Here is a 446,943-nt window from a genome sequence, read left to right as displayed (position 1 = left end):
GACCCCATGAACGAGGAGTACATGGCGCTCGCGCACCTCTCGCCGGATCAGGGCCGTGTGGAGGTCGTGGACTCGACCCTCTCGGAAGAGGCGGTCATGGCCTTCGAGTACGGCTACTCGACCTCGGAACCCAAGGCCCTGATCGCCTGGGAAGGCCAGTTCGGCGACTTCGCCAACGGCGCGCAGGCGGTCATCGACCAGTTCATCTCGGCGGGCGAGAGCAAGTGGCAGCGCCTCAGCGGCCTCACGCTTCTGCTGCCGCACGGCTACGAGGGCGCGGGTCCCGAGCACTCCAGCGCCCGTCTGGAGCGCTACCTGCAGCTGTGCGCCCAGAAGAACATGCAGGTCGTGGTGCCCAGCAGCGCCGCGCAGATCTTCCACCTGCTGCGTCGTCAGGTGTTGCGCCCCTACCGCAAGCCCCTCATCGTGATGACGCCCAAGAGCCTGCTGCGCAACAAGCTCGCCATGAGCCCGCTCTCCGAACTCGCCGAGGGCCGCTTCCACGAAGTCATCGGCGACCCGGCAGTGCAGGGCGCGCGCCGCGTGGTCATCAGCAGTGGCAAGCTCCACTGGGAACTCAGCGAGGCGCGCGGAGCTGACCAAGAAGGCTACGCGGGCACGGCCCTTGTGCGCCTGGAGCAACTCTACCCCTTCCCGGCCGAGGCCCTGAGCGCCGAACTGGCCCGGCACCCCGGCGCGCAGGTCGTCTGGGCGCAGGAAGAACCTGAGAACCAGGGGGCGTGGCTGATGATCTGGGAAGACCTGGAGAAGGTGCTGGCGGACGGTCAGACCCTCACGCACGCCAGCCGCGCCCGCAGCGCGAGTACGGCGGCTGGCTACGCCAGCGTGCACGCCCGCGAACAGGCGGCCGTCATTGCTGCGGCGCTGGGTGAGAAGGTCACCAAGGGCGATTTTGAGGCCCAGGTCGAACTGGAGCCCGAGGCGAGCGCGCAGGCCTGAGTCGGGGCACATCAGAAGGGGAGGTGGCCTGAGCGGGCCGCCTCCCCTACTTTTGGCCCCCTTTTTGGTGCGTTGCGTGCACGGTGCAGAACGTTCCTGCGCCAGTCACAGCCCGCATAAGGGTAGACTCTGAGAGATATGGCGGACATCAAGGTTCCTGTTTTTTCCGAGTCGGTCAGCGAAGGCACCCTGCTGACCTGGCACAAGAAGCCCGGTGAAGCCGTGACGCGCGGCGAAGTGCTGGCCGAAATCGAGACCGACAAGGTTGTGCTGGAAGTCACCGCCCAGCAAGACGGCGTCCTGGTCAGCGTCGCCAAGCAGGAAGGCGACACGGTACTCAGCGAGGAAGTGCTGGGGACGGTGGGCGAGGCAGGCAGCGCCCCGGCCCCGGCGGCCAGCGCCGACCCGGCTGCTGGTCCCGTCGCGGGCGAGGCCCCGGCTCAGGCCGCCGGCAACGGATCGGCGGGCAATGAGGCCACGCGCCGCGACGACCTCTCGCCCGCCGTGCGCAAGATCGTGGCCGAGCAGAACCTCGACCCCGCCCAGATTCCGGCGACCGGTCCCAAGGGCAACATCACCAAGGCCGACGCGGTGGTGGCGGCTCAGGGCGGCCTGACCTACCAGGGACCGCAGGACGCCGCCAAGCCCGCTGGGATGCAGGCGGCCCCGGCCCCATCTGCCCAGGCCGCCGCGCCCGCGCCGCTGCCCCAGGGCGCGCGTCCCGAGGAGCGCGTGCCCATGACGCGCATTCGCCAGCGCATCGCCGAGCGCCTCAAGGACGTGCAGAACACCGCCGCCCTGCTGACCACCTTCAACGAGGTGAACATGCAGCCCGCGATGGACCTGCGAAAGAAGTATCAGGACCAGTTCGTCGCCAAGCACGGCGTCAAGCTCGGCTTCATGAGCCTGTTCGTGCGCGCGGCCACCGAGGCCCTCAAGGCCTTCCCGGTCGTCAACGCGAGCGTGGACGGCAAGGACGTCATCTACCACGGCTACTACGACATCGGCATCGCGGTCGCCAGTGAGCGCGGCCTGGTCGTGCCGATCCTGCGCGATACCGAGCAGCTCAGCCTCGCGGCCATCGAGAAGGGCATCGCCGGCTACGCCCAGAAGGCCAAGAGCGGCAAGCTCACGCTCGAGGACATGTCGGGCGGCACCTTCAGCATCACCAACGGCGGCACCTTCGGCTCGATGATGAGCACCCCCATCATCAACTCGCCCCAGAGCGCCATCCTGGGCATGCACAACATCATCGAGCGTCCCATCGCCCAGAAGGGTCAGGTCGTGATCGCTCCGATGATGTACCTCGCCCTGAGCTACGACCACCGCATCATCGACGGCAAGGAAGCGGTGCAGTTCCTCGTGATGATCAAGAACCTGCTCGAAGACCCGGCGCGGATGCTGCTGGAGCTGTAAAGCGCGTGAGTGAGGAGGCGGCCGGGATACCCTGGCCGCCTTTTTCCGTGTGCGGGATGGGCTGTCTTACTGCTCGCCCCGCACTGCTCTATACGCCGCCGCGAACTCGGCGTGCCGCGCGGCCGAAATCCTGCCCGGCCCAGGCTGCACCACGCCTGTGATGTCCGGGCCCTCCGGGGTCCACGGCTCGCCGATGGCCTGCCACGCCAGGGCCGCCGCGCCGAGCAGGGACGCCCCGGGGACGTCGCTGATGTGCAGGGGGCGGCCCAGGGCGTCGGCCAACAGTTGCCGCCACCAGGGGTCGACGCTGCCGCCGCCTGCCAGCCGCAGGGACAGGTCAGCCGACAGCTCCAGCGCGGCCGTCGCCTGCGCCACTGAGAGGGCGACCCCCTCGAAGGCCGCGTAGGCGAGGTGGCGGTGGTCGTGCGAGGCGTCCAGCCGCAGCCAGCCCGCGCGGGCGTGTGGGTCGAGGTGGGGGGTGCGGTCGCCGCTCAGGTAAGGCAGGAACAGGGGAGAGGGCAACTGCTCAACTTCCTGCGCCGCCGCGTACATCTCAGGCCAAGACAGCCGCAGGGTGCGCCGGGCCCACTCCAGCACGTTGCCCGCGTTCTGCACGGCGCCCAGGGTGTAGAAGCCGCCCTGCGCGTCGCAAAAGACGTTCAGGCCGGGCCGCGCCGGGGGCAGCGTCCCCGAGGCCCGCAGCACCTGTGCCCCTGTACCCACCGTCAGCTGCGCCTCGCCGGGCCGCAGCCCCGAGCCGAGCAGCGCGGCGGCGGTGTCGGCGGCCCCGACCGCGACCGGAAGCCCGACCGGCAGCCCCAGGTCGGCGGCGCGGCCCAGGCGCAGCGTTCCCCCCACGCTGCCGGAGGGCCATAGGGGCGGCAGCAGGTCGGGGCGCAGGCCCAGTATCCCGAGCAGTTCGCTGTCCCAGTCGTCGGCCGCGAAGTCGTAGAGCAGCGTGCCCGAGGCGTCCGAGGGATCGCTCGCCGCCTCGCCGGTCAGGTGCAGGCGCAGCCAGTCCTTGGGTTGCAGGGCCCAGCGCGCGGCCGCGTAGCGCTCCGGCTCGTGCCCTCGCAGCCACAGCAGCGTCGGCCCGGCAAAGCCCGTGACCGGAGGGTTGCGCAGCCGTCCGGGGTCCACGGCGCGGTAAGGGTCCAGGTGGCCCGCCGAACGGGTGTCCGACCACAGCACCGCGCGGCCCAGTGCCTGCTCCCCCGCGTCCACGAGCACCACGCCGTGCATCTGGCCGCTCAGGCCGATGGCCTGTACACGCGCCGGGTCCACGCCGGCCAGCACTTTGCGGGTCGCGGCCACCACGCCCGCCCACCAGTCGTGCGGGTCGCTCTCGGACCAGCCGGGCTGCGGGGCCAGCACCGCATAGGGCCGGGCCGCCTGGGCCACGAGGTCGCCATCCGGACCGACCAGCCCGGCCTTGACGCTGCCGGTGCCGAGGTCCAGGGCCAGCACGAGGGGAGCGGCCGAGCCCCCCGCGCCGGCCGCTCCCCCGGGTCCCGGCCTAGTGCGCGAGGACATCCGCGCTGAGCTCTTCAGGCTTGATGGCCCCGGTCATCACCGAGACCGTGTCGGCCATGCTGATGCGTCTGGGGTCGAGCAGCGCGGCCCGGCGGCCCATGCGGTGCACGTGCACGCGGTCGGCGATCTCGAAGACGTGCGGCATGTTGTGCGAGATCAGGATGACCGGCAGCCCCTTGTCGCGCACCTTGCGGATGAGGTCGAGGACCATGTTGCTCTCGCGCACGCCCAGCGCCGCTGTCGGCTCGTCCATAATGACCACATGCCGCGCGAAGGCCGCGCTGCGCGCCACCGCGACCCCCTGGCGCTGCCCGCCCGAGAGGGTCTCGACCGGCTGGCTCATGCTCTTGATGGCGAACTGCAGGTCCTGCATGTAGCGCACGGCTTCCTCGAGCATCCGTTTCTTGTCCAGGATCCGGAAGGTGCGCGCCAGTGGCCCCGGCTTGAGGAGTTCGCGGCCCATGAACAGGTTCTCGGCGATGGTCATGGCCGGTGCCACCGCGAGGTCCTGGTACACCGTCTCGATGCCGTGCTTGCGCGCCTCGATGGGACTGCGCAGCGAGATGGGCTGCCCGTCGAGGAAGATCTGGCCCTCGTCCGGCACGACCGCGCCCGAAAGCGCCTTGATGAGGCTGCTCTTGCCCGCGCCGTTGTCGCCGATCACGGCCACAATTTCGCCGGGACGCAGCTCGAAGTCGGCGCCGTTGATGGCGGTCACGTGCCCGTAGCGCTTGATCAGGCCGCGCGCCTCCATGACCAGGGGGCGGGCCGGGGCGGCCGGCATGGGCGTCAGGTGGGGAGCTGCGGTCATGCCTTCCTCCGCGAAAGCTGGTCGGTGGCGACCGCGAGAATGATCAGGATGCCGGTCACGAGGACCTGATAGACGCTGTTCACGCCCGCCAGGGTCAGGCCCACGCGGAACACGCCCACGATAAGCGCGCCCAGCAGGGTGCCCAGCACGTTGCCGCGCCCCCCGAAGAGGCTGGTGCCCCCCAGTACGGCCGCGGTGATGCTCTCCAGGTTCTCGGTCTGGCCCGCGTTGGGGTCACCCGCGCCCACGCGCCCCACCAGGATCAGGGCCGCGATCCCGTACAGCAGCCCCGCCGAGGCGTACACGCCAATGAGCACCCGAGTGGTCAGGATGCCGGTCAGGCGCGCGGCCTCGGGGTTGTTGCCCAGGGCATAGACGTGGCGGCCCGGTGCGGTCTGCGTCAGGAAGAACCAGGCGATCCCGAACAGCAGGATCATCAGGACCGAGCCGTACGAGAAGTTCGCGTTACCGATGTTGAAGCCCGACCCCAGGAAGTTCAGCGCGGGGGGCAGGTTGGAGACGGTCTGCGCGTTCGAGTAGATCTGCGTGGCCGCGAACACGATGCCGTACATGCCCAGCGTGGCGATGAAGGGCGGCAGCCGCAGCCGCGAGATGAGCAGCCCGTTGACCGCCCCGAGCGCGGCCGTGATCGCCAGCCCGACGATGATGGCAAGGGCGGGCGGCACGCCCTGTTCGGCGGCCAGCTTGGTGATGACCATGCCCCCGAGCGCCATGATGACGCCGCAGCTCAGGTCGATGCCGGCGGTCAGGATGACCAGGGTCTGCCCGATGGCGAGCACGCCCACGTAGGAAATCTGCTTGAGGACGAGGGCCAGCGTCTGGCTGGTCAGGAAGCGGTCGGACTGCGTGGCGAAGAAGATACACGCCAGCAGCAGCGCGATCAGCGGCCCCAGCGTGGTCAGGCTGGGCAGCTGGGGGCCGCGCCGCGTGGAGGCCGGGGCCGTGGGCGTCTGGGTCATGGGGAGGTCCTCCGGGGGAGAAAGGGCGGGCCGACGGCAGGAACATCGCCGTCGGCCGCGCGGCTCAGTTCAGGGACTTACTTGCCCCAGCAGTTGGCGAGGCCGTACTTGCCGGTCTGGCTCTTGACGCCCCCCTGGGCCTTGTTGGTGATCAGGTTTACGCCCGTGTCGGTGTAGCCGCTGACCTTCTTGCCGGTCTTGGCGTAGTTCACGCCCGCCGCGACGCCCATGGCGGCCATCTTCAGGGGGTACTGCTGGCTGGTCGCGCCGATCACGCCCGCCTCGACGTTGCGCACGCCCGCGCAGCCGCCGTCCACCGACACGATCAGCACGCTCTTTTCCTTGCCGGCGGCCTTGAGGGCCTGATACGCTCCGGCGGCTGCCGGTTCGTTGATGGTGTACACGAGGTTGATGTCGGGGTTCTTCTGGAGGCAGTTTTCCATCGCGGTCTGGCCCTTGGCCTGGTCCCCGAAGGAGTCCTGCGCGCAGGCCACGCCCGTGCCGACCTGCGAGGTGGTGGCGCTCGTGATGCCGGCCGTGCCGTAGCCCGCCAGGAAGCCGTTGTGGCGCGCGATGCCCACCGGCTGGCCCGGGAACAGGTCAATGGTGGCGATGACGGCCTTCTTGCCGCCCATCATCTTCTTGGCCCACTGCCCGATGAGGACGCCCGCCTGGTAGTTGTTGGTGGCGAACAGGCCGTCCACGGCGCTCGCGGGTTCGGTGGGGCTGTCCAGCGCGATGACCATGACCCCGGCCGCGCGCGCCTTGGCGATGGCCGGCACGATGGCCTTCGAGTCGCTGGGCGTGATCAGGATGGCCTTGGCCCCGGCCGCCACCATGTTCTCGATGGCCGTGACCTGCCCGGCGTTGTCGCCGTCGGCCTTGCCCGCGCCGCTCAGCAGCTTGGCCCCCAGGCGGGTGGCCTCGGCCTGCGCGCCCTCTTTCATCTTCACGAAGAAGGGGTTGGTGTCCGTCTTGGTGATCAGCCCGATGATCGGCTGGCTCTGGGCCAGGGCGGCGTGCGCGGTGGTGGCCGCCAGGGTGAGTGCGGTGGCGAGGGCGGCGCTGACGGCGAACACTTTGTTTTTCTGCATGGCGGGACTCCTGGAAATGGGGGCGGGGGCCGGTGGCAGTCGTTTACGCGGGGTGAGCCGCTGGGGGCGCGCTGGGAGGGGGGGCAGCCGGGGGCGGCGCAGTCGAGCGGCGCACGATGAGCTGCGTGGGCAGTTGCAGCCGGGCGGGCGCCGGGGCAGGTGGGCCGGTCGCGGGCAGGGGCAGCGAGGCCGAGGGCACGCCTCCCCGGCGCGCGAGCAGCCCGACGAGGTGGTCGCAGGCCAGCACGCCGAGTTCGTAGGCGGGCTGCGACACGACTGTCAGCGGCGGCCACATCGTCTGTGCCCAGCGCGAATCGTCGAAGCCCACCATGGACAGGTCCTCGGGAATGCGCAGACCCAATTCGCGGGCGGCGAGCACCGCGCCCACCGTCATCTCGTTGTTGCCCACGAACAGGGCGGTGGGGCGCTCGGCGACCGGCAGCGAGAGCAGGTCCAGCGCCGCGCGGTAGCCGTCGTCCTCGCGGTGGTGGCCGGGGCGCACCAGCGCCGGGTCGTACGGCACGCCCGCCGCGCGCAGCGCCTGGCGAAACCCGGTGTGACGCTCGGTCGCTGTGCTGATGTCCTGCTGGCCCACGATCATGCCGATGCGGGTGTGGCCCAGCTCCGTCAGGTGCCGCGTAGCCGCCACCGCGCCGCCGAGGTTATCCACCGTGACGGTCGGGTTGGGCCGCCCCGACACGCGGTCGAGTTCCACGACCGGCAGCCCCGGCAGCGCCTGGAGGTTGCGCCCGGCCCCAGCCGTCGGCACGATCAGTACGCCCTGCGGCTGCTGGCCGCGCAGGGTCTCCAGGGCCCGGCGTTCCTTCTGGGGGTCCTCGTCGCTATTGAACAGAAAGGCGCTGTAGCCGTGGCGCTCGGCCGTGTCCTGCACGCCCTTGGCGAGCAGCGCGTGAAAGGGGTTCAGGATGTCGGCCACGATGAGGCCCAGGGTGCGCGTCTCGCCCTGGCGCAGACTGCGGGCCAGCACGTTGGGCTGGTAGCCCAGTTGACGCGCGGCCTCCAGCACCCGCTCACGGGTCTCGGCCGCCACCTGCTGCGGGCGGCTGAGGGCCCGCGAGGCGGTGGCGGTCGAGACCTGGGCCAGCTGAGCGACATCCTGAATGCGCGTCATGCAAACGATCTCCCTGAAAAGAAGGCGTCATAGCCATGACCTGTGCTCCCAGACGAAGCAAAGATCCTGTAAACGATTACATTGCGATTGACTGCAGTGTGCGCTCCGCCCGCAGAGGTGTCAAGTGGGTCAGTTGAGGTCGTCTGGACTTCAGGGCAGCCGGCCCTGACACTTCCCGAGCCGGTAGCATCAGGGCCATGTCCGATCCTGCTTCCCTGCCTGTTTTTGCCGACGTGACACACCGCACGGTGGCGCCCCAGCAGCTCGCTACCGTGGCCAATCGCGTGGACCTCGACGACGTCACCGCCTTCGTGGCCGAGGCGGCCGGTACGCTAGCCGCCCTGATCCGCGCCCACGGTGGGCGGGTGGTGGGGCCGTGCATGGTCGTGTACCACGGCCCTGTCGGCAGCGGGAACCGCGGACCGGTCGAGGTCTGCGTGCCCTACAGCGGCGAACTGACCTTCGGCGAGGGCGACGGCCAGGAGCGTCCCCACGACTTGAACCTGTATGTGGCCCCCGCGCGCACCGAGGCCTACCTGACCCTGCGCGCCGATCAGGTCAATCCCCAGGTCGCCGCCGAGGCCAGCCGCCTGACGCGCGCCTACGCCGAGGCCAACGGCGACCCGGCTACCTACCCGCGCGAGTTCTACTATCCCCTGGACGGCTCGGCCGAGCCGGGGCAGACCACGGCGGAGATCTCCTGGCCCTTCGACTGGAAAAACCAGCTCCGGCCCGTTTCCGAGCACCGCGCCTGAGCGGAGCGGTCCCGCACCGCCGGACCTGGAACGCGGCCGCGCCGGGCACCTCTGGCAGCCGGCGCGGCCTTCTGCTAAGATTGTCAATTGCGCTGCCCCGGCGAGGCCTGAGCCTGCCGCCTGTCTCCGATTGGACACATGGACGCGGCGCGGAAGCGAGGTGAATCATGAACCAGTACGACCTGAACCTGATCCTGAACCCGAACATCAGCGCCGAGCAGGTGCAAATCGAGAAGGACTACATCGAAGGCGCCGTGCGTAACGCCGGCGGCGAGGTGAGCAACCTCGACGACCTCGGCAACCGCCGCCTGGCCTACCAGGTGGGCAAGGACCGCGAGGGCTACTACCTGATGTACACCATCAAGAGTGGCGGCAACCCTGAAAAGGAAATCGCGACCAACCTGCGCCTGCGCGACAACGTCCGCCGCGTCCTGGTGGTCAAAGACCGCCCGGAGTGGAAGACCAAGAAGGCCTGATTTACGTCATTGACATAAATTGGCCGGCTTGTTATGATCTGTAGACCCCGCAAGGGCACCGCCAGCTAAACAGCAACCAAGTACTTTCGCCAGCAAGCAAGGAGTATCTGTCATGGCCCGAGGCATGAACCACGTCTATCTGATCGGCGCACTCGCCCGCGACCCCGAACTGCGGTACACCCCCACCGGCACGGCCGTTTTCGAGGCCACCGTCGCTGGAGAAGACCACATCATCGGGAACGATGGCAAAGAGCGCAAGCTTCCCTGGTACCACCGGGTCAGTATTCTCGGCAAACCCGCCGAGTGGCAGGCCGAACGCAACCTGAAGGGCGGCGACGCCGTGATGGTCGAGGGCAACCTGGAGTACAGCCAGTGGGAAGCGCCCGAAGGCGGCAAACGCAGCATGGTACGCGTCAAGGCCCTGCGCATGGAGCAACTGGGATACACCCCGGAACTCGTGCAGGACGCTGGAGGCGGCGTACGTATGGGCAGCGGAATGAACGAAGTGGTGATGATCGGGAACGTTACGCGTGACCCCGAACTGCGTTACACCCCCGCCGGAGACGCGGTGCTCGGACTCGGCCTGGCCGTGAACGAGACCTGGAACGACCGTCAGGGGCAGAAGCAGGAAAAGACCCACTGGATCGACATTACGCTGTGGCGAGACCTTGCCGAACGCATGAAGGACCTGAAAAAGGGCGATCCCGTCCTCGTACAGGGCCGACTCGTGAACGAGGCCTGGACCGACCGTGACGGCAACAAGCGGAACAGCACCAAAGTAGAGGCGACGCGAGTCGAAAGCCTGTCCCGAGGCGCGGGCACACCCAATTCTGGGTACGCCGCAGCCACCCCCGCCGGACCTCGCCCGCAGACCGCGAGCAGTGCGGCGCGCCCCCAGAGCGGCGGCTACGGCCAGCCGAGCCGGGCGGCGACGCAGGGGAACCGTTCGGGCGGCCTAGATATTGATCAAGGTCTCGACGACTTCCCCCCCGAGGAAGAAGACCTGCCCTTTTGAGCAGGTTCCGGAGTGCGCCGGGAACGGCCAGCGCCGCCTAGCGCGCACTCCATAGGCGCAACTTGCGCCGAGGACCCCCACCATGACCCAGAACAGCAATGCCGAGCGCAAACCGCGCGGCAAGGGACCCAAGCGGCCCCGCAAGCCGAAGGTCGATCCTTTCTCCATCGGAGAACTGGAAATCACCGACTACAAAGACGTGAAGATGCTTCGCCGTTTTGTCTCCGACACCGGCAAGATCCTCCCCCGCCGCCGCACCGGCCTCTCGGCCAAGCACCAGCGCCGCATTGCGCAGACGATCAAGATCGCCCGCCAGCTGGCCCTGCTGCCCTACACCGAGAAACTGGTCCGCAAGTAAGGAGTCTTGACATGCAAGTGATCCTTCTTGAACCCGGGAAGCTCGGGAAGACCGGCGACGTCGTGAACGTCAAGACCGGCTACGCCCGCAACTGGCTGATTCCCCAGGGCATCGTTGCCCCGGCGACCACCAGCAACATGAAGACCCTCGAAGCGCAGATCCGCAGCCGTGTCAAGCAGCAGGCGCAGCAGAAAGCTGTCGCCGAAGACCTCGCCAGCCGCCTGAACGGTGTGGCTGTCGAGCTGAGCGTGCGCGCCGGTGAAGGCAAGATCTACGGCGCCGTGACCCACGGTGACGTGGCCGGCGCCCTGGACAAGCTGGGCTTCGACGTGGACCGCCGCAAGATCGACATGCCGAAGACCGTCAAGGAAATCGGCGAGTACGACATCGCGTACCGCGCCCACCCCGAAGTCACCATCCCCATGAAGCTTGTGGTGCACGCGCAGAAGTAACTTTCGGTGCGTTCCAGACCCCCGTCCCCGTGGCGGGGGTTTTCTGTTGGCCGCATCTGCGGCGGCGCGGCCAGGACCGCTGCGCTAGGGTCAGGCCATGCGTATGTTGTCCTGGGCCGTCCTGGCCCTCGGTGTGGGCCTGACGGCCTGCGGAAATGATCCCGTGCCTGTCGCCGGCAAGCCGCGCGTCGAGCTGGGGCTGAGCCCCAGTCCGGTGCGGGCCGGAGAATCCCTGACCTTCTTGTTGACCCTCTCGGGAACCCCAGCGCCCTGGAATGTGGCCCTGTTTGTCGAGAATCCGGACGGCGGAGTACAGCAACTGATGCCCAACCGCCTGAGCACCAGCCCTCTGACCCTGACACCCGGCGCGCCGCAGCAGTTTCCCGGCACTGGGGCCGGATTTGAGCTGAAGGCCGGCGAACCGCTGGGCACTCACACTGCCCTTTTGTTCGCCGCGCCCGCACCACTGAATCTGGACGGCATCAGCGCCTATGCCAGCGCGCAGGCGGCGTTTGCGACGGTTCTGCCGGCGGGTCAGGGGCGGGGCCTGCTCGAAACGTCGGTCCTGACGCGGCTCAGGACCCTGAATCCGGGTGTCTCCACACTGCTGCGCTTCGACGTCACGCGCTGAGCCCTGGCCCCAGCCGCACAGCGGCGCGCTACGCTGGGACCATGCAAGGGGAAGGGGAACGGGGCTGATGCCGGGAGCCGGCGGGGGACCAGGAGCGGTGCGGGAAGGGGGGCTGACGGAGGTCAGCTACAGCGGCAACCAGGCCAATGCCCTGATTCACCTCTACCGCGCCGAGGTCGGCAAGATGACCGCCTACCGCCAGCGCCTGGACATGACCACCAACTGGTCGGTCGTGACCACGGCGGGTCTGGCGAGTTTCGCGTTGGGCGACGTCAACAACAGCCACGCCACCTTTTTGTTCGCCATGTTCATGAACTATTTCTTTCTGCGGCTCGAAGCTCGGCGCTTCCGGACCTTCGAGATCGCGCATCACCGCGTGCGGATCATGGAGCGCTTCTTTTATCCGGCGATGCTCGGGGACCGGGTGGACCCCGGCTGGCACCAACTTCTGCTGGCCGAGCTCGCCAAGCCGCGCAGCCCCATGAGCCGCGCTGACGCGCTGGGCTGGCGACTGAACCGCAACTACCTGTGGATCTACGCGGCGGTGCTGCTCGCGTGGTTCGCCAAGCTCGACCTCGCGCAGCCCAAGGGCTGGATTCTGGAATTTCCGGAGGCGCTGGCCCTCGCCGACATCGGTAATTTCCCAGGCTGGCTGGTGGTCGCCGGGGTCTCCGCGTTCTACTGTCACCTGATCTGGCTGGCTCTGCGCGCCGCGCGGACCTACCCGCTCGAAGAGGGCTGAGCGTCTCGCCGCGAGACGGTGCCCAGGAACAGGGCGACGAGTTCGCCCGCTTCTTCCTCCACCTTGACCCGGCGGACCTCGACGCGGTAGGTGGCCAGCGTGCGGCCCACGCGCTCGGGAGTGGCGACGGCAACCAGACGGTCGCCAGGTTGCGCCGCACGGAAAAAGCTCAGATGCGTCTCGGCGGCCACTGCCTGCGCGCCCAGATTGCTGATGACTGCGAAGGCCTGATCGGCGAGACTGAAGATCAGGCCGCCGTGGGCGCTGCCGTGCATGTTTAGTCCGTCCTCGCCGACGGTCAGGGCGACGCGGGTGCGCTCCGGTGAGGTCTCCAGCAGGGTCATGCCCAGGGTCCGGTCGAGGCTCATAGAGCTTCAGTTGATCCCAGCGCGTGTCCCGAGTCAACCGAGTGGCTTCTTCCTTCTAGACCCCGCCGCACAGCGGAGCTGGAGGCCGGGCGCTCAACTGTGCATCACCCCCCGATCATGAGCGGGCGTACCAAATTCTCACGGCTCAGCCGTCAAGATGGATGGAAATGAAGCCGTCTGCCATCCTGCTCTCATCGGCGTTGCTGCTTGGGTCATGGGCAGCGGCTCAATCCGACCCCTTTCAGCGCGGCGTACCGGTACAGGCGGCGCCTTCGCTGCGGCCCGGCACGTTACCCGCCGGAACGGCCGTACCGGGTGGGGCGACGGCCGCTGCGCCGGCCCCCTTGACCCTGACCGGGGTACAGAACGTGGCCTTCGGGACGCCGCGCAGCAGCAACGACGGCAACACGACCCGGGTGGTTTTCGACCTGCCGAGCGGCGTGACCTATACGCTCGCCCCGACGTTCGGGGGACTGCGGCTGGACGTGACGGGCGCGCGGGTGCTGCCGGCCGTCGCAGCGCGCCTGGGGCCCAGCGTGACCGAGTACCGCGCCGGCGGCGGACAGGTCACGCTCGTCACGCCGTTTCCGCTCTCGCCGACCGACGGCTGGCGGGCCAGCGAGGCGACCATCGCGGGCGGCACCCGGGTCCTGATCCTGGAGTTCGGCGCGACGCTGGCCGGCGGCGCTGGCCCGACTGTCAGGGGCGCGGTACTGAGCGGGCCGCCCGCCACCTCGGCCGCCGCGCAGGCCGCCCTGAACACGCCGCTGGCCCAGGCCCAGGCGGCGGTGCAGGCCACCCGAGCCGACGACGCCAATGACGCCCCCACCACTGCCGGCACGGCCGCTGGTCTGCCGCCCGGTGACAGCGTGGTGGTGGCCCCGGCGCTGCCGCCCGCACCTGCCCTGCCCGGCGCCGAGGCCGACAAGCCCAGTGCCCTGGCTGGCCGGGTGCCCGGCACCCTGCAGCCCGGTGTGTCGCTGGGCGCGCCGCGGGTGGGCAAGAATCCGGGCCTGACCCGTATGGTTCTGGACCTGCCACCGGGGTCGAGCTACCGCATCGTGCCGGGCGGCGTGGGCCTGCGCGTCGAGATCGCTGGGGCGAGCTCGGGGGCCATCGCCCAGACGGCCCAGAACGTCTCGCCCGAGGTGCGCTCATGGCGCTACGAGCCCAGCGCGGCGGGCCTGAACGTCATTTTCGTGACCGGCACGCCCACCACGCCCCGCAGCGGCTGGCGCGCGCAACTGCTCGCCCCCAGCAGCGGCGACCGCTCGCGCCTCGCCATCGACTTCTCGCCGGCGCTGGCCGACCTGACCCCGCTGAGCCCCCGCGAGAAACTCCTCGCGGCCGTGCCGCCCATGTCGGTGACGCGCGGCACGGCGATCCTGGCCCTGAGCGCCAGCTTCGTGCGCCCGCGCGTCATCCTGGACCCTGGTCACGGCGGCGTGGACCCCGGCGCGGTGGGCAGCGTGGTCGAGAAGCAGGTCACGCTGGACGTGGGCCTGCGCGTGCGGGACCTGCTGCGCGCCGCCGGAGTGGACGCGGTCATGACCCGCGACTCCGACCGCGAACTGAGCCGTGATAAGAACACCGACCTCAATATGCGCGCGGCGATGGGCACCCCCGGCACCCAGATGTACGTCAGCATCCACGTCAACGCCATGCCGGTGGCCTCGGTGCTGCGCGGCTACGGCGTCGAGACGTGGTGGAACGCCAATCATCCCCTCTCGGCGGCGCTGGCCCAGACGCTGCAGCAGGAGGTGGTCGCGGAGACTGGTGCTTTCAACCAGGGCCTGCGCAACAACCGCTCGCTGGCGGTGCTGCGCAACAGCCGCGTGCCGGCGGCCCTCGTCGAGATCGGGTACGCCAGTCACCCGGTCGACGGCCTGAACCTGCGCGACAACAACTACCTCGACCGCGTGGCCCTGGGCATCGCCACCGGCATCCGCACGGCCCTGATGACCGGCGTGTCGGCCAGCGGCCTCCCTCTCGGCGTGGGCGTGGGCGGCGCGGGCAAGTAGGCCCGGGAGCAGGGCTCAGCCGCGCATCAGGAAGTTCTCGATGATGGCGTGGTGGTCCTCGAAAAATAGGTCGGGGCTGGCCAATGCGTCCGAGAGCGGCATCCAGAAGGCGTCGGCGGCGTCGGAGGCCGCGCGCAGGGTGGGCAGTTGCCCGATGCCGAGGTCGAAGTGGAAGGCGTGCGTGACCGTGCGCCCGCGCAGGCTGCGGTCCGGGTAGTCGAAGACCGCCTGGGCGCGCAGGTGTCCAGCGAGGTTGACCGCCTCGTTCAGGCCGGTCTCCTCGTGGGCCTCGCGCACGCAGCAGGCCAGCAGGGTCTCGTGCGCTTCCAGAAAGCCCCCCGGCATGGCGAGGCGCCCGCGTCCGGGCCGCCCGGCGCGCCGCACCACCAGGACGTGCCCACTGCGGGTGATCACGGCGTCGGCCGTCACGAAGACCGGCGGGTAGGGCGCCGTGGCCCAGGCGGCGCGGTACTCGCGCAGATAGTCGTACTCGGCGCGCAGTTCGGCGTAGTCGCTTCCCTGCCGGAAGGTCTCCAGAAAGGTGTGGACGGCCGGGGGGACCATGCCGCGCACGTCTTCCAGGCGGTCCTCGAAGTAGGCGCGGCGCACGTCGGTGGCGTTCAGTGAGCTGACCACATGCGTCGGAATGAACTCCCAGGCCGGGAAGGAGCGCAGGTAGTAGCTGCTCTCGTCTTTCAGGTGCCCGATCAGGGCCACGTCGCTGCTGCCGCGTGTGTACTCGGCCACGCCGCGCTGCACCTCGCTGAGCCACAGGCTCTCGTTATAGAAGTAGTCGCGGACATGCACGAACAGCACCCGGCTGCGGGCCACGCCCGCCCCGCGCAGCATCGCCAGAATCAGCTCCTGGCGCTCCTCGGCCGTGAAGGGATTCTTGGTGTTGCGCGCCGCCCGCGCCGAGCCGATCACCACGATCAGTTTCTGCACGCTGCGCAGGGCTTCGACCATCACGAGCAGGTGCGCCTGGTGCGGCGGCTCGAAGCGCCCGATATACACCCCGAAGGTGCGCCGCCGGCGCGCGGGCGGGGGAGAAGCCAGGGCCAGGTCGCGGGGCGTGGTCATTCCTCATCATGTCATCTATAAAAGATGAAAAACATGAAATAGGGGATAAGCCGTGAATGAGGTGAGGCCAGGGTGTGGGATGACGTACTGTGAAGTATGAAAAAAATGTGGACTGGTACGGTGGCGTTGGTGGCGGCTCTGACCTTCTCGGCAGCGCAGGCAGGCGGAGCGGCTCCGGTGGTGGGCGGCGCTCAGGTGCAACCGGCGACCCCGGCCTCGGTCGCGGCGGCGCTGCGGACGGCGGGCTACCGCGTGACCGTCAACCCCGTGCAGCCCGACGAGGACCCGTCGCTGGCCGTGGTGACGTCTTCGGGTCAGAACGTGGACGTCTGGCTCAGCGAGTGCCGCGCGCAGGTCTGCGACCGGGTGTCGGCCGGCCTGACCTGGGACGCCAGTGACGAGCCGGACCTGGACTTCCTCAACGAGTGGAACAGCGGGTACTACACCCAGGCCTACGTGTACGAGGAGACCTACCACCTCGACAGCAGCATGATCCTGCGCGGCGGCTACACCCGCGCGGCCCTGGTGCGCTGGATGGAACTGCTGCTCGAAGACGGCGAAGAATTCGAGTCCGAACTGAGCTGAGCGTCACAGAGGCGGCCACAGTCCTTGCCGGCGTTCTGTCCGGCAGGGGCTGTGGCTCCTTTCTGGCCTGGGATGCTGCTCACCCGTCTTCCGCTTGAACAGAGGACACCGGTTCACTCGGGCGATAGACCAGATTCGTGCGTCCCAGACAGATTCCGGCTGGTCCGGGCCAGGCTGTGCCACAATCGGGATCATGACCTCCGCCGCGCCGCGCCAGGTGGCCCTGATCGCCCACGACAAGAAGAAGCTGGAGCTGGCCCTGTTCGCCCTGGCGCACCGTGACCTGCTGGCACATTTTCCCCTGGTGGCAACTGGCACGACCGGGGGCATCCTGCAAAAGCAGACGGGGCTGACGGTCGAGCGCGTGCTATCTGGACCGCTGGGCGGCGACCAGCAGATCGGCGCGCGGCTGGCCGAGGAACGGGTGCTGGCGGTGTTCTTCTTCCGGGATCCGCTGACGGCGCAGCCGCACGAACCCGACGTCTCCGCGCTGGTGCGGCTGTGCGACGTGCACGACATCCCCCTGGCGACCAATCCGGCCTCGGCCGAGGCGCTGGTGCTGTGGTTGCGCCGTCAGGTACCGGGTGCGCCGGCCTGAGCCCGATCGGCCAGCCGGTGGGCCGTCTCCTGATCGTCTGCTCGGCGGCAGCGTGACACGGCGCGGAGTCCGGCCTACCGGAACGGGTGAGTGTTAAGTTTGATTCGTGTGCAACAGCGGCGCTGACCTATAGTGAGGCCGATGCGGCCCCCGCCAGCGCCTCTGATGTCGTCCGGTGTGCTCACGGACGTGGGGCGTCAGCGGGTCGGAGGCGTGAACCAGGACGCGGCAGTGGCGCTCGATCTGCCGCAGGGCGGACTGTACGCGGTCGCCGACGGCATGGGGGGACACGCGGCCGGTGAACTGGCAGCCAACCTGGCCCTCGATACCCTGACCCAGCATTTCCTGGAGAGCCGTGGCCCCGCCCCCGAGCGGCTGGCGGGGGCGGTTCAGGCGGCGAATCTCGCGGTGGTGCGCCACGCGGTGGGAGAGTCGGTGGGCATGGGGACCACCCTCCTGGCAGCGCTCGTAGACCGGGGCGCGGTGCTGATCGCCCATGTGGGCGACTCGCGCGCCTACCTGCTGCGCGGGGGCGAACTCCGGCGCCTCACCGACGATCACTCCTGGGTGGCCGAGCAGGTTCGTCTGGGATTCCTGACCGAGGAAGAAGCTCGGCATCACCAGTGGAAGAGCGTGGTGAGCAACGCCCTGGGCGGCGAGGAGAGGGTGCGCCTGGAGCTGTTCGGGCTGCCTCTGCGGGCCGGCGACCGCCTGCTGCTGTGCAGTGACGGCCTGAGCGGGGTGGTCGACGGACCGGCGCTCGAGAGCCTACTCGCGCGGCCGGACGAGCCCGATCAGCTCGTGCGGGTGCTGATCAACGCGGCCAACGACGCGGGGGGACCCGACAACATCACGGCGGTGGTCGTAGACGTGCAGCGCGAGACGGCCACGCCCCGCTACGCCCTGCCCGAGCGCAGCGGCAACGGGCCGGAATACGTGGATGTGCTGCTCAGCAGCCGCCGCGGCAGCAGCCTGCTCACCTACCTGCTGCTGACGCTGGGATATTTCACGCTGCTGGGGGTGATCCTGGTGCCTGAGCATCGCGTCGCCACCGCGCTGCTGGGCCTGACCCTCCTCGTGGCGGTGCTGGCGGGGCAGCGTTGGTGGCAGGCCCGCCAGCGTTCCGGTCCCCGCCTCCCGGGACAGCGCGCCGAGCGCCTGCGCAGCGCCCGCACGGGTCGCGCGGCCGCCTCGCCGGACAAGCGGCGGCCGCGCGACCTGGGCTAGCCGGCCCCGCTATTCTCGCCCTGGGCGGGCTACAGTGGGTCCATGAAAGAAATCGTGCAGACCCCGGACGCCCCCGCCGCCATCGGTCCCTACAGCCAGGCAGTGCGCTTCGGCAATCTGGTCGTGACCAGCGGCCAGATTCCCCTGACGGCCAGCGGCGACCTGGTCGAGGGCGGCGTCGAGGCGCAGACGCGGCAGGTCATCGAGAACCTGCGCGCGGTGTTGCAGGCGGCCGGCACCGACCTCGACCGCGTGGTCAAGACGACCGTGTTCCTGGCCGACATGAACGAGTTCTCGGTCATGAACAGCGTGTACGAGCAGGAGTTCGCGGCGCCCTATCCGGCGCGCAGCACCGTGCAGGTGGCCCGGTTGCCGCGCGACGTGCGTGTCGAGATCGAAGTGCTGGCCGAGCTGCACTGAGACCGTCCGGGCCGTTACAGCCTATCCCGCGCCGCCGGCCCGGAATTCCCTGGGCTGGCGGCGCTTTCTGGTGAGGGTGCGGTGTGCACCCGGCGTCCACCCTACCCGGTCACAAACGGGCGGCGGGCATTTGTGCCTCCGCTCTTGGCGCGGCGCGGCGTTTCGTGACATCGTGGCAGGCGTGGTTGTCCTGCCTGTCCGCTTCGAGCGGAGTCCCCGGTTGCACGCGATGCTCAGCGAGGTGCCCTATGCCGTGGGCACCCGCGTGGTGGTGCAGGGTAAACGCGGCCCCGAAGTCGCCACCGTGCGTGGCGAGGCCGCCGATCCTGACCCGCGCGGCCGTTACGGCGCGGTCCTGCGCGAGGCCAGTCCCGAGGACCGGGCCCAGTGGGACGACCTGCACCGCCGGGGCGAGGACCTCAAGTGGCTGCTGCGTTCACGGGCCCGCGAACGCGCCCTGAAGGTCAAGCTCGTGGCGGTCGAGTTCACGCTCGACGAGAGCCTCGTCACCGTGAGCTACAGCGCCGACGAGCGCATCGAACTCGGCAGCCTGATCGGCGAGCTGCGCGAACACACCCGCGCCCGCGTAAATTTCGCCGCCATCGGCCCGCGCGAGCAGGCCCAGATGATCGGCACCCTGGGCGCCTGCGGCCGCGAGAACTGTTCGAGCAACCATCTCCAGGAGTTCGCGCCCGTCAGCATCCGTATGGCGCGCGACCAGCAGCTTCCCCTGAACCCGGAGAAACTCAGCGGGCCGTGTGGCCGCCTGCTGTGCTGCCTGCAATTCGAGCACACCCAGTACATCGAACTGCTGGCCGACCTGCCGCGCAAGAACGCCAAGGTTTGCCATGAGGGCACGGGTGCCTGCGGCAAGGTGACCAAGCTGCACCCCCTGGCCGGCACGGTGGACGTGCAGACCGACCAGGGACCGCTGTACGGCGTGCCGGTGACCGAGCTGCGCCGCGACGGCCCGGCTGCCTCCAGCCGCGCGCCCGAGCCGGACGCCGGCGCCTGAACCCGGTCGCCCGGTCCGGGCGCGCGGCCCGGTCCAGACTCCAGTTGCCCGGGCGCCAGCGGGCTACACTGACTTTCATATGATCGGAAAGACCTACACGACGATGCTCGGCGGCCGTGAACTGAGTATCGAGACGGGCCGCCTCGCCAAACTGGTGAGCGGCAGCGTCACCCTGCGCTACGGCGACACCCTGCTGCTCGTCACCGCGCAGGCCCGCGACGACAAGAGCACCCTGGACTTCCTGCCCCTGACAGTCGAATTCGAGGAACGCCACTACGCGGTCGGCAAGATTCCCGGCTCCTTCCAGCGCCGCGAGGGCCGCCCCGGCGAGAAGGCGATCCTGTCGGCGCGCATCACCGACCGCCAGATCCGCCCGCTGTTTCCCAAGGGCTACCGCCACGAGACCCAGGTCATCATCACCGTGCTTTCGGCCGACGGCCAGAACGCGCCGGACGTGCTCGGGCCCATCGGCGCCTCGGCGGCCCTGAGCGTCTCGGACATTCCCTGGGCCGGGCCGACCGCCTGCGTGCGCGTAGGCCAGATCGACGGCCAGTACGTCCTGAACCCGACCACCGAGCAGCTCACGCGCAGCGTGATGGACCTCGTCGTGGCCGGCACGCGCGACGCCGTGATGATGGTCGAGGCCGGCGCGCAGACGGTGGACGAGGAGACCCTCGTCGGGGCCATCGAGTTCGCCCACGCCGAGATGCAGGGCGTCATCAGCCTCATCGAGACGATGCGCGCCGAGATCGGCCACGAGAAGTTTAACTTCCTGGCCGAGAGTGACCTGAGCACCGACCTCGTGCCCGAACTGGCCGAGGCCGCGCGCGTGGGTGACCTGCGCGGGGCCCTGCTGACCGTCAAGAAGAAGGAGCGCAGCGCCAACCTCAAGGCCCTGCGGGACCGCCTGATCGCCGAGCGCGTGCCCGAGGGGGCCGAGGACGCCGCCGAGCAGACCGTGGCCCTCAAGGCGGCCTTCGGCAAGGTGGAAAAGCAGGAACTGCGCCGCCTGATCCTCGAAGACGATCTGCGCGCCGACGGCCGCAATTCGAAGACCGTGCGGCCCATCTGGATCGAGACGCGGCCCCTGCCACGCGCGCACGGCAGCGCGATCTTCACGCGCGGCGAGACGCAGGTGCTGGGCGTGGCGACGCTGGGTACCGAACGCGACGAGATCCTGATCGACGACCTGAGCGCCGAAAACGGCGACAAGTTCCTGCTGCACTACAACTTCCCGCCGTACTCGACCGGTGAGGTCAAGCGCATGGGCGGGCAGTCGCGCCGCGAGATCGGGCACGGCAACCTTGCCAAGCGGGCCATCCGCGCGGTGCTGCCGAGCTTCGAGGAGTTCCCCTACGTGATCCGCGTGGTAGGCGAGGTGCTCGAATCGAACGGGTCGAGCAGTATGGCGACCGTGTGCGCCGGCACCCTGTCCCTGATGGACGCGGGCGTGCCTCTCAAGGCGCCGGTCGCGGGCGTGGCGATGGGGCTGGTCATGGAGGGCGAGCGCTACCGCATCCTGACCGACATCCTGGGGCTCGAAGACGCGCTGGGCGACATGGACTTCAAGGTCTGTGGCACGGCCGAAGGCGTGACCGCCCTGCAGATGGACATCAAGGTAGGGGGCATCACCCCGGCCGTGATGCGTGAGGCACTCGCGCAGGCCCGCGAGGCCCGGCTGCACATCCTGGGCAAGATGGCCGAGGTGCTCGCCGCGCCGCGCGCCGAACTGTCCCCGACCGCGCCGCGCATCGTGTCCATGAAGATCAACCCCGAGCTCATCGGCAAGGTCATCGGGCCGGGCGGCAAGCAGGTCCGCGAACTCGAGGCGATGGGCGCGCAGGTGACCATCGAGGAAGACGGCACCATCCGCATCTTCAGCGCGTCGGGCGAGGCGGCCGAAGCCGTGCGCAACCGCATCTCTGGCCTGACCCGCGAGGCGAAGGTAGGCGAGGAGTTCGACGGCACGGTGGTCAAGACCGCGCCTTTCGGGGCTTTCGTGAACCTGTACGCCGGCCAGGACGGCATGCTGCACATCTCGCAGATGAGTGAGGAGCGCATCAATGCCGTCGAGGACGTGCTCAACGTGGGTGACAAGCTGCGGGTCAAGATCATCAATATCGACGACCGCGGCAAGATCGACCTGATCCGTCCTGAGCTCGAAGGCAAGATCGCCCCGCGCGCGCCCCGTGAACCGCGCAGCGACCGTGGCCCGCGTCCCGACCGGGGACCGCGCCCTCCCCGCTCCGAATAAGGTTCTGTTTCCTCCCCACTCTGGGGAGGTTTTTGTATCGCTGTGGCGGGAAATGATTTCCTGGACCCCCACCCGGTAGGCCCTAGAACGGGCGTGTCGGGGTGGCGACGGAGTGCAGCATCGTGGAGGCTATGACTACGCCCTGGCCCGTATCTGGCTACGGACCGGCGACCCGCTCCAGACCTGTCCGAACTACAAACTGTCCGACCACTTTCCGCAGTGTCAGTAACTGTCTGACGCTGCTGGGCTCCTCGTCCCGGTCCCTACTGCTCCGCTGGGGTGGGCTCGGGTTCCAGGCCGTCGCCGAAATCGGTCGCCGTGACCTGGGGTGAGCCCTGCGGGCGTACGAAGCGCAGATAGTCCAGCCACGGCGGAGTATGGCCCTGTTGGCGCACGAGCAGCGTGATCTGGGCGAGGTGACGGACCTCGTGGGTCATGACGTGCCACAGCAGCTGCTCGAGGGTCACGGTATCGCTCGCCGGGTCGTCGTGCACGAGCTTGACCCGCTGTGAGAGGTCGGGGCCGCTGTCCAGGTAGCTCTCGGTCATCGCGTTGATCTCCCGGCCGTAGTCGATGATCCAGGCCAGGGAATACTGCCCGGCCTGCGGGCGGACCCAGTCGTGGGGATAACGCTGCGCCACTCCCAGTCCGTCGCCGCGCGCTACCGCGTGAATCCAGTGGTCCTCGACGTCGCTGATGTGCAGCAGCAGGTCTTTGACGCTGTGGAACCGGTCGCCGGGTTCGATCACGTCACGGTCGAGGTCCTCGGGCGGCAGCGCCCGCAGAAAGTCCCAGAGCTGGGCCCGCGAGGCTGCCAGATAGGCGTAGTACTCGCGGACGTTCATGCCGGGTTCCCAGCGTAGGCCGCTCCGGCGTGCGCGGCAGGCTCCTGGGACGCCGGCCCGGTCACCGGCCACAGCGCCGCGCGGACGTCCTCCAGGGTCTCGGCCTGAAGAAGCGCGGGGTGCAGTTCAGGCAGGTCGGGCAGGTACTTGGGCAGCACCTTGCGCAGCGGCCGCATGCTGGCGCGCCGCAGCTCGCCGGGACGGTGCCGGTCGGGGGCGGTATAGAAGGCGTCCTGCAGTTCGGCGTGCCGCAGCGCGGTGCGGGCACGGACGGCAGTGCCGGGCACGGCCCAGTCCTGTTCGGCGCCGCCCTCTGCGGCCAGCACCCGGAAGATCCAGGGGTTGCCGACCGCGCCGCGCCCGATCATGACGGCCGCGACCCCCAGGGCCCGGCGCCGGGTGGCCTGTTCGGGGGTCAGTACGTCGCCGCTGCCCACGACCGGCACTGGCACACCCGCCGCCACGCGGGCGATGGCTTCCCAGTCGGCCTCGCCGGTGTAGCGCTGGGCACTCGTGCGCCCGTGGACGGTGATCACGGCCGCGCCCGCCTCCGCGAGCCCCTGCGCGACTTCCAGGCTGCGGTCGCTGTCCCAGCCCAGGCGAATCTTGGCGCTCACGTCCAGCGAGGTCGCCGAGCGCATGGCGCGCACGAGCTCGAAGGCGACCTCGGGCGTCTGGAGCAGGCAGGCGCCGCCCTTGCCGCGCACCTTGGGAACCGGGCAACCCATGTTGAGGTCGAGTGCGGCGGGCGAGAACCAGCCCTCGGCCTTCTGCACCGCCGCCGCGAGCAGTTCCGGCTCGGCGCCGAAGAGCTGCACCACCCGCCCTTCCTCGCCGGGGTAGGGACGGCCCAGGTTCAGGCTCTCGTTGTCGCCTCCCAGCACCAGGCCGCGCGCGCTGATCATCTCGCTCACGGTCCACAGCGCGCCCTGCTCGGCGGCGAGCCGGCGCATGGGCGCGTCGCTGTACCCCGCCATCGGGGCGAGAACCGCGCCGGGGCGCGCGAGCCGGCGCGCGTAGAAGCCGGCGGAGGGCGGCGTGGGCGGGCCGGTCATATCCCGCCAGCATATCCCGCCGGCCCCCCCCACGGGTGAAGGCAGACTGAACCGGGCCTGAACCTGAATGGGCAAGGAAAGCGGAAGAACGGGCGCTATGCTCGGGAGGTCCGGTTTTCCTTCCTGTGGTCCGGGCGGCTCTGTTTCGGCGCCGCCCGCTTGCCGCGCCAAGACCCCACCGGACGGAGGAACACCGATCTTGGAAGTCACGCCCATGGCGCTGCACCACGCGCCGATCCTACACACCATCTACGAAGCCACGCCCGGCTATTTCGCGCTGCTCGGGTCGCGGGTGCCCAGCGTCAGCGAGGTGCAGGGCGAGATCGCCTCGGCGCTCAGCGACCCGCGGCGGCACCTGGAGCTGCTGCACGACGAACGCGGTCGCCTCGTGGGCCTGCTCGACTACAAGCGCGACTATCCGCAGCCCGGCGACGTGACCATCAATCTCCTGATGATCTGCGAGGAGTGGCAGAACGCCGGCCGGGGCGCCCAGGTCGTGCGCGAGCTCGAGGCGCGGCTGCCCCCCGACACACGCCGCGTCCTGGCCAGCGTGCTAGGCGACAATCCGCGGGGCGCGCGCTTCTGGGAACGCCTGGGCTACCGCTTCGCCCTCGATGCCCGCCCCGCGATGACGTGGTACGCCAAGACGTTGCGCGGTCCCGAAGACCCGCAGGCCACCGCCGGGGACCTGAGCGCCGTCCTGAGCTGAGACCCTGGGCCGAACATCCGGGCGCGGGCCCCAGAGGCCGCCCTACAATTCCGGGCATGATCGTGAAGTACGGCGGCAATGCCATGAAGAGTCTGGAGCTGCGCCGCGCGGTGGCGGCCGAGCTGGCGGCCCTGCGCACCGAGCACGCCCTGGTCGTGGTTCACGGCGGCGGCCCCGTCATCGAGCGTGAGCTCGCGGCGCGCGGTGTGGTCAGCGAGTTCCGGGGGGGCCTGCGGGTCACGACCCCGGAGGCGATGGACGTGGTCGAGCTGGCCCTGACCCGTCTGGGCAAGGAGATCGCGCAGGACCTGGGGAGCGCGGTCGGTCTGACCGGCCGCGACGACGTCCTGCTGCGGGCCGAGGTCCTGAACCCGGACCTGGGCCGGGTGGGGCGCGTGACCGGGGTGAACGCGGACCTGCTGCGTGCGCTGCTGGGCGCGGGCCTGACCCCGGTGGTCGGCAGCGTGGCCCAGGACGAGGCCGGCGGCGTCCTGAACGTGAATGCCGACACCGCCGCCGGAGCGGTCGCGGGCGCGCTGGGCGAGGGCGTCATCTTCCTGACGGACGTGGACGGCGTGTACCGCGCCTACCCCGACCCCACGAGCCTCGCCCCGCAGCTCACGCGCGCCGAGGCCGAGGAAGGTATTGCGGCAGGGTGGATCGTGGGCGGCATGATCCCGAAGGTGCGCGCGGCCCTGGAAGCCCTGGACCGCGGCGCGCCCTTCGCCACCATCGCCAGCGGCATGACGGCCGGGGTGCTCGCGGCGGCGGCGCGGGGCGAGGCGGGCACGCGGCTGGTGCCGTGAGTGAAACGGCGTCCGGGGAGGCCCGGCCGCTCCGGACAGTGGGGGCCTGTCTTCGGCCGCCCCACCGCTATCAACGCACCCGGCTGAAGACCAGGGTGTCGCGCAGTTGCAGGGGGTGGTCGGCCGCCACGGCGTCGTTCACCAGCCGGGCGTCGAAGGTATAACCCAGCGCAGCGGGAATTCGGGCGCTGCGCTCATTGGCCGCGTCGCAGCGGATTTCCAGACGCCGGAAGTGCAGTTTCTCTAGGCCGACTTCGGTCAGGGCGGCCGTCACCTCGCGGGCGTAGCCCTGTCCCGTATGGGGGGTGGCGATCCAGTAGCCGATCTCGCCCTTGGGCACGCGCCAGTCGAGGGCGTGATAGCCGCTGCTGCCCACGATCTCGGTGCCGGCCTCGTTCCAGACGTGGTAGCGCAGGCCCTCACGCGACGCGAAGGCTGCCGCCGCTGCCCGCAGGTTCTGGCGGGTGGCTTCCAGGTCCTGCGGCGACTGTGCCCACACCATCCAGCGCCGTAGTTCGGGCAGCGAGGGGTCACGCGCGGCCATCAGCGCTGCGGCGTCGGCCTCCTCGGGGCGCCGCAGCCACAGCCGCGCGGTGCGGATCTCGTCGGGAATGTGGGGCAGCGGCGGAAAGGTCATGCGGCTATTGTGCCTCGCTGCCCACGCGCAGCCGCTGGCCTGCTCAGGCCCCGCTGCCGCCCTGCGCGGCCTGGCTGCGCTTACGGCGCACGAACCACACCACGGCAGCGACGACGAGTACGACCAGGATGACCTTGGAAGCGGGACCGACGTACTGCTCGACGCGGTCGTAGTTTTCGCCCAGCACGTAGCCCGCACCGGCCAGAACCGAGGCCCACAGCGCCGAGCCGATGGCGCTGTAGATCAGGAACTTGGGCAGCGGCATCTCGCTCATGCCGGCCGGGAGGCTGAGCAGGCTGCGGATGCCCGGCACCATACGCCCGAACAGCACCGCGCCCGTACCGTGGCGGTCGAACCAGTCGTCGGCCTTCTTGATGTCCCTGCCCGAGAGGGTGAGCCACTTGCCGTATTTGTCGGCCCAGGCGATCAGCCGCTCCTCACCGAAGGCCCGCCCGACGTAGTACAGCGGCAGGGTGCCGATCACGCTGCCTAGGGTGCCCATCAGCACCACCAGGAAGATGTTGAGGTCGCCGCGCGAGGCCGCGAAGCCCGCCGAAGGCATGATCAGCTCGCTGGGAATCGGTGGAAAGATGTTCTCCAGGATCATCAGCAGCAAGATGCCCAGGTAGCCCATGCTGTCCATCAGGTTCTGTACCCATTGCGCCATACCCCGCAGAGTACCTGTCCGGCGCGCTCCGGGCGTCCCCCGAAAGAGAAGGTGGAGACGAGCCTCAAGATTCGGTCAGGCTCCTGGGCGCCCCGCTGACGTCCCGGCTCCTACACTGCCCGTCATGACCGGTCCTGATCCTGCTCCTGCATCGCTCACGCTGCCCGCCGGCCTCAAGGCCCTCGTCTTCGATTTCGACGGCACCATCCTGGACACCGAAACCCGCGAATTCTGGCACTGGCAGGAGCTGTACCGCGCGCATGGCCGCGAGCTGAACCTGCGCGACTGGCAGCGCGGCATCGGCACCTGGGGCGCCTTCGATCCCTGGGCCGGGCTGCCCGAGGCGGTGCAGGCCGACCGCGCGGCAGTGCACGAGGCGCTGCATGGCCGCATCCTGGCCGATATCGAGGGGCAGGACGTGCGCCCCGGCGTGCGGGCGGTGCTGGAAGGCGCGCGCGCCGCCGGGCTGCGCCTCGCCCTGGCGACGAGCAGCGGGCGCGACTGGGTCACGCGGTGGCTCTCGCAGCACGCCATGCTGGAGCTGTTCGAGGTGACGGCGACCCGTGACGACGTGGCGCAGGTCAAGCCCGACCCGGAGCTGTACGCCCTAGCTGCCGCGCGTCTGGGCCTGAAGCCCGGCGAGTGCCTCGCGGTCGAGGACAGCCTGAACGGCGCCACGTCGGCGGTCGCGGCCGGAATGCCGGTAGTCACAGTGCCCAATGACGTGACCCGCACCCAGCCCTTCCCGCCCGAATGGCCCCGCCTGGACGACGGGTATTCGGGCGGTCTGCTTGAGCTGGTGCGGGTCGGCTGGGGAGAACGCCAGTAGGCATGGGGGGTAGGCAGCCTGACTCCAGTCAGGAGTCAGGCTGCCCGGCCCGTCACTCCATCTCGTCGGGGTAGACCTTCATCTCGGTGACGTGCGCCCGGTCAGGGCGTGAGAGGGCGTGCGCCACGCTCTTGGCCAGGCCGCGCGGGTCGATCATGGCCTCCCACTTGACCCCCTCCTCGCGGTTTTCGGGCGTGTCGATGGAGCCCATCGGGTACAGCACGCAGCCGCGCACGCCCCGGCCCTTGAGCTCCTCGTGCAGGCTCAGGACATAGGCCGAGACAGCGGCCTTGCTGGCGGTGTACAGCGCCGCCTTGGGGCCGCTGCGCTGCGCGGCCTGCCCGGCGCTGACTCCCAGGATGAGGCCGTCCTTCTGCCGGAGCATGCTGGGCAGCACGCCCTGGACCGCGTGGAACAGGGTGAGCATGTTCTCGTCGAACATGGTGCGGTAGTCGTCGCCCGTGGCCTTCTGGGCGTCCTGCGCCGTGTAGGCGCCGACCGTATGGACGAGGGTGTCTACCTTGACCTTGCGGAGCAGCTCGACGCTGGCGGGGTCGGTGAGGTCCACGTCGATCACTTCGGTGGCCGGAACGCGGTCGGCAGCGCGTGCCAGCGCCTCACCGCGTCCGACGAGGACGATCTGCGCGCCCGCGTCGTCGAGTTCCTGCGCTATCGCGGTGGCGAGCGCGCCGCCCGCACCCGTGAGCATGACCGTGGAGGAGCCGAGGTTCGCCATACGCCCAGCCTAGCGGGCCGGCGGGGGGGGCAGGGCGGGGCCGGCCGGTCCAGGCTTCAGCAAGGCTTAAAGGTGCGGGCAAGGTCCAAAGGACTGGCCGGGCCTGCGTTGGCGGATTTCCTAGTCCCGGCGGTCCGGCGCCGCCGCGTTCAGCACGCCGCTGCGGCGCAGGCCGACGGCGAGCGTGGCGGCGGCCAGCGGCGCCAGCCCCCGGCTCTCGCGCAGCAGCAGGCCCAGCCCCAGCGTTCCCAGGGCGAGCTGGCGCGACCTCTGTACCCGGTTGGCCGAGACGCGTGTGGGCACGAGGTCGCAGCCACTGCTCACCGCCTCGGGCGCGGCGAGGCTCTGGCTCAGGCCCAGGGCGGCGAGACTCAGCAGGTCGGTCAGGACGCCGCGGTTGCCGGCCTTCTTGTGGCCGTCGCCGTCCTTGCCGTTCTCCGTGCCGGCCTTCTCCGGGCGGTGCAGGGTCGGGGGCAGGACCCCGGCAGCCACGCCGTACAGGGCGGCTTCCGGGAACGGCGCGAACCGGTCGCCCGCGTCGGCGGCCAGCGACAGCGCGGCCCCCGGCAACAGGGCGGCGGCGCGCTGGCCTGCGAAGGCCGACAGGGCGGCCTGGGCCCCCAGGGCCAGCAGGTCGCTCTGTGAGGGGCGGTGGCCCACCGTGGCCGACAGGACCCGTAGGCTGCTCACGGCCGTCAGGCTGCCCAGCAGGTTGGGGACGCCGCCCAGCAGCGCCGCCACCGCCGCGACCGGCAGGGCGACCGCCGCCGTCTGCGGGTGGTCGGGGTCGAGTTCACGGGCGGTCGCCCAGGCCGAGAAGCCCGCCACGCCGGTACCCAGCGCAGCCTTCCAGCCCCGGCCCAGCAGCAGGGGCGCCAAGGCGCCGACCGCCAGCCCGGCGGCGGCGTAGCGGTTGGACGCCACCGTCAGGTCCAGCGGGCGCGGCAGCGCCGAGGCCAGTTGCGTGGCCCGCTTCTGGGCCTGCTGGGCAGAGGTGGGGCGGAACGGCAGGAGGGTGGAGGCCATGCCTCACGCTACGCGCCGCCCCCCAGGGCTACCCGCAGGAGCGTTTCAAGGTTTCTTGTCAGTTGGGCGGGGTGCCGGGCGGCTCCGCTGCCCGCTTCAGCTCTCGCCGTACCCGGCCGCACGCACGGCCGCCCAAGCGCCCGCCCCGAGAACGAAGGGGGCATGCTGGAGGTCGGTGGTCACCTCGGGGCCGGCGGGCGCGAGGTACACGTCGATTTCGGTACGCAGCCCGAAGCCCCGCGCCGCCGGGTAGGTGCCCGGTTCGATGGTCACGCACAGGCCCGGCGTGAGGGTGCGGGTGTCGCGGGTCTCGTAGTCGTCAAGGTTGGCCCCCGCGCCGTGGATCTGCACGCCGAGGTCGTGGCCGGTGCGGTGCAGGAAATACGGCGACCAGGTGTCGCCCATCGCGTCCCGCGAGGCGCGGTCGAGTTCCCAGCCCTGTACCTCGCCCCAGCCGGTGGCCGCGTGGCGCTCCTGCAGGCGCGAGAGGGCCGCGTCGCGCGCCCGCCTCACCGCCGCCCAGGCGTCCAGATACTCGGCGCCCGGCTCGCCCGCGTGCGCCACCCAGGTCACGTCGGCGAAGGGGCGGCCCGGTTCCTGCGCCCATAGGTCGATCAACACGCACTGCCCCGCTTCCAGCACCGCGTTCTGGGTCTCGCTCGGCTCATAGTGGCTGTCGGCAGCGTTCACCCCGAAGCTGACGTTCACGTCATGCCCCGCCTCCATCCCCGCTTCCTCGATGCGCCGCATGATGACGGCCTGCACCTCCAGTTCGGTCACGGGCTGCGCGGCCTTCAGGCGGTCGTGGACGAGTTCAAAGGCCTCGTCCTTGGCGGCCATCAGGACGGCGGCGGCGCGGCGGTGCGCGGCGAGGTCCTCGGGGGACCACACCAGGAACGACTGGAGCAGGTCGGCGCTGCTGGCGACTTCGGCCGCCCCGGCGGCGCGCACCCGCTCCAGCGTGCCGGCGTCTACGCGGCTCACGTAGGGCACGGCCCCCTGCGGGCTGTACTCCATCGCCAGGCGCCGCCCCGCGACAAGGGCGCGCAGTTCGGCGTCGAGCTCGTCGTGCGAGCCGAACGGCCGCAGTTCGGCGTCCCAGCCCTGCGTGACGCGCCGCCAGTTGCCGCCCTCGATGTGGTTGTGCAGCACGGTCGCGCGGCCCTCACGCGGCACATACACGAAAAAGCGCCGGGTCAGGAACACGCCCTGCGGAATGTCCAGCACGCGCCGGGCATGGGGGTTGAGGCCCTGGAAGTCGTAGATGAGCCAGCCGTCAAGGTCCGTGGCGGCGAGCGCGCCGCGCATACGTTCAACCGGGGAAGTCATGCCGACAGGGTAGAGCGTGGACCGGGGAAGGCGTAGGGATACCGGGCGCGGGCAGGCTCTAGATTTCACCGACTCGGACCCGGCGCTGACGTGCGGCCCTTAGCCTGGGAGCATGTCGCTGCCCTGCTCTGCCCAGCCCCAGCCCCTCCTGCTCGGCCACCGGGGTTCGCCCCGCGTCCACCCGGAAAACACCCTCGCCGGATTCCAGGCGGCCCTCGACGCGGGCCTTGACGGCGTGGAACTCGACGTGCGCCGGCTGGCCGACGGCACACTGGTCATCCACCACGACCCGGCCCTGCAAGGCGGCCGTGCCCTGCCGGAGTTGATGCGGGCAGAGTTGCCCGCCGCCGTGCCCACCTTGGACGACGCTCTGGCCTGGGCCGCCGATACGGGCGCCTACGTGAACGTGGAACTCAAGTACGAGGCGGCCCGCCCCGACGACCGGGTGGGCCGCACCCTCGACTCGGTGCGCGCGCACGGCCTGGCCCGGCGCGTGATCCTGAGCAGTTTCAACCCGCTGCTGCTGCGCGCCGCGCGCGGGCTGGCCCCCGATATCGAGCGCGGGCTGCTCATCCACCGCGCGTACCGCACGGGGTCGCTGGACGCCGTGCCCCTGGCGATGCGCTGGGTGGGTGCGGCAGCGCTGCACCCCCACCACATGCTGGTGGACCCCGCCCTGATGGTGCAGGCCCGGCGCGGCGGCTGGCGCGTGAACACTTGGACGGTGAACGAGGCCGCCGACGTGGCGCGCCTGACGGCCCTGGGGGTGGACGCCCTGATCGGTGACCTGCCCGGCACCCTGCTGACCGCGCGCTGACCCTGGGAGGGGCCGCAAGAACCGTGCGGTCCTGCTCCTCTGACCTCCCGATGACCCGCCGCTGATGGCCGGATGATGAAGACTTCCTAAGCTCCGGGGCGTGAAAAAGCTCATGCTGACGCTCACGCTGGCGGGTCTGGTCGCCCAGAACGCCGCCGCACAGACCACGGTGGATTTCTGGCACTCCTTCGGGGACGCCAAGCGCGGCGGCTGGATTCAGGCCCGCGCCGACGAATACAACAAGACCCACCCCGGCGTGAAGATCATGCCGAGCTACAAGGGCAGCTACAACGACAGTCTCCAGGCGACCATCCTCGCCGCGCGTCAGGGCAAGGCCCCGGCCCTCGTCCAGATCTTCGAGGTCGGCAGCCAGCTCGCCCTCGACAGCGGCATGTTTCAGCCGGTGGGTGGCGTCAGCAACGTGGATTTCAGCGACTACCTGAGACCCGTCATCAACTACTACACCATCGGGGGCAAGGTGAACAGCCTGCCGTTCAACAGCTCCAGCCCGGTGCTGTACTTCAACGCCGATCTCATGCAGAAGGCGGGCCTGAACCCCAAGACCCCGCCCACGACCTTCAGCGGAATGCTCAAGGCCTGCGAGAAGATCAAGGCGGCCAACCTGAACGTGACCTGCGCGGCGCTGCCCGTCTACGGCTGGCTGTTCGAGCAGTGGATGGCTGAGCAGGGCGCCCTGCTGGTGAACGGCGGCAACGGGCGCCAGAGCCGGGCCACCGCGAGCAACCTCGACAGCGCCGCCGCCCGCAAGATCTTCCAGTTCTACAAGGATATGCAGACCGGCGGGTTCGAGACCTACACCGGCAAGCTGGCCGACACCGACGGCACCAACGCGATCTTCTCGGGCCAGAAGGCCGTGTTCACCATCAACTCGACCGCCGACCTGGGCAACCAGCAGGACGCCGCCAGGAAGGCCGGCTTCAAGCTCGGCGTGGGCGCGCTGCCCATCCCCGACGGCGCCAAGCGCAACGGCGTGGTCATCGGCGGGGCGAGCCTGTGGATCACCAAGGGCGTGAGCCCGGCCCAGGCCAAGGCCGCGCTGGACTTCGCCCTGTACATGACGAACACCAGGAACATGGCCGACTGGCACAAGCTGACCGGCTACTACCCGGTGCGCCAGAGCAGTGTGGACCTGCTGCGCAAGCAGGGCTGGTTCAGCCAGACGCCGCTGCAACTCGTGGCCTTCAACCAGCTGCTGAACACGGTGCCCAGCCCCGCGACGGCGGGCGGCCTGAACGGCGCGGCCATCCAGACCCGCACCATCATCGAAGAAGGGTTGCAGAAAGTCATGGGAAACCAGAGCGTCGCCGCTGCCCAGGCCGAGACGAAAACGCGGGTGGACGCCGCCCTGAGCGACTACGGCGCGAACTTCAAGTAAAGAAATCGTCGTCGGTCGCCAAATCAACCGGGCGGGGCGAGTCTCGAAGAAAGGACGGCGCCGCAGGAACGGAGAGTTCCGGTGCCCTCCCGGACTCTCGCACTGGAAGCGGCGACGTCCTCAACACACCCTCTTCTCTGCTGGCCCGCTCCCGAGACACGGCGGCGGGCCACCTTCCCTTTTTCCGGAGGCCCATGTCCGTCCTGCATTCCGAACGCGCCGCGCGCCGAACACAGGCCCGCGCTGCTGCTGCTGCCCCCGCCGCCGACGAGCGCGCCGTGTTCCGGGGAGCGGCGCTGCCCTGGCTGCTGCTGGCCCCCACCATGCTCGTTCTGGCGGTGTTCATCTACCTGCCCGCGCTGCGCACCCTGAACCTCGCGGCCTACCGCGCCAACGTGATCCTGGGCACGCGGCAGTTCGTCGGTCTGGAGAACTTCACGTCGCTGCTCCAGAGTCCGGCCTACCTGCAGGTCGCCGCTCAAACGCTGCTGTTCACCGCACTGTCGGTGGGGCTGGGGCTGCTGCTGTCACTGTCGCTGTCGTGGCTCGCCAGCCGGCCCCTGCGCGGTGCGAAGGTCTACCGCCTGCTGCTCATCTACCCCTACGCCCTGAGTCCGGCCATCGCGGGGACCCTGTGGCTCTTTCTGTTCAACCCCGAGGTCGGTGTGGTGAACACGCTGCTGGAGGCCGCCTTCGGCATCAAGCCGCGCTGGCTCGACACCCCGGTGCTGGCCTTCGGGCTGGTCACGCTGGCAGCGGTCTGGAAGGGACTGGCGTACAACATCGTCTTCTACCTCGCCGCCATCCAGAACCTGCCGGGCGACGTGATGGAAGCCGCCGAGATCGACGGCGCCTCGCCCGCACAGGTGTTCTGGCGGGTGGCGTGGCCACTGCTCACGCCGGTCACGTTCTTCCTGGTGTTCGCCAACATCGTCGCGGCCCTGTTCGACTCGTTCGCGCTGACTGACATCCTCACGCGCGGGGGGCCGTACACCGGGCACGCGGGCGCGACGACCTTTCTGGTCTACCAGCTCTACCAGGACGGTTTCGTGAACTTCAGGACCGGGGCCGCCGCCGCGCAGGCCGTGCTGCTGCTGGCGCTTGTGGCCTTCGTGACCTGGGTCCAGTTCCGGCTGGGCGAGAGGCGGGTGCATTATGGGAATTAGACCTGTGGGCCGCCCCGCTTCCCCCCGTCGCCGCCACGACTGGGCCGCGCACCTCGCGCTGAGCGTGGCTGTACTGCTCATCAGCGCCCCGCTGATCTTCGCCCTGCTCAAGGCCACGCAGACCTCCTCGGACGTGACGAGCGCGAGGTTGCTGCCGGGTGGGGCCTTCTTCGAGAATCTGGGCAGTGTGTGGGCCGGCGCGCACCTAGGGCGCTACATGCTCAACAGCCTCGTGGTGGCCCTGAGCGTGACGGTCGGCAAGACGGCGCTGGCCCTGCTCGCCGCGCTGGCCTTCGTGTACTTCCGCTTTCCGCTGCGGGGGGCGGCTTTCGTGCTCGTGCTGCTCTCCCTGATGCTGCCCACCGAGGTATTGATCGTGGCGCTGTTCGACGTGGTCAGCCGCGACCTGCGCTGGGCCGACACCTACGCGGCGATCATCGTGCCGTTTCTGGCGAGCGCGACCGGCACCTTTCTCTTCCGGCAGCACTTCATGAACATCCCCGTGAGCCTGGCCGACGCCGCGCGTATCGATGGCTGCGGGCCGCTGCGCTTCTTGACGCACATTCTGGTGCCCATGAGCCTGAACACGGTGGGCGCGCTGGCCGTCATCCAGTTCGTGTACGGCTGGGACCAGTACCTCTGGCCGCTGGTGATCATGCAGCACGACGACCGCCAGGTCGTGCAGGTGGGGCTGCGCCGCCTGATCGAGGTGGGCGGCCAGACCGACTGGGGCGCGGTGATGGCCGGGGCCATTGTGACCATGCTGCCGCCGCTGCTGGTCTTCACGCTGCTCCAGGAGCAGTTCAGCAAGGGCTTCGCGCTGACGGAGGACAAATAGACCCCCGGTCAGCCTGACCCCCCCCTGACCTGCCGCGCACGCCCCGCTGACGTGCGCGGCTCATCTTTTTCATATGTCGAACCGTTCCAAATACGGCGCCCTGGGTCGCCTGACGCTGCTGCTCTCGCTCGCGCTGGGGAGTGCCCAGGCCGTGACGCTGGTGGGCTACGCCGAACTGCCCGCCGATACCTTCACAGTTGGCCCGGCCAGTGGGGCCTACAACAACGGCCTGCGCGGCGAGGCCCGTTTTCCCAGCCAGCCGGTGCAGGGCTTTTCGGGGGTACAGTTCGGGCCGCAGGGCAGTTACTGGTTCCTGAGCGACAACGGCTTCGGGGCCAAGAACAACAGCGCCGACTCCCTGCTGCGCCTGAACCGTCTGAGCCTGACGCCCAAAACCGCGCCGACTGGCACGGGCCGCGCCGAGGTCGGCAACTTCATCTCGCTGCGCGACCCCGACCGCAAGGTGACGTGGCCGATCATTAACGAGGCCAGTCCCGAGCGCCTGCTGACCGGCGCCGACTTCGACCCCGAGGGCTTTTTCTTCGCGCCAGACGGCACGGTCTGGGTGGGCGACGAGTTCGGGCCGTATCTGTTGCACTTCAGCGCGGACGGCCGATTGCTCGACGCGCCCCTCCCGACGCCCAATCTGGCGGGGCTGCCCACGCTGCGTGGTCAGGCGCCGGTCGTGGTGGGACACCGGGGCAGCAGCGGCACGCGCCCCGAGCACACGCTGGAGTCGTACCGGGTCGCCATCGAGGGCGGCGCCGACTTCATCGAACCCGACCTCGTGGTTACGAAGGACGGCGTGCTGGTGGCCCGCCACGAACCTGTGATCGCGGTGGTGGACGCGGCCGGCAAGGTGACCGAGGCGACGGTGGACGTGGCCTCCCGCCCCGAGTTCGCCTCCCGCCTGACCACCAAGAACCTCGACGGCGTGGACGTGCGCGGCTACTTCGCCGAGGACTTCACGCTGGCCGAACTCAAGACCCTGCGCGCCGTCGAGCGCCTGCCCGCGCTGCGGGGCCGCGCCTACGACGGCCAGTTCGAGGTGCCCACCCTGGCCGAGGTGATCGCGCTCGTCAAGGACGTGGAGACGCGGACTGGGCGCAAGGTCGGTATCTACCCCGAGACCAAGCACCCGACCTACATGACGCAGGTGGCGGGGCGCAACGTGTCGCAACTGCTCGTGGACACGCTGAAAAAAGAGGGCTTCACCGACCCCGCGCGCGTGTTCATCCAGTCCTTCGAGACCGCCAACCTGCGCGACCTGAAGGCCAACATCCTGCCGAAAGCGGGCCTGAAAGTGCCGCTGGTGCAACTGGTGAGCAGCCCCGACGAAGCTCCCTACGACTGGACGGCGAAGGGGGACACGCGCAAGTACGGCGCCCTGACCACCGACGCCGCCCTGCGCGACATCGCCACCTACGCCGACGGCGTGGGGGCCTACAAGCGCTGGATCGTGGATGACAAGGCCCAGACGACCGATTTCGTGCCGCGTGCCCACGCCGCCGGCCTGCTCGTCCACGCCTGGACGATGCGGAGCGAGCCCACCTATCTGCTGCCCGCCTACCGGAACGACCCCGAGGCCGAGATGCGCCAGTTCCTGCGCGCCGGGGTGGACGGCCTGTTCACCGACTTTCCGGCGACGGGGGCGAAGGTGGCCGCCGAGTACACGGCTCCGCAGGTGCGCAGTCCGCAGAACCCCGCCTTCTCGACCGGCGCGGCGAACGCGGCCAACATCGGCAGCAGTGGCGGCTTTGAAGGCCTGACGCTGGGGGTGGACGGCGCCACCGCCTACGCCCTGCTGGAAAAGACCGTGACGGGCGACCTGCCGGGGCAACTGCGCCTGCACGCCGTCAACCTGAACACCCGCCAGTGGGCGCTGGCCGGCCGCTACCTGCTGGAAGATTCGGGCAACGCCATCGGCGACCTGACCCCGGTGAACGCGGATACCCTGCTCGTGCTGGAGCGCGACAACGGCAGCGGCGCGGCGGCGCGGTTCAAGCGGGTCTACAGCATTAGCCTGCGCGAGAAGAGCGCCGACGGCACGCTGAAAAAGACGCTGGTCGCCGACCTGATGAACGTGCAGGACCCGCAGGGCCTCGCGCCCAGCACGGTCGCGGGCAAGTTCACCTTTCCCTACGTGACCATCGAGAACGTGATCGTGCTGGATGCCAACACGATTCTGGTCGCCAACGACAACAACTACCCGGCGACGGGGGGGCGTGGGGCAGCGGTCAAGGACGTCAGCGAGTTCCTGTGGCTGAAGCTTGACCAGCCGCTGACGCTCGGGGCGGGGGTCGGGCGGCGCTGAGGCGCAGTTGGAGGCGTCTCTGGGGTGGAAGGCTTTTGGGTCCTACTTGCCCTCCCCTCCAGCCCCCCGCCCGGTAGGAGGGGGGAGCTTTACGTTGCACTGGGCAAGAGGCGTTCCTTTAGTTGCTGGAGCCGCCCTTCCCTGCGGCGTGACGGCTCTGTTCGGGGCCAGCCCCACCCGCTTGGAAGGGCCCGCACGCTGCGCGCACGACGGCCTTCGTGGGTGTTGGCCAGTGGGGTGTTGGGACTGCTCTCGCTCCTTCCCCGGAGGTGCTGGGCAGGGGACTCTCTACTCCCTTCCCTACATCCCACTTCCCACGCCCCTCTCCTTACAGCCCGTACAGCTCGGTGTACTTCTCGTGCAGGTACTTCAGGTACGGCTCGACGGTCATGGGATGGCCGGTCGCGCGCTGAATCAGGTCCGTGGGGGTGTAGAGGCCGCCGGGGGCGTAGACGTTCTCGCGCAGCCAGCCGTGCAGGCGGCCGAAGTCGGCGCGGGCGATGTCGCTCTCCAGGCCGGGGTTGGCGGCCTCGGCGGCGGCGTAGAACTGGGCGCTCAGGACGTTGCCGATGGTGTAGCCCTGGAACGCTCCGCCGATCTGCCCGAAGTACCAGTGCACGTCCTGCAATACGCCGTCGCGGTCGTCGGGGGCGCGCAGGCCCAGGTTGCCCTCGTAGGCGGCGTGCCAGGCGCCCGGCAGGTCGCGCACGGCGAGGCGCCCGGCCAGCAGCTCACGCTCCAGCTCGTAGCGGGTAATCACGTGCAGGTTGTAGGTCAGCTCGTCGGCGTCGGTGCGGATCAGGCTGCGGGCGACCACGTTGCTCGCGCGGTACATCTCGTCCTCGGTCACGTCCGCGAGCTGCTCGGGGAAGATGTCGCGGAACTTGCCGAAGTACGCCGCCCAGAAGGCGCGCGACCGGCCCACGAGGTTTTCCCACAGCCGCGACTGGCTCTCGTGGACCCCGGCGCTCACGCCGCCGCCCAGGGGCGTACCCAGAAAGCGCGCGGCCACGCCCTGCTCGTACATCGCGTGGCCCGACTCGTGCAGCGTCGAGTACAGCGCGTCGCCCGGGTCGTCCTCGCGCACGCGGGTCGTGATGCGCACGTCGTGCCCACCCAGACGCGTCATGAACGGGTGGTGCGTGAGGTCCTGGCGCCCGGCCGTGAAGTCGTAGCCGTAGTCGCGGATCACCGCCTCCCCGAAGGCGAGTTGCGCCGCCTGGGGATAGTGCCGGTGCAGGAAGTCGGTGCGCGGAGCGCGGGCCTGCGCCGCCGCGTCGGCCAGCGGGACCAGGGCGGCGCGCAGGGCCGAGAAGACCTCGTCCACCTGCGCGGCCGTCATGCCTTCGTCGGACTGGTCGATGAAGTAGTCGAGCGCTCCGCCGTACTCTGGAAAGTAGCTCGCCGCCTGGAGACTGAGGTCCAGCGTCTTTTCCAGGATGGGCACCATCCGCGCGAAGTCGTTGGCGGGACGGGCCTCGGTCCAGGCGCTGTAGCTGTTGCCGCCGTGCTCGCTCAGTTCGGCGACGAACGCCGAGGGCAGCCGGGTCGACTCCTCGAAGTTCTTGCGCGCCACGGCCAGCATGCGCGTCTGCTCGGGCGAGAGGTCGCTGCGCCTCCCCGCCTCGTCGAGCAGCCGGCCATACGCCGCGTCGGTGGCCTGACCGTGTCGCAGCCGGGCGAGCAATGCCTGTTGCCGCGCGCGGCCCGCCGAGGCCGCCGGGGGCTGGTAGGTGCTCTGGTCCCAGCCCAGCAGCGAGCCGATACCGCCCAGGTCGGCCAGTTCCTGCCAGCGGTCGAGAAGCGCCTGCCACTGCATATCCGTCTGTGTCATGGCGCCAGGGTAGCGCGCGGGGCAAAGCGGGCCGGCGCTCCCGGTGGCGGCTAAGCCAGATGGCGGAGGGGCGCATCTGCCGCCGCAGCGGGCGGGGGCCGCGCCTACACTCTGCCCATGACCCCCGACGAGAAGACGGCCCGCCGGATTCGGCTCGAAGACCTCGTGGCCCTGCCGCTCACCTTCGGGCTGACCGTCTCGCACGGGGGAGACCAGGCGGCCTTCTACGGGAACGCGAGCGGCCGCTTCGAGTTGTATGCCCTGGACCTGCGCACGCGGGACGTGCGGCGGCTGTCGGACGGGCAGGTTTCCCGCTCGCCCAACGCGGGCTTCGTGTGGGGCCGGGGCGACCGCGCGCTGTATTTCAGCCGCGATCAGGACGGCGACGAGCGGCAGGCGCTGTTCGAGCTGGAGGTCGGGCAGGGCGCCGTGCGTGCCCTGGACCACGCCCCGCAGAGCATGGACTACGTGAACGGCACGCACCCGGACGGCCAGACCCTTCTCGTGAGCAGCACGCGCGGCGGCCAGATGAACGTGTACGCCTACGACCTGTCGCGTCAGGGTGAGGCGGCCTGGACGGCCCTGACCGCCTTCGAGCAGGGCGCGCACGATCCGCGCTACAGCCCCGACGGCACGCGCATTCTCCTGAGCGCCAACGAGAGCGCCGACCTCAAGAACCTCGACGGCTACGTGGTGAATACTGATGGCAGCGGGCTGCGGCGCGTGCTGCGGGTGCGGGAGGGCAGCCGCGACGCCCTGACCCACTGGCATCCCGACGGCGCGCGGGTGGCCGTGACCAGCGACGCGGCAGGCTACGACCGGGCCGGCATTCTGAACGTGGACACGGGCGACATGCGCTGGCTCACGCCCGAGGACGCCGCCTACGAGGAACAGGCCCTGGAGTTTTCGCCCGACGGCCGCTGGCTGGCCGTGATCCGCAACGTGGACAGCACCCTGACCCCCGTGCTGTACGGTCTCGGGGAAGGTGCGGAGGACGGCGGGGCGCGTGAGCTGCGGCTGGCGCCCGGCGTCTCGCACGGGGCGCAGTTCGCGCTCGGCGGTACCCATCTGCTGCTGAGCCGCTCGACGGGCGCGGCGCGCGCCGACGTGCTGCTCTACGACCTGCGCACCGATACCGCCGAGGTACTGCTGCCCGCCGAATACGGGTCCATCGACCCCGGCGTGTTCGTGGAGGCCGAGTATGTCCACTACCCCACCACCGACGGGCTGCGGGTGCCCGCGCTCCTCTACCGGCCCCGGAACACGCCGCCCGGCGCGCAGGTGCCTGCCCTCGTGCATGTGCACGGCGGCCCGACCTGGCAGTTCTTCCGGGGCTTCGACGAGGTCACGCAGTTTCTGGTGAACCGGGGCTACGCCGTGCTGTGCCCCAACGTGCGCGGCAGCACCGGCTCGGGCGCGGCGTGGCGCGACGCCAACCTGCGCGACTGGGGCGGGCGCGACCTGCAGGACGTGGCGGCGGGGGCCGAGTACCTGAAGACCCTGCCGGGGGTGGACCCGGCGCGTCTGGGGGTGTTCGGCGGCAGCTACGGCGGCTATCTCAGCTACCTCGCGCCCGTGAAGTACCCAGAGCTGTTCCGGGTGAGCGTGCCCATCGTCGGGATCAGCGATCTACACGCCCTGCACGCCGACAACAGCCGTGATATGCCGCAGCTCGCCCACTACTTCCGCTCGATGATGGGCGACCCGGTGGGGGACGCCGAGCTGTGGCGCGACCGCAGCGCCCTGACGCACGCCCATCAGCTCAGGGCCCACATGTTCATGATGCACGGCGCGAACGACCCCCGCTGCCCGGTGAACCAGGCGCGCGGCTTCCGCGACGCCCTGATCGCCCTGGGCAGACGTGAGGGCGAGGAGTTCGAGTACGCCGAGTTCGGCGATGAGGGCCACGGCTCGGCCGACGTGGAGGGCCGCATCCGTAGCTACCGCCTCCTGGCCGACTACCTGGAGCGGCGGCTGTAACCCCGGCCGGGGCACCCGGCAGGCCAGCTGGCCGATGTGCTCGCCGCGGTCTGGGGCGCACACTGACCCCATGACCGACAAGGCCCTCTCGCACCGGCTCTCGTACCTGCTGAGACACGCGCCGCACGAGGCGGGCCTGGCGCTGGAGCCGGGCGGCTGGGTGCCCCTCGCGCCTGTGCTCGCGCACCTGGGCGTCACGCGGGAGCAGATCGAGCGGGTGGTGGCCGGCAGCGACAAGCGGCGATTCGCGCTGACGGAGTCGCGCATCCGGGCCAACCAGGGTCACAGCGTGCCGGTGGACCTGGAGCTGATGCCTGCCGCGCCCCCCACCGAGCTGTACCACGGCACGCACGGCGGCGCGTTGCCGGCGATCCGCGAGGAGGGCCTGCGGGCCATGCAGCGCCACCACGTCCACCTCTCGCCCGACCGCGAGACGGCGCGGCGGGTGGGCGCGCGGCACGGCCCGCCGGTCGTGCTGACGGTGGCGGCCGGGGCGATGCACGCGGCCGGGCACGTGTTCTACGTCTCCGAGAATGGCGTATGGCTGACCGGCGCGGTACCGCCCGGCTTCCTGCATTTTCCCTGACGCTCACCTCAAGAACGCCGGAAGGCGCGGGCCGCCCACGCGCGGCACACTGGGCAGGACATGGCCGACGAACGAGAGATGGCAGGGGCGGTGCGCCGCGCGGGCGAGCAGGCCGCGCCGGGTCTGGAGGCCCTGGCCCGTTTCGGCTACGCCTGCCGGGGCGTGGTGTACGTCACGGTGGGGGCGCTGGCCCTCACGCTGGCGGCTGGCCGCCGGGGCGGCGCGGCCACCGATACCGAGGGCGCCGTGCGCCGCCTCGAGGACCTGCCGCTGGGCGAGGGCCTGGTGGGTGTCCTGGCGCTGGGGCTGGTCGGCTACGCGCTGTGGCAGCTTCTGCGCGCGGTCCTGGACCCCGAACGCCTGGGGACGGCCGCCGCCGGGCTGGCCCGCCGCGCCGGCTACCTCGCCAGCGGAGCCGTGAACCTGGGCGCGGCGTGGTTCGCCTTCCGGCTCGTCACGCAGGCCAGTGTGGGCAGCGGGGCCAGCGCGCAGGACCTCGCGGCGCGGGTGCTGGCCCTGCCGGCCGGGCAACTGCTCCTGGGGCTGGGCGGCGCGGCCCTGCTGGGCGCCGGGGGCGCCGAACTCGTCAGCGCAGGCAGGGGCAAATTCATGAAGTTCATCGCGCTGCGGGGCGCCGGGGCCGACCACTCCGCCACCCTGCGGCGGGTGGGACAACTCGGAACGGCCGCGCGCGGAGTGGTGCTGGGTCTGGTGGGGGCCTTCCTGCTCGTGGCAGCGGTGCAGGGCGAGGCCGCCGGGGTGCGCGGCACGGGCGGCGCCCTGAACTGGCTGCTGAACCGGCCGGGCGGGGCGTGGCTGATGGGCGCGGTGGCACTGGGGACCGTGTGCTACGGCCTGTGGTGTTTCGTGCAGGCGCGCTACCGTCATATTCAGGTGGGGGGAGGCCGGCAGCCGGCGGCGGCGTGACCCCCGCGGAGGTCCGCGCCGCACTGGCCGCCGCCCGCCGCGTGGCCGTCCTGACGGGAGCGGGGGTGAGCGCAGAAAGCGGCATTCCCACCTTCCGGGACGCACAGACCGGCCACTGGGCGCGCTTCCGGCCCGAGGACCTCGCCAGCCCGGAGGCCTACTGGCGCGATCCCGAACTCGTCTGGGACTGGTATGCCGGGCGCTACCGCGACGTCACGGCCGCCCAGCCCAACGCCGCGCACCTGCTGCTGGCCAGGCTGGAGCGGGAAAAAGGCGCGGGCTTTTTTCTGGCGACCCAGAACGTGGACGGCCTGCACGGGCGGGCCGGCAGCGGCACTCTGGGGGGCACGCTGGCTGAACTGCACGGCAACCTCACGCACGCCCGCGACGAGGTGACGGGCGAGGTCTATCCGCTGCCGCCTCCCGACCTGTTGACCGTGCCGCCCACCTCGCCCGCCGGGAACCGCATGCGCCCGAACGTGGTGTGGTTCGGCGAGAACCTGCCGGCAGACGCGCTGGCGGCGGCCCAGGACGCCTTCGCCGCCGCCGACGTGGCGCTGGTGATCGGCACGAGTGGCGCGGTGTACCCGGCCGCCGGGCTGGCCGCCTGGACCCTGCGGCGCGGCGGGATCGTCGCCGAGATCAACCCGCAGGTCACCGACCTGACGCTGCACATGACCCTGAGCCTGCGGGCCACCGCTGCCGAGGGATTGCGGGCGCTGCTGGGCTGAGGCCGCCCCGCCCAGGACCACCGCCCGACTAAGCAGGCTGCGTCACCTTGAGACCACCCTGATTCTGTTAAACTTCTTTGCTTGAGTCGGGGCCGCGTGATTTTGACATCCAGGGCCGTCCCGAAATGAGGTGAATTCATGACGGCAGCCCCGGAGTTTCCGAAAACCCACATCCCCGAAGACCCCTTCTACCCCGCGCCCATCAAGACCGTAGAGACGGGCAGCCCTGCCGAGCGTGCGGGCGTGCAGCCCGGCGACGTGCTGCTGCGCGTCAACGGCCAGCCCGTGACCGACGTGCTCGACTACCGCCACAAGCTCTCGCAGGGCGTGGCGAGCCTGGAAATCGCGCGGCCGAGAGAGGCCCCGCGCGCCATGACCGGAGTGCCCGGTACCGCGCAGGACCACCACCGCCTGTTCCTGCCTGCGCCGCCCAGCCTCGACGACACCTTTACCTTCACGGTCGAGTGGGAAGACCCGGGCCTGGACTTCGAGGAAGTGCTGTTCGACGGCATCAAGAAGTGCGCCAACAAGTGCGATTTCTGCTACGTGCACCAGATGCCGCGGGGCTTCCGCAAGAGCCTGTACATCATGGACGACGACTACCGACTGTCGTTCCTGTACGGCTCCTTCGTCACGCTCACCAACCTGACCGAAGGCGACATCAACCGGATCCTCGACGAGAACCTCTCGCCGCTGTACGTGTCGGTGCACACCTCGAACCAGGAACTGCGCCAGGACATGATGAAGTGGTGGAAGCTCAAGGTCAAAGACGAGCAGGCCGTGCAGATTCGCGGCATGATCGAGCGCTTGGAGAGCATTGACCTCTATACCCAGATCGTGCTCGTGCCCGAGCGCAACGACCGCGAGAACCTCGACGACACGGTCGAGTACCTCAGCAGCCGCCCCAACGTGATCTCGGCGGCGGTGGTGCCCATCGGTCTGACCGGGCACCGCAAGAACCTGCCGGACGTGCGCACCTTCACGCGGGAGGAGGCGCAGGACACCCTGTCGAGGCTCAACGTGTGGCGCAAGAAGTTCCTGGCCGAGCGGGGCACGCGCTTCATCTTCCCGTCGGACGAGCTGTACCTGCTGGCCGGCGAACCGCTGCCCAGTGAAGAAGAGTACGAGGGCTTCCCCATGCTGGAAAACGGCGTGGGCATGATCCGCGACTTCCTCACCGAGCCGCTGCCCGAGCTGCCCGCCGCTCTGCCCGAACCGCGCAAGGTCATCCTGGGGACGGGGGCGCTGTTCGCCGAGTCGCTCGACCTCGCCGTGCAGCCGCTGCGTGCCATCGAGGGTCTGGAGATCGAGGTGCGGCACGTGGTCAACAAGACCTTTGGGGACATCACGACGGTCGCCGGGCTGCTCACGGGCCGCTGCTTCCGGCACGCGGTCAAGCCCGGCGAGGCCGACCTGCTGCTCGTGCCCAACTCGACGCTGCGCTACGGCACCGAGCTCATGCTCGACGACGTGAGCCTGACCGAGCTGCGCCAGGAACTCAAGATGGACATCCAGCCGGGCGGCGCCACGCTGGGCGAACTGGCCCGCGTGATCCTGCAGGGCGTGCAGAGCAGCGGCACCCAGTGGGGCATGAGCGCGCACGCGGTCAAGGACCGCCCGCTGGAGGAGAAGGTGGCGGAGCAGGGCATGCACGCCTGAAGCTGGGTGGTGCGGGGGCCGTCCAGGCGACTGGGCGGCCTTCTTTTTTGGCTGGTTTTGTATGCCTATTTTCCCTCTCCCCCAGCAGGAGGGGAAGTTTTTTCGCTGCGCTCGGCAAGAGTCGTTCCGGGCGTTGGCGGGGCTGCACAGGTTGACGGCGTGACGGCTCAGTTCAGGGCCAGCCCCAGCCGGTTCGGAATGGCCCGCGCTTCGCGCACGACGGCCTTCGGGGGGACCTGGGCGGTAGGGTCGGAGGGGGCTGGTGGTTTGCGCTGCGCCACAAGCCACAGGCCCCACGCTACATATCCTCCTGTGCCACCTCGCCGGCCAGTTCGGCGAAGGCGCGCACGAGGGGGCGAGCCTCTCCTTCGCGCTGCACGAACTGGATTTCGCTGAGGAGTTCGGGGCCGCGCAGGGGCAGGCACACGACCGAGTCGGGGGCGACCTGGCGCACGCACGCGGGCGCGATGGACACGCCCAGGCCCGCGCCCACGAGGCGCAGGATGGTCAGCCACTGCGAGGCCTCCTGAGCGATCACGGGGCGAAAGCCGTGGGCGGCGCACAGGCTCAGTGGCTGCTCGTAGGCCCGCGCGCCGGCCGAGCGCGGGTAGTACACGAAGGGGTCGCGGCGCAGCGCCGACACGTCCACGTCGGCCCCGCCCGCTGCCGGGTGCGTGATGGGCAGCACGGCCACATACGGCTCGGTGAACAGCGTGCGGACGCTCAGGCCAGGGGCGGGGTCGGCGTCGCGCACGAGCCCGGCGTCGAGGTCGCCCGCCAGCAGACCCGCGACGACCTGGGCCGTGAAGGACTCGGACAGCTGAAGCTGCGCCAGCGGCATGGCCCCCCGGTAGCGCCGCAGCAGTTCGGGCACCACCGTCAGGATGGCCGACCCCGCGAAGCCCAGCCGCAGCACGCCCTGCGCGCCCTGGCCCACACGCCGGGCCTCGGCCACGTCCTCCTGCACGTGGCGCAGCGTGCGGCGGGCGCGCTCCAGAAAGGCCACGCCCGCCGCCGTCAGCTCGACCGAGCGGGAGTTGCGCCGCAGCAGTTCGGCGCCCACGATGGCCTCCAGCCGCCGGATCTGCTGCGAGAGGGGCGGCTGGGCGAGGTTCAGGCGCGCCGCTGCCCGCCCGAAATGCAGTTCCTCGGCCACCGCCACGAAGTAGCGCAGGTGCCGCAGTTCCAGGCCACGACCCAGAGCAGGGAGGTCTTGATCCATGTCGGCAAGATATTGGACATCTCGCCGGGCCCTGCCGATACTCGTCTGACCGGTCCGTGGCCGGCAAGAGGTGATTTATGAACGCAGTGCCCACGCAAGCCCCCCCGCAGCTCGCTCCCCTGACGACCGACACCGACCGCGCCGCCTTCCGGGCCCTGAACGAGGCCTGGATTTCTGGGCTGTTCGCGCTCGAAGAGGCCGACCGCGCGGCGCTGGCCGACCCGGACGGGCACTACGTCGCGCCGGGCGGAGCCGTGTTCATGGCGCATCTGGGCGGGCGGCCGGTGGGCTGCGTGGCGCTGCGGCCCGAGGGAGCAGGCGTGTTCGAGGTCTCGAAGATGGCGGTAGACCCCGCCGCGCAGGGCCGGGGCGTGGGCCGGCGGCTGCTCGCGCACGCCGTCGCCCAGGCGCGTGAGATGGGGGCGACCCGGCTGGTCCTGGCCAGCAACGCGCGTCTGGGGCCGGCCGTTCACCTGTACGAGAGTCTGGGTTTCCGCCATCTCGCACCCCACGAGCGCCCGCACACGCCCTACAGCCGCGCCGATGTGTTCATGGAGTTGGCGCTGTCCTGATGGCCTCGCCGCGCGCCGGAGGTGGCCGCGCTAGCCTCGGGGTCATGCTGACTTTCGCGGAAGCTGCCCGCCGCCCTGTGGCCGAGGTCGGGGCCGAGACGCACCGCCTGGCCGCCCTGGAAGTGCCGCCGCGCGGCCTGCTGATTCCGGCGGCCTTCGAGGAGGCGTACTACCGGGGCGTGAACCTCCCCGAGACGCTGGGGCGGCTGTTCGTAGGCGTGAACCCGGCGCGCATAGACGAGGACGCCCTGGAACCGCTGTGCGGGCAGGCGCAGCTCCTCGTGCGCACGAGCGCGCTGATGGACGACGCCGTGCAGCTGCTGTACCGCGCGCTGGGCAACGCGGGCCTGAATGTGGGCGAGGTCCAGGCCCGCCGCCCGGACGAGGCCGTGGCGGAGGTCGCCGCGCGCGTGACCCCGCCCGGCACCGCCGCCCTGCACGCCGTCAAGCGGCTGTGGGCGCGCGACTGGGCGCTAGAGAGCGTGCTGGAACGGCTGGACACGTCGGGCCGCGTGGGGCTGGAGGCGCGGCCCACCCTGCTGCTCGCCGGGCCGGGGAGTGTGGTGGCTCTGCCTTGAGGGAGCCCGTACGCGGTCCCGCACCCCTCCTGTTCGCCGCGCTGGGCACGCTGGTCTTTCTGAACGTGTACGCGCCGCAGAGCCTGCTGCCACTGCTGTCGCGCGAGTTCCGGGTGGGGGCGGCTGAGGTAGGCACAGTCATCGGCGCGACGACCCTGGCGATGGCGCTGGCCTCGCCCTTCGTGGGCGTGCTGGCCGACGCGCTGGGCCGGCGGCGGGTGGTCGTGTGGGCCTACGCGCTGTTGGTCCTGCCGGCCGTGGCCGCCGTGTTCGCGCCGACCCTCGGGGCACTGAATCTCGCCCGTTTCGTGCAGGGGCTCCTCATTCCCGGCGTGCTGGTGGCCCTGAACGCCTACGTCGCCGAGGAGGTGCCGCCGGCCGGCCGCGCCCGCGCACTCACCGCCTATGTCACCGGTACCGTTCTCGGCGGCTTTCTGGGACGGTTCCTGGCAGGCCTGGTGGCGGGGCCCCAGAGCTGGCACGCGGCCTTCTGGCTGCTGGCGCTGGCCTCGCTGGCCGGGTGGGGGCTGGCGCGCACGCTGCCGCGCGAGTCGGGCTTCACGCCCCGGCGCGACCCAGGCGCGGTCGTGGCCGGCCTGCGCGCCCACCTGCGCAATCCGGCGCTGCTGGCGACCTGCGCGGTCGGTTTCCTGATCCTGTTCACTCTGGTGGGCGTGTTCAACCCGCTGACCCTCCGGCTGGCCGGGGCGCCCTATTTCCTCACGGCCGCGCAGACCGGGGGCGTATTCGCGGTGTACCTGCTGGGAGTGGTCATCACGCCGCTCGCCGGGCCGTTCCTGGCGGCGCGCGGGCCGCGCACGGCGCTGCTCACGGCGGTCGGGGTCAGCCTCGCGGGGCTGCTGCTCACGCTCGCCTCGCCGCTGGCGCTGGTCGTCGTGGGGGTGGCGGCGGCGGCCTGCGGGGTCTTCCTATCGCAGGCGGCGGCGCTCGCGGCGGTGCAGCGCAGCGTCACGGGGGCGCGCAGCCTCGCCACGGGGCTCTATCACTTCGCCTACTACGGCGGAGCCGCCCTGGCGAGCGTGGTCGCCGGGCATGTGTTCGCCGCGCGTGGCTGGGGGGGCGTCGCGGCGCTCGTCATGGGCAGCATGGCGCTCGCGGGGCTGGTCGGCATCTGGGGCTGGCAGGGCCGCACCGGGGCCGAGGGTGCTAGCCTCCGGCCATGACCACAACCCAGCTCACCGCGCCGGGCGCCTATCCCGGCCTCCGGGTCACGCTGCACGGCGACGGCATTCTGGAAGTCGTTCTCGACTCGCCCAAGACCCTCAACAGTGTGGACGCGCGCGGACACCGGGCGCTGACCGACATCTGGCGCGACATCGACGCGGCGGCGGGCGTGCGCTGCGTCCTGATCCGGGGCGAAGGACGCGGCTTCTCGTCGGGCGGCGACTTTTCCATGATCGAGGAGATGACGCAGGACTTCACGGTTCTCTCGCGTGTGTGGCGCGAGGCGCGCGACCTCGTCTACAACGTCGTCAACTGCGGCAAGCCGGTGGTCAGCGCCATCCACGGCCCCTGTGTGGGCGCGGGGCTGGCGGTCGCCCTGCTGGCCGACGTGAGCATCGCCGCCCGGACGGCCCAGCTCTCGGACGGCCACGTGCGCCTGGGGGTGGCGGCCGGCGACCACGCCGCCATTATCTGGCCGCTGCTGTGCGGGCTGAACAAGGCCAAGTACTACCTCCTGACCGGCGAGAGCCTCAGCGGCGAGGAGGCCGAGCGCATCGGGCTGGTGAGCCTGTGCGTGCCCGACGAGGAGTTGCTGGACCGGGCCTGGGCGGTGGCCCGCAGACTCGCCCAGGGCAGCCCGACCGCCGTGCGCTGGACCAAATACGCCCTGAACAACTGGCTGCGTCAGGCCGGCCCGACCTTCGACGCGAGCCTCGCGCTGGAGTTCCTGGGGTTCACCGGCCCCGACGCCCGCGAGGGGCTGGCGAGCCTGCGCGAAAAACGCCCGCCCCGTTTCGCGGACGACGCGCCGATCTGAGCTCTGGACCGCGTGCCGGCGCCTCGCCGCCTCAGTGGACCGAAGGCGGCCACGCGCCGGGCGGCGGGGCCGGGAAGCCTCCGGGTCCCCGGGCCGCCAGGGTCTGTGTCAGGGTGTCGGTGAAGGCGCGCAGCAGCGGCAGGTGCGCCCGGTGCGGCAGGGCCGCCAGGGCCAGGGGGCGGCTCAGGCCCCCCGGCAGCGGCAGGCTGATGAGCCCGCCCGGCAGGGGGTGCAGGGCCAGTTGCGGCAGGATGGTCACCCCCAGGCCATGCGCGACCATGCTCAGGATCACGCTGTCCTGCGGGTTTTCGGTCAGGCCGGACAGCGACACCCCCTTCTGCTCCAGGTAGCGCCGCACAAGCAGATGGCACTGGTCGCGGCCGGGTGAGAGAAACAGGGTCTGACCGGTCAGTTCCTCCAGCGTGGCCGGATGATCGCCGCGCGACTCCGGAGCGACGAACAGGTACTCGTCGTACAGCAGCGGCGTGAGGTGCAGGCCCTGCGTGTGGCCCTGGACGACCACCGCCGCGTCGGCGCGGCCGGTGTGCAGGGCAAGTTCGGCGTCGGCCTCCTCGGTGTCGCCGTCGAGAACCACGGTCCGCACGTCGGGGTGTGCCCGTCGGAAGTTCGCCAGCGCCGGCGGCAGCAGGTGGGTGGCGACCGAGCGGTACGCCGCGACCCGCAGGGTGCCGCTGAGCCGCCCGGTGTCCTGCGCCGCCAGCAGCACGTCTCCGGCGGCCTGCACGGCGGCGCGGGCATGGGCCAGCACCCGCTCGCCGGCCGGTGTGGGCACCGTCCCGCCGGGCGTGCGCCGCAGCAGGGGGCGGCGGGTCATGGCCTCCAGGCGGGCCACCGCCTCGCTGAGACTGGACTGCGAGACGCCGAGGTCCGCCGCTGCCTCCCCGAAGCCCCCGGCCTCCGCCACGGCGATCAGGGCGCGCAGTTGCGACAGGGTGGGCGTCGGTGGGGCGGGGTCCCGGCTCATGACCCAGTGTAGCGGGGGCGCCTCCGGATCCCATCGGGTCAGCCGATGGAAGGGTGCGGCCATGCCCGGACTGGCCGATGGTCAATAGCGTGCTGGAGGTGCATTCTGACTGCACCGCTTCCGGAGGAAGCCCCCCATGACCCAGTACCGCACCGTGCCCCAGCCGCAGCCGGGCAGTCCGTCCGTCGTCCGTCCGCCCCGCGTCGCCCAGCCCGCCCCCAAAGGGCCGCGTCCCTCGCCCCTCGCCGTTCCGTCGCTGCCCTGCCCGGAGACGGCCCAGCCCGTCACCCTGATCGCCGAAGTGGTGTTGCCGGCAGACCGCACGGCTGCCCCGACTCTGCCTGCCCCGACTCTGCCCGGCTGGACGCTGCGGCTGTGGCCGGTGGCCCGCCTGGGCGACGCGACCCTGGAGGCCCGGCCCGACACCGCCCAGGCCTCGGCCCAGGACCTGCGCGCCGTACTGGCCGAGCTGGGCATCGGCGTGCTGGGGCCGCTGCGCCCCCGCGGCCGGGTCTGACCGGCCAGGTGCGCCGCGAAGAGTTGGGCCGGGATTGATCCCGGCCCAGCTCCTATTGGCCCCCAGCCCAGTCTGTCAACCGGCGCCAGCAATCCGGGTGCTAGCGCAGTGTCTCTACCCGCACCACCGGGCCGCCCAGGCCGTCCACGCGGGTGGGCAGGCGGGCAGCGGGAATCGCCGCCCCCGTGTCGGCGTCGTAGGCGACCAGCCGGACCTCGCTGCCGACCACGTCCAGCACCGTGACCACGCTGCGCGCCGTGCCGGGGGCGCCCACGTAGTCGCGCCCGCCGATGCCGCCGCTGCTCAGCACATTCAGCCCGCCCATCCGGCCGGGGTAGTACGCCGCGTGGTGCCCGCTGACGTAGGCGGTCACGCCGCCGCGCTCCATGACCCTGCGCAGGGCTAGGGCGTCAGCCGGCCGGATGACCTCGCCGGGGCGGTTCTTCTCTCGGCTGAGGCCCGCCAGCGGCAGATGCCCCAGCACCAGCCTCACGGCGGCGGTGCGGGCGGTGGGCGTGGCCAGCTGCGCCGCGAGCCAGCCGCGCTGCCCGGCGTCCACCCCCGGTCCGCTGGCGTCCAGCACGGCCACGAACAGCGGCCCCTGCGTGAAGCTGTAGCGGAAGGGAAAGGCCGAGCGCTCGGCGTAGTTCAGGGCGGGCGGGTGCGCGCCCCAGTAGACGGCGGCTTCGCGGCGGTCGCGCGCCAGGCCGGCGTCGTGGTTGCCCAGCGCAAAGGCGAAGGGAATCCCGGCCCCGGCCAGCGGCCCGCGCACGTCCCGCTCGAAGGCGGCCCACATGGCCCGGACATCTGCGCTGCTCTGGCTGGCTTTCTGGCCCGCGATCAGGTCGCCGGCCGAAAGCACAAGCGCGGGCTTCCATTCGTTCAGGACGCGGCTCAGCACCCGTTCCAGGGCGGGCGGGTAGCGTGTGCTGCCGTAGGGGCCGTTGAAGTCGCTCAGCAGTACCAGCCACAGCTGGGCAGGGGAGGACGGCTGAGCCGCGGTGGCCTGCACCGGCCCCCAGAGCAGGGCGGGCAGCAGCACGGGCAGGAGGCGGCGCATGGTCCCACTTCACCACATGGAGAGGTGGGGGTCGCATCTAGACGCGCCCTAAAAATTAAAGGTTGCGTGAAGCTAGACTTCAGGAAGTCTGAAGGCGATGCTTCTGTCCGCCCTGCCTCCTCGTCATCGCCTACCCGTTCCGAAGGAGCTGCCATGTCCCACCCCGCCAAGCTGAACTGTACGAGCTTCTCGCCGGCCGACACCGCGCGCGGCGAGGACGGCGAGCTGTACCACCTGCCCACCCTGCGGCGCCTGCACGCGCTGGGCCGCCTGACGCCCGGCACCCCCGCCCACCTGCTGCTGCTGGAAGCCCTGGCCGGGGCCGCGCCCGTCCGCGCCCGCCTGATCGCCTGACCCCCATCCCGAAGGGTGGCCGGAGGCGGGCAGACCTACAGCTGACTCCGCCACCGCACAGTGCGGCATGACCGACAATCGCCGTGACGCCCTGCCCGTGGTGCCCAACCTGAGCGTGCGGGAGGATGCCCCCGAGATGCAGGAGGTCCGCGCCGAGCAGGGACCGGCCCCCGCCGACCTCGCCGGACGCGCCGCGCCGCCCGTGCCGGCCCCCAGCGGCGACGGCCTGAGCGCCGCCGAGGTGGCCCGCCTGACCGGCAGTGGAAACACGGCCACCACCGACCGTGCCCTGAACCGCGCCGAGGGCGTGGACCCCGACGCCTCGGAGAGCTGAGCGCCTTCCCCGGGCCATGTCAGACTGCGGCCATGCAGACCGTCGCTGAGCTGCGGGCCGCCTGCGCCGAGTTGCGCGGCTCGCAGGAGACTTTTCCCTTCGGCGCCTCCACCCTCGTGTTCAAGGTGGCGGGCAGGATGTACGCCCTGACCGACCTCGGGGCCGATCCCCTCACCCTGAGCCTGAAAGTGCGGCCCGAACGCGGCGAGGCACTGCGGGCCGAATATCCGGGCATCGTGCCGGGCTATCACCTCAACAAGCGCCACTGGGTCACGCTGACGCTGGACGCGGTGCCGCAGGCCCTGGCCACCGAGCTGCTGCGCGGCAGCTACGCCCTGGTGGTCGCGGGCCTGACGCGGGAGCAGCGGCGGGGGCTGGAGGAGACGGCGGCGGAGTAGAGTGGTCGCTTAAGTCCTGTTCTCAGACCCCCACGGCCTCCGCCTCCGCGTATTGGCTGGCCTGGAGGGCCCACAGCTCGGCGTACTCGCCGCCGCGCGCCAGCAGCTCGGCGTGGGTACCGTCCTCGATCAGGCGGCCCAGCTTCATGACGAGGACCCGGTCGGCCATCAGCACGCTGCCCAGGCGGTGCGTGATGAGCAGGGTGGTGCGCCCCCGGCTCATGGCGGCGAAGGCCCCAAAGACCTCGGCCTCGCTGCGGGGGTCGAGCGCCGCCGTCGGTTCGTCGAGGATCAGGACGCGGGACTCGCGGTACAGCGCCCGCGCGGTGGCCAGTTTCTGCCACTGCCCGCCCGAGAGGTCCACGCCGCCGAAGGCCTGCCCGATACGCGCCTCCAGCCCGCCGTTCACGCGCTCCAGCACCGGCTCCAGCCCGGAGGCCGAGACCGCGTGCGCGAGCTTGGCGCTGTCCTCGGGCTGCCCCAGGGTGATGTTCTCGCGCAGCGTCCACTCGAAGCGCGAGAAGTCCTGGAACACGGCCGCCACCTCCGAACGCCATTTCTCCACGTCCACGTCGCGCAGGTCCACCTCCTGCCCGCGTTCTCCCAGCAGCACGCGCCCGGACGTCGGGTCATAGAAGCGCAGCAGCAGCTTGACCAGCGTGGTTTTGCCCGCGCCGTTCTCCCCCACGATGGCGACGGTCTGGCCCTCGGGGATGTGCAGCGAGACGTGTTCGAGGACCGGCGCGCGGCCCTGGTACCCGAAGCTCACGTCGTCGAGGGTGAGGGCCAGCCGCGCGGGCAGGGGCCTGGGCTGCGCGGGCTGCGTGACGCCCGAGGTCGCCTCCAGAAAGCTCTGGTACTTGTGAAACCAGTTGAGGTGCTCGGTGCCGTTGCTGATGGCCTCGGACACCGAGCGCAGTTCGTCGCGCAGGCCCGCGAGAGCCGTGATGACCAGCACCACGCTGCCGGCCGTGTAGCCTCCGGCGTTCGCGCCTACCCCCTGCGCGCGGCTGACCACGTACACGAACAGCCCCGCCGTGACGAGCAGCGACAGCGCCTGGTACGGCAGGATGCCCAGCAGTTGCCGGTTGCGCACCCCGCGCATCACGCCCTGGTAGGCCAGCGTGCCGGTCAGGTAGCGGTCCTGAAGGTAGGGCACCAGCCCGTAGAGACGCACCTCCTTGGCCGACTCGTGGCGCATGGCGACCCGTTGGAGGTAGTTCAGCTCGCGCGAGTCCTGGGTGCGCTGCGTGAAGATGCTCCAGCCCAGCTTGTAGAACTCCATCTGGCGCAGCAACGCGGGCAGGGTGCCCGCCACGACCACCAGCGGCACCCACCACCCGATGACGAGCAGCGTGGCCGAGACGCTCACGGCGCTCACGACACTGCGGATGAGCGAGAGCAGCGTCGAGACGAGGTTCAGCGGCCGCCGGGGCGCGCCCATCTGGAGAATCTCGATGTCGTCGTGGAAACGCGGATCTTCCAGGACGTCCAGGCCGTGCAGGTCGGTCATCTTGTTCATCAGGCGCGTCATGGTCTGCACCGTGAAGCCGTCGGCGGCGTAGCCCTGGAGGACCTGCGCCGCCACCTGCGTGAGCTGCGAGATCAGCGCCGCGCCTGTCCAGGCCACCGCCAGCAGGGTCACGTTGACTGTGCCGCCGCGCAGCGCCTCGCTCACGCCGTCCACCGTCCACTTGCCCAGCAGGATGGTCACGGCCGGAATCAGGCCCTGCACGAGCGCCATCGCCAGCAGCAGCGACACGAGCAGCGGCGCGCTGCGGTACAGCCCCGGCAGGGTGCGCGTCAGCACCCCCAGCAGCTCGCGGTTGGACAGCTCGTCTTTCTTGGGCAGGGGGCGCAGCATCGCGCCCGAGTCTAGGCACTCGGCGGGGCCGCGAAAGGAAGCTGGAGGAGGTTGTCTGCCGCGGGGGTGGGCCGGTCAGGGGACAGAGCGGGTGGCTCAGCGCCGCGCCAGGGCCGCCTTCGCCTCGCCCACCTCGTCCCAGGGCAGCGTCTCCCCCTCGCGCTCCAGGGTGTCTTCCGGTCCCTTGCCCGCCAGGAGCACGGTATCGCCAGGGGCCGCCTGCGCGATCACGTGCGCGATGGCCTCCCGGCGGTCGGGGATGGACGTGAAGTTGGTCCGGCCCGCCTCCCGCGCCCCGCGCTCCATCTCGGCCAGGATGTCGGCGAGGGGAGTGTCGCGGCAGTCTTCCTCGGTAAAGACCGCGTGGTCGGCCAAAAGCGTAGCCACTTCGCCCAGCGGCGCGCGCTTGGAGGGGTCGCGCCGCCCGCCCGCCGATCCCAGCAGGACCCACAACCTCCCCGGTGTGGTGGCCCGCAGCATCCCCAGCGCCTTGTCCAGGCTGGGCGGCGTGTGCGCGAAGTCCACGATCACGCGCGGGCCGCCGTCCGGTCCCGGCACGAGTTCCATGCGGCCCGGCACGCCCCCAAAACTCGCCAGCCCGGCCACGAGCTGCTCCGGGGCCGCGCCCAGCCGGTGCGCCGCCGCCATCGCCGCCAGGGCGTTCGCCACGTTGAAGCGCCCGATCATGGGCAGCCGGACCCGGAACTCGCCGGCGGGCGACACCACACCGAAACTCAGGCCGCCCGGCCCCTCCTCGACCCCGGTCGCGCGCCAGTCGGCGTGCTGGTTCTCGGCGCTGTAGGTCGTCTCCTCCGGGGCCACGCCGCGCAGCTCGGCGGTCCAGGGGTCGTCCACGTTCAGGACGGCGAAGGGCGCGCGCTCGACGAGTTTCTTCTTGTCGGCGAAGTAGTTCTCCAGCGTGCCGTGAAAATCCAGGTGCTCGCTGCTCAGGTGGGTCCACACGGCCACGTCCCAGTCCACGCCGCGCACGCGGTCCAGGGCCAGGGCGTGGCTGCTCGCCTCCAGCACGGCCGCGCCCGCACCCACACGCACCATCTCGGCCAGGGTGGCCTGCACCTGCGGCGCCTCGGGCGTGGTGAAGTGCGCGGGGAAGTGGCGCAGTTCGCCGTCGGGCAGTTCGTAGCCCACGGTCGAGAGCAGCCCGGTCGGGATGCCGGCAGCGCGCAGCAGGTGGCGGGCCAGCCAGCTCGTGGTGGTCTTGCCGTCGGTGCCAGTCACGCCGACCACCTTCAGGGCGCGGCTGGGGTGCTCCTCCAGGGCGGCGGCGGCGTCGGCCAGCGCGGCGCGGGCATCGGCCACCGGCAGGTACGGCAGCGGCGCCTCCGTCCCGGCGGGCAGGCCCTCGCCCAGAACGGCGACCGCGCCCGCCTCCCGGGCCTTCTCCATGAAGGCGTGCCCGTCGAAGCGTGCCCCCCGGATCGCCACGAACACGGAGCCTGGACCGACCCACTCGGCGTTGTGCGTGACGCCGCGCACCTCCAGATCGGGCAAGGCGGAGGGCGGCAGGTTCAGGGCGGCGGCGAGGTCGGGCAGGCGCATGGGCCAGATGCTAGAGGAAAGCGGCCGCGCCCGGCCCGCGGCGGCTCCTGCTCCTGGCCATCACCGTGGTATTCCACTCTGCACGGGGTATGAACGCTGCAGGGGTTTGCCGCAATGTCCATGACTACCGCCCTCAGCGCAGCAGCGGCAGCCCGAAGCCGTAGCCTGCCACCTGTCCGCAAACCCACTCGAAGGCGTCGGCGTCCTGCACGAAGTCCAGCTGGTCGCCGTCGATGCGCAGCACCGGGCAGGCCCGGAAGTCCCCCACCCACTCCTCGTACAGCCGGTTCAGGCCCAGCAGGTATTCGCCCGGCATGTCCTGCTCGTAGTCGCGGCCCCGCAGCGCGATGCGGCGGCGCAGGGTGGGGAGCGAGGCGTCGATGTGAATAAGCAGGTCGGGCGTGCGCAGCGCGGGCAGGATGCCCCGGTACAGACCCAGGTAGGTCTCCCAGTCCCGTGCCTCCATCTGGCCGGTCGCGTGTAGGTGGCGTGCGAAGATGTTGGCGTCCTCAAACACCGTGCGGTCCTGCACGACCTCGCGGGTCTCGCTGACCAAAGTCAGGTGTTGTTCGAGCCGCCGCGACAGGAAGTACACCTGCGAGTGGAAGGAATACCGACGCATGTCGCCGTAGAAGTCCTCCAGGTAGGGGTTCTCGGCGTAGGGTTCGTAGACCGGCAGCAGGCCGTAGCGCTCCGAGAGCATCCGCGTGAGGGTGCTCTTGCCGCTGCCGATGTTGCCCGACAGGGCGAGGTACATCAGCCCTCCCCAGTGAGTACGGGGGCCGGGGCACACAGCGGCCGCCCCAGCGCGCCCTCGATGTGCGCGAGAAGGGCCGCCTCGTCCTCCGGGCGCTCGACAAAGTCGTACTGAGCCGCGTCAATGGTCAGCAGCGGCGGCGCATAGGTGCGGAAATACTCGTCGTAGCGGGCGGTCAGCTCGGCAAGGTAGGCGGCGGGCATGTCCTTCTCGAAGGGCCGGGCACGCTTGGCGATGCGCCGCAGCAGCTCGGGCGTCTCGGCCCGCAGGTACACCACGAGGTCGGGGGTGGGCAGCCGGGGCGAGAGGTGGGCGTACAGGTCCTCGTACAGCGCGAACTCGGCGTCCTTCAGGTTCATGGCCGCGAAGATGAAGTCCTTGTCGAACAGGTAGTCGCTGACCACGTGCCCGCTGAACAGCCCCGGCTGTGCCAGCGCCGAGAGCTGCTTGAACCGCGAGAGCAGGAAAAAGACCTGCACCTGAAACGAGAAGGCTTCGGGCTGCTCGTAGAAGCGCGCAAGGAAGGGATTTTCCTCGACGACCTCCAGGTTCAGCTCGGCGCCGCAGCGCGAGGCCAGTCGCGCCGCCAGACTGGTTTTGCCCACCCCGATGGGGCCTTCGACCACGATATACATGCCGCGCGAGCATAGCGCCCCGCCCCCTCCGGTGAAGGAGAGAGGCGGGGCTTGACAGTTCGAGGCTCCGGCTGGGCCCCGTCCCCAGGTCAGGGGGTCTCGGAACCGGAAGGCGCGTTCCCTGGCGGGGTGGCCGGGGTCTTCTGCCGCCCGGCCTGCCGCACCGCCTGGGTGAGCAGGTATTCGATCTGGGCGTTCACGCTGCGCAGGTCGTCGGCGGCCCAGCGTTCGAGGGCGGCGTACAGATCGGGAGAAACGCGGAGGGGAAAATTCTTGCGCGGTGCCATGCCGATCCTCTCAGTACAGGCTGCCGGCGTTCACGATGGGCTGGGTGCCCCGTTCGCTGGTCAGCACGACGAGCAGGTTGCTCACCATCTGCGCCTTGCGTTCCTCGTCGAGTTGCACGATCTGCTGGCCTTCGAGTTCGCGCAGGGCCATCTCGACCATGCCGACCGCGCCCTGAACGATCTGTTGCCGGGCAGCGATGATCGCGCTGGCCTGCTGGCGCTGGAGCATCGCCCCGGCGATCTCGGGTGCGTAGGCCAGGTGCGAGAGCCGCGCTTCCAGAACCTCGACCCCGGCGTGCTGCAGGCGCACGGCCAGCTCGCGGCCCAGCGTCTCGCTGACCTCGTCGGCGTTGCCGCGCAGGCTCATGGTGCCTTCCGTATAGTCGTCGTAGGGGTACTGCGAGGCGAGGTGGCGCAGCGCCGTCTCGGACTGGATCGCCACGAACTGCGTGTAGTCCTCGACATCGAAAATTGCCCGCGCCGTGTCCACGACCCGCCACACGATCACGGCGGCGATCTCGATGGGGTTGCCCATCTGGTCGTTGACCTTCAGGCGCTCGGAGTTGAAGTTGCGGATGCGCAGGCTCACGCGCTTGCGGATCGTCAGCGGATTGGTCCAGTACAGGCCGTTGCGCCGCTCGGTGCCCACATAGCGCCCGAACAGGGTGATCAGGATGGCCTGGTTGGGCTGCACGATGAAAAAGCCCATAGAGAGCAGCAGATTGACGATCAGCAGGACGCCGCCCAGAGCGAGCTGCCCGGCCACGAACAGCCAGACGTTCAGCGCGGCGAGCGCGAGCCAGCCCAGGAACAGGGGCAGGCCCGGCAACCCGAAGGCGGCGCGCTCCCGGCTCGCCACGTCGCTGCGGGTCGAGATGCCCCCCTGCGGGCCCACGGTCGGCGGGGTCTTGTCGAGTTCACTCATGTCTATCCCTCCTATCAAAGTGATATCACTTTGATAGGAAAGAGGCAAGAGAAGGGGCCTGGAGCGTTCAGCGTCCAGGCCCGGTGAAGAGCTGCGGGGAGGGGGCCTTCAGCGCAGCGTACGTTTGAGCAGCGTGACCTTCACGTCCACGCTCTTCTTGTTGCGCCACAGCCGCAGGGTGACGGTCTGGCCAGGCCGCTTGGCGGCGACGAGGCGGGTCACGTCGTAGGAGCTCTGGACCCGCGCGCCGTCCACCGCCACCACGATGTCGCCCAGCGGCGCCAGGAGCTGGTCTTTGCTATTGCGCAGCGAGCCTCGCAGGCCCGCGCGCGCTCCCGCACTGCCGGCAGGCACGTCCCACACCAGGGCGCCCTCGCTGCTGCTCAGGCCCGCGAGGCTGCGCAGGGCCGGGTCGAGGCTGTCGAGGTCCTGCAGGGTCACGCCCAGAGTGCCGCGCTGCGGCGTGCCGACCTTTTCCAGGTCCTCGACGCTCTGCTTGACGAGGTCGCCCGGAATGGCCACCCCGATCACGCCCGGCACGAAGTTGTTGGGCGCGGCGTTGGCATCCGAGATAGCCACGACCGCCCCGCGCGAGTCGAGGACCGGCCCGCCGCTGTTGCCCTGCTGGATGCTCGCGGTGGTCACGAAATACTGCCCGATTTCCTGCCCCAGGCTGTCGTTGCGCGGAATGTCGCGCGCGCTGGCCGCCACGCTGAAGATGCCGCTGCTCACGAAGTTCTGGATGCGCAGCGGCGCCCCGATGGCGATGAGCTTCTGGCCCGGAATGAGCCGGGCGCTCGACCCGAAGGCCAGCGTCTTGGGCGCTGTGACGCCGCTCACGCGCAGGATGGCGATGTCGATGCCGGGGTCCACCGCCTCGACCTTCGCGGGGACGCGCCGGCCGTTGTAGAGGATCACGCTCAGCGACTCGTAGTCCTGGATGACGTGGAAGTTGGTCACGATGAGGTCTTTCTTGTAGAAAAACCCGCTGCCGGTCTCCAGGGGGTCGTCACCGGGTTGCAGGGCGCTCTTGTTCAGGCGGTTGTCTACCCGCACCACGGCGGGCAGGGCCGCCTGCGTGACCTCGACGGTGTTGATCTCGTCACCCGTGACCAGCGCCTTCTGGGCCGAGACGCGCCCGGTCAGGTACGCCCCGGTGCCGGCCGCGACGACCAGCAGAGCCGCGCCCAGCACCCCGGCGGGCTTCACTCGCTGCCGCCGCTCTTGCCGCCTTCGCCGCCCTTGCGCGAGTCGTTGACATAGAAGCCGCTGCCCTTGAAGGAGATGCCGGGGCGCGCGAGCACGCGCTTGACCGGCACGCCGGTTTCGGGGTGGGCCGTGTAGGCCTCGTCTCGCATGCTCTGCACGAGTTCGTAGATTTCGCCGGTTTCGATGTTCTTGTACAGGTAGGTAGGCATGGTGGGGGTAACCTCGAAAAGAAAGTATGGGGCGACGAAGCTGTCGCAGGCGGCCCTAGGTGCGGGCGCGCACTCGGTTCCATCCTAGCAAGGGCGGCCCGGCTGCGCCTTCCACCGAAAGGGGGACGGGCCGGGGCGCAGGACGCGCCCAGCCGCCCTTTTCAGCGGCTTTCTTCATGAGGGGGCCTGAACGGACCTGCCGGGAGCTCTCCTGGAACTGCGGCAGGTCCGGCGGTAAGCGTGCAGATCCCCGCAGCGCCGGCCATGAGGGTGTTACACATGGCCCTCATGGCCGGTGCTATGCTGCCCCGCGAACCCACAGTGCCGGGTTCACACGACAGGGCAGCGCAAGGCCCACCTGGGCGGTGAGGACCGCACGGGTGGGAGACGAGGTGGAGGTCAGCGAGTTTCTGCGGATGCCTCCAGGCCAGGGGTCAGGGCCTACCCGACTTGCCGAGGGGCAAGTGAAGCGCGGCGATAAGCCTTCTGCGGCGACGCAGGGATAAGGCCGCGCGAGACACCACACCAATTCATTTGGGCACTCCCGCTGATCCTTACGGATAGTGGGCAGGAGTCGCTATGTGCGGAATCGTCGGATACATCGGAACCAGGCAGGCGCAGGACGTCCTTATTTCGGGCCTCTCCAAGCTGGAATACCGGGGCTACGACAGCGCCGGAGTCGCCGTGGGTGACGGCGCCTGCATCGCCGTGCGCAAGAAGGCCGGCAAGCTCGCCAACCTCCAGGGTGAACTGGCCGGCTCGCCGCTGCCCGGCACGTTGGGGATCGGCCACACGCGCTGGGCGACCCACGGCCTGCCCAACGACACCAACGCCCACCCCCACGCGACCGAAGACGGCAAGATCGTCATCATCCACAACGGCATCATCGAGAACTACCTGCCGCTCAAAGAAGGCCTGATGGCGCGCGGCCACACCTTCAAGTCGGAAACCGACAGTGAAGTGCTGGCTCACCTGATCGAAGAAGCGTACTCGGGCGACCTGTACGAGGCCGTGCGTGCGGCGCTGGGACAGGTGCGCGGCGCCTACGGCATCGTGGTGACGCACGTGGATCACCGCGAGATCGTCGCGGCCCGCACAGTGTCCCCGATGGTCATGGGGGTAGGCGAGGGCGAGATGTTCCTGGCCTCGGACGTGCCGGCGCTGCTGGCCTACACGCGCAACATGGTCTTCCTGCACGACGGCGACATGGTCGTGCTGCATGACGACGGCTTCCGCGTCACCGACCTTGCGGGCAACGAGCTCAAGCGCGATATCGAGCACATCGACTGGGACGCCGAGGCGGCCGAGAAGGGTGGCTACGACTCCTACATGATGAAGGAGATCTACGAGCAGCCCAACGCCCTGACGAACACCCTCATTGGGCGGCTGCACGACGATACCGGCGAGGTGAACCTCGACATCAACCTCGACCCGGCGAGCTTCAAGCGCATCAGCATCATCGCGTGCGGCACCGCGTACTACGCCGGGATGGTGGGCGAGTACCTCATCGAGCAGCTGGCGCGCATCCCGGTCGATATCGACGTGGCCTCCGAGTACCGCTACCGCGACCCGCTGGTGAGCGAGAACACCCTCGCCATTGTCATGAGCCAGAGCGGCGAGACCATCGACACCCTCGAGGCCCTGCGCGAGGCCAAGAAGTACGGCGCCAAGACCCTGGGCATCATCAACGCCAAGGGCAGCTCGATGACCCGCGAGGTCGACGACACGCTGTATATCCACGCCGGCCCCGAGATCGGCGTGGCGAGCACCAAGGCCTACACCTCGATGGTGAGTGCCATGCTCATGCTCGCGCTGTGGCTGGGCCGCGCGCGCGGCACGCTGACCGAGGACCAGAGCCGCGAGTTGCTGCACGCCGCCCGCGAACTGCCCCGCCTCGTCGAGGAGTCGCTGACCCCGGAGCGCGTCGAGAACATCAAGGCGATTGCCGGCAAGTACGCCGATGCCCGTGACTTCCTGTTCCTGGGGCGCGGCGTGAACAGCCCGACCGCCTACGAGGGCGCCCTGAAGCTCAAGGAAATCAGCTACATCCACGCCGAAGCGTACGCAGCCGGCGAGATGAAGCACGGCCCCATTGCCCTCATCGACGAGCACATGCCGGTCGTGGTGGTCGCCACCGAGAGCAAGCTGCTCGAAAAGACGATCTCCAACGTGCAGGAAGTCCGGGCGCGCCGGGGCAAGGTCATCCTGGTGCTGTCGGAGGGCGACACCGAGAACGCCCGCTACGGCGACGACGTGATCTACGTGCCCCGCGCCCACGAAATGGTCAGCCCGGTGGTCAACGCGGTCGCGCTGCAACTTCTGGCCATCTTCATCGCCGAGAAGCTGGGCAAGGACGTAGACAAGCCGCGCAACCTCGCCAAGGCCGTGACGGTCGAATAGCCCGCAAGTCCGCTGGGGAGGGACGCCGGGAGTCATTACGGCGTCCCTTCTGACTGCCGCCGAGATGAAGAAACCGTGAATGATCCAAAGTCATGACTGGGTGCATATAGAGAGGTATGAAGAAAATCTTGCTTGCCGCGCTGGCGCTGCCCCTGAGTGCCTGCACCATGATGGCCGCCCCCATGAACTACTCCCTCTCGAAGCAGCCGGCCGGCGCCGCGCTGATGAGCAGCGGTACGGTGAGCGTGAAAAAGGACATGAGCATGGTCATGACCACCGCCAGCGTGAGCGGCCTCAAGCCGGGCACCTACTACGTGGCCCACTACCACAACCAGGGCACGGCGGGCGTGGCCCCCTGCGACAGCGGCGGCGCGCCTATCATGAGCAGCATGATCGTGGGCATGACCGACAGCATGGGGATGCTCAAGCTCTCGGGCAGCGTGGCGATGAGCGACGTGATGAGCGCCACCTACTTCAACATCCATACGGCCGCCAACGCCTCGGGCACCCCGGCCGACGCGGGTGTGACCTGCACCGCAGTCGCGCTGAAGTAAGCCGGAGTTTCCCGACCTGCCCCCTCCGTACAGGAGTGGGGCAGTGTTGTTTTTATACGCGGCCTGGGTCCCAGGCGCCCTCTGCAGGTGGCCTTGCCAGACCTGCTGTTCGTCAGGAAATCAGACTGCACATTGTCTGTTCTCTCACCAAAAACGACGCGTCAGCGAGCGCGTTATAAACAACGCCCCTGCATGAAGTTGCATCTGTCTGTACCCTGGAGTGTAGCAGCCGGTGAAGGAGACGCGCCCCGGCGAGCGAGTCACGGGAGGGATGCACAGCTATGGACCAATTCGACAACCGGGTGACTCCGGTGGAGGCCGTGTCCTCCACCAGCACGCAGGAAATTCGCCAGGCGGCCGAACGCGGCCTGTACGCGGCCCAGGAACACGACGCCTGTGGGGTGGGGTTCGTGGCGCACATCGGCGGCCAGAAGAATCACGCCATCGTGCAGCAGGGCCTCAAGATCCTGGAAAACCTCGACCACCGGGGCGCGGTCGGGGCCGACGCCCTGATGGGAGACGGTGCGGGCATCCTCATCCAGATTCCCGACGAGTTCTACCGCGCCGAGATGGCGGCCCAGGGCGTGACCCTGCCCCCGCTAGGCGACTACGGCGTCGGGATGATCTTCCTGCCCAAGGAAATCGCCTCACGCCGCGCCTGCGAGCAGGAACTCGAGCGCGCGGTAGTGGCCGAGGGCCAGATCGTGCTGGGCTGGCGCGACGTGCCGGTCAGCCCCGAGATGCCCATGAGTCCGGCGGTGCGCGAAAAAGAACCCGTCATCCGCCAGATCTTCATCGGCGCCGGTCCCGACACGCTGGTGCCCGACGCGCTGGAGCGCAAGCTGTACGTCATCCGGCGGCGCGCGAGCAACGCCATCCTGGCGCTGAACTTCACGCACGGCCAGGAATACTACGTGCCCTCGATGTCGTGCCGCACGGTGATCTACAAGGGCCTGCTGCTCGCCACGCAGGTCGGCGAGTACTACCTCGACCTCCAGCGCCCCGAGGTCGTCTCGGCGCTGGCCCTGGTCCACCAGCGTTTTTCCACCAACACTTTCCCCGAGTGGCGCCTGGCGCACCCCTACCGTATGGTGGCGCACAACGGCGAGATCAACACCGTCAAGGGCAACTTCAACTGGATGCGCGCCCGCGAGGGCATCATGCAGAGCCCGGTGCTGGGCGGCGACCTCAACAAGCTCTACCCGATCTCCTTTGAGGGCGAGTCCGACACCGCGACCTTCGACAACGCGCTGGAGCTCCTGACGCTGGCCGGCTACCCGATGGCCCAGGCCGCCATGATGATGATTCCCGAGGCCTGGGAGCAGAACACCCTGATTGACGACCGCCGCCGGGCATTCTACGAGTACCACGCCTCAATGATGGAGCCCTGGGACGGCCCGGCCGCGATGGTCTTCACCGACGGCCGGCAGCTCGGCGCGATGCTCGACCGCAACGGCCTGCGCCCGGCGCGCTACGTGCAGACCCGCGACGGCCTGGTCATCCTGGCGTCTGAGTCGGGCGTGCTGCCCATCCCCGAGTCGCAGATCGTGCGCAAGTGGCGCCTGCAACCCGGCAAGATGTTCATGATCGACCTCGAACAGGGGCGCATCATCGAGGACGAGGAGCTCAAGCTCCAGTTCGCTGCCGCCAAGCCCTATCGCCAGTGGGTCGAGAACACCCGCGTAGAGCTGTCCACCGCCGAGGAGACCGGTACGGTCGGCGAGTTCCGCGAGTCGCTGCTCGACCGTCAGCAGGCCTTCGGGTATACCCAGGAGGACCTGAAGTTCCTGCTCGGCCCGATGGCGAAGTCCGGCGAGGAAGGCATCGGCTCGATGGGCAACGACTCGCCCCTGGCCGTGCTCTCGGCGCGCAACAAGCCGCTGTACAACTACTTCCGCCAGCTGTTCGCGCAGGTCACCAACCCGCCCATCGACCCCATCCGCGAGTCGGTGGTCATGAGCCTGGTGTCCTTCGTGGGGCCGCGCCCCAACCTGCTGGACATCAACTCGGTCAGTCCGCAGCTGCGCATCCAGGTGGACCAGCCCATCCTGGACTTCGACGATATCGCCCGGTTGCGCGCCATCGAGGAACGCACGCGCGGCAAGTTCAAGGCCTACGACCTCGACATCACCTACCCGGCCGACTGGGAGGCCCGCGGCATTGAGGCCAAGCTGGCGACCATCAACGCCTGGGCCGTGGACGCCATCGAGTCGGGTCACAACATCATCATCCTCAGTGACCGCCGTCTGGACCGCGACCGCGTGGCGATTCCGGCCCTGCTGGCCCTGAGCAGCGTGCACCACCACCTCGTCAAGGCGGGCCTGCGCATGAAGGTCGGGCTGGTCGTCGAGACCGGCGACGCCCGCGAGGTGCACCACTTCGCCGCACTGGCGGGCTACGGCGCCGAGGCGATCCACCCGTACCTCGCGCTCGAAACCCTGCACGACCTGCACCGGGGCGGCCACGTGCCCGGCCTGCCGGGGCTGGAGGACATCAGCGCCGAGAAGGCCACCTACAACTACATCAAGGCCATCGGCAAGGGCCTGAGCAAGATCATGTCGAAGATGGGCGTGAGCACCTACATGTCCTATTGCGGCGCGCAGCTGTTCGAGGCCGTGGGCCTCAAGGAAGACTTCGTGCAGAAGTACTTCCGGGGCACGGCGAGCAAGGTGGGCGGCATCGGCCTGTTTGAGGTCGCCGAAGAAGCCCTGCGCACCCACCGCGCGGCCTTCGGCGACAGCCCGGTGCTGGCCCATAGCCTCGACGCGGGCGGCGAGTACGCCTGGCGCACGCGCGGCGAGGAGCACATGTGGACGCCCGACGCCATCGCCAAGCTCCAGCACTCCACCCGCAGCGGGTCGTACAGCACCTACGAGGAGTACGCCCGGATCATCAATGACCAGTCGCGGCGACACATGACGCTGCGTGGCCTGTTTGACTTCAAGACCGAGGGCCTGACCCCCGTACCGCTCGAGGAGGTCGAGAGCGCCGCCGAGATCGTCAAGCGTTTCGCGACCGGCGCGATGAGCCTGGGCAGCATCTCGACCGAGGCGCACACCACCCTGGCCGTCGCCATGAACCGCATCGGCGGCAAGAGCAATACCGGCGAGGGCGGCGAGGACCCGGCCCGCTACGAGCGCGAGATGCGCGGCGAGTCGCTAGGCGAGGGCCACACCCTGGCCTCCATGCTCGGCGAGGGCCGCGTGTCGGTGGACTACCCGCTGGAACCCGGCGACTCGCTGCGGTCCAAGATCAAGCAGGTGGCCTCGGGCCGCTTCGGGGTCACGACCAACTACCTCGTCTCGGCCGACCAGATCCAGATCAAGATGGCCCAGGGCGCCAAGCCCGGCGAGGGTGGGCAACTGCCCGGCGGCAAGGTCAGCGAGTACATCGGCTTCCTGCGCCACAGCGTGCCGGGCGTGGGCCTGATCTCGCCGCCCCCGCACCACGACATCTACTCGATTGAGGACCTCGCGCAGCTCATCCACGACCTCAAGAACGTCAACTCACGCGCCGACATCTCGGTCAAGCTCGTGAGCGAGGTCGGCGTGGGCACCATCGCCGCCGGGGTCGCCAAGGCGAAGGCCGACCATATCGTGATCGCCGGGCACGACGGCGGCACCGGGGCCTCGCCCTGGAGCTCCATCAAGCACGCCGGCTCGCCCTGGGAACTGGGGCTGGCCGAGACGCAGCAGACCCTGGTGCTCAACCGCCTGCGCGACCGTGTGCGCGTGCAGACCGACGGCCAGCTCAAGACCGGGCGCGACGTGATCATCGCCGCGCTGCTGGGCGCCGACGAGTTCGGCTTTGCCACCGCGCCTCTGGTCGTGCAGGGCTGCATCATGATGCGCAAGTGCCACCTGAATACCTGCCCCGTAGGTGTGGCGACGCAGGACCCGGTGCTGCGCGCCCGCTTCCAGGGCAAGCCCGAACACGTCATCAATTTCTTCTTCTTCGTGGCCGAGGAAGCGCGCAAGATCATGGCTCAGCTCGGTATTCGACGCTTCGACGACCTGATCGGCCGCAGCGACCTGCTCGACACCCGCGCGGGCGTGGACCACTGGAAGGCGCAGGGCCTGGACTTCGCGCGCGTGTTCTACCGCCCCGAACTGCCCGAAACGGTCGGCCGCCGTCACCTCCAGACCCAGGACCACGGCCTGGACCGGGCACTCGACCTCAAGCTCATCGAGAAGTGCCGCCCCGCCATCGAGTCGGGCGAGAAGGTGCACTTCCTCCAGGACGTGCGCAACGTCAACCGCACGGTCGGCGCGATGCTCTCGGGCGAACTCGTGCGCGCCCGCCCGGAGGGCCTGCCCGACCAGACGGTCTTCATCCAGATGGAAGGCACCGGCGGCCAGAGCTTCGGCGCGTTCCTGGCTCCCGGCATCACGCTGTACCTGATTGGTGACGCCAACGACTACACCGGCAAGGGCCTGTCGGGCGGGCGCATCGCGGTGCGGCCCTCCATAGAGTTCCGGGGCGACGCCAGCAAGAACATCATCGTGGGCAACACGGTGTTGTACGGCGCGACCAGTGGCGAGGCCTTTTTCCGCGGCGTGGCCGGCGAGCGCTTCGGCGTGCGCCTGAGCGGCGCGCGGGCGGTCGTGGAGGGCACGGGCGACCACGGCTGCGAGTACATGACGGGCGGCACGGTGGTTGTGCTCGGCCAGACCGGGCGCAACTTCGCCGCCGGCATGTCGGGCGGCGTGGCCTACGTGCTCGACGAGGACGGCACCTTCGCCCAGCGCTGCAACCACAGCATGGTCGGCCTGAGCCGCGTACTGCCCGAGGACGAACAGCTCCTGAGCGCCGCGCCCGGCGGCCTGCACGCGGGCCAGAGCGACGAGGCACACCTGCGTTACCTCGTCGAGTCGCACCACCGCTGGACGGGTTCGCTGCGTGCCCGCGACATCCTCGACGACTGGGACGGCTCGCTGAAGAAGTTCGTCAAGGTCTTCCCGCACGAGTACCAGCGCGCCCTGAAGGAACGGGCGCAGGCCGGAACCGTGGAAGCTGCCGACACGACCAGCATGAAGGTCGGCCCGCAGCCCGGCGGTACGGGCGTCCTGACCAAGTAATCCCTGACCAGAGAGTCCCTGACCAAGTCAATGCCGGCTGGGGGCGGCACGAGCAGCCCGCCCCTCCGCCACCTGAATTTTTCTTCCCGGAGTCTGCATGAGCAAAATCACCGGCTTCCTCGACCAACCGCGCATCAAGGACAAGTACGCGCCTGTGGACGCGCGCCTCAAGCACTACCAGGAATTCATGCTGCCGCTCGACACGGTGGCGGCCCAGAAGCAGGCGACGCGCTGCATGGACTGCGGCATTCCGTTTTGCAACAACGGCTGTCCGGTCAACAACATCATTCCCGACTTCAACAACCTCGTGTTCGAGAACGACTGGCTCGCCGCTGCCGAGACCCTGCACTCGACCAACAATTTCCCCGAGTTCACCGGCCGCATCTGCCCCGCGCCCTGCGAGGCGGCCTGCACCCTGAACATCAACGACGACCCGGTGGGCATCAAGTCCATCGAACTCGCCATCATCGAGCGCGCGTGGCAGGAGGGCTGGGTGCGCCCGCAGCCGCCCGAGCACAAGACCGGCAAGCGGGTCGCGGTCGTGGGCAGTGGCCCGGCCGGGCTGGCGACCGCGCAGCAACTCGCGCGGGCCGGGCACGACGTGACGGTCTTCGAGAAGAACGACCGCGTGGGCGGCCTGCTGCGCTACGGCATCCCCGACTTCAAGATGGAAAAGACCCACATCGACCGCCGCGTCGCCCAGATGGAGGCCGAGGGTGTGACCTTCCGCACCGGGGTGCTGGTCGGCGCGATGCCCGAGGGTAGCCGGGTCACCAACCTCGCCCGGAAGACGGTGTCGCCGGAGGACCTGCGCGCCGAGTTTGACGCGGTGGTGCTCTCGGGCGGGGCCGAGCAGCCGCGTGACCTGCCGGTGCCGGGCCGCGAACTCGACGGCGTGCATTTCGCCATGGAGTTCCTGCCGGGGCAGAACCGCGTGAATGCGGGCGACAAACTCAAAAAGCAGCTGCGTGCCGACGGCAAGAACGTCATCGTGATCGGCGGGGGAGACACCGGCAGCGACTGCGTGGGCACGAGCAACCGCCACGGGGCGGCTAGCGTCACCCAGTACGAGGTCATGCCGCAGCCGCCCGAGAAGGAGAACAAGCCGCTCGTGTGGCCCTACTGGCCCATGAAGCTGCGCACGAGCACGAGCCATGAGGAAGGGGCCGTGCGCGAGTTCGCCATCGCCACCAAGGAGTTCATCGGCAAGGGCGGCAAGCTGACCGGCGTCAAGACCGTGCGTATGGAGCTTGTCGAGGGCAAGTTGCAGGAGGTCGCGGGCAGTGAGGAGACGCACCCCGCCGACCTCGTGCTGCTGGCGATGGGCTTCGTCAGCCCGCTGGGCAGCGTCCTAGACGCTTTTGGCGTGAGCAAGGACGCGCGCGGCAACGCTCAGGCCGGCACCGACGAGCGCGGCGGCTACGCGACCGATGTGCCGGGGGTATTCGCGGCGGGCGACATGCGCCGGGGCCAGAGCCTCGTGGTGTGGGCCATCCGCGAGGGCCGGCAGGCGGCGCGCGCCGTGGACGAGTTCCTGATGGGCACGAGCGTCCTGCCCCGCTGAGGAGCGCGGCAAAGGGAGCGGCGGGGCGTAGATGTGGCGTCCCGCCGCTCCCTCCCTCTAGCGACTACATCACAGCCGGCAGTTCGTCGCCCAGCACGGTGAGCAGCGCGGCCACGACCTGGGGGTCGAACTGTTGCCCCCCCAGGTCCTGGATGTACTCCAGGGTGGCGCCCAGGCTCCAGGCCGCCTTGTAGGGCCGGACGTTCGTCAGGGCGTCGAACACGTCGCACACCGAGAAGATGCGCGCCGGCAGGGCGATCTCCTCGCCCCGCAGGCCGGCGGGGTAGCCCCGGCCGTCCCACCACTCGTGGTGCGCGCCGATCACGTCGAGGGTGGCCTGCGGCAGAAAACTGAGCTGGGTCGCCAGCCGCACGCCGTCGGTGACGTGCGCCTGCATCCGCTCGCGCATCTCGGGACTCAGGCCACCGGGGTGGTGCAGGATGGCGTCGGGAATGCCGATCTTGCCGATGTCGTGCAGGTAGGCCCCCCAGCGCAGGGTCCGCAGTTCGGTGCCGTCCAGGCCCAGGTGCTCTCCCAGGCGCACCGCGAGGTCGGTGACGCGGTCGGTGTGGCCCTGGGTCTCGGCGTCGCGGGCCTCCAGGCACAGCCCGATGGTGCGCAGGGCGCTCTCATGGGCGGCGCGCTCACGTTCCTCGGCGTCAAGGCGTGCGGCGAGCAACGCCAGCAGCCCGGTCACGCTGCCCACCACGTTGCGTTCGGCCGGGGTCCAGGTGTGCGGCACGAAGACGTGGGCCAGTAGGGCCCCCACGAGCTGCCCGCTCTGGCTGATGACCGGGGCGGCCAGCAGCGCCCGCACGCCCAGGTCGGGAAAGCCGGCCGCCACCTCGCAGCCCTGGGTCTCCCCGAAATACAGCACGCCGTCGGCCCGTTCCAGGGCGCGCAGCAGCGGCAGGTTGCCCGGCAGGCCGTGGGCCAGCAGCGCGGCCATCTGCGGACCGTCCGGCATCTCGCCACTCGCGCTGCGGGCGTGGTAGGCCAGGGTGGCCTCGCGCCACTGGAAGTACCCCGCGCCGACCGCCGCCGTATGGGCGACCAGGGCGTCGAGCACCGGCGCCATGGCGCTGCCCAGGTCGGGGGCGTTGAGCCCCAGCCGGGTCAGTTGGAGTGTCAGGTCCATCGGCACGTCGGACTGCGGCGGTGCGGTAAAGAAGACGTCTTCGGGCAGGGTGGCGTTCGGGGCGGAGACGTCCATAGCGCGGCCAGTCTAACGAGAGATTCCTCACAACGGGGTCACAAAGAGGAGGGGGGTGTTCGGGGAGGGCGCCGGAACTTTGAGGCGCGTGGGCGCGTGCTAGGCTGCGTTGCGGCGCCCCGGCGGGCGCACGAGGCCCCCCTGCCTATGACCGATTCCCCCTCCCCCAAGGACACTGCCCCCAAGCCCCGGCGCGAGCAGATTCACGACGTGGCGAGCCGCCTGTTCTCCGAGCGCGGCTACCACGCGACGAGTATGCGTGACCTCGCCGGACAGCTCGGGATGCAGGGGGGCAGCCTCTACGCGCACATCAGCGGCAAGGAAGAGCTTCTGATTGAGATCGTGAGCCGGGCCTCGAAACAGTTCGACACAGCGCTGTTTTTGCTGCGCGACGCCGACCTGCCCGCCGACCAGAAACTGCGCGAGGCGATGCACCGCCACATCCGCGTGGTGGCCGACAACATGGAGAGCGCGACCGTGTTCTTCCACGAGTGGAAACACCTCTCGCCCGGCGCCTACCGCCACGTCACCGACTGGCGCGACACCATTGACGTCTTCTACCGCGATCTCGTCACGCAGGGCATCCGGGAGGGCACGCTGCGGGCCGACCTCGACGTCAAGATGACTGCCAACCTTATTCTCTCGGCTGTGAACTGGACCTACACGTGGTACCGGCCCGGCGGCGAACTCACGCCCCGGCAGGTCGCCGAGAGCTTCGCCGACATGTTGCTCGCGGGCCTGCGCGCGTCGCCGGGCGCGGCTCACACGACTGCGGGGGGGCGGCCATAGCCCTTCCGCCGACCGTCACCGTCCGCATCCGCGAGGCGCTGCGGCTGGGGCAGGAGCGCGCCGCGCGCCTGGGCCGCACCCAGCAGCTCGAACTCGGCGAGGACCTGTATATCCGGATCGCGCCGGGAGGCCGCCGGTTCCTGCTGTTCGGTCTGAGCGAGGAACCCTCCCAGGCGCAGGCCCGCGCCGTGGCCGAAGTGCTGGGGCTGCGGGAGCCGGTCTACGGCTGGCATCAGGGCGCCACCCTGCGCTCGCTGACCGTGGTCGAGGAGGGCGCCGAAGAGCCTCCGGCCGCGCCGGCCTCCGACGTCACCGGCTGAACAGGAACGGGGCGGCCCCCAAATGGAGGAGCCGCCCCGTTCTCGTGACGCTCAGGCCTTAGGCGCAGTGCCCTCGAAGCTCTGCTTGAACTTCTGGAGGTCCTCGGCGATCTGCTGGCTGGGTTCCTCGCCGAACAGCTTGGCGACGGCGGCGCCCAGCGGGCCGGCAGGCGGGCGGTAGCTCAGGGCCACGTGCACGCGGGTGCTGTTGCCGCCGGGCATGCCCTCGAACTGCACGCTACCGGCGTTGTCCACCGTGGCGCCGGGCAGCGAGTGCCAGCCGATGCGCTCGCCGGGCTTGTCGTTGACGATCTCGGCTTCCCACTCGACGTGGGTGCCCAGCGGCGCCTTGGCGACCCAGCGGCTACGCTTGGCGTCGAGCTGCGTGACTTCTTCGAGGTGGCTCATGATCTGCGGCAGGTTATCGAGCTTGCGCCAGAAGTCGTAGACCTGCTGGGGCGGGCGCTCGATGACCACGCTGTGCTCGACGAAAATCGGCTTGCTCGACGCTGGACCGCTGCCCAGGCCGGCCGCCTTCATCACCGGATCGTTGCCGGTCGCCGCGCGGTAGGCGAGGTAGCCCCCGACCGCCGCGATTCCCAGGCCCAGCACGCCCCGTTTACGCAGCCCCATCAGCACGAGCGCGCCGCCGGCGGCCCCGCCGATCAGGCGCTGCTGATCCATTCCCTTCGACTCTTCTTTCGTCATGTGTCCAACCTCCGTAACGGCAGTCTAGGAACGCCCCGTGAGAACGCGGGTGAATCCTTGACCAAAGCACATTAACGCCCCGGCCGCCGACCGGGACGGACCGGGCGCGGTGTGGGCCTATTCCTCGTTGCGCGCCTCGCCACTCTGGCCGATGACGTCGCTGCCCTCGTCGTCGCCCTGGGGACGCAGCAGGCCACTGTTGTCGGTCTGCCGGGCGGCGTCGCTCTGGGCGGCCAGGGCGTCCGGCAGGCTGCCCGCGGCGTGCTGCTCGGTGATCTCGCCGGTCGCTGCGCGGTCGCTTCCCGACGCGGCGCCACCCTGAAGGTCGGGGCTGAGGTTGGTGTTGGCGCCCTGCGTCTCGGCGGCGCTGCCGGCCGAGGTCGCGGGGGTGGTCGGTGTACTCATCGGTTTGCCTTCGCCCATGTCAAGTGACCTCCTGTTGGCAATCTTCCCCGACTGTGCCGCCAGAGAAGGGGCCGGGGGATGTGCACTGCCCCAAGTCGGGCTTAGGCTTGCGCGGTCTGCGCCCCACTGCCGGCTTCATCGGTGGGGACCGGCGGGTCGAAGGAGTCGCGCGCGCGCTCGACCAGGGTCAGCACGTCGTAGGTGGCGACAAGCTGGCCGTCCTGGTTGGTGATCTCGGCGTGCCACTCGACCACGCCGGTCGGGCGGGTCTCGCCGGGGCGCAGGTCCTTGCGGATGCGGCGCTTGCAGGTCAGGCGCGTGCGGATGGTGTCGCCGATACCAACCGGCTCGGTGAAGCGCAGATTCTCCAGGCCGTAGTTCGCCAGCACTGGCCCCGGCGCGGGGGACACGAACTGCCCGGCGGCGGCCGAGATCAGGAAGTAGCCGTGCGCGACCCGTCGCCCGAAGATGCCCTCCTTCGCGCCGATTTCGTCCACGTGGGCATAGAAATGGTCGCCGGTCAGGCCCGCGAAATTCACGATGTCGGCCTCGGTGACGGTGCGGCGGTGGGTCAGCAGGCTGTCGCCCACCCGGATCTCATCGAAGGTCTTGCGGAAGGGGTGCACGGCGTCCTCGTACACCTCGGCCCCCGGCACGTGTTCGCGCGTGATGGCCGAGAGGGTCGTGGGATCGGCCTGCACCGCCACGCGGTTCATGTGGTGCTTGACGCCCGACAGGCCCCCGAGTTCGGCGCTGCCGCCCGCGCGGCCAGGCCCACCGTGCAGCAGCTGCGGCAGGGGCGACCCGTGGCCGGTACTTTCGCCCGCGTCGTCGCGGTTCAGGACCAGCAGGCGGCCGTGCGTGCTGGCCAGCCCCAGCACGAGGTCGGTCGCCTCTGCGCGGTCATGGGTCACGGCGCTGCCCACCAGCGAGCCGCGCCCACGTTTGGCCAGGCGCACGGCGTCGTCAAGCGTGTCGTAGGGCAGCAGGGTCGCCACCGGGCCGAACACCTCGAGCTCATGGGGGCCGCTGGCCCGCAGCGGGTCGTCGCAGCGCAGGACCACCGGGTCGAAGAAGGCGCCCTGGTCGCGGTCGCCGCCGCGCAGCTCACGTTCCTGGCCCTCGCCGCCGATGACCACCACGGCGTCCTGTCGCAGCCGCTCGAGCGACTCGCGCACCCGGTCGCGCTGCGCCACGCTCACCAGCGCGCCCATGCGCACGTCGCTCAGCGCCGGGTCCCCCAATGTGACCCGGTTCAGCTCGGTCCTCAGCGCGTCCGTGACCGCCTCGACGAGCCCGCGCGGCACGATGGCCCGGCGGATGGCGGTGCACTTCTGGCCTGCCTTGCCGGTCATCTCACGCGCGAGTTCGCGGACGTACAGCGCGAATTCGGGGTCCTCCGGCCGCACCGTCAGGCCCAGCACCGAGGCATTGAGACTGTCGGCCTCGACCCCGAACGGCACCGAACGCGCCACGACGTTGGGGTGTACCCGCAGTTTGGCCGCCGTCGCCGCCGAACCGGTGAAAGCCACGAGGTCCTGTTCCTCCAGGTGGTCCAGCAGGTCGCCCGGCTCGCCCACCACAAGCTGGAGCGAGCCCTCGGGCAGCAGCCCCGACGTCACGATGTCGCGCACGACCCGCTCGGTGAGGTAGGCCGTCTGCGGCGCAGGCTTGACCAGCGTGGGCATCCCGGCAATGAAGGCAGGCGCCAGCTTTTCGAGCATCCCCCACACCGGAAAGTTGAACGCGTTGATCTGGACGGCCACGCCCTCCCGCGGCACGAGCAGGTGCCGGCCGACGAAGGTGCCGCCCCGGCCGAGCATCTCGACCTTGCCGTCAGGCCAGAAGCGCTCGTCGGGCAGTTCGCGCCGGGCCATGCTGGCGTACGAGAACAGGGTGCCGATCCCGCCTTCGATGTCCACCCAGCCGTCGCGGCGGGTCGCGCCGGTGAGCAGGTTCAGGGCGTAGTACGTTTCCTTGCGCTCCATGAGGTAGGTGCCCAGGGCCCGCAGCCGCCGCGCGCGGTCGTGGAAGGTCAGGCGCCGCAGCGCCGCGCCCTGGTCGCGCCCGTAGGCCAGCGCCGCCGCGAAGTTCACGTCGCCGCCGGGCAGCACGGCGACCGGGCGGCCATACACGGCGTCGCGCAGCAGCTCACCTTCGGGAGCGGCCTGCCACTCCCCGCACAGATAGGATTCGGGCCGCAGCAGGCTGGGCGCCGGGAAAGCCGGGGCAGAAGAAGAAACCGTCATCGCACACTCCTTGTCGGCCCACCGCCGCAGAGGGGGTCGGGGCCAGGGGTGGGGCCACCTGTGCGTCCCCACGAGAAACCGTCTGAACAAACCTGTCTCGGGATTATACCGCCGGCCTCCAGAGAGAGCCGCCGATGGCCGCCTCTCTGGACGTGAGTCTGGGAGAGCGGGACCCCAGGAGGACCATAGAAAGGGCGTCTACAAGTCCACTCCGAACGGGTCAAACTGGGATAGAGAGCCGTGCGACGGGCCCGTCGCCCGCTGCCCGAGGCGTAGCTTCCCGCAGCAACTAAAGTGCGGCGTGCGGATCAACCGGGCGTACAGTCGGGGCTGTGGCAATAGCGCACGGCGTTTCGGCCCTCGTTCTTGACCCGGTACAGGCACTGGTCGGCGGCGCCCAGACCCGCCTCGAAGTGGGGGCCGCAGGCGTCAGCCACCCCGATGCTCACGGTGACCGCGAGGCCTGGGGCCACCTTCTCCCAGCCGAACTCGGCGACGGTGCGGCGCAGGTGCTGGAGGCTGGCTGCGAAGGCGGGGGCCGTCACGCCGGGGCGCAGCAGCACGAATTCCTCTCCGCCGTAACGCGCCGCGAGGTCGCCGGGCTGCGCGAAGTCGCGGATCAGGCGGGCCAGGGTCCGCAGCATCTCATCCCCGGGCAGGTGGCCGTGGCGGTCGTTGATGCCCTTGAAGTGATCGATATCGATGATCGCCACGGCCAGCGGCGCGGCGGCTGTGGCCGAGAGGCGCTCGCCCTCCAGAAACAGGTGATAGCGGTTGTACAGGCCCGTCAGGCCGTCAGTGAGACTGAGGCGCCGCATGTGCTCGTTGAGCGTCTGGAGGTCGCGCAGGTCCGAGAGCAGGCGGCTGTTCTTCTGTTTTTCCTGCTCGGCGATGTCGCCCAGGATACGGGTCTGGTGCAGCACCTCCAGCGCCCGGTACTGCTGTTCGCGCTCGGCGGCGTGGGCACCCCGTTCAAGCGCCAGGGCGGCCCGCAGGTGGTCCAGCGCGCCCGCGTGGTCGCCCAGGGCCGCGCAGGCTTCGCTCAGGCGCTCGTGCGCCAGCGCCAGCCCGGCGTGTTCCTCCTGCCCCAGCCGGCGCGCGAGGTCGAGCACGGGCCTCACCTGCTCCAGGGTGGCCTGCGGACCGGCGCGGCAGCCGAGGGCCAGGGCGATGTCCAGGGCGATTTCCAGGTGGCCGGACTCCAGGTGCGCGGGGGTGGCCGCCAGCCGCCACAGCGCCGCCTCCTGCTCGGCGATCAGGCCGGCGTTGCCAGTCGCCTCGGCCGCTTCGAGCAGCGAGCGCCGCAACCGGCTCTCGAGCCAGGGCAGCCGGAGCAGCGCCGTATCGGGGGCGTCCTGCACCTCCAGCGCCTGCCGGAAGTGCTCGGTGGCTGCCTGCGGCTCGCCGGCACGCAGGGCCAGAACCCCCAGGTTCAGCCGCGCGATGGCCACGCCCACCGGGTCCGGCAACCGTTCCAGCAGGGGCAGCGCCCGCCGCAGGTGCGTCTCCGCGCGCGTCAGGTCCCCCACCCGGAATTGCGCTACCCCCAGGTCGTGCAGGCCGATGGCCTCCAGTTCGGTGCTGTTCAGGTCGCGGGCCAGCTGCAGCTGGCGGCCGAACAGGGCGGCGGCCTCGCCGGGCTGGTTCAGGAGGCTGCGCAGGTTCGCCAGCGTGTTCAGGGTGCGGCCCAGCCAGATATCTGGCGGCGCGTCCGTGCGGTCCAGCGCGGTCAGGGCCCGCACCAGCCGTCCCGCGCTGCGGCCGTAGCGCCCTGCACGCCAGTCGAGGTAGGCGAGGATCACGCCGGCGCGCGCGGCCTCGGGGGACTTCAGCGCCGCGCGCGCGGCCTGGGCCGCCTCGGCCGGAGCCACGTCGCGCCGCTGCCAGGCCACCTCGAGCAGGCCGAGCCGGTCACCCTCACCCTGCCCGCTGCTGCCCGTATGCGCCGTCATTTCTCAAATGTGACTGGCTGGTCATGCGGGCGCCTTGCTCCTCTCTTCACGCAGTCGTCAGCTCGGCTGGAACATGGGTCATTTCTACGCGGGCGACCGTCTTCAGACGGTCAGCTGTAGGGCGCGCGTCCGGGTTTCTACGCTCCAGAAGCCGCTTCCGGTGGTCATGTAGAGGGTGGTGCCCTGCGGTCCCCCGAAACAGAGATTCGAGACAGTCCCCGCCAGCACCACGCGGCCGATCTCCTCGCCATCTGGGGTCAGGACGTGCACGCCGTCGCCCGCGCTGCTCCACAGCCGTCCCTCCTCGTCCACACGGATGCCGTCGGTCTTGCCGGGGTCTACCTTGAACCACACCCGCTCGTGCGTGGCGGCCTGCGGCTGCCCATCCTGACCGGACCAGGTCAGACCCGGCGTGTCCTGCGGCGCGGGCGCGAGGCGGTAGGCGTGCGTCTGGGCGTCGCCCGTGTCGGACACCAGCAGCCGCTCGGCGCTCACGAACACTAGGCCGTTGGGCTTGACCCGGTCGCGGATGGGCGCCGTCAGGGTGCCGTCGGGGTCCAGGCGGTACACGTAGTTGCCCTCCTGCTCCTTGGTGCCGCCGTAGCCCTCTTCGGGCTTGTCGATACCGTAGGTGGGGTCGCTGAACCACAGGCTGCCGTCGGGGTGCAGCGTCACGTCGTTGGGGCTGTTCAGCCGTCCACCGGCGAAGCGGTCGGTCAGGGTGGTCCAGCTGCCGTCCTCCTCCTGACGCACGATGGCGCGCAGGCCGTGCGAGCAGGCGATGAGGCGGCCCTGAAGGTCCACGCAGTGCCCGTTCTGGTGGTGGCTGGGGTTCATCTCGTCGGCCAGTTCGCCCGCGTCGGACCAGCGCAGCAGGCGGTTCTGGCGCACGTCGCTGAAAAAGACCGCCCGGCGCGCCGGCACGTAGGCCGGGCCCTCGGTCCAGGTGAAGCCCCCTGCCAGTTGCCGGGGTGCCGCGTCCTTGGGAAACAGATCCAGGAATTCGGGGCGGGTCGCTTGCAGGCTCATGCCCGCATCCTGAAGGTGGGGCGTGGCCGGAGGGTGAGCCGGACCTTCACGGCGTGCCCCCCTCGGCGCCGTCTGCGCGAGGGGCCGGTTCCAGGTGCGCCGCGTCGCCCAGGCGGTGCAGGGTCCAGACCCCGCCCCGGCGGCGCAGCGTGCTCAGGCTCGTATGCCCGAGGCGCACCGAGAAGGGCAGCGGGTAGCCCGGTTGCGGCTGCGGCGCCCAGTCCAGCAGGGCCGAGAGAAGCCCCCGGATAGCGACCGAGTGCGAGAAGGCGACGGTGTGACCACCGGGCAGTTCTGTGGCCCAGGCCTGCATCCGCGCCGCGACCTCTCCCAGGCTCTCGCCGCCGGGCGGGGCGTATTGCCACGGGTCGAGCTGCCACGCCGCGTAGGCCGGGTGCGCGGCCATCTCGGGGACACTGAGGCCCTCGAACTCGCCGAACCCGATCTCGCGCAGCCGGGGGTCGAGGGTCAGAGGCCGGCCCGGCAGCGCCAGTTCGGCCGTCTGCACCGCCCGCGCGAGGTCGCTGGACTCGGCCCGGTCGAAGGCGAGCCCCGCGAGGCGCGCGCCGAGCCGCCGGGCCTCGGTCACGCCGCGCTCGCCCAGCGCGTTGTCGGTCAGGCCCTGCCAGCGCCCGCCCTCGTTCCACGCCGTCGCCCCGTGGCGCACCAGGGTCAGGTCGAGGTCCGGGCCCGCCTCCGGCGCCGGACTTCCCGGCGTGTTCACGGGCGGGCCTCGTAGTCCGGCTGGGCGCTGGCGGTGTCGCCGGGAGCCAGGGCCGGGACGGGGCGCGGGCGGCTCTGGTCGTCGAGGGCCACGAACACGAACAGGCCGGTGGTCGCCAGTTCCTGCTCGCCGCTCGCCATGTTCTCGCGGTACACGTCCACCCGGATGGTCATGCTCGTGCGGCCCACGCGGATCACGCGGGCGTCGAGGGCCACGGCGTCTCCGACCCGGATGGGCACGTGGAAGTCCACGCCGTCCATGCGCGCCGTGACCACGTTCCCCCCGGCGTGCCGCACGGCGGCGATGCTCGCGGCCTTGTCCATCAGCGACAGCACCCAGCCCCCGAAGGCGGTGCCGTGATAGTTCGTGTCCTTCGGGAACACCAGTTCCAGCATGCGGGCGCGGCTGCGCGGCGCTTTCGTCTCTGTCTCGCTCATACTCTGACCCCTTCTGCCGCACTGCGGCGCGGCCCTGAGTGTAGAGGGACGGGGTCTGGAGGCGCGGGGGGTGGGCCTGGGCCGTACAGTCATGGTCAGGCGTGGCATCTTGGTTCCATGCTGCGCCGTCCCCAGCCCATCCCGCCCGGCCCCGGTCAGGAGTCGGTGTGGAATTACCCGCGTCCCCCCCGTCTGGAGCGCGTTCCCAAACTGATCGAGGTCTGGCTGGGCGGCCAGCTCATCGCGCAGACCCGCGCAGCCTTCCGGGTGCTGGAAACGAGCCATCCGCCGACCTACTACCTGCCGCCGGAAGCTTTCGTGCCGGGCGCGCTGCGTCCCGCGCCGGGAGGCAGCGTGTGCGAGTTCAAGGGAGAAGCGACGTACTGGACGCTGGTCGGCGGCGATCAGGTCGCCGACGCGGCGGGCTGGAGCTACGAGTCGCCTACTCTGGACTTCCGCGAGATGGCCGGACACGTCGCACTGTACGCGGGCCGCATGGACGAGTGCCGGGTGGACGGCGAGCGCGTGACACCGCAGCCGGGGGGATTCTACGGCGGCTGGATCACGGGTGACGTGGTCGGCCCCTTCAAGGGTGAGCCGGGGACGTGGGGCTGGTAGTCCGGCCCGGCCCCCTGAACGCTGCGCCCCACCTTCTGCCCCGGTGGCCGGGCCTTATCCTGCGTCCATGACTTCTCCTAACGCCGCCATCCGTAGCCGCCTGGACGCCCTGTCCAAGTCCCTGCGCGCCTTCCACTCGGCGCTGCTCGACTTCGCCAAGGGCGAGTACGAGTTTCTGAACGGTCCGGTCGGCGGTCCCTTCGCGCTGTACGCGCTCGTCACGGGCGACCCCGCCTTCCAGTGGCTGCGGCCCCTCTCGGGCCTGATGGCGACCCTCGACGAGGTGCTCGACGCCAAGGACACCCGCCTGACCGAGCAGCACGTGAGCGACGTGCAGCACGCGCTGGGCCTGCTGTTCTCGGACTCCGACACCCGGTTCGCCGACTTCCGCGCCGGGTATGAACGGGCCAGCACCGACGCCCGCGTGCGTGAAACCACCGCGCAGTGGCGCGCGCAACTCGGCGGGCTGGAGGCCTGAGCGCCTTGAAACTCATCGTGGGCCTGGGCAATCCGGGCGAAAAGTATGCGCAGACGCGCCACAACGTGGGCTGGCTGGTCCTGAACGAACTGGCCCGGCGCGGGGGCGCGGCCTGGCGCAAGGACAAGGACGCCGACGTGGCCGACGTGCGCCTGGGGCCGGCTCCAGGCCAGAAGGTGCTGCTGGTCCGGCCAACCACGTTCATGAATACGTCCGGCAAGGCGGTCGCGCCGCTGATGGCCTTCTACAAGCTGGAGGGCGACGACCTGCTGGTCTTGCAGGACGACCTCGACAGTCCCTTCGGGCTGCTCAAGATCCGGCACGGTGGGCGGCACGGCGGCCAGAACGGGGTGCGCGACATCATCCGGCTGCTGGGCCACGAAGCCTTCGCGCGGGTCAAGGTAGGTATCTCGCGCCCGCCGGCCGGCTGGGACCCCGCCGACTGGGTGCTGAGCAAGTGGCGCGAAGGAGAAGCGGCGACCCTGGCCGAACTCGTGCGCCTGGGCGCCGACGCGGCGACGGTGTGGGCCACACAGGGCCTGTCCGACGCCCAGGGACAGTTCAACAGCACTGACCTGCGCCCGGCCCCGGAGCCGGTTCATACTGCGCCGCATGACGAAAACCGATCTGAGGCTTGACCTCCTGATGAAGCTGTCCGACCTGCCCGGCGTGCCCGGACAGGAGGACGCGGTGCGCGACTTCGTGCTCACGGAACTCGAAGGTCTGGCCGACGAGGTGCGGGTGGACGCGCTGGGCAACGTGATCGCCCGCTGCGCCGGCACGGGGGAGGAGCCGCGTGGGCGCGTGATGGTCTCGGCCCACATGGACGAGATCGGTTTTCTGGTGCGCTACGTCGACGAGAAGGGCTACCTGCGCCTCCAGAATCTCGGCGGCTTCGACACGCGCAACCTGTTCGCGCGCAACGTCACTGTGCATACGCGCGGCGGAGCGTTGCCTGGCATCCTGACCCCGGCAGGCCGTCCGGTGCACATCGCCTCGCCCGAGGAGCGCAAGAAGGTGCCCGAGCTGCGCGAGTTCTTCGTGGACCTTGGACTGGACGGTGACGCGGTGAAGGCCCAGGTGCGCGTGGGCGACATGGTCACCCTCGACCAGACGGCCCGGCAGGTGGGGCAGCTCGTGTGCGGCAAGGCGATGGACGACCGCGCCAGCGTATTCCTGCTTCTCGAAACGCTGCGCGCGCTGCGCGGCCAGCCCCTGCGCCACGACCTGTACGCGGTGTTCAGCGTGCAGGAAGAGGTCGGCCTGCGCGGCGCCATCACGGCGGCCTACGGCGTGCAGCCCACGGTGGGGATCGGCCTGGACGTGACCCTCGCGGTGGACACCCCCGGTGTCGGCCCCGACGAGGCGGTCACGCGCATGGGCGAGGGCATCGGCATCAAGGTCTACGACTCCTCCATGATCTCGACCCGCTCCCTGGTGGACGAGTTCTGGGACCTGGCGCAGGACAAGGGCATTCCCGCACAGCTCGAGGTGCTCGGCCAGGGCGGCACCGACGGCGCGGCCATCCAGCGCAGCCGCGAGGGCGTGCCGACCCTGACCCTGAGCCTGCCGACCCGCTATATCCACACCATCGTCGAGGCGGTCCACGAAACCGATGTGCGCGCGGGTGTGGACCTGCTCGTGGCGTACCTGGGCGCGGGCGAGGCGTCCGCCTGACCCTGTCCGCCTGATTCCGGCCCCATGAGCTGTCCCTGACCCCCCGCTGTACGCTGGGGCGCAGGAGGCACCTCATGGGACTGATCCTGCTGGCCGTGTTCCTGCCCATCCTCACCGTGATCTTTTTCGCCGCGCGCCGCCAGGACCGCCTGAACCGCGCGCTGGCCGAGTTGGACCACGCCCCGGCGGACGCGGGTTACGTCGGCCTGCATCTGCCGGGACCCTTCTAGCTGGGGGCGGCCCCACAAGCCTAAAGACTCGCTCTGGGCGCCCCGGAAACGTCCCTGCCCGCCGGGGCGTATGCAGGGCATATGGACCTCTTCACCGGACTGCTCTCCTCGCTGGGCCTCTCGGGGGCGGCGGGCCTGAACGCCTATATTCCGCTGCTGGTGGTTGGCCTGCTGACCCGCGCGGGTGTGATGAATCTGGCGCAGCCCTTCGACCTGCTGGCGAATCCCTGGGTGTTGCTGGCGGTCGCGGTGGTGGGCGCGCTGGATTTCGTGGGCGACAAGATCCCCGGTGTGGACCACGTCCTGCATCTCGTGGGTGGGGTGGTGAACACGGCGGCGGGCGCGGTCCTGTTTGCCTCGCAGGCGGGCGTGGCCGACGTGCCGCCGGCCCTCAAACTGGCGCTGGGGCTGGTGGTGGCGGGAGGGGTCCACGCGACCCGCGCCGCCGTGCGCCCAGTCGCCACTGCCACGACCGGCGGTCTGGGCAACCCGGTGGTGAGCGCTGCCGAGGACGCCAGCAGCCTGGGACTGAGCGTCCTGGCGGTGTTCGCGCCCATCCTGGCGGTACTGGGCTTGGCGGGTCTGGGGGTCGTCGCCTACCGGCTCTGGAGCCGGGTGCGGGGCTGGCGACGGCGGGCGCTGTAGGTCGGGCTTCCCCCTCCCATCCCACCGCGGAGGGGGTTTTGCTGGTCTACCCGCGCCGGGTCAGGCTCCACAGGCTGGCGACAAGGCCCAAGTTCGGCAGCCCGGTAGGGGCTCCCTGAAGAGCGCCCCTCCTCCCTGGCCGCGTGTTGAGAAGACGGACGGCAAAGGTCAAGCCTGCATAGGCCCAGCTCCTCAGCCGTGCTTCGCCTGCACCTCCTGCCAGATCTCGCTCAGGGGTACACCGTCCCCGTGCCACAGAAACTCGGTGACATACGCCGTGTCACCGGCGAAGCGCACGCCGGCCCGTCGCCGAAACTCGTCCAGGGTCCAGCCCCAGGCCCCGGCCGAGTCGATCAGGGCTGCGAGTTCTTCGCGGCTGTTCACGACGCGGCGGCCTATCACCGTGCGGTTGCGGGCGTAGGAGAGGAACTCGGCCTCGTCACTCACCGGGGCTCACTCACAGGCCAGCCCATCGCCGTCGCCGTCCATGTCGGCGCGGTAGCCGGGGTCGCCGCGCCGCAGGGGCGCTGCTCCGGCCGCGCGGACGGCCGCACAGTTGGCGTAGGACGTGGGCCGCCGGGCGGGCGATGTGGACTTGGCCGGGACGGGCGCCGACTTCACGCCGTAGCCGCGCAGAGGCAGCGTATAGGGGCTGGCGGCCGCGCGGTTGACCCGGTAGCCCAGGTCTTCGAGGGCGCCCAGCGTGAGGGGGCTGACAGGGTTGACCCGCCCCGTGTAGTTGCCCGCGTCGCCCGAGAGGATCTCCGAGCAGACCGCCGAACCCGCCCAGTGTCCGGCGTCGGCGTCAAGCGGGACGCGGTCGCCCCGGCCTCCCAGGGCGCGGTAGGCCGCCACGCCCCGGGCCCCGGTGTAGTAGAACTGCCCCGCACTTTTGGTGACCAGCGAGCGCTCGTCGGACTCGCCGCTCAGCGACACGCGCGCGTCGGCCTCCCAGAGGGTGCCCACGCCCAGGGCGTGCAGCGTCTCGTGGATCATGGTGTCGGTCAGGTCGGTGGCCGACAGGTCGCCCAGCACCCGCGAGTTGAGGCTCACCGCGCCGTACACCGGCAGGTAGGAGCCGTCGTGCAGGTCGCAGGGCCACGCCTCGGCGTAGAGGTCCTCGTCCAGCGGCAGGACGCGCACGAACACGAAGAAGCGGTCCACCCGCCCCCGCACGGTCGGCAGCCCTTTGTCGCAGGCTTCGGCGTCACCGGGCAGCGTGACCGGCCCGAACGGCGAGGCGATGAGCTTCGATACCCGCGCGGCCGCCGCGCGGATGGTCGCCTGCTGGGCGGCGTTCGGCGCCTTGCCTACGAACCGGACCTCGACCGTGAAGGGCGCGGTCTGCGCCGTCGCCGGCCCGGAGATCAGGCCCAGCAGGCCGGCGTACAGGCCGAGGAAGGCAGTCCGGGACAGGAGTTTCACGCTGAGCACCAGCGTAGCGCCAAAAGCCCGGCCAGGAACAGAAGGCTGCACACAGCGGAGCAGGACACGCCCCCGGATGGGTGGGGGCGTGTCCTGCTCCGCCGCATGCGGCGAGGTTGTCCGCTCAGCGGTTCATGATGTGGATGGCCTGCTTGTGGACCGCCTCAGCGGCCTCCAGCACGCTCTCGCTCAGGGTGGGGTGGGCGTGGATGGTCAGGGCGATGTCGCTCGCGGTCGCGGCCATCTCCAGCGCCAGTCCCGCCTCGCCCAGCATGTCCGAGGCGTGCGGCCCCACGATGTGCACGCCCAGCAGCAGGTCGGTGTCCTTCTCGACGACCATCTTCACGAAGCCGTCGGTCTGCTGCAGCGTCATGGCGCGGCCCGAGGCGCTGAAGGGGAAGTTGCCGGTCTTGACCTCGTAGCCTTTGTCCTTGGCTTCCTGCTCGGTCAGGCCGACCCAGGCCAGTTCGGGCGAGGTGTACACGACGCCCGGAATCGCCACGGCGTCCTGCTCGGCGGGCTTGCCGGCGATGACCTCGGCGGCCACCAACCCTTCTTTCATGGCCTTGTGCGCCAGCATGGGGTTGCTCGCCACGTCGCCCACCGAGTAGATGTGCGCCACGTTGGTGCGCTGCTGCTTGGTGGCCGGAATGAAGCCGCGCTCGGTGACATGCACGCCCGCCGCCTGCATGTTCAGGCCGTCGGTACGCGGGCGGCGGCCCACAGCCACGAGCACGCGGTCGAAGACCTCGGTGCGCTTCTCGCCGGTCTTGACGTTTTCCAGCTCGACGTGTACGCCGTCGGCTTTCTTCTCGGCCTTGTTGGCCTTGGTCTGCACCTCGACGACCACGCCCTGCTTCTCCATCGCCTTCTGGAAGGCCTTGACCGCGTCGGCGTCGGCGCCAGGGATGATGTTGGGCAGGAACTCGATCACCTTGACCCGGCTGCCCAGGCTCGTGTAGATGTTGGCGAACTCGAACCCGATCACGCCGCCGCCCACGCACAGCATCCGCGCGGGCACGGGGTCGGGCAGCACGAGCGCGCCGGTGCTGTCCAAGATCATGTCCTGGTCCACGTCCAGCCCGGGCAGCCGCGCGGGGTCAGAACCGGTGGCGATGATGAAGTTGGCGGCCGTGTAGGTCTTGTCGCCCACCTTGACGGTGTGGTCGTCCACGAAGCTGGCCTGGCCCTGAAGATGAGTGACCTTATTGGCCTTGAACAGTGCGCCCACGCCGCCCGTGAGCTTCTTGACGATGCCGTCCTTCCAGCCGTTGAGTTTGGCGATGTCGAGCTTCTGCTCGCCGAAGGTCAGCCCGAATTCGGCGGCGTGGCGCGCGCCCGCCACCGTCTCGCCCGCGTGCAGCAGCGCCTTGGTCGGAATGCAGCCCACGTTCAGGCATACCCCGCCCACCGAGTCACGTTCGGCGCAGGCGACCTTGAGGCCCAGCTGCGCGGCCCGGATCGCTGCGTGGTAGCCGCCGGGTCCAGCGCCGATTACCAGCACGTCAAAGTCAAAGCTTTTGGTCATGTGGGCAGTCTAACGCGCCCCCCCACAGCTGTCTGTGCCCGGCCCGGAGAGTCGGACGCGCAGGATTGACAAGGACGTGTGGTGAATGGAATGCGGAGTTGGCGCGGGCGCTGGGCACCCCACGCTCACTCCTCCAGAAAGTCGGTCACCACGCGGTTCAGGACCCACCAGCCCTCGGGCGTGGCGCGCAGGTGGTCGCCGTCCAGGGCCAGCAGGCCGCGCGCGACATTGCGGGCCAGAGGGCGGGCGTAGCGCCCCCGTACGTCCAGGCCGCTGCGGCGCGCGAGGTCGGCGAGGTCGAGGCCTTCCCGCAGCCGCAGCCCCATGAACAGCGCGTCGGTGACGTACTCCTCGGGGTCGATGCCCTCGGCGTCCCCTGCCGCGCCGGTCAGCCACTCGTGCAGGTGGGGGTTGGTGCGCCGGGTGGTGAGCAGGCCCGGCTCCCCGGTGGCTGGCCCATGCCCGGCCGGATAGTGTCCGGCCGCCCCCGGCCCCAGCCCCAGGTAGGTGCGCCCCTGCCAGTAGGCGCGGTTGTGGCGCGACTCCTGGCCCGGCCGCGCGTAGTTGCTGACCTCGTAGCGCGCGAACCCCTGCGCCTCCAGCAGCGTCTCGGTGCGCTCGAATCCGGCGCGCTCGTCGTCTTCCTGAACAGTCACGCCCCGGCGGGCGAACTCGGTGCCCGGCTCGATGGTCAGGGTGTACGCGCTGACATGTCCCACACCCAGCTCGACCAGCCCCCGGATATCGCTGTCGAGCGGTTGCCCCGGCACCGCCGTGATGAGGTCGCCGCTGACCCGGAAGCCCTGCGCGGTCAGGGTCTGTACGGCCTCGCGGGCCTGCGCGGCCGTGTGCTGGCGGCCCAGGAAGCGCAGCGTGGCGTCGTCGAGACTCTGCACGCCCACCGAGGCCCGGTCAAAGCCCAAGGCCCTCCAGTGTGCCGCGCGCTCCCCACTCACGGTGCCGGGGTTGATCTCCAGCGTATTTTCCAGGCTGCCCCAGCCCAGGTGCCGCCGGACGCTGCCCACCAGCGCCTCCATCTCGGCCCCACGCAGAAAGCTGGGCGTGCCGCCGCCGAGGTACACCGTCTCCAGCTCGGTGGGATAGGTGCGGGCCAGCCACGCGGCCTCCTCTTCTATGCGCGCCAGATACCGCTCGACCATGCCCGCGCGGCGTTCGAGCACATGAAAGTCGCAGTACGGGCAGATGCTGGGGCAGAACGGCACGTGTACGTACAGGTGCCGGACCGGCCCGGCGACGGCGCCGGGGTCCGGGACAGGGGGAGAAAAGGGGAGGTCGGTGGTGCTCACGCGGCGGAGTCTACCCACTGGGGCGGGCAGCGATTGGGGGGCGGTCGGTAGACTCTTGGACATGACTGATCCGCGCACGCGCACCTACACCTGGCAGGACCCGGCCGAGACCCTGGAACGGGCGCGGCAGCTCAGCGGCCTGGAATACCTGTGGGCCATGGCGCGCGGCGAGCTGCCCGGCCCGCCCATAGCCGCCGTCCTGGGCATGGCCTGGCCCGCGCCGGAGGATTTCAGTGAGGGCCGCGCGGTGTTCCGGCTCACCCCGCGCGAGGACCTCTACAACCCCATCGGGTCGGTCCACGGCGGCGTGTACGCGACGCTGCTCGACTCGGCGGTGGGCTGCGCGGTCCAGACCACCCTGCCGGCGGGGGTGGGGTACACCACCCTGGAACTCAAGGTGAACTACCTGCGCCCCCTGCGCGTGGGCGGCCCGGAGGTGCAGGCGGTCGGGCAGGTCGTCGCCTCGACCCGACAGACGGCCGTGGCCGAGGGCCGGCTGGTAGACGAGGCGGGCAAGATCTATGCCTACGCCTCGACCACCTGCCTGATCCTGCGGCCCTGAGCTGGCGGTCCTGGGCAGAGGACTGCCCTGGGGGCAGTTTCAGCGCCCGTGCGGCGTCGCGTCCATCCAGGCTTCGAGGGCCGCCCGCACGCCCGCCGGGTCCGTCACCACGACCGCCGCCCCCAGCGAGGCGGCGGCGCTGGCTGGGGGGCACTCGTCGCGCGGGGCCTCCGGGTTGGCCGCGCCGGTCCAGGCCGGAAACGCGCCGCCCTCGCGGTAGGTCAGGCCGCCCGCACCGTCCAGGGTGCGCTCCGGCAGTTGTAGCGCGGGGCCGCCGGAGAGGGGAGCCGGGGCCACCACCAGCACGCCGCGCGGGTTCAGCTCCCGCACGCTGGCCAGCAGCGGGGTCAGGCCATCATGAATGAGCAGGACCGTCTCGCCCTTGCCCTCCACGGCGGCGAGTTCGGTGCTCAGCCCGGAGGCCAGTTCGGGGGGCGCGGCGACAAGCCAGCGGTACCCTCCGGCGCGGCCGCCGAAGCTCGCGTGGGCGCCGCCGTACACGTCCTGCCAGGTGCGGGTGTGCTGCATGGGCCACAGGATAGAGGAGAGGGCTACACTCGCCCCATGACTGCCCTCTCCCCGGCCCCCCGCACGCACGGCGCGGCGCGCGTCTGGTCCCTGTCCACCGGTCCCCTCCAGGAAAACGCCCTGCTGGTCGCGGGCGAGGAGAACGAGGGCTTCCTGATTGATCCCGGCGACGAGGCCGCTCGCCTCCTGGCACTGGTCCGCGCCAGTGGGATCACGGTGCGGGGAATTCTGCTCACGCACGGGCATTTCGACCACATCGGGGCGGTGCAGGAGGTCCGGGAGGCGCTGGGCGTGGCCGTCCACCTGCACCCCGCCGATCTGCCGCTCTACCGCGCCGGGGGGACGTCGGCGGCGCGCTGGAACCTGCCCTTTACCCAGCCGGCCGATCCCGACGCCGATCTGGTGCAGGGGCAGGTGCTCACGGCGGGCGACCTGAGCCTCACCGTGCGCGAGCTGCCGGGCCACGCGCCGGGCCACGTGGTGTTCGTCGGCGACGGTTTCGTGATCGCGGGCGACACCCTCTTCGCCGGGGGTATCGGCCGCACCGACCTGCCAGGAGGCAATCATCCGCAGCTTCTGGCGGGCCTCGCCGCTGAACTGCTCACGTTGCCGGACGATACCGCCGTCTACCCCGGTCACGGCGGCGCGACAACGGTGGCGCGTGAGCGGCAGACCAATCCGTTTCTGCGCTAGCCGGGGCCAAGCCCGTCAGCGGCTGATGTCGTAGCCGGTCACCTTCGCGGCGGCGTGCGGGTTGGCCGCGCTCAGGGGCTGGCTGCGGTCATAGAGGTTCCAGCCGCGCGCGACCTTCATGGCGGGCAGAGCTTCTTCGCCGCCGGCCCAGGGCAACTGTTCGGGCAGGTTGACCGCCGGCAGGTCGCCGCCTGCCGGGCTGAAGACGAGCCACTGCCGGTTGCGCGCGAAGGGCTCGCCGATGGTGTAGGTCCCCGATCCGTCGGTGTCGTTGTACGCGACGATCTGGTACACGCCCGCCACGTCCGGCAGGGTGGGCAGGTCCACGCCGAAGTTCAGGCCCGCCGCCGTCACTTCGGTGCTCTGCGACAGGTTGCCCTTGTTCGTGAAGATGTTGGGGATGCCGGTGCCCACGAGGGCGAACCGCGGCGCACTCCAGCCCTGAGCGCCTGCGAGCGTGCCGCTGAGGTCATAGTCGGCCACGGGGGTCGCCGTGCGCGCGCAGGCGGCCAGGGCCAGAGGCAGGGCGAGCAGGGCCAGGCCGGAGAGAGAGCGCTTCATGCGGCTCAGCGTACCGGCCCGGCCTGACGGGGGGGTGAGCCCCTCAGCCCTTGGTGAGAATGCGGACGGTGAGCACCTCGTCGGCGGTGGCCCCGGCGATGGGGGTCTCGCTGCCGCTGCTCGTGTCGCTCGTGCGGGTCAGCTTGCCCAGCACGTCCTCGCCGGTGACGACCTTGCCGAAGATGGTGTGGCGGCCGTTGAGGCTCTCGGTCGGCCCGAAGGTGATGAAAAACTGCGACCCGTTGGTGTTGGCGCCGCTGTTGGCCATCGCCAGTTCGCCGGCGCCGTCAAAGGTCAGCTTGCTGCGGATCTCGTCGGCGAAGCTGTAGCCGGGGCCGCCGCTGCCCCAGGCGTCCTTCTTGGCCGGGTCGGTACTCTGCGGGTCGCCGCCCTGCGCCATGAAGCCGTCGATCACGCGGTGAAAGCGGGTGTCGTCGTAGAAGTGGTTGCGGGCCAGCGTCACGAAGTTGTTCACTGTCACGGGCGTTTCCTGCTCGTACAGGTCCACGAGCACCTGCCCCTTGTCGGTGTCGATCAGGGCGTAGTAGTCCTTGCCCTGTTGCAGCGTCATGGCCGGCTCGGCCTTGAACTCGCGCACCGGCGTCTGGCTCAGGAAGGGCACCAGCGTGTAGCCGGCGGGCAGCGCGCCGGGAGTCGTCACGGTGGCGGCGGGGGTCGTGGCCGGGGTGGTCGAGGGGATCGTGGACGTCTCCCCGGTGGCGGTCGTCTCCGTGTCCGTGCTGGCCGGAGTGGTGGTGGTTTCCGCCTTCTTCTGGCAGGCACTCAGGGCCAGCAGGGCGGTCAGGAGCAGGGCAGCCTTCTTCATCGTTCCCAGTCTAGCGGCCCGGCATGAGCCGCAGGTCAAGACTCCGGGGCAGCGGCCTGCGCCGCGTCTGGCCGCTTGACCTACACTTGAGGGCGTGATCGTGACCATCGACGGCGTGGCCGCCAGCGGAAAATCCAGCGTGTCCTCGGGCGTGGCCCGCGCGCTGGGCGTGCCCTATGTCAGCAGTGGCCTGCTGTACCGCGCCGCCACGCTCCTCGCCTATGAGGCGGGCCTTGCCCCCCACGACCCCGCCCTGTTGCCCCACTTGGAGGCCCAGCCGCTGCGCCTGGAGCCTCTGGCGGGCGGCAACCGGCTGTGGCTGGGCGACCGCGAGCTGACGGCCGACGTGCAGTCGGCGGCGGTGGACGCCGGGGTCAGCGCGGTCGCCGCCCAGCCCGAGCTGCGCGCCTGGGTGGACCGGCGGCTGCGCGCCCTGACGCCGCCCTTCGTGGTCGAGGGCCGGGACATGGGCACGGCGGTCTTTCCCCAGGCGCAGGCCAAGTTCTACCTGACCGCCAGCGCGCGGGTACGGGCCGGCCGCCGCGCTGCCGAGCGCCCCGAGGCCGTCGCCGAGATCGAGGCCGCTCTCATCCGCCGGGATGAGCGCGACCGCGCCCAGAGCGTGCCGGCCCCCGAGGCGCGCGTCATCGATACTGGCCCGCTCAGTCTTCAGGGCGTGATCGACACCATCCTGGCCGACCTGCCGCAGGGCGCCGCGCCTGCCCGGACAAGCTGAGCTTCTGCGCCGGCCGGGCATGGTATCCAGGGGCATGGACTCTTCTTTCGACGCCCGCGCGCTGCAACTGGCCTTCGATCTGACCACCGGCAACACCTACGAGGGCAAGATGGGCCAGGGCTACGTCGAGGCCCGCGCCGCCGACGTGCGCCGCGTGTTCAACATTCTCGCGGGCCGCTCGGCCGACGACCACGGCGCGCCGGTGCCCGCTGCCCCCGAGGCCAGAAAGCGGCCTGCGCCCAAGACCAAGGCGCCCGAGCAGCTCTGAGCTGAGGTTGTCGTCTGGTCGGCCGGCCTTCTGGCAGGGGTCTGACCAGACACCGGACGAACCTCAGCGAAGCGCCGAGGCAACAAGGGACACAACAAGCGAAGAGGCGCCGCCGTTTCCGACAACGCCTCTTTCTCTGGTGGAGCTGAGGGGATTCGAACCCCTGACCTTCTGAATGCCATGCCGGATTCTGCCGTCCAGGACGCACTTCAACGACGTATCCCGTGCAACGGCGAGCCTTTGCCGCAAAGCGTTCTTCGCGCGTCGGCTCCCGCCTGAGCAGGGCAACGAGGCAGTCCGGCATGGCCCTGCGTGGGACTCGGTTGCACGCACCGTTGCACGCCACCGCCAGCCCCGAGCGGGTCTCTCGGCTAGTGTGCCCGCACCAGCCGCTCGAACACGCCCAAGAACTCCGGATCAACGCGGTCGTCCACATGGCGCACGTTCCAGAGCGCGCTCTGTCGGATCGCCGGAGCCTGCGCCCACCGCCCCAGCCAGGTCTCCGAAGCCGGGTCCGCCCCTCCGTTCACAGCACTGAGCAGCGCGATCGCATTCCGCTCCACGAAGGCCCGCTCGCTGTCCTTGCTCGGCACGTCGTCCACCGCCAGCCACAGCACCCCGAACTGCCCTAGAGTCCGACTGACCCTCTGCTCGTGGTCATGCTCGGCCTGCTTGTCCGCCAGCTCTGTCTTGTGGGTGACGCCCCAGGACGCCAATGTTAGGCCGTCGCGCGCCAGGAGTGCTGAACCGACGTGGCTGCGGAAGATGGACCCTCGGTGGTTGCCCCCGCCATCCCCAACCTTGCCCCTGTGCTGGCTCACGCGGTTCCAGAGGCTCGTCTTGGAGCCCGCGCTGACGGCATGTGTACCGACCCGGACCACCCGTGCGCCCTCGCCCGTGACGGTGCGCTGTTCGCCCGGCTCGAAGAAGAAGTACACGCCCCGATTCGGCCAGCCTTTGCTCGTGCAGTCTTGGAGGAGGCGTCTACCGCCCACCCGCTGCTCTAGGTCGTCCAGCAACGTGTAGAAGTGGCGGATGGCCTGGGTACGTTCAGTGGCGTTCACCAGTGCCCCCTCTGCGTGGCCTCGTTCAGGCGGCGGACCTGGACTTGAATCCCCGGCACGTCTGTCAGGACGGCTTCTACCTCGTGGCCTGCCTGCTCGAGCTTCGGCACGAAGTATTTGCGGTAGTGACCACCGGCAGCCAAGACGACCCGGTCACTGGCCCGGAGCTGTGGCCTGAGCGCGGTGAACACTTGCTCGGCCCAACGGCGGCTCGCGCCTGCGGTCAACACCTGCTCGTAAGGGGCGAGGGGTTGCTCCGGGTCAACCAAGCCGTGCAAGGCCGAGAGGATGAACCACTGGTCTCCGAACCGCTCCGCGAACCGACGCCGTGCCTGGAAGAGACTGGAGGTGTACAGGTCTTTCGCCAGGGTGGGCTGTGACTGCTTGGACTTGACGCACCCGATGAGGACGACGGTGCGGCTGGCGCTGGCGCGATCGGGGTGTGGGTCGGGCATGGTCAACCGACTGTAGGGGGCTGCCCCTCACACGTTCGGCACAGGGGATTCGTCGGGTGGCAATGAGGAGTGTGGAGTTTGTCTCCCCGCCTTAAGGTCTATTCCCCTCCCTACGTCTAGAACTGGTCGAGAACGTTCTCGTACGTTATTAGCGTTCCAGCGTCAGGCTCAGGGCAGTCGCCGTATCCAGGCAGGTCTGCCCCGAGCCTTCCTGCGCTTGCGAGAGGGTGTCCATCAGCAGCGGGATGCTGTAGACGTGGCCTGCCTTCGCCAGCACGCCTTGCAGGTTGACCACAAGATCAGCTACCTGAGCCTCGCTCTCTGGGCATAGCGCGTCGAGCCTCGCCAGAGCGGTGGCGGTGGCGGAGTCATCGGCAGACCTGCCGCTCAGGACGGCGAGGTTCTGGGCAGGCGTGCGCGTCGAGGTCATAGGTGTGGGCGTGGGCTGCGGCTGTGGCTTGGCAGGGCGCGTGAAGGCCCACCACATCCCGGCGATGAGCAACGCCGAGAGCAGGATCAGCAGACCGAACATGCCGAGGGTCGCCTTCACCGACTGCGGGGCGGGGTCTGGCGAGGCGCGTTCAGGGACTGGGGAGGGACGGCGAGCGGGCGGACGAGGGGCTGAGTCGGGCATATGAGTGACCTCCGCTGCTGGCTGTTTCACACCACATGCTGGAGAGGCAATAGCGACCACCCGTCAGGCCACCGTGAGACACGCCCAAGTAGCGTCTGTCTATGAAGCGATACAGCGACGAACTCCATGCCGAAGTCCTGCGCCGCATAGAACAGCACCAGGGCGAAATCTTCCGACAGAAAGAGGGCAAGGAGTTCACCTATACGATTAGCGGGCGAACGATAACTGTGGAGGTTGAAGGGAATGAGCCGTATCCGTTTGGCTTGTCAGCTATTGAGCAAGCCATAGAACTCATGCCCGCAGAAGGCCCCAATCAACTCAAAGAACTTCGCGCCTCCAGCCGCATCTGGGCAATCCTGATGGACGACCGCATCAAGCAAGGCCTCTACTGGTAAAGCCGCGCCCAGCACAGCAGAAACGCCCGTCTCCTTCATCACAGGAGCGGGCGTTCTTCTTACCTGTCTTGCCTCTCCGAACAGATGGCTGGAGAGGGGCTGCGCATGGGCTCGGGCGTAGCTCTTGGAGGGCTGGAAGGTAGCTAGAGGGCAGCTCCTCGTTGGGAATAAATCCCGTCTGGGACGACGAAAAGAGGCTTGTCAATCTCTCTCGGGCGAGGCAAGATTAGACACAGGTCGGCAGCGATAGGCGTGGCCGAGCTTTCGTCACTCACAGGAGAAATCATGATGACCACTGTCACCAGTGGCGTCCCTGCGTCTACCCCGACGCAGGAGACCTACCACACCATCGAAGAAGTCTGCACCCAACTCAAGGTCGCCAACTCGACCGTGCGCCGCTGGATGAGCCTGGGCAAACTCCGCTACCTGAAGATCGACGGCGCGGTTCGCATTCCCGCGTCGGCCATCACCGAGCACCTGCACGGCGGGAAGCAATGAAAGCGCCCCCCGCTGGAGGCATGGGGGAGCAGGGTCACGATGAGAGCGTACTCGCCGCCTCGCAGCCCGTACATACCGCGCCGCAGAAGAGCAACATTCCGGAGGCTATCAAGATCAGCCAGTGGCAGTGGTTCACTCTCCTCCTCTGTGGGCGTGATGGCTGGCTCTACACCACCATGATCGGCAATGGCCCCAAGCAAGACCGCTTGCTGCCCTACCCCCTCAATACCGATGAGGAAGATGGCGACCCGGTATTCTTCAAGCCAGACACCAATGCCTTCTTCGGCATGGCCCTGCGTGAGCAGAAGGATGACCTCGCCACCACGAAGCCCACCGACCTCCTGTGGCTGGACATGGATGCCAAGGAACGCCACAACGCACCGGAAGGCGAAGACCTGAAGCAAATGCCTACCCAGGAACTCAAAGCACTGGTGGCCTCGCAGTACCACGCCTTCATGGAGAAATGCCGCGTGCTAGGGCTGATCCCGTTTGCGGTGGTGTATTCGGGGCACGGCTTGCAGGCGTACTTCAGGGTTGAGCGCGTATTGGAGATAGAGGAAACCGAAGCTGCGAATCGTGCGCTGGCGAAGCGGTTCGCTGAATTCGGTGCTGATCCGAAGGTCTACAACGCGGGGCGCATCCTGCGAATGCCCAATACCTACAACGTCAAGAACCCGGAGCGCCCGATCAAGACTGAACTCTGGTGGCAGGCATGACCTCTACTCTCCCCGTGCTGTCGAACGAATGGACGGAGAAGCTGATCGCAGAAGGCGGCACCAGCAAAGCGCCACCACCCTCTATTGGCGAGGCCAAGCAGACTCCAGAGCCTCGCCAGAATGATGGTGGTGGGCTGATCGACTGGTACAACGCCCAGATGCCACTTGTCCAGGACCTGCTAAGGCGAGGCTATAAGGATGAAGGCAATGGGCGCATGAGCAGCCCCTACAGCGAGACGGGCAGGGACGTGACCTTACTGCCGAACAAGAAAGGTTTCCTGTGCGCCTACCTCCACAGCAGTAGCCACCCGATGGCCCAGTGGATGGGGCTAGCCGGCGAGGCCTTGAGCGACCACCTAATCGACCCGGTCGAGTTCTTCGTCTACTACGAGCACAGCAATGGGGGCAAGGTGCCCTACGGGGAGGCACGCCAGGCTGCCCTGCGAAGCATCGCCAAGGAGAGAGAAATGGCGGCGCTCAGTAAGAAGGTCGGAGACATTGAGCTGCCTGATGCAAGCCAGATTCCTGCACCAGAAGACCTCATCAAGGGCAAGCCCCACTACTCAGACGCTCAGATGCTGGCCTTGCTCGGATACCCGCCAGAGCTTGGCTCCCTGTTTGGTGACCTCCCTAACGGCTACCGCACAGCGCAAAGCTCTGACGGTGACCTTCGGTACGGTGAGACCAGTGGTCTATACTGGGTTTACTCACCTGAGAAGATTATCTGGGCCAAGGCTAAGGAAGACAAGCCACAAGTGCTGGCATACGCTAGCAAGCTGCCTCTACTCCTTGAGCAGGAGAGCGAGTATATCGTCAGATGCGCGGTTGCCTTGGAAAAGGCAGGACGGGTGGAAGATAGCGAAGCAATGCTCCGACAAATAGGCTCATATCGCAAGGCTAAAGAGCAAGTCGCCAGGCATGTCGTCCGAAGGTCAGCCCTTGCAGACGCGAGGCCGTCAATCCTCATCAGGGACGAGCTGTTCAACCTACAAGACGATGTTCTGCCTTTCCCTAATATCTTAGACTATCGTGGCACCCTCCGCGAGCGTCGGCGTGAAGATTACATCACAGACATACTGCCAGTGGAATATCATCCCAATGCAAATAGAAGCGACTTTTACGAGGTAATAGACTATATGACTGGGTATGATAGGAATCTCAGGGATGACATCCAGTACATGGTAGGTTATACCCTTAGAGGGTCGAATGACCAGAGAATCATTCCCAACTTCTGGGGACCACCTGGAACCGGCAAAAGCATCATCGCAAACTCACTAGCGGCCACTCTGGGAAACCTCGCAGTTGCACTAGACCCTAAGCACATCTCCACAAAGTCTGACCATGAAAGAGCCGGGCAGGTTTTCAGAGGTAAGCGTCTTGCACTCGTCAACGAAGTTGGTGGGACCGCAAGGCTACAGTCTGAGTTCCTCAAGGCAGTCAGCGGAGGCGATCTGCTAACCGCGCGCGCACTCTACGCTGAAAGTGAGACGTTCAGAGCCACCCACACAACGCTAATCATTTCAAATGAGCCCATTAACGTAGACACCACTGACGACGCTTTATGGGAACGTATCAAGATCTTTCCCTTCTTGCATCGCCTAGCCCCGGAAGGCAGGGAAGCTCTGCTCGGTGGTAAGCGCCTTCAGGACGTGATCCGTGACCCAGAGTCAGCTTATCTGCGCGGCTTCCTAGCTTGGGCGATGGAGGGGCTGGAACGGGTGCGGGGCGGTGAGCTGTTCAGGCCGTCTGAGACGGTTGCCAGGGCATCGATACAGGGACGCAATGATAGCGACCGTTACCGTGACTTCTGGCTCACTCACGACTTCGATGAGTCTATTGGTGGTATGCCAGTGCTCCAGAGACTGCGTGAAGGCGTAACGGCGAACTGGCTCATGTTCCAATTGCACGAATGGTGTCCTGCCAATGGAGTCCCCATTCCGAAAGGGCCGGCGCTCAAGCGTGTCTATGAGGCAGTGGGTCTGGTGAAAAGGACCAGCGCTAAGAAGTGGTTCCTTGAGTACCCGGAGCGCTTTCCGCAATAGCCTCGCCGAATGATGGTGGTGGTGAACAGCAATGCTTGCCGCCGTTCTCTTTGTGTCCGCTGGCCGGGAAGCGAGCGATTCCCAGTCATTCTCAGTTCTGGGTCATCCCACAAGGCCATATAAGACACCACACGTGACCATAGCCCACTTACCCTTATGGTTCCTGCCGATTCCCAGTATTCCCAGTCCCTCATCGGAGACTGGGAATTCGACTTACTGCTCCAATACTATGCTGCCCCCATTCAGAACTATCCTTCCCAAAGCCTATATTCCCAGTATTCCCAGTTATTCTTCAAGCCTAAGAGAGAGGAGGAGAAGAAGAAGGGATTAAGGAAAATGGGGAGAGACAGAGACATAAGAGGAGGCCGGTTGCGATCCGGACTGGGAATACTGGGAATATAGAGTGGCGCAGTGAGTGGTGCGTAGCAGCTCTTGCTTATCCTTGGAGTGGTTCTCTCGATTCCCAGTCCCGCCTCGGTGACTGGGAAGACTGGGAATCGGGCGGCGGACTGGGAATCCAAACTTACCCACGCTCATCCAACGCCACCACCTCCCTATGGCAAGGCTTGAGCAGCACAGAGAGTGGCATCCCAAAGGACTACACGGCCAACATGCCTCTGCTGAGGCCGCGCCATGAGGTGGTAGCGGGTCGTATGCCGTCTCTTGGGTAGCGTGTTGGCAGTCCGTCCTACTTCTTGTGATGGCCGCACGATGTCACCACCACCGCCTCCGGCGAGGCCTTGCCTAGAGTGTGGTGGAGGGCGTTTCCCGCGTTATTGAGCTTGTCGTTTGCAAGGCTAAGGATCAGGGCAGGAGGGTCACACCTATGCCCAAGAAGGCCAAGCGCGGGAACGGAAGAGGGACGGTCTATTTCGAGAAGAAGAACGGTAAGTGGCGCTGGCAGTACGTGTTCGAGGGCGAGCGCATGAGTGGCTATTGCGAGACCAAGACCCAGGCAGAGCGGGAGCTGTCGCTCGTCATTGCGGATAGGGAGCGCGGCCTGATCAAGCGGCCCGACCAACTGTCTGTGGGCGATGCTGTAGATGAGTGGCTCGACGCCAGAAAGCGCGAACTCAAGCCCAAGACGGTCGCCGGGTACGCCCACCTCATCAAGAAGCACCTCTACCCTCGTCTGGGCAAGGTGAGACTCCAAGACCTCACCGTGCGCGATGTGGCGAAGTTCCAAGAAGGGCTGGAGGACGATGGCTACGCCACCTCTACGATCAAGCACCTACGGGTGATCCTCAACGGCACACTCGACCGAGCAGTGATGCACGAAGTTCTGCCGCGCAATCCGATGGACAAGCTCAGCTTCAAGGGACGGCCTGGAGAGAAGCGCGAGGTCTGGACACCAGAGCACGCAGCGGCGTTCCTCCGGATGATGCGAGACGACTACGGTGCGGCAGCCTTGGTCTTCGCCCTGATGACGGGGATGCGGCGCGGTGAAGCGCTGGGCCTGAAGTGGGACGACCTTGACCCCCATAAGGGCACGCTGCGGATTAACCGGAGCCTCGTGACGGTCAACGGGTCGGCACAGGTCAGTACACCCAAGACAGAGAGCAGCAAGCGGCTGCTGAGCCTCTCACCGGACACGCTGACATTCCTGAAGGAGCACTGGGACAGACAGATCACGTTGGCGCTGAGCAAGGGCGGGGACTGGGTCGAAACCGGGTACGTCTTCACCAACGCCTCTGGCGAGGCTTGGCACCCGGACAGCCTGCGGATCACGATGCACAAGGCGTGCCGGAAAGCGGGCATCCCGATCATCACTATTCATGGTCTGCGCCACACGCACACCAGCCTGATGGCAAGGAAAGGCGTGCCCATCGAAGTGATCTCCAAGCGGCTGGGCCACGCCAAGATCAGCACGACGATGGACGTGTACCGGCACCTCTACGAGGACGAATTGCAGAGCGGCGCAATCGACCTGCTGGATCTGACGGCCTAACCCGCGCGGCACCGAGCTGAACACCCACCCGGCGAGAGCTTGGTGGGTGTTGTCTGTTGGCTGGAGGCCGTACTTGTGGCCTGCCCGGTGCTCTCTGGCGAGGCTCAACCACGAGGGGCGGCAGGTGTACAGCCTATGTCCCACATAGGGCCGCTCGCCGGAGGTGGCTCCTTGAGGCAGCGGTGAGGTCACCACTCCTCTGGCGAGGCTAAGCTGGGCTATGACTCATCGTACGCCATCAACTTCCCACAGCTTCCCTGACATACACGCTCGCGCGAATGCCGCGTTGGTGGGCATGTCGAAGGAACTTTACGTGGATGTTCCAGCCGCCACTGACAGGTTGCTGGGTGACCTTGCTGGAAAACTCTTCAAGGCAGAAAAGACTACTGCTCAAAAGGTCGCGCTGATGACCGTACTTCGCCTGAAGCAGGAAGCGCACGCGATTCGCCTTCTGCTCGGTCACGGATACCCTGCCCAGGCTATGTCCTTAGCCGCTAACATGATTGAAATTACCTATGAGCTGCTATTCGTTGGCGATGATGAGGTCAAGGCAGCGCAATGGGAGAAGCACTCTGAACCCGGTGAGAAAGTCTGGGGAAAGAATAGTTCAATATACAAACGAATGGTTGATGGGTTGAAGTCGGTGGATCTAAGTGATGCCGATGCGAAGGATCAAGCGGATGTTGACTATCAAAGCTACGGCTTACTGTGCGATGCAAAGCATGGCAGCCCAGTGATCAATAAGGTCTCGGGCGGATTCTTCGATGGTGATACTTTCGTGACCGGCCCGCAGATATACCAGGAGAAATCGGATGTATTCCAGGCGGTTCAGACATCCAACGTGACAGCGTGGATGTCAGTGCTTGCAGCTCTCGCAGTCATCCACTACCACCTTGGAGACGACGACAAAGCTGCCCTGCTTGATGAGTCAGAGAAGCTGAATGTCTTGAGGAAGGGTGCCGTACTCGCAGTGATGGCTATAGCTGAGGCCGACGAAAACAGTGCAGGCGTAGAGCCGCTCGCTTAGTCGGGGCAGAACCACGGCCCCTAGCCCTTGTAAATCACCTGGCCCAACCCGTCCAGCCCTTGAGGACGCCACCACCACCTCTCTGTGGCACGGCTGGAGCAGCGGTATGGCGTGTAGTCGGGTTGCACGACCGTTGCACGCGGGTAGGGGGAGAGGGACGGTATGAACGGTACAAATAGAAGAAGGACACTGTCACTGACAGTGTCCTTTCTGGTGGAGCTGAGGGGATTCGAACCCCTGACCTTCTGAATGCCATTCAGACGCGCTCCCAACTGCGCCACAGCCCCGCTCTTTCGCCTCTCTCAAGGCTCAGCAAGAGTAACAGCGCTTCGGCGAGTTGTCAACGGGGTCCGGCGGGCGGTGTGAAAGTCTCCCTACAAGCGGGCCTGTACTGCCTACCAGGCCCCAAGGCTGTGGGACCGGGTCCGTCGTCCTTGGAAGCGTGCCGCCCGCCGAAAGGCCGGTTCTCGCGGCGCCCGACTTAGACTGTGGGCATGACTGCGCTGTCGCCGCTGCCCACCCTGGAACGGGTGCTGACCCGTCCGGACACGGCGGGCCCCGCCGACCTGGGGGCCGTGCGGGCGGCAGGGCTGGGCGGCGCCCTGCGGTCCCGCCTGTCGCTGGACCATCCGCTGCGGGAGGTTCTGCGGGCCGACGCCCTGCGGCTGGGCCTGCGGCACGCGCAGGTACGCGCCGAGGTGCGCGCGCTGCTGGGGGTCTGGGCCGCCGAGGCCATTCCGGCCCTGCTGTTCAAGGGCTTCGCGCTGGCCGAGTTCGAGTACGCCGCGCCCGGTGAGCGGATCTACGGCGATGTGGACGTGCTGCTGCCCGGCGATCCGGAGGTCGTGTGGCGCGCGGCCCACCTCGCCCTGGCCCACGGCTGGCACAGCGATGGGCAGCACGCCGACCCCGCCACCTGGCATCACGAGACCATGCACCTCTACAGTCCCGGGGGACATGTCCGGCTGGACGTTCACCGCTACGTACTGGGCCTTCAGGCCGGGTTGCCTCCCCGCCGCTCCGCTGACCTGACGGCCGAGCTGTGGGCGCGTTCACAGCCCACCGACTGGGAAGGCGTACCTCTGCACCGGCCGCATCCGCTGGACGCCGCCGTCCTGAACGTCGCGCTGGGCCGCAGCTGGGGAGGCGACAGCGGGGGCCTCAAGCCTGCCGACTACCTCGACCTTCAGGTGCTGGTCGCGCGGCACGGCCTGACGGAGGCCAGCCTCGCCGCGCACGCGGCCGAGGTGGGGGCGGCACACACCTGGGCGGCCTTCACGCGGCTGTGTGCTCCCTGGTCTGGCACGCTGGTCCTTGACCCGGCACTGACCCGGCCGGTCATCCTGGCGGGGCTGCGCGGCGACGGTCTGCACGCCCGGAGAGGCCGGTGGCGCGAAAGGCTGGGTCACCTGCGGCGGGTCTGGCCGCTGCTGCCGATGTCGCTGCTTGATGCACTGGCCGCGCGGGGGGCCACGGCGCAGGGACGGGACCCGCGCGGGCACCTGCGCCGCTGGACCCCGACGGGGCCGGTGCGCCGGCTGCCGCTGAGAGATCTTCAGGACCGCGTCATGGTGATCGGCTGGTGGACCTGGGTGCTGTACCCACGGCAGCGCCGCCGGGGCGTGTGCGTGCCGCGCGCCTATGCGAGCTACCGCAGTCTGCGCCGGGGCGGCCATCCGGTGCGGTTCGTGAGCGGTGTCGCGCCGGCACCGGGTGGAGTCCACGGCCACGCCTGGATTGAGGATGACCGCGGCCCTATAGAGGCCTACGGAGAGCCGGACAACCGCCGCCGCTTCCGCGAGCTGTTCAGCTTTCCGGAACAGGAGTAGCCGGAGAAGGTTCTGGGGCCGTGAGCAGGGCGCGCACGGCGGGCAGCAGGTCCTCTCGTCCGTACGGCCGGGGCCACAGCAGCGGCAGCAGCTGCGCCACGCCGGCCTGAACCGCCGTGCGCGCTGTTGCCGTGAGGGGCACGCCGGTCGCTTCCCAGACGGCGCGGACCCGGCCCGGCAGGTCCAGTTCACCGGTCGCGGTGGGAGCAAGGACCAGCAGGCCGGTCAGGCGGGGCGCTCCGGCTGCCGGTGCGTCTTCCGGCCGCTCTCCCGGCAGGGGCAGCCTCAGCTTGCCGTGGAGGTCGCGGCCCTGCGCGCGTGCCAGGGGCAGCAGCGCGGGCGCGAAGCGTTCCAGGCTGTCCTCATAGGCCCGCAGGTGACGGTCGAGCCCGGTGATCACACCGGTCGGCGCGTGCCAGAAGGCGCGGTCCTCGGCCAGTACCCGCTCGCCGGCCGCGTGCAGGCGCAGGGCTGCTGTGCTCTTGCCCGCGCCGCTGACACCAGTGAAGGCCGCGGCCCGGTTGCCGGCCGCCACCACCGCCGCGTGCAGCGGCAGCCAGCCCCCGGCGCGGTGCAACTCGGTGAACGCCAGGGCCCACAGCTCGGGCGCCGCGCCGCCGGGCGCACAGATCGCGCAGACCCCGGCCGGGGTCGTCCGCACCCACAGCCGGTCCTCCAGCCACAGCTCGTCACCGGCGGCCACAGCGCGGACCTCCCGCGTCATCACGGGAAGGTTGTGTGTGCGGGCGCCGGGGGGCGGGTCCGGCAGTGGGCCGACTTCCAGCGTGATCTCGCGCGGGGGCTGGCCCGGGGGGACGGCGCCGCCCTGCCAGAACTCGCGCAGTTCCGCGTCCAGCCGTGGCGGCAGTGCCGAGATCACCCGTGCCCCGAGGCTGAACCAGCTCTGAGAAGCTGCGCTCAAGCGGGCCGGGCCAGGTCGCGGTCATGCAGGGCGCCCAGCACCGCCGTCACGTCGGCACGCGCCTGTTCGGGTGGCAGGCCGTAGTGCGCGGCGAGCCGGTCGGCCAACGCTGCTCCGGTCTGCGGCAGGGCCTGCCAGATCAGGCGGCCCGAGGCGTTCAGGCTGAACATCTCGCTGCGCGCCGGATGCATCAGGACGAGTTCACCGTCCAGATCGGTCACGAGCACGTCGGGGTTGGCCTGCCACATGGGAACCACCATACCCCGCCCACGCCGGCCTGCGCTCGCTGACTCCGGGCCAGGAGGCTGACAGAGGCCAGACGTCCGCAGCGCACATTTGCGAATGCTGAACTTCGTCTATCTTTCCTACAGATTTCTTACATCTTCGTATTGCCCCCCAGGAGTGACATGAACAAGCCTTCCGCCCGTTCCATGCCCGCGCAGCCCAGCGCTCAGCCCCAGACCGCCGCGACCTACGAGGCGCCCCGAGTGAGCGACCTCGGGGCGTGGCAGGCCGTGACCCTCATCTACTCCGTGCCCTTCAACGGCAGCCCCACGGTGAATGACAGCGGCGTGCCCAGTTTCGGTGTCTGGAACAGCAAGTTCTGAACCCGTTCCCCGCCAGACCCTCCCGGCTGTTCCCCGCTCACCGACTCCACAGGAGACCCATGTCCACGACCCGATCTGCTCTGCGACCCGCTCCTTCCCTCCTGCTGCTGGGTCTGCTGGCCCTGAGCGCCTGCGGCCAGCCCGCTGCCCAGACCCCCACCTCCGGCCAGACGCCGGTGGCCCAGACCCCGGTTCAGCCCCTGCGCTCGCTGGGCCTGTACGAACTGAAGGTCAACGGTCTGGGGACCCAGAACCTCCAGGCGACCATGGAGCGTGCCGGCGGCCTCTCGGCGCAGGCCAGTGAGGTCGGCGGCCTGAGCTTCGTGCCCTACAGCGCGGTCAATCTCGTGGACAGCACGAAGAAGGTCGTGCACATGACGGCCTCCTTCACGGTGACGAACAACAGCGGGACGGCCGTCGCCCTGCCCACCTACGTGCCGGTGGACACCGACGGCAGCTACGCCACCGAGGGCGAGACGCCCTTCCTGCGGGTGCGCACGCGCACGGGGCAGCCTGCGAGTACGGCCGGCCTGAAGCCCGAGCGGTCCTACCAGCAGTCGGGCGCGGCCATTCAGGAGGACCCCAACGCCACTCCGCTGCTGAGCGGTCTGGACACCGGCGCGCTGGACCTGAACCTCCCCGCCGGCACCACCGCCCCCGGCATCAGCCATCAGGGCTGGCAGGCCACGCGCCTGGAGGCCGGGGCTTCGCAGGTCGTGAACTTCGCCGTCACCGTGCCGATTCAGGGCAGCGAGATCGGCGACAGCGATCCGTTCAGCTTCAGCATGCTCGTCGCGGCGGCCGACAGCCCGGCGACCGCGCAGCTCGCCAACGTCGCCTCGGTGCAGGGCAAGACGCCCAGCGGCGACGCGGGGTCCACCCTGGCCGGGCAGCCGGCGACCGTCGAAGGGGTCATCACGGCCGACTTCCGCACGACGACGCAGCAGGGTTTCTACGTGCAGGAAGAGGGCATCGACGCGGACGGCGACCCCACGACCAGCGACGGCGTGTTCGTGTACTGCGGGACCAACTGCGCGGCCGTGAGCAGCTTGACCATCGGCGTGGGCGACCGCGTACGCGTGACCGGCACGGTAGGCGAGTTCGTCACGGTAACGCAGCTCACGGTGGGCGCGGGCGGCGCCGCATTCGTGAAGGCCGGGGTGGGTGTGCCTGCGGCGACGGCCCTGAGCCTGCCCCTGAGTGTCGCCGACCGCGAACGCTACGAGGGAATGCGGGTCATGGTCAGTGGCGTGGTGACCAACAACTTCACTCTGGGCCGCGGCGCGAGCTTCGACATTGCGGACAGCCGGATTCCGACCTTCACGCAGGTGAACGCCCCGAGCGTGACCGGCAACGCCGCCTACGCGGCCGAGGTCAGGAACCGGTATATCCGCATTGACGACGGCAGCCGGGCGCAGAACCCCGACCCGGAGATCTTCGCGCGCGGCGGCCAGCCCCTGAGCGCGGCCAACACCCTGCGCGGCGGCGATACCGTAACTGCGACCGGCGTGCTGAGCTACGGCAACGACGGCTGGACCGGCAGCGGCAGCCTCGATACCTACCGCATCCACGCCACGGCGCAGAACGTGCAGGTGCAGCCCACCAACGCCCGCAGCGACGTGCCCGACGCGGTCGGCGGCAGCCTGCGGGTCGGCAGCATGAACGTCCTGAACTACTTCACGTCGCTCGTGACCTCCAACGACGGCTGTACCCCCAACGGCACGGACAGTGCCAATTCGCGCGGCGCGAACAACTGCGTAGAGTTCCTGCGCCAGCGCACCAAGACCGTCAAGGCCATCCTGGGTCTGAACCCTGACGTGCTGGGCCTGCTGGAGATGCAGAACGACTTCGACAAGGGTGCCAACAGCTCGGTCGCCAACCTCGTCGGGGCCCTGAACGCTGAGGTGGGGGCGGGCACCTACGCCTATATCAACCCCGGCGCGAAGGTTGGCACCGACGCGATCTCGGTCGCCATGATCTACAAGCCGGCCTCGGTGTCGCCGGTCGGGCAGCTTGCCAAGCTCGACAACAGCTACGACCCGAGCTACCTCGACAACTGCAGCCGGCCCACGCTGGCGCAGACCTTCCAGAGCAACGCCAACGGCGGGCGCTTCACGGCCGTCATGCTGCACCTCAAGAGCAAGGGCAGCGCGTGCGGCGCCCTGGGTGACGCCGACCAGAACGACGGTCAGGGCGCGGCCTACAGGGCCCGCGAACAGGCCGCGACCGTGCTGGGCCGCTGGCTGGCGACCAACCCCACCGGCATCCAGGAAGACGACCGCATCCTGATGGGCGACTACAACGCCTACGAGATGGAGACGCCGCTGAGCATCCTGGCGAACGCCGGCTACGGCAACCTGTTTGCCAGCAGCGCCTACTCGTACCAGTTCGACGGCCAGTGGGGCAGCCTCGACCACGCCCTGGCGAGCGCGAGCCTGAAGGCCCAGGTCACGGGCCAGACGAAGTGGCACATCAACGCCGACGAGCCGACGGTGCTGGACTACAACACCGAGTTCAAGACGGCCAACCAAATCGGCAGTTACTACGCTCCGACGCCCTTCCGGGGCAGCGACCACGACCCGGTGCTCGTGGGCCTAAACCTGACGGCGCAGGCACCCATCGCCTCGGCGACCAGCACGGCCCTGAGTGCCAGCCCGGCCAGTCTGTCGGTGACCAGCGGCGGCCCGGCGGCCAGCAGTACCGTCACGGCGAGCACCCAGAACTACTCGGGCGGCAACCTGACGGTGAGCACGGGTAACGCGGCGGGCCTGACGGTGACGGCCCCGGCCACCACGGCACCCAACGGCACCTTCACTGTGACTGTCACGGCCCCAGCGGGTACGGCGACGGGCACCTACCCCGTGACCGTGACGACGGCGGGCGACGGCGGTACGCCGAGCAGCAGCTTGACCATCAACGTGAACGTGAGCCGCCCGACGGCCGCGACGGTCAACCACCTCGTCATCAGCCAGGTCTACAGCGGCGGCGGCAACACCGGCGCGACGCTTAAAAACGATTTCGTCGAATTGTTCAACCCGACGAATGGTGCGTTGTCTACTACTGGCCTGTTCCTGCAATATGCGAGCACGACGGGGAGCTTCAACGCCACGGCCGGTAATTCCAACAACTTGGCCCTGCCGGCGGCGACCATCCAGCCGGGGGCCTATTACCTCGTGCAGATGGCCGCAGGGAATGGCGGCACCCAGAACCTGCCTACGCCGGACGCCTCCGGCAATGCGGCGATGGGCGCGGCCGGGGGCAAGGTCGCCTTGGTCAACACGCTCGGCACGCTCTCTGGACCGACCGACAACAGCGTCGTGGACTTCGTAGGCTGGGGATCGGCCAACGGATTCGAGGGATCGGGCGCTGCGCCTGCCACCAAGACGGACGCCACCATCACGACCGCCGTCCTGCGCGCCCAGAGCGGCTGCACCGACACCGACCAGAACGGCAGCGACTTCGCTGTTGCGGCGCCCAGCCCCCGCAACAGCGCCAGCCCTGTGACCATCTGTAACTGAGCCCTTTACGATAAAAGACCGCCCAGCGCCGAAATGGCCTGGGCGGTCTTTTTACGTCCGCTTCCCTCAGTCCAGCCCGACCTCGTAGAACGTCTCGGTGCTGATGCGCTCAGGAAACTTGCGGATGAAGTCCACCGTGCTCAGTGCCTGCGAGCGGTGGCAGGCGATGGCCTGGAGCTTGCGTGTCACGTGCGCGCTCACGTCATGGCGCACGTTCGGCGCGATCCAGGCGGCGCGTAGCTCCTCGTTCTCGGGTGGCGTGTCGCTGGAGTAGTACCACAGCCGGGGCCGCTCGCCCTCCGGCAGGCTGTCCCAGGCGGCCTTCACGGCGCGGTGGGCCGTGACGTGGTCGGGGTGTCCGTTGCTGCCGTTGGGCGGAAAGGCCAACACCGTCTCGGGCCGCCAGCGCACCATCGCCTCGCGCGCCACCTCGATCAGCGGTTCCAGCGGCTCGCGCTGCAGGTACTTGTCGGGAAAGGCGTGCTGCTCGTGGACGGTCAGCCCGATCACTTCCAGGCAGGCGGCGAGCTCGACGTCGCGCATTCGGGCCAGCTCCTCGGGACCGTCGCACAGGCCCAGGGTGCGGCCCGCCTCGCCGCGGGTCAGGGTGACGAGGCCGCAGGCGTGGCCGTCTTGCAGGTAGGTCATCAGGGTGCCCGAAGCGCCGTACACCTCGTCGTCGGGGTGGGGCAGGATCAGCAGGAGTTTCAGAGGCGCGGAGGCGGTCATGCGGCCCAGGATAGGCGCGTTGGCCGACGCCGCGCCGTGACTGCGGCAGGTAACGTGAGGCATGACTCCCTTCACGCTGCGCGCCTTCAATGTTCCCGACGACCTCCCCGCCACCGCGCGCGTCCTGAACGCGGCCGATCCGGGCTGGCCGGTGACGGCCGAGCAGCTCCGGCATGAGCACGAGACCCGGGATCCCGCCCTCTACTTCACCCAGGTGATCGCCGAGCAGGGCGGGGAGGTCGTCGGGGTAGGTGGCCTTGGGCACGACAACTTCTCCTTCGAAGACTGGCGCTACTGGGGCCGCCTCGCCGTCGCCCCGGAGGCGCGCGGCCAGGGCGTCGGCGCGGCGATCTACGCAGAACTGCTGCGGCGCGTGCAGGCGCGCGGCGCGCGTGAACTGCGGACCATGCTCAGCGACCTGCCCCACGACCGCCCCGGCGTGGCGTTCCTGACCGCGCGCGGCTTCTCTCCGGTCTGGGACCGGTACGAGTCGAGCGTGCACACGGCGGACCTCGACCTGGAGGCGTTCAGTCCCCTCCTGAGCGCGGTGGCCGCCCAGGGCATCGAGCTGCGTTCCCTGGCCGAGCTGCGCAGCGACCCGGAGCGCGACCGCCAGCTGCATGAACTCGACTGGCTGCTGTTTCAGGACGTTCCGATGGGCACGGCGCTCACCCGCCGGCCGCTGGAGCAGTGGGTGCAGGACGAGCTCGGCGACCCGACCCTGCGCCCGGAACTTTCCTTCGTGGCTGTGGACCCGGCGCGTCACGATCCCCTCACCGGCCCCTACGTCGGCTACAGCACCATCGGCTGGAATCCGGCCGGCGACTACGGCTACATCGGCATGACGGGCGTGTTGCGCGAATACCGGGGACGCGGACTGGCCAAGGCCCTGAAGGTCGCGGCCATGCGGGCCCTGCACGCGGTGGGCGGCGGCCAGATCAAGACCTTCAACGACGCCCCCAACCAGGCCATGATCGCCATGAACGAGGCGCTCGGTTTCCGGCGCACCGCGACGCGCACCCGCTACGAACTCCGGCTGGACCCCGCCCAGGCCGTAGACTCCGGCGTATGACGCCCACCGCAGCCCCCCCGGCCTCCTGCGGCGGCCCATGCTGCTGAGCGTGGACTGGGACGCCTTCTCGGGTCCCCGGGAGCTGGTGTTCGACGCGCCGATCTGGGGCAGCCGCGACCGCGACGAAGACCGTCTCGAGGCGTGGCGGTCGCGTGCGGGCAAGCGCGGCGGGGCAGGCTGGGCCGCGCTGGCGCAGGACTTCCCGCTGTATCCCGGCTGGGAGGCGCTGACGGCGTATGCGGGCGTGCCGGCCTGGGTCACCCTGAGCCACGCCGACGCCTGGAGCTGGCTGGAGCGTTTTCCCGGCGAGGACGTGCTGAATCTCGACTCTCACCACGACCTCGCCAGTTTCAGCGGCGATCCCGCGCGGCTGCGGCCCGGCAACTGGGCCGGGCTGGGGCTGCGCGCGGGCCTGATCCGCCGCTATACCTGCGCCTACCCCGAGTGGCACGCCGGCCTGCCTGTGGCCGAGGGATTCGACCTGGAGCGCGTGGCTGCCGAACTCGCGCCGCTCCTGGCGCCGGACCTGCGCGCGCGCGTGAGCCTGACACGCGGCGCGGCGCTTCCGGACCCGGCCGAAGTGCGGGCCGTCCTGCTCGTGCAGTCGCCGTCCTGGACGAATCCGGCACACGACGGGGCCTTCGTCGCGCTGGCAGGAGCCCTGGAGGCCGAACCCCTGGTCTCGCCTCTGCACCGGCCCTGGGCTCTCTGAGCGGGCCTTCTCCAGGGCGGGTTCCGGGCAATGACCCCCACATGGGCGCCCCCAGCCGTCCACCCGTTCTTGGCCGCGCGGCTGCCCGGACTGTTCTATGCTGAACGGTACACCGGGCAGGTCACGTCCCCGGCCGGAGATTCCTCATGACTGTGCCCACCGCAGGACCGCGCTCAAGCGTATGGCGCTGACTTCCGATTCCGCCCCGCCGCCCTCCACCTATCAGGTGGGGCTCTTTGCCCTGGTGCGCCGGCAGGACACGCTGCTGCTGGTCCGCCCCCACGAACTGCTATTGCCGGGCGGGCCCCAGAGCCTGCCGGGGCTGCTGCTCGGCGGGGTGCCCAGTGGCCTGGGCACGGCCGAGAACGCGCTGAGACGCCTGCTGCTCTCGCAGGTGGGGATCTCGGTGGGCGACCTCGTGCTCGTGGGCAGTCATGTGACGCGCGCCAGGCCGGAGGCGGCCTACGCGCGCCTGAACCTGATCTTCGGCACCGAGTACTGCTCGGGCATCCTCAACCCGCAGCCCGACTTCCTCAAGACCGCCCTGTGGATTCCCCGCGCCCAGCTCGAGGAGCATGTCCCGCACTGGCTGCGCGCGGCCATCGAGGCGCTGCCTGACCCGGACGACAGCCGTGACCCCGCTCCGGTCGGTGGCGCGTCCCTGAGTCTCTTCGGGCGCCGGCGGAGTGGGAGCGGCGAGAAGTAACGCCGGGTTCACCCCAGCCCCTCTGCCCAGGAACAACAGACCGCGCGCCCAGCCTGCAAGGGGCTCGGGCGCGCGGCGAAGCCAGGGAGGGGGTTACTGCACGCCCAGGGTCACGTTGGCGCGGGCGTTGGTGCGGTCGTACACGCACTGCATGCTGGCCTGGGCCAGTGGGCGGCGGGCCTCGCCGTTGCCGGCCGCGATGAGCACCGGCACGATCAGGCCGAGCTGGCCGGGGGCGGCTTCCTGCACGCCCTGCACGATCTGGGCGGGCGTGGCGGTGGTCTCGACCACGGCGCGCTCACCCTGGCGGAGCTGGTTGGCCTGGGTCAGGGCCTGGCCCAGCGGCACGGCCTGGCCCTGAAGGTTCAGGCTCAGTTCACCGGGTTCGTGCAGGCGCTCCTTGCAGGCCTCGATGAACTTGTACTTGCTGATGCCGTAGGCGTCGCGGTCGCTGTAGAGGGGGTTGTGGCGCGCGGTGAAGACCGTGACGAACCCCAGCAGCAGCACGCTGAGCAAAATCGCCAGCCACAGCAGGATGCGGCCCTTGTCTCTCCCGGCTTGGGTCACGGTTCGCTCAGTCATAAGGTCTTCAGCATACCGCGTCGCCGGCAGACGAACGGCCCCGCGCGCTGACAAAGAAAGGCCGGACAGGATTCCGAGAGAGCCGCGCGGCTACAGTAAAAAGTGGAGCGTTCCCTTGACCCAACCCGACCGTACCCCACCCGGTTACCGCCTGCTGCGCCTGCTCGGGCAGGGCAAGACCTCGCAGGTCCACCTGGCGCTCGACGACCGCGGCCGCGAGGTGGCCCTCAAGCTGCCGCACCCCGCGACGCTGGGCGAGCAGGAGGCGGCCGAGCGGTTCGGTAACGAGGTCCGCCTGACCCTGAAATTCCGCCACCCCCGCATCCTGCGCGGGTATTCGGGCACGGCCTTTGGGCCGCAGGCCTACCTGTCGCTGCAGTATTACGCCAGCGGTCCCCTCAGCGAGACCTTAACTCTCACCCCGCAGGCCCTGGACTGGGCGGCGCGGCTGCGCGTTCTGGCCGACATCGCCTCGGGCCTGACCTACCTGCACGCCATCGGGGCCGTGCATCAGGACGTCAAGCCGCAGAACGTGTACCTCGATCCGGCGGGCCGCGCGGCGCTGGGCGACCTGGGCAGTTCGTATTTCGTGGCGCAGGGGGGACCGGTCAGCGGCAGCCCGTTCTACATGGCGCCCGAGATCTACCACGGCGAAGCGAGCAGCAGCGCCAGCGACGTGTACAGCCTGGGGATTCTGAGCTACGAGCTGCTCAGCGGCCAGCGGCCCTTTCTGGGACAGAGCTACGAGGAACTGATGGTGGCGCACCTGACCCGCTTTCCGCAGCCGCTGTCGCAGGTGGCCCCCGAGCTGCCGCGCGCGGCCGCCCGCCTGATCGAGCGGGCCATGGCCAAGCGGGTTCCCGACCGCCCCAGCGCCGACGACCTGCGCCGTGTCCTGTTGCTGGCCCTGGGCGAAACCCCTGCCGACGAACAGATCGAGACCTCCGCTGCTCCGGCCCCCACCGCGCCCGCCCCGCCGCCCGGCCGCCACGGGCCACTGGGCCGGGCCGCTCCGGCGCCCGCCGCCGAGCCGGAGGCGGTGGACCCGCCAGCCTCGGCGCCCGCGCCGCGCTGGAGCCTGTTCAAGCGCCGGAAGTAGCGCCGACCGGTCGGCGCAGCCCGAATGCTCCCGGCTGCACCGCGAAGCCCAGGCGGCGGTTGACTGCCAGCATCGGCGCGTTCGTCGAGAGGTTGTTGGTCTTCATGACGCGCAGACCCGCAGCGCGCGCCCGCCGGATCACCTCCAGCTTCAGGGGCAGTGCCAGCCCCCGCCCCCGTGCGTGGGGCTGCACGGCGGTCAGCTCGTTGTACGCCAGGTCGCCGTAACGCACCAGGGCCGAGGTCCCCAGCCATTCGCCCCCCGGTCCGGTCGCCAGGACCAGCCACTCGGGATGCGGGTCGTGGTCCAGATGGAGGCCGGCGCGAACCTGCGCCGCCGACCAGCGCGGATGCCCCGCCAGGTCGGGCGTCTCGGTGAGACGGTCGGCGAAGAAGTCGAGGTAGTGGGCCAGGGTAGCGGTGTCCGCCCCGCCCAGGTCGGTGAAGGTGACGCCCTGGGCCGCCGCGCGTTCCAGATCGGCAGTGAAGGGGGTCTCGCCGAAGGAGGTCAGGTCGAGCACCGAGGCGAAGCGGTGCAGGTGCCGCGCGAACCCCAGGCGCCGTGCCCAGCCGAGACTGACCGGGTCGTCGTCGGCCACGTCCGCTGCCAGGGGCGTCGCGCCCGCGGCTGCCCGTACCGCTTCCCACAGGGCGGTCCCCACCCCCCGGCCACGCTGTGCGGGCGCGACCACCACCTGCGCGTGCAGAACACCCGGCGGGTCGAAGGGGAAGCGGTACAGGTGGGCCACGCCGGTCAGCCCGGCCCCGACTTCCCAGACCCAGCGGCGCGGCCGCTCGGACAGGTCCTGTCGGATGTCGTCTTCCAGCAGCCTCTCGGGCGTGGTCTGCCGGCTCAGTACGGCATTCGTCAGGGCGGCCCAGGCAGGCGCGTCGCTGGGCGTAAAGGCGCGCAGGCTCACCGCGCGCTCTGGCCCAGCGCCTTGACCATCTGGCGGACGGCGCCCAGGTGGTAGGCGACATGGGCCGCCGCTCCAGCGAGCCCGCCGGTCACGTCGCCGTCCAGTGGGCGTGCTTCCCAGCTGCGGGCCAGGTCGACGGCGTCCTCGTAGGCCCGGCGCACGCGCGACTGCACCTCGGTCCACTCGGCCTCACCGACGGCGGCGGGCAGAAAGCTACCCTTCCAGTCGAAGGGACCACGCTCGCCCCGGTCCCAGCGCACGAGCACCTCCAGGTGCAGGGCGGCGTGCCGCGCCTGCCCGGCGACCGAGGTCCCGCCCACGTCCCGGCTGGCCTGTTCGGCACTCAGGGCCGCCAGGGTGGCGAGCAGGCCGTGGTTGCCGCTGCCGTCCGCGGCCGTGCCGTCCAGAAACGACGTGCTCTGGCCCGGCGCGCCGCCCTCTACCGCCTCACGGAGGATGTCGAGCAGGCCTTCTACGGGAGACTGGCTGGGTTCGCTCATGCTTCAGCCTAAGCCGCGCCCCGTTGCCGGTTCCTGCGCCAGATGGCCTAAAAGCGCCGGAGCAGGCCGCTCACCGGGCGCGGACTGCTCTGCGGCGACGGGCGCGACTACTCTTCGCGGTAAGCGCCCAGTCGGCGGAAACGGGCCGCCCGCTCGTCGACGAGGCGTTGGGGGGCTAGGCCCGACAGTTCGTCGAGGTGACGGCTTACGGCGTCGCCCAGGCGCGCGGCGGCGGCTTCGGGGTCGAGGTGCGCGCCGCCGGGCGGCTCGGGTACGACCTCCTCGACGATGCCCAGGTCCAGCAGGTCGCCTGCGCTGACCTTGAGGGCCTCGGCGGCGAGCGGCGCCTTGCTGGCGTCCTTCCAGATGATGCTCGCGGCGCCCTCGGGCGAGATCACCGAGTACCAGGCGTTTTCCTGGATGATCACGCGGTTGCCCACGCCAATCGCCAGCGCGCCGCCCGAGCCGCCCTCACCGATCACGGCGCAGACGGCCGGCACGCGCAGGCGCACCATGCGCTGAATGCTCTCGGCGATGGCCCAGCCCTGGCCACGTTCCTCGGCCTCCAGGCCCGGATAGGCTCCCTGGGTGTCGATCAGGGCGACCACCGGCAGGCCGAAGCGGTCGGCGAGGTCCATCAGGCGGGCGGCCTTGCGGTAGCCCTCGGGATTGGCGCTGCCGAAGCGGCGTTTGATCTTGGACTTGGTATCGCGGCCCTTCTGCTGGAGCAGCAGCATGACCGGGCGTCCCTGCCAGCGCGCCGGTCCCCCGATGAGGGCGGGGTCGTCGCCGTAGGCGCGGTCACCGTGCAGTTCGGTGAAATCGCTGCACAGCCGCTCGACGTAGTCCAGCGCAGTGGGGCGGCCCGGCGTGCGCGCCAGGCCCACACGGGCCCAGCGGGTCATGGGGGCGGCCGGCGCGGCGCCGGCCGCGGCCTGGACCCGCAGCCGCTCGACCTCGGCGCGCAGCGGCACGAGCGCGGCGTCGAGATTCTGGCCGGTCTTGTGCGCGGTCGCCTCGAGGTCGCGGACGCGGGCCTCGAGTTCGCGCAGGGTGTCGGCGAGGGTGCTCATGGCCGGGCCTCGGGAGCCGCCGTGCCGGTGGGCAGCTCGGGGGTCTGGCGCGTCAGGACGCCCAGCAGGCGCGCGAGGTAGGCGCGCTGCTCGCGGCGGTCCACCACGTCGTCCACCATGCCGTGCGCGAGCAGGAACTCGGCGCGCTGAAAGCCTTCGGGCAGATTCTGTCGGATGGTCTGCTGGATGACGCGCGGCCCCGCGAACCCGATCAGGGCGCCCGGCTCGGCCACGATGACGTCCGCGATGGTCGCGAAACTGGCGGTGACGCCGCCGGTCGTGGGGTCGGACAGAATGCTGATGTAGGGCAGGCCGCGCGCCGAGAGGCCTTCGAGGGCCACGGTCGTCTTGGCCATCTGCATCAGCGACAGGGCACTTTCCTGCATCCGCGCGCCGCCGCTGGCCGCCACGATGATCAGGGGCAGGCCCGCCTCGGCGGCGTATTCGGCCGCGCGGGAGATCTCCTCGCCGACCACGCTGCCCATGCTGCCGCCCGAGAACTCGAAGTCCATGATGGCGACCACCACCGGCAGCCCGTGAATGGCGCCGGTGCCGGTCAGGATCGCGTCGGGCCGGCCGGTCTTGGCCTGGGCACGCCGCAGGCGGTCGGGGTACGCCTCGATGTCCACGAAGCCCAGGGGGTCGGTCGGGTGCACGGCCCCCGAACGCTGCGCGAAGCTGCCCTCGTCGAGCAGGACTTCGGCGCGCCGGGCGGCTCCCAGCCGCAGGTGGTGGCCGCACTTGGGGCACACGTAGGCATTGGCGAGGAGGTCGCGGTTGTACAGCCCCTCCTTACAGGCCGGGCACTGGGTCCACAGGTCCGGCATGTCCGCGCCCGTCTGTTGCTGCGGGCGGCGGCGCCGGAAAAAACGGTCTAACGCCATGAGGTCATTCTCCTTCTTGGCCGCATTCTAGTGCCGCTCCGTGTGCCCGATTGCACCGGGTTCAGACTCGGCCCTGCGCGCCGCCGCGTCTCCGGTGTCTTGGAGGTGGGCGGCACGGCGCAGTCCCCCCTCAGCCCAGCTTGCGCTTGAGGTAGTCGTCGATCTGTGCGAGTTGCAGGTTGAGGTCGCGCGACAGGGTGTCGATGCGGGCGTTCACGGCGTCGAGCTCGGTGCCGCTCGGCGTGCCCGTCCCCAGGACCCCGAGCCGCTGGTCGAGGTGGCTCTGAAGCTGGGCGAAGCGGCTGCCCTCCTGGGTGTCGAGGCTCACGCGCAGGGCCTCCATGTCGCGCAGCAGCCGGGCGCTGTCGGCCTCGGCGCGCAGTTTGGCGACGCCCACCCAGAAATAGAACACGAGCACCGGAACGAACATGACCGCCAGCAGCAGGAGACCCAGGGGCAGTCCCGCGTAGGTGGCGAAGCCCAGATTCAGGGTGTGGGGGTACATCAGGAAGTTGGTGTTCAGTGCCGCGAGCAGGCCCAGCAGCACCAGAAAAACGATGAGCACCACGATCCGCATAGGTCCACGCTAACATTCCCGCGCCGGCGTGGCTGTTGGGCGAAAGTTCATGCAGTCGGCGCAGGAAAGGGGAGCCCGCGCCGCTTTCTCATGGCGGCCCGCTATACAAGCCCCCTGCGTCCCTGTAGGCTGGACGGGTGCTGTCCCTGCAAAAGGCCTCCAACATTCTGGGCGCGTTCAGTGCCGAGCAGCCCGAATGGGGCGTTCGGGCGCTGGCCGCCCACCTGAACGTGCCGCGCGCCACGGCCCACGCCTACCTCGCGGGTCTCACCGAGGCGGGGTTCCTGCGCCGCACGCCGGCCGGCAAGTACCGCCTGTCGTGGCATATCGCCGAGATGGGTGCGCAGCTCACAGCGGCGCTGCCCTGGTTCCAGGAGGCGCGCGCGCTGATCACCCGGCTGGCGCTGGAGGTCCGGGCGGTGGCCTTCTTGTGCGTCCTGGAGGGTGAAGACGTGGTCGCGGCCATCCGCGAGCGCCATCCCGACGCCGATATCGACCTGCCCCTCGACGTGTACCTGCCGGCCACGGCGACCGCGAGCGGCAAGCTGCTCTACGCCCACGCCGACCTCATGCCGCGCACCTTCAGCGCCTGCACCCAGAGCAGCATCACCACGCCCGACGAGTGGCGCACCGAGGTGGCGCAGGTCCGCAAACTCGGCTACGCCTACTCCATCGAAGAATGGATTCCGGGCCAGTGCACTCTGGGCGTGCCCTATCACTCGGGCGGCGCGGTGGTCGCCAGCATCGGCGTGCAGATGAGTGCCGAGCGGTATCTGCGGGAAGAACGCCAGATCCGGGAAAAGGTGCTGCGCATCGTCGGGGAAGCCGAAGACCTGGGCTGAGGGGCGCGCGACCCGGCGCCGGCAGCGGACCAGGATCGCGTCTGAGCCGTCTGCTACGGGCTAAGTGCGGCCCAGGCCTTCCACGGCCTGCCTCAGTCCGTCCAGTTCCGCGCGCAGCTCGGCCGAACGGGTGCCGGCCTGGGTCAGCCGGCGTTCCTCCTGCTCGGTGAAGCGGGTGTAGGGGCTGATGGCGTCGCGCAGCCGGGCGTCGGCGCGCTCCTGCTCGCGTTCGTACTCGCGCCGGACGATCTGTTCGAGGGCCACGCGCAGCTCCGCGACCTTCTGGCGCAGTTGCCGGTGCGCCTGAATGCGTTTGTTGGGCAGTACGAACAGGCCCAGGCTGCCCAGCGTGAGGCCCGCCAGGATGCCGCCGGTAAAGTCCAGCGCCGACGCTCCCACGAGTACGCCCAGCGTCGCCCCGATGCCCAGGCCGCCCGCGAGGCCCCCGACCGCGCCCTTCATGGCGTCCTCGGCGTCGCGGGCAAGCTGGCGGCCGAGTTCCTGCTCGGTCGTCAGTTCCAGGTGATCGCGCGCCGACCCGGCGATGCCCTGCAGCAACGCGGCGCGGTCGTAGGAAAAGCGGGTCCGGGCGACCTCGCCGCTCGGCTGGCGGCGGATCAGGAAGGCCTGCACGTCCTCCCAGAAATGCAGGTTCGACTCGACGAAGCGGTCGATCATGCTGCCGAACTGCCGGTCGATGGCCTCGGGCAGGTCGGCCACCGCCTCGCGCCGGAAGCGCTCCTCGAGCTCGCGGCCGTTGAGAAGCCCCCGCACGTTGCTGAAGCGCAGCTGTTCGTCCACAAAGCGGTCGGCACGGATCTCGAACTCGCTCAGGAGGCGGGCGACGCGGTTGAGCTGCCCGTCGAGCTCGCCCAGCATGGTCCCGCGGTGGTGGTCCCGCTGTTCTTCCAGGTCGCGCAGCACCTTCAGGTCCTCGCCCAGAATCCCGCGCGCCGCCGTTGCACGGGCCTCCTCGCCGCCCAGCAGCTCGGCAGCCGTGCCCAGCGGCGAGGCGACCTTGAGACGGGTACGCTCGGTCTCGGAGAGCCGCACCTTGAGCAGGGCTCGCAGCGCCGCGAAGCCCGCGTCTCCTCCGCGCTGCTCGCGCCGCGCACTGACGAGCGCTACGGGCGGGTTCAGGCCCAGCACGCCGCGCGCTCCGGTCATCACGAACTCCTTGACCTGCGCGGCCTGTTCGGGGGTTTCGAGCAGGTCGGCCTTGTTCACGACCATGACCACGCTGCGCCCCCAGCGCGCCGCGAGGCCCAGGAACTGGCGCTCGGACTCGGTGAAGGGCCGGTCCGAACTCGTCAGGAACAGCACGAGGTCGGCGCGGGGCAAGAAGCCCTCGGTCAGCGACTGGTGCTCGCGGATGATGGCGTTGGTGCCGGGGGTGTCCACGAGCGCGACGCCTTCCAGGCTGGGCAGGGGGTAGGTCAGGCGGCTGACGAAGGGGTCGCGCGTGGGTTCGAGCTGCCCTGGCTGCTCACCGTGCACGAGCACGTAGATGCGGTCGGTGGTCGGCGTGACGCCCTCGGGCAGCACCTGCGCGCCCAGCAGCGCATTGACGAAACTGCTCTTGCCGGCGTTGAACTCGCCCACCACCACGAGCAGAAACGTCTCGTCCAGGGTGCGCAGCGCCTCACGGGCGTGGGCCAGAGCCTCGGGAGGAGCGCCCTGCGACTCCAGAAATGCCTGAAGGTCCGAGAGCAGCGTGCGCTCGCGCGTCAGCAGGGCCTGCACCGGGGGAGAGACGAGCATGAAAGAAAGTGTAGAGCCTCTGCCCTGATGGACAGGGGAGGCTCAGGAATTGTTGAAGTTGCTCAGTTGGCGGCGACCTTGCCTAGGTTAGTGGGATATACGGTCAGACTGTACTCGTCGGTGGCGTTGGGTAGACGCAGGGTCGTACCGCCTGTGTTGCGGGTTGTAGCGAGGCTGAGATTCACGCCGGTTACGGGATTAGTGATGGAAGTCGCCGTACCGGCAGCAGAGAGCAGTGAGAACATGGTGTATGTATTGGCTGCCGTGGTGTAACCCGCAGTGACAACCGTGGGTGCGATGTAATCAGAAAGGATATTGGGTGTGTTGCTCATCGGTACAGTTGGAGCAGTTGGGGGTGGATAAGTGACCGCCGAGAAACTAGGCGCCATAGTCCCTCGATATTCGGCCAGAATCCAGGTGTCTGCGTTGACCGTGTCTGCTCCTGGATTTCTGGAGCTGGCTGCGTCTGTATTGGCAACCCATAACGAACGCTTAATAGGGAAATAAGCCAGAAAACGGTAGCAACCATCCTGACTTGCTGGAGGTGGTGAACAGGTTAACGTCAGATCTCTGGGTGGCAGAATCATGGCCAGAATGGGATCAGTTCCGACCAACCAATCGTTTGGATTTGTGGTACCACCGGATGGGCGCTTGGTAAGTTCCGAACTGGTCATCTTAACGATGGTGCCTGCCGGATACACATACCACGCCTCCTTCAATTTGCCGGCAATCAGTTGCTGTGCATTGAGAATTTCCTGCTGCATCTCAGCGCGGCTGCTTGACTGAGTTGCAACACGACTACTCTGGCTAAAATAATTTACAAGCGCAGTCAGCACAATGCCCATTATTGCCATACCGACTAACAGCTCCAGCAGCGTGAATCCATGTTGATGGTTGTGTCTCATTGAGGCCCCAGGATGTCGTAAGTGAGGGCTACGTCCTGTCCACCGATGACCTGCGTACCGCCCGTCCCCGCTGTGCCGGACTGGACGACTACGCGGCGCATAGCTGGCACTTGGGCAGAGGTCCCAGAGCCCACTGTTGCGCCGGTCGCCGCTGTGCAGGAGGTTGCCCGGTTCACGTCATTTCTAGGGGGGGTGGACGTACCAGTGGCCACAGCGCCGGCAGCGGTCAGCGGCTGGGCGCGGGCACTCAGGTTGATAAATTTGACCGTGTAGCCATCGGGCAAGCCCAGGCCCGGGACGCACGCGCTGTTGTAGTTGCCCAACGTATTCCAAGCGTTGCGAACATTTTCCATCACCTGCTGGACATTGGACGTCGTATCTAGTTGCCGTTGTGACTGCCTGTTCAGATTTAGGGAGCCCGTCAGGGTCGCCGTCAGTACGGCAGCCAAAATCCCTAGCAAAGCAATAGCTACCAGAAGTTCGATCAAGGTAAATCCCTGCTCCATAGTTTTAAATGGCAAATTCTTATGTTCCGGCATTTATGACCCTGCCTTTGTCACAATAACTTTTCCTGTTACGCCAACGATTCTGATTTCAAGATCGCCAACTCCATTCATTGGGCTTCTAACCGTATAGACACTTCCGACTGCTCCAGAGAGTTCACCATACGGTGCTTGGTAGGTAATATTAGTTGTTGAACCGCTACTTGAACCCTTGAAAATGAGTTGGATACTTCCAGGTAAGGTCTTATTAACCGTATCAACTTTATAAGAAGTGCCACCACTACTATTGGGAAAGACTAGAACGACGTCTGCGCTTCCGCGTTGGGCCTGTGAGCGTGCCCTACGTAGGTCCGTTGCCACTTGTGAGGTTGCTTCTCGAAGTTCGGCTGAGCGTATACTGCGAATGAGCCCCCAACTGAAGATACCCATCAGGACGGTAATGATTGCCAGAACGACTAGGATTTCAAGAAGAGTGAATGCTTCTTGACCAAGCCGGCGCTTCATTTCGTGAAATCCTTCGTAGTGCCCTGCGTAGTAATAAGAGTAGACAGTGAAGATTCTGAGGTGGAATCTTCGATAGCCCATTTGGGCGAAACGGGCCAGTAGGGCGGGTGCAGACCCTGCTTAAGGCGCCGGTCATAAGAGAAGCTGCGACCATAACCCGGCGAGCTGTCACCGACGATCCCAAAGGCCCCGTACCAGTTCTCCGTGAGCCCTCCGATGAGGTTGACGTCCCCCCGATCAGCTCCCCAATTATAGCCGTCCACGTTAATCTCTCGCTCGCTTGCCAAGATGGTGGCGTGAATATTCAGGTCGTTGGGTGCGTCTTTCTGGATGGAGATTTCGCCTGACTGTGAGTAGATCCCCAGAATATTCGTCGGATTTTTAGTGCATGCCTCCAATAGCTTACAGGGTGTATCGGAAACTGTTAGATCGGTGTCAATATTAATATTTCCCTGCGAAGCAAGTGTTATCTTTGAGAAAGAAGCTAGTGCAGGGGGCGCTTCATCAACAGTCGTTGCTGTGAGAGTACTCGATACTCTGAGTGGACCAGCTAAACGCTTGATTTGGGAACCATAAATCACGCCGTTAAATTTTCCACTCGGGGCTGGAGGCCAAACGCCAGCTGTTTTTAGATACATATTGCCATCTTTGTCCACACGGTATTCTTTAACCGGATTCCCTTTAAAAATACTTATGCATTTTTGCTGATTTATTTGATAACGATAATAACCAACACCACTGTAATATTCTATGATGCGCCTTTTATTAGCCAAAGGAGCGTTATTGTAGCTATCATTGGCGTTAAATCTATTTAAGCTACTAGAGTAAGAATCAGCGTACAGCCAGTATCCGGTATCCCATGTACAGGTATCTGAGGTATTATATATCTTTACATACTGATAAACTGGGTTAGTTTCTTGCCACTTGCCACTGTCATATTTTTTTAGAGGTGCGCCGGATGAGTCGCCTGCAAACATTTCTAAGCCGGAAGTTGTATCATCTAGAGTGATTCCGGTTGTTCCATCCGACAAAATGAGGCCATTGCTATCCCGACCTTTTGCTGCATTCTGTTGATTGTTGGCGTTGCTGGGAAGAGGCGAGAAGCCTGCAGTAAAGTCTGGTGCCACATCCTTGTTGTCTTCTTTTCCATCTCCATTACTATCAAAAACAACGTTTGTATTATCCCGCATACTTTGCAGAAGAGACGCATTCTTCTGGCTATCTGTGCCGGAGGTGGCTGAATACGCATTGCCACCTATATAAACACCTGCCTCCTTGCTGCAGGTGAAATCAGCTGGAACAATCTCAGGTAAGTTGGTGCATCCTGCACTCATTAGCTCGCCCTTAAACTGAGCCTGAGAGTCTTTGGTAAATAGGAACTTCTCGTTAGTAAATACGGATCCTTCAAAAACCTGCTTATCAAAGTTGATTGATGGGGTTGTGGAATCCTTGTTAGCATACGATCTGTGGTGCATTGTTCTAAGAACGTCTTGATCCAGTGATGGGAGGGATATCTCAAACCACCAGATTCCGGAGCCCGCGTTACTCCGCGCTGACAGAACCCGCGTAGCTACTGACTCATTGCCTCGCGCAGCTGTCCTATCCACAGCTACATAGAATCGGAAACGGGCGTCGGGGAAGAGTTCGACGACTCTGAGCGGTCTTAGCCGGAAGGTGGTGTCGGGCGTCGTCATTCGATTGCTTGTCGAACGCATGATGTCATTCCAAAATGAAAGCCGGGAACTGGAATTCGTGATGTCCTGCGGCCTTTCACCTAAGGGAAGCTGATTGTAGATCAACGGATTGATTAGATCTGCAAAAATCTGAAATTGGTTGTCTAAGTTTAGTACAGATTGTGCCGGTTCACATTTACGTGCGTTGGGATAAACTGTAACACCATCTTTGAGAGGCGAAAAATCAGAGCCACCGGTCCATTGTGTAGGGTTGTATGTACTGAAGCCACACAGTAATGATCCGTAGAGTCTCAATTGCTCAATTTTTGTAGATGCAGGCACCTTTATGATATCCTCATCCAAATCATTAGAGTTTTTGACGGTTCCTTTGGAGAGTATAGTCTGTAGATCAGAGAGTTTGCTGCGGATCAGGCTGACATTCGATTCGGCTGCGTACTGTGCCTGCAAGGTCGCCTTCTGGTCCGCCGTGTTCTGGCGACTCCCCAGGCTTAACTGCAGAGTCGCTGCCAGAATGCCTGCCAGGAGCAACATTGTGAACAGCACCACCAATACCAGGCTGGCCCCGCTTGTAGCGATAGGTCTGGTTTTCATCTCGTCTATTTTTGCTTGCCTCTTCTGACAACCGTCACACCTGACTGGCCCGCCCCCAATCAGGTGGCTGTCCTCTGCCTGCACCGCCTACACTGACGGTCCTATGGCCTCCTCCCTGCCTGTTCTGCCCGTTCCCCGGCTCATCCAGCACAAGCGCGACGGCGGCGCGCACTCCCGCGCCGAGATCGAGGCGCTGGTGCAGGGCTTCACCCGCGGCGAGATTCCCGACTATCAGGTCAGCGCCTGGCTCATGGCGGTCTTTCTACGCGGCATGACGTCCCAGGAGACGGCCGACCTCACCCTGGCGATGGCCGCGAGCGGCGACCAGATGGATCTCGGCCGCCTGAAAGACACTGTGGACAAGCACTCGACCGGTGGTGTAGGCGACAAGACCAGTCTGATCCTGACCCCCATGCTGGCTGCACTGGGCCTGACCGTCGCCAAGATGAGCGGGCGTGGGCTGGCGCACACGGGCGGCACCATCGACAAGCTCGAGAGCATTCCCGGCTGGACCCCCGAGCTGAGCGAGGAACGGTTTCTGGCGCAGGCAGCTGAGATCGGGCTGGCGCTCGTCGGTCAGAGCCGCGACCTCGCGCCCGCCGACGGCAAGCTCTACGCCCTACGTGACGTGACGGCCACCGTGGACAGCCTGCCCCTGATCGCCAGCAGCATCATGAGTAAGAAGCTCGCTTCGGGCGCGCACACGGTCGTGCTGGACGTGAAGGTCGGCGCCGGGGCCTTTATGCGCACGGCGGCAGACGGCGAGGCCTTGGCCCGCGCGATGGTGGACATCGGCACGCACGCCGGGCGGCAGGTGCGTGCGGTCCTGACCGAGATGGACACCCCGCTTGGGCACCTCGCTGGCAACAGCCTGGAGGTCCTCGAAGCCCTGGATACCCTGCGCGGCGAAGGCCCGGCCGACCTGCACGAGCTGTGCGTGGCGCTGGCCGTTGAGGCCCTGGCCGCCCACGGTGAATCCGAGGACGCGGCGCGCACGCGGGCCGAACAGACCCTGCGCGACGGCTCCGCGCTCGCCAAGTTCCGCGCCTTCGTCGAGGGGCAGGGGGGCGACCCGACCTACGTGGATCAGCCCGAGAAGTTCGACGTGGCCCCCGGCCGCGCCGAAGTTGCGGCTCCCACGGCCGGTTTCGTGAGTGCCGTGGACGCCCTGAGCGTGGGCCGCGCGGTGCTCGTCCTGGGCGGGGGCCGCGAGCGCAAAGGCGAGGCCATCGACCACGGCGTGGGTGTGGAGCTGCTGAAAAAGCCCGGCGAGGCAGTCGTGGCCGGCGAGCCGGTGCTGCGCGTTTACCACCGGGGCGGCCGGGGCTTGGCCGCCGCGCTGGAGCTGTTGAGCGCCGGCCTGAGCATCGGCACCGAGCCGGTCGCCCCCGCTCCCCTGATCCTGGGCCGCGTGCACTGAGGCGGCCCCCGGTAGGGTCGGTACTGAACCGGGGACTTCTCTGATAGAGGAGTCTTCTGGCCATGCTGGGCGACAAAGCAAAAGCCCCCGCTGGGTAGCGGGGGCTTTTTGTCTGGTGGGTCGTGTAGGAATCGAACCTACAACCCGCTGATTAAGAGTCAGCTGCTCTGCCAATTGAGCTAACGACCCAGAGCGGAACGAAGTATATGGGGAGGGTGTTAGGTTGTCAAGCGCCCCACGACTAGGACAGCCCCGGCCCCCTGCGGCCTGGCCCGGCCTAGCATGAACCCATGTCCGAGACGCTGCCCGCCCACCCGGCCCCCGACTGGAGCTACGAGACCGAAGCCGTGCAGAGCGGCATTCCGCGTGGGCTGGGCCAGACCATCGGCTTTCCGATCCACGCGGCCGCCGCCTTCCAGTTCGACACGCTGGAAGAAGCGCAGAGCGAGTTCGTGCACAACACTGGCCTGAGCTACGCGCGGTTACAGAACCCCACCGTCAAGGCGCTGGAGGGCCGCATCACTGCCTTAGAGGGCGGCACGGCCACCGTGGCGGTCGCCAGCGGGCAGGCGGCGACCCTGACGGCCATCCTCAGCGTGTGCCGGGCAGGCGACCATGTGGTTTCGGCGTCCAGCCTCTTCGGCGGCACCACGGGAATGCTCAGCAACATCCTGCCCCTGATGGGGATCACGGCCTCACTCGTCGAGAACACGCTCGGCGCCATCCGCGCGGCGATGAGGGACAACACCCGGCTGGTGTGGGCTGAGATGATCTCCAACCCGGCCGGGGACGTGGCCGACATCGCGGCCTTCGCCGAGATCGCGCACGAACGCGGCGCCCTGCTTGCCATCGACAACACCTGCGGAGGCGTGGGCTTCCTGAGCCGGCCGCTGGAACACGGTGCGGACATCGTGGCCCAGTCCCTGACCAAGTGGGCGGGCGGGCACGGCAGCGTGATGGGCGGCAGCGTGACGGTGGGTGCAGCGCATGACCTGAGCCGTCTCCCGGTCTTCACGGACGGCGGTGACAACAGCGTTCTGGCACAGCGCGGCGAGGCAGCTCTGGCGTGGCGGCAACGCTGGCTGGGCGCCCACCAGCTCGGCATGACGCTCGCCCCCCACAGCGCCTTCCTGATCGCCCAGGGTACCGAAACGCTCGCCCTGCGCCTGGAACGCGAGAGCGCGACCGCGCTGGGGCTGGCGCGGTGGCTCGCGGCCCACCCACGCATCGGCAAGGTCAGTTATGCGGGCCTGCCCGACCACCCCCACCACCTCCTCGCCCAGAAATACCTGCCGCGCGGCCAGGGCGCCGTCCTGACCTTCGAGGTGGACGACCCCGCCGCCTTCCTGCCCCGGCTGCGGGTGCTGCGCATCGCGCCGAACCTGGGCGACGTGCGGACCCTCGTCGTGCACCCCTGGACGACCACCCACGGCCGTGTGCCCGAGGCGGCCCGCTACGCTGCCGGCGTGACCCCCAAGACCATCCGCATGAGCGTGGGCGTCGAGGCCATGGCCGACCTTCAGGCCGACATTGAGCAGGCGGTGGCCGGGGCGTAGGGAAAGCCTGTGGCGGGCGGCCTACCGAGTCCAGGCCACCCTACCGCACGGCCCAAGTCCGTCGGAAGGTCACCGGGCGCGCTGCCCACAGGCCAGTTCACCCCGGCTGGCGCTGGCCCGAGTCGAGCCCTCACGCCGCAGGGCAAAGAGACCCCGGCAATGTCCGGGACGACTCTTGCCGGGCCCAGTGAAAAAACATCCCCCCCTGTTGGGAGGGGGGCTGGGGGAAAGAGAAGGAGACCCGAACGCCTTCCAGCGAAGACGGCCCCTTTTCTCAGATCACGAACTCGCCCGCGCGCATCACCGGCTCGCGGGTGCCGTCCTTCGTCACGCCGTCCACGTCCATCTCGCCCGACCCGATCATCCAGTCCACGTGGGTCAGGCTGTCGTTGCCGCCCTTCGCGGTGAAGTCCTCGGTGCTCATCTCCACGCCGCCACGCACGTTGAATCGGTAGGCGCTGCCGATGGCGATGTGCGAGGCCGCGTTCTCGTCGTACAGCGTGTTGTAGAAGAACAGGCCCGAGCGGCTGATGGGGCTAGAGTGCGGCACGAGCGCGACCTCGCCCAGGCGGTGGCTGCCCTCGTCGGTGGCGATCATCTTCTGGAGGGCTTCCTCACCCGTGCGGGCACTGGCCCCGGTGATGCGGCCATCCTTGAACTCGATGCGGATGCCGTCGAGAAGCACGCCGTTGTACGACAGCGGCTTGGTGCTCACGACCACGCCGTCCACGCGCTCCCGGTGCGGAGCAGTCCAGACCTCCTCCGTGGGAACGTTCGCGGTGAAGGTGATGCCGCCGGGCGTGTCGGCCGCGCCGCCGCCCCAGATGTGGTCGTCGGCGAGGCCCACGGTCAGGTCGGTGTCGCCGCCCCGGAAGTGCAGAGCTGCGTATCCCTTCTCGGTCAGGCGCTCACGGCGCTCTTTCAGGGCCGCCAGATGGGTGGTCCATTCGGCCACCGGATCGGGCTGGTCGGCGCGGGTCGCGGCGAAGATGGCGTCCCACTGCTTCTCGATGGCCTGCGGCTCGGTGGCGTTGGGGAACATCAGGGTGGCCCAGCCGGGCACGGGCGCGCTGATGAGGTTCCAGTTGAGCCGGTTGGTCATGACCTGCTGCGAATACGGCTTGCGGTAGGTCGCCAGAGCGCGCTGGTGGGTCGCCACGCGCTGGGGGTCCACCGCCGAGAGCAGTCCCGGATTCGTCGCGCGGATGGCGATCACGGCGCCGCCGTCGTTCGCCGTTTCCAGCTCGGCGTCCACGCGCCACTTGCTGATCGTCTCGAAGGTCCCCTCGGGGGCCAGCTCAAAGCGGGCGAGTACCACGTCGTCGTCGTCCCAGCGCACGTCCACGAAGCTCGCGCCCGCCGCGTACGCCTCGCGTACCACCAGTCTCGCCAGGGGCGCGGTGTCCACCGGGGCCTGCACCAGTACCCGCTGGCCCTCGCGCACGCCCAGGCCTACCCGCACCGCCAGCCGCGCGTAGTTGCGCAGCTTCTGTTCAAAAGTCAGGGTCATGGCCCACAGGATAAGGGCCGCCGCGTGCGGACCGTCCCGCTTCGCGGAGCACCTCCGGTCCGCCGTGCCCCCGGAAGAAGAGTGCCCGGCAGCCTGTTTTGACCCGTTTTCCGGGTCTCGCCGCGCCGCCGGGCCAGGTCACTCCTGGCCCCGGCTTGACCGCTGCGGCCTGAGCCCCTATAGTTCTGTGGCTGGTGTTTCGAGGCGTAGCGCAGCCTGGTAGCGCACTACCTTGGGGTGGTAGGGGTCGTGAGTTCAAATCTCGCCGCCTCGACCAGCACAGACTCTCTCCTTCGGGGGAGAGTTTTTTGTTGTTTTCCGGGCGAGTCCGGCCTGGTCAGCTAAAGGAAGCCCGTTTGGTGTCTCTGCCGCGCGGCACTAGGCTGCCCCTGTGCCCTCCCTGGTGGTGAAGAGATGCACCGGGCGCTGAGCATCGCGGTTCCGGCGGCGTCCACCGATGGGCTGCTGGCTGCGCTGGAGCCGCTCGGCGCCGTGGTGAGCCTGAGTGTGAGCCGGGGCGCGTCGGTTAAGCCGCCGGGCGACGTCATCACGGCGCACGTCCTGAACGACGGGGCCGACGAGGTGCTGCGGCAGGTCGAGGCGCTGTGCCCGCACTTCTCGGTCGCTACCAGTGAGGTGAGTGCCATCCTGGACCCCGACGCCCACGACCGCGTGCTGAGCGACGTGGACGAGGCGCTGTGGGAGGAGATCGCCGCCGGCCTGCGTCACCAGATTCACGTAACGCCCAACTTTCTGGCGCTGATGGCCCTGGGGGGCGTGCTGGCCTCGGTGGGCATGGTCACGGGCGGTACGCCGCAGGCTCTGGCCTTCGTGGCGGCGTCCATCATCTCGCCGGGCTTCGAGCCGATCGCCAAGGTGGCGCTGGGTCTGGTGCTGCGTCAGCCGGTGGCCCTGAAGCTCGGGGGCCGGGCGGTGCTGGCCGGGTACGCGGTGTTCGTCCTGACTGCTGGGCTGACCTTCCTGCTGCTGCGCTGGATGGGCGCAGCTACCGTGGGGGACTTCACTGGCAACGCCGAGCTGGTGCGGCTGGCCGAACCGACCGCCGCCGAGGTGCTGTTCTCGGCCGCCGGGGCTCTCGCGGGGGCCGTGATCATGTCGGCCTACCGCCGCAGCGTGATCGCGGGCGCGCTCGTGGCCCTGGTTCTCATGCCTGCCGCCGCCACGGTCGGCATGGCCCTCACGCTGGGCCGTCTCGACCTCGCTGCCGAGGGCCTGGAGCGCTTCGGCCTCGATGCCCTGCTCGTCGTGGTCCTGTGCTCGCTCGTCTTCTGGATCAAGCAGGTGGCCGTGCACCGCCGCAAGCCGCTGCTGTAGGCGAAACAACTGGCCTCCGCCCGGCGGGGGAGAGGCCGGGCGGGGCATGCGGATCAGTCCATCCGGTCGAGTGCGGCCTCGATGGCGCGGCGGGTCAGCTCGGTGGTCAGGCCGAATGCCAGATGCGATCCCGACTCCCACAGCACGGCGGCCAGCGGCAGTTGCCAGGGCCAGGCCTGGAAGCCGGTGGCGGGCACGGCGGTCGCGTGGGTCAGGCCGTACATGACGGCTCCGGCGGGCACGCCCGCGCCGAGGGTCACGGCCGGATTCACGGCGGCCAGGGCTCCGTAGGCCGCGCCCAGGGTGGCCCCCAGGGTGTAGTGGATGACCTGCTGGCCCTTGAGTTTGGCGTCCTTGCTGGGGGTGTGGCCGGTCAGGGCCTCGTCGGCCGCCTTGATCATCTCGGCGGGGGGCATGTGGTCCTGGCGGCCGATAGGGTCGGCGCCGATCATCTTCTTCTGCTCGGGGGTGGGCGGAAAGGCCTTCTCGGTCAGCTTTTGCAGGGGCGGCTCGACCAGGGACTTCACGTAGGCGCCCACCAGGCCGGCCACGGCGCCCACCAGCGCGCCTCGCAGGGGATCGGTTCGTCTCATGGGGGGCAGCATAGGCGGCCAGCTCCAGCGCCCGGCGGCGGGTAAAGACCCTCTCAAGCCGCGTGCGTTACCCTGGCCTGTCATGGCCCCCACCCCCGAACGCTACGCCAAGATCCGCCGCGTGCTGAGCAAACGCCAGCCCACCCTGACCGTATTGATGGACGAGGTCAACAAGCCGCACAACCTCAGCGCCATCGTGCGGACCTGCGACGCGGTGGGGGTGCTCGAAGCCCACGCTGTCCCGCCCAGGCACGGCACCCTGGCCGCCTTCGAGGGCCACACCTACGACGCGACCTCCGGCAGCGCGCACAAGTGGGTGCGGGTCAACCCCCACGCCGACGCCGTGGGCGCGGTGCGCGAGTTGCAGGCGCGCGGCTTTCAGGTGCTCGCCACGCACCTCTCGCAGCGCAGCGTGGACTACCGCGAATTCGACTACTCGCGCCCGACCTGCGTGCTGCTGGGCGCCGAGAAGTGGGGCGTGTCGGACGAGGCTGCCGAGGCCGCCGACGCCAACATCGTCATTCCGATGTACGGCATGGTCCAGAGCCTCAACGTGTCGGTAGCCGCTGCCAGCATCCTGTTCGAGGCCCAGCGTCAGCGTCTCACCGCCGGGATGTACGAGACGCCGCAACTCGCCCCCGCCGCCTTGGAGGCCCTGGCCTTCGAGTGGGCCTACCCCGACCTCGCCCCGGCCTACCGCGAGCGCGGCGAGGCGTACCCGGCCCTCGACGAGACCGGCCAGATCGTCTCCTGAGCCGCCGCGCGTAGGGGCACGGAGCACTGGCCTGTGCATAGCGTGCATTGCGTTCGTGCCCGCCGCGCAGACAGTGGAGGGCAGGAACGTTAGACTGCCTTAATCTATGTTCGGACTCGAAATGCCTCCCATCACGCCCGAATTCTGGGCGATCCTCGGCACCCTGATTCTGCTTGAGGGGTTGCTCTCGGCCGACAACGCGCTTGTGCTGGCGGTCATGGTGCGCCACCTCAAGGGCGACCTTCAGCGCAAGGCGCTGGCCTACGGCATCGGGGGCGCGGTCGTCCTGCGTATCCTGGGCGTGCTGCTCGCCAGCTACATCCTCGAATACTGGTGGCTGCGCGCCTTCGGGGCCGCGTACCTCGCCTACCTGGCGATCAGCCACTTCGTCAAGCACAAGGGCACCGAAGACGAGGCCGACGACAAGGCCAAGGGCCGGGGCTTCTGGCCCACCGTGATTCTGCTCAACCTCACCGATCTGGCCTTCAGCGTGGACAGCATCCTGGCGGGCGTGGCCCTCATTCCGCGCGGTATGGCCCGCCAGCAGGGCCTGACCATCGTGGTCATCGGCGGCATCATCGGCCTGATCCTGATGCGGATCGCCGCGACGGTGTTCCTCAAGCTGCTCAACAAGTACCCGGCCTTCGACAACGTGGCCTACGCCCTGGTCGGCTGGATCGCGGTCAAGCTCGCGGTCGAGACGCTCGAAGCCGCCCACGAGGTCTTTCCTGCGGTGCCCACCTTTCACCTGCCCGCCGTCGTGTTCTGGGGGGTCATGGCCGCCATCGGCGTCATCGGGTCCTTCCTGGCGACCCGCAAGCCTGCCATGAGCGACGCCGCCGCCGAGGCCAAGGCCGACGCCGTGGTCGGCGAGATCGACGACACGGTGGCCGACGCCGCCGACGGGCGCATTGACGGCCGTAGGGGCTGAGCCGCCCCGCTGGCCCCCTCTGCGCCGCCCCGGACACGTGTCCGGGGCGGCTTTTTTGTGCCCTGCGCCGGCAGCCGGGCGGCTAGGTGTCTTGACAGGCCCTGGCCTGAGGCTGACGGGGCGCGGCGTAGACTGGCCGCCATGAGTGACCTGCTCGATACCGTGCGCGGCCTGGCGAAGAAAACCGACAGCAAGATCCTGATGGTCGTGCTCGACGGCGTGGGCGGCCTGCCGCTCACCCTGAACGGCGACACCGAACTGGCGACCGCCAAGACCCCCAACCTCGACGCGCTGGCCAAAGACTCGCAGCTCGGCCTCGTGGAACTCGTCGGCGCGGGCATCACGCCCGGCAGCGGCCCCGGCCACCTCTCGCTGTTCGGCTACGACCCGCTGCGCTACGTGGTGGGGCGCGGGGCGCTCTCGGCGGTGGGCATCGGCGTCAAGCTCAACTCGGGCGACGTGGCTGTGCGCGGCAACTTCGCCACGCTGGGCAGGGACCGCCTGATTCTGGACCGCCGCGCGGGCCGCCCCAGTGACGAGAAGAACGCCGAGATCGTGGCGCTGCTCAAGGGCGCGGTTCCCGAGATCGACGGCGTGCCGGTCGAGATCTACACCGAGTCCGAGCACCGCTTCGTAGTCGTGTTCCGCGCGCAGGGCGAGCCGCTGGGCGCCAACCTCAGCGATGTGGACCCGCAGGTGACCGGCGTGCAGCCCATGCAGGCCCAGGCCCAGGACCCCGCGAGCGCGAAGACCGCCGGGCTGGTCAACGCCTTTGTGGCCCGCGCCGAGGAAGCCCTGAAGGGTGAGGAGCAGGTCAACGGCGTGCTGTTCCGGGGCTACAGCGACGTGCCCCACTTCCCCAGCTTCGAGGACGCCTACCAGCTCAAGGCCGCCTGTATCGCCAGTTACCCGATGTACAAGGGCCTCGCCAGCCTGGTCGGCATGGACGTGCTGGACGTCGAAGGCCACGAGGACGCCCTAGACGGCAAGGTGGCAGCCGTGACCGAGAACTGGGCGAAGTACGACTTCTTCTACTTCCACGTCAAGAAGACCGACAGCACCGGCGAGGACGGCGACTTTGCCGAGAAGGTCCACAAGATCGAGATCTTCGACGAACTGCTGCCCCAGCTGCTGGCCCTGAAGCCCGACGTGATCGCCATCGTGGGCGACCACAGCACGCCCAGCAAACTGCTGAGCCACTCCTGGCACCCCGTGCCTCTGCTCATTCGCGGTGAGCACGGCCGCAAGGACGTGGCGGCGCGCTACACCGAGGAAGAGGCCCAGAAGGGCAGCCTCGGCCTGCGCCGTGGCCCCGACGTGATGCCGCTGCTCATGGCGAACGCGCTGAAGCTGAACAAGTACGGGGCATAACAGGTGCTGGGGAAGTGGAGACGTACTTCTCCACTTTCCACCCGTCTGCTAGGCCAGCCGCTCGCCGCGCAGCTGGTGCTCATGCCACGCCGCCCTCAGGCGCCCCACGGCCTCGGGCAACTGGGCCGGGTCCAGCGTAAAGGGCAGGCGCAGGTAAGCGTCGGGCAGGTCGCCCACGTCCATCGAGGCGCCGGGAAAGAGCCGCACGCCCCGGCGCGCCGCGCTGTGGATGAAACTGCTCGCGCTGCGGGTGGGCAGCTCGACCCACAGGAACTGTCCGCCCTGGGGCAGCGTGAATTGCCAGTCGGGCAGCTCGGCACGCAGCAGCCCGGCGAGCAGGTCGCGCGCCGGAGTCACGGCGGCGCGGCGCTCGGCCCGCAGGCGGGGCAGGTGCCGCAGCAGGTGCAGCGCGAGGTGCTGCGAGGGCAGCCCACCGCCGAAGTCGGCCAGCGTCTTGGCCTGCATGACCACGCGCCCCAGGCCCCGCGTGTCCTCGCCGCCCGGCAGCCGCAGCCAGCCCACCCGCAGTCCCGCCCAGTACAGCTTGGACAGGGAGCCGACATTGAAGATGGGGGCCTGCGGCGCGAAACAGGCCAGCCGGGGCGGGGGCGCGTTCTCCCCGAAGCCCAGGTCAATCAGGGTGTCGTCCTCGATGGTCGGCAGCCCGGCCTCCGCAATCGTCGCGGCGAGGCGCTGCCGGGCATGGGTGGGCAGCACCGCGCCGGTCGGGTTCTGGAAGGTGGGGGTCAAGAAGGCCAGCCGGGGCGAGTGCGCGCGCACGGCCGCCGCGAACTCCTCGGGCGCGGCGCCCTGCGGCGTGACGGGGACACCCCGCAGCGTGGCTCCCGCCGCCCGGAACACGTCGATGGCCCCGAAGTAGGTTGGAGTTTCCAGCACCGCCGCGTCGCCGGGGCGCAGCAGCGCGCCCGCGAGCAGCGCGATGGCCTGCTGCGCCCCGCTCGTCACAACGACCTGTTCGGGCGTGGTGGGCAGGCCCCCTCCGGTATACAGCGCGGCCAGTTCGGCGCGCAGTTCGGGCAAACCTAGGGGGTGGTACAGCGACTCGGCGAAGGCTCCGGCCACCGCCCCGCTCAGCTCGGCACGCTGGGCGTCGCTCAGGAGGGGCACCGCCACCGTGAGGTCGAGGTCGTCCCCGGTCCCCCCCGGCCGCAGCGGCCCCCCACGCACCGGGCTGCGCAGCTCCAGTGCGCGCGCCTGCCGGGGCACGCCCGCCGCCACGCGGGTGCCGCTGCCCCGGCGCCGGGTGATCCAGTCCCCGGCCACTAGGTCGTCATAGGCGGCGACCACCGTGCTGCGGCTGACGCCCAGCAGGGTGCCCAGTGCGCGTTCGGCCGGCAGCGTCTCTCCTGGCGCGAGCTGCCCGCCCGCCACCGCGCCGCGCAGGTGGGCGGAGAGCCGCGCGTACAGCGGCCCGGTGCCCGATTGCCAGCCTGCGAGCAGGGCCGTCCAGCGCGGAGCGTCCATGCCCGGCAGCATAGGTCCGGGGACAGGCCAATCATGCAGGTGGTGACCAGACAAGCAGGCCAATCGCCCCCGGATTGCCCCTGTTGCCCAGGCCAATTCGGACCGCAGACTGGGCGGATGACCGCCGCGCCCCCCCTCGCCCGCCCCAACTTCTGGCGTGACTCTCACCCCAACGCGGTCCTGAGCGGCCTCATCGCCATCCTGATCGGCTGGGCGGGGCCGAACGTCCTGATCTACAGCGTGGCGCAGGCCGCGCACCTCAGCGACGCGACCGCCATGTCGTGGCTGTGGGGACACGCCATCTTCGCCGGGCTGGCGGGCATCTTCCTGAGCCTGCGTACCCGGATGCCCATCCTGTCCACGTGGTCCACGCCGGGCATCGCGCTGCTGCTCACGGCGCTGCCGGGTATTCCCTTCGCGCAGGCCATCGGGGCCTTTCTCACGAGCGCCGTGCTCGTCATCCTGCTGGGGACCTTTCGGCCGCTGACGCGGGCGCTGGGAGCCATCCCCCCGCATCTGGCCGCCGCCCTGAACGCCGCCATCCTGCTGCCCTTCGGCTTTCACGCGGCGCAGGCCTTCGGGCAAGAACCCCTGCTCGTCGGGCTGATGGTGCTGGCGTACTTTCTGGTGCGGCAGTGGCGGCCCCTGTGGGCGGTGGCGGGCGTGCTCGTGGTCGGCGTGGCGGCGAGCGCGGGGCTGGGGCTGTGGCACCCCGCGCCGGTCGCGGTTGCCCTGACCACGCCGCAGCTCGTGTGGCCCGAGTTCAGCCTGCGGGCCACGCTCAACCTCGCGCTGCCTCTCACGCTGCTGGCCTTCACCGGACAGTTCGTGCCGGGATTCGGGGTCCTGAAGGTCAACGGCTACGAGCCGGCGCCGGGGCCGGTGCTGCGCGTCTGCGGGCTGGCGAGCGCGGCAGCCGCCTTCGTAGGCTGCCACAACCTGACCCTGGGGGCGCTCCTCGCCAACATCGTCAGCGGCCCCGAGGCGCACCCCGACCCCGCGCGGCGCTACACGGCGGCCGTGTGGGCGGGCGTGTTCAACATCGTGTTCGGGCTGTTCGCGGGCACCTTCCTGCACCTGCTGGGCATCCTGCCGGTGCAGGCCCTCGCGGCGCTCGCCGGGCTGGCGCTGCTGGCGGCCATCGGCAGCAGCCTCCTGGCGGGGTTCCGGGACGCGCCGGGCAGCCTCGCGCCCGCACTGGTGGTCCTCATCACCCTCAGCGGCGTCACCCCCCTGAGCATCGGGGCGGCCTTCTGGGGCATCCTCGCCGGGCTGGCCGTGCACGCGCTGGAGGTCACGGGCGCGCGGCGGCGGGCGGCCTAGACTTCAGGGGCACAGACCCCGCCGGAGGTCTCTGCACCGCGCTGACCCAGCCGCGCCGATCCGGCCGTAGAGGCGGGTCGGATGGGCTGCACAGGTCTGCACCACGGCGGGGGAGAGGGTGAAGCGGGCCGGGGCGACGGAGTACAGTGGCCCCACAACCGACAACCCACGTTCCGCTCCCTCTGCTGCTCCCCCGGAGGTCTGCCCATGAAGACGCCGCTGACGCCCCTCGACCTGGTCCGCCGTGGCCTGAACGTCTACCCCGACCGCGTGGCGGTGACCGAGCCGGGCGGACGGCAGTTCACCTACCGCGAGTGGGGTGAGCGCATCTACCGGCTGGCCCGCGCGGTCGGGGCGGCGGGCTACGCGGGGGCGCAGGTCGGGGTGCTGTCGCCCAACACCCACGGCGGCCTGCTGGCCTACGCGGGGGTGCCCTGGGCGGGCGCGGTCCTCGTGCCGCTCAACACGCGCCTGAGTGCCGAGGAGTACGCCTTTCAGCTGCGGCACGCCGAGGTGCGGCTGCTGCTGGTCGACGAGTCGCTGGAGCCCCGCGTACGCGACGCCGCCCGCGACCTGGGCACCGAGGTCTGGGTCCTGGGCGAGGGTGAGGCGGGGGCCGCCTTCGAGGCGAGGCTGGCCGCCCAGGACGCCTCGCCCCTGCCCTACGCGGTCCATGACGAGGACGACACCCTCACCATCAACTTCACCTCCGGCACGACGAGCAGCCCCAAAGGCGTGATGCTCACGCACCGGGGCTGCCTGCTGAACGCTGCCGAGACGATCTACACCTTCAAGTTCGACCAGGACAGCGTGTACCTGCACACCCTGCCGGACTTCCATGCCAACGGCTGGGGCGGAGTCTGGAGCGGCTTCGGGGTGGGCGTCACCCACGTCACGCTCCCGCTGGTCCGCGCCGCCGAGGCCTACGCCGCCATCGAGACCTACGGGGTCACGCACCTGTGCGCCGCGCCCACAGTCCTCTCGATGCTCACCGACCCCGCCACGGCGCGCCCGCTGTCCCGGCCCGTGCGGGTCACCACTGCCGGCAGCCCGCCGCACGCGCGGACCATCGCGGATATGAACGCTCTGGGCTTCCACGTCACGCAGGCCTACGGCCTGACCGAGACGAGCCCGCTCATCACTGTGGCCGAACTGAGCGCGCAGCAAGAAGCCCTGCCCACCGCCGAGCGCGCGCCGCTGGTCGCCCGCCAGGGGTTCGAGATGCTGCTCGCCGGCGAGGTGGACGTGCTGGCCGAGGACCTGTCCCCGGTGCCCCACGACGGCCAGACGCTGGGTGAGATCATGGTGCGCGGGAACCTCGTCATGAAGGGGTATTTCCGCAACCCGGAGGCGACCGCCAGGGCGCTGGCGGGCGGCTGGTTCCACACGGGCGACGTGGCGGTCACACACCCCGACGGCCGCATCGAGATCCGCGACCGCAACAAGGACGTGATCATCTCGGGCGGCGAGAACATCAGCAGCGTGGAGATCGAGGGTGCGCTCTACGCCCACCCGGCCGTGCGCGAGGCGGTGGTGGTCGCCATGCCCGACCCGCGCTGGGGCGAGGTGCCCTGCGCCTTCGTCGCGCTGCACGGCGGCCATGCGGCCAGTCCCGAGGACCTCACGGCGCATGTGCGCGCGCGCCTGGCGGGCTTCAAGGTGCCCAAGCACTACGAATTCCGCGACGAGTTGCCCAAGACTGCCAGCGGCAAATTCCAGAAGTTCGTGCTGCGCGCCGAGCTGTGGGCGGGCCAGGAGCGGCAGGTGAACTGACCCCGGCACCGGGCGATGTAGGCAGGCCGTGACCCGGCCGGCCCGGGGGGGAGGCGGACCCCCCCCAGCGCCGGGCCTCCCCCTGCGCGCCGGGTCAGTTGACCAGAGCTTCCCGGCTTCATGGAGGCTTTACACTGAGGATGAACTTATGGTCAGCGGAGATCTCAGCGTCTTTCCTTTCCTGCCGGTGATGCAGATGCTGCTCTCCAGCGGGCGGGGCGGCCGACTGACTGTCGAGCACCTGCGCGGCGGCAGCTTGTGGTTCGCGCCCGGCGAGCTGGTCCACGCCCACAGCGGCGCGCTCAGCGGCCCCCACGCCCTGCAACTGCTGAGCAGCCTGGATTCGGGTACCTTCTTCTTCGTGCCCGACGAGCCGGCGCCGCAGCGCACCCTGAACCTGCGCGCCGACCAGGCCCTGGTGGGCATGCTGGGCGACCAGGAAGCCTGGGGCACGCTGCTGCGCGTCTTTCCCGAGTGGGGCCGCCCGCTGCGCCTGAGCAGCCGCTGGAGCGACCAGCAGCCTGTCACCCGCCAGCAGTACCGCCTGCTGAGCCTCGTGCGCCAGAACCTCACGCTGCGTGAGCTGATCGACCGCGCCGGCCTGCCCCCGCGCGGCGTGATCGATACCCTCCGGCCCTTCATGACCGGCGGCCTCATTGAAGTCGGCTGACCCCGGCCGGCTGGGCGCCTTTGCCGCAGCCGGCCGCCCCGAGTGTGGGGCCGCCGATTGAAAAGCGGCCCGGCCAGCCCGTAGACTTTGTGGGCAGTGACCGGGAAGAGTACCCGGAGCGGCGCCCACAGGAAGCCTGCCCCACGACTGAGAGGGCCGGGCGGGAAGGCCACCGGAGAACGTCGCCCGCGAGCACGACGGAAGACCCCGCCCCAGGGCGGCTAGACCCGTCCGGGCCGCGCCCGTGACAGCGCAGATCGAGCGCCCCTCATGCAGGGGGGAAACGCGGTGGTACCACGGGACACGGCCTTCACGTCTCGTCCGCACAGGGTCCGTTCCAGCACTGGAACTGGGCACGGCGGACGGGACGTTTTTCGTGGTCGCTCAGGCCAGAGCCGGGGGAGGGGAGAAGAAATGGTGACGTTCTACGACACTCAGGCGAAGGCCAGGGCCGCCGCCGCCGCGCGTGGGCTGCGCGAAAAGGTGCTGTGTTTCGTCTCTCGGCCCGGCCGGCTGCTGGTCTTTGACCACGTGCCGGACGACTCCGGCGTGCAGCTTCCGGCAGGGGGTGTGGAACCCGGAGAATTCCCGGCCCAGACGGCAATCCGCGAACTGCGGGAGGAATCCGGTCTGTCGCTGGGCGGCCCGCAGTTCCTCGTGTCGTACCTCTGGGAAGCCGAGCTTCCCGACCGTCTGACTCGGCAGGTCTGCCACGCCTATGCCCTGAGTGCCCCCGCCGACCTGCCCGATACCTGGGACCATACCGAGGCGAACGCTGCGGGCAGCGGCCCCCACCTGTTCCGCTTCCGGTGGGCCGCCCTGCACGCCCCGGCCCTCGACTGGGAGATGGACGCCGCCCTGCCCCACCTTCACCGCCTGCTCAACCCCTTCAAGGAGTCCCAGACATGACCGACCCGACCCCCACCCTGCCCGAAGCCGCCGAACTCAACGACGCCTCGACCCTCGCCAAGTCCTTCGACCCGCAGGCCGTCGAGCCCGGCTGGGTGGCCCGCTGGCGCAGCGAGCCCTTCCGCGCCGACGCCACGAGCGGCAAGGAACCCTTCACCATCGTCATCCCGCCGCCCAACGTGACCGGCAGCCTGCACCTGGGCCACGCGCTGGACAACACCCTGATCGACACCCTGATCCGCTACAAGCGCATGCAGGGTTTCGAGGCGCTGTATCTGCCGGGCATGGACCACGCGGGGATCAGCACGCAGGTCGTCGTCGAGCGCCAGTTGCGCGAGCAGGGCGTGTCGCGTCACGACCTGGGCCGCGAGAAGTTCCTGGACCACGTCTGGGACTGGAAGCAGGAGTCGGGCGGCGTGATCTTGGGACAGCTCGCGCGCCTGGGGGTCAGCGCCGACTGGACCCGCGAGCGCTTCACGATGGACGAGGGCCTGTCGCGCGCGGTGCGCCATCAGTTCGTGAAGCTGTACCACGAGGGCGCCGCTTACCGGGGCGAGCGCATCGTGAACTGGGACCCGGCCGCCCAGACCACTCTCTCGGAGCTGGAAATCGACCGCGAGGTACGCAAGGGCAAGATGTATACCCTGTCGTACAAGCTCGAAGACCCGCAGGCGGCGGCCAGCAACGGCGAACCCGGCGAGATCCGCATCGCCACCGTGCGCCCCGAGACCATCTTTGCCGACCAGGCCATCGCCGTTCACCCGCAGGACCCGCGCTTTGCGCACCTCGTCGGGGGGCGGGCGCGCATTCCCCTCACGGACCGCACGGTGCCGATCATCGCAGACGAGGCCGTGGAGATGGAGTTCGGCGTCGGCGCGCTCAAGATCACCCCGGCTCACGATCCCACCGACTTCGAGGTGGGCGAGCGCCACGGCCTCGCGCGCCCCAGCGTGATCGACCTGCACGGCAACCTCACCACCGACGACCTCGTGCCGGCGGCCTTCCAGGGTCTGGAACGCTTCGCGGCGCGCAAGGCGGTCGTGGCGGCGCTGACCGAATCCGGCGACCTGCTGGAAGAAAAGGACCACGAGACCGCCATCGGCCTCTCGGAGCGGACCAAGGTGCCGGTCGAACCCATCGTCAGCGAGCAGTGGTTCGTGCACATGAAGCCCTTCGCCGAGCAGGTGCTCGAAGGCCTGGACAAGGGCGAGATGCGCCTCGTGCCCGAGCGCTACGGCAAGGTCAACCGCGACTGGCTGGAGAACATCCGTGACTGGAACATCAGCCGCCAGCTGTGGTGGGGCCACCAGATTCCGGCGTGGTACGACGAGGAAGGGAACGTGTACGTGCCCAGCCCCGAAAAGCCCGACCTCGACTGCGACAAGGACCCGCGCTATGGCCACCTGAACCTGCGCCGCGACCCCGACGTGTTCGATACGTGGTTCTCGTCGAACCTGTGGCCCTTTTCCACGCTGGGCTGGCCCGACACCGACAGCGAGGATTTCCGCAAGTTCTACCCGACCCAGGTGCTCGTGACCGGCTACGACATCCTGTTCTTCTGGGTGGCCCGGATGCAGATGGCGGGCTACGGCCTGACCGGCAAAGCGCCCTTCGGGACGGTCATGCTGCATGGCCTGTACCTCGACGCCAAGGGCCAGAAGATGTCCAAGAGCAAGGGCAACGGCGTGGACCCGCTGGAGTTGTTCGACGAGTACGGGGTGGACGCCTCGCGCTTCGCCTTCACATTCCTCTCGACCGGCGGGCAGGACATCAAGCACGATCCCCGGCGTTTCGAGCAGGGGCGCAACTTCGCCAACAAGCTGTGGAACGCGGCGCGCTTCGCCCTGCTGCGGCTGTCCGAGGCCGCGCCCGGCCTGGACGGCGACGACGAACTGACCCACTACGTCCTGAACGCCGTGAACCCGCGTGAGAAGGAAACCCTGCGCAGCCGCGAGGCGCTGGCGATGGTCCGGCACCGCGAGGACCTGACCCTGGCCGACCGCTGGATCATCAGCCGGCTCGACGCCGTGACGGCCGAGGCGACGGCGCAGCTCGACGCCTTCGACATCGGGGCAGCCATCCGCACGCTGTATACGTTCACCTGGGACGAGTTCTGCGACTGGTACATCGAGGCGGCCAAGCCGGCGCTGGCCTCGGGTAACCTCGGCACGCTGGTCACGCTCAAGGGCGTGCTGGAGCACATCCTCAAGCTGCTGCATCCCTTCATGCCCTTCGTGACCTCGGAGCTGTATACGGCGCTGGGCCACCGTCGGCAGCTCGCGCTGCACAGCTGGCCCCACCCCGACGCCGCGCTGCACGACGCCGAGGCGGTGCGGGCCTTCAGCGCCCTGCGCGCGGCCGTAGACGGCGCCCGCAGCCTCAAGGGCGAACTCGGCCTCTCGCCGCAGGACCGCCTGGACGTGGCGGTGCAGGGCGACCTCGCCCCCACCGTGACCGAAAATGCCCGCGTAGTCGAGGCGATTGCCCGCGTGATGCTCGTGCCGGAGCTTGTGGGCCGTACCCTCTCCGCCGTCGAGCGGGGCGTGACGGTGCTGGCGCCTCTGGAGGGCACGGTGGACCTCGCCGACTGGGTGGGCAAGCAGAAAAAGCGCCTCGCCGAGTTCGACAAGCAGATCAAGCAGGCGCAGGGCAAGCTGGGCAACGAGGGCTTCGTGGCCCGCGCGCCCGCCGAGGTGATTGAGGAGGAACGCCGCCGCGTGGCCGACTTCGGCGCGCAGAAGGAGCGTCTGGAAGGCGTGCTGGCCCAGTTCGCCTGAGGGACGCGCCGGGACACGGGAGACCGCCCTCCGGGGCGGTTTCGGCTGTGGCCCGCGGCCTCCCCCGGTGGGGGTACAGTGGAGCATGTTCGAGCAGCGGCGGAAGGACATGGTGAGGCCCGGATCCTCGGCAGCCCCGCGCCCACCCGGCGCCGAAACCGCGTCCAGGCTCCCACCCGCGCGGCCGCCGGAGGTCACGTCCCGGAGCCGGCGGGTACCGGGCGCGGCGCGGCCCAGGATCGCCCGCGCGCAGCATGTACAGGCGTTTCAGGCGGGCCAGAAGCAGGCCCTCGCCACCTTCCGGAAGGCCACACCCAGGCCGCTGGTCGGGCGGGCCGCCGCCCTCCGCCCGGCCCCGGCCAGGGCGCCCAAGACCGTCGCGGCGCAGCTCCGCAAGCCGGTCCTCACTTTTCCCAAACAGGCAACCAGGACCGTCACCCCTGCGGCCGTGATGCTGGGAGCGCCGGGCAAGACCAGGTTCGCCAAGCCGCAGCTCGACCGGGCCGCCCTAAAACGGGCGGGCGTAAATCCCCAGACTGCCCTGAAGGCCGCCGCCAAGCGCCACGCGCAGGCGGGAGCGCTGGCCAGCGGGTTCCTGAAACGCAGCCGGCAACAGGTCGCGGCGGTGCAGGCCAGTGGCCGGACGCTGGGACGGCAGATTCAGGCTGGGGCGGTGCGGGCGCAGGCGCAGGTGCGCGCGGCAGCGGGCCGGGCGCAGGGCACCCTGCGGGGCCACTTCGCGCGCAGCCGTGCCCGTGTCACGGGGCGCGCCGCCAGCAGCCGCGCGCAGGTCACGGCGCAGCACACGCGGACCCTCGCGGGCCTGCCGGCCGCCACACGCGCGGCGCGCGCCAAGGTCACGGCCGCGCACACCAAGGCGGCGGGACAGGCCCGCACCGGCGCTCAAGCGCAGAAGACCGCCGTGCGCGCCGCGTATCAGGCGGTGGTGCCGCAGTATGCCCAGGCCGGGGACGCGGTGGGTGCCCAGGCCAGGGACCGCGCCGAGACCCAGGCCCGCGCGTACGAGTCGAACGTGACCGGCGAGAACGACAGCTTTCTGGATGGCCCGTTGACCGACAACCGCTGGAAGGCCCGCGCCGGAGCCGCCCGCGATGTGGGGCAGGCCTACGCGCCGGGATTCCGGGAACAGGCCGACGACGAGGCCCAGCGGCTCGTCGGACCCGACGGCGGGATGGGCAAGGACCTGAGCAACATCGACGTTGCCCTCCAGAGCACCCTCAAGCTTCTTCAGGAGCAGCTCACGGCCAGCCACAAGCGCCTCGACGCGCGCGAGCGCCAGGCCCGGACGCAGGCCATGAGCGCCTACCGCAGCCTGACGGCCGCCCTCCAGACGCAGCTGGCAGGCACCCTGAGCAGCCTGAGCCGCGCGGAGGGCAGCAGCGTGGCCGCCGTCACGCGTCAGGCCCAGACCCAGGCCGCTGGCCTCGGCCGGCAGGCCAGCAGCGCGCAGGCCGGCCTCCAGAAGAGCGTTCAGGGCGTAGCCGGGCAACTCGACCGCAGCCTCGCCGGGTTCGACCGGCAGATCCGCGCCTCGCAGGCGCCTGATCCCAAACAGCTCGCCCAGCTGCTGGCGGGTGCGCAGAGCAGTGTCGCCGCCGGCATGAAGCGTGCCCAGTCCGGACTGGGCCGCAGCGCCGCAGGCCTGAGTGCTGGACTGAGCCAGGGCGCGGCGCAGGCGGGCGCGGCGCTGGGCCAGGCGGCGCAGTCCGGTGGGCAGCAGGCGGCGGGCCTCGCCGGGGGATTTGATCAGGCGGGGGCGGGCGTGGTCGCGCAGGCCCTGGCCCTCTTTCAGGAGCTGACGCAGGCGCACCGGCAGGGCAGCGAGCAGGAGGGACAGGCGAGCGGCGAGACCCTGGCGGGCCTCACGCAGGGCCTCGAAGACCTCTACGGCAAGACGCTGAGTGGCCTGCCGGCCCAGCTCCAGGCGACCGTCGGGCCGCTGAGGAAGGCGCTGGAGGGCAACTTCACCAACGAGGACGCGCAGATCCGCCAGAACGCCGAGGAGGCGGCGGCCCAGGTTCAGCCGCGCTGGAAATCCTGGGTGAAGATCGCCCTGATGGTCGCCGTGATCATCGTGGTGGCGGTCGTGGCGGGGCCGGCCGTGATCGGGGCGGTCGGCGCGATGGCCGGAGCCCTGGGGGCAGGGGCCGCGGCCGGAACCATCGGGGCCATCGTGGGCGGCGCCATTGTCGGAGCGGCGAGCGGCGCCGTGATCCAGATGGCCAACAATGCCGTGGACAACATCGGGATGGAGGCCAAATACCAGAAGAGCGTCTTCGACGGGGTGGGCAAGGCCGCCCTCATCGGCGCGGCGGGTGGGGCGTTGGGGGGCGCGGGCGGGGCCCTGATCGGCAAGCTGGGGGCCATGGGCGCGCTGGGGGGTGGCCTGACCCAGAAGGCGGCCGGCTTCGCGCTGGGCACCACCTTCGACCTGGGCGGCAATGTGATGGGCGACGTGATGGGCGGCATGAGCCTGGGCGACGCCCTGAAGAACCTGACCAACCCCGAGACCCTGATGATGATGGCCATCGGCACGGGGGCGGGTGTGGCCGCGCACGGGGTCGCGACCCGCAATGCCCGCGCCGCCACGCCCGAAGGTGCCCCCGCAGGCACTGGCGCACGCCCCAGCCTGCCCGAGCGGGCGCAGACCCTGGGCGAGCGCGCCGGCAACCGCGCGGGCGACGTGGTGAACGACCTGACCGGCAACCGGCGGGGGGTGGTGCGTACGGAGGTCAATCCGGTGCTGCGCGGAGAGTCCGGGCGGGTCAGGGGGTATACCTCAGGACAGACCCGGGTAGAACTCAGTCCCCACGCCACCCGCGCATCGGTTGAGGCCCATGTGAGCCGTGCACGTGAACTGAGGGCGGAGAACAGTCCGTTGGGCAAGGCCAGCGCACGGCTGCATGACCTGTTCGGTTTTCCTCGTCAAGAGGCCCCGGCCGGGTCGCTGCGGCGACAGTATGAACATGAGCAGCTCAAGCACGAGGAACTGGCCGCCCGGTACCGTCAGGAGGCGGCCCACCTGGAGGACCAGCCGCTCAGGCAACGTCAGTACCTCGAGGCGGGGGACCAGGCCCGGTATTACGCCGAGGCCTTCGGCAAAGAGGCCAAGACGACTCCGTCACATTTGAGGGATGTGGACGACGCGGTCGACGCCTACGTGTCCAGGGGCCTGGAAAAGGCCAAGCAGCTGAACTGGCCCCCCGGGGATACGCCGGGCGCGGCTCCGGACGGGCATCACTGGATCTTGCCCCCCGGCAAGAGCGAGCCGGTGCTGCGGCGCAATCCTGGCTACGAGGGCGAGGAGTTCTATTTCAATGCGCAGTCCCGGAGCTTTGAACCGGCCGGACAGCTGATCCGGGCACAGAAGGGCCCCAAGGCCCGCCTGGACTGGCCTCAGGACACCACCGTCACCGACAAGCAAGGCCAACAGGTGTCGACGCCCGACGGGGTGCGTGACGTGATGAGCGGCCGTAAGCTCAGTCAGGACGCGGTCAAGACGTATCAGGAACAGCTTGAGCCGGTGATCCGGCAGCGAGCTGAGGCCAGGGCGCAGGAACAGGGCCTGACCGACCGTGGCCTGAACATGACCGAAGCCGAACTCGGGGAACTGCACCGGCTGCGCAACGAGATCAACAAGCACAGCGCCCAGCTCGGGGATTACGCCGCCGAATCCTACATCCAGAGCAGGTTCTCGGACGCCGAGCAGGTCACGCGGCTCTATGGGGGGGCTGACCAGCCCAACCGCGCTGGCGACTTCGATCAGGTCTGGTGCGTCACGCTGAAAAGCGGTGAGGTGCACCTTGTCATCATCGAGGCGAAGGGAGGCAGCAGCCCCCTGGGGTCACGGATGACCCGCGCGGGCCGGGCGCAGCAGGGGACGCCGGAATACATGAACGAGATCATCGAGATCATGCGGGGCAACCGGAACAATGCGGCGGTCATGGACGCCGTGGACTCGGCACTCAGAGACCGTACCCTGACCTATATGGAAGTGCGCGCCCCCATCCGTTCGGGCACCGGCGGGGACGAGTCGGTGGGCATCGAGGCCAGTGACTTCATCCTGCGTCCGGGTCAGCCGTGAACGTCGCCAGCCACCAGCCGGAAGAGTTTGTGTACGACGCCCTCGGGGACAGACTGAAACAGCTCGACCGGAACTTCGCCAGCGAGGCGGCGGGCCTGGTCAAATTTCAGGACTACGATCTGGCTCTGATTTCCGACGACGCGATCAAGAAAGCCGGTCTGCTCAATCTGCGCGGCGGCTCTGCCCAGGAAATGCGGGAGCTGTTGGTGCTGGCTGCCGACACGGTCGACTCCCTGTTCCGGCTCGCCGCTTTTCCCGCAGGCCAGGCGACGGTGCCCGTCTCCCTGCTCGGCCTTCAGGGCGTGCCTCAGGTCTCGACCGGGCCGACGTCCCGCACGACCGTGGCCCGCTGGATGGACGGGTTTTCCTGCGCCCTCGCCACCGATCAGAGTGATGTGGTCAACCCGCTCAGCGACGTGCCGCTGGACCTGATCCGCCGCAGTTCCACCACCTTTCCCGAGTGCGCGTATCTGCTGGTGGCAGCCACCCAGCAGCTCTGGCACCAGTCCCCGGAACTGCCCGAAACGGTGCGGCGCGGCCTGGAACTGACCGGTCACGCCCACCTGCGACCCGATGAGTACAGCTACGTCGACGATCTGATCGTGCCGGTCTACGACATGATCTCTGCGCTGGCTCTCGGTGAGGAGGAACACGTCAACACGGCGCTGGTGGGCGTGCTACGTGGACACGGCCGCTACTACCACCGCCAGGAAGACCACCGGCTCAACGACCCCCGGGGCTTCCTGGGCCTCTCCGCGCTGGGCTGGGGCCGTTACGCCGTGCGCGCCGGGTACGACCTACACGTCACGTCCGGCTACATGCCTGCGGACCTGCTGCGCTGATGGCCGAAGGGAAACGCCGTGGCGTAGCGGGAAGGCTAGGCGACAGACTCCCGATTTCATCGGAGGTCGAGGCCGTGAACCCCCGGGAGACGGTGTATCTGTACGTCGCGCTGGAGCAAGCGGGCCAGGGCCAGTGAGAGGGCCGACCCAGCGATCTTCGGGGCGGTGCCGGAGCTGCTGGAGGCGCGGCAGTGGTCCCGCTAGACCTTCGAGTTGTACGATGATCCCAAGGTTGGGAGTGGGCGGGGACCGTATCGCCCAGCGAGTTCCCAGCGTCCCCTCCGGCCTGCTGAGGGAGCACGGCGTCATGTCTCCGGAGGCGGGCGCTAGAGTGAGGGAATCGACAACCAGGAGGCCCAGGCCGGGGCCCATTTATGCTCCCGCCTGCCGCCCCGAGCCCCGCCCTGCTTTCCGGAGGTTCCCGCCATGACCCAGGCCAACGACCAGATCGCTGCCATGCTGCACGAAACCCGCGTCATTCCGCCCAGCGCCGACTTTGCCTCGCGGGCCAGCCTGTCGCGGGGGGATTACGACCGCCTGTACCGCCGCAGCCTCGACGACCCCGACGAGTTCTGGGCCGAGGTCGCGGGTGAACTGGCCTGGATGAAGCCCTGGGAACAGGTGCTCGACTGGCAGGAGCCGCACGCCCGCTGGTTCGTGGGCGGCCAGACCAACGTGGCCTACAACGCCCTGGACCGCAACGTAGCGCGCGGCCTGGGGGACAAGCGCGCGATCATCTGGGAGGGCGAGGACGGCGAGGTCCGTACCTACACCTACGCCGAGCTGCTGCGCGAGGTGAAGAAGGCCGCCAATGCGCTGGAGGCCCTGGGTGTGAAGGCCGGCGACCGCGTGACCCTGTACCTGCCGCTGATTCCCGAGGCCGCCATCGCCATGCTGGCCTGCGCGCGCATCGGAGCGACGCACAGCGTGGTCTTCGGGGGCTTCTCGGTGTCGGCGCTGGCCGACCGGATCCGTGATGCCGAGAGCCGCCTGCTCATCACCGCCGACGCGGGCTACCGCCGGGGCGCCCTCGTGAACCTCAAGGCCAACGCCGACGAGGCCGCCGCCCTGGCCCCGTGCCTGGAGAACGTCCTGGTGGTGTGCCGCGCGGGCTGCGACGCGCCCATGCAGCCCGGCCGCGACGTGTGGTGGCACGACGCCGTGGGGGCGGCGAGCGAGGAGCACGAGGCCGCCGCCCTCGACAGCGAGCACCCGCTGTTCGTGCTCTACACCTCGGGCAGCACCGGCAAACCCAAGGGGATCGTGCACACCACAGGCGGCTATATGGTGGGCACCTACCTCACCACCCAGAGCGTCTTCGACCTCAAGCCGGGCGACGTGTACTGGTGCACCGCCGATGTGGGCTGGGTCACGGGCCACAGCTACAGCGTGTACGGCCCGCTGCTCAACGGCGCCACGGTCCTGATGTACGAGGGCGCGCCCAACCAGCCCGACTGGGGCCGCTACTGGGACCTCGTGCAGAAGCACGGCGTGACCATCCTGTACACGGCGCCGACCGCCATCCGGTCCTTCATGCGCCAGGGCGACGAGGTGCCCGCCCGCTACGATCTGAGCAGCCTACGCCTGCTGGGGTCGGTGGGCGAGCCGATCAACCCCGAGGCGTGGATGTGGTACTGGCGCGTCATCGGCGGCGAACGCTGCCCGGTCGTGGACACCTGGTGGCAGACCGAGACCGGCTCGATCATGCTGACCACGCTGCCGGGAGCCTTTGCGGCCAAGCCGGGCAGCGCGGGCGTGCCGATGTTCGGGGTGGACGTGGCGATCATGACCCGTGACGGCCAGGAACTCGGCCCCGACGAGGGCGGCCTGCTGGTGGTCAAGCGGCCCTGGCCCAGCATGCTGCGCACGGTGTACGGCGACGACGCCCGCTACCAGAAGACCTACTGGGGCGAGATTCCGCACGTGTACTTCGCGGGCGACGGCGCGCGGCGCGACGCCGACGGCTACGTGACGGTGGTGGGCCGCGTGGACGATGTCCTCAACGTTTCCGGGCACCGCCTGGGCACCATGGAGATCGAGTCGGCGCTCGTGTCGCACCCCTCAGTGGCCGAGGCGGCGGTCGTCGGCAAGCCCGACGCGGTCAAGGGTGAGGGCGTGGTCGCCTTCGTGCTGCCGCAGCTCGGGCAGGTGGTGGACCCGGCCGCCCTGCGCGCCCACGTCACCCGCGAGATCGGTGCGCTGGCCCGCCCCGACGCCATCATCGTGGCCGACGCGCTGCCCAAGACCCGCAGCGGCAAGATCATGCGCCGGTTCCTGCGTCAGATCGCCGCAGGACAGGAAGTGCAGGGCGATACGAGTACCCTCGAAGATCCCAGCGTCCTGACCCGCCTGGCCGCGACTCCGGCGGTCTGAGACGTCAGTGATAAGCCGGCCTCCACCGGGAGGGTGGGGGCCGGCTCTGTATGCGGGTGACGCTATACAGAGACCGGCTCAGGTGGGCAGGCGGGCCGTGTTCATCCAGAACGCCTCGACGGCCTGGACCACGCGGTCGTAGTCGGGGTAGGCCACCGGCTTGCAGATGTAGCTGCTCGCGTGCGCCTCGTAGGAGCGCCGTACGTCCTGCGGAGCGCTGCTCGTGCTGAAAACGAGCACCGGCAGGTGCCGCAGGTCCTCGTTGGCCTTGAGGTAGGCGATCAGCTCGAAGCCGTCCATGCGCGGCATATTGATGTCCACGAGCAGCAGGTCAGGCAGAGGCTGCTGCTCGCGGAGCAGTCCCTGAAGGTGCTCGATGGCGAACAGGCCGTCGGCACAGACCGTGAACTGGGGAGGCAGAGAGAGGGTCTCGAAGGCCGCCTGGGTCAGAAAGGCGTCGGCCTCGCTGTCCTCTACCAGCAGAATCTGCATCTGCCTGCCCGTTGTGCCGGAAGCCCTCATCTCTATCATTCTACATACGGTCAGTAAGCAGAGCCTGTTTCAGCCTACGATTGCCGGCCCTGTACCGGCGCCTGGGCCAGTCGCCGCGCCGCCTCGGCCAGACGCGGCGGCGGCTGCACGAGCGCGAAGCGCACGGAGCCCTCGCCCCGTGTTCCGAAGGCCCGCCCCGGATTCAGGACCACGCCGGTGTCCTCGGCCACGCGCACGGCGTAGGCCACGCTGTCGGTCAGGCCCGGTACCTGCGCCCAGACGTACATGCTCGCCTGCGGGGTGGCGACCTCCCAGCCCAGTGCCCGCAGGGCCGGCACCAGGGTGTCGCGCCGCTCTTCGAAGATGCGCGCGGCCGCCCGGCCCAGGGCGTCGGGCAAGCCCAGGGCCACCGTCGCCGCCCGCTGGATCCCCAGGTACGCGTGGAAATCTACCGCTCCCTTGACCCGCGCGAGCGCCGCGATGGCCCCCGCGTCTCCGGCAGCGAAGCCCACCCGGAAGCCGCCCAGGTGATGGGTCTTGCTCAGCGAATGGAGTTCGACGACGCCTTCCAGGCCCGCCCCCAGCGCACTCGGCGCGCGGTAGCCCCCGAAGGTGAGCTCGGCGTAGGGGTGGTCGTGGATGAGCAGCGTGCCCCGCGCACGGCACCACGCGGCGGCGCGAGCGAAGAAGGCCTCGTCGGCCACGGCCGAGGTCGGGTTGTTGGGGTAGTTGAGTAGCAGGGCGCGGGGGGCCGTGTCTGCCGGCACCGCGTCGAGGTCGGGCAGGAAGCCGCGCGCGGGCAACAGGGGCAGCGGCACGGTGCGCAGGCCCGCCACCGCCGCCGCGCCCAGATAGGGCGGGTAACAGGGGTCGGGCAGCAGCAGGGTGTCACCGGGGTCGGTCACGGCCAACAGCAGGTGGGCCAGGCCTTCCTGGGCGCCGATGAGGGGCAGCACCTCGGTCTCCGGGTCCACGGTCACGCCGAAGCGCCGCGCCAGGTACGCGGCGGCCGCCTCCCGCAGCGGCGCGGTGTCCGAGAACAGCGGATAGCGGTAGGTGGCTGGGTCGTGGGTGGCCTCCCGCAGCGCCGCGAGGGCAGGCTCGGGCGGCGGTTGGTCGCTGCTGCCGATGCTCAGGTCGATGACCTCCAGCCCGGCGGCGCGCGCCCGGCCGGCCGCCGCGTTCATCTGCCCGAAGACGCTGCCCGGCACGGCCGCTGCGCGCCCGGACGCCCAGCCCCGGCTGCCAGCCCCCGGCGTGGGCTCAGCCCCCGACATGAACCACCGGTCGCCGCGCCGCGTCGCGCTCGGCCACGCGCAGGACCTCGTGCGTGAGCGGCGGAATGTCGCCCTCGCCCGCGAGCAGGAAGCGCAGGGCGTTGCCGGCCGGTCCCTTCTCCGACCACTCGAAGTACACGTGGGGCGGCGTGCCGGTCAGGTCGCGCACGTAGAGCAGCACGGCCGCCAGCGTGTTGGGCACGCTGCTGCCGCGCGCGCGCAGGATCAGGTGCGGGCCGACCTTGACGCCCGTGACAGGTACAGTCGCCGCGAAATCGCTCGCGTCGGTGATCTCGACCTCCAGAAACAGCGCCGCCTGCCCGCCCGACAGGTGGTTGTCGAGGCGCACGTCGAGCGCCTTGAGGACGTATTCGGCGTTGTCGCCCGCGTTCAGGCGGTTGGCGATGAAGCGCAGGGGCAGCCCGCGTTCGCGGACGCGCCCGAGCATCGCGGTCGCCTTGTCGTCGAAGACCACCCGCTGCACGCGGAGTTCGGTGCTGCGGCTCACGCGGGAGGCCACGCTGACGATGAGGATGGCCAGGATGAACAGCAGCGCGATCCACAGGCCCTCGGGGCGTTCGCGGATGGTCACGGCGCTCGTGTAGACGAACAGCAGGCTGATGATTCCGAACAGGACGCTCGGCCCCCGGTGCCCGCGCCGGCGCTCGGTGAGGAACACGGCGATGGCCGCCGAGGTCATCAGGGCCAGCACCCCGGTCGCGTAGGCCCCGCTCTGGGCGTCCACGTCGGCGCGGAACAGTGCCGTCACCAGCGCGCTGACGGCGATGAACAGCACCACCAGCGGCCGGGTCGCGCGCGCCCACTCGGGGGCCATGCCGTAGCGGGGCAGGTAGCGCGGCACGATGTTGAGCAGACCCGCCATCGCCGACGCCCCCGCAAACCACAGGATCAGGATGGTCGACAGGTCATAGAGACTGCCGAACCCCTCGCCCAGGCGCTCGTGCGCGAGATAGGCCAGGGCCCGCCCGTTCGCCTCGCCGGCCGGCTTGAACACCGTTACGGTGGCCGAGCCGCCCGCGGCGTTGCGGGTGACGGTGACGCTCAGGTCGACCGGCCCGCCCACCGTCTGTGCGGGGAGGGTGAAGGTGCCGGTGCGCCCGGCCGGCAGGCCCAGGCTGTAGAGCTCGTGTGGGTTGTTCGGGTTGTCGAGCGGCACGTTCAGCACGGCGCGTCCGGCCGAGAGGTCGGCAGCGTTCACGTTGCGCGAGACGGTGATGTCGGGCCAGAAGGCGGCGCGCGGCACGAGAAAGGTCGTGACGAAGGCCGAGCCGATCAGCATCACGCTCATGATGAGCGCCGCGCTCGTCAGGAGCTTGCGCGTGTTGCGGATGCGGCCGGTGGGCTGGGCCTCGGTGTCGCCGGCGTCGCCCCGGACGAGGGGCATGACGACCACGCCGGTCTCGAAGCCCGAGAGCCCCAGGGCCAGGCGCGGGAACACGAGCAGGGCCGCCCCGATGATCGCCAGCGGCGAGGCGTAACTCGACCGCAGCGCCGCCCACCAGTCGCCGGCCACCTGCGGGTTGCGCAGTACCTCGAGCGCGCCGTTGCCGACCACCACGAGGCTCAGGCTCAGGTACAGCACGACGAGCACGACCGCGATGCCGATGGCCTCCTTGAAGCCCTTGAGAAACACCGCCCCCAGCAGCGCGATAAGCGCCAGGGCGATGGCGACCTCCTGGCCATGCAGTGCCGAGCGCAGAAAGGGGTTCTCGGTCATGTGCGCCGCCGCGTCGGCGGCCGAGAGCGTGATGGTGATGACGAAGCCCGTCGCCACGAAGCCCAGCAGCGACAGGACGAGCACCTTGCTGGGCCAGTAGCTCAGCAGCCGTTCGAGCATCGAGAGGCTGCCGTCGCCGTGCGGGCTCTCGCCCGCGACCCGGCGGTACATGGGCAGCGCGCCGAACAGGGTCACGAGCACCAGGACCAGCGTGGCGATCGGCGACAGTGCGCCGGCGGCCAGGGCGGCGATGCCCGGCTGGTAGCCCAGGGTCGAGAAGTAGTCCACGCCGGTCAGGCACATCACCTTCCACCACGGCTGGGTGTGGTGCTGGGCCTTGACCTGCTGCTCGCCCTCGTAGAAGCCCTGCGGCTCGGGCGCGTCCGTTTCGAAAAACCAGCGCTGGAAGGCGCTCTGGGAGGAAGGAACTGGAGAAGTCGGATCGCCGGGGGCCTGCGCCATATCCGGCAGCTTACGCCGCACGCGTCCGGCAGGGAGGCGGGCACTCTACGCTGCTCCCATGAGTGACCTGACTCCACTGGCTCCCGGCGTGTTCCTGTTTCCCGGCGCGGTCAACAGCCTCGTGCTGGCCGCGGGGGACGGGGGCGGTGGGGCCCTGCTCATTGACACCGGTCTGGACGACTCGCACGCCCGCAAGCTGCTGCGCGCGGTCGCGGGGGCAGGCCTGCGGCCCTCGGCTATCCTGAACACCCACAGCCACGCGGACCACCACGGCGGCAACGCGCACATCCTGGGCAGGTATCCGGACATTCCGGTCCACGCTCCTCCGCTGGAGTCGGCAATCATCACCCACCCTGTCCTGGAGCCGTTGTCGCTGTACGGCGCGTGGCCCCCGCTTGAGCTGCGCGGGAAGTTCCTGCTGGCCCCCTCCAGCCCCGCGCAGCCGGTGGGGGAGGGCATACAGACCCTGGGTGGCGTAACGCTGGAGCTGCTGGCCGTGCCGGGCCACGCCGCCCAGATGTACGCGGTCCGTGCCGGAGACGTGTTGTACGCCGCCGACGCCCTGTTCGGTCCGGCCGCGCTCGCGCGCCATCCCCTGACCTTCTGTGCCGACTCGGCCGCCCAGAAGGCGAGCGCCGGGGCACTGGGGCGCCTGACGGGTGTGCGCCTGACCGTGCCGGGCCACGGCGCTCCGACCGACGACCTCGCTGGCCTGGTGGCTGAGAATCTCGCGGCCTACGAAAGAACCACCGGCGCGGTGCAGCGGGCCCTCGCGGTCGGCGAGGCGGGCGTGGACGAGGTGCTGGCCCGCGTGTGCGCCGCGCTGGGGGTCGTCATGACGGACGCGGCGGCCCTGGTGCTCAACCGCGCGGTGGTCAGTGCCCACCTCGGCGAACTGTGCGCCTCGGGCGGAGCGGCGCTGCGGGTGGAGGCCAACCGGCTGGTCTTCGCCCGGACCTGAGAGGGCGGCCTAGGCGGCGGAAACGTGAAGAAACGGCTATGGGCGCGCTTTCGTGGGGGGGCGTAGCGTGACCCCATGACCAAGAAGAGCAAGTCTTCCAAGAAGGCCCCCCTGCAGGAGACTTCGGACGGCGCGCCGGTCGCCGCCGTGGCCCAGAACACGGACCAGGCCGACGCCGCCCACATGAACGTCACCAACAATGCGCTGGTGGACCACAACTACCTCTCGGAAGAGGAATTTCAGGTCGTCGCCGAGACGCTGCAGCGTAACCTCTCGACCACCATCACGCTGTACCTGAAGTTCAAGAAGTATCACTGGGACATCCGCGGCCGCTTCTTCCGCGACCTGCACCTCGCCTACGACGAGTTCATCGAGGAGTTCTTCGAGAGCATCGACGAGCAGGCCGAGCGCCTCGTGGCCCTCGGCGGCAGCCCGGCGAGTGCCCCGAGCGACCTCGAACGCTACAGCGTGATCAAGGTGCCCACCGAGACCGTGCGCGACGCCCGCACCCAGGTTGCCGACCTCGTGCAGGACCTGACCCGTATCTCCAGGGCTTACCGCGACGACAGCAAGACGGTGGACGACCACAACGACCCTGCCACGGCCGACATGTACAACGGATACGCCGCCACGACCGACAAGATCCGGTGGATGCTCCAGGCAATCATGGACGACGACCGGATGAACTGACACCCTCCCCGCCGCCCCGAAGGGGCCGAGCAAAGCGGGAGAGTGTCAGGGCCACTGGGGCAGCCTGGTGGCCTTTTGCTTTGGGCCGGAGGTCTGAGCTGGAGGTCAACGTGGCCGGTAAACCCAAATTCGACTACGCGCTGCACTATGCAGACCTTGACCTGCGTGCCCACCCCGAGCTCTACCGGGTCGGCATAGGTGAGCAGGGTGTACTGCTTGTTCAGCCGTACAAGGCCGAGATCCTGCCCCACTGGCGATTCGCCACGCCGGACGCGGCGCGCGGGAGCAGCGAGAAGATCTACGCGATGTTTCTCGACTACCTCGCGCAGGATGACTTCGTGGGGGCCGACATGGCCCGCAAGTTTCTCCAGATGGGGTACACCCGCTCGCGGCGCTACGCCAACCACAAGGGCGGCAAGAAGTACGACGGCCCCGTGCCCGAGGGCAAGAAGGGCCAGAGTGGCGCGCACGGCCGCGCCGAACTGCCCCGCAGCCCCGAGGACCCGGTCAAGGCCGAGTCGGCCCGTATCTTCAAGGCGAAGTGGGACGAGGCCGAGGCGAACGAGACCTACGCCAAGCGGAAAAAAGCCCACAAGGCGCAGTACGGCTGAGCAGCCCGGCGACACGGTCGGCCGACCTTGAGCGCGGTATGCTGAGGTTATGCACCTTCCTGTAAGTCACATCCTGCCCCGGAGCGGCGCGTGAGCTGGCTCGACCGTCTGCGTGCCGGCCTGGGCAAGACCCGCGCGCAGCTCAGCGGCACGGCCGACCTGGGAGGCGACGTTCAGGCGGCGTTCACGCGCATGGATACCATTGAGGACCTCGAGTACGCCCTGATCGCTGCCGATGTGGGCCGCGCGGCAACCGAGGAGATCATCGAGGACATCCGACGAATCGGCGGGGGCAACCTGCAAGACGCCCTCATGCAGGCGCTGACCCTGCAACTCGAACCCGACGCCCGGCGCGCCGAGTTCCGTAAGTTGGGCTTCGCGCCCGAGGTCGGCCGCAGCCGTGTAGACCCCAAGGGACACGTGGTCATGGTGATCGGGGTGAACGGCGTGGGCAAGACGACCACCATCGCCAAGCTCGGGCAGTACTACATGGAGCGTGGCCGGAGCGTGATGTTCGCGGCGGGCGACACCTTCCGCGCGGCGGCGGGCGCGCAACTCGGCGTGTGGGGTGAGCGCCTGGGCGTGCCGGTGGTGCAGGGCCCGGAGGGGGGCGACCCGGCCGCGGTGGCCTTCGACGCGGCGAGTGCCCGCAAGGCGCGCGGCACCGACCTGCTGCTCATCGACACGGCCGGACGGCTGCACAACAAGCACAACCTGATGGAGGAACTGAAAAAGGTGCAGCGCGTGGTGGACAAGGCCGACCCCGGCGAGCCGACCGAGGTCTGGCTGGTGCTCGACGCCGTGACGGGCCAGAACGGGCTGCAGCAGGCCAAGAAGTTCCACGAATCCACCCCCCTGACTGGGGTGGTCGTGACCAAGCTCGACGGCACGGCCAAGGGCGGTATCCTCGTGCCTATCGTCCGCGAACTGGGGGTGCCCATCAAGTTCATCGGGGTGGGCGAGCAGGCCGGCGACCTCCAGCCCTTCGACAGCCGCGATTTCGTGCGGGCCTTGTTCGACGTGCAGTTGCCCCAGTAGGCCAGTGCGGCATGGGTCCGGTGTGGGGGGGTGGACCATCCCCCCCCCACAGACGCTTGTGCGGCTGTCAAGATTTGGAGAGGACTGACTTTCTAGTCTGTAGGGACATCAGTCGCCGGGGCAGTCTGCCGGCGCAAAGGACCCTCATGACGTGTCGCCCCCTGCCCCTGCTGCTTCTCCCTCTCCTTCTCGCCGCCTGTGGAAGCGGGGTGAAGGTCGGGGGCAGTACCAGTTCTGCCCCCAATCCGGTAGACGCACCTCCAGCAGCGGTCGGGGCTACCGCCAAGCCGAATCCCGGTGACCAGACCCAGACTGCCGCGGAGGCGCAGCTGCTGCGTGAATTGAACGCCGCCCGCGCCGTGGGCCGGACCTGCGGGAACCAGTACATGCCGGCAGTGGGCGCCCTGACCTGGAACGGGTATCTGGCAAAGTCGGCCCGCGCCTACGCGCAGGACATGGCGGCCCGGAGTTTCTTCGCGCATGTCGACCCGGAGGGCGGCACCTTCGAGAAACGCAACGAGGCGGCCGGGTACACCGGCTGGAAGGCGCTCGGTGAGAACATCATCGGTGGGTACGCCCTGGGCGAGATGACGGCCGGGTGGCTGGCCAGCCCCGCCCACTGCGCGGCCATCATGGCGCCGGAGTACGACGAGGTCGGCGTGACCTTCCTGAACCAGCCGGGCAGTTTCCTCAGTACCTACGGCGTCCAGGAGTTCGGCGCCCGCTGAGGCGCTCCCTGCGCGCGTGGGCCTGAGACCCGTGCGCGTCACAAAGATATCTGGGCCGGGCGCCTCCGTGAGGAAAGGCGTCCGGCCCCTTTGTATCTCCGGGCTTCAGCGGTCGGGCGTGTAGGACGAGCCGCCGATATACAGCAGGTCCTTGTCGTAGCGCGCGAAGAACAGCCGCTGCTCCTGGCCGCCCGTAGCCTTGAGTGTGATGCCGTACCCGCTGACCACGTAGGTGCCGCCTATCTTGCGGGTACTGCCCGCCGCCACGTTTGAACTGCTCACGCTGCCGAAACGCCCGCCGCTGAAGGTTCCGTCGGGCTGGAACGCGTAGTTGCCCCCGCCAGCTACCATCACGTCGCCGCCCAGCGCCGTAGTGCCGCCGCCGGAGATGGTCTGAAAGGCGCCGCTGAGCTTGGTCCCGGCCGGCAGGGCCTTGAGGGTCCCCTCGACCTCGAAGGTATCGGTGTCGCCGTCGCCCCAGCGGATCAGGAAATTGTTTCCCTGGCGCGTCCACTTGCCCCATTTCTGGGGTTCGAGCTGACGCGAGAGCTTGTAGTTGAAGCTGCCCGGCGCCCAGTAGGGATCGTTGTAGACGGTGCCGTCTTTCAGGAACAACGAGACGGGATAGGTGGTGAGGACCATGCCGCCCACCCCGATGCCGGTGGACTGTTCCATGTACGCGCCCAGAATCTCGCTGTCCTTCAGGCCCTGCCCGGCGGCCACCAGAAACTTCTCGGCCGGTTGGGCCTTGAAACGCCAGGCCGCGTCTACGACGGCGACGGTGGACTTCTTGAGCTGACCGGCCTGCGCCGCACTGAGCACCACACAGGTGTCGAGCGTGATACCCGTATCGTGGTCAAACTCGCGCACGCGTCCGGCGACCGTCACCGGACCTTTGGGGGGGTTGGGGGCGTCTTTCGCCATGTCGTAGCAATACACGTCAAAGCGCGGCGCGCGTCGGTCATCTTCCTGGGTGATGGAGCGGGAGCGCTGGGTCGTGCCGCTCACAGCGATGACCGTTCCCAGCGACTGCAACTTCTTCAGCCCGGCCGCGTCCTGCTGCTGGCCGCTGGCCTTGGCCAGAGGAGCGAGGGTCTGCGCCATGAGCGAGGAGAGCTGCGCGACGCTGTAGACGGCCACATTGGCGCTGGAGGCGGCCGGGCGGGGAGCGGGCGCGGCGCCGGACTGGGCGCCCGTGCCCAGCACCGCCCCCAGGTTGGGCACCTGCCGGCGCACGTCGAAGGTCTCCGACGACAACTGCGCCGCCAGGGCCGGGCACGCCTTGTTGGCCGGCCCAAGCTTTTGCAGGGCAGTGTCCAGCGACTGAAGGCTCTCTCCCATATTGGCCCGGAGCTGCGCGAGGCGCTCCTTACCGACCTTCTGCGAGACCTGCGCCTCGAAATTGCCGAGGTTCTGCGTCTTGATCCACGCGGCGTAGGCCTGACCCACTTTCGCGGCGCTGGCCGGATCGCGTTTGGCACACAGGTCCTTGAGGTAGGTGGCCCCGACGTACAGGGCGTAGGCCGTGCCGAGCGCCTGAAGTTTGGCGCGGTCCGTGGTCTGCGCCGCCGCGCCGGGCCATAGGGAAGGAGCGAGGGCCAGGCCCGCGAGCAGCGCCGTGCGTCTGGGACTCATGCTCCACCTTAACCGGGCAGAACTCGGGCCTTTCTGCAAAAAGAAGGCGGCCTGCTTGAGACCGCCTTCATCAAGGGCCGGGCTTCAGCCGCCCAGATAGGCCTGCAGGACCCGCTCGTCGTTCACCAGTTCCCGGCTGGGGCCGTCGAAGGTGATCTGACCGGCTTCGAGCACGTAGGTCCGGTGGCTGCTCTGCATGGCGAGGCGGGCATTCTGCTCGACGAGTAGGATGGTCACGCCCTGCTCGTTGAGCTCGCGGATGATTCCGAAGATTTCGCGCACGATGATGGGTGCCAGCCCCAGCGACGGCTCGTCGAGCAGCAGCAGCTTGGGGCGGCTCATGAGCGCGCGGGCGATGGCGAGCATCTGCTGTTCGCCGCCCGACAGCGTCCCGGCGAGCTGGCCCCGGCGCTCGCCCAGGCGCGGGAACCGCTCGTACATCCGGGCGATGTCCGCGCGCACCCCGGCCGCGTCCCGGCGGGTGTACGCGCCCAGTTCCAGGTTGTCCTGAATGCTCTGGCGCGCCAGGACCTGCCGGCCCTCCGGACTCTGGGCGATGCCGAGCTTGACGGCCTCGTCGGTCGGAATGCGGGTGATGTCGCGCCCGGCGAAGTGCACGCTGCCCGCGACTGGCCGCAGCATCCGCGAGACGGCGCGCAGGGTGGTCGTCTTGCCCGCGCCGTTCGCGCCGATGAGGGTGACGACCTCGCCTTCCTCGACCCGCAGCGACAGTCCGCGCACCGCCTGAATCGCGCCGTAGTTGACGCTGAGATTGCTCAGTTCGAGCAGGGGTCCCCTGGGCGTCATGTTATTCGCCTCCCAGATAGGCCTCAATGACCCGGGGGTCGCGCTGCACGCTTGCCGGGTCGCCCACCGCGATGAGTTGTCCGAAATTCAGCACGGCCACCCGGTCGCACAGGCCCATGACCAGCGGCACGTGGTGTTCGATGAGCAGCACCGTCAGGTCGAAGCGGTCCCGCACCTCGCGGATAAAACTGGTGAGCTGCCCCTTCTCGGCCGTGTTCATGCCGGCCGCCGGTTCGTCGAGCAGCAGGACGCGCGGCTCGGTCGCCAGGGCGCGGGCGATCTCCAGGCGCCGCTGGTCGCCGTAGGAGAAGTTGCCGGCACTCTCGCCCGCCCGGTCCGACAGGCCCACGAGGTCGAGCAGTTCCCAGGCGCGGCGATTGACCGCCTCCTCCTCGGCCCGCGCCGCGCCGAACACGCCCTGCCACAGCCCGGCGCGGGTGCGCAGGTGCTGGGCGATCTTCACGTTTTCCAGCGCCGAAAGGCCCCGGAACAGCCGGATGTTCTGAAAGGTGCGGCTGAGCCCCAGGGCGGCGACCCGGTGCGGCGCGAGACCGGTGACGCGCGTGCCCTTGTAGCTCAGGGTGCCGCTGCTGGGGGGGGTCAGGCCGGTCATGAGGTTGAACAGGGTGGTCTTGCCGGCGCCGTTGGGCCCGATCAGCCCGAAGATCTCGCCCTCGCGCACGTCGAATGAGACGTCGTTCACCGCGACCAGTCCGCCGAAGCGCCGGGTCATGTTGCGGGCTTCGAGGACCACAGGGGCCGCAGCGGAAACGGGAGCGGTCATGGCCGCGCCTCCGCCGGGGGACTGGCGGGCCGCGCCGGGGGTCGGGGCCGTCGCAGCCGCTCCAGCGCGCCCACAATGCCCTGCGGCAGGTACAGGCTCGCCACCACGAGCACCAGCCCGTTGATGATGAGCCGCCAATCGGCCAGGAACCGCAGCACCTCCGGCACGGCGGTCAGGAGTGCGCCGCCCACGACCGGCCCCCACAGGCTGCGGCTGCCGCCGATAAGCACGAAGGCCAGCGTGGCGATCGAGGCGTCGAAGGTGCCCTGTTTGGCGTTCCAGGTGTTCAGGAAGGGCGCGCTCATGGCCCCTACGATGCCTGCCAGGACAGCCCCGATGACGAAGGCCAGGACCTTGTACTGGGTCGGCGGCACGCCCATCGCGTCGGCGGCGAGTTCGTCCTCGCGCACGGCCCGCAGCGCCCGGCCTACCCGCGAGCGTTCGAGCTGCCGGGTGAACAGCAGCGTGAGCAGCAGCAGCGGCCCGAAGATGAACAGGTACTGCCAGCGGTCCTGAAAGCCGAAGGCCTGCGGAATGCCGAAGATGCCCACCGCGCCCCCGGTGAGGGTCAGGTTCAGCGCGACGACCCGCAGGATCTCGACGAAGGCGATGGTCGCCAGCGCGAGATAGATGCCGCGCAGCCGCAGCGCCGGAATGCCCACCAGCAGCCCCAGCACTCCCGAGAGGAGTGCCGCGACCACCCAGGTGAGCGGAAATATGAAGTTGCCCAGGCTGTCGCGCAGGCCCCCCAGGGCCGGGTGCGTGAGCATGATGGCCGCCGCGTATCCGCCCAGGGCATAGAAGCCCGGCGAGGCGAGGCTCAGCTGCCCGGCCTGCAGGGGAAAGTACAGACTCAGGCCCAGCAGGCCGGCCTGCACCATCGTCACGATCAGGAAGCCGTAGGTCGCCAGAAAATCGCTCATAGACAGACTCCGGTTGAACCGTTCACAACGGAATTCAATTCGAGCGAAGTGAGGGGGAGAGCAAGGGACTGCGGACGTGGAATGGATGAACCGGGGAAGAGCCGGTTTGTGGGCGGAACAGACGCAAGACCGTTCATACCTTCTGAATGGCCGCTTTGCCCAGCAGGCCCTGGGGCCGCACGAGCAGGATCACGAACAGCAGGGCGAAGGCCACCGCGTCCTTGTACGCCGAGTAGTCGGCCGGCACGAAGGCCTCGGCCAGACCGATGACCAGGCCCCCCAACACCGCGCCCGGAATGCTGCCGAGACCGCCCAGCACGATGACCGCCAGCCCCTTGAGACCGTAGGTGATGCCGAAGTACGGCCCGGCCACCCCGAAGGCCGTGCCGACCAGCGTGCCCGCCAGTCCCCCTAGAAAGCCCGACAGGAAGAACGTGATCAGTACGAAGCGGTCGACCGAGATGCCCAGCAGGCTCGCCGTGCCGGGGTTTTCCGCGACGGCCCGCAGCGCCTTGCCCACCTTGGTGCGCCCGATGACGTACCCCAGGATAAGCAGCATCACGAGGCTGACGGCGAAGATGATGATCTGCACCGTGCGGATGACCACCGTGCGGTCCCCGATCTGGAAACTCAGGGCCGGGCGCACCTGCCCGTAGGCGTCGGCCGGAAAGGTGTAGATTTCGGCCCCGACCAGCAGTTGGATGAGGTTCACGATGACCAGCGACACGCCCAGGCTGCTGACGAGCGCCAGCAGCGGATCGGCGCCGCGCGAGCGCATGGGCCGGAAGGCAAGGCGCTCGACGATCACCGCGACCACCCCGGCCAGCACCGCGCCGATCAGGGTCGCCAGCCCGAAACTCCAGGGATTGCCCGAGAAGGGCGAGGTCCCGGAGAAGAGCGTCAGGCCCGCGAGCAGTCCGGTACCGCCGAACTGGCCGACCACCAGCGTATAGGTGAAGTAGGCCCCCAGCGTGAACACGGCGCCCTGCGCGAAATTGATGATCCCCAGGATCGAGAAGACGAGGGTATAGCCCAGCGCGAAGATGGCGTACACGCTGCCGATGGCCAGCCCGTTGAGAAGGTTCTGAATGAATGCGCCGAAATCCATGCGGTGTCCTTTCGCGTGCGGCAATGCGTCACGCCGTCAGCCGGGGACCGGGAAGCTGACGGCGTGGACCAGGGCCGGGAGGGGGCCTTCTACGGATTCCGTCTGTTTCGTTGACTGGCCTGGACAGCGCTGATCTGCCCACACCACGTCCGGAACCCGCTTCGCCCGGACGGAGTCACGGCGTCAACGATTTACCCGGAGGCGGTCCTACTTCACGAAGACGAAGGACCCGTTCTTGGCGTCTTTCATCTTGACCTGCGCCACGAAGAACTCCTTCTGGTTGACCTCGCCTTCCTTGTCGAAGCGGAGCTCGCCCAGCGGCGTGTTGTACTTGCCGGCGAGAATCTGCTTGTTCAGCTCGGTGCGCAGGTCGCCCAGGTCCCACTGCGCGAGTTTCTTCTTGCGGTCGATGACCCGCAGGGCGTCGGCGAAGACCTGCACGCCCGCGTAGGCCTGCGCGGCGAACTGGGGGGGGTCTTTCTTGTACAGCGCGCGGTATTCCTTGACGAACACCTGGTTGGTGGCGCTGCTCTGCAGGGGGCTGTATGCCTGGGCGACGAGCAGGCCGTCACAGTCCTTCTGGCACACGGCGAACAGGTTGGTGGTGTTGAAGCCGTTGCCGCCCACGATCAAGCCCTTGTAGCCCAGCTGGCGCAGCTGCTTGATGATGTTGCCGCCGTCGGCCGCGAGCGCCGAGATCACCACGAGGTCCACCTTGGCGTTCAGCACGGCCGTGACCTGGGTGGTGAAGTCGGTGTCGGTGGTCTGTGACTTCTGGACGGTGGCGACCGTGAGGCCCTGGGCCTTGATGGTATCCTGGAAGATGCCGGTCTCACTGACCGAGAAGGCGTCGTTCTGGGCGTACATTACGGCTACGCGCTTGATCTTGGGGTCGATCTTGAGGGCCTGTTTGAGCGCGGCCGGGGCGATCACGGTCACGGGCGCCGACACGCGGGCGATGTAGTTGCCGATCTGCGGAATGCCCTTGGCGGTGTTGCTCGGCCCCAGCACCGGAATCTTAGCGCGCTCGGCGATGGGGTCGGCGGCGAAGGCCTGCTGCGAAAGCGTGGGCCCCACGATGCCCACCACACGCTCCTTGGTGATCAGATTCTGGAAGGCGTTGATGGCTCCGTTCTCGTCGCCGCCCGCGTCCTGGTACACCAGGCGGATGGGCGTGCCGCCGATGCCCCCGCGCGCGTTGATGAGCTTCTCGGCCAGCTTGGCTCCGGCCACCTGCTCCTGCCCGAACAGGGCGACGTTGCTGGTCTGCGCCACCGCAATCCCGATGGCGATGGGAGTTTCGACCTTCTGTGCCGACGCTGCGCCCAGCGCCGCGCCGATCAATGAACCTAGAACTACTCGTTTCATCTGTGCCTCCCCAGTAGGCCGCGTACCGGCCCGAGTCTGAAAGTTATGTAAAGAGTGGTGTCACTATGGGTGCGCGTTCTGGGGAAGTCAAGCTGGGACGGCGATGGGCAGGGCGGCAGATGAGGAGACAGGCGTGGTCGAAGTTCAGATAGGGGAATATCACCTCCGCATCTTCGAAGACGGGGTGCCGGCGGACTGGACCGCCCTGCGCGAACACGCTGCGCTGTTCGGGGAGTATGACGTGCAGAGCCGCGAGCCGGGGCCAGTCAGCGTGGTAGTCCTGAGCACCCCCCAGGGCCGTGATCTGGTCGTGGCCCAGCACCATGAGCCGAGCGGGCCTGGGTTTCCGCTCGGTGTCCTGCTGGTCCCCGAGACGGGTGTGTTGCTCATCGGCGCAGGCGAGCGGGTGCTGGCCTACGACATCCGGGTTCCGGAGCTGCTCTGGGAGGACCGGGCCGAGTTCGGGTTCTGGGCTTTTGCCCGGCACGGCGACGTGATCCTGATGCTGGCCGAACTGGAACTGGCTGCCTGGACCACGGCGGGCCACAAGGTATGGAGCGTGTTTGTCGAGCCGCCGTGGACCTATACGGTGCACGAACAGACCGTGACGCTGGACGTGATGGGCCGGGTCCGGTCGCTGGATCTGCGCACGGGAACACCGGTGGAAGGGAGGCCCTGAAAGCCCAGGCCGCCCTAGTTGTCGCGCGCGAAACTGCGGGCGTCGTTCACGCTCAGGGGCCGGGCGAACAGGTAACCCTGCCCGTAGTCGCAGCCCAGTTCGCGCAGGGCGTCGAGGTGGCGCACTTCCTCGATGCCCTCGGCCACCACGCGCATATTCATGTTCTTGGCCATGGCGATGATGGTCCGCACGAGTTCGGCGCTGCTGGCGCTCGTCAGCATTCCCTGCACGAAGGACCGGTCGATCTTGAGGGTATCGAGCGGGTAGGAATGCAGGTAGCTCAGCGACGAGTAGCCGGTGCCGAAGTCGTCGAGGTGCAGCCGCACCCCCAGGGCGCGCAGTTTTTCCAGGGTCTGCCCGATGGCCTCGGGGCGGGCTAGCAGCGCGCCCTCGGTGATTTCCAGGTTCAGGCGTTCGGGCGGAAAGCCCGTATCGGCCAGCACGCTGCGGACCTGCTCATAGACGCCGGGCGCCGCGAAGTGCCGCGCCGAGAAGTTCACGTTCAGTGTCAGGGGAGGAAAGTGGGGGCTCTCGTGCTGCCACTGCCGCAGCTGCTTGCAGGCCTCGCGCAGCACCCAGCGGTCGATGTCGAGCATCAGGCCGCATTCCTCGGCCACGTCCAGAAAAGCCCCCGGCTCCAGCAGGCCGTGTTCGGGGTGCTGCCAGCGCAGCAGCGCCTCGAACCCTGCCACCCGGCCGCCCTCCAGCGTCATGATCGGCTGGTACACCACCCGCAGTTCGCCCCGGCCCAGGCCGTGCTTGAGTTCGTTTTCCAGTCGCCCCAGGCGCATGGTGTGCTCGCGCATCTGCGGCGTGAACACCTGGTGGCCCGCGCCGCCGCTGTGCTTGGCGCGGTACATGGCGATGTCGGCGTCCCGCAGGATGTCGGCCGAGCTGGTGTGCTCCGGGTGCGCCAGTACCACCCCGATGCTCACCGACAGCGCGATGTCCAGCCCGTGAAGCTGCATGGGGGGGCGCAGCGCGTCCTGCATGCGCCGGGCGACGTCGGTGGCCTCCTCGGGCGAGTCCAGCGGAGTGAGCAGCACCGCGAACTCGTCGCCGCCCAGGCGCGCCAGGGTGTCGCCGGGCCGCAGCACCGCGAGCAGCCGCGCCGAGAGTTCGCGCAGCAGGGCGTCGCCGGCCGGGTGTCCCAGTGTGTCGTTGACCCCCTTGAAGCGGTCGGTGTCGAGAAACAGCACGGCATATTCCTCGGCGCCGGGACCGCGTGACCGCGCCAGCGCCATGTCCAGGCGCTCGCTGAACAGGGTACGGTTGGGCAGGCCGGTCAGGGCGTCATGCGAAGCCTCGTGGCGCAGCTGGCGGGTCACGGTCCTCAGCTGGGCGGTTCGGGACTGCACCCGGTCTTCGAGCTCGTTGTTGAGCTGGCGCAGGGCGTCCTGGGTACGACGCAGCTCGGTGATGTCCATGCCGTGCCCGATACACAGCGCGAGTTCGCCGTCCTCTCGGAACATCGGGGTCATGGAGCGCAGCTGCACTGTGCGCGTCGGCGTGCCGAAACTCTCCTCCCAGAAGACCGTGTCGCGGGTCTGGCGGGCCTGGAGGTAGTGGTACTCGCGGGCCTGGGCCAGCTCGGGCGCGAACTGGCGGTGCTGCACGTACTCGGCGTCGGTGCGCCCGATGATCCAGCGGCGCACCTCCGGCGACGCGATGGCGGCCGGATTGCAGAACACATAGCGGTGCTGGGCGTCGAGCACGGCGACCGGTGCGGGCAGGGCGCACAGGAGTTCTTCGTAGAAGGCCTGGGGCGCGAGCAGCTCGGCCCCCGGCAGACCGCCGAGTTCGCCGCTCAGAAGCAGGTGCCTGTCCAGGTGGCCCCCCATCGGGCTCAGGGTGCCGGTCCAGGGCACGGTCTCTCCGTCCCGGCCCCGCAGCCCGAGGGCCGTCCGCAGCGTCTCGCCCCCGCGCACCCGCTCCAGTACGCCGCGCAGCCGCAGACCCTCCAGCGAGACGCTCAGGTGCGACTCCAGCGGAGTGCCCAGAGCCGCCGGCCCCAGCAGCGCCGTGCTCGACGGGCACAGCGACATGATCTGCCCTGCAGGGTCGAGGACGAGACTCGCCGGCTGCGCGCTGACCGCCGGCGAAGGATGCCCCCCGGACCGCAGCTGTCCCGCAAGTTGCCCCAAAAAGGCCGCCCAGGTTCCAGGACCAGGGGGAACGGCCGCGCTCAGGCCGTGGCGGTGCAGCAGCGCGTCCAGATCGGGGATCATTGAGGCGGTCCGTCCTTGTCCCGGCGCGGCCGGGAGGAGAAGTCCGCTGCCCACAATTGAGGAGCAGCAGCCGGATGCACTCTAAAGTGGAAAATCTTACAGGCGGCTTGCGGTGACCGGACTTCAAGTCATCTTCATGCCGTGCCCATCCTGGCGGCCCGCTGGCGCGCCACGAACGCCAGAAAGGCGTCCCTGGACAGGGTGTTGACTACCCCCGCTGGGGTGAGGCCGGCCTTGCGCGCCACCGCCACCCCGAAGCGGGCGTCCGCGAGCCCCGAGGGCACGTGAGCGTCGGTGTTGACGGCGAAGGTCAGGCGCTCACGCCACGCCAGGGCCACGCGCCAGTCGAGGTCAAGCCGGTAGGCGTTGGCGTTGATCTCGACCACCGTGCCGCGCGCCTCGCAGGCAGCCAGCACGGCGCCGAGGTCAAAGGCATAGCTCGGGCGGCGCAGCAGCAGCCGGCCCGTGGGGTGTCCCAGGATGGTCACCAGCGGGTGCGACGCGGCGCGCACGAGGCGCTCGGTCTGGCGCTCGGGAGAAAGGGTGAAGTGACTGTGGACGCTGGCCACTACGTAATCGAGCTGAGAGAGCACCTCGTCGGGATAGTCGAGTGAGCCGTCGTCCAGGATGTCCACCTCGGCCCCGGCGACCAGGGGCACGCCCGCCGCCTGAAGTTCGCGGACCTCGCGCAGTTGCTCCAGCAGGCGCTCGATGCTCAGGCCGTTCGCGTAGGCGGCCGCCCGCGAGTGGTCGCCCGTGCCCAGGTACTCGTGGCCCAGGCGCACGGTTTCCTCGGCCATCTCGGCGATGGTCGCCGCGCCGTCCGACCAGCGGGTGTGGGTGTGCAGCAGGCCGCGCAGGTCGCGCACCGTCACGAGTTCGGCCGGGTCGGGAAGGCTGGTCCACACGGCGTCGTGTTCCGGCTCGCGGTACTCGGCGGGGCGCGCGGGCAGCCCCAGTTCGCGCCAGACGTCGGCCTCCGTGGGGGTGGGGAGGGGCGTGTCGCCGCGCCGCAGCCCCCGCCCGCTGAGCGACAGACCCCGGCTCCGGGCGTGGTCACGCAGCTCGTCCCGGTAACCGGCGGCCCCGCCCATCATCAGGTCCAGGGCGCCGCGCGCCGGGGCGGGGGCATACGCGATCTCGACCGGCACGCCGTTGACCCGGCCCGCGAGCACCGGTTTGCCCTCCACCGGCGCGAGGCCCTCGACCCGGCCCCCCAGGCGCGCCGTGACCTCCTCCGGGCTGCCGGTCACGGTCACGCGGGCGGCGCGCACGGTCTCCAGACCCCGCCGGGCGTCGCCGGCCACGCGCGGCTCCAGGCCCGCCAGGAGGTCCAGCAGGCCCAGCGACACGTCCAGACCGGTCGAGAGGTGCTGGTGTTCCTGCGAGGCGAGCGCGAACTCGACCGCCTCCAGAATCGTCGCCGCACTCTTGGCCCCGAACCCCCCCAGGGCCGCGACCCCGCCGCTGCGGCAGGCCTCACGCAGTTCCTCCAGCGAGCCGATCCCCGCGTTCCACAGCGCCCGGATCTTCTTGGGCCCCAGCCCGCGCACCCGGAACAGGCTCAGAACGCCGGGAGGCACCAGCGAGACGGCGTCCTCCAGCGGCCCGAACACGCCTTCCTGGGCATAGGCGCTCAGCTCGGCGGCGATGCCGCGCCCCACCTTGGGGATGCCCCCAAAGCCGCCGGCCAGCAGCTCCCCGATTTCGGCCTCGGTGCCCTCCAGACTGCGCGCCGCCGAGCGGTAGGCCTGCGCGCGGAAAGGTTCCTCGCCCAGCAGGTCAAGCAGGTCGGCGGTGGTCTTCATGGCCGAGACGAGGTGCTTGCGGGTCAGGCCCTGGGCTGCTCCAGTGGACTCAGCCACGGCGCACCCGCCCGGCGTAGGTGACGGTGCGCGCGCCCACGTCGCGCAGTGCCTTGAGGGCCGCCGTGAAGTGGTCGCCGACCTCCTGCGGCCTGTGCGCGTCGCTGCCCAGCACGAAGGGAATGCCGCGCTCGGCGGCGGCGCGCGTCAACTCGGGTGAGGGGTAGGCCTCGGCGACGGGCTTGCGCCAGCCCGCCGTGTTGAAGTCCAGGGCGAGGCCGCACTCGGCAACCACGTCCAGCGCGTGCAGGGCGTACACCGGGTCGGGATCGAGGTGCCCGAACTTCTTGGGCAGGTCGAGGTGCCCAACAGAGTCGAACAGCCCCGAGCGCGCCGCTCCCTCGACGAGCGCGTAGTACGCCTGATACAGCCCGCGCCGGTCGCGCCGGTCGTACTCGTCCACGAATGCCGGGTTGTCGAAGCCCCACGCGCCCAGGTAGTGAATGCTGCCGATCACGTAGTCCCAGGAATGGGCCGCGAGCACCTCCTCCACATACCGCTCGGTGCCGGGATGAAAGTCGGCCTCCAGGCCCAGACGCACGTCGAGGCGCCCGGCGAATTCGGCCTGCACCTCCTGCACCGCCGCGACGTACTCGCTGAGCTGGTCGCGGCGCATCCGCCAGGGCGCGTCGTACCACGCGGGCATGGGGATGTGGTCAGTGAAGCACAGGCCCGAGAGGCCCGCGTCCAGCGCTGCCTGGGCGTACTCGCGCGGCGCGCCGGTCGCGTGGCCGCACAGCGGGGTGTGCAGGTGCGAATCGAACAGGGCGGTCATGCCTTTAGCGTAGCGGCTCCCAGCCGGGAGCAAAGCGGGCTGCCGGGAAGATGGCCTGCGCCGCCTCCAGCATCCCCGCCCACTCGGCGGGCCGGTAGCGCCGCGAGACGTGCAGCAGCACCAGTTCACGCGCCCCGGCCGCCCGCGCCAGCCGCGCGCCCTGCTCCGAGGTGGTGTGGTGGTTGCGGGCCGCCAGCTCGGCGTCGGCTGGGGCGTACTGGGCCTCGACGTACAGCGTCTCTATTCCGGCCAGCCGCGCCGCGAGCCGGTCGTGTTCGGCCTCGTCAAGCAGGAAGTCGGTGAGGTAGGCCGCGCTCTGGCCCGCCTCGGTGCGCAGCAGCCGCTCGCGCAGCCCGGCGGCGTCACGCGGCGTGCCGTTCACGTCGAGCGTGCCCGTCGCCCCCGCCTTGAGCTGCGCCAGCCACGGCCCGCCGCGCAGGCCCAGCGCGGCCAGGACCGCCGGGTCGACCGTCACCCGCTCGGGCTCGCGCAGCACGTAGCCCAGGCTGGTGCCCTGGTGGCGCAGTGCGAGCGCCTCCACCCTGACCTGCGGGGTCGTCAGGAGGGCGGCGCCGCGCGGCTGGTCTCCGGCGGGATGGGCGACCTCGAAGGCCTCGTGCGCCTCGAACCGCCAGCTCTGCACTCGGTCGGGCCAGACCTCGTGGACCAGCCAGGAGCCGAGCATCCCGGGCGCGTGGTTCCACCAGTAACCCCGGAAGCGGTGGGCGACGATGCGCGCCGTGCCCGGCGGTCCCCAGATGTGGTTCCCCCGCCCGGCACGCTCGAAGTTGACCCGGAAGAAGTCGTCGAAGCCCGCCACGTGGTCCATGTGCAGGTGCGAGAACAGCAGGTGGTCAATGCCCATGATCTCGGTCATGGGCATTGTATCCAACGTGTGGCCGCCGCAGTCGAGCAGCAACCGCGTCTGCCCCTGGCCGCTGTCGGCCGTGACCAGCAGCGCATTGTCCCGGCCGGGCCGCCCCAGCACCTGCACGTTCAACATGGCCCCAGGGTAGGGGACGGGGGCGCGGCGCGCATCGGCCGTCTGACCTGTCTTTCCTTTAAATCTATCTGCTCCGCCCAACCGTCAGGCGTGCCCTCCTTGGAATGGAGACGCTAGAGGCTGCCAAGAACCTTATGCAAAAAGGGGCTTGAGATTGTGACAGAGCAGAACACAGGCAGCCAGAAAATGAAACCCGACCAGCGTTGACGGCAGCCGTTCGAGGTCTCGTCCGAGGCGTCTGAATCGGGAGAGCCAAGCGAACGAACGCTCAACCACCCAGCGGCGTGGCAGCAGAATGAAGCCCTTCGATGCCTCCGGCCGTTTCACGACGATCAGYTCCACCCCTGCTTCAGCAGCTTGGACAGCGSTCTGTTCTCCCCTATAGCCCTGATCGGCAAAGGCCACTTCCACGTTGACGCCCGTCGCTTCTTGCACCTCCAGGCACAGGTCTTTGACCTRTGCTCTGTCTTGYTCATTGGCAGGGGTCGTCAGCACGGCRAGCAAGTGGCCCAGGGGATCGACCGCCAGGTGCACCTTGGTGCCCTTGCGTTTTTTRGCCCCATCGAACCCGGCGCGGTGTCCACTTTCCGGCGTGCTTTGGAGCGTGCGACTGTCGATGATGATTGCGGTGGGCTCGCCGTTCCTGGACCGCTCGACTCGGGAGAGGATCCGGAGATCATGTGCGGCCGTCTCGAAGCACCCGGCCTCGAACCAGCGGTGCGCCTGTTGGCGCACCGTCTCCGCTGGYGGAACATCGTTGGGAAGATAGGCCCACTGCGCGCCAGTGCGGGCGATCCAGAACAAGGCGTTGAGGACGTCCCGGATGGGGTAGTTCCGCTGCCGTRCCTCCTGAGGACGGAGCAGAAGATACGGGAGGAGGAAAAAGTACGTATYGTCGTCCACGTCGCTGGGGTAGCCCTGCCGGATCATCCACGCATTCTGCTCTGTCCCAACTCCAGCGCCAACACTTCAAATCAGTTCTTGGCGGCCTCTAGCGTCCACGTCGCTGGGGTAGCCCTGCCGGATCATCCACGCATTCTGCTCTGTCCCAACTCCAGCGCCAACACTTCAAATCAGTTCTTGGCGGCCTCTAGGCCCGCGCGGCGGCCTGTCTCCGCCACACCCGCCGCCCAAAGACGTGTAGTAGCAGTCCGCCGAAGACCAGCCCGGCGCCGAGCAGTTTGCCTGCCGGAAAGACCTCGTGAAAGGCCAGGGCGCTCGCCGCCATGCCGAAGACCGGCACGAGTAGCGACAGAGGCGCCACACGCGAGGCCCCGTGCCGCTGGATGAGGCCCGCCCACAGCCCGAAGCCGAGCACCGTGTTGCCCAGTCCCATGAACAGCACGGCCCCCCACAGCGCCGCGCCGCCGTGCGTGAGGGTCTGAAGGACCGCGTCCCAGCCACTCGTCACTCCCGCGAGCAGGGTCAGGGGGAGGGGCGGAACCAGGGCGCTCCAGATCACCAGCGAGAAGACATTGGCGCTGCCCGACGCCCGCACGAGCAGGTTGCTCACGGCCCAGCCGAGGGCCGCCGCCAGCGTGAGGAGCAGTCCGGCCAGCGGCAGGTCGCCGCCCGACTCCAGCCCGATCAGTCCCATGCCCCCGAAGGCTAGGGCCATGCCCGCCGCCTGCCAGGGCGCGATCCGCTCGCCCAGAAACCGGGCTGCGAGCATCGCCGTGAAAAAGGCCTGCGTCTGCATGAGGAGGCTGCCCAGCCCCGCGCTGAGGCCCAGCCCCAGGGCGAGGTACAGTAGCCCGAACTGCACCACCCCCGCCGACACCCCGTAGCCCCACAGAATCCGGGCGGGCACGCGCGGACGCGGCACGAAGAACACGGCCGGCAGGGCCGCGGCCGCAAACCGCAGCGCAGCGATGAGCAGGGGAGGCGCTCCCGCCACCGCCCACTTGATCACCACGAAATTCACGCCCCAGATAAAGGTGATGAGCAGCGCGAGGCCCAGCGCGCGCACGGTCATGGGGGCCTCTCCGAGGGCGGGTACGGGCAGGTCGGCGGGGGCGGCGCGCATCGCCGGCGAGCATAGCGCGCTGCCGCCAGAAAGCCCTATGCACTTTTATGCGCTCAGGTTGTATGATTTCTCTCTATGACGAAGGCTGCCCGCCCTGCCAAGAAGCCCGCATCGGCCATCCAGACGCCTAAACAGTCTGAAGGGCTCCGCAGAAACGCTGCAACTAAATCCAGCGGACCGGTCCTGCTGACCCCGGAGACGCTGCCTGCACCCGTGATGGCGGGGCGCGACTTCCTGAGCAACCTCGACATGACGGCTGCAGAGCTGCGCGCCGTGCTGGACACGGCCCACAGTATGCGCCGGGGCGAGTGGCGCGGGGTCAAGCCCCTGTCAGGGCTGTCTCTCGCCCTCGTGTTCGAGAAGGCCAGCCTGCGCACCCGCACCACCTTCGACGTGGGTATGTACCAGCTCGGTGGGCACGCCATCACGCTGTCCAACCAGGAGATCGGCCTGGGCACCCGCGAGCGCGTGTCGGACGTGGCGCGCAACCTGGAGCGCTGGGTGGACGGCGTCATGGGCCGCGTGTACCTCCAGCAGACCCTGGTCGAGCTGGCCGAGCACGCCTCGGTGCCGGTCGTCAACGGCCTCTCGGATATGCTGCACCCGGCGCAGCTCCTGGCCGACTACCAGACCATCGAGCAGGAGTTCGGGCAGGACCTGCGCGGCAAGCGCGTGGTGTACATCGGCGACGGCAACAACCTTGCCAACAGTCACATCCATATGGGCATCCTGACCGGCACCGACGTGACGGTCGTGACCCCGGTGGGCTACGAACCCAACGCGGGCGTACTGATGGACGCCGTGAAGGCGGGCGTAAACATCACCCTGACCAACGACCTCGCCGCCGTGGAGGCCGCCGACGTGCTGTACACCGACGTGTGGATCAGCATGGGGCAGGAGGCCGAGGCCGACATCCGCCGCCGGGCGTTCCGGGGCTATCAGGTCACGCCGGGCATGCTGGACACCATCGCCGGGGACGGCATCTTCCTGCACTGCCTGCCCGCCCACTACGGCGAGGAAACGGTGCCCGAGGCGACCGAGCACCCCAAGAGCCGCGTCTTCGATCAGGCCGAGAACCGGCTGCATGCCCAGAAGGCCCTGCTGTACCACCTGATGGGCGCCATGAAGCCGCGCTGGTAATGACCATACTCACCACCCCCCGCCTGAGCCTGCGTCCCCTGACACCTGCCGACCTGCCTGCCGTGCTGGCCTACCGCAACGACCCCGAGGTGGCCCGCTACCAGGGCTGGGCGCTGCCTGCGACACTGGAGAGCGTGGCCGGGCTGGTGTCGGACGCGCCGCTGGGTACGCCCGGCTGGGTGCAGCGCGGGGTGTGGGCCGGTGCGGGGCTGCTGGGTGACGTGGCCCTGAATACCGACCCCCAGCGGCAACAGGCCGAATTGGGCGTAACCCTGGCGGCCTGGGCACAGGGCCAGGGCTACGCCGCCGAGGCGCTGCGGGCGCTGATGGCTCACGCTTTTGCTGACCTGGGCCTGCACCGCCTGCATGCCAGCATCGATCCACGCAACGTGGCGGTGGCCCGGGTGCTGACCCGTCTGGAGTTCCGGCACGAGGGCACCTCGCTTCAGAGCTACTGGCACCGCCAGGAGTGGACCGACGACGCTCGTTACGCCCTGCTGCGCTCAGAATGGACGCCGTGACCACCGGCGGTGGCATGCAGCTCAGCGGTATTTCCGGCCCCCAGCGGTCCGGCAAGGAGGACAGGCAATGACCCCACCCAAAGTGTTCATCGACGGCGAGGCCGGCACCACCGGCTTGCAGATCCGCCAGCGGCTTCAGGGCCGCAGCGACCTCGAGGTCCTGAGTATCGACCCCGCCCGGCGCAAGGACCCGGAGGCCCGCGCTGAGCTGCTCAATGCTGCCGACGTATCCATCCTGTGCCTGCACGACGACGCGGCGCGGGAGGCGGTCGCCCTGACGACCAATCCCTCCGCCCGCCTCCTTGACGCGAGCACGGCCCACCGGGTCGATCCCGCGTGGATCTTCGGCTTTCCCGAGTTGAACCCGGAACAGCCCGGCCGTATCCGCGCGGCGCGCCACGTCGCCAACCCCGGGTGCTACAGCACGGGCGCCATCGCCCTGCTGGCCCCCCTGACCTCGCGCGGGCTGCTGCCGGCTGACTTCCCTGTTTCCATCCAGGGCCACAGCGGGTACACGGGCGGCGGCCGGGCGCTGGTGGACGCCCACGAGCAGAAGCTCGACCACCCCATGCGCGGCGATTTTCTGGGCTACGGCCTGGCCCTGGACCACAAGCACCTCCCCGAGACGATGCGTTACGGCGGCCTGACCCGGACCCCGGTCTTTACCCCCAACGTGGGGGCCTGGGCGCAGGGCATGACCGTGACCATCCCGCTGCATCTGAGTGAGCTGAACGTGACGGCTGGGGCGCTGCACGCCGCTCTCACCGAGCATTACGCCGGGCAGCGCCATGTCCGGGTGTACGACCTGGCCGACAACCCGGCCGTGCTCGACCCGCAGACCCTGAACGGCACGAACACCCTCGAACTGTTCGTGTACCCGGCCGCCGACAGCGAGCGTGCCGTGCTGGCGGCCCGCCTTGACAACCTGGGCAAAGGGGCGGGCGGCGCGGCGGTACAAAACCTGGAGCTGATGCTCGGGCTGTAGCCTCGGAGGGGTGGGCAAGACACGGTCAGATAAAGGCCACCTGAAATCCGGGACGCTTGCCCTCTGAAGCAGGTATTAAGCCTGTGTTACGATGCCCACTGAGTCTGACGCAACCATTACACTGGTCGGGCCACCGAACGCTCACTGTGCCCCATACGTACCTCATCCCCGGATGGGGTCTTCGCGTGGAGTGTCATGGGCTACGAAGGGAAAGGAGGAGGGATTTGGACGTTTCGAGTCGAGTCTTGAGTGAACTTGCCAGCCGTGAAGCGGCGCTGGACGCGCAGATTGAGGCGGCCCGCGAGGAAGCTCGCCGCGCGGTGGACGCCGCCGAGCAGGAAGCGGCCCGCGTTCTCCAGAGCGCCCAGGCGCAGGTTCAGGCCATGCAGGTCGCCCACGAACAGGCCCTGACGGCCGAGACCTCGCGCATCCGCGACGAGGCCCGCGCCCAGGCGGAAGCCGACAGCCTGAGCACCCGTCAGAAGGCTTCGGGCCGGGTTCAGCAGGCCGCCGAGCACATCCTGAGGGCGGTGCTGCCGTGATTAACCCCATGCAGCAGGTTGTGATCGCCGTTCGCAAGCGTGACAGCGAAGCGGTGATCGCGGCCCTGCAAGACGCCGGGGTACTGCACCTCAAGCCCATCGTGGGTGGCCCCCTGAACACCGGCAGCCTCGCCGGTCAGGACGCCGCTCACCGCCGCGAGGATGAGCGACTGCTCGCCCGCGCCGAGAGCACCATCGCCGAGCTCGGCACCTACCGCCCCGCCCCCGCCCCGCTGCCCGCCCAGGGCGAGTGGGAACGGGTCGTGGAGCAGGCCGCCCAGCCGGTCTCCGTCTTGGCGCGCGAGCGTCAGGAGTGGCAGGCCGATCAGGACGCCGTGTCGGCCTACGGCGACGCCGTACGTGCCCTGGCCCGGATGGTCGGCAACCTCAGCGGCAGCCGCCGTCTGGGGCTGGTGCCGTTCCTGATGCAGGCGACCGACAACCCCGCCGATCTGGAAGGCGCCCTGCGCGAGACGTTGCCCGAGCGCTATGCCCTGGCGACCGAAGCCGTGGGGAGCAACCGCGTCGGCGTGATCGTCACGCTGCGCGGCGAGCGCGACGCCGCCCGCGCGGCCCTGAGCCGCGTGCGCCTGGGCGAGCTGCGCCTGCCGGGGCGCTTCGACCGCCTCACGCTGGGCGAGGCCGCCGCCGAGATGGACGCCATCTCGGGGAAGGGCGAAGCCCGGCAGCGTGACCTCAATGCCCGCCGTGACCGGCTGGCACAGGAACACGGCCCGGCGCTGTATGCCGTGCGCGACGCCCTGAAGGACCGCGTGGCGGTGCACGACGTGCGCGCCGTATCGGCCCGTGGCAAGTACAGCCTCGCCATGCAGGGCTACGTGCCCGGCGACGCGGTGCCGGCCCTCCAGGGCGCGCTGGGCCGCTTCGGCGACGCGGTGAGCTACGAGCTACACCCGGTCGACGAGCACCACGACGAGACCATTCCGGTCGAACTCAAGAACAACGGCTACGTGCGGCCCTTCCAGGTCGTCATGGGTCTGATGAGCCTGCCCAAGTACGGCACCTTCGATCCCACCTGGGTCATCGCGGTGTTCTTCCCGCTGTTCTTCGGCATCATCATCGCGGACGTAGGTTACGGTCTGCTGTTCCTGCTCTTCGGCCTGTGGCTGGCGGGCAAGGCCCGGCGCAACGAGGGCTGGGACCTGTCCTTCTTCGGCGCGTACGTGCCGCCCGCCACCCTCAAGGACCTGAGCTTCGTGACCATGGTCATGGCCGCCTGGTCCATCGTGTGGGGCGTCCTGACCGGCGAGCTGTTCGGCACGCTGGGCGAGCACCTGCACCTGTTCTACGTCGACCCCAACATCGTGAACAACCTCTGGGGCTGGACCGGCATCCGCGCCGAGGCGCACGGTGAGGTTCACAGCGGCCTGATTCCGACCGTGTTCCCCCGTCTGGAAACCGACTACTTCAGCAACGTGGCCCTCGTGTTCGCGCTGCTCTTCGGGATCGGCCAGGTGCTGTGGGGCTGGGGCATCCGCATCCAGCAGGGGATCAAGCACAAGGACGCCACCCACACGTGGGAAGGCATCGCCCTGTTCGGCGGCGTACTGGCCCTCGTCATGATGGCCTTCGCCACCCGCGCCGGCAAGGACTTCAGCGCCTTCGGCAACTTCGCCGACCCGCGCGTACTGGTCATGTATGCGGGCTTCATCGCCTTCATCATCGGCTATATCCGTGTCGCCAAGCAGTTCCCCATGCTGCCCATCGAACTGCTATCGCAGGGCGGGGCTGTCATGAGCTACGCCCGTATCTTCGCTGTCGGTCTGGTGTCGGCCATCCTCGCCAAGCTGTGCAGCGACGTGGGCTGGAGCATGTATGAGCGCATCGGCTTCCTGGGCATCATCATCGGCCTCGTGCTGGGCGCCGCGCTGCACTTCTTCGTGCTCGCGCTGACCCTCATCGGGCACATCGTCCAGCCGCTGCGTCTTCACATGGTCGAGTTCCTGAACCCCACCGGGTTCAACACAGAGACCAGCCCCCGCTACGCCCCCCTCCGCCGCCTCAGCCCCGCAGCCACCGCGCCGGGGCAGGTCAAATAATCTTCAGGAGTCCTCCCATGACCAAAGCCACCAAGATCGTCCTCGCCTCCTTCGTCCTCGCCCTCGCCACCGTCGGCTTCGCCCAGGAAGCGGCTACCGCCAACACCGTCGGCGGTCCCGACGATATGTACCGCGGTCTGCGTGCCATCGGCGCCGGCCTCGCGCTGGGCCTCGGCGCTGTGGGCACGGGTATTGCCCAGGCCCGCATCGGCTCCTCGCTCGTCGGCGCCGTCGCCGAGGACCCCAGCAAGGCCGGCTCGCTGCTGCTGTACTTCCTGATTCCCGAAACGCTCGTCATCTTCGGCTTCCTCGCGCTGTTCATCCTGAACTGATATGGCGCTCGACAAGCTCCTCGAAAACGAAGCGCAGTCGGAAATCGAGCGTATCCGCGCCGAGGCCCGTGACCGTGCCGAGCAGATCGTGGCGCAGGCCCATGAACAGGCCCGCAGCCTGGTCGAGAGCCGGGAACGCGCGCTGGAGTCGCAGCGGCAGGCCGGAATGGTGCGTGCCCGCTCGGCTGCCGATCTGGAAGCCAACGCCTCGCGCCTGAGCGCGGGCGAGGCCGGCACCGCCGAGGTCTACGAACTCGTGCAGGGCTACCTCGGCGGCGTGACGGCCGCGCCCGAGTATCGCGACATCCTGGCCCGCCTGATCGAACAGGCCCGTGAAGCGATTCCCGGCGCCGAAGCGGTCGAGGTCAACCCGGCCGATGTCGACCTGACCCGCCAGATCGTGACCGACCTCGAAGTGCGCGGCAACCCCGCCATTCACGGCGGCGCCCGTGTGGTCGCGCGCGGCGGCAAGAGCGGAATCAGCAACACGCTCGGCGGCCGCCTGGAACGTGTGAAGGCCGACCTCGCCCCCCAGATCAGCCGGATGCTGGCCGAGTAAGGATTAGCGATGCCCGACGACTACGCCTACATCAATACGCGCGTGCGTGTCATGCGCACCAAGCTGCTCGACGGGCGTGCCCTTGACGCGGCGCTCGCGGCGGGCAGCTACCAGGAATTCCTGCGTGTTCTCGCCGAGACGGAACTCGCGCCTCAGATGCGCGAGACGACCGCCGAGGGCGCAGGTCTGCCCGAACTCGACCGTGCCCTGTCGCAGAACCTCTTTGCCGCCAGTCAGCGCGTGCTGAACTTCGCCGATGGCGACGCCAAGCGCGAAATCCAGGCCCTGCTGATGCGCTGGGACCTCGTCAACCTCAAGACCGTCGCCCGCGGCGTCGTCAGCGGACGCGGGGCCGAGGCCATCTTGCAGAACCTGGTGCCCGGCGGCACCATCAAGCCCGCCGCCCTCCAGACTGCCGCGCAGAGCACCGACCTGCCCAGCGCCGCCGCCGCCATCGCGGTGAGCGGACACCCGCTGGCAGGAGCGATGCGTGCGGGGGCCAGTGCCTACGCGGCCAGCAGCCGCCTGCTCGACCTCGAAGTCGCGCTGGACCAGGGCTACTACCGCCACGCGCTGAACGTGGCCCGCAACACCAGCCTGCGCCGTTACCTTTCGCGCGAGATTGACGTGACCAACGCCCTGACGGCCCGCAGCGCGCGCGGTCAGGCGCTGGACCCCAATCTCTTCGTCGCGGGCGGCACCCTGAATGCGGGCGGTTTCGGCCGCCTGAGCGGTGGGGACGCCGGCGGGTCCGGCGACATCGCCGCGATTCTCGAAGCCCCTGGCCTCGAAGAAGCCGAAGGGGCGGCGCGCGTGGCTCTCGACAACGCCGCGCGCAACGCCTCGGCGGGCGACCCCGAGGGCGTGGGCGTCATTCTGGACTTCCTTCGCCGCAAGGAAATCGAGATCGCCAAACTGCGGCTCATCGGGCGCGGCAAGTTCTACAACCTGCCCACCGAAGCGCTGCGCCGGGAGGTGCAGGCATGACCGCCAAGACTGCGGCCCAGCGTGTGGCTGTCCTCAGCGACGCCGAAACGGCCACCGGCTACCGTCTCGCGGGCGCCGAAGTGCTCGAAGCGACGCCCCAGACGGCGGTCGCGGCGCTCGAACGTGCGATCAACACCGGCAACTACGGTCTGATCGCCGTCGATACCGGCCTGATTCCCGATCCGGTCACGGCGACGGCCCGCGTCATGCGCGGGCGCGATCTGCCGATCCTGCTGCCGATTCCCAGCCTGCGCGACGCTTTTTCCACCGACACGGTGGACGCCAAGGCCTATATGGGCAAGCTGGTCCGCGACACCATCGGGTTCGACATCAAACTGTGAGGTGGTCGGGAAGTCCGCGGCGGCGAGCCTTTAGACTGGGTTCTCCACGTTCACTTCCCGGCCTCCACCTCTTTCCAAGGAGCATTCAATGACGCAACAGCAAAAGGGCGTCGTGCAGAGCATCGCCGGTCCCGCCGTCATCGCCGACGGTATGTACGGCGCGAAGATGTACGACATCGTGCGCGTGGGGACCGAGCGCCTCGTGGGCGAGATCATCCGCCTCGACGGCAACACCGCCTTCGTGCAGGTGTATGAAGACACGTCCGGCCTCACGGTCGGCGAACCCGTCGAGACCACCGGCCTGCCCCTCTCGGTCGAACTCGGGCCGGGCATGCTCAACGGCATCTACGACGGCATCCAGCGTCCGCTGGACAAGATCCGTGAGGCCTCGGGCGACTTCATCGCGCGCGGTATCGAGGTCTCCTCCCTCGACCGCGAGAAGAAGTGGGCCTTCACGCCTAGCGTTTCGGCCGGCGACAGCGTGACGGGCAGCAGCATTCTGGGTACCGTTCCGGAGTTCAGCTTCACCCATAAGATCCTGACCCCCCCCGAGAAGTCGGGCAAGCTCAGCTGGATCGCCCCTGCGGGCGAGTACAACATCGACGAGACGATCGCCCGTCTCGAAGACGGCAGCGAACTGCGCCTGGCCCACTTCTGGCCCGTGCGCGCGCCCCGCCCCGTGCAGAAGAAGCTCGATCCCAGCCTGCCGTTCCTCACGGGGATGCGCATTCTGGACGTGCTGTTTCCCCTGGTCATGGGCGGCGCAGCGGCCATCCCCGGTCCCTTCGGCTCGGGCAAGACGGTCACGCAGCAGTCGGTCGCCAAGTACGGCAACGCCGACATCGTGGTGTACGTGGGCTGCGGCGAGCGCGGCAACGAGATGACGGACGTGCTCGTCGAGTTCCCGGAACTGGAAGACCCCAAGACCGGCAACCCCCTGATGCAGCGCACCATCCTGATCGCCAACACCTCGAATATGCCGGTGGCCGCGCGTGAAGCCTCGGTGTACACGGGCGTGACCCTGGCCGAGTACTTCCGCGACCAGGGCTACAGCGTCTCGCTGATGGCCGACAGCACCTCCCGCTGGGCCGAGGCGCTGCGCGAAATCTCCTCGCGCCTCGAAGAAATGCCCGCCGAAGAAGGCTACCCGCCCTACCTGGGCGCCAAGCTCGCGGCCTTCTATGAGCGTGCCGGGGCCGTCAAGACCCTGGCCGGCGAAGACGGCGCGGTCAGTGTGATCGGCGCGGTGTCGCCCGCCGGCGGCGACATGTCCGAACCCGTCACGCAGGCCACGCTGCGCATCACGGGCGCCTTCTGGCGTCTGGACGCGGGCCTCGCGCGCCGCCGCCACTTCCCGGCGATCAACTGGAACGGCTCCTACAGCCTGTTCACGCCGATCCTCGACAAGTGGTACCGCGAGAACGTCGGTCAGGACTTCCCCGAACTGCGCCAGCGCATCGGCAACATCCTCCAGCAGGAAGCCTCGCTGCAGGAAGTCGTGCAGCTCGTTGGCCCCGACGCCCTGCAGGACAACGAGCGCCTCATCATCGAGACGGGCCGCATGCTGCGCCAGGATTTCCTCCAGCAGAATGGCTTCGACCCGGTGGACGCCTCGGCCTCCATGCCCAAGAACTACGGTCTCATGAAGATGTTCCTGAAGTTCTACGACGAGGCCGACACGGCCCTCAAGAGCGGCGCGACCATTGACGAGATCATCCAGAACCCGGTCATCGAGAAGCTGGCCCGCGCGCGCTACACCCCCGAAGACCAGTTCCTGGCCTACGGCGAGGGCGTGATGGACGAACTCGACCAGACCTTTAAGGCGGTGAAAGCGTGACCCTGCTCCAGAAGGAATACAACGACGTCGCGTACATCTCCGGGCCGCTGCTGTTCGTGAACGCCGCCAGCGACCTGGCCTACGGCGCCATCGTGAACATTAAGGACGGCAACGGCAAGATCCGCGGTGGGCAGGTCATCAGCGTGACCGATCAGAACGCCGTGATCCAGGTGTTCGAGGAAACCCGTGGCCTGGACCTTGCCACCGCCTCGGTGAGCCTCGTCGAAGACGTGGCCCGCCTCGGCGTGAGCAAGGAAATGATCGGCCGCCGTTTCGACGGCCTGGGCCGCCCCATCGACGGTCTGCCGGCTGTGATCGCCGAGCAGCGCCTCTCGATCAACGGCCAGCCGATGAACCCCGCCGCGCGCGCCAAGCCCGAGGAGTTCATTCAGACTGGCATCAGCACCATCGACGTGCAGACCAGCCTGATCCGTGGGCAGAAGCTCCCGATCTTCTCGGGCTCGGGCCTCCCGCACAACGAGCTGGCCGCCCAGATCGCGCGTCAGGCGAAGGTGCCCGGCCACGAGGGCGACTTCGCGGTGGTTTTCGCGGCGATGGGCCTGACCCAGCGCGAAGTGTCCTTCTTCACGCAGGAGTTCGAGCGCACGGGCGCTCTGGCCCGTTCGGTCCTCTTCCTGAACAAGGCCGACGATCCGGCGGTCGAGCGTCTGCTCACCCCCCGCATGGCGCTCACCACGGCCGAGTACCTCGCCTTCGAGAAGGGCTACCACGTCCTGGTGATCCTCACCGACTTGACGAACTACTGCGAGGCGCTGCGTGAAATCGGCGGTGCTCGTGAAGAGATCCCCGGTCGGCGCGGCTTCCCTGGCTACATGTACACCGATCTCGCGGGCCTGTACGAGCGCGCAGGTGTGGTGCAGGGCAAGCCCGGCTCGGTCACGCAGGTGCCGATCCTCTCGATGCCCGACGACGACATCACGCACCCCATCCCCGACCTGACCGGTTACATTACCGAAGGCCAAATCGTCGTGGACCGCGCCCTGAACTCCAAGGGTGTGTTCCCGCCCATCAACCCGCTGCCCAGCCTCTCGCGTCTGCAGGGCAACGGCATCGGCAAGGGCAAGACCCGCGCCGACCACAAGAACGTGTCGGACCAGCTGTTTGCGGCCTACGCCAACGGGCTGGACCTGCGTAAGCTCGTGGCGATCACGGGTGAAGACGCGCTGACCGACACAGACAAGCTGTACCTCAAGTTTGCCGACGATTTCGAGACCTACTTCATCGGCCAGGGCGACCAGGACCGCAGCATCGACGACAGCCTCACGGTCGCCTGGGGCATCCTCAGCAAGCTGCCGCAGAGCCAGCTCACCCGTCTGTCCAAGGACTCGATCGACAAGTTCTACGGGCAGAAGGTCGACGAGATGTGGAAGGGCGGCCGCAGCACCAGCATCTGAACAGCGTGTGTGGCCCGTCGCCCGGTGCGCCGGCCATACACCGCAAGCTTCACAGACAGGGGAGGTGAATACATATGGCAGGACAGATCAGCCCTACCCGCAGCGCGCTCCTCGCCAGCAAGGCCAGTCTCAAGACGGCCTCCGGCGGCGCCGACCTGCTCAAGCGCAAGCGCGACGCCCTGATCGGCGAGTTCTTCGCCCTGGTCAAAGACGCCCTCGCAGCCCGTGAGGAACTGGCCAGCGTCAGCAAGGGCGCCTACACCAGTCTCTTCGGCGCAAAAGCCTGGGACAGCCCTGAAGCCGTCGAGAGCCTCTCGTTGGCCGGGACCGGCGACTACGCGGTTCAGATGCAGATCGAGAACCTCTACGGCGTCAAGGTGCCCAAGATCAGCATTCCAGAGCGGAACCAGCAGGCCAACTTCAGCCCCATCAACGTGGGCGCGCGGACCATTCAGGCCGCCACCGATTTCGGCGGCGTGCTGGAAGCCATCGTGAAGGTCGCGGCCACTGAGACCAAGCTGCGGCGCATCGGTGAGGAGATCAAGAAGACCTCCCGGCGCGTGAACGCTCTGGAACAGGTCGTGATCCCGGGTATTCAGGACGACATCCGCTTCATCCGCGGTGTTCTGGACCAGCGCGAGCGCGAGGCCAGCTTCACGCTCAAGAAGATCAAGGCCAAGCTCGAAGCCGACAACGAGAAGCAGAATGCCCAGGCGGGCAATCACGGCAGCGCTGCCGACTGAATCCCCCTTCTGTGCTCAGGAATCGCCCCCACTGGGGCGGTTTTTTATTGCAGTTCCGCGATGGCCCGGCGCAGGTTGAGCCGTGCGGGGCCGTCCAGCGCTGCAAATTCGGGCGTGTGGTACAGCGTGGCCCGGTCCAGAAAGCCTTCCAGCACCCGGTGGCGGCCCTCGCGGTACAGGGGCCAGGGGACGTGCCCGTACTCCCGCCGGATGGCCCGGTCGTAGGCGCCGAACTCTTCTGCGGAGGCTCCCAGGATGCCCAGGTCGGCGTCCACCAGCAGGGCCTGTTCCCGCGTGGTGGGCACGCCGGTGTGGCTCGTCGCCAGGATGAGGGCGGCGACCTGTTCGCGCAGCGTGGGGGCCGCGCCCTGCGCCGCCAGCCACTCCCCGAAGACCTCAGCGCTGTGGGCCTCGTTGTCGTTGGCGCGGGCGTCGTAGATGAGGTCATGGCCCCAGCCGGCCAGGGCGAGGGGCAGAGTTAGCACCCCCCGGACCTCCAGCGCGCCGAGGACCTGCTGCACATGCGTGGCGTTGTGGTAGGCCCGCTCCGGCGCCGCGTAGAAGGGGAGAGCGAACGCCTCCGCAGCGGGGGCCAACCTGGAGGCGGGAGTCATCCCCTCGCCTTCTCGCGGGCGTGGGCCTCGTAGCTCAGGTAGTAACGCCCAGCCAGGACCATCATCAGGGCGACCACCGCGGCCAGGGCCAGCAGGACCGGCCACCCTGCCCCACCGCCTAACAGCCCGTTGAACACGAAGTGCAGCGCGGCGCTCAGGAGCAGGCCGCGCGCCGCCCACCAGCGGCCGGTGCGCCAGTGCCGCCCGCCCAGAGCGTAGCCCTGCGGCGCACTGAACAGGGCGTGGGCCAGCGTGGTCAGCAGGATGTGCCACGCGGCGGCGTTCAGCCCGTATTCGAGTGCGTAGGTAACGTTCTCGACGAAGGCGAAGCCCAGCGCGGCCGTCACGGCGTACACCAGGCCGTCCATCGGCTCGTCGAAGGCCGCGTCGTCCACGACCGTACTGGCCGCCAGAAACTTGCTGCTCTCCTCGATCACGGCCGTCAGCAGGGCGACCGCCACCATCGCCACCGGCAGGGCGCTGCGCAGCAGGCCCCCCAGACTCGCCTCGAAAGCGGCCGCGACCAGCCACGCGAAGGCCCCCCAGGCGAAGGTCCGGGCCAGCAGCCGGGGCGGTTCGGGGTGGCGGTCGCGCCGCACGAAAAACCACAGCCAGCCCAGCGTGATCAGGACCGACAGCAGTAAGGAGGGCAGCATGGCCGCGCTCCGGGCTCAGGCGCGCGGGCGTCCGGCGGCGCCTGCCAGCACCCGGCCCTGCAGGGGAGCGTGGGCGAGGTGGGTCAGGGCCAGCGCCAGGGCGTCGGCGGCGTGGTTGTTGAACAGTTCGCGCACGCCCAGGGTCGCCTTGACCATGTAGATCACCTGTTCCTTGTCGGCGCGGCCCGTGCCCACCACCGCCTGCTTGACCTGCATGGGGCCGTAGCTGTGCACCGGCACGCCCGCCTGCGCGCACGCGAGCTGCACCACTCCGAAGGCCTGCCCCACCTTGAAGGCCACGTCGGCCTGCCGGCGCAGGATCTGGTTCTCGATGGCCACCGCGTCGGGTTGGTATTCCCCCAGGAGCCGGGTGACTTCTTCGTGCAGGTAGGCCAGGCGCCGGGGCATGACCCAGGCGCTCTGGGTGGTCAGGCAGACGTGGTGCAGGTGTTTGGCCTTGCGAATGTCTCCCTCGACCAGGCCCAGGCCGAGATTCGCCAGTCCGGGGTCAATGCCGAGTACGATCATGCCTGGCAGCATAGAGCAAGTCCGGAAACGAAAAGAAAGCAGAGGCGCGCGGGGGGGCGGCCTCTGCTCGTGCGGCGGGGGAGGGCTAGTGCCGGGCGCGCGGGTCGAAGGCGTCGCGCAGGCCGTCCCCGAGGAAGTTGAACGCCAGCACCGTGAACAGGATCGCCAGCCCCGGGTAAAAGGGCAGCCAGGGGTACTGCAGCACGACTTCCTGCGCGTTGCTGAGCATGTTGCCCCAGGTGGACACCGGGGGCTGGATGCCGAAGCCCAGGAAGCTCAGCGCGGCCTCGCCCAGAATGGCTCCGCCGACGGCGAAGGTTGCGCTGACCACCACGATGCCCAGCAGGTTGGGGGCGAGGTGGCGCCACATCACGCGGTTGTTGCTGGCCCCCAGCGCGCGGGCGGCGTCCACGTATTCCAGGTTGCGCAGGCGCAGCACCTCGCCGCGCACGAGCCGCGCCGTGCCCATCCAGCCGAACACCACGAAGATGGTGATGATGATGAATACGCTGGCCGACGGCCCCAGGTTCTCGCGCAGGTTGACGATAAAGGCCTTGTCGCTGCTGGCGATGATCCCCGAGATCACGAGCTGGAGCGGCAGGTCGGGCAGGCACAGCATGAACTCGGTGAAGCGGCTGATGAGGCTGTCGGTGCGTCCGCCGAAAAAGCCGGCCAGCAGGCCCATCAGGGTGCCGACCAGGGTGCTGGCGAGGGCGACCGAGAAGCCCACCATCAGGCTCACGCGGCTGCCGTAGATCAGGCGCGAGAGCAGGTCGCGGCCCAGGTCGTCTTGCCCCAGCGGAAAGCTGGCGCTCGGCGGGCCGTAGACCCCGGCGAGATCCTGGGTATTGGGGTCGTGCGGCGCGATGAGGGGCGCGAAGACGGCAACCAGCACCATCACCACGATGAACGCGAGGCTGATCATGGCGGCCTTGTGGCGCCGCAGCTTGCGCAGGGCGATCTGGAGGGTCGAGTAGCTTTTGGGCGCGGCGGGCGCCGCAGCGGTGGTCGTCATGGCGGTCGTCTCCTTACGAGTAGCGGATGCGGGGATCGACTACCCCGTACATCAGGTCGGTGATGAGCTGGAAGACGACGGTCAGGAAGGCCAGCATGAGCAGGCACAGCATGACCACGTTGAAGTCCTTGGACACGAGCGAGTCAATGAGCGCGCGTCCGATCCCCGGCCACGAGAACACCGTCTCGGTCAGCACCGCGCCGCCGAAGAGCCCCGGAATCGAGAGGCCCAGGATGGTCACGATGGGAATGAGCGAGTTTCGCAGGGCGTGCTTGTAGATCACGCTGCGGTGGGGCAGACCCTTGGCCTTGGCCGTGCGCACGTAGTCCTGGTTGATAACCTCCAGAAAGCTGGCGCGCATGTAGCGCAGGGTGCCCGCGATCTCGCGCAGCGACAGGATGGCGACCGGCATGATGAGGTATTTCAGGCGGTCGAGCCAGTAGGCCCACAGCCCGTCCTCCGGGCCGATGCCGCTGCCCAGGCCGCCGGGCGGCAGCGACACGACTCCGTTGGTGGCCTGCGGCAGCCATACAGCAAACAGGTACAGCGCCATCACGCCGATCCAGAACACGGGCGCACTCGACGCGATGAAGCTCAGGAAGGTCAGCACGTAGTCGGGCAGGCTGTACTGCCGCACCGCCGAGTAAATGCCCAGCGGAATGGCGATTAGGGTGCTGATGATCAGGGCCGGCACCGTCAGCAGCAGGGTGTTGGGCAGGCGCTGCTGAAAGATGAACTGGGTGGCCGGAATGCTGAAGTCCCGTGAGTAGCCGAAATCGCCGCGCAGGGCGTGCAGCAGCCAGGTCCAGTAGCGCTCGTACCACGGCGCGTTCAGGCCGTAGGCCTCGCGCAGCCGGGCGATGTCATCCGGGGTGATGCGGGGGTTGCCGAACACGAGTTGGTCGACCGGATCCCCCGGTTGCAGGGCGGTCAGGCCGTAGATCACCACACTGATCAGCAGCAGCAGCGGGATCAGTTGCAGGATGCGCCGCAGGGCGTAGGTAGCCAAAAGGGGTCTTCTCCTTGCCTGGAACGGAACGGTCGGGCGACGATATGAGGTTCAGTGCCTAGATACAGGGCGGGGAGGAAGCCTTCGGTGGCCTTCCTCCCCACGGCGGGCGGGTACCGGACAGGTCCGGGCAGCCGCCTGGGCGCGCGTTACTGACCCTGTTTGTGGGCCTCGACGGCGCCCTTGCTGCTCCAGCCGATGCGGTAGGCATCCCAGCTCGGGTAGAGCGTGTAGGCGCTGAAGTCGTAATTCACCAGTCCGTTGACGCGGGTGTAGGGGTTGCTGCGGAAGTACAGGGGCAGCGCGGGCAGGTTGGCCGCCCAGATGTTCTGCATCTGCGCGAACTGACTCTTGCGCGAGGCCGCATTGAAGTTCGTCTCCGAGGCCTTTTGCAGCGTGTTGTACTGCGCGTTGTTCCAGCCCGAGTTGTTCTGGCCCGAGTAACCGTTGTCGGCGGTGGGCACGGCCGAGCCCTTGAACAGGTCGCCGCTCTCGACGATCGGGTTGGCGGTCCAGGCGTACATCGCCAGGTCCCACTTGCCGCTCTCGCCCTTGCTTAGGAAGTCGGGGCCGAAGAACACGCTGGCGGGGTAGTTCTGGATGTTGACCTGTACGCCTACAGCCTTCCACTGCGCCTGGAGGATCTGCTGCACGCGCTCGCGCACGGCGTTCCCGGCAGTGGTCCCGAAGTTCAGGATCATCTTCTTGCCGCCCTTTTCCAGGACGCCGTCACTGCCGGGGCGCCAGCCTGCCGCCGCGAACAGCGACTTGGCACGGGCGGCGTCGAAGCTGTAGGTGGTCACGGCCGCGTTGTAGACCGCCGACAGGGGGTTGACGAAGGTGTTCGACACCGGCTGCCGCCCCTGGAACAGCGCCTGCACCAGCGCGGGACGGTTGATGGAGAGCAGCAGCGCCTGACGCACGCGGGCGTCGTCGAGGCCCAGGTCCTTGGAGCGCTGGCCGCGCGTGTTCACGTCAATGTGTTCCCACACGGCGCCCGGCACGAAGAACGTGGTGTATTTGTTGCCCTGGCGCTTCTGCATGTCGAGCGCCTGGTCGAAGGTCAGGCCGACGGTCGCCAGTGCGTCCACCTGGCCCGAGAGTACGTTCACCTTGAGGGTGTTGGTGTTCGGGATGAAGCGGTAGGTGACGGTCTGCACGTACTTGCTCTCGCCGCCCGAGGGCTTGCGCCAGTAGTTCGTGTTGCGCGTCATGGTCAGGCTGTTGCCGGGGCGCCACGCGGTCGGCTTGAACGGTCCCGAGACTACCTTGGGCAGGTTGTTGGATGTGGTGAAGCTGCTGATGAACCTGGTCCACTGGTCGTTCAGGGCCTCGCCGGGCTTCATGCCCTTGGTGGCCGTGTCGAAGGTATTCCAGGCTGCCTGCATGCTCTTGGACGGAGCCGAACCGGGCGCGCCGGCCTGCTGCGCGAACAGGTAGGGGGGATCGAAGGTGATGGTGAAGGTGCGGTTGTTGGCCCCGCGCGTGATCTTGGCGCCGTCGTAGGGATAGCGGTCGGGTACCGGCACGCGCTCATCGTTCTGCACCTTGAGCCAGAACTCGAAGTCGTCCACCGTGATCGCCGTGCCGTCGCTCCACTTGGCGTCGGGGCGGATGGTGTAGGTCAGGCTGTTGCGCACGACCTTGCCGCTGCCGTCCTTGACTTCCTTGTAGCCACCGTTGGCGAGGGTGGGCACCTGGGTTGCCATGTCGGCCAGCACGTTGCCGCCGTTGTCCAGATAGGTCAGGCTCCCTGCCATGAAGCCGTTGATTTCAGTGGTGATAGCGAGGTTGTTGGTGTTCCAAGGGTCGTAGATGTTCGGCGGCTCCTGCGAAGTGCCGATCACGAGACTGTTGTTACCCGGTCCCGCGAGGGCGGTCCCGATCAGGAATGCGGTCAATGCCAGGGCTTTCTTCATAGGAGACCTCCGGAACAACAGCAACAACGCTTAATCTGTGGCGATGGGTCAGTATTAAGTCCCCCTAAAGCTATGTCAAGCGTCGGTCTGGCGGGGTGGGCAGCCCAGACATGGAAAAAGCCGGAGCAGCACAGGCTCCGGCCGGAAAATAAAAAGATGAAAAAAGAACAGCTCAGGTCGAGCTGAGGCCTAGTGGCTGCTGCACCCGCCGCTGCCCTCGCCGTCAGGAGATTGCGAGCCGTCGGTCCGGAAGGAGTGGCCACAGCCGCACGAAGAGGTCGCGTTGGGGTTGTGCACGGTAAATCCGCCGCCCATCATGTTTTCGACGAAATCCACTTCGCTGCCCAGCAGCAGAGGCAGGCTCATGCGGTCGACGAGCAGCTTCACTCCGCGGTCGTGGACGATAGTGTCGCCGTCGAGCTCGCGGTCGTCGATGGCCATACCGTACTGGTAACCGCTGCACCCGCCGCTCTTGATGAACACGCGGACACCGGCATTCTCCTTGCCGCTCTGAGACAGGATCGCTAGGGCTTTCATGGCCCCGAATTCGCTGATGGTGATGTTGTGCGCCGGCAATTCGCCGCCGGTCTGGGCCGGGATGGTCGCGGTCATGCGTGAAGCGTAACACCATTCGGTGAATAAAAAAGTGCCTGTAAAGCAAAGTGAAGTTCACTCACGGCTTACATTCCTTGAGTGTGGTGCTGTTAGGATGGACACCATGACGAACCCATATGCCGAGTGGTTCGAGCAGCTCCGCGCGGAATATGGGGAGCAGCTCTCGACCATGCCCTTGCCCGACGGTCTCCCTGAGCACCTGCGCCTGCTTATTGAGCGCCATGACGAGGAGGCCATTCAGTTCATGGTGCGCCTCGCTTGGCAGTTCGGCGCCCAGGTGGGGTACGCCGCCGGCGCCAAACAGGAAGCTCAGGACGGCGCGGTTCCCATACCTAGAGCGCCCCGCGTTCAGGCCTGAGGCTGTACTGACTTCGCCCGCCCCGGTCACTTGAACCGGGACGGGTTTTGTCATTGCATCAATCAGTGCCGCGGCCGTCTGGGGGCGGCCCAGCAGTCCAGGGATTCAATGCCTTCGATCAGGCCCAGGGCGTGCAGTTCTTCCAGAACCCGGTAGGCCAGGGTCTGAAGGGCTTCGGCGTCCTGCGGTTCATCCTGGGCTGTCAGATTCAGCGTGCGGGCCTCGCGGGCAAGGAGCAGGGCCAGGGCGTCCATGGCGGCAAGCATAGCAGTGCCCAAACGAATACCCCGGCGCACAGGCCGGGGCAGGAGAGAAGGTGTCGTTCAGTCGTCGGCGTGCGCTGCGTGCAGGGCGCGGTCGCGCTCATCGGCTTCCCGCAGGCTGCGGATGCCGCGGACGATGCCGAGGACGCCGAAGTAGCACACGGCGGGAACAACCACGGTCAGGATCCAGAGGATCATGTTGGAGTTGGCGGTCGTCAGGATGTTGGCGCTGATGAGTTCGGGCTTGTAACCCGCGACCGACATCACGAGCAGCATCGCCATGAACGCCACGCCTGCCGCCAAACGCACCGGATGGTTGGTGGGGTTTTCGGCGTAGTACTGGCTGTCACGCGCCCGGTCGAGCATCGGTACGGCGAACATCGCGATGATCACGACGGTGGGCAAGATGATGGCCCCCACGAACTCGGCCCCGATGGCCCCGCCCCACAGGTGGATTTCGAAGCTCGGGATGATGGCCAGCAGGCCGAAGACCCACAGCAGGTACCAGTCGGGCTTGATGTTGTTGATCGGGGTGGTGCTGGGTGGTCCGAAGAACTCGACCGGGTGCACCGGGATGAACGCGCTGAACAGCACGATGATGCCTGCGAAGACCAGCGCCAGCAGCAGCATGATGGGGGTCTGCTGGGTCATGAGCGGCACGCCAACGATCTTCTTGTAAGCGATGCGCTTGGCGTACTGCGGCTGCGTGTGCTTCTGCTTGATCATGATGACCATGTGCGCGGCGGTCAGCGCGATCAAGATGGCCGGCAGCAGCATGATGTGGTAACCGTAGATGCGCGGGATGATGCCCTCACCGGGGAAGGCCCCCGCGAACGCCGCCTGCGCGACCCACTGGCCCACCCAGGGAATCGAGGCCACGATGCCGTACACGACTTTCACGGTGTTATAGGCGTAGTTGTCGTAGGGCAGGATGTAGCCGGTCACGGCGGTCAGGGCCGAGAAGATCAGCAGCATCATACCGATCCACCAGTTGATCTCGCGCGGCTTCTTGAATGCGCCCGTGAAGTAGATGCGCATCATGTGAATGACGGCGGCCGCCACCATGATGTTCGCCGTCCAGTGGTGAATGCGGCGCAGCATGTCCCCAAAGGGCATCGCATTGATCTTGAGGGCCGAGTGGAAAGCCGCCGGAATCAGGTTAGGCTTGGCCGCGGTGCCGGGATCGAACGAGTTCGTGACCAGGCTGTTGCTCGGTTCGTACGCCAGGGCCAGGATGACACCGGTCAGGATCAGGATGACCAGGCTGAACAGCGTGATTTCACCCAGAAAGAAACTGTGGTGAACGGGGAAGGCTTTGCGCAGGAACTTGTCGTTCAGGCGCGAGATGTGCAGACGTTCCTCCAGCCACTGGTTCATCCGAGTTGATCCTCCACGGCTTTCTTACGGGCTTCCCACTCCGATTCGTTGAATGGGTACGGATTTTCCAGAAAGAAGTCAACGACCACGAGGGTGCTGCCTTCCAGCCGAATCGGCAACTGCGCCAGGCGGCGGGGGGGTGGCCCACCGGTCACCATGCACGCGCGCTTGGGGTCGTACTGCCCCGAGTGACAGGGGCACTTCATCTCGCCCACCTGCTGGTCGTTGTCCCCGACCGAGCACCCGGCGTGGGTGCAGATATCGCTGTAGGCCACGATCTCGCCGTCGATGGTCGCGTCCATGTTGGTCGGGTCCGTAATCTGGCCTTTGGGGAACTTGTAGAGGGCCAGCACGTTGTTGGGGTCACCCTTGCGGATCAGGGGCTGACCCTGGGCGTCCTTGCCCTGGGGCCAGGCGCGCACGAGCTTCTCGCCCAGTTCCGCGACCGTGATGGGTTGGCCTTCCTTGTCCTCAGAGGCGTGGACCAGAATGTCTCCCTTCAGGGGGGGCATCTTGTCGCGGGTCAGGCGGAACACCGGGTTGGCGGTTCCCAGCGCGCTCACCAGACTGACCGTACCGATGGCGGCCGTGGCCCCCAGGGCAGTGTTGATGAACTTGCGGCGCGTGATTTCGGGATCTTCTCTCTTGTAACGGGTCATGCGTCTAACCTCTTCCCACGGGGGGATGCCCTGGGCTTACCAGGGGAATTCGCCGCTGGCGTCCTCGACCAGCACCTCGCCGTCCATGAAGAACTTCTTGTAGAGGCCCACGGCGGCGGCCAGCGTCAGCACGATCATCGCGGCGTAGAAGCCTTCGGCGGTCACGTTGGGCATCACGGGCTCGCGCGCGGCCCAGCCAGCGTAATCCACCATCATCTGGCGCACGAACAGCACGCTGAACACGAGGCTGAGGATCAGGGTGATGACCATCGAGAGCATCGCGACCGGGGTGGCACGTACCTTGTGGATGCCGGGGTGCAGCTCGACGCCTTCGGCCCACACGCTGTACAGCCCGATCAGGCCGTAGGAGAGCAGCACCATGATGAAGGTCGCCAGGAAGATTTCGGGCAGCTTGATGTCCTCGGGCACGAACCGCGAGCGGTTTTTCAGCACGGCCGGGTCGACCTTGCTCTGGCCCTCGGCAACCTGAGCGGGCGTGAGCGGCTCGGGGATGTTGTTGCCCCACGAGTGCAGGACGTAGTTGGCGACGGCGTAGATTTCGCGGTCACTGAGCTTGTCGCCGAAGGCCGGCATACCGCCCTTGCCCTTCTCGACGATGGTGTGAATGTAGACGGGATCCTTGATCAGTTTCTCGTCGCCCGAGAGCTTGGGACCCGCGCCGCCCTGGCCCTGAAGGCCGTGGCATCCCGCGCACGCGATGGCGCCCGTGGTGGCGACACCCTTCTCGAAGACCTGTTTGCCCAGCGTGGGGTAATCCTGGCTGATGCTCGCTACGACGGCCGGATCGACCGCCACCGGCTCGGGGGCCGTTTCCTTGTTAAAGAGAAACAGCAGAATGATCCACATGATGGCCGCGCAGACGATGGCGACCCAGGGCATGACAGCGTCGTTTCTTTCCACTTTCCTTCTCCCTCGGTGTGAAGTGGCCTGATGTCCCGTTTCGGCAACGGCTCCGGTGCCGGAAAAGGAAGCAGCTGCGGCCCAGTAATACGGTCAGCATAGCACGCACCTTTCGCGCTTCCCTGGCCGTCCAGACGCCTTTTTCCAGACAGACCTCGACCCGCTAAGTATGCGCCCTGACCGAGCGGTTAAATGTCCCCGTATGAGTCGGGGATGTGCGGCGTCACTCCTGAGATTCAGCGGCCGAGGTCGGACTAGGCGGCCCTGTTCAGTCGGTCAAGTTCAGGCCCGCGAGCGCCGCGAAAGGGTGAGCCGTGCCCACGGGCCGCAGTGTGCAGAAGGGTGGCCCGCCCTCGGGTTCGACCCGGTGGGGACAGGTCTGGCATTCGGGAAAGGCCTGATCGGTGTAGGCGAGGTCCGGTTCGGCCGAGGGTACGGTCCATGTCCGGCCACAGCCCGCAAGGTAGGTCTCCTCGGCTGGGCGGGACTGCGGCACGCGCGGCGCCTTTTTTGGAGAGGGAGTTCTTGGCATGGGGGTGCGGGGCACTCAGTCGAGGTTGGCAATGCCCTCGCGGATGGCGTACAGGGCGGCCTGGGTGCGGTTGTTGAGTTGCAGCTTGGTAAAGATTTCCGAGAGGCGGTTACGTACCGTCTTTTCACTGATGTCGAGCCGCAGCGCGATGTCCTGGTTGGAGAAGCCCTGGGCGAGCAACTTGAGGATCATCGTTTCGCGCTCGTTGAGGTCGGCGTGCTTTTCGCTGGGCAGTTCCTCACGCTTGTCGCGGAAATCGTCGAGGACGTTCTGTGCCATGTCGGCGTCGAGCAGCGCCTCTCCACCTGCCACGCGCGTGATCGCGTCGATCAGCGTCGTGGCGTCCGCGTCCTTGAGGATGTAGCCGCGCGCGCCCGCCTTGACCGCCTCGAACACATAGCGGTCCTGACGGTACATCGTGATCATGATGACGCGGGCCTCCGGGCTGATCTCGAGGATGCTCTGCGTGGCCTTGACTCCGTCGAGTTCCGGCATCTGAATGTCCATCAGGATCACGTCGGGGTGGGTGTCGGCCGCGTAGCGGATGGCCTCGCGTCCGTTGGCCGCCTCCCCGATGACGCGCATACCCTCGGATTCCAGCAGGCTGCGGAGGCCCTGGCGGAACAGGGCGTGGTCATCAGCGAGAAGAACACGGATCATGAGACCTACTGTATCGCCCTTTGCCGCGGCTGTCGGTGGGTAAACAGCCACTACCGGGACACTGGGAAATGGGGTTCATGGCAACTGTGACAGAGGGGTCATTCCCCTTCCAATAAATCCCAGAGAGGTCAGAAAGCATTGTGACTTTGGTCAGACCCAGCTCATGAACTTAGGGCTTCTCATCTTTTTAGACGGCTCCGCCCCTGAAAAACAGCCTTTCACCGGCTGGAAATCCCGTCTGGAGCTGGGGTTTAGCTGACTCTCAGGGTTGACCCTGCGTTCTTCATGCTTGTATCATCCGCCTGATCTGCCTCTACGAGTGTCCCAGGACCGAGGAGAAGCAGGTTGCGCGGCGAAAAAGCATGGTACGGCGATCTACTTTTGGGAGAGGAAACTCGGCAACTCGCCCCACCGTCACCTTTAGAGCCTGATGTGCTGCTCACGCGCGACGTTTACGGGGGTCCCCTATGAAGAAAAGTCTGATTGCTCTCACCGCCGCGCTGTCGTTCGGCCTCGCTGCCGCGCAGACTGCCGCCCCGGCGAGTGCGCCCCAGGTTCCTGCCCTGACCGACGTTCCCGCCGGTCACTGGGCCAAGGACGCGATCGACCGTCTGGTCAGCCGCGGCATCATCCTCGGCTACCCCGATGGCACCTTCCGCGGTACCCAGAACCTGACCCGCTACGAAGCCTCCGTCATCATCGCCCGCGTGCTCGACCAGATCCGCAGCGGCGAAACCCCCACCACCGGCCTGAACGCCGAGGACCTGACCGCGCTGCAGAACGCGATCCAGGAACTCGCCGCCGACCTCGCCGCACTGGGTGTGCGTGTCAGCGACCTCGAAGAGAACGCGGTCAATAAGGACGATTTCGCTCGTCTGGAAGCCCGCATCGAGGAAGTCGCCACCGCTCAGGGTGACGCCACTGCCCTGGCCAACATCCAGGCCCAGATCGACGAGCTGACCTCGCGCGCCGACGACTACGACACCCTGCGTGCCGATGTCGACGACAACGCCAGCAGCATCGCCGCCCTGAACGACCTGACCGTCCTCCTGAACCAGGACATCCTGGACCTCCAGGACCGCGTCAGCGCCGTGGAATCCGCGCAGGCCGACTTCGTGCAGCGCAGCGACTTCAACAACCTCGCGGGCCGCGTGGGCGTCGTCGAAACGCGCGTCGAGACGGTCAACAACAGCCTGACCGGCCGTATCGCCGCGCTGGAGCGCAACGCGTTCAGCATCAAGCCCAGCCTGACCCTGGGCTACAGCGTGAGCCGCGCCAACCGCAACTTCGACATTGACCGCCTCTTCCCCCTGAACGCCGACGGCACCGTCGCGAACAACGCCTTCACCAGCGGCGGCGTCGACAGCGACACGGGTGCCCAGCGCCGTGACTTCGGTGATTTCGGCAACACCAGCTCGCCCATCGTGGCGGGCGCCAACGGCCTGTACGGCTTCGCGGCGGCCGCCGGCCCCGTGTACCAGGAAGGCAGCACCGACATCGGCATCAGCCTGGGCTTCGACACCAGCGGCCAGTTCGGCCAGGTCACCAGCGCGACGGGCGGCAGCCTGTTCAACACTGGTGGTCGTCTCTCGATCAACAGCATCGACCTGAACTTCGGTCTGACCACCCGTCTGCCTGACGACGTGTGCTACGACGCCAACGGCGACGGCGAGTGCAGCGACGCCGAAACGGACGCCGTGGACGCCTTCTACCCCGGTGCCCGTGACAGCAGCCTGATCGACCCCGCCGGCAGCGTGTACCGCCCCGTGTTCTTCCGCTTCAAGAACGCGACCACCGAGTTCAGCGTGGGCAACAACCCCGTCATCGTGACGCTGGGCCACAACCAGAAGTTCTACTTCGCCGACTACGCCTTCGACAACAACTACGACGGCCGCGGCGACGGCTTCGTAGTCAACGTCGACGGCAGCAACCTGCCGGTCCTGGGCGCCATCAAGCCCAAGATCACCACCGTCTACGGCAGCCGTGACGGTGACAACGCAGTGAATAGCGGCGACTACGGCGTGTACTACCGCGGCGTCCGCGCTCAGATCACCCCGGTCGGCACGCTGACCGCCGGTCTGTACTACGCGCAGGAAGGCCGCGACGCCTTCGGGGCCGCCGCCGCCGCTGGCCAGAACGCCGCGACTGTGGCCGCCGTGCCCAGCGACGTGACCCTCTACGGCGCCGATCTGCACGGCAAGGCCTTCGGGGTCGAGCTGCACAGCGAGTACACCGCGAGCCGCGTGACGCCCGTGAACAGCGCCGCCTACACCGCGAGCGCCTTCTACGCCCGCGCCGCGACCCGCAAGACCGATCTGACGTTCGACCTGAACACGCCGGCCGCGCGTCTGGGCAGCGACACCTTCAACGTGTCGCTGTACGACCTGAACTACCGCCGCATCGAAGCGGGCGTCACCGCGATCTCGGGCATCAGCGAGTACGGGTACGACACGCGCCGTGACTACAGCTCCACCCGCCAGAACAACGCGGACAACCCCGATAACGGCGTGACCGCGCCCTTCTCGAACCTGTACGGCCGCACCACGACGGCCAGCACCACCAACGACGGCCTGGTCGGCCAGAAGGGCTTCGGCGTCAAGGCGGCCGTGACCCTGGGTCCGGTGTCGGTGGGCGGGTACTACGACAGCAGCACGAGCGCCAACGGTTCGATGGCCAGCACCGACCCCAACCTCATGGTCGAGCGCGGCGCCTCGGCCAAGGTGGCGGCCAGCATCTTCTCGCTGCGCGGCTCCTACAGTGAGCTCAACAGCAACCGTTACCAGACCTACCGCAACGCCGGCACCAACGTGGCGCTCGGCGCGACGGTCACCGACTCTGTCTACGCGCGCCGTTACGCCATCCAGGCGGACGTGACGCCGGGCCTGGGCCTCTACGTCGGCGCGTACTACCGCGACGTATCGGTCGACGACCAGGCCGGCGGAATGCGCCGTTCGAGCACGGACCGTGGCCTCTTCGGCCGCGGCTACCTGGCCTCGAGCTTCGCTCCGGGCGTGGGCGCGAACAGCTACCGCGCTGGCCTGACCTGCTCGGAAAGCAACTTCGGGACCTCGGTGGCGGTCAACGGCGTGAGCGGCGATACCGACGGCGTGGGCGGCGTGCTGAACCCGGCTGTCAACCTCGATGCCAACCGTACCGGCGTGTGCTTCACCTCCTACGGAGTGGAAGCGGGCCACGCGGGCAACAACGCGAACGCCCTGGTCAAGGACCTGTTCTTCCGCGTTGGTTATGGCCGCGTCTATGTGCCGACCGACGCAACTTCGACCACCGGCAGCTTCAGCGGCAACATCTTCTACGGTGACGCCCGCTACGACCGCAAGGTCGGCGCCGCCAACGTACGTCTGGCCGGTTCGTTCTCGAACTCCAACGTGCGCCTCGACGCCCGTCCGGCAGGCACCCGCGGCGCGATCGGCCTGATCGTGCGCACCGATCCCCTCACGGGCCTCCCCTTCAGCCCCCAGATCAACGGCCAGGTGGGCTACTACACCTCGCAGTTCGACAACGACAGCAGCGCGGCGACCGCCGCTCTGAACGCCAACGCTGTGAAGTACGGCGCGGGCATCGTCCTGAACGACTTCCTGCTGCCCAACACCAAGATCGGCGTGCGTTACGACGGCTACAGCGGCGTCAACCGTGCGTACACTCCCTACGACGGTGCAGGTACGGAAGGCTACTTCAGCGACGCTGACACCGCCGGCAACCGCATCAACCTGAACGGCGTGTACGTGGAAGGTGCCTACAACGACCTCGTGTTCTCGTACGGCAACTACACCCTCAGCAGCCGCAACGCTTCGGGTACCGAAATCGGCAGCGGCCTGAACAACGGCCAGCCGGCCCGTGGCCAGACCTTCAAGATCACCTACAAGGTGAACTTCTAAGCCTTCTCGGCCTCTACACCGACTTTCCGCAAAGCCCCCGCCCCGTGCGGGGGTTTTTGCCTGGATGAGAGCGCAGGGCCGCACCCGTGAAGCCGCTACAATTCGGCCATGATCGCTGTGTTCGGCCACCTGAATCCCGATACCGACGCCATTGCCAGTGCGCTGGTCTATGCCCACCTGTTGACCCGGCAGGGCCACGCCGCGCAGGCCTACCGCCTGGGTGAACTGAATTTCGAGACGGCCTACGTCCTGCGCGAGCTGGGACTGGACGCCCCGGAACTGCTGCCCGAGCTTGCGGCCGGCAGTGAAGTGGCGCTGGTCGACCATAACGAGAGTGCCCAGTCGGCGCTGCAACTGGCCGACTATCAGGTGACGCGCGTCGTGGATCACCATAAGCTCGGTGACCTGACCACGGCGGCCCCGGCCTACCTGCGCTTCGAACCTGTGGGCTGCACGTCCACCCTGATTCTCAAGCTGCACCGCGAGGCAGGCATGAGCGTGGAGCCGGCAGACGCGCGGCTGATGCTGAGCGCTATTCTCAGCGATACCCTGCACTTCCGGAGCCCGACCACGACGCCCGACGACCGTCAGGCCGTGGAATTTCTGGCTCCCATCGCCGGTGTGGATGACGTGGCCGGGTTCGCGCTGGCCATGTTCGCGGCCAAGAGCGACCTGGGCGACACGCCGGCCGACACGCTACTGAAGATGGACTACAAGGTCTTTCCCTTTGGTGAGCCGGAACAGACCTGGGGCATCGGCGTGATCGAGACGACCAACCCGGCCTACGTGTTCGGGCGTCAGAACGAGCTCCTCGCGGCGATGGATCAGGCCAAGGCGCAGGACGGTCTGAGCGGCGTGCTGCTGAGCGTCGTGGATATCCTCAATGAGACCAACCGCACCCTGGTGCTGAGTGCCACCGAGCAGAAGGTGTTGGGCGAGGCTTTCGGGGTCGTGGTCCAGGAACGAGTGGCCGATCTGGGCAACCGGATCAGCCGCAAGAAGCAGATCGTCCCGGTGCTGGAAGAGTATTTCGCGCCGCAGGCCTGAGCCGGTCGTGACCGAACTTCTCGACTGGCTGTTCGCCCGGCAGCGCTTCGGTGTACGGCCCGGTCTGGAGCGGGTCCATGCGTTGTTGCAGGCTCTGGGGCGGCCCCAGGACAGTTTCCGGACCGTTCTGATCGGCGGCACCAACGGCAAGGGCAGCACGGCTGCCACCCTCGCTGCGGTCCTGTCGGCGGGTGGGGAGCGTACGGGCCTGTTCACCAGTCCTCACCTCACCCGGTTCAGTGAGCGCTTCGTGGTGGCCGGTCAGGAACTGCCGACCACTCAGGTGATGGAGACGCTGGGCCGGGTCCGCCCACTTGCCGAACTGCACGAAGCGTCGTTCTTCGAGGTGGTGACCGCGCTGGGGTGCCTGCTGTTCGCCGAAGCGGGGGTCCGGACCGCCGTGATGGAGGTGGGCCTGGGGGGGCGTCTCGACGCGACCAATGCTCTGGAGCCGGTGCTGAGTGTGGTCACGAACGTCGGCCTGGACCACACGGCCATTCTGGGCGATACAGTGCAGGCCATCGCCGCCGAGAAGGCGGGGATCCTGCGGCCGGGGCGCCCGGCCTTGACGGGGGCGGCGCCGGAGCTGTGGCCTGTGCTGGAGCGGCAGGGTGCCGACCTCTGGGCCGCCGGGCGAGAGTTGATCTGGGACACGCGGCCGCTGGGCTGGGAGGGTCACGAGGTCGAGCTGCAGACTCCTGCCGGCAACCTCACCTTCCGGACACCACTACTGGGTCGGCACGGCGCTGCCAACGCCGCGCTGGCGGCAGCGGCGGCCCTGCGACTGGGGGTTGCGCCCGGAGCCGTTCGTCAGGGGGCGGCAGCAGTCCACTGGCCCGGCCGCCTGGAACGTCTGCCGTGGAGAGGCGGTGGAGTGCTGCTGGACGGTGCCCACAACCCGGACGGTGCGCGCGCCCTGGCACAGGCAATGATGGATCTGGGAACCGGCCCTTTACCACTCATCTTCGGTGCGGCTGAGGACAAGGACCTGGAAGGCGTGGCGGCGGCCCTACGCCCCCTGGCTTCCAGGGTAATCCTGACCCGCGCCGTCCTCAGCCCGCGCGCCGCAGAGCCTGGGCGCCTGGCCCGGCTGTTCCCGGACACCGCCGTGACTCTGACTGAGACGCCGCGAGAAGCCCTGGAAGCTCTGCCGCCCGGCGCACAGGCGCTCGCCTGCGGCAGCCTGTATCTCGTCGGTGAGTTGCGGCCGCTGCTGCTGGGGGAGGCGGAAGAGGAGCGTGAGCGGTGGCAGTAGCCCTCAGACCGCTTGGCGCTGTTCGGCGCGGCTGACGAGGTAGGCGCGGGTGGCCCCCAGCCAGACCTGCACGAGGTCGGCGCGGGGGTGCCCACGCAGCCGCATGGCCTGCATGCCGTTGTCAAGGTGACGCTCAATGTGCCGGACCGCATTGAGCCCGCCCTCGTTTTCCGTTTCGATCAGGATATTCAGGACGGTTGTGGAGTGAACGTAGCCGGCCCGAATGCTGCCGGCGATCTGGTCCAGTGCGCGCATGACTCGGACTTCCTTCCGGCCGCCGTGGACCGCGAGGTGTGAGGAAAGACGTGGTTGTGCGGAGAAAATCTCGAACTGGTTACGATGCTAGCAGAGCGGGTGGGGGTCTGCAAGAAGTCCGGGCCTCTATTCTGTATTGACCGTACCGGGGGTGGGTGTTACACTCCAAGCAAGGGTGTCCGATTCTGCCTTGAAGCAAACGCATCCCCAGGCAGCAAGCCGAGCTTCCGGCGTGTGCGAGGGCACAGGTGCAGGAAGAGGTGAAGCCACGCCGCAGCCCAGGAGGTGAATATATGAAACTGCACGAACGACTCCGTGAACTGCGCAGCGAACGCGGGCTGCGGCTCAAGGACGTGGCGGAGGTGGCCGATATCAGCGTGCCTTACCTCAGCGACCTCGAGCGCGGGCGGACCAACCCCAGCCTCGAGACGCTCCAGACGCTCGCCGGGGCCTACAGCATCACGGTTCACGACCTGCTCGAAGGGGTCGAGTTCTACGGGGCCTCGACCGAAGGCGCGTTGCCTAAGGGCCTCGCCGACCTGATTGCCGACCCCACCCTGGGGCCGCAGATCACGCCGGACTGGGTCCGGACCCTGTCGCGCATCGAACTGCGGGGCAAGCGCCCACGCGACAAGCAGGACTGGTTCGAGATCTATCTGCATCTCAAGCGCATCCTCAACTGAGGCGCGCTTCTCAACACAGGCCCGACGCATCCGCGTGTCGGGCCTGTTTCCTCATGCGTCGCCTAGCGGGGCAGACGGGTGAGCAGCAGGGTACCCGCGCCCCAGGCTCCGCCGACCAGAGCCAGGGTAAATGCCAGGGGGGGCAGGCTGAGGCTGGCTGCGAAAGCACTCAGGCCCAGCAGCGCCCCGACCGCGTCGGGGACCGGCAGGTGAACGCGGTGGGCGAGCGCCCGGCCCAGGTCGTACAGGCTGACGCTGAGGCCCGTAGCGACGAGCAGGGCCGTGAGCGCCAGAGCCAGCAGTGCCGGGGCCAGCAGACCCGCCAAGCCCAGGACCGTCGCCGGACCGATCAACAGGGCCAGCATCAGTACGCCCAGGGCCAGGGTCCGCATCGGGGCGTGCCGCTGGCGCCGCGCCAGTCCCGGGGCTAGACCGGCCACGAACAGCAGCAGCAGTGCCCCCCCGGTCAGGACGACGAACACTTGCGGCCACGCGGCGGCTCCCAGCCAGCCCAGCACGGGCCGGAAGGCCGCGGCCGTCGCCAGCCCCAGACCGGTGGGCGGCGCGGTCTGGAGGGCGCTGCGGTCACCGGGCGCATGACCCAGCAGCGCGTTGACCCGGCCGTCTACCTGCGCGCCCGGCGCCTGATACACGTCGCCGAGCAGGGTGATGACCTCGCCGCCGACCTGGGCCTGCTCGCCCAGGTGTACGTCGCCGCCGATGGCGATGATGTTGCCGCTCACCGGCCCACTGACTGTCACGCTGCGGCCGATGCTCAGGCCGCCGTCGCCCCCCGCCACGTGATACAGCGCGGGCAGGGCCAGTACCGCTGAGAGGGCGAAGGCCCCCGCCCCGGCCCGCCGCACTACTGGCACCGGCTTCCAAGCCACCAGAACGCTGGTGAGCAGCACCAGGGCCAGCCCTACCCCGGCCAGCGGCGACACCTGTTCGAGCAGGGTTCGCAGCACCACTGCCCCGACAGCGAGGTTGGGCCACGCGGTACTCAGCGTCATCAGGACCACGCCTACCAACAGCGCTCCGACCAGAAGGAGTGGCGCGGAATTCTGTGGCGAGGTCTGCACGCCGAGCGCCGCTGTAGTCCTCTCCAGGGCGGAGGGGGCAGCTTCCTGGGCCGCCTGGGCCGAGACGATACGGGCCACGACTCTTGAAGCTACCGGGGCAGGCAGGGGGGGCCGGGGGAGGCCGGTCAGGACCGAAGTGCCCACGATCTCGGCCAGGGTGGCTGCCGCGACCGAGTGCGCCTGGGGTGGTGGGGTGAGCTGCCGAGCGAGGCGCATCTCGGTCAGCACCATGTCCGCGACAGGGCGCGGGACGGGTGGGGGAGCCAGCCAGCGGGCCGCCGCGATATCGGCTATCACAGCCGGCGCCACGCTGCGCTGTGGCTGGGGAGGGGCCAGGATCCGGCCCAGTTGCAGGTCGCCTACGACCTCGTCTGCAACAGAACGGGGTTGAGGAGGCGGGGCCAGCAGGCGCGCTGCCGTAAGGTCGCACAACACGGCGGCCGCCACGCTGTGCGGGAGGGGGGGACGTGGCAACCTGCCCAGGCTGAGGGTTACCTGCCGCAGCGCTTCACGGGCTGCCTGCACCTCAGCCGAGGCCGCGCCGAGCAGCGCCTCTTCGGCCGGGCTCAGGTCATGGTCGGGTTCGCGGTGCAGGGCTAGGCGTAGGGCGTCATCGCCCAGGCCCTCCCACCGCTGTGCCGAGTTGTGCTCTCCCTGACCCATACGTTTCCTCTACGTCGAAAGACCAGCATGAGTTCCCGGACCTGTCTAGGGAACAGGTCCGATCTCAACGGGCGTTCAAGACGCCGGGTGGTCCTCGGCGCGGTAGTCGCCACTCTTGCCGCCGGTCTTCGACAGCAGGCGCAGTCCCGTAATCTCGATGGCTTTGCTGGCCGCCTTGAGCATGTCGTACACGTTCAGGGCCGCCACGCCCGCCGCCGTCAGGGCTTCCATCTCGACGCCGGTCGGGGCCGTGGTCTTCACAGTCGCCAGGACACGCACGCCCGCCGCCTCCAGGGTGACCTGCACGTCGGCGCCCGTGACTGAGATGGGATGACACAGCAGGATCAGGTCGGCGGTGCGCTTGCTGCCTGCGAGCCCGGCGAGACGTGCCACTGTCAGCGGGTCGCCCTTGGGGTTGGTGCCGGCCTCCAGCGCGGCGCGGGCCTCAGGGGGCAACCTGACCCAGGCTTCGGCGGTCGCGGTACGGGTGGTCACTGCCTTGCCGGTCACGTCCACCATGCGCGGCTGGCCGTCCTGAAAATGGGTCAGGCGGGGGACGGCGTCGGACGCGGTGTCGGGGGCACTCAAGGCTCAGTCCTCCGGCAGGTCGAGGCCGCGTAGGGCGGCGAAGGGGTTCTGGCGGGCGTGGGTGCTGCCCTCCGGCGTACCCAGATCGGTGTCGATGGCCTCGACCGGTACGGCCGCGCTGTGCTCGCAGGGCCCGTCGTTGAGGTCGTGGCCGCACACCTGACACAGGCCCTTGCAGGCTTCGTCGTGCAGCACGCTGAGGGGGGCGCCCAGCAGGGTAGTCTCGGCGAGGTACGCGCTCAGGTCGAGGTTGGGATCGCCGAAGACGAGCACGTCCTCACCGCTCTCAGCTTCTTCGAGGTACGGCTCGGTCGCGGCGGGGTCGTAGCGCATCAGGGTGCCGAGCGTGAGTTCCAGCGGAACTTCCACATCGCGCAGGCAGCGGGCGCACTCCATGATCAGGGTGGGCTCGAAGCTGCCCTGAAGGTACATCTCGTCGCCGCCCAGCGAGTTCACGTCGATGTCGAAGGGCGCCGGCTCGGCAAAACGCAGGGTCTGCGTCTCCTTGCCCTGCTGGTAGGTGAGGTGGTCGAGTTCGCCGTCCACATGCGCTTCGTCGGTGGACGCGCGCAGCAGCGAACCGAGGTGAATCTGGGGCTGGTCGTTCATCCTCTCAGGATACGGTGTGCGGGCTGAAGACACCGGAAAACGCGCACCTTGCCCTAGGCGTCCTGGCCTATCCGGCGGGGTGGGCCCGCAGCCACTCCAGCACGTCGGCGGCGTTCTGCTCCGGCGGAAAGACCGGATAGAAGACGTGCTCGACCACCCCCGCGCGGACGACCAGCGTGACCCGGCGCAGCAGCGTCATCCCGTCTACCCCAAAGGTCGGCAGCCGCAGCGCGCCAGAGAAGGTCATGGCTTCGTCTGAGAGCAGCACGAAGGGCAGATGGAGCCGCTCCGCTGCCTCCCGCTGGTAGGCCGTGCCCTGAGTGCTCAGCCCGTAGACCTCGGCGCCTGCCACCCTCAACTCCGCTTGGTGGTCGCGGAAGGCGCAGCTCTGGGGCGTACAGCCCCGCGCGCCGGGAATCACGTCCCAGTCTGTGGGCAGCGGCTGCCCCGGCTCGCCGGTGCGGGGATAGACGTACAGCACGGTGCGCCCCGGCAGGCTGGAGAGGTCGTGCGGCTGCCCGTCGGTGCCCGGCTGCGCCAAGGCAGGCAGCCGTAGGCCCGGCAGGTGGTCGCAGGCGCCGTCGTCGGCGGGCACGGGAAGGTCAGCCGGGAGACGGTGCAGGTCGGTCATTCCCCCAGGGTAAGGGGTGGCCAGCCTGGCCTCCCTCTTCCGGCGGATGTAGCGCGGGCGGCCGGCGGGCAGACTCAGGCCCAGATGCTCCGCTCTGATACGCCCGCCTTCTGGTGGACCGCCAGTCTGCCCTGGCGCTGTTCGCTGCGGGGTTGGGCTGGGTTCTGATCGGCCAGCCAGTGCAGGAGGCGGCGCGGCTCCGGGAGGAGACGAAGGCCAGGACCGAGGGAGCGGTGCTGGTTGAAGCCTGTCTGGCCGACCTGCGCCGCTCCTACGGCAACACGCCTCCGCTTTCATAGGCGGAGGCGCAGATGTTGCAGCGGTCGGACCCGGGACCACGGGGCGAGAGGCAGTGGAGCCTCTGGGGAACGCTGAGGTACGGGCAGGAGAAGGGTATCTGCGACGGCGTTCAGGCGAGCGGCGGGCAACTCACAGTGACCTATGCCTTCGGGTCGCCGTGGTGAACTCCGCCGCCCGACTGAACCTTAGTCCTCGTCCTTGCCCTTCTTGTCGCGCTTGTACGGCCCCTTCTCGTTCCACTTGAGCCGTACCGGAATGCCCGCGAGCGCGAGGTCCTCGCGGATGCGGTTTTGCAAGAAGCCCTCGTAGGCGCGCGTCACGAACTCGGCGCGGTTGCAGAAGATGGCGAAAGTGGGCGGAGCCGTCTCCACCTGGGTCATGAAGTACATCTTGAGCTTCTTGCCGTGGAAGTTCGGCACGGCCTGACGCATCTGCCAGACTTCCAGCCAGCGGTTGAGCTCGCTCGTCGGAATGCGCGACTGCCACTTTTCGTGCAGTTTCATCGCCTCGGCCAGCATGTCGTGGATGCCGTACTCGTTGATGGCGCTCGTGTAGACCTTGGGGGCGTACATGATGTGGTGCAGCTTCTGGTTGAGGTCCTTCTCGGCGCGCTTGAGCTCGGTGTCGGGCACGAGGTCCCACTTGTTGACCACCACGATGACCGGCTTGCCGCTCTCGTAGGCGAGGTTGGCGAGCTTGAGTTCGTGGTCGCCCAGGTCGCCCGCGTTCACCACGAGCCAGATCAGGTCGCTGCGGGCGATGGCTGCCTGCGAGCGCTGGATGGCGTAGTCCTCAATGGCGGTGTCGGGCTTCTTGCGGATGCCTGCCGTGTCCACGAGTACGAAGCGCTGGCCGCCGTAGTCCCACTCCACGTCCAGCGAGTCGCGGGTGGTGCCGGGCTGGTCAGCCACGATGGAGCGCTCGGACTGCGTGATGGCGTTGAGCAGGCTGGACTTGCCCACGTTGGGCCGCCCGATGAGCGAGATGCGGATGGGCGCGATTTCCGGCACGTCCTCGTCATCGGTGGGCAGGTGGGTCATCACGCGGTCCATCAGGGTGTCCAGGCCGCGCGCGTGCTCGGCGCTGATGGCGACCGGTTCACCGAAGCCCAGGCCCCACAGCTCGGAGAGGTAGACCTCGTGCTTCTGGCTGTCGATCTTGTTGGCGACCACGATCACCGGCTTGCCCAGGCGGCGCAGCCACTCGGCCACCTCGTAGTCGGCCGCCGAGAGACCCTCGCGCGGGTCGAGCACGAAGATCACGGCCTGCGAGCCTTCCATAGCCCACTCGGCCTTTTCGCGGATGGCCTGTTCCCACTCGTCTCCGCTCCATAGACCGCCCGTATCCACGAGCGAGATGCGGTGGTTGTGGTAGAGCATCAGCCCTTCCTTGGCGTCTCGCGTGACGCCGGGGAAGTCGGCCACGACGGCCTCGCGCCGGCCGATGAGACGGTTGAAGAGGCTGGACTTGCCGACGTTGGGCCGGCCTACGATAGCGACTTTCTGCATGTTGAACGCTCCTTTACGGTGCCGGAGTCGGGCCGCGTCCGCCCGCTCCGCCGGAAAAGCCCCCCATCACGGTGACGGTCGGGGCACAGACCTCCCAGTATAGCGAATTAAGAATTGGCAAAAGAGACAACGCACCCCGGCATGTGCATAGGCCGGCAGCAGGAGGAACGGAGAAAAGTCCGTGACTGCTCGCGCTCCCACAACTGACCTGCATAGCTTTGACTTTCCCTGTATTCGGCGCTATAATTTATGACATCACCGCCCGAGAGGCGGATTTTTTGTTGTGTACTGCTCGAGTCTGGATTTGGGAGGTTCCAGGGACGGCGACGCATAGCTCCGAGGAAAAGCGAGCTGAAGTTTCTCCGTGTTACACAGCGCGGAGCGGCCCAGAAGATTCGGCTTGACTGCGCCTGCATAGCGCGCTATAGTTTCCCCATCACCGTCCGAGAGGGCGGATTTTTTATTGTCCGCCCCTGGCAACCCAGCCCCCGCTGCTCAGTCCAGGCCATGCAGAGCGCGGTAATCGGCCAGCGGCCACGCGCGGCCCCCGCCCTGGCGGTACGACTGCACTCTGCCGTCCTCGCCCCGCTGAAAATGGAAGGGCTCGCCCACTGCGCCGAAACCGGCCTCTGGCTGTGGCCGCAGGGTCAGGTCGTCGACCACCGTAAGTTCGGACACGCTGGCGTCCGGGTCGCCGGCGGGATACAGCGATACCAGCTGCCCACCCAGGTCCACAAGGTCGGTCAGGCCCCACAGACCCGCATAGCGCCCGGTAAAGCGTTCCAGGGCCACACCGGGTGCGTCGGTCTGCGCCCGGCGTGGCGCGCGCTCCGCGAGATCAATGAGACGCACAAGATTGGTCGCCCAATCGGTCGAGGGAGCCCCCAGCGCGTTGCTGAGGACCGACACTGCTAGGCCCGTGCGCGGGTCAAGCCACGACTGCGTGATATGGCCGGGAAAGCCGCCCGAGTGCCCCACCAGGGTGCGTCCGCCGACCTCGGTCAGGATCAGGCCCAGGCCGTAGCCGCGCGGGAAGGGCTTGGTCAGTCGCGTCTCCTCGCGGCCCATCAGGCGTTTGGAGGCGTCCGAGAGCAGGGTGCCCTCGCCGTAGGCGTGCGCCGCCCAGAAGTGGGTGAGGTCCTCGGCGGTGCCGTAGAAACCGGTCGCGGCGGCCAGCGCCCGCGTGTCCGAGGAAGGCAGCGGCCGCCGCTCGTCACGGGCCGCGAGGCGGGCACTGTGGCCGGTCGCCAGTTCGCTTTCGCGCGCGGCAGGCAGCTCCGGCCCCAGGTTCTCCAGGCCCAGCGGCCCGGTAAGGTGCGCGGCCACGTAGTCGGCGTAGCTCCGGCCGCTCGCCGCCTCGACGATCAGGCCCAGCAGGCCGTAGCCCATGTTCGAATATTTGAAGTGCTCGTTGGCGCTGTAAACCGCCTCGGCGCGGCAGAAGTCCAGCAGCGTCTCCCGGTCCGGAAAGGCGGCGAGCTGCTGCCAGTAGTCGCTGTCGGCTCCGTCGCGGTTGATGCCCGACTGGTGCCCCAGCAGTTCGCGCACGGTGTAGGCCGCCGCGGGACTGCCTGCCAGACCGGGAATCCAGTGGCCGGCCGGGTCGTCCAGCCGCAGTTTCCCCGCCTCCAGCAGCTGGAAGATGGCCGTCGCCGTGAAGGACTTGGAATGCGAGGCGATGCGGAAGAGGTGCCGGGTGGTGAGAGGCTCGCCGGTGCGGATGTTCGCCTGCCCGAGCGCGAAGGAGGCCGCCAGCTCGGTGCCCACCCGCACGGCGACCTGCACACCGGGCACCCCGGCATGGTCGCGCCCGAACTCCAGCCAGGACTCGAGGTAGGGCGCGAGGTGCCGCACGGTCTGGAGCAGGGTCATGGCAGGAGGGTAGCGCTCCGGCGCACGCAAAAGGCGGCGTAGGCCCTGGCCCCGCCGCCCGCTGTCTTCAAGCCTTCAGAACGCCGTATCGAGGGCACCCAGGGCCGCGTCGGCGTCGGTGATGCCCGCCTGCGCCATGTCCGGGCGGCCGCCGCCCTTGCCGCCGCCTGCGGCTGCCAGCTTGCCGATGAGCTGTCCGGCGTGCGCGCCGCGACCCACAGCCGCCCTGGTGGCCTTGACGACCAGTCCCTTGTCGGTGGCGAGCACGACGATGTCGGCGCCGCTGGTGTCGAGCAGCTTGTCGGCCGCGCCGCGCAGTTCGCTCGCCTCCACGCCTGAAAGCCTCAGCGCCGCAACCTGAAATCCGCCGAGTTCGCGCGTCTGGGCTGCCGCGCCGCCCCCGCCCATCTGGGCCTCGGCAAGCTGGCGGCGCAGGGCCACCGCTTCCTTCTCGGCTGCCTTGAGCCCGGCCTGGAGACCCGAGACGCGACCTTCGAGGCCGTCGGGGCTGGTGTTGAGCATTCCGGCCACCCGCGCGGCGCTGTTCAGGCGCTCGCGCAGCCACGCGGTCGCGGCCTCGCCCGCCAGCGCCTCGATGCGTCGCACTCCGGCGGCCACGTTCTCGTCACTGAGGATCACGAACGCGCCAATGTCGCCGGTGCGGTTCACGTGCGCGCCGCCGCACAGCTCCATGCTGGAGACCGCGTGGCCCTCGTAGCTCACGTCGCCGCCTACCGACACCACACGCACGGTGTCGCCATACTTTTCGCCGAACAGGGCCGTGGCCCCCGCCGCACGGGCGTCGGCGATGGGCATCTCCTGCCAGCTCACGGGGAAGTTGGCGCTGATCCAGCGGCTCACCAGCGTCTCGACGCTGGCGATCTCGCCGGTGCTCAGGGCGGCCCCGTGCGAGAAGTCGAAGCGCAGGCGGTCCGGCGCGACCAGCGAGCCGGCCTGCCGCACGCCGCTCCCCAGCACGGCCCGCAGCGCTGCGTGCAGCAGGTGCGTGGCGGTGTGGTGGCGCTCGGTGGCCTGGCGCTCGCCCGACACCACGGCGCGCACCTGTGTGCCCCCGCGCAGCTCGCCCGCCTCGACCATCACGTCGTGGAGGAACACGCCCTGGGGGGTCTTCCGGGTGTCGCGCACGACGGCCGCGCCGCCGTCCCACTCCAGGCGCCCGGTGTCGCCCACCTCGCCGCCGCCTTCGCCGTAGAAGGGCGTGCGGGAGAGCACCACGGTCGCCTCGCTGCCCGCCGCCAGCGTGTCCAGGCGTTCGCCGGCGCCGACCACGGCCAGGACCTCGGCCTGCGTGTCAAGCTCGTCGTAGCCGACGAACTGGGTAGGGGAGAGGCCGTCGAAGGCGCTCTGGTTACCGCCGAACAGCTCGGACTTGCCGTACTTGCTGCCCGCCCGCGCGGTTTCCTGGGCCTTTTCCAGGCTCTCGGCATAACCCGCCTCGTCCACAGTGATGCCGCACTCCTCGGCGATTTCCTTGGTCAGGTCTACTGGGAAGCCGTAGGTGTCGTACAGCACAAAGGCGTCCTCGCCGCTGAGGGTCGTTCCCTGCTCCATCGTGCCCAGCAGGCTACCGAGGCGCTGGATACCTCCTTCGAGCGTCTTGAGAAAGCGCTCCTCCTCGGCCTTCACGGCCGCTTCCACGCGCGCTGCGTTCTCGCGCAGTTCGGGGTAGGCACCTCCCATCTTCTCGACCACGATGGGCACGAGGGTATGCAGCGCCGGCTCGCGCAGGCCCAGCAGGTAGGCGTGGCGGCTGGCGCGGCGCAAGATCTTGCGGGCGGTGTAGCCGCGCCCGGTATTGCTCAGCGCGGTACCGTCGGCGATGACCATACTCACCGAGCGGATGTGCTCGGCGACCACGCGGTGCGAGACGTTCTGCGGTCCCTCGTAGGGCTGGCCGGACAGTTCAGCCACTTTGGCGATCAGGGGCGCGAACACGTCGTTGCTGTAGAAGTCATACACGTCCTGCACGACGGTGGCGATGCGCTCCAGGCCCATGCCGGTGTCGATGTTCTTGAAGGGCAGGTCCTTGAGAACGGGCGTGCCATCGGGCAGAGGCTCCTGGCGGTCGTACTGCGGGAACACGCAGTTCCAGATTTCCAGGAAGCGGGCGCTCTCGCGGGTGTCGGCGTACTCGGCCCAGGTGTCGTCGCCGTAGGCCGGGCCACGGTCGTAGAAGATCTCGCTGCACGGGCCGCAGGGGCCGTTGGGGCCTTCTTTGGGCGCGTCGGCCGGCCAGAAGTTCTCGTCGGCCCCGAACCGCAGAATGTGGTCCGGGCTCAGGCCGTTCTCCCCGGTCCAGATGCCGTAGGCTTCCTCGTCGTCCTGGTAGATGGTGGCGTACAGGCGCGACTTGTCCAGGCCCATCCACTCGGGGCTGGTCAGGAATTCCCAGGCCCAGGTCAGCGCCTCGCGCTTGAAGTAGTCGCCGAAACTGAAGTTGCCCAGCATTTCCAGCAGTGAGCAGTGGCGCAGCGTGCGGCCCACGTTCTCGATGTCGCCGATCCGCAGGCACTTCTGGGCGGTGGTCACGCGCTTGCTATCGCCGTAGCCGGGAAAGCTGGCGGCCGCGCCCATGAACTGCTCTTTGAAAGGCTGCATGCCTGCCACGGTGAAGAGGGTGGTGGGATCGGGCGCGACGGTGCTGTGCGAGGGCAGGCGCAGGTGGCCTTTGCTCTCGAAGAACTGCAAGAACTTCTCGCGAATGTCGGCGGTGGACAGCGGCGCGGTCATAACTGGCAGTCTAGCGCGGTCCGGCCCAAGCCAAAGCGGCGCTGCCAGGGCGGCCTTCTGGCCTGATCCGGGCCAGCCACGCCGGGCTAGTCGTCCTTCGCCCCAAACCGGATCTCGTAGTAGGGATATTCGGGGTCGGGACATAGGGTTCCCGTAAAGCCCAGACGGGTATAGAACGGCACCGCGCTGGGGCTGGCGTACCATTCCAGCCAGGTCGCGTTTCTCGACTTCGCCCAGGCCACGATCCCGCCGAACAGGGCGCGCCCGACCCCCTGGCGCTGGTGGTCGGGGTGGACCCGCAGCGCCGAGAATCGCAGTTGCCGCTGGCCCGACATCAGGTACTCGTCCCACTGGTGCGCGAGGGCGAGGCCGACAAGGCGGGGTTCGGCGCCTGGCCGATGTTCCTCGGCGACAAGCACGCATTCCAGTTCGGAGGCGAGCTTGCGCCGAAACCGGCCCAAGGCCGCCTCGGGACTTGTCGGTGGGTCACCGCCGTACAGGGAGAGGAACGCTTCCCAGTCGCTGGGCTGGGCCTCACGGATGATCAAGGGCACACCTCAGCACAGCAGAAGGCCGCCGGGATGCCTATAGGCCGGATGGCGCACCGGAGAAGTGGCGCTCCAGGGGCTCAGTCCAGGTCCACGGCCCACCACGCCTCGCGCTGGGCGGCCAGACGGGCGCGGGGGTCGCCCAGGGTCTCCAGGGCCTTCGACAAGCCGCGCCAGTCCTGTTCGCTCATGGGGTCGATGCCCAGGGCGCGCTGGTGGAACTGCGCCGCTTCCTTAGGTTTGCCGGCCGTGCCCGCCGCCTGTGCGGCGAGACCCAGCAGGCTCAGTTGCTTTTGCTCCAGGCGGGCGCGCACGTCATCCACCCAGGGGCTGTCGGCGCCGGGCAGGAAGGTGCCGTACTGGCCCACAAGCTCGCGCAGTTCCTCGTAGCCCAGGCTGCCCTGCTCGGCCTGCCCGGAGAGCAGCTCGTAGCGCTGCACGTCGTACTCGGGCTTGAGGTCGGGCGCCAGGGCGTACTTGCGGTTGTTGCTGACCACTGCCTCGTTGCTCAGGCTCTTGCGCAGGCGGTGCAGCGTGGTGTGGAACAGGCTGCTGGCGCGCGACTCGTCCTTCTCGGGCCACAGAGCCTCGGCCGCCTCCCAAGAAGTCACTTCCTTGTGTTCGAGGAGGTAGAAGAACAGCTCCAGCGCCTTGCGGCTCACCCAGGCGACCTGCGCGCCCTGCCACATGACCTGGGCAGTGCCCAGCGCCTTGGCCTGCGTCACGCTCCCGCTCTGCTGGTTCAGGCCCACGCGGCGCAGCCGGGCCTCGACGGCGGTGGTGAGGTCCTGGGGAGTAAAGGGCTTGGGCAGGTAGTCGTCGGCACCCAGGTTCATGCCCCGGCGCACGTCGCTGCGTTCGGCGTGGCTGCTCAGCAGCACAAAGGGCATTGCCGAGAACTGCTCGTGGTCGCGGACTTTCTCCAGAAACTCCAGACCGGTCATGTAGGGCATCACGACGTCGCTGATGATCAGGTCGGGCGTGAAGACCTTCAGGAGGTCGAGCGCTTCGACGGGGTGGCTGCTCGTGCGCACCTCGTGGCCGGCGCGCGACAGGATCACGCTGATGAGCTTGACGATGGCAGAGTCGTCGTCAACGACCAGGATGCGCGGCATGGGAGGCAGTCTAACAGTCTGCTCGCCGCTCTCCGTAAGGTTTACGCTGTACGGCATATGTCCGCGCCCCTGACGCTGCTTCTTGCCCGTACCCTGACCCTCGACGAGGCTCGGCCCCACGCCGAGGCCGTGCTGGTGGGAGGCGGCCGGGTGCTGGCGACCGGTTCGCGCGACGAGGTGCGTGCCCTAGCACCCGGCGCCGAGGTCGAGGACTGGCGCGACCTGATCCTGACGCCGGGGCTATCGGACGCGCATACGCACCTCGTCAAGTACGGGTTCTCGCTGGCCGAACTCAGTCTGCACGGGGCGGCCAGCCTGGGCGAGGTTCAGGCCAAGGTGGGGCAGCGTGCCCTGAACACCCCGCGCGGCGAGTGGATCGTGGGGGGCGGCTTCCTCCTGTCCGAACTGGGCCTGACCACCTACCCGACCGCCGCGCAGCTCGACGAATTCAGCCCGCATCACCCGGTCGCGTTGTACTCGCGCGACCTGCACATGCTCTGGGTCAACAGCGAGGCGCTGCGCCGCGCGGGCGTGACGGACGCGACCCCCGATCCCGAGGGCGGTCACGTCGTGCGTCCGCTCGGCTGCCTTCAGGAAAACGCCACCGACCTCGTGGCCCGCGTGATCCCTGAGCCCACTCCGGCGCAGTACCTCGCGGCGGCGCGGGCGGGGGCCGGGGACCTCGCGGCGCGCGGCTACGTCAGTACGCACACGATGGCCTTCGAGTCGCCCGAGGCCCCGCGCGCCCTGCAGACGCTGGCGGCGCGCGGCGAGCTGCCGCTGCGGGTGTGGGCCTGCCTGCCGCATGACCGCCTGGGGCTGGCGCGCGACTTGGGGCTGACCCGGAACCCCGGCGGACTGTTCCAGTGGGGCGGCGTGAAGTTCTTCGCCGACGGAGCTCTGGGCAGCCGCACGGCGTGGCTGCACGCGCCGGGCTTCGCCGACGGCTCGGGCACCGGGATCGCGCTCGACCACCCGGACCTCATCCGCGAGGTGGGGCGCGAGGCGCTCGCCCTGGGCCTCACGCCCGTCACGCACGCCATCGGGGACCGGGCGAACACCGAGGTGCTCAACGCCTACGACGACCTGCGCGCCGACGCCGAAGCGCGGGGCATTCGCCTACGCGTCGAGCACGCCCAGCACCTGCGTCCGGAGGACATCGCCCGGTTCCGGGGCCTGACCGCCAGCGTGCAGCCTATCCACCTCCAGGCCGACGCCGGCATGATCCGCGCGCTGCTGCCGCACCTGACGGAGACGAGCTACCCCTTCCGCTCGCTGAAGGCTGCGGGCGCGGTTCTGGCGTTCGGCAGCGACGCCCCGGTCGCGCCCCCCGAGTACCGCGCCAACTTCGCCGCCGCCCTGACCCGCGTGGGGGACGACGGCCGGTCCCTGGCCCCCGCCGAGGCCCTGACCCTGGACGACGTGCTGTGGGCGCACACGCGTGGCCCCGCTCTGGCCGCGGGCTGGGACGACGAGGGCGTCATCCGGCCGGGCGCGCGGGCCGCCTTCACCCTCTGGGACCGCGTGGGCGGCAACGCGCGGGCGCTGGTGCTGTAGTGCGGAGCCTGGGGGTCGCTCAGTCCTCGCCCATCGGCGTCATGGGTTTCATTGGCTCCATAGGTTTCATCTCGGGCTGACCCTCCCCGTCTTTCACCTCAGTCAGGGCCACTGCCTGCGCGTCCTGAAGGTTGGGGGCAGCGTGTAACGACTGCGCGCTGCCGTCCGTCACCCGTAGCCAGCTCTTCTGGGCACCGCTGATTTCGACGACGCCTCCCTCTCCGGTCTGCCAGAGCCTGGGAGCGTCCTGCCACGGGCCGGTCGTGCGGCCGCCGCCCTGGCGCTGGCTGCCGCGCTCCACACTTACCTGCGTCTGGTCGCCGCGCTGCTCGATGGTCACGGTCACGCCGCCTGGAAGCTGTCCCTGGTACGCCATGGCCCAAAGTAGACCGCCCGGCACGCGGTGGCCGGGCGGATCAAGGGGAGGTTCAGGCCGGATGAGGGCTCAGGCCTCGGCGTCCTCGGGCAGATCCGCGTTGGTGTAGACGTTCTGCACGTCGTCGAGGTCCTCGAGCGCCTCGACGAGGACGAGCAGCTTGCGCACGTCGTCGCCCGCCACCGCCACCGTGTTGCTGGGCAGCATAGTGATCTGGCCGCTCTCGACCACGTAGCCGGCGTTCGTCAGGGCGTCCTGCACCGCGTACAGGTCGGCGGGGCCGGTGCTGATCTCCAGGCCGTCCTCGGACTCGTTGATGTCCTCGGCGCCGTTCTCGATGGCGACTTCCTGCGCCGCCTCGCTCGTGTCGGTGAGCAGGATGATGCCCTTCTTCTCGAACTGCCACGCCACGCTGCCACTCGTGCCCAGCGAGCCGCCCCGCTTGTTGAACACGGCGCGGATATCGGCCACCGTGCGGTTCACGTTGTCGGTCAGCGTCTCGATGAACAGGGCCGTGCCGGCGGGGCCGTAGCCCTCGTAGCTCACTTCCTTGTACTCGGCGGCGCCCTCGCCCGCACCGACCGCGCGCTTGACCGCGTTGTCGATGTTGTCCACCGGCACCGTGTCGGCCTTGGCGGCGGCGATCGCGTTCTTCAGGCTGAGGTTCCCGCTCGGGTCCCCGCTGCCGCCCGAGCGCACGGCGGCCTGGATGGCGCGAATGTGCTTGGAATAGATGGCGCTGCGCCGCTTGTCGTTGGCGCCTTTTTTACGTTTGATCTGCGACCATTTGCTGTGACCGGCCATGTTCTGTGTTCTCCTGTCCGTAAATGTGCGCCCACACACGTGGGGGGCGCCGAGAGGGCGAGTCTACCGCGCGGCGGCCCAGTGCGCCGACGACCTCAGCGGTAGCGGGCGTTGTCGCTCAGGTGCTCGGCGTAGGTGTGGTTCACGTAGATCTTGCCGCCCGCGTGCAGGAAGTACAGCGCGTCGCGGCCGTCGTTCATGGTGCGTTTGGGGTTGATGACACTCAGAAGCGCCGCCTGGCCGGGGTTGTTGATCGGTCCGGCGGGCAGGCCCATGCGCGTGTAGGTGCTGTAGGGCGTGTCCTTCGTGAAGTCTCCGGCGCTGCGGTCGAGGTCCGGCAGGTCCTTGCCCAGACCGTAGGCCACGGTGGGGTCGCTGCCCAGAGCGATACCGTCGCGCAGGCGGTTGACGAACACGCCCGCAATGACCGGCATCTCGCCGTCGTTCGCGGCCTCGGCCTGCACCATGCTCGCCAGGATGACCCAGTCGCGCACGCTCAGGTTCAGGGCCTTGGCCTTGGCGACGTTGGCAGGCGTGAACTCGGTGTTCATGCGCCCCACCATCTCCTCGACGATCTCCTTGGGCGCCTCAGCGGGCCGGAACTCGTAGGTCGCCGGGAATACGAAGCCTTCGAGGTTCTTCTGCTTGCCGCTGGCGTACTCGCTCAGGGAAGCGTCGTTCAGCGCCGCGCGGATGCCCTGCGCGCTGAAGCCCGCCTTCTCGAAGATGGCCGGCAGGTCCTTGAGGCGCCGGCCCTCGGGAATAGTCACGTCCACGGTCGGAATGAGGGCCGGGCCGGCCAGTTTCTCGGCGACCGCCTGCACGCTCATCTGGCCGTTCAGTTCGTACAGGCCTTCTTTCAGGCTGCCGGCCGTGCCGTTGCGGTCCATGACCAGCCGCAGCACCCGGGCGTTTTTCACGATGCCCTGGGCTTCGAGCTTGCGGGCGACCGCCCCCACCGTGTCGCCGGGTTTGACCTCCAGCGTGTACGCCGCGCCGCCCGCCGGCCCCAGCAGGCTGCGCGCGTAGAAAAAGGCCGCGGCCGCCGCGATGATGAGCAGTACGAACAGGGCGAGCAGCACCTTGACCCAGGCCGGGGTGCCCCGGCGGCCCAGACGGCTCACGCCTCCACCGCCGCGAGCCGCTCGCGCAGAGCGGCGTCGGCAGGGGGCCTCGCCCCGAAACGCGACACCACCCAGCCGCCCACCTGTACCGCCCGGCGCGCGGCCCGCACCGCGTCGCCGTGGGCCAGCCACTCGGCCAGGAAGGCGCCGCCGAACGCGTCTCCGGCGCCGGTCGCGTCCACGAGCTCGTCGCGCGTGGCCGGGACGTGGGTCCGCGGGGTGTCCGGCCCTTCGAGCAGGGCGCCGTCCTCATCGAGCTTCAGGACCACGAGCGCCTCCGGATAACGCGCGCGCAGCCAGACCAGGGCGCCCTCGGGTGTGGCCTCGCCACTCATCGCCAGAGCCTCGTCCTTGTTGGGGAACAGCACGCCGAAGGGCACGCCGTCCACCACGGCCAGGAAGGTCTCGCGCCCGAGCTGCTGGATCATCTGGAAGCTGCCGGGGTCCAGGCTCAGGGTGGCCCCGGCGTCCTGGGCCAGCCGGGCCGCCGCCAGGGCCGCCGCGCGGGGCGGGTCGCGGAAGAGGCTCCAGGCCGTGAGATGCAGGTGCCGCGCGCCCGAGATGACCTCGCCGGGCAGTTCCTCGGGCCGCAGTTCCCAGTCGGCGCCCTGTCCGGTGAGCATGGCGCGCTGGCCCCGGCGGTCAATCAGCGCCAGGATCACGCCGGTCGGGTGCTCGTCACTAAGGACCAGGGCGGTGTGCACGTCCTCGGCCTGAAGCTCGGCGGTCGCCAGTTCGCCGAAGCGGTCGCGTCCCACCTTGCCCACGAAGGCGGCCGGGTGGCCGGTGCGCCGCGCCCACACCGCGAGGTTGGCCGCGCTGCCGCCGCCCAGCAGCTCCAGCCGCCCAGTGGTGTCTCCGCCGGGCAGCAGCATGGTGTCGGGTTTGGCGAGCACGTCCCAGGCGAGGTCGCCCAGGGCCACCAGGGGCGCGGCCGAAGAGGAAGGAGAATGCATGACTGCCGTGCAGGATAGCGCGGCCCCCGCCACAGGGCGGCCCCCCCACCGGAGGGCCGCTCAGGCTTTGGGCGCCGTCCCTTCCGGCGCGGTCGCCATCACTGCGCGCAGGGCCAGGACAGTCGCCAGGACGTCGAGGAGGCCGCCCACGCCGTACACGAGCTGCGTGCCGAGTTCGGGCGTTCCCGAGAAGCCCCGGATGGGCACCACGTTGAGGACCGTCATGCCGACCGCCAGCGCCGCCGAGAGGTTGAGCCAGTCCTGGAAGCGCCGCCGCAGCAGGTGGTCGCCGGGCTCGGCCGAGAGCCGGGTCAGGGTGCCGAACACGGCGTTGCTGCTGAGGATTGCTCCGAACCACACTGTCATCAGGACTGTCAGGGCCACCGGGTTCGCCTCGGGCGCGATTCCGGCCAACAGCCCCAGTCCCAGCGTGCCCCACAGCGCCAGCCTCAGGGCAGTCAGCCAGGGAAAGGTGAGATTCAGGGCGCGCCGGACGCCGTCGCCGGGACCCATGGTCTCGCCGCGCAGCAGCCGGCCCAGCAGCGCGGTCCACCACGCCAGCGCCAGGGCGGCCAGCAGCGCCTCCAGACCGCCCAGCCAGCCGTCGGGGCCGCGCGGGTCTCGCCACAGCGCGTAGGCGGCTGTGAAGAGCAGCGCGGCGACCTGCACCCACAGTGCCCCCAGCGCGGCCGTGCGCCATGTCTGGGGGGGGAGGCGCAGGGTCACAGCCCCAGCTTGGCCTGGAGGCGGGCACGCACCACATCGGGCCTGGCCTGCCCCCCGGTCGCCTTCATGACCGGGCCGAACAGCGCGTTCAGGGCCTTGGCGTTGCCGCCACGCACCTTCTCGACGGTGGTAGGGTCAGCGGCCATGGCGGCGTCGATGGCCGCGTCAATGGCGGCCGTGTCGGTCACGACCCCCAGCCCCCGCTCCTGCACGAGCGTCTCGGGGTCGTGGCCTTCCATGACGTCGCCCAACAGGTCCTTGGCGACGCGGCCGCCGATGGTGTCCGCGTCGATCAGGCGCACCAGGGAGGCGAGGTGGGCCGGCTTGAGGCTGGTCTGCGCGAGCGTCTGCTCCTGCGCGGCCAGGGCGCCCGTCACGTTAGTTAGCAGCCAGTTGGCGAGTTTCTGGGCGTCGGGTGCCGGAGAGCTGCCCAGCGCCTCGTCGTAGAAGCGGGAGAGGGCCACGTCGTGGCTCAGTACCCCGGCGTCGGCGGCGCGGACGCCGGCCGCGAGGTAGCGCCCGCGTTTCTGGGCGGGCAGTTCGGGCATCCGCGCGCGCACCTGCTCGATCCATTCGGGCGTGATGTCCAGCGGGGGCAGATCGGGCTCGGGAAAGTAGCGGTAGTCGGCCTCGCCCTCCTTGGTGCGCATCAGGAAGGTCTTCTGGCCGCCCTCGTCCCAGCCCAGCGTGTCCTGGGTGATACGGCCGCCGCCGTCGAGCACGCGGGCCTGACGTGCCGTCTCGTATTCGATGGCGCGCGCCACGCTGCGGAACGAGTTGAGGTTCTTGACCTCGACCTTCGTGCCCCACGGCTCGCCGGGCTTGTGGACGCTGATGTTCACGTCGCAGCGCATCTTGCCTTCCTCGGGCGTGGCGTCACTGACCCCCAGCGCCTGCGCGATGGCCTGCACGCTTTCCAGAAAGGCGCGGGCCTGCTCGGCACTCACGATGTCGGCCTCGGTGACCATCTCGATCAGGGCCGACCCGGCGCGGTTGAGGTCCAGCAGGCTGTAGGGCGCGTAGGTGGGGTGCATGAGCTTGCCCGCGTCGTCCTCTAGGTGGGCGCGCTTGATCCGGATGCGTTCGCCGTCTACGTCCAGATGGCCGTCGCGCGCGATGGGGCGGTCGTACTGCGAGAGCTGGAAGTTCTTGGGGGCGTCGGGATAGAAGTAGTTCTTGCGGTGAAACTGCGTGAATCCCGACACGTCGCAGCTCAGGCCCAGCCCGAACATCATCGCCAGCTCGACCGCCCCCCGGTTCAGCGTGGGCAGGGCGCCGGGCAGCCCCAGGGTGAAGGGGTCGGTGAAGGTATTGGGTTCTGCGCCGTGATAGTCGGCCGGGCACGCGCTGAAGATCTTGGTGCGCGTCCTGAGTTGCAGGTGAACCTCTAAGCCGATGACCGCCTGATACGCCATGACACAGAGAATACTGCTGCGCCGTCACCTGAGCGGGTATGCTGCTCAGGCATTACAACCCGAGAGTTCTGCTGGAGGTCTACCCATGATCCGTTCTGCTTCCCTGTTGGTCTGCCTTGCTCTCCTGGGCGCCGCGTCCGGCGCCGCTGCCCAGGCGATGCCTGCCGCGCCCATGTCCCCCAAACTGTCCGGCATGCTTGGTGATCCCCGTCCCGACGCCCCGGCCCTGAGCGCGCGCGGCGCCTACGCCGTGGGCGTGCAGACCATCCAGATGGTCAATCCCGGTCAGCTCGACATCGTCAACGCTCCCAAGGAAGGGGCCATTCCCCGCTACGACCGCCCGTTGACGGCCGAAATCTGGTATCCGGCCCCCGGCCCCAGCGGCGCCGGGCGGGTCACCTACCAGGAGGTGCTGGGCAGCGGCCCCGGCGACCCCAAGCGCCCAGTCGTGCCCTTCACTTTTCAGGGCCGCGCCACGCGGAGCGCCCCCACCCGCACCCTGGGCGCGCCCCAGGGCGGGTACCCGCTGGTGATCGTGTCGCACGGCTACCCCGGCAGCCGGTATCTCCTGAGCTACCTCGGCGAGAACCTGGCCAGCAAGGGCTACGTGGTGGCGGCTATCGACCACACCGACAGCACCCATGCCGACCGGGGCGCCTTTGCGAGCACGCTGCTCAACCGTCCGCTCGACGACAACTTCGTGCTGGGCGAGCTGAGCAGACTCGGCGCGCCGGACAGCGGCAGCTTCCTGAGCGGCCTGGTCAACACCGACAACGTGGGCCTGGTGGGCTACAGCATGGGCGGCTACGGCGCGCTCAACACGCTGGGTGCGGGCTTCGCGCCGCAGATCATGCCGCTGGTGCCGCAGAACGCCCTGGCCGTGCGTCAGACCGGCGCCTACACGGTGGACCCGCGCTTCAAGGCGATGGTGGCCTTCGCGCCCTGGGGCGGCGACGCGGCCGTGAAATCCATCGGGGTCAACTTCGGCGCGCCCTTTGGCTTCTGGGACGCGGCGGGCCTGGCGGGCCTGAAGGTGCCCTCGCTGTTCATTGTGGGCGATCACGACGACGTGGCCGGCTATGAGGGCGGCGTCAAGTCGCTATTCGAGAACGCCGTGAACAGCGAACGCTACCTCCTGACCTACCAGAACGCCCGGCACAACTCCGCTCCCAACCGGGCTCCCGACGCGAGCTACGTGAACTTCGACGAGTTCATGCGCTACGCCGAACCCGCGTGGGACTCCGCCCGCCTCAACGACCTGAACATGCATTTCGTGACGGCCTTCCTGGACCTGAAACTCAAGGGGATGGCCGACCGCGCCACGTATCTCGACGTGAAGGTTCCGGTCGCGCAGGACGGCAAATACAGCCGCAACGCCGACGGCAGCCTCAAGCCGGACGATACCTACTGGCCCGGATTCCCCAACCGCACGGCCCTGGGGATCGAACTGCATAAGCTCATGCCCAAATAAATGGCGGAGCGAGAAGGGGAAGGAGAGGGCCACCGCCGCTCTCCTTCCCCTTCTCGCTGTGTGGATCAGGGCCTCACAGCCGGGCGCACTGGCCCTCGCGGTTGCCCTGCACGCGGTTGTTGGCGCCGCGTGGGACCGCCGCGTTGGCCTCGCACTTGAGGTCGCCCTGTACGGTCACGCGGTTCAGGCTCAGGGCGCCCCGGTTGCGTTCCAGTTCGACGTCACCTGCCACCCGGGTGTTAGACAGGCTGACTGCGCCGCCGCGTTCGGCCTCCACATCGCCCGCGACCACACTGCCGTTCAGAGTGATGCGGCCAAAGCCGTCCTCGGATTCCACGTTGCCCTCCACCTGCGAGTTGGTGAGGGTCACGCTGGAGCCGCGCCCGACCTCCACGTCGCCGTTGACGCGCACGTTGGTCAGTGTGCAGGTCGCGCCCGGCCGCACCTTCACGTCGCTGTTGACCGTACGGCCCGAGATGGTCCCGGAGCAGTTCAGGTCGGCGGCGCCCGCCGTGGACAGCGCGGCGAGGGGCAGGAGCATCAGGGCGGTCATCAGCAGAGGGCGCACAGAAGCACCGTAACGGCGCGCCGCATGTGACCTCTGGGAAGAACATGCAGGCGCGTTGAGACGCCCCGCCGGTCAGGTCGTGTGCACGGGTACTCGCGTGAAGGCCCACAGGGCCGCCAGAGCCGAGACGGCCCCCAGGCTGCCCAGCCCTGCCGGCAGGGCGCCGCCGAGGGCCTGCGCCGCCCCCATGACCCCCAGTACCCAGCCCAGGCTCAGCATGAAGCCCCAGCGGGTCGGCATCTTGCGCTCGGCGAGCAGCCACAGCCAGCCGAACATCAGGGCGTACTGGCCGAACTTCACGGCCTGCGCGGGTTCCAGGACCCCGGTCAGGCCCAGGAGGGTCAATAGACCCACCAGCCCGGCCGTCAGGAGGAGAGGTGTGGACGCAACGAGGGGAGACGGAGCACTCATGTCAGGGGTACGTGAACGGCCGGGTGGACGTTCCCGCAACCCCGGCGCTCCGGCCCCCGTACCTGGGGGCATGAGTGACCTGACGGGAAGGATCGGCGGCGCGGTGCACGGCTACGACCTGGACGCCCACTGGGACGGCGAGCGGCTCTCCGGGCGCATCGGCGGCCACATCCAGGGCAAGGACATCCGGCTGGGCTGCGGAGGTGGGCGGGTAGACGGGCGCGTCGGCGGCCATGTTCACGGGTTTGACGCTGCGGGTGACCTGGGGCCGGCGCGGGTGCAGGTGCGTCTGGGGGGCCGCTTCGACGGCGACGACGTGGAGCTGACCCTGGCCGCCGGCCGGGTCAGGGGGCGCTTTTCCGGGCGGCTGGACGGCAAGGACGTGGACCTGACCCTGAACCGGGGCCGCCTGCGGGGGCGTATCGGCGGGACCTTCGAGGGCAAGGACGTCGAGCTGGAGGTAGGGGATACCCCCACCGAGGTCGCGGCGCTCGCGGCGGTGTGCGCCTACAAGGTGCTCGAAGACGACCAGCAGGCCTCGGCGGCGAGCAACGCTTCGGGCGGGTAGGCGGCGGGAGACGCCCCCGGCCCACACTTCCCCGCATCTCTGTCTGCCGCACATTCCCCCGCCGGAGCGCGTGCTACTTTCCGCCCAACATGACTGCCCAGAGCGAAGCCACTTTTGCAAAGACGCTCGGCGAGCTGCTCCAGACGCCGGGATACGTGGGCCGTCAGCCCTTCGACGGCCGAGTTCGCCTCGTGCAGGACGAGGTCCGTGAAAACCTGACCCGCAAACTGCGCGCGGGCGAGGACCTGTTCCCCGGCGTGGTCGGCTACGACGACACCGTCATCCCCCAGCTCGTCAACGCGCTGCTGGCCCGCCAGAACTTCATTCTGCTGGGCCTGCGCGGTCAGGCCAAGAGCCGTATCCTGCGGGCCATCACCGGTCTGCTCGACGACGTGGTACCGGTCATCGACGGCGTGGACATGCCTGACGATCCCCTGAACCCGGTGGGCGCCGAGGGCCGTCACTTGCTCGAAACGCACGGGCTGGAGCTGCCCATTCGCTGGTTGCCGCGCGCTGACCGCTACGTCGAGAAGCTCGCCACGCCCGACGTGACGGTGGCCGACCTCGTGGGCGACGTGGACCCCATCAAGGCCGCCCGCCTGGGCACCAGCCTGGGCGACGTGCGCTCCATGCACTTCGGGCTGTTGCCGCGCGCCAACCGGGGCATCTTCTCGGTGAACGAACTTGCCGACCTCTCGCCCAAGGTGCAGGTCGCGCTGTTCAACATCCTTCAGGAAGGCGACGTGCAGATCAAGGGCTACCCCGTGCGCCTGGAACTCGACGTGATGCTCGTCTTCTCGGCCAACCCCGAGGACTACACGGCGCGCGGCAAGATCGTCACGCCCCTCAAGGACCGCATCGGCAGCGAGATCCGCACCCACTACCCCACCGACGTGCGCCTCGGCATGAACATCACGGCCCAGGAAGCCGTGCGTGACGAGGCGGTCGTGGTGCCGGACTTCATTGCTGAACTCATCGAGGAGATCGCCTTCCAGGCCCGCGAGGACGGCCGCGTGGACAAGCTCTCGGGCGTGTCGCAGCGCCTGCCCATTTCCCTGATGGAAGTGGCGAGCGCCAACGCCGAGCGCCGCTCGCTGGTGTCGGGCGACGCTCCGGTCGTGCGCGTCAGCGACGTATACGCCGGCCTGCCCGCGATCACGGGCAAGATGGAGCTGGAATACGAGGGCGAACTTAAGGGCGCCGATCAGGTCGCCAAGGACGTGATCCGCAAGGCGGCCGGGGCCGTGTACGCGCGCAATCACGGTTCGGCCGACACCCGCGAGCTGGAGAAGTGGTTCGAGGGCGGTAATGTCTTCCGCTTCCCGCAGGGCGGCGACGCTGCGGCGGCGCTCAAGGCCACCCGCGAGGTGCCGGGCTTGAGCGATTTCGCCGAGCAGGTGGCGAACAGCAGCGACGACGCCGTGCGCGTCAGTGCCGCCGAGTTCATCCTCGAAGGTCTGTACGGCCGCAAGAAGCTCTCGCGCGCCGAGGAACTGTACGCCGCCCCTGAGCCCGAAACCCGCCAGCAGCGCGGCGGCCGCTGGAACTGAGAAAAGGAAAAAAGAGGGGAGCCTGTGCGGCTCCCTTTTTTGGTTGTGGGATGTGGGGAGTGGGGAAGGCGGAAAGGCTTGTCGGGTGCGACTCGTAGAGGCGGCGAAAGCTCGGGCCATTCCAAACGGGCTGAGGGTGACCCCGAACGGAGCCGACGCCGCAGAACAGAGCCGCTCCGCCGACTTCCGGTACGACTCTTGCCGAGCGCAGCGCCTGGCTCCCCTGTCCCTCAGGGATAGGGGGTTGGGGAACCAGAAGCGTCAATCCTGCTCAGTACAACTTGTCCAGCACGTCATCCTTCATCACGAAGCTGTTCTCCTTGGCCGGGAAGGTCCGCCCCCGGACCTCGGCTGCATACGCCGCGATAGCCTCGCGCGAGACCTGTCCGACCTCGGCATAGCGCTTGGCGATCTTCTTGTGCTCGCCCTCGTACACGCCCAGCAGGTCGTGCGTGACGAGTACCTGCCCCCGGCAGTGCACCCCCGCCCCGATACCGATGGTCGGAATGGTCAGCCGCTCGGTGATGAGGCGGGCCAGCCGCGCCGGTATCGCCTCGAGCACGGCGGAAAAGGCCCCGGCGTCTTGCAGGGCCAGCGCGCCGTCCAGGGTGCGGCGCGCTGAGGCGTCGTCCTTGCCCTGCACGGTCAAACCGCCCTGCGCGGTGGCGGTCTGAGGCATCAGGCCGACGTGACCCATCACCGGAATGCCGTTGCGGGTCAGCGTGCCGACCACGTCCAGTACCTCGGGCGTCGAGCCTTCCAGCTTTAGGGCGTCGGCCCCCGTCTCCTGGATGACGCGGACGGCGTGGCGCATCGCGTCGTGGACTCCGGTGTGGTACGTCCCGAAGGGCAGGTCCACGACCAGAAAGGTGTTCGGCGCGCCGCGGCGCACGGCCCTGCCGTGGTGGATCATGTCGGCCAGGGTCACGGGGGCCGTGCTGTCGTAGCCCAGCACCACGTTGCCCAGGCTGTCGCCCACTAGGATCAGGTCCACGCCCGCCGCCTCGGCATGCCGGCCGCCGGGGTAGTCGTAGGCCGTGACCATTACCAGAGGGTCAGCCGAGGCCATCAGCTCGGGCACGCTGCGCTTGCTAGGGGACATGCGGCGAGGGTATCACCCAGAAGTTGCGCTCCGTGGAACGGCCTGCCTCACTGTCGGAGGTGCGGCAGAAGCCGCCGACCGGTCGGCGAGTCTTTGGGCGCGACGCGCACCACGGTTGAGCAGTCCACCACTTCGAGATCGGCCGTGGGACGATGCAGGAATGTTGGCGGACGATTATCCCGACCTGGAAAACTTCATGACGACCTGGTTCAACGACGCTTACGATTTCGAGGACCTCGGCGGAATCTTGAGCCAGATGATCAGGCTGAAAGTTTTCGATAACCTAGTCTGCCTTTCCAAGGAAATCAAACGCCTAGAGAGTGAAAACATCACCCTTGCCGAGGTCAACGAGTTTTTCAGGAGCATACGCGTCAGACGGCTGACCGAAAAGAGATATTCAGAGTTCAAGCGAAAGATCATCGTAGCGGCGGCACACGTCAGCCCCGATTTTAATTAGACCTGTTCGTCAGCTCGGGGGCCTCGACTTCTGCCGGCTACGTTCCCCGGCGTAGCGGCTCAGCCCCCCTTGATCACTTCGCCGTAGCTCCTGAGCAGCAGGTAGATGATCCAGCCCGTCACGGCGACGTACAGCCACACCGGCACCGTCCAGCGGACCCAGGCGCGGTGACGGCGGAAGTATGTGGCGGCGACGGGGGCCGAGATATTCCCCAGATTGCCGGCGGCCTTCAGACCCTTCCAGGCGTTCCACAGGGCGCCCAGGGCCAGCGGCAGGTTGGCGGCGGCCAGGATGATGTGGCTGATGAGCAGCGCGAAGTAGGCGCCCCGGTAGGGCCCGATATATTTCTTCTCGTAGCCCAGGCCCAGGCGGGTGAGGTACAGCACGAGAAAGATGGTCGCCAGCGTGCTGGCCGTGATCATGGCGCGCATGTGCGCCTCGCGGTTGCCGGTACGGATGAAATAGACGCCGATCACCAGGGCGATGCCGCTCAGCACGATGGTGATGACGGCCCACTGGTTGATGGTTTCGGCCATATCCCGGCCAGTCTAGGGCGCAGGTACCGGGGCAGGTGTCCGGCCCACGCGCCCGACAAAAGAGGCCCACCGGGACAGGGGGGACAATTTACCGGCCTGGGGGGCAGGTACAATGCCCTGTCAATGGCGTGGCCCTTTATAGAAGAAGTGGCCCGGAACGCAGAGGAAGGTGAACGAGCTTGAGCGGAACGCTGAAGGCCACCGGGCGCGTGGGCGCGGGTGCGGGCGTGTGGCTGCCACGGGTGGCCTGGGCGGCCCTGATCTACAACGTGCTGGTGATCTTGTGGGGCGCGGTCGTGCGCATCACGGGTGCGGGGGCCGGCTGCGGCGAGCACTGGCCGCTGTGTAACGGCGTGGTTGTGCCCCAGAGCCCGACCCTGCATACGGTCATCGAATTCAGCCACCGCCTGACCAGCGGGGCCAGCGGCCTGCTCGCCATCGGGCTGGTGGCGCTCGCCTTCGTGGGCACGGCCAAGGGGCATCCGGCCCGCTTTGGCGCCCTGCTGAGCCTAGGCCTGATCATTCTGGAGGGCCTAGTCGGCGGCGTGCAGGTGCTCCTCGGCCTGACCGCCACGAGCACCGACCCGGCGCGCGGCATCGTGCAGGGGGTTCACCTCGCCAACACCTTCCTGCTGCTGGGCGCGCTGCTGCTCACGGCGCTGTGGGCGTCGGGCGGTCCCCGGCTGCGGCTGCGCGGGCAGGGCCAGAGCGGCGCACTTGTGGGCGTAGGGCTGGCGCTGCTGCTCGTGCTGGGGATGGCGGGCGCGGTGACGGCTCTGGGCGATCTGCTGTTCCTGCCGGCTGACGGCAGCACCCCGGTCCAGACCGTACGCGGCGACCTGGGCGCTGTGAACCTCATTCAGAACCTGCGGGTCATCCATCCCATGCTGGCCATCCTGACAAGTGCGTACCTCGCGTGGCTGGCCGCGTGGCTGCGCCGTGAGCGGCCTGGCGCACAGGTCTCGCGCTGGAGCGCAGCGCTGTGGACCATGCTGGGCCTCCAGATGCTCGCGGGCTTCGCCAACATCGCGCTCAAGGCGCCGGGCTGGCTTCAGCTCACGCACCTGCTGCTGGCGTGCATCATGTGGCTCGTGACCGTGATGCTCAGCTACGCCGCCCTGACCGGCCTGAAGGCGGCGCGCCCCGCGCCCGCGCCGCTGCGGGGGGCCGCATGACCGCCGAAGCTCCGGTGGCGGCGGTCCGGCCCGCGCGCGCCACCTGGCGCGACTACCTCGCCCTGACCAAGCCCAAGGTCATCAGTCTGCTGCTCTGGACCACCGTCGCGGCCATGTTCATGGCGGCGCGCGGCTGGCCGGGGCTGGGGCTGCTCGTGGTCGTCACTCTGGCGGGATACGCCTCGGCGGGGTCGGCGGGCGTGTTCAACATGATCATCGACCGCGACATCGACCTCAAGATGAAGCGCACCGCCAACCGCCCGACCTCCAGCGGCCTCATCAGCACCCGTGACGCGGGCCTGTTCGGCGCGGCCCTCCAGGTGCTGTCCTTCCTTGCTCTGTGGGTCTGGGCCTCGCCCCTGGCCGCCTGGATGAGTCTCGCGGGCTTCGTGACCTACGTGGTCGTCTACACGATGTGGCTCAAGCGGAACACCTGGCACAACATCGTGCTGGGGGGCGCGGCCGGCTGCTTCCCGCCGCTGGTGGGCTGGGCGGCCGTGACCGGTGACCTCAACCTGTTCGCCTGGTACCTGTTCGCCATCATCTTCTTCTGGACCCCGGTGCACTTCTGGGCCCTGGCCCTGATGATCAAGGACGAATACCGCGAGGTCGGCATTCCCATGCTGCCGGTGGTCCACGGCGACCGCCTGACGGTGGCCCAGATCGGGCTGTACGCCATCTATACGGTCGTGCTGTCGGTCATGCCGGTGTTCTTCGGCGAGGTTGGACTGCTGTACTTCGTCAGCGCGGTAGCCCTGGGGGCGTGGCTGCTGGTGCTCTCATGGCGCCTCTATCGGCACGTCATGGGTGGGCAGGCGGTCGAGCGCCGGGTTGCCGTGCCGCTGTACCTCTACTCCATGCTCTACCTCGCCCTGCTGTTCGTGGCCGGGGCCGTGGATCGGGGCCTGTTGAGCTGATCGCCGGTCTCCTTCAGACTTCCCATGTGGCGGTCCCTCCGGGGGCCGTTTTTCGTGCGCCGGACCGGGGTGTGTGCCGGAGGGGTGAGAGGCGGCGGGGGACACTTGCCCACCCCTCAAGCTGCTCTCATGGGGGGTGTGCCTGACCGGTCGGTCGAGTGTTCGGCCCGCGTGCTCACACCGCAGACTCCGCCGGGGGGTCTGGGCGGCGCGCATTTCGCTGTGGGACGCTTTAGACTGGGGCGAACAGGAAAGGAGTGACGTTGAATACCAACCATGACCAGAGGCCAGGCGAGTCGCGCCGGCGCAGCGGACCGGGGCGTTTGCCCTGGACGCTCGCGGGCGCGGCCCTGGGCAGCCTGCTGCTGAGCGGCTGCCAGAGCAACCAGTCCCTCACGCTCGGCGACATGGCGTCGTCGTACAACCGCGAGATCCTCGGGATGAGCCTCTGGGCCATCGCCCTGTCGGTCATCATCTTCATCGGGGTGTCCGCGGCGCTCTTCTACACGGTGAACAAGTTCCGTGAGGAGAACAACACCGAGGCGCCCGCGCAGTTTCACGGCAACAACCGCCTGGAAGTCGTCCTGGTGGTCGTGCCGGTCATCATCGTCATGTTCCTCAGCGTCCTGACGGTGCGCAGCATGGCCCGCCTGAACCCCACCAGCAAGGAATCGGTCGCCATCGAGACCCTGGGCCGGCAGTTCTGGTGGAACTTTGCCTACCCGGCGTCGGCTGTCCAGGGCGGCGGCGTCGTGACCAACGGCAACGAGATGCTCATGCCGACCCGCCAGAAGGTCGCCATCACCCTGACGAGCGGCGACGTCATCCACGGCTTCTGGGCCCCGAACATCGGCGGTCAGCGCGCCGCCATCCCGACCGTGAAGAAGGTCTGGGAAGTGGACACCGACCGCGCGGGCGTGTACCAGGGCAACTGCTCGCAGCTGTGCGGCGCCTCGCACGCCAACATGCGTTACAAGGTCATCGCGCTTGACCAGGACCGCTTCAACACGGTCATGACGGCCGCCAAGGCCTACGTGGCCCCCACGCCGGCCGCCGGTTCGCCGGAAGCGGCGGGCTACGCGCTGTTCATGCAGGGCAAGTCCAGCACCGGCGCAGTCGCCTGCGCGGCCTGCCACCGCGTGCAGGGCACCCCGGCGGGCGGCGTCAGTGGCCCCGACCTGAGCTTCTTCGGCACCCGCCGCACGCTGGGCGCCGGCATGTGGGAAGCCATGACGGCCCAGCACTGGGAAGAACCCAAGGCGGCAGCAGAACTGCACGCCTGGCTCAAGCACAGCCCCGTGGTCAAGCCCGGCAGCCTGATGCCCCGCTATGACGGCGGCACCTCGGTCATCAACGGCAAGGTCACCAAGGGCGGCACGCTGACCGACGAAGAAATCGACGACATCGCCGCCTACCTGCGCAGCCTCAGGCTGCCCGAGGAAGCGGACTACTGGCGCGGCACGCCCGTCCACGGCGGCCAGGGAGTGGGTCAGTGACCGTACAACACGCTCCGACTCCGCAGCAGGTCGGCGCCGAGCGGCGCGGAGCCTGGGAGGTCATCAAGGACTACATGATGACCACCGATCACAAGAAGATCGGTCTGCTCTACATCATCGTCTCCATTCTCGCCTTCGGGATCGGGGGCATCCTGGCCGTCGGCATCCGGCTGCAACTCGCGCTGCCCGAGCAGACCCTGCTCGTGGGCAACACCTACAATCAGGTGCTGACGCTGCACGCCGCGCTGATGATCTTCTTCTTCCTCATTCCGGTGGGTCTGTTCGGGTTCGGGAACTACTTCCTGCCCCTGCAGCTCGGCGTGCGTGACGTGGCCCTGCCGCGCGTGAACACCTTCGCGGTGTGGCTGTTCATCTTCAGCCTCATCCTGGTGATCTTCGGCCTCGCCAACGGCGGCGCGCCGGGTGTCGGCTGGACCTTCTACTACCCGCTGTCGGTAGACGCCAACCAGACTGGCGTCTCGGTCCTTATGGTCGCGCTCATCCTCAACGGCATCGGTTCGCTGCTGGGCTCGGCCAACTTCGCCGCGACCATTGTGAACATGCGCACGCCCGGCATGAGCCTGTGGAAGATGCCCATCTTCGTGTGGAGCATCTTCGCCACCAGCATCCTCCAGCTCGCCTCGCTGGGCGGCCTGACCGCCGCCGCGATGATCACCTACCTCGAAATCAAGCTGGGCCTGAGCATGTTCAATCCCGGCATCGGTGGCGTGCCGGTGCTCATGCAGCAGTTCTTCTGGTTCTACTCGCACCCGGCGGTGTACGTCATGTTGCTGCCCTACCTGGGCATCGGCGCCGAGATCGCCTCGACCATGGCCCGCAAGCCGCTGTTCGGCTACCGCGTGATGGTCTACTCGATCCTGGGCATCGTGCTCGTGTCGCTGCTCGTGTGGCTGCACCACATGTTCGCGCTGGGCATTCCCGAAAGCTGGCAGATCGCCTTCATGATCGCCACGATGATCGTGGCCGTGCCCACTGGGGTCAAGATCTTCAACCTGATCGGCACCCTGTGGGGCGGGCGGATCCTGATGAAGACGCCCACCTACTGGCTGATCGGCTTCATCTTCAACTTCCTGATCGGCGGGATCACCGGCGTATCGCTGGGGATGGTGCCCTTCGACTATCAGGTCACCATGTCGTACTACGTCGTGGCGCACTTCCACAACGTGATGATGTTCGGCACGGCCTTCCTGGCGATGGGCGGCATCTACTACTGGTGGCCCAAGATGACTGGCCGGTTCCTGAACGAGAAGACCGGCATGTGGCACTTCTGGCTGTTCATGGTCGGCTCGTGGATGACCTTCCTGCCGCAGTACGTGCTGGGCCTGCTGGGAATGCCCCGGCGCTACTACACCTACCCCGAGGGCAACCTCGCCTGGACCGAGCTGAACTTCGTCTCGACGTTGGGCGCGCTGACCCTGCTCGCGGGCGGCATCGTGTTCGTCTGGAACATGTACCAGAGCATGAAGCAGCCCATCACTGCCGGGCCCAACCCCTGGGGCGGCTACACGCTGGAATGGACGGCCGCCAGCCCGCCCGCCGCGTACAACTTCGCCCACGAGTTCCCCCGCAACTTCCCGACCGAGCGTCCCCTGTACGACTGGGAACAGAGCGGCGAGACCCTGACTCCGGTGGACCCCAAGAGCATCCACCTGCCGCAGGACAGCATCTGGCCCTTCATGACGGCTGTCGGGCTGCTGCTCATGGGCTACGGTCTCTCGTTCGGCTGGTTCACCAACTACACCCCGGCCGGCGGCCTTCAGCCCTTCTTCGAGGCGTCTTTCGGGCACGTGCTGGCGAGCGTCGTGCTGTACCTCAGCTTCCCGGTGTTCTTCTACAGCCTGTTCAAGTGGGCGGGTACGCGTGAATACGCCGTGCCGGTCGAGCACCATCACCTGACCAAGTACGACAACGGCTTCATGGGCATGAGCTGGTTCATCATCAGCGAAGTGGGCCTGTTCGCGGTTCTCATCGCCGGCTACGTGTACCTGCGCGTCATCGGGGCCGCCGAGCCGCCCGCCCTGCGTCCCAACGTCTGGCTGGCCGCCGTCAACACCCTAATCCTGGTGACGTCGTCCTTCGTGATTCACAAGGCCGAGCAGGACCTGCACCACGGCCGCGCGACCTGGGGCCGCCTGGGCCTGTTCATCACGCTCCTGCTGGGCGGCCTGTTCATGATCTTCCAGGTGTACGAGTTCGCGCTGTTCGGCACCGAGAGCGACTGGAAACAGAACCTCTGGCAGTCGTGCTTCTTCATCATCGTCGGTCTGCACGGCCTGCACATCATCATCGGCGGCGTGGGTGTGGCCCTGCCGTACTATCAGGCGATGACCGGCAAGATGGACAAGTACAACCACGGCAGCATCGTGCCGGCCAGCCTGTACTGGCACCTGGTGGACGTGGTCTGGTTGCTGATCGTCGCTATCTTCTACGCCTGGTAGCCGCAGGCGCGCACCAGAAGAAGGCAGAAGGAAGCAGGGGGGAGGGCCGCAGGGTGGCCTTCCCCCACTTCGTTTTGGCGCATCATCGGGCATGACCGACAGCGCCCGTCAGTTCGATGCCCAGGCCGACCGTTACGCTGCGAGCGAGGTTCACCGCGCCGGGGCCAGCCTGCCCGTACTGCTGGAGTTCGCGGCCTCCCACCCGGACGATCTGGCTCTGGACGTGGCGACCGGCACCGGCAACACGGCGCTGGCCCTGGCGCCGCTGGTCCGCGAGGTCACGGGGCTGGACCTCGCGCAGAAGATGCTGGTCCACGCACGCGAGCGGGCCGCCGCCGAGAGCCGCGCCAACGCCAGCTTCGTGGTCGGGTCGGCCGAGGCGCTGCCCTTCGCGGACGGGTCGTTCACACTCGTCACCTCGCGCCACGCTCCCCACCACTTCCGGGACGTGGGGCAGTTTCTGGCTGAGGTCTGGCGGGTGCTGCGCCCCGGCGGGCGGCTGGTGCTGGCCGACCAGATCAGTCCCGACTCCGAGACGCGCCGGTGGATAGACCGTTACCAGACCCTGCGCGACCCCAGCCACTTCACGCAGCGCACGGCGGACGACTGGCGAGAACTGGCCGAGGCGGTGGGCTTCCGCTGGGCCCGGGACGCCGTGGTGCCCTATCGCCTGGACTTCATGTGGTGGACCGAGACGGCCGGCACGCCGGCGGCGGCGGTGGCCGAACTGCGCGCGCTGGCTGCTGATCTATCGCCCGAGGGGCGCGGGCGCGCTGGGCTGGAAGTCGGCCCGGACGGTGAGCTGCTGGCCCATACGGAGCCGATGTTGGTCGTGCGTCTGGAAAAGCCCGAAGACTGAAGGGGACCCTACTCCGCCTTCGCCTCACGGCCCATGAGTTCGCTCAGGCCGCGCTCGGGGGTCCACTCGCCTGCGCATACGCGCGCCACCGCCCGGACGATGGGCAGGTCGTGGCCGTGGGCGGTTGCCCAGGCGTCGAGCAGGCCGGCAGTCCGCAGGCCCTCGACGGCCTTGCCGCCCATCTGCGGGTTCTCGCCGCGCGCGATGGCCTCGCCGGCCGCGCGGTTGCGGCTGTGCGGACTGGTAGCGGTGGCGATCAGGTCGCCCAGGCCGCTCAGGCCGTAGATGGTGTCCTCCTGCGCGCCGAGGCTCACGAGATACCGGCTCATCTCGCGCAGGCCACGGGTGAGCAGCGAAGCCTTGGCGTTGTCGCCCAGGCGCAGGCCGTCTCCCAGCCCGGCGGCCAGAGCCATCACGTTTTTCAGGACGCCCCCCAGCTCCACGCCCACGAGGTCGCTGCTCGTATACACGCGCAGGCTGGGCGACATCAGGGCTTCCTGCACCGCCCCCGCCAGGGCCTCGTCGCGGCTGGCGACCACGGTGGCCGCCGGCAGCCCACGCCCGATCTCTTCGGCGTGGTTGGGACCACTCAGAACCGCCAGGCGCCCGAAGCCCAGGCCGGCGGCCAGATCACTCAATGCGCCGCCATCGGGGGCCAGTCCCTTGGCGCACAGCACCAGTCCCAGCGAGCGGGGTAGAGCGTCCAGCAGGTCTGGCACGCCCACGCTGGGCACCACGACCAGGGCGAAGGAGGCGCCCGCCACCGCCTCCTCCAGCCCGGCCGTGACCGTCACCTCCCCGGGTAGCGCCACCCCCGGCAGGTACTCGCGGTTCTCGCGGACCTCACTCAGCCGGCCCGCGAAGTCGGGGCGCCGCGCCCACAGGGTTGCCGGCCGTCCGGCGCGGGTGGCAGCGATGGCCAGGGCCGTGCCCCAGCCGCCCGCGCCCAGCACTGGGACCGGCACTGTGGTTGTGACCAGGCGGGACATCATCCGGCCTCCGGCGCCCAGGCGAATACCCAGATGCGCGGTGTCTCGGGACCGGGGTCGGCGTAGTCAGGGTATTCCACGATCTCCCAGCGCGCGAAACCGGCTACCGCGAGGAGCGGGGCCACGTCGGCGGGGTCGTAACCGCGCTCGCGGTGCGTCTCGACGAACTCGCGCGACTCGCCCGAGTCTTCCAGCACGCGGCAGAAGGCCTGTACCACGCCCAGGTCCGTGTCGGGGTCGTGGTGGTGTGACCAGTGATAGTGGACCTCTTGGCCGTTTGGGGCGGTCGCCAAGCCCTCGATGGCGTCGCCCTCCCACAGCTCGCGCACGCCCAGGCGGGTATTCAGGTCGCAGGCCAGCAGGCCGCCGGGGCGCAGGTGCGCCGCCGCGCGGGCCAGCGCCTGTCCCAGGTCGCCGGGGGTCAGCAGGTTGTTCAGGCTGTCGAACACGCAGGTCACGAGATCGAAGCGCGTCTTGTGGGGAGGCGTTCCCAGGGCGAAGGTCCGCAGGTCGCCCTGCTCGAAGGTCACGCGCGGCAGCCGCTCGCGGGCCAGCCGCAGCATCTCGGCGCTGCCGTCCAGACCTGTGACCTCCAGGCCGGCCACCACGAGTTCGCGGGTCAGGCCGCCCGTTCCGCAGGCGAGGTCGAGCGCCATGCGCGGTGTGAGGCCGCCGTCGCGGGCGTAGCTCAGGATGAAGTCGGCCCAGGCGTCGTACTCGACGTCCGCCATGATGGCGTCGTAGACCGCCGCCAGCGCCGTGAAGGGAGGGTGCTGCATGGCCGTCACTGTAGCGGCTGGGGGCATCTCCCAAGAGGTCCGTCAGCTTCCAGGCTCCCGAAGGCCGAAGATGTGTACGATATGAGAAAAAGGCGGCTGGACCGCCCTGCCCACGTCCCGGTACGGTGACGCTATGAACAAAATCATCCTGGCGGGGGGCCTGAGTGCCCTGCTCCTGAGTGCGTGCAGCGTGGTCGGTACCCGCAGCGCAGCAGTATCGGGACAGCTGCGCGGCTTCAGCGCGAACCAGAATCTGCGCCTCGCCCTCGTCGGGTACAACAACGGCCGATATACCGCCGACGGGACGCAGGCTCAGGTCGTCGACAAGTTCCTGACGGGCGGCTACACCCTGACCCTGCCGCGGGACGTGCCCTACGGCACATACCGCGTGATCGTATTCCGCGACGCCAACGACGACAACCGTTACAACGCGGGCGACACGGTCCTGAGTAGCTACAGTGGCAAACTGCTCATCTATGCCGAACGCGACAATGCCCTGTTCAATGGTACCAAGTACGGCTGGAACATCTACGACGGCAACAACGGCCATATCCAGACCACGCTGCTCAACAACTACGACCTGCAATCGGCGAACTGATCTTGTGGGTTGTGGCTGGACCGGGAGGCACGGCTAGGCTCCCGGTCCGGTTTGGGACTGGTTTAGACTCAGCGCACTGTCTTGCTGATCAGGGTATTCGTGTAGAAGTCGCCTGCTTTGGCCCCGGCCGGCAGTTTTCCCTGCTTGACCAGGGCCGCGACCGCCTTGGTCCAGGCTGCGGGATCGCTGGCACCCAGTCCGTTTTTCGCGGTGTAGGTACTGCTCATCAGGGGCACGCTGGCCCGCAGGATGTCCAGGCCGCCGCCCGTCGCCCCGAAGACCGGCTGGGCGAGCTTGAAGGCGCGGGCAGGGTCGCTCTGGGTGAACTTCAGGCCGCGCTGCGAGGCGCGCACCACCTTGCGGGCAAGGTCGCCGTTCAGGCTCTTGCCGGTCGTGATGAGCCCCGCACCCACCATCGGGTAGGCGCCGGTCACGTCAAGGGTGTAGACCTTCTGGCCCAGGGCGCGCAGTTGTACGACCTCGTTGTTCACGTAGCCGGCGGCAGCGTCCACCCGCCCGGCGCGTACGGCGTCGAGCTGCGTGAAGCCGATGTTGGCGAGCCGGACGTCGTTGTCCAGACCCGCACTGCCTAGCAGGGCCTGCACCGCGTTGTAGGTGCTGCCGTAGGGGCCGGGGATTCCCAGCGTCTTGCCGCGCAGGTCGGCGGTCGAGTTCAGGGGCTTGAGGCTGAAGACGGTCACAGGCGTCTTCTGGTACATCGCCATGACGTAGCGCACGTCGGCGCCCTGGTTGCGCGCGAACACGGCGTCTTCAGGGTCCCCCACCACGAAGTCGAGTTTGCCCTGAAGCAGGAGGGGCATGAGCTCGTTGACGTAGCCGTGCTGGAACTTGACGCTCAGGCCCTCGGCCTTGAAATACCCCAGCTTGTCGGCCACGTAGAAGGGCGTGAACTGCACGTTGGGCACGTAGCCCAGGCCGATGTTGACCGTGCGGCCGGGCACGCTCTGGGCGGCAGCCACAGACGCGCCGAGCAGGGCGAGTGAAGTGAGGAGAAGGCGGTGCATGGGGCGAGTATAGGCAGCCCCACTGACCGCTCTGTGACCTGTCTGCCCAGTCGGAGTTGCCTGAACGGCCGGTGAACACCGAGCAACCTGGCCCCCACCTTCCGGTCAGGGGACTGGCACCGGGCACAAAATGGGGTAAGATACAGGGTACGGCCTGAGCGGCGCGCGAGAATCTGCCGCAGCCGCCACACAGGACAGCCCTGCGCCAGAGCGGGGCACAAAGGAGCACAGCATGACGAATCCCGAAGACCAGCAGCAGGCGGCGGCGCAGACGCACGACGCGACCCCCGCAGAACTGCGCGACGTTCTCCCCGAACTCCAGGGTGAACCCGATGAGGACGCCGTTCTCGACGCCCAGGAAGCCGAAGCCGAGGGCACCGAACTGGCCGTCCAGGACGAAAGCGAAGAAGGCGAGGGTGAAGGCGAAGACGAGTACATCGACGCCGACGACCTGATCGACCTGCTGAACGAGCTCAAGACCATGATCGAGGCTCAGGGCAAGGAAATCCGTGGCCTGCGCCGCGAAATGCGTGAAATGCGCGAGTCGCAGGGCAGCCAGGGCGGCTTCCGCGGCGGCGACCGCGGCAGCGAGCGTCCCAGCGGCGGCGACCGTGGCGGCCAGGGCGGCGGCTTCCGTCCCCGTGAAGACCGTGGCGACCGCCCGAGCTTCGGTGGCGACCGTGGTGGAGACCGCGGCGGCTACCGTGGCAACGACCGCGGCGGCGATCGTCCGAGCTTCGGCGGCGACCGTGGTGGCGACCGCGGCGGCTACCGTGGCAACGACCGCGGCGGTGACCGTCCGAGCTTCGGCGGCGACCGCGGTGGTCAGGGTGGCGGCTTCCGTCCCCGCGAAGACCGTGGCGGCGACCGCGGCGGCTTCCGTCCCCGTGACGACCGCGGCGGCGACCGTCCGAGCTTCGGCGGCGACCGCGGCGGCCAGGGTGGCGGCTTCCGTCCCCGCGAAGACCGTGGCGGCGACCGTCCGAGCTTCGGCAACGACCGTGGCGGCCAGAGCGCCCAGGGCGGCGAGTTCCGTCCCCGCGAGGACCGCGGCGCCGACCAGGGCGAGTTCCGTCCCCGCGCCCGCGCCGACCGTGGCTGGACCAATCGCCGCACCGACGAGGAGTAATCCTCTCTGAGCAGGGCCGCCCTCCTCCGTGGGGGCGGCCCTGTCCATTGCGCTGCGGTAGCCTGCCGCGGGTTCCGGCGACGATTCGGGCGCCTGCCCTACCGTTCCCCATCCCCCGGGGGGAGGGGGGGAGGAGACCTCTCGTGGCCGCGCCGGGGGCGGGCTCTAGAACAGTTCGTCGAGAAGCTGGTAATAGGCGAGTTTGCGCGGGTCCACGAGGGCGCGGCCGTACAGGTCGAGGAACGCCTCGGCATGTTCGGCACCGAGGTTGTATGCGGCGCTGCGGTAAGCCAGCGCGAGGTCGGCGTGGCGGTCGGCGATGCCCGCGCGCCCCACGTCCACGAAGCCCTCGACGTACTCGCCTCCCACCAGCACATTGGGCAGGCAGGGGTCGCCGTGCGTCACCACGAGGTCTTCCTGGGCCGGGCGGGTGCGCGCCAGTTCGTTGAAGACGCTCGTGGCCGTGCGCCCCAGCCGCTTCTCGTCGAAGTCGGTCTCGTCCACCACGCCCGCTGCCACGCGCTCGCGGGCCAGGGGCAGCGTCACCCCCAACGTCATGGTGAACGGGCAGTCCCGCAGCGGCAGGGCGTGCAGTTCACGCAGCGCGCGGGCCAGCAGCGCGGCCATGCGTCCGGGGTGCAGCGCGGCGTCGGGGTCGCTCATGGGAATGCCCGGAAGGCGCGTCATGGCGAGGTAGTCGAAGTCGCCATCCGACTCCAGTCCCAGGACCCCCGGCACCGGCACGCGCCCGGCGAGATACCGCAGCCGCTCCCGCTCCTGCGGCAGCGTGCTGACCGGCAGGTCGCTGCCTCCGCGCGCCTGTACCTTCACCACGTGCCGTGACGAGCGCCACACGCCTGCCCCGCTTTGTCCCAGCGTGACGCGCTCCCAGCGGGCGGCGGGCAGCACGCGGCGCAGGCCAGCGGGCAGGGTCAGGGTAACGGGCAGGGTCATGAAGGGAAGATAGGCCAGGAGCGCACCCGGCGGGACCCGGACCGCCCCAGGATGGAGACGTGCCCCGTTCTCCGGTCAGGCCGGCCCCTCCCCACGAAGACTGGTTCAGCGTCGTGATCGGCCGCACGCGCTTCGTGGTGCTCATCGCCGTGATCGCCGTGCTGCTCGTCGCCTTCAGCCTGTTCCTGCAGGGGACCTGGGTGGCGCTGGAGACCATCTACGAGACGTGGCGCGACCTGTTCCTGCGCCGCGAGGACAGTGCCACGAGCGAACTGGCCGTCCAGTTTCTGGAGGTGGTGAGCACCATGCTCAAGGCGGTGGTGTTCTACATCATCGGGGTAGGGCTCTACAGCCTGTTTATCCGGCCGCTGAACCTCACGTCGGCGCTGGGGGTGGAGACGCTGGCCGACCTGGAGCAGAAGGTCGTGTCGGTCATCGTGGTGATTCTGGGCGTGACCTTTCTGGAACACTTCATCCGCTGGCAGGAGCCGCTGGAGACGTTGTATTTCGCCGGAGCACTGGCCCTGGCGGGCGGCGCGCTGGTCGCCTTTCAGTACGTTCACCGTCGCCAGGGCAGCGACCTGCAACAGCCCGAAGCCAAACTGCGGGCCCGGCGCGAACTGTTCGAGCGTGGCAACGAACAGCGTCAGATCCGGGAGCGCGACGTGCAGCGCGCCGAGGACGCCACCCGGGCCAAACTCGAGGGCCGGGTCGACAGTGACGAGGGCGGCGGGGACTAGCCGCCTCGGCCGCTCGCCTCCGCGGGTCCACCTTCCACTTTGGGAGACCCGCTGCGGATACACTGTTCAGAATGAAGGTTGGTCTGCTTGAATCGCGCGCGGCGCGCCTGTCGGGGTACTGGGCGGCATATCTGCGGGAACTGGGTGTGGAGTCGAGTGCGCCGGGTCTGGGCGACGACGAGGCCCTGGCCCTGGGCCGCGAGAGTCTGCCGCAGGAGCCGGTGACGGTACAGCTCGCCCTGGGGCGCGTGCTGGCTCTGGGCCGGGTAGACGCCGCCCTGGTGCCCCAGTTGCCGGCCGTGTTCGGGGACGCCTGGGGCGAGGCCCTGACCGAACTGCTGCCCCGGCGCCTGAGCGGGCTGCCGGCCCTGATCGCCCTGCCCGACCTGCCTGCCGGGCGGGACGAGATCGAGCGGGTGGCGGCCGAGATCGGCCGGCGGCTCTCGCCGGGGGGTGGGCGGGTGCGGTTGGCCCTCGACCGCGCCAAGCCGCTCGCGGCCGGGCCCAGGGCCGAGATGCCCGCCCTGACCCGCGCCTCGCACGCGACGGTCGGCGTGATCGGACCGCGCGCCCTCCTCGACGAGCCGGTGCTGGCCGGAGGCCTGCGCGCCGAACTCGAGAATCTGGAGCTGTACGCCGTCTACAGCAGCGACCTTCCTCTGCCCGAGGTCTTCAAGCGGGCCGAGCGCATGGAAAACGCTGCCCGTGCCCAGGACGGCGACCGCGAACTGTTCGGCGCGGCCTCGCTCCTCGCAGGCAAGAGCGCGGTGCGTGGGCTGCTGTTCGTGGCCCCAGCGCGCGACGGCGCGACCCGCGCGGCCCTCTCGCGCATCGCCGCCAAGCTGCACAAGCCCACGCTGCTCCTCGACCTCGACGCGGGGCAGGGCGGCGGCCCCGAGTTGCGCGCCTTTGCCGAGCGCCTCCAGAACGGTGTGGTCAGCCGCGAAGGCGGCGCGTGAAGAACTTCCGGCCCTGGGTGTGGCTCATCACCCCCGACCCCGCGCCCGGCTTCACGACGAACAAGCTGCTGAAGCTGGCGGTACGGGTGCTGCTGTTCGCCATCGTTGCCACGCTCATCAGCGGGGTGCTGGGGCTCACGCCGCTGCGGCCCTACCTGAACACGTGGTGGGGCAGCATGTTGCTCGTGTTCGCGCTGTACATCCCCTTCGCGCGCTTCATGACCATCGACACCTTCACGCCGCGCCGCGAGCCTCTACGCCCGGTCGGCGCGGCGGGAGGCCGCACAGTCAGCAGCGCCCAGCGCCGCAAGGACCGCAACCGCTACGCGGGCGTGCGCAAGAGCGGCCCCAAGTACGGCGGCCGGCGCTAGCCACAGCCCTGTTGGAAGGAGGCACACCCGGAGAGTGGGTGTGCCTCCTTCCTTTCGCGTTCAGCGTAGGCTGTCGGCCGTGACGGTCTTGATGGTCACGATGCTCGCCTTGGCGTCGGCTCCCAGGCGCATGACGAGCACGCGCGAGCGCATCCGCTCGCCGCTGGCATCGAAGGCCACCGGACCGGAGATGCTGTCGCACAGCAGCGCGCTCTTGTTCACGCAGGCCGCGAAGTTGACCTTGCGTACGGCGTCGCTGACCTGGGCGCGGGTGGGCAGGGCGCCGCCGGCCTTCAGGGTGGTGTTCATGGCGCTCAGCAGGGCGTTGGTGGCGTCGTAGGCCATCATGGCGACGCCGCTGGGGGCCGTCTTGTACTTGGCCTGGTACTGGCGCGCGAAGACCTCGCTGCCCGAGTAGGCGCTCACGGGTCCGAAACCGGTCGAGTAGACCACGCCGGTCGCGCTGCTGCCCGCCCGCTGGGCGAAGCTGGGCGAGTCGAGGCCGTCGCCGCCCATGAACACGGCCTTGACGCCCGCCGCCCGCAGCGCCTTGACGAGCGCCGAGCCGATGTCGTCGGTGCCGCCGTAGTACACCACGTCCGGGGTCGCCTCACTGACCCGCTTGACGGCCGCCGCGATGCCGGCCGGGTCGGAGGCGCCCGCGTAGCCGCCCAGGGCGATCCCCCGGCGCTTGAGGTTGGCCTGCAGGGTAGTCGCCAGTCCGTTGCCGTAGGCGGTGTTGTCGGAAATCACGAAGACGCTCTTGGCGCCGACCTCTTCCTGGAGGTAGGTCGCGGCGGCCACGGCCTGCGCACGGTCGGGGGCGACGACGCGGCTGAAGGAGTCCCAGCTGTGGCTCGTCAGGGCGTCGTTGGTGCTCGCGGGCGAGACGGTCGCCAGCCGCGCCGGCTCGAAGGCCTGGGCCAGCACGTTCGAGACGCTGGAGTTCAGGGCGCCGACCACGCCCATCACGCTGCCGTCGGCCAGAATGTCACGGGCGATGGTTCCGGCGCGGGTGGCCGAGGCCTGGTCGTCGAAGGGTGCCAGCATGAGGTCATAGCCCTGCGACTTGAAGGTGCGGACCTTGGCCTCGATGGCCAGTTCCGCGCCGCGCCGGACTTCGGTGCCGATGGGGGCTAGGCTGCCCGTGAGGGGGCTGACCGTCGCCACCTTGATGGTCGCTGCCTGCGCCACGCCCGGCAGCAGGGCGAGGGTAAGAAGCGTCAGGACGGTGCGGGCAGGGGTCGGCTTGGGCATGACCGAACCTATAGAGAACGTCTCCACGTAAGTCTTACGCCGCTTCGTTAAAGAAAAGGCGCCGCGCCGTGGCCGGGAGGCCGGATTGCCCCAGCAACTGCGGGATGTGTAGGTAGCATAACAGCCGCTTTTAGGGCGCGTGGCGCAACTGCGGCGCGGCTGACGGGGCACGCCTGCGCGCCGAGTCAGAAGGCTGTCATGCGCCCGCCCGCCAGCCGGGTCCACTGGCATTTCCAGTCCAGGCGTGTTATGTTATTTACATAAGGAGGCCGCTTCATGCTGCGTATCGAATTTGTGACGGATCTGGGAGCACGTGTCAGTGTCGAGGTCGAGGGCGCCGAAAAGCTGCTCGACGTGCAGCGCCAGTACGGCCGCCTGGGCTGGACCAGCGGCGAGGTGCCGCAGGGCGGGTACCTTTTTCCGCTGGAGAACGAACAGGACTTCGACTGGTCGCTGCTCGGGGCCCGAAAGTTCACCAACAGTGACGGCGAGGAGATGGTCATGCACCGGGGCCACGCCTACCGCCGCCGCGAACTGGAGGCCGTGGACAGCCGCAAACTCAAGCTGCCCGCCGCCATCAAGTACAGCCGGGGGGCCAAGAACACCGACCCCGAGCACGTCCGTGAGAAGGCTGACGGTGAGTTCGAGTACGTGACCCTGGCCATCTTCCGGGGCGGCAAGCGCCAGGACCGTTTCGCGGTGCCTGCGGGGCGGGCCCAGAGTCCGCAGGGAGGCGCCCGCCCCACCGCGCCTGGCGGTCCCCGGCCCCAGGCGGCGCAGGCTCCGGCCGGCCGGCCCGCGCCTGTGGCGGCCCGGCCAGCTCCCGCGCCGGTCGCTGTGGCCGACGAGGAAACCCCCTTCTGACCTGAGCCGAATCTGAACCCGCGCGCCGCCGCGCCCATCCGCTGGGCCGGCGGCGCGCGGCTGTTCACACCTTCAGTCCTGCGCCCGGCTGCCGAGGTCCACGATCACGCCGCGCACGTCGGCCGGCTGCCAGCCCTCGGGCTTGAGCTGCTTGCCGTCGGCGCGGCGCGGGCCGCTCGCCTTGCTCAGGTTGGCCCGGTGGACCTCGGCCAGCACGGCGTCGGCATCTATCCCCAGCAGGTCCAGCGCGCCGTAGGTCACGTACAGCAGGTCGGCGAGTTCGTGCGCGAGTGGGGTCAGGTCGCCCGCCGACAGGGCCTCGCCCGCTGCGATCCTCTCCGCGAGGGAGGCGAATTCTGCCTCGGTTTCGGCGTATTCCTCGGTGATCAGGGTGCGGCGCAGGGCCAGCACGTCGGCGCCGGGCACGGTCGGCCGGTTAGGGGGGGTCAGCCCGATGGCCCGGTGGAATTCGCGTAGGCGCTCGGCGTTCGTCCGGGCGGGGGAGGGGGTAGGAGGGGGGGCGCTCATGCGCCGATGCTACGCCGGGTCCCTGGGCGCTGTGCCCCCCACGGACCTGGAGGAGCAGGAGGAGTACGCTGACCCCATGACCCGACCCGAGGACCAGACAGGCGCGAACGCTCCGGCACAGGGCGAAGTGCTCATCAGTGGGCTGGACACCGGCCCCGACGCGGCCACGCGTGAGAATCTCAGCCCCACCGAGCGCCGCGTGCGCCTGGAGGAGCAGCGTCGCCCCGACCGGGAGCCGGAGGACGAGGACGGCTGAAGACTGCTGCGGACAGCTGACGCACCAAAAAACAGGCACCCCGCAGTTAGGGTGCCTATCTTTTTGCTGCTGATGTGGGGGTGAATGCGGGGGTCGAACCCGGCGGCGGCCTTGAACCGTCCACCTCGCGCGCCCGTTGGAACAGAGGTGGGCGTCTCCCTCCGGCCCCTGCCCCGCCGTCTTCTCGCTGGGCAGGCCTGCTAAGCCAGCAAGTATTATGCCCTGAACAGATTTGAGGCGCATGTGCCGAACATACAGATGCCTTAAGCAAAATGGCCGAGCTCTACTCTCTTTATTTCTATAAAAGCCTTTGCTATAATAAAATTATGTCCCTGACCGTGCGTGAACAGCAAGTGCTGGACCTCATCCGGGAGTCACCCATGAGTTCGCCTGAGGACCTCGCGCGGCGGTTGGGGATTTCGCGGGCGGCGGTGAACGTGTATGTCGGCCACCTCACTCGAAAGGGCGCGCTGCTGGGACGCGGCTATGTGCTTCCCCCCGCCCGCGCGGGGGTGGTGGTGGTCGGCGGCGCGAATATGGACATCAAGGCGCAGATCACCGGCGAGGTCATCGGCGCGACGAGCAATCCCGGCCGCGCCTCGCAGGCCCCCGGCGGCGTGGCGCGCAACGTGGCCGAGAACCTCGCGCGCCTGGGCACCGACACCCGCCTCATCACGGCGGTGGGCCAGGACCCGGCCGGCGACCTGCTGCTCGAGCGGACGGCGGCGGCGGGGGTGGACGTGGGGCCGGCGCTGCTCTCGCCCCACTGCGCCACCGGCACCTATACGGCGGTGCTGGACGCGGCGGGCGAACTCGTCGTCGCGGTGGCGGCCATGGGCGTGACCGACGAACTCACGCCCGAGGTGCTGCGCGCGCGCCGGGGCGTGCTGGCGGGCGCAGGCTGGATCGTGGCCGACGGCAACCTCGCCGAGGACGCCCTGGCGCAGCTGCTGGCGTTGGCGGCCGGCAACGGCACGCCGGTCGTCTTCGAGCCGGTCAGCGTGCCCAAGGCTGCGCGGCTGCGCTCCGCCCTCCTGGCCGGGCCGGTGCCCTACGCCGTGACCCCCAACCTCGGTGAACTCGCGGCGCTGGTGGGCCGGAACGTGCCCGACGAGCGCGGCGCCATCGCGGCGGCGGCGGCTGAGCTGCACGCGCTGGGGCTCACCCTGGTGTGGGTGCGCCGGGGCGGGCGCGGCAGCCTGCTCTCGGAGTCGAGCGAGGGAGGCGACCCTGCCGTCCACGAGCTTCCGGCGCTGCCGGCACAGGTGGTGGACGTGACCGGAGCGGGCGACGCCATGCTGGCGGCCTTCCTCGCCGCCCTCGTGGGTGGCCTGAGCCCCGCCGAGGCCGCCCGTCACGGCCACGCCGCCGCCGCCCTCACCGTCGAGAGCAGCCACACCGTCCTGCCGACCCTGACCCCCGCCGCCATCCGCGCGCGCCTCGCGGCTCCGTCCACAGACTTTTTTTCCAGCACCCCTGCCCACAGCACCCCCCTTCAAGGAGACCTGCCATGACCCTGACGACCAACCCTGCCCACGACCTGCTCGATCTGCACCCCGAAGTCGCCGCCGCCCTCGCGGCTGGGCAGCCCGTGGTGGCGCTCGAGAGCACCATCATCAGCCACGGTATGCCCTTTCCGCAGAACGTCGAGATGGCGCGCGGCGTCGAGGACGTGGTCCGGGAGAACGGCGCGGTGCCGGCGACCATCGCCGTGCTGGGCGGCCGCCTCAAGGTCGGCCTGACCCCCGACGAACTGCACCTGCTCGCCACAGACAAGAACGTGCACAAGATCAGCACCCGTGACCTGCCTGTCACCGTGGCCCTGGGCCGGCACGGCGCGACTACCGTCGCCTCGACCATGCGCATCGCGGCGCTGGCGGGCATCCGGGTCTTTGCCACGGGGGGCACGGGCGGCGTGCACCGGGGCGCGGGCGAGACGATGGACATCAGCGCCGATCTGCTGGAACTGGCCCGCACCGACGTGTGCGTGGTGAGCGCCGGGGTCAAGAGCATCCTGGATATCGGCCTGACCCTCGAAGTCCTGGAGACGCAGGGCGTGCCCGCCATCACGCTGGGCAGCGAGGAGTTTCCGGCCTTCTACTCGCGCCGCAGCGGCTTCAAGTCGCCCCTGAGCGTGAGCAGCGAGGCCGAGGTCGCCCGCGTCCTGAAGGCGAAGTGGGCGCTGGGGCTGTCGGGCGGCGTCATGCTCGCCAACCCCATCCCCGAGGCCGACGAGATTCCGGCCGACGACATGGCCCCCAACATTGAGCGCGCCCTGGCCGACATGGACGCCCTGGGCCTGACCGGCAAGGACACCACGCCCTACCTGCTGGGCCGCATCGTGGAGATCACGGGGGGCCGCAGCCTGGCGACCAACATCGCCCTGGTGCGCCACAACGCCGCCGTGGCTGCCTGCGTGGCCGCCGAGTACGCCGCGCTGGCCTGAGCTGAGCCGCGCCCCGACGCCCTGAGCACAGAGGACCGCCACCGAGGTTGCCCGGTGGCGGTCGTCTTGTCGGGCGAAGTCGGGTGGCGCCGGGCTGCCGCTGTCTGGACTCCGGCCCCCGTTACAGGGCGGCGCCCCACCGCGCTGGACAGGCGAAGTGGGGCGCCGGAGGAGAGGGTCAGGCGTGCTGCGGCGCGCTGCCCAGGGGCCGGCCCTCGGCGCCCTGCTCGGCGGCAACCTCGGCGTTCACGGGGGGCAGCACCTCGCCGTTCAGGACGCGGGTCAGGCGGGTCATGTCCAGCGCCTTCTCGCTGCGGGCCACGACCAGGGTCGCCACACCGTTGCCGATGATGTTGGTGATGGCGCGGCCCTCGCTCATGAAGCGGTCGATGCCCAGGATGAGCGCCAGACCCGCGACCGGCACGGTCCCCAGGGCAGCCAGCGTGCCCGCCAGCACCACGAAGCCCGAGCCCGTGACCCCGGCCGCGCCCTTGCTGGTGAGCAGCAGGATGCCCAGCAGCGCGATCTCCTGCCCGAACGAGAGGTTGACGTTGGTGGCCTGGGCGATGAACACGGCGGCCATGGTCAGGTAGATGCTCGTGCCGTCGAGGTTGAACGAGTATCCGGTGGGCACGACCAGCCCGACGACGCTCTTGTCGGCGCCGGCGTTTTCCAGCTTGGCCATCAGGCGGGGCAGCGCCGACTCACTGCTCGAGGTGCCCAGCACCAGCAGCAGTTCTTCCTTGATGTAGCGCAGGAACTTGAAGATGCTGAAGCCCGCCGCGCGGCAGATCAGGCCCAGGACCACGAAGATGAACAGGGCGCAGGTGAGGTAGAAGGTGCCCATCAGGGCGGCGAGCTGCTGGAGGCTGCCCACGCCGTACTTGCCGATGGTGAAGGCCATGGCCCCGAAGGCGCCGATGGGGGCGAGCTTCATGATGAAGCCCAGGATGTTGAAGACCAGCGTGTTGACAGCCTCGATGCCGTGCAGCACGCGCTGGCCGACCGCGCCCATCCGCAGCAGCGCGAAGCCCGAGAGCAGCGCGATGAGCAGCACCTGAAGCAGGTCACCCTCGGTGAACGCACTCACGAAGGTTGTCGGGATGACGTGCAGCACGAAATCCGCGACCGTCTGCTGGCCCGCCGCCTCGGTGTACTTGGTGATGGCCGAGGTGTCGAGCGCCGCCGGGTTGACGTTCATGCCGCGTCCGGGGCCGATGAAGTTCACGACCCACAGGCCGATGAGCAGCGCCAGGGTGGTCACGACCTCGAAGTACAGCAGCGCCTTGCCGCCCACGCGCCCGATGCGCTTGGTGTCGCGCATGCTGGCGATGCCGGCCACGACCGTACAGAAGATGATCGGCCCGATTACGACCTTGATCAGCTTGATGAAGCCGTCGCCGAGCGGCTTGAGCTGTTCGCCCACTGTCGGGAAGAAGTGGCCGACGAGCACACCGAGCACGATGGCGGTCAGGACCTGGGCGTAGAGACTGCGGAAGATTTTGGGCATAGGGGGCCTCCAGGGGCCAGGACGATGGCCCGGAAAATGGCGACGGCGCGGGGGTGCGGGGAACCTGCGGGGTAGGCTCGGTAAGTTTGGTTGGGCACAGTGTGTGCTCCAGACACCCCGCGCGGGTGGCCGGGCGGCGGCGCGGCGGCGCCCTGGTCCCATTGACAGCGTCCAGCACGGGTAAAACTAGGGACGCGGGCGGGGGATGATTCGTGCAGGAACTGAACACAACCCCCTGGCCGGCGCGGGCGTGCCACACTACCCTCACCGTGAGCCTTCGGCGATCCCGTTCCGCCGCGCCCCGCGTGCCGGCCCTGGCGCGCGAGGTGGCGTTGCCACATACCCCGCACCTGCTCCAGGTGCGCACGCGGCTCTTTCTGCTCACGCTGGGGGCTTTTTTGCTGCTGGCGCTGCCGCTGGCGGGGCTGGCGAGCGCGGCGCTGCTGCGCGGCGTGCACCAGACCTTCGCCGACCGGGCGCTGCGCGAGTCGCGGCTCGTCGCCACCCTGCCGCCCGTGGTCGCGGCCCTGAGCGGCAACGCGGCCGAGCGCGCCGGCCTGAACACGCTGATCAACCGCTACCGCCTCACGCTGGGCGCGGCCTACGTGGTCGTCACCGACCGCTCGACCCACCGTCTGACCCACCCGGAACTCGCGCGCATCGGCGAGCCGATGGTGGGCGGCGACTTCCAGAGCTTCCGGCGGGGCCAGAGCGTCACTGAGACCGTGCAGGGCACGCTGGGGCGCTCGGTGCGCGCCAAGGTGCCGGTCGTGTCGGGAAGCGGCGAGGTGCTGGGGCTGGCGAGCGTGGGGTTCTTGCTGCCGCAGGTGCGCGACGTGTTCTGGCAGGTCATCCGCGCGGCGCTGCCCTGGTATCTGGGGGCGCTGCTGCTGGCTCTAGGGCTGGCGCGCGCCCTGGCCCGGCGCATCGGCCACGAGATGCTGAACCTGGAACCCGAGCAGATTTCCGGGGCGCTCCTGAGTTTCCGGGCAGTCCTGAATTCGCTCGACGAGGGCGTAGTGGTCGCGCGCGCGGGGCAGATCCACGTGATGAACCCGCAGGCCCGCGCGCTGCTGGGCGTGCAGTCCGCCGAGCTGCCAGTGCCGCTGCCCGCGCCCCTGCGGGCCCTGCCCGACACGACCACGCCGCTCGACGTGGGGGGCCGGCCGCTGCTCGTCAGCGCGCGCGAGGTGGAGGCCGGGCCGCTGACACCGGCCGGGGCGGCCACGCAGGTCATCACGCTGCGCGACCTCGCCCGCGTACGCGAGCTGGCCGACGAGCTGACCCAGGCGCAGCGCTACGCCGAACTGCTGCGCGCCCAGACGCACGAATTCACCAACCGCCTGCACACCCTGGCGGGCCTGATCCATCTCGGCGAGACGGACGAGGCCCTGCGGCTGATCTATACCCAGGCCGGGCGGCACCAGGCGCACGCCGGGGCGGTAGAGCGGCTGCGGCACCTGCGGCTCGCGGCGCTGCTGCTGGGCAAGTACGACCGCGCCGCCGAGGTGGGCGCCGTCCTGACCCTCGACCCCCTGTGCGCCCTGCCGGCCGGGTTGCCCACCGGCGTGCCCGAACTGCTGGAACTGGCCGCCGGCAACCTCATCGAGAACGCCTTCGAGGCGCTGGCGGGGCAGCCCGGGGCCGAGGTGCGGGTGCTCATCGCCGCCGATCCCGAGGGCGTGGTGCTGGAGGTGCGCGACAATGGGCCGGGGGTGCCGCCCGAACTGCTGGAGGTGCTGGGCGAGCGGGGCCAGAGCAGCAAGGGCCGGGGCCGGGGCGTGGGCCTGTCGCTCGTGCGCACCCGCGCGCGCGCGCTGGGCGCCGAGCTGACCTACGACCGCCCTGACGATGAGCTGGGGCGGCCCTGGACCCGCTTCACCCTCGACCTGCCCCTGCCGGAGGAGACGACATGAGACGCATACGGTGTGTAGCGCGCACGACTTGGCCCCTGGCCGGCTGGCCCACTCCAGGCGCGGCGGGACAGCCTGTGGTGTACCCGCGCTTTCTGGAGGCCCGGTGAATCCCATCCGGACCCTCATCGTCGAGGACGACCTGCAGATCGCGGCGCTGCACCGCCGCCTGCTGACCGAGGCCGGCGGTTTCGAGGTGCTGGGCTACGCCGAGACGCTGCGCGTGGCGCGCGCCATGACGGCGACCCTGTCGCCCGAACTGCTGCTCCTTGACGTGCAGCTCCCCGACGGGCGCGGCCTGGACCTGCTGCGCGAACTGCGGGCAGGCGGCGCGCGGCTCGACGCGATTCTGGTCACGGCGGCCAGCGACACCGCGAGTGTGCAGGACGCCCTGGCCCATGGCGCGGCCGACTACCTCGTCAAGCCGGTGACTCCGGCCCGCTTCCGGCAGGGGCTGGAGCGTGCCCGCGAGCGCGCCGCGCTGTGGCGGCGTGAGGACGTGCGCCAGAACGATCTCGACGCCCTGTTCCGGGGCAGCCCCGAAAGCGCCGCACCGGGCCTGGACCCCGGGACCCTCCAGCGCGTACGCGCCGCGCTGCGGGCCGGAGGGTCCCACACGGCGGCGGAACTGGGCGCCGACCTGGGCCTGAGCCGCGTCACCGCGTGGCGTTACCTCGAACAGCTCGCCCAGAGTGGCGAGGCAATCGCCGAGACCGACACCGGCACGGTGGGCCGCCCGGCCAAACGCTACCGGCGGGTGTAGTGCTGCCCGGAGCGGAGGCAGGGGTGTTCCCGCCTGGGGAACGTCCCCCAATCCGCTTGGGGGGTGGGTGGTACGCTCAGGGGCGTTATGGACTCCTACGACGTTGTGGTGATCGGCGGCGGCCCGGCAGGTTACGTGGCGGCCATTCGTGCCGCGCAGCTCGGTCTCAAGACCGCCTGCGTGGACGCTTTCGAGCGCGGCGGCAAGGCGTCGCTGGGCGGCACCTGCCTGAACGTGGGCTGCATTCCCAGCAAGGCGATGCTCGACTCCAGCGAGAAGTTCGAGATGATCCGCCACGAGGCGGCCGACCACGGTATCGAGGTCGCGGGCGCCAGCGTCAACCTGGAGAAGATGCTTGCGCGCAAGACCGGCGTCGTGGACAAGCTCACGGGCGGCATCGCCTACCTGTTCAAGAAGAACAAGGTCACGTCCTTCTTCGGCCTGGGCAAGCTCGTGCGCCAGGAGGAAGGCGGCTGGGTCGTGGACGCCGCCGGCACCGAGGTGCTGGCCAAGAACGTCATCGTGGCGACGGGCAGCAGCCCGCGGGCGCTGCCGCTCGCCCCCTTCGGTGAGCACATCGTCGAGAACAGCGGCGCTCTCACGTTCAGCGCCGTGCCGGGCAAGCTGGGCGTCATCGGGGCCGGGGTCATCGGTCTGGAGCTGGGCAGCGTATGGCGCCGCCTGGGCGCGCAGGTGACTGTCCTGGAGGCCCTTCCCGGATTCCTGATGGCGGCCGACGCTGCCATCGGCAAGGAGGCCCTCAAGCAGTTCCAGAAGCAGGGCCTGGAATTCCACTTCGGCGTGAACATCACGGCCGTGGACCAGACCGACTCGGGCGTCACGGTCACCTATACCGAGAAGGATCAGGAAGTCACCGCGACCTTCGACAAGCTCATCGTGAGCATCGGGCGCGTGCCGCATACCCAGGGTCTGGGCGCCGAGGCGGTCGGTCTGGGGCTCGACCCGCGCGGCTTCGTGCAGGTGGACAGCCACTACCGCACCAACCTGCCGGGCATCTACGCCATCGGCGACGTGATCGGCGGCGCGATGCTGGCCCACAAGGCCGAGGAAGAGGGCGTGGCCGTCGCCGAGCTCCTCGCCGGGCAGGCCGGACACGTCAACTACGACGTCGTGCCCTGGGTGATCTACACCAGCCCCGAAATCGCCTGGGCCGGCCTGACCGAGCAGGGCGCCAAGGACAAGGGCCTGAACATCAAGACCGGGCAGTTCCCCTTCAGTGCCAACGGGCGCGCGCTGGGGCACGGCGACCCGCGCGGCTTCGTGAAGGTCGTGGCCGACGCCGACACGGACCGCCTGCTGGGCGTGCACATGATCGGGCCGAACGTCTCCGAACTCATCGGCGAGATCGTCGCCCTGATGGAATTCGGGGCCAGCAGCGAGGACCTCGCGCGGACTGTCCACGCCCACCCCACCCTGTCGGAAGTCGTCAAGGAAGCGGCCCTGGCGGCCGATAAGCGCTCGCTGCACATGTAAGCCGGGAGAGACGCCGGCCGCCTGGGTACTCCGCACAGTACATGAGGTGGCCGATCACGACCCACCAGCTCAGGCCCCTGCGGGGCTCGCTGGTGGGGCTCAGGTCAGGCCACGTCGCCAGGCTAGAGCCTGCCCGCAGCACCAGTGAAGGCTGTGACACGGGGCGCCCGCAGAGGACGGACATTCAACGTCGGGCTCTTCAGGGAGTGGGCATGAGTGGCCGCCAGTTTCCAGTGGTCCGTGCGCTGGCGGGCAGTGCCTACCATTAGAACTGCTCGTCCTCCCGTCGCAGGAAGCCGGGGAGCAGCCGCCCTGCCGGCCACTCTGGGGAGACCGACAGCGCGAATTGCGAGATGACTCCTGGCCCTGCTTGACGAACGGGCATTTCCCCTGTATCTTTCTGTGCGTGCCGGAAACGGTGCCCCTTGAAAGGCAGTTCAGGTAAGCGAAGTTCCTTCACAGGTACGAGCTTCCAAATAACTGAAGTGGTGTGGCCCCATCGTCTAACGGTTAGGACACTACCCTTTCAAGGTAGCGATACGGGTTCGAATCCCGTTGGGGTCACCAGCAAAGCCTCCGCTTCGGCGGAGGTTTTTCTTTGTCTTTCTGCCAGTGCGTAGGGACTCTTGGCATGGGGCTCCGAGTTCGTCGAAAGGTGTGCAGGGACGGGGTCAGTTCACGCGCGGCCAAAAGCGCCCAATGCCGCGTTATGCTCCCCCGGTTCCCGCTAGGCTGGATGGCCTAGGGTGGTCATGTTCGTCACTTTTCGCGGTCTGTGCCTGCTACCATCGGGACGTACCTGAAAGGAGGTGCTTGCACATGGATCACAACAACATCGGCCGCCGGCCCGCAACCCCGAGCCTTCTCAACGCAACCCGGAGTCCCCGTGTCCATATCCATGCTGCCGCATCCTCCCTACAGAGTCTCTCCCTGGCCTGAGCGGCCCAGACCATGAACGCCGGCTGGCGGCCCCGCGACGTGCAGGCCGAGCTGGAGGGTGCCGACGTGCGCCCCGAGCGCCGCGAGAAGTACAAGACCAAGAAGCCGCTGGGCCGCCGCCGGCTGGCCACCCTGACGGGAACGGAAGGCGCAGGCGACGCGACCATCCGGCGCCTGACCGAGCTGGGCCACATCACCGAGGTGGTGGCCGAACTTAAGAGCGGTAAGGAGGCGACGGCCTATGTCGCGCGCGGCCCACGCGGCAGCGTCCTGCTCAAGCTCTACCGCGAGTTCGAGGCCCGGTCGTTCAAGAACGACGCCATCTACCGGGAAGGGCAGACCATCACCGACGAGCGCGCCGCGCGGGCAATGACAGCCCGCAGCAAGAAGGGTCTGGAAATGCTTCAGGCGAGCTGGGTGAACGCCGAGTACGCGCACCTGTGGACCCTGTGGGCCGCCGGCCTGAGCGTGCCCGAGCCGCTGGTGGGGCCGCGCCCCATCGATTACGGCGAGACCAGCCCGGCGGTCCTGATGGCCCTCATCGGCACCGAGGACGAGCCGGCCCCCCGCCTGAGCGACGCCCGGCTGACCCCCGAACAGGCCCGCAGCGCCTGGGACCAGAGCCTGGACGGCATGGCCGGCCTGCTGCGGCTGGGGTACGCCCACGGCGACTACAGCACCTACAACCTCCTGTGGTGGGAGAACACCGTGACGATCATCGACTTTCCTCAGCTGACCACCCGAACGAATCCCAATTTCTCCGAGCTGCTGCGACGCGACGCCCAGAGCCTCGTGACCAGCTTCCGCAAGCACGGCATCCAGACCGACACCGAAACCACCCTACGCGAGGTGCAGCGCCGCGCGCAGGGACCAGCCCCCGCGCCGCGCCTGGTGCTGCCCTGAGCGTGCCTGTACGCAGCGGCGGCGGCGCGGTCCTGGCGGCCGAGATGGTCGGCGAAGGCCCGCCTCTGGTCCTGCTGCACGCCGGCGTCGCCGACCGCCGGGTCTGGGCGGCGCAGGTGGCCCGGCTCTGGGCAGACTACCGCCTGGTCACCTACGACCGCCGCGGTTATGGCGAGACGCCCGCCGTGAACGAACCCTACAGCGACGTCGCCGATCTGCTGGCTGTCCTGGACGCCCTGGACATCGGGCAGGCCGTTCTGGTCGGCAGCTCGAAGGGCGGCGAGATCGCTCTGGACTTCGCTCTGGCGTACCCCGGACGCGTGGGCGCCCTCGTGCTGGTCGGTGCGGCCATCGGCGGGATGCCGGTGCCGGACGACTGGGGCGAGGTGCCCGAGCGCCTCGGCCGGGAGATGCAGGCGGCCGCAGGGGCCGGCGACCTGGACCGCCTGAACGAACTGGAGGCGCAGCTCTGGCTCGACGGTGCGGACCCGCCGGGCCGCGTGCAGGGGCCGGTGCGGGACCTCTTTCTGGAAATGAACGGCACGGCTCTGCGGGCGGCGCAGGAAGGCGGGACCCCCCCCGACCAGGACGCTTATGCGCGCCTGCCCGAAATCGCCGTGCCGACCCTGCTCGTGGTGGGCAGTCTGGAACTGCTCCACCTGCGGGCCGCCAGCGAACACGCTGCCCGCGTGATGCCCCGCGCCGAACTGCACGTCGTGCCGGACACGGCGCATCTGCCGGCGCTCGAGCGGCCTGGAGCGTTCGGCGTTCTTCTGGACGCCTTCCTGGCGTCGCTGCCCGGTGGCCCAGAGGCGTAGCCGCCGCACGGGGTGACTGGCGACTGCGGACCCGGGGTGCGCCGGTCACGGGTCAGGGCCTTACGGGGCTATCCACAGTCGCGCGCCTTGGCCCAGCCGCTAGGCTGTCGCCATGCCTCGTCCCCTGAAGTTCCTGCTGGCCCTGTTGCCCTTCCTGCTGGTGTCGAGCGCGGCCCGGCGGCCTCGTCCGGCGGCGGCCCATGAGTAACGTGCTGATCGTGGGGGCGGGACTGGGCGCCCTGGCCCTGGGCGCCGATCTGCGAGCGGCGGGCGTGGACGTGCGCCTGCTGGACAAGTCGCGTGGCGGCGCAGGCCGGGCGGCGACCCGGCGTGTACGCCTCGAAGACGGCCGCGAGGCCCGGCTGGACCACGGCGCCCGCTTCTTCACGGCCCGTGGCGAGCGGCTGCGCGCGCTGGCGCAGGCCGGCGAGGAGGCGGGCTGGCTGCGGGCCTGGGCCACCGGCTTCCCGACCTGGGAGGCCGGCGAGATCCGGCCGGACGGGGGCGGCGAGCACCCGCGCTACGCGCCTGTGGACGGCCTGAGTGCCCTGAGCCGTCATCTGGGTGAGGGACTGGACGTGGCCTACGGCGTCACGGCGGCGCGGCTGGAGCGTGTGGGCACGGGCTGGCGGGTTCACGACACCGCGGAAGGCGTCCACGAAGCCCGGCGGCTTGTCCTGAATCTGCCGGCCGCGCAGGCCTCGGCGCTGCTGGGCGACCACGCGTCGGAACTGCGCGCCGCCTTCGCCGGGGTGACCTACGATCCGTGCTGGGCGGTGGGAGCGGTGCTGGAGCAGGATCTCGGCGCCGACTGGCCTGCCCTGCGGTTCAGGGGCCACCCGGCCCTCGACTGGGTGGCCCGCGAGCACACCAAACGCCCTGCTGGCCACCCACCTGCGCTCATGGTCCACGCCCACGCCGATTGGTCGCGGGCGCATCTCGAAGACCGCCCGGAGGACGTGCAGGCCGCGCTGCTGGCCGCCGCTGCCGAGGTCGTGGGCGACTTCGCGGTGCTGCAGACCTTCGCCCACCGCTGGCGTTACGCCCAGCCCGCGCGCCGGGCGGCGGGAGCCCATTTCTGGGACACCGAACTGAACCTGGGCGCCTGCGGCGACGGCTTCACCCCCGATAACCACGGTACGCGGGTCGAGGCGGCGCTGCTGAGCGGCTGGTCGCTGGCTGCTGCCCTGGGGACGGCGTGAAGGCGCTGCGGTCCGTCCTCTATGTGCCCGGCGACAAACCGCGTGCCATCGAGAAGGCGCGGACGCTGGGGGCCGACGCCGTGATCCTCGACCTGGAGGACGCCGTGGCCCCCGAGCACAAGGAGGCGGCGCGGGACAACGTTGTAGCAGCCCTGCGCGTGCCCTGGCCGGTGCCGGTGTTCGTGCGCGTCAACGGTCTGGGTACGCCCTGGGAGCACGAGGACCGCGAGGCTGCGCTGCTCGCCGGCGTGGACGGCCTGGTGCTCCCCAAGGTCGAGGATGCCCGCGCCGTGGCCGAACTGCACCTGCGCGTGCCTCTGTGGGCCATGATCGAGACGCCCCTGGGCGTGCTGGCTGCCCCCCAGATCGCGGCGGTCCCCGGCGTGGCGGGCCTGATCGCCGGGACCAACGACCTCGCCCGCGTGCTGCGGACCCGGCCCCATGCGGAGCGCGCGCCGCTGCTGCACGCGCTCTCGGCGGTGGTGCTCGCGGCACGCGCCCACGGCAAGGTGCCGCTGGACGCCGTCTACAACGACGTGCGTGACCCGGAGGGCTTCGCGCGGGAGTGTGCCGGGGGCCGCGCGCTGGGTTTCGCGGGCAAGACGGTCATTCATCCGGGGCAGGTGGCACTCGCCAACGCGGCCTACGGCGTCAGTGAGGACGAGGCCCGTGAGGCCGCCGCTCTCCTCGCCGCCTGGGACGAGGCCCGCGCGCAGGGCCGGAGCGTAGCTACCTTCCGGGGCGCGCTCATCGAGACTATGCATGTCGAGGAGGCCCGCGAGACGCTCGCGGCGTGGATGCCCCCGGAGTCCGGCCCGGCGGCGCCGTGACCCGCCTGACGCCCGATTTCCTGCGGCGGCGCAACGCCCTGTGGGCCGAGCTGCGCGCCACGCCGCCGGAGCACCCAGCGTTCGAGGCCACGCTCGGGCAGCTCATGGCCCTGGTGGGCTGGAGCCGCGCGCAGGTGCTCGCCGGGCTGGGGCTCAGCGAGGCCGAGGTGCCCGCGCCGAACGGTTAGCCTTCGGTCGAGGCTCCGGGGCGGGTGGTCCACACCGGCTCGGGCGCGATGGCCTCGGCGGGGGCCTTGCCGGCTTCCAGGCCGCTGCTCCTCACGGTCTGGAGGGGGCGCACGCGCATCTCAGGCGCGCACTCGATCTGGCACGAGAGGCGGGCCACGTTGAGCAGCTCCTTTTCGGTCAGCTTGTCGTACTCCGCGACCGTCATCAGATCGGGTTCGCCTTCCAGAAATTCGACGCGGCAGGTCGTGCAGCGCGCCACGCCGCCGCAGCGGTGCAGGATGTCCACCCCGCCGCGCTCCAGCGCCAGTACGAGCCGCTCGCCGGCGCGCGCCGTGATCTCGCCGTAGTCCTCGACGTAAATGCTCAGGGTCTGTTCGCCGCTGCTCTGGGTCATGGGGCGAGCATGACACATCGGCCCGGCCTCAGCTCCCGGCAGTGTCCAGAAAGTCCAGCAGGAGATGGTTCACCCGTAGCGGCTCGTCGCGCATCACCCAGTGGCTGGCGCGCGGCAGCCGGACCACCCGCAGGTCCGGCACCCAGCGCTCCAGCCCGTCGGCGAGTTCGGGCAGCAGCGCCGCGTCGCGTTCGCCCCAGATCACCAGGGTGGGGACGCGCACCTCGCCCCCCTGTCGGCCGCCGCCCGTGCCGGCCACCCGCATGGCGCGGTAGTAATTGATCATGGCGCCCGCCGCTCCGGGCTGGGCCCAGGCAGCCTCGTACTCGCGCAATTCCTGCGGCGTGTAGGCGTCGGGGTTCGTGCCACGCAGCGCCCAGCGCCCGAACTGCGGCAGCGCACGCTCGGGCAGCCAGGGCAGCTGGAAAAAGCCGATGTACCACGATTTCTTCTTCTGCGCCGGGTTTCTGAGGACCTCGCGGAAGCGTCCCGGATGCGGCGCGTTCAGGATGACCAGTTTCTCGACGACCTCCGGCTGCCGGATCGCCAGGGCCCAGGCCACGATGCCGCCCCAGTCGTGGCCCACCACCCGCGCCCGCGTATGGCCCAGCGCGCGGATAAGGGCCGCGACGTCCTCCTGCAACAGGCTCACCTTGTAGGCGGAGGCGCCCGGCGGCTTCTCGCTGAGGTTGTAGCCGCGCATGTCGGGGGCGACCACCCGGAACCCCGCCCGGGCGAGCGGCCCGATCTGGCGTTCCCAGGCCCGCCAGAACTCGGGGAAGCCGTGCAGCAGCACGACCAGCGGGCCGTCTGCGGGGCCGGCCTCCACCACATGCAGGCGCACGTCGCCCGCCATGACGCTGCGTTCGGTCCAGCCCTGGGGTAACTCGGTCATGCGCCTAGTCTGACCCACCCGGCGCGCCCACGCTGGACTGGCCTCCGGACTGCCGGGACAGACTGGGCGCGTCGCCGTCCAGCAGCCGCCAGGCGGTGACGTCCAGCAGGCCGCGCGGCGTGAGCTTCAGGGCCGGAATCACGCTCAGGCCCAGGAAGCTCAGGGTGGTGACGGGGTAGGGCAGGCGGCAGCCCAGCGCGCGCGCCGCCGCCGTGACCTCGCCCAGGCGTGCGGCGGCTTCCTGCGGGGGCAGGTCGGTCATCAGGCCCGCGTAGGGAAGCGGCAACTGCGCGAGGACCTCGCCGCCCGAGACCACCACCGCCCCGCCGCCCAGCGCCGTCAGGGCCCGGCCCGCCGCGCGGATGTCCTCGTCGCTGCCGCCCAGGAAGGCCGCCTGGTGCGCGTCGTGCAGCACGCTCAGGCCCAGGGTGCCGCCGGTGAGGCCGGTGCCCGAGGTCCAGCAGGTCGCCCACTCGCCGCGCCCGTAGCGGTCGGCCACGACCAGCCGCGCGTCGCCGCTGCCCGGTGCCCCCACCCCGGTCGTGATCTGGTCGGGGCTGACCTCCATCACCGGCCAGTGGGCGGGCACCCCAAAGCGCGCAGCGTCCCAACCCGTGCCCAGGTCCACGCCGCCGCCGGGCAGAGGAGGCGTGGACGTGCCGGGACGGGCCTCGGCGCCGCCCACGAAGGTCTCCAGGACTCCGAAGTCGTGCAGGTTGTCCAGCAGCACGAAATCGGCGTGGTAGCCCGGCGCCACGAGGCCGTGGTCGTGCAGGCCCCAGTACTCGGCGGGGTTGCAGGTCACGAGGGCCACCGCGTCGGCCGGGTGCAGGCCGCCTGCCACGCACGTACGCATCAGGCGGTCGAGGTGTCCGAGTTCCAGCAGTTCGTCCACGCTCACGTCGTCGCTGACGAGCATCGCGCGCCGGGGTCTGTTGCGCAGCACCGGGAGCAAGGCCTGGAGGTTGCGCGCCGCCGAGCCCTCGCGCACCATCAGCCACAGGCCGGCGCGCAGACGCTCGCGGGCTTCCTCGGGCGTGGTCGCCTCATGGTCCGAGTGCAGCCCGGCCGCCGCGTAGGCCAGCAGGTCGCGCCCCGTGACCCCCGAGGCGTGGCCGTCCATGCGCAGGCCCGAGGCCCGGCCCGCCGCCAGAACGGCCCACACGTCTTCGTCGCCGCCCAGTACGCCGGGGTAGTTCATCATCTCGGCCAGGCCCAGCACGCCGGGGCGGCGCAGCAGTTCGGCCACCTCGGCGGCGCTCAGTACGGCCCCGCCCCGCTCGAAGCTGCTCGCGGGCACGCAAGACGGCACCGAGCCGTACACCCGCAGCCCCGAGGTCTGCCCGGCCTCCAGCATCCAGTCTAGGCCCCGGCCACCGAGCACGTTCACAACCTCGTGCGGCTCGGCAACCACGCTGGTCGTGCCCCGGCGCAGCACCGCGCCCGCGAAGCCCGCCGGGGTCAGCAGGCTGGATTCGATGTGGACATGCCCGTCCATGAACCCCGGCGAGAGGTAGGCCCCGCGCGCCTCCAGGGTGCGGGCGGCGGGCGCGCTGCCCAGGGCCCCCACCGCCGCCACGCGGCCGTCGGCCACGAGCACGTCCGCCTCGTAAAGTTCACCGGTCGCGGGCTGGACCACTTGCGCGCCGCGCACCAGCAGGTCTCCCGCTTCCTCGCCGCGCGCGACCCGCACCACCCGTCGCCGGTCAGAAGACTCGATCATGACGCAGTCTAGGGGGAAAATTAAGACTTGCACAGGGACACGGGGGAGGACCGGAACGGCGCGCAAGCCTGAGCTTGCGCGCCGTTCCGGGGAACACTCCGGAGGTCAGTGCATCGCCACGGGAGCCGGCGCGTCCTCGCCCGCCTGGTGGCGGCGCAGCGGCACGACCGGCAGGAAGGCGGTAAGAATCAGGCCGACCAGGATGATCCAGATGCTCGTGGAGATCATGTGGCGCACGGCGGCCGTGAAGCCCTGTTTCATGCCGCTGCTGACCTGCGCGGCGAGCTTCTTGGCCTGCGCGTCGAGGGTCTGGCGCACCTGCGCGAGAGCCTGGGTGGTGGCCTGCGCCGTGACCTGCGGCTCGCTCGCCAGCAGGCTCTGTCGGACTTGGGCAGCGGTCGCCTGCGCCGCGCCGGGCGTGGCGAGGGCGGCCGCCGGCAGCGCGCGCAGCTGCGTCTTTAGAGCGCCGGGCGTACTGCCGGAAGCCAGCAGCGCCTGACGGCCCGCCTCGCCGCGGTTCAGGGCCCCGACCACGGCGTCCGCCTGAGCAGTCAGCTGGGCGCGCACCTGCGCTGCGACGCCGCCATTCTTCAGGGTCGCCTTGAGGTCGGCCGGAATCTGCGGGTTTTGCAGCAGGGCCTGTGTGGCCGCCGCGTCTCCCCTAAATGCCTTCTCGATCTGGGTGTACTGGGCGTCCACGGCCGCCTTGATCTGCTTGTCGGTGTCGCTGCCGCCGCTGCTGGCGCGCATCTCGCCGAGGTTGATGTTCTTGGCGGCGTTTTCCATGCCGGGGACGTTGGGCAGGTAGCGGGGCAGTTCGCTCTGGAGGTTGTTGAGCAGCAGGGTGCCGAAGATTGCCGCGCCGATGGTGCTGCCGATCTGCCGGAAAAACTGGCTGCTGCTCGTCGCCACGCCGATCTGGCTCGGGGCGACGGCGTTCTGGATGGCGATGTTGAACAGGCTCATGGCCGGTCCCAGCCCCAGGCCCACGATGAACATGCGCCAGCCCAGGTCGGGGCGGCTGGTGCCCACCGTGATCTGAGCCAGCAGGAACACGCCCACGATCAGGATGACCGTGCCGCCCAGCAGGAAGGGCTTGTAGTTGCCCGTGCGGCTCACGAGGTTGCCGGCGGTGATGCTCGACAGGATCAGGCCGGCCATCAGCGGCAGCATGGCGAGGCCGGAGTTGGTGGCCGAGACGCCCTGCACGGTCTGCATGAACAGCGGCAGGAACATCACGATGCCGATGAAGGCCATATTGATGACGAAGCTCGCGAGGTTGCCGAAGGTGAAGGTGGGGTTGCGGAACAGCCCCAGCGGCAGGATGGCGTCGGGGTTGCGGCGCTCGGCCAGGATGAACAGGACCAGGCTGACGGCGCTGACGGCGAACAGGGTCACGACCCGCGCGCTGTCCCAGGGGTAGGTCACGCCGCCCCAGGTCAGGGCGAGCAGCAGCGGAATGGTCGTCATGACGATGAGCAGCGCGCCCAGAAAGTCGATCTTGCCGGCCGCGCGGTGCGACAGGCTGGGCATCTTGGCAATGATCATGAACAGGGCGACGGCCCCCAGCGGCAGGTTGACATAGAAGACCCAGCGCCAGCCCTCGATGAAGTAGCCCAGCACCGAGGCGCTGCCGTGGTCCGTGAGAAAGCCGCCGATGATCGGTCCCAGCACGCTGGACAGCCCGAACACAGCGCCGAACAGGCCGCCGAACTTGGCGCGCTCGGCCGGCGGGAACATGTCGGCGATAATCGCGAAGGCGCTCGTGAACAGCGCCGCGCCCCCCAGCCCTTGCAACGCCCGGAACACGATGAGCTGCAACATGCCGCCGCCGAACAGATTGCCCAGGAACGGCTCGCCGCTCATGCCGCACAGCACCGAGCCGAGCAGGAACAGCCCGATACCCAGGATCAGGATGGGTTTGCGGCCGTACAGGTCCGAGAGCTTGCCGTAGATGGGCACCATGACGGTGCTGGCGAGCAGGTAGGCGGTCGTGACCCAGGTGTAGTACTCCAGACCCTGAAGCTGCTCGATGATGCGCGGCATCGCCGTACTAACGATGGTCTGGTCGAGGGCCGAGAGCAGGAACACGACCATCAGCCCAACGAGCGTGATGGTCTTTTCCTGGGGGCTAAAGACGCGGGCCGGAGTGGGTGCAGTGGCCGTCATGCCTGTTCCTCCCCGCTGTTCAGGGCGTGCAGGGCGTCGTTCAGGGCGCGCAGCTGCTCGGGCCGCAGCCGCGAGAGCCGCCGCGCCACGTGAGTGTGGACGGTGCACTGGGTCTGCTTCAGCAGGGTCAGGCCGGCCGGGGTCAGGCTCAGGCGGGTGCGCCGCGAGTCCTGCTCGTCAATGTGGCGCTCAAGCAGCCCGCGCTTGCTCAGGTCGTCGAGGTAGCGGCTGAGCAGCGTGGGCGGCAGCTTGAGCTCCTGCGCGATCACCTTGGGGTACGTCAGGCCGCTCTCGATGGTCTTGAGAATGAGGAAGCTGCGGGGGTCGGTGTCGTGCGCCTCCTGCAGCAGAGGCTGGAGTTGCTGGCCCAGGGCGCGGTTGAACTGCCACATGGCCTGCAGAAACTGGCTCGTTTCCTCGGTCTCGTGGGCGGGGGGTGGAGAAAGCGTCATCCCCTGAATCTACCTCAATAGTTGACTGAAGTAAAGTAGATACTGGAAGCAATAGCTGTGATGGCAGAACTCTGCTTTATAGCGGGCAAAGTATCAGCCCTTCCAGCGGGTGCGGAGCAGGGGTCAGCGGCTCTTGAGTCGGTCGAGCAGCGGCGCACGCTCGCGCAGCGCCTGCCCAAAGGCCTGGGCATCGTTGAGGCGGGTGGGGGGCGGGGCCGCCGGTCGCCGCGGCGACTTGCCCGGCCCCAGGTGGTCCAGGCCGGCCCCCCCGAAGCGCCGGGCGCGGAACATGCCCGGATGCTCCTCGAATACGGCCACCACCGCGTCGGGCAGCGCCGCCAGATGCGCGGCGAAGGTCCGCTCCTGCGACAGCTCGGCGTGTCCGGCGCCCTCGCCCAGCTCACCCAGCAGGCGGTCAATCAGGGCGAAGACGCGCGCGGCGTAGGCCTCGACCTCGGCGCGTGGGGGCAGGTAGCCCCGGTGGATCACGCGGTTGCGGAAGTCGGCCCCCAGCGCCTGACTGCCCAGAAAGTCCGGCTCTCGGCCCTCGCGCAGCAGGTAGGCGAGGGCGAACATGCCCACCTGACGCTCGGACTGGCTGGCGACGTGCCGCCAGGTGCGGTCGAGAATTGCCTCGGCCCCGGCGAACTCCTGTCCAGTCGCCGCCGCGCGTTCCAGCGTGGAGGCGCGCACGTAGAACTCGAAAAAACGTTCCAGCGCCGCCGCGAAGCTCGCCACCGCCTCGCGGGCGTAGCCGCCCAGCAGCGCCTGGGTGCCCAGGTCGAACAGTACCTCGAACTTGTGTTTGCGCACGAACAGGCAAAACCGGCCCCCGCAGTGGGGGCACTTCAGGTCGTGGATCAGGCTGTCGGCGAACTCGACCGGTTGCGGCCGGCCGCAGTGCGGACAGGTGGCGGGAAAGGGCACTGCAGCGGCCTGCGGTTCAGGGCAGCGCCGTGCCGGCCGGCGCGATCACGTAGCTCAGGCCGCCGCTGTGCGAGAGCCACAGCCGCTCAAAGGCCGCGCGCGGGTAGGGCCGGCGTACCGTGTCGTTGCCGGGGGCGGCGGGGTCGTTCAGGACCGGATTGCCCTGGGGGTCGAAGCCGACAAGCACCATGAGGTGCCCGGTGCTGCTGGGAATCGCCGCGCCGGGCAGCTCGCCCTTTTTCCAGCCCAGGCTGACGGCCAGCGGCACCCCGGCGGCCGTGAAGCGCTCGGCGGCAGCGAGGCTCGGCAGCCGCGTGACGAAGGCGCGCATCCCGCGCTCGCCCGCGTAGGCGGTGTTGAAGGGCCAGTTGCCGGTGCCGTCGTATGCCCTGTCGTGCATGCCCTGGGCGGCCTGCGGAACGGTCACGTCCACGCCGTAGCTCGCCAGGATCATGCTGACGCTGGTGGGGCTGCACCACACCTCGCCGCCGCCCGGATAGATCATCTGCGAGCGCTGCGGCACGTTCACGAGGCGGCCCCAGGCGCGCCGGTCGCTCGCCTGTCCCGCGCCCGACGTCAGACGCACGCGGTCGCTGGTGGTCAGGGCCAGCAGCCGCAGCGCCGTGCCCTCGCCGCGCAGGGTCACGCGGTACTGCGCAGACGCCGCCGGGCGGGTCAGGCGCAGGGTGTCGGTCAGGACCTGCCCGGCGGCGTCCTTCTGGCCGTCCTGGCTCGTGCGGCCCTCGGCGGCGCTCCAGCGCCCGAAGGAATACCAGCGGGTCCAGCCGCCACCCGCGAGGCCCGCACGGACCTCGACCGTCACGCTGCCTGCCGCGCCCGTCACGCTGTTCCAGGAGGGCACCAGTTCGTCGAAGGCCGGGAGAGTCAGGGGCGCGCTGGTCAGGGAGCCTTCACGCACGCCGGGGGGCAGGATGAGGGTGTCGCCGCGCAACTGCGCGCCGCGCAGCTCGGCGCCGGCCCAGTCGGCGGCGCGTTCGTGCAGGGTGGTGGTGCTGGCAGGGAAGGTCATGGTCGAGGCTCCAGCGGGCGCACCGGCCAGGAGACACAGGGCCAGCACGCTGAACAGGGGGGATGGGCGCATGAACAGCGTCACTGTGGCATGTGGGGTAGGGGAAGCGGGTGAGGAGGAAGGCTCCGGACAGTGTGGAGGGCGGTCGTGGGGGAAGAAAGACGGACCCCGCCGGGTCGGGCCGTGCGCCGTGGTGGGCAGGAGAACGGCCCGGTGCTGCCGCCTGCGCGCTACTCCCCACCCTGCATGTACAGGAACGCCTCGGGCAGCGCCTCGCGCCACGTGATCCAGTTGTGGCCGCTGGGATACTCGCGGTACTGGTGGGCCAGGGCGCGGTCGGCGAACAGCCCGGCCATGCGGCGGTTCGGACCGGTGAGCCACTCCAGCGTGCCGGTATCCAGACTGGTCCGCAGGTGGGTGGGCGGCGCGGCGGCGAGCTGCTCCAGCAGCCACTCGCCGGCGGTCGTCGTATCGATGGTCCCGCGGGCGTCCTGCGCGCCCGGCCGCGCGATGAAGGCCCCGCTGTGGCTCACCACCCGCGAGAACAGTTCGGGGTGACGGCTGCCCAGGTACAGCGAGATCAGCCCGCCCAGGCTCGCGCCCCACAGGCCGCGCGTGCCCGGCGTCACGTATTCGCCCTCCACCCGTGGGAAGACCTCCTGACGCAGGAAGTCGAGGTAACGGCCGTTGAGGTAATACTCCTCGTTGCGGTCGCCCGGTTCGACGAAGACCAGCACGGCGCCCGTCGCCAGCCCAGCCTCCACCGCGCGGTCCATGACCTCGCCCAGCTTGCCGGTGCGGTAGAACGCCACGCCGTCCTGGACGTAGTAGACCGGCGTGGGGCGCGCGGGGTCGTGGCCATGTGGCGTGTAGACGATGGCCCGCCGCGTGCCCGAAAAGACCTCGCCCTCCCAGGTCAGGCGGTGGGCGGTGCCCTTCCGGGCGGCGTCGGCCCGCAGCCACAGCGGGTGCCGGGCGTACTCTCCGACCACCGCCGCGCGCGGGTAGGACCACCAGGGATTCAGGGACTTGTGCGGGTTGTCGGGGTCGGCGAAGGCCTCGCCCACCGCGTCCACCCAGGCGTACTCGATCCAGGCGCCGCGCGGCAGCCGCAACGTGATGGGCACGCCGGGCGACGCCGGCAGGGGCGCCTGCTTGCGCCAGTCGGTAAAGTCGCCCACCAGCCCGGCAGCGCCCGCCGGGGGCGTGAACGTGACCTGTTGTCCCTGCACCGAAACAGCCATACCGCGAATTGTAGGGCGCAGGCCGGGGACCTCGGCTCAGCCGGCCAGAAAGGCCCTCACTCTCGCGGCCGTTTCCCGCGCCAGAGGAGGCGGGCCGGCGGACCAGCGCGTGAGGGCAACCGCGCGCAGGTAGGCGTGGAGGGCCGCGCGGCCCCGCTCCGGCACGGCGGCCCCGGTCAGTCCAGTCAGGACACCGTAGGCCGCGTGCCACGCCGCGTCGTCCCAGGCTCCCTGCGCCAGCGTGAGGTAGCGGTTCTCGGTCGAGATCAGGGTGCCGCTGCTCAGCAGGGCTGCCGTACCGAGCGAGAAGGTCAGGCCTGCGGCGGCGTACAACACCTTGCCGGCGTCGCCCGCGTGCAGGCCGCCCATCACCTTGTGAATCTCTTCGGCAGCGTCCGTGACGAGGACGGCGGCGCGGGCCTGGGCCACCGGTTCGAGCTCGGCCCAGTCGAAGGCCCGCGCCCGCGCCTGAAGCGCTGCGAACACGGCGTCTGGGTCATGCAGGGCCAGGCCCGTCTGAAGGGAGGTCAGGTTCCAGAGGGCCGCTTCCGGCTCTGTGAAGGCCTGCTCGCGCCGGCGCACCGTGCGGCGTTCCACGCTGACCAGTCGGCCTTCCCGGTACGTCACCGTGTTCCGCGCGAGCCGGTCTTCGGTCATGAGCACAGAGAGGTCGAGGTCGCTCCAGGCGTCGCTCTCTCCACGTGCCTGACTGCCTGTGAGAAAGACCGCCTGCACGCCCTCCTCGACAAGCAGTTCTGCCAGCAGACCGGACATCTGGGGGGACGAAGGAGAAGTCATGGCTTCAGCATCGCGCCGCCGGAAGGCCAGATCATCTGCCAGATGGCGGGGTCACCGGGGACAGTGGACGAGACCCCGCTCCGGTGGGTCAACCCCCAGACCCCAGCCGTGACTCAGGTCCGCTCGGCCGGCGTCTGCTCGGCTGGGGTCTGGGCCCCGTAGCCCCGGTACTCCTCGCGCAGTTCACGTTTCAGGAATTTGCCGGTCGCCCCGATGGGCAGGTGGTCGGTGAGGACCGTCGCGTCCGGTAGCCACCACTTGGCAAAGCGCGGGGCCAGGAAGGCCAGGAGCTGTTCGTGGGTCACCGTGTGGCCGGGACGCGGCACGACCACGGCCAGCGGGCGCTCGTCCCACTTGGGATCGTCCATGGCGATCACGGCGCACTGCGCGACGGCCGGGTGGGCCATGATGGCGTTTTCCAGGTCCACGCTGCTGATCCACTCGCCGCCCGACTTGATGAGGTCCTTGGCCCGGTCCTGGATGTGCATGTACCCGCGCTCGTCCAGGGTGGCGATGTCACCGGTGTCGAACCACTCCTCGCCGTCCAGCGTCAGGAAGCTGCTCTGGCCCGAGCCGCCGAAGTAGCTGCTCGCCACCCACGGTCCGCGCGCCAGCAGGCGGCCCATCGTCTTGCCGTCGTGGGGCAGGCGCTCGCCCGACTCGCTCACCAGTTCCAGGTACACCAGCGGTACCGGGCGGCCCTGCTTGGCGCGCAGGCTGTACCCCTCGTCGCTGCGGGGATCCACGCCGGGGGGCACGGTGCTGGCGGTCCCCAGCGGATGCGTCTCGGTCATGCCCCAGGCGTGGCGCAGGGTCAGGTTGTGGCGTTCGTCGAACGCCCGGATCATCGCTTCGGGCGCGGCGCTGCCCCCTACGATCAGGCTCTCCAGGCGGCGCAGATCATAGGGCGTGCCGGCCCCCGCCGCGCGGTCGAGTTCGCCCAGCAGGCCCATCCAGATGGTCGGTACTCCAGCGGTGATGGTTACACCCTCGTCCTGCATGAGGGTGGCGAGCGACTTGCCGTCCGAGAACACCCCGGCGTAGACCTGCGCCGCGCCGTACATGGCGCAGGTGTAGGGCAGACCCCAGGCGTTGACGTGGAACATGGGCACCACCGGCAGCATCGTGTCGTTCTCGCCCACGTTCAGGGCGTCTTTGGGCGCGCTGGCCAGCGAGTGCAGCACTGTCGAGCGGTGGGTGTACAGCACGCCCTTGGGATTGCCGGTCGTGCCGCTGGTGTAGCACATGGCGGCCGCGTTGTCTTCACCCAGCTCCGGGTACCGCGCCAGAGGTTCGTGCGCCGTAATCCAGGTGTCGTAGTCCTGCGTTCCGGGGAGGGGTTGGGGCGTCGGCCCCAGCACGAAAATATGCTCCAGCTGGGGGCAGGAGGCCTTCAGGGCCGGAATCATGGCGGCGAAGGCGTTCTCGATGAGGAGTACACGGTCGCCCGCGTCGTTCAGGATCCAGGCGACCTGCTCGGGGTGCAGGCGGATGTTCACGGTGTGCAGCACGTAGCCGGCCGACGGCACCCCCAGGTACGCCTCCAGGTGCCGGAAGGAATTGACCGCCAGCGTCGCCACCCGGTCGCCCTGCGCCAGCCCCAGGGTGCCCAGGGCCGCGCCCAGCCGTAGCGCCCGGTCAGCCACCGCGCCGTAGGTCGTGCGGTGCTTGTGGGCAATGGGCTGGCCCTGCGCGTCCCGCCCGGCCGCCAGCAGGCTGACCACCTCGCGCCCGGCATAGATGGTCCGGGCGCGCTCCAGGATGAAGGGGATGGTCAGCGGGACGTGCATCATGTTGCCTTGCATAGAAAGGACCTCCGGAGAAAGGGGGTAGGGTCAGGCACGGACGCTGACCGGCAGAACTGTGGGTGGGCACAGTGTAGCCGAGGGCACGCGACAAAAGAAAAAACCTCCCCGAAGGGAGGCTTTCAGTGCAGGAGGGTTTAGTAGTTGATGCCCTGGACGACTTCGCTGACGTAGCCGTTCTTGTCGATGACCGAGGCGTGGTAGGCGAACAGGCCGCCTTCGAGCGCCTTGATCGAGGCGAAGGGAGCCGACTCGGTCGCCGAGATCAGGAACAGGGGGGCGAGGTTCTGGGTGCCGCCCACGTTCAGGTCGTCGCTGGTCAGGTCGGCGGTGCCCTTGCCGATACGGTTCAGGGGGTTGGCCAGCAGGACTTCCTGGTAGAAGCCGCCCTGGAGCACGTTGGCGGGGTTGAAGCCCACGGCGGTGCGGCCGCTGTTCAGGATGTCGAGCGCGTGAACGGTGCCGACGGGGCCAGTGACGGGGTTTTCGTCGATGGCGTTACCGAAGTTCAGGAACTGACCGTTGGCCTGCTGGCGACGCACGAACAGGTTGTCCTCGTTCAGGGTCACGAGCTGGGGACCGGCAAAGGTCACGCCGATGTCCGAGCGGTAGCTGCTGACGTTGCCGGCGTAGTCGCGCACGGTGGCGATCAGGTCGAGCTTGCCGTTGGCATTGGTGGGGCGGAAGAAGCGGTAGTTGGTCTGGTTGGTCGCGGCGAGCTGCACGGCGCGGCCACCGAAGGCGCTGCCGTTCGTGTCGCGGGCGAAGATCTGGGCCGAGCCGAGCAGGCCGGAGATCGAGTCGTCGGCGCTGACTTCCAGCGTGCTCTGGCCGTTGGCCGGCACGGTGTCCAGCTTCTTGCTGAAGCGCACGTTGGCGGGGCGCTGGTTGTCGATGAAGATCGAGACAGGAGCAATGGTGCCGGTCGCGGCGTTGCCCAGCAGGTCGGTCGAGGCGTCCGACGCGAAGACGACCTTGGACTCGTTGGCGTCCAGACCGTTGACGTTCAGGTACACGCAGTCGCTGGCCGTGATGTTGCGCAGCGCGGTCAGGGCCACGAGGCGGCCGCTGGCGTTCAGGGTGTACAGGCGGTTGAGGATGGGCTGGCCGTCGATGGTGACCGAGGTAGCGTTGCCCGAGACGCCCACGCCCGTGCCGTCGGTGGCGGTCGTGATGTTCAGGTTGGTGACGTGCGCCAGGCCCGAGATGTAGTTGCGGCCCGCGGCGGTCGTGACCGAGTCGTACAGGTCGATGTTGCCCGCGTCGGCGCCGATGGCGTCAATCTTGCAGGTGCCGCTGGGCAGGCCCGCGGCGTTGGGACGGGGGCTGTAGGTGGCGTCGATGCCGCCACGGTTGAACTCGTCACGGACTGCGCCCGTGCCGGCGTCCACGACGGTGATGCTGCCGGCGCCGTTGACGGGGCCGGTGTTGTCCACGTTCAGGACGAACAGGTTCTGGGCGGTGATGATGCTGCGGTTGCCCAGCTGGTCGTAGGCGACGGCGTACACGTCGTACGCGCCGTCAGCCAGGGTGGTGGTGTTGACCGAAACCTGGTAGGGCGAGGCGTAGGCCGTGCCGATCAGCTTGGAGGTCGCGGTGTCGGCGACGCCGTTCTTGGCGTTCGAGTCGGCGTACCACTCGATGCGCTCGACGCCGGAGGGCAGCACGGTGGTGCCGACGGGGTTGTCGCGCAGGGTGTCGATGTTCTGGAACGCCAGCGTGATGGTGCCGTTGACGTAGTTGCCGAGCTGCTGGGTAAGCGCGGGGCTCAGCTTGCTGACCGGGATCACGTCCGGGACCTGGGGACCGAGGTTGTCCGGGATGAGGATGGTCGACGCGGTGGTGTTGCTCGTGCCGGTCCAGTAGCGCACGACGACGTACTGCTGCTCGCCCTGGCGCAGGTTGGCGGTGTTGATGTCCAGCGAGCCGCTGGCCGTGTCACGGCTGTCGTAGATGCGGTTCTGGGCGTTCAGGTCGCTGGTGGTGCTGCTCAGGAACACTTCGAAACGGTCGGCGCCACTGTTGGCGTTAGGGACGACCGTGATGATGCCCTTGGCGTAGGTGATGGGCGTGACTGCGCCGTTGATGTTCTGCTCGATGGTGAGGAGCTTGCTGTCACTGCCCTTGGGCGTCAGGCCCACGGCCGTTGCGACGACGGCGCGGTAGGTCAGGGTGACGCTGGTCGCCGCGTTGGTCACGACGACGGTGGAGGCAGCGCTGGGGGCGTTGAAGCCCGTAACCGTACCGCCCGTCACCGTGTAGGTGCCTGCGGGCAGGTTCACGACAGTACCGTTGGTGACGTTCGTGCCGTTGTAACCCGACACGACGTTGTTGCTGCTGTCACGGATGGTAATGGGAGCCGAGGGCACGCCGACCAAGTTGATGGTCACAGCCTGGGTCGTGGGGACGACGACGCCCGTCGCCGTGTAGGTGACCGTGGCGGTCGTGTTGGCACCATTAATGGTGACGACCTGGTCGGCCGGGGTGTTAAAGCCGGTGACGGTCGAGGACGACAGGGTGTAGGTGCCGTTGGCGAGGCCGGTCACGGTGCCGTTGCCGGTCACGGTGCCCACGACGGTGCCGGCGGCGTTCTTGACCGAGACGGTGCCGTTGGCGCCGTTCACCGTGATGCCGAGGCTGTAGGTCGTGATGGGGTTGACGGTGCTGCCGCCAGTGTTCTGACCGCAGGACGCGAGGGTCAGGATGCCGGTGAGGGCCAACAGAGCGATGTTCTTATTCATACTTCCTCCGGGTACAGCTATGGATCTTCTACCGGCCTGCCTGCGTTCTTGCCTGCTTTTTCGGGGACTTCGCGGGTCCAGTTGCCGAGTTTCCTGTCCGCGACCTTCCCCGTCCCTGCGTGCCAGATGACGCACGTTAGCCCAGGATGAAATCCTTATGGGAGTATAGAGATGCTCATTTCAGGGTGTCAAGAAGAAATGCCATGCGGCAGGTGGAATTTGATGCTATAGACGCGCCATAATGCGTCAGACTCCGGTCATGTTCACCCTACTCAGGCAACACAGCGGCTCTCATCTAAGACCGAAAGGGTGATAGGGAAAGAGCTTTTTCATTTCCTCTCATCTTTTGTTTGCGTTGCAGAGTAGGGGCCGACAAGGTGGGTTCACGCACCTTTAACTCTTTCTCTCATCTGGCGCTGCCGGGCTCGAGCCAGGGCCGGGCGGCGCCGGCTTCTCCCGAAAGCGGGGTTCATTCCATTTCGGAAGCGGGATGCTGGCCCAGCAGATACAGCTCGAGAATCTGCACTGCCGCAGCCTCATCTTCGTCGGTTGCCCCCAGGGCCCGGGCGCGCTGGGTGGTAAAGCGCTCGTCCTGGTAGCGGATCTCATAGCCCTGCTCGTGCAGAACGCGCCCGAAGGCCCGCACGCGGTCGGCCGCCGGGCTGTGCGCGCCGTCAGTACGCAGTGGCAGCCCCAGCAGCAGTACGGTGGCTCCGGTGTCCTGCACACGGAGCCTTACCGCCTTGAGATCCAGCGGCAGCCGCTTGCGGTCCACGCTGCCGCGCCCGAACGCCAATCGGCCCCGGTTGACCGCGAAACCGATACGCGACTTGCTCACGTCGAGCGCCAGAACTACGGGTAGGGGAGCAGGGATCGCTTGGGGGGCGCCGAGGTCGGGGGCGGTCATGTGCGGGCGAGTGTAGCAGTCCCCCTCCGGCCAGGGCGTTTCCCTGCGCACTTCTCACGCTACGCTGGAGCCATGACCGAACAACCTGTGGTCCTCACGGACACCCGCGCCGGCGTGCGTACCCTGACCCTGAACCGGGAAAGCCGCCTGAACGCTGCCAACGACGCCCTGCTGCTGAGTCTCATCGAGGCGCTTCAGGCGGCCGACGCCGACCCGGCAGTGCGCGTGGTCGTCATCACGGGGGCGGGCCGGGGGTTTTGCGCGGGCCAGGATCTGGGCGACGTGTCGGGGCGTGACATGACCTTCACCGAGCACCTCCAGCACACCTACAACCCCCTGGTGCGGACCATCCGGGGTCTGGGCAAGCCGGTCGTCACGGCCGTCAACGGAGTGGCGGCAGGAGCCGGGGCCAGCCTCGCCCTGGCCGGCGATATCCGGCTGTGGGCGCGCTCGGCGGTGCTTATCGAGGTGTTTTCCAACATCGCGCTCGTGCCCGACAGCGGCAGCACGTGGTTCCTGCCCCGGCTGGTGGGCTACCACCGGGCCTTTGAGCTCATGGCCCTGGCCGAGAAGGTCGGCGCCGACGACGCCCTGCGCCTGGGCCTGTGCGAGGCCGTGTACCCCGACGAGACCTTCCGGGAGGCGGTGCAGGCCTACGCCGAGCGCCTGGCCGCCCGCCCCGCCAACGCCCTGCGCCTGACCAAGCAGGCCCTGAACGCCGCCATGACCGGCACGCTGGACGAGGCCCTGGACAAGGAGGCCGAGTTGCAGCAGCTCGCCGGGGACCACTGGGAGCACCTGGAGGGCGTGACCGCCTTCAAGGAGAAACGTGCGCCCGACTTCGTGCGGCAAGAGGGCTGAGGTCCGGGCAGGCGGGGGGCCAGGGTGATGTGCCCCCGCCCGCGCCCTACGCCAGACTGCGCCGGCCCCGGTTCTCGGCCTCAATGGCGCGCTGCAACTCCTGAATCTGCTTGAGCATCCCGAGTTGCTCGGTGGGCGCCGCGCCGGCCACCTGCTTTTTCAGAAGGTCGACCTCGGCGCGCATGGAGTCGATGCTCAGGCTGACTTGGATGTCGTCCACGGCCGCAGCGGCGTAGGCCCCGACCTTCTGCTCGTACTGCTCGGAGTTGGCGCGGCCGATGGTACCGGCGTCGCGGCCCTCGAACATCAGGCGGATGAGTAGCGGCTCCTCGGGCTGGCCCCGGAACACGTCGAGGATGTCGTCGGGGCTCTGGGCGCCGCGCGCAGCGAGCATCACCTTGCGCACCGCCTCGTTGCGCCAGGCCGTGGTGCCGTCGAGTTTGGCGAGCAGGCTGGGGTCTACGAGCAGTTGCCGCAGCAGCGCGAGTTCGTGGTCCTCCTCGGTGCGGCCGCTGCTCATGCCCGCGAGGTGGGTGTCGGTCAGGGTGCGGCGCTTGGCCTTTGAGCCGATCCATTCGAGCAGCGCCGTCTCGCGGATGCCCAGCAGTTCGCAGGCGGCGGCGCGCATGGCCCCGGCGATCTCGTCGAGGGGGTCTAGGTTCTGCATCCGGGGCAACAGGGCCATCAGCACCCGACGCTTGCCCTCGGGTGTGTCCAGGCCGTGTGCCTCGACCGCCGCCTGCACGCGGTAGTGCACCTCGTCCAGCCCCGAGCGCAGCGCCCGGCGCAGTTCGGCCTCGTCGCCGGCCAGCAGGGCGTCGGCGGGGTCCTTGCCGCTGGGCACCGAGGTCGCGCGCACCCGGAACTTGGCGCCCAGCACCTGATCCAGACCCGAGAGGGTGGCCTTGAGCCCGGCCTCGTCGCGGTCGAACAGCAGCACGATGCTCTGCGCGCCCTGGCGTTCGAGCAGCGTGGCGTGTTCGGCGGTCAGGGCGGTGCCCAGGCTCGCCACCGCCGAGGTCAGGCCGTGCTGGTGCATGGTGATCACGTCCATATATCCCTCGACGACCACGACCTCGGCCGCGCCCTCCTTGAAGTGGGTGCGCGCCTTGTCCAGCCCGTAGAGCAGCTCGCCCTTCTTGAAGGCGTCGGTCTCGGGCGTGTTGAGGTACTTGGGTTTGGAATCGTCGAGGACGCGCCCACCGAAGCCCACCAGCCGCCCGAGGTGGTCGCGGATGGGAAACATGACCCGGCCCCGGAAGCGGTCGTAGATGCGCCCCGACTCGGGGTTCTCGGTGAGTAGGCCGGCGTCCAGAAGCTGGCGCTCGCTGAGGCCGCGCGTGCGGGCGTGCTTCAGGAGGCCGTCCCAGCCGTCGGGGGCATAGCCCAGTTCGAAGGCCTCAATGGTCGCGTCGGTCAGGCCCCGGCGGCGCAGGTAGTCCAGGGCCGGGCCCGGCAGGTGATCGCGGAAATAGCTCAGGGCAAAGGCGTTCACGTCGTACAGGTCGCGGCTGCTGCGCTCACCGTACTTGGCCTCGACCTGGATGCCCGCCTTCTCGGCCAGTTTGCGCAGGGCGTCCCCGAAGGGCAGGTTCTCGGTGCGCTGCACGAAGCTGAAGATGTCGCCGCCCGCCTTGCACCCGAAGCAGTAGAAGTAGCCCTGCTCGGTGTCCACCTGAAAACTGGGCGACTTCTCCTTGTGAAAAGGGCACAGGCCCTTCATGCGGCCCTTGCCGGCGGGGGTGAGGCGCACATACTCGCCCACGACCTCCGCGATGTTCAAACGCGAACGAACGTCTTCTTTGGTGCCCACTGTGGTTGCCTCACCTCCCCGGGTGTCCGGTAGACGGGCAGTGTACTCCCCCGGCGCTCAGGTGTCATGAAGGTGGAAGAAGTGTGCTGGACACGGTTTTTATGCCGGTATAAGGGAGGGAGGCTCTGGTGGGGGGACCCATGTGCCTGGGGGGCTTCATCATTTCGGGTGATGTTCCCGTCAGGCCCGTGCGTTACGCTCGGGACATGAATGTGACGCGTCATTTCAGCGACACGCGGACGGACGAAGGCCGCGTACGATTTCTCGTTCTGCCCGGCCGGGTGACCCTGATGGCCGAGGGCCAGGGGTGGCAGTCGAGCACCCTGCACGACACGCTGGACGACGCTGCTCTGTCGCTCGCGACGCTGCCGCAGGTGGGCGGCGATCTGTACCGCCGCGCCCTGGACGACTTGGACCGCCGGATCGCGCTGGAACAGGCGGCCTAGAGCCGGCAGGGCAGCGCCGACAGGAAAGAGGCCGCCCCGGCATGGAGGCGGCCTCTTTTGTCTGCGGGAGTCAGCCGCGCTGGGGCACGGCGCACTGGCCGTCCTCGCAGCCTTCGGCCACCTCCGCGCTGCCCAGCAGGGTCAGGGGGGCGGGATGCGTCTCGGCCCAGACCTGATTGAGCGCGCCCAGCAGTACTTCGGGCGACTGCGCGCCGTTCACGCCGTACTTGCCCCCCAGCACGAAGAAGGGCACGCCGCTGATACCCAGGGCCTGCGCCTGCGCCTCGTCCTGCCGGACCGCCTGGGCATAGTCGCCACTGTCCAGGGCCGCACGGGCCTCGGCCTCGTCCAGCCCTGCTTCAGTTGCCAGGCGCACGAGCACATCGGGGTTGCCCAGGAATTCGCCTTCGGTCAGGTATGCGCGCATCAGGCGCTCCTTGAGGGTGTCCTGAAGGCCCTTCTCGGCCGCGAGATGCAGCAGCTGGTGCGCCTGGAAGGTATTCGTGAGCTGGGTCCGATCGAAGTGGTAGTCCAGGCCGTCCTGCGCCGCCACGCCGGTCATGTGGTCCATCATCTCCTGCGCCTGGTCGGGGCTGCGGCCGTACTTGCGGGCCAGGCCGTCGCGCATGGACACGGGGCTGCGGACCGGCGCGGAGGGGTCGAGCTCGAAGCTGTGCCAGACCACCTCGACGTTCTCGGGGTGCCCGAACTGCCCCAGGGCTGACTCGAAGCGCCGCTTACCTACGTAGCACCAGGGGCAGGCGATGTCCGACCAGATGTCCACGCGGAGCTTGTCGGGGCCGGAAGGGGAGAACTGCGTCATACCGGCACGATAAACCGCTTTGAAAAGCAAAGCAAGCGATCGCCTTACAAAACTGGGAGTTTACTGGGTCAGTCAGACGCGGGCCTCTTCGAGCGGCGAGGCCCGCACGTTCCGGTTTCCTGACCTATCGCTGGGAGCTCTAGCTCACCCACTCCTGCAGGCTCTTAACCCCCAACTCCTGCCCCTGCGCGGCGGCAATCGCTTTGGCGGTCCACTCGGCGCCTTCGCGGGTGCTGACGATCGGCACGCCGCGTTCCAGAGCGGTGCGCAGGAGTTCGCTACCTGTCACGTCAATTAGGAGTGAGGGCAGGGTGTCGCCGTCCTGTTCCCGGAGCACGCTCAGACCTGCACCTTCCAGCGTGGCGGCCACGTCGTCCAGTCCTTCGCCCAACAGCAGGGCCGTGCCACTCAGGGGCAGATTGCTCTTGGCCCCCAGCTCGGCGCGGTAGTACGCGAGGTACGGGTCGGCGTCGATGCCCATGCTTTCGCCGGTGCTCTTCATCTCCGGCCCCAGCACCGGCAGCACGCCCTTGAACTTCAGGAACGGCAGGTGCACTTCCTTGACCGAGTACATGGCGGGCACGGGCGTCTCGGTCAATCCGATCTGCTCCAGCGTGTGCCCCACGGCGATCCGGGCGGCGCTCTTGGCGAGGGGGTGATTCACGGCCTTGGATACGAAGGGCACCGTGCGGCTGGCGCGCGGGTTCGCCTCCAGGATGTAGGCCACGCCGTCCTTCACGGCCCACTGCACGTTCATCAGGCCGCGCACACCCAGTTCCAGGGCGAGGCGCTCGGTATCACGCTTTACGCGGGCCATCAGCTCCGGGCTCAGGTTCACCGGGGGCAGCACGCAGGCGCTGTCGCCCGAGTGGACCCCGGCCGCCTCGACGTGCTCCATGATGCCCGCCACCACGGCGCGTTCGCCGTCGCACAGGGTATCCACATCAAGTTCCAGCGCGCCGTCGAGGAACTGGTCGAGCAGGATGCTTGGCTGCCCCTCGACGGCGGCATACACCTCGTCCAGATAGGTGCCGAGTTCGTCCATGCTGCGCACGGTGCGCATGGCCCGCCCACCCAGCACGTAACTGGGCCGCGCCATCAGGGGGAAGCCCAGACCGGCGGCCAGTTCACGGGCCTGCTCGGGCGTCTGCGCCACCTTGCCCAGCGGCTGCGGCAGGCCCAGGCGTTCGCACAGGGCATTGAAGCTCGCGCGGTCCTCAGCCTCGTCGATGGCGGCCGGGCTGGTCCCGATGATGGGCGCGCCCGCCGCTTCCAGCCGCCGCGCCAGCTTGAGGGGGGTCTGGCCGCCGAGTTGCACGATCACGCCCACGGGCTTCTCGTGCTCGACGATGTTCATCACGTCCTCGAAGGTCAGCGGCTCGAAGTACAGGCGATCGGCGGTGTCGTAGTCGGTGCTGACCGTCTCGGGGTTCGAGTTGACCATGATGGTCTCGTACCCGGCGTCCTGCAAAGCCCACACGGCGTGCACGGTCGCGTAGTCGAACTCCACGCCCTGCCCGATGCGGTTGGGGCCGCTGCCCAGGATCACGACCTTGGGCTTGTCGGTAGGCCTGACCTCGTCCTCCCACTCGTAGGTCGAGTAGTGGTACGGCGTGTGCGCCTCGAACTCGGCGGCGCAGGTATCCACCGTCTTGTAGACCGGGGTGGCCTTGGCCTCCTTGCGGATGGCGCGCACCTCCAGCTCGCTCAGGCCCACGACCTCTCCGATCCGGGCGTCCGAGAAGCCCAGGCGCTTGACCTCGCGCCAGATCTCGTACTTCCACTCGCCGATGGGACCGAGGTCCAGCAATTCCTTCTCGGCGTCGGTGATCTCCTTGAGCTGCGACAGGAACCAGCGGTCGATCTTGGTGGCGTCGAACAGCGCGTCCACACTCTCGCCCCGGCGCAGCAGTTCCAGCACGGCTTCTAGGCGGCGGGGGTTGCCGTACAGCAGGCTGCGCAGGCCCGCGTCGTCCATCGCGGCGTACACGCCCCGGATGTCGCTCTCAGTGCTCCGCATCGCCTTTTGCAGCGACTCCTTGAAGGTGCGCCCAATCGCCATGACCTCGCCCACGCTGCGCATCTGGGTGCCCAGTGCGTCGGGCGTGCCGGGGAATTTCTCGAAGGCGAAGCGCGGAATCTTGGTGACCACGTAGTCGATGCTCGGCTCGAAACTGGCCGGGGTGACGCGGGTGATGTCGTTGGTGAGTTCGTCGAGGTGGTAGCCCACCGCGAGCAGCGCGGCGATCTTGGCAATGGGGAAGCCGGTCGCCTTGCTCGCCAGGGCGGAGGAACGGCTCACGCGCGGGTTCATCTCGATCACGATGACGCGCCCGTTGTCGGGGTTCACCGCGAACTGGATGTTGCTGCCGCCCGTCGCCACGCCGATCTCGCGGATGATCGCCAGGGACTGGTCGCGCAGGCGCTGGTATTCCACGTCGCTCAGGGTCTGGGCGGGGGCCACCGTAATACTGTCGCCGGTATGCACGCCCATCGGGTCGAAGTTTTCGATGCTCGTGATGATGATCACCGTGTCGGCGGTGTCGCGCATCACCTCCAGCTCGTATTCCTTCCAGCCCAGGATGCTCTCTTCGAGCAGCACGCTCGTCACGGGGCTGTCGCGCAGGCCGCCCTCCGTGATCGCCAGAAATTCCTCGTAGCTGTGCGCGATGCCGCCGCCCGTGCCCCCCAGCGTGAAGCTGGGCCGGATGACGATGGGCAGGCCGATCTCCTTCTGGTACTCGATGGCCTCGGCCATACTGTGCACCATCTGGCCCTTCGCCGTCTCCACGCCGATCTTCTTCATGGCGGCCTGGAACAGTTCGCGGTCCTCGCCCTTCTTGATGGCCTCCACGCCCGCGCCGATGAGTTCGACGCCGTACTTCGCCAGGGTGCCGCGCTCATGCAGGTCCATCGCCAAATTCAGCGCCGTCTGGCCGCCGAGCGTGGGCAGCAGGGCGTCGGGCTTCTCAGCGGCGATGATCTTCTCGACGAACTCGGGCGTCAGCGGTTCCAGATAGGTCGCGTCCGCGAGGTCGGGGTCGGTCATGATGGTCGCCGGGTTGCTGTTGACCAGCACCACGCGGTAGCCCTCGGCCTTGAGGGCCTTGAGGGCCTGCGTGCCCGAATAGTCGAACTCGGCCGCCTGTCCGATCTGGATGGGACCGCTGCCGAGAATCAGGATGGTCTGGAGGTCTGTACGCTTGGGCATTCCAGAAAGGGAGTATGTCACGGCTGAGGGGCGGGGGTGTCAAGGCGGGCTGCAAAGTTATGCAGCGGCGCTGTACGCGGCTGGACCCCAAGGCGGCAGTTGCTACCCTGGGCTATGGCCTACGTTCTCGAAGGATTGCTGCTCAGTCCTCTCCCGGCGCAGCTGGCGGCCGAGCGGGGCTTGCCGACCGTGGGATTGTCCGGCGACGTCACGCTGCTGCCCGTGACCGAACGCCTGCTGGGGAGCCTGCCCGGCGAGAGAACCCCGGCGTCGTTCCCGCACGAGTTCTGGAAGCTCGACCGCGCCCTGGAGGATCTGGCCCAGGAATTGTCCGTTGCCGGAAGGGTGGCCTATATCGAGGTGGACTTTTTCGGGGGAACAGGCACCCAGGACGCGGCCGTCTGGGAGGCTGGGGCGCTGTGGATGCCCCCGGTCCATACCGAGGGGAGGGGGGCGGTCAATGCGGCGCTGCGTGCCCTGGGCGTCGTCCCCGGCGGCGCGCTCGACGAGTTCGAGGCGGTCGGTCTGATGGGTTCAGGTCGGGAGAGGTCGACCGAAAGCTGGGCGAAGCTCTGAGCCGGAAGTTCGGGTTGGGGACGATCCGGACCCAGACCTACTTGTTGCAGGTCAGGTCGAATTCCATGTTGTAGACCTTCGCCAGCGGCAGCTTGGCCTTCTGAAGCTCCCTGACATTGTCGTCGCTGGGCCGGATGAGCAGGCGGGTCCACCCCTTCTGCGTGGTGTTCTCGGTCGTGGTCTTGAGGGTGATCTTGGCCCCGGGGGGCAGGGTCTCGATCCAGTTTCCGGCGTAGTTGCGCAGTGGCAGGGTGTTGTCGGCCTTGTTGGCAGCCACGACGTCGCCAGGCGAAAAGGCCATGAAGTTGTGCAGGGGCTGCTTGCTGGCGTTGGCGAGCAGCAGGGTCGCGCCGAAGCGGTCGCCGTCCCAGAAGGTATTCAGCAGTTGAACCGTATAGACGCCGTTGAACAGCGTGTCGCCCACGCAGCCCTTGACGGCGCTGATCTTCGGCGTCACGCCCCCGGCGGTGATGGCTCCTACCCGCCCCAGATCGTCGGCACGCAACTGGTAGTAGGACACGCCGTTCCGGGTGATCGGGATGGCCTTGAGCGCCACGCCGTTGATGAACACCGTCTGGGCAGGCGCCGTCTGGGCGGCGGCCGTTCCGGCCAGCAGCAGGAGCAGGGTGGTCTTGTTCACGATGCCGGATATGCGGTGGCCCTTTCCAGAGTTCCGAGAAGTCCCGGACCGGGTTGTCAAAGGAACGGGGAGGCGAAGAAATGGGGCTGCCGGAGATCGCCCCGCCCCGCACAATGAATCATGCTCATTCCTTCCCGCGCCCTGACCGACGCCCTGAACCAGCGGACCTCGGTGCTGTGCGGGCTGCTATTGCAGCTGCGGTGGGCGGTGGGCCTGTGCGCCGGTCTGACGGTGCTGGCGGGAAGCTATGGCCTGGCCCCCCTGCGCTCCGGCGTGGCGGCGCTGTTTCCGGAACTGGCCGGGCCACTGGAGCTGGCGGTGACAGGTCTGCTGGCCCTGCTGACCGTGGCGGCCGCGCTGCTGTGCTGGGGCAGTCTGGCTGCCGGTAGGGCACTGGCGGCAGTGGCGGCGACCCTGTCCGGCCGAACCGGGGCGGAGGACAGTGCCCTGCCCCTACGCCGCTGGCTCCGCACATTGACCGTCTGGCAGTGGAGCGGCGCCCTTTTGGGACTCGTCGCGGGGGCGTTGCAGGTGGTGGTGTTCACCGTCCTGCTCGCTTCTGTGGCCCAGTCGGCCTCGGAGGCGCTGAGGCTGATCTGGCCCACGGACTCGGTGCAGGAGAGCCCGGCCGAGACGGCGCGCCAGATGTTTCCCTTCGCGCTGATGGGCGGGACCTTGAGCACCCTGCCGGTACTCGTGCTGGCGGGCCTGACCCTGGCGGCCGTCCGGCGGCTGTTTGCCCGCATCGGTGAAACCCTGACCGGGTCCGGGGCCGCCTCCAGCGCCGAGGCTGGGACCAGGGTGCAGGCGGCAGCCGGAGTGGCCGCGGGGTGGATGCAGTTCTGCCGCGTCGCGCTGGGGCTGGGTGTGGTCCTGGGCCTGCTCAATGTCCTGTTCTCCCTGCCCAACCTGTTTAGTGGCAGCGGGCCGGGCGAGACCATACAGCTGGTGCTCGGTTCGCTGGTCCTCGTCCCCCTGGGCTGGCTGTACACCGTCTTGTTCCGGCTGGCCGGGCACTCGCGTCTCTTTGCGCTGGAGGCAGTCTCTGTGCTGGGGCCCCCTCACTGGGGGCAGGCGCACATGAGCGCCCCGGCGCAGGCCGGGCAGGTTACAAAGGACCCATGACTTTTCCCTTCCTTGCGCCCACCACTGCGGACGTGCAGCGCCGCAGCGCGGCCCTCGGCAGCTGGCTGACCCAGCTGCTCTGGCTATACAGCCTCTTCAGCGTCCTCGGTATCGTGGGGCTCGTCGGCTCGGCGGCCACCCTGCTCGCGGCGTCGGCCCTGCCGGGCGCCGGCGCGCCCGGAATTCCTCTGCTGATCGCCCTGGTGCTGGCCTCCGGACTGCTGGGCCTCGTGAGTCTCGTCCTCTATGTCCTGGCCATCCGCGCGGCGAAACGGGTGCTGGGCAGCGTGGCGGGAGCAGCCGAGGACCGGCTTCCGGCCACGCTGGATCAGGACGTGCGGCGCCTGAACACCTGGCTCACGTGGGGGCAGTGGGGCATGGTGGTAGGGGCCGTGCTGGGTGTGGCCCTCAATGGGGTCACCTCCGCAGCCTTCTCGGAAATGTCCAGTGAGGTAGGACTTCCGGTGGGCGTGACGGTCGTCGCGGTCGCGATCGGCAGTCTGCCCTCCATCGTCCTGAACTGGCTGATCCTGGCCTCGGTCAAGCGGTTCTTCGCGCGCGTGTCGGTGCGGGCGCGCGGGGCCCGGCAACCGGTGGGACCGGCGGCAGGTGCGGCGGCCGGCTGGCTGATGTTCGTGTACGTCTTCCTGTGGATCGCGGCAGGTCTGAGTGTGCTGGGGTTCCTGCCTGCCCTGCTTCTGCCGGCGGTCCTGGGGTCCAGGGGGGGCAGCGAGGCCGCCCTGGGCGGGGGAGTCGTGTTTCTGATCGGAGCCCTGGCCCTGGCTGTGGGGGGCTGGTTCTACAGCCTGTTGCTGCGGCTGGTGGGGCACTCGCGCCTCTTCGCGCTGGAGGTCGCCGCCCTGCTCGACCAGCCGCGCCCAGGCGAAGCGGCGCCCGTACCTGATCCCTGGTTGGGCGTTCCCGACCTCCGCTGAGCGCCCCAGGGCACAGGGCTGTGCAGTCCGGGCCCGGACGCGCCCTGTCCGGGCGGCGCACACTGCGCTTCATGCCCGAACTGCTGCCGCGTGCCCGCGCCTCGCAAGAGAGTATTTTCGCCCGCATGAGCCGTCTGGCGGTTCAGCACGGGGCGGTCAACCTGGGGCAGGGCTTTCCCTCGGACGCGCCCCCGGCCTTTTTGCTCGACGCTGCGCGCGGAGCGGTGGGGCGGCTCGACCAGTACGCGCCCCCGGCGGGACTGCCTGCCCTGCGGGACGCCATCGGCGCCGACCTGGGGGTGGACGGCGCCGACGTGGTCGTGACCTCGGGCGCGACCGAGGCCCTAAATGTGCTGGCCCTGTCCCTGTATGGGCCCGGTGACGAGGTGCTCACGCTGGAGCCGGTCTTCGACGTGTACGTGCCCCAGGCGCGGCTGGCGGGGGCCACGCCAGTGACGGTGCCCATGCGCCTGGACGCCCAGGGCTGGGGGCTGGACCTCGCGGCCCTGCGTGCGGCCGTCACGCCGCGCACGCGGGCTCTGCTGCTGAATACCCCCCACAACCCGACCGGCGCCGTGTTCACCCGCGCCGAGCTGGAGGCGGTCGTGGCCCTGGCCCGCGAGCACGACCTGTGGATCGTCAGTGACGAGGTCTACGACGAGCTGTATTTCGGTGTCCCGCCGGTCCCACTGCGCACCCTGGCTCCCGAGCGCACTTTCACGGTCGGCAGTGCGGGCAAGCGTTTGGAGGCGACTGGCTGGCGTGTGGGCTGGATCGCCTGTCCGCCGGATACGGGGCTCGCGGGGAATGTGGCGGGCATCCGGCAGCAGGGGTCCTTCTGCGCGCCCACGCCCCTGCAGGCGGCGGTCGCGGCGGCGCTGCCCGTGGCCCGGCAGGAGGGCTTCTATGCCGGGCTGCGCCAGGAGTACGCCGGGCGCATGGCCCTGCTCGCCGGGGGGTTGGAGGTGCTTGGGGCCACGGTCTACCGGCCGGACGGCACCTACTTTCTCACTGCCCGGCTGGGTCAGGCCGCTCCCGACGCCGAGATGCTGGTGGGGTCAGGCGGGGTGGCGACCATTCCGCTGGAGGCCTTCTACCCCCTGCGCGCCGCGCCGCAGGGCATGGTGCGTCTGGCCTTCTGCAAGTCGCGCGAAGAGATCGGGCGGGCGCTGGAGCGGCTCTCGGTGGTCCTGGCCCCGGCCTGACGCCTCCGTGAGAGCCCCCCCAAACTGCGGCGCGGATTCCCTAAAGAAAACGGCCCTGGTCCGGTAGAGGGCAGGCTGGCACAATTTCTCTCATGAAGAAGATGTTCCTCAGCCTCCTGGCCCTCGGCGCCGTGTCCAGCGCCTCGGCCGCGACCTCTCTCGGCGGCTCCATCGGTTCGGGCGCTGCGCTGCACTACCAGGTGGACAACGACGCCGTGTCCTCCACCCGTTTCGGCCTGAACCTCGATGCCACCAACTTCAACTTCAATACCCTGTCGCTGGGCGGCACCGTGGATTACCTGCGGAGTGCGGCTCCCGGTTCGCTGGGCGGCCTGAACCCCTACTACGGCCTGGGCCTGGGTGCGGGCGTGTCGCTGGGCGGCACCAACGCGGTCAGCGTGTACCCCCACGTCCTCGGCGGCCTGAGCTACAACGTCACGGCTCCCCTGAGTGTCTTCGGTGAGCTCAACGCCGGCCCCAGCATCACGGTGGGCAGCAACACCAGCGTCTTCTTTGGGATCGGCGCCCGCATCGGCGTGAACTACGTCATCGGCAACTGAACCCTATCGAGGTCCCCGCGCCCCGGCCCCGAGCCGGGGTTTTTCGTGTTGCAGGTGGCCGCCCAGTCCAGACGCCCCGCCTTGACCCTCTCCGGCCCACTTGCTACCCTGAGTGCATAGCTATGCGCTTCGCCGCATATCCATACACCTCATGCAGACCCCGACCCCCCGACGCTGACGCTCCGCCTGACCTCTCGACAGGTCCAGGCGGCGCCTCCGTGCCGGGGGCTCCGCGCTGCCCATTCATCCCCATCACACTCACAGGAGACAATGACCCTCATGGCGACCGAACAAGGCAAAGACAAGATCGTCCTCGCGTACAGCGGCGGCCTCGACACGAGCATCATCCTCAAGTGGCTCCAGACCGAGAAGAACTATGACGTGGTGTGCTTCACCGCCGACCTGGGTCAGGGCGACGAGGTCGAGGAGGCGCGGGTCAAGGCGCTGAACACGGGCGCGGTGGCGGCCTACGCGCTGGACCTGCGCGAGGAGTTCGTGCGCGATTACGTGTTCCCCATGTTCCGCTCGTCGGCGCTTTACGAGGGCTACTACCTTCTGGGCACGTCCATCGCCCGTCCTCTGATCGCCAAGAAGATGGTCGAGATCGCGCAGAAGGAAGGCGCGGTGGCGGTATCGCACGGCGCGACCGGCAAGGGCAACGACCAGGTGCGTTTCGAGATGACCGCCTACGCCCTGAAGCCCGACATCGTGACCGTGGCACCCTGGCGCGACTGGGAGTTCCAGGGCCGCGCCGATCTGGAAGCCTTCGCGCACGAGCACGGTATTCCCGTCCCCACCACCAAGAAGGACCCCTGGAGCACCGACGCCAACATGCTGCACATCTCCTACGAGGGCGGCGTGCTTGAAGACCCCTGGACCGAGCCGCCCGCGCACATGTTCAAGCTGACCGTCTCGCCCGAGGACGCCCCGAACGAGGCCGAGTACGTCGAGGTCGAGTTCCTGAACGGCGACCCGGTGGCCATTGACGGCGAGAAGCTCTCGCCCGCCGCCCTGCTGACGAAGGCGAACGAGATTGGGGGCCGGCACGGCATCGGCCGCATCGACCTCGTCGAGAACCGTTTCGTGGGCATGAAGTCGCGCGGCGTGTACGAGACGCCCGGCGGTACGCTGCTGTACCACGCCCGCCGTGCCGTCGAGAGCCTGACTCTGGACCGCGAGGTGCTGCACCAGCGCGACGCCCTGGGGCCGAAGTACGCCGAACTCGTCTACAACGGCTTCTGGTTTGCCCCCGAGCGCGAGGCCCTGCAGGTCTACATCGACCACGTGGCCCAGAGCGTGACCGGCACGGCCCGCCTGAAGCTGTACAAGGGCAACTGCACGGTCGTGGGCCGCAAGGCGCCGCAGAGCCTGTACGACAAGGACCTCGTGAGCTTCGAGGCGGGCGGCGACTACAACCAGCACGACGCCGGGGCCTTCATCAAGCTCAACGCCCTGCGGATGCGCGTGCAGGCGCGCGTGGCCGCCAAGGCGGCCCAGCAGGACCAAGAAGGCTGAGCATGAGTGACCTGCGCGCGGTCGTCCAACACCATCTGCCGGACCTGCGGACCCTCTCCGAGGAGCGGGCGGCCCACCGGCCCGGCTCACAGGTCTGGTGGGCCAAACAAATGCCCGGCCACCTGATCGACAGCGGCGTGAACCACCAAGCGCGCGTCGTCCGGGCGGGTGCGATCGGCGGCGGCGAGCCGATCACGCTGGACTTTCTGGCGCTGGACGACGTGCGCCATCCGCTTCATCACCTCGCGCAGATTTCGGGCGGGGTGGGAGCGTGACCCTCCCGAGCTACGCCCTGCGCCCGGCGACCGTCGCCGACGCGGCCCTGATCCAGTGCCAACGTGACGCCATGTTCACCGAGATGGGGCAGGACCCGGCGCGGCTCGCGCAGGTGCACGCGGTCGGGGCGACGTGGCTACGCGGCGCGCTGGGCCGGGGCCTGTACACGGGTGTGCTGGCCGAGGCCGGTGCGGAGGTCGTCGCCGGAGCAGGCGTGCTGTGGCAGGACCTGCCGCCCAACGTGGACACCAGCCTGACTGTGCGGGCCTACATCCTGAACGTGTATGTGCAGCCGGAGCACCGGGGCCGCAAGCTCGCGCGCCGACTGGTCGAGCATCTGCTGGCCGAGTGCGGCGCGCGTGGGGTGCGGCTCGTGTCCCTGCACGCCTCCGATGCGGGCCGGTCCACCTACGCTGCCCTGGGGTTCATGCCGACCAACGAACTGCGGCTGGTGTTGCCGGGGGAGGGGGCGGCGTGAGTCGGCCCACGCTGCGCGCTGTCACCCCCGCCGATCTTCCGGCTTTTCACGCCGTGATGATGGCGGCGGGCATGGACCCCCGGAGCAGCTGGAGCCGCGTGACGGTGGAAGACCTGCGGGCATCGCTGTTCGCGCCCGACTCGGGGGGCTTCGTCGCTCAGGGCGGGGCAGAAGTAGTCGGCGTCGTCGGCTACCGGCCGGACGGCTCCTGCACCCTGACCCTGAACAAGCTGGCGACCCTGCCGGCTGCGCGCGGTCACGGCACCGGGCGGCAGCTCGTCGCGGCGGTCGAGGCCCACGCCCAAGCCGGGGGCTACAGCCGGGTGCTGCTGGCGGTCAGTCAGTACAACCTGGACGTGTTGCCCTTCTACGAACGCCTGGGCTACCGCCGCAGCGCCGAACCCTACGCCCACGCCCACCCCGCCAGCCCGCCTCCGGTGGTGCTGGTCAAGGCACTGCCCCCCGCTCCGGCGGGTACCTCACAGGACGACGCATGACCCATACGCAGGACAAGAAACTCTGGGGCGGGCGCTTCGCCGAAGCCACCGCCGAACTCGTCGAACTCTTCAACGCCTCGGTCGGCTTCGACCAGCGCCTCGCCGAGCAGGACATCCGCGGCTCGCTGGCGCATGTCGCCATGCTGGGTCAGGTCGGCATCCTGACCGCCGAGGAGGTCGCCCAGATCACGGATGGGCTGAACGCCGTCCTGGCTGACATCCGCGCCGGAAATTTCGAGTGGCGCCTCGACCGCGAGGACGTTCACATGAACGTCGAGGCCGCGCTGCGCGACCGCATCGGGCCGGTGGCGGGCAAGCTGCACACCGCCCGCAGCCGCAACGACCAGGTGGCGGTGGATTTCCGCCTCTTCACCAAGGAAGCCGCCCTGGACCTCGCCGAGAAGACCCGCGCCCTGCGGGCCGTCATGCTGGCTGAGGCTGAGAAGCACCTGGAGACTGGCGTGATTTTGCCCGGCTACACGCACCTCCAGGTCGCGCAGCCCATCCTGCTCGCCCACTGGTTCATGGCCTATGTGGCGATGCTGGAGCGCGACGAGGGCCGGTTCCGCGACGCGGCCGAGCGCATGGACGAGTCGCCGCTGGGCAGCTCGGCGCTGGCAGGCACGCCCTGGCCCATCGACCGCTTTGCGACCGCCGAGGCCCTGGGCTTCGCTCGCCCGACCGCCAACAGCCTCGACGGGGTGGGCAGCCGCGACTTTGCCATTGAGTTCCTGTCGGCCTGCGCGATCCTCTCGGCGCATCTCTCGCGCCTGTCGGAAGAACTGATCCTGTACTCGACCTTCGAGTTCGGGTTCCTGACCCTGCCCGATTCTCATACCACCGGATCGAGCATCATGCCGCAGAAGAAGAATCCCGACGTCTCCGAGCTGGCACGCGGGAAGGCGGGCCGCGTCTTCGGCAACCTGATGGGCCTGCTCACAGTGGTCAAGGGCACACCGCTGGCCTACAACAAGGACCTCCAGGAAGACAAGGAGGGCGTGTTCGACAGCTACGACACCCTGAGCATCGTGCTGCGCCTGTACGCCGAGATGATGCCCAAGACCGTATGGCACGCCGAAAAGACCTGCGAGGCCGCCGCCCGGGGCTACTCGACCGCGACCGATGTGGCCGATTTCCTGGCCCGGCAGGGCGTTCCCTTCCGCGAGGCACATGAGGTCGTGGGCGGACTGGTCGGGCTGGCGAGCCGCAGTGGCCGGCAACTGTGGGAACTGAGCGACGCCGAACTCAAGGCCGCCCACCCGTTGCTGAACGCCGACGTGGCCGGGTCGCTAACGGTCGAGGAAAGCGTCAAGGCCCGCCAGAGCTACGGCGGTACGGCCCCCCAGCAGGTCGCACGGGCCATCGCCGACGCGAAGCGGGCGCTGAAATAACGGCTATGAACATCACTCTTCCCCTGGACGGCAGCCTGTTGCCCCGGCGTGAGCGCGAGTGGGCCGGCTGGCTCGCCCGTCCGCACGAGAACCCGCTCAGCACCCGCGCCGACTTTGCCAGTGGGGAGGTCGTGCTCGAAAACGACCTGTGCGTCTATACGCAGGATGCCCGCTACGCCGACGGTCTGCCGTACTCCGGATTGATCGTCACCCGGCGACTCTGCGAGACCGTCTTCGACCTGACTCCGCAGGAAGCGGCCGCGGTTCATGCGCTGCTGGCCGAGGTACGTGACCTGCTGGACAAAACGGTGCAGCCCGACGGCTACACGGTGGGTTGGAACGTTTATCCGGCGGGCGGCCAGCACATTCCGCACGTTCACCTGCACGTCATTCCGCGTTGGAAGGCGGACGCCACAGCCGGTGCGGGCCTGCGGTATTTCCTCAAAGCGGCCCGGCAGGAGACGGTGCGGGAAGCCGAGCGACGACCTGGTTCCTGATGCTGACCCTCGGTGCCCGTTCCCCCCGTTTTCCAGGAGACCCCATGACCCTCACCAACATGCACGTCAAGCTGCGCCAGGCCGCGCCTGAAGATTTCCCCGTCATTCTGGAGCTGCTGGAGCGCTGCGGCCTGTTCACCACCAGCGTCACCCCCGCGGGCGGCACCTACTGGGTCGCGGAACTCAACGGTGTGCCGGGCGGCTGCATCGGGCTGGAGCACGGCGAGGGCGCGTCCCTCATCCGTTCGACCGCCGTGACCCCGGAGGCCCGCTCGCAGGGGCTGGGGCGCGCGCTCGTGCAGAGCGCCCTGACACATGCCTCCTTGCGCGGCGACCGCGTGGTGTATCTCTTCAGTCAGGAGGCGGGCGACTACTGGAAACGGTTTTCCTTCGTGCCTGCCACCGTGGCCGACATCGAGGCGGCCCTGCCGGACGCCCCGCAGGTGCGCAGCGGCCTGCTGCGCGGCTGGATCCACGAGGAACAGGTCTGGCGGCGCGACATTCCGCAGCCGCGACAGGCGGCGGAACCGGCGGGGGCAATCGGGTGAGCTACTCAATTGACGCACCCGGCGCGGGGGTGCGCTATTCTCCGGCCACACCCAAACCCGCCGCGCCAGAGAGATCCGGCACGACCTTTTCAGGAGGCTCCGAGCATGACCGACGCCAATGTCAGCATTCGACTTGCCAACGACACCGACCGCGATACCGTCATCCGCGTCTTTCACGACGCCGGCCTGGACACGGACGCCGCCCTGGCCCAGGGCACGACCTACTGGGTCATGGAACGGGGAGGCCAGGCCATCGGGGCCATCGGGCTGGAACACGGGGACGGTGCCTCGCTGCTGCGCGGGGCGGCTGTGGTGCCGCAGGCCCGGCAGGGCGGCCTGGGCCGGCGACTGGTCATGAGCGCCATCAACTACGCGCAGGGCCGGGGCGACCGGGCCATCTACATGTTTTCCAAGGGGGGCGACTGGGGGTCCTTCGGGTTTACGCAGGTGCCTCTGGCCGTCGTGATGGGGGATATCCCCGACGCACCGCAGATTCAGGCCTACCGCGCCAAGGGCGAGCGCCCCGGCGGCACCACCTGGATGCGGCAACTGGGGGCCTGACCGGACACGGGTCCCGCGGGCGGCGGGTAGCAGGGCAATTCTGTGACCGCCTGACCTCCCTAGCCCGGCAGGGTCGCCCATGACCCTGTCTCTCGATTCCATCGCCGTGCCGGACCTGCACCCGCAGGCGCCGCTCTCTACCCGCAAAGCTCGCCTCAGCGACATTGAAGCCATCCACGAGCTCATCGGCTACTGGGCGGCGCGCGGACTGATGCTCGTGCGGTCGCGTGCCCTGCTGGCCGAGACCATCCGCGACTTCCACCTCGTGCTGGCCGAGCCACATGAGGACAAGCCGGGCGGACTGGCGGGCGTGTGCGGCCTGCATATGCTGGCCCCCGACCTGGCCGAGGTGCGTGGGCTGGCCATCCACCCCAACATGCAGGGGCGCGGCCTGGGGCGCGACCTCGTGGCCGCCTGTGAGCGCGAGGCCCGTGATATCGCGCTGCCGGGGCTGTTCGCCTGGACCTATCAGCAGGGTTTTTTCGAGAAGTGCGGCTTCACGCGCATCGACAAGACCAACCTGCATCCCAAGGTCTGGAGCGAGTGCCAGCGCTGCGCCTTCTTCGAGAACTGCAACGAGATCGCCATGTTCCGGGCGCTGGAATGAGGTGCGCTCAGATGTGCCCCAGGAGGGCCCGGCCCGCCGTTAGGATGAGGAAGATGAACTCACTTGCCTCCCTTCCGGTGATCACCCTGACGCTCGGCCTCGCGGGGCTGGCGGGCGCACAGACGGCGCAGCCTCTCGCGGCCTCGTTGCCCGCGGGCGCCCTCCTGACCCTGGAGACGCGGAACGCCGAACCCGCCCTGGAACGCCTGACCGGTCTGCTCTCGGGCGCGGTCGTGGCGGCGGGCGACCTGTCCGGCGACGAGGAAGAGGAAGGCAGCGCCGAGTCGTCGGTGGGCGCGGTGCAGGCCGTCCTGGGCGACCTGCTAGGCCGCGAGGGTGTGGCGGGTGTTTTTGCGGTCCAGGGGGCGCGCGGCACCTTCTCGCCCGAACTGCTCGCGGTGGCGCGGGCGGGCGACCTGTCCGGCGAGCTGCTGGGGGGTGGCCTGCCGGACAAGCCCGGCGCGCGGGTGGGCAACTACGCCTTCTCGCGGGTGGGCAAGGTCTTCGCGGGGCAGGCGGGCGAACTGGTGTACGTCTCGACTGACAAGACGCTGCTCATGAGTTACCTGGGCCGCCTGAGCGGCAAGGCGGCGCCTACCCTCGCGGCCTCGGTGCCCTACGCGGCGGCCACGCGCGCGGCCGGCCCGCAGGAGCTGAGCCTGTACGCCAACTTCAGCGCGGTCGCCAAGGTGGTGCGCTCGCAGCTGGCGCGCACCGGCCTGCCCCGGCTGCTCTCGCCGGTCGTGGACGCCCTGGACACCCTGGGGCAGTACGCGGGCGGCCTGACCACCACCGAAGAAGGGATGACCACCGCCTCGGCGCAGGTCGTCAACCCGGCGGGCAAGGACGCCCCGCTGCGCCGCATCCTGGGGGCCACCACCGACTTCGCCGTGCAGGACATCATTCCGGCCGACGCCGAGTCGGTGCAGGCCAGCGCCTGCGCGCCCGAATCGCAGGCCTACCTGGGCCGCTGGCTGACCCGCCTGGACCTCTTCGAGCCGTTCGGGTTCCTGACCGACAGCCAGCTGGCCAGCCACCTGGAGCGCTCGGGCACCTACCTGGGCGGCGAGTGCGCGCGTGTCTCGCTGGCCGGCGGCACCCTAGCGGGACTAGACATCAGCGACCCGGCGGTGAGCCTGCGCTACGCCGTGACCTACCAGCGCGTCACTGACCAAGCGGCGGCCGAGGCCCACATGCCCGAGTACGCCCGCAGCGTGAACGAGGCGGTCGAGGGGCTGCGCGGCAACTTCAAGACCCTGCTCGGCTCGTCGCTGGGCGCGCTGTCGGGCCTGGGGATGAGCGGCGGCGGTCTGTCGGCCGCAGAGCTGGCCGCGCTCACCCGCGAAAGTGCGGGGACCAGCCTGGACGATCTCGACGCCCTGCTCGGCAAGCTCAAGCTGGTGTACGGCTTCCGGGACGGCTACCTCATCACGGCGTTCAGTCCCGAGGCGCTGGCGGCGGCGATGGACCCGGCCACCCCGGCGCTGGGCCAGAGCGAGGCCTTTGGGGCCGCTGGCCTGACCTTGACCGGCAGCGGCGGCTGGAGCTACCAGCCCAACCTGCCCGAAATCAGCGGCGAGGCGCTGGCGAGCGCGCTGCCCGAGGACGACGAGACGAGCGAGATGATGGCGCCCTTTACGGACGTCGTGGCCGATTTGGTGAATAGATATGACGGCATGACCTCACAGCGCAGCGTGCAGGGGAATGTCATCATCGGCAAGGCCAACGTGCGCTACCGCTGGTAACCCTGCCCGGAGTATTCAGGGGGAGCCAGGAGCAGGCACGCGGGCCGAGCCATGAAACGCGTCCGGAGAGGCGCGAATGGGGAGGAAGCAGACATGATCAGAAAAGAACGGGCCATCCTGGCTCTGGAAGACGGCACGGTGTACCGCGGCTACGCCTTTGGCTACCGCGGCGAGACGGTGGGCGAGGTGGTGTTCAACACTTCCATGACCGGGTATCAGGAGATCATGACCGATCCCTCGTACAACGGGCAGATCGTGACCATCACCTACCCGCACGTGGGTAACTACGGTGTGGCGATCTACGACATGGAGAGCAACAAGCCCTACGTGCGCGGGTTCATCTCGCGCGAGTTCTCGGGCGAGTACAGCAACCACCGCGCCCAGCAGTCGCTCGAAGCCTTCATGCAGCAGTACGGCGTCGTGTCCATCCAGGGCATCGACACCCGCGCCCTGGTGCGCCGGCTGCGCGAGGGCGGCGTGGTCAAGGGCGTCATCGCCCACCGCTCGTACACCCATCCCGAAGACGCCTACGGCGAGTTCACTCCCGCCGAGGAACAGGTCTACGTGCAGCGCGCCCGCGACCACCAGGACATTGACGGGCACGACATGACCAAGGAAGTCACCACGCCGCTGCCCTACGCCTTTCCCACGCTGCGGCAGGGCAAGCGCGTCGTGCTGATGGATTTCGGGATCAAGCACACCATCATCGAGCGTCTGGCCGAGGTAGGGATCGAGCCCATCGTGGTGCCGGCCCACACCACCCCGGCGCAGATCATGGCGCTGCAACCGCACGGCCTGTTCCTCTCGAACGGTCCCGGTGACCCCGCTCCGCTGGAGTACGCCCACAAGACCGCGTGGGAGATGATGGGCCTGCTGCCGACCTTCGGCATCTGCCTGGGCCACCAGATTCTGGGCCTCGCGGCAGGCGGCAAGACCTTCAAGATGAAGTTCGGGCACCGGGGCGGTAACCAGCCGGTCAAGAACCTGCTGACCGGCAATGTCGAGATCACGGCCCAGAACCACGGCTACGCAGTGGACATCGACTCGATTCCCAACGGGGCCTTCGTGGCCACGCACGTCAACCTCAACGACGGCACGCTGGAGGGTATGGCCCACAGCCGCTACCCGGTGTTCAGCGTGCAGTACCACCCCGAGGCCAGCCCCGGCCCACACGACAGCCGCTACCTCTTCGACCGCTTCATCGAGGAGATCGACGCTTTCGACGGCGGCGACGGTTCGCCCATCGTCAAGGCGAGCGCGGGGCGACTCGGCGTCTGACCGCCCTGCTCCTCACAAACCTTTTCTAGAGTGTTCGGTGTGGCTGTCGACGGCGCACCGAACTTCCTTTTCCCTGTCCACCGGCCGGCCGCCCACGGGGGCGCCTGGCGGCGGCTGACCCTGGGGGCCGCGCTCGCCCTGCTGCCTTCCGGGCTGCTGCCGGGCGGGGCCGCCCCGGCTCCGGCCCCGGGGGCATCTTCACCGTCGGTGCGCTTCGTCATCACGCAGACGCTGGTCCGGCCCGCCGCGCAGGAGGGGGGCGCGGACCGCTACCTCCCCTCGCCGGCCTCGGTGGTACCCGGCGACCTGCTGCGCGAGGAGGTCGCCGTGACCAACGTCGGCGCGGCGGTGCTGCGGGGCGTGCTCGTTGCGGTGCCGGTGCCGGGGGGCACGGCTTACGTAGGCCGCGCGACCCCGGCGGCGTCCGGCTGGACCCTTCAGTTTTCGGAGGATCGGGGCCGGACCTACGCGGCGCGTCCGGCCCATACGGTCAGCACGGTGGACAACGGCCGGACGGTCCAGCGCAAGGTCGCGGCGCCGCCCGAGACCTACACCCACGTGCGCTGGACTGTTGCGGCCCTGCGCCCCGGCGAAACCCTGAAGTTCAGTTTCCGGGTGCGAGTCCGGGCCGCCGGGGCGCAGGGCGCGGGCTGATCCCGGCCGGCGCCGCAGCCCCTGGATGAAGAAAAGGCCGGAGCCGCCCCCAGGAGCCAGAACCTATCCTGCGCGGGAAGGACCGCCCACATGACCCCGCCGGGGGCGGGTGCCCGGCGCGGCGCTCTCCTCCGGCTCCAGCCCCGGAGGCCCCATGAGTGACCAGCCCGACCTGTTCGGCCACAACGACCCCGCCCCGTCCTCACCCGACGCGTCCAGACCCGTGATTCCAGCCGGGCTGCCGGCTTCGTGGCGTGACGCGCTGGCCGATGAATTCGCCGCGCCGTATTTCCATGCCCTCAAGGATTTCCTGGTCGAGGAACGCCGCACCCATACCGTCTATCCTCCGGCCGCCGACGTCTTCAATGCCCTGCGCTTCACGCCGCTGGAAAACGTCAAGGTCTTCATCCTCGGCCAGGACCCCTACCACGGCGCCGGGCAGGCGCACGGCCTGTCCTTCAGTGTGCGGCCCGGCGTGCGCGTACCCCCCAGCCTCCAGAACATCTACAAGGAGTTGCAGACGGACCAGCCTGGGTTCACGCCGCCCCGCCACGGCTACCTGCGGGCCTGGGCCGAGCAGGGCGTGCTGCTGCTCAACGCGGTGCTGACCGTGCGGGCGGGCGAGGCGAACAGCCACGCGGGCAAGGGCTGGGAGCCGTTCACGGACGCGGTGATCCGGGCGGTGAACGCCAAGCCCGAGCGGGTGGTCTTCGTGTTGTGGGGGGCCTATGCGCGCAAGAAGGCCAAGTTGATCACCGGCAAGCAGCACGTNGATCCGGGCGGTGAACGCCAAGCCCGAGCGGGTGGTCTTCGTGTTGTGGGGGGCCTATGCGCGCAAGAAGGCCAAGTTGATCACCGGCAAGCAGCACGTGATCGTCGAGTCGGCGCACCCGTCGCCCCTGAGCATGGCGCGGTTTATGGGGAGCCGGCCATTCTCGAAGGTAAATGCGGCGCTTGAAGAGGCGGGGGAGACGCCCATCAACTGGCAGCTGCCCCTCAAGGTCGACACCGAGTAATGCCGGGCCGCACCGATCTGCTCGCCGAGGACTACCTGCGCCGCGAGGGCCACGATCCCAAAAAGTTCCGTTACTTTCACCCCGACGGCACGCCGTACCGCGACAAGGCCGGGATTGCGCGCATCGCCGCGCTGGCGGTGCCGCCCGCCTACGAGGACGTGTACGTGGCCCCGGACCCGGACGCCGAGGTGCAGGCCTTTGGGCGCGACGCCGCCGGGCGGCTGCAGTACCGCTACCACCCCGACTTCGTGGAGGCGGGCGCGCTGAAGAAGTGGCAGCGCCTGAGCCGCTTCGCCGGGGCGCTGCCCACCCTGCGGACCGTAACCGGCAGCGACCTGCGCCTCAGCGGCCTGCCCCCGCGCAAGGTGCTGGCCCTGATGACCCGGCTGCTGCATGTCGCGCGCTTCCGGGTGGGCAGCGATATCTATGCCCGGCAGCACCAGACCTACGGCCTGAGCACCCTGCGCCAGCGTCACGTGAAGGTCGAGGGCACCACGGTCGTCTTCGACTTCAAGGGCAAGCACGGCGTCTTGCAGCACAAGGCGGCGCGGGGGCGCACCCTGAGCAGCAATATCTCGCGCCTGCTCGAATTGCCCGGCCCCTGGCTGTTCCAGACGGTCGGCCCAGAGGGCGAGCGCCGCCGTATCCACGCCGCAGAACTCAACGCCTACCTGCGCGAGGTCATCGGCCCCTTCACCGCCAAGGATTTCCGGACCTGGGGCGGCACGCTGCTCGCCGCCGAGTACCTGGCCGAGGAAGGCGTGCGGGACACCGAGCGCGCGGCGCGGCAGGTGCTGGTGGACTGCGTGAAGTATATCGCGGCTGACCTGGGCAATACGCCGGCCGTCACGCGCGGCAGCTACATCTGCCCGGTCATCTTCGACCGCTACCTGGCGGGCAAGGTCCTTGACGACTACGAGCCGCGCACGGCCAGGCAGGAGGCCGAGCTCGAGGGCCTGACCCGCAGCGAGGCCGCCCTGAGTCGACTGCTCGCCAGCGAGAAGACGCTGAGGGGCCGGCGGCGTGGGGCGGCGACTGCCTGACTTTCCCTCAGCCTGGCCTGCGGCCCCCTTCTGGACTGGAGGGGGCCGCATCTTGCGCTCAAAGATGGAAACAGGAGGCGGCTTCAGGACAGTCTTTTGTGGGTTGTCGAACTGGAAATGAGCATTTGACTAGGTTTTTTTAGACAGAGTGCCAAGAAAGCCTTATGCTGGCCGTATGCAGGGATGCGACTCTTGCAAATTGGACGGTAAAAAGGAGACGCCATGAAATTGATCACGGCGATCGTCAGACCCGAACGGGTCCAGCAGGTCAAGGAGGCGCTGTTCCAGGCCGGCATCAGCGGCCTGACCCTTTCGCGGGTCAGCGGGCACGGCGGCGAGCAGGAGATCGTGGAGCACTACCGCGGCACACGCGTGATGGTCGAGTTCCATGACAAGGTGGAATTCCGCATGGCGGTCAGCGAACCGTTTGTGGACATCGCCATCGAGGCGATCTGCAAGGGCGCGCGCACCGGCGAGGTGGGCGACGGCAAGATCTTCGTGCAGCCCATGGAGCGTGTCGTGCGCATCCGCACCGGCGAGGAAGACAACTCGGCCCTGACCCCCGTCAACGAAACCCGGCTGACTCCCGTCTGAGGACGGCCCCTGTACGGCTAAAACCGGCAGTACGAGACAGGCAAGACAGGAGGAAGTGACCATGCGCAGACTCGACCGCACCACCGCCCTCGCGGCCGCGCCCCTGCTGGGACTGGCGCTCGGCGGCGCCGCCCTGGCCCAGGGCACGGCGACCCCGCCCCCCACCCTCGACAGCGGCGACACCGCCTGGATGCTCGTCTCGGCGGCCCTGGTGCTGCTGATGACGCCGGGGCTGGCCTTCTTCTACGGCGGCCTGACCCGCGCCCAGAGCGTCCTGAACACCATGATGATGAGCGTCGTGTCCATCGGGCTCGTCGGTGTGCTGTGGATGCTCGCGGGCTACTCCATCGCCTTCGGGCCGGGCGGCAACGCCTTTATCGGCGGCCTGTCCAACCTGGGCCTGGAGGGGTTGCAGGGCCAGGTCACCGGGACCATTCCCAGCTACGTCTTCGCGGCCTTCCAAGCGATGTTCGCCATCATCGCGCTGGCGCTCATCTCGGGAGCGGTCATCGAGCGGATGCGCTTCGGGGCGTTCGTGCTGTTCGGCGCCCTCTGGAGCCTGCTGATCTACTCGCCCCTGGCCCACTGGGTCTGGAGCAGCGACGGCTGGCTGTTCAAGGACGGCGCGCTGGACTTCGCGGGCGGCACCGTCATCCATATCTCGGCCGGCATCTCGGCGCTCGTCGCCGCCTTCGTGCTGGGGCCGCGCATCGGCTACCCGCGCAACGCCCACATTCCGCACAACGTGCCGCTTGTGCTGCTGGGCGCGGGCCTGCTGTGGTTCGGCTGGATGGGCTTCAATGCTGGGTCGGCCGCCGCCGCCAACCAGACCGCCGGCCTCGCCTTCATCACCACCCTGATCGCCCCCGCCGCCGCGATGCTCACCTGGCTCGCCTGGGAATCCTCGCGCGCCGGCAAGCCGACCGCTGTGGGCGCCGCCACCGGGCTGGTCGTGGGTCTGGTCGCCATCACCCCGGCCTGCGCCTTCGTCAGCCCCTGGGCCGCCGTGATCGTCGGGGCCGCCGGAGCCACCGCGAGCTACTGGGCTGTGCAGCTCAAGCACCGCCTGCGCGCCGACGACAGCCTCGACGTGTTCGCCTGCCACGGCGTCGCCGGGATCGTGGGCGCCCTGCTGACCGGCGCGCTGGCCTTCACGACCGGCAGCGGCAAGCCCTGGGGCGAGCAGATGCTCACGCAGATCATCAGCGTGGTCGCCAGCGTCGTCTGGGCGGGCGTCGGTTCCTTCGTCCTGCTCAAGCTCGTGGGCGTGATCATGCCGCTGCGGGTGCCGGCCAGCCAGGAAGTCGCGGGCATTGACCAGAGCGCCCACAGCGAGCAGGGCTACAGCGAGAACGAGACTGGCCTGGGCGCTCCCGTCTTTCTCGGCGGCGACTGAGCACCCCCTAGCACCACCTGCGATACCAGAACCTCCACGTTGCCCCGCCACCGACCGCATCCCCGGTGGCGGGGTTTTCCATGCCGGTCTACAGCAGGATTACGTCCACCTCGTCCCCCACTTCCACCTGCTGGCCCTCGGGGACGATGACGAGGGCGCCCGCGTCGCTCAGGGACCGCAGCACGCCGCTGCCCTGTCGGCCGTAGTCGCTGACCTGTCCGCCCGTGATGTTCGCGCGCCAGAAGGCGGTCTTATCATTCAGGGTCCGGAAGGGAGTCGCGGCGCGCAGGCGCAGGGTCTGCACCGGCTGGCCGGTCAGCGCCGGGCGCACGATCACGTGAAAGACCACGAGGCTGCTCACCGGGTTGCCGGGTAGCCCGAACACCGGTAGGCCCTTCCAGCCGCCGAGGAGTGCGGGACCGCCGGGGCGCATCCGCACCTTCCAGAACGACACCCGGCCGTGGTCGATCAGGAGGTCGCGCATGAAGTCGTATTTGCCCATGCTCACGCCTCCGCTGCTCAGGAGCACGTCGGCGCCGCCCGCCCGCGCGATGGCGTCCTCCAGCGCCTCGGGGCGGTCGGGGGCGTGACCCAGCGGCACCACCTCGCAGCCCGCCTCACGCAGCATGGCGCCCAGGCCCACGCTGTTGCTGTCGTAAACCTGCCCCGGCTGCAGCGGGGTGCCGGGGGCGACCACCTCGTCACCGGTCGAGAGCAGGGCCACGCGCAGCCGCCGCCGCACCATGACCTCGGCGTGACCCAGCGCAGTCGCCAGCGCCAGCCGGGGCGAGGTGAGGGGCAGCCCCGCGCGCATGACCACCTCGCCCGCGCGGAAATCGCCGCCCTCGGGGCGCACGTCGCCGGGACTGGCGGCGCGCAGCAGCTCCACAGCGTCCGTCCCCTGGTCGCGGAGTTGCTCGACCGGGCAGATCGCGTCGGTGCCGCGCGCCATCGGGGCGCCCGTGTAGATCCGCACGCACTCGCCCGGTCCCACCTCGCCGGTGAACGGCTCGCCCGCCCGGCTCTCGCCCACGACCTTCAGGAGCACGGGGGCCGCCTGGCCCGCGCTCCGCGTGTCGGCCTCGCGGCAGGCGACGCCGTCCAGCGCGCTTTCGGTGGCCGAGGGATGGCTGACCCGTGCTGCGAGGTCCTGCGCGAGAACCCGGCCTAGGGCCTGCGAGACCCCGACTGTCTCCGTACCGGGGTCGGGCAGCAGCGCCGCGAGCATGGCGCGCGCCTCCTCGACACTGACATGCTTGGGGAACGCGGGCGGAACGGGGGAAGCAGGCAGGGGCATGAGGGCCAGCATAAAGGCGCCGGTCCCTGCGGCACAGAAGGGGCTTGATAGACTTGGGCGTACAGCGCCGCTGGCCCCGACCGGGCCGGGGCGAGGAGGAACCACCTATGAACATCACCCAGGACAAAGTCGTCGAACTCGAATACAAGCTCACGGTAGACGGCGAGGTCATCGACCAGAGCGAACCCGGCGAGCCGTTGGTGTACCTCCAGGGCCACAACAACATCATTCCGGGCCTGGAGCGCGCGCTCGACGGCAAGCAGACCGGCGACAGCATGCAGGTCGTTGTGCAGCCCGAGGATGGGTACGGCGTGCGTGATGAGGACGCTATCGAGGACCTCGAACGCTCGGACTTCGAGGACGACATCGAGGTCGGCGCGACCTACTACGCCCAGGCCGAGGATGGCAGCGTGCTGCCCTTCACCGTGCTTGCCATCGACGGCGACACCGTGCAGGTGGACTTCAACCCCCCGCTGGCCGGGCAGGTCCTGAACTTCGACGTGACGGTCCTGAACGTGCGCGACGCGACCGCCGAGGAACTCGAGCACGGTCACGCCCACATGGAAGGGATGGACGAGCACTAAACCCCACGGACAGGGTGGGAAGCGAGGGGCCGGTTCCTGGTCTCCGCTTCCCACCCGCCTTTGTCATCAGAGCCGGGGAACACCGCGCCGTACTACACTGCAGGAGAGATGCCGCTGGAAACCGGGACGCTGCTGGCCGGCCGCTACGACCTGCGCGCCCTGCTGGGCGAGGGGGGAAGCGCGCAGGTGTTCCGCGCCGGCGACGCCCTGCTGGACCGCGAGGTGGCGGTCAAGGTCATGCACGCCCACGTGCCCGAGTCCGACCGCCGCCGTTTTCTGCGCGAGGTCCGCACGCTGGCGCGCCTGACCCACCCCGGCGTAGTGTCGGTGCTCGACTTGGGCGAGGAGCCGGAGGGTGGGCGGCCTTTTTTCACCATGCCGCTGCTCACCGGCGGCCCGATCACGGCGCTGGGGCCGCTGGAGGACGCGCCGGGACCGCTGGCGCGCTTTCTCACGGCGGCGGCTTTCGCGTCGCGGGCGCTGCATTTCGTGCACGCCCAGGGCATCGTGCACCGCGACCTCACGCCCGGCAACGTGCTACTCGACGGCGCGGGACTGCCGCGCATCATGGACTTCGGCCTGGTGGCCCTCTCGGAGCACACCCGGCACCTCACGCGCAGCGGGGTCACGCTGGGGACGCCGGCCTACATGGCCCCCGAGCAGGCCAAGGGCACCGGCGTGGACGCCCGCAGCGACCTGTACGCGCTGGGAGCGGTGCTGTACCGCGTGGCGTGCGGCAGTCCGCCGTTCGTGGGTGACAGCGACCAGAGCGTGCTGTACCAGCATGTCTACGAGGCCGCGCCCGACCCGCGCGAACTCAATCCGGCCATTCCCGACGCGGTGGCGCAGGTGCTGCTGGCCCTGTTGGCCAAGCGGCCCGAGCGCCGGCCTGACAGCGGCGAGGTGCTCGCGCACCTGTGGGCGCTGGCGCGGCGCGACGTGTGGACCGCCCACGCGCGCGGGCAGTACCGGGGCGGGCGCGTGCGCAGCGGCGAACACCCCGACGGTCCGGCCCGCGCGTCCCGGTTGCAGGAGGCCTGGAGCGTGCCGCTGCCCGGCGAGGTGACGTGGCCGGCGGCGGTGGTGGGCGAGGGGGACCTCGTGGCTGTGGGCACGCGCGGCGGGCAACTCGTCTTGACCCATACCTCGGGCCGGCCCTACGCAACCTTCGCGGCGCGTGACGAGGTGACGGCCCCAGCGACCTTCCTGGGGGGGCACGTCCTGTACGGTGCCTGGGACGGCACCCTGCGCCGCGCCGAACTGCAGAGCGGCCAGGAGGTCTGGCGTCACCAGGCCCGCGCCGAGTTCACGGGCGCGCCGACCGTCTGGGCCGACCGGGTGCTGGCTGCCAGCCGCGACGGCCACCTGCACGCCCTGAACCTGCGCACCGGCGAGCTGGCCTGGGCCTACCGTACCGGGGGGCCGCTGGCTGCCAGCCCGGTCATCTGGGCAGGGGCCGCGCTGCTGTGTGACGAGGACGGCTGGTTGCACGCCATTGACGCCCGCAGCGGCGGCCCGCTGTGGAAAGTCGAGGTGGGCACGGTCCACGCGACCCCGGCCCTGTTGCCCACCGGCCCGGCCGAGGCCACACTCGTCATCGCCACCTGGCCGGGCGAAGTTCACGCCCTGCGTCTGAGTGCGGCGTCGGGGCGCGCGGCGCTCAGGGCCGACGAACCCATCCTGTGGACCTACGACCTGGAAGACGAGGTCTGGGCCTCGCCTGCCATCGCCCGTTCGGCAGTGGCGGCGCCTCTGCTGGCCACTGCGGCGCCTGCCGAGGTGGCGCGTGGTCCGGCCGGGGGGCATGGGGTGGTCGTGGTGGCCGGGTGGGGGGGGGTGGTGCGGGCCCTGCGGCTCTCGGACGGCGAGGACCTGTGGGCGCACGCGCTGGAGGGCCGGGTCACGGCCAGCCCGGTCATCAGCGGCGGGCTGGTGTACATCGCCTCCGAGCTGGGCGAACTGGCGGTGCTCGACCTCGCCACGGGCGCGGTGCGCTGGACCCGGCGCGAGCGCACCGGCGTGCAGGCCACGCCTCTGGCGGCCGGGGGCGCGCTGTACGTGGCCTTCATGGACGGCACCCTGCGCGCCTACCGCGACGCCACCCCGGCCTGGACGGCGGGCGGCGTGCGCGAGGACTGAGCCTCGCCGCGGCGGCCCGGCGGAGGGTCCAAAGGCCCCTTCCGCGCCGCCCGGACCGGGAAGCGCCGACCCTCCTGAAGTCTGCGCGGCTTCTCACCCGCGGCGCATCCGCCCCGGCGCGCGGAAGGACTAGACTCGGCGGCAAAGCGGTGTTCACGCCCGTTCTTCCCCTGGAGGTCCACCCCATGCCCAACCTCGGTCCCGGAGAAATCCTCGTCATTCTGATCGTCGCGCTGCTCGTATTCGGGCCGCGCAAACTGCCCGACCTCGGCAAGAGTCTGGGGGGGGCGCTGCGCGAGTTCCGCCGCAGCACCCAGGGCCTCAAGGAAGATTTCGACGGCGCCATGCGCGACGCGCCAGCTGCCCAGGCTCAGCCAGCTCCGGCCCAGCCCGTCACCCAGGTCATCGCCGCCCAGCCCCAGGTGGTCATGGCGCAGGCGGTCACACCCCAGGCCGTGACGCCCAGCGAGCCCCGCCAGGGCTGATAGCCCGGCGGATTTTCCGGCGCCCGCGCCGCCCCCACGGTGAGTTCCCGGGGGCGCGCGGGCGCCGGCGGTCTGGCGTTGTAAGCACGCTGCAAGCGGGGGCGGTTATAACAGTGGGGATGGTGTCTCCTGCCTCTTCCTGCCCGCCGCGCCGACCGGACCCCGCGTGAACACCGCCCTGCTGGTGGCCCTGTTCGTGGTCACGCTGCTGCTGCTCATCCGGATGTCCGAGCGCACCCTGAGCGCGGTTCTGGCGGTGGCAGGCACCGTACTGGCGTTGTTCCTGATCGCCGTGAACCTGGGCGCCACCGAGGGCGACCTGCTGAGGCGTCTGGCACGGACCCAGGGGCTGCTCGTCGCGGTGGTGACCCTGCTGGGCGGCGCGGCCTTCACGCTCGGAGCGCCGCAGCTGCCCCGGCTGCGGACCGGTGGGTTGCGGCTGCTCGAACGGGCGCGCCCGGTGCGGGTGCAGCGCACCGCCAAGCCCACGGCGCCGGCCCCGCGCGCCCCGACCAGCCTGACGGTCAGTGACCTCCACTTTCAGGAGTACGAGGTGCTCGACCGCGTAGGGGTAGGCGGCATGGGCAGTGTGTACCGCGCCCAGCGCAAGAACGACGGCAAGGTTGTGGCCCTCAAGGTGCCGCAGGAGAAGTACCTCGCCGACGCCAAATTCGTCAAGCGGTTCTACCGCGAGGCGGAGGTGCTCAAACGCTTCAGCCACCCCAACATCGTGCGGGTCTACGACTACCGCATGCAGGACCCCGAGCACTACATCGCCATGGAGTTCCTCGACGGCCAGAGCCTCGAAGCCCTCCTCGAGGAACGCGAACTCGGCTTCGACGAGAGCGTGCAGATTCTGCGGGCGCTGTCCGACGCCCTGCGCCATATCCACATGCAGAACGTGGTGCACCGCGACATCAAGCCGGCCAACGTGATGGTCACGCAGGGCGCCCTGAACGGCGGGCAGCTGCGCGACGGCGGAGTCAAGCTCATGGATTTCGGCATCGCGGTCGGCAAGGTCCTGACCCGCCTGACCATGACTGGCGCGCGGGTGGGCACGCCCATCTACATGGCACCCGAGCAGGCCAAGGGCAACCGCGTAGACGCCCGCAGTGACGTGTACTCGCTGGGCCTGCTGGCGTACGAGATGATCACGGGCCAGACCGCCTTCCGGGGCAGCTACGAGGCGGTCGTGCATCAGCAGGTGTTCGAGTCGCCCAAGCCTCCCAAGCAGGTCCGACTGGACGTGCCGGGCAAGTTCAGCGACCTCGTGCTGAACATGATCGAAAAAGATCCCGCCGGCCGCCCCACCCTCGACGAGGTGATCGCGCGGATCGACGCCGGGGTCCTGAGCGACGAGACCTTCGACGATCCGGTGGCGCTGGCGATCAGTATTCAGGAGCGGCACGGCACGCTGCGGCTGCTCGACCTGCACGGCAAGCTGCGCCTGAGCCTGCGCGACCAGTCGAGCGGCGAGGCTGGGCTGCCGGGCGCGCCGGGGGCCATCGTGGGCGACCGTCAGGGCCACCTGTATATCGCCCTGGTGGACCTGCGCCAGGGCAAGGGCGGTCCCCTGATCCGCAAGCTCGATGCCCAGGGCCGCGAGGTGCTGGCCTTCGGGGCCTACGGCTTGGCCGAGGGTGAACTGCTGCGCCCGGTGGGTCTCGCCATGATCGGCCAGGAACTATATGTCCTAGACGCCGAGTCGCACGCCGTGAGTGTGTTCACCGCCCAGGGCAAGTTCGTGCGGCGGTTCGGCGGGCGTGGCAGCGGTATGGGGCGGTTCGGGCAGCCGGCTGCCATCGCGGCGTCGCCGGCCGGCGAAGTCTACGTGCTCGACCACGGCAACTGCGAGGTGCAGCGCTTCACGGCGCAGGGCGAGTACCTCAGCCGCTACGCCTTCCGGCTCGACAAGGGCAGCGAGGGCCTGCGCCCCCTGGAGGGCCTGAGCGTGGACGCCGCCGGCAACGTGTACATCGTGGACAGTGTGGCGCGCAAGCTGCGCCGGGTAGGCGCCGACGGCAGCTCCGGCACGGCCTTCGCCCTGGAGACCCTGGTCGGCGAACCGGCCGACGCCACCTGGCTGCTTCAGGTCAGCGCGGAGGGACAGATCTACGCCGTGCGCCAGGGCGGACAGGTGCTGCGGACCTACTCGATGGCCGGCGACTTGTTGACCTCGCGTGACATGTACGCGCCCGTCATGGCGATGGCCCTGCTGGAACGTCCCCGGGCCGGCAGCCCGGCCCATGCCTGAGCCGGGGCCGGGGGCCAGTCCCGAGGCCGGACTGTACCTGTACAGCCGCCTGGGGTGCCACCTGTGCGAACAGGCCGAGGAACGTCTGGAGCGCTACGGCTTCGTATACGAGCGGCGTGAGGTCGGCGGCGACCCCGAGTGGGAGCGCCTGTACGGCCACGACGTACCGGTCCTGACCGACCGCGCCGGCCGGGTGCTGCTGCGCGGCGTGTTTGGTCCCGGCCGGCTGAGCGAGGTGCGGCTGCGGCTGCGGCGTGAGGTGGCGGGACCGGGCGGCACCGGAAACGTCTAGCCCGCCGTCTGCTATGCTCCGGAACGCTATGGAACGCACTTTTGCCATGATCAAGCCCGACGGCGTCCGCCGCGGCCTGACCCCCGAGATTCTCGCGCGCATCGAGCGCAAGGGCTACCGCGTGGTGGGCCTCAAGCAGATGGTGATCTCGCGCGCGACCGCCGAAAACCACTACGGCGAGCACCGCGAGCGTCCCTTCTTCGGCGAACTGGTGAGCTTCATCACCGGCGGGCCGGTCGTCGCCATCGCCCTGGAAGGCGAGAACGCCATCGCCGGCTGGCGCGGCATGATGGGCGCCACCAACCCGGCCAACGCCGCCCCCGGCACCATCCGTGCCGACTTCGCCACTACCACGGGCGAGAACGTCACCCACGGCAGCGACAGCAGCGAAAGTGCCGAGCGCGAACTGGGTCTGTTCTTCCGTCCGGAGGAACTGCTCTAAGCGTCTTTCCGGCTGCCCCGGCCCTGGCCCGCTGTGGTCCTGGCCGGGGCGTTTTCGTAGTTCGCGGTGGCGGTGAAAGTCAGACTTGCGGCGTGTCGTGGCCCCCATCGGGGGCGGTCGGCCGAAAGCGTGGGCACTCCGGGAGGGAGCTGTTACTCTTCTCTCGGTCTGTCAGAGCCGGGCCCGTGACAGGGGAGAAGGTCCGCGTGGCAGTGGATGAGGGGAGAACGGCGGCTCGGAGGTCTTTCGGAACGGGGCCAGCGCGGCGGCCCTCCTCCGGCGCGGAGCCGGGAGAGGCAACTGGAGGAGGGGGCAGGGCGCAGCGGCCCCGCGCCTATGGAAGCCCACGGGCGGGGGTATGGCTGTGGATGTTGAGCGGAATCTGCTGTGGCACCTGCGCGAACGCCTCCGTCTGGGGCTGTGTGCCGCCGTGCTGCTGCATTTTCTGTTCCTAGCGGGCCAGTCACAGGACGGCACGGCGCAGCTCCGGGCCTTCGTCGCCCTGGTGGCCCTGCTGGGCGTGGTCCTGAGCTCCCTGAGCCTGGCCCGCCAGAAGCCCGGTCGCCTGCTGGCCGAGGTCGTGTGGGCGCTGCCGGCCCTGCTGCTCGTGACGCTGTGGGCGGCCCGGCTGGGGCAGCGGGGGGCCAGTCCGGACGAACTGCTGGTGTGGCTGGGGGTCATCGTGCTGGCGCTCTTTGTCTTCCTGGGGTCGGTGCTGGGCACGGCCTTCGCGGCGGCGCTGGGGCTGCTGCTCACGCTGGTGCTCGTGATGTGGCCCCCGACCGGCGAAGCGGCGGACCTGTGGCGTGCGGCCGGGCTGGCCCTGCCCGCCGTCGCCGTCCTGGGCTTCAGCCTGATGCGCTTCACCGAGGTGCATCTCACGGTCTATGCCGAGACGAGCAGCCAGTTGCGCGCCGCACGTCTCGACGCCCTGACGGGGACCCTGGGCCGCGCGGCGCTGGAAGAACATCTCGGCAAGACGGCCGTCTATGCCCGGCGCAGCGGCACGCCCCTGAGCATCATCGTGACCGACATCGACCGCTTCAAGCAGGTCAACGATCAGCACGGTCACGGCGCGGGCGACGACGTGCTGCGGGCCTTCGCCAAGCGGCTGCGGCGCAATGTGGGGGGCCTGGGCGGGACGGTGGGGCGCTGGGGCGGCGAGGAATTTCTGATCGTGTTGCCGGGCGTGCCGCGCACCGACGCCCTGGCCCTCGCCGAGACGCTGTGCAGCGAGGTCGAGCGCAGCGCTCTGGCGGGGCTGGCCGTGACCGCGAGTTTCGGGGTGGCGGCCCTGCGCGGCGAGGCCGACTCGCCCGCCGCGCTGTTCGCCCGCGCCGACGCCCGGCTCTACGAGGCCAAGGCTGCCGGGCGCAACACGGCGCGCTGAGCTGTTAAGGGCTTCAGCCCACGAAGGAGGCGTCACTGTGAACCCCCGGACGCGTGCCCTGGGGGCTCAGGGCGTGAAGGCGGGAAGCAGCGTGGGCTGAAGTTGCGTGACGTAGCCGCGCGTCAGCAGCCGCAATTCGCTCTGGCCCGGCAGCACGAGCACGTCCTTCAGGCGGCCCCCCTGGATGACAGTGCCCGGTCCCTGCTCCGTCTGGACGGCGCGGCCCTGCCCGGCAGCGAGGTCGGCGGCTGAGAACTGCGCGCCGCGCACGGTCATGATCCAGGCCAGGGGGCGCAGGTCGCTGTCGTACTCCACCTGCACGCTGCTGGCGGGCAGGGGAGGACGCCGGTCCCAGCGCACGCGGCGCACGCCGTGGCCCTCGCGGGTGCGGGCGTCGGCGCTGGAGTCGTAGGATCCATTGGCGGTGAACAGCACGCGCGACGTGAGGTCCTCGGCCGCCGGCTGTTTCTGACAGGCTCCGAGCAGCGCGCACAGCATCAGGGCCGCCAGGGCCGCGCCCCGGTGCGGCGGGAAAAGGCGTTTCACCCGGCCACCATACGCCCGCGCCTCCGGGACGGGACGCCCACCCCGGGGGCGTGGGGTAAGGCGGGGGTAAAGTGACGTGCCACACGGCTTAAGTCCGCTTCATCTACCCTTCAGGACGCGTGCTAGACTTGACGACGTGTGCCTGCGACCAGGGGTTTTGCGCCCCAACAACCCGAACGCCGCCCCTGGGGGCGGCGCGAAAAGAAACCGGGATTGAAGTGGTGCGCTCGACTGGACTTGAACCAGCGGCCTTTGGCTTCGGAGGCCAACGCTCTATCCAGCTGAGCTACGAGCGCGAAAGCTCAGGTACCCTAGCATTTTGCCCCAAGGAGATCAAGTGAAACGAAAACCACTCGTGAACGGTCTGTTGATCGTTCTGGCCCTGCTACTCGTGGTGGGGATGGCCTACCAGTTCGTGCCCTCGCTGAGCGGCGGCGGCGCGGGCGGCCTGTTCGGCCGTCAGACCGGCACGCCGGCCCTGCGTGTGGACGGGGCGACCGTGACGGTCGAGGAGCTCGAAGCGGCGCGGCGCAGCAACCCCGTCCTGGCCAGCACCGACACCGGGTTGCTGGGCGACGACTTCAAGACCTATGTGGTCTCGCAGAGCGTGCGCCGCGCGCTGTATACCCAGGCCGCCAGTGACATCAACGTGAGCCGTCAGGACGTGGACGCCGAGGTCAAGAAGTTCCGTGAGGCGCGCAGCCTGACCGACAACAAGGCCTGGACCGACGCCCTGCAGGGCGCGGGTCTGACCGACGCGGCCTACCGGACCCAGGTGCGGGACCAGCTGGCGGTGCAGCGCAAGGTCGAGTCGCTGCAGAAGGACGTGCCCGCCGCCACCACGGCCGAGGCGCAGACCTACTACGACCTCAACCAGAGCCAGTACCAGAGTGACGCCCGCATCGTGGGCCGCCAGATCGTGGTCGCCGACCGTGCCAAGGCCGACGCCCTGCTGACCCAGGCCCGCGCGCAGGGGGCGGACTTCGCTGCTCTGGCGAGCGCCAACAGCACCGAGTTCAAGGACCGGGGCGGTGCCCTGGGCCCAGTCGAGAACGGCAGCCCGCGCCCGGTGGCGCAGGTAGCGCTGCCCACCGAGGTCGGTGCGGCGGCCTTCGCCCTGCAGAGCGGCGGCGTGACCGACGTGATCCCCAGCGGCGGCAAGTTCTACATCGTGAAGGTCGAGCGTTACCTCGCGCCCGCCACCCGGCCCTTCTCGGAAGTGTCGGCGCAGGTGCAGGCCACCGTCACCCAGCAGAAGAAGGACGCCGTGGTCGAGAAGTGGCTCGACGGCCTCCAGAAGGACGCCAAGATCGAGTACGTGGACCCGGCCTGGAAGGTCGAGAACCCCACCGTGGCGACCGTGTCGGGCCAGAACATCCCCTACGCGGACGTTGTCGAGCAGGTCGTCAACAACCAGCAGATCGCGCAGATCTTCCAGCAGCTGCCGGCCGAGCAGGTCGCGGGGCTGGTCAACACCGGCCTCAAGCCCCAGATCGTGCAGCAGCTCATCAGCGGCTACGCGGCCCCGGCCATCGCCGAGAAACTGAAGCTCGATCTGGTGGGCACCCGCCAGGAGATCGCCAGCGCCCTGAGTGCCTATGGCGCGCGTGACGTGAAGGTGGCCGACAGTGACGTGCAGGCGTTCTACCGCCAGAACGTCGCCCAGTTCGAGACTCCGGGCAGCGCCACGGTGGACGAGGCCAGCTTCGCCACCCACACCCAGGCCGAAGCCTTCCGCACCGACTGGGACGGCCAGGGCGAGTTCGTCGCTGCGGCGACCCGTGCAGGCGGCACCGTGAGCGAGCGCGGCGCCGTGACCTCGGGCGACCAGAAGCTCGGCACCGAGCTGGAGACGGCCGTCTTCGGCCCCAACCTGCGCAGCGTGGGCGAGGGCAGCCTCTCGCCGGTCGTGCCGGCCGGCCAGCGCTTCTCGGTCGCCTACGTCACCGACCTCAAGCGGGCCACCACCCAGCCCCTGAGCGCCGTGCGCGCCCAGATCGAGGAGCAGGTGCTGGCGAGCAAGAAGAGTGAAGCGGGCCAGAAGTTCATCGCCGAGCAGGTGGCGGCCCTCAAGCCGACCAACCGCCTCCAGACGGTGCTCGATGCCCAAGCCAAGCGTGTGGCCGCCGCCGCGCCCAAGACCACCACGCCCGCGACCGGTACGGGTACGCCTGCGACGGGCACCCCGGCGACCGGCACGCCCGCCACCGAAACTCCGGCGGAGGGCGGCAGCACCTCCGGCAGCGGCGCGGCCACCCAGACCCCCGCGACTGAGACCCCGGCCACGGGTACGCCCGCGACCGAGACGCCCACGACCCCCAGCACCCCCTGATCCTTCCAGGATTCCGGGCGGCGGCCCCTGCCACAGCGGCGGGGCCGCCGCTCCTTTTGTCCTACAATCGGCCGGTGACGCCGCGCCTGTCCCTGCCCGAGATCCGGGACCCCGGCGCAGTCCGGCCCACGTCCGAGACCGCCTCGCCGCAGGGCTTCGTGGTTCAGCTCCCGGTGTTCCGGGGCACGCTGAGCGAACTCGCCTCGGCGCTGCGCGCAGGGCGTCTGTCCCCCGGTGAGGTGCCGCTGCTGCGCCTGACCCGCGAGGTGCTGGCCTGGGCAGCGCAGGTGGGCGGCGGGGACGTGTCGGCCCTGGCCCGCCGCTGGCCCGAGCTGCTGCCCACTCTGGCGGGCGTGATCGCCCTGAAGGCCAGGCTGCTGCTGCCCCCTCCCAACGCCGAACCAGCGCTGCCCGGCGAGGACTCCTGGGACGAGGGCGCCGCGCAGGACCTGGCCGGCGGGGTCGAGGCGCTGGCCGAACTCGACCGGCTGGTGGGTTTTCTGGCCGCCCGGCGCCGCGAGCGCGAGGGCCTGATTCCGGGCCGGGCCGCGCCGGTTGACCTGCCCCGCCGCGAGGCGCGGCGCACGCCCGGCCGCAGTCTGGCGCGGCTGGTGCAGGCGGCCCAGAACGCAGTGCGGCAGGTCGAGGTCCCCCTGCTGTCACGCGAGCGGCTGACTCTCGCCGACGCCCTGCGTTCGCTCGTGGCCTTTGGCGAGCGGCTGCGGCACTTCACCTTCCGCGGCGTTCCGGCCCAGGGCTGGGGTGAGCGCACGACCTACTTTTCCGCGCTGCTGGAGGGGGTCAAGGAGGGCCAGTTCCAGGCCGAGCAGACGGACAGCTACGGCGAAATCCGGATCGTGGCGACCCGGCCGGAAGCGGAGGGCTCCGGCCCCCTGGCCTGATCTCGCCCTGCCTGGAGGCGTGTTCCGTTACTTCTGAAAGACGCCTCTAGGCTGGATAGGAGGGAACCCTCAGGTCAGTTCCGGGCGTAGGCTACCGCGTCGCGCACCTGTTCGGGGCTGGGGCGCACGCCGGTATACAGCACGAACTGTTCGAGGGCCTGCAGGGCCACGACCTCCAGTCCGGTGATGACGGGGCGGCCCTGCGCGCGGGCCTCCAGGATCAGTGGGGTCTCGGCAGGGAGGGCCACCACGTCGAACACCGTGCGGGCCTGGGCGACGAGGTCGGGCGCGAAGGCCAGGGCGTCCGCCTCCGGGCCGCCCGCCATACCGATGGGCGTCACGTTGACGAGGAGATCAGCGGCCACGGGCGCAGGTTGCCAGTCCCAGCCGCAGCGCCCGGCCAGCGCCCGGCCCGCCGCCTCGTTGCGGGCCACCAGCGTGCCGCGGGTGAAGCCCCCGTCGCGGAGCGCACAGGCCACGGCCTTGCCCATCCCGCCGCTGCCGCGCACGGCCACCGTCTGGGCCGGGTCAAGCCGGTGCTCCCCGACCAGCAGCCGGATTGCCGTGTAATCGGTGTTATAGGCGCGCAGGAAGCCGTCCTCGTTCACGACGGTGTTGACCGATCCGATGGCGGCGGCCGAGGGGTCCAGCTCGTCGAGCAGTGGGATCACGGCTTCCTTGTAGGGCATGGACACCGCGCAGCCCCTGACCCCCAGCGCCCGGATGCCGCGACCGCGCCTGGCAGGTCCGTGGTCGTGAAGGCCTTGTAGACGTAGTTGAGGTCCAGCGCTGCGTACAGCCAGTTGTGAAAGCGGGTGCCGAAGTTGCCTGGCCGCCCGGCGAGGCTCATGCACAGCCGGGTGTCGCGGTTTAGATGGGCGACGGGCCTCACAGCAGCGCGCGGTGGTCGGCGAGCATACAGCGGTCCTGCACCACATCCACGCCGCGCGCGAGCAGTTCGGCGGCGACCTCCTCATTGCGGATGCCCTGCTGCAGCCACACGACCTTCGGCAGCGGCTTCATGGCGAGCATGTCGGCGAGGTGGACTCCGACCTTGTCACTGCGCCGGAAGACCTCGACCACGTCCACTGGCCCCGGAATCTCGGCGAGGGTCGAGACGGCCCGGCTGCCGAAAAAGCTCTCGCCGCGCGCCGCCAGCGCCGGATTGACCGGAATGATGGTGTAGCCCTGGCGGTACATGTATTCGGGAACGTAATGCGCGGGCTTCATAGGGTCGGGATGAAAGCCCACCACGGCGATGACCTTGTGGTCGCGCAGGATGCGGCTCACGTCTTGCAAGCTGTTCAATTGCGTCACAGCGTTCCTCCCGGCAGGGTCTGGAAGGCCGCGCGGGCCGCCTCCAGCGTGGCGTTCAGTTCGGTGTCGGTGTGGGCCGCGCCAGTGAAGATGCTCTCGAACTGCGAGGGCGCCCAGTACACGCCGCGTGCGAGCAACTCCTGGAACCACGCCGCGAAGGCCCGCGTGTCGCTGCGCGCCGCGTCGGCGTAGTTACACACCGAGCCGTGAGGCACGTCCTGAAAGAAGGCCGTGAGCATCGACCCGACCCGGTTGACGCTCAGGGGGACGCCGGCCGCGCGCGCCTCACGGATCAGGCCCTCGCCCAGCGCCCCCGTGTAGGCGTCGAGCCGGGCATACAGGCCGGGGTCGGCTTCCAGCGCGCCCAGGGTCGCCAGTCCGGCGGCCATCGCCAGGGGGTTGCCGCTCAGGGTGCCGGCCTGGTACACCGGCCCCTGCGGGGAGACGAAGTCCATGATCTCGGCCCGGCCGCCGTAGGCCCCGACCGGCAGCCCCCCGCCGATGATCTTGCCCCAGCAGGTCAGGTCGGGGGACAGGCCCAGCAGCCCGGTCGCGCCGTTCAGCGAGAGCCGGAAGCCGGTCATGACCTCGTCGGCGATCAGGACGGTGCCCGATCCCTTGACGCGGTGCAGGGCCGCGAGAAATTCGGGGGTGGGAATCAGGACGCCGGCATTGCCCACGACCGGCTCGAAGATCACGGCGGCGATCTCGTGGCCGCGCTCGGCCATCAGGGCGTCGAGGGCGGCGGGGTCGTTGTACTCGCTGACCAGGGTCAGGGCCGCGTACTCCTCGGGCACCCCCGCGCTGCTGGGCGCGGCGGCGCCGAGTTCGCCCGCGTTCGTCATGAGGCCGCTGCCCGCCTCGACGAGCAGGCCGTCGGCGTGGCCGTGGTAGTTGCCCCGGAACTTGAGGATATACTTGCGGCCGGTAAAACCGCGTGCCAGCCGCAGCGCACTCATGGTGGCCTCGGTGCCGCTGCTCACGAAGCGCACCCGCTCGGCTCCGGTCAGGCGCGTGACGAGTTCGGCGAGTTGCACCTCGCGCTCGTTGGGCGCGCCGAAGCTCGTGCCGCTGCCCAGTGCCCCGGCGATGGCTTCACGCACCGCTGGGTGGTCGTGGCCCAGGATCATCGGGCCCCATGAACCGATGTAGTCGATGTAGGTCTGGCCGTCGGCGTCGGTGAGATACGCGCCGCGCGCCGAGGCGATGAACCGGGGCGTGCCGCCCACGCTGCGAAAGGCCCGCACCGGACTGTTCACGCCGCCGGGCGTCACCGCGCGGGCGCGGGCGAACAGCGCTTCCGACGCGGCGGTGGGGGAGAGGGAAGTCATCATATCGCCCAGCCTAGCGGAGGCGCCGGTCGGCGGCGGTGGGGCCAGACCCACACTAAAGACTGGGCTAAGAGCTGGGAGAAAGTAGGGGGCGGGGGCCCTGCCCCGGCAGAGGCTGGGCGCCCCCGATGCACGCAAGACGGGCGCCCCCACGAGGGAAGGCGCCCGCTTTTGTCCGGAGCTTAGAGGCCCAACAGTCCCATCGCGGCCGTTTCGGTCAGCTCCCGTTGAAAGGGCGCGACGAGCTGGCGTTCCTGGGCGGTCGCGGTCTGGACGTCGCGGGTCAGGTTGGGGACCCGGCCGTTTTGCAGGTCGTTCGCCGCCTGCGCGAAGTCAATGCTGGGCACGCCCAGGGCGCGGTTCACGGCGCTGCGGATCACGGCGTAGCGTTCGGCGCTCAGGTTCTCCCGCCCGAGGGCCTGGGCCTGCGCGGCGCGGGCAGCCTGCACGCTGCCGCCGGTCTGGCGGATGGTGTTCACGACCTGGAGCAGCGTAGGCGTCTGCCCGTTCTGGATGCCCTGCCACAGCGTGTTCAGGTCGCTGAAGTTGGTGCCCAGGGCCGTGCGCACGTCGCGGCGCACCCGCACGAACTTCTGGAGGTCGCTGCTGGTCACGGCCGCCGCCACGTTGCCGGTGGGGGACGGAGCCGCGCTGCCCGCGCCGCCCGTCTGGGTCTGGGCCGCGGGTTGCCACCCGGCCAGGAAGCTGCGCGCGGGTTGCAGCACGAAATTCCAGGCCAGCACCCCGACCAGCACCAGCACCAGCAGCGTGCCGCCGCCGCACCCCAGACATCCACATCCGACTCCTCGTCTATTCACACTTCCGGGTACGCGCCCCTGGCAGCGGCGGTTCCCCGGCCCCTTGGCAGTTGACATTGAGGAAAAACAAGGTCCTAATGACACCTGCCTCTCATCAACCTGTTCGCCGTTCTTCCGGCCCCGCCCGTCTGCCCGCAGGCTGCGCGCGCCGTCTTCTGGAGGTCTCCATGTCGGTCCGAACCCGCTCTGCCACGCTGCTGCTGTCCCTGTGTACCGGCCTGCTCGCCGGGTGCTCCCAGGTGGCGGCCCCCCCCGAGACCCGCGCCCAGGACACGCGCACCTTCAAGGCCGCCGTGCCCACCCAGACCGCGTTGGCCGGCGCGCAGCTGTACCAGGGCACCTACGCGGGCATCCAGGGACCAGCGAGCTACCTCATCGAGGTGCCGGACAACTGGAACGGCGCGCTGGTCATGTACGCGCACGGCTACGCGGGCACGGGCGAGAACCTGAGCGTGTCGGCGCCGCCCATCCGGAGCTACCTGGTGGCGCAGGGCTACGCCTGGGCCGCGAGCAGCTACTCGGCCAACTACTACGACGTGCGCGCCGGGGTCGAGGACACGAACGCCCTGGCCCTGGCCTTCGGCACCCTGACGGGCGGCAAATACGCCGCGCCGGGCAAGTACCTCATCATGGGCGTGTCGATGGGCGGGCACGTCGCGGGGGCCGCTGTCGAGAAGGAAACGCTGGCGCAGGGGCGCAGCAAGGTGAACTACGCCGCCGCGCTGCCCCTGTGCGGCGTGATGGACCAGGACTTCGAGTTCCAGTGGCTGGGCGACTACACCCTGGCCGCCGCGCAGCTTGCCGGACTGGGGCCGCAGCGCTACCCCCAGAGCGACTATCAGGCGCTGCTGCCCGACATCAAGGCGGCGCTGTTCAGCGATACGTCGTCGGCGCTGTGGCAGGAAAACGCCGTACAGGGCACCCGGTTGCGCGAGCTGGCGCGGCGGCTGACCGGCGGCGACCGCCCCGTGTTCGAGCTGGGCTTCCGCACGGCCGGGACCCAGAACGCCGTGTTCGGGACGGGCGGCTCGGACGGAACCATCAACGGCATCCTGACGAAGAACCTGTACGGCAACGTGGACCGCACCTACCGCTGGACCGACGCGGCGACCCCGACCGCCGCCGAGACCTCGTTCAATGCCTCGGTGCTGCGCGTTGGGGCCGACGCCGACCCCAACCCGGCGCGCACCGACGGCCTGCGCTGGCTGCCGCGCGTGCAGGGCGACTTCGGTGTGCCGGTGCTGACCATGCATACGCTGGGCGACTTCTACGTCCCCTTTGCGCATCAGCAGCGCTATCGCCGCGCCGCCGAGGCCAGGGGCAACGGGGGGCGGCTGGTCCAGCGGGCGATCCGCGCCGCGGGACACTGCGAATTCACGGGGGCGGAGCTCGTGCAGGCCTTCAGCGACCTCGTGACCTGGGAAAAGACCGGCCAGAAACCGGAGGGTGACGACGTGCTGACCCCCGCGACTGTAGCCGATCCGAACTACGGCTGCCGGTTCACGCGGGGTGTCCGGACCGGCGTCGCGGCCTGCCCGGCGACGCCCTGAGAGGGAAGGCGTAGGCTCTCCGCGCCTCCCCACCGGGCAGAGCGGCCTCTGAGCTGCCCGGTGGCCCCCTGACCTAGCTCGCCGAATACAGCGCCGTCACCAGTCCGTACCCGCCCCCCAGCGAGACTGTGACCCTGGGAGCAGCGGAGTCGCTGCTCACCTCGTTGCTCAGGGTCCACCCGCTGCCCAGCGGGACATCGGCCCCCGCGAGCGGCCAGCGCACGCCGCTCAGGCTCAGGCCCGCGAGGTCGGTGCAGCCCACGACGCTCAGGGTCGCGCCGGGGGGCAGCGCCAGGGCCAGCGGCCGCCCCGGCAGCAGCGGCCAGGCCCACTCGTCGCCGCTGGTGAGCCTCACGTCCAGCCCCCCGCGGGCCAGCCGCACGCCGCCCAGCAGCAGCGCCGCCGCGTGGTCGAAGCGGCCGCCGAAAGCACCCACGAAGACCAGCTCACGCGCGCCGCGCCCCAGGGCCACGCGCACGGCCAGCTCGGCGTCGGTTTCGTCCTTGGCGGTGGGATGGACCTCACGCGGAGCGTCGAGCTGCATCCCTGCCGAGGAATCGAAGTCGCCCACCCACACGTCCACCTGCAGGCCCAGGGGGGCCGCGTGCCGCGCGCCGCCGTCGGCCGCGACGACCAGGTCGGGGCGCGGCAGGACCGCCAGGGCGGACGAGAGGGTCAGCCGACCGCCGACCAGAATCCAGGCGATCACGCGCCGTCCCCGGGCGTAGAGTCCGCACGCAGACGCGCCAGCTTCACGCTGTCCCAGCGCTGTCCCTGCCAGAGCCGCGCCTGTGGGATGCGGGCACACTCCCCATATCCCACCCGCTCCGCCGCGCGGATCATCCGGGCATTGCCGCCCCAGGTCGTGAGGGTCAGGACGTGGGCCGCCGTGTCTGCAAAGGTGTGGGCCGTCCAGAGCCGCAGCACCTCCCGGCCCAGCCCGCCGCCCCAGTGAACCGGGTCGTAGAGGACGAGGCCCAGCTCCCACCAGCCGCCGCCTGCTGGCTCTTCCTCCCAGCGGGTGACCTGTCCGATGCACGTGCCGTCCAGAGCGATGATGCGGCGGTGTGGGCTGGGTGCCCGGCCCGCCTCACGAGCGGCAAAGTCGGCATAGGGCAGCGGTCCGGCTGGACTGGGCGCCGCGTGAAAATACGGCGCGTCCCAACGTTTCCACTCGGGGTCCGGCTCGGCGTGCAGCCAGCGCCAGAGGATCGGCCAGTCGTCGGGCAGAGGGTCACGGAGGCGCAGGTCGGGCATCGCGGCCCAGTATCGCTGCCCGGGGCCACCCGGACCTGCCGGGTCAATTGCGGTCGTCGGGCACCTCGCGCAGCCCCGCACGGTCCACGTCCAGCCGCAGGGTGTCACCCTCCAGGTGCGCTGCCTCGCGCACGCTCAGGTGCAGGGTCAGCGGCCCCATTGGGTGCGCCACCGTGACCGTCTCGCCCGCCTCGCCGGGCTGCCGGGTGGTGACGGGGTACGCCTCGCCTTCGCCGGGCCGCAGCGCCGCCTCGGGGACGAGGAGGGCGGTGCCGGGCACACGGGGCAGCACGTTGGCCCACCCCAGAAAGGTCGCCACCCAGGCTGTCTCGGGCCGCGCGAACACGGCGGCCGCCCCGCCCTGCTGCACGACGCGCCCCGAGCGCATGACCGCCACCTGCCCGGCGAGCGCCAAGGCCTCGCGCTGGTCGTGGGTGACAAGCAGCACGCCCGCACCCGAGGCCGCGAACAGCCCGCGCAGGTCGGTGCGCAGCTCGGCCCGCAGCCGCTCGTCGAGGTTGGAGAGCGGCTCGTCGAGCAGCAGCAGGGGCGAGCGCGTCGCCAGCGCGCGGGCCAGAGCCACCCGCTGCTGTTGCCCGCCCGAAAGCTGGGCGGAGCGGCGGCCTCCGAGTTCAGGCACCTGGGCCAGGGCCAGCGCTTCACGCGCCCGCGCCTCGGCCTCGGCGCGGGGCACGCCCCGGCGGCGTGGACCATACGCCACGTTGCCCAGCACGCTCAGGTGCGGAAAGAGGGCGTAGTCCTGAAAGACCAGCCCAACCTGCCGCGCCTCCGGGGCCAGAGTGGTCACGTCCCGCCCCCCGATCTCGACCCGGCCCCCGTCCGGGCGTTCCAGGCCCGCCACGCAGCGCAGCACGGTGCTCTTGCCGCAGCCTGACGGCCCCAGCAGCGCCAGCGTCTCGCCCTGGGGCACGCTCAGCGACACTGCATCGGCCGCCAACGTGGAGCCGAAGCGCTTGGTCAGGGCGTGGAGGGTGAGGGCCGGGGGCATAGTCTCCCGATTCTGCCTCACGTCACCTCTCCCTCGCCGCCGTCGAGCACGGTGAAGGCCAGGGCGGAGAGCAGCAGCAACACGGTCGCCAGTGCGCAGGCCTCGCCCAGATTGCGCTCACCGGGGCGGCCCAGACGCTCGTACAGGCCCACGCTCAGGGTCGCCCACTCAGGGCGGGTCAGGACCAGCGTCGCCCCGAACTCGCCCAGCACGGTCGCCAGGGCCAGCGCCGCGCCGCCGCGCAGGGCGGGCAGGGTCAGGGGCAGCGTCACCGTGCGGTGCGCCGCAGGCCCCGTGGCCCCCAGGGTGCGCGCGGCCTCCAGCAGCCGGGGCGGCAGGGCGCGTAGCGCGGGCAGCAGCGAACGCACGACCAGGGGCAGCGCCAGCAGCGTGTACGCGGCGATGAGCATGGGCAATGTGGCGCTGAGCTGCGGGTAGGCCAGCAGGTAGCCCACTGCCAGAGACACGGGCGAGACCATCAACGGCAGTAGAGACACCACGTCCAGCGCCCGCGAGCGCGCCAGCCATGCCCCCAGCGCGTACAGCGCCCCCAGCACGGTCGCCCCGACCAGCGCCGCAAAGCCGAAGCGCAGGGTGTTGCCCAGCAGCAGCGGCGTATCCTCGTCGGCCAGGACGCCCTGCCAGTAGGCCAGGGTCGGCCCGCCACTCCCCAGCAACCCGCGCGCGACCACGGCCAGCAGCGGCGCGAAACAGATCAGCACCGTCACCGTGCCCAGACCCCACAGGGCCGCGAGTGCTCCGCCCCGCGCGCGCGGCAACCCGGTGGCGGGCACCCCCGATCCACCGCGCGACAGCAGGGTGTACGCCCAGGTCGCCGCCAGCGTCAGCGCGAGTTGCCCCACGATGAGGGCACTGGCCTCCGAAAGCCGCAGTTGCAGCGCCGTCAGGGTGTAGATCTCGACCTCCAACGTGGCGTAGCGCTCGCCGCCCAGTGCCAGCGGCAGCCCGAAACTCAGCGCCGAGTACAGGAACACCAGGATGACCCCGGCCGCCAGCCCCGGCAGAGCCAGCGGCAGCGCCACCCCCAGCGCCGCGCGCCAGGGCGTGGCCCCCAGCGTGCGCGCCGCCCCGATCAGCCCCGGCGACACGCGCGAAAAGCCCCCGTAGGCGAGGCGGATCATCACCGGCAGGTTGAAAAAGAGGTTGCCGAGGATGAGCAGCGTGGGCGTCTCGCTCAGGTCGAGACCCAGGGGCCGCGTGAGCCAGCCCTGCGGCCCCAGCAGCGCCGAGAGGCCCAGCACCGCGACCAGCGTGGGGGTCACAAAGGGCAGCAGCAGGAGGCGCAGCAGCAGTCCTTTGCCCCGGAAGTCGTGGCGAGAGAGGAGGTAGGCGAAGGGGGCCCCCAGCGCCAGCGCCAGCCCCGCCGTACCCGCCGCCTGTGCCAGTGTCCAGCCCAGGCGGCCCAGAAAGTACGGGTCGCGCCACACCGCGAAGTTCACGCCGCCCTCGTGCAGCGTGCGTCCCAGAGGCAGCGCCAGCAACAGCGCCGTGAAGACCAATGCGGGCAGCGCCAGCAGCCAGCCGGCGAGACGGGAGGACGCGGCGCCGCTCATGTCAGGGCGCCGTTCCGGGCGCAGTGGGGACCCAGGTCACGGGTCAGCGCCGCAGGACGTTGGTCACCCAGGCGTCCACGAGGCGCTGCGGGTTGGCGGTGATCTCGGGCTTCACCGCGGGCACGCCCGGCTCCTGCGCGAACTTGAACACCGGGTCGAGTTTCACGCCGCTGGCCGCCGGGTAAACCCACATGCGGGTCGGGAAGTCGGCCTGTACGGGGCCGCTCAGCATGAAGTCCACGAACTTGCGCGCCAGGGCGGGCTGCTTGGCTCCCTTCAGGATGCCCACGCCCTCCAGTTGCCGGTAGGTGCTGCCCGGCAGGAACAGGTTGCCGGTGGGGGCCTGGGCGGGCAGTTTGGCGGCGTCGTAGCCGTCGGCGTAGAACACCTCGGCGGCGGGGCTGCTCGCGTAGCTCAGCACGATGGGATATTTGCCCCCGTTGCGCGAAAATTCCTTGTTGTAGCTGTCCGACCACCCGCGGGTGAGCTTCAGGCCGTTCGCGCGGGCCTCACGCCACCAGGTCCAGGCACCCGGCTCGCCGTAGTGGTTCACGGTGGCGAGCAAAAAGGCCAGGCCGGGGCTGCTCGTCGCGGGGCTGGCGATCACGGTCAGCCCCGCGTACTGAGGCCGCTTGAGGTCGTCCAGGGTTTTGGGCAGGGCCAGCCCCGCCTTCTGGAAGTAGGCGCGGTCGTAGTTGAGCGCCACGATGCCCGTGTCCACCGTGTTCAGCAGCCCGGCGTCGTCGAGGCGGTCGGCGGCCGGCACCTTCGCCAGGTTGGGCGACTTGTAGGGCGTGAGCAGATCGGCCTGCCGGGCGCGGGCGAGCATGGAGTTATCCAGGCCGTACACCACGTCGGCAATCGGCGCGCGGCGGGTCAGGATCAGCCGGGAGAGCATCTCGCCCGCGTCGCCGCCCTTCACGAAGCGCACGTGCACGTTGTTCGCCTGCTCGAAGCCCGCTACGAGTTTCTTGTCCACGTCGAAGGAATCGTGGGTGATCACGGTCAGGGTCGCCCCCTGTGAGGACTGAGCCTGGGCGGCCCCCAGCAGAAAAGCACCGACAGTCAGCAACTTACGCATAAAAAATCCCCCTCACGTCAGGAGAGGGGAGGCGGGGGCCACGCGCGCGCTGGCGGCTGGCCCGGTCACTCTCCCTCCGCCGGAATGACCCGGATCAGGTTCCTGGGGTATGTCTCAGCCCGTTTGAAGGGCACCCCCGGTGACGCGCGCGCAGCATAGCAGGGAAGTGGGGGCAGGGAGGGGAGGTCGCCGCGCCCATCTTCGCCTCTTCTTTGCGCGCCGCCTGCCCGGTGCCGTTTCCCCCTACCCTCTTGCCCATGACCTTTCACCTCGTCGCGTGGGCCATCCTGCAAGATCCCCAGGGCCGCATCCTGCTCGGCCGCCGCGCGGGCACGGGGTACGGTGCGGGGCTGTGGGGCCTGCCGGGCGGGCATGTCGAGGCGGGGGAGGCTTTGGCCCAGGCCGCCGCCCGCGAGGCTGCCGAAGAAGTCGGGGTACGGCTGGCGTCAGAGGAGCTGCGCGCCCTGGGGGTCTCGCGCTACGACGCGGGTGGGCTCCAGGGCTGTGATTTCTTCTATCTGGCGCGGCGCTGGGAGGGTGCCCCTATGCCCCGCGCTCAGACCTCGGAGGTCGGCTGGTTTGGCCTGGACGCTCTGCCGCCGGACAGCCTGCCCTGGCTGGCTGCCGCCCTCGCCGCTCACCTGACGCGCGGCGAGTGGCTCGTCGAGACGGTGGGGGAGTAGCCCGGCTCGGCCACCTGTCCCCTTGTCCTGGGCCTCAGTACAGGTAGTCGCGTGCGGGCAGGTGCGACACCCGCAGGTTGAATCGCTCGGCGGCCTTCACCCCCGCCATGCGGCCCACGCCCGCGCGTCCCTCGCGGAACAGTTCGGGCGTCCAGGGCCATTTGTAGAAGGCCTGATAGAAGCCCATGACCTCGGCGGCCACCTCCAGCGTGTCGGCCGTGTCCACGAACACCTCGGGGTAGGGGCTGGCGGGGGCGTAATACTGGTAGAACCGCACGGTCTCACGCCAGGCGTTGAGGCGCGCGGCGTCCTCGCCACTTTCCATCGCCGGGTCGCCGCTGAGGTCGGGCGCGGGGGACATCGGCTGCCGGCGCGCCTCGTTGATGATCTTGGGAATGCGCGCCAGCGTGACTGCGTCGAAGGCGATCTTGGCCGTCATGCGGTGGTCTGGATGGGGATGGTCGTCACTCCAGGTGATGACCGCGTTGGGCCGGAAGGTGGCGTACAGGCGCGCGAGTTGCAGGGCCTCGTCGCGGCCGCCGGTCATGCGGCTGTCCCCCATGTCGAAGAAGTGGAATTTCGCGCCGATCTTGTCGGCCACCCACGCGCCGTGCTCGCGGCGGATGCGCGTGACTTCCTCGTGCGGGGTGTCGCCGAACTGCGAGGCGAGTTCTCCCAGGGTGGTCCACACGAGCAGTACCTCATCGCCGCGCGCCGCGTGCCGGGCCAGGGTGCCGATACAGCCGATCTCGTCGTCGGGGTGGGCAAAGACCGCCATGATTCGCATGCCACAAAAGATAGGCTCCGCCCCGCGCATACTGCCCACAGCATGAAGGCCGCCGAAACCCTCGCCGATCTCGCCGTGTCCCTAGGCGCGGACGCCGTGGGCTGGGCGCCCGCCCGCGTGCCCGCCGGGGCTGTGGCCGAGTACGCGGGCTGGCTGGGCGCAGGCCACCACGCCGGAATGGACTACCTGGAGCGCCAGTTGCCCGACCGCGCCGACCCCACACGCAAGCTGGAGGGCGCGGTCAGCGTCCTCGTGCTGGGGGTGTCGCACGCCTTCGCGCCGCCGCCCGTGCCTGCCGGCGGCATCCGCCTGGGCCGGGTGGCGCGCTACGCCCAGACGCCCGACTACCACGACCAGCTTCAGCCGGTCCTGACCCGCATCGAGCAGGCGGCGGCCGGGCTGGGCGTGCGTGCGCGCGGCTACGTGGACCACGGCCCGGTCATGGAGCGCCTGTTCGCCTCGGGGGGGCTGCTGGGCTGGCGCGGCAAGTCGGGGATGCTGGTGAGTACGGAGCTCGGCGCATTTGTGACGCTGGCAGTGGTCCTGACCGATCTGCCCTTCGGGGACGCGGCGGCCCCTCATCCCGACCGCTGCGGGCGCTGCTTTCGCTGCGGGGTGGCCTGCCCGACCGGGGCCATCGGGCCGGCGCGCACCATCGACGCCCGGCGCTGCGTGTCGTACCTGACGGTCGAACACCGGGGGCCGGTGCCGCACGACCTGCGCCCCGGCATCGGCGGGTGGCTGCTGGGCTGCGACGTGTGCAGCGAGGTCTGCCCCTGGTCACAGAAGGCCGGGCCGCTCGCCGGGCTGCTGCGTCCCGATCCCGAGCTGGCCCACCCTGACCTGACCCGATTTTTTGGCGTCAGCGAGCGACAGTTCGCGCGCGAGTTCGCGGGCACGCCGCACCTGCGGCCCCGGCGCAAGGGCATGGCCCGCAACGCCCTGACGGTGGTGGGCAACCTCCGCGACCCGGCCGGCTGGCCGCTGCTGGACCTCGGCGCGCAGGACCCCGCCTGGGAGGTGCGCGAGGCCGCCGCCTGGGCCCTGTGGCGCTGGGACGAACCCCGGCGCCTGCGCGCCCTGCTGGACGACGCCGACGAACGGGTTCGCGCGAGTGTCTTGAGCCTGACTTCACCGACCCCTGACCTGGGGGCCACTTTGCAAGATGCGTGACCCTCGCGCCCCGGCGCGCCGTGCTGAGGTGGGGACATGGCAAACCTCACCGAGACGTTCATGCAGGCCCTCCAGCAGACCGAGCAGAGCGGCGATCCCTTCGGACTGGTCGAGCTGTTCGCCGACGCCAGCACCTCACAGAATCTCACCACCCGCGTCTGGGAAGGCAAGGACGGCGCTCAGCAGTTCTGGCAGACCTACCTCGACAACTTCGCCAGCATCCGCAGCGAGTTCTCGCAGCACGCCGATACTGGCAGCTACGGCGTGATGGAGTGGACCGGCAAGGGTGAACTCAAGGGCGGCCAGCCCATCGAATACCGGGGCGTGAGCATCATCGAACACGACGGCCAGAAGGTCAGTGCCTTCCGCACCTACTACGACTCGGCCGCCTTCCTGGCTCCCGAAACCAAGAGCTGAAGCAACGCACGGCAAAACCGGACGCCTCCGCAAAGGGGCGTCCGGTTTTGACTTGCTCAACTGGGGTGCTCAGCGCATCAGCCAGTCGAAGCTCGTCTTCATGAGGAGATTGCGGCTGTTCGGGGTCAGGCCTTCCAGCCCGAAGCCCATGTTGACGGTGCGGTAGGCGCCGGCGGCGTTCACCACGATGGCTCCGGCGTCCTCACCCGCGCTCTGGGCCCGCACGCGGGGACGGTTCTGGGCCTGGGCCTGTGTGTTGCCGCCCAGAATCTGGTTCAGGAGGCCGGTGACCACCGTGCGCGCCAGTCCCTCGACCAGTCCACGCGGATCCTGCACCTTCTGCGCGGCACGCGTGCGGTTGGGGTCCACACGGATGCTCTGGGCGGTGATGGTGCCCGCGTTGGCGTTGGCCGAGCCCCAGCCTGCCACGACCTGTCCACTGCCCACGTTGGCGAGGACGTCTGGGTAGAACTGGTTAGCCGCGCTGCCGGCCGCGTTGAGGGTGAAGGCCGTGTTCCCGAAGGCCCCCTTGGTCACGAACTTGGTCTGGCCGCTCGAGTCGGCCACGAAACGGGTGCCCAGAATGCCGGTATAGAAGTCGCCCGCGCCGATGTCGTAGCCCACGTCCTGCCCGGTCACGAGCAGGCGGCCGCCGCCCTGGAGGTACTGGCGCAGAGTGGCCTGATCATTGGCGGGAATGGTGTTCTGGTACGACTCTCCTGCCGCCCACAGCACGATGTCGGCCTTCTTCATCTCGGAGAGAGGCACGGCGCCCTGGCTCTGCACGTTCCAGACGAAGGCTCCGCCGCTGACCGCGTTCGCCTTCACCGCGTCGCGCAGGGCCGCCGTCACGTCGGCGCCCTGGCCCCGGTCGGCATCCACGAGCAGCACGCGCGGCTTCTGACCGCTGTTGCCCGTGGTGGGGGTGGGCGTGGGGGTCGGGGTAGGGGTCGTCGTGGAAGCGCTGTTCTTCACGAAGCAGCCCTTGGTCACGCCGGGAACGGGATCGTTGTTGCCCCACTCCTGCACGGTGCACAGCAGGGTGTTCGAGGAATCGTTGGTGCCGAACACGTACTTGCCCGCCGTGCCGAAGGCGATGGCCTTGTTGGCGACGTTGGTGCAGGTACCGCCCTCGACCGCGCACAGCGTGTAGCCGCTGGGCCCGGTGGGCTGCGCCGCCGGGGTCGGAGTGGGCGTGGGTGTAGGCGTTGGGGTCGGGGTAGGAGTGGGCGTCGGGGTGGGAGTGGGAGCCGAGCCGCCCACGTTTACCCCCAGCTTGCCCAGGGCGCCCGGCACGGTGATGAGGCCGTAGCCGGTGTTGTTGTTCTTGTTGCTGGCGTTGCTGGCCGAGGTGTACAGCGCGTTCTTGATGGCGTCCACACCCGTGCCCGGCTTGGCCGAGAGCAGCAGGGCCACGGCGCCCGCCGCGATGGGGCTGGCCTGCGACGACCCGCTCTTGGCGCCGTACTTGCCGCCGGGGTAGGTGCTGGTGATTTCCACGCCCGGCGCGGCGATGTCGGGCTTGACGAACACGCCGTTGATCTTGCCCTGCCACGCGACCGGCCCACGGCTGCTGAAGCTGGCGACCTGGCCATCCTGGCCCACCGCGCCCACGCCGATGGCGTCGGGGAGGTTGCCGGGGCTGCCGGTGGTCGCGCTGTTGGGCCCGAAGTTGCCGATGGCGAAGACCGGCACCACGCCCGCCTTGATCATGTTCTGGACCGGCACGATGAACTCGTCGAAGGTGCCGGGAATGCCCAGACTCATGTTCACGACGTTGGCGCCGTCGTTCGTGTCGGCGTTGTTGTCGGGGTCGAGCACGTACTGCATCCCCGCGATGACCTGCGCGAAGGTGCCCTCGTTGTTCGGCAGCACGAGGGCGCTGATGACTTTGGCGTCGGGGGCCACGCCGGTCTTGCTGCCCACCAGCAGGCCCGCCGTGTGCGTGCCGTGGTCGGTGGTGTCGTGCGGCTGCGCGTTCTGCACGCGGTCGCCCGCCGCATTGAACTCGGCGAAGGCCGACACCTTGCCCGCGAGGTCGGGGTGAGAAGCGTCGATGCCGCTGTCGAGGTGCCCGATGCGGATGCCCTGGCCCTTGAAGCCGGCGGCCCAGGCCTGCGGCGCCCCGATCTTGTCGAGGTACCAGGGCGTGCCGGCGGGCGAGCTGCTGTCGCTCAGGGCGACCGCCTTGGGAATCTGGACCTTGAAGTTCTCGAATACGTCCGACACGAAGGGCAGCAGCGAGATGGCGCGCGCCTGCACCGGGGTCAGGGGCACGTAGATGCTCTGGTCGAGCCACAGCTGGGTGGCCCGGCCCGAGTTCAGGGCGCTCTGCAGGAACCCGGCGGTCGGTCCCAGCTTGGAGAGCTGCCCGGAAAGCTGCACGCGCAGGTCCTTGAACAGCGCGCGGCCCTGCGGCGTGTTGGCGACGTTGAAGCGCACGATCACGCCGACCTGGGTCTGGTCGCCGGCACGCGCCCGCTGAAGGAGGGTGGGCGACAGCGTGCCCGCGCTGGCCTGGGTGGCACTCCCCAGCGCGAGCGCCGCGCCCAGTACGGTCAGAACCTTGGCTGATCTCTTCATGTGGCCCAGCCTACCGGCCCCCACTTGACGCCCCCTGAAGGTCAGGTGAGGAGTCCTTGAGAGGCCGTCAGGCCGCCGTCAGCGGACCCCACCCGGGAGACTCCGTCATCTGCGCCGCCACCTGTCTCCGCCGCCGGCTAAGCTGGCCGAGTGATCCACACCCGCCTCGCCGCATGGGCCCTGGGCACCCTTCTGCTTGGAGCCTGCACCCAGACGCGTACTCCCGATGAGATCGTCCTGCGGACGGACTCGGTCCTGGCCGACTGCCATGGCATGTTCCTCGTCCCCAAAGGGTGCTTCCAGACCTGGCGACTTCCAGAAAATACGCTCTACGGCTTCATCCTCAAAAACGAGATTCAGGGCTTCACGTACGAGGAGGGCTACGAGTACACCCTGCGCGTTGTCCTGGACCCCATTGCCAACCCGCCTGTCGACGGCGCGTCCAGCCGGTACCGGCTGGTGAGGGTCGAGAACAAGGTGGCCCGTCCCTGAATCCCAGCCGCGCCTAGTGGTCGTAGCGCAGGATGAGTTCGCCCTCGTTGAATACGCCCTTGACGAGGCTGGTGCGCTTGTAGGTCAGCATGATCTGGCCGCTGCCGAGCTGGTAGAGGTTGAACTGGCCGCGGATTCCGTTCTGGGTATCGGGGTTGTGGCCGCGCAGGTTCCACTGGTAGCCGCCCCGGATGTCCACCGTGCGGTCGGGGGCGCTACTCACCTGGACGGCCGTAGGCCTGAAAGTGAACCCCTCGGGCACGCGCAGCTCGCCGGTCTTGAGGTCGAAACTCAGGCCGCGCAGCAGCCCGTTCAGTCCCGGCGCGTCGCCCAGGGTGATCCGGGCCGTCTCGCGGATCACCGGCATCTTCACGGTCTTACCCGTCGGGGTGGGCACCGGCTGGAACGCCAGATACCGGCCGAACTCCTCTTTGCTGATGCCCAGACGTGTGTCGTAGACCGGCGCCTCGCCACGCGCTGTCGAGGCCAGCACGGCGCGCAGCGCGTCGGGGCTGCCTCCCACCTCGATCACGCGCTGCTGGAGGTCCACGATGGTCAGCCGGGTCTCGAGCCGCATCACCTGGGCCACCTCGCCGACTCCCGGCAGCAGTCCGGGCAACCGGCTGAGCGACACGGCCAGGCCGCTCTGTACCGGCAGGGCCGAGCCCGCGACCGTCAGGGCCGAAAGCAGTGCCAGGGCAGGCAGGAGAAGGAGGCGGGAGGCCGTCATACCAACAGCGAGCATAGGTGCCGACGGTGAGAATTTGCCCGCCGGAATGCTCATTTCGCCGGGTCTCCGCATCAGCCGGGAGTCAGTTTCGGCGGGCGAAAAAGCGGGGCTCCGGCCCTCTTCCGCATCAGTCGGGAAGAGGGCCGGAGCCCCGCTTTCAGGCGGTGAGGCTCAGCGCACCTGCACCGGGGCGGGGCCGGCCTTGCCGACGCTGCCCAGCACGCCCATCTTGTGCTCGATGATCTGGCTCATGACCTCGCGGGCCGGGCCGAAAATCTTGCGGGGGTCGAATTCCTTGGGGCTGGCCTTGAGGATCTCGCGGATGCCCACGGTGCTCGCCAGACGCAGGTCGGTGTCGACGTTCACCTTGGCGATGCCGTGCTTGCAGGCTTCGCGCAGGTCGTCGTCGGCGATGCCCACGGCCTCACCGATCTCGCCGCCCGAGTCGCGGAAGCGCCGCGTGATCTCGGCGGGCACGCCCGAGGAACCGTGCGCCACGAGCGGGATGCCCAGCAGCTCGCCGATCCGGACGATGCGCGCCTGGTCGATGTACGGGCGGCCCTTGCCCTTGTAGGCGCCGTGGCTGGTGCCGATGGCGATGGCGAGGTAGTCCACGTTCGTCTGGTCGACGAAGTCCACGGCTTCCTGCGGGTCGGTCAGGAAGGCGTCCTTCTCGTCCACGACGACGTGTTCCTCGACGCCGCCCAGGCGGCCGATCTCGGCTTCCACGCTGATGCCCATGGCGTGCGCGGCCTCGACGACGCGCCGGGTCTCGGCCACGTTCTCGTCGAAGGAGTGGTGCGAGGCGTCGATCATGACGCTGGTAAAGCCCATCTTGATGGCGTTCAGGGCCGAGGCGTAGGAGCTGCCGTGGTCGAGGTGAAGCGCGACGGGCACGGTGGCGCGCTCGGCGATGTCCTTGACGATATTGGCGAGGTCCTGGCCACCGTACTTGATGGCACCTTCGGACATCTGCACGATCACGGGGGAGCGCAGACGCTCGGCGGTGTGGATGATCGCCTGGGTGATCTCCATGTTGTTGGTGTTGAACGCACCAACGCCGTACTTGCCCTCACGGGCGGGAATCAGGATGTCGTTGCCGGTCACGAGCATGGTAGTGCCTCCTTGAGCGCCCCCACTTTACCCGCCCCGGCGCCCTGCGGGGGGCAGGCCGGGCTGGACGTGTGGGGCCGGGCGGTAGGATGAGGGCCATGACTTCCGTGCCTTCCGCCAACGCCCCGGCGCGGCCCTTCGACTTCGGGTCGGCGCTCTCGGCGCGTGCCCAGACCATGCAGTCGAGCGCCATCCGCGAGATTCTCAAGATCACCCAGCGGCCCGAGGTGATCTCGTTCGCGGGCGGGCTGCCGGCCCCCGACCTGTTCCCAATGGAGGACGTGCGCCGCGCCGCCGACGCCGCCCTGACCCGCTACGGTGCCGGCGCGCTGCAGTACAGCACCACCGAGGGCCACCCGCCGCTGCGCGAGTGGATCGCGGCCCAGGCCGGCATCCCCGCCAGCAACGTGCAGATCGTGACCGGCAGCCAGCAGGGCCTGGACCTCCTGGGCAAGCTGTTCATCGGCGAAGGGGACGTGGTGCTCGTCGAGGCGCCGACCTACCTGGGGGCACTGCAGTCCTTCCAGCCGTACCTGCCGCAGTACGTCGAGATGCCCACCGACGAGGGCGGCATCGACGTGGACGCGCTGGAGGGCATCCTGAAGGCGCAGCGGGCGGCGGGGCGGCCGGCCAAGCTGCTGTACGCCATCCCCAACTTCCAGAACCCCACCGGGCGCACCCTGAACCTGGAACGCCGCCAGCGGCTCGTCGAACTGACGGCCGAGTACGGTGTGCTGCTGCTCGAGGACGATCCCTACGGCCAGCTCCGCTTCACGGGCGAGGCGCTGCCCAGCCTGTACGAACTGGGCCTGCGTCTCAGCGGCGACGTGGACCGCAACCACGTCGTCTACAGTTCGTCGTTCTCCAAGACGCTGGTGCCGGGGCTGCGCGACGCCTGGGTACAGGCCGCCGCGCCGGTCATCGCCAAGCTCATCCAGGCCAAGCAGGGCGCCGACCTGCACACCCCGACCCTCAATCAGATGATCGTGACCGAGCTGCTGCCCATTCTGCCCGCGCAGGTCGAGCGAGTGAAGGCGGCCTACGGCGAGCGCGCGGCCCTGATGGTCGCCGCCATCCGCGAGCATCTGCCTCCGGAGGCCGAGTTCACCGAGCCGCAGGGGGGCATGTTCCTGTGGATCACGCTGCCGGAGCAGCTCGACACCCAGACCCTGCTGCCCCACGCGGTCGAGCGGCGGGTGGCCTACGTGCCGGGGCGGCCCTTCTTCGCGCTGGGTGGCGGGCACAACGCCATGCGCCTGAGCTACAGCAATGCGTCGCCTGGGCAGATCGCCACCGGCATGGCGGCCCTGGGCGAGACCGTGCGCGGGGCGCTGCGGGAATGACGCGGGACCCCTCCGAGGCGTTGGCGGACGTGCTGGCCGAGGTCGGGCGCGAACGCGGGCGCCAGATCAGGAAGTGGGGCGTGCAGACGCTTGACCCCCCGGTGTGGCTGATGGTGCTGGGCGAGGAGGTCGGCGAGGCGAACCAGGCGGCGCTGGAGCACCTCTTTCCCGTGCTGGACAAGGGCGCGGCCGAGTACGGCCCCAAGAGCCTGGAGGCTTACCGCACCGAACTCGTGCAGGTGGCAGCGGTAGCCGTGGCCGCCATCGAGAGCCTGGACCGGCAGCGGGCCGGGCAGGGAAATACTCGGCCATGAGCCCATCCATGAGCGCCGACTCGCCTCTGGGCGTCTTCGACAGCGGCGTGGGCGGCCTGAGCGTGCTCGCGGACGTGCGGCGCGAGCTACCCTTTGAGGACGTGCTGTACCTCGCCGACACCGCGCACCTGCCCTACGGCGAGCGCAGCGACGACGACCTGCGTGACCTCACCCTGCGGGCGGTCACGGCCCTGCGGGCGCGCGGGGCCAAGGCGGTCGTGGTGGCCTGCAACACGGCCTCGGCCTTCGGGCTCTCGCATGTGCGCGCAGCGTACCCAGACCTGCCCATTCTCGGGCTGGTGCCCGCCGTCAAACCCGCTGTGCAGGCCACCCGCAGCGGCGTAGTGGGGGTGCTGGCGACCCCCGGCACCCTGCGCGGCACGCTGCTCTCGGGCGTGATCCGCGAGTGGGCCGATCCGGCGGGCGTGCGGGTCATGCAGGCCGTGAGCACCGAACTCGTCCCGCTCGTCGAGGCGGGCGAGGCTGGGGGCGCGCGTACCCGTGCGGTGCTGCGGGACGTCCTGACCCCACTGGCCGATGCCGGGGCCGACCAGCTCGTGCTGGGCTGTACGCACTATCCCTTCCTGGTCCCGGCCATCCGCGCCGAGTTTGGCGAGACGTTCGCGCTGCTCGACAGCGGCGCGGCGATCGCCCGGCACACCCGGCGCGTCCTGGCCGGAGCGCAGCTGCTCGCCGCGAGAGAGAAGCCTGGCGCGGCCCGCTATTTCGTGACCGGCGACCCAGAGCGCGCGGCGCCGGTGATGGCCGCGCTGCTGGCGTCCACCGGGACGGGTACCCAGCCGCCTTCGTCCCACACCTCCTTTTCCGGCGCGGTCGCCGCTCCTCCCGCGCCGCCCATCATCGAGCCGATCCAGACATGAATCCATCCAAACAAGTGTTGCCCGTCCGCGAAGGCCGTGACCTCCTGACTCCCCGCCCCCTGACCGTCGTCCGGGGCGTGAACCCCCACGCGCCCGGCAGCGCGCACCTGCATATCGGGCGCACCGAGATCATGGCGACCGTCACGCTGGAAGACAAACCCGCGCCGCACATGCGCGGCATGAAGGAAGGCTGGCTGACCGCCGAGTACGCCATGCTGCCGCGCGCCACCGACAACCGCCAGGCCCGCGAGCGCTCCCTGCAAAACGGCCGGCGCCACGAGATCCAGCGCCTGCTGGGGCGCGCGCTGCGGTCGAGCATGGACCTGCGGCCCTTTCGCAACCAGACCCTCTACATCGACTGCGACGTGCTCGTCGCCGACGGCGGCACCCGTGTGGCGAGCATCCTGACCGGTCACGCTGCGCTGCACGACTTCTGCGACCGCATGATTCACAGCGGCAAGCTCAGCGACTGGCCCATCCGGCACAACGTCGGGGCCATCAGCGTGGGCCTGGTCGGCGACGAACTGCGTGTGGACCTCGACTATGCCGAGGACAAGGTGGCCCTCGCGGACCTGAACGTAGTCGCCACCGATACTGGGCTCATCGTCGAGGTGCAGGGCGGCGCCGAGGCGGGCCCCATCTCGGCGGCCGACTATACCCGCCTGTTGGAGGTCGGGGTGAAGAGCGTGCAGGACGTGATGAACGACCTCAGGCAGCAGCTCTCGGTGATTCAGGGCGTGCAGTAGGCGCAGAGGAAAGCAGGGGAGGCCGGCCAATCAGGGACGGCCTCTGTCCACGCCTCCTCCACCGCGCTCCTAGCCTGCGCTCGCGGCCGGCTCCTCCTCGGTGATCGGCGCGTGGTCGGGACCGGCGCGCAGCTTGCGGCTTTCCAGGTCGGCGTGCTGGGTCAGGTAGCGCAGCCAGCCCTTGGCGGTCAGCGGCCCCAGACCGTTGTGCTCGACCACGAAGTCGTCGTCGGGGGGCGAATGGTGCAACTGCCGGGCGAGATCCACCGTGGCCGCGCGCGTCTGGCCCAGCAGGGTCCGGAGCTGCGCGAGCGTGGTCGCCTCGGGCGGGCGGTAGCCGCGCGACTCGTCCCGCACGAAGGTCCGCTGGCCCAGCGCCACGCGCACGCGGTTCTGGCCCCAGCGTTCGATCCCGATGATGTGCGCGAGCACCTCGCGGTTTTCGGGCGTGTCGCTGGCCTTCTGGGCCCGCTCGGCGAGCGACACGCCGCCGCGCTCCAGTCCCTGGGCGAGGTCGGTGAAGCTGCTGCGTCCGGCAGGCCGCTCCAGCACGTTGGCGACGACAAATTCCTTGAGTTCGCCCTTACGGCGGCGGGCCAGCAGCGCCGCGCCGGCCGCCACCCCCATGGTCGCGACGGTGACCACGGCGGGCAACAGAGCCTTGTTCTTCTGCGACATGCCGCAGTGTAGAGCGGTCGGCGCGCCGCAGGGCCGCACTCCGCTTAGCTCCGGCTAAAGGCCCGGCCCCGATCCTGGCCCCCGCACGCCGCCCGGCGTGGCGATCAGGGCCACCCGCGAGTCGGGCGGGCAGGGCAGCGCGGATAGCAGCATGACTGGATGCGCCAGCGTGTACTCGGGCAGGTCCAGTCCCTGATCCAGTTTCAGGCCCAGACCGCGCGCCCCCCACCCGAAGCCCTTGCCCAGCCTCCTGCCTGCGAGGTCGGCGGCGACGCAGGCCAGGACCGCCGCCTGGGCGCCTTCGGGGTGCCGGGCCGCCTTCCCCACGGCCGCCATGCGCCCGAGCTGCGCGCCGGCCGGGTCGTCCAGACGCCAGTACCAGCCCTCACGGTGCCCCTGCGGCACGTACAGGGTGACGCCCGAGGCCAGCGCGAGGCGGCGCAGCGGCAGGAGCGCCCGCTCGGGGCCGACGATCAACGTGCGCAGCGGCGCGACCTCGGGGTGGGCCAGCAGGTGGCGCGCCGCGTCCCGCGTGCCCACGAAATTGGGGCAATGCCCGTGCGGCGGCAGAGGAAAGGCACACAGCCGCGCGGCGGCCAGCCGGTCCCACATCGCCGTGCGGGTCGCCCCGGCGGTCTGGGACAGGGGGCTGGGCAGCGGGTCGCTCAGCCTTCGCCCGCCGTACCGGTGGAGGGGGCGCCAACAGCGGCCGGCGTGCCTGTAGGCTCGGCCCCAGGGGCGCGGGTCTGGCCCGGCGTGGGGTCCGGGAACTGCGGGTTGGCCTTGCGGTCGGGCACGCGTGGGTGGCGAGCGGCGTCAACCTCGTACTCCTGCCCCTCGGGGCGCAGTTTGAAGCGCGTCACCCGCGCGGGCACCCCCATCGCGATGCCGTGCGGCGGGATGTCGCTGCGCAGCAGGGCGTGGGTGGCGAGCATGCCGTCGTCGCTGACGACGCTGCCGGCCAGGACGGTCGAGTGGTAGGTGATGCGCGCGCCCCGGCCGATCACGGTACGCCGCAGCGTCACGTCGGGGCCGTCGAGCACCGAGTGCGTGTGGCTGTAGATGTTGACGTAGTCGCTCACCGAGGCGTCGTCGTGCAGTTCGATTCCGCCGATGTCGTCGAGCAGCACGTGGCGGTGGACGACCACGTCGTCTCCTACCTCCATGTTGTAGCCCACCGAGAACTCGACGTTCTGCCAGCATTTGAAGTTCCGGCCGACCTTCTTGAAGATGTGGCCGGCCAGCAGTCGCCGCAGCGGAATTCCCGTCACGGGGTTCTGGCCGAAGGGCGTCAGGTCGAGGTTCTTCCACAGCCACAGCAGCGGCTTGACGCGGGCGAACTTCTCCTGATCGGTCGCCATGTAGTACTCGGCTTCGAAGGTCACGTTGCGCGGGTCGAGATTCAGGGCCGCCATCGGCGCGTCCGACAGGAGCTGCGCGTAGGGGCGGCCGTACATCACCTCGGCCAGGACGTCACGGCAGAGTTCGGCGCGGTCCGTTCGTGGGTCGGCCAGACAGCGTTCCAGGTCGGCCAGAAAGTGGTCGAAGGCGCTCTGGGCCTCCGCATGGATACCGATGGGCACGAGCCAGGTCACAGGCCGGAGTGTAGCAGTTGACCGGAAAGGTCAAGTTGGGCAGATGGGCAAACCGTCATGTCCCGCGACCTCCCGCAGGCGGGGGCCACACCGCGTGGTCGTCCCCGACGCATACGCAGGAAGGTCAGCGGTCGAACTTGCCGTAGCCGGCAGCGCTGCGGCGCTGGGCCCCGCGCGCGTAGTCCATCTGCATCTCGACCGTCTCGTGCTTCCCCTCGGTGAAGGTGCTGTCGTGAATCCAGTAGTTCAGCCGGTCCTCGCCGAGCTGCACCCAGTACTTGTGTTCGTCCGCCGGATCACGCCAGAAGGAGACGTGTTCGAACCCATTGTGTTCGGCCCACACACGGATATCGTCCAGCACGCGCGGCGCCTTGGGGTGGGTCATCTTGAATTCCTGGCCGTCGGACTCGTTGAAAAACTTGATCTCCACCATAGTAAGTTCAGCGTACTCCAGCCGGGGGGGCACCCGACTACAGGTTGACTTAGCAGGTCTTGAGCTTGCCGCGCTATGCTCCGCCCCGGCGATGCTCAAGGTCACGACACTCAATCTCAACGGCCTGCGCAGTGCCCTGCGCAAGGGGCTGCCCGAGTGGCTGGAGCGCGAGAAGCCCGATGTGCTGCTGCTTCAGGAGGTGCGCGCCGACCCCATGCCGGAAGCGCTGCCGGGTTACGCGGGCGCGTGGTTCCCTGCCCAGAAGGCCGGCTACAGCGGCGTGGCCGTGCTGGCCCGCCACCCGCTGAGCGATATCCGGCTGGGAGCGGCCCATGCGGCCCTCGACGCCGAGGGCCGCACAGTCAGCGCGGTCGTGGCGGGAATCCGGTTTGCCAGTGTGTACCTGCCCAGCGGCAGCAGCGGCCCCGAGCGGCAGGCGTTCAAGGAGCGCGTGCTGGGCGACTACCACGCCTGGGTCGCGGGCCTGATGGCCGAGGGCCCGCTGGTCATCGGCGGCGACTACAACGTGGCCCACCGCGAGATCGACCTCAAGAACTGGCGCAGCAACCGGAAGAACAGCGGCTTTCTGCCCCAGGAGCGCGACTGGATGACCGCGCACCTCGCCTCAGGGCTGACCGACACGCACCGCGCCGCCCTGGGCGAGGAAGCCGCCTACACCTGGTGGAGCAACCGTGCCAACGCCTACGCCAACGACGTCGGCTGGCGGATCGACTACCTGCTCGCCGCCGGGGCCAGGGTGTCCGGGGTGCGTGCCGACCGCGGGGCGCGCCTGAGCGACCACGCCCCCCTGAGTGGCTGGGTCGAGGCGCCCTGAGTCACTTTTTGACAAAGTTCAGAATGGCCCGCGTCAGGTCGCTGCTGGTCTTGACCGACACGAGGGGTCCGGCCCACGGGCTGTACTCCTCGCGCTCGTAGGCGACGATCTGACCTTTGAGGCGCTGGCCGGGCACGGTCTTCATGAAGTTGGCGAGGCCGTCGTACTGACCGCTGGGGGCGTACAGCACCACCAGCGTCTTCTTGTCGAGATTGAGCAGCGCCTCGTCCGAGATGATCTCGCTGATGCCCAGCACACCCGGGGTCTTGGGCACGTAGCCGTCTTTGAATCCCAGGGCCCGCAGGTCGTCGATCAGGCGCACCTTCGTTGCGATGTAGTTGGTGCCGCCCGAGAACGGCGAGATGGCGACCACCTTGGGATACCTGCTGAACACGCCCGCTGACAGCAGTCTGCGGGCGTTGGCGCGGTTGGTGTCGGCGACCCCCCGGATGACTTTCTCAGCCTGCTCCTGGCGACCGAACAGCCGCGCGACCTGCCGGAAGCCCGACTGCCAGTACCCCGGCGTGGCCGACTTGAAGCTGATGGTGGGCGCGATCCGGTTGAGGTTGGCGTAGGTCTGGTTGCCGTCCCAGGTCGAGCGCAGAATCACGTCGGGCTTCAGCGCCAGGATGGTTTCCAGGCTGGGTGTGGTCCATGATCCCACGAATCTGGCGGCCGGATTCAGGGTGCCACGCGCGAAAAATCCCTTCTTCAGCACTTCAGGCCTGACGGTACCCGCCGCCGTGAGATCGGCCGGTTGCAGGCGCGAGCCGCTGCCGATGCCCACAACCTGATCTCCCAGGTTCAGGGCGTACAGCCAGCCGAGCAGTTCCTCGTCAAGCACAACGACCCGCGCCGGATTCAGGGGTACGTGTGCGGTGCCGTCGTCATGGGTGACCGTCACGGTGGTGGCCCCGGCGAGAGAGGACAGCAGAAGGCCGCAGAGCCCGGAGAGAACCGTATGACGAAGTCGCATATTCTCATCCTGAGTAATCCAACCTATTTAGTCAAGTTTTGAGGTGAAGGACCAACTGTGGCGGCGTAAAGGCGGCGTCAGGAGGGACATGGTAGAGTGGCCGTGCTGCCGGGAACAGGACAGGTTCCGACGCCGCCGAGCCCGACTGGGCGGGTGCGGGACCGCCCGAGCGAAGCGAATACCCCAGTTCCTGTGGGCGGCCGGCGCGCCGCGCTCCCACTTCGCATGGGATACGGCGCGCCCTGCGGGCGGAGCGGTTCCCCACGGGCGCGTCCTGAACATCCAGGTGCGTTGATGCCAAGAGTGAAGAAAGCGGAAGCGGCGCAGGACGACCTTTCTGTCAGCGCCGACTCCAAGCCGACCGCCAAACGCGACAAGAGCGCGGCCCCGGCCTCCGGGTCAGCCGCTGCCACGGAGAACAACATCGAAACCAAAGTGAGCAAGCGCAAGAAGTCGCTGCAAGACGCCGGACAGGTCACCCCTGAGCCGGCCGTCGCCGAACCGTCGGCCGCCGCCAGCGACGCGGCGTCCCCCACCCCCCGCCGGGGCCGCAAGCCCAAAGCCGAACTGGCCGCGCCCGGAGCACTCGCGGCTCCCAAGGCCAGCCGGGGCCGCGCCTCCAAGGCGGTCTCCCAGCCGGAAGCGACTGAACCCGCCGCGCCTAAACCGCGCCGGGGTCGCCGCGCCGCCGCGACTTCCGAAGCCGTGGCGGCCGAGGCCCCAGTGCTGGAAGAGGCGGTCTCCGAATTTCCCCTGACCGAGACGACGCAGGCAGAGCCTCTGGAGGCCGAAATTTTGGCCGCTGAGTCTGTGCAGGACGTGGCCCCGGCCCCCGAGCCCCAGGTCTCGGAGCTGGCCCCGGCCGAAATCGAACCCGACCTCGCGGCTGCAGACCCGGCCATGCCGAACGAACAGGTGGCCAGGCCCGCGCGCCGTGGCCGCAAGCCCAAGGCCGAAGCAGAGGCTGCTCCGGCCGAGGTGGCCGCCCCTGTACCTGCCGAGGACGCGCCGCCGGCCCGCCGCCGGGGCCGTAGACCCGCCCAGGCCGCCGCGCCCGCACCCGAAGTCGGCCTTGAACCGGCGGACACGGCGGAAGGCCAGGCAGTCGCCGAAGGGAGTGCCGGAACTACCGGGGCCGACCTCAGCGCCGCCGGGCCCGACCCCATCGTTCAGCCGGTGCCCCGGCGTGGGCGCCGGAAGAAGACCGAAGAGCCCGCTGCACCCCTGAGTGACGTGCTGGCCGGTGTCGAAGCTGTCGAGGCCGTGTCCGAAGGGTCATCTGACACTGGCGAAGAAGCTGCGCCAGCCGCAGTCGTGGTGGCGACGCCCGACGACGAGCCCGTGGTCGATACTCCGCAGGTCGCCGCCGAGTTGGAGCCGGAGCCTGAACCCGCGCCGCTGACCCGCCGCCGGGGCCGCAAGGCCCGCGCCGAGGCGGAGGCCGCTGCCATGGCTCCTGCCCCGGTGGCCGTGCCGGAAGCAGAGCTGGCCGAAGCCGAGGAGGCCACGCCCGAAAAATTGGTCGAGGCCCCCGACGAGAACGCCGAGGACGAAAGTCTGGACGCGGGCGACGCGGCCGGCAGTACCGGGCAGCCCGAACAGGCCCTCGTGGTGGCGCAGCTGCGCAAGCTGGGGCGGCCGGTGCATGTCCGCGACCTGGAGCGGACCTTCACGCGGCAGATGCTCGAACGCCTGGGGAACTGGCGCGACCTCGAAAGTCTGCTCGAAACGCTGGTCGAGGACGGCACGGTCGTCCGCACCCGCCGGCGCACCTACGGGCTGCCCGAGGCCATGAGTCTCGTGCGCGGGCGCTTCCAGGCGTCGGCGGCGGGCTTCGGCTTCGTGATTCCCGATTCGGGCGGCGAGGACTACTATGTCCCCGAAGGCTCGACCCTGGAAGCCTGGAACGGCGACACCGTTCTAGTCCGCATGGAAGGCCGGGGCGACAGCCGCGAGGACCGGGGCCGGGGCAGCCCGCGCCGGGGCCAGCGCGGCGACGGGAACCCGCGCGCCAGTGTGGTCCGTATCGTGCAGCGCGCGTACTCGCAGCTCGTGGGCACGCTGGAATTCCACCACGGCCACCCCATTCTCAAGCCCGACGACCACCGGGCCCGGCACCGGATCCTGCTGCTGCCCGACGGGCTGGAGGAGCTGGAGGCCGGCGCGCGCGTCGTCACCGAGCTGTACTGGCCCGAGGCGACCGGCGAGGACGAGGTCTTCGGTCAGGTGGCGCGCGTGCTGGGCGCCGAGGACGATCCCGAGACCGAGACCGAAGCGGTGATCGTCAAGTACGACCTGCGCGGCGAGTTCCCGCAGGACGTGCTCGACCAAGCCAACGCCATCCCGACCGAGATCCCTGGAGAAGCCCTGAACGGGCGGCTCGACCTACGTGAGTTCAACATCTTCACGGTGGACGGCCGCGACGCCAAGGATTTCGACGACGCCATCCACATCCAGCCCACGCCTGAGGGCACCTTCGTGGTGGGCGTGCACATCGCCGACGTGAGCCACTACGTCGCTGAGGGCACACCGCTGGACAAGGAAGCCTACGCCCGCGCCACCAGCGTGTACCTGCCGGGCCGCGTGTTGCCGATGCTCCCCGAGCACCTCAGCAACGGCGTGTGCAGTCTCGTGCCCTACCAGGACCGCCTGACCATGACCGCCATGATCGAGCTGTCGGCCGAGGGCGAGATCCTGAAGGTGCAGCTCACGCCCAGCGTCATCAACTCCAAGGCGCGCCTCACCTACGACGAGGTGCAGGCCTACAGCGAGGCGACGGCGACCCTGCCCGACCACGCCCGGCACCTTGAGGGCGACCTGCATCTCCTTCTGAAGATCACGAGCAAGCTGCGCCAGAAGCGTCTGCGCGAAGGCTCGCTGGACTTCAAGATGCGTGAGGTCAAGGTGGACGTTGGCAAGGGCGGCAAGATGGAACTCATCCCCATCCGCGAGGAAACGGCGCGCGGCATGATCGAGGACCTGATGCTGCTCGCCAACAAGGTCGTGGCGCACGAGCTGTTGCAGCGCGAGATCCCGACCCTGTTCCGCATCCACGAGGAACCGACCCTCCAGCGCTTCCAGGACGTCTCGGCGGCCATCGGGCGCATGGGGTTGGCCTTCCCTGGCGGCGAGCCGACCCCGCAGTCGTACCAGGCGGTGCTCAAGGGAGTGCGCGGCACGCCCCGCGAGAGCGTGGTCAACACGCTGCTGCTGCGTTCCATGCAGCAGGCCAAGTACGCGGGCGAGAATCTGGGCCACTTCGGGCTGGCCTTCGGCGAGTACCTGCACTTCACCTCGCCGATCCGCCGCTATCCCGACCTCGTGGTGCACCGCACGATGCGTGGGGTGCTCTCGGGCGAGCTGAAGGCGGGCAACCGCGCGGTGGCGCAGCTTCAGGGCCGCCTGCCGGGTATGGGCGAGCACACCTCGGCGCGCGAGCGCTCGGCGTCCGAGGCCGAACGCGACCTCACGAAGTACTATCAGGCCAAGTGGGCGCAGGCACACCTGGGCGAGTCCTTCGCGGGTACGGTGTCGGGCGTGGTCGCCTCGGGGCTGTTCGTGGCGCTCGACAACGGCGTCGAGGGCAAGCTGCACATCAGCCACCTCAGCGACGACTACTACATCTACCTGGAAGACGCGCAGATCCTCAAGGGCCGCTCGCGCGGGCGCAGCTTCCGCCTGGGCGACAGCGTCGAGGTCACCATCAGCAGCGTCAAGCCGCTGGCGCGTCAGACCGATTTCACGCTGGCCGATCCGACCGATCCGGACTACACCCCCGGAACCTATTCCGAGGAGAACGATATGGACACGAACGTCAAACCCCGCGCCCGCCGCCGCGAAGACCGCGAGCAGGAGAAGCGCGAGAAACTCCAGAGCCTGCCCGCGACATCGCCGCGCAAGTTCACGCTCGACGACGGCCCCGCCATCCAGAGCAGCCCCCAGGCCGCCGCCCGTCAGGGCTTCGTGCGCGCGCCGCAGGGCGGCCGAGGTGCGGGCCGCTCGGGCGGTCGCGGCGAGAGCGGCGGCCGGGAAGGCGGGCGCACCTTCGGCGGTATGCCGGTCAACGGCGCCTCGGCCGGGCGGGGCTCACGGCGCGTAATTACGCTGGAGCGTCCCCGCAACGAGCACCTGCGCCCGGTGAACATCACCGTGCAGCGCATGTACTTCGGCGACTGGACGCTGGAGAACATGCCCCCCGAAGAAGGTCAGGGCGGTCCGCGGGCTGGCCGTGAACGCGGGTACAACCGTGACGAGCGGCCCGGTGGCGAGCGTGCCCGCCGGAACTACACCCGCGGCGGCAACGACCGCGGCGCGGTGAGCAGTCCGAACGGGGCGGCCCGGCCCAGCCGCGAGCCCAGTGCTCCTAGCAGCGCGCCCGCCCAGGCCACGGCCAGTGCCGCCGGTAGTGAGCAGGCCGCCGACGGCAACCGCCGGCGCCGGCGCCGGGGCCGCCGCAGTGGGCCGGGGGGAACGGCGCAGGACTGAGATGCAGAGATGTCGCCTCCGGGCGGCATTTTTTTGGCCTGCCTCTCTTGATGTCGCCCGGGACAGAGACCAGCCTCTGCGCCGTTCCCCGGTCTGACAGCAGAAGGGCTCAGCTCTGTTTGTCGCCAGCCGGGCCCAGGCATCTCTGCGTCTGGAAGAGGAGAGCCGTCCGAGGCGTTTTCACCTACATCCGGCTCCATTCGGCGGCCTGACGCAGCGCCGCCGCCGCGTGGTCCACCTCGTCAGGGATGGTGGCGGCGCCGAAACTCAGACGCAGGGAGGCCCTCGCGTCGGCTTCGCTCAGGCCCAGGGCAGTCAGGACGTGGCTGGGCTGCATGGTGCCGGCCGCACAGGCGCTGCCCGCACTGGCCGACACACCCAGCAGGTCGAGGTTCATGAGCAGGGCCTCGCCGTCGGCGCCGGGCAGGGTGAGGCTGACGACCTTGGGACTGCCTTCCGGCATGTGGTTGACCCGTAAGCCCGGCAGGTCCGCCACGGCCGCCATGAAGCGCTCCCGCAGAAGGCTCAGGTGAGCAAAGGTCTCCTCGCGCGCGGCTTCGGCTTCGGTCAGGGCCACGCCCGCCGAGTACACGCCGGCCGTGTTGCCGGTGCCGGGGCGCAGGCCGCCCTCCTGGCCGCCGCCGAAGGTCACAGGCGGCAGCTCGGCTCCCCGGCGCACGTACAGCAGGCCCACACCACGCGGCCCACCCCACTTGTGCGCGCTGAAGGTCGCGTAGGTCACGCCCCAGCCCGTGAGATCCAGCGGCAGCACGCCCGGCGCCTGCACCGCGTCGGTGTGGTAGGGCACCCCCCTCGCGGCGGCGACGGCGGCCAGCGCGGCCGTGTCCTGCACGGTTCCGGTCTCGTTGTTGGCATGGTGGATGCTCACAAGGGCTGTATCCGGCCGCAGCGCCCCTTCCAGCTCGGCGGGGGCGTAGCGGCCGTGCGCGTCTGGCGTCAGGAAGGTCACGTCCCAGCCGCGCGCTGCCAGGGTGCGGACCGGGGCCAGCACCGCCGAGTGCTCGGTAGGCGTGGTGACGAGGTGACCGGGGCGGCCGCGCGCCTCCTCCCAGGCCAGGGCGCAGCCCAGCACGACGTGGTTGTCGCCCTCGGTGCCGCCGCTGTTCACGGTCAGGGTGCGCGGGTCCACCCGTAGCGCGGCCGCCATCTGCGCGCGGCCGTCTTCCAGGCGTTCGCGGGCCGCCTGCCCAGCCGCGTGGACGCTCGCGGGGTTGCCTGGCAGGGCCGCAGCGCGCACGTAGGCGTCGAGCGCTGCCGGGGTCATGGGGTGGGTCGCGGCGTAGTCGAGGTAGATCACGGTGTCCGTCTCCAGCCGGCCTTACTGCGCCGCGACGCGGGCATACTCGGCCGTGCCCTGACGAACGATGAATACAGCGTTGCCGCGCACCTCGACCGGCGTCTGTGCGCGCTGCCCAGCGAGGCGCGCGGCCTCGGTAGCCGGCAGCACCTGCCGCTCGCCGTCGGCGTCCTGCACGACCACGCTGTAGCTGCCTTCCGGCAGATCGGCGGGAAAGTCGTACTGGAAGTCGACCTGCCGCGCCGCGAGCGGGTCGGGCGTCTGGCTCTGGGCCGAGTTGTCTCCCAGACCGGTCTGGGGCAGCGGCGGAATCTCCTGGGGGGTGGTGCTGGAGGTGTCGGGCGTGGACGTGCTCGGGGTCGCCGTATCCGGGGTCGCCGCGCCGCTGTCCGTGTCCGTCCCCTGGCCCTCGTCGGGCACGCTGGGCAGCGGCGGCACGTAGGCCGGGGGCAGCGGCAGACTGCCGGCCGGCGTGTTGGGCGGCGTGTAGCGCGCCGAGGAGATGACGAGCCGCACCGGGCTACCCACCGTGACCCGCACGAAGGGCGACGGGTCCTGACGCAGCACGAGGTTCTGCGGACCGTCGCTCGGTTCGCGCGAAACGCTATTGATGACCAGGCCGGCGGCGCGGGTGTGGTCGCGCGCCTGCTCGAAGGTCATGCCGCTCAGGTCGGCGATCCAGGTTTCCTTGCCCTGCACGCCGGTGCTCACCATGACCTGCACCGGCTGGCCACGCTCGGTGCTCGACCCCTGGGCCGGCACCTGCGCCACGATGCGGCCCTCGGGGGTGGCGCTCAGTGTGCCGTCCACCCGCACGACCTTGCCCAGCCGCAGGCCTCCGTCGCGCAGCAGGCTGCGGGCCTGGTCTACCGTCTGGTCCTCGACGCGCGGCACGCTCATGAGGGGGGGCTTGTTGACGGTCAGGACGATCTGGCGCCCGATGGGCAGCGTGGTGCCGCCTGCCGGTTCCTGGCGTAGTACGGCACCGACCGCCGCATTGGCGTTGTCGCCGTAGGCGTACTCGACCCGGAAGCCAGACTGGGTCAGGGTCTGGGCGGCCGTGCGCGCGTCCTTGCCCGTGACGGCGGCCACGGCCTTGACCGGTGGGTTGAGGTAGATCTGCGCTGCCTGCGCCCCCAGCCAGCCTGCTCCGCCCAGGAACAGCAGCCCCGGCACGAAGCTCAGCCACGCGCCCGGCGCACGTTCGCGTTTCTTGCGCCTGACCCGGCCCCCGGCCAGGGCGGCCAGGGTCGGGGCGTTCAGGGCGGCGATGTCCTCGGGGCTGCGGCCCTGGGGCGCGGGACGCAGGTAGGCCACGCGCGGCGCCTGACCGTCGAGCACCACGTCGGCATCGGCCAGCGCGAACCCGTGGTTCGCCAGGGCGGCCGCCAGCGCCTGTACGGCCTCGACGGTCTCCTCCTGCTTCTGGGGTTGCGTGACCACGTCGGTCAGCGGCGTGCCCGTGACCGGTTGCCACACGGCGTAATAGGCACCGGGCCGGGCGACCACGTCGGTCAGCCCGGCGGGCGAGATGGCCCGCAGCGCCGTGCGGTAGGTATGGAAGCCCTGGCGATCGGCCTGCGATCCCACGGTGAACCACGCCACGCGCCGCAGCGCCCCGGCGGCCGCGTTCACCTCGTACAGGGTGACGTTGCCGCTGCGCGAGAGCTCACGCACGACCTCATATTTGCCGTCGATGGTCCGCATAGGCGGCGTCAGCGTGGTGGTGTCCGGCCCCGTCATTCGTGGTCCAGCATAGCGCGCGCCCGGGGATGCCGGATCACAGCCGCCTGAGAGCGCAGGGACCCGGGGCAGCCCAGGAGCGCCCAGACGCCGTAGACCCAGGCCAGCCCGGTCAGGAGACCCGCCAGCACGTCGGTGGGGCAATGGACCCCGAGCACCAGCCGAGAGCCGCCCATGAGCAGGCAGTAGGCCACACCCAGCCCCAGCACGGGCCAGCGCCAGGGGGTGCGCCACAGCAGGAGCGTGACCACGCTCCACAGCGCCGCCGCGAACATGCTGTGCCCGCTGGGAAAGGACGCGCCGTTTTCCACGACCGCGCGCGGCCACAGCTCGGGCCGGGGGCGGTGGAAGACGAGCTTCATCAGGGCGTTCAGCACCACGGAGCCGCCCAGGGCGCAGAGCGCGAACAGGGCCTGCGCCCGCTCCCGGAACCACAGCGCCGCCGTCACGAGCACAAAGACCGTTCCCATGACCTCCGGGCCGCCCAGGACGTGCAGGACCGTGCTCAGGTGCAGCAGTCCCGGAGTCGTGTGCGCGTGAATCCAGAACATCAGAGGCGACTCGAATACGAAACGTTCCTGCTCCAGAACCTCCTCGCCGATCCAGCCGACGGTCAGGAGTGGCGCGAGCACCAACAGCAGCAGGCCCAGCACGGACGCGGTGCGGGTAGGGGGGCGCGGCAGGGACTGGGCCTGGAGCGGCGGGTGAGCGGGGCGGGGCATGGCCTACTGTGGGGCGCGCGCCCGTGCGGCGTCCTCCTTTGGGAGGGGGGCCTACCCCACCAGACTGGCGACCGCGTTGATGGTCACGGCGATGATGACCGTGCTGAACAGGTACGAGATCATCGCGTGGCCCAGCAGCAACCGGCGCATCTCGCGGGTGTCGAGGTTGGTGTCGCTGACCTGGAAGGTCATGCCGATGGTGAACGAGAGGTACGCGAAATCCATGAAGGTGGGGTCGTCCAGCGGCCCGTCCGCCCCGCGCTGCACGAACTGCACGCCCGCGCCGCCGTCGCTGTAGAAGCGCCGCGCGTAGTGAAGGACGTACTCGCTGTGCACGAGCAGCCACGAGAGCACCACCGTCAGGATGGCCAGCCCGGTGAGGAGTCCCGGCGTCAGGCCTTTTTGCTGCCCGGCCTCGTGCAGCGCGAACACCACCCCCACGAGGCTGACGACCGCCGCCCCCAGGGTCAGGAAGGCCGAGGCGACGCGGGTGTTGTCCTCGCGGGTGGCGCGCGCGCGCGTTTCACCGGGCGAGCAGCGCAGCAGGGGCGCGAGCCGCAGCAGATTCACGGCGCAGAACGTCGCCCAGCCCAGCAGGGCGTGGGCCTCCCAGGGCCAGTGGCCCGGCAGGATGAGCCCGGTCAGCACGCCGAGCAGGCCGCCCAGCACCAGACGGAAGGCGGCGGGCGGCGCACTGGGTCTGGTACTGGTGGAGGACACAGCGCCGAAGATAGCGCCGCGTTTCTGGCGCGCAGGTGGAAGACCCCGGCGGGCAGGCGGCCCGCTTGGCTTGACGCCCCTGTCTCCTTCCCGTACAGTCCAGGACATGAGCGGACAGACGACCTCCCTACGGTGCCAGCGCACCGGGGCTGGCCTGCCCGTGCTCCCGCCTCCCTCTGGAGTGTAACTGCGAACCGACGGCCCCGCGCGGCCAGGGCCAGACGGGCCTGGCCCGCGCGCAGTTCCGACGCCTCCTGTTTTCCCAGAGGAGTCCACCCATGCGGCTTTCCCAGAGCCTGTTCAAGACGCGGCGCGAGGCCCCGGCCGACGCCGAGACGCGCGGCACGCAGCTGCTGATCCGCGCCGGTTACCTGCACAAGGTCGGCAGCGGCCTGTACGCCGGCCTGCCCCTGCTGACCCGTACCCTGCACAAACTTGAAGCCCTGATCCGCGAGGAGCTCGACCCAGTCGCCCAGGAGGTCAGCCTGCCGGCGCTGCAACCGGCCGCGCTGTGGCGGCAGTCGGGCCGCTGGGACGCCTACCGTGCCGAGGGCCTGATGTTCGCGGTGCGTGCCGCGCCGGGCGCGAGTTGGCCCTGGCTCCGACCCACGAGGAGGTCGCGGCGGGCCTGGCGCGCGAGGTGGTCGGCAGCTACCGCGACCTGCCGCTGAGCGTGTACCAGATCGGGCGCAAGTTCCGCGACGAGCTTCGCCCACGCGCCGGCCTGCTGCGGACCCGCGAGTTCACGATGAAGGACGGCTACAGCTTTCATGCCGGCGAAGCCGATCTGCGCCGGCACTTCGGGGCGATGTCGGACGCCTACGCCCGCCTCCTGACCCGGCTGGGCGCGCCGTGGCAGGTCGTTGAGGCCGACAGTGGCAGCATCGGCGGCGCGGGGAGCCGCGAATTCATGGTGCTGAGCGAGGTCGGTGAGGACGAACTGCTGCGCACCCCCGACGGCCGCTACGCCGCCAACGCCGAGCAGGCCGTGTCGCGCGCGGCGGAGGTCGGGCCGTCGCCGTTCCCGTACTGTGCACGGGTCCATACCCCCCGCGCCTCCAGTGTGGAGGTCGTCGCGGCGGCGCTGGGCTGCGCGTCTGGGCACGTCGTCAAGACGCTGCTGTTCACAGCGCGCGTGGGGGGGGAGGGAGCCGGCGGCGCGACCGGGATGGTCTGGCCGGTGCTCGTGTGCCTGCGCGGCGACCACACCCTCAATCCGGTCAAGCTCCGCAACGCGGTGGCGGCGCGGGTGGACGGCCCGCTGTTGACCCTGGAGGCTGCCGTGCCCGGCGACTGGACCGAGGACGCTCGGGTACCCCTGGGCTTCGTCGGGCCGGACCTGCCCGACACAGTGGTCGCCCGGCGCGCCGGAGTGCGGCCGGCGTTCCTGCGGCTGTGCGACGGAGCGGCGGCCGAGGTGCGCGGTTTCGTGGCCGGGGCCAACGAGACGGATTGGCATGTGGCCGGAGCCGACTGGGAGGTAACCCACGCGCGGCCGGAGGTGGCCGAGCTGCGGCAGGCGCGGGTGGGCGAGGCGAGCGTACACGACCTCTCGCAGCGCCTGGAGTCGGCGCGGGGCATCGAGGTGGGGCATGTCTTTCAGCTCGGCACGCGCTACACGGCGGCGCTGGGGGCGACCTTCACGGGGGCGGACGGCCGGGAACAGCCACTGCACATGGGCTGCTACGGCATCGGCGTGACGCGGCTGGTGCAGGCCCTGGCCGAGGTCTGGGCCGACGACCGGGGGCTGGTCTGGCCGGTGGTTCTCGCGCCGTACGCGGTCATGGTGACGGTGGTCGACCCCGGCGACCCGGTTCAGCGGGAGGCCGCCGAGGTCCTCTACACGCAACTGCGGGCGGCCGGAATCGACGCCCTGCTCGACGACCGCGACGTGCGCCCCGGCGCCAAATTCGCGGACGCCGATCTGGTCGGGCTGCCCTGGCGCGTCACTGTGGGCCGCCACGCCGCGCAGGGCGAGGCCGAACTGACCGCGCGCCGCGGGGGCGAGACGCGGCGCGTGCCGCTGGCCGGCCTCGTGAACGAACTGCGGACCCGGCTGGCGGGCGAGGGCTGAGGGGACCCCCAAATCCCACGGTTCGCCTTCGCCCGGCCTTCATCCCAGGCGGGGGGACCAGGGGGCACACTGGGGCCATGCGCCGCGCGCCCACCACCGATCCCCTCCGGCCCACCCCGACCCGGCGCGAGCCTTCGCGGGTGGCCGCCGCCCTTACCGCGACCGGCGTGCTCGTGGGGGTGGTGTGGGTGCTGGAATTCGTGGACGTGCTGGGCTTTGGCGGGCGCCTGGACCTGTTCGGCATCCAGCCGCGCAATCCGGCCGCTCTGGGCCACATCTTCACGGCGCCGTTCATGCACGCGGGCTTTCCCCACCTGCTCGCCAACACGGTGCCGCTCGCGGTGCTGTCCTTCATGAGCGCGGCGCGCAACCTGTGGCGCTACCTCGCGGCCAGCCTCATCATCGTGACGGTGGGGGGCGCGCTCGTGTGGCTGTTCGGGCGCGGGGGCAGCGTGCACCTGGGGGCCAGCGAGCTGATCTTCGGGTATCTGGGCTACCTGCTGGGCGTCGGCTGGTGGGAGCGCACCCCGGTCGCCATCGGGGTGGCGGTCGCGGCCTTCCTGCTGTACGGCGGGCTCATCTGGGGCGTGTTTCCCAGCAATCCCTACGTGTCGTGGGAGGGACACCTGTTCGGTTTCCTGGCCGGCCTGCTCGCAGCGGTGCTGCTGCACGGGCGGCGGCCGGGCACCCCCACGGCGCGGTTGTAGGCGGCGGGGGCACGTCGCCGGAGCCCGGCCTTTAGGGAACGTGTGGAGAAGGGGAAAGGGGGGCAGCGGCCTGCCGCGCCCCTGCTAGCCTGCCCGGCATGAACCTGCTTCCCGACCCAGAGCGCCCCGAGGTGCAGCAGGTCACGCGCCGCGCCGCCGAGGCCATCCGTAGCCACCTGGCCGAGTGTGAGGCAGCACAGGACGTGACCCCAGAAGCCGCCTCCGCCCTGAAGGCCAGCGGATACGCTGCCCTAACGGTGCCGGAAGAATTCGGCGGTCTAGGCGCGACCCTACCTGAATTCGCGCTCACCCAGGAGCACCTGGGGCGGGCGGGGGCGTCGCTGGCCTTGGTGCTCGCCATGAACGGGCACGTGCTGGGTAGCGCCTTCGCGGCGCGGTCTTGGCCGGAGCCGCTGCTGGCGCGCCTGGGCCAGGGGGCGGCGCGCGGCGAACTGCTCAACGCCGTCGCCAGCGAGCGCAACCTGGGCAGCCCCTCGCGCGGCGGCCTGCCCGAAACGGTCCTGATGCCACAGGAGGACGGCTACCGCCTGGACGGCCGCAAGACGTGGTCCACCGGCGCCCGCGCGCTCGACACGGCCTTGGTGACCGCCGCCCTGGACGGTCAGGTCGTCCGGGTCCGGGTGGACATGCGCGCGCCCGGAGTGGAGATCGAGACGACCTGGGGCGGCGCCCTGGCCCTGCGCGGCAGCGGCTCGCAGGACATCGTGCTGAGGGACGTGGCCGTATCATCCGGCGACGTGGCCCCGCCGTCGCCCCCCAGCCCGGCCAGCCCCGCGTGGTTCTGGACGGCGCTGTCGGGTACCTACCTGGGCGTGGGGACCGCTGCCCTCGACGAACTGCGCCGCTACGCCGTGACCCGCGTGCCCACGGCCCTGGGCCGGCCCATCGCCACGCTGCCGCGCGTGCGGGAGACGGCCGGGCGAATCCACGCCGAGCTGTGGGCCGCCCGCGCGCTGCTGGCGCACGCTACCCGAGCATTCCAAGCGGATCCTGGCGACGCCGCGTTGCCGCTGCTGGCCGGGGCCAAGGCCGTGTGCGCGCAGGCCGCCGTGAACGCCACCGACCAGGTTGCCCGCGCCGTGGGCGGAGCCGCGCTGTCGCCCGAGCAGCCCTTCGAGCGGCTGCTGCGCGACGCGCGTGCCGCCCTGACCCACCCGCCTACCGAGCCCGAGGCCTACGAGCGCCTCGGCGGCCTGCTCATGGACGCGGCCCAGGCCGAGGGCTACAGCGTGCCGTGAGCCGCAGTCCACCTGCGGGTCCGGTCTACAGCAGGACCACCCCGCCCGGCGTGTCGAGCTGCGCGCCGAGTTCGGGCTGCGGGGCCTCGTAGACCTCGACCTCGCCCACGAAGCCGAGGCGGTCGAGGACAGCGCGCAGCTCAGCAGGCTGCGGTGTGCCCAGCCGCAGGGTCGCCAACGTGACGCCCGAGGCGGGCAGACGGGTGGGAGGTGCGGGCGTGTGCCACGCGATCAGCGAGGGGGCCACCCCGCCCAGCGAGGGGACCATTCTGCCCAGCGGCAGCGAGCCGTCCGGCGGCACGGTCAGCGCCCAGCGGTTCTCGCCGCGTGACAGTTCCAGCACCTCGCCTTCCGGGTAGGGGCCCGCCTCCAGCGTGAGCACGCGGGCAACCCAGTGGACGAGGGCGGGGCCGCCGTCCAGCCGCGCGCGCATCTCGGGGGTGTCGAGGCTGAACCAGCGGGCGCGCGGCGGTGCGGGGGCGTCCGGATTCACGGCGATGACCTCCAGATAGGACGTGCCCCCCAGCGACAGCAGGGCGTTGTGCGTACCGAAGGTTTCGTGCTCGCCGCCGGGGGCCAGCGCCGTGCCCAGGCGGCCTTCGAGCCACGCGCGGCCCTCCGCGAGGGTGCGCGCGGCGATGACGAGGTGGTCCAGATGCGCGTTCATGCTCAGGCCCCCTGGGGGCGGCTCATGGCCGCGAGGTCGTTCAGAACGATGGCCGCCGCCTTCTCGCCGCTTTCCATCGCGCCCTGGATCCCGCTCATGGACGTGACCTCGCCCGCGCGCAGCACACCGGGCAGGGCCGTGGCGTGGCCGGGCAGGGTCGCCGCGTAGCCGGGCGGCTGCGGGTACTGCGCGTGCGGGATGCGCTCGGTGCCCAGGGTTCGCAGGCCCGACACGGCTGCCTCGCCGTACCAGCGGCTCAGCTCCGCGCGCACGCGGGCGTCCAGGGCCGCGTCGTCCAGCTCGGGCACGCCGCCCTGCGCCGAGGCGAGCGCTGTCACGACGAGGAGGTCCTGGCCCTCGGGCGCGCGGCCCGGCACCGCCTGACCCATCCACTGCGCGTTGTTGATCAGGCCCGCCTCGCCGTTCAGGAGCAGGCGGCGCTGCTTTTCGACCGGCGCGTCGGCGGCGTAGTACAGATACGCGCTGCCCTGGCTGCCGCGCGGCGTGCGCGTGTCCTCGCCCAGCAGCGGCGCCGCCGACCACGCGTCGGTCGCCACGATGACCTGCCGCGCGTCGAGTTCGCCCGCGCTCGTCTGGGCAGTGACGTGCGTGGCGTGCGGCTGGAGATGCGTGACCCGTACGCCGGTTCGCACGTCCAGGCCCTGGGCAAGCTGCGCTGGAACGGCCGCCATGCCCGCGCGGGGCAGCGCCGCCCCACCCGTCATGAGCAGCCGGAAGTAGTAGCGGAACAGCCGCGCCGAGGTCGCCAGGTCGCGCCGCAGAAACACCCCGCCGAAAAAGGGCCGGAAGAAATGGTCGAGCGCCGCTTCCGAGAAGCCCTGGCCGCGCAGGTAGCTCTCGGTGGTTTCGTCGGGGCCGGCGAGGAGCGTATGGGCGGGCGGCGCACCGAGTTCCAGCGCCAGTTTGCCGATGCGCGCCTTGTCGCCCAGGGTCAGGGCGCCGCTCAGCAGCGTGCTGCCCAGGCTGCTGGGGTCGCGCAGGGGGTCGCCCAGCGCCTCGGCCCGCCGCCCCCGGCGCACCACGCCCGCCGGGGCGATGGGCACGAGGTCCAGAGCGCCCAGGTCGAGGTTGCGCCGCACCGCCGGGTAGTCGGGAAACAGCACCTGATACCCGGCGTCGAGGGTAAAGCCCCCGACCACCCGCGTCCGGACCCGCCCGCCGATCTCGGGGGCGGCCTCCAGCACCCGGACCCGCTGCCCCGCGCGCGTAAGGACCCGCGCCGCCGTCAGCCCCGCGAGGCCCCCGCCGATGACCAGAACGTCGTGCATATGGGGCTCAGGGTAACGGGTACGCGGCGCGGGCGGGCCCGACATAAAAAAAGACCCCCCACGCGGAGGGGTCGGCCGGGCAGGGGGGCTCAGTCGGCCGCCACCGCGCCGTCCTTCGCGGCCTTCACCGGCCGGGTGGCCAAAGGGCGCTCGGGCAGCACCAGGGTGAGCACGAAGGCGAGGGCCACGAGCACGGCCGAGATCAGGAAGACATGGTCGATGGCCCCGACCATCACCGAGCGCAGCGCGTTCAGGATGGGCGTCAGGAGTTCGGCGTGTCCGAGCTGCCCCAGCGCGCCGCCGAGCTGCTCCTGCGCCTGCGCGCTCGTCAGGAGGTTGGGGTTGGCGACCGCGTCCTGGAACTGTGCGGGCAGGGCCGTCGCGGCGGCCGGCAACTGCGCGCCGAGGTTCTGCGCGAGCTGCGAGTTCACGAGCGCGCCGAACAGACTGACGGCCAGCGTGCCGCCGATCTGGCGGAAGAACTGGTTGCCGCTGGTGGCGCTGCCCAGTTTCTCGCGGGGCGCGGCATTCTGCACCGCCAGGGTGAGCTGGCTGTTCACTGGCCCCAACCCGAAGCCCAGCAGCACCATGAGGCCCACGGCGATCCACAGCGGCGTGGTCAGCGAGAGGCTGGCGCTCAGGAACAGCGCGCCGGCAGCGACCAGAGCGCCCACGTTGATCAGCCACTTGTAACGGCCCGTACGGCTCACGATCTGGCCCGAAATGGTACTCGTCACGATCAGCCCGACCATCAGGGGCGTCAGGGCCAGCCCACTGCCCGAGGCGCTGCTGCCGCGCACGCCCTGCATGTACAGCGGCAGGTACAGGATCGCGGCGTACATTCCCGCGCTCATCAGGAAGCCGGCGAAGGACGCTACGGCGATGCCCCGGTCACGCAGCAGCCGCAGGTCCAGAATCGGGCGTTCCTGACGGCGGCTGTGCCAGCCGTAGGCCGCGCCCAGGAGCACGGTGACGGCGAGAAGGCCCAGAATTCGCCCGCTGCCCCAGGCGTAGGTGCCCCCACCCCACGACATCGCCAGCGTGAGGGAGACGACCGTGCCGGCGAGTAGCGCGGCGCCCAGGGCGTCGAACTTGCCCTTGGCACCCGGCGCCGGCAGCCGGAAGAAGCGCCAGACGAAGAAGGCCGCCAGCACCGCGAACGGCAGGTTCACGAAGAACACGCTGCGCCAGCCCAGATGGTCGGTCAGAAAGCCCCCGACGAGCGGCCCGACCACGCTGCTGACCCCCCACACCGCGCCCGTGTAGCCCTGGTAGCGCCCACGTTCGATGGGAGTAAAGAGGTCGGCGATGGCCGTGAAGCTCATGGCCATGAGCGTGCCGCCGCCGATGCCCTGAACGGCGCGCAGGATGATGAGCTGCTCCATGCTCTGCACGAAGCCCAGACCCACGCTGCCCAGCGCGAAGATCAGGATGCCCAGCAGGATCAGCGGCCGCCGGCCGTACTTGTCGCTGATGGTCCCGACGACCGGAATGGTAACAGTCGTGGCGAGTGAGTAGGCCGTGAAGGCCCAGGCATACAGGTGAAAGCCGCCCAGGTCGGCGATGACGCGCGGCATGGCGCTGCCCACCACCGTCAGGTTCAGGCTGGACAGAAACAGCACCGTCAGGATGCCGGCGAAGGCGAGCAGTTTCTCGCGGTGGGACAGTGAGGCGGTATTCATGGCTGGGCCTCCGGAGGAGAAGAGAGGGAAACGCGGGGGGCCGGGGCCACCGGCGGCGCAGAACACAGGTCGAGGCTGGCGCTCAGGGTGTCCAGGGCCGCGAGGGCGGCACTGACCTGCGCCGGGTCGAGGGTGCCGAAGTTGTCCTGAACGATGCCCTGAGCGCTTTCGCGGGTCTTCAGGCGCGTCGCCTCGCCCTGCGCGGTGAGCTGCAGGCGCTGGCGGCGCAGGTCGCTGGGGTCGGTCACGCGCTGCACGAGGCCCGCGTCGGCCAGCTTGGTCACCATGCGGGTCACGGTCGGAGCGGGCAACGACTGGCGCCGGGCGACGGCGGAAGGCGTGTCGCAGCCGTCCATAATCGCCGAGAGCACGAGCACCTCCCCGGTGTTCAAGCCGACCGCCTGCTCCAGCGGCTCGTCCAGCCGTTGCCGGAAATGCCGCGCGAGCCGCAGGGTCAGGCGCACCAGCCCGTACAGCTCGTCTTGGGGAAGGGGAGAGTCTTTCATTCCAAACGGAAGTATTCCATATGAAATGAAATGTGGCAAGGCCAGCCTCCATTCATGCGGGACGGTAAAACCTGACCTTGCCATGTGTGGTGTGCTGAGGGTGCCATGTGGTGGTCCAGGCGACCGCGCCTGGATATAGGCCCCGTGGTCCCTCTTGGGCACTGAACCGGACCCGTGGATAGTGCCTCCTGCCGGGTCAGACCCTCTCCTTCTCGCTTCTCCGGTGCGTTCCTGGCCCCGCGCGGAGAGCCCGGTGCAGCGCCATCTCGTCCCGACCTGTCCTGATCCTTCTCCGCTAGACTCGGGAGCAATGTCGGAGTCCATCAGCATCAAGCAGACCATCGTCGTCCGCGCGCGTCCGGACGTGCTGTACCGCCTGGCGCTGGACCCCAGGCGCCGCGCCGGCTGGGACCCCAACGTCGCCTCGGGCGCCTACGAGGGCAGTGAGGGCCGGCTGGCGAACGGCGCCTTGGCGCGCTACAAGTTCTCGCGCCGGCTGCTGGGCCTGAGCTTCACGGTCAAGTACGGCCAGCTTCAGGCCCCGCAGCGCGGCGGTTGGGAGAGTGTGCGCCACGTCGGTCCACTCGAAAAGCTCACGCAGGGCTGGACCTTCAAGCCGATGCCCGGCGGCACCGAGGTCACGCTGAACCTGAACGCCCGGGTACGCTTCAAGTGGGTACGCCAGCCGGTCGAACGGGCGCTGCACAACATGGTCGCCACCACGCTGCTCGAACTTCAGCGTCAGGTAGATGCCCAGGGCGCCCAGCTGCTCGAGGACATGGGCCGCGAGATGCAGGAGAAACAGAAGGCCGACCAGAAAGCTGCCCGCGAGGCGGCCAAGAACGCCCGGCGCAAAAAGTAGAGCCTTCCGGGAGAAGGGAACGCCGGGCCGGGACCCCGTCTCCCAGCCTCCCACCCAATGAAATGGGCCGCTCTGAGAAGGAGCGGCCCATACGTCGTGTTCCGTTTAGTTCTTGTTGCCCACGCGGTAGCGTCCCGCACCCGTCAGGGCCAGCGCGGCCGAGGCGGCCAGCAGCAGCAGCGGGAACTCGATACCGTTCGGGTTGAAGAAACCGCCCGCCACGTGCACGAGCAGGATGGCGACGAGCATGTTCACGGCCAAGAGCGCGCCGACCACGCGGGGAAAGAGTCCCAGGATCAGCAGCAGGCCGCCGATCAGCTCAATGCCCGCGATCAGCGGGGCGGCCACGCCCGGCAGGGGCACGCCGATGCTGGCGAAAAACTGCGTGGTGCCGGCGACCGTGTTCATGAAGAACTTCTGGTAGCCGTGCATCACGAAGATGACGCCGGTGGCGAGGCGCAGGAACAGCAGCCCCAGGTCGGCCTGGAAAGCGGCGCCGGTGTGGGTGGTCTGGGCAGTGCGGGCAGGGGTCGTCATGGGTGGTCCTCCGGAAGCAGGTCGCCCAGCAGCTCGGTCAGCAGCGCGAGGCGCTCGGGGCTCAGGGCGGCGAATTGCCGGGCATGCAATTCGCTCAGGGGTTCGTCGAGGGTGCTCAGGACCGCCCGGCCCTTGTCGGTCAGGTAGGTCATGACCACCCGGCGGTCGTGGGGGTCGCGGGCCCGGCGGACCCGGCCCGCCTTTTCCAGGCGGTCGAGCAGCCGCGTCACGTCGGGGTCATGGACCAGCAGCCGCGTGCCGATGTCGCTGCACCGCAGCCCCGCGTCTCCGGCGCCGCGCAGGATGCGCAGCACGTTGAACTGTGGGCCGCTCAGGTCGTGCCCGCGCAGCAGCTCGGCGCCCGCGTACTGCTGGCGCGCCGCAAGACGCTGTAACGAGAGGTAGGCGAGATGCTCGGGGCTGCCGGGACGGCCGGGCAGCGGCGGGTCGGAAACGGGGTAGGTCACGGTGCCTCCAGGCTAGCGGAAGCCTGGAGTTAATATAGTTGTTATCACGATATTCGTCAACACAACTATTTAACATCAATCTAAATAAAGGGGGCGCAGAGTGAAGGGCCGCTCGGTATCGGCCGGCTGGGGGGCACGCGTATGATGCGCGGCGTAATCGGGGCGCCCCCGCCGGAGACTGGACGGGGGCCACGCCCTGCAGGAGGACTCGCATGAAGATCGGCATGATCGGGCTGGGCAAGATGGGCGGCAACATGGTGCTTCGCCTCAAACAGGGCGGACACGACGTGATCGGCTACGACCGCAGCGAGGACGCCCTGACGCCGCTGCGTGCCAAGGGTGCCAACGTCACGAGTGACATGGACGCCTTCCTGGCCGCGCTGGGCGAGCCGGGCGAGCGCGCCGTGTGGGTCATGGTGCCCGCGGGCAAGATCACGCAGTCGGTCATTGACGACCTCGCGGACCAGCTGGCGCCGGGTGACGTGATCGTCGACGGGGGCAACTCCAACTTCCACGACACGCAGCGCCGGGGCGAGGCGCTCGCCGAGCGCGGCCTGCACTTTGTGGACGTGGGCACCTCGGGCGGTGTGTGGGGCCTGACCGAGGGCTACGGCATGATGGTGGGCGGTTCCGAGGCGGGCGTGGAGCGGCTGCGCCCGGCACTCGAGACGCTGGCTCCCGCGCCCGACCGGGGCTGGGGCCACATGGGCCCGAGCGGCTCCGGGCACTACGTCAAGATGGTCCACAACGGCATCGAATACGGCATGATGCAGGCCTACGCCGAGGGCTTCGAGCTCATGAAGGCGCACAAGACCTTCAACCTCGACATGTCCCAGATCGCCGAGGTGTGGCGTCACGGCACCGTGATCCGCTCGTGGCTTCTCGACCTCACCGCCGAGGCGCTGAAGAACTCGGCCGACTTCGATTCCCTGTCGGACTACGTGGCCGACAGCGGAGAAGGGCGCTGGACGATCATCGATTCCATCGAGCTCGGGGTGCCCACGCCGGTCATTACGCTCGCCACCCAGATGCGCTTCCGCAGCCAGCAGGAAGTGAGCTACGCCGGCCAGATGCTCTCGGCCATGCGCCGCGCCTTCGGGGGCCACGCGGTCAAGACGCTCGAAGTGCCCAAGCAGGAAGGCATCGTGCCCGAGGTGCAGGCCGGCGAGCACCCCAAAGCCGCCGCGCCCGAGAACATTCCCACGCCCGGCACCAGGGCGGGCGGCAGCGGCACGGGCTCGGCCGCCGAGCAGCTCGGCGAGACCGGCCAGCAGCGCACCACGGGTGACCGGAAGGCCGATCAGTGAGCGCCCCCAAGAAGGCGGCGTCCAAAAAGCCTGCTCCCAAGAAGGCGGCTCCGGCCAAGGCCGCCCCAGAGCAGCCGGAAGCGGTGAAGGCGGCCCCCAAAGCCAAAGCTGCTGGGGCCAGGGGCGGCAAGAAAGCCGCTCCGGCGGCCGACGCGGGCGAGGTGCGCGGCGCCGTGGCCCAGAAGCGCGCCGCCGAGACGGTTGGGGTGGCCCAGCCGGGCGCCAAGGCCCCGCGCAAGTCGCGCCAGCGGGTGCCGACAAGTGCGCCCGCCGGTGATACCGACGCGCCGGGAGCCGACGGCCAGAATCCCTTCCGGGCGGCCATGCGCCGCAGCCGCGCGCCCGAGCCGGCCACCCTGGTCATTTTCGGGGCGACCGGCGACCTCGCGCGGCGCAAGCTGCTGCCGGCCGTGTTCGGGCTGTGGCAGGACGGCCTGCTGGGAAGTGCCTTCAACATCGTCGGGGTGGGCCGTCAGGCCATGACCGATGAGGAATTCAAGGACTTCGCCATCGAGGCCCTCAAGACGAGTAAGGAAACCGACACTCCGCAGCCCGGCAACCTCGAAAAGTTCCGGGAACTGCTGTACTACGAGTACGGTGACTTCAGTGGGGACGAGGTGTACGACCTTGTGGGCAAGCAGCTCGACGAGGCCGAGGAAGCACACGGGGGGCGCAAGAACGCGCTGTTCTACCTCTCCACGCCGCCTAGCCTGTTCGAGCCGATCAGCAATGGTCTGGGCCGCCTGGGGCTGCACGAGCAGAGTGAGGGCTGGCGCCGCCTGGTCATCGAGAAGCCCTTCGGGCGTGACCTCGCCTCGGCGCGCGAGCTCAACGCGGCCATCCACAGTGTGTGGGACGAGTCGCAGGTGTACCGCATCGACCACTATCTCGGCAAGGAGACGGTGCAGAACCTCATGGCGATCCGCTTCGGCAACGCCATCTTCGAGCCGCTGTGGAACCGGGGGTATGTGGATCACGTGCAGATCACGGCCGCCGAGGACCTGGGCCTGGAGGGCCGCGCCGGGTACTACGAGGAGGCCGGGGTGGTGCGGGACATGTTGCAAAACCACCTCATGCAGCTCTTCGCCCTGACCGCGATGGAGGCGCCCGCCGCATTTGACGCCGACGCCATCCGCGACGAGAAGACCAAGGTGCTGCGCGCCGTGCGGGCCATACCGGTCGAGCGCGTGCCCGAGGTGGCCGTGCGCGGGCAGTACGGCCCCGGGGTGATGGACGGCGAGAAGGTGCCGGGCTACCGCGAGGAACCGAACGTGAAGCCCGGCAGCCCCACGCCGACCTACGTGGCCGTGAAGCTGGAAGTGGACAACTGGCGCTGGCAGGGCGTGCCCTTTTTCCTGCGCAGCGGCAAGCGGCTGCCCAAGAAGGTCACGGAAATCGCGGTGGTGTTCAAGCGCGCGCCGCTGGGGATCTTTCCCGGAGGCCTGGAGCGCAACGTGCTGGCCTTCCGCATCCAGCCCGACGAGGGCGTGAGTCTCAAGTTCAGCTCCAAGATGCCCGGGCAGGAGATGGTGCTGCGCGAGGTCGTCATGGACTTCCGCTACGACGCCTTCGGGGCGCAGCTCGAAAGTCCGTATTCGCGTCTGCTGCTCGACGCCATGCTGGGCGACGCCACGCTGTTTCCGCGCGAGGACGAGGTGGACCACGCCTGGCAGATCGTGTCGGGCATCCTGGAAGCCTGGGACGCGGCCTCGCCCCGCCACCAGCCGGCCCCCGAGTTCCCGAACTACGACAGCGGCACCTGGGGCCCGGCCGCCGCCGACGAACTGATGGGCGAGGGCCGCCGCTGGCGCCGGTTGTGAGCGCCCCGCGGAAGACCTCCGTGACACTGTTCCGGGGGGGGCGGGTGCCAGTGCACGGGCCTGCCGGAACGCATGGACGCCCGGTGCTCCCCTCCCAGGTCCAGAACTGGAGGGAGGACCGGATGAAGGGGGAGGAGACAGCGTGACCTACGCGACGAGTTTGGAGACGCTGGGACCGGTGGCGACCACCGTCCGGAGTGCCCAGGCCACCCTGGATGAGCTGTGGGCCCGGACCGAGGTCGAGACGCGCGCCTACACCGGCAACATCGTGGCCCTGACCCTGCGCGAGCACCTCGGGCGTATCGAGGAGGCGCTGGCCGGGCTGGAGGGCCGCTATGCCGGGCGCCAGATCATCGGTGTGATGGACGGCGAGGGGGACTTGCAGGTGCAGGCCAGCCTCGTGCCGCAGCAGGGCGGTCTGTACGTCGAGCGCCTGACGCTGGACGCGGGCGCCGACCAGCTCCGGGGGGCCATCCTGCCGCTGCTGCGCCCCGCCACCGTCAACCACGTCTGGTGGGGGGCGTACACCCGCCCCGAGGGGCCGCTCCTCGCGGAACTCTCGGAAGTGGCCGACCAGATCATCGCCGACAGCCTCTCGCTCGACATTCCTCCGGCGCGGCACTACGCCCTGGCCGACCTGGGCTGGAGCCGTTCGGCAGGCTGGCGCGAGGCCCTGGCGCAGCTGTTCGACAGCCCCGACGCCGCCCGGCACCTGCCGGAAGTGACCCGGCTCGACGTGCGCTATTCGGGCGACCGGGACCTGCCCGCGCGGCTGTTTGCCGGCTTCATCGCCAGCACGCTGGGCTGGAAGGATCTGTCGGGTGCGACCTTCGGGCCGGGCGACTGCGGCCGCGCCAACGGCGACCTGTGCGCTGTCGAGCTGAGCGGCGCGGACGGGCTGCTGTTCTCGCTCCAGGCCGAAGCCGGACAGAGCAGCGTGGTGCATACCCACTGCCGCTGGCCCGGCGTGGACCGGGAGGCCGAGGTGCAGGTGCCACGCATGACCCTGGCCGAGGGTCTGGGCCGCGTGATGGCTCGCCCCGAGCGCGGTGAGGTCTTCGAGAAGGCGTGGACGCTGGCGAAGGCCACGCTGTAGGCCGCCGGACGGATGGCCCGGCCTGCATGACCTGACTGGCCGCCTTGCGCTAGCATGGCCCGCATGAACGCCCCGCAGCAGCCGTGGTGGCCCGGTTTTTCGACCGGGCCTCGCTGCCGCGCCTGAACACCGCCCCATGCGCCGCGCCCGGAGCTTCCCGGAGCGCGGCGCCTTTTTTTGTCCCATAGGAGATCCCCATGACCACCCCGACCCCCGCCCGCAAACGCATCCTGACCGGCGACCGGCCCACCGGCCCGCTGCACATCGGCCACTACGTCGGCTCGCTCAAAAACCGCGTGGCCCTCCAGAACGAGTACGAGACATTCATCCTGCTGGCCGACGTGCAGGCCATGACCGACAACTTCGAGAACCCTGACAAGGTGCGCACCAACGTCCTCGAAGTGGCGCTCGACTACCTCGCGGTGGGCCTGGACCCGCAGCAGAGTACCTTCGTCATCCAGTCGCAGATTCCCGAGATCGCCGAACTGACGGTCTTCTTCCTCAACCTCGTGACCGTCTCGCACCTGCGCCAGAACCCGACTGTCAAGACCGAGATCGCCCAGAAGGGCTACGGCGAGTCGGTGCCGGCGGGCTTTTTCGTGTACCCGGTGTCGCAGGCGGCCGACATCACGGCCTTCGGCGCGCACCTCGTGCCAGTGGGCGAGGACCAGCTTCCCATGATCGAGCAGACCCGTGAGATCGTGCGCCGCTTCAACAACCTCTACGCGCCGGTGCTGGTCGAGCCGCAGGCGATGGTTGGCAAGGGCAGTGTGGCCCGCCTGCCGGGTCTCGACGGCCAGACCAAGATGAGCAAGTCGCTGGGCAACGCGATCTTTCTGTCCGACCCCGCCGACGAGGTCAAGCGCAAGGTCATGAGCATGTACACCGATCCCAACCACCTGCGCGTCGAGGACCCCGGGCAGGTCGAGGGCAATCCGGTCTTCTCGTACCTCGACGCCTTCAGCCCCGATGTGGCCGCCACCGAGGAGATGAAGGCGCACTACCGCCGGGGCGGCCTGGGCGACGTGAAGGTCAAGCGCCACCTGCTCGAGGTGCTGGAAGCGACGCTGGCCCCGGTCCGCGAGCGCCGCCTGGAATTCGCGCGGGACCTGGGGGCGGTCGAGGAGATCGTGCGCCAGGGCACCGCGCACGGTCGCGAGGTCGCCGCCGCCACGATGGACGCGGCGAGAAAGGCGATGCGGCTGGACTACTTCAGCAGGTAAGCGGGGGCTCCGGGGTGGGTGGAGACGGACCTGTGCGGACCCGCCCACGTTTCTTGAGTGTCCTTTTGTTAAGATGCGCGGCGGAGGTCGGGCCTCGCCCGGCAAAAACGACATGGATTATTACGAATTGCTGGGCGTTTCCCGGACGGCGAGTGCCGATGAGATCAAGAGCAGCTACCGCAAGCTGGCACTCAAATATCACCCCGACCGCAACAAGGAAGAGGGCGCGGCCGAGAAGTTCGCGCAGATCAGCGAGGCCTACGCCGTGCTGAGCGACACCGAAAAGCGCGCCCACTACGACCGCTTCGGCTCGGCGCCCGGCGCGGGCGGGATGCCCGGCGGCGATCCGTTCGGCGGGATGGGCGGCATGGGCGGCGCGGGCTTCGATCCCATGGACATCTTCGAGCAGCTGTTCGGCGGCGCGGTGGGCGGCCGGGGACGGCGGGGCCCGGCGCGCGGCGACGATCTCGAGACCGAGACCCGCGTCTCGCTCCTTCAGGCCCGCGCGGGCGAGGAGATCGAGGTCAGCATCGACCGCCTCACCACCTGCGAGCACTGCCACGGCGCGAAGTCCGAGCCGGGAGGCAAACCGCCCAAGACCTGCCCGACCTGCTCGGGCGCGGGAGCGGTGCGCGCGCAGGCCCGCACGATCTTCGGCGTGGTCGAGACGCAGCAGCCCTGCCCGACCTGCCGGGGCGAGGGCCAGATCATCGAGGACCCCTGCACCGTGTGCAAGGGCCGGGGCCGCACGCTGAAAAACGAGACGGTCAAGGTCAAGCTGCCGCGCGGCATCGACGAGGGCTACCGCATCCGTGTGGCGGGGTACGGCAACGAGGGTCCGGGCGGCAACGGCGACCTGTACGTGCACATTGACATGGAGCCGCATCCCGAGCTGCGCCGCGAGGCCGAGCACCTCATCTACCCCGCGCGCATCGGGTTCGCCACGGCCGCGCTGGGCGGCGCGGTCACGGTGCCCACCCTCGACGGCCCGCAGACGGTCGAGGTCAAGCCGGGCACCCAGCACGGCGAACTGCACCGCCTGCGCGGCCAGGGCATGCCCCGGCTCCAGGGCGCGGGTACAGGCGACCTGATCGTCGAGTACGACGTGATGATCCCCAAGCCCGGCCAGCTCAACGACGAGGCCCGCGAGGCCCTGCGCGCCTACGCCCGCGCGGTGGGCGACGAGGTCCCCAGCGACAAGCACGAGGGCTTTTTCGACAAGGTCGGCAAGATCTTCCGGGGCGAGTAGAGGCACGTAGGCAGGGCGTGGACCAGCCTACCGGTCCACGCCCTGCTCGGCGTTCAGGGCACTTCGCCCAGGCCGAACTCGTCGCTCAGGGCGGTCAGGGCGGCGTTGTGGCCGGCCATGCCGTGGATGCCGCCGCCGGGAGGCGTGCTGCTGGAGCACAGGTACATGCCGCGCACCGGCGTGCGGTAGGGCGTCGGCGCGAGGTTGGGGCGGGCGAGCAGGCCCCACAGCGTGCTCGCGCCGCCGTTCACGTCGCCGCCGCCGAACACCGGGCTGAACGCCTGAAGCTGCGGCGCGGTCGTGACGTGGCGGTCCAGCACCCGTTCCCCGAACCCCGGCGCGAAACGTTCGAGTTGGTCCTCGACCTGCGGCGCGATGTCGGCTGCCGAGCCATTGGGAACGTGTGCATAGGCCCAGAAGGTGTGCTGACCCGCTGGCGCGCGGCCGGCGTCGAACAGGCTGGGCTGTGCGGCCAGGACGTAGGGCCGCGCCGAGCGCCACCCCGCCTCCGAGCGCACGATCTCCGCGAAGCTGCCGCCGACATGCACGGTGCCCGCACGGGCAATGTCGGGGCTGGCCCAGGGTACCGGGCCGCTCAGGGCGTAGTCGAACTTCTGGATACCCGCGCCGTAGCGGAAGCCCTCCAGTCGCGCGCGGTAGGCCGCCGGGGCGCGGTCGCCGAGCAGCCGCAGCAGCACGCCAGGGCTGCTGTCCACCAGCGTCACGCGGGCGGGGGGAAGGTCGTGCGGGCTGTTTACCCGCACGCCGGTCAGGACCTCGCCGCCGAGGTGCTCGAAGTAGGCGCGCAGAGCGTCGGCGAAGGCCTGCGCACCGCCCGCAGGCAGCGGCCAGCCGACCGCGTGGGCCAGCACCGCGAGCACCAGGGTCATGGCCGAGGTGCCGGGCGTGGACAGGGGCAGAGCGCTGTGCGCGGCCAGCCCGGCCCACAGTGCGCGGGCCTCGGGGGTCCGGAACAGGGCCCGGCCCAGCCCCCCGGCCGGGGGCAGCGCCCGCACCCCGAAGCGGGCCAGCGTAAGCGGGTGGCCGGGCACGCGTAGCAGCGGCCGCAGGATGTCGTGCAGCAGCCCTTCCCAGTCGGCGACCAGGGGAGCCAGCAGGCGCCTCCACACGGCGCCGTCTCGCCCCAGGGCCTCGGCGGTGGCGTCCAGGTCACGGTGCAGCAGGACGCTGCGGCCGCCGGGCAGCGTCTGGGCCGCCGGCACCCCGGGATACACCCAGCGCAGCCCGAAGGCGTGTAGCGGCCACTCCCGGAAGGCCGGGCTGGCGACCGCGAGCGGGTGGATGGCCGAGCCGAGGTCATGCACGAAGCCGGGCCGGGTCAGCTCGGCGCTGCTCAGGCCGCCGCCCACCTGGGTGTGGGCCTCCAGCAATTGGACCCGCAGTCCCGCGCGCGCCAGCGTCACGGCTGCCGCAAGCCCGTTGGGGCCCGCGCCCACCACAACCGCGTCGAGACGGGTCACCGAGCACCCGGAGCGGGCTGCAGTGACCGGGAGGAAGCCGCGCGGAGCGGAAAGTGGGGGGGCACCTCTTCACTGTGCGCGCCGCAGCGTCTGCCTTTCATGGACGCGCCCTAAAGGAGACTTGAAGTGTTCCCCCACAGGAGACGCGCGGCGCGGTGACAGCTGACCAGGGAGCCGGGTATGCTCTGTGACGTTCAGGCAATTGCGCTGTTCACCACACATTCCCCTTGCCCGGAGGCCTGCCTTGTCCGCTGCACCCCACCGTCCCATCCTCGAAACCCTCGGTGAGAGCCGACGTTCGCCTCTGCTGGTCTTCGCGGGCCAGAGCAACCGCCCGCTGGCCCAGGCCATCTGCGATCACCTCGGCGTACCGCTGGGCCGCAGCGTGACCGAGAAATTCACCAACGACAACCTCATCGTCCACTACGAAGAGTCGCTGCGTGAGGGCGACGTGTTCATCGTGCAGACCTTCAGCGCGCCGGTCAGCGACGCGATTCTGGAACTGATGCTCATGATCGACGCGGCCAAGAGCGCCAGTGCCGGGCGGGTGACGGCCGTCATTCCGTACTACTCCTATGCCCGCAGCGACAAGAAGGACAGCCCGCGCATCTCCATCGCGGGACGACTGGTGGCCGACCTGCTTCAGGAGGCCGGCGCCGACCGCATCCTGACCATGACGCTGCACAGCCCGCAGGTCCACGGCTTTTTCAAGGTGCCGGTGGACCACCTCTCGGCCGACATCGTGCTGTCCGAGCACTTCAAGCGCTGTGTGCCCAACGCCCACGAGGGCGTGGTCCTGGCCCCCGATGCGGGCAGCATCAAGCGCGCCTCGCATATCGCCCGCCGCCTGGACTCGGGCCTCGCCATGATCGACAAGGAAAGGCTCTCGGACACCGAGGTGCGCCCGCGCGCCCTGATCGGGGACGTGGACGGCCGGACCGTGTTCATCGTGGACGACGAGATCAGCACCGCCGGCTCGCTCGTCGAGACCGTGAATATCGCGCGCGGCATGGGGGCCAAGGACGTGTACGTTGCCGTGACCCACGGGGTCTACAGCGGCCCGGCCATCCAGCGTATCGCCGCCCTGGACGTGACCCAGGTGGCGAGCTGCAACACGGTGCTTGTGCCCGAGAGCAAGGTCGAGGCGGCCGGGGGCAAGCTCGCGGTGCTTGATGTGGCGCCTCTGTTTGCCAACGCCATCGCCAACATCCATACCGGCGCGAGCGTGAGCACGCTGTTCACCTGAAACGCTCCTTTCGCGGGTGCCCCCCCGGTGACGGGCGGGGGCATCTGCACGTCGTGGGGCAGGTATCCTGCCGGACATGAGCGATTCCCGGCGCCCCACCCGGTTCCGGCCCCTGTGGCTGACACTGGGCTTCTTGCTGTGCGGCCTGGGCTTCGTCGGGCTCTGGCTGCCCGGTTTTCCGGGGACGGTGTGGTTCGTGCTGGCCGCCGCCGCCTTTTCGCGTGGCGACCCGCGCTGGGAGGCGTGGCTGCTGTCGCGCCCGGTGGTGGGGCCGCTCGTGGGCGACTACCGCGCGGGCCGGGGAATGCCGCTGCGGGCCAAATGGGTGGCGGCCCTGAGCATCGCCGTGGCCGTCACGCTGAGCGTGGGCCGCATTCCGGTGCTGGTGGGGCAGGTCGCGTGGGTGCTTGTCGGTCTGGTGGGCATCGGGTATGTGACGTTGCGCGTACCCACCCGCCGGGGCCCGCCCTGAAGGAGACGAGCTTCATTTTGCTGTTCCGGCGCGGCGCGTAGACTGCCGGGCATGACCCGCCCCGCCCGCCTGCACCGCCCGGTCCCCACATGCTGAAAGGGGTGTTTGACCAGCTCAGCGAACTGGGTAACCTTGTGCCGCGCTACACCGGCCCGCGCTGCCTGTTGGAGCGCCACGCGGTGGGGGGTTGCGACGCCTGCCACAGTGCCTGCCCGCACGAGGCCATCGAGACGCCACCCGGGACCTACGGCGTGAGGGTGGACCCCCAGAAGTGCACCGGCTGTGGCCTGTGCGTGCAGGCCTGCCCGACCGGCGCGCTGGAATACGACCTGATGACGCCCCTACAAAGCGTCCACGACCAGCGTGAGCAGCCCGCCGAGCCCCGGCAGCCCGGTCCCCCCGAGGCCACCCTGACCTGCGTGCCCAGCGGCGCGGGCGGCCCCAGCCTGCCGTGCCTGGGCCGCGTGACCCCGGCGCTGGTCGCGGCGGCCGGCGCCTGGGATGTGCCCCTGACGCTGATCCACGGCGACTGCGCCGCGTGCCCGGTGGGGCGCGCCGGCGTGCCCGAGCGCCTGGAAGCGGTGGCCGAGCAGGCCCAGGAGCTGCGCCGCGCCACCGGCCGCCCGGCTCAGGTCACGGTGCGTCCGGCGGTGCCCGAAGATCAGGGCCGCGCCCTGAAGGTGTCGCGTCGGGGAGCCTTTTCCAGCCTGCTGCGCGCCGGGGGTCGCCAGCTCAGCCAGAATCTGCCCGAGCGTCCACTGCCCTTCGTGGACTGGAGCGACCCCCCGCAGCGCACGCCGCAGGAATGGACCTGGCGCCGCAAGGCCCTCAAGCCGGTGCCGGCCGCCGGAGCGGGCATCGCGTGGCCCGCACCGCTGGTAGACGACAAATGCATTGACTGCCCGGTGTGCGCCAACGTGTGCCCCACCGAGGCGATCACCCGCGACCTGCGGCCGGAGGGCGGCGTGCGCCTACTGCTGAACCTGGGCGCCTGCACCGGCTGCATGGCCTGCCTGCGCTCCTGCCCTCCCGGCGCCATCCACGAGCAGAAGGAGTGGCTGCTGGCCGCCTTCGACGTTCAGGTGCTGCTGCGCGAGAGTGACCACACGATGTAGTGGAGGAGTGCAGAGGTCGCGCCGCCCGATTCCCAGCAAGGCGTAAAGGGCGGCGTGGACCCGGCCTCACGCCGCCCCGCCACACTGCGGGGTGTGACGACCCGCATCGCCCGCCAGAAGGTTCTCGCCATCGTCCTCGCGGGGGGGCGGGGCAGCAGGCTCTCGCCGCTCACCGACGAACGCGCCAAACCGGCCGTGCCGTTTCTGGGCACCTACCGCCTGATCGACTTCACGCTCAGTAACCTCGTGCACAGCGGCGTGCAGGACGTATGGGTCATCGAACAGTACCTGCCACATGGTCTCAACGACCACCTCTCGGGCGGGCGGCCCTGGGACCTCGACCGCACGCGCGGCGGGCTGGTGGTCATGCCGCCCTTTTCCAGCCCCGACAACGAGGACGGCGAGTTTTCGCAGGGCAACGCGCACGCGCTGGCGCAGCACGCCCACCTCATCCGTGAGTTCGGTCCTGACCTCGTGCTCGTTCTGAGTGCCGATCACATCTACCGGCTCGACCACGCCGAGGTCATCCGCTCGCACCTGGAACACGGCGCGAGCGTCACGATGGTCACGACCGACCTGGCCGACCCCGCCGGAGCCACCCGTTTCGGCAACGTGCGGGTGGACGAGCACGGCCGCGTGACCGAGTTCGCCTACAAGCCGGACGAACCGCTGGGGCCGACCGTCACCGCCGAGATCTTCGTGTACCGCGCCGAGGTGCTCCTTTCGACCCTGGACGCGCTGGAGCGCCGGGGCGAATTGGGCGACTACGGCGAGTACCTACTGCCCGAACTCGTGGCGGGCGGCGACGCCTACGCCTTTGCGCTGGAGGGCTACTGGATGGACGTGGGCACGCTCGACGCCTATCTCCAGACACACCGTGACTTTCTGGATGGCAAGGGTTTCGCGCTCGACGATCCCGAGTGGCCCTTCATCACGTCGAGCCTCGCGCGGCCCCCCGCGCACGTCGCGCGCACGGCCCGTCTGGACGACGCCTTCGTGTGCGGCGGCGCCGTGGTGGCCGGTGAGGTGACGCGCAGCGTGATCGGCCCGAACGCTGTGGTCGAGGCAGGCGCGACCGTGCGCGACAGCGTGGTGCAACCCGGCGCGGTGATCCGTGCGGGGGCGGTGGTGAGCCGCGCCGTCGTGGACACGGGCGCCGAGGTGGGGGTAGGCGCGCGGGTCGGCGGCCAGAGCGCCAACAGTCGCCCGACGGTCGTGGGGGCGCATGCGCGGGTCGAGGCGGGGGTGGACATCGGCCCTGGCCGCGTGGTGGCGCCACACGCAGCCGTGCGCCCCGGCGAGGAAGACGAGAAGGCTCCAGAGCCGGAGCGGGGGGACAAAGCTGGGAAGTAGGTGGGAAAGCAGGTCGCCTGAGAAGGCGGGTGCAGGGCGGCCGGGCCGTAGGCCTGCGGTGGGGGAGCGCCCGCCACCTCTCTATCTACCGGCTCCACCCTCCACAACCCGCCGACGCGGTATCCTTCACGTTATGCCTGTGGCAGAACCACGTCCTTCCATCCATCCTGATTTTGAAGCCGAACAGCAGCATCTGGCGGGTACGGTCGCCGCCGTGCTGCGCCAGATCGAGACCTGGGAAGACCGCGACCGCAATACCGGAGCCGACCTCGAAACGAGTGTCACGATGGCCGACACCGCCGAGGAACACGCCGCCATGCTCAGCGTGCACGTGGCCCAGCCGTACTTCGGCAGCCTGAAGGTGCGGGTGGGCGGGCGCGAGCAGACCCTCTACATCGGCAAGCACGCCTTCCGCGACCTCAAGGGGCCGCACAGCGTCGTGAGCTGGGACTCGGAGGTGGGCAGCCTGTTCTACGGCGACACCCTGAGCTGGACCCCGCGCCGGGGCGGGCAGGGAACCATCCGGCGGCGGCGGCAACTGGACGTCGCGCAAAAGCAGCTGCGCCGCGTCACCGACCTGTACGACGACGAGGCGGGCGGCGACACCGGTGGACGCGAAGAAGTGCTCCTGCGCCGCCTGGCCGAGCAGAGTACGGCGGCCATGCGCGACGTGGTCGAGACCCTGCAACCCGAGCAGAACGGGGCGATGCGCTATCCCGCCGGCACACCCGTCATCATCCAGGGCGCGGCGGGGTCGGGCAAGACGACCATCGGTTTCCACCGCCTCGCGTGGATGACTTCTGCGGACCGCCAGGAGCACCGCGCCCGCCCCGAGGCCTGCATGGTCCTCATGCCCAACCGCGTGCTGGCGACCTACGCCGCGCGCATCCTGCCCGAACTGGGGATCTCGGGCGTCACCGTGACCACCCCCGAGGTCTGGGGCACCGGCCTGCTGGGGCTGGAAAAGCTGGAGGTCACCGACCGCACGCTGACCCTGCTGCTCACCGATCACGACAACGGCCGCCGGGCCCTGGCGTGGCGCCGCGCCAAGCTGCTGGGCGACGCCCGGATGCTCGACGTGGTCCGCACCCACCTGTGGGGCAAGTTCAACGCGGCCCTGCAGGGCCAGTCCCTCAGCGAGAGCGTGGAGGTGCGCGGACGCGGCGTATACACCTTCGCCCTGTCGGAAGCCGAGCTGGCCGGAATGCTGCGCGAGGTCTTCGCCGCCGACCCGCTCGACGGCTACCGCGCGGGGATGCGCCGCCTGATCGAGGCCGAGGCCGTATCGCGCCTGGGTGTCCCCGACGAGGAGGAGGCCAGCGTGCGCCGGCAGCTCGCCACGCCGCTGACCACGCTGCTGGGACGCGTCTTCGCCTCGACAACCCCTGTCACCGAGGCGCGGCGGCTGCTGGGCAGTGCCGAGGCCCTGGGCTCAAGCGGCCTGCTCAAGCCGCGCGAGATTGAGTTGCTGCTGGCCGATCCCCTGAGCGGCATTCCGGCGCCCCGGCGCGCGCACGCCGACGTGACTGAGCTGCCGCTGATGCTGGCGGTGCAGGCCTTCACCGGCGGCATCGGGCGGGTGGTGGGGCGCACGCTGGAGCCGTTCGACCATGTGGTGCTCGACGAGGCGCAGGACTACTCGCCGCTGCTGTACGCCCTGCTGGGCCGCGCGACCCGCCCCGGCCACCTGACCGCGCTGGGCGACCTGAACCAGGGGATGCACGGCTATAAGGGGCCGAGCAGCTGGGAGGCCGTGGGCGAGCAGCTGCGCGGCGCGCAGGTGCTCACGCTGTCGCGCACCTACCGCTCGACGCGCCAGATCACGGAGCTCGGCGCGCGGATCGCCTCGACCTACAACCGCGCGGCTGAGGTTCACGGCGTGGACCGCGACGGCGCCGAGGTGCAGCGCTACTCCGGCGGCGATGAGCTGGCGCTGCTGGCCCAGGCGGTGCGCGACGCCCGCGCGGCCGGCCACGACAACATCGCCATCGTGACCCGGCGCGCGGCCGACGCCGACGCCCTCAGTGTGGCCCTGCGCGACTACGACACCGACGCCCAGCCCATCACGACCCAGGAGCACCGCTACCGGGGCGGTCTGGTCATCCTGCCGGTGAACCTCGCCAAGGGGCTGGAGTTCAGCGCCGCCGTCGTGGCGCGCGCCGACGCGCAGACCTACGACGAGAGCACCGAGTACGAGCGGCGGCTGCTGTACGTCTCGGCCAGCCGCGCGCTGCACTGGCTGGGGCTGGTGAGCGGGGGAGAGCTGCACCCCCTCATCGGGTAAGCGGGGTTGGTGGACTGGGGACGAGCAGCGAGAATGGTCGGCCTGGCCCCGCAACGGGGCATTGGCGCTTGCCCAAGCCTCTCCTTTCCACAGCCCGTCCCCGGCCCCCTAGCCTGTGCCCATGACCGACCCCAGACAGCCAGACCAGCATCAGGGCCTGCCCGACGACGCCGGCAACGGCATGAGCGACCGCGCCGGGTACATGGACGACTCGGACAGCGGCGATACCGAGACCCCGGTGGGCGGCGGCGTTCCCACGGGCGCCTCGGTGGACGGCCTGCCCGAGGACACGCTGGACAAGGACGGCTCGGGGACGACCTTCGACGCCGGAACCGACATTCCGCGCTGAACATTCGGGCGCTCGGCCCCTGCGTTACACTGGTGGGTCTATGGTCGCCCCCCGCCCCCCACATACCCTCTCGGTCGCGCCGATGCTCGACTGGACCGACCGGCACTGCCGGATGTTCCACCGCACGCTGACCCGCCGTACCTTGCTGTACACCGAGATGGTCACGACCGGGGCGATTATCCACGGCGACCGCGAACGTCATCTCGGCTTCAGCGCGCCCGAGCGTCCGGTGGCGCTGCAACTGGGCGGCAGCGACCCGGCGGCGCTCGCCGAGTGCGCCCGCATGGCCGAGGGCTACGGCTACGACGAGGTCAATCTCAACTGCGGCTGCCCCAGCGACCGCGTGCAAAGCGGCTCGTTCGGTGCGTGCCTGATGGCGACCCCCGACGTGGTGGCCCGCGCCGCCGGGGCGATGATCGCGGCGACCCACCTGCCCGTGACCGTCAAGCACCGCATCGGCATCGACGATCTGGACAGCTACGACCACCTGCGGCACTTCGTGGGCACGGTGGCGCAGGCGGGCGTCACGACCTTTATCGTCCATGCCCGCAAGGCGTGGCTCTCGGGCCTCTCGCCCCGGGAGAACCGTGAGATTCCGCCGCTGCGCTACGACGTGGTGCGGCAGCTCAAGGCCGATTTCCCGCACCTGACGGTCGTCCTCAACGGCGGCGTCCTCTCGCTGGCCGCCGCCCAGGACGCCCTGACCTGGGCCGACGGCGCCATGATCGGCCGCGCGGCCTACCAGGAGCCCTACCTGCTGGCCGCCGCCGACCGCGACGTATTCGGAGAAGATGGGGTGCCCGTCACCCGCCGCGAGGCCATCGAGGCGTATCTGCCCTACGTCGCCGCGCAACTCGCGCAGGGCCAGCCCCTGAACCGCATGATGAAACACACGCTGGGCCTGTTCGCTGGACAGCCGGGCGCGCGCCACTGGAAGCGCACGATCTCCGAGCAGGGGCACAGGCCGGGGGCGGGGCTGGAAGTCGTCGAGGCGGCTCTGGCGGGCGTGCCCGACGAGGTGCTCGGTGCGCGGCCCCAGGCGTCAGGGGTCCTGGCCGTGTCCTGAAGCGGTTCACGCTCGACTTCCGCCCTGTCTGCTTTCCTCTTTCCACAACCCTCTGGTCTTTGCATCCCCGCTCCTCATGAAGCGTTCTGGGGCCATGCTACGCTCAGGGCAGAATCACCCTCACACGGAGCCTGCGCCTTATGTCCAATACACTCGTCATCGTCGAATCGCCCGCCAAAGCCCGCACCATCGAGAAATATCTCGGAAAGGGCTATACGGTCGAGTCGTCTATCGGACATATCCGCGACCTGCCCAAGAGCGCCGCCGACATCCCCGAGAAGTACAAGGGGCAGGCCTGGGCGCGCCTGGGCCTGGACATCGAAAACGATTTCCAGCCGCTGTACGTGGTGTCGCCGGAAAAGAGGGCACACGTCGCCAAGCTCAAGAAGATGGCCCAGAACGCCGACGAGATCATCCTGGCGACCGATGACGACCGTGAGGGTGAGAGCATCGCGTGGCACCTGTTTCAGGAACTCAAGCCCAAGGTGCCGGTCAGGCGGATGGTGTTCCACGAGATCACCAAGGAAGCCATTCAGGCCGCCATCGCCGCGCCGCGCCAGATCGACACCAACCTCGTCGAGGCGCAGGAGGCCCGGCGCGCACTGGACCGCCTGTACGGCTACGAGGTCAGCCCGGTGCTGTGGAAGAAGGTGGCGCCCAAGCTGTCGGCCGGTCGCGTGCAGTCGGTCGCTACGCGGATGCTCGTCGAGCGCGAGCGCGAGCGGATGCGCTTCGTGTCGGCCGAGTGGTGGGATCTGCTCGTCTCGGCTCAGACGGCCGCCGACGTGACCTTCCCCGCCCGCGTGACCGACGTGTCGAGCTCCGACGGCAAGTTGCACAAGCTGGCGGCGGGCCGTGACTTCGACCCGCTGACCGGTAAACTTAAGGAGGGCGCGGCCGTGCGCCTGTTGCAGGGAGACGAGGCCCGCGCCCTGGCCGCCGGCCTGACCGGCCAGACCCTGACTGTTACCTCCGCCGAGGAAAAACCCTTTACCCAGCGGCCGTACCCGCCCTTCATCACTTCGACCCTGCAACAGGAAGGCAGCCGCAAGCTCGGCTTTGCCGCCACCCGCACCATGCGCGCGGCGCAGCGCCTGTACGAGGGCGGCTACATCACCTACATGCGCACCGACAGCACCAACCTCAGCAGCGAGGCGGTTGGGGCGGCGCGCACCCAGGTCGCGCAGATGTACGGCCAGGACTACCTCTCGCCGCAGCCGCGCGTGTACTCCAAGAAGGCCAAGAACGCCCAGGAGGCCCACGAGGCGATCCGGCCCGCCGGTAGCTCCTTCCGCACGCCCGACAGTCTGCGCGGAGAACTGAGCGGCGACGAGTGGCGCCTGTACGATCTGATCTGGAAACGCACGGTGGCCTCCCAGATGGCCGACGCGCGGGGCCGCAGCCTGCGCGTGCGCCTCGCCGGAAAGGCGACCTCGGGCGAGGACGTGCGACTCAGCGCTTCGGGCCGCACCATCGACTTCCCCGGCTTCCTGCGCGCCTACGTCGAGGGCAGCGACGATCCCGCCGCCGCCCTGGAAGACCGCGAGACGCCGCTGCCCCCCCTCAAGGAGGGCGAGCGCGTGCAGGCCCAGAGCGTCAAGCCCGAGGGCCACGAGACCCAGCCGCCCGCGCGCTACACCGAGGCCAGCCTCGTGCAGTCCCTCGAAGGCGCGGGCATCGGACGGCCTTCGACCTACGCGAGCATCCTGGGCACCATCCAGGACCGGGGGTACGCGGTCAAGAAGGGGCAGGCCCTGGTGCCCTCGTGGACGGCGTTCGCCACCTCGGCGCTGCTCGAGCACCATTTCGGCCGGCTGGTGGACTACGACTTCACCGCCAAGATGGAAGAGGACCTCGACGAGATCGCGGGCGGGCGCGAGCACCGTGTGCCCTACCTGCGCCGCTTCTATCTGGGCGAGGCGGCGCAGGGCGGCGCGGTCGAGGGCATGGCCCTCAAGCCCACCATCGAGCGCCAGATGGGCGAGATCGACGCGCGCGGTATCGCCACGATTCGCGTGCCCCGGCTCGACGGCAGCGGCATCGAGGTGCGGGTGGGGCGCTACGGCCCCTACATGGAGCGCGGCGAGACCAAGGCCAATCTCCCGGCCGACCTCGCCCCCGACGACCTGACGCTGGAGGCCGCCGAGGACCTGCTCGCGCGCCCCAGCGGCGACCGCGCCCTGGGCACCGACGAGGCCACCGGGCAGCCGGTCATGGCACGCGCTGGGCGCTACGGTCCTTACGTGACCCTGGGCGCCGAGAACCCGCCCATCCGCAGTGCCAGCCTCTTTCCAGGCGATGACCTGAATACCCTGAGTCTGGAGCGTGCCCTGCGGCTGTTGAGCCTGCCGCGCATGGTGGGTGTCAGCGAGGGCGAGGAAATCTGGGCCTTCAACGGCAAATACGGGCCGTACCTCAAGCGGGCGAACGACAGCCGCAGCCTGACGAACCACGACCAGCTGTTCACAGTGGGCCTTCAGGAGGCCGAGGCGATCTTTATGCAGCCGCGCTTTGGCCGGGGCCGCGCCGCACCCGCCGCGCCGCTGCGGACCTTCGAGTTCGACGGCCGCGCGCCCATCCTCCTCAAGTCGGGCCGGTTCGGGCCGTACCTGACCGATGGCGAGCGCAACGCCACGCTGCGCAAGGGAGAGGAAGAAAGCTCGCTCACCGCCGAACGCGCCCTGGAAATCCTGGAGGAGCGCGGCAAGGAGCCCCAGAAAAAGTCCGGGGCGAAGGCGGGCAGGAGCAAGGCCGGCAGTACCGCCAAGGCTGCTCCCCGCAAGGCGGCCAGCAAGACTCCGGCCGCCAAAAAAGCTCCGGCCAAGGCCTCAGCGACCAAGACCGCCGCCAAAGCGCCCGCCAAGGCAGCGAGCAAAGCCGCCGCCCCCAAGGTCGCCCTGACCTGGACCGATCTCAAGCCCCACGTGGGCGTGCTGAGTGACCAGGAACGCCAGCTGGTGACGGCCACCCGCGAGCAGGGCCGCAAGGTCGAGGACGTGGCCCCCGAGCTCGGCCTGGACGTGAAGAAGGCCAAGGGCATGGCCCTGCAGGCCAGTAAGAAACTGAACCAGGCGGCGCGCGGAGGCTGACGGCTGTGCGCCCCCTTGCCCGTCCCCGCGCCGAGGTGCCTCAGGCGCTGCACTTCGTGCGGCTGGCCCAGGGGTCGCCGGGCCAGTGGGTCGCGTTGCCGGGAGGCACGCTGCGGGTGCTGGGCCTGGCAGGCAAAACGGATGGCGCCGGGGAACGTGGCTGGCTGCTGTGCCTGCACGGCGAGGTATTGCTCGACTTTCCCGACGGTAACTTCGTGCGCCTGCGCCCCGGCGAGGGTTATGCGTCCACAGGTCCCTGGGAGGCCGTACCCACCCGCGCGGGCAGTGTGCTGCTCCTCGTGGCTGGGGGCTGAACCCGGCGCCCCAAAACCAGTAGGGCAGGCCCAGGGCTGCAAGCGGGCAGCCAGTTGCGGACGGCCAAGGCCTCTAGACTGCGGCCATCCTTATGCCTCTGGGTGACGCGCCGAACTACAGCACTCCCCGCACGCTGGGCCTCGCGGGGGTCAGCGTTTTGGCCGCGCTGGCGCACTTTGGGCTGGGGGCCTTCGATTACGGCGCGGCGCGGTATCTGGGGCTGGCAGGGATGTTGCTGGCTGGGTTGCTGCTCGTCTACGGCGTCCTGACCCTGATCCGCTACGCCGAGGCCCGCGACGCCATGAGCGATCCGCACCCGCGCACGCCCATGTACTACACGCCGCACGAGCGCCTGACCCTATCCATTGGCCTGGGGCTGAACCTGCTGGGGGCCCTGGCGGCGCTGGCCTGGGCCGTCTCGGGGGCAGCGTGGCTCTGGCACCTGTTGGGGGCCGCGCTGAACCTATGGGCAGCCTGGCTGGCGTGGTGGGCCCGGCCACGGCCGGACTGACGGGAGCTCCGGCTACAGCCGGGCGGGCTAGGCCCGCAGAGACGGTGGTCCTGTGGTGCCCTTCCGGCGATTACCGAAGGAAGCGGTGCCGGTGAGCCCACTTGCCCAAGTGCCCTGAAGGCCCGCCTCACCCCGGCGCGCGGCCCGGCTGCGACGCTGGGGCCATGACACAGCACAGTGACTACAAGGTCAGTCAGGGCAGCACCACGCATGGTAAAGACGGCGAGCACCACCTGATCAAGGGCGAGAGCAGCAGCATGCGGCTGTGGCACAACGAGCAGCCGCAGGACACTGCCGACAAGACGCCCCATGCCAACGCCTACGAGACGCTGGGCTACGTCATCCAGGGCAAGGTCGAGCTGACGGTGGACGGCCAGACCCTCACGCTGGAGGCTGGCGACAGTTACCGCGTGCCGAAGGGCGCGCAGCACACCTACCGCGTGCTGGAAGTGCTGAACGCGGTCGAGGTCATCACGCCGGGCGAGTAAGGCGGATGATGCCCCTTCAGGCTCCCCACGCGGGGAGTCTTTTTCGTGCGGCAAACGTGGCCCAGTCCGGGGTGCCTAAAGTGCGCCTCAACAGGGCCTAAACGCCGGTTCAGCCGGCCGTCATGGGGCTGAGGCGTGTAGACGCCATCCTTCCCACATGACCAAGCAGAGTTTGGAAGGCAAGAAGATCGCCATTCTGGCGGCCGACGGCGTAGAGGAAGTCGAGCTGACAAAGCCGCGGCAGGCCCTTGAGGAAGCGGGCGCGACCACGCACCTCATCAGCCTCAAGGTCGGCCAGATTCAGAGCATGAAAGGCGATATCGAGCCGCAGGCCAAGTACGACGTGGACAAGACGGTAGACGAGGTGAGCGCGGCCGATTACGACGGGCTGGTGCTGCCCGGTGGTACGGTCAACCCCGACAAGCTGCGCCTGAGCGACGCCGCCATGAAGTTCGTGCGGGACGCCTACGACCTGGGCCTGCCCATCGGCGCGATCTGCCACGGCCCCTGGAGCCTGAGCGAGACGGGCATCGCCAAAGGCCTGAAGATGACGAGTTGGCCCAGCCTCCAGCACGAGCTCAAGTTGGCCGGCGCGCAGTGGGTGGATGAGGAAGTCGTGACCGACCGGGGCGTGGTCACGAGCCGCAACCCTAACGACATCCCTGCCTTCAACAAGAAGCTCGTCGAGGAATTCGCCGAAGGCGACCACAGCAGCAGACGCTGAGGCGACGCTGGAGAAGGCCGCGGACTGGTGAATGGTCCGGGGCCTTTTCGTGCTCTGCTGGGGGCATGTCCCTCAGATGTCGGCTGACCCTGGGTCTTGCGCTCCTTGCCTCTATGGCCTTGGCGGACGGTCGCCCGACTCTCGCCCTATCGCTCACCCCTGCGGCGTATGCCCGGCTGGCACCCGCGGAGCAAGCACAATACGTCCGGTATTACCGGGGGCAGGCCATACAACCCTTCTTAATTGAGCTGCGCCGCAGCCTGCCCCCAGGGATCGGCACTGTGAAGGTAGGTACACGAGAGATGCCCGTATTCGTCGTGCGCTCGGCCGAGACGGCGGGTAGGACCACAGCCATCACGCAATACGGACGCTCGGGCCAGCGGTTGAAGGAAACCATAGCCAGCCCCGGCCCCCGCTGAGGCTCTTACAGGTCTTCGAGTTCGGAGGTCGGCGCGGAGCCCGCGCCGTCGGTGTCGGCCCCCACCGCCGGGACCGGGTTCATGGTGCCGGGCATTCCGCCCATGCCCCCAGTGCGCGGCGTGTCGGTGGTGGGGTTCAGCGGATCGCCCGAAAGGGGCCGCTCCTGCAACTCGGGACGCGACATGTTGGGCAGGTCGGCGTCCGGGGTAGTGCCGGTGGGCGACTCGGCGGGGTCGGTGTCCACCGGCGGGTTGTAGGTCGCGCGGCCGTCGTTGTCCTGGGTCATAGGGCATTGTCGGCCGCCGCCGTGGCTAGGGCGTAAGAATTGGCGAAAGGCGGGGTTGAGGCTTGATTTTACGCCCCGACCCAATCCTCCATCGGGGGGCACGAGCACACGAAGTTCCTGTCCCCGTACACGTTGTCCACGCGGTTGACGCTGGGCCAGTACTTCCAGGCCTTCTGGGCCTTGGCCGGGTACGCGGCCACTTCGCGGCTGTACGCCCGTGTCCACTCGTCGACCATCAGGTCGTCCTGTGTATGCGGCGCGTGCTTCAGCGGGCTGTCCTCGGCCTTCATCAGCCCGTCCTGCACTTCCTGAATCTCGCGGCGAATGTTCAGCATGGCGTCCACAAAGCGGTCCAGCTCGGCCTTCGGCTCGCTCTCGGTCGGCTCGACCATCAACGTGCCGGGCACCGGGAAGCTCATGGTGGGGGCGTGGAACCCGTAGTCCATCAGTCGCTTGGCGATGTCCTCCTCGCTGATGCCGGTCGCGGCCTTCAGCGGGCGGATGTCCAGGATGCACTCGTGGGCCACGCGCCCGTTCAGGCCGGTATATAGGACCGGGAAGGCTCCGCCCAGCCGCGCGGCGACGTAGTTGGCGTTCAGCAGCGCGACCTGGGTGCTCTGGCGCAGGCCCCGCGCGCCCAGCAGCCGGATATACAGGTAGCTGATCGGCAGGATGCTCGCGCTGCCGTACGGCGCGGCGCTTACGGCTCCTGTGCGGCTCTCGCTGATCGGGCGCACAGCGTGGTTGGGCAGGAAGGGCGCGAGGTGCGCCTTCACGCCAATCGGCCCCATGCCCGGTCCGCCGCCGCCGTGCGGAATGGCAAAGGTCTTGTGCAGGTTCAGGTGCGACACGTCGGAGCCGATTAATCCCGGCTTGCTCAGGCCCACCTGCGCGTTCATGTTCGCGCCGTCGAGGTACACCTGCCCGCCGTGCGCGTGGATCAGTTCGCACACCTCGGTCACGTTCTCCTCGTACACGCCGTGCGTGCTGGGATAGGTGATCATCAGGGCGCCCAGATTGGCGCTGTGCTTCTCGGCCTGCGCCTTCAGGTCGGTCATGTCGATGTTGCCCTGGTCGTCGGTCTTGACCACCACGACCTGCATGCCCATCATGGCGGCGCTGGCGGGGTTGGTGCCGTGCGCGCTCGCGGGAATCAGGCAGATGGTGCGGTGAGACTCGCCCCGGCTCTCGTGGTACTTGCGGATCACCAGCAGGCCCGCGTACTCGCCCTGCGCGCCGCTGTTGGGCTGCATGGACACGGCGTCGTACCCGGTGATGTCGGCCAGCCACGCTTCGAGTTCGGTCAGCATCTCGGCGTAGCCCTCGGTCTGCTCGGCGGGCGCAAAGGGATGCAAACCACCGAACTCGGGCCACGTCACCGGAATCATCTCGGTGGTGGCGTTGAGCTTCATAGTGCAGCTTCCCAGCGGGATCATGCCGTGCACGAGGCTGTAGTCCTTGTTTTCCAGCGCCTTGAGGTAACGCAGCATCCCGTGCTCGCTGTGGTGCGCCGAGAAGACCGGGTGCGTGAGGTACTCGCTCCGGCGCTTGAGGCCCGCAGGAATGCCGTCCACCGCCCCTGCTTCCAGCGCGGCCAGGTCGGCGGACTGCCCAGTGACGACCTCCAGGATGTCGGCGAGGTCAGCGGGTGTGGTCGTCTCGTCCAGGCTGATGGAGATGCGGGTGGGGATATAAGCCTCTCCCTCGTAGCGGAAGTTCATGCCCTTCGCTTCTGCCCGCTCACGGATGAACTGCGTGTCGCCGTCGAAGGTCACCGTATCGAAGAACGTTTCGTTGAGGGGGTAGCCTCCGTCCTGCAAGCCCTTTGCCAGCATCCCGGTCAGCAGATGCACCCGCGCAGCAATCGTCCGGATGCCCTGGGCGCCGTGCCACACTGCATACGCGGCGGCCATGTTCGCCAGTAGGGCCTGCGCCGTGCAGATGTTGGAGGTCGCCTTCTCGCGGCGGATGTGCTGCTCGCGGGTCTGCATCGCCATGCGCAGGGCGGTCTTGCCACGCGCGTCCTTGCTCACGCCGATCACGCGGCCGGGCATAGAGCGCTGGTACTCGCTGCGGCAGGCCAGGAACGCCGCGTGTGGCCCCCCGAAGCCCATCGGCACGCCGAACCGCTGGGCGCTGCCCACCACGATGTCGGCCCCCTGCTCGCCCGGAGGGGTCAGCAGCGCGCAGGCCAGCAGGTCGGTCGCCACGATCAGGGCCGCGCCCGCCGCATGCACCCGCTCGGCGATGGGCGAGAGGTCGCGCAGCTGGCCATACGTGCCGGGGTACTGCGCCAGCACGCCGAACACGCCCCCAGGCAGTTCGCCCGCCGGGTCGCCCACGACCACGTCGTACCCGAAGTACTCGGCGCGGGTGCGGATCACGTCCAGTGTCTGGGGGTGCACGTCGTCGGCCACGAAAAACGCGTTGCCCTTCGCCTTGACCTGCCGCCTGGCGAGCGTCATCGCCTCGGCGGCGGCGGTCGCCTCGTCGAGCAGCGAGGCATTGCTCACGGGCATCCCGGTCAGGTCCATCACCATCTGCTGGAAGTTCAGGAGCATTTCCAGGCGGCCCTGCGAGATCTCGGCCTGGTACGGCGTGTAGGCGGTGTACCAGCCGGGGTTTTCGAGCATGTTGCGCAGCACCACGGGCGGTGTGTGCGTGCCCCAGTACCCCATGCCGATGTAGCTGCGGAACACCTTGTTCTTCTGCGCGACGGCCCTGAGGTCCGCCAGGGCCTGCGCCTCGGTCACGGGGCCGCCCACCACCAGATCGCCGTCAAATTGAATGGCGGCGGGCAGTGTGGTCTCGGTCAGCTCGTCGAGGCTGGTGGCGCCCAGCACTTCCAGCATCTCGGCCTGCTCGGCGGCGCTGGGGCCGATGTGGCGGCGGGTAAAGTCGTCGGTTTGCAGCAGTTCAGCCAATGTACGGGACAGGGGGGGACGGGTCATGGGGTACTCCTTGGACAAGAAGGGTTGAACAGAAAAAGGCCGTCAACCTTCAGCGCTCCGCCGCCGGAACGCGGGGCGGGGGCAGCGGGCTGACGGCCGGATGGGCGGGACTTAGTTCGCCTGCGCCTCGTAGGCGGCGGCATCCAGCAACTCGGCGCTTTCTTCGGTCACGTCGAGCTTGAACAGCCACCCGCCCTCGTAGGGCGACTCGTTGACCTTCTCGGGGTTGCCCGACAGGTCCTCGTTGACGGCCGTGACCGTGCCGCTGGCCGGGGCATAGATATCGCTGGCGGTCTTGACCGACTCGACCACGGCGACCGTCTCGCCCGCCGTGACCACGCGCCCCACTTCGGGGAGTTCGACGTACACCACGTCACCAAGCTGGTCCTGCGCGAAGTCGGAGATGCCCACGGTGCCGTCGGCGGCGAGCCATTCGTGGGAGGCGGCGTATTTCAGGGTGTCGGGGGTGCTGGGCATGGGTCTATTCTCCTTGAGAGGACAGTGGTGGGTGATGAGTGGGGCAACAGCCTGGGCTGGCGCCAGGGCCGGGGGTCTACTTCCTACTTCCCACCGACATAGAACGGCACGTCCATGCGCGTGGCCGGGTGGTCCTTGCCGCGCACCTCGACCGCGTAGGTCTCGGCGTTCGCGGCGCCCGCGTCCACCAGGGCCAGGGCGATGGGGTGGCCCAGCGTCGGGCTGGTCGTGCCTGAGGTCACGCGGCCCACGACCTGTCCGTCCACCTTCACGGGATAGCCCTCACGCACGGGCACGCGCTCCAGGCGCAGGCCGATGAGCTTGTGGGCAGCCGGCACCTGCAGATGTTCGCGCCCCAGGTGCGCCTTGTCCTTCACGACCCAGCCGTAGTGGCTGCTCAGCGGGTGGATGTCGTCGCCGAACTCGTGGCCGTAGAGGGGAAAGCCCGCTTCCAGCCGCAGGGTGTCGCGCGCGCCCAGCCCGGCCGGCACGACACCGATCGCCAGCAGCTTGTCCCACAGCGTCTCGGCCTCCGAGGCGTCCACGAAGATCTCGAAGCCGTCCTCGCCCGTGTATCCGGTGCGCGCCAGCTGCACCTCAAAGTCAAACAACTTGGCGGCGAAGTAGGCGTTCTTCTTTTTCGCGTTCAGGTCGGTGTCGGTGAAGGGCTGGAGCATCTCGGCGGCTTTTGGTCCCTGCACGGCGAGCAGGGCGGTCGTGCCCGACTCGTCGGCCAGGGTCACGTCGTACCCGCCGGTCTGGGCCTGAAGGTGCGCCCAGTCCTTGGCGATGTTGCCCGCGTTGACCACCATCAGGTAGTTCTCGGGGGCCGCCATGTAGATGTAGATGTCGTCCACCAGACCGCCCGTCACGCCGGGCAGCCAGTTGTAACCGGCGCGGCCGGGGCGCAGTTTGCTCACGTCGTTGGTGGTCACGTGCTGCAAGAAGGCCAGCGCGCCGGGACCCGTCACGCGGAACTCGCCCATGTGCGACACGTCGAACACGCCCGCACCCGTGCGCACGGCGTCGTGTTCGGCCTTGAGGCCCGCGTACTGCACCGGCATGTCCCAGCCGCCGAAGGGCACCATCCTGGCCCCGGCCCGCAGGTGAGCGGCGTGCAGCGGGGTGCGTTGGAGCACCGGATCAGGGGTCTGGGTCACGTCAAAACTGTACCTGACCTCTGGTCTGGAGCGTCCGGGCCGTCTGGACACTCGGCGCCTGGGCCGGAGGGCTAGACTGCCCCATGTTTCCCCGAAAAAGCCGCTCTCCGCGCACTTCCTGGCCCGTGTGAGCCCCTCGTACCTCCTGGCGGTGCTGCCGCCTCCGGCCCTCGCCGCGCGCATCGCCGCCTTCCGGGAGGGGCACGCCCTGCGCGACGCGGCGGCCACGCCCCACATCACCGTCAAGGCGCGCAGCGGCCTCTCACCCGATCTGGACTGGGCTGCCACCGCGCGGGCGGCGGTCGCCGGGCACGCCCCGGTCCAGGTGCAGGTCGGGGGGCCAGCGGTCTTCCGCAACGGCACGGCCCTGTACCTGAGCGTGCACAGCGCGGACGCGGTCGCCCTGCACCTCGCGCTGCTCTCTGCCCTGCGCCCGGCCCAGCGCTTCGGCTACGAGGGAGCGCATATGACGCCCCACCTCTCGGTCGCGCTCGCCCGGCGCGGCACCGATCTGTCGGCGCTGCTGGACGCGGCCCGCGTCGCCTTCGCCGACCTGACGGCGGCCCCCCTGGCCTTCACCGCCCACGAGGTCGCCCTGCTGCGCAAGTCGGGACCGGGCGGGGTATACCTGCCGCTCGAGCACTGGCCGCTGGGGGAGAGCGGGGCGACGTAGGCGGGCGTACCGTCACGCGGCCGTGTCTGGGGTCTGCTGTGGCCCATGCAGACCATGATTCTGGGCGCGACGGGCGGCATCGGGGCGGCGACGGCGAGGGCCTTCGCGGCGCAGGGGGACGACCTGATCCTCTCGGGGCGTGACGAGGGCAAGCTGGGTATGCTGGCAGCCGAACTCGGCGCGGCGGCCCGCGTCGCCGACCTGGGGTTCGAGAGCCATGTGCGCGCGCTGCTGGAGGCCGCGCCTCCGCTGGACACCCTGGTCTACGCCGCCGGCGCCGCGTGGCCGCATCCGCTCGCGGAGGCCAACCCCGCGCAGGTGCGTCAGGTCTGGAACGCGAACTATTTCGGGGCGCTGTGGGTGCTCAAGCACGGGCTGAGCCGCCTGGCCCCCGGCGGCCGGGTGTACCTGATCGGCGCGCGCCCCGAACTCGTCACGGCGCGCGGGTTTTCGCAGTACGCCGCCAGCAAGGCCGCTCTGGCCCGCGCGGCCGAGATTGCCCGGCTGGAGACGCGCGGCCTCGCCCTGACGCTGGTGCTGCCCCCCGCCGTGGACACGGCCCTGTGGGCCCAGGTCGGCCGCGCCCCACGCGGCGCCCTGTCGCCGGACGTTGTGGCGCAGGCCATCGTGGCCGACCGCGCCGGTCCGGCCCAGGCTGAGCTGCGGGTGGAGTAGGGGGTGCGGGGTGGGCCGAGCTTCAGGGCCGGACCCGCGCCACGCCTTCCTCCGTCGCCAACCATCCGGCGCGGCTGTCGTGGGCCTCGCTCGGCAGTTCCGGGACGACCAGCGGCGCCCACGTTACCCCGACCACCAGCCCGCCGAAGTCCGGCAGCAGGCGGTCGTAGAAACCTCCGCCGTAGCCCAGGCGCACGCCGCGCCGGTCGTAGGCCAGGGCGGGCAGCAGCACGGCGTCCACCGTCGCCAGGGCTTCCTCGGGCGCGTTCACGGGCGGTTGCAGCGCCCCGAAACGGCTGGGTTCGGTGGCCGTGTCCCAGGCGTGCAGGGTCAGGCGCGGCGTGGGCCGGAACCGGGCGCGTGGGGCAAGCAGCGTGAAGTCCTCGGCCAGCCCCGACACGTCCGGCTCGCCCGGCAGCGCGCGGTAGGCCAGCACCCGCCGCGCGCCCTGGGCGTGCAAGAGGCCGCGCAGGTGGGCCGTCACCTCGGCCGAGCGGTCAGGCAGGGCGCCGCGCGTGGCCCGTGCCCAGCTTCGCCACTCGGTCTTGGGGGCGTCCGGCGCAGGGGTAGGGGAGAGGGTCATGTCCCGACGATAGCGGGCCGCATGGAAAGCGGACCACCCCGCCTTGGAGTGGCCCGCTCTGCCCGGAACGATTTAGCGGCTGGGCAGCTTGAGCGCGATGGCCTTGATGCTCACACCGCTGATGGTGCTCACGGCGGTCGCGGCGTTCGAGGTGGCGCTCAGGTTGACGCGGTAGAGGGTGGTGCTGGTGCCCGACACGGCCGTGAGGTAGGCGTCGCTGGCCCCGGCGATGTCGAAGCCGGCCAGACCGGTGCCCACGTCCACGCCCAGCGTCGAGCGGGTGACCAGAGTGCTGAAGGCCGGGCTGACCGTGTTCTCGACCAGCGTGTCGGTGGCCGAGTCGATGGTGTAGAGGACGGTCGCCGCGCCGGTCGGTACCGCGCCGGCCGCACTGTCGTTGTACGAGTTGGTGTAGGCGGCCGCCGTCAGCACGGGCGTCTTGCCGAAGTTGGCGTCACCGGCGGCGTAGGCGAAGGAGCCGTCAGGGGTCACGGTACCGGCCGGCGCGGCCGAGGGCACGGGCGTGCTGTTCACCGTCAGGCGGTAATTGTCGTTCGCGGCGCCCACCACGCGCAGGCGGTTGGCGACCGGGTTGAAGTCGATGGCCTGCGTCGTCTTGGCGACCGAGGAGCCGTCGGCCGTGGCCGCGCCCGTGTCGGTGTTGATGACATAGATCTTGCCCGCCGACGTGGCCGCGTACAGCCGGTTGTCGGTGTTGCGGAAGTCGAGGTCCACGAGCGACTCGCCGCTGGCCAGGCCCGTCACGCTCATCGTGCCGTAGCTCGCGGCGGCGTTGGAGGTACCGAAGGTGGCGAGCTGGTTGCCGCCGACGAGGCCGTAGGCGGTAATGCCTTCGGGCGTGGCGGGCGTGACAGGCGTGGTCGTGCAGGCGGACAGCGCGAGGGCGGACAGGATGCTCAGGGCAGCGATTCGTTTCATGGCGGGGCCTCCGGGGCAGGGGTAGGGTCGGGGGGGTCGGAAGTCGGGGACAGGTCCACCGACGGGCGGCAGCCCGCGCCGGCCGGCCAGAAGCCGCCGCACGGTCCGAACAGGTCACTCGGCCTACTCAGCTTTAAGCAGGGGGCGTTCCTGTGGATGACTCGGCGCCTTGACGTGGCCTTCACGTTTCATCTGCCCGCTATCCGACTGTGATGGGCGCGGTCGCCGCCAGGTGACCGCGCCGGCGCGGAGTACACTTGCGGGCGTGAAAACGTTTCAGGTCCAGGTGGGCCAGGTGAGCCGGGAGCTGCCCGTGGTGGAAGTCGCGCCGGGGGTCAGCGTGGCGCTGTTCAACATGCTGGGGGACACCGAGGTGACCGAGGCGGCCGGGCGTGAGCTGGCTGCCCTTATTCCCGCCGATGTCGACGTGCTCGTCACGCCCGAGGTCAAGGCGCTCTCGCTGGCGCACGTCATCAGCCGTGAGAGCGGCAAGCCCTATGTCGTCATCCGCAAGACGGAAAAGCCCTACATGGTCGAGCCAGTGGCGCGCGAGGTGGTCAGCATCACGACCGGCAAGCCTCAGCTGCTCGTCCTCGACGGTTTCGACGTTTCCAAGATCAGGGGCCACAAGGTCGCCATCGTGGACGACGTGGTGTCCAGCGGCGGCACCCTGCACTCGATCCAGCAGATCATAGAGGAGGTCGGCGGCGAGGTGGCGGCCGTGATCGCCGTCTTCACCGAGGGGCAGGAACGCCCCGAAGTGATCGCTCTGGGGCATCTGCCGCTGTTCAAATAGGTCGGGGTTACAGAAGCGGGAGGGGGAAGCCGGTACGTCGGCTTCCCCCTCCCGCTTCTGTGTCCACTCCTCAGCGGTCGGTGCCGGGCAGCGGCTTGCTGCGTGCGGGGCCGCCGTCCACGCCGCCGCTGCGCTCGGCACCCTCTCCGCCGGTCGAGGCGCCGCCCAGGTCGCTGCCGAGCTCGCTGTTGGGCGTGCCCTGGCGGTCCTCGAAGTCGCTGCCGCCCAGCAGGCCGTCGTCGAAGCCGGGCTGGTCGTTGGGGTTTTTGGCGTCGTCCTGGGTGTCGGCGCGCAGGATGCCCTCGACGGCCATCTTGTCCTGAAGGAGCTCGCCGGTGGTGCCCTCGTCCACCACATCGGGCGTGAAGCTGGTCTCATCGCGGTCGGATCTGGTCATGTGCCGAGCCTATAGGCCCCGCGCGCCCGCCCGGCTGAGGCCGCCTTGAGCGATCGTGGGGGATCGGCGCCGTGGTCCGGGCACCGGACGCCCGCGTGCAGGCCGGACAAAGTAAGACGCCGCCGCCGCCCGGCCCCCAGTGGGCGCTAGACTCGCCGGCACATGAGTCACCTGTCGCGCACCCTGCCGATCAAGCGCGCCGCGCACGTCTACCTCGTCCAGGAGGACCAGCTTCTGCTCGTCGAGGAGCGCATGGACGACGGCAGCATCTTCTACGGCCTGCCTGGCGGCAAGGCGCACGCCGGCGAAACGCTGGGCGACGCCGCCGTGCGCCAAGTCCTCGTCGAGACGGGCCTGCGCGTCACCGACCTGATGTTCGTGAGCCTCATTGAGGGCGAGCTGCTCACCGGCACGCGCAACGAGTGCTACGCCAACTTCGGGCGCTTCACGGCGTCCTTCAGCGGTGACCTCGCGCCCACCGACCCCGAGGTGGTGGGGGTCAAGTGGGTGCCTTTCGCGCAGGTCGAGGCCCTGGTGCGCTACGGCCCGCCGCCCGAGGTCGAGGAACGCAACCCCCTGATCTGGGTGCCCACCCGCGACTTCGTGCGGGGTCAGCCGCGCGCCTACTACCCCATCTGAACACGTCCGGTCCCCGGCGCGGCGGCGTGGCTCTGGCCGCTGCTCTGCTCGGCGCGCTGCTTCTCTCGGCCGCGCCGGCGCCGGGCGTGCCTGCCGCGTCGTCCTTTCCCATCGGGGACCGTATCTACCCCATGCTGGGGCAGGCAGGGCTGGACGTGCGGCACTACGACCTGGACTTGACGGTCGCGCGTCCCGGTACCCTGGAGCTACGCGGCGAGGTCACGCTGACGCTCGCGGCCACGCGGCCCCTGGCGGCCGTCGCGCTCGATTACCTGGGGCCGGCAGTGCAGGAGGTGCGTTGGAACGGCGCCGCGCAGGCCTTCACCCTCGACCGGGCGGCGGGCAAGCTGCGGGTCGTGCCGCCCGCGCCGCTGCGCCCCAGCGAGACCGCGCGCCTGAGCGTGCGCTACGCGGGGCTGGCCGTCCAGACGCCTGACCTCTCGCTGCTCACCGGTTGGCAGGCGGTGCCGGGGGCCGGCGGCGTGGGCGGGGCCAACTACAGCCTCAGCGAACCGGTAGGGACACGCGGGTTTATGCCGGTCAACGACCATCCCTCCGACCCGGCGACCTTCACTGTGCGTATCACCGTGCCGGCGGGGTACACGGCTGCCGCCAGTGGCCTGGAGACCGGCGTGGTAAGCGGCCCGGCGGGCCACACCTTCACCTTCGAGCAGGCGGTTCCCATTCCCGCCTACGCCCTGGCAATCCACATAAACCGTTTCGTGCGGGTGGACTCGGCCCCGGTGCCGGTCGGCGTGGGAGGCGCGGCGGTCGTGCGGCGCGACTATTTTCCGGCCGGGCTGCCCCCGCGGGTGGCGGAGTCGGTGCGGGCGCCCTACCGCCGGACCGGCGAGATGCTGGAGGTGCTCGCGGGATGGTTCGGGCCCTTTCCGTTCGCGGCGCACGGCTCGGCCATCGTTGAGAGCCCCGTGCCCGCGCTGGAAACGGCCACCCTGAACACCATGCCGGTGCGCTCCAGCAGCGAGCGCGTCCTCGTCCATGAGACGGCGCACCAGTGGTTCGGGGACCGCGTGGTGCTGGCTGACTGGTCGGACGTGTGGCTCAGCGAGGGCTTTGCCACCTATGCAGAACTGCTGTGGGCGCAGGCTCAGGGGCAGGACGGCGGCGAGGTCGCGGCCGGGTGGTACGCCCGCCTTCAGGGCCGGCCGACCCGGCCCCTGGCCGCGACCTCGGCTGAGGAACTGTTCGACCAGACGGCCTACCTGCGCGGCGCGCTGGCCCTGCACGCCCTGCGCACCGAGGTTGGAGACGTGGCCTTCCGGGGGTGGCTGCGGTCCTACGTGGCGGTGTTCTCCGGTCAGCCGGCCAGCACTGCCGGGCTGCTGGCCCTGACCCGCCGCGAACTGGGCGTGCGGGCCGAGGCGACCCTGCGCCTGTGGGCCGAGTCGCTCACCTTGCCGCCGCTGTCTGCCCCACCTTCCTGAAGATTGCGCCAACGTGAGCTCAGTCACATCTTCAGGATTGAGGCTTAGGCTGCTGGCATGTGGCCATTCGGAAAGAACACGGCGCAGCGCGTCGAAGAAGCCCTTCAGGGAAACCCCGTCCTCGCGCCGCTGGGCCTCGTGGTCCAGGAAAAGGGCGGCACCGTGACTGTCACCGGTGAGGTGGCCCGGCAGTCGCAGGTCGGCCTGATCAGCGCGGTCGCGGGCGGCATCAGCGGCGTGCGTAGCGTGGATACGAGCGGAGTGACCGTCACGGAGGCCCAGTCGGCTCCGGTGCCCGAAATGCCCAGCGAGCCGGTCCAGATGCCCGACATCGTGCAGCAGAGCGCGGGCCCAGCGACGGCTTCTACACCTGCGCCGACCTCGGCTACCCCCGACCTGAGCGACAAACTCACCGAGGACAACAGCCGCGTCGCCAAGGCGGTGCTCGCGGCCCTGCGCGGCAACGGCGAACTGGCCGACGACCCCATTGACGTACTCCAGAGCGGCAAGAGCGTGATCCTGCGCGGCGTGGTGGACAGTGACCACGAGAAGCGCCTCGCCGAGCAGCTCGCGCGGGATGTGGACGGTGTCGCTGGTGTGGATTCCAGCGGGCTGCGTGTGGCGGCCGGCGTCAAGGAACTTGCCAAGGAAAAAGACGAGCAGACCGGCGACACGGTCTACACCGTCAAGCCCGGCGACAGCCTGAGCGCCATTGCCCAGAAGTACTACGGCGACGCGATGGAGTACAAGAAGATCGCGCACTACAACAACATCAGCAACCCCGACCTCATCCAGCCCGGTCAGCGCCTGCGCATTCCCGGCTGAAGCTCGCCAGACAGTCCCGGGAGCGGCGGCTAGACTCGGACCTGTGTCCGGTCTGCCGCCGCTCCCCTGTGAAGTCGCCGTGTGGCATCCCGGCAGCCGACAGGTGCTGCGGCGCGGTGACGCCCTTCCCGTCCTCGACTTCCCGCAGGGGTCCGATCCCGCCGGGGTCGTGCGGGCGGTGTGGGGGCTGACGGTCTGGCCTCTGCATGATCTGGGGGCGCGCTTTGGCCTGGGTGGGCCGGTTCACCTGCAAGCGCAGAGTGAACTGGCCCCGGCGGGGCTGGCCTGGAGCCCGGTCTTGCCGGAACCTGTGCCCGGTGCCCGCCCGTGGCAGCGTCCCGGCTGGCCGGCGCATACTCTCGCCTGGCTGGATACCGAACTGGCCGCGCGGGGACAGGGCCGCAGAGGGCCGCCCACCTTCGTCTCCATGCATGACCTGAACACGGTGTGGGAAGTGTCCCTGCACGCCGGGCCGGCTGAGGCCACTTCCGCCTTCCTGAAGGTGAGTGAGACGGGGCGCGAGGCGGCTGTCACGGCCGAGGTGGCCCGCACGCTGCCCACGCTGGTGCCCCCACTGCTGGGGGCCTGGCCGGAGAGAGGCGCGCAACTCGTCGCCTCGGGCGGACAACTGCTGGACGGTGTGGCCGATCTGGACGCCTGGACGCAGGCGCTGACCCGGCTGGCCGATGTTCAGCGGCGGGCCGACCCAACCGCCCTCGCGGCCGCAGGCTGCCCCGCCTGGCCGCTGGGCCGGGCGGGCGAGGCCATCCTGGTCCTGCTGGACGATGCGGCGGCGCTGCGCAACTGGAACCTGCCGGAAGCCGAGATCGCCGCCCTGCAGGCGGACCGGTCCCAGGTGCGCGCGCTCCTGCGGGACCTCACCGCACACGGCCTCCCCGACCGGCCCAGCCACGGCGACGCCCACCCGCGCAATGCTCTGCATGGGGTTCGGGGCAGCGTGTGGTTCGACTGGAGCGAGGCGACATGCGCGGCCCACCCATTTATGGATGCTGGGTGGTTCCTGGCGTTTGCCCTGCACCCCCAACGGGGCGGCCTGCCGGTGCGGTCGCGTGCTGGGCTGGAGACCGAGCTCGCCGGGGCCTTCCTGCGGGCCTGGGATTGCCCGGACGCCGCGCCGCTGCTGTGGCGGGCCCTACCACTGGCCCTGTTGCACCGCGCGGTGGTGTATGACCGGCAGTTCCGCGACTGGGCGGGTACGGTGCCGGGGTGGCGGCCCCAGTACACGCGCTTCGCCCTGCGTCAGGCGGTAGGTGAGTTGACGCGGCTGGGCTGATCCCCGCGCGCTACGCCTCCTTCCCCCTTTCGGTGGACGCCCGCGCGCCCACGGCCCCCTACGCTCTGGCGCATGATGGGCTGGATGGCGGAGAGGGAGGACCTGCGGGCGGCGCGGCGCGAGGGGCCGCTGAGCGACCTGTGGGACCCGCAGACCTACCGCGTGGCGTTGTACGTGCTGCTCGCCCTGCCGGTGGGCGGCGCGGCAGCGGCGCTTCTCACCGGCGGCGTGGTCGTGGGGCTGCTGACCCTGCCGGTGCTCGTGGGCGCGGCGCTGCTGCTGGGATCGCTGTGGCTCGTGGGCGGGCTGGCCGACGTGCAGCGGACTCTTGCCGGACTGCTGGGTGTGGGCTTCGTGCGCCCGGCGCTCGCGCCCGCCTACACCGGCGTCCTGCCCTGGCTGCGCGCGACTCTCGGCGACCCGGACACCTACCGCGCCCTGCTGTTTCACGTCGTGCAGTTGCCGCTGGCGCTGCTGTGCTGGCTGGTGCTGGCGCTACTGCTGGCCGTGGCCGCCGTGGGCCTGAGCGCGCCGCTGTGGGCGTCGGCCCCCGAACGCGTCACGCCCGTGTTCCTGACCTGGGGTAACCTCAGCGCGCAGCCCACGCCGCTGGCCGCCGCCGGTCTGGTGCTGCTGGGGCTGGGGGCGGTGATCGTCAGCGCGGGCGTCCTGAATCTGATGGGGCGGATGTGGGGGCGACTGGCGGGCGCGCTGCTCTCGCAGGGAGGGGCCAGCGAGGCGGCGCGGCGCGAGGTGCTGGCGCTGCGCCGCGCCGCCGGCCGGGTCGCCCTGGGCGACGATCTGGAGGCCACCCTGCGCGACCTGACCGACCAGGCCCGCGCCGCGAGCACCGCGCGCACGGTCGCGCTCGTGGCTCCCGGCGGCGCGCTGCGCGCCCTGAGCGGCGCCCCCCTGGACCCCGGCGACGACTTGGAACCTCTGGCCGGCGTGCCGCTCTCGGGCGGAGCGAGCGTGCGCGCCCTGAAGGGCGGAGGCACACTGGCCCTGCTGCCGGTCACGCTGCCCGCCTCGGCTGGGGTGGGGGGCGGCACGCTGCGCGCCGTGTACGCGACGGGCCGGCGGCCGGGGCCGGACGAGCTGGCCTTTTTGCTCAGCATCGCCGACCACGCGGGCACGGCGCTGCACGCCGCCGAACTCATCGAGCGCGCGGGCGCGCGGGCCGGCGAGCAGGAACGCGCCCGGCTGGCCCGCGAGCTGCACGACAGCGTGGCGCAGGCGCTCTACGGCATCACCCTGGGCGCCAAGACGGCGCGCGCCACCCTGGAGCGTGACCCGGTCCGCACCCGCGCGAGCCTGGACTACACCATCCGGCTGGCCGAGGGCGGCGTCTCGGAGATGAAGGCGCTGCTGTTCTCGCTGCGCCCCGACGCGCTGGAGGAAGGTGGACTGGTTGCGGCCCTCTCGCAGCACGCACACGCCCTGGAGGCCCGTCATGGTCTGAACGTCCATGCCGAACTGGGCGCCGAGCCGTCCCTGACGCCCGACGCCCAGGCCGCCGCCTACCGCGTGGCCCAGGAAGCCCTGCACAACGTGGTCAAGCACGCCCGTGCGGAGTCGGTGTGGCTCTCGCTGCGCCAGGAGGGCGAGGAGGTGCGCCTGGAGGTGCGTGACGACGGGCGCGGGTTCGACACGGCGGCGGCGGGACGCGGCACCCTGGGCCAGCGCAGCATGCGGGAGCGCGCTGCCGGGGTGGGCGGAGCCCTGCGGGTCGGCAGCGCGCCGGGCGAGGGGACGGCCGTCGTCCTGACCCTGCCCGCCGCGCCCGCCGAAGCCCCACCGCTGCGGGAGCTCCCATGACCCTGCCCCCGCCCCGGCCACTGCTGCCGGTGCTGGCGCGCATGGCGCTGGGGCTGGCGCTGGCTTCGGTGGGGGGACTGCTCATGTGGCAGGGCCTGAATTTCCGGCCGACTCCCGGCCTGGCGACGGTCACGACCCCGGCCGAGGTGCCGCTCGACGGCCCTCTGCCGCTCGACTACGCCGACACGGCGACCGTGAGCCTCGCGGGCGACCGCAGCGACCTGAACGTCTTTCCGCTGCCGGCCGGCAGCCCGGACCTGCTGCGCGGCGACGCCCGGCACCGGCGCCGCAACCTGCTGGAGGTGTCGGTCGGCCGAGAGGGCCGCGCCGTGCAGGCCGAACTGGCGCTGTACGTTCAGGACCTGCAGCGCGGCGGCGTCGTCGCGCCCGAGCCGGTGCAGCACCGCCTCAGCGTGGGCCTGACCCGCGCCGTTCCCCTCACCCTGAGCACCCTGACCTCGGGCGGAGACCAGCGGCTCGACCTGCGCAGCCTGCGCCTGCGCGCCCTGACCGTCCGCAGCGACAGCGGCGACCTGGACCTGACCCTGCCTGCGCAGCCCGGCGGCCCGCTGGCCCTCATCACCCGGCGCGGCGCGGTGCAGGTCACGGCGCCGGCCGGGGCCTCGCCCGAGGCGCTGCGGGTCAACGGGCAGTCGGGCGACCTGACGCTCGCGCTGGGCGGCGCGCGCCTCGACGCCCTGAGTGCCGGCACGCTGGGCGGCGACGTGACCCTCACGCTGCCCACAAGGGTCAACCGCGGCAGCGTGACCACCCAGAGCGGCGACGTGGAGGTCACGGCCCGCAGCGGCACCTCCGGGAACCTCGACATCCGCACCCAGAGCGGCGGCGTGACCCTGCATGTGCCGGCCACCCTGCGGGTGCGGGTACGCTTCACCGGCCGCGACGCTCTGCTGCTGCCGCCCGGCACGCCGCCCGCCACCGCCCCCGACCTCGACGTATTCGTGGACGCCCCGCCGGGCAGTTTCACCCTGCGCGTCCCTTCCCAGGAGAATGAACCATGACCGACCCTGCCCCCACATCCGCCTCCAACGTCCGCGTGCTGCTCGTGGACGACCACGCCGTCGTTCGCCAGGGCCTCCGCCTGTTTCTGGGCCTCGACGAGAACATCGAGGTGGTGGGGGAGGCCAACAACGGTGAGGAGGCGCTGGCCGAAGCCGGGCGCCTGCGTCCCGACGTGGTCGTCATGGACCTGATGATGCCCGTGATGGACGGCATCGCCGCGACCCGGCAGCTGCGACGCGCGTACCCCGACACCGAAGTGATCGCCCTGACCTCCACCCTGGAGGAACACAAGGTGAACGGCGCCATCGAGGCCGGGGCCATCAGCTACATGCTCAAGGACGCGTCGTCGGACACGCTGGCCGACGCCATCCACGCCGCCGCGCGCGGCGAGGTGCGCCTGCACCCAGAGGCGGCCAAGCGGCTCGTGCGCGACTTCCGGGGCGGCGAGATGCGCGAGAGCCTCACTCCCAAAGAAACCATCGTGCTGCAACTGCTGGCGCGCGGGCACAGCAACCGCGACATCGCCGCCGACCAAGGCGTCTCCGAGGCGACGGTCAAGACCCACGTCTCGCGCCTCCTGAGCAAACTGGGCCTGGAGAGCCGCACCCAGGCCGCGCTGTACGCGCTGAAGCATGGGGTAGCGAGTCTGGACGGAGTGGAAATGTAACAACGCCCCACCATGGGGGCGGGGCCTGTGCGGGAAGGGAAGCGGCTCAGTTCAGCGCGCGGGTGCCTTCGGGCAGGGTGCCGCCGCCGACCAGAGCCTTGGCCGCGTCCTGAAGGGCGGTGAGGGCCACGCGCTGCGTGAAGGGGCCGGTCGAGACGCGCGCTACACCCAGCGCCTGCAACTCGCGGGCGCTCAGGCTCTTGCCCGGTACGCTGATGACCGTCAGGCGGTTGTGCCCCAGCGCCTGCGCGACCTGCGCGATCTCGTCGCGGGCGATCAGACCGGGCACGAAGACCACGGGGGCGCCCGCTTCCAGGAAGGCCTGGCCCCGGCGAATGGCCTCGGCCAGCACCTCGGCACGGGGGGTGCTGGCGTCGGCGCGGGCCACGGCGTCGGTCCGGGCGTTGAGCACGAACTCGATTCTGGCGGCGCGTCCGGCGGCCATCACAGCGCGCACGGCGGCCACGGCCTCGTCCAGCGGGCGCATCTGGTCTTCGAGGTTGCCGCCGACCACGCCGGCCTCGATGGCCCGGCGCGCCGTCTCACCCGCGTTGCCGTACCCGGCTTCGAGGTCCATCGAGACGGGCAGGTCCACGGCGGCCGCGATACGCCGCACCATGTCGAGGTGCAGGTCAAGCGGGATGTGCTCGCCGTCGGGATACCCGAACGAGGAGGCGATGGAGTGGCTGGCGGTCGCCAGGGCCTGCGTGCCGGGCATGTCCGCGACGACCTGGGCCGAGACCACGTCCCACACGTTGGCGAGGGTCAGGATTTCGGGGGCGGTATGCAGGTCGAGCAGTCGGCGGGCTTTGGCAGCGAGGTCGGTTGTAGGGGTCATGTCGGGCTCCTGGGGCGCGGCGGAGGGGAGGCCGAGGAATCGTCTCCCGGGCCAGCCGCATCTATCTGTAACTATCTACCTATAAGTAGGTAAAGTCAAGGGCCGGATACCGTGAAACTGGGGCGGTCCCAGTTGCGGCCTGCCGGTGGCGTACGGGTGGCCCGTCATTCCCACTACAGAAAACCGGGCGCGGGTCGCCCACCGGCCCCCGCGCCCGATCTGGCAAAGAAGGTCAGGCCAGGTCGTCCAGCAGCTCGGCGAGGTCCTTTTTCACGCAGGTGAACATGGGTACGTCGCGCAGGGTATACAGGCTCGCCTCGGTGTAGCGCAGCCGGCCCACGAGGTCCACGAACTCCTGCGGGTAGTCGCTGTCGAAGCTCACCACGAACTCCTGGTCGTCGATGCCGTAGGAGTAGCTCGTGTTGATCCGCACGCCCTTGAACGGCCCCGAGGCGTGGATGTGCTCGTCCATCATGCCCTGACGCGAGTGCGGCGAGAGGTCGTACCATGCCCGCGTCTTGACGAAGGGGTAGATGAACAGGTATTTGCCCTGCCCGGGCAGGATCTCCAGGCCGTGCCCACTGCCCTCAATGCGGTTGACGTACTGGCTGCGCTTCTGCATGGAGGTGTAGTGGTAGGGCTGTGTGAGGTAGCCCATCAGGCGCGTGCGGTTTAACCGGGCCTGGGCTTCCTGGAACTCGCGCACGTCGAAGGCGATGCGCCACAGCATGAAGTCCACGTCGCCGCGCAGGCCGACCAGCGAGTAGGGGCGCTGGATCAGGCCCTTCTCGGCCGGCGCGTCCTCGGCCCAGCCGTGCGCGGCGGCCAGGAACTCGGCCTTCAGCTCATCCCGCTCGGCCTGAGGCAGACGCCGGAAGGCCGGGTCGAGCTTGTAGAAGGCGTAGTTCAGGAACTGCCGGTTGGCGCGGTCAGCCTCGCGCCCCGTGACCTGCCCGCTGGGGTCGAGGTCCACCATCATCTTCGGGCGACCGGGGCGGCCCCCGGCGGCGGGCGCACCTGCGGGGGCTGCTCCAGCAGATCTCTGTCCGGCGCCGGGCGGCGTGGCCTCGGTCTGCTGCGGGGCGGCCTGGGTGCTGGTCTTCGGGTCTTCGTGACTCACTGGGCCGCCTCCGTCTTGACGATTTCCTGCCCGCGCAGGTCGTGCGTCAGGCCAAAGTTGTCGCGGTAGAGCGCCTGAACCGCGCCGTACTCCTCGCCAGTCAGGGGCGCGGCGTCGAAGGTCGCGGCGTATTCGCGCAGGCCCTGCTCGGCGTAGATGTTGGGCAGGACCGTGCCCATCGCGGGCGAGTGCAGCGCGAACTGCAGCGCGAGTTGCCCGATGGTGCGGCCCCGGCCCTCGACGAACTCGGCGTTCAGTTGCTCGGCCTTCTTCAGGCCGTCTTCCATCCAAGCCTTGCGCTTGGTGTTGGTGGTCATGCGCCAGTTGCGGTGATCGCCTGGTTCAAATTCGGTGTCCAGCGTCATGTAGCCTTCCAGCAGCCCGGAAGCGTGCGGCACGCGGGCCATCACACCGACCCCCTCGGCCTCGGCGACTGGCAGGATCTGCTCGCCCAGCACCTGCTCGAGCAGGTTGTAGATGATCTGGGTGGGCGCGCGGCGCTCGCGGACAGAGGCGACGCCCTCCTCGACCTGACGCTCGTTCAGCGCCGGCCCCAGCGCAGTGCCGTAGGCGCGGATGAGGCCCTCGGCCTTCGCCTTTTCCAGCTCGGCCCACAGGTCGTCCTGGCGGATCGCCTCGACGCGGCAGTTGTGCAGCTGGTAGTAGTCGATATAGTCGGTGCCCAGGCGCTTCAAGCTGCCCTCCAGCGCCTTACGCATGTATTCGGGCGTCCAGTCGTGCGGGCGCTCCTGCTGGCCCGGCCGCTCGGGGTTGTTGTAGATGTCGTAGCCGAACTTGGTCCCGATGACGATCTGTTCGCGCACGTCCCCCAGGGCCTCGCGCTGAAGCTCCTCGGCTCGGCCCGAGGCATACGTGTCGCCGTTGTCGAAAAAGGTGATGCCCAGGTCGAACGCCTGGCGCAGCAGACGTTTGCCCATCGCCTCGTCCTTGACGCCCCACCAGGTCGTGCCGACCGTCCAGACGCCGAAACCCACGGCGCTCAGCGTCAGGTCCGTGCCCTGCAACTTGCGGTATTCCATAGCTGCACTATCCCACCGCCCTGAGGGGATGTTTTACCCCGACCAAGCGGTCAGGCCGGGCGTGGGCTGGGAAGGCAGAGCATAGAGTTGACGTTACCTGCATACCGCGCTATAGTTTACCAATCACCGTCCGAGAGGGCGGATTTTTTATTGCTCGAGTGTGGGTTCGGGCCAGCGTGCAGGTTCTGGAAAGTGCAGCCGTACCCCGGAGAAGCCCACACCGAGCAGGGGCCTCCGCTCTGGTAGCTTGGGCGCCAGACCCACCGCGTGCAGCACGGTCAGGTGAGCCGGACTGGCGTGGGCCGTTCCGCCGATGGTCGTCAGTTTCCATTCTGGGCCGCCGTTCAGGGCGGGTTGTGCGATGGTGCGCCACGCGCGGGGCAGCCAAGCGGCATTCACCGGTAAGGCGGGACCGCTGCGGTGAAAGGCGAGGTGGACATAGGGTTTCCCCCCAGTGTCTGTCACGCGCACCTGCCCCGGCACGGACCAGTCGAAAGCAGCCTGTGCTTTGGGAATGGCCCAGTTGCGCCGGCCCCAGGTCACACTCGCGGCCGTGCTCACCACGATGCGCCGGATGCTGAGGCGGCCCCCGACCGGAGTGACGACCGGTGCCTCCACCCACATCAACTCATCGTAGGGGCCGACCGGCGAGGAGACGTAGCGCACGAGCAGCAGGGCGCCCACCTGGGCCGGACGCAGGCGGTAGAGGGCGAGCCAGCCCCGGCCGCGCAGGGTCCAGGGCGGCAGATGCGTTAAATCACTATCAGCTAAAGAATTATAATGTTCTTTGGGATTTTCTCTCATGGAAGACTCTCCTGTTCGATCTCTGCCTCTCTTCTGCGCGACGCCGCGCCTACCAAGGAGTCCATCTTGACCCTCAAAGCTCTTCCTTTTCTGGCCATCACCTGCCTGCTGGCGGCGTGCGGCCGGACGTCCGAGGCCGTCACGCCGCCCGTGGCCCCCACGCCGTCGGCACTGTACGAACTGAACTTCCAGAACCTCGGCAGCGCGCAGGCCACCGCCTCCGCCCAGCGCCTCGGCGGCGGTCTAGGGGCCCAGCGTCTCGAAAACGCCCCCGAGCCCCTCGGTCTGGGCACCACCCCCCTCTCCACCCTCGAATTCGTCACCACAGAGAACGGCAAGAGCGTGCGGCACGCCCAGGCCACCTTCAAGCTCACGAACACTTCAGGGCGGGCCCTGAAGAATCTCGTCTTCCTGCCCGTGGCCCTGAACGACACCGACGGCGACCCTTCCAACAATGCCCAGGCGCCGACGGCTGGGGGCACGCCCTTCCGGACGGTGCGGTACTTCGACGGCAGTGACGCCTCGGCGTTGGCGGGGACCCTGACCCCGGTGCAGGGGCAGCGCCTGAATACCGACAAGACGGCGGCGCAGGCCGACCCTGACGCCGACGTGTACTTTCGGGGCCTGAGCACGGCGGGGCTGAATGTGGCGGCGCCGGCGGGGCTGAGCGTGCAGGTGACGGACGGGGGGTGGCTGGCGGCGACGTCGCTGGCGGCGGGGGCAAGCACGAACGTGACGTTCGCAGTGGATATGGGTGGGGTGGACCCGGCGAACCTGAAGGCGACGCCGTACAGCTTCAGCCTGCTGGTGACGGGGGGGGAAGATGCCACGGCGACCGATCTCAGCAGTTCCGTGGACCCCGCCAGCATCCAGGGCGTGATCCCGGACTGGAAGTACGGCGAGGGGCAGGTACTGGGGTACGACTACACCGGCCCGGTGGTCGTTGGAACAGTAGCCGCCACCGGGATCGTCGGTGGACGGCTGCCGAGTGCTCCCAGGGTGGAGGGCCTTCTTTCCGGATGCACGTTCTCCGGAGAAAGCAGCGCGCGCAATCCTGGACTGTCCTCTTTTTCCTCGACGTATGCGGTGCGCACGGTTGCCGGCGATCTGCTGGGCACGCTGCGGGAACGGGATACGGCTGGCCAGTTCGTCCTCCGGGTGTACTCCGACACCGCCGTTCGCCTCAAGGGGCGGCAGATCTGTGCGGGCTTCGAGACCCAGTTGGACGTGAGCCTGAATCGGGGCTGGAACCTCGTCAACGAGAGACTGGTCGGTGTGGACGAACAGGATACGGTGACATTCGCTGTCACCTCCGTCCCCATGGGAACCCGTACTCAACTCCAGTACAGTCCGTCCAGAGAGGGCATAGAAGTCATCTTCGACGATCAGGGCGAGTTGGCCCTGCGCGCCGGGCAGACGGCTACCCGTAGCGTGCGCCTCAACCAATCCGGCGCGATCAGCGGTGATGTGACGCTGGAAACTAATGTGCCCGGCGTCACCGTCACCCCCGCGACCCTGACCCTTCCCAGCCTAGAGACCGCGCCTATCCGTGGTCAGGGCCTGAGGAGACAGGGTGTGGGCGCCCAGGCGCTTGCCCGCAACCTGACTTTCAGCGCTGAGGCCGAGGCCAAGGCCTATAGCGGTCCCCTGACCCTGATCGTTAAGAAGGGGGGGATAGAGGTAGGACGAGGCAGTCTGTACGTCAGTTTGACGGTTCCCAGCGTATCGGCCTACTTCACCACTTCGCTCTCTGAGCAGACTGGATCGCTCGCTCAGGGTGAAACGCGGGACTTTCCCGTTGCCCTGAGCAGCGTGGAGGGCTATGCCGGCACCACGACCGTTACGCTCGCGGGCTTACCGGCGGGTGTGAGCGCCACGACTGAAACCGTGACCCTGACGGCGAACGGCCAGGCGAATGCGACCATCAAACTGACCGTCGGGCCGGACGTGACGGTGGGAACGACCTTTGACGTTCAGGTGGTCGGACCAAAAATCGTCGCCGGCTCCAACGCCACACAGAGCTACAGTGTCTCGCCTATCCGCACGCCTATCGCCCTGCGTGGTTATCACGCCTCGGCCCCTGCTGCCAGCGGAGTCTGGATTCTTGACCGCGCTGCGGATAACACCTTGACCTTGCTACGTCAGGAAGGCCGGCAGACGGTGCAGCGGGTTGACCTGGGCATCCTAAACAAAGACCCGTTGGGGTCTCCTGCCTACACGACGCGGCTGTTCAGCACGCCTGGGGGTGATGCCCTCGTGCTGACCCTGAACGACGGCAGTACCCAGGGTGCGTACGTCTTCACCCTGACGCGTGTGGGCGCGACCGGCGAGCGCAGTGCCGTGACGCTGCGCGGGAGTGATCTGAATTACGGCGTTCTGACCGGCAAGCCAGACGCTCAGGGAAACTTCTGGTTCCTGAGCAACACCGGGGCGGGGGTGGCCCTGAACAAGGCCAGTCTTCTGACTAGTACTGCCGAACGGGTAACCATGCTCACGGAAGTTGACAGCACCAACCCCATTCTCAGCAGCCCGGATGGCCGGACCCTGATGATCGTCGGCTCCAGCAGGCTCTACCGGATCGACACGGCGACAGCGGTCGTAAGCGACGCTGTGCGCAATACGTCTCAGCCTCTACCTGCGGTGCTCGACAACTCCGGTAACTGGTACGCCGTGGGTGGAGGCGGCATCCTGCGTGCTACTCCGGCTGGAGATACCAGGAGCTACAACAATACATACGGATACGGAAATATTATCGGTATAGACCGCGCCGACCCCAACAGCCTGTGGTTGTTTGGTGGCAGCAGCTTTCTCAAACTTGACCTGACGAACAACGCGGCCAAAGCGACGACCATCTACACCTACTCGTCGCAAAGTCCATATCTCTCCAACGCCGGTCAGAGCCTCAACGGTGGTGGCGGTGCGTGGCTTTTCGGCTCGTCCACCACCTATAGCGGCACCTCGACCACCACCTACTTCGCCTCACTCGTCAAATAACCCTTTACCCCCAAGCCGGAGCGCCGGGCTACCCCCCCCCGCTCCGGCTTTGTGCGGCCGCGCTACCCTGCGCCCATGCTCAAGCACGTCTCCTTCCTCTCCCATGACGTGGGCGCCGCCCTCGCTTTCTATGTGTGCCTAGGCGGCGTGACCGAAAAGGACCTCGTGACCGCCGAGGGCCACCGCCGCGCTGTGCTGAGGCTGGGCGAGGGCCGCCTGCAATTCTTTGAGGTCATGGGCGAGGAAGCGCGCCCGCACCCCCACTGGGCCGAACACATTGCCGTGCATGTTCGGGGCCTGCGCGCCCTGCTGCTCGACCTGCGCGCGGCGGGCGTTCCCGTGACCCGCGACCTACAGCCCAGCCCCAGTGGCCGCGATATGGCCTTCGTCCTCGACCCCGACGGGCGGCAGGTCGAGTTGCTGGAGGCGGACGGATAGACCTCACGGTGGCTGGGCCGGGGCGCGATATGCTGGGAACAGAACGCCCATGAGCCTCCCGACCCGCCCCATCCAGATCCTGCCGCCTCAGGTCGCCCGCCTGATCGCGGCGGGGGAGGTCGTGTCGCGCCCGCTCGACGTGGTGCGGGAACTGCTCGACAACGCGCTGGACGCCGGGGCCACCCGCATCGAGTTGGAGGTCGCGGGCGGCGGCCTGGACCTGATCCGGGTGCGCGACAACGGCTGCGGTATCCCGGCGGCGTCGGCGTCGCTCGCGGCCGAGCGGCACGCGACCAGCAAGCTGTCGCCGGACGGCGCGGGCGCGGCGCTGCACGTCACCACCCTGGGATTCCGGGGCGAGGCGCTGTGGGCGGCGGCGCAGGCGGGTGAGTTGCACCTTCTAACTCGGCCCGCCGCGCAGGTCGGTGCCTGCGAGGTCCGGGCCCGCGGCGAGGTCACACAGGTCGCCCGCGTCTCCGCCCCGGCGGGTACGGCGGTCACGGTCACGCGCCTGTTCGCCGAACTGCCCGCGCGACTGCGCACGCAACTCGCGCCCGCCGCCGAGGTCCGCGAGATCACGGCGCTCGTGGGCCGGTACGTGCTGCACCATCCGGGCCTCTCCTGGCGCCTGACGGTGGACGGCGAAGCCCGCCTGACCCACGCGCCCGCCGATACGCGCGGAGCCGTGGCCAGTGTCTACGGTCCCCTGAGTGCCAACCGGGTCATGGCGGTGGAGGCGGCGGGAATCAGCGGCGTCGTCTCGCGGCCCGAGCTGACGCGCACGCGGCGCGACCGGATGCACTTCAGCGTCAATGGGCGTCCCGTGCAGGCCCCGCCCGAGCTCGAGAAGGCGGTCATCGAGGGGTTCGCCGAGCTGCTGAGTGCCGGGGCCGCGCCGCTGTGTGTGCTCGACCTCACGGTGGCCCCCGAGGACCACGACCCCAACATTCACCCAGCCAAACAGGTGGTCGCGCTCGCCGACCTGGCGGGCGTCGCAGCGCGGGTGCGCGCGGCGGTGACCCAGGCGCTCGCAGCGCACCCCCTCGCGCGCTCGGCCCCGGCCCTGAGCGCGCCCCCCACGCCGGCTCCCGAGCGCCCCGGCGGCCAGTTTCCGGCCCTGAGCCTGCTGGGCGTGTATCAGGAGCTGTACCTTCTCGCACAGGGCGAGGGCGACCTGTGGGTGGTGGACGCCCACGCCGCGCACGAACGGGTGTTGTACGAGCGCCTGGGCCGCGAGCTGCACGCCGCCGGCCCCGTCCCTCTGCCCGAACCCGAACTGCTGCACCTGACCCCGGAGCAGCTCGCTCGGCTGCACGAGCACGGGCCCGAGCTGCGCGCCTGGGGGCTGGACATCGAGGACTTCGGCGCGGGGCTCGCGCGGCTGCGTGCCGTGCCCGCTGCCCTGGCCGCCCTGCCGGTGCCCCGGCTGCACGAGCAGATCGTGGAAACGGCGCTGGGCGGTGGCCCCGATCCCCGGCGCGAGGTGCTGGGCCGCCTGGCCTGCGCGCCCGCCCTCAAGGCCGGGATGCTCGACCACGCGCGCGGAGCGGCGGTGCTGGCCGCCCTGGAACTCTGCGAGCTGCCCTGGGCCTGTCCGCATGGCCGCCCGACCACCCTGCGCCTCTCCGAGCGCGAGCTGGCCCACGCCTTCGGGCGCCGGGGCGTGCGCGATGTGGCGCGGGGCCGCGACGAACCGGTCCCCGTACCGCAACCCTGAAGGCTGCCTCAAGGCGGGCGTTCCCTGCTCACGGCAAAGCCCTACGCTGATCGCTTAATGTTCAAATGAAATTCCACCTGGAGGTTCGTTCATGAGTGACCGGAAACCCGACGATGCGCCTCAGCCCCCCACCCGCCGCTCCGCCCTGAAGTTGCTGGGCGCCGCCGGCCTCGCCAGCGTGGCCGCGCCGCTGGCCCGCGCCCAGACCTCCCCGCCCACCACGCCGGCCGCTCCCATGGCGCCCATGAACGGCAACGGCTTCTACCGCCAGCAGATCGGCGAGATGACCGTCACCGTGGTCAGCGACGGCGCGGCGCCCTTGGCGGCTGTGCTGCCCACCTGGGGAGCCAACCCCGACCGGCAGGCCGAGTTCGCCGCGGTCCTGGCCGAGTACGGCGTGGCGGCCACGAACACGGTCAACCACTTCAATCCGGTCGTCATCGAGATCGGGGGCCGGCGCACGCTGATCGACACCGGACGCGGCGGCACGGGCGGGCAGCTTGTCGCCAACCTCGCCCGCGCAGGGATCACGCCCCAGAGCATCAGCACGGTCTTCATCACGCACGGGCACGGCGACCACATCGGTGGCCTCACGGCGAACGGGCAGCCGGTCTTCGCGAACGCGCAGCACGTCATGGGCGAGGCCGAGTTCAACTTCTGGACCACCCAGGCCACCCCCAACGACGCCGTGAAGAACAACCTCATCGCCCTGAAGGGCCGCTTCCGCCTCATCGCGGCGGGCGCCGAGATCGTGCCGGGCCTGACGAGCGTGAGCACCCCCGGCCACACCGCCAACCACCTCAGCGTCCTGGCGCGCGTGGGCAGCGGCCCCGGCCTGATGGTCTTCGGGGACGCGGCGGGGCACTTCCTGCTCTCCCTCAAGTACGAAGGCGCCTATGTGGGCTTCGACGTGGACGGCGCGCAGGCTGCCCGCACCCGGCAGGCCATCTTTGCGCGCGCCACCGACGAGAAGCTGTGGGTCACGGGCTACCACTTCCCCTTTCCGGCGCTCGGGCACCTGCGCCGCCTCGCGCCCGGTTCCTACGAATTCGAGCCGACGGTCTGGAACTGGAGCTGAGGGCCGGTCTGGGCGGAGGGGGTCCGGCCGTCTCCGCTCAGGGTTCGCCGTAGCTTGCGATATCGAGATTCAGGATGCGGCCCTGCGGGTCCGTGCGGAAGATCAGGGTGGTGGAGCGGGCCGAGTCGGCGGGAACACCGTCGATCTGGCCCGTAACCTCTTCCAGGACGGTCCCGCCCTGGCTCAGCGTGCCCCGGAGCTCCACCTGGCCGGCACTCTCGCTACCCAGGTTGCGAACCTCGACCTGTTGATAGAAGCGGTCCAGACGGCGTTCCAGCTTGTCGGCACGGACCTCGAAGGCCACGGGTCGTGCCGGTTGCGCCGCGTGCCACACGAGGTAGCCCAATGTTCCCATAACGAGGAGCAGAGCCACCGCGCTGGCGAGCCACTCCAGTGCGGCCGGCGCCTTGCGGGTCGGCTGCTGGTCGTCTGGCTGCTCTTGCGGCTGCCCGTCTTGTTGCGGATTCTGGTCCTGAGTCATGGCGCGTTCACAGCAGGAGTTTGGCAGCCGAGGCGCCCAGGCTGGTCACGAGGCCCAGGGCGACCGTCATGTGGACGGTGGGCAGCAGGCCCGTGTCGGCGTCCACCCGCCCGAAGACCCACAGCAGAAACAGGGCCACGAGCACCGAGAGGGCGAACGTCACCACGCTGGAGCGGAAGAAGACGCCCAGCGGACTGCGGCCCTCGGGAATAGGAACACTGCCCCGGAAGTCCAGCGCGTACACGACGGCGTGGGTCTGCACGAGGGCGACGAGCATTAGTGCGAGCGCCTGCACGTCGGACATCATCAGCCCGATGAGCATGGGCTCCTCGGTGGGGGCCACGTTGAAGCCGAACACGACCGCGCCCCCCAGCGCGATGGCGAGGGTGCCCCAGTACCCCGCCTCACGGCGGTTGCGGTCCTCGCCCCGCCCACGTGTACCGAGCTGCCCGGCCGCCACGCTCGCGCCGATGGACACCGGAATGCTCTCGACCACGACCTTGCCGATCACCTCGCGCGCGCCCAGATCCGGACCGATGACCCCGAAGATCCACAGTAGGGCGCCTGCCACCACCAGCCCCAGCCCGGCCGCGATCACGGCGTCCTGCACCACGTCCAGCGCGGTTTCCTCGTCCTGAAAGCCGCTGTAATACTCCAGGATGAGCAGGACCAGAAAGTTGACGCCGTAGAACAGCGCGAGCTTCCAGGTGGGCAGGGCGTAGCCGTGCTGCCACATCTCCATCGTCATCAGGACCGGCAACCCCAGCAGCAGCCCGCCCGCCGTGCCGCGTGCCAGGCCCACGGCCGTCTGGCGGGTGGGAGAGGGCTCGGCCGTGGTCATGGGAGCATTGTGGCCCATAGCGGAGAGCGTGGGGGTTCCCGCACCCGTCTCCACTCGCCGCAACCCGCTTCCCCCTATCCTGTCCTCCATGTCAGTCGTGACCCGCATTGCTCCCAGCCCGACCGGCGACCCGCACGTCGGCACCGCCTACATCGGCCTGTTCAACTCCGCGCTCGCGCACCAGGCGGGCGGCAAGTTCATCCTGCGCATCGAGGACACCGACCGGGGGCGCTACGTCGCCAGCAGCGAGGCCCGCATCTTTCAGATGATGCAGTGGCTGGGGCTCACGCCCGACGAGAGCCCGCTCCAGGGCGGCCCGAACGGCCCCTACCGCCAGTCCGAGCGCTTTGACCTCTACGGCGACTACGCGCGGCAACTCGTAGCGTCCGGGCACGCCTATTACGCCTTCGAGACGCCCGAGGAGCTCTCGGCCCTGCGCGAGACGGCGCAGCAGGAAGGCCACGTCATCGCCATTCCCAGCCGCGACCTGTCGCCCGAGGAGGCCCGGCGCCGTGTGGACGCGGGCGAGGCCGCCGTCATCCGCCTCAAGGCCCCGCAGGAGGGCGAGACGGTCGTGAACGACCTGCTGCGCGACCCCATTCATTTCCAGAACCGCGAGATCGACGACAAGGTGCTGCTCAAGGCGGACGGCTTTCCGACCTACCACCTCGCCAACGTTGTGGACGACCGCCTCATGGGCGTGACACATGTCGTGCGCGCCGAGGAATGGATCACCTCCACGCCCATCCACATCCTGCTGTATGCCGCCTTCGGGTGGCCAGAGCCGGTGTGGGCGCACATGCCCCTGCTGCGCAACGCCGACAAGTCCAAGATCAGCAAGCGCAAGAACCCCACGAGCGTCGAGTGGTACATGCAGGAAGGCTTTTTGCCCGAGGCGATGCTCAACTTTCTGGCCACGATGGGCTGGACGCACCCGGACGGCCGGGAGATCTTCGACCTCGCCGAGTTTCAGCGCGTGTTCCGGCTGGAGGACGTGACGCTGGGCGGCCCGGTGTTCGACGTGGCCAAGCTGCGCTGGTACAACGGCAAGTACCTGCGCGAGGTGCTGAGCGAGGACGAGGTGGCCCGGCGCCTGCACGACTTCCTGGCGGCCCGCAAGATCGAGCTGCCCGAGGACGACTACTTCCGCGCCGCCGTGCGTCTGCTCACGCCGCGCATCGAGGTCTTTTCCGAGTTCATGGACAAGACGGGGTACTTCTGGTCCGAGGACTACCCTGTGGACGAGAAGGCGCAGAAGGCCATTGACGCGGGGCGCGCGCAGCTGCCCGAGCTGGCCGCGCGCCTCAAGAACCTCCCCGAGTTCGGCGCCGAGGAGATCAAGGCGATGTTCCACGCCTATGCCGAGGAGCAGGGGCTCAAGCTCGGCAAGGTGATGCCCCCCGTGCGCGCCGCCGTCGCGGGCACGATGGAAAGCCCCGACCTGCCCGAGCTGCTCGCTGCCCTGGGGCGCGGGCGCGTGGTGGCACGCTTGGAGCGGGCCGCGCGCTCCTAGGGCCCCGGCCGCCCGAAATAAAGCCGCCCGGCGCGGGTTTGGCCGGGTGCAGGGGCGCCGGACGGGGGACGATCTCCTCAATTTCCCCTGCTACACTGCCGCCAATGGACGCTAAGGTCATCGTCGTCACGTCGGGGAAAGGTGGGGTCGGCAAGACCACCACCACCGCCAACATCGGGGCAGCCCTCGCCAAGCTGGGGGAAAAGGTCGTCGTGATCGACGTGGACGTGGGTCTGCGCAACCTCGACGTGGTCATGGGCCTCGAGTCCCGCGTGGTCTTCGACCTCGTGGACGTGCTCGAGGGCAAGTGCCGCATGAGTCAGGCCCTGATCCGGGACAAGCGCGTCGAGAACCTGTACCTGCTGCCCGCCTCCCAGACCCGCGACAAGGACGCCCTGGACCCCGAGGTCTTCAAGGAAGTCGTGCGCGGGCTGGTGCAGGACGAGGGCTTCGACCGCGTGCTGATCGACAGCCCCGCCGGGATCGAGTCGGGGTTCAGGACGGCCGCTGCCCCCGCCAAGGGCGCGCTGGTGGTCGTGAACCCCGAGGTCTCCAGCGTGCGTGACGCCGACCGCATCATCGGTCTGCTCGAGGCGCAGCAGGTGGGTGAGATCCGGCTCGTCATCAACCGGCTGCGGCCCAAGATGGTCGCCAGCGGCAACATGCTCTCGGAGTCCGACATGCTCGACATCCTGGGAGTCAAGCCCATCGGTATCGTGCCCGAGGACGAGGGCATCATCGTCTCGACCAACGTGGGCGAGCCGGCGGTGCTGGGCAAGACCAAGGCGGGCGAGGCCTTCATGGCGACCGCCCGGCGCCTGCGCGGCGAGGACGTGCCCTATCCCAAGTTCGAGGAGGACAAGGGGTTCTGGGCCGCCCTGAAGCGCATGTTCGGCGGAGGGGCGTGAGATGTTCTCGTGGATGAAGGGCCGGCGCAGCAAGGAGACCCTCAAGGACCGCCTGGAACTCGTGCTGGCCTACGACCGCGCCAAGATTCCGCCCGGCAAGGTCGAGGCCCTGCGCAACGATCTCCTCGAAGTCGTGCGGCGCTACTTCCCGGCGGGCAACAGCAGCGTGGAAGTCGAGCAGGACGGCGACAAGGTCGTGTTGATGGCGAGCGTGGCCATCGACGACCCGCAGCCTAAAAAGAAGTAGACATATACAAGAACGGCGCGGAGGGTCTTCTCTCCGCGCCGTTCTCCTGTGCCTGCTCCCTGGGGCCGCCGGGCCTCAACCCAGCAGCCCGATATGCCGCGCGCGGCTGACCGCTTCGGTGCGGTCGCGGGCTTCGAGCTTGGCGTACAGGCGGGCGAGGTGGTCCTTGACCGTATCGGGGCTGACGCCGAGGTTCTTGGCGATCTCCTTGTTCGAGAACCCGCGCGCGAGCAGCGGCAGCACTTCGGACTCGCGGGGGGTCAGGCGCGGCACCTCGACCTGGGGCAGGCGGTCGACGTCGGGGTGGGCCACGATGTCGCGGATCTGCTGGGCGAGGCTTTCGGGGTCCGTCTCCTTGCTCACGTAGCCGCGTGCCCCGGCGCTGCGGGCGGCCTGCACGATGGCCGGCTCGGCGAAGGTGGTGATGAGGACGCTGACCACGCGCGGCGCGGTGATGCGCAGGCGGTCGCAGACCTCGATGCCGGACATGCCGGGCATCTTCACGTCGAGCAGCGCGGCGTCGGGCTGGTACAGGCGGCAGGCTTCCAGGGCGCTCGGACCGTCGGCGGCCTCGGCCACCACGTCGAAGCCCTGCTGAATCAGGGCGTACTTGAGGCCCATGCGGAACAGGGGATGATCGTCGGCAATAACCAGTCTCATGGGGAAACCTCCGGGAGGCAGAGCGTGAAGGTGGTCAGGGGGGGGGTGCCGGGGGCCGGCAGTGGTGAACCGGGGGAAGGCAGATCGGGAGGGGTCCGGCTGTAGTGCAGCTCGCCGCCGTGCGCCTCGGCGATGCGCCGGGCGATGAACAGCCCCAGCCCGGCGGTTCCGGCGGTGTACTGCTGCCCGGCGATGGTCGTGGGCTGGGCGTTGAAGGGCTGGGCGAGGTCGGCCAGCGGCGAGGCGAGGCCGGGGCCGTCGTCCTGCACCCGCAGGCCCACGCCGCCCTCCGGCAGGGGCCCGACCGACAGCGCCGTGTGCTGGTGGGCGTAGCGCAGGGCGTTCTCGGTGAGGTTGGTCACGGCCCGCTCCAGCGCGGCGGCGTCCACCACGGCCTCGCCCTGGCCGCTGACGCTGAGGCTCAGGCCGCGCTCGGCAGCGCGGGACGACAGTCTCCGGGCCACGCCGCCTAGCAGCCGGTTCAGGTCGGTCGGTGCGCGGCGCAGCCGCACGTCGTCGCGCTCGAAACGGTGGGCGTCGGCCATCTGATCCACCAGGGCCAGCAGCCGCTCCGTCTCGGCCAGCATCTGCTCGCCTGCGCCGCGCCGCTCGGACTCGGGCAGCCCGCCGCCGGTCAGCAGCCGGGTCAGGTGCCCCACCGCGATCAGGGGGGTCTTGAGGTCATGGACCAGGGTCGCCATGAAGGCGCTGCGCCGGGTCTGCTCGGTGCCCAGGCGGGTCAGCAGGCCCGCGAAGGCGCCCCGCAGCGCGCGGATCTCGGCCGGGTCGTCGCTGCGCGCCTCGCCCACGCCGCCGCCGACCACTTCGGCTTCCAGCCGGTGCAGGGGACGCAGCAGCGCGCCGCTCAGGACGTAGCCGGTCAGGGCGCTCACGCCGCCCACCGCCACCATCCACAGCGGCAGCCAGGTGGGGGCGGCGCCGCGCAGCAGGCCGGGCAGGGTGATGGTCAGGTTCGGCAGGAAGGTCAGCAGAAAGATCACCAACGTGAACTGCGCGCGCAGTGACCACCGGCCACTGACCCGCCCGCCGCGCCGCCGGAAGGCCTCCGGCGATGTGAGCTTATTCACGCTTCCCAGCCTAAGGCCTGTCTTCTGACAGAAGCCTCACGCGCCCTGACAAGGCTTACCCCCCTTGTCAACCCCCACCCCCCTTCACGGTCAGGACAGACATGGACAGCAAAACCCCCGCACCGGTCCAGGCTGCGGGGGCGAAAAGTGAGGCTGGCTCAGTCGCGGCTGGGGCCACCCATACCGAATAGACGGAGGATGAACAGGAACATGTTGATGAAGTCGAGGTACAGAGCCAGCGCGCCGTTGATCGAGGCCCGCTCGGCCTGTTCACCCTCGATGCCGCTCAGGGCGAGGTTCCGCAGCATCTGGGTGTCGTAGGCGGTGAGACCCGCGAACAGCAGCACGCCCACGATGCTGATGCCCAGCGTCAGGGCGCTGCTCGCCACGAACAGGTTCACGATCATGGCGACGAACAGGCCGATAACAGCGAACATGAAAAAGCGGCCCATCGCGCTGAGGTCCTTCTTGATCACGAAGCCGGCCACGCTCATGAGGGCGAAGGTTCCGGCGGTGGTGGCGAAGGCCGAGATGACGGCCGTGGGCGAGTAGGCGAAGAGCAGGGCGCTGAAGGTCAGGCCGGTCAGGGCGGCGTAGGCGATGAACAGCACGCCGGCCAGGCCGCTGTTCAGGCGCTGGGCACCCAGGCTGAGCACGAACACCAAGGCGAGCTGCGCGATGATGAGCGGCAGGCGCCACTGCATGACCTGCAGGGCGAAGGTCTCGTTCTGAGCGGTGAGGTAGGCGATGCCGGCCGTGAGGGCCAGCCCCGCCGCCATCCAGGAGTAGGTACGCGCCATGAAGGTGCGGACGAGGTCCTGTGTCCTGGCCTTGGTCGGGGTCGTGAAGGTCTGCATACCCTCTACAGTACGCGCCGCGCACCGGAAAGTTCCCGCATTGAGCCACAGAATTAACGCCCAGATGAAATCCCGTCAGGGAAGTCGGCCGCAGAGCTTCCAGACAGGAAAACGGCGCCCAGACCCAGAGGCCGGAGCGCCGCCGTGTTCGCCGGAGTTCAGGTGAACAGTTCGAAAATTCGGAAGATCAGCCAGCCCAGCGCGATACAGATGGGAATGGTCGTAACCCAGGCCACCACGATGCGCCCGGCGACCTGCCACTTGACCTTCCTGAACCCCTTGGTGGTGCCCACGCCCATGATGCTCGTCGAGATGGTGTGCGTGGTGCTCACCGGAATGCCCAGGCGGCTGGCCGTCTCGATGATGAGGGCCGCGCTCGTCTCGGCGACGAAGCCGTCCACGGGCTTGAGGTCCACGACCTTGAAGCCCATCGTCTTGATGATGCGCCAGCCGCCCACCGAGGTGCCCAGGCCCATCGCGGTCGCGGCGCTCAGGATGACCCACAGCGGTACCTGCTCGATCTGCGTGCCGAAGTAGGCGCTCAGGGCGAATGTCATGATGCCCATGGTCTTCTGGGCGTCGTTGCCACCGTGAGAAAAGGCCATGAACGCCGCGCTGAAGATCTGGAGCCAGCGGAAGTTGCGTGTCACGGCGCGCGGGCGCATGTGCCGCAGCACCAGCCACGACAGCAGGAACATGAGCAGGATGGGCACCAGAAAACCCAGCGCCGGGCTCGTCACGAGACCGAGCAGGGTCTTCTTGACGCCCTTGGGGATGATGATGGCCCAGCCGCCCGAGGCGACGCCCGCGCCCACGAGGCTGAAGATGAGCGCGTGGCTGCTGGAGCTCGGCAGGCCCTTCCACCACGTGAAGAGGTTCCAGATGATGGCGCTCACCAGCGCGGCCCCCACGAGTTCCAGGGTGGCGAACTGCTGGGGCACGATGTCGGTGGCGATGGTTTTGGCGACGGCGGTGCCGGTCAGGGCGCCCACCACGTTCAGGACGGCTGCCATGGCGATGGCCTGCACGGGCGTGAGGACCTTGGTGGCGACCGAGGTGGCGATGGCGTTGGCGGTGTCGTGAAAGCCGTTGATGAAGTCGAAGATCAGGGCGAGGGCGAGGATCACGAGGAGAGACAGCAGGGCGGCGGTCATCGGCGGTGGTCCCGGCTCACGCGTTCTTGAGCAGGATGCTCTCGACCGTCTTGGCGACCCGCTGCGCCTGGTCCGAGGCGTCTTCGATGAGGTCGGCGATCTCGCCGCTGCGCATGGCGAGGATCATGGCCGGCACGTCCTGCACGCCGTCGTACAGTCCGCGCTGCACGTCGTCGCTGATGCGGTCGCCCTCGTCTTCCAGGGCGCGGATCTCCTGCGCGAGCTTGGCGAGCTCGGCCACGCGGCCCGTGTTCTCGATCAGGGGCATACCCTGGGCCAGCAGCGCGCACTGCTGCTCGACCACGCGGGCCAGCGGCGCCATCTGCGGCAGCGGGCGCTCGATGCGGTACAGGCTCAGGCGGCGGGCCGCTTCTTCCATGTAGTCCACGAGGTCGTCGAGCTCATTGTTCAGGCTGATGATGTCCTCGCGGTCGAAGGGCACGATGAAGGACTCGGCCAGCAGGTTGGTCACCTCGCGCGAGAGGCGGTCGCCCTCGTGTTCGAGGTCACGGACGCGCTGCACCTTGGCCTCGACATCGGTGTAGTTCTCCAGCAGGTCCACCAGGGCCTGCGCGGTGACGTGGGCGTTGGCAGCTGCCTCGGCGAACTTGGCGCTGAATTTCGGGTTGTGGGGCATGAATTTTGACAAGACCATGACAATCCTCCTGATTCTCCTCCACTATGTCAGGTGAGGGTCAGCTCGTCATGACGCAGAGGCAGACCGGGTGTGGTCTGCTCCTGACGCCGCGCGCCGCGTTACGGCACGTTGACCGGGGCGGTGAAGGTCGCGCGGCGCTTGTCGGCGTCGCTGCCGATGGTGTTCGCGCCCGCCGGGGTACTGCCCGCGTCGGGAATGATGTCCCCGGCGCCGTACCCGCCCCCCCCGAAGATGCCGCCCGCGAGATTGACCCCGCCCGCCGGCGCGCCGCTCAGGCCCAGGGCGCTCCAGGGAATCGCCAGTTCGACCGTCTGGTTGGGAAGCGTGCCCGAGGTGCCGACCGTGTAGCTGTTCGCCGCGACTTCCGGGACGGCCGCGCCGCCCTGCACCCGGCGCAGCTGCGGCGCCTCGTTGCCGTAGCGGGCGACGAAGGCGTCGGCGCCGTTCATGGCGCCCCCGAAGGTGGCCGCCTGCTTCCACGCCTCGAAGTCGTCGGCCTGCGCGGCGCCGCCCGCTCCGGTGTCGAGGTACAGCACGGCGCTGTTGCCGTCCACCTTGTAGGTGTAGGCGAGGTACAGATACTCCGCGTCGCTGTCGGCCCGCAGGCTCAGCCAGTTGTTGTTGTCGCCGAACACCCCTGCCGAGGGGCTCTGCACCGTCACTTTGGGAGCCGCCCAGTCGCTCAGGTCGCCGTCGATGCGGTACTTGCCAACCTGCGGCCCGCTCGGCGCCCCGGCCTTGGCGAGGTCGAAGTCCGCGCCGGTCTGCGGCGAGGTGGCGCTGCGGGTGCCGGTGGCGTAGCCGTCCGCCGCCGCGCTCAGGGTCTGCGGGCCGGCCGGCACGAAGAGGGTGTAGCTGCCGTCGGAGAAGGTCAGGGCGTAGTTCAGGTTGGGTCTGGCCCCGGTGGCGGTCACGGCGGCGCCGGCCAGGGGTAGCCCCGCGCCCGTCACACGGCCCTCGATGACGGTGGTCGGCACCGGCTCGCTGATGAAGTCGTAGGTGCCGCTGTAGGCGCTGTCTCCCACGCCCACCACGAGGCTGCGGTCGCTCTGGCCGTCGCCCTCGTAGCCGCTGTTCCTGGCGCCCGCGCCCGCATTGCCGAACTTGAACTTTATTTCGCGGAATAGGGGCAGCTCGGCGTCGGTCTTCCAGATGCCGCGCGAAACCTGGGTCATCGGCAGGGTGACCTGGCTGCCGGTGTCGAAGCGCCGCAGTTCGACAGAGCCGTTGCCCTGCGAGCGGGCGTCCACCGTGAAGCTCACCTTGACCGTGTTCTTGCTGCTGGGGGTGGCGGCGGCGCTCACGCCCCGGCTCTCGGCGCCGCTGGCGTCCACCGTGACCACCCGGAAGGTCGTGGACACGTCGTTGGCGACGCCGCGCGCGAGGTAACGGGTCTGGCCGGCCGGAATCGGCGCGAAGTTCAGCAGCCGCTCGCTGCCGCCTGCCGGGGTCGCGTAGATGCGGTAGCCGCCGACAGAAGCCGGGGCGTCCGGGGTGGCCGGGCGCAGAACCCAGCTCAGTTCCACGGCGCTGTCGCCTGCGCGGGTGCTCAGCTCCGCCACTTCCGGCAGGCCCGGATTCACCGTGCCGCCCGTGCCGCCGCCCGCCGTGCCGGTCACGGCCAGCACGCCCCGCGCCGGAACGGTGCCGACCAGCTTGCCGCCGACCATCTTCAGGTCGCTCGCGCGGCCCGTCACCTCGGTCAGAGTGCCGCCCGCGAAGGTGCCCAGCAGCGGAATGCCGCCGCTCCCCAGCGCAGAGAGGTCAAGCGCCGTGTCGCCGCCGTTCACCACGAACACGACCGGCTGTCCGGCGGCGCCGCCCACCCCCGTCACCACGCGGCGGTAGGCGAGCACCAGCGCGCCGCCGTTCGGGCGCCACAGTTCCTGCTGGGCACCGCGGGTCAGGGCGCGGTAGGTCGTACGTGCTCCGGCGAGCGCCGCCAGACGCTCGTCCAGCGTGCCCGAGTCCAGCCGCGAGAAGTCCATGTCCTCGCGGTTGCCCTCGCCGGTCGCGAAGTTGTACGGGTCGCCCTCGCCCTTCTGGGCGATCTCGCTGCCCTGGTACACGCTGGGCGTGCCGCGGGACAGGTACAGCACCGACAGCGCGGCGTCCAGACGCTCGGCCGCCTGCGCGGCGCTGCCCCCGCGCGAGGTCACCTCGTTCACGAAGCGCCGCACGTCATGGTTGTCCACGAAGGTGGTGAGGCGCGAGGCGTCGCGGTAGGCCCCGTCCTGGGAAAAGACGTCGGCCACGCGGTCCAGGCCGCCGCCAGCGCTGCTCAGGCCGTCGCGCAGGCCGGCATACAGTGCGAAGTCGAAGACGCTCGGCGAGCCCAGTTCGTCCATGAAGCGCGCCAGATACGCCGGGTTGGTGTCGAAGACCTCGCCCACCGACCACAGCCGAGCCGGGTCGCCCGCACCGCCCGCCGCGAAGAACTGCTTCCAGTAGGCGTCGGGCACGTGCTTCATGGTGTCGATGCGCAGGGCGTCGATGCCGGTGGTCGTGCGCCAGTACGTCACGAAGTCGTTGAGGTACTTCGTGACCTCGGGCAGGTCCTGCTTAAAGTCGGGTAGGCCGGCGAGCGGACAGTCGGTCGTGGTGTTCGCGCCCGTCGCCGCGCACTCGGCGTCGGTGTGGAACCACTGCGGATTCGTCTTGGTCAGGGTGGCGCCGTAGCCGGCGTGATTCACGACCACGTCCTGGATGATCTTCAGGCCGTTGCGGTGCGCGGTCTCCACGAGCGCCTTGTACTCGTCCAGGGTGCCGAGGTGAGGGTCCACCTTGAAAAAGTCCTCGGCCCAGTAGCCGTGGTAGCCCGCGAAGGCCTTGCCCGTGTTCGGCCCGCTCGTCGGTCCGGCGACAGCCGGCACCTGGAGCACGACCGGGGTGATCCACAGCGCTGTGAAGCCCATCTTCTTGAAGTAGCCCTGCTCGATCTTAGCCTTGAGGCCCGCGAAATCGCCCCCGTGCCACGCCAGCGGGTTGGTCTTGTCGGCGCGGTCGCCCACGTCCCGGTTGGCGCCGTTGTCGTTGGCCGCGTTGCCGTTGGCGAAGCGGTCGGTCATGGCGAAATAGATGACCTGATCGCGCCAGTCGCTCGACGACGCGCCGGGTTGCGGGGCCGGATTCAGCAGTCCGCACGCCGAAAGAGACAGGGTGAGGGCCGCCAGGGCGCCGGTGCGCCCCACCTTGTGGAAACGTTTCATAAGTTGGTTCTATTTATGGGGGTGCGCCTGGGCGCTGTCAAATGGGAGGCGCGCACCCCTCAAGGGAAGGTGATGGCCCGCGCCACCGCCGCCGGCCTACCCTGGAGGCATGAAGGCCACCTGGAACGGGCAGACCCTCGCCAATTCAAGTCATACGGTCATCGTGGAGGGTAACCACTACTTCCCGCTGGAGGACGTGAATCAGAGCTTCCTGAAGCCCAGCGCCACCCACACCGTCTGTCCCTGGAAGGGCACGGCGAGCTACTACAGCGTCGAGGTGGACGGCCAGACCAACCCCGATGCCGCGTGGTACTACCCCGAACCCAAGGACGCGGCCGAGAACATCCGGGGCCGCGTGGCCTTCTGGAAGGGCGTGGTGGTCTCGGAGAGCTGAGGGCCTGCCGTGCGCGTGGTGTGACGTTGTGCCCCGGCGCGCTGCCCTAGCATGGCCCGTATGACCTACGATCCGCGCATGGCCTACGACCCGGAGCGCAAGCTCACCGACGGCGACGTGGCCGAACTCAAACCTGAGGGCTGGTGGGGGGACGGCGGCAAGCTGTTCCGCGTCTTCCCGTTCGAGAATTTCGCCGAGAGCGTCGCCTTCGCGGTACGGGTGGCGCAGCAGGCCGAGAAGCGCGGGCACCACCCCGACATCCACATCAAGTACCACTCGGTGAAGGTCAACTTCTTCACCTATGAGGCGGGTGGCGTGACCGAGCTCGACCTCGCGGCGGCACGCGCTGTGAACGGTCTGCTGGAGCCGTGAAACTTTCGATTCCTGACGCGGACGTGCTGTGGGACAGCCTGCCCGAACTGCGGCGCCAAGCGCTGATCCTGACGGTGCAGCCCGGCGACCTCGACGACCTGCACCACGTCAACAACACGGTGTATCTGGCGTGGTGCGAGGAGGTGGCCCGCGAACACGCCCTGAGCGTGGGCCTGGGCACACCGGCCCTCGTGGCGCTGGGGGCGGTCCCGGTGGCGCGCGAACACGTCATCCGGTACCACAAGCCTGCGCTACTGGGCGACCGCGTGCGGGTCCGCACGGCCCTGACCGTCAGCGCGGGGCTGCGCAGCGTGCGCGCCTATACCCTCGACCGCCTGAATCCCGGCGACCCGGAGGGTGGCGTGCGCCTCGCCGAGTGCCAGACCGAGTGGGTCTGGGTGGACCCCGTGACCGGCCGGCCCCGGCGCACCCCCGCCGAGGTGCTGCGGCGTTTCGGGTTCTGACGGGCCGGTTCCCACTGTCTCCTGCCGCTTTGCCCCTACACTGCCCCCCATGACCCAGCCCGCCGGCAAGACCATCGCGCCCGACGACCGCGCCCGACTCGACCAGGTATTCATGCAGGTCGTTCTCGACGTGCAGGCGCAGGTACAGCAGACCCAGCCCGCCCAGCCGGGCAACCTCGCGGCCATGTTCCATAAGGAGACCGTCACCGAGGCCCTCCAGGGCTGCGCCATGCTGATCGCCGGCTGGAATCAGAACGTTGTGGACGACGCGGGCGTGATACGCGCCACCAAGGCCCTGCGCGCCCTGGAGCTGGGCGACCTCGCCAGCCGGGTCGAGAAGCTGCGCCAGATCGACGAGGTCTGATCCCACGGGAAAGGGGCGGGGAGCTCAGCGTCTCCCCGCCCCTTTCCCGTGGGTTGGTCCTGGGTTACTGGCCCTCAGCCTGCATGGCGCGCACGGCGTCGCGGTCGGCCTGGGCGACCTCCTCGGCCTTGCCCAGCGCGCCCCACTCGTCGATGCCGCCGGGCAGCACCGGGGCCAGCCCGCGCAGGTAGGCCGCCTGGGCGATGAGGTACGCCGAGAGCGGCGTGGTCAGGAACTGGAACAGCAGCACGGCGATGAGCCGCGTGAAGGCCGCCGGGTCCTGAAACGAGAAAGCCACCCCCAGGAAGATGCCGGCCGAGCCGAGCGTCACGAGTTTGGAACTCGCGTGCAGCCGTGAGTACAGGTCCGGAAAGCGCACCACCCCGATGGCGGCCGTGAGCACAAAAAAGGCCCCCAGCAGGATGGGAATGTCGCGGGCGGGCGCGAAGTCGTTCATTTCATCACCCGGCCCACGAGCAGGTAGCGCGTGAGGGCCACCGTGCTCAGGAACCCCAGTAGGCTCAGGACCAGGGCAGCGTCGAGCACCACGATCAGCCGGGTGCGCACGGCGATCAGCGCGAACAGGATGACCAGATTCACGCTCAGGAAGTCGAACGCCATGATGCGGTCACCCCAGCTGGGGCCGCGCAGCACGCGGTAGGTCACGAGCAGGACGGACAGGGCCACGATGCCTAGCGCCAGATTGACAATCATGGGTGCACCTCTCTGGGGGTGGGGGCCGGCTCGGTGGGGGTGGGCAGAAAGTTAAGGAGCTGCGCCTCGACCCGCCAGATGCTCTCGCGGGCCTCGCGGGTGTTGCGCGTGCCCACGATATGCAGGTACAGCTCGCGTCTGTCCGGACTGAACCCCAGCACCACGCTGCCGGGCATCAGGGTGATGACGGCGGTCAGCAGCGTCTGGGCCGAGTCGCTGCGCAGCCGGATGGGCACCGCGACCACCATCGGGTTCAGGGGCGGGTGCGACTGGAGGGCAAACAGGGCCACCTGCACGTTGGCGACCGTCAGCTCGCGCAGGAAGAACCCCAGGAAGCGCACCAGGCCCAGGCTGCGCGACACGTAGCTGCGGGTGCCCAGGGCGTCGGGGAACACGAGCTGAAGCGCGAAGCCCAGCAGGAACCCGATCGCCAGCTCGCGGGTACTGACCTCGCCCGAGAACAGCGCCCAGACGATGGCGAGCATGATATTGAGTGCCAGACCTCTCACTGCGGCCCCCTCACGGCGCCTCTCCGGGAGCCTCTTTCTTCTGCAATTCGGTGCCGGTGGGCGCGGCCGGAATGACGACCGGTTCGTCGCCCAGCACTCCACGGATGTACCGGGCGTTGTCGCGCAGTTCGCGGGCTGTGGCCTCGGCATGCGAGAACAGCGGCCCGGCGAAGAGGGCCAGCCCCGCTACAAGTGCTGAGGCGGCGTAGGCCGGCAGTCTCTGCGCCAGGGCAGGCGGCGCGGGCCGGAGCCGGGCCGGGGCTGCGGCGGCGTCCGGGGCAGGAGCCGCGCTCTTGCCCCAGAAGAACCCGCGCCACACCCCGAGCATGGCGTACAGCGTCACGAGACTGCTGGCGAGCGCCGAAATCACTGCGAGCGTCGCCAGCCCCGAGCCCTGAAGCAGTCCCGCGCGGATCAGGGCGTATTTGGCGACGAACCCGCCTGTGGGGGGCAGCCCGGCCGCCGTCAGCGCGCACAGCAGGAAACAGGCGGCCAGCAGCGGCCGTTTTTCGATGAAGCCGCGCCGTTCGGGGCGTACGAGCCGCGAACCGCTGGCCTGCTCGGCGGCGGCCGCGATGAGAAACAGGGCCAGCGTGACGAACATGCTCACGGCGAGGTAGGCGAGGCTCGCGCGCAGCGCGTCGGGCGTGCCCAGCCCCAGCCCGAAGGCGAGGTAGCCCACGCTGCTCATGACCGTGAAGCTCAGGATGCGCCGCCACTCGCGCTGGCTGACCGCCCCCAGCGCGCCAAAAATCATGGTCAGGGCGCCCAGGCCCAGCAGGAGGCCCTGCGGCAGCGCCGGGTCCTGCTGAAAAACGGTCGTGAAGATGCGGATCAGGGCGTAGATGCCCACCTTGGTGAGGATGGCGGCGAACAGGGCCCCGGTCGCCGGTGGCAGCGCCGGGTAGGTGCCGGGCAGCCAGAACCCCAGCGGAAACAGCGCCCCCTTGGCCGCGAACACCAGCAGCAGCAGCACGCCCACCGCCGTCACCGTGCCCTGCGCGCCCAGCTCTGCCGAGCGCTGCGCGAGATGCGCATAGTTGAGGGTGCCGAGTACGCCGTAGGCCAGCCCGCAGGCGATGACCAGCAGCGCCGAGGCGGTCAGGTTCATCACGATGTAGCGCAGGCCCTCGCGCAGCTGCTCGCGGGTGGACCCCAGCACTGCCAGCGCGTAACTGGCGACGAGCATGATCTCGAAAGCCACGAACAGGTTGAACAGATCGCCAGTCAGGAAGGAGAGCTGCACGCCGGTGAGCAGGAACAGCGTCAGGGCGAAGCTGTGGTGGCGTTCACGCACGCGGTCCTCGTGCACGGTCATCATCCACAGGGCGAACACGCCGCACACGGCCGACAGGGCGCTCATGTACGCCGAGAGGCGGTCGGCCGTCATCACGATGCCGAAGGGCGCGCGCCAGCCGCCCAGCTCACTCACCAGCACCTCGCCCCCGGCGGTGCCGCGCACGAGCAGCAGCGCGAAGAACAGGGTCAGCAGGCCGCCGAGCAGCGCCAGGGTGGTCCTGGGACCCCGGCGCAGCGGCAGCAGGGTCAGCAGGCCCAGGCCCAGCGGGGTCAGGATGGGCGCCAGCGGCAGGGCGCTTTGCAGGATGGTCGTGGGCAGGGTCATGGCTGCCTCCGGGAGTCGTCAGCGGGTGGGGGGACGGTGGGTTCGGGAATGGGGTCGAGGTCGCCGGGCAGGTGCGGCGGGCGGTGGGCTGGGGTGCCCTCCCAGTCCGGCAGGTCGGGGCTCTGGTGTTCGGGGTCGGCCTGCACCTCGTCGCCGGCGTCGGACTCGCGCGCGAGGTTGTCGCCGAAGGCTTCCACGTCGTCGTGGCCGGCCACCTGATAGGCCCGCAGCGCCACCGTGAGCAGTAGCGCGGTGGTGGCGAAGCCGATGACGATGGCGGTCAGGACCAGCGCCTGGGGCAGCGGGTCCACATACGGCCCCGGCAGGGTCAGCAGTGGGGGCGATTTCTGGTCGAGGCCCGCGACCGTCAGGATGGCGAGGTTCACGCCGTACCCGATGAAGGCCAGCCCCAGCACCACCCGCACGACCGTGCGCGAGAGCAGCAGGAAGACGCCTGCCGAGATCAGGACTCCGATGAGGATGGCGAACAGTGAGGCCATTATTCGTCCTCCTCGACGCGCTCGGTCGGGTGGACCTCGGCGAGGTTCTCCGCGATGCTCAGGCCGCTGCCGACGACGGTCAGGTAGACCCCGATGTCGAAGATCAGGGCGGTGGCCCACTCGAACTCGCCGGTCAGCGGCGTGGTGATGTAGCCGTAGGCGGTCTTCAGGAAGGGCTGGCCCAGCAGGTACGGCACCAGTCCGGTCAGGACCGACAGGGCCACGCCGAAGGGAATCAGGGTGAGGGGCGGCACGCGCAGGGCGCTGCGCCCGGTGGCGATGCGGTGCAGCAGCAGCGCGGCGACCGTCATCAGCCCGGCGATGAAGCCGCCGCCCGGTGCGTTGTGCCCGCGCCACAGCAGCAGCAGCGCGAACAGCATCACGAGGGCGAAGGCCGCGCGGCTCACCGTGCGCAGGATGGGGTCACCGCTCAGGGGCGGCGGGGCGGGCGAGTTGACGCCGATGGTGGGCGCGGGCTTCTTGCGTTTGGGGCTCATTTTCGCCTCCGGTTCTGGTGCCGGGAGGGCAGGGGGCTCAGGTCCGGAGAGTCGCCCGGCGCGGTGCGGGTCCTGCCCGACTTGCCCAGCGTCACGAGGCTCGACACCGCCAGCGCGACCATCGCCACGACCAGGCCCTCGCCCATGGTGTCGAAGCCCCGGAAGTCGACCAGGATGACGTTCACGGCATTCTTGCCGCCGCCGCCCGAGTAGCTGTTCACGAGGTAGTAGGGCGAGATGGGCGGGGCCAGAAAGCGCAGGCTGCTCAGGACGAGCAGGGTGGTGCCCAGGCCCGCTGCGCCGGCCAGTACGGCGTCCAGAATCAGGCGGCCCCGTGTGCGCGGCAGGTCGCGGACCCCCGGCAAGTACCGGAAGGCCAGCAGGAACAGAATGACTGTGACCGCCTCGATGAGCAGTTGCGTCAGGGCGAGGTCGGGTGCGCGCAGGGCCAGGAAGGCCGCCGCGCTCCCAAACCCGGTCAGGCCGGTCACGATGACGGCGGTCAGGCGGTTGCGCGAGAGCAGCACCCCGACCGCGCCCGCCACGAGCAGCACCCCGATGGGCACGAGCTCCAGCGGCACGCGCCCGATCGGCTGAAACACCTGGGGCGAGCGCCACACCGCGTAGCCGCCCATGATTCCGGCGCTGAGCAGCATGATGCGCAGCTGGTCGGGCAGCGCCAGCCCCTGCGTGCGCGCGACCACGGTGCTCGCGAGGTGGCCCAGTCCCTGCGTGAGGGTGTAGTAGACCGTGTTGGCGTTCCACAGCGGCGTGAGGCGGCTTTGCAGTGCGGCGAAGGCGGGGGCCTGCCATACGACCGCCGCGCCCAGCGCCCAAGTGAGCAGCGTGGCGAGCAGGGCCGGGGTCACGCCGTGCCACAGCGACAGGTGGCCGCCGTACTCTCCGAAGTCCAGCGCGCCCTGCGCCGTGCGGGTCAGCCACTCGGCGCTGCCGGGCCACAGGCCGAACAGCAGCGCGGCTCCGGCCAGCAGGGCGGGCGGCAGCAGCAGGCCGGGCCCCGCCTCGTGGATGTGGTCCTTGACCCGGTGCTCCCGCAGGTCCTCGGCGGCGGCGGGCAGCGGGGTGCGCCGCGCGAAGAAGATGCCCAGCAGGCGCGCGCAGTACGCGAAGGTCAACATGCTGCCCGCCACCGCCACGGCGAGGTAGGGCCAGCCGCGGTGCAGCATCCCCTCGTAGAACAGCTCCTTGGAAATGAACCCGCCCAGCGGCGGCAGCCCCGCCATGCTCAGGGTGGCGACGAGCGCGACTACGAAGGTCAGCGGCAGCTTAGACCGCAGCTTTTCCAGGAACGGAATCTCGCGGGTGCCAGTCTCGTGGTCGATGATGCCCACCACGAAGAACAGCGCCGCCTTGAAGGCCGCGTGGTTGAGCAGGTGCGCGGTGGCGGCAAAGCGGCCCTCGGCGTCCGCCAGGCCGTACAGGCTGACGAGCAGCCCGAGCTGCGAGACGGTCGAGTAGGCCAGCAGAGCCTTGAGATCAGTCTGGCGCAGTGCCAGCCACGACCCCCAGGCCAGCGTGACGAGGCCCAGCGGCACCAGAATGCCCGACCACAGCGCGGCCCCCCCGAAGATCAGCCCGAATTTGGCGACCAGCAGTACGCCCGCCTTGACCATCGTGGCCGAGTGCAGGAAAGCCGAGACCGGCGTGGGGGCTTCCATCGCGGTGGGGAGCCACAGGTGGAAGGGCAGCTGCGCGCTCTTGGTCGCCGCCGCCAGAATCGTGAGCAGCAGCGCCGGGGTGAACAGGGGAGACTCACGCACGGCCGCCAGGTCTAGGCCTGAGAGACTGGCCGTGCCGCCCGCGATGACGAGCATGGCGACCGCTGTGAGCAGCGCCAGGCCGCCCAGGGCACTCACCAGAAAGGCCTTGACGGCCCCGTCGCGCGCCGCCCCGCGTGTGTGCCAGAGACCGATCAAGAGGAAACTGGTGACGCTCGTCATCTCCCAGAAACCGAACAGGGCGATGAGGTTGTCGCTCAGGACCAGCCCCAGCATCGAGCCGCCGAAGAGCAGCAGGTACGGAAAGAAGCGCCCGAACTTCTCGGTGGCCGACAGGTACGCCACCGAGTACAGCGAGGCGAGTAGCCCAATGAGGCCGATCAGGACCGCGAAGAGCAGCGAGAAGCCGTCGCCCCGGAACGCGAGGCTCAGGTCGAGTTCCGCGACCCAGCGGGTCGTTTCGGTGACGGGCGCGGCGCCGGGCATCCCCGCCAGGGGCAGCGCGAGTGCGAGCGCCGGCAAAAAGGCCGCCGCAGCGAGGTATCCGGTGCGGCGGCCCAGTTTCTGGCCGGCCCAGGCGCAGACCAGGGCCATCAAAAAGGGAAAGAGGACGGCGAGCGTCACGGGCCGCCACGCGCGGGGGGACAGAGCAGGTTCATGTGACCTCCGGGGAAAAAGTGCCGGCCAGCGCGGGCCGGGAGGGGACACGCCGGACCGGCGGGGGTCCGGGGGCCAGGGGGTGGTGAGTCGGCTGGGATGTGCCGGACAGCGGAAAATCCGTGTCTGACTGCCTTTTCAGTGTACCGGAGGGGGCCGGAAGTTCAGGAAAAACTCAAGGTGACGTGAAGGAAGGCTTGCCACACTTCAGGGAGCACAAGGCAAACCCCCACCCAGCGGGGGATGGGGGTTTGCTGGGCCGGGGGCGGCCTAGCGGCGGCGGCCCAGCAGGAACCATGCGGCGGCGGCGGCCGCGAAGCCCACCCCGGCGTAGGTCCAGAGGTTCGGGCCCTGGCGTACGGGCGCAGGCTGGGTGTAGGACACGCCGCTGAGTTCGTTGCCGGTCTGGGACTGGGGGGCATTGACGTTGTTCACGACCACGTCCGGGCCGTCCAGCGCGTTCGCCACGCTGCTGACCGCCGTAAAGATCAGCGCGTATTTGAGGATGTCGTAGCCGATATTGCGCTGGCGGTAGTAGCTCTGCGGGTAGGGGTAGTAGCGCCCCGGCGAGAGCTGGTACTGGTAGCCCGAGCTGCGCGTGGCGCTGTAGGTCAGGGCGCTGCGCGGCACCCCGGCGGGCAGCGGCGCGGATTTCCAGCTCCCCAGTTGCGTGGGCGTGACCTGCGCGGCCGCCGCGCGGTTGGCGGCGCTGCTGCGCACGCTGCTGTTGCTGGGCAGGGCGGCGCCCCGCTGCGCGGAACTGCTGCTGCGCGGCGTACCCGAGCTGGAGGACGAGTTGCGCGGCGCCGTGTAGGTGCTGCCCGACGACGAGTTGCGCGGCGGCGTGTAGGACGGCGTCCTGGGGGGGCGGTAGGACGGGGTGCTGGGCGCGCGGTAGGACGGCGCGGAGCGGGAGGAACTGCCCGAGCTGCGGCTGCCGCCGAAGCCCCCACCGCTGCGCCGGGCGGCGTCGGCCAGCCCGCTGCCCAGCGCCAGCGCGGTCAGAAGCAGGGTGAGAGAACGTTTCATCTGTCTACACTACGCGCCCAGGGCGGGAAAAGTTCCCGGCCAGGCGGGTGCGGACCCCAGCAAAGGTCGGGGTCTGTCGCGGCCCGCCGCGCCCCCTCTAGACCGCCCGGCAGTTTTGCCGTTCGGCCGGGCCTACACTCCGTCCATGCACCTCAGCGCCGCGTTTTTTTATTGGCTCCGCTTCCGCCGGGCCTAGCGTCGCGCTGTTTTCCCCCACCGCCCGGTGAAGCCCGAACAGAGGCTCGCCGGGCGGTTTCTTCTTTCCCGCCCCCGGAGGCCCACGCCATGACCCACCCCGACCCCACCGTCCAGCCCGGCCGCACCGAGAACCTCAACGTTTCGGGGTTCACGCCGCTCATCACGCCGCGCGCCCTCAAGGAGCGCCATCCGCTGACGCCCGCCGCCGAGCGCACGGTGCTCGCGGGCCGCCGCGCCGCCCAGGACATCCTGCATGGGCGCGACGACCGCCTGCTCGTGGTCGTGGGGCCGTGCAGCGTCCACGATTACGCCGAGGCGGTCGAGTACGCCCACAAACTCGCGGCCCTGCGTGAACGTGTGAAGGACCGGCTCGAAGTGCAGATGCGCGTGTACGTGGACAAGCCCCGCACGACGGTGGGCTGGCGCGGCTACCTGCTCGACCCCGACATGAACGGCCTGAACGACATCAACAAGGGCCTGGAGCTGACCCGCAAACTGATGATCGAGGTGGCCGAACTTGGGCTGCCGGTCGCCACCGAACTCCTCGACCCCTTCGCGCCGCAGTACCTGTTCGACGCCGTGGCCTGGGCCTGCCTGGGCGCGCGGACCACCGAGTCGCAGACCCACCGCGTCATGGCGAGCGCCGTCTCGGCCCCGATGGGCTTCAAGAACGGTACCGGGGGCGGCATCAAGCTGGCGGTAGACGCCATTGTCGCCGCCGCCAGCCCCCACGCCTTTTTCACCATCGACGACGGCGGGCAGGCCTGCATCGTGCACACGCAGGGCAACCCCGACGGGCACGTCATCCTGCGCGGCGGGCGGGGCGGCCCCAACTCGGCGCCGCAGTTCGTCAAGGAGGCGGCCGACCTCATGAAGGCTGCCGGCCTGACCCCGGCCGTGATGGTGGACTGCTCGCACGCCAACTCGGGCAGCGACTGCGCGCGCCAGAACCTCGTGTGGCGCGACGTGCTGGGCCAGCGCCTCGCCGGGCAGGGGGCCATCCGGGGCCTGATGCTGGAGAGCAACCTTCAGGCCGGCAAGCAGGCCATTCCCGCCGACCTGAGCACACTGAAGCCCGGCGTGAGCGTCACCGACGCCTGCATCGGCTGGGCCGAGACCGAGACGCTGCTGCAAGAAGCCCACGCGGCGCTGGCGCGCGAGGCCGTGGCGGGGTAAGGCCGGACCTTTACTCAGGAACAGTCAAGCCGCGCCCACGGTCCGGCAGGCCCGGGCGCGGCAGACTGCGCAGATATGGCGAGGCGTGAGCAATCTTTCGGCGGGGGCCGCAAACCCTCCGAGCGGCCGCAGAAGGTCTGTCCGGTGTGCGGCTTGCCCTTTTCCTGGCGCAAGAAGTGGGAACGCGACTGGGACAACGTCAAATACTGCTCCGACCGCTGCCGCGCGGCCGCAAAACGGAGCGGCGAATGACCACTGCTCTTGGCCCCGCCTACGGCCTCGTGTGCATGACCCAGGGGCCGGAGGTGCGTTTCCGCACCGTGACGCTCAGCCGCTACCAGCTCCTGTCGCCCGCCGAGCGCGAGGCCAAGCTGCTGGACATCTACGCCGACAACATCGTGCGTCTGCGCGGGGCGGCCGACTTCTGCGCGGCGCGCGGCATCCGGCTCTACCGCATGAGTTCCAGCCTCTTTCCGATGCTCGACCTGCTGGGCGATGACACGGGCGAGGCGGTCCTGACTTCGCTGGCGGCCGAGCTGACGCGCGCCGGGCACGCCTTCGAGGACGCCGGGATCCGCGTGCTCATGCACCCCGAGCAGTTCATCGTGCTCAACAGTGATCGCCCCGAGGTCCGCGTGAGCAGCGTGCGGGCGCTGATCTCGCACGCCCGCGTGATGGACGGCCTGGGGCTGTCGCGCACCCCCTGGAACCTGCTGCTGCTGCACGGCGGCAAGGGGGGCCGCGCCGCCGAGTTGCGCGAGGTGATTCCCGACCTGCCCGACGCTGCCCGCCTGCGCCTGGGCCTGGAAAACGACGAACGTGCATACGGCCCGCAGGACCTGCTGCCCGTGTGCGAGGCGACCGGCGTGCCGATGGTGTTCGACTCTCACCACCACGTCGTGCGCGAGAAACTGCCGGATCAGGAAGATCCCAGCGTGCGCGAGTGGACTCTGAAGGCCCGCGCCACCTGGGCGCCGCCCGAGTGGCAGGTCGTGCACCTGAGCAGCGGCATCGAGGGGCCGCAGGATCGCCGCCACAGTCACCTCATCACCGCGCTGCCGAGCGCCTACCACGACGTGCCCTGGATCGAGGTCGAGGCCAAGGGCAAGGAAGAGGCGGTCGCCGCCCTAATGAATCCGCCGGGGGCCGCCCCGGCCTGACGCACGCAGCCCGCACGGAGGGTGCTGGGATGCCACAGGGCCGTTCTGGCGGAGAGGACAGGGGCCATGTCCCTGCCCGCCGTGTGCTCTAGTGTGCGGCCGAGAATGACTCCTACCGACAGAAGGCCCACCCCCCGGAGACGGAGTTCGGAGTCTGCCGGCGCACGTCTGGCCGGGTGGGGGCCGAGCGCGCGGCGGGCGGGCGGCGATGTCTGACCTCCGGCGGGTGCCGGTCGGGGCGCTCGTGGCCGGCATGGTGGCCGTGCTCGTCAGTTTTGCAAGCAACATTCCGCTGTTCGTGCAGGCCTTCGCCGCCGCGCACTACTCGCCCGCGCAGGGGGCCAGTGGGCTGGCGAGCATGTACCTGCTGCTGGGCGTGATGGGCATGGTGCTGTGCTGGCGCTACCGGGTGCCGGTGATCCTGGGCTGGAACACGCCGGGGCTGGCGGTCCTCATCGCCGAGGCGGGCCAGTTCAGCACGCAGGAGGTGGTCGGTGCCCTGCTCGTCAGCGGCGCGGTGCTGTTCCTGATCGGCCTGAGCCGCGCCTTCGATTGGCTGGCGCGGGCGCTGCCCCTGCCGCTGGCCTCGGCCCTGCTGGCGGGCGTGCTGCTGCCCTTCGTGCTGCGGGGCCTGGCCGCCATTCCGCAGGCGCCGGCCCTCACGGTGCCCACGCTGCTGGCCTTCGTGCTCGTCCGGGTCTTTGCTCCGCGCTGGGCCGTTCCGTCGGCTCTGGTCGTGGGGGTATCGGCCGCCGCCCTGACGGGGACGCTGCACTTCGGCGGCGCGGGGACGCTGCATCTCCTGGCGCGGCCTGAGTGGATCACCCCGGTCTTCAGCGCCCAGGCCCTGCTGACGCTGGCGCTCCCCTGCACGGTCCTGGCCCTGACCTCGCAGCATCTGGCGGGCATGGCCGTGCTGCGCAGTCACGGCTATCAGCAACCTCCTCCCGCCCTGCTGGTGACGGTGACGGGGGCCGCGTCCGTGGTGGCCGCGCCGGTGGGCAGCGTCACCCTGAACATGGGGGCAATCACGGCGGCCATGTGCATGGGGCCCGACGTTCACCCCGATCCGGGCCGGCGCTACGTGGCGGGGCTGGTGTGCGCGGCGGGCTACCTCGTGCTGGCTCTGTGTGCAGGTGCCCTGCTGGGGCTGGCGGGCACCTTTCCGGCGCCGCTGCTGTACCTGCTGGCCGGTCTGGCACTGCTGGGACCGGTGCTGGGCGGGGTGCAGCACGCCCTGGCCGAACCGCGCTGGCGCGAGGGCGCCCTGCTGACCCTGGCCTGCACGGCCGCCGGTTTCAGCCTGCTGGGAATCGGCGGGGCTGTATGGGGCCTAGGCCTGGGCTGGGGCAGCGCCGCGCTGGGGGAGTGGGTCCGGCGCCGCCGGGAACGGCCAGACGCCGGACGTTCAGACGCCTCCTGACCGGGGGGCAGCGCTCAGACGCCGCCCCGCCGCTCGTCCAGTACCTCGCCCGCCACCTTCAGGAAGGCCTCCACGAGCGGGTCGGGCTGCGGCGGTGTGCCCACCCCGCGCGGCCACGCGGCCACGATCTCAATGACTGGGGCGTCCTCGACCGGGCGGTACACCACGCCGGGCAGCGACAGGCGCGAGAAGAACTCGATGGGCAGAAAGACCCCGATGCCCGCCGCCACGAGCGAGAGTAGTGTGGGAATCTCGATGGCCTCCTGCACGACCTGCGGCGTGAAGCCCGCACCTGCGCACCAGCGCATGACCTGATCGAAGTAGGTGGCGCGGAGGTAGCGCGGAAAGAACACGAAGGGTTCACCTGCGAGGTCGGCGATGGTCAGGCGTTCCCGCGCCGCCAGGGGGTGTTCGGCGGGCAGCGCGGCCAGCAGCGGCTCGCGCCACAGGGCCTGCGAGTCCAGCGTGGGGTCGCGCACCGGCAGCAGCATCAGCCCGACGCTGATCAGGCCGCCGCGCAGGGCCGCCTCCTGCTCCTGGGCCGTCAGTTCGCGCAGGTCCACGCTGACCCCCGGAAAGGCCGCGCGGAAGGTCCGCACGATCTCCGGCAGACCGCCGAAGGCCAGCCCGCTGACGAAGCCCACCGTCAGGTGCCCCACCTCGCCGCGCGCCGCCCGCCGCGCGCGCAGGGCGGTCTGGTCGGCCAGGGCCAGCGTCTCGCGCGCGCCGATCAGGAACTCGCGGCCCGCCGGGGTGAGCTGCACGCGCCGGGTCGTGCGCAGCACCAGCGCCACCCCCAGCTCGTCTTCGAGGTTGCGGATCGAGTTCGAGAGCGCCTGCTGCACCACGAAGACGCGCTCGGCCGCCCTCCCGAAGTGCTCTTCCTCCGCGAGGGCCACGAAATGCCGCAGGTGACGCAGTTCCATAGGTGGCTCCCAGCTTGACAGATTCACCACCCGGCGTGGTCAATCTGGTGAGGAAACAGTGTTGGAAGCGCCGTTCGGGCGCAGCGTAGACTGCGTGCTATGACGACACAACCGCCGAACAGACCCCCTCGCCAGGGTCTGAACGCAGGGGACCGCGAGCAGCTCAACACCGTCGAGACGCAGGAATGGCTCGACTCGCTGGCCTACGTCTTCGCGGACGCGGGCGACAACCGCGCCGCCCAGCTGCTTGAAGACCTCGACCACTACGCGTATTTCCACGGCGCGCCGATCACCTTCAAGCAGAACACGCCGTACATCAACACCATCGACGTCGAGCACCAGCCCGAATACCCCGGCGACGCCGAGACCGAGCGCAAGATCCGCAATATCATCCGCTGGAACGCCGTGGCGATGGTCATCCGCGCCAACAAGGCCTCCGACGGCATCGGCGGCCACCTCAGCACCTACGCCTCGGCGGCCGAACTGCTCGAAGTGGGCTTCAACCACTTCTTCCGCGGTGCCGGCGCCGGGCAGGACCGCGACCTGATCTTCTACCAGGGCCATGCCAGCCCCGGCGTGTACTCGCGCAGCTTCCTGGAAGGCCGGTTCGACGAGGCCCGCATGAACCGCTTCCGGCGCGAACTCTCGCCCGAGGGTCCGGGCCTGAGCAGCTACCCGCACCCCTGGCTCATGCCCGACTACTGGGAATTCCCGACCGTGAGCATGGGCCTGGGCCCCATCCAGGCGATCTATCAGGCGCGCTTCATCAAGTACCTGGAAAACCGCAGCCTCAAGCCCAAGGGCGACGCCAAGGTCTGGGCGTTCCTGGGCGACGGCGAGATGGACGAGCCGCAGAGTATCGGCGCGATCCGCTTCGCCGCCTATGAGAACCTCGACAACCTGATCTTCGTGCTGAACGCCAACCTCCAGCGCCTCGACGGGCCGGTACGCGCCAACTCCAAGGTCATCCAGGAGTTCGAGGCGCTGTTCCGGGGCGCGGGCTGGAACGTCATCAAGGTGATCTGGGACGGCAAGTGGGACGAACTGCTGGAAAAGGACTACAACGGCCTCATCGTCAAGCGCTTCGAGCTGCTTGTGGACGGCGAGTCGCAGCGTTACGCGGCCTTCGGCGGCAAGGAACTGCGCGAGAAGTTCTTCAACACCCCCGAACTGCGCGCCCTGATCGACGGCTGGAGTGACGCCGACCTCGAACTGCTCAACCGGGGCGGGCACGACGTCAACAAGATCTACGCGGCCTACGCGGCAGCCATCAAACACAAGGGCAGCCCCACTATCATCATCCCGCGCACCGTCAAGGGCTACGGCCTGGGCGAGTCGGCGCAGGCCCGCAACGTGGCCCACCAGGTCAAGAAGCTCGACTTCACGACCATGAAGAACCTGCGCGATCTGCTGGAGCTGCCGCTGACCGACGACCAGGTCGAGCACCTCGAGTACTACCACCCCGGCGCCGACAGCCCGGAAGTGAAATACGCCCTGGAACGCCGCGCGGCGCTCGGCGGCACGATTCCGGCCCGTAAGGTTGAGTACCCGCATCCCACGGTACCCAACGGCGAGTTCTACGAGGAGTTCGCCAAGGGCAGTGGCGAGCGGACGGTGAGCACGACGATGGCAGCCGTGAACATCATCAGCAAGCTGCTGCGTGACAAGCAGCTCGGCAAGTACATCGTGCCCATCGTGCCCGACGAGGCCCGCACCTTCGGCATGGACGCGCTGGTGCCGCGCATCGGCATCTACAGCCCGCGCGGCCAGACCTACACCCCGGTCGACAGCGGCTCACTGATGGCCTACAAGGAGTCCGTGGACGGCCAGATGCTCGAAGAGGGCATCACCGAGGACGGCGCGATGGCCTCGTGGATCGCCGCCGGGACTGCCTACGCCAACCACGGCGTGCCGACCATTCCCTTCTTCGTCTTCTACTCGATGTTCGGCATGCAGCGCGTGGGTGACCTCGTGTGGGCCGCCGCCGACCAGCGCGCGCGCGGCTTCCTGCTGGGGGCCACCGCCGGGCGCACGACTCTGGCGGGCGAAGGCCTGCAGCACCAGGACGGCAACAGCCTCCTGCAGGCCTACGTGGTGCCCAACCTCAAGGTCTACGACCCCGCCTTCGCCTACGAACTCGCGGTGATCTTCGAGCACGGCATCCAGCGCATGTACGTGGACGGTATCGACGAGTTCTACTACGTCACCATCGACAACGAGAACGAGGTCCAGCCGCCCATGCCCGATGACGGCCGCACCCACGAGGACATCCGCGAGGGGATCATCAAGGGGATGTACCGCTTCCAGGCGAGCGCCGACAAGGACACCAAGCTGCGCGCGCAACTGCTCGCCAGCGGTCCCGCGATGGGCGCGGCGCAGGAAGCCGTCAAGCTGCTGGAGGGCTACGGCGTCGCCGCCGACCTGTGGTCGGTCACGAGCTACAAGGAACTGCACCAGCAGGCCCTGCTGACCCAGCGCCGCAACATGCTGCACCCCACCGAGGAACCCGAGGTGAGCTACCTCGCCGCGCAGCTCTCGGCCGAGAACGCGCCCGGCGTGCTCGTGTCGGTGAGCGACTACATCAAGCTCGGGGCCGACGGCCTCAACGGTCACCTCGACCGCAAGCTGTGGACCCTGGGCACCGACGGTTTCGGCCGCTCGGAAGCCCGCGAAGAACTGCGCGACTTCTTCGAGGTGGATGCCAAGCACGTCGTCGTGGCCGTGCTGTACGCCCTGCTGCGCGACGGTCAGGTGAAGGGGGAAGTGGTCGCCAAGGCCATCGCCGACTTCGGCATCGACCCCGAGCGCGCCGCGCCCGTCCTGCGCTGAAGCCCGACGCCGGGGCAGCCCCCAGGGGAGGCCCCGGTTCCCGCACCCCCCCACATCCAAAGGAGGCCCACACATGGCCACTGAACTGAAACTCCCCGACGTGGGCGACAACATCGAGAAGGGCACGGTCGTCACCGTCCTCATCAAGCCCGGCGACACGGTCGCGGCCGGCGACCCGATCATCGAGATCGAGACCGACAAGGCGGTCGTCGAGGTGCCCGCCAGCGAGGGAGGCACCGTTGAGGCCGTGAGCGTAAACGTGGGTGACACGGTCGCGGTCGGCGGCGTCATCGCCACCCTGAGCGGCGCGGCGGCGGCGGGCGCGGCCAGTGGCCCGGCCCAGCCCGGTCAGGGCGGCGGCAACGAGCAGAACACGGTCGAGTCCAACGACGCGACGGTGGCTTCTGACGCCAGCACCGCCCAGCAGGTCGCCCGGGCCCAGCAGGACGCCCAGAAGGTGCAGGCCGGCGAGCAGCCCAGCGGCGCGGCGAGTGGCAGTGCGGGCGGCAACAGCGCCCCGGCTGCCCCCGCGCCCCAGGCCCAGTCCGGCGGAGGTCAGGACCTGACCCTGCCCGACGTGGGCGACAACATCGAGAAGGGCACGGTCGTGACGGTGCTCGTCAATCCCGGCGACACGGTCACCGAGGGCCAGCCCATCATCGAGATCGAGACCGACAAGGCCGTGGTCGAGGTGCCGGCCAGTGCGGGCGGCACCGTGCAGAGCGTCGCCGTGAAGGTGGGCGACACCGTGGCTGTCGGCGGCGTGATCCTGACCCTCGGCGGTGGCGCGGTGAGTGCGCCCGCTCAGTCTGCCCAGCCTGCGCTTGCGGCACCTGCGGCCAGCGCGGCTCCGGCGGCGTCCGGCTCCACCCCGGCGGCGACGCCCGACACCGCGCCCAGCCAGGCCCCCGGCGCCCAGCGTCCCTACGACACCCAGACCTACGACGGCCGCACCGTGATTCCGGCGGCCCCCAGCGTGCGCCGCATGGCCCGCGAGATCGGCGTGGACATCCACGAGGTGCACGGCAGCGGGATCGCCGGGCGCATCAGCGAGGAAGACGTGCGCCGCGCCGCCGGCACGCCCAGCGTGCAGCCGGCTGCCCAGGCTCCGGCCCAGGCCAGCGCGCCCACCCAGGCCCCAGCTGCCGTGCAGGCCGCGCCGCTGCCCAACTTCGAGAAGTGGGGCGCGGTGCGCCGCGAGGACATGAGCGGCATCCGCAAGGCGACCGTGCGCTCCATGACCGTGAGCACCACCATTCCGATGGTCACGCACTTCGACAAGGCCGACGTGACCGAGATGGAAGAGGTTCGCAAGCGCTTCGGCGCGCGGGTCGAGAAGGCGGGCGGCAAGCTCACCATGACCCACATCCTGATGAAGGTCGTGGCGAACGCCCTGCGCAAGTTCCCCAAGTTCGGCGCCTCGCTGGACCTCGCGGCCGAACAGGTCGTCTACAAGGACTTCGTGAACATCGGCGTGGCCGTGGACACGCCGGTCGGGCTGCTCGTGCCGGTCATCAAGGACGCCGACCGCAAGAGCATCACCGAACTCGTCCTTGAACTCTCGGAACTCGCGGGCCGCGCGCGTGACCGCAAGCTCAAGCCCGACGAGATGCAGGGCGCCACCTTCACCATCTCCAACCTCGGGGGCATCGGCGGCCACGCCTTCACGCCTCTCGTGAACAGCCCCGAGGTCGCCATCCTGGGCGTGTCGCGTGGCGGTTTCGAGCCGGTGTGGGACAAGGCCAAGGGCGAGTTCGTGCCGCGCAACATGCTGCCCCTCTCGCTGTCCTACGACCACCGCCTGATTGACGGCGCCGACGCCGCGCGTTTCGTGCGCTTCATCGCCGAGTCGCTGGAAGACCCCTTCCTCATCTCGCTCTGAGCTCTGGAGTACTGGCCCCCGCCCGCATGGTGGGGGCTTTTTCTGGGCAAGGCACAGGGGCACCAGGCGTTTCGAGAGAGGTGTGGCGCACGCCTGGACGCGAGACTGGCCACATGGACGTGCTGAATATTCCCGTCGCCCTGGAACTGCTGGACCGCTGGCGAGCATGGTTGGCGCCAGAGCGTCAGCCTCTGTTCCTGACCGCGCAGGAGGCTGCCGGACTGCGGCTGCCGACCATGCCCCGCGCCGACCTCCGGCTCTCGCCCGAGGAGCGCGACACCCTAACCCTCTGGGCTATGGCCTCGGATGCCGACCGGGTGGCGTGGCTGGACCGGGCCGGGTGGGCTGCTCTGGACACGCGGCGGCAGCGGACCCTGGTGCGCCTTCAGGTCCGGTACGGGCGGGGCAACGTGCCACTGGGTCGTCACTACCCCGACCTCTTACCTGGACTGTCCTCAGGCCGCTTTCTCTGGTCGCCGGAGCACCTCGGGCATGAGGTGCTGGTCCGGCTGGTCTCAACTGGGCAGGCTGCGTGCCGGCGGGAGGCCGTGCCCGGCGCCGTCTGGGCCGCCGCGCAGGACGTGTTGCCGGGGGTGCACGCCCTGGCCGGCACCTTCTCGGGCGGCCCCGGCAACTGCTTCGGCGCGGTGATGGGCGCGGCGGGGATCGCCGGGGCGGCCGACGAGTGGACGCAGCGCGGGCCGTTCGAGGCCTTTCTGGCCGCCCGGACCCGTCCCTTGCCTGCCTGGATGTGCTGAATGGGACGACCGGCCCGGTACCCTGCTCGTGTGGCGCACCTCCGACGGCCTGGCCCAGCACGCCGCCGTGACCCTGGGCGGCGGCTGGGCCTTTCAGAAGGCGTCGCAGAGCTGGGTGACCCCGCGTGTGGTGCTGCCAGTCGGGCAGCTCAGGCGGGGTATGCGCACCCCCGGCTGGCGCCTGGAACGGCACACGCTGTCCCGGTAGGTCAGCCCTCCTTCCTGGCCTCTCCGGCCAGAGGTGGCTCGGCGTCCGGGGTCACCAGGGCACGCAACGCGCCGCCCCAGCGTCCAGCCAGAGCCTCGGTCACGGAGGCGATGACGCGCGGCCGCAGCCGGCCGCCCGTGCCCAAGTAGAGCTGGCGCAGCGGCATCTCGCGGATGGCCCCGGCGGCCGATACCGCATCGGCCGAGTACCGCCGTTCGCCGCGTGGCTCGGTGCCCAGCCGCACCAGGGCGTTCAGCGCGCGGCCCTGCACCGTGCCCTGTAAGGCCCCCAGCGGCGTGTTCAGGTCGTACTCGGCGGGAGTGTAGGGCGAGTTGTCGGGCAGCGGCGCGCCGTACAGCGCCCGGAAGGCGGCGTCGGGCGCGCGGAAGGGGTGGGCCGGGCGCCCGTACACGGCGCGCACCGCTTCCGGCTCGGGCCGCAAGTCGCCGTCACCCGCGACCTCAACCGTCACCCGCGCGCGCAGGTCGCGGCTCGATGATCCCAGGCGCAGCTCATAGGTGCCGCCCGGAACGTGCCAGCCGGGCCGGGTCACGTCATATACGGCCCAGGCGCGCTCGTCCAAGGTCAGCGTGACCTCGCGCGTCTCGCCGGGGGCCAGCACCACCCGCGCGAAGGCGCGCAGTTCCTGCTCGGGCCGGAACAGTGGCCCCTGCGGCGCGTGGACGTACAGTTGCACGACCTCCGCCCCGGCCACCGCGCCCGTATTCGTGACCGGCAGCGTGACCGTTAGAGGCTCGCCCCGGCCCACCCGCCCCCGGTCCAGGCGCGGCGTGCCGTACCCGAAGGCCGTATAGCTCAGGCCGTGGCCGAAGGGAAAGGCGACTTCCACCCCCGCCGTGTCGTGGTAGCGGTAGCCCACGTACAGGCTCTCGCGGTACTCGGCCGTGCGCGGCCCGCCGGGATAGTACGCGCTGCACGCCACATCTTCCAGGGCGTCGGGGAAACTCTCGGCCAGCTTGCCACCGGGGTTCACGCGGCCGGTGAGCACGTCGGCCAACCCGCCGCCCCCCGCCTGCCCGCCCAGGTACGCCTGCACGATTCCCGCGACCTCGCCGCGCCAGGGCAGCCGCACCGGGGCGCCGCTCTGGAGGGCGACGACCACGCGCGGGTGCGCCGCCGCCACTGCCCGGATCAGCGCGCCGTGCGTCTCCGGCAGGTCGAGGTGGTCGCGGTCCACACCCTCGGCCTCCAGGTTCTCGGGCAGGCCGGCGACGATGACCACCACGTCGGCATCACGCACCAGGGCCAGCGCTTCCTCCCGCAGCCGCGCGGCGTCCTCCTCGCCCTGGCGCGGGTAGCCGGGGGCGTAGGTGACGTTCTCCTCGCCCAGCAGTGCCCGCAGTTCGCCCAGCGGCGTGTCCAGACGGGTCGGCTGGATGACCGAACTGCCCGCTCCCTGGTAGCGCGGCTTTTCGGCAAAGGCGCCCAGCACCGCCACCTTCGCGCCGGGGCGCAGGGGCAACGCAGCGTCCGTATTCTGCAACAGGACCACCCCGGCGGCGGCGGCGCGGCGGGCCAGGGCGTGCTGGGCGTCCGGGTCTACCGGGGGGGTACGCGGCGTGCGGCCGGCGCGGCCGGCGAGGTCCCGCAGCCGGGCGACCGAGCGCTCCACGTCGGCCCTGGTGATCCGTCCCGCTGCCAGGGCCGCGCGCAGTTCGGGCACTCGCGCGCCGTCGTACCCGGGCATTTCCAGGTCCAGGCCCGCGCGCAGGCCCCGCGCGCGGTCATTCACCGCGCCCCAGTCGGAGATCACCGCGCCGCCGAAGCCCCACTCGTCCCGCAGGATCTTCGTCAGCAGGCGGGGGTGCTCCGAGCAGTAGCGGCCGTTCACGCCGTTGTAGGCCGCCATCACCGTCCAGGGCTGGGCCTCCTTCACCGCGATCTCGAAGGGGCGCAGGTACAGTTCGCGCAGCGCGCGCTCGTCCACCACCGAGTCGCTGCTCAGGCGGCGGTATTCCTGATTGTTGGCCGCAAAGTGCTTAAGGCTCGCACCCACCCCCTTGCCCTGGAGCCCGGCGATATACGCGGCGGCCAGCGTGCCGGCCAGCAGCGGGTCTTCCGAGAAGTATTCGAAGTTGCGCCCGCACAGCGGCGAGCGCTTGAGGTTCACTCCCGGCCCCAGCAGCACATGTACGCCCTGACCGCGCGCCTCGCGCCCCAGCGCCGCGCCGACCTCGCGCAGCAACTCCGTGTCCCAGCTCGCGGCGAGGGCCGAGGCGGTCGGAAAGCAGGTCGCCGGAATCAGGGCGCTGAAGTTGAAGCCGGTCTGCCGCCCCTCCTGGCGCCGCACGCCGTGGGGGCCGTCGGTCATGGACACGGCTTCCTGCCCCGGCAGCGGCTGCGTGTGCCAGAAGTCGCGGCCCTCCAGCAGCGCGAGTCGTTCGTCGAGAGACAGCTCGGGCTGGGGACCCGGTCGGGGCGCGGGGACATCGCTCATGCGTCCGAGTGTACGGGGGCGGGGCCTGGGGAAGAGGCCGGCCCAGGGGTATGGCGTCCCGGCCTGGAGGCGAGGGGCGCCGGAGCGCGGGGGCGGGCGCGTCCCTTTTTCCGGACCCGTGCGGCCCACGGCACAGCCCGTACACTCGGACCCATGACCATCACCACCGAAGCCGAGTTGCAGGGAATGAAGAAGGCGGGGCAGGTCGTGGCCGAGACGCTGCGGGTGCTCCGGGAAGCGGTTCGTCCGGGGGTGACGCCCGCCGAACTCGACGCCCTGGCCGGCGAGGTGTTCCGGCGACACGGGGCCGCGTCGGCGCCGCGCCTGACCTACGGCGCGCCGGTCAACGTGTTCATCAGCGTGGGGTCCGACATCGTGCACGGGCTGCCCACGCGGCGGCCCCTGGAGCCCGGCGACGTGGTGAGCCTGGACGTGACGCCGGTCGTGAACGGATTCGTCGCCGACGCGGCGGTGACGGTGGTGGTGCCGCCCGTCTCGCCGGTCGCCGAGCGGCTGCTCGCCTGTACCGAGGCCGCGCTGGCGGCAGGACTCGCGGCGGCGCGCGAGGGCCAGCCCCTGAGCGACATCGGCCGCGCCGTCGAGACCGAGGTCGGGCGCCGGGGGTTCACGGTGCTGCGTGACCTGTTCGGGCACGGGGTCGGGCGCGCCATCCACGAGAAGCCCGACGTGCCCAACTATTTCCGGTCCGCCGACCGGCAGAAGCTGCGCGGCGGGCTGGTCCTCGCCATTGAGCCGATGGTGTCGTCGGGCCGCTCGGGCCGGGTCCGGACCCGTCGGGACGGCTGGACGCTCGCCACCACCGACGGCGGTCTGGCCGCCCACTTTGAGCACACGGTCATGATCACTGCCGGCCAACCGCTGATCCTGACCGCCTGAGTCGCCGGTGGGGGCAGGGGACGGCAGGTGAACTGCTTCCCCTGCCCCGGCTCTACTCCGGAAGCCCTCTGGTGAAGGCCTGTTCCTGGACCCGGCCGCCGCCGACCCGCCACTCGCGCGTCGCCACCGCCGCGACCAGCCGGCGGTCGTGCGAGGCGAGCAGCACCGTGCCGGGAAAGTCGGCCAGCACGTCCTCGAGCAGCAGGGTCATGGCGAGGTCGAGGTGGTTGGTCGGCTCGTCGAGGACGAGTACCTGCGAGCGCGTCACGCCCAGCCGCGCGAGGCTCAGGCGGGTGCGCTGCCCACCCGAGAGCGAGACGACCGGCGCCTCGGGAGAGGGCAGCCACACCTGCGCGGCGACCTCGTGCAGCTGGTGCGGCGTCAGGAGCGGGTTGGCGCCCAGCAGCGCGTCGGCGACCGTCCCGGCCTCGCCCAGTTCCTCGCCGTGCTGCCCGGCCACGTACAGGCTCAGGCCCCCGCCCCAGCGCACCTCGCCCGTGTGCGGCAGGCGGCCCAGCAGCGCCGCGAGCAGGGTGCTCTTGCCGCCGCCATTCGGACCGGTCAGGGCGACGCGGTCGCCGCGCCGGACCTGCAGGTCCACTCCCTCCAGCACCGGTCGGCCCGGCGCAGCGTCCGGGTCACGCCGCACCGTCAGGCCGCGCACCGTCAGGACCTCGGACGGCCCGGGGGGAACGGGGGGCAGGTCCAGGCGCAGGCGGCGGCGGTCGTCGTAGGGCTTGTCCACGGCGCCTGCGTCCAGACGCCCGAGCTGGGCCTCCATGGCGCGGGCCCGCGCCGCGTGAATCTGCTGGTGGCGCTCGGCCTTGAACGTCGAACGGAACTTGTCGTTGTCCTTGGCGCGGCGGCGGTTTTCGTTCACGGCGCCCTTGCTGGCCTGACGCCGCTGCTCTTCTTCCAGAGTCGCCCGTTTGCGCCGGTAGGCCGCGTGGCTGCGCTCCTGCGCCTCCCGCAGGGTGTCCCGTAGCGCCGCCGCTTCCGAGTAGGAGCCGGGATACAGGTGCAGCCGCCCCCGCTCCAGCTCGGCCGTGCGGGTCGTCACCGCGTCCAGAAAGGCGCGGTCGTGGCTGGCGAGCACGAACGCCGCCTCCGACCCTCCGATCCAGCCCTCCAGCCAGCGCACGCCGTCCAGGTCGAGGTGGTTGGTCGGCTCGTCGAGCAGGTACACGTCGGCCGGCGAGAGCAGGAGGGCCGCCAGCATCACCCGCCGCCGCTGCCCGCCCGAGAGTTCCCCGGCCCACGCCCCTGGGTCCAGGTCCAGCCCGGCCAGGACGCCCGCCGCCCACGCCGCGAACTCGTAGCCCCCCAGCCGGCGGTAGCGCTCCTCGGCGTCGGCGAAGGCCTCCAGGGCGGCGGCCGACGGGGCAGCGCCTGACAGGGCCTCGGCCGACCCGCCCCCCAGTGCGGCCGAGGCGGCTTCCCAGGTCGCCTGCGCCCGCCTCAGCTCAGGCGGCGTCACCGCCTCCAGTACAGTGCGGGCCTGCGTGTCCGCGTCCTGGACCAGCAGGGCCACGCGGCCCCCCCCACTCACCCGCCCCGCGTCGGGCGGCTCCAGGCCCGCCAGCACCCGCAGCAGCGTGCTCTTGCCGCTGCCGTTCTCTCCGATCAGCCCCAGGCGCTCGCCGGGGCGCACTTCCAGGTCTATTCCTTCCAGCACCGTCTCGTCGCCGTAGGTCCGGGCGACGTGTTCCGCTTTCAACATGGGACCCCCACAGGTCAGGCTGCCCCCGCCCGCGACTTCGGGGCAGGAGCGTGGCATCAGGCCGTGCTGTCTGGGGTCACATGCGCAAGGGCAGGGGGGTCCTTTGAATGGGGGAGGGACGGACTTCCGGTCCGCGGCGCGCGGCGCACGCGGGGGCCGGAAGACACGGCCAGCATAGCCCCGGCGCGCGGCGGGAGCCCTAAGCCGTCTGGCCTAGGACCGGACCCGGCCGCTCCCGCTAGACTGGACGGCTATGCGCCAGAAACCCGCCGCTCTGATCTTCATCCTGCTGACGGTACTTATCGACGTGATGGGCATCGGGTTGATCATTCCGGTGCTGCCGGGGCTGGTCAAGGAACTGGCCGGGTCGGCCGAGGCGGGGGCGCGCGACATCGGCTGGCTCACGGCTGTCTATGCCCTGATGCAGTTCGTCTTCGCGCCGATCCTGGGGTCCCTGAGCGACCGTTTCGGGCGGCGTCCGGTGCTGCTCGTGTCGCTGCTGGGCATGGCGCTCGACTACGTGCTGCTGTTCTTCGCGCCCAGCCTCGCGTGGCTTTTTGTCGGGCGCGTGCTGGCCGGAATCACGGGGGCGAGCCTCACGGTCGCCAATGCCTACGTCGCCGACGTGACGGCCCCCGAGGAGCGGGCCAGGAGCTTCGGGCTGCTCGGCGCCACCTTCGGGGTGGGCTTCATCCTGGGGCCGGCGCTCGGCGGCCTGCTGGGGGAGTACGGGCTGCGCATCCCCTTTCTGGTCGCGGCAGGTCTGACCACCCTCAACTTCTTGTACGGTCTGTTCGTGCTGCCCGAGTCGCGCCCGGCGTCGGTGCGGCCCCGCTCGCTCGACCTGCGGGCCCTGAATCCCTTCACGCCGCTGCGGGCCCTGGCGGAGTACACCATCACGCGCAACCTCGCCCTGACCTTCGTCCTGCTGGGGCTGGCGGGGCAGGTCATCTACAGCACCTGGGTCCTGTACACCGAGGGTGTGCTGCGCTGGACCCCGGCCCAGAACGGCGTGGCCCTGGCCTTTTTCGGCCTGCTGACGGCGGGCGTGCAGGCGGGTCTCATCGGGCGATTCATCACCCGCTTCGGCGAGCGCCGCACCATCATGATCGGCCTGATCGCCTCGCTGGGCGAGTTCCTGGTCCTGAGCGTGGCGCGCACGGGCGGCCTGCTGTACCTCTCGCTGGTGGTCGGGGCGCTGGGGGGCCTAGCGCAGCCCGCCATCCAGGGCCTCGTGTCGCGGCAGGTCAGTGAGGACGAGCAGGGCCGCGTGCAGGGCGCCATCACCAGTCTCAACAGCCTCGTGGGGGTGGTCGGGCCGCTGCTGGCGACCACGGTCTTCGCCTACTTCACGGGCGACCGCGCGCCGGCCCACTTTCCCGGCGCCGCCTTCCTGATGGGCGCGCTGTTCTCGGCCCTGGGGGCCGGGTTGGTCTGGACCGTCCTGCGCCGCCTGCCCGCCGAGCACCCCGCAGAAAAGCCGGCGATCTGAGGCCGCCCGAGCAGGCCCTCCCTCCTGGGTAGCCGGGGCGGGGGGCCTTACGTTTGTTCCCGCTGCTCCTGCCGGCGCCGGGCCAGCACGCTCGCCTCGACGAGCAGCACGGCCAGCAGGTTCACGGCGTAGCTCAGGACGAGGACCAGGATGAGGGTGCCGCGCACGGCGGGCGTGGCCGGCGAGGGCAGCTCGGCAAAGCGGATCAGGCCCGTCAGGGGGCTCAGGCCAGCCAGCGCCAGCGCCCAGGTCAGCAGGAGCACGCCGCCCCAGGCGCCGCCCAGCAGCGCCGAGCCGGGCAGCAGCAGCGCTGTCAGCCGGTACGCTGCCGGGCGCCCCAGCCGCGCCTCGCCCGCTGCCCGCGGCACGAGCAGCAGCAGGCCCAGCATCCCGAGGCCCAGCAGGCTGGTGAGGAAGGCCGCGCCCAGCCGGGTCGGGGGCGCCTCGCCGGCACCCAGCAGGTCCAGCGGGCGCCGCAGGTCGCCCACCAGCGTATCGCTCAGGTCGCCGCTCACGGCGCGGGCCAGGATGCGGCGGTCGGGGTAGCACAGCCTCGGCTCGCCGCGCCGGTAGGTCTGCTGGAACAAGGTGCCCGGCTCGGTGGGGTTCAGGCCCAGGTTGTAGGCCGGTGCGGCGAGGTCGGGCTGCGTGGCGAGCGCCGAGCGGTACAGTTCGCGGGCCTGCGCGGCGTCGTCGCGTCCCTGGGCGATCACGCCGAGGTTGTTCAGGGCACAGGCGTCGTCGCCGGCCTGCGTGTAGGCCGCGCGCGCCGCCGTACCGTCCCCACTGAGCTGCGCGTTCAGGCCGGTGAGCAGCGCGGCGTCGGGGCCGGGCCGCAGGTTCAGGTCGCCCAGGCGCGCGTCGTACCAGCCGCCGCCGTAGGTGCCGATGTTCAGGGCGGGCGCGTTCAGGCCCCGGCCGGTCCCGTTGGCCCACTGCCAGCCGCCCAGCGCCGTCAGGAGGGCCGCGCCCAGCAGCGCCACCACCAGCCGCTCGCCAAAGGAGGCGTAGCTCAGGAAACTCAGGCGGGCGCGGGTCAGGGGCCGGCGCCACACCGAGCGCACGCGCCCGCCGTGCGCCCGGGTGTCCTGGCCCTGCGCGCGCCACGCCCGCGCCAGCAGGGTGAGGAGCGCGCCTCCCAAGGCCAGCAGCAGCGTCAGGGCGGCCAGCCGCGCCACGTCGCGGATCACCAGCGTGTCGTCGGGCCCGAGGTTGTACAGGCTGCCTGCGCGCAGTGAGCGCGTGAACTCCCGCCATTCCTCGGCCTCGCCCACGCGGTCCTGGGCTTCGAGGAGCGCCGCGTAGCGCAGGTACAGCGCGCTGGCCCCCTCGAAGCGCGGCGATAGTTCGCGCAGGTGGTTCATCCAGGTCTCGGCGCGCCCCAGGCGGCCCTGGTCGAGCAGGATGCTCACGTAGTTGCTGGGGTTGCCGTAGGCGTACAGCGCCGCGCGGCTCACTGGCAGTTCGGGGTCCAGGCCGCGCGCGGCGGCGTCGCGGCGCGCGCGGTCGAGGGCCAGCGTGGCGGCGGCCGAGAATCCGGCGGCGTCGAGGCGCGCGGCGAGCTGAGTCCAGACCGGAAAGGGGAGGGTCAGCCCCAGTGCGCGGCGCACCCCGCTCAGGGCCGCGTAGCTGTCGCCCGAATTGCCAGCGAGCTGCGCGGCCCGCAGCAGCAGAAAGGGATTGGCCGGGTCCTGGCGCGCCGCCCCGGGTACGTCGGCCACCGGCAGACGGTCGGCGGTGGCGGCCAGCCAGCCCGTCACGGCCGGGTCCGGCGGAAAGACCACGCGTTCCTGCACCGGCAGCGAGAGATTCTGCGGCGCGCCCAGCGTGAAGCGCTCGGTGTAGTCCTCTTCCTGTGTCGAGACGCGCAGCACGCCCCCGCTGCTGTCGAGAGAGGACACCGTACCTGGCAGGTCGGCGCGGCCCACCATCTGCCCGCCCGGAGTCAGGGCGTAGACCACCGGCCCCACCCCCACGTAGACGTTGCCCCCGAAGGTCACCGGCGCGGTCAGGGGACCGAGCTCCGGCGCGAAGTCGCGCTGCCACACCACGCGGTCGCCGTCCTCGAACCGCAGGCTGCGGCCGTCGAGCACCACGTCGGCGCCCGCCACGCTGCCTGAGACGAGGGGCGCGATGAGCGCTGCCCCGGCCAGCAGCCTGCGCACTCTGCTCGGGCGCCTCATGCGCGGGGCCCGGCGCGCAGCAGATGAACGGCGCGCAGGCCCATCGCTGCGCCGCCGGCCAGCAGATCGCCCGTTCCGCCGTAGCGCGCGGCCAGCGCCAGCCCCACCGGCAGGCTCAGTGCGGTGGCGAAGGGAATGGCATTGAGCCCCAACCGGGGCTGGAGAAGAGCGCGGTACGGCGGAATGATCGCCAGCCCGAAGGCCAACATGCCCAGGATGACGGCCGGCGCGGCCACCAACATCGCCCCGATCAGGGGCGCGATGCCGCCGCCGCCCCGGAACCCGAAGAACAGCGGGTAGCAGTGGCCCAGGACCACCCCGCCCACGGCGGCCCAGGTCAGCTCGGGAGCGATCCATCGGGCGAGCAGCACGGCGGCGGCTCCCTTGAGGGCGTCGGCCAGCGTGACGCCAACGGCCGCGGCCCTGCCGTACTGCCGGAAGGTGCCGCTGCCGCCGGGCAGGTCGCGCCCGCGGATGTCCTCCCCGCGCCAACGCGAATACAGTACGCCCATCACCAACGACCCCAGCAGGAAGGCGATCAGGGCGACGAGAACCAGCTTCACGCCGGGCATCCTAGAGCATTTGACCTCCGGGTCTGTCGTCCGGGCCAGTGTGGCCGAAGTCGGGGGCCCGGCTCCCCTGCCGCGTGCTGCCGGGGCTACACTCGGCGGCGTGAGCACGTCCCGTCCTGACCCGTCCGGCCCCGAGCTGACCCGCGCCGAGCTGCGCCGCTACTCCCGTCAGCTTCTGCTGCCCGAGTGGGGCACGGCCGGTGCCCAGGAACGGCTGCGCGGCGCGCGGGTGCTCATCGTGGGTGCGGGTGGGCTGGGGGGGCCGGTCGTCATGCAGCTCGCCGGGGCGGGGGTGGGCTTCCTGCGCGTGTCCGACGGAGACACGGTCGCGCTGAGCAACCTGCACCGCCAGACCCACTTCGTGCTGGGGGACGTGGGCCGCTCCAAGTCTGGGGCTCTGTGTGCCCGTGCCCAGGCTCTCAATCCCCACGTGGCGGTCGAGGCGGCTGTAGCCCTGACCGACGACAACGCTGCCGAGCTTCTGGCAGGCATCCACCTGGTCGTGGACGCCACCGACAATTTCGGGGCGCGCTACGACGTCGCGGACGCCTGTGCGGCAGCGGGCCTCCCCTGTGTCTGGGGGGCAGCCAGTGGGATCAGCGGGATGGTCAGTATATTCGGGCCCGATCTGGGACTGCGCGACGTGTTTCCCGACGCTTCCGGCGAGGAGTCCTGTGACGAGGCGGGCGTTCTGGGGCCGCTTCCCAACGTGATCGGGAGCCTGATGGCCCTCGAAGCGCTCAAGCTGCTCGGCGGGGTGGGGGAGACGCTGGCGGGCCGACTCTGGACCTTTGATGCCCTGACCCTCCAGACCCGGGTCATCCGCTTGCGGCCCCCGGCACACAGGGCCGGGCAAAGCGTTCTGACACCAGCGAAAAGTGTGTTATAAATCATTTGAGCCGGCTTTTGCTCAATTCTCTCTTGCTGGAGGATCACGTTATGGCCAGAGCCACATCGTCCGCCGCACCTCCCCGGTCGTCCGCCGAATCTGTTGGGGCGGCCAAGGTCGCCAAGACCCAGCTTGTCGAGCAGATCGCTGAACGCACCGGCCTGAGTCGCCGGCAGGCGGCCAGCGCCGTGACCTGTATCGTGGACGCCGTAATCGGTGCGCTGCGGTCGGGCCGCACCGTGGGGCTGCCCGGTGTGGGCACTCTGAGCGTGTCGCTGACCCGAGCGCGTCAGGGCGTGCGCCCCGGCACGAGCGAGAAGATTCAGATTCCGGCCGGCAAAAAAATCCGCTTCAAGGCGGCCACCACCCTCAAAGCGCAGTTGTAACTTTTCGGCCTTCCCGTGCGGCGCAGACCGTACCGGGCCCGGCCAGCAGTCCCCGAGGAGCGACCACTTGAAGCAGACGGCTTTTCAGACCGGTGACCGCGTCGTTTTACCTCCCTACGGCGTGGGCCGGATCCGTGGGACCTGCCAGCGCTCGGTGGCTGGAGAAACCCACGCCTACTATCAGGTTGAGTTCTCGACGACCACGAGTCTCGCCTATGTTCCCGTTTCGGCACCTCAGACGACCGGCATCCGCACGGCGTTGGCCGCGGTGGACATGCCCGTTTTGCTACACGCCCTCCAGACCGGCAGTCTCAACCTGCCGCATCAGTGGTCAGCAAGGCACCGCTATGTCAGCGACCTGATGAGCAGCGGCAATGCCCACGACCTCGCCGTGTTGATTGGTGAGCTGCATGCCCGGAACCAGCGCCGTCCTTTGCCGGATCTCGACCGGCAGGCCTTCCGGCGTTCTATTCGGCTGCTGCAACAAGAACTTGACGGCCTGGGCGGTGCCCAGGTAGCGGAGGTCATGAACTGGCTGACGGCCGCTGCTGTCGAACATGCCGTGTCCTGAGTTTTCATTCCACCAATAGGAGGTCCTGCCCGGTGCCGGGCAGGACCTCCTGCTATTTTCGCCAAATAGGATACAAAAAAGCCCCACCCCCGCTTGAGGCGGGGGTGGGACGGAGCAGTGTATATCGCACGCAGCCGAAGCTGCGGGAGTTGACAGAAGAGAGGGAGAGTGCGGAGCCTATAGAAAGGAGGTGATCCAACCGCACCTTCCGGTACAGTTACCTTGTTACGACTTCACCCCAGTCATAAACCACAGTCTAGACGCCTGC

At 69.4% G+C, this 446,943-nt stretch carries 427 protein-coding genes, 5 tRNA genes, 1 rRNA gene, 1 pseudogene and 1 riboswitch (1 of these 435 only partly in view); of the genes and pseudogenes, 234 read left to right on the top strand and 200 right to left on the bottom strand.

Going from position 1 to position 446,943, the window contains the following annotated elements:
• Window positions 1–960: the 3' portion of a 2-oxoglutarate dehydrogenase E1 component gene (locus ASF71_RS19060; protein WP_056302954.1), read on the top strand. The gene continues 1,884 nt to the left of window position 1, outside the view; the window shows 960 of its 2,844 coding nt (coding positions 1,885–2,844); its start codon lies off the left edge, out of view; the stop codon is at window positions 958–960.
• A 138-nt stretch (window positions 961–1,098) separates the two neighbouring features.
• A complete protein-coding gene (gene odhB, locus ASF71_RS19055) occupies window positions 1,099–2,376 on the top strand; it encodes a 2-oxoglutarate dehydrogenase complex dihydrolipoyllysine-residue succinyltransferase (RefSeq protein ID WP_056302952.1) in 1,278 nt (425 codons plus the stop codon).
• A gap of 66 nt (window positions 2,377–2,442) precedes the next feature.
• On the opposite strand, the gene ASF71_RS19050 is transcribed toward odhB, so the two are convergent.
• From ASF71_RS19050 to ASF71_RS19030, 5 genes are all read right to left on the bottom strand, one after another.
• Window positions 2,443–3,909 (bottom strand): xylulokinase, encoded by a 1,467-nt coding sequence (locus tag ASF71_RS19050; RefSeq protein WP_082506169.1) that lies wholly within the window; start codon window positions 3,907–3,909, stop codon window positions 2,443–2,445.
• Window positions 3,893–4,720 carry an ATP-binding cassette domain-containing protein gene (locus ASF71_RS19045; protein WP_056302947.1) on the bottom strand — a complete coding sequence of 276 codons (828 nt, stop codon included), beginning with the start codon at window positions 4,718–4,720 and terminating at the stop codon, window positions 3,893–3,895. Before ASF71_RS19045 ends, ASF71_RS19050 begins: the two co-directional genes overlap by 17 nt.
• Complete coding sequence (locus ASF71_RS19040) at window positions 4,717–5,700, bottom strand: ABC transporter permease (protein WP_056302945.1); 984 nt, start codon at window positions 5,698–5,700, stop codon at window positions 4,717–4,719. Before ASF71_RS19040 ends, ASF71_RS19045 begins: the two co-directional genes overlap by 4 nt.
• Window positions 5,701–5,777: 77 nt before the next feature.
• Window positions 5,778–6,794: a sugar ABC transporter substrate-binding protein gene (locus ASF71_RS19035; protein WP_056302944.1), complete on the bottom strand. Its 1,017-nt coding sequence runs from the start codon at window positions 6,792–6,794 to the stop codon at window positions 5,778–5,780.
• Window positions 6,795–6,837: 43 nt separating this feature from the next.
• Window positions 6,838–7,926: a LacI family DNA-binding transcriptional regulator gene (locus ASF71_RS19030; protein ID WP_056302942.1), complete on the bottom strand. Its 1,089-nt coding sequence runs from the start codon at window positions 7,924–7,926 to the stop codon at window positions 6,838–6,840.
• Between the two features lie 197 nt (window positions 7,927–8,123).
• On the opposite strand from ASF71_RS19030, the gene ASF71_RS19025 reads away from it, so the two are divergent.
• The 7 genes from ASF71_RS19025 (at window position 8,124) to ASF71_RS18995 (ending at window position 12,355) form a co-directional block, all read left to right on the top strand.
• Entirely contained in the window at window positions 8,124–8,681 is a 558-nt protein-coding gene (locus tag ASF71_RS19025; RefSeq protein WP_056302939.1) for a hypothetical protein, read from the top strand.
• 167 nt (window positions 8,682–8,848) lie between these two features.
• Complete coding sequence (gene rpsF / locus ASF71_RS19020; protein ID WP_056302937.1) at window positions 8,849–9,157, top strand: 30S ribosomal protein S6; 309 nt, start codon at window positions 8,849–8,851, stop codon at window positions 9,155–9,157.
• Between the two features lie 112 nt (window positions 9,158–9,269).
• Entirely contained in the window at window positions 9,270–10,172 is a 903-nt protein-coding gene (gene ssb / locus ASF71_RS19015; protein ID WP_056302935.1) for a single-stranded DNA-binding protein, read from the top strand.
• A gap of 82 nt (window positions 10,173–10,254) precedes the next feature.
• Entirely contained in the window at window positions 10,255–10,530 is a 276-nt protein-coding gene (rpsR, locus tag ASF71_RS19010; protein WP_056302933.1) for a 30S ribosomal protein S18, read from the top strand.
• Between the two features lie 11 nt (window positions 10,531–10,541).
• Entirely contained in the window at window positions 10,542–10,982 is a 441-nt protein-coding gene (gene rplI, locus ASF71_RS19005; protein ID WP_056302931.1) for a 50S ribosomal protein L9, read from the top strand.
• A 97-nt stretch (window positions 10,983–11,079) separates the two neighbouring features.
• The gene (locus tag ASF71_RS19000; RefSeq protein WP_082506168.1) at window positions 11,080–11,613 is read left to right on the top strand and encodes a DUF4384 domain-containing protein; all 534 of its coding nucleotides are present in this window, start codon (window positions 11,080–11,082) and stop codon (window positions 11,611–11,613) included.
• A gap of 67 nt (window positions 11,614–11,680) precedes the next feature.
• A complete protein-coding gene (locus ASF71_RS18995; protein WP_056302928.1) occupies window positions 11,681–12,355 on the top strand; it encodes a DUF2270 domain-containing protein in 675 nt (224 codons plus the stop codon).
• Here the strand turns inward: ASF71_RS18995 and paaI are convergent.
• Window positions 12,334–12,723 (bottom strand): hydroxyphenylacetyl-CoA thioesterase PaaI, encoded by a 390-nt coding sequence (gene paaI, locus ASF71_RS18990; RefSeq protein WP_056302926.1) that lies wholly within the window; start codon window positions 12,721–12,723, stop codon window positions 12,334–12,336. The two genes, ASF71_RS18995 and paaI, sit on opposite strands and share 22 nt — an antisense overlap.
• A 167-nt stretch (window positions 12,724–12,890) precedes the next feature.
• On the opposite strand from paaI, the gene ASF71_RS18985 reads away from it, so the two are divergent.
• Window positions 12,891–14,744, top strand: coding sequence for an N-acetylmuramoyl-L-alanine amidase (locus ASF71_RS18985; RefSeq protein WP_056302924.1), 1,854 nt, complete (start codon window positions 12,891–12,893; stop codon window positions 14,742–14,744).
• Window positions 14,745–14,759: 15 nt separating this feature from the next.
• On the opposite strand, the gene ASF71_RS18980 is transcribed toward ASF71_RS18985, so the two are convergent.
• On the bottom strand, window positions 14,760–15,824 hold the full coding sequence (locus ASF71_RS18980; protein WP_056302922.1) for a bifunctional nicotinamide-nucleotide adenylyltransferase/Nudix hydroxylase: 1,065 nt from the start codon (window positions 15,822–15,824) through the stop codon (window positions 14,760–14,762).
• A 96-nt stretch (window positions 15,825–15,920) separates the two neighbouring features.
• Here ASF71_RS18980 and ASF71_RS18975 point away from each other — a divergent pair, with 96 nt between their 5' ends.
• From ASF71_RS18975 to pnp, 6 genes are all read left to right on the top strand, one after another.
• Window positions 15,921–16,409, top strand: coding sequence for a YbjN domain-containing protein (locus ASF71_RS18975; RefSeq protein ID WP_056302920.1), 489 nt, complete (start codon window positions 15,921–15,923; stop codon window positions 16,407–16,409).
• 193 nt (window positions 16,410–16,602) lie between these two features.
• Window positions 16,603–17,007 carry a methylglyoxal synthase gene (gene mgsA, locus ASF71_RS18970; protein WP_056302918.1) on the top strand — a complete coding sequence of 135 codons (405 nt, stop codon included), beginning with the start codon at window positions 16,603–16,605 and terminating at the stop codon, window positions 17,005–17,007.
• Between the two features lie 141 nt (window positions 17,008–17,148).
• Window positions 17,149–18,234 (top strand): PP2C family serine/threonine-protein phosphatase, encoded by a 1,086-nt coding sequence (locus ASF71_RS18965; RefSeq protein WP_056302916.1) that lies wholly within the window; start codon window positions 17,149–17,151, stop codon window positions 18,232–18,234.
• Window positions 18,235–18,276: 42 nt separating this feature from the next.
• Window positions 18,277–18,654, top strand: coding sequence for a RidA family protein (locus ASF71_RS18960; RefSeq protein ID WP_056302914.1), 378 nt, complete (start codon window positions 18,277–18,279; stop codon window positions 18,652–18,654).
• Window positions 18,655–18,883: 229 nt separating this feature from the next.
• The gene (locus ASF71_RS18955) at window positions 18,884–19,669 is read left to right on the top strand and encodes a stage 0 sporulation family protein (RefSeq protein WP_056302912.1); all 786 of its coding nucleotides are present in this window, start codon (window positions 18,884–18,886) and stop codon (window positions 19,667–19,669) included.
• A gap of 79 nt (window positions 19,670–19,748) precedes the next feature.
• Window positions 19,749–21,923 (top strand): polyribonucleotide nucleotidyltransferase, encoded by a 2,175-nt coding sequence (pnp, locus tag ASF71_RS18950; protein WP_056302910.1) that lies wholly within the window; start codon window positions 19,749–19,751, stop codon window positions 21,921–21,923.
• A gap of 263 nt (window positions 21,924–22,186) precedes the next feature.
• On the opposite strand, the gene ASF71_RS18945 is transcribed toward pnp, so the two are convergent.
• Together ASF71_RS18945 and ASF71_RS18940 are read right to left on the bottom strand one after the other, a co-directional pair.
• On the bottom strand, window positions 22,187–22,768 hold the full coding sequence (locus ASF71_RS18945; RefSeq protein ID WP_056302908.1) for a DinB family protein: 582 nt from the start codon (window positions 22,766–22,768) through the stop codon (window positions 22,187–22,189).
• A complete protein-coding gene (locus ASF71_RS18940) occupies window positions 22,765–23,823 on the bottom strand; it encodes a tRNA-dihydrouridine synthase (protein ID WP_156372954.1) in 1,059 nt (352 codons plus the stop codon). Before ASF71_RS18940 ends, ASF71_RS18945 begins: the two co-directional genes overlap by 4 nt.
• A gap of 199 nt (window positions 23,824–24,022) precedes the next feature.
• On the opposite strand from ASF71_RS18940, the gene ASF71_RS18935 reads away from it, so the two are divergent.
• Window positions 24,023–24,532, top strand: coding sequence for a GNAT family N-acetyltransferase (locus ASF71_RS18935; RefSeq protein WP_082506167.1), 510 nt, complete (start codon window positions 24,023–24,025; stop codon window positions 24,530–24,532).
• Window positions 24,533–24,588: 56 nt separating this feature from the next.
• Window positions 24,589–25,338 (top strand): acetylglutamate kinase, encoded by a 750-nt coding sequence (argB, locus tag ASF71_RS18930; RefSeq protein ID WP_056302905.1) that lies wholly within the window; start codon window positions 24,589–24,591, stop codon window positions 25,336–25,338.
• Window positions 25,339–25,408: 70 nt separating this feature from the next.
• Here the strand turns inward: argB and ASF71_RS18925 are convergent, their stop codons facing one another.
• Together ASF71_RS18925 and ASF71_RS18920 are read right to left on the bottom strand one after the other, a co-directional pair.
• Window positions 25,409–25,975: a GNAT family N-acetyltransferase gene (locus ASF71_RS18925; RefSeq protein ID WP_056302902.1), complete on the bottom strand. Its 567-nt coding sequence runs from the start codon at window positions 25,973–25,975 to the stop codon at window positions 25,409–25,411.
• A gap of 43 nt (window positions 25,976–26,018) precedes the next feature.
• Entirely contained in the window at window positions 26,019–26,642 is a 624-nt protein-coding gene (locus ASF71_RS18920) for a DedA family protein (protein WP_056302900.1), read from the bottom strand.
• 124 nt (window positions 26,643–26,766) lie between these two features.
• Here ASF71_RS18920 and ASF71_RS18915 point away from each other — a divergent pair, with 124 nt between their 5' ends.
• Window positions 26,767–27,471, top strand: coding sequence for an HAD family hydrolase (locus tag ASF71_RS18915; RefSeq protein WP_056302898.1), 705 nt, complete (start codon window positions 26,767–26,769; stop codon window positions 27,469–27,471).
• Between the two features lie 52 nt (window positions 27,472–27,523).
• On the opposite strand, the gene ASF71_RS18910 is transcribed toward ASF71_RS18915, so the two are convergent.
• The 3 genes from ASF71_RS18910 to ASF71_RS18900 form a co-directional block, all read right to left on the bottom strand.
• Window positions 27,524–28,207 carry an SDR family oxidoreductase gene (locus tag ASF71_RS18910; protein ID WP_056302896.1) on the bottom strand — a complete coding sequence of 228 codons (684 nt, stop codon included), beginning with the start codon at window positions 28,205–28,207 and terminating at the stop codon, window positions 27,524–27,526.
• Window positions 28,208–28,327: 120 nt separating this feature from the next.
• Complete coding sequence (locus ASF71_RS18905; protein WP_082506166.1) at window positions 28,328–29,233, bottom strand: hypothetical protein; 906 nt, start codon at window positions 29,231–29,233, stop codon at window positions 28,328–28,330.
• A gap of 96 nt (window positions 29,234–29,329) precedes the next feature.
• Complete coding sequence (locus tag ASF71_RS18900) at window positions 29,330–30,562, bottom strand: Xaa-Pro peptidase family protein (RefSeq protein ID WP_056302894.1); 1,233 nt, start codon at window positions 30,560–30,562, stop codon at window positions 29,330–29,332.
• 112 nt (window positions 30,563–30,674) lie between these two features.
• On the opposite strand from ASF71_RS18900, the gene ASF71_RS18895 reads away from it, so the two are divergent.
• The 5 genes from ASF71_RS18895 (at window position 30,675) to ASF71_RS18875 (ending at window position 37,093) form a co-directional block, all read left to right on the top strand.
• Window positions 30,675–31,379, top strand: a complete 705-nt coding sequence (locus ASF71_RS18895; RefSeq protein ID WP_056302892.1) for a glycerophosphodiester phosphodiesterase — start codon at window positions 30,675–30,677, stop codon at window positions 31,377–31,379.
• 112 nt (window positions 31,380–31,491) lie between these two features.
• Window positions 31,492–32,775, top strand: coding sequence for an ABC transporter substrate-binding protein (locus tag ASF71_RS18890; protein ID WP_056302891.1), 1,284 nt, complete (start codon window positions 31,492–31,494; stop codon window positions 32,773–32,775).
• A 194-nt stretch (window positions 32,776–32,969) separates the two neighbouring features.
• Window positions 32,970–33,941: a carbohydrate ABC transporter permease gene (locus tag ASF71_RS18885; protein ID WP_056302889.1), complete on the top strand. Its 972-nt coding sequence runs from the start codon at window positions 32,970–32,972 to the stop codon at window positions 33,939–33,941.
• Window positions 33,931–34,779 (top strand): carbohydrate ABC transporter permease, encoded by an 849-nt coding sequence (locus tag ASF71_RS18880; protein WP_056302886.1) that lies wholly within the window; start codon window positions 33,931–33,933, stop codon window positions 34,777–34,779. The genes ASF71_RS18885 and ASF71_RS18880 overlap by 11 nt, the downstream gene beginning before the upstream one ends.
• A gap of 73 nt (window positions 34,780–34,852) precedes the next feature.
• Window positions 34,853–37,093 (top strand): esterase-like activity of phytase family protein, encoded by a 2,241-nt coding sequence (locus tag ASF71_RS18875; protein ID WP_235514607.1) that lies wholly within the window; start codon window positions 34,853–34,855, stop codon window positions 37,091–37,093.
• Between the two features lie 328 nt (window positions 37,094–37,421).
• On the opposite strand, the gene ASF71_RS18870 is transcribed toward ASF71_RS18875, so the two are convergent.
• Window positions 37,422–38,927: a carboxypeptidase M32 gene (locus ASF71_RS18870; protein WP_056302884.1), complete on the bottom strand. Its 1,506-nt coding sequence runs from the start codon at window positions 38,925–38,927 to the stop codon at window positions 37,422–37,424.
• A gap of 117 nt (window positions 38,928–39,044) precedes the next feature.
• Between ASF71_RS18870 and ASF71_RS18865 the strand changes: the two genes are divergently transcribed.
• From ASF71_RS18865 to ASF71_RS18845, 5 genes are all read left to right on the top strand, one after another.
• The gene (locus ASF71_RS18865) at window positions 39,045–40,907 is read left to right on the top strand and encodes an alpha/beta fold hydrolase (protein ID WP_056302882.1); all 1,863 of its coding nucleotides are present in this window, start codon (window positions 39,045–39,047) and stop codon (window positions 40,905–40,907) included.
• 70 nt (window positions 40,908–40,977) lie between these two features.
• Entirely contained in the window at window positions 40,978–41,493 is a 516-nt protein-coding gene (locus tag ASF71_RS18860) for an RNA 2'-phosphotransferase (protein WP_056302879.1), read from the top strand.
• Between the two features lie 60 nt (window positions 41,494–41,553).
• Window positions 41,554–42,420 (top strand): DUF1206 domain-containing protein, encoded by an 867-nt coding sequence (locus tag ASF71_RS18855; RefSeq protein WP_082506165.1) that lies wholly within the window; start codon window positions 41,554–41,556, stop codon window positions 42,418–42,420.
• Complete coding sequence (locus tag ASF71_RS18850) at window positions 42,417–43,151, top strand: Sir2 family NAD-dependent protein deacetylase (protein WP_056302877.1); 735 nt, start codon at window positions 42,417–42,419, stop codon at window positions 43,149–43,151. The genes ASF71_RS18855 and ASF71_RS18850 overlap by 4 nt, the downstream gene beginning before the upstream one ends.
• A gap of 138 nt (window positions 43,152–43,289) precedes the next feature.
• Window positions 43,290–44,810, top strand: a complete 1,521-nt coding sequence (locus tag ASF71_RS18845) for a DUF512 domain-containing protein (RefSeq protein ID WP_056302875.1) — start codon at window positions 43,290–43,292, stop codon at window positions 44,808–44,810.
• 298 nt (window positions 44,811–45,108) lie between these two features.
• Here ASF71_RS18845 and ASF71_RS18840 read toward each other — a convergent pair whose 3' ends face one another.
• Window positions 45,109–46,032, bottom strand: a complete 924-nt coding sequence (locus ASF71_RS18840; RefSeq protein WP_056302873.1) for a LysR substrate-binding domain-containing protein — start codon at window positions 46,030–46,032, stop codon at window positions 45,109–45,111.
• A 77-nt stretch (window positions 46,033–46,109) separates the two neighbouring features.
• On the opposite strand from ASF71_RS18840, the gene ASF71_RS18835 reads away from it, so the two are divergent.
• The 4 genes from ASF71_RS18835 to ASF71_RS18820 are packed head-to-tail and all read left to right on the top strand — an operon-like array spanning window position 46,110 to window position 49,184.
• Window positions 46,110–46,604 (top strand): GNAT family N-acetyltransferase, encoded by a 495-nt coding sequence (locus ASF71_RS18835; protein WP_056302871.1) that lies wholly within the window; start codon window positions 46,110–46,112, stop codon window positions 46,602–46,604.
• 44 nt (window positions 46,605–46,648) lie between these two features.
• Window positions 46,649–47,182: a hypothetical protein gene (locus tag ASF71_RS18830; RefSeq protein ID WP_056302869.1), complete on the top strand. Its 534-nt coding sequence runs from the start codon at window positions 46,649–46,651 to the stop codon at window positions 47,180–47,182.
• Window positions 47,179–48,366, top strand: a complete 1,188-nt coding sequence (locus tag ASF71_RS18825; RefSeq protein WP_235514606.1) for an MFS transporter — start codon at window positions 47,179–47,181, stop codon at window positions 48,364–48,366. The genes ASF71_RS18830 and ASF71_RS18825 overlap by 4 nt, the downstream gene beginning before the upstream one ends.
• Window positions 48,363–49,184: an enoyl-CoA hydratase/isomerase family protein gene (locus ASF71_RS18820; protein ID WP_056302868.1), complete on the top strand. Its 822-nt coding sequence runs from the start codon at window positions 48,363–48,365 to the stop codon at window positions 49,182–49,184. Before ASF71_RS18825 ends, ASF71_RS18820 begins: the two co-directional genes overlap by 4 nt.
• A 31-nt stretch (window positions 49,185–49,215) precedes the next feature.
• Here the strand turns inward: ASF71_RS18820 and ASF71_RS18815 are convergent, their stop codons facing one another.
• Window positions 49,216–50,169, bottom strand: a complete 954-nt coding sequence (locus ASF71_RS18815; RefSeq protein WP_056302866.1) for a LysR family transcriptional regulator — start codon at window positions 50,167–50,169, stop codon at window positions 49,216–49,218.
• Between the two features lie 136 nt (window positions 50,170–50,305).
• Here ASF71_RS18815 and ASF71_RS18810 point away from each other — a divergent pair, with 136 nt between their 5' ends.
• On the top strand, window positions 50,306–50,686 hold the full coding sequence (locus tag ASF71_RS18810; protein WP_056302864.1) for a hypothetical protein: 381 nt from the start codon (window positions 50,306–50,308) through the stop codon (window positions 50,684–50,686).
• Between the two features lie 100 nt (window positions 50,687–50,786).
• On the opposite strand, the gene ASF71_RS18805 is transcribed toward ASF71_RS18810, so the two are convergent.
• Window positions 50,787–51,746 carry a metallophosphoesterase gene (locus ASF71_RS18805; protein ID WP_056302862.1) on the bottom strand — a complete coding sequence of 320 codons (960 nt, stop codon included), beginning with the start codon at window positions 51,744–51,746 and terminating at the stop codon, window positions 50,787–50,789.
• Window positions 51,747–51,899: 153 nt separating this feature from the next.
• Here ASF71_RS18805 and ASF71_RS18800 point away from each other — a divergent pair, with 153 nt between their 5' ends.
• The 3 genes from ASF71_RS18800 to ASF71_RS18790 all read left to right on the top strand — a co-directional run bounded on the left by ASF71_RS18800 (window position 51,900) and on the right by ASF71_RS18790 (window position 52,832).
• The gene (locus tag ASF71_RS18800; RefSeq protein ID WP_056302861.1) at window positions 51,900–52,100 is read left to right on the top strand and encodes a hypothetical protein; all 201 of its coding nucleotides are present in this window, start codon (window positions 51,900–51,902) and stop codon (window positions 52,098–52,100) included.
• A 67-nt stretch (window positions 52,101–52,167) separates the two neighbouring features.
• Complete coding sequence (locus tag ASF71_RS18795) at window positions 52,168–52,434, top strand: hypothetical protein (RefSeq protein ID WP_056302859.1); 267 nt, start codon at window positions 52,168–52,170, stop codon at window positions 52,432–52,434.
• Window positions 52,435–52,466: 32 nt separating this feature from the next.
• Window positions 52,467–52,832 carry an MmcQ/YjbR family DNA-binding protein gene (locus ASF71_RS18790; protein ID WP_056302857.1) on the top strand — a complete coding sequence of 122 codons (366 nt, stop codon included), beginning with the start codon at window positions 52,467–52,469 and terminating at the stop codon, window positions 52,830–52,832.
• Window positions 52,833–52,854: 22 nt separating this feature from the next.
• Here ASF71_RS18790 and ASF71_RS18785 read toward each other — a convergent pair whose 3' ends face one another.
• The 8 genes from ASF71_RS18785 to ASF71_RS18750 all read right to left on the bottom strand — a co-directional run bounded on the left by ASF71_RS18785 (window position 52,855) and on the right by ASF71_RS18750 (window position 60,278).
• A complete protein-coding gene (locus ASF71_RS18785) occupies window positions 52,855–54,696 on the bottom strand; it encodes an ABC transporter ATP-binding protein (RefSeq protein ID WP_056302855.1) in 1,842 nt (613 codons plus the stop codon).
• Window positions 54,697–54,792: 96 nt separating this feature from the next.
• On the bottom strand, window positions 54,793–56,256 hold the full coding sequence (locus tag ASF71_RS18780) for a UDP-N-acetylmuramoyl-L-alanyl-D-glutamate--2,6-diaminopimelate ligase (protein WP_056302853.1): 1,464 nt from the start codon (window positions 56,254–56,256) through the stop codon (window positions 54,793–54,795).
• Between the two features lie 133 nt (window positions 56,257–56,389).
• Window positions 56,390–57,013, bottom strand: a complete 624-nt coding sequence (locus ASF71_RS18775) for a deoxynucleoside kinase (RefSeq protein ID WP_056302851.1) — start codon at window positions 57,011–57,013, stop codon at window positions 56,390–56,392.
• Window positions 57,013–57,648, bottom strand: a complete 636-nt coding sequence (locus ASF71_RS18770) for a deoxynucleoside kinase (protein ID WP_056302849.1) — start codon at window positions 57,646–57,648, stop codon at window positions 57,013–57,015. The genes ASF71_RS18775 and ASF71_RS18770 overlap by 1 nt, the downstream gene beginning before the upstream one ends.
• Window positions 57,649–57,737: 89 nt before the next feature.
• Window positions 57,738–57,935, bottom strand: coding sequence for a hypothetical protein (locus tag ASF71_RS18765; RefSeq protein WP_056302847.1), 198 nt, complete (start codon window positions 57,933–57,935; stop codon window positions 57,738–57,740).
• 10 nt (window positions 57,936–57,945) lie between these two features.
• Entirely contained in the window at window positions 57,946–58,860 is a 915-nt protein-coding gene (locus tag ASF71_RS18760) for an SPFH domain-containing protein (protein ID WP_200939742.1), read from the bottom strand.
• A 108-nt stretch (window positions 58,861–58,968) separates the two neighbouring features.
• Window positions 58,969–60,069: a S1C family serine protease gene (locus tag ASF71_RS18755; protein ID WP_056302845.1), complete on the bottom strand. Its 1,101-nt coding sequence runs from the start codon at window positions 60,067–60,069 to the stop codon at window positions 58,969–58,971.
• The gene (locus tag ASF71_RS18750; RefSeq protein WP_056302843.1) at window positions 60,066–60,278 is read right to left on the bottom strand and encodes a hypothetical protein; all 213 of its coding nucleotides are present in this window, start codon (window positions 60,276–60,278) and stop codon (window positions 60,066–60,068) included. Before ASF71_RS18750 ends, ASF71_RS18755 begins: the two co-directional genes overlap by 4 nt.
• A 579-nt stretch (window positions 60,279–60,857) precedes the next feature.
• On the opposite strand from ASF71_RS18750, the gene glmS reads away from it, so the two are divergent.
• The 4 genes from glmS (at window position 60,858) to ASF71_RS18730 (ending at window position 69,874) form a co-directional block, all read left to right on the top strand.
• Window positions 60,858–62,678, top strand: a complete 1,821-nt coding sequence (gene glmS, locus ASF71_RS18745) for a glutamine--fructose-6-phosphate transaminase (isomerizing) (protein WP_056302841.1) — start codon at window positions 60,858–60,860, stop codon at window positions 62,676–62,678.
• A 116-nt stretch (window positions 62,679–62,794) separates the two neighbouring features.
• Window positions 62,795–63,232, top strand: a complete 438-nt coding sequence (locus ASF71_RS18740) for a CHRD domain-containing protein (RefSeq protein WP_056302839.1) — start codon at window positions 62,795–62,797, stop codon at window positions 63,230–63,232.
• A gap of 281 nt (window positions 63,233–63,513) precedes the next feature.
• A complete protein-coding gene (locus ASF71_RS18735) occupies window positions 63,514–68,310 on the top strand; it encodes a glutamate synthase-related protein (protein ID WP_056302837.1) in 4,797 nt (1,598 codons plus the stop codon).
• 97 nt (window positions 68,311–68,407) lie between these two features.
• A complete protein-coding gene (locus ASF71_RS18730) occupies window positions 68,408–69,874 on the top strand; it encodes a glutamate synthase subunit beta (RefSeq protein WP_056302835.1) in 1,467 nt (488 codons plus the stop codon).
• Between the two features lie 64 nt (window positions 69,875–69,938).
• Here the strand turns inward: ASF71_RS18730 and ASF71_RS18725 are convergent, their stop codons facing one another.
• Complete coding sequence (locus ASF71_RS18725) at window positions 69,939–71,087, bottom strand: HD-GYP domain-containing protein (RefSeq protein WP_369815023.1); 1,149 nt, start codon at window positions 71,085–71,087, stop codon at window positions 69,939–69,941.
• Between the two features lie 147 nt (window positions 71,088–71,234).
• Between ASF71_RS18725 and ASF71_RS18720 the strand changes: the two genes are divergently transcribed.
• A complete protein-coding gene (locus tag ASF71_RS18720; RefSeq protein WP_056302833.1) occupies window positions 71,235–71,876 on the top strand; it encodes a TetR/AcrR family transcriptional regulator in 642 nt (213 codons plus the stop codon).
• Here the strand turns inward: ASF71_RS18720 and ASF71_RS25920 are convergent.
• From ASF71_RS25920 to ASF71_RS18680, 8 genes are all read right to left on the bottom strand, one after another.
• Complete coding sequence (locus ASF71_RS25920) at window positions 71,849–72,109, bottom strand: hypothetical protein (RefSeq protein WP_162243139.1); 261 nt, start codon at window positions 72,107–72,109, stop codon at window positions 71,849–71,851. The genes ASF71_RS18720 and ASF71_RS25920 overlap by 28 nt on opposite strands.
• 138 nt (window positions 72,110–72,247) lie before the next feature.
• On the bottom strand, window positions 72,248–72,904 hold the full coding sequence (locus ASF71_RS18710) for an SRPBCC family protein (protein ID WP_056302831.1): 657 nt from the start codon (window positions 72,902–72,904) through the stop codon (window positions 72,248–72,250).
• A 117-nt stretch (window positions 72,905–73,021) separates the two neighbouring features.
• A complete protein-coding gene (locus ASF71_RS23175) occupies window positions 73,022–73,327 on the bottom strand; it encodes a hypothetical protein (protein WP_082506164.1) in 306 nt (101 codons plus the stop codon).
• Between the two features lie 83 nt (window positions 73,328–73,410).
• Window positions 73,411–75,558 (bottom strand): phenylacetic acid degradation bifunctional protein PaaZ, encoded by a 2,148-nt coding sequence (gene paaZ / locus ASF71_RS18700; protein WP_056302828.1) that lies wholly within the window; start codon window positions 75,556–75,558, stop codon window positions 73,411–73,413.
• 308 nt (window positions 75,559–75,866) lie between these two features.
• Window positions 75,867–77,510, bottom strand: a complete 1,644-nt coding sequence (locus ASF71_RS18695) for a diguanylate cyclase (protein WP_056302826.1) — start codon at window positions 77,508–77,510, stop codon at window positions 75,867–75,869.
• A 102-nt stretch (window positions 77,511–77,612) separates the two neighbouring features.
• Window positions 77,613–78,539 (bottom strand): SMP-30/gluconolactonase/LRE family protein, encoded by a 927-nt coding sequence (locus ASF71_RS18690; protein ID WP_056302823.1) that lies wholly within the window; start codon window positions 78,537–78,539, stop codon window positions 77,613–77,615.
• Window positions 78,540–78,585: 46 nt separating this feature from the next.
• Window positions 78,586–79,263, bottom strand: coding sequence for a histidine phosphatase family protein (locus ASF71_RS18685; protein WP_235514605.1), 678 nt, complete (start codon window positions 79,261–79,263; stop codon window positions 78,586–78,588).
• Window positions 79,260–79,700, bottom strand: coding sequence for an acyl-CoA thioesterase (locus tag ASF71_RS18680; protein ID WP_056302821.1), 441 nt, complete (start codon window positions 79,698–79,700; stop codon window positions 79,260–79,262). The genes ASF71_RS18685 and ASF71_RS18680 overlap by 4 nt, the downstream gene beginning before the upstream one ends.
• A 117-nt stretch (window positions 79,701–79,817) precedes the next feature.
• On the opposite strand from ASF71_RS18680, the gene ASF71_RS18675 reads away from it, so the two are divergent.
• The 6 genes from ASF71_RS18675 to ASF71_RS18655 all read left to right on the top strand — a co-directional run bounded on the left by ASF71_RS18675 (window position 79,818) and on the right by ASF71_RS18655 (window position 83,348).
• Window positions 79,818–80,318 (top strand): DUF427 domain-containing protein, encoded by a 501-nt coding sequence (locus tag ASF71_RS18675; protein ID WP_056302819.1) that lies wholly within the window; start codon window positions 79,818–79,820, stop codon window positions 80,316–80,318.
• A 67-nt stretch (window positions 80,319–80,385) separates the two neighbouring features.
• Window positions 80,386–80,796, top strand: a complete 411-nt coding sequence (locus ASF71_RS18670; protein ID WP_056302818.1) for a hypothetical protein — start codon at window positions 80,386–80,388, stop codon at window positions 80,794–80,796.
• Window positions 80,797–80,801: 5 nt separating this feature from the next.
• Window positions 80,802–81,434: an aminoacyl-tRNA hydrolase gene (pth, locus tag ASF71_RS18665; protein ID WP_056302816.1), complete on the top strand. Its 633-nt coding sequence runs from the start codon at window positions 80,802–80,804 to the stop codon at window positions 81,432–81,434.
• The gene (locus ASF71_RS18660; protein ID WP_235514604.1) at window positions 81,409–82,473 is read left to right on the top strand and encodes a M42 family metallopeptidase; all 1,065 of its coding nucleotides are present in this window, start codon (window positions 81,409–81,411) and stop codon (window positions 82,471–82,473) included. Before pth ends, ASF71_RS18660 begins: the two co-directional genes overlap by 26 nt.
• A 74-nt stretch (window positions 82,474–82,547) precedes the next feature.
• Window positions 82,548–82,703 (top strand): hypothetical protein, encoded by a 156-nt coding sequence (locus ASF71_RS24825; RefSeq protein WP_200939741.1) that lies wholly within the window; start codon window positions 82,548–82,550, stop codon window positions 82,701–82,703.
• An 81-nt stretch (window positions 82,704–82,784) separates the two neighbouring features.
• Window positions 82,785–83,348, top strand: a complete 564-nt coding sequence (locus ASF71_RS18655; protein WP_056302812.1) for a DUF4126 domain-containing protein — start codon at window positions 82,785–82,787, stop codon at window positions 83,346–83,348.
• A gap of 192 nt (window positions 83,349–83,540) precedes the next feature.
• Here ASF71_RS18655 and ASF71_RS18650 read toward each other — a convergent pair whose 3' ends face one another.
• The 4 genes from ASF71_RS18650 to hemW form a co-directional block, all read right to left on the bottom strand.
• Window positions 83,541–83,795: a hypothetical protein gene (locus tag ASF71_RS18650; protein WP_056302809.1), complete on the bottom strand. Its 255-nt coding sequence runs from the start codon at window positions 83,793–83,795 to the stop codon at window positions 83,541–83,543.
• A 6-nt stretch (window positions 83,796–83,801) separates the two neighbouring features.
• Window positions 83,802–84,773, bottom strand: a complete 972-nt coding sequence (locus ASF71_RS25370; protein WP_235514603.1) for an excalibur calcium-binding domain-containing protein — start codon at window positions 84,771–84,773, stop codon at window positions 83,802–83,804.
• A gap of 124 nt (window positions 84,774–84,897) precedes the next feature.
• Window positions 84,898–86,301, bottom strand: coding sequence for a dihydrolipoyl dehydrogenase (lpdA, locus tag ASF71_RS18640; protein WP_056302806.1), 1,404 nt, complete (start codon window positions 86,299–86,301; stop codon window positions 84,898–84,900).
• 125 nt (window positions 86,302–86,426) lie between these two features.
• A complete protein-coding gene (gene hemW / locus ASF71_RS18635; RefSeq protein WP_369815022.1) occupies window positions 86,427–87,608 on the bottom strand; it encodes a radical SAM family heme chaperone HemW in 1,182 nt (393 codons plus the stop codon).
• Between the two features lie 61 nt (window positions 87,609–87,669).
• Between hemW and ASF71_RS18630 the strand changes: the two genes are divergently transcribed.
• Window positions 87,670–88,170, top strand: a complete 501-nt coding sequence (locus tag ASF71_RS18630; protein ID WP_056302804.1) for a PaaI family thioesterase — start codon at window positions 87,670–87,672, stop codon at window positions 88,168–88,170.
• A 39-nt stretch (window positions 88,171–88,209) separates the two neighbouring features.
• Here the strand turns inward: ASF71_RS18630 and ASF71_RS18625 are convergent, their stop codons facing one another.
• A complete protein-coding gene (locus ASF71_RS18625; RefSeq protein WP_056302802.1) occupies window positions 88,210–88,698 on the bottom strand; it encodes a hypothetical protein in 489 nt (162 codons plus the stop codon).
• A 36-nt stretch (window positions 88,699–88,734) separates the two neighbouring features.
• Here ASF71_RS18625 and ASF71_RS18620 point away from each other — a divergent pair, with 36 nt between their 5' ends.
• Entirely contained in the window at window positions 88,735–89,391 is a 657-nt protein-coding gene (locus ASF71_RS18620) for an MBL fold metallo-hydrolase (RefSeq protein WP_056302800.1), read from the top strand.
• A 15-nt stretch (window positions 89,392–89,406) separates the two neighbouring features.
• Here ASF71_RS18620 and ASF71_RS18615 read toward each other — a convergent pair whose 3' ends face one another.
• Window positions 89,407–89,952 carry a hypothetical protein gene (locus tag ASF71_RS18615; RefSeq protein WP_056302798.1) on the bottom strand — a complete coding sequence of 182 codons (546 nt, stop codon included), beginning with the start codon at window positions 89,950–89,952 and terminating at the stop codon, window positions 89,407–89,409.
• Between the two features lie 43 nt (window positions 89,953–89,995).
• On the bottom strand, window positions 89,996–90,778 hold the full coding sequence (locus ASF71_RS18610) for a peptidylprolyl isomerase (RefSeq protein ID WP_056302796.1): 783 nt from the start codon (window positions 90,776–90,778) through the stop codon (window positions 89,996–89,998).
• A gap of 94 nt (window positions 90,779–90,872) precedes the next feature.
• Between ASF71_RS18610 and cmk the strand changes: the two genes are divergently transcribed.
• Window positions 90,873–91,514, top strand: coding sequence for a (d)CMP kinase (cmk, locus tag ASF71_RS18605; RefSeq protein WP_056302794.1), 642 nt, complete (start codon window positions 90,873–90,875; stop codon window positions 91,512–91,514).
• A 34-nt stretch (window positions 91,515–91,548) separates the two neighbouring features.
• Complete coding sequence (locus tag ASF71_RS18600) at window positions 91,549–91,782, top strand: hypothetical protein (protein ID WP_056302792.1); 234 nt, start codon at window positions 91,549–91,551, stop codon at window positions 91,780–91,782.
• 371 nt (window positions 91,783–92,153) lie between these two features.
• Here ASF71_RS18600 and ASF71_RS18595 read toward each other — a convergent pair whose 3' ends face one another.
• The 3 genes from ASF71_RS18595 to ASF71_RS18585 all read right to left on the bottom strand — a co-directional run bounded on the left by ASF71_RS18595 (window position 92,154) and on the right by ASF71_RS18585 (window position 93,935).
• Entirely contained in the window at window positions 92,154–92,846 is a 693-nt protein-coding gene (locus tag ASF71_RS18595; protein WP_200939740.1) for a hypothetical protein, read from the bottom strand.
• Window positions 92,843–93,301, bottom strand: coding sequence for a DUF6884 domain-containing protein (locus ASF71_RS18590; protein ID WP_056302790.1), 459 nt, complete (start codon window positions 93,299–93,301; stop codon window positions 92,843–92,845). The genes ASF71_RS18595 and ASF71_RS18590 overlap by 4 nt, the downstream gene beginning before the upstream one ends.
• 148 nt (window positions 93,302–93,449) lie before the next feature.
• A complete protein-coding gene (locus ASF71_RS18585) occupies window positions 93,450–93,935 on the bottom strand; it encodes a hypothetical protein (RefSeq protein WP_156372953.1) in 486 nt (161 codons plus the stop codon).
• A gap of 101 nt (window positions 93,936–94,036) precedes the next feature.
• Between ASF71_RS18585 and ASF71_RS18580 the strand changes: the two genes are divergently transcribed.
• The 7 genes from ASF71_RS18580 to ASF71_RS18555 all read left to right on the top strand — a co-directional run bounded on the left by ASF71_RS18580 (window position 94,037) and on the right by ASF71_RS18555 (window position 100,561).
• Window positions 94,037–94,330 (top strand): hypothetical protein, encoded by a 294-nt coding sequence (locus ASF71_RS18580; protein WP_056302786.1) that lies wholly within the window; start codon window positions 94,037–94,039, stop codon window positions 94,328–94,330.
• Between the two features lie 285 nt (window positions 94,331–94,615).
• The gene (locus ASF71_RS18575; protein WP_056302785.1) at window positions 94,616–94,828 is read left to right on the top strand and encodes a helix-turn-helix domain-containing protein; all 213 of its coding nucleotides are present in this window, start codon (window positions 94,616–94,618) and stop codon (window positions 94,826–94,828) included.
• On the top strand, window positions 94,825–95,544 hold the full coding sequence (locus tag ASF71_RS18570) for a DNA-primase RepB domain-containing protein (protein WP_156372952.1): 720 nt from the start codon (window positions 94,825–94,827) through the stop codon (window positions 95,542–95,544). The genes ASF71_RS18575 and ASF71_RS18570 overlap by 4 nt, the downstream gene beginning before the upstream one ends.
• Complete coding sequence (locus ASF71_RS18565) at window positions 95,541–97,586, top strand: DUF5906 domain-containing protein (protein WP_056302777.1); 2,046 nt, start codon at window positions 95,541–95,543, stop codon at window positions 97,584–97,586. Before ASF71_RS18570 ends, ASF71_RS18565 begins: the two co-directional genes overlap by 4 nt.
• A gap of 156 nt (window positions 97,587–97,742) precedes the next feature.
• Window positions 97,743–97,988, top strand: coding sequence for a hypothetical protein (locus ASF71_RS24210; RefSeq protein WP_156372951.1), 246 nt, complete (start codon window positions 97,743–97,745; stop codon window positions 97,986–97,988).
• A 424-nt stretch (window positions 97,989–98,412) separates the two neighbouring features.
• Window positions 98,413–99,534: a site-specific integrase gene (locus tag ASF71_RS18560; protein WP_056302775.1), complete on the top strand. Its 1,122-nt coding sequence runs from the start codon at window positions 98,413–98,415 to the stop codon at window positions 99,532–99,534.
• 295 nt (window positions 99,535–99,829) lie between these two features.
• Window positions 99,830–100,561, top strand: coding sequence for a hypothetical protein (locus ASF71_RS18555; RefSeq protein WP_056302773.1), 732 nt, complete (start codon window positions 99,830–99,832; stop codon window positions 100,559–100,561).
• Between the two features lie 211 nt (window positions 100,562–100,772).
• Here the strand turns inward: ASF71_RS18555 and ASF71_RS18550 are convergent.
• Window positions 100,773–100,848, bottom strand: a tRNA-Ala gene (locus ASF71_RS18550).
• Window positions 100,849–101,055: 207 nt separating this feature from the next.
• Between ASF71_RS18550 and ASF71_RS18545 the strand changes: the two genes are divergently transcribed.
• Window positions 101,056–102,390, top strand: a complete 1,335-nt coding sequence (locus ASF71_RS18545) for a lasso peptide biosynthesis B2 protein (protein WP_056302771.1) — start codon at window positions 101,056–101,058, stop codon at window positions 102,388–102,390.
• On the opposite strand, the gene ASF71_RS18540 is transcribed toward ASF71_RS18545, so the two are convergent.
• Window positions 102,368–103,312 carry a hypothetical protein gene (locus tag ASF71_RS18540; protein WP_056302768.1) on the bottom strand — a complete coding sequence of 315 codons (945 nt, stop codon included), beginning with the start codon at window positions 103,310–103,312 and terminating at the stop codon, window positions 102,368–102,370. The two genes, ASF71_RS18545 and ASF71_RS18540, sit on opposite strands and share 23 nt — an antisense overlap.
• Window positions 103,309–103,560 (bottom strand): PqqD family protein, encoded by a 252-nt coding sequence (locus tag ASF71_RS18535; RefSeq protein WP_056303048.1) that lies wholly within the window; start codon window positions 103,558–103,560, stop codon window positions 103,309–103,311. Before ASF71_RS18535 ends, ASF71_RS18540 begins: the two co-directional genes overlap by 4 nt.
• A gap of 159 nt (window positions 103,561–103,719) precedes the next feature.
• Here ASF71_RS18535 and ASF71_RS18530 point away from each other — a divergent pair, with 159 nt between their 5' ends.
• Both ASF71_RS18530 and ASF71_RS18525 read left to right on the top strand, forming a co-directional pair.
• Complete coding sequence (locus ASF71_RS18530; protein ID WP_056302766.1) at window positions 103,720–103,920, top strand: hypothetical protein; 201 nt, start codon at window positions 103,720–103,722, stop codon at window positions 103,918–103,920.
• A 59-nt stretch (window positions 103,921–103,979) separates the two neighbouring features.
• Window positions 103,980–107,438 carry an ExeM/NucH family extracellular endonuclease gene (locus tag ASF71_RS18525; RefSeq protein ID WP_235514602.1) on the top strand — a complete coding sequence of 1,153 codons (3,459 nt, stop codon included), beginning with the start codon at window positions 103,980–103,982 and terminating at the stop codon, window positions 107,436–107,438.
• 66 nt (window positions 107,439–107,504) lie between these two features.
• Here the strand turns inward: ASF71_RS18525 and ASF71_RS18520 are convergent, their stop codons facing one another.
• A complete protein-coding gene (locus ASF71_RS18520) occupies window positions 107,505–108,167 on the bottom strand; it encodes a PIG-L deacetylase family protein (protein ID WP_056303044.1) in 663 nt (220 codons plus the stop codon).
• Between the two features lie 61 nt (window positions 108,168–108,228).
• Between ASF71_RS18520 and ASF71_RS18515 the strand changes: the two genes are divergently transcribed.
• From ASF71_RS18515 to ASF71_RS18505, 3 genes are all read left to right on the top strand, one after another.
• Entirely contained in the window at window positions 108,229–109,239 is a 1,011-nt protein-coding gene (locus ASF71_RS18515) for an N-acetyltransferase (protein WP_056302764.1), read from the top strand.
• A gap of 37 nt (window positions 109,240–109,276) precedes the next feature.
• On the top strand, window positions 109,277–109,951 hold the full coding sequence (locus ASF71_RS18510) for a hypothetical protein (RefSeq protein WP_056302762.1): 675 nt from the start codon (window positions 109,277–109,279) through the stop codon (window positions 109,949–109,951).
• Between the two features lie 181 nt (window positions 109,952–110,132).
• The gene (locus tag ASF71_RS18505) at window positions 110,133–110,657 is read left to right on the top strand and encodes a hypothetical protein (protein WP_056302760.1); all 525 of its coding nucleotides are present in this window, start codon (window positions 110,133–110,135) and stop codon (window positions 110,655–110,657) included.
• A gap of 93 nt (window positions 110,658–110,750) precedes the next feature.
• Here the strand turns inward: ASF71_RS18505 and ASF71_RS18500 are convergent, their stop codons facing one another.
• On the bottom strand, window positions 110,751–111,239 hold the full coding sequence (locus ASF71_RS18500; protein WP_056302758.1) for a hypothetical protein: 489 nt from the start codon (window positions 111,237–111,239) through the stop codon (window positions 110,751–110,753).
• Between the two features lie 115 nt (window positions 111,240–111,354).
• Between ASF71_RS18500 and ASF71_RS18495 the strand changes: the two genes are divergently transcribed.
• The gene (locus tag ASF71_RS18495; protein ID WP_056302756.1) at window positions 111,355–112,338 is read left to right on the top strand and encodes a serine/threonine-protein kinase; all 984 of its coding nucleotides are present in this window, start codon (window positions 111,355–111,357) and stop codon (window positions 112,336–112,338) included.
• Here the strand turns inward: ASF71_RS18495 and ASF71_RS18490 are convergent.
• The 5 genes from ASF71_RS18490 to ASF71_RS18470 form a co-directional block, all read right to left on the bottom strand.
• Complete coding sequence (locus ASF71_RS18490) at window positions 112,322–113,257, bottom strand: GNAT family N-acetyltransferase (protein WP_056302754.1); 936 nt, start codon at window positions 113,255–113,257, stop codon at window positions 112,322–112,324. The genes ASF71_RS18495 and ASF71_RS18490 overlap by 17 nt on opposite strands.
• A complete protein-coding gene (locus ASF71_RS18485) occupies window positions 113,254–113,757 on the bottom strand; it encodes a DinB family protein (RefSeq protein ID WP_056302753.1) in 504 nt (167 codons plus the stop codon). Before ASF71_RS18485 ends, ASF71_RS18490 begins: the two co-directional genes overlap by 4 nt.
• 107 nt (window positions 113,758–113,864) lie before the next feature.
• Entirely contained in the window at window positions 113,865–114,830 is a 966-nt protein-coding gene (locus tag ASF71_RS18480; protein ID WP_056302752.1) for an acetyl-CoA carboxylase carboxyltransferase subunit alpha, read from the bottom strand.
• Window positions 114,827–115,714, bottom strand: coding sequence for an acetyl-CoA carboxylase, carboxyltransferase subunit beta (gene accD / locus ASF71_RS18475; RefSeq protein WP_056302750.1), 888 nt, complete (start codon window positions 115,712–115,714; stop codon window positions 114,827–114,829). The genes ASF71_RS18480 and accD overlap by 4 nt, the downstream gene beginning before the upstream one ends.
• Before the next feature lie 130 nt (window positions 115,715–115,844).
• On the bottom strand, window positions 115,845–116,291 hold the full coding sequence (locus ASF71_RS18470; RefSeq protein ID WP_056302748.1) for a hypothetical protein: 447 nt from the start codon (window positions 116,289–116,291) through the stop codon (window positions 115,845–115,847).
• Between the two features lie 137 nt (window positions 116,292–116,428).
• On the opposite strand from ASF71_RS18470, the gene ASF71_RS18465 reads away from it, so the two are divergent.
• Window positions 116,429–117,133: an IclR family transcriptional regulator gene (locus tag ASF71_RS18465; protein WP_056302746.1), complete on the top strand. Its 705-nt coding sequence runs from the start codon at window positions 116,429–116,431 to the stop codon at window positions 117,131–117,133.
• Between the two features lie 60 nt (window positions 117,134–117,193).
• On the opposite strand, the gene ASF71_RS18460 is transcribed toward ASF71_RS18465, so the two are convergent.
• The 5 genes from ASF71_RS18460 to ASF71_RS24205 form a co-directional block, all read right to left on the bottom strand.
• Entirely contained in the window at window positions 117,194–118,894 is a 1,701-nt protein-coding gene (locus ASF71_RS18460; RefSeq protein ID WP_056302743.1) for a dynamin family protein, read from the bottom strand.
• A 62-nt stretch (window positions 118,895–118,956) separates the two neighbouring features.
• Window positions 118,957–119,799 (bottom strand): PilW family protein, encoded by an 843-nt coding sequence (locus tag ASF71_RS23160; RefSeq protein WP_082506160.1) that lies wholly within the window; start codon window positions 119,797–119,799, stop codon window positions 118,957–118,959.
• Complete coding sequence (locus tag ASF71_RS18455; RefSeq protein WP_156372950.1) at window positions 119,796–120,338, bottom strand: type II secretion system protein; 543 nt, start codon at window positions 120,336–120,338, stop codon at window positions 119,796–119,798. The genes ASF71_RS23160 and ASF71_RS18455 overlap by 4 nt, the downstream gene beginning before the upstream one ends.
• Complete coding sequence (locus ASF71_RS23155; RefSeq protein ID WP_082506195.1) at window positions 120,339–120,806, bottom strand: type II secretion system protein; 468 nt, start codon at window positions 120,804–120,806, stop codon at window positions 120,339–120,341.
• A complete protein-coding gene (locus tag ASF71_RS24205; RefSeq protein WP_156372949.1) occupies window positions 120,803–123,091 on the bottom strand; it encodes a pilus assembly PilX N-terminal domain-containing protein in 2,289 nt (762 codons plus the stop codon). Before ASF71_RS24205 ends, ASF71_RS23155 begins: the two co-directional genes overlap by 4 nt.
• A 103-nt stretch (window positions 123,092–123,194) precedes the next feature.
• On the opposite strand from ASF71_RS24205, the gene ASF71_RS18450 reads away from it, so the two are divergent.
• Window positions 123,195–124,511: a thymidine phosphorylase gene (locus ASF71_RS18450; protein ID WP_056302739.1), complete on the top strand. Its 1,317-nt coding sequence runs from the start codon at window positions 123,195–123,197 to the stop codon at window positions 124,509–124,511.
• Between the two features lie 113 nt (window positions 124,512–124,624).
• Here the strand turns inward: ASF71_RS18450 and ASF71_RS18445 are convergent.
• Window positions 124,625–124,700 (bottom strand) — tRNA-Lys (locus ASF71_RS18445).
• A gap of 101 nt (window positions 124,701–124,801) precedes the next feature.
• Between ASF71_RS18445 and ASF71_RS18440 the strand changes: the two genes are divergently transcribed.
• Entirely contained in the window at window positions 124,802–126,067 is a 1,266-nt protein-coding gene (locus ASF71_RS18440; RefSeq protein ID WP_056302737.1) for an aminotransferase class V-fold PLP-dependent enzyme, read from the top strand.
• A 274-nt stretch (window positions 126,068–126,341) separates the two neighbouring features.
• Here the strand turns inward: ASF71_RS18440 and ASF71_RS18435 are convergent, their stop codons facing one another.
• The gene (locus tag ASF71_RS18435; protein ID WP_056302735.1) at window positions 126,342–127,577 is read right to left on the bottom strand and encodes an aminopeptidase; all 1,236 of its coding nucleotides are present in this window, start codon (window positions 127,575–127,577) and stop codon (window positions 126,342–126,344) included.
• A 200-nt stretch (window positions 127,578–127,777) separates the two neighbouring features.
• Between ASF71_RS18435 and ASF71_RS18430 the strand changes: the two genes are divergently transcribed.
• A tRNA-Pro gene (locus ASF71_RS18430) sits at window positions 127,778–127,854 on the top strand.
• A 137-nt stretch (window positions 127,855–127,991) separates the two neighbouring features.
• Window positions 127,992–128,912 carry a DUF389 domain-containing protein gene (locus ASF71_RS18425; protein WP_056302733.1) on the top strand — a complete coding sequence of 307 codons (921 nt, stop codon included), beginning with the start codon at window positions 127,992–127,994 and terminating at the stop codon, window positions 128,910–128,912.
• A 53-nt stretch (window positions 128,913–128,965) separates the two neighbouring features.
• Here ASF71_RS18425 and ASF71_RS18420 read toward each other — a convergent pair whose 3' ends face one another.
• Window positions 128,966–129,505 (bottom strand): DUF1440 domain-containing protein, encoded by a 540-nt coding sequence (locus tag ASF71_RS18420; protein WP_162243138.1) that lies wholly within the window; start codon window positions 129,503–129,505, stop codon window positions 128,966–128,968.
• An 82-nt stretch (window positions 129,506–129,587) separates the two neighbouring features.
• On the opposite strand from ASF71_RS18420, the gene trmH reads away from it, so the two are divergent.
• The 3 genes from trmH (at window position 129,588) to ASF71_RS18405 (ending at window position 132,561) form a co-directional block, all read left to right on the top strand.
• Window positions 129,588–130,259, top strand: coding sequence for a tRNA (guanosine(18)-2'-O)-methyltransferase TrmH (trmH, locus tag ASF71_RS18415; protein ID WP_056302729.1), 672 nt, complete (start codon window positions 129,588–129,590; stop codon window positions 130,257–130,259).
• A gap of 106 nt (window positions 130,260–130,365) precedes the next feature.
• Entirely contained in the window at window positions 130,366–131,190 is an 825-nt protein-coding gene (locus tag ASF71_RS18410) for a TerC family protein (protein ID WP_056302727.1), read from the top strand.
• 141 nt (window positions 131,191–131,331) lie between these two features.
• Window positions 131,332–132,561 (top strand): 2,3-bisphosphoglycerate-independent phosphoglycerate mutase, encoded by a 1,230-nt coding sequence (locus ASF71_RS18405; protein WP_056302725.1) that lies wholly within the window; start codon window positions 131,332–131,334, stop codon window positions 132,559–132,561.
• Window positions 132,562–132,609: 48 nt separating this feature from the next.
• Here the strand turns inward: ASF71_RS18405 and ASF71_RS18400 are convergent, their stop codons facing one another.
• A complete protein-coding gene (locus ASF71_RS18400) occupies window positions 132,610–134,046 on the bottom strand; it encodes a PLP-dependent aminotransferase family protein (protein ID WP_056303042.1) in 1,437 nt (478 codons plus the stop codon).
• 117 nt (window positions 134,047–134,163) lie between these two features.
• Between ASF71_RS18400 and ASF71_RS18395 the strand changes: the two genes are divergently transcribed.
• The 8 genes from ASF71_RS18395 (at window position 134,164) to acs (ending at window position 148,818) form a co-directional block, all read left to right on the top strand.
• A complete protein-coding gene (locus ASF71_RS18395) occupies window positions 134,164–135,369 on the top strand; it encodes a benzoate/H(+) symporter BenE family transporter (protein WP_056302723.1) in 1,206 nt (401 codons plus the stop codon).
• Window positions 135,370–135,576: 207 nt separating this feature from the next.
• Complete coding sequence (locus tag ASF71_RS18390; protein ID WP_056302721.1) at window positions 135,577–137,142, top strand: AMP-binding protein; 1,566 nt, start codon at window positions 135,577–135,579, stop codon at window positions 137,140–137,142.
• Between the two features lie 148 nt (window positions 137,143–137,290).
• Entirely contained in the window at window positions 137,291–137,812 is a 522-nt protein-coding gene (locus ASF71_RS18385; protein ID WP_056302719.1) for a DUF4388 domain-containing protein, read from the top strand.
• A gap of 414 nt (window positions 137,813–138,226) precedes the next feature.
• Window positions 138,227–138,721 carry an NUDIX domain-containing protein gene (locus ASF71_RS18380; RefSeq protein ID WP_056302717.1) on the top strand — a complete coding sequence of 165 codons (495 nt, stop codon included), beginning with the start codon at window positions 138,227–138,229 and terminating at the stop codon, window positions 138,719–138,721.
• Window positions 138,718–141,498: a valine--tRNA ligase gene (locus ASF71_RS18375; RefSeq protein WP_056302716.1), complete on the top strand. Its 2,781-nt coding sequence runs from the start codon at window positions 138,718–138,720 to the stop codon at window positions 141,496–141,498. Before ASF71_RS18380 ends, ASF71_RS18375 begins: the two co-directional genes overlap by 4 nt.
• Window positions 141,499–141,583: 85 nt before the next feature.
• Window positions 141,584–145,603, top strand: a complete 4,020-nt coding sequence (locus ASF71_RS18370; protein ID WP_156372946.1) for a hypothetical protein — start codon at window positions 141,584–141,586, stop codon at window positions 145,601–145,603.
• Window positions 145,600–146,445: an immunity 49 family protein gene (locus tag ASF71_RS18365; RefSeq protein WP_056302712.1), complete on the top strand. Its 846-nt coding sequence runs from the start codon at window positions 145,600–145,602 to the stop codon at window positions 146,443–146,445. Before ASF71_RS18370 ends, ASF71_RS18365 begins: the two co-directional genes overlap by 4 nt.
• Before the next feature lie 426 nt (window positions 146,446–146,871).
• Window positions 146,872–148,818, top strand: coding sequence for an acetate--CoA ligase (acs, locus tag ASF71_RS18360; protein ID WP_056302710.1), 1,947 nt, complete (start codon window positions 146,872–146,874; stop codon window positions 148,816–148,818).
• A gap of 78 nt (window positions 148,819–148,896) precedes the next feature.
• On the opposite strand, the gene ASF71_RS18355 is transcribed toward acs, so the two are convergent.
• From ASF71_RS18355 to ASF71_RS18345, 3 genes are read right to left on the bottom strand one after another with little or no spacing between them, the layout of a single operon-like run.
• Window positions 148,897–149,340 carry a response regulator gene (locus ASF71_RS18355; RefSeq protein WP_082506159.1) on the bottom strand — a complete coding sequence of 148 codons (444 nt, stop codon included), beginning with the start codon at window positions 149,338–149,340 and terminating at the stop codon, window positions 148,897–148,899.
• Window positions 149,341–149,384: 44 nt separating this feature from the next.
• Complete coding sequence (locus ASF71_RS18350; protein ID WP_056302706.1) at window positions 149,385–150,587, bottom strand: aminotransferase class I/II-fold pyridoxal phosphate-dependent enzyme; 1,203 nt, start codon at window positions 150,585–150,587, stop codon at window positions 149,385–149,387.
• Complete coding sequence (locus ASF71_RS18345; RefSeq protein WP_056302704.1) at window positions 150,574–152,787, bottom strand: hypothetical protein; 2,214 nt, start codon at window positions 152,785–152,787, stop codon at window positions 150,574–150,576. Before ASF71_RS18345 ends, ASF71_RS18350 begins: the two co-directional genes overlap by 14 nt.
• 58 nt (window positions 152,788–152,845) lie before the next feature.
• Between ASF71_RS18345 and ASF71_RS18340 the strand changes: the two genes are divergently transcribed.
• The 5 genes from ASF71_RS18340 (at window position 152,846) to ASF71_RS18320 (ending at window position 156,815) form a co-directional block, all read left to right on the top strand.
• On the top strand, window positions 152,846–153,748 hold the full coding sequence (locus ASF71_RS18340) for an MBL fold metallo-hydrolase (RefSeq protein WP_056302702.1): 903 nt from the start codon (window positions 152,846–152,848) through the stop codon (window positions 153,746–153,748).
• 75 nt (window positions 153,749–153,823) lie between these two features.
• Entirely contained in the window at window positions 153,824–154,438 is a 615-nt protein-coding gene (locus ASF71_RS18335; RefSeq protein WP_056302700.1) for a Dps family protein, read from the top strand.
• A 110-nt stretch (window positions 154,439–154,548) separates the two neighbouring features.
• A complete protein-coding gene (locus ASF71_RS18330; RefSeq protein ID WP_056302698.1) occupies window positions 154,549–155,049 on the top strand; it encodes a DUF4385 domain-containing protein in 501 nt (166 codons plus the stop codon).
• 90 nt (window positions 155,050–155,139) lie between these two features.
• Window positions 155,140–156,087, top strand: coding sequence for a signal recognition particle-docking protein FtsY (gene ftsY / locus ASF71_RS18325; RefSeq protein WP_056302696.1), 948 nt, complete (start codon window positions 155,140–155,142; stop codon window positions 156,085–156,087).
• A 146-nt stretch (window positions 156,088–156,233) separates the two neighbouring features.
• Complete coding sequence (locus tag ASF71_RS18320) at window positions 156,234–156,815, top strand: CAP domain-containing protein (protein WP_056302694.1); 582 nt, start codon at window positions 156,234–156,236, stop codon at window positions 156,813–156,815.
• Window positions 156,816–156,920: 105 nt separating this feature from the next.
• Here the strand turns inward: ASF71_RS18320 and ASF71_RS18315 are convergent, their stop codons facing one another.
• The 6 genes from ASF71_RS18315 to ASF71_RS18290 form a co-directional block, all read right to left on the bottom strand.
• Entirely contained in the window at window positions 156,921–158,450 is a 1,530-nt protein-coding gene (locus ASF71_RS18315; protein WP_082506158.1) for a hypothetical protein, read from the bottom strand.
• Window positions 158,451–158,534: 84 nt separating this feature from the next.
• Window positions 158,535–159,257, bottom strand: coding sequence for an ABC transporter ATP-binding protein (locus ASF71_RS18310; protein ID WP_056302692.1), 723 nt, complete (start codon window positions 159,255–159,257; stop codon window positions 158,535–158,537).
• Between the two features lies 1 nt (window position 159,258).
• Entirely contained in the window at window positions 159,259–160,041 is a 783-nt protein-coding gene (locus ASF71_RS18305) for an ABC transporter ATP-binding protein (protein WP_056302690.1), read from the bottom strand.
• Window positions 160,038–160,964, bottom strand: coding sequence for a branched-chain amino acid ABC transporter permease (locus ASF71_RS18300; protein ID WP_056302688.1), 927 nt, complete (start codon window positions 160,962–160,964; stop codon window positions 160,038–160,040). The genes ASF71_RS18305 and ASF71_RS18300 overlap by 4 nt, the downstream gene beginning before the upstream one ends.
• Before the next feature lie 133 nt (window positions 160,965–161,097).
• Window positions 161,098–162,072 carry a branched-chain amino acid ABC transporter permease gene (locus ASF71_RS18295; protein ID WP_056302687.1) on the bottom strand — a complete coding sequence of 325 codons (975 nt, stop codon included), beginning with the start codon at window positions 162,070–162,072 and terminating at the stop codon, window positions 161,098–161,100.
• A 207-nt stretch (window positions 162,073–162,279) separates the two neighbouring features.
• Window positions 162,280–163,440: an ABC transporter substrate-binding protein gene (locus ASF71_RS18290; protein WP_056302685.1), complete on the bottom strand. Its 1,161-nt coding sequence runs from the start codon at window positions 163,438–163,440 to the stop codon at window positions 162,280–162,282.
• A gap of 133 nt (window positions 163,441–163,573) precedes the next feature.
• Between ASF71_RS18290 and ASF71_RS24815 the strand changes: the two genes are divergently transcribed.
• Window positions 163,574–164,119 (top strand): hypothetical protein, encoded by a 546-nt coding sequence (locus ASF71_RS24815; RefSeq protein ID WP_056302683.1) that lies wholly within the window; start codon window positions 163,574–163,576, stop codon window positions 164,117–164,119.
• A 14-nt stretch (window positions 164,120–164,133) separates the two neighbouring features.
• Here the strand turns inward: ASF71_RS24815 and ASF71_RS18280 are convergent, their stop codons facing one another.
• From ASF71_RS18280 to ASF71_RS18255, 6 genes are all read right to left on the bottom strand, one after another.
• Complete coding sequence (locus tag ASF71_RS18280) at window positions 164,134–166,347, bottom strand: bifunctional diguanylate cyclase/phosphodiesterase (RefSeq protein WP_056302682.1); 2,214 nt, start codon at window positions 166,345–166,347, stop codon at window positions 164,134–164,136.
• 134 nt (window positions 166,348–166,481) lie between these two features.
• Window positions 166,482–168,212 carry a DNA polymerase/3'-5' exonuclease PolX gene (locus ASF71_RS18275; protein ID WP_255354760.1) on the bottom strand — a complete coding sequence of 577 codons (1,731 nt, stop codon included), beginning with the start codon at window positions 168,210–168,212 and terminating at the stop codon, window positions 166,482–166,484.
• A complete protein-coding gene (locus tag ASF71_RS18270) occupies window positions 168,205–168,987 on the bottom strand; it encodes a histidinol-phosphatase HisJ family protein (RefSeq protein WP_056302680.1) in 783 nt (260 codons plus the stop codon). The genes ASF71_RS18275 and ASF71_RS18270 overlap by 8 nt, the downstream gene beginning before the upstream one ends.
• Before the next feature lie 4 nt (window positions 168,988–168,991).
• The gene (locus ASF71_RS18265) at window positions 168,992–169,990 is read right to left on the bottom strand and encodes an MBL fold metallo-hydrolase (RefSeq protein ID WP_056302678.1); all 999 of its coding nucleotides are present in this window, start codon (window positions 169,988–169,990) and stop codon (window positions 168,992–168,994) included.
• Between the two features lie 132 nt (window positions 169,991–170,122).
• Window positions 170,123–170,920 (bottom strand): IS5 family transposase, encoded by a 798-nt coding sequence (locus tag ASF71_RS18260; protein WP_056302676.1) that lies wholly within the window; start codon window positions 170,918–170,920, stop codon window positions 170,123–170,125.
• 160 nt (window positions 170,921–171,080) lie between these two features.
• On the bottom strand, window positions 171,081–171,965 hold the full coding sequence (locus ASF71_RS18255; protein WP_056303036.1) for an EamA family transporter: 885 nt from the start codon (window positions 171,963–171,965) through the stop codon (window positions 171,081–171,083).
• Window positions 171,966–172,232: 267 nt separating this feature from the next.
• On the opposite strand from ASF71_RS18255, the gene argF reads away from it, so the two are divergent.
• The 12 genes from argF (at window position 172,233) to ASF71_RS18195 (ending at window position 183,478) form a co-directional block, all read left to right on the top strand.
• Window positions 172,233–173,156, top strand: a complete 924-nt coding sequence (argF, locus tag ASF71_RS18250; RefSeq protein WP_056302674.1) for an ornithine carbamoyltransferase — start codon at window positions 172,233–172,235, stop codon at window positions 173,154–173,156.
• Entirely contained in the window at window positions 173,156–173,677 is a 522-nt protein-coding gene (locus ASF71_RS18245) for a GNAT family N-acetyltransferase (protein ID WP_056302672.1), read from the top strand. The genes argF and ASF71_RS18245 overlap by 1 nt, the downstream gene beginning before the upstream one ends.
• A gap of 67 nt (window positions 173,678–173,744) precedes the next feature.
• A complete protein-coding gene (argC, locus tag ASF71_RS18240) occupies window positions 173,745–174,662 on the top strand; it encodes an N-acetyl-gamma-glutamyl-phosphate reductase (RefSeq protein ID WP_056302670.1) in 918 nt (305 codons plus the stop codon).
• 245 nt (window positions 174,663–174,907) lie between these two features.
• Complete coding sequence (locus tag ASF71_RS18235; protein WP_369815020.1) at window positions 174,908–175,204, top strand: V-type ATPase subunit subunit G family protein; 297 nt, start codon at window positions 174,908–174,910, stop codon at window positions 175,202–175,204.
• Window positions 175,201–177,264, top strand: a complete 2,064-nt coding sequence (locus ASF71_RS18230) for a V-type ATP synthase subunit I (RefSeq protein ID WP_056302665.1) — start codon at window positions 175,201–175,203, stop codon at window positions 177,262–177,264. The genes ASF71_RS18235 and ASF71_RS18230 overlap by 4 nt, the downstream gene beginning before the upstream one ends.
• 17 nt (window positions 177,265–177,281) lie before the next feature.
• A complete protein-coding gene (locus ASF71_RS18225) occupies window positions 177,282–177,596 on the top strand; it encodes an ATP synthase subunit K (protein ID WP_014683695.1) in 315 nt (104 codons plus the stop codon).
• A gap of 1 nt (window position 177,597) precedes the next feature.
• Window positions 177,598–178,155, top strand: a complete 558-nt coding sequence (locus ASF71_RS18220) for a V-type ATP synthase subunit E (protein ID WP_056302663.1) — start codon at window positions 177,598–177,600, stop codon at window positions 178,153–178,155.
• Window positions 178,156–178,164: 9 nt separating this feature from the next.
• Complete coding sequence (locus ASF71_RS18215; protein WP_056302661.1) at window positions 178,165–179,142, top strand: V-type ATPase subunit; 978 nt, start codon at window positions 178,165–178,167, stop codon at window positions 179,140–179,142.
• Window positions 179,139–179,483 carry a V-type ATP synthase subunit F gene (locus ASF71_RS18210; protein ID WP_056302659.1) on the top strand — a complete coding sequence of 115 codons (345 nt, stop codon included), beginning with the start codon at window positions 179,139–179,141 and terminating at the stop codon, window positions 179,481–179,483. The genes ASF71_RS18215 and ASF71_RS18210 overlap by 4 nt, the downstream gene beginning before the upstream one ends.
• Window positions 179,484–179,571: 88 nt before the next feature.
• Window positions 179,572–181,320 carry a V-type ATP synthase subunit A gene (locus ASF71_RS18205; RefSeq protein WP_056302657.1) on the top strand — a complete coding sequence of 583 codons (1,749 nt, stop codon included), beginning with the start codon at window positions 179,572–179,574 and terminating at the stop codon, window positions 181,318–181,320.
• Window positions 181,317–182,735 carry a V-type ATP synthase subunit B gene (locus ASF71_RS18200; RefSeq protein WP_056302655.1) on the top strand — a complete coding sequence of 473 codons (1,419 nt, stop codon included), beginning with the start codon at window positions 181,317–181,319 and terminating at the stop codon, window positions 182,733–182,735. Before ASF71_RS18205 ends, ASF71_RS18200 begins: the two co-directional genes overlap by 4 nt.
• A gap of 74 nt (window positions 182,736–182,809) precedes the next feature.
• Window positions 182,810–183,478: a V-type ATP synthase subunit D gene (locus ASF71_RS18195; RefSeq protein ID WP_056302653.1), complete on the top strand. Its 669-nt coding sequence runs from the start codon at window positions 182,810–182,812 to the stop codon at window positions 183,476–183,478.
• 44 nt (window positions 183,479–183,522) lie between these two features.
• Here the strand turns inward: ASF71_RS18195 and ASF71_RS18190 are convergent, their stop codons facing one another.
• The 7 genes from ASF71_RS18190 to ASF71_RS18160 all read right to left on the bottom strand — a co-directional run bounded on the left by ASF71_RS18190 (window position 183,523) and on the right by ASF71_RS18160 (window position 189,831).
• A complete protein-coding gene (locus ASF71_RS18190; protein ID WP_056302651.1) occupies window positions 183,523–184,092 on the bottom strand; it encodes a hypothetical protein in 570 nt (189 codons plus the stop codon).
• Window positions 184,089–184,748, bottom strand: coding sequence for a PrsW family intramembrane metalloprotease (locus ASF71_RS18185; protein ID WP_056302649.1), 660 nt, complete (start codon window positions 184,746–184,748; stop codon window positions 184,089–184,091). Before ASF71_RS18185 ends, ASF71_RS18190 begins: the two co-directional genes overlap by 4 nt.
• A 15-nt stretch (window positions 184,749–184,763) precedes the next feature.
• Entirely contained in the window at window positions 184,764–185,276 is a 513-nt protein-coding gene (gene ruvC / locus ASF71_RS18180; protein ID WP_056303034.1) for a crossover junction endodeoxyribonuclease RuvC, read from the bottom strand.
• 85 nt (window positions 185,277–185,361) lie between these two features.
• Entirely contained in the window at window positions 185,362–186,291 is a 930-nt protein-coding gene (locus ASF71_RS18175; protein ID WP_056302648.1) for an ABC transporter permease, read from the bottom strand.
• Window positions 186,292–186,304: 13 nt separating this feature from the next.
• Window positions 186,305–187,300 carry an ABC transporter permease gene (locus ASF71_RS18170; protein WP_056302646.1) on the bottom strand — a complete coding sequence of 332 codons (996 nt, stop codon included), beginning with the start codon at window positions 187,298–187,300 and terminating at the stop codon, window positions 186,305–186,307.
• Between the two features lie 149 nt (window positions 187,301–187,449).
• Complete coding sequence (locus ASF71_RS18165; RefSeq protein ID WP_056302644.1) at window positions 187,450–189,219, bottom strand: peptide ABC transporter substrate-binding protein; 1,770 nt, start codon at window positions 189,217–189,219, stop codon at window positions 187,450–187,452.
• A 189-nt stretch (window positions 189,220–189,408) separates the two neighbouring features.
• On the bottom strand, window positions 189,409–189,831 hold the full coding sequence (locus ASF71_RS18160) for an iron-sulfur cluster assembly accessory protein (RefSeq protein ID WP_056302641.1): 423 nt from the start codon (window positions 189,829–189,831) through the stop codon (window positions 189,409–189,411).
• A 106-nt stretch (window positions 189,832–189,937) separates the two neighbouring features.
• On the opposite strand from ASF71_RS18160, the gene ASF71_RS18155 reads away from it, so the two are divergent.
• Window positions 189,938–190,192 carry a hypothetical protein gene (locus ASF71_RS18155; RefSeq protein WP_056303031.1) on the top strand — a complete coding sequence of 85 codons (255 nt, stop codon included), beginning with the start codon at window positions 189,938–189,940 and terminating at the stop codon, window positions 190,190–190,192.
• A 62-nt stretch (window positions 190,193–190,254) separates the two neighbouring features.
• On the opposite strand, the gene ASF71_RS18150 is transcribed toward ASF71_RS18155, so the two are convergent.
• From ASF71_RS18150 to ASF71_RS18125, 6 genes are all read right to left on the bottom strand, one after another.
• A complete protein-coding gene (locus ASF71_RS18150; RefSeq protein WP_056303028.1) occupies window positions 190,255–190,446 on the bottom strand; it encodes a hypothetical protein in 192 nt (63 codons plus the stop codon).
• A 69-nt stretch (window positions 190,447–190,515) separates the two neighbouring features.
• Complete coding sequence (locus tag ASF71_RS18145) at window positions 190,516–191,832, bottom strand: cytochrome bc complex cytochrome b subunit (RefSeq protein ID WP_056302639.1); 1,317 nt, start codon at window positions 191,830–191,832, stop codon at window positions 190,516–190,518.
• On the bottom strand, window positions 191,829–192,491 hold the full coding sequence (locus tag ASF71_RS18140; protein WP_056302637.1) for a ubiquinol-cytochrome c reductase iron-sulfur subunit: 663 nt from the start codon (window positions 192,489–192,491) through the stop codon (window positions 191,829–191,831). The genes ASF71_RS18145 and ASF71_RS18140 overlap by 4 nt, the downstream gene beginning before the upstream one ends.
• 36 nt (window positions 192,492–192,527) lie before the next feature.
• Complete coding sequence (locus tag ASF71_RS18135) at window positions 192,528–193,412, bottom strand: cytochrome c (RefSeq protein ID WP_056302634.1); 885 nt, start codon at window positions 193,410–193,412, stop codon at window positions 192,528–192,530.
• Between the two features lie 268 nt (window positions 193,413–193,680).
• On the bottom strand, window positions 193,681–193,908 hold the full coding sequence (locus ASF71_RS18130) for a hypothetical protein (RefSeq protein ID WP_056302632.1): 228 nt from the start codon (window positions 193,906–193,908) through the stop codon (window positions 193,681–193,683).
• Between the two features lie 51 nt (window positions 193,909–193,959).
• Entirely contained in the window at window positions 193,960–194,604 is a 645-nt protein-coding gene (locus ASF71_RS18125; protein ID WP_056302631.1) for a response regulator transcription factor, read from the bottom strand.
• A gap of 467 nt (window positions 194,605–195,071) precedes the next feature.
• Between ASF71_RS18125 and ASF71_RS18120 the strand changes: the two genes are divergently transcribed.
• The 3 genes from ASF71_RS18120 (at window position 195,072) to ASF71_RS18110 (ending at window position 200,802) form a co-directional block, all read left to right on the top strand.
• Window positions 195,072–198,500 (top strand): S-layer homology domain-containing protein, encoded by a 3,429-nt coding sequence (locus tag ASF71_RS18120; protein WP_056302629.1) that lies wholly within the window; start codon window positions 195,072–195,074, stop codon window positions 198,498–198,500.
• A gap of 108 nt (window positions 198,501–198,608) precedes the next feature.
• Complete coding sequence (locus ASF71_RS18115; protein WP_056302626.1) at window positions 198,609–199,547, top strand: manganese-dependent inorganic pyrophosphatase; 939 nt, start codon at window positions 198,609–198,611, stop codon at window positions 199,545–199,547.
• A 7-nt stretch (window positions 199,548–199,554) separates the two neighbouring features.
• A complete protein-coding gene (locus tag ASF71_RS18110; RefSeq protein WP_056302624.1) occupies window positions 199,555–200,802 on the top strand; it encodes a folylpolyglutamate synthase/dihydrofolate synthase family protein in 1,248 nt (415 codons plus the stop codon).
• 3 nt (window positions 200,803–200,805) lie between these two features.
• Here the strand turns inward: ASF71_RS18110 and ASF71_RS18105 are convergent, their stop codons facing one another.
• Complete coding sequence (locus tag ASF71_RS18105; protein WP_056302622.1) at window positions 200,806–201,057, bottom strand: hypothetical protein; 252 nt, start codon at window positions 201,055–201,057, stop codon at window positions 200,806–200,808.
• 293 nt (window positions 201,058–201,350) lie between these two features.
• Here ASF71_RS18105 and ASF71_RS18100 point away from each other — a divergent pair, with 293 nt between their 5' ends.
• On the top strand, window positions 201,351–201,740 hold the full coding sequence (locus tag ASF71_RS18100; protein ID WP_056302619.1) for a helix-turn-helix domain-containing protein: 390 nt from the start codon (window positions 201,351–201,353) through the stop codon (window positions 201,738–201,740).
• Window positions 201,741–201,802: 62 nt separating this feature from the next.
• Here the strand turns inward: ASF71_RS18100 and ASF71_RS24590 are convergent, their stop codons facing one another.
• The 4 genes from ASF71_RS24590 to ASF71_RS18080 all read right to left on the bottom strand — a co-directional run bounded on the left by ASF71_RS24590 (window position 201,803) and on the right by ASF71_RS18080 (window position 205,313).
• Window positions 201,803–203,485, bottom strand: a complete 1,683-nt coding sequence (locus tag ASF71_RS24590; RefSeq protein WP_056302617.1) for a polymer-forming cytoskeletal protein — start codon at window positions 203,483–203,485, stop codon at window positions 201,803–201,805.
• Window positions 203,486–203,560: 75 nt separating this feature from the next.
• Window positions 203,561–204,073: a cyclic pyranopterin monophosphate synthase MoaC gene (gene moaC, locus ASF71_RS18090; RefSeq protein ID WP_056302614.1), complete on the bottom strand. Its 513-nt coding sequence runs from the start codon at window positions 204,071–204,073 to the stop codon at window positions 203,561–203,563.
• A 3-nt stretch (window positions 204,074–204,076) separates the two neighbouring features.
• The gene (locus ASF71_RS18085) at window positions 204,077–204,682 is read right to left on the bottom strand and encodes a DUF177 domain-containing protein (RefSeq protein ID WP_056302612.1); all 606 of its coding nucleotides are present in this window, start codon (window positions 204,680–204,682) and stop codon (window positions 204,077–204,079) included.
• Window positions 204,683–204,749: 67 nt separating this feature from the next.
• Window positions 204,750–205,313, bottom strand: a complete 564-nt coding sequence (locus ASF71_RS18080; RefSeq protein WP_056302610.1) for a peroxiredoxin — start codon at window positions 205,311–205,313, stop codon at window positions 204,750–204,752.
• 113 nt (window positions 205,314–205,426) lie between these two features.
• On the opposite strand from ASF71_RS18080, the gene ASF71_RS18075 reads away from it, so the two are divergent.
• Entirely contained in the window at window positions 205,427–205,612 is a 186-nt protein-coding gene (locus ASF71_RS18075) for a hypothetical protein (protein WP_056302608.1), read from the top strand.
• Between the two features lie 186 nt (window positions 205,613–205,798).
• On the opposite strand, the gene der is transcribed toward ASF71_RS18075, so the two are convergent.
• The 5 genes from der to ASF71_RS18050 form a co-directional block, all read right to left on the bottom strand.
• Window positions 205,799–207,121, bottom strand: a complete 1,323-nt coding sequence (der, locus tag ASF71_RS18070; RefSeq protein WP_056302606.1) for a ribosome biogenesis GTPase Der — start codon at window positions 207,119–207,121, stop codon at window positions 205,799–205,801.
• 495 nt (window positions 207,122–207,616) lie between these two features.
• On the bottom strand, window positions 207,617–208,993 hold the full coding sequence (locus tag ASF71_RS18065; protein ID WP_056302604.1) for a serine hydrolase: 1,377 nt from the start codon (window positions 208,991–208,993) through the stop codon (window positions 207,617–207,619).
• A gap of 75 nt (window positions 208,994–209,068) precedes the next feature.
• On the bottom strand, window positions 209,069–211,744 hold the full coding sequence (gene alaS / locus ASF71_RS18060; protein ID WP_082506156.1) for an alanine--tRNA ligase: 2,676 nt from the start codon (window positions 211,742–211,744) through the stop codon (window positions 209,069–209,071).
• Between the two features lie 86 nt (window positions 211,745–211,830).
• Window positions 211,831–212,298 (bottom strand): GNAT family N-acetyltransferase, encoded by a 468-nt coding sequence (locus ASF71_RS18055; RefSeq protein WP_056302602.1) that lies wholly within the window; start codon window positions 212,296–212,298, stop codon window positions 211,831–211,833.
• A 74-nt stretch (window positions 212,299–212,372) separates the two neighbouring features.
• Window positions 212,373–213,407, bottom strand: coding sequence for a response regulator (locus tag ASF71_RS18050; protein ID WP_056302600.1), 1,035 nt, complete (start codon window positions 213,405–213,407; stop codon window positions 212,373–212,375).
• Between the two features lie 57 nt (window positions 213,408–213,464).
• Here ASF71_RS18050 and ASF71_RS18045 point away from each other — a divergent pair, with 57 nt between their 5' ends.
• Window positions 213,465–214,964: an amidohydrolase gene (locus tag ASF71_RS18045; RefSeq protein WP_056302597.1), complete on the top strand. Its 1,500-nt coding sequence runs from the start codon at window positions 213,465–213,467 to the stop codon at window positions 214,962–214,964.
• Window positions 214,965–214,983: 19 nt separating this feature from the next.
• Here the strand turns inward: ASF71_RS18045 and ASF71_RS18040 are convergent, their stop codons facing one another.
• The 6 genes from ASF71_RS18040 to gatB form a co-directional block, all read right to left on the bottom strand.
• Window positions 214,984–215,340 carry a hypothetical protein gene (locus ASF71_RS18040; RefSeq protein ID WP_056302595.1) on the bottom strand — a complete coding sequence of 119 codons (357 nt, stop codon included), beginning with the start codon at window positions 215,338–215,340 and terminating at the stop codon, window positions 214,984–214,986.
• Window positions 215,341–215,409: 69 nt separating this feature from the next.
• Window positions 215,410–216,144: a YebC/PmpR family DNA-binding transcriptional regulator gene (locus ASF71_RS18035; protein WP_056302593.1), complete on the bottom strand. Its 735-nt coding sequence runs from the start codon at window positions 216,142–216,144 to the stop codon at window positions 215,410–215,412.
• Window positions 216,145–216,239: 95 nt separating this feature from the next.
• Window positions 216,240–217,268 (bottom strand): endolytic transglycosylase MltG, encoded by a 1,029-nt coding sequence (gene mltG / locus ASF71_RS18030; RefSeq protein WP_056302591.1) that lies wholly within the window; start codon window positions 217,266–217,268, stop codon window positions 216,240–216,242.
• Entirely contained in the window at window positions 217,265–218,224 is a 960-nt protein-coding gene (locus ASF71_RS18025) for a carbohydrate kinase family protein (RefSeq protein WP_056302589.1), read from the bottom strand. The genes mltG and ASF71_RS18025 overlap by 4 nt, the downstream gene beginning before the upstream one ends.
• Window positions 218,225–218,284: 60 nt before the next feature.
• Complete coding sequence (locus ASF71_RS18020; protein ID WP_235514601.1) at window positions 218,285–218,950, bottom strand: hypothetical protein; 666 nt, start codon at window positions 218,948–218,950, stop codon at window positions 218,285–218,287.
• Entirely contained in the window at window positions 218,947–220,365 is a 1,419-nt protein-coding gene (gene gatB, locus ASF71_RS18015; RefSeq protein ID WP_056302587.1) for an Asp-tRNA(Asn)/Glu-tRNA(Gln) amidotransferase subunit GatB, read from the bottom strand. The genes ASF71_RS18020 and gatB overlap by 4 nt, the downstream gene beginning before the upstream one ends.
• Window positions 220,366–220,450: 85 nt before the next feature.
• Between gatB and ASF71_RS18010 the strand changes: the two genes are divergently transcribed.
• Entirely contained in the window at window positions 220,451–221,836 is a 1,386-nt protein-coding gene (locus ASF71_RS18010; RefSeq protein WP_056302585.1) for a dienelactone hydrolase, read from the top strand.
• Window positions 221,837–221,909: 73 nt separating this feature from the next.
• Here ASF71_RS18010 and ASF71_RS18005 read toward each other — a convergent pair whose 3' ends face one another.
• Together ASF71_RS18005 and ASF71_RS18000 are read right to left on the bottom strand one after the other, a co-directional pair.
• Window positions 221,910–222,404 carry a hypothetical protein gene (locus ASF71_RS18005; RefSeq protein WP_056302583.1) on the bottom strand — a complete coding sequence of 165 codons (495 nt, stop codon included), beginning with the start codon at window positions 222,402–222,404 and terminating at the stop codon, window positions 221,910–221,912.
• Between the two features lie 72 nt (window positions 222,405–222,476).
• Window positions 222,477–222,815 carry a hypothetical protein gene (locus ASF71_RS18000; protein WP_156372944.1) on the bottom strand — a complete coding sequence of 113 codons (339 nt, stop codon included), beginning with the start codon at window positions 222,813–222,815 and terminating at the stop codon, window positions 222,477–222,479.
• Between the two features lie 70 nt (window positions 222,816–222,885).
• Between ASF71_RS18000 and ASF71_RS17995 the strand changes: the two genes are divergently transcribed.
• Window positions 222,886–223,383, top strand: coding sequence for a hypothetical protein (locus ASF71_RS17995; protein WP_056302579.1), 498 nt, complete (start codon window positions 222,886–222,888; stop codon window positions 223,381–223,383).
• An 89-nt stretch (window positions 223,384–223,472) separates the two neighbouring features.
• The gene (locus ASF71_RS17990; protein ID WP_056302577.1) at window positions 223,473–224,933 is read left to right on the top strand and encodes an ATP-binding protein; all 1,461 of its coding nucleotides are present in this window, start codon (window positions 223,473–223,475) and stop codon (window positions 224,931–224,933) included.
• 271 nt (window positions 224,934–225,204) lie between these two features.
• On the opposite strand, the gene panB is transcribed toward ASF71_RS17990, so the two are convergent.
• A complete protein-coding gene (gene panB / locus ASF71_RS17985) occupies window positions 225,205–226,035 on the bottom strand; it encodes a 3-methyl-2-oxobutanoate hydroxymethyltransferase (RefSeq protein WP_056302573.1) in 831 nt (276 codons plus the stop codon).
• Between panB and ASF71_RS25365 the strand changes: the two genes are divergently transcribed.
• Window positions 226,034–226,492 carry a hypothetical protein gene (locus ASF71_RS25365; RefSeq protein ID WP_235514600.1) on the top strand — a complete coding sequence of 153 codons (459 nt, stop codon included), beginning with the start codon at window positions 226,034–226,036 and terminating at the stop codon, window positions 226,490–226,492. The genes panB and ASF71_RS25365 overlap by 2 nt on opposite strands.
• Window positions 226,493–226,551: 59 nt before the next feature.
• Here the strand turns inward: ASF71_RS25365 and ASF71_RS17975 are convergent, their stop codons facing one another.
• On the bottom strand, window positions 226,552–227,028 hold the full coding sequence (locus ASF71_RS17975; RefSeq protein ID WP_056302570.1) for a DUF420 domain-containing protein: 477 nt from the start codon (window positions 227,026–227,028) through the stop codon (window positions 226,552–226,554).
• Between the two features lie 179 nt (window positions 227,029–227,207).
• Here ASF71_RS17975 and ASF71_RS17970 point away from each other — a divergent pair, with 179 nt between their 5' ends.
• The 5 genes from ASF71_RS17970 to ASF71_RS17950 all read left to right on the top strand — a co-directional run bounded on the left by ASF71_RS17970 (window position 227,208) and on the right by ASF71_RS17950 (window position 233,934).
• Entirely contained in the window at window positions 227,208–228,203 is a 996-nt protein-coding gene (locus tag ASF71_RS17970) for a heme A synthase (RefSeq protein WP_056302568.1), read from the top strand.
• The gene (locus ASF71_RS17965; protein ID WP_056302566.1) at window positions 228,200–229,120 is read left to right on the top strand and encodes a heme o synthase; all 921 of its coding nucleotides are present in this window, start codon (window positions 228,200–228,202) and stop codon (window positions 229,118–229,120) included. The genes ASF71_RS17970 and ASF71_RS17965 overlap by 4 nt, the downstream gene beginning before the upstream one ends.
• A gap of 263 nt (window positions 229,121–229,383) precedes the next feature.
• Window positions 229,384–230,616: a cytochrome c oxidase subunit II gene (coxB, locus tag ASF71_RS17960; RefSeq protein ID WP_056302563.1), complete on the top strand. Its 1,233-nt coding sequence runs from the start codon at window positions 229,384–229,386 to the stop codon at window positions 230,614–230,616.
• Window positions 230,613–233,075: a cbb3-type cytochrome c oxidase subunit I gene (locus ASF71_RS17955; protein WP_056302561.1), complete on the top strand. Its 2,463-nt coding sequence runs from the start codon at window positions 230,613–230,615 to the stop codon at window positions 233,073–233,075. Before coxB ends, ASF71_RS17955 begins: the two co-directional genes overlap by 4 nt.
• A gap of 91 nt (window positions 233,076–233,166) precedes the next feature.
• Window positions 233,167–233,934: a class I SAM-dependent methyltransferase gene (locus tag ASF71_RS17950; RefSeq protein WP_056302559.1), complete on the top strand. Its 768-nt coding sequence runs from the start codon at window positions 233,167–233,169 to the stop codon at window positions 233,932–233,934.
• 8 nt (window positions 233,935–233,942) lie between these two features.
• On the opposite strand, the gene ASF71_RS17945 is transcribed toward ASF71_RS17950, so the two are convergent.
• The gene (locus ASF71_RS17945; RefSeq protein WP_056302557.1) at window positions 233,943–234,926 is read right to left on the bottom strand and encodes an NAD(P)H-dependent glycerol-3-phosphate dehydrogenase; all 984 of its coding nucleotides are present in this window, start codon (window positions 234,924–234,926) and stop codon (window positions 233,943–233,945) included.
• Window positions 234,923–235,702 (bottom strand): class I SAM-dependent methyltransferase, encoded by a 780-nt coding sequence (locus ASF71_RS17940; protein ID WP_056303023.1) that lies wholly within the window; start codon window positions 235,700–235,702, stop codon window positions 234,923–234,925. Before ASF71_RS17940 ends, ASF71_RS17945 begins: the two co-directional genes overlap by 4 nt.
• A gap of 133 nt (window positions 235,703–235,835) precedes the next feature.
• Between ASF71_RS17940 and ASF71_RS17935 the strand changes: the two genes are divergently transcribed.
• Entirely contained in the window at window positions 235,836–236,300 is a 465-nt protein-coding gene (locus ASF71_RS17935) for a hypothetical protein (RefSeq protein ID WP_056302555.1), read from the top strand.
• A 68-nt stretch (window positions 236,301–236,368) separates the two neighbouring features.
• On the opposite strand, the gene ASF71_RS17930 is transcribed toward ASF71_RS17935, so the two are convergent.
• Window positions 236,369–237,325 (bottom strand): ABC transporter substrate-binding protein, encoded by a 957-nt coding sequence (locus tag ASF71_RS17930; protein ID WP_056302553.1) that lies wholly within the window; start codon window positions 237,323–237,325, stop codon window positions 236,369–236,371.
• A gap of 232 nt (window positions 237,326–237,557) precedes the next feature.
• Between ASF71_RS17930 and ASF71_RS17925 the strand changes: the two genes are divergently transcribed.
• Window positions 237,558–238,454 (top strand): hypothetical protein, encoded by an 897-nt coding sequence (locus ASF71_RS17925; RefSeq protein WP_056302552.1) that lies wholly within the window; start codon window positions 237,558–237,560, stop codon window positions 238,452–238,454.
• A gap of 165 nt (window positions 238,455–238,619) precedes the next feature.
• On the opposite strand, the gene ASF71_RS17920 is transcribed toward ASF71_RS17925, so the two are convergent.
• The gene (locus ASF71_RS17920) at window positions 238,620–239,408 is read right to left on the bottom strand and encodes an APH(3') family aminoglycoside O-phosphotransferase (protein ID WP_056302550.1); all 789 of its coding nucleotides are present in this window, start codon (window positions 239,406–239,408) and stop codon (window positions 238,620–238,622) included.
• A gap of 59 nt (window positions 239,409–239,467) precedes the next feature.
• Between ASF71_RS17920 and ASF71_RS17915 the strand changes: the two genes are divergently transcribed.
• From ASF71_RS17915 to ASF71_RS17905, 3 genes are all read left to right on the top strand, one after another.
• Window positions 239,468–240,148, top strand: coding sequence for a YqhA family protein (locus ASF71_RS17915; RefSeq protein WP_056302548.1), 681 nt, complete (start codon window positions 239,468–239,470; stop codon window positions 240,146–240,148).
• Between the two features lie 71 nt (window positions 240,149–240,219).
• Window positions 240,220–241,107 carry a hypothetical protein gene (locus ASF71_RS17910; RefSeq protein ID WP_056302546.1) on the top strand — a complete coding sequence of 296 codons (888 nt, stop codon included), beginning with the start codon at window positions 240,220–240,222 and terminating at the stop codon, window positions 241,105–241,107.
• Window positions 241,104–241,478, top strand: a complete 375-nt coding sequence (locus tag ASF71_RS17905; protein WP_235514599.1) for a hypothetical protein — start codon at window positions 241,104–241,106, stop codon at window positions 241,476–241,478. Before ASF71_RS17910 ends, ASF71_RS17905 begins: the two co-directional genes overlap by 4 nt.
• A 60-nt stretch (window positions 241,479–241,538) precedes the next feature.
• Here the strand turns inward: ASF71_RS17905 and ASF71_RS17900 are convergent, their stop codons facing one another.
• The gene (locus ASF71_RS17900) at window positions 241,539–242,735 is read right to left on the bottom strand and encodes a branched-chain amino acid ABC transporter substrate-binding protein (protein WP_056302544.1); all 1,197 of its coding nucleotides are present in this window, start codon (window positions 242,733–242,735) and stop codon (window positions 241,539–241,541) included.
• A 276-nt stretch (window positions 242,736–243,011) separates the two neighbouring features.
• Here ASF71_RS17900 and ASF71_RS17895 point away from each other — a divergent pair, with 276 nt between their 5' ends.
• Complete coding sequence (locus ASF71_RS17895; protein ID WP_056302542.1) at window positions 243,012–243,599, top strand: single-stranded DNA-binding protein; 588 nt, start codon at window positions 243,012–243,014, stop codon at window positions 243,597–243,599.
• Between the two features lie 72 nt (window positions 243,600–243,671).
• On the opposite strand, the gene ASF71_RS17890 is transcribed toward ASF71_RS17895, so the two are convergent.
• Entirely contained in the window at window positions 243,672–244,127 is a 456-nt protein-coding gene (locus tag ASF71_RS17890) for a hypothetical protein (protein ID WP_056302540.1), read from the bottom strand.
• A gap of 76 nt (window positions 244,128–244,203) precedes the next feature.
• On the opposite strand from ASF71_RS17890, the gene ASF71_RS17885 reads away from it, so the two are divergent.
• The 3 genes from ASF71_RS17885 to ASF71_RS17875 all read left to right on the top strand — a co-directional run bounded on the left by ASF71_RS17885 (window position 244,204) and on the right by ASF71_RS17875 (window position 246,829).
• Entirely contained in the window at window positions 244,204–244,383 is a 180-nt protein-coding gene (locus tag ASF71_RS17885; protein ID WP_056303019.1) for a hypothetical protein, read from the top strand.
• 326 nt (window positions 244,384–244,709) lie between these two features.
• Complete coding sequence (locus ASF71_RS17880; RefSeq protein WP_056302538.1) at window positions 244,710–245,897, top strand: PfkB family carbohydrate kinase; 1,188 nt, start codon at window positions 244,710–244,712, stop codon at window positions 245,895–245,897.
• Window positions 245,894–246,829, top strand: a complete 936-nt coding sequence (locus tag ASF71_RS17875) for a pseudouridine-5'-phosphate glycosidase (RefSeq protein WP_056302535.1) — start codon at window positions 245,894–245,896, stop codon at window positions 246,827–246,829. Before ASF71_RS17880 ends, ASF71_RS17875 begins: the two co-directional genes overlap by 4 nt.
• Before the next feature lie 178 nt (window positions 246,830–247,007).
• On the opposite strand, the gene ASF71_RS17870 is transcribed toward ASF71_RS17875, so the two are convergent.
• Entirely contained in the window at window positions 247,008–248,339 is a 1,332-nt protein-coding gene (locus ASF71_RS17870; RefSeq protein ID WP_056302534.1) for a dicarboxylate/amino acid:cation symporter, read from the bottom strand.
• Between the two features lie 269 nt (window positions 248,340–248,608).
• Between ASF71_RS17870 and ASF71_RS17865 the strand changes: the two genes are divergently transcribed.
• The 9 genes from ASF71_RS17865 to ASF71_RS17825 all read left to right on the top strand — a co-directional run bounded on the left by ASF71_RS17865 (window position 248,609) and on the right by ASF71_RS17825 (window position 257,389).
• The gene (locus tag ASF71_RS17865) at window positions 248,609–250,255 is read left to right on the top strand and encodes an ATP-binding protein (protein WP_235514597.1); all 1,647 of its coding nucleotides are present in this window, start codon (window positions 248,609–248,611) and stop codon (window positions 250,253–250,255) included.
• A gap of 103 nt (window positions 250,256–250,358) precedes the next feature.
• The gene (locus ASF71_RS17860; protein ID WP_082506154.1) at window positions 250,359–251,015 is read left to right on the top strand and encodes a response regulator; all 657 of its coding nucleotides are present in this window, start codon (window positions 250,359–250,361) and stop codon (window positions 251,013–251,015) included.
• An 87-nt stretch (window positions 251,016–251,102) separates the two neighbouring features.
• Window positions 251,103–252,509, top strand: a complete 1,407-nt coding sequence (lpdA, locus tag ASF71_RS17855) for a dihydrolipoyl dehydrogenase (protein ID WP_056302532.1) — start codon at window positions 251,103–251,105, stop codon at window positions 252,507–252,509.
• A gap of 492 nt (window positions 252,510–253,001) precedes the next feature.
• Window positions 253,002–253,076 (top strand) — tRNA-Glu (locus ASF71_RS17850).
• Between the two features lie 384 nt (window positions 253,077–253,460).
• Window positions 253,461–254,351, top strand: a complete 891-nt coding sequence (locus tag ASF71_RS17845) for a serine protein kinase RIO (protein WP_056302531.1) — start codon at window positions 253,461–253,463, stop codon at window positions 254,349–254,351.
• 2 nt (window positions 254,352–254,353) lie between these two features.
• Entirely contained in the window at window positions 254,354–255,169 is an 816-nt protein-coding gene (locus ASF71_RS17840; RefSeq protein ID WP_056302530.1) for an alpha/beta fold hydrolase, read from the top strand.
• Between the two features lie 200 nt (window positions 255,170–255,369).
• Window positions 255,370–256,371, top strand: a complete 1,002-nt coding sequence (locus ASF71_RS17835) for an NAD(P)/FAD-dependent oxidoreductase (protein ID WP_056302529.1) — start codon at window positions 255,370–255,372, stop codon at window positions 256,369–256,371.
• Complete coding sequence (locus ASF71_RS17830) at window positions 256,368–257,201, top strand: CoA ester lyase (RefSeq protein WP_056302528.1); 834 nt, start codon at window positions 256,368–256,370, stop codon at window positions 257,199–257,201. The genes ASF71_RS17835 and ASF71_RS17830 overlap by 4 nt, the downstream gene beginning before the upstream one ends.
• Window positions 257,165–257,389, top strand: coding sequence for a hypothetical protein (locus tag ASF71_RS17825; RefSeq protein ID WP_082506153.1), 225 nt, complete (start codon window positions 257,165–257,167; stop codon window positions 257,387–257,389). The genes ASF71_RS17830 and ASF71_RS17825 overlap by 37 nt, the downstream gene beginning before the upstream one ends.
• Here ASF71_RS17825 and ASF71_RS17820 read toward each other — a convergent pair.
• The 12 genes from ASF71_RS17820 to ASF71_RS17765 form a co-directional block, all read right to left on the bottom strand.
• The gene (locus ASF71_RS17820) at window positions 257,386–257,784 is read right to left on the bottom strand and encodes a 2Fe-2S iron-sulfur cluster-binding protein (RefSeq protein ID WP_056302527.1); all 399 of its coding nucleotides are present in this window, start codon (window positions 257,782–257,784) and stop codon (window positions 257,386–257,388) included. The genes ASF71_RS17825 and ASF71_RS17820 overlap by 4 nt on opposite strands.
• A 28-nt stretch (window positions 257,785–257,812) precedes the next feature.
• The gene (locus tag ASF71_RS17815; RefSeq protein ID WP_056302526.1) at window positions 257,813–258,679 is read right to left on the bottom strand and encodes an alpha/beta fold hydrolase; all 867 of its coding nucleotides are present in this window, start codon (window positions 258,677–258,679) and stop codon (window positions 257,813–257,815) included.
• Window positions 258,680–258,683: 4 nt separating this feature from the next.
• Window positions 258,684–260,402 (bottom strand): adenine deaminase, encoded by a 1,719-nt coding sequence (locus ASF71_RS17810; RefSeq protein ID WP_056302525.1) that lies wholly within the window; start codon window positions 260,400–260,402, stop codon window positions 258,684–258,686.
• Window positions 260,403–260,507: 105 nt separating this feature from the next.
• Complete coding sequence (locus ASF71_RS17805) at window positions 260,508–262,571, bottom strand: MDR family MFS transporter (protein WP_056302524.1); 2,064 nt, start codon at window positions 262,569–262,571, stop codon at window positions 260,508–260,510.
• Window positions 262,568–263,023: a MarR family winged helix-turn-helix transcriptional regulator gene (locus ASF71_RS17800; RefSeq protein ID WP_056302523.1), complete on the bottom strand. Its 456-nt coding sequence runs from the start codon at window positions 263,021–263,023 to the stop codon at window positions 262,568–262,570. The genes ASF71_RS17805 and ASF71_RS17800 overlap by 4 nt, the downstream gene beginning before the upstream one ends.
• A gap of 123 nt (window positions 263,024–263,146) precedes the next feature.
• Entirely contained in the window at window positions 263,147–263,950 is an 804-nt protein-coding gene (locus ASF71_RS17795; RefSeq protein WP_056302522.1) for a hypothetical protein, read from the bottom strand.
• A gap of 16 nt (window positions 263,951–263,966) precedes the next feature.
• Entirely contained in the window at window positions 263,967–265,052 is a 1,086-nt protein-coding gene (locus ASF71_RS17790; protein WP_056303013.1) for a peptidase C39 family protein, read from the bottom strand.
• A 158-nt stretch (window positions 265,053–265,210) separates the two neighbouring features.
• On the bottom strand, window positions 265,211–266,224 hold the full coding sequence (locus tag ASF71_RS17785) for an esterase family protein (RefSeq protein ID WP_056302521.1): 1,014 nt from the start codon (window positions 266,222–266,224) through the stop codon (window positions 265,211–265,213).
• Between the two features lie 36 nt (window positions 266,225–266,260).
• Window positions 266,261–267,022 carry a nucleotidyltransferase domain-containing protein gene (locus tag ASF71_RS17780; RefSeq protein WP_056302520.1) on the bottom strand — a complete coding sequence of 254 codons (762 nt, stop codon included), beginning with the start codon at window positions 267,020–267,022 and terminating at the stop codon, window positions 266,261–266,263.
• Window positions 267,023–267,135: 113 nt separating this feature from the next.
• The gene (locus ASF71_RS17775) at window positions 267,136–268,827 is read right to left on the bottom strand and encodes a long-chain fatty acid--CoA ligase (RefSeq protein WP_056302519.1); all 1,692 of its coding nucleotides are present in this window, start codon (window positions 268,825–268,827) and stop codon (window positions 267,136–267,138) included.
• Window positions 268,828–268,964: 137 nt separating this feature from the next.
• A complete protein-coding gene (locus tag ASF71_RS17770) occupies window positions 268,965–271,568 on the bottom strand; it encodes a hypothetical protein (protein ID WP_056302518.1) in 2,604 nt (867 codons plus the stop codon).
• Window positions 271,569–272,037: 469 nt separating this feature from the next.
• Window positions 272,038–272,475 carry a RuvX/YqgF family protein gene (locus ASF71_RS17765; protein WP_056302517.1) on the bottom strand — a complete coding sequence of 146 codons (438 nt, stop codon included), beginning with the start codon at window positions 272,473–272,475 and terminating at the stop codon, window positions 272,038–272,040.
• A gap of 72 nt (window positions 272,476–272,547) precedes the next feature.
• Here ASF71_RS17765 and ASF71_RS17760 point away from each other — a divergent pair, with 72 nt between their 5' ends.
• Entirely contained in the window at window positions 272,548–273,336 is a 789-nt protein-coding gene (locus tag ASF71_RS17760) for an enoyl-CoA hydratase-related protein (protein ID WP_056302516.1), read from the top strand.
• Between the two features lie 46 nt (window positions 273,337–273,382).
• On the opposite strand, the gene dnaG is transcribed toward ASF71_RS17760, so the two are convergent.
• Entirely contained in the window at window positions 273,383–275,149 is a 1,767-nt protein-coding gene (dnaG, locus tag ASF71_RS17755) for a DNA primase (protein WP_056302515.1), read from the bottom strand.
• Window positions 275,150–275,355: 206 nt separating this feature from the next.
• On the opposite strand from dnaG, the gene ASF71_RS17750 reads away from it, so the two are divergent.
• On the top strand, window positions 275,356–275,595 hold the full coding sequence (locus tag ASF71_RS17750; RefSeq protein WP_056302514.1) for a hypothetical protein: 240 nt from the start codon (window positions 275,356–275,358) through the stop codon (window positions 275,593–275,595).
• 70 nt (window positions 275,596–275,665) lie between these two features.
• Here the strand turns inward: ASF71_RS17750 and ASF71_RS17745 are convergent, their stop codons facing one another.
• Window positions 275,666–276,418: a DsbA family oxidoreductase gene (locus tag ASF71_RS17745; protein ID WP_056302513.1), complete on the bottom strand. Its 753-nt coding sequence runs from the start codon at window positions 276,416–276,418 to the stop codon at window positions 275,666–275,668.
• A 139-nt stretch (window positions 276,419–276,557) separates the two neighbouring features.
• Complete coding sequence (gene carB, locus ASF71_RS17740) at window positions 276,558–279,629, bottom strand: carbamoyl-phosphate synthase large subunit (protein WP_056302512.1); 3,072 nt, start codon at window positions 279,627–279,629, stop codon at window positions 276,558–276,560.
• 114 nt (window positions 279,630–279,743) lie between these two features.
• Here carB and ASF71_RS17735 point away from each other — a divergent pair, with 114 nt between their 5' ends.
• Window positions 279,744–280,205, top strand: coding sequence for a hypothetical protein (locus ASF71_RS17735; RefSeq protein WP_056302511.1), 462 nt, complete (start codon window positions 279,744–279,746; stop codon window positions 280,203–280,205).
• A 37-nt stretch (window positions 280,206–280,242) separates the two neighbouring features.
• Here ASF71_RS17735 and ASF71_RS17730 read toward each other — a convergent pair whose 3' ends face one another.
• Complete coding sequence (locus tag ASF71_RS17730) at window positions 280,243–280,845, bottom strand: hypothetical protein (RefSeq protein WP_056302510.1); 603 nt, start codon at window positions 280,843–280,845, stop codon at window positions 280,243–280,245.
• A 120-nt stretch (window positions 280,846–280,965) separates the two neighbouring features.
• Between ASF71_RS17730 and ASF71_RS24195 the strand changes: the two genes are divergently transcribed.
• The 21 genes and pseudogenes from ASF71_RS24195 to ASF71_RS17630 all read left to right on the top strand — a co-directional run bounded on the left by ASF71_RS24195 (window position 280,966) and on the right by ASF71_RS17630 (window position 298,766).
• Window positions 280,966–281,970 carry a hypothetical protein gene (locus ASF71_RS24195; protein ID WP_056302509.1) on the top strand — a complete coding sequence of 335 codons (1,005 nt, stop codon included), beginning with the start codon at window positions 280,966–280,968 and terminating at the stop codon, window positions 281,968–281,970.
• On the top strand, window positions 281,967–282,905 hold the full coding sequence (locus ASF71_RS17720) for a hypothetical protein (protein WP_056302508.1): 939 nt from the start codon (window positions 281,967–281,969) through the stop codon (window positions 282,903–282,905). The genes ASF71_RS24195 and ASF71_RS17720 overlap by 4 nt, the downstream gene beginning before the upstream one ends.
• 71 nt (window positions 282,906–282,976) lie before the next feature.
• Window positions 282,977–284,110, top strand: a complete 1,134-nt coding sequence (locus tag ASF71_RS17715; protein WP_056302507.1) for a pyridoxal phosphate-dependent aminotransferase — start codon at window positions 282,977–282,979, stop codon at window positions 284,108–284,110.
• A 92-nt stretch (window positions 284,111–284,202) separates the two neighbouring features.
• Window positions 284,203–284,670, top strand: coding sequence for a hypothetical protein (locus ASF71_RS17710; RefSeq protein ID WP_056302506.1), 468 nt, complete (start codon window positions 284,203–284,205; stop codon window positions 284,668–284,670).
• 279 nt (window positions 284,671–284,949) lie between these two features.
• Window positions 284,950–286,185: an argininosuccinate synthase gene (locus ASF71_RS17705; RefSeq protein ID WP_056303011.1), complete on the top strand. Its 1,236-nt coding sequence runs from the start codon at window positions 284,950–284,952 to the stop codon at window positions 286,183–286,185.
• 2 nt (window positions 286,186–286,187) lie between these two features.
• On the top strand, window positions 286,188–286,460 hold the full coding sequence (locus ASF71_RS17700; protein WP_056302505.1) for a hypothetical protein: 273 nt from the start codon (window positions 286,188–286,190) through the stop codon (window positions 286,458–286,460).
• Entirely contained in the window at window positions 286,457–286,939 is a 483-nt protein-coding gene (locus ASF71_RS17695) for a GNAT family N-acetyltransferase (RefSeq protein WP_235514596.1), read from the top strand. The genes ASF71_RS17700 and ASF71_RS17695 overlap by 4 nt, the downstream gene beginning before the upstream one ends.
• Window positions 286,936–287,436 (top strand): GNAT family N-acetyltransferase, encoded by a 501-nt coding sequence (locus ASF71_RS17690; RefSeq protein ID WP_056302504.1) that lies wholly within the window; start codon window positions 286,936–286,938, stop codon window positions 287,434–287,436. Before ASF71_RS17695 ends, ASF71_RS17690 begins: the two co-directional genes overlap by 4 nt.
• Window positions 287,433–288,827, top strand: coding sequence for an argininosuccinate lyase (gene argH, locus ASF71_RS17685; RefSeq protein WP_056302503.1), 1,395 nt, complete (start codon window positions 287,433–287,435; stop codon window positions 288,825–288,827). Before ASF71_RS17690 ends, argH begins: the two co-directional genes overlap by 4 nt.
• 5 nt (window positions 288,828–288,832) lie before the next feature.
• The gene (locus ASF71_RS17680) at window positions 288,833–289,324 is read left to right on the top strand and encodes an HIT family protein (RefSeq protein ID WP_056302502.1); all 492 of its coding nucleotides are present in this window, start codon (window positions 288,833–288,835) and stop codon (window positions 289,322–289,324) included.
• A gap of 44 nt (window positions 289,325–289,368) precedes the next feature.
• A complete protein-coding gene (locus ASF71_RS17675) occupies window positions 289,369–289,872 on the top strand; it encodes a GNAT family N-acetyltransferase (protein WP_056302501.1) in 504 nt (167 codons plus the stop codon).
• Between the two features lie 105 nt (window positions 289,873–289,977).
• Entirely contained in the window at window positions 289,978–290,433 is a 456-nt protein-coding gene (locus ASF71_RS17670) for a GNAT family N-acetyltransferase (protein ID WP_056302500.1), read from the top strand.
• A gap of 79 nt (window positions 290,434–290,512) precedes the next feature.
• Window positions 290,513–291,040, top strand: a complete 528-nt coding sequence (locus ASF71_RS17665; RefSeq protein WP_056302499.1) for an N-acetyltransferase — start codon at window positions 290,513–290,515, stop codon at window positions 291,038–291,040.
• Between the two features lie 53 nt (window positions 291,041–291,093).
• On the top strand, window positions 291,094–292,785 hold the full coding sequence (locus tag ASF71_RS17660) for a hypothetical protein (protein WP_056302498.1): 1,692 nt from the start codon (window positions 291,094–291,096) through the stop codon (window positions 292,783–292,785).
• Window positions 292,786–292,878: 93 nt separating this feature from the next.
• Window positions 292,879–294,063, top strand: a complete 1,185-nt coding sequence (gene carA, locus ASF71_RS17655) for a glutamine-hydrolyzing carbamoyl-phosphate synthase small subunit (RefSeq protein WP_056302497.1) — start codon at window positions 292,879–292,881, stop codon at window positions 294,061–294,063.
• Between the two features lie 39 nt (window positions 294,064–294,102).
• Entirely contained in the window at window positions 294,103–294,717 is a 615-nt protein-coding gene (locus tag ASF71_RS17650) for a hypothetical protein (protein WP_056302496.1), read from the top strand.
• A 154-nt stretch (window positions 294,718–294,871) separates the two neighbouring features.
• Window positions 294,872–295,488 (top strand): annotated as a pseudogene (gene ung, locus ASF71_RS17645) (uracil-DNA glycosylase); the annotation flags it as partial.
• Window positions 295,489–295,499: 11 nt separating this feature from the next.
• Window positions 295,500–295,733, top strand: coding sequence for a hypothetical protein (locus ASF71_RS25915; protein ID WP_369815026.1), 234 nt, complete (start codon window positions 295,500–295,502; stop codon window positions 295,731–295,733).
• Complete coding sequence (locus tag ASF71_RS17640; protein WP_056302495.1) at window positions 295,733–296,776, top strand: DNA topoisomerase IB; 1,044 nt, start codon at window positions 295,733–295,735, stop codon at window positions 296,774–296,776. Before ASF71_RS25915 ends, ASF71_RS17640 begins: the two co-directional genes overlap by 1 nt.
• Window positions 296,777–296,998: 222 nt before the next feature.
• Window positions 296,999–297,370: a P-II family nitrogen regulator gene (locus ASF71_RS17635; protein WP_056302494.1), complete on the top strand. Its 372-nt coding sequence runs from the start codon at window positions 296,999–297,001 to the stop codon at window positions 297,368–297,370.
• 61 nt (window positions 297,371–297,431) lie between these two features.
• Window positions 297,432–298,766 (top strand): ammonium transporter, encoded by a 1,335-nt coding sequence (locus tag ASF71_RS17630; RefSeq protein ID WP_056302493.1) that lies wholly within the window; start codon window positions 297,432–297,434, stop codon window positions 298,764–298,766.
• 88 nt (window positions 298,767–298,854) lie between these two features.
• Here the strand turns inward: ASF71_RS17630 and glp are convergent, their stop codons facing one another.
• Window positions 298,855–300,063, bottom strand: a complete 1,209-nt coding sequence (glp, locus tag ASF71_RS17625) for a gephyrin-like molybdotransferase Glp (RefSeq protein ID WP_056303007.1) — start codon at window positions 300,061–300,063, stop codon at window positions 298,855–298,857.
• A 107-nt stretch (window positions 300,064–300,170) separates the two neighbouring features.
• On the opposite strand from glp, the gene ASF71_RS17620 reads away from it, so the two are divergent.
• The 7 genes from ASF71_RS17620 to ASF71_RS17590 all read left to right on the top strand — a co-directional run bounded on the left by ASF71_RS17620 (window position 300,171) and on the right by ASF71_RS17590 (window position 307,649).
• Window positions 300,171–300,647: a peptidylprolyl isomerase gene (locus tag ASF71_RS17620; protein WP_056302492.1), complete on the top strand. Its 477-nt coding sequence runs from the start codon at window positions 300,171–300,173 to the stop codon at window positions 300,645–300,647.
• A gap of 108 nt (window positions 300,648–300,755) precedes the next feature.
• On the top strand, window positions 300,756–302,786 hold the full coding sequence (locus tag ASF71_RS17615; protein WP_056302491.1) for a PQQ-binding-like beta-propeller repeat protein: 2,031 nt from the start codon (window positions 300,756–300,758) through the stop codon (window positions 302,784–302,786).
• Window positions 302,787–302,971: 185 nt separating this feature from the next.
• Window positions 302,972–303,271, top strand: a complete 300-nt coding sequence (locus ASF71_RS17610; protein WP_056303004.1) for a twin-arginine translocase TatA/TatE family subunit — start codon at window positions 302,972–302,974, stop codon at window positions 303,269–303,271.
• A 223-nt stretch (window positions 303,272–303,494) separates the two neighbouring features.
• Window positions 303,495–305,525 (top strand): protein kinase, encoded by a 2,031-nt coding sequence (locus ASF71_RS17605; protein WP_082506185.1) that lies wholly within the window; start codon window positions 303,495–303,497, stop codon window positions 305,523–305,525.
• On the top strand, window positions 305,518–305,817 hold the full coding sequence (locus ASF71_RS17600) for a glutaredoxin family protein (protein WP_056302489.1): 300 nt from the start codon (window positions 305,518–305,520) through the stop codon (window positions 305,815–305,817). The genes ASF71_RS17605 and ASF71_RS17600 overlap by 8 nt, the downstream gene beginning before the upstream one ends.
• A 28-nt stretch (window positions 305,818–305,845) precedes the next feature.
• Entirely contained in the window at window positions 305,846–306,259 is a 414-nt protein-coding gene (gene ndk / locus ASF71_RS17595) for a nucleoside-diphosphate kinase (RefSeq protein WP_056302488.1), read from the top strand.
• Between the two features lie 358 nt (window positions 306,260–306,617).
• Window positions 306,618–307,649, top strand: a complete 1,032-nt coding sequence (locus tag ASF71_RS17590; RefSeq protein WP_235514594.1) for a diguanylate cyclase — start codon at window positions 306,618–306,620, stop codon at window positions 307,647–307,649.
• Between the two features lie 66 nt (window positions 307,650–307,715).
• Here ASF71_RS17590 and ASF71_RS17585 read toward each other — a convergent pair whose 3' ends face one another.
• Both ASF71_RS17585 and ASF71_RS17580 read right to left on the bottom strand, forming a co-directional pair.
• Window positions 307,716–308,195: a hypothetical protein gene (locus ASF71_RS17585; protein ID WP_235514592.1), complete on the bottom strand. Its 480-nt coding sequence runs from the start codon at window positions 308,193–308,195 to the stop codon at window positions 307,716–307,718.
• Between the two features lie 219 nt (window positions 308,196–308,414).
• A tRNA-Arg gene (locus ASF71_RS17580) sits at window positions 308,415–308,491 on the bottom strand.
• Between the two features lie 41 nt (window positions 308,492–308,532).
• On the opposite strand from ASF71_RS17580, the gene ASF71_RS17575 reads away from it, so the two are divergent.
• Window positions 308,533–310,527 carry a peptidylprolyl isomerase gene (locus tag ASF71_RS17575; protein ID WP_056302487.1) on the top strand — a complete coding sequence of 665 codons (1,995 nt, stop codon included), beginning with the start codon at window positions 308,533–308,535 and terminating at the stop codon, window positions 310,525–310,527.
• Window positions 310,528–310,685: 158 nt separating this feature from the next.
• On the top strand, window positions 310,686–311,429 hold the full coding sequence (locus ASF71_RS17570; protein ID WP_082506184.1) for a ScpA family protein: 744 nt from the start codon (window positions 310,686–310,688) through the stop codon (window positions 311,427–311,429).
• A gap of 74 nt (window positions 311,430–311,503) precedes the next feature.
• On the opposite strand, the gene ASF71_RS17565 is transcribed toward ASF71_RS17570, so the two are convergent.
• The 4 genes from ASF71_RS17565 to ASF71_RS17550 form a co-directional block, all read right to left on the bottom strand.
• On the bottom strand, window positions 311,504–312,118 hold the full coding sequence (locus tag ASF71_RS17565; protein WP_235514589.1) for a shikimate 5-dehydrogenase: 615 nt from the start codon (window positions 312,116–312,118) through the stop codon (window positions 311,504–311,506).
• 199 nt (window positions 312,119–312,317) lie between these two features.
• Window positions 312,318–312,746 (bottom strand): CoA-binding protein, encoded by a 429-nt coding sequence (locus ASF71_RS17560; protein ID WP_056302486.1) that lies wholly within the window; start codon window positions 312,744–312,746, stop codon window positions 312,318–312,320.
• Window positions 312,743–314,077, bottom strand: coding sequence for a glutamate-1-semialdehyde 2,1-aminomutase (hemL, locus tag ASF71_RS17555; protein ID WP_056302995.1), 1,335 nt, complete (start codon window positions 314,075–314,077; stop codon window positions 312,743–312,745). The genes ASF71_RS17560 and hemL overlap by 4 nt, the downstream gene beginning before the upstream one ends.
• Window positions 314,078–314,259: 182 nt before the next feature.
• Window positions 314,260–314,895 carry a hypothetical protein gene (locus ASF71_RS17550; protein WP_235514587.1) on the bottom strand — a complete coding sequence of 212 codons (636 nt, stop codon included), beginning with the start codon at window positions 314,893–314,895 and terminating at the stop codon, window positions 314,260–314,262.
• Window positions 314,896–315,062: 167 nt separating this feature from the next.
• Here ASF71_RS17550 and ASF71_RS17545 point away from each other — a divergent pair, with 167 nt between their 5' ends.
• Window positions 315,063–316,445 (top strand): S9 family peptidase, encoded by a 1,383-nt coding sequence (locus ASF71_RS17545; RefSeq protein WP_235514586.1) that lies wholly within the window; start codon window positions 315,063–315,065, stop codon window positions 316,443–316,445.
• A 73-nt stretch (window positions 316,446–316,518) separates the two neighbouring features.
• Here ASF71_RS17545 and ASF71_RS17540 read toward each other — a convergent pair whose 3' ends face one another.
• The 5 genes from ASF71_RS17540 to ASF71_RS17520 are packed head-to-tail and all read right to left on the bottom strand — an operon-like array spanning window position 316,519 to window position 321,366.
• Window positions 316,519–317,154, bottom strand: coding sequence for a thiamine diphosphokinase (locus ASF71_RS17540; protein WP_056302484.1), 636 nt, complete (start codon window positions 317,152–317,154; stop codon window positions 316,519–316,521).
• Window positions 317,151–317,702 (bottom strand): GNAT family N-acetyltransferase, encoded by a 552-nt coding sequence (locus tag ASF71_RS17535; RefSeq protein ID WP_056302483.1) that lies wholly within the window; start codon window positions 317,700–317,702, stop codon window positions 317,151–317,153. Before ASF71_RS17535 ends, ASF71_RS17540 begins: the two co-directional genes overlap by 4 nt.
• Before the next feature lie 43 nt (window positions 317,703–317,745).
• Window positions 317,746–318,711 carry an ABC transporter ATP-binding protein gene (locus tag ASF71_RS17530; RefSeq protein WP_056302482.1) on the bottom strand — a complete coding sequence of 322 codons (966 nt, stop codon included), beginning with the start codon at window positions 318,709–318,711 and terminating at the stop codon, window positions 317,746–317,748.
• 17 nt (window positions 318,712–318,728) lie between these two features.
• Window positions 318,729–320,285 (bottom strand): iron ABC transporter permease, encoded by a 1,557-nt coding sequence (locus ASF71_RS17525; protein WP_056302481.1) that lies wholly within the window; start codon window positions 320,283–320,285, stop codon window positions 318,729–318,731.
• Between the two features lie 43 nt (window positions 320,286–320,328).
• Window positions 320,329–321,366 (bottom strand): thiamine ABC transporter substrate-binding protein, encoded by a 1,038-nt coding sequence (locus tag ASF71_RS17520; RefSeq protein ID WP_056302480.1) that lies wholly within the window; start codon window positions 321,364–321,366, stop codon window positions 320,329–320,331.
• Window positions 321,367–321,419: 53 nt separating this feature from the next.
• Window positions 321,420–321,514: riboswitch (TPP riboswitch) on the bottom strand.
• A gap of 109 nt (window positions 321,515–321,623) precedes the next feature.
• On the opposite strand from ASF71_RS17520, the gene ASF71_RS17515 reads away from it, so the two are divergent.
• A complete protein-coding gene (locus tag ASF71_RS17515; protein ID WP_056302479.1) occupies window positions 321,624–322,049 on the top strand; it encodes an NUDIX domain-containing protein in 426 nt (141 codons plus the stop codon).
• A 34-nt stretch (window positions 322,050–322,083) separates the two neighbouring features.
• Here ASF71_RS17515 and ASF71_RS17510 read toward each other — a convergent pair whose 3' ends face one another.
• Window positions 322,084–322,836 carry a PIG-L deacetylase family protein gene (locus ASF71_RS17510; protein ID WP_056302478.1) on the bottom strand — a complete coding sequence of 251 codons (753 nt, stop codon included), beginning with the start codon at window positions 322,834–322,836 and terminating at the stop codon, window positions 322,084–322,086.
• Window positions 322,837–322,878: 42 nt separating this feature from the next.
• Between ASF71_RS17510 and queG the strand changes: the two genes are divergently transcribed.
• Window positions 322,879–324,009, top strand: a complete 1,131-nt coding sequence (gene queG, locus ASF71_RS17505; RefSeq protein WP_056302477.1) for a tRNA epoxyqueuosine(34) reductase QueG — start codon at window positions 322,879–322,881, stop codon at window positions 324,007–324,009.
• 36 nt (window positions 324,010–324,045) lie between these two features.
• Window positions 324,046–324,426, top strand: coding sequence for a nuclear transport factor 2 family protein (locus ASF71_RS17500; RefSeq protein ID WP_056302476.1), 381 nt, complete (start codon window positions 324,046–324,048; stop codon window positions 324,424–324,426).
• A gap of 69 nt (window positions 324,427–324,495) precedes the next feature.
• On the opposite strand, the gene ASF71_RS17495 is transcribed toward ASF71_RS17500, so the two are convergent.
• Window positions 324,496–327,009, bottom strand: coding sequence for a S8 family serine peptidase (locus ASF71_RS17495; RefSeq protein ID WP_056302475.1), 2,514 nt, complete (start codon window positions 327,007–327,009; stop codon window positions 324,496–324,498).
• Window positions 327,010–327,159: 150 nt separating this feature from the next.
• Between ASF71_RS17495 and ASF71_RS17490 the strand changes: the two genes are divergently transcribed.
• On the top strand, window positions 327,160–327,501 hold the full coding sequence (locus ASF71_RS17490; protein WP_056302474.1) for a DUF4377 domain-containing protein: 342 nt from the start codon (window positions 327,160–327,162) through the stop codon (window positions 327,499–327,501).
• A 13-nt stretch (window positions 327,502–327,514) separates the two neighbouring features.
• Here ASF71_RS17490 and ASF71_RS17485 read toward each other — a convergent pair whose 3' ends face one another.
• Window positions 327,515–328,231: a hypothetical protein gene (locus tag ASF71_RS17485; RefSeq protein ID WP_235514584.1), complete on the bottom strand. Its 717-nt coding sequence runs from the start codon at window positions 328,229–328,231 to the stop codon at window positions 327,515–327,517.
• Between the two features lie 171 nt (window positions 328,232–328,402).
• Window positions 328,403–329,344 (bottom strand): class II fructose-1,6-bisphosphate aldolase, encoded by a 942-nt coding sequence (gene fba, locus ASF71_RS17480; RefSeq protein ID WP_056302472.1) that lies wholly within the window; start codon window positions 329,342–329,344, stop codon window positions 328,403–328,405.
• 98 nt (window positions 329,345–329,442) lie between these two features.
• Between fba and ASF71_RS17475 the strand changes: the two genes are divergently transcribed.
• The 4 genes from ASF71_RS17475 to rph are packed head-to-tail and all read left to right on the top strand — an operon-like array spanning window position 329,443 to window position 332,628.
• On the top strand, window positions 329,443–330,687 hold the full coding sequence (locus ASF71_RS17475) for a PLP-dependent aminotransferase family protein (RefSeq protein WP_235514582.1): 1,245 nt from the start codon (window positions 329,443–329,445) through the stop codon (window positions 330,685–330,687).
• Window positions 330,684–331,001, top strand: a complete 318-nt coding sequence (locus ASF71_RS17470; RefSeq protein WP_056302470.1) for a hypothetical protein — start codon at window positions 330,684–330,686, stop codon at window positions 330,999–331,001. The genes ASF71_RS17475 and ASF71_RS17470 overlap by 4 nt, the downstream gene beginning before the upstream one ends.
• Before the next feature lie 8 nt (window positions 331,002–331,009).
• On the top strand, window positions 331,010–331,882 hold the full coding sequence (murI, locus tag ASF71_RS17465) for a glutamate racemase (protein WP_056302469.1): 873 nt from the start codon (window positions 331,010–331,012) through the stop codon (window positions 331,880–331,882).
• Window positions 331,879–332,628, top strand: coding sequence for a ribonuclease PH (gene rph / locus ASF71_RS17460; RefSeq protein WP_056302468.1), 750 nt, complete (start codon window positions 331,879–331,881; stop codon window positions 332,626–332,628). Before murI ends, rph begins: the two co-directional genes overlap by 4 nt.
• A 69-nt stretch (window positions 332,629–332,697) precedes the next feature.
• On the opposite strand, the gene ASF71_RS17455 is transcribed toward rph, so the two are convergent.
• The 4 genes from ASF71_RS17455 to ASF71_RS17440 form a co-directional block, all read right to left on the bottom strand.
• Complete coding sequence (locus tag ASF71_RS17455; RefSeq protein WP_056302467.1) at window positions 332,698–333,306, bottom strand: DinB family protein; 609 nt, start codon at window positions 333,304–333,306, stop codon at window positions 332,698–332,700.
• A gap of 54 nt (window positions 333,307–333,360) precedes the next feature.
• A complete protein-coding gene (locus ASF71_RS17450; RefSeq protein ID WP_056302466.1) occupies window positions 333,361–333,918 on the bottom strand; it encodes a 5-formyltetrahydrofolate cyclo-ligase in 558 nt (185 codons plus the stop codon).
• Window positions 333,919–333,971: 53 nt separating this feature from the next.
• Window positions 333,972–334,901: an acyltransferase gene (locus ASF71_RS17445; protein WP_056302465.1), complete on the bottom strand. Its 930-nt coding sequence runs from the start codon at window positions 334,899–334,901 to the stop codon at window positions 333,972–333,974.
• Window positions 334,902–335,025: 124 nt separating this feature from the next.
• Entirely contained in the window at window positions 335,026–335,334 is a 309-nt protein-coding gene (locus tag ASF71_RS17440) for a hypothetical protein (RefSeq protein WP_056302464.1), read from the bottom strand.
• Between the two features lie 91 nt (window positions 335,335–335,425).
• Here ASF71_RS17440 and ASF71_RS17435 point away from each other — a divergent pair, with 91 nt between their 5' ends.
• Window positions 335,426–336,169: an exodeoxyribonuclease III gene (locus ASF71_RS17435; protein ID WP_056302463.1), complete on the top strand. Its 744-nt coding sequence runs from the start codon at window positions 335,426–335,428 to the stop codon at window positions 336,167–336,169.
• A gap of 1 nt (window position 336,170) precedes the next feature.
• Here ASF71_RS17435 and ASF71_RS17430 read toward each other — a convergent pair whose 3' ends face one another.
• The gene (locus tag ASF71_RS17430; protein WP_056302462.1) at window positions 336,171–337,145 is read right to left on the bottom strand and encodes an ABC transporter substrate-binding protein; all 975 of its coding nucleotides are present in this window, start codon (window positions 337,143–337,145) and stop codon (window positions 336,171–336,173) included.
• Between the two features lie 303 nt (window positions 337,146–337,448).
• On the opposite strand from ASF71_RS17430, the gene rnr reads away from it, so the two are divergent.
• Complete coding sequence (gene rnr / locus ASF71_RS17425; protein ID WP_369815017.1) at window positions 337,449–341,630, top strand: ribonuclease R; 4,182 nt, start codon at window positions 337,449–337,451, stop codon at window positions 341,628–341,630.
• Between the two features lie 184 nt (window positions 341,631–341,814).
• Here rnr and ASF71_RS17420 read toward each other — a convergent pair whose 3' ends face one another.
• The 4 genes from ASF71_RS17420 to ASF71_RS17405 are packed head-to-tail and all read right to left on the bottom strand — an operon-like array spanning window position 341,815 to window position 346,133.
• Window positions 341,815–342,948, bottom strand: a complete 1,134-nt coding sequence (locus ASF71_RS17420) for a cysteine desulfurase family protein (protein WP_056302460.1) — start codon at window positions 342,946–342,948, stop codon at window positions 341,815–341,817.
• 21 nt (window positions 342,949–342,969) lie between these two features.
• Window positions 342,970–344,691, bottom strand: coding sequence for a PASTA domain-containing protein (locus ASF71_RS17415; RefSeq protein ID WP_235514580.1), 1,722 nt, complete (start codon window positions 344,689–344,691; stop codon window positions 342,970–342,972).
• Complete coding sequence (locus ASF71_RS17410; protein WP_056302459.1) at window positions 344,688–345,413, bottom strand: phosphatase PAP2 family protein; 726 nt, start codon at window positions 345,411–345,413, stop codon at window positions 344,688–344,690. Before ASF71_RS17410 ends, ASF71_RS17415 begins: the two co-directional genes overlap by 4 nt.
• A 51-nt stretch (window positions 345,414–345,464) precedes the next feature.
• Complete coding sequence (locus ASF71_RS17405; protein WP_056302458.1) at window positions 345,465–346,133, bottom strand: DUF1345 domain-containing protein; 669 nt, start codon at window positions 346,131–346,133, stop codon at window positions 345,465–345,467.
• Between the two features lie 278 nt (window positions 346,134–346,411).
• On the opposite strand from ASF71_RS17405, the gene ASF71_RS25360 reads away from it, so the two are divergent.
• From ASF71_RS25360 to ASF71_RS17390, 4 genes are all read left to right on the top strand, one after another.
• Window positions 346,412–346,804 carry a hypothetical protein gene (locus ASF71_RS25360; protein ID WP_235514579.1) on the top strand — a complete coding sequence of 131 codons (393 nt, stop codon included), beginning with the start codon at window positions 346,412–346,414 and terminating at the stop codon, window positions 346,802–346,804.
• Window positions 346,723–348,207 carry a proline--tRNA ligase gene (gene proS / locus ASF71_RS17400; RefSeq protein ID WP_235514577.1) on the top strand — a complete coding sequence of 495 codons (1,485 nt, stop codon included), beginning with the start codon at window positions 346,723–346,725 and terminating at the stop codon, window positions 348,205–348,207. The genes ASF71_RS25360 and proS overlap by 82 nt, the downstream gene beginning before the upstream one ends.
• Before the next feature lie 77 nt (window positions 348,208–348,284).
• Window positions 348,285–348,914 carry a rhomboid family intramembrane serine protease gene (locus tag ASF71_RS17395; RefSeq protein ID WP_056302457.1) on the top strand — a complete coding sequence of 210 codons (630 nt, stop codon included), beginning with the start codon at window positions 348,285–348,287 and terminating at the stop codon, window positions 348,912–348,914.
• A gap of 98 nt (window positions 348,915–349,012) precedes the next feature.
• Complete coding sequence (locus ASF71_RS17390; RefSeq protein ID WP_056302456.1) at window positions 349,013–350,173, top strand: acyl-CoA dehydrogenase family protein; 1,161 nt, start codon at window positions 349,013–349,015, stop codon at window positions 350,171–350,173.
• 25 nt (window positions 350,174–350,198) lie between these two features.
• On the opposite strand, the gene ASF71_RS17385 is transcribed toward ASF71_RS17390, so the two are convergent.
• The 4 genes from ASF71_RS17385 to ASF71_RS17370 all read right to left on the bottom strand — a co-directional run bounded on the left by ASF71_RS17385 (window position 350,199) and on the right by ASF71_RS17370 (window position 354,317).
• Window positions 350,199–350,840, bottom strand: coding sequence for a VOC family protein (locus ASF71_RS17385; RefSeq protein WP_056302455.1), 642 nt, complete (start codon window positions 350,838–350,840; stop codon window positions 350,199–350,201).
• A gap of 2 nt (window positions 350,841–350,842) precedes the next feature.
• Window positions 350,843–352,129 (bottom strand): NAD(P)/FAD-dependent oxidoreductase, encoded by a 1,287-nt coding sequence (locus ASF71_RS17380; protein ID WP_056302454.1) that lies wholly within the window; start codon window positions 352,127–352,129, stop codon window positions 350,843–350,845.
• A gap of 89 nt (window positions 352,130–352,218) precedes the next feature.
• The gene (locus ASF71_RS17375; protein ID WP_056302453.1) at window positions 352,219–353,811 is read right to left on the bottom strand and encodes an MDR family MFS transporter; all 1,593 of its coding nucleotides are present in this window, start codon (window positions 353,809–353,811) and stop codon (window positions 352,219–352,221) included.
• A complete protein-coding gene (locus ASF71_RS17370; RefSeq protein ID WP_056302452.1) occupies window positions 353,808–354,317 on the bottom strand; it encodes a MarR family winged helix-turn-helix transcriptional regulator in 510 nt (169 codons plus the stop codon). The genes ASF71_RS17375 and ASF71_RS17370 overlap by 4 nt, the downstream gene beginning before the upstream one ends.
• 310 nt (window positions 354,318–354,627) lie before the next feature.
• Between ASF71_RS17370 and ASF71_RS17365 the strand changes: the two genes are divergently transcribed.
• Window positions 354,628–355,179 carry an SRPBCC family protein gene (locus tag ASF71_RS17365; RefSeq protein ID WP_056302451.1) on the top strand — a complete coding sequence of 184 codons (552 nt, stop codon included), beginning with the start codon at window positions 354,628–354,630 and terminating at the stop codon, window positions 355,177–355,179.
• A gap of 105 nt (window positions 355,180–355,284) precedes the next feature.
• Here ASF71_RS17365 and ASF71_RS17360 read toward each other — a convergent pair whose 3' ends face one another.
• On the bottom strand, window positions 355,285–355,716 hold the full coding sequence (locus ASF71_RS17360; RefSeq protein ID WP_056302450.1) for a DoxX family protein: 432 nt from the start codon (window positions 355,714–355,716) through the stop codon (window positions 355,285–355,287).
• Window positions 355,713–356,183 (bottom strand): MarR family winged helix-turn-helix transcriptional regulator, encoded by a 471-nt coding sequence (locus ASF71_RS17355; protein ID WP_235514575.1) that lies wholly within the window; start codon window positions 356,181–356,183, stop codon window positions 355,713–355,715. The genes ASF71_RS17360 and ASF71_RS17355 overlap by 4 nt, the downstream gene beginning before the upstream one ends.
• 212 nt (window positions 356,184–356,395) lie before the next feature.
• Between ASF71_RS17355 and gnd the strand changes: the two genes are divergently transcribed.
• The 5 genes from gnd (at window position 356,396) to dnaJ (ending at window position 362,878) form a co-directional block, all read left to right on the top strand.
• Window positions 356,396–357,490: a phosphogluconate dehydrogenase (NAD(+)-dependent, decarboxylating) gene (gene gnd / locus ASF71_RS17350; protein ID WP_056302449.1), complete on the top strand. Its 1,095-nt coding sequence runs from the start codon at window positions 356,396–356,398 to the stop codon at window positions 357,488–357,490.
• A gap of 206 nt (window positions 357,491–357,696) precedes the next feature.
• Window positions 357,697–359,310, top strand: a complete 1,614-nt coding sequence (zwf, locus tag ASF71_RS17345; RefSeq protein WP_056302987.1) for a glucose-6-phosphate dehydrogenase — start codon at window positions 357,697–357,699, stop codon at window positions 359,308–359,310.
• Window positions 359,311–359,452: 142 nt separating this feature from the next.
• Window positions 359,453–360,406 (top strand): glucose-6-phosphate dehydrogenase assembly protein OpcA, encoded by a 954-nt coding sequence (locus ASF71_RS17340; RefSeq protein WP_056302448.1) that lies wholly within the window; start codon window positions 359,453–359,455, stop codon window positions 360,404–360,406.
• A gap of 197 nt (window positions 360,407–360,603) precedes the next feature.
• Window positions 360,604–361,629 carry a tryptophan--tRNA ligase gene (gene trpS, locus ASF71_RS17335; RefSeq protein ID WP_056302447.1) on the top strand — a complete coding sequence of 342 codons (1,026 nt, stop codon included), beginning with the start codon at window positions 360,604–360,606 and terminating at the stop codon, window positions 361,627–361,629.
• Window positions 361,630–361,741: 112 nt separating this feature from the next.
• The gene (dnaJ, locus tag ASF71_RS17330; protein ID WP_056302985.1) at window positions 361,742–362,878 is read left to right on the top strand and encodes a molecular chaperone DnaJ; all 1,137 of its coding nucleotides are present in this window, start codon (window positions 361,742–361,744) and stop codon (window positions 362,876–362,878) included.
• Between the two features lie 53 nt (window positions 362,879–362,931).
• Here dnaJ and ASF71_RS17325 read toward each other — a convergent pair whose 3' ends face one another.
• Window positions 362,932–364,359 carry an NAD(P)/FAD-dependent oxidoreductase gene (locus ASF71_RS17325; RefSeq protein WP_056302446.1) on the bottom strand — a complete coding sequence of 476 codons (1,428 nt, stop codon included), beginning with the start codon at window positions 364,357–364,359 and terminating at the stop codon, window positions 362,932–362,934.
• A 244-nt stretch (window positions 364,360–364,603) separates the two neighbouring features.
• Between ASF71_RS17325 and ASF71_RS17320 the strand changes: the two genes are divergently transcribed.
• The 12 genes from ASF71_RS17320 (at window position 364,604) to ASF71_RS17265 (ending at window position 377,371) form a co-directional block, all read left to right on the top strand.
• Window positions 364,604–365,605: a ribose-phosphate pyrophosphokinase gene (locus ASF71_RS17320; RefSeq protein ID WP_200939738.1), complete on the top strand. Its 1,002-nt coding sequence runs from the start codon at window positions 364,604–364,606 to the stop codon at window positions 365,603–365,605.
• A gap of 76 nt (window positions 365,606–365,681) precedes the next feature.
• Window positions 365,682–366,077 carry a YbaN family protein gene (locus ASF71_RS17315; RefSeq protein ID WP_056302445.1) on the top strand — a complete coding sequence of 132 codons (396 nt, stop codon included), beginning with the start codon at window positions 365,682–365,684 and terminating at the stop codon, window positions 366,075–366,077.
• Window positions 366,078–366,166: 89 nt separating this feature from the next.
• A complete protein-coding gene (locus ASF71_RS17310; protein ID WP_056302444.1) occupies window positions 366,167–367,192 on the top strand; it encodes a 4Fe-4S binding protein in 1,026 nt (341 codons plus the stop codon).
• Between the two features lie 93 nt (window positions 367,193–367,285).
• On the top strand, window positions 367,286–368,545 hold the full coding sequence (locus tag ASF71_RS17305) for a glucose-1-phosphate adenylyltransferase family protein (protein WP_056302443.1): 1,260 nt from the start codon (window positions 367,286–367,288) through the stop codon (window positions 368,543–368,545).
• A gap of 133 nt (window positions 368,546–368,678) precedes the next feature.
• Complete coding sequence (locus ASF71_RS17300; protein ID WP_056302442.1) at window positions 368,679–370,829, top strand: ATP-binding domain-containing protein; 2,151 nt, start codon at window positions 368,679–368,681, stop codon at window positions 370,827–370,829.
• A gap of 121 nt (window positions 370,830–370,950) precedes the next feature.
• Window positions 370,951–371,178 carry a hypothetical protein gene (locus ASF71_RS17295; RefSeq protein WP_056302441.1) on the top strand — a complete coding sequence of 76 codons (228 nt, stop codon included), beginning with the start codon at window positions 370,951–370,953 and terminating at the stop codon, window positions 371,176–371,178.
• A 40-nt stretch (window positions 371,179–371,218) separates the two neighbouring features.
• A complete protein-coding gene (dusA, locus tag ASF71_RS17290; protein ID WP_056302440.1) occupies window positions 371,219–372,244 on the top strand; it encodes a tRNA dihydrouridine(20/20a) synthase DusA in 1,026 nt (341 codons plus the stop codon).
• Window positions 372,245–372,384: 140 nt separating this feature from the next.
• Window positions 372,385–375,333, top strand: a complete 2,949-nt coding sequence (gene topA / locus ASF71_RS17285) for a type I DNA topoisomerase (RefSeq protein WP_056302439.1) — start codon at window positions 372,385–372,387, stop codon at window positions 375,331–375,333.
• Between the two features lie 5 nt (window positions 375,334–375,338).
• Window positions 375,339–375,647 (top strand): hypothetical protein, encoded by a 309-nt coding sequence (locus ASF71_RS17280; RefSeq protein ID WP_235514573.1) that lies wholly within the window; start codon window positions 375,339–375,341, stop codon window positions 375,645–375,647.
• 92 nt (window positions 375,648–375,739) lie between these two features.
• Complete coding sequence (locus ASF71_RS17275) at window positions 375,740–376,159, top strand: hypothetical protein (RefSeq protein WP_056302438.1); 420 nt, start codon at window positions 375,740–375,742, stop codon at window positions 376,157–376,159.
• A gap of 164 nt (window positions 376,160–376,323) precedes the next feature.
• Window positions 376,324–376,647: a cupin domain-containing protein gene (locus tag ASF71_RS17270; RefSeq protein WP_056302437.1), complete on the top strand. Its 324-nt coding sequence runs from the start codon at window positions 376,324–376,326 to the stop codon at window positions 376,645–376,647.
• Between the two features lie 157 nt (window positions 376,648–376,804).
• Window positions 376,805–377,371, top strand: a complete 567-nt coding sequence (locus ASF71_RS17265; RefSeq protein ID WP_056302436.1) for a type 1 glutamine amidotransferase domain-containing protein — start codon at window positions 376,805–376,807, stop codon at window positions 377,369–377,371.
• Between the two features lie 424 nt (window positions 377,372–377,795).
• Here the strand turns inward: ASF71_RS17265 and ASF71_RS17255 are convergent, their stop codons facing one another.
• From ASF71_RS17255 to gcvT, 4 genes are all read right to left on the bottom strand, one after another.
• Window positions 377,796–378,077, bottom strand: coding sequence for a hypothetical protein (locus tag ASF71_RS17255; RefSeq protein WP_056302434.1), 282 nt, complete (start codon window positions 378,075–378,077; stop codon window positions 377,796–377,798).
• Window positions 378,078–378,145: 68 nt separating this feature from the next.
• A complete protein-coding gene (gcvP, locus tag ASF71_RS17250; protein ID WP_056302433.1) occupies window positions 378,146–381,028 on the bottom strand; it encodes an aminomethyl-transferring glycine dehydrogenase in 2,883 nt (960 codons plus the stop codon).
• 111 nt (window positions 381,029–381,139) lie between these two features.
• The gene (gene gcvH, locus ASF71_RS17245) at window positions 381,140–381,505 is read right to left on the bottom strand and encodes a glycine cleavage system protein GcvH (protein ID WP_056302432.1); all 366 of its coding nucleotides are present in this window, start codon (window positions 381,503–381,505) and stop codon (window positions 381,140–381,142) included.
• Window positions 381,506–381,588: 83 nt separating this feature from the next.
• The gene (gcvT, locus tag ASF71_RS17240; RefSeq protein ID WP_056302431.1) at window positions 381,589–382,665 is read right to left on the bottom strand and encodes a glycine cleavage system aminomethyltransferase GcvT; all 1,077 of its coding nucleotides are present in this window, start codon (window positions 382,663–382,665) and stop codon (window positions 381,589–381,591) included.
• A gap of 127 nt (window positions 382,666–382,792) precedes the next feature.
• On the opposite strand from gcvT, the gene ASF71_RS17235 reads away from it, so the two are divergent.
• Both ASF71_RS17235 and ASF71_RS17230 read left to right on the top strand, forming a co-directional pair.
• Complete coding sequence (locus tag ASF71_RS17235) at window positions 382,793–383,338, top strand: 2'-5' RNA ligase family protein (protein ID WP_056302430.1); 546 nt, start codon at window positions 382,793–382,795, stop codon at window positions 383,336–383,338.
• A 45-nt stretch (window positions 383,339–383,383) separates the two neighbouring features.
• A complete protein-coding gene (locus tag ASF71_RS17230; RefSeq protein ID WP_056302429.1) occupies window positions 383,384–384,013 on the top strand; it encodes an SDR family NAD(P)-dependent oxidoreductase in 630 nt (209 codons plus the stop codon).
• Window positions 384,014–384,035: 22 nt separating this feature from the next.
• Here the strand turns inward: ASF71_RS17230 and ASF71_RS17225 are convergent, their stop codons facing one another.
• Together ASF71_RS17225 and ASF71_RS17220 are read right to left on the bottom strand one after the other, a co-directional pair.
• On the bottom strand, window positions 384,036–384,596 hold the full coding sequence (locus tag ASF71_RS17225) for a 5-formyltetrahydrofolate cyclo-ligase (protein WP_056302428.1): 561 nt from the start codon (window positions 384,594–384,596) through the stop codon (window positions 384,036–384,038).
• Window positions 384,597–384,668: 72 nt separating this feature from the next.
• Entirely contained in the window at window positions 384,669–385,535 is an 867-nt protein-coding gene (locus tag ASF71_RS17220; RefSeq protein ID WP_056302427.1) for a DUF4394 domain-containing protein, read from the bottom strand.
• 265 nt (window positions 385,536–385,800) lie between these two features.
• Here ASF71_RS17220 and ASF71_RS17215 point away from each other — a divergent pair, with 265 nt between their 5' ends.
• Window positions 385,801–386,331 carry a phosphoribosyltransferase family protein gene (locus ASF71_RS17215; protein WP_056302426.1) on the top strand — a complete coding sequence of 177 codons (531 nt, stop codon included), beginning with the start codon at window positions 385,801–385,803 and terminating at the stop codon, window positions 386,329–386,331.
• Between the two features lie 70 nt (window positions 386,332–386,401).
• Here the strand turns inward: ASF71_RS17215 and ASF71_RS17210 are convergent, their stop codons facing one another.
• Window positions 386,402–386,728 (bottom strand): hypothetical protein, encoded by a 327-nt coding sequence (locus tag ASF71_RS17210; RefSeq protein WP_056302425.1) that lies wholly within the window; start codon window positions 386,726–386,728, stop codon window positions 386,402–386,404.
• Window positions 386,729–386,890: 162 nt separating this feature from the next.
• Here ASF71_RS17210 and ASF71_RS17205 point away from each other — a divergent pair, with 162 nt between their 5' ends.
• From ASF71_RS17205 to ASF71_RS17175, 7 genes are all read left to right on the top strand, one after another.
• Entirely contained in the window at window positions 386,891–387,367 is a 477-nt protein-coding gene (locus tag ASF71_RS17205; protein ID WP_056302424.1) for an NUDIX domain-containing protein, read from the top strand.
• A 26-nt stretch (window positions 387,368–387,393) separates the two neighbouring features.
• Window positions 387,394–388,812 carry a M1 family metallopeptidase gene (locus tag ASF71_RS17200; RefSeq protein ID WP_235514571.1) on the top strand — a complete coding sequence of 473 codons (1,419 nt, stop codon included), beginning with the start codon at window positions 387,394–387,396 and terminating at the stop codon, window positions 388,810–388,812.
• A gap of 57 nt (window positions 388,813–388,869) precedes the next feature.
• Window positions 388,870–389,637 carry a BON domain-containing protein gene (locus ASF71_RS17195; protein ID WP_056302423.1) on the top strand — a complete coding sequence of 256 codons (768 nt, stop codon included), beginning with the start codon at window positions 388,870–388,872 and terminating at the stop codon, window positions 389,635–389,637.
• 43 nt (window positions 389,638–389,680) lie between these two features.
• Window positions 389,681–390,931, top strand: coding sequence for a hypothetical protein (locus ASF71_RS17190; protein ID WP_156372940.1), 1,251 nt, complete (start codon window positions 389,681–389,683; stop codon window positions 390,929–390,931).
• Window positions 390,932–391,003: 72 nt separating this feature from the next.
• Window positions 391,004–392,749, top strand: a complete 1,746-nt coding sequence (locus ASF71_RS17185) for a sensor histidine kinase (protein ID WP_056302421.1) — start codon at window positions 391,004–391,006, stop codon at window positions 392,747–392,749.
• Complete coding sequence (locus tag ASF71_RS17180) at window positions 392,746–393,771, top strand: DUF4097 family beta strand repeat-containing protein (RefSeq protein WP_235514570.1); 1,026 nt, start codon at window positions 392,746–392,748, stop codon at window positions 393,769–393,771. The genes ASF71_RS17185 and ASF71_RS17180 overlap by 4 nt, the downstream gene beginning before the upstream one ends.
• A complete protein-coding gene (locus ASF71_RS17175) occupies window positions 393,768–394,439 on the top strand; it encodes a response regulator transcription factor (protein WP_056302420.1) in 672 nt (223 codons plus the stop codon). Before ASF71_RS17180 ends, ASF71_RS17175 begins: the two co-directional genes overlap by 4 nt.
• A gap of 46 nt (window positions 394,440–394,485) precedes the next feature.
• Here the strand turns inward: ASF71_RS17175 and ASF71_RS17170 are convergent, their stop codons facing one another.
• From ASF71_RS17170 to ASF71_RS24585, 4 genes are all read right to left on the bottom strand, one after another.
• Window positions 394,486–395,277, bottom strand: coding sequence for an isocitrate lyase/phosphoenolpyruvate mutase family protein (locus tag ASF71_RS17170; protein ID WP_056302419.1), 792 nt, complete (start codon window positions 395,275–395,277; stop codon window positions 394,486–394,488).
• Window positions 395,278–395,509: 232 nt separating this feature from the next.
• Window positions 395,510–396,256, bottom strand: a complete 747-nt coding sequence (locus ASF71_RS17165; RefSeq protein ID WP_056302974.1) for a chlorite dismutase family protein — start codon at window positions 396,254–396,256, stop codon at window positions 395,510–395,512.
• A gap of 137 nt (window positions 396,257–396,393) precedes the next feature.
• Entirely contained in the window at window positions 396,394–397,437 is a 1,044-nt protein-coding gene (locus ASF71_RS17160) for an aldo/keto reductase (protein ID WP_056302418.1), read from the bottom strand.
• 147 nt (window positions 397,438–397,584) lie between these two features.
• Window positions 397,585–398,241 carry a hypothetical protein gene (locus ASF71_RS24585; RefSeq protein ID WP_200939737.1) on the bottom strand — a complete coding sequence of 219 codons (657 nt, stop codon included), beginning with the start codon at window positions 398,239–398,241 and terminating at the stop codon, window positions 397,585–397,587.
• Window positions 398,242–398,307: 66 nt separating this feature from the next.
• On the opposite strand from ASF71_RS24585, the gene ASF71_RS17150 reads away from it, so the two are divergent.
• From ASF71_RS17150 to ASF71_RS17135, 4 genes are all read left to right on the top strand, one after another.
• Window positions 398,308–401,235, top strand: a complete 2,928-nt coding sequence (locus tag ASF71_RS17150) for a hypothetical protein (RefSeq protein WP_056302417.1) — start codon at window positions 398,308–398,310, stop codon at window positions 401,233–401,235.
• A 75-nt stretch (window positions 401,236–401,310) separates the two neighbouring features.
• Window positions 401,311–401,673, top strand: a complete 363-nt coding sequence (locus ASF71_RS17145; RefSeq protein WP_056302970.1) for a VOC family protein — start codon at window positions 401,311–401,313, stop codon at window positions 401,671–401,673.
• 49 nt (window positions 401,674–401,722) lie between these two features.
• Window positions 401,723–403,390 carry a DNA mismatch repair endonuclease MutL gene (mutL, locus tag ASF71_RS17140; protein WP_056302416.1) on the top strand — a complete coding sequence of 556 codons (1,668 nt, stop codon included), beginning with the start codon at window positions 401,723–401,725 and terminating at the stop codon, window positions 403,388–403,390.
• 91 nt (window positions 403,391–403,481) lie between these two features.
• The gene (locus ASF71_RS17135; RefSeq protein ID WP_056302415.1) at window positions 403,482–404,468 is read left to right on the top strand and encodes an MBL fold metallo-hydrolase; all 987 of its coding nucleotides are present in this window, start codon (window positions 403,482–403,484) and stop codon (window positions 404,466–404,468) included.
• 37 nt (window positions 404,469–404,505) lie between these two features.
• On the opposite strand, the gene ASF71_RS17130 is transcribed toward ASF71_RS17135, so the two are convergent.
• Both ASF71_RS17130 and ASF71_RS17125 read right to left on the bottom strand, forming a co-directional pair.
• Window positions 404,506–404,949: a hypothetical protein gene (locus ASF71_RS17130; protein WP_056302414.1), complete on the bottom strand. Its 444-nt coding sequence runs from the start codon at window positions 404,947–404,949 to the stop codon at window positions 404,506–404,508.
• A 7-nt stretch (window positions 404,950–404,956) separates the two neighbouring features.
• Window positions 404,957–405,790 (bottom strand): TIGR02587 family membrane protein, encoded by an 834-nt coding sequence (locus tag ASF71_RS17125; RefSeq protein ID WP_162243136.1) that lies wholly within the window; start codon window positions 405,788–405,790, stop codon window positions 404,957–404,959.
• A gap of 88 nt (window positions 405,791–405,878) precedes the next feature.
• Between ASF71_RS17125 and gltX the strand changes: the two genes are divergently transcribed.
• From gltX to minE, 3 genes are all read left to right on the top strand, one after another.
• Window positions 405,879–407,303: a glutamate--tRNA ligase gene (gene gltX, locus ASF71_RS17120; protein ID WP_056302412.1), complete on the top strand. Its 1,425-nt coding sequence runs from the start codon at window positions 405,879–405,881 to the stop codon at window positions 407,301–407,303.
• Between the two features lie 104 nt (window positions 407,304–407,407).
• The gene (gene minD, locus ASF71_RS17115; protein WP_056302411.1) at window positions 407,408–408,211 is read left to right on the top strand and encodes a septum site-determining protein MinD; all 804 of its coding nucleotides are present in this window, start codon (window positions 407,408–407,410) and stop codon (window positions 408,209–408,211) included.
• A gap of 1 nt (window position 408,212) precedes the next feature.
• The gene (gene minE / locus ASF71_RS17110) at window positions 408,213–408,458 is read left to right on the top strand and encodes a cell division topological specificity factor MinE (protein WP_056302410.1); all 246 of its coding nucleotides are present in this window, start codon (window positions 408,213–408,215) and stop codon (window positions 408,456–408,458) included.
• A gap of 75 nt (window positions 408,459–408,533) precedes the next feature.
• Here the strand turns inward: minE and ASF71_RS17105 are convergent, their stop codons facing one another.
• The 6 genes from ASF71_RS17105 to ASF71_RS17080 all read right to left on the bottom strand — a co-directional run bounded on the left by ASF71_RS17105 (window position 408,534) and on the right by ASF71_RS17080 (window position 416,084).
• The gene (locus tag ASF71_RS17105; protein ID WP_014683924.1) at window positions 408,534–409,118 is read right to left on the bottom strand and encodes a response regulator transcription factor; all 585 of its coding nucleotides are present in this window, start codon (window positions 409,116–409,118) and stop codon (window positions 408,534–408,536) included.
• Complete coding sequence (locus ASF71_RS17100) at window positions 409,115–410,206, bottom strand: sensor histidine kinase KdpD (RefSeq protein WP_235514568.1); 1,092 nt, start codon at window positions 410,204–410,206, stop codon at window positions 409,115–409,117. The genes ASF71_RS17105 and ASF71_RS17100 overlap by 4 nt, the downstream gene beginning before the upstream one ends.
• Window positions 410,207–410,364: 158 nt before the next feature.
• A complete protein-coding gene (locus tag ASF71_RS17095; protein ID WP_056302409.1) occupies window positions 410,365–411,063 on the bottom strand; it encodes a Bax inhibitor-1/YccA family protein in 699 nt (232 codons plus the stop codon).
• 158 nt (window positions 411,064–411,221) lie between these two features.
• On the bottom strand, window positions 411,222–412,217 hold the full coding sequence (locus tag ASF71_RS17090) for an inorganic phosphate transporter (protein ID WP_056302408.1): 996 nt from the start codon (window positions 412,215–412,217) through the stop codon (window positions 411,222–411,224).
• A gap of 16 nt (window positions 412,218–412,233) precedes the next feature.
• Window positions 412,234–412,872 (bottom strand): DUF47 domain-containing protein, encoded by a 639-nt coding sequence (locus ASF71_RS17085; RefSeq protein ID WP_056302407.1) that lies wholly within the window; start codon window positions 412,870–412,872, stop codon window positions 412,234–412,236.
• A 101-nt stretch (window positions 412,873–412,973) separates the two neighbouring features.
• On the bottom strand, window positions 412,974–416,084 hold the full coding sequence (locus tag ASF71_RS17080) for an alpha-amylase family glycosyl hydrolase (protein ID WP_056302406.1): 3,111 nt from the start codon (window positions 416,082–416,084) through the stop codon (window positions 412,974–412,976).
• 109 nt (window positions 416,085–416,193) lie between these two features.
• On the opposite strand from ASF71_RS17080, the gene ASF71_RS17075 reads away from it, so the two are divergent.
• From ASF71_RS17075 to ASF71_RS17060, 4 genes are read left to right on the top strand one after another with little or no spacing between them, the layout of a single operon-like run.
• Entirely contained in the window at window positions 416,194–416,478 is a 285-nt protein-coding gene (locus ASF71_RS17075; protein WP_056302405.1) for a DUF427 domain-containing protein, read from the top strand.
• Window positions 416,479–416,538: 60 nt separating this feature from the next.
• A complete protein-coding gene (locus ASF71_RS17070; RefSeq protein ID WP_235514567.1) occupies window positions 416,539–416,850 on the top strand; it encodes a 4a-hydroxytetrahydrobiopterin dehydratase in 312 nt (103 codons plus the stop codon).
• Complete coding sequence (locus tag ASF71_RS17065; protein ID WP_056302403.1) at window positions 416,847–417,314, top strand: thioesterase family protein; 468 nt, start codon at window positions 416,847–416,849, stop codon at window positions 417,312–417,314. Before ASF71_RS17070 ends, ASF71_RS17065 begins: the two co-directional genes overlap by 4 nt.
• A gap of 49 nt (window positions 417,315–417,363) precedes the next feature.
• Complete coding sequence (locus ASF71_RS17060) at window positions 417,364–417,678, top strand: hypothetical protein (RefSeq protein ID WP_056302402.1); 315 nt, start codon at window positions 417,364–417,366, stop codon at window positions 417,676–417,678.
• 64 nt (window positions 417,679–417,742) lie between these two features.
• Here the strand turns inward: ASF71_RS17060 and mnhG are convergent, their stop codons facing one another.
• From mnhG to ASF71_RS17020, 8 genes are all read right to left on the bottom strand, one after another.
• Window positions 417,743–418,135 carry a monovalent cation/H(+) antiporter subunit G gene (gene mnhG / locus ASF71_RS17055; RefSeq protein WP_056302401.1) on the bottom strand — a complete coding sequence of 131 codons (393 nt, stop codon included), beginning with the start codon at window positions 418,133–418,135 and terminating at the stop codon, window positions 417,743–417,745.
• Window positions 418,132–418,392 carry a monovalent cation/H+ antiporter complex subunit F gene (locus tag ASF71_RS17050; RefSeq protein ID WP_014683935.1) on the bottom strand — a complete coding sequence of 87 codons (261 nt, stop codon included), beginning with the start codon at window positions 418,390–418,392 and terminating at the stop codon, window positions 418,132–418,134. Before ASF71_RS17050 ends, mnhG begins: the two co-directional genes overlap by 4 nt.
• The gene (locus ASF71_RS17045; protein ID WP_056302400.1) at window positions 418,389–418,901 is read right to left on the bottom strand and encodes a Na+/H+ antiporter subunit E; all 513 of its coding nucleotides are present in this window, start codon (window positions 418,899–418,901) and stop codon (window positions 418,389–418,391) included. Before ASF71_RS17045 ends, ASF71_RS17050 begins: the two co-directional genes overlap by 4 nt.
• 10 nt (window positions 418,902–418,911) lie before the next feature.
• Window positions 418,912–420,525: a proton-conducting transporter membrane subunit gene (locus ASF71_RS17040; protein WP_056302399.1), complete on the bottom strand. Its 1,614-nt coding sequence runs from the start codon at window positions 420,523–420,525 to the stop codon at window positions 418,912–418,914.
• On the bottom strand, window positions 420,522–421,025 hold the full coding sequence (locus ASF71_RS17035) for a sodium:proton antiporter (RefSeq protein ID WP_056302398.1): 504 nt from the start codon (window positions 421,023–421,025) through the stop codon (window positions 420,522–420,524). The genes ASF71_RS17040 and ASF71_RS17035 overlap by 4 nt, the downstream gene beginning before the upstream one ends.
• On the bottom strand, window positions 421,025–421,522 hold the full coding sequence (locus ASF71_RS17030) for an MnhB domain-containing protein (RefSeq protein ID WP_056302397.1): 498 nt from the start codon (window positions 421,520–421,522) through the stop codon (window positions 421,025–421,027). Before ASF71_RS17030 ends, ASF71_RS17035 begins: the two co-directional genes overlap by 1 nt.
• A complete protein-coding gene (mbhE, locus tag ASF71_RS17025; RefSeq protein ID WP_056302396.1) occupies window positions 421,519–423,885 on the bottom strand; it encodes a hydrogen gas-evolving membrane-bound hydrogenase subunit E in 2,367 nt (788 codons plus the stop codon). The genes ASF71_RS17030 and mbhE overlap by 4 nt, the downstream gene beginning before the upstream one ends.
• Before the next feature lie 303 nt (window positions 423,886–424,188).
• Complete coding sequence (locus ASF71_RS17020) at window positions 424,189–424,947, bottom strand: hypothetical protein (protein ID WP_056302395.1); 759 nt, start codon at window positions 424,945–424,947, stop codon at window positions 424,189–424,191.
• Between the two features lie 285 nt (window positions 424,948–425,232).
• On the opposite strand from ASF71_RS17020, the gene ASF71_RS17015 reads away from it, so the two are divergent.
• The 4 genes from ASF71_RS17015 to ASF71_RS17005 all read left to right on the top strand — a co-directional run bounded on the left by ASF71_RS17015 (window position 425,233) and on the right by ASF71_RS17005 (window position 428,904).
• A complete protein-coding gene (locus ASF71_RS17015) occupies window positions 425,233–426,321 on the top strand; it encodes a 3-deoxy-7-phosphoheptulonate synthase (RefSeq protein WP_056302394.1) in 1,089 nt (362 codons plus the stop codon).
• A gap of 75 nt (window positions 426,322–426,396) precedes the next feature.
• Window positions 426,397–426,573 (top strand): DUF2256 domain-containing protein, encoded by a 177-nt coding sequence (locus tag ASF71_RS25910; protein WP_082506147.1) that lies wholly within the window; start codon window positions 426,397–426,399, stop codon window positions 426,571–426,573.
• Window positions 426,570–427,481, top strand: coding sequence for a UV DNA damage repair endonuclease UvsE (uvsE, locus tag ASF71_RS17010; protein ID WP_056302393.1), 912 nt, complete (start codon window positions 426,570–426,572; stop codon window positions 427,479–427,481). Before ASF71_RS25910 ends, uvsE begins: the two co-directional genes overlap by 4 nt.
• A 208-nt stretch (window positions 427,482–427,689) precedes the next feature.
• Complete coding sequence (locus ASF71_RS17005; protein ID WP_056302392.1) at window positions 427,690–428,904, top strand: benzoate/H(+) symporter BenE family transporter; 1,215 nt, start codon at window positions 427,690–427,692, stop codon at window positions 428,902–428,904.
• A 14-nt stretch (window positions 428,905–428,918) separates the two neighbouring features.
• Here the strand turns inward: ASF71_RS17005 and ASF71_RS17000 are convergent, their stop codons facing one another.
• The gene (locus tag ASF71_RS17000; RefSeq protein ID WP_056302391.1) at window positions 428,919–429,830 is read right to left on the bottom strand and encodes a LysR family transcriptional regulator; all 912 of its coding nucleotides are present in this window, start codon (window positions 429,828–429,830) and stop codon (window positions 428,919–428,921) included.
• Between the two features lie 99 nt (window positions 429,831–429,929).
• On the opposite strand from ASF71_RS17000, the gene aceE reads away from it, so the two are divergent.
• From aceE to ASF71_RS25355, 4 genes are all read left to right on the top strand, one after another.
• Window positions 429,930–432,659 carry a pyruvate dehydrogenase (acetyl-transferring), homodimeric type gene (gene aceE / locus ASF71_RS16995; RefSeq protein WP_056302390.1) on the top strand — a complete coding sequence of 910 codons (2,730 nt, stop codon included), beginning with the start codon at window positions 429,930–429,932 and terminating at the stop codon, window positions 432,657–432,659.
• Between the two features lie 73 nt (window positions 432,660–432,732).
• Window positions 432,733–434,541, top strand: coding sequence for a dihydrolipoyllysine-residue acetyltransferase (gene aceF, locus ASF71_RS16990; RefSeq protein WP_056302389.1), 1,809 nt, complete (start codon window positions 432,733–432,735; stop codon window positions 434,539–434,541).
• Window positions 434,542–434,654: 113 nt separating this feature from the next.
• Window positions 434,655–435,299, top strand: coding sequence for a hypothetical protein (locus tag ASF71_RS16985; RefSeq protein WP_235514565.1), 645 nt, complete (start codon window positions 434,655–434,657; stop codon window positions 435,297–435,299).
• 28 nt (window positions 435,300–435,327) lie between these two features.
• Complete coding sequence (locus ASF71_RS25355) at window positions 435,328–435,507, top strand: hypothetical protein (protein ID WP_235514564.1); 180 nt, start codon at window positions 435,328–435,330, stop codon at window positions 435,505–435,507.
• 1 nt (window position 435,508) lies between these two features.
• On the opposite strand, the gene ASF71_RS16980 is transcribed toward ASF71_RS25355, so the two are convergent.
• On the bottom strand, window positions 435,509–437,965 hold the full coding sequence (locus tag ASF71_RS16980; protein WP_056302388.1) for a glycoside hydrolase family 3 C-terminal domain-containing protein: 2,457 nt from the start codon (window positions 437,963–437,965) through the stop codon (window positions 435,509–435,511).
• A gap of 153 nt (window positions 437,966–438,118) precedes the next feature.
• Between ASF71_RS16980 and map the strand changes: the two genes are divergently transcribed.
• Window positions 438,119–438,862 (top strand): type I methionyl aminopeptidase, encoded by a 744-nt coding sequence (gene map, locus ASF71_RS16975; RefSeq protein WP_056302387.1) that lies wholly within the window; start codon window positions 438,119–438,121, stop codon window positions 438,860–438,862.
• 52 nt (window positions 438,863–438,914) lie between these two features.
• Here map and ASF71_RS16970 read toward each other — a convergent pair whose 3' ends face one another.
• Window positions 438,915–440,582, bottom strand: a complete 1,668-nt coding sequence (locus ASF71_RS16970) for an ABC-F family ATP-binding cassette domain-containing protein (RefSeq protein WP_056302386.1) — start codon at window positions 440,580–440,582, stop codon at window positions 438,915–438,917.
• Between the two features lie 253 nt (window positions 440,583–440,835).
• On the opposite strand from ASF71_RS16970, the gene ASF71_RS16965 reads away from it, so the two are divergent.
• On the top strand, window positions 440,836–442,074 hold the full coding sequence (locus ASF71_RS16965; RefSeq protein WP_056302385.1) for a TCR/Tet family MFS transporter: 1,239 nt from the start codon (window positions 440,836–440,838) through the stop codon (window positions 442,072–442,074).
• Between the two features lie 47 nt (window positions 442,075–442,121).
• On the opposite strand, the gene ASF71_RS16960 is transcribed toward ASF71_RS16965, so the two are convergent.
• Together ASF71_RS16960 and ASF71_RS16955 are read right to left on the bottom strand one after the other, a co-directional pair.
• Window positions 442,122–444,239 (bottom strand): hypothetical protein, encoded by a 2,118-nt coding sequence (locus tag ASF71_RS16960; RefSeq protein ID WP_235514563.1) that lies wholly within the window; start codon window positions 444,237–444,239, stop codon window positions 442,122–442,124.
• A gap of 14 nt (window positions 444,240–444,253) precedes the next feature.
• Window positions 444,254–444,829 (bottom strand): glycerol-3-phosphate acyltransferase, encoded by a 576-nt coding sequence (locus tag ASF71_RS16955; protein ID WP_056302384.1) that lies wholly within the window; start codon window positions 444,827–444,829, stop codon window positions 444,254–444,256.
• Between the two features lie 100 nt (window positions 444,830–444,929).
• Here ASF71_RS16955 and ASF71_RS16950 point away from each other — a divergent pair, with 100 nt between their 5' ends.
• From ASF71_RS16950 to ASF71_RS16940, 3 genes are all read left to right on the top strand, one after another.
• Window positions 444,930–445,718, top strand: a complete 789-nt coding sequence (locus ASF71_RS16950) for a HesA/MoeB/ThiF family protein (RefSeq protein ID WP_235514562.1) — start codon at window positions 444,930–444,932, stop codon at window positions 445,716–445,718.
• A gap of 50 nt (window positions 445,719–445,768) precedes the next feature.
• The gene (locus ASF71_RS16945; protein WP_056302383.1) at window positions 445,769–446,104 is read left to right on the top strand and encodes an HU family DNA-binding protein; all 336 of its coding nucleotides are present in this window, start codon (window positions 445,769–445,771) and stop codon (window positions 446,102–446,104) included.
• Window positions 446,105–446,171: 67 nt separating this feature from the next.
• Window positions 446,172–446,675, top strand: coding sequence for a CarD family transcriptional regulator (locus tag ASF71_RS16940; protein ID WP_056302382.1), 504 nt, complete (start codon window positions 446,172–446,174; stop codon window positions 446,673–446,675).
• A gap of 183 nt (window positions 446,676–446,858) precedes the next feature.
• Here ASF71_RS16940 and ASF71_RS16935 read toward each other — a convergent pair.
• Window positions 446,859–446,943, bottom strand: a 16S ribosomal RNA gene (locus ASF71_RS16935); the annotation flags it as partial.

This window comes from Deinococcus sp. Leaf326 (assembly GCF_001424185.1).
GTDB lineage: Bacteria > Deinococcota > Deinococci > Deinococcales > Deinococcaceae > Deinococcus.
The sequence above is the reverse complement of the archived record's forward strand: the minus strand, read 5'-3'. Positions and strand labels throughout refer to the sequence as shown.

Excerpts from the sequence above, each read along its gene's own strand:
- odhB (WP_056302952.1), top strand. The coding sequence starts at position 1,099 with ATGGCGGACATCAAGGTTCCTGTTTTTTCCGAGTCGGTCAGCGAAGGC.
- ASF71_RS19050 (WP_082506169.1), bottom strand. The coding sequence starts at position 3,909 with ATGTCCTCGCGCACTAGGCCGGGACCCGGGGGAGCGGCCGGCGCGGGG.
- ASF71_RS19045 (WP_056302947.1), bottom strand. The coding sequence starts at position 4,720 with ATGACCGCAGCTCCCCACCTGACGCCCATGCCGGCCGCCCCGGCCCGC.
- ASF71_RS19040 (WP_056302945.1), bottom strand. The coding sequence starts at position 5,700 with ATGACCCAGACGCCCACGGCCCCGGCCTCCACGCGGCGCGGCCCCCAG.
- ASF71_RS19035 (WP_056302944.1), bottom strand. The coding sequence starts at position 6,794 with ATGCAGAAAAACAAAGTGTTCGCCGTCAGCGCCGCCCTCGCCACCGCA.
- ASF71_RS19030 (WP_056302942.1), bottom strand. The coding sequence starts at position 7,926 with ATGACGCGCATTCAGGATGTCGCTCAGCTGGCCCAGGTCTCGACCGCC.
- ASF71_RS19025 (WP_056302939.1), top strand. The coding sequence starts at position 8,124 with ATGTCCGATCCTGCTTCCCTGCCTGTTTTTGCCGACGTGACACACCGC.
- rpsF (WP_056302937.1), top strand. The coding sequence starts at position 8,849 with ATGAACCAGTACGACCTGAACCTGATCCTGAACCCGAACATCAGCGCC.
- ssb (WP_056302935.1), top strand. The coding sequence starts at position 9,270 with ATGGCCCGAGGCATGAACCACGTCTATCTGATCGGCGCACTCGCCCGC.
- rpsR (WP_056302933.1), top strand. The coding sequence starts at position 10,255 with ATGACCCAGAACAGCAATGCCGAGCGCAAACCGCGCGGCAAGGGACCC.
- rplI (WP_056302931.1), top strand. The coding sequence starts at position 10,542 with ATGCAAGTGATCCTTCTTGAACCCGGGAAGCTCGGGAAGACCGGCGAC.
- ASF71_RS19000 (WP_082506168.1), top strand. The coding sequence starts at position 11,080 with ATGCGTATGTTGTCCTGGGCCGTCCTGGCCCTCGGTGTGGGCCTGACG.
- ASF71_RS18995 (WP_056302928.1), top strand. The coding sequence starts at position 11,681 with ATGCCGGGAGCCGGCGGGGGACCAGGAGCGGTGCGGGAAGGGGGGCTG.
- paaI (WP_056302926.1), bottom strand. The coding sequence starts at position 12,723 with ATGAGCCTCGACCGGACCCTGGGCATGACCCTGCTGGAGACCTCACCG.
- ASF71_RS18985 (WP_056302924.1), top strand. The coding sequence starts at position 12,891 with ATGAAGCCGTCTGCCATCCTGCTCTCATCGGCGTTGCTGCTTGGGTCA.
- ASF71_RS18980 (WP_056302922.1), bottom strand. The coding sequence starts at position 15,824 with ATGACCACGCCCCGCGACCTGGCCCTGGCTTCTCCCCCGCCCGCGCGC.
- ASF71_RS18975 (WP_056302920.1), top strand. The coding sequence starts at position 15,921 with ATGAAAAAAATGTGGACTGGTACGGTGGCGTTGGTGGCGGCTCTGACC.
- mgsA (WP_056302918.1), top strand. The coding sequence starts at position 16,603 with ATGACCTCCGCCGCGCCGCGCCAGGTGGCCCTGATCGCCCACGACAAG.
- ASF71_RS18965 (WP_056302916.1), top strand. The coding sequence starts at position 17,149 with ATGCGGCCCCCGCCAGCGCCTCTGATGTCGTCCGGTGTGCTCACGGAC.
- ASF71_RS18960 (WP_056302914.1), top strand. The coding sequence starts at position 18,277 with ATGAAAGAAATCGTGCAGACCCCGGACGCCCCCGCCGCCATCGGTCCC.
- ASF71_RS18955 (WP_056302912.1), top strand. The coding sequence starts at position 18,884 with ATGCTCAGCGAGGTGCCCTATGCCGTGGGCACCCGCGTGGTGGTGCAG.
- pnp (WP_056302910.1), top strand. The coding sequence starts at position 19,749 with ATGATCGGAAAGACCTACACGACGATGCTCGGCGGCCGTGAACTGAGT.
- ASF71_RS18945 (WP_056302908.1), bottom strand. The coding sequence starts at position 22,768 with ATGAACGTCCGCGAGTACTACGCCTATCTGGCAGCCTCGCGGGCCCAG.
- ASF71_RS18940 (WP_156372954.1), bottom strand. The coding sequence starts at position 23,823 with ATGACCGGCCCGCCCACGCCGCCCTCCGCCGGCTTCTACGCGCGCCGG.
- argB (WP_056302905.1), top strand. The coding sequence starts at position 24,589 with ATGATCGTGAAGTACGGCGGCAATGCCATGAAGAGTCTGGAGCTGCGC.
- ASF71_RS18925 (WP_056302902.1), bottom strand. The coding sequence starts at position 25,975 with ATGACCTTTCCGCCGCTGCCCCACATTCCCGACGAGATCCGCACCGCG.
- ASF71_RS18920 (WP_056302900.1), bottom strand. The coding sequence starts at position 26,642 with ATGGCGCAATGGGTACAGAACCTGATGGACAGCATGGGCTACCTGGGC.
- ASF71_RS18915 (WP_056302898.1), top strand. The coding sequence starts at position 26,767 with ATGACCGGTCCTGATCCTGCTCCTGCATCGCTCACGCTGCCCGCCGGC.
- ASF71_RS18910 (WP_056302896.1), bottom strand. The coding sequence starts at position 28,207 with ATGGCGAACCTCGGCTCCTCCACGGTCATGCTCACGGGTGCGGGCGGC.
- ASF71_RS18905 (WP_082506166.1), bottom strand. The coding sequence starts at position 29,233 with ATGGCCTCCACCCTCCTGCCGTTCCGCCCCACCTCTGCCCAGCAGGCC.
- ASF71_RS18900 (WP_056302894.1), bottom strand. The coding sequence starts at position 30,562 with ATGACTTCCCCGGTTGAACGTATGCGCGGCGCGCTCGCCGCCACGGAC.
- ASF71_RS18895 (WP_056302892.1), top strand. The coding sequence starts at position 30,675 with ATGTCGCTGCCCTGCTCTGCCCAGCCCCAGCCCCTCCTGCTCGGCCAC.
- ASF71_RS18890 (WP_056302891.1), top strand. The coding sequence starts at position 31,492 with ATGCTGACGCTCACGCTGGCGGGTCTGGTCGCCCAGAACGCCGCCGCA.
- ASF71_RS18885 (WP_056302889.1), top strand. The coding sequence starts at position 32,970 with ATGTCCGTCCTGCATTCCGAACGCGCCGCGCGCCGAACACAGGCCCGC.
- ASF71_RS18880 (WP_056302886.1), top strand. The coding sequence starts at position 33,931 with ATGGGAATTAGACCTGTGGGCCGCCCCGCTTCCCCCCGTCGCCGCCAC.
- ASF71_RS18875 (WP_235514607.1), top strand. The coding sequence starts at position 34,853 with ATGTCGAACCGTTCCAAATACGGCGCCCTGGGTCGCCTGACGCTGCTG.
- ASF71_RS18870 (WP_056302884.1), bottom strand. The coding sequence starts at position 38,927 with ATGACACAGACGGATATGCAGTGGCAGGCGCTTCTCGACCGCTGGCAG.
- ASF71_RS18865 (WP_056302882.1), top strand. The coding sequence starts at position 39,045 with ATGACCCCCGACGAGAAGACGGCCCGCCGGATTCGGCTCGAAGACCTC.
- ASF71_RS18860 (WP_056302879.1), top strand. The coding sequence starts at position 40,978 with ATGACCGACAAGGCCCTCTCGCACCGGCTCTCGTACCTGCTGAGACAC.
- ASF71_RS18855 (WP_082506165.1), top strand. The coding sequence starts at position 41,554 with ATGGCCGACGAACGAGAGATGGCAGGGGCGGTGCGCCGCGCGGGCGAG.
- ASF71_RS18845 (WP_056302875.1), top strand. The coding sequence starts at position 43,290 with ATGACGGCAGCCCCGGAGTTTCCGAAAACCCACATCCCCGAAGACCCC.
- ASF71_RS18840 (WP_056302873.1), bottom strand. The coding sequence starts at position 46,032 with ATGGATCAAGACCTCCCTGCTCTGGGTCGTGGCCTGGAACTGCGGCAC.
- ASF71_RS18835 (WP_056302871.1), top strand. The coding sequence starts at position 46,110 with ATGAACGCAGTGCCCACGCAAGCCCCCCCGCAGCTCGCTCCCCTGACG.
- ASF71_RS18830 (WP_056302869.1), top strand. The coding sequence starts at position 46,649 with ATGCTGACTTTCGCGGAAGCTGCCCGCCGCCCTGTGGCCGAGGTCGGG.
- ASF71_RS18820 (WP_056302868.1), top strand. The coding sequence starts at position 48,363 with ATGACCACAACCCAGCTCACCGCGCCGGGCGCCTATCCCGGCCTCCGG.
- ASF71_RS18815 (WP_056302866.1), bottom strand. The coding sequence starts at position 50,169 with ATGAGCCGGGACCCCGCCCCACCGACGCCCACCCTGTCGCAACTGCGC.
- ASF71_RS18810 (WP_056302864.1), top strand. The coding sequence starts at position 50,306 with ATGACCCAGTACCGCACCGTGCCCCAGCCGCAGCCGGGCAGTCCGTCC.
- ASF71_RS18805 (WP_056302862.1), bottom strand. The coding sequence starts at position 51,746 with ATGCGCCGCCTCCTGCCCGTGCTGCTGCCCGCCCTGCTCTGGGGGCCG.
- ASF71_RS18800 (WP_056302861.1), top strand. The coding sequence starts at position 51,900 with ATGTCCCACCCCGCCAAGCTGAACTGTACGAGCTTCTCGCCGGCCGAC.
- ASF71_RS18795 (WP_056302859.1), top strand. The coding sequence starts at position 52,168 with ATGACCGACAATCGCCGTGACGCCCTGCCCGTGGTGCCCAACCTGAGC.
- ASF71_RS18790 (WP_056302857.1), top strand. The coding sequence starts at position 52,467 with ATGCAGACCGTCGCTGAGCTGCGGGCCGCCTGCGCCGAGTTGCGCGGC.
- ASF71_RS18785 (WP_056302855.1), bottom strand. The coding sequence starts at position 54,696 with ATGCTGCGCCCCCTGCCCAAGAAAGACGAGCTGTCCAACCGCGAGCTG.
- ASF71_RS18780 (WP_056302853.1), bottom strand. The coding sequence starts at position 56,256 with ATGCGCCTGCCCGACCTCGCCGCCGCCCTGAACCTGCCGCCCTCCGCC.
- ASF71_RS18775 (WP_056302851.1), bottom strand. The coding sequence starts at position 57,013 with ATGTACCTCGCCCTGTCGGGCAACATCGGCAGCGGCAAGAGCACCCTC.
- ASF71_RS18770 (WP_056302849.1), bottom strand. The coding sequence starts at position 57,648 with ATGTATATCGTGGTCGAAGGCCCCATCGGGGTGGGCAAAACCAGTCTG.
- ASF71_RS18765 (WP_056302847.1), bottom strand. The coding sequence starts at position 57,935 with ATGGCACCGCGCAAGAATTTTCCCCTCCGCGTTTCTCCCGATCTGTAC.
- ASF71_RS18760 (WP_200939742.1), bottom strand. The coding sequence starts at position 58,860 with ATGAGTGAACTCGACAAGACCCCGCCGACCGTGGGCCCGCAGGGGGGC.
- ASF71_RS18750 (WP_056302843.1), bottom strand. The coding sequence starts at position 60,278 with ATGCCTACCTACCTGTACAAGAACATCGAAACCGGCGAAATCTACGAA.
- glmS (WP_056302841.1), top strand. The coding sequence starts at position 60,858 with ATGTGCGGAATCGTCGGATACATCGGAACCAGGCAGGCGCAGGACGTC.
- ASF71_RS18740 (WP_056302839.1), top strand. The coding sequence starts at position 62,795 with ATGAAGAAAATCTTGCTTGCCGCGCTGGCGCTGCCCCTGAGTGCCTGC.
- ASF71_RS18735 (WP_056302837.1), top strand. The coding sequence starts at position 63,514 with ATGGACCAATTCGACAACCGGGTGACTCCGGTGGAGGCCGTGTCCTCC.
- ASF71_RS18730 (WP_056302835.1), top strand. The coding sequence starts at position 68,408 with ATGAGCAAAATCACCGGCTTCCTCGACCAACCGCGCATCAAGGACAAG.
- ASF71_RS18725 (WP_369815023.1), bottom strand. The coding sequence starts at position 71,087 with ATGGACGTCTCCGCCCCGAACGCCACCCTGCCCGAAGACGTCTTCTTT.
- ASF71_RS18720 (WP_056302833.1), top strand. The coding sequence starts at position 71,235 with ATGACCGATTCCCCCTCCCCCAAGGACACTGCCCCCAAGCCCCGGCGC.
- ASF71_RS25920 (WP_162243139.1), bottom strand. The coding sequence starts at position 72,109 with ATGCCAGCCGTAGACCGGCTCCCGCAGCCCCAGCACTTCGGCCACGGC.
- ASF71_RS18710 (WP_056302831.1), bottom strand. The coding sequence starts at position 72,904 with ATGACGAAAGAAGAGTCGAAGGGAATGGATCAGCAGCGCCTGATCGGC.
- ASF71_RS23175 (WP_082506164.1), bottom strand. The coding sequence starts at position 73,327 with ATGGGCGAAGGCAAACCGATGAGTACACCGACCACCCCCGCGACCTCG.
- paaZ (WP_056302828.1), bottom strand. The coding sequence starts at position 75,558 with ATGACGGTTTCTTCTTCTGCCCCGGCTTTCCCGGCGCCCAGCCTGCTG.
- ASF71_RS18695 (WP_056302826.1), bottom strand. The coding sequence starts at position 77,510 with ATGACGGCGCATACGGGCAGCAGCGGGCAGGGTGAGGGTGACCGGCTC.
- ASF71_RS18690 (WP_056302823.1), bottom strand. The coding sequence starts at position 78,539 with ATGAGCCTGCAAGCGACCCGCCCCGAATTCCTGGATCTGTTTCCCAAG.
- ASF71_RS18680 (WP_056302821.1), bottom strand. The coding sequence starts at position 79,700 with ATGAGCGAGACAGAGACGAAAGCGCCGCGCAGCCGCGCCCGCATGCTG.
- ASF71_RS18675 (WP_056302819.1), top strand. The coding sequence starts at position 79,818 with ATGCTGCGCCGTCCCCAGCCCATCCCGCCCGGCCCCGGTCAGGAGTCG.
- ASF71_RS18670 (WP_056302818.1), top strand. The coding sequence starts at position 80,386 with ATGACTTCTCCTAACGCCGCCATCCGTAGCCGCCTGGACGCCCTGTCC.
- ASF71_RS18660 (WP_235514604.1), top strand. The coding sequence starts at position 81,409 with ATGACGAAAACCGATCTGAGGCTTGACCTCCTGATGAAGCTGTCCGAC.
- ASF71_RS24825 (WP_200939741.1), top strand. The coding sequence starts at position 82,548 with ATGGGACTGATCCTGCTGGCCGTGTTCCTGCCCATCCTCACCGTGATC.
- ASF71_RS18655 (WP_056302812.1), top strand. The coding sequence starts at position 82,785 with ATGGACCTCTTCACCGGACTGCTCTCCTCGCTGGGCCTCTCGGGGGCG.
- lpdA (WP_056302806.1), bottom strand. The coding sequence starts at position 86,301 with ATGACCAAAAGCTTTGACTTTGACGTGCTGGTAATCGGCGCTGGACCC.
- ASF71_RS18630 (WP_056302804.1), top strand. The coding sequence starts at position 87,670 with ATGACTGATCCGCGCACGCGCACCTACACCTGGCAGGACCCGGCCGAG.
- ASF71_RS18625 (WP_056302802.1), bottom strand. The coding sequence starts at position 88,698 with ATGCAGCACACCCGCACCTGGCAGGACGTGTACGGCGGCGCCCACGCG.
- ASF71_RS18620 (WP_056302800.1), top strand. The coding sequence starts at position 88,735 with ATGACTGCCCTCTCCCCGGCCCCCCGCACGCACGGCGCGGCGCGCGTC.
- ASF71_RS18615 (WP_056302798.1), bottom strand. The coding sequence starts at position 89,952 with ATGAAGCGCTCTCTCTCCGGCCTGGCCCTGCTCGCCCTGCCTCTGGCC.
- ASF71_RS18610 (WP_056302796.1), bottom strand. The coding sequence starts at position 90,778 with ATGAAGAAGGCTGCCCTGCTCCTGACCGCCCTGCTGGCCCTGAGTGCC.
- ASF71_RS18600 (WP_056302792.1), top strand. The coding sequence starts at position 91,549 with ATGGACTCTTCTTTCGACGCCCGCGCGCTGCAACTGGCCTTCGATCTG.
- ASF71_RS18590 (WP_056302790.1), bottom strand. The coding sequence starts at position 93,301 with ATGCCCGACCCACACCCCGATCGCGCCAGCGCCAGCCGCACCGTCGTC.
- ASF71_RS18585 (WP_156372953.1), bottom strand. The coding sequence starts at position 93,935 with ATGCCCGACTCAGCCCCTCGTCCGCCCGCTCGCCGTCCCTCCCCAGTC.
- ASF71_RS18580 (WP_056302786.1), top strand. The coding sequence starts at position 94,037 with ATGAAGCGATACAGCGACGAACTCCATGCCGAAGTCCTGCGCCGCATA.
- ASF71_RS18575 (WP_056302785.1), top strand. The coding sequence starts at position 94,616 with ATGATGACCACTGTCACCAGTGGCGTCCCTGCGTCTACCCCGACGCAG.
- ASF71_RS18570 (WP_156372952.1), top strand. The coding sequence starts at position 94,825 with ATGAAAGCGCCCCCCGCTGGAGGCATGGGGGAGCAGGGTCACGATGAG.
- ASF71_RS18565 (WP_056302777.1), top strand. The coding sequence starts at position 95,541 with ATGACCTCTACTCTCCCCGTGCTGTCGAACGAATGGACGGAGAAGCTG.
- ASF71_RS24210 (WP_156372951.1), top strand. The coding sequence starts at position 97,743 with ATGGTTCCTGCCGATTCCCAGTATTCCCAGTCCCTCATCGGAGACTGG.
- ASF71_RS18560 (WP_056302775.1), top strand. The coding sequence starts at position 98,413 with ATGCCCAAGAAGGCCAAGCGCGGGAACGGAAGAGGGACGGTCTATTTC.
- ASF71_RS18555 (WP_056302773.1), top strand. The coding sequence starts at position 99,830 with ATGTCGAAGGAACTTTACGTGGATGTTCCAGCCGCCACTGACAGGTTG.
- ASF71_RS18545 (WP_056302771.1), top strand. The coding sequence starts at position 101,056 with ATGACTGCGCTGTCGCCGCTGCCCACCCTGGAACGGGTGCTGACCCGT.
- ASF71_RS18535 (WP_056303048.1), bottom strand. The coding sequence starts at position 103,560 with ATGTGGCAGGCCAACCCCGACGTGCTCGTGACCGATCTGGACGGTGAA.
- ASF71_RS18530 (WP_056302766.1), top strand. The coding sequence starts at position 103,720 with ATGAACAAGCCTTCCGCCCGTTCCATGCCCGCGCAGCCCAGCGCTCAG.
- ASF71_RS18525 (WP_235514602.1), top strand. The coding sequence starts at position 103,980 with ATGTCCACGACCCGATCTGCTCTGCGACCCGCTCCTTCCCTCCTGCTG.
- ASF71_RS18520 (WP_056303044.1), bottom strand. The coding sequence starts at position 108,167 with ATGACCGCCTCCGCGCCTCTGAAACTCCTGCTGATCCTGCCCCACCCC.
- ASF71_RS18515 (WP_056302764.1), top strand. The coding sequence starts at position 108,229 with ATGACTCCCTTCACGCTGCGCGCCTTCAATGTTCCCGACGACCTCCCC.
- ASF71_RS18510 (WP_056302762.1), top strand. The coding sequence starts at position 109,277 with ATGCTGCTGAGCGTGGACTGGGACGCCTTCTCGGGTCCCCGGGAGCTG.
- ASF71_RS18505 (WP_056302760.1), top strand. The coding sequence starts at position 110,133 with ATGGCGCTGACTTCCGATTCCGCCCCGCCGCCCTCCACCTATCAGGTG.
- ASF71_RS18500 (WP_056302758.1), bottom strand. The coding sequence starts at position 111,239 with ATGACTGAGCGAACCGTGACCCAAGCCGGGAGAGACAAGGGCCGCATC.
- ASF71_RS18485 (WP_056302753.1), bottom strand. The coding sequence starts at position 113,757 with ATGAGCGAACCCAGCCAGTCTCCCGTAGAAGGCCTGCTCGACATCCTC.
- ASF71_RS18480 (WP_056302752.1), bottom strand. The coding sequence starts at position 114,830 with ATGAGCACCCTCGCCGACACCCTGCGCGAACTCGAGGCCCGCGTCCGC.
- accD (WP_056302750.1), bottom strand. The coding sequence starts at position 115,714 with ATGGCGTTAGACCGTTTTTTCCGGCGCCGCCGCCCGCAGCAACAGACG.
- ASF71_RS18470 (WP_056302748.1), bottom strand. The coding sequence starts at position 116,291 with ATGCGGATCGTGGTGCTCATCGTTTTTCTGGTGCTGCTGGGCCTGCTC.
- ASF71_RS18460 (WP_056302743.1), bottom strand. The coding sequence starts at position 118,894 with ATGCTCGTCTCTCCCCCGGTGCAGGCCCTGCTGACGCGCGAGCGCACG.
- ASF71_RS23160 (WP_082506160.1), bottom strand. The coding sequence starts at position 119,799 with ATGAGACACAACCATCAACATGGATTCACGCTGCTGGAGCTGTTAGTC.
- ASF71_RS18455 (WP_156372950.1), bottom strand. The coding sequence starts at position 120,338 with ATGCCGGAACATAAGAATTTGCCATTTAAAACTATGGAGCAGGGATTT.
- ASF71_RS23155 (WP_082506195.1), bottom strand. The coding sequence starts at position 120,806 with ATGAAGCGCCGGCTTGGTCAAGAAGCATTCACTCTTCTTGAAATCCTA.
- ASF71_RS24205 (WP_156372949.1), bottom strand. The coding sequence starts at position 123,091 with ATGAAAACCAGACCTATCGCTACAAGCGGGGCCAGCCTGGTATTGGTG.
- ASF71_RS18450 (WP_056302739.1), top strand. The coding sequence starts at position 123,195 with ATGGCCTCCTCCCTGCCTGTTCTGCCCGTTCCCCGGCTCATCCAGCAC.
- ASF71_RS18440 (WP_056302737.1), top strand. The coding sequence starts at position 124,802 with ATGTCCGAGACGCTGCCCGCCCACCCGGCCCCCGACTGGAGCTACGAG.
- ASF71_RS18435 (WP_056302735.1), bottom strand. The coding sequence starts at position 127,577 with ATGACCCTGACTTTTGAACAGAAGCTGCGCAACTACGCGCGGCTGGCG.
- ASF71_RS18425 (WP_056302733.1), top strand. The coding sequence starts at position 127,992 with ATGCACCGGGCGCTGAGCATCGCGGTTCCGGCGGCGTCCACCGATGGG.
- ASF71_RS18420 (WP_162243138.1), bottom strand. The coding sequence starts at position 129,505 with ATGAGACGAACCGATCCCCTGCGAGGCGCGCTGGTGGGCGCCGTGGCC.
- trmH (WP_056302729.1), top strand. The coding sequence starts at position 129,588 with ATGGCCCCCACCCCCGAACGCTACGCCAAGATCCGCCGCGTGCTGAGC.
- ASF71_RS18410 (WP_056302727.1), top strand. The coding sequence starts at position 130,366 with ATGTTCGGACTCGAAATGCCTCCCATCACGCCCGAATTCTGGGCGATC.
- ASF71_RS18405 (WP_056302725.1), top strand. The coding sequence starts at position 131,332 with ATGAGTGACCTGCTCGATACCGTGCGCGGCCTGGCGAAGAAAACCGAC.
- ASF71_RS18400 (WP_056303042.1), bottom strand. The coding sequence starts at position 134,046 with ATGGACGCTCCGCGCTGGACGGCCCTGCTCGCAGGCTGGCAATCGGGC.
- ASF71_RS18395 (WP_056302723.1), top strand. The coding sequence starts at position 134,164 with ATGACCGCCGCGCCCCCCCTCGCCCGCCCCAACTTCTGGCGTGACTCT.
- ASF71_RS18390 (WP_056302721.1), top strand. The coding sequence starts at position 135,577 with ATGAAGACGCCGCTGACGCCCCTCGACCTGGTCCGCCGTGGCCTGAAC.
- ASF71_RS18385 (WP_056302719.1), top strand. The coding sequence starts at position 137,291 with ATGGTCAGCGGAGATCTCAGCGTCTTTCCTTTCCTGCCGGTGATGCAG.
- ASF71_RS18380 (WP_056302717.1), top strand. The coding sequence starts at position 138,227 with ATGGTGACGTTCTACGACACTCAGGCGAAGGCCAGGGCCGCCGCCGCC.
- ASF71_RS18375 (WP_056302716.1), top strand. The coding sequence starts at position 138,718 with ATGACCGACCCGACCCCCACCCTGCCCGAAGCCGCCGAACTCAACGAC.
- ASF71_RS18370 (WP_156372946.1), top strand. The coding sequence starts at position 141,584 with ATGTTCGAGCAGCGGCGGAAGGACATGGTGAGGCCCGGATCCTCGGCA.
- acs (WP_056302710.1), top strand. The coding sequence starts at position 146,872 with ATGACCCAGGCCAACGACCAGATCGCTGCCATGCTGCACGAAACCCGC.
- ASF71_RS18355 (WP_082506159.1), bottom strand. The coding sequence starts at position 149,340 with ATGAGGGCTTCCGGCACAACGGGCAGGCAGATGCAGATTCTGCTGGTA.
- ASF71_RS18350 (WP_056302706.1), bottom strand. The coding sequence starts at position 150,587 with ATGTCGGGGGCTGAGCCCACGCCGGGGGCTGGCAGCCGGGGCTGGGCG.
- ASF71_RS18345 (WP_056302704.1), bottom strand. The coding sequence starts at position 152,787 with ATGGCGCAGGCCCCCGGCGATCCGACTTCTCCAGTTCCTTCCTCCCAG.
- ASF71_RS18340 (WP_056302702.1), top strand. The coding sequence starts at position 152,846 with ATGAGTGACCTGACTCCACTGGCTCCCGGCGTGTTCCTGTTTCCCGGC.
- ASF71_RS18335 (WP_056302700.1), top strand. The coding sequence starts at position 153,824 with ATGACCAAGAAGAGCAAGTCTTCCAAGAAGGCCCCCCTGCAGGAGACT.
- ASF71_RS18320 (WP_056302694.1), top strand. The coding sequence starts at position 156,234 with ATGACGTGTCGCCCCCTGCCCCTGCTGCTTCTCCCTCTCCTTCTCGCC.
- ASF71_RS18315 (WP_082506158.1), bottom strand. The coding sequence starts at position 158,450 with ATGAGTCCCAGACGCACGGCGCTGCTCGCGGGCCTGGCCCTCGCTCCT.
- ASF71_RS18310 (WP_056302692.1), bottom strand. The coding sequence starts at position 159,257 with ATGACGCCCAGGGGACCCCTGCTCGAACTGAGCAATCTCAGCGTCAAC.
- ASF71_RS18305 (WP_056302690.1), bottom strand. The coding sequence starts at position 160,041 with ATGACCGCTCCCGTTTCCGCTGCGGCCCCTGTGGTCCTCGAAGCCCGC.
- ASF71_RS18300 (WP_056302688.1), bottom strand. The coding sequence starts at position 160,964 with ATGAGCGATTTTCTGGCGACCTACGGCTTCCTGATCGTGACGATGGTG.
- ASF71_RS18295 (WP_056302687.1), bottom strand. The coding sequence starts at position 162,072 with ATGGATTTCGGCGCATTCATTCAGAACCTTCTCAACGGGCTGGCCATC.
- ASF71_RS18290 (WP_056302685.1), bottom strand. The coding sequence starts at position 163,440 with ATGAAACGAGTAGTTCTAGGTTCATTGATCGGCGCGGCGCTGGGCGCA.
- ASF71_RS18280 (WP_056302682.1), bottom strand. The coding sequence starts at position 166,347 with ATGATCCCCGATCTGGACGCGCTGCTGCACCGCCACGGCCTGAGCGCG.
- ASF71_RS18270 (WP_056302680.1), bottom strand. The coding sequence starts at position 168,987 with ATGACCGCCCTGTTCGATTCGCACCTGCACACCCCGCTGTGCGGCCAC.
- ASF71_RS18265 (WP_056302678.1), bottom strand. The coding sequence starts at position 169,990 with ATGTTGAACGTGCAGGTGCTGGGGCGGCCCGGCCGGGACAATGCGCTG.
- ASF71_RS18255 (WP_056303036.1), bottom strand. The coding sequence starts at position 171,965 with ATGACCGTGCGCGCGCTGGGCCTCGCGCTGCTCATCACCTTTATCTGG.
- argF (WP_056302674.1), top strand. The coding sequence starts at position 172,233 with ATGGCGGGGCGCGACTTCCTGAGCAACCTCGACATGACGGCTGCAGAG.
- ASF71_RS18245 (WP_056302672.1), top strand. The coding sequence starts at position 173,156 with ATGACCATACTCACCACCCCCCGCCTGAGCCTGCGTCCCCTGACACCT.
- argC (WP_056302670.1), top strand. The coding sequence starts at position 173,745 with ATGACCCCACCCAAAGTGTTCATCGACGGCGAGGCCGGCACCACCGGC.
- ASF71_RS18225 (WP_014683695.1), top strand. The coding sequence starts at position 177,282 with ATGACCAAAGCCACCAAGATCGTCCTCGCCTCCTTCGTCCTCGCCCTC.
- ASF71_RS18220 (WP_056302663.1), top strand. The coding sequence starts at position 177,598 with ATGGCGCTCGACAAGCTCCTCGAAAACGAAGCGCAGTCGGAAATCGAG.
- ASF71_RS18215 (WP_056302661.1), top strand. The coding sequence starts at position 178,165 with ATGCCCGACGACTACGCCTACATCAATACGCGCGTGCGTGTCATGCGC.
- ASF71_RS18210 (WP_056302659.1), top strand. The coding sequence starts at position 179,139 with ATGACCGCCAAGACTGCGGCCCAGCGTGTGGCTGTCCTCAGCGACGCC.
- ASF71_RS18205 (WP_056302657.1), top strand. The coding sequence starts at position 179,572 with ATGACGCAACAGCAAAAGGGCGTCGTGCAGAGCATCGCCGGTCCCGCC.
- ASF71_RS18195 (WP_056302653.1), top strand. The coding sequence starts at position 182,810 with ATGGCAGGACAGATCAGCCCTACCCGCAGCGCGCTCCTCGCCAGCAAG.
- ASF71_RS18190 (WP_056302651.1), bottom strand. The coding sequence starts at position 184,092 with ATGACTCCCGCCTCCAGGTTGGCCCCCGCTGCGGAGGCGTTCGCTCTC.
- ASF71_RS18185 (WP_056302649.1), bottom strand. The coding sequence starts at position 184,748 with ATGCTGCCCTCCTTACTGCTGTCGGTCCTGATCACGCTGGGCTGGCTG.
- ruvC (WP_056303034.1), bottom strand. The coding sequence starts at position 185,276 with ATGATCGTACTCGGCATTGACCCCGGACTGGCGAATCTCGGCCTGGGC.
- ASF71_RS18175 (WP_056302648.1), bottom strand. The coding sequence starts at position 186,291 with ATGACGACCACCGCTGCGGCGCCCGCCGCGCCCAAAAGCTACTCGACC.
- ASF71_RS18165 (WP_056302644.1), bottom strand. The coding sequence starts at position 189,219 with ATGAAGAAAGCCCTGGCATTGACCGCATTCCTGATCGGGACCGCCCTC.
- ASF71_RS18160 (WP_056302641.1), bottom strand. The coding sequence starts at position 189,831 with ATGACCGCGACCATCCCGGCCCAGACCGGCGGCGAATTGCCGGCGCAC.
- ASF71_RS18155 (WP_056303031.1), top strand. The coding sequence starts at position 189,938 with ATGACGAACCCATATGCCGAGTGGTTCGAGCAGCTCCGCGCGGAATAT.
- ASF71_RS18150 (WP_056303028.1), bottom strand. The coding sequence starts at position 190,446 with ATGGACGCCCTGGCCCTGCTCCTTGCCCGCGAGGCCCGCACGCTGAAT.
- ASF71_RS18145 (WP_056302639.1), bottom strand. The coding sequence starts at position 191,832 with ATGAACCAGTGGCTGGAGGAACGTCTGCACATCTCGCGCCTGAACGAC.
- ASF71_RS18140 (WP_056302637.1), bottom strand. The coding sequence starts at position 192,491 with ATGACCCGTTACAAGAGAGAAGATCCCGAAATCACGCGCCGCAAGTTC.
- ASF71_RS18125 (WP_056302631.1), bottom strand. The coding sequence starts at position 194,604 with ATGATCCGTGTTCTTCTCGCTGATGACCACGCCCTGTTCCGCCAGGGC.
- ASF71_RS18120 (WP_056302629.1), top strand. The coding sequence starts at position 195,072 with ATGAAGAAAAGTCTGATTGCTCTCACCGCCGCGCTGTCGTTCGGCCTC.
- ASF71_RS18115 (WP_056302626.1), top strand. The coding sequence starts at position 198,609 with ATGATCGCTGTGTTCGGCCACCTGAATCCCGATACCGACGCCATTGCC.
- ASF71_RS18105 (WP_056302622.1), bottom strand. The coding sequence starts at position 201,057 with ATGCGCGCACTGGACCAGATCGCCGGCAGCATTCGGGCCGGCTACGTT.
- ASF71_RS18100 (WP_056302619.1), top strand. The coding sequence starts at position 201,351 with ATGAAACTGCACGAACGACTCCGTGAACTGCGCAGCGAACGCGGGCTG.
- ASF71_RS24590 (WP_056302617.1), bottom strand. The coding sequence starts at position 203,485 with ATGGGTCAGGGAGAGCACAACTCGGCACAGCGGTGGGAGGGCCTGGGC.
- ASF71_RS18085 (WP_056302612.1), bottom strand. The coding sequence starts at position 204,682 with ATGAACGACCAGCCCCAGATTCACCTCGGTTCGCTGCTGCGCGCGTCC.
- ASF71_RS18080 (WP_056302610.1), bottom strand. The coding sequence starts at position 205,313 with ATGACCGACCTGCACCGTCTCCCGGCTGACCTTCCCGTGCCCGCCGAC.
- der (WP_056302606.1), bottom strand. The coding sequence starts at position 207,121 with ATGCAGAAAGTCGCTATCGTAGGCCGGCCCAACGTCGGCAAGTCCAGC.
- ASF71_RS18065 (WP_056302604.1), bottom strand. The coding sequence starts at position 208,993 with ATGACCCTGCTCCAGACCGTGCGGCACCTCGCGCCCTACCTCGAGTCC.
- alaS (WP_082506156.1), bottom strand. The coding sequence starts at position 211,744 with ATGACCGCGCCGCTGTCCACCGCCGACATTCGCGAGAAGTTCTTGCAG.
- ASF71_RS18050 (WP_056302600.1), bottom strand. The coding sequence starts at position 213,407 with ATGCCGCGCATCCTGGTCGTTGACGACGACTCTGCCATCGTCAAGCTC.
- ASF71_RS18045 (WP_056302597.1), top strand. The coding sequence starts at position 213,465 with ATGTCCGCGCCCCTGACGCTGCTTCTTGCCCGTACCCTGACCCTCGAC.
- ASF71_RS18040 (WP_056302595.1), bottom strand. The coding sequence starts at position 215,340 with ATGGCGTACCAGGGACAGCTTCCAGGCGGCGTGACCGTGACCATCGAG.
- ASF71_RS18035 (WP_056302593.1), bottom strand. The coding sequence starts at position 216,144 with ATGGCCGGTCACAGCAAATGGTCGCAGATCAAACGTAAAAAAGGCGCC.
- ASF71_RS18025 (WP_056302589.1), bottom strand. The coding sequence starts at position 218,224 with ATGCATTCTCCTTCCTCTTCGGCCGCGCCCCTGGTGGCCCTGGGCGAC.
- gatB (WP_056302587.1), bottom strand. The coding sequence starts at position 220,365 with ATGGCGTATCAGGCGGTCATCGGCTTAGAGGTTCACCTGCAACTCAGG.
- ASF71_RS18010 (WP_056302585.1), top strand. The coding sequence starts at position 220,451 with ATGATCCGTTCTGCTTCCCTGTTGGTCTGCCTTGCTCTCCTGGGCGCC.
- ASF71_RS18000 (WP_156372944.1), bottom strand. The coding sequence starts at position 222,815 with ATGAGTGCTCCGTCTCCCCTCGTTGCGTCCACACCTCTCCTCCTGACG.
- ASF71_RS17995 (WP_056302579.1), top strand. The coding sequence starts at position 222,886 with ATGAGTGACCTGACGGGAAGGATCGGCGGCGCGGTGCACGGCTACGAC.
- ASF71_RS17990 (WP_056302577.1), top strand. The coding sequence starts at position 223,473 with ATGACTGCCCAGAGCGAAGCCACTTTTGCAAAGACGCTCGGCGAGCTG.
- ASF71_RS25365 (WP_235514600.1), top strand. The coding sequence starts at position 226,034 with ATGCGGCGAGGGTATCACCCAGAAGTTGCGCTCCGTGGAACGGCCTGC.
- panB (WP_056302573.1), bottom strand. The coding sequence starts at position 226,035 with ATGTCCCCTAGCAAGCGCAGCGTGCCCGAGCTGATGGCCTCGGCTGAC.
- ASF71_RS17975 (WP_056302570.1), bottom strand. The coding sequence starts at position 227,028 with ATGGCCGAAACCATCAACCAGTGGGCCGTCATCACCATCGTGCTGAGC.
- ASF71_RS17965 (WP_056302566.1), top strand. The coding sequence starts at position 228,200 with ATGACCGCCGAAGCTCCGGTGGCGGCGGTCCGGCCCGCGCGCGCCACC.
- ASF71_RS17950 (WP_056302559.1), top strand. The coding sequence starts at position 233,167 with ATGACCGACAGCGCCCGTCAGTTCGATGCCCAGGCCGACCGTTACGCT.
- ASF71_RS17945 (WP_056302557.1), bottom strand. The coding sequence starts at position 234,926 with ATGATGTCCCGCCTGGTCACAACCACAGTGCCGGTCCCAGTGCTGGGC.
- ASF71_RS17940 (WP_056303023.1), bottom strand. The coding sequence starts at position 235,702 with ATGCAGCACCCTCCCTTCACGGCGCTGGCGGCGGTCTACGACGCCATC.
- ASF71_RS17935 (WP_056302555.1), top strand. The coding sequence starts at position 235,836 with ATGAACAAAATCATCCTGGCGGGGGGCCTGAGTGCCCTGCTCCTGAGT.
- ASF71_RS17930 (WP_056302553.1), bottom strand. The coding sequence starts at position 237,325 with ATGCACCGCCTTCTCCTCACTTCACTCGCCCTGCTCGGCGCGTCTGTG.
- ASF71_RS17925 (WP_056302552.1), top strand. The coding sequence starts at position 237,558 with ATGACGAATCCCGAAGACCAGCAGCAGGCGGCGGCGCAGACGCACGAC.
- ASF71_RS17920 (WP_056302550.1), bottom strand. The coding sequence starts at position 239,408 with ATGACCCTGCCCGTTACCCTGACCCTGCCCGCTGGCCTGCGCCGCGTG.
- ASF71_RS17910 (WP_056302546.1), top strand. The coding sequence starts at position 240,220 with ATGAAGGTTGGTCTGCTTGAATCGCGCGCGGCGCGCCTGTCGGGGTAC.
- ASF71_RS17900 (WP_056302544.1), bottom strand. The coding sequence starts at position 242,735 with ATGCCCAAGCCGACCCCTGCCCGCACCGTCCTGACGCTTCTTACCCTC.
- ASF71_RS17895 (WP_056302542.1), top strand. The coding sequence starts at position 243,012 with ATGCTGCGTATCGAATTTGTGACGGATCTGGGAGCACGTGTCAGTGTC.
- ASF71_RS17890 (WP_056302540.1), bottom strand. The coding sequence starts at position 244,127 with ATGAGCGCCCCCCCTCCTACCCCCTCCCCCGCCCGGACGAACGCCGAG.
- ASF71_RS17885 (WP_056303019.1), top strand. The coding sequence starts at position 244,204 with ATGACCCGACCCGAGGACCAGACAGGCGCGAACGCTCCGGCACAGGGC.
- ASF71_RS17880 (WP_056302538.1), top strand. The coding sequence starts at position 244,710 with ATGTCCCTGACCGTGCGTGAACAGCAAGTGCTGGACCTCATCCGGGAG.
- ASF71_RS17875 (WP_056302535.1), top strand. The coding sequence starts at position 245,894 with ATGACCCTGACGACCAACCCTGCCCACGACCTGCTCGATCTGCACCCC.
- ASF71_RS17870 (WP_056302534.1), bottom strand. The coding sequence starts at position 248,339 with ATGCCCAAAATCTTCCGCAGTCTCTACGCCCAGGTCCTGACCGCCATC.
- lpdA (WP_056302532.1), top strand. The coding sequence starts at position 251,103 with ATGGACTCCTACGACGTTGTGGTGATCGGCGGCGGCCCGGCAGGTTAC.
- ASF71_RS17845 (WP_056302531.1), top strand. The coding sequence starts at position 253,461 with ATGAACGCCGGCTGGCGGCCCCGCGACGTGCAGGCCGAGCTGGAGGGT.
- ASF71_RS17835 (WP_056302529.1), top strand. The coding sequence starts at position 255,370 with ATGAGTAACGTGCTGATCGTGGGGGCGGGACTGGGCGCCCTGGCCCTG.
- ASF71_RS17820 (WP_056302527.1), bottom strand. The coding sequence starts at position 257,784 with ATGACCCAGAGCAGCGGCGAACAGACCCTGAGCATTTACGTCGAGGAC.
- ASF71_RS17815 (WP_056302526.1), bottom strand. The coding sequence starts at position 258,679 with ATGACCGAGTTACCCCAGGGCTGGACCGAACGCAGCGTCATGGCGGGC.
- ASF71_RS17810 (WP_056302525.1), bottom strand. The coding sequence starts at position 260,402 with ATGATCGAGTCTTCTGACCGGCGACGGGTGGTGCGGGTCGCGCGCGGC.
- ASF71_RS17805 (WP_056302524.1), bottom strand. The coding sequence starts at position 262,571 with ATGACGGCCACTGCACCCACTCCGGCCCGCGTCTTTAGCCCCCAGGAA.
- ASF71_RS17800 (WP_056302523.1), bottom strand. The coding sequence starts at position 263,023 with ATGACGCTTTCTCCACCCCCCGCCCACGAGACCGAGGAAACGAGCCAG.
- ASF71_RS17790 (WP_056303013.1), bottom strand. The coding sequence starts at position 265,052 with ATGCGCCCATCCCCCCTGTTCAGCGTGCTGGCCCTGTGTCTCCTGGCC.
- ASF71_RS17785 (WP_056302521.1), bottom strand. The coding sequence starts at position 266,224 with ATGGCTGTTTCGGTGCAGGGACAACAGGTCACGTTCACGCCCCCGGCG.
- ASF71_RS17780 (WP_056302520.1), bottom strand. The coding sequence starts at position 267,022 with ATGACTTCTCCTTCGTCCCCCCAGATGTCCGGTCTGCTGGCAGAACTG.
- ASF71_RS17775 (WP_056302519.1), bottom strand. The coding sequence starts at position 268,827 with ATGCAAGGCAACATGATGCACGTCCCGCTGACCATCCCCTTCATCCTG.
- ASF71_RS17770 (WP_056302518.1), bottom strand. The coding sequence starts at position 271,568 with ATGAATAAGAACATCGCTCTGTTGGCCCTCACCGGCATCCTGACCCTC.
- ASF71_RS17765 (WP_056302517.1), bottom strand. The coding sequence starts at position 272,475 with ATGACCGCCCCCGACCTCGGCGCCCCCCAAGCGATCCCTGCTCCCCTA.
- ASF71_RS17760 (WP_056302516.1), top strand. The coding sequence starts at position 272,548 with ATGACCGAACAACCTGTGGTCCTCACGGACACCCGCGCCGGCGTGCGT.
- ASF71_RS17750 (WP_056302514.1), top strand. The coding sequence starts at position 275,356 with ATGAATGTGACGCGTCATTTCAGCGACACGCGGACGGACGAAGGCCGC.
- ASF71_RS17745 (WP_056302513.1), bottom strand. The coding sequence starts at position 276,418 with ATGACGCAGTTCTCCCCTTCCGGCCCCGACAAGCTCCGCGTGGACATC.
- carB (WP_056302512.1), bottom strand. The coding sequence starts at position 279,629 with ATGCCCAAGCGTACAGACCTCCAGACCATCCTGATTCTCGGCAGCGGT.
- ASF71_RS17735 (WP_056302511.1), top strand. The coding sequence starts at position 279,744 with ATGGCCTACGTTCTCGAAGGATTGCTGCTCAGTCCTCTCCCGGCGCAG.
- ASF71_RS24195 (WP_056302509.1), top strand. The coding sequence starts at position 280,966 with ATGCTCATTCCTTCCCGCGCCCTGACCGACGCCCTGAACCAGCGGACC.
- ASF71_RS17720 (WP_056302508.1), top strand. The coding sequence starts at position 281,967 with ATGACTTTTCCCTTCCTTGCGCCCACCACTGCGGACGTGCAGCGCCGC.
- ASF71_RS17715 (WP_056302507.1), top strand. The coding sequence starts at position 282,977 with ATGCCCGAACTGCTGCCGCGTGCCCGCGCCTCGCAAGAGAGTATTTTC.
- ASF71_RS17710 (WP_056302506.1), top strand. The coding sequence starts at position 284,203 with ATGAAGAAGATGTTCCTCAGCCTCCTGGCCCTCGGCGCCGTGTCCAGC.
- ASF71_RS17705 (WP_056303011.1), top strand. The coding sequence starts at position 284,950 with ATGGCGACCGAACAAGGCAAAGACAAGATCGTCCTCGCGTACAGCGGC.
- ASF71_RS17700 (WP_056302505.1), top strand. The coding sequence starts at position 286,188 with ATGAGTGACCTGCGCGCGGTCGTCCAACACCATCTGCCGGACCTGCGG.
- argH (WP_056302503.1), top strand. The coding sequence starts at position 287,433 with ATGACCCATACGCAGGACAAGAAACTCTGGGGCGGGCGCTTCGCCGAA.
- ASF71_RS17680 (WP_056302502.1), top strand. The coding sequence starts at position 288,833 with ATGAACATCACTCTTCCCCTGGACGGCAGCCTGTTGCCCCGGCGTGAG.
- ASF71_RS17675 (WP_056302501.1), top strand. The coding sequence starts at position 289,369 with ATGACCCTCACCAACATGCACGTCAAGCTGCGCCAGGCCGCGCCTGAA.
- ASF71_RS17670 (WP_056302500.1), top strand. The coding sequence starts at position 289,978 with ATGACCGACGCCAATGTCAGCATTCGACTTGCCAACGACACCGACCGC.
- ASF71_RS17665 (WP_056302499.1), top strand. The coding sequence starts at position 290,513 with ATGACCCTGTCTCTCGATTCCATCGCCGTGCCGGACCTGCACCCGCAG.
- ASF71_RS17660 (WP_056302498.1), top strand. The coding sequence starts at position 291,094 with ATGAACTCACTTGCCTCCCTTCCGGTGATCACCCTGACGCTCGGCCTC.
- carA (WP_056302497.1), top strand. The coding sequence starts at position 292,879 with ATGATCAGAAAAGAACGGGCCATCCTGGCTCTGGAAGACGGCACGGTG.
- ASF71_RS17640 (WP_056302495.1), top strand. The coding sequence starts at position 295,733 with ATGCCGGGCCGCACCGATCTGCTCGCCGAGGACTACCTGCGCCGCGAG.
- ASF71_RS17635 (WP_056302494.1), top strand. The coding sequence starts at position 296,999 with ATGAAATTGATCACGGCGATCGTCAGACCCGAACGGGTCCAGCAGGTC.
- ASF71_RS17630 (WP_056302493.1), top strand. The coding sequence starts at position 297,432 with ATGCGCAGACTCGACCGCACCACCGCCCTCGCGGCCGCGCCCCTGCTG.
- glp (WP_056303007.1), bottom strand. The coding sequence starts at position 300,063 with ATGCCCCTGCCTGCTTCCCCCGTTCCGCCCGCGTTCCCCAAGCATGTC.
- ASF71_RS17620 (WP_056302492.1), top strand. The coding sequence starts at position 300,171 with ATGAACATCACCCAGGACAAAGTCGTCGAACTCGAATACAAGCTCACG.
- ASF71_RS17615 (WP_056302491.1), top strand. The coding sequence starts at position 300,756 with ATGCCGCTGGAAACCGGGACGCTGCTGGCCGGCCGCTACGACCTGCGC.
- ASF71_RS17610 (WP_056303004.1), top strand. The coding sequence starts at position 302,972 with ATGCCCAACCTCGGTCCCGGAGAAATCCTCGTCATTCTGATCGTCGCG.
- ASF71_RS17605 (WP_082506185.1), top strand. The coding sequence starts at position 303,495 with ATGTCCGAGCGCACCCTGAGCGCGGTTCTGGCGGTGGCAGGCACCGTA.
- ASF71_RS17600 (WP_056302489.1), top strand. The coding sequence starts at position 305,518 with ATGCCTGAGCCGGGGCCGGGGGCCAGTCCCGAGGCCGGACTGTACCTG.
- ndk (WP_056302488.1), top strand. The coding sequence starts at position 305,846 with ATGGAACGCACTTTTGCCATGATCAAGCCCGACGGCGTCCGCCGCGGC.
- ASF71_RS17590 (WP_235514594.1), top strand. The coding sequence starts at position 306,618 with ATGGCTGTGGATGTTGAGCGGAATCTGCTGTGGCACCTGCGCGAACGC.
- ASF71_RS17565 (WP_235514589.1), bottom strand. The coding sequence starts at position 312,118 with ATGCCCTACAAGGAAGCCGTGATCCCACTGCTCGACGAGCTGGACCCC.
- hemL (WP_056302995.1), bottom strand. The coding sequence starts at position 314,077 with ATGACTTCCCTCTCCCCCACCGCCGCGTCGGAAGCGCTGTTCGCCCGC.
- ASF71_RS17545 (WP_235514586.1), top strand. The coding sequence starts at position 315,063 with ATGTCGGTCCGAACCCGCTCTGCCACGCTGCTGCTGTCCCTGTGTACC.
- ASF71_RS17535 (WP_056302483.1), bottom strand. The coding sequence starts at position 317,702 with ATGCCCGACCTGCGCCTCCGTGACCCTCTGCCCGACGACTGGCCGATC.
- ASF71_RS17530 (WP_056302482.1), bottom strand. The coding sequence starts at position 318,711 with ATGCCCCCGGCCCTCACCCTCCACGCCCTGACCAAGCGCTTCGGCTCC.
- ASF71_RS17525 (WP_056302481.1), bottom strand. The coding sequence starts at position 320,285 with ATGAGCGGCGCCGCGTCCTCCCGTCTCGCCGGCTGGCTGCTGGCGCTG.
- ASF71_RS17520 (WP_056302480.1), bottom strand. The coding sequence starts at position 321,366 with ATGCGTAAGTTGCTGACTGTCGGTGCTTTTCTGCTGGGGGCCGCCCAG.
- ASF71_RS17515 (WP_056302479.1), top strand. The coding sequence starts at position 321,624 with ATGACCTTTCACCTCGTCGCGTGGGCCATCCTGCAAGATCCCCAGGGC.
- ASF71_RS17510 (WP_056302478.1), bottom strand. The coding sequence starts at position 322,836 with ATGCGAATCATGGCGGTCTTTGCCCACCCCGACGACGAGATCGGCTGT.
- queG (WP_056302477.1), top strand. The coding sequence starts at position 322,879 with ATGAAGGCCGCCGAAACCCTCGCCGATCTCGCCGTGTCCCTAGGCGCG.
- ASF71_RS17500 (WP_056302476.1), top strand. The coding sequence starts at position 324,046 with ATGGCAAACCTCACCGAGACGTTCATGCAGGCCCTCCAGCAGACCGAG.
- ASF71_RS17495 (WP_056302475.1), bottom strand. The coding sequence starts at position 327,009 with ATGAAGAGATCAGCCAAGGTTCTGACCGTACTGGGCGCGGCGCTCGCG.
- ASF71_RS17485 (WP_235514584.1), bottom strand. The coding sequence starts at position 328,231 with ATGACGGCCTCCCGCCTCCTTCTCCTGCCTGCCCTGGCACTGCTTTCG.
- fba (WP_056302472.1), bottom strand. The coding sequence starts at position 329,344 with ATGCTCGTGACCGGCAACGACATCCTGATTCCCGCCCGTGAGGGCAAG.
- ASF71_RS17475 (WP_235514582.1), top strand. The coding sequence starts at position 329,443 with ATGACTTCCGTGCCTTCCGCCAACGCCCCGGCGCGGCCCTTCGACTTC.
- ASF71_RS17470 (WP_056302470.1), top strand. The coding sequence starts at position 330,684 with ATGACGCGGGACCCCTCCGAGGCGTTGGCGGACGTGCTGGCCGAGGTC.
- murI (WP_056302469.1), top strand. The coding sequence starts at position 331,010 with ATGAGCGCCGACTCGCCTCTGGGCGTCTTCGACAGCGGCGTGGGCGGC.
- rph (WP_056302468.1), top strand. The coding sequence starts at position 331,879 with ATGAATCCATCCAAACAAGTGTTGCCCGTCCGCGAAGGCCGTGACCTC.
- ASF71_RS17455 (WP_056302467.1), bottom strand. The coding sequence starts at position 333,306 with ATGTCGCAGAAGAACAAGGCTCTGTTGCCCGCCGTGGTCACCGTCGCG.
- ASF71_RS17450 (WP_056302466.1), bottom strand. The coding sequence starts at position 333,918 with ATGTGGGACCGGCTGGCCGCCGCGCGGCTGTGTGCCTTTCCTCTGCCG.
- ASF71_RS17440 (WP_056302464.1), bottom strand. The coding sequence starts at position 335,334 with ATGGTGGAGATCAAGTTTTTCAACGAGTCCGACGGCCAGGAATTCAAG.
- ASF71_RS17435 (WP_056302463.1), top strand. The coding sequence starts at position 335,426 with ATGCTCAAGGTCACGACACTCAATCTCAACGGCCTGCGCAGTGCCCTG.
- ASF71_RS17430 (WP_056302462.1), bottom strand. The coding sequence starts at position 337,145 with ATGCGACTTCGTCATACGGTTCTCTCCGGGCTCTGCGGCCTTCTGCTG.
- ASF71_RS17415 (WP_235514580.1), bottom strand. The coding sequence starts at position 344,691 with ATGACGGGGCCGGACACCACCACGCTGACGCCGCCTATGCGGACCATC.
- ASF71_RS17410 (WP_056302459.1), bottom strand. The coding sequence starts at position 345,413 with ATGCCCCGCCCCGCTCACCCGCCGCTCCAGGCCCAGTCCCTGCCGCGC.
- ASF71_RS25360 (WP_235514579.1), top strand. The coding sequence starts at position 346,412 with ATGCGGCTTTCCCAGAGCCTGTTCAAGACGCGGCGCGAGGCCCCGGCC.
- ASF71_RS17395 (WP_056302457.1), top strand. The coding sequence starts at position 348,285 with ATGCGCCGCGCGCCCACCACCGATCCCCTCCGGCCCACCCCGACCCGG.
- ASF71_RS17390 (WP_056302456.1), top strand. The coding sequence starts at position 349,013 with ATGAACCTGCTTCCCGACCCAGAGCGCCCCGAGGTGCAGCAGGTCACG.
- ASF71_RS17385 (WP_056302455.1), bottom strand. The coding sequence starts at position 350,840 with ATGAACGCGCATCTGGACCACCTCGTCATCGCCGCGCGCACCCTCGCG.
- ASF71_RS17380 (WP_056302454.1), bottom strand. The coding sequence starts at position 352,129 with ATGCACGACGTTCTGGTCATCGGCGGGGGCCTCGCGGGGCTGACGGCG.
- ASF71_RS17375 (WP_056302453.1), bottom strand. The coding sequence starts at position 353,811 with ATGAATACCGCCTCACTGTCCCACCGCGAGAAACTGCTCGCCTTCGCC.
- ASF71_RS17370 (WP_056302452.1), bottom strand. The coding sequence starts at position 354,317 with ATGAAAGACTCTCCCCTTCCCCAAGACGAGCTGTACGGGCTGGTGCGC.
- ASF71_RS17365 (WP_056302451.1), top strand. The coding sequence starts at position 354,628 with ATGTCGGAGTCCATCAGCATCAAGCAGACCATCGTCGTCCGCGCGCGT.
- ASF71_RS17360 (WP_056302450.1), bottom strand. The coding sequence starts at position 355,716 with ATGACGACCCCTGCCCGCACTGCCCAGACCACCCACACCGGCGCCGCT.
- gnd (WP_056302449.1), top strand. The coding sequence starts at position 356,396 with ATGAAGATCGGCATGATCGGGCTGGGCAAGATGGGCGGCAACATGGTG.
- trpS (WP_056302447.1), top strand. The coding sequence starts at position 360,604 with ATGACCACCCCGACCCCCGCCCGCAAACGCATCCTGACCGGCGACCGG.
- dnaJ (WP_056302985.1), top strand. The coding sequence starts at position 361,742 with ATGGATTATTACGAATTGCTGGGCGTTTCCCGGACGGCGAGTGCCGAT.
- ASF71_RS17315 (WP_056302445.1), top strand. The coding sequence starts at position 365,682 with ATGAGCGATTCCCGGCGCCCCACCCGGTTCCGGCCCCTGTGGCTGACA.
- ASF71_RS17310 (WP_056302444.1), top strand. The coding sequence starts at position 366,167 with ATGCTGAAAGGGGTGTTTGACCAGCTCAGCGAACTGGGTAACCTTGTG.
- ASF71_RS17300 (WP_056302442.1), top strand. The coding sequence starts at position 368,679 with ATGCCTGTGGCAGAACCACGTCCTTCCATCCATCCTGATTTTGAAGCC.
- ASF71_RS17295 (WP_056302441.1), top strand. The coding sequence starts at position 370,951 with ATGACCGACCCCAGACAGCCAGACCAGCATCAGGGCCTGCCCGACGAC.
- dusA (WP_056302440.1), top strand. The coding sequence starts at position 371,219 with ATGGTCGCCCCCCGCCCCCCACATACCCTCTCGGTCGCGCCGATGCTC.
- topA (WP_056302439.1), top strand. The coding sequence starts at position 372,385 with ATGTCCAATACACTCGTCATCGTCGAATCGCCCGCCAAAGCCCGCACC.
- ASF71_RS17275 (WP_056302438.1), top strand. The coding sequence starts at position 375,740 with ATGCCTCTGGGTGACGCGCCGAACTACAGCACTCCCCGCACGCTGGGC.
- ASF71_RS17270 (WP_056302437.1), top strand. The coding sequence starts at position 376,324 with ATGACACAGCACAGTGACTACAAGGTCAGTCAGGGCAGCACCACGCAT.
- ASF71_RS17265 (WP_056302436.1), top strand. The coding sequence starts at position 376,805 with ATGACCAAGCAGAGTTTGGAAGGCAAGAAGATCGCCATTCTGGCGGCC.
- ASF71_RS17255 (WP_056302434.1), bottom strand. The coding sequence starts at position 378,077 with ATGACCCAGGACAACGACGGCCGCGCGACCTACAACCCGCCGGTGGAC.
- gcvP (WP_056302433.1), bottom strand. The coding sequence starts at position 381,028 with ATGACCCGTCCCCCCCTGTCCCGTACATTGGCTGAACTGCTGCAAACC.
- gcvH (WP_056302432.1), bottom strand. The coding sequence starts at position 381,505 with ATGCCCAGCACCCCCGACACCCTGAAATACGCCGCCTCCCACGAATGG.
- ASF71_RS17230 (WP_056302429.1), top strand. The coding sequence starts at position 383,384 with ATGCAGACCATGATTCTGGGCGCGACGGGCGGCATCGGGGCGGCGACG.
- ASF71_RS17225 (WP_056302428.1), bottom strand. The coding sequence starts at position 384,596 with ATGACCCTCTCCCCTACCCCTGCGCCGGACGCCCCCAAGACCGAGTGG.
- ASF71_RS17220 (WP_056302427.1), bottom strand. The coding sequence starts at position 385,535 with ATGAAACGAATCGCTGCCCTGAGCATCCTGTCCGCCCTCGCGCTGTCC.
- ASF71_RS17210 (WP_056302425.1), bottom strand. The coding sequence starts at position 386,728 with ATGACCAGATCCGACCGCGATGAGACCAGCTTCACGCCCGATGTGGTG.
- ASF71_RS17205 (WP_056302424.1), top strand. The coding sequence starts at position 386,891 with ATGAGTCACCTGTCGCGCACCCTGCCGATCAAGCGCGCCGCGCACGTC.
- ASF71_RS17195 (WP_056302423.1), top strand. The coding sequence starts at position 388,870 with ATGTGGCCATTCGGAAAGAACACGGCGCAGCGCGTCGAAGAAGCCCTT.
- ASF71_RS17185 (WP_056302421.1), top strand. The coding sequence starts at position 391,004 with ATGATGGGCTGGATGGCGGAGAGGGAGGACCTGCGGGCGGCGCGGCGC.
- ASF71_RS17180 (WP_235514570.1), top strand. The coding sequence starts at position 392,746 with ATGACCCTGCCCCCGCCCCGGCCACTGCTGCCGGTGCTGGCGCGCATG.
- ASF71_RS17175 (WP_056302420.1), top strand. The coding sequence starts at position 393,768 with ATGACCGACCCTGCCCCCACATCCGCCTCCAACGTCCGCGTGCTGCTC.
- ASF71_RS17170 (WP_056302419.1), bottom strand. The coding sequence starts at position 395,277 with ATGACCCCTACAACCGACCTCGCTGCCAAAGCCCGCCGACTGCTCGAC.
- ASF71_RS17165 (WP_056302974.1), bottom strand. The coding sequence starts at position 396,256 with ATGATGGTGGACCTCGACCCCAGCGGGCAGGTCACGGGGCGCGAGGCT.
- ASF71_RS17160 (WP_056302418.1), bottom strand. The coding sequence starts at position 397,437 with ATGGAATACCGCAAGTTGCAGGGCACGGACCTGACGCTGAGCGCCGTG.
- ASF71_RS24585 (WP_200939737.1), bottom strand. The coding sequence starts at position 398,241 with ATGAGAGAAAATCCCAAAGAACATTATAATTCTTTAGCTGATAGTGAT.
- ASF71_RS17145 (WP_056302970.1), top strand. The coding sequence starts at position 401,311 with ATGCTCAAGCACGTCTCCTTCCTCTCCCATGACGTGGGCGCCGCCCTC.
- mutL (WP_056302416.1), top strand. The coding sequence starts at position 401,723 with ATGAGCCTCCCGACCCGCCCCATCCAGATCCTGCCGCCTCAGGTCGCC.
- ASF71_RS17135 (WP_056302415.1), top strand. The coding sequence starts at position 403,482 with ATGAGTGACCGGAAACCCGACGATGCGCCTCAGCCCCCCACCCGCCGC.
- ASF71_RS17130 (WP_056302414.1), bottom strand. The coding sequence starts at position 404,949 with ATGACTCAGGACCAGAATCCGCAACAAGACGGGCAGCCGCAAGAGCAG.
- ASF71_RS17125 (WP_162243136.1), bottom strand. The coding sequence starts at position 405,790 with ATGACCACGGCCGAGCCCTCTCCCACCCGCCAGACGGCCGTGGGCCTG.
- gltX (WP_056302412.1), top strand. The coding sequence starts at position 405,879 with ATGTCAGTCGTGACCCGCATTGCTCCCAGCCCGACCGGCGACCCGCAC.
- minD (WP_056302411.1), top strand. The coding sequence starts at position 407,408 with ATGGACGCTAAGGTCATCGTCGTCACGTCGGGGAAAGGTGGGGTCGGC.
- minE (WP_056302410.1), top strand. The coding sequence starts at position 408,213 with ATGTTCTCGTGGATGAAGGGCCGGCGCAGCAAGGAGACCCTCAAGGAC.
- ASF71_RS17105 (WP_014683924.1), bottom strand. The coding sequence starts at position 409,118 with ATGAGACTGGTTATTGCCGACGATCATCCCCTGTTCCGCATGGGCCTC.
- ASF71_RS17095 (WP_056302409.1), bottom strand. The coding sequence starts at position 411,063 with ATGCAGACCTTCACGACCCCGACCAAGGCCAGGACACAGGACCTCGTC.
- ASF71_RS17090 (WP_056302408.1), bottom strand. The coding sequence starts at position 412,217 with ATGACCGCCGCCCTGCTGTCTCTCCTCGTGATCCTCGCCCTCGCCCTG.
- ASF71_RS17085 (WP_056302407.1), bottom strand. The coding sequence starts at position 412,872 with ATGGTCTTGTCAAAATTCATGCCCCACAACCCGAAATTCAGCGCCAAG.
- ASF71_RS17080 (WP_056302406.1), bottom strand. The coding sequence starts at position 416,084 with ATGAAACGTTTCCACAAGGTGGGGCGCACCGGCGCCCTGGCGGCCCTC.
- ASF71_RS17075 (WP_056302405.1), top strand. The coding sequence starts at position 416,194 with ATGAAGGCCACCTGGAACGGGCAGACCCTCGCCAATTCAAGTCATACG.
- ASF71_RS17070 (WP_235514567.1), top strand. The coding sequence starts at position 416,539 with ATGACCTACGATCCGCGCATGGCCTACGACCCGGAGCGCAAGCTCACC.
- ASF71_RS17060 (WP_056302402.1), top strand. The coding sequence starts at position 417,364 with ATGACCCAGCCCGCCGGCAAGACCATCGCGCCCGACGACCGCGCCCGA.
- mnhG (WP_056302401.1), bottom strand. The coding sequence starts at position 418,135 with ATGAACGACTTCGCGCCCGCCCGCGACATTCCCATCCTGCTGGGGGCC.
- ASF71_RS17050 (WP_014683935.1), bottom strand. The coding sequence starts at position 418,392 with ATGATTGTCAATCTGGCGCTAGGCATCGTGGCCCTGTCCGTCCTGCTC.
- ASF71_RS17040 (WP_056302399.1), bottom strand. The coding sequence starts at position 420,525 with ATGACCCTGCCCACGACCATCCTGCAAAGCGCCCTGCCGCTGGCGCCC.
- ASF71_RS17035 (WP_056302398.1), bottom strand. The coding sequence starts at position 421,025 with ATGGCCTCACTGTTCGCCATCCTCATCGGAGTCCTGATCTCGGCAGGC.
- ASF71_RS17030 (WP_056302397.1), bottom strand. The coding sequence starts at position 421,522 with ATGAGCCCCAAACGCAAGAAGCCCGCGCCCACCATCGGCGTCAACTCG.
- ASF71_RS17020 (WP_056302395.1), bottom strand. The coding sequence starts at position 424,947 with ATGAAACGTTCTCTCACCCTGCTTCTGACCGCGCTGGCGCTGGGCAGC.
- ASF71_RS17015 (WP_056302394.1), top strand. The coding sequence starts at position 425,233 with ATGACCCACCCCGACCCCACCGTCCAGCCCGGCCGCACCGAGAACCTC.
- ASF71_RS25910 (WP_082506147.1), top strand. The coding sequence starts at position 426,397 with ATGGCGAGGCGTGAGCAATCTTTCGGCGGGGGCCGCAAACCCTCCGAG.
- uvsE (WP_056302393.1), top strand. The coding sequence starts at position 426,570 with ATGACCACTGCTCTTGGCCCCGCCTACGGCCTCGTGTGCATGACCCAG.
- ASF71_RS17005 (WP_056302392.1), top strand. The coding sequence starts at position 427,690 with ATGTCTGACCTCCGGCGGGTGCCGGTCGGGGCGCTCGTGGCCGGCATG.
- ASF71_RS17000 (WP_056302391.1), bottom strand. The coding sequence starts at position 429,830 with ATGGAACTGCGTCACCTGCGGCATTTCGTGGCCCTCGCGGAGGAAGAG.
- aceE (WP_056302390.1), top strand. The coding sequence starts at position 429,930 with ATGACGACACAACCGCCGAACAGACCCCCTCGCCAGGGTCTGAACGCA.
- aceF (WP_056302389.1), top strand. The coding sequence starts at position 432,733 with ATGGCCACTGAACTGAAACTCCCCGACGTGGGCGACAACATCGAGAAG.
- ASF71_RS16985 (WP_235514565.1), top strand. The coding sequence starts at position 434,655 with ATGGACGTGCTGAATATTCCCGTCGCCCTGGAACTGCTGGACCGCTGG.
- ASF71_RS16980 (WP_056302388.1), bottom strand. The coding sequence starts at position 437,965 with ATGAGCGATGTCCCCGCGCCCCGACCGGGTCCCCAGCCCGAGCTGTCT.
- map (WP_056302387.1), top strand. The coding sequence starts at position 438,119 with ATGACCATCACCACCGAAGCCGAGTTGCAGGGAATGAAGAAGGCGGGG.
- ASF71_RS16970 (WP_056302386.1), bottom strand. The coding sequence starts at position 440,582 with ATGTTGAAAGCGGAACACGTCGCCCGGACCTACGGCGACGAGACGGTG.
- ASF71_RS16965 (WP_056302385.1), top strand. The coding sequence starts at position 440,836 with ATGCGCCAGAAACCCGCCGCTCTGATCTTCATCCTGCTGACGGTACTT.
- ASF71_RS16955 (WP_056302384.1), bottom strand. The coding sequence starts at position 444,829 with ATGCCCGGCGTGAAGCTGGTTCTCGTCGCCCTGATCGCCTTCCTGCTG.
- ASF71_RS16945 (WP_056302383.1), top strand. The coding sequence starts at position 445,769 with ATGGCCAGAGCCACATCGTCCGCCGCACCTCCCCGGTCGTCCGCCGAA.